The organism is Bartonella sp. B23 (assembly GCF_053793815.1).
Genome location: NZ_CP200033.1, coordinates 346030 through 807402, shown reverse-complemented (window position 1 = coordinate 807402; position 461373 = coordinate 346030). Strand labels below are relative to the sequence as shown.

The 461373-nt window shown below is 37.6% G+C and carries 380 protein-coding genes, 16 tRNA genes and 23 pseudogenes (2 of these 419 cut by a window edge); 175 read left to right on the top strand and 244 right to left on the bottom strand.

The annotated features are described in order from the left end of the window. The 3 genes in view from V4B17_RS03510 to V4B17_RS03500 are tightly spaced (at most 14 nt apart) and all read left to right on the top strand, a layout consistent with a single transcriptional unit that may run on beyond the window. A protein-coding gene (locus V4B17_RS03510; RefSeq protein WP_455480086.1) for a DUF4815 domain-containing protein crosses the window boundary here: on the top strand, nucleotides 1-912 show its 3' portion. 2232 nt of this gene lie to the left of the window's left edge; only the last 912 of its 3144 coding nucleotides appear in the window; its start codon lies beyond the left edge, outside the window; the stop codon is at nucleotides 910-912. 12 nt (nucleotides 913-924) lie between these two features. Beyond that, complete coding sequence (locus V4B17_RS03505) at nucleotides 925-1539, top strand: Bgr_08870 family protein (protein WP_455480085.1); 615 nt, start codon at nucleotides 925-927, stop codon at nucleotides 1537-1539. 14 nt (nucleotides 1540-1553) lie between these two features. After that, nucleotides 1554-3212, top strand: coding sequence for an RCC1 domain-containing protein (locus V4B17_RS03500; protein WP_455480084.1), 1659 nt, complete (start codon nucleotides 1554-1556; stop codon nucleotides 3210-3212). A gap of 315 nt (nucleotides 3213-3527) precedes the next feature. On the opposite strand, the gene V4B17_RS03495 is transcribed toward V4B17_RS03500, so the two are convergent. Beyond that, the gene (locus tag V4B17_RS03495) at nucleotides 3528-3833 is read right to left on the bottom strand and encodes a BrnA antitoxin family protein (RefSeq protein WP_455480083.1); all 306 of its coding nucleotides are present in this window, start codon (nucleotides 3831-3833) and stop codon (nucleotides 3528-3530) included. Next, complete coding sequence (locus V4B17_RS03490; protein ID WP_455480082.1) at nucleotides 3811-4110, bottom strand: BrnT family toxin; 300 nt, start codon at nucleotides 4108-4110, stop codon at nucleotides 3811-3813. The genes V4B17_RS03495 and V4B17_RS03490 overlap by 23 nt, the downstream gene beginning before the upstream one ends. Before the next feature lie 193 nt (nucleotides 4111-4303). Here V4B17_RS03490 and V4B17_RS03485 point away from each other — a divergent pair, with 193 nt between their 5' ends. The 11 genes and pseudogenes from V4B17_RS03485 to V4B17_RS03435 all read left to right on the top strand — a co-directional run. Beyond that, nucleotides 4304-5695: a phage tail sheath subtilisin-like domain-containing protein gene (locus V4B17_RS03485; protein ID WP_455480081.1), complete on the top strand. Its 1392-nt coding sequence runs from the start codon at nucleotides 4304-4306 to the stop codon at nucleotides 5693-5695. Further along, nucleotides 5695-6201, top strand: a complete 507-nt coding sequence (locus V4B17_RS03480) for a phage major tail tube protein (protein ID WP_455480080.1) — start codon at nucleotides 5695-5697, stop codon at nucleotides 6199-6201. The genes V4B17_RS03485 and V4B17_RS03480 overlap by 1 nt, the downstream gene beginning before the upstream one ends. Nucleotides 6202-6203: 2 nt before the next feature. Further along, nucleotides 6204-6491 carry a phage tail assembly protein gene (locus V4B17_RS03475; RefSeq protein WP_455480079.1) on the top strand — a complete coding sequence of 96 codons (288 nt, stop codon included), beginning with the start codon at nucleotides 6204-6206 and terminating at the stop codon, nucleotides 6489-6491. Nucleotides 6492-6529: 38 nt separating this feature from the next. Beyond that, entirely contained in the window at nucleotides 6530-6601 is a 72-nt protein-coding gene (locus tag V4B17_RS03470; RefSeq protein WP_455480176.1) for a hypothetical protein, read from the top strand. Next, on the top strand, nucleotides 6598-8727 hold the full coding sequence (locus V4B17_RS03465) for a phage tail protein (protein WP_455480078.1): 2130 nt from the start codon (nucleotides 6598-6600) through the stop codon (nucleotides 8725-8727). The genes V4B17_RS03470 and V4B17_RS03465 overlap by 4 nt, the downstream gene beginning before the upstream one ends. A gap of 5 nt (nucleotides 8728-8732) precedes the next feature. Then, nucleotides 8733-9110 carry a phage tail protein gene (locus tag V4B17_RS03460; RefSeq protein WP_455480077.1) on the top strand — a complete coding sequence of 126 codons (378 nt, stop codon included), beginning with the start codon at nucleotides 8733-8735 and terminating at the stop codon, nucleotides 9108-9110. Further along, a complete protein-coding gene (locus tag V4B17_RS03455) occupies nucleotides 9110-9331 on the top strand; it encodes a tail protein X (protein WP_455480076.1) in 222 nt (73 codons plus the stop codon). Before V4B17_RS03460 ends, V4B17_RS03455 begins: the two co-directional genes overlap by 1 nt. Further along, entirely contained in the window at nucleotides 9331-10644 is a 1314-nt protein-coding gene (locus V4B17_RS03450; protein WP_455480075.1) for a phage late control D family protein, read from the top strand. Before V4B17_RS03455 ends, V4B17_RS03450 begins: the two co-directional genes overlap by 1 nt. A 166-nt stretch (nucleotides 10645-10810) precedes the next feature. Continuing rightward, a complete protein-coding gene (locus tag V4B17_RS03445) occupies nucleotides 10811-11089 on the top strand; it encodes a type II toxin-antitoxin system RelE/ParE family toxin (RefSeq protein WP_455480074.1) in 279 nt (92 codons plus the stop codon). Between the two features lie 10 nt (nucleotides 11090-11099). Beyond that, nucleotides 11100-11408: a HigA family addiction module antitoxin gene (locus V4B17_RS03440; protein WP_455480073.1), complete on the top strand. Its 309-nt coding sequence runs from the start codon at nucleotides 11100-11102 to the stop codon at nucleotides 11406-11408. A 67-nt stretch (nucleotides 11409-11475) separates the two neighbouring features. Further along, nucleotides 11476-11583, top strand: a pseudogene (locus V4B17_RS03435) (phage antirepressor Ant); the annotation flags it as partial. Nucleotides 11584-11613: 30 nt separating this feature from the next. On the opposite strand, the gene V4B17_RS03430 reads toward V4B17_RS03435, so the two are convergent. After that, nucleotides 11614-11817 (bottom strand): Arc family DNA-binding protein, encoded by a 204-nt coding sequence (locus tag V4B17_RS03430; RefSeq protein ID WP_455480072.1) that lies wholly within the window; start codon nucleotides 11815-11817, stop codon nucleotides 11614-11616. Nucleotides 11818-11891: 74 nt separating this feature from the next. On the opposite strand from V4B17_RS03430, the gene V4B17_RS03425 reads away from it, so the two are divergent. From V4B17_RS03425 to V4B17_RS03395, 7 genes are all read left to right on the top strand, one after another. Continuing rightward, a complete protein-coding gene (locus tag V4B17_RS03425; RefSeq protein ID WP_455480071.1) occupies nucleotides 11892-12098 on the top strand; it encodes an Arc family DNA-binding protein in 207 nt (68 codons plus the stop codon). Beyond that, nucleotides 12088-12849, top strand: a complete 762-nt coding sequence (locus V4B17_RS03420; RefSeq protein ID WP_455480070.1) for a phage antirepressor KilAC domain-containing protein — start codon at nucleotides 12088-12090, stop codon at nucleotides 12847-12849. The genes V4B17_RS03425 and V4B17_RS03420 overlap by 11 nt, the downstream gene beginning before the upstream one ends. Continuing rightward, a complete protein-coding gene (locus V4B17_RS03415; RefSeq protein WP_455480069.1) occupies nucleotides 12846-13127 on the top strand; it encodes a hypothetical protein in 282 nt (93 codons plus the stop codon). Before V4B17_RS03420 ends, V4B17_RS03415 begins: the two co-directional genes overlap by 4 nt. A 108-nt stretch (nucleotides 13128-13235) precedes the next feature. Beyond that, nucleotides 13236-13898 carry a lysozyme gene (locus V4B17_RS03410; RefSeq protein ID WP_455478943.1) on the top strand — a complete coding sequence of 221 codons (663 nt, stop codon included), beginning with the start codon at nucleotides 13236-13238 and terminating at the stop codon, nucleotides 13896-13898. Beyond that, the gene (locus tag V4B17_RS03405; protein WP_455480068.1) at nucleotides 13895-14122 is read left to right on the top strand and encodes a hypothetical protein; all 228 of its coding nucleotides are present in this window, start codon (nucleotides 13895-13897) and stop codon (nucleotides 14120-14122) included. The genes V4B17_RS03410 and V4B17_RS03405 overlap by 4 nt, the downstream gene beginning before the upstream one ends. Beyond that, the gene (locus V4B17_RS03400; protein WP_455480067.1) at nucleotides 14055-14270 is read left to right on the top strand and encodes a hypothetical protein; all 216 of its coding nucleotides are present in this window, start codon (nucleotides 14055-14057) and stop codon (nucleotides 14268-14270) included. Before V4B17_RS03405 ends, V4B17_RS03400 begins: the two co-directional genes overlap by 68 nt. Further along, nucleotides 14251-14469, top strand: a complete 219-nt coding sequence (locus V4B17_RS03395; protein ID WP_455480066.1) for a hypothetical protein — start codon at nucleotides 14251-14253, stop codon at nucleotides 14467-14469. Before V4B17_RS03400 ends, V4B17_RS03395 begins: the two co-directional genes overlap by 20 nt. 362 nt (nucleotides 14470-14831) lie before the next feature. On the opposite strand, the gene V4B17_RS03390 is transcribed toward V4B17_RS03395, so the two are convergent. Next, nucleotides 14832-14921: transfer RNA gene (locus V4B17_RS03390), tRNA-Ser, on the bottom strand. A gap of 539 nt (nucleotides 14922-15460) precedes the next feature. Further along, a tRNA-Val gene (locus V4B17_RS03385) sits at nucleotides 15461-15536 on the bottom strand. Between the two features lie 175 nt (nucleotides 15537-15711). Here V4B17_RS03385 and V4B17_RS03380 point away from each other — a divergent pair. From V4B17_RS03380 to V4B17_RS03270, 23 genes are all read left to right on the top strand, one after another. Then, nucleotides 15712-15788: transfer RNA gene (locus V4B17_RS03380), tRNA-Asp, on the top strand. 314 nt (nucleotides 15789-16102) lie between these two features. Next, nucleotides 16103-16468, top strand: coding sequence for an NADH-quinone oxidoreductase subunit A (locus V4B17_RS03375; protein WP_455480065.1), 366 nt, complete (start codon nucleotides 16103-16105; stop codon nucleotides 16466-16468). Further along, on the top strand, nucleotides 16459-17037 hold the full coding sequence (locus tag V4B17_RS03370) for a NuoB/complex I 20 kDa subunit family protein (protein ID WP_455480064.1): 579 nt from the start codon (nucleotides 16459-16461) through the stop codon (nucleotides 17035-17037). Before V4B17_RS03375 ends, V4B17_RS03370 begins: the two co-directional genes overlap by 10 nt. A gap of 16 nt (nucleotides 17038-17053) precedes the next feature. After that, nucleotides 17054-17620 (top strand): NADH-quinone oxidoreductase subunit C, encoded by a 567-nt coding sequence (locus V4B17_RS03365; protein ID WP_455480175.1) that lies wholly within the window; start codon nucleotides 17054-17056, stop codon nucleotides 17618-17620. 162 nt (nucleotides 17621-17782) lie between these two features. Continuing rightward, nucleotides 17783-18973, top strand: a complete 1191-nt coding sequence (locus tag V4B17_RS03360) for an NADH-quinone oxidoreductase subunit D (protein ID WP_455480063.1) — start codon at nucleotides 17783-17785, stop codon at nucleotides 18971-18973. Then, the gene (gene nuoE, locus V4B17_RS03355; protein WP_455480062.1) at nucleotides 18973-19626 is read left to right on the top strand and encodes an NADH-quinone oxidoreductase subunit NuoE; all 654 of its coding nucleotides are present in this window, start codon (nucleotides 18973-18975) and stop codon (nucleotides 19624-19626) included. The genes V4B17_RS03360 and nuoE overlap by 1 nt, the downstream gene beginning before the upstream one ends. A gap of 165 nt (nucleotides 19627-19791) precedes the next feature. Next, nucleotides 19792-21096, top strand: a complete 1305-nt coding sequence (nuoF, locus tag V4B17_RS03350; RefSeq protein WP_455480061.1) for an NADH-quinone oxidoreductase subunit NuoF — start codon at nucleotides 19792-19794, stop codon at nucleotides 21094-21096. Nucleotides 21097-21144: 48 nt separating this feature from the next. After that, entirely contained in the window at nucleotides 21145-23214 is a 2070-nt protein-coding gene (gene nuoG, locus V4B17_RS03345) for an NADH-quinone oxidoreductase subunit NuoG (protein WP_455480060.1), read from the top strand. 22 nt (nucleotides 23215-23236) lie between these two features. After that, entirely contained in the window at nucleotides 23237-24283 is a 1047-nt protein-coding gene (gene nuoH, locus V4B17_RS03340; RefSeq protein ID WP_455480174.1) for an NADH-quinone oxidoreductase subunit NuoH, read from the top strand. A gap of 14 nt (nucleotides 24284-24297) precedes the next feature. Beyond that, entirely contained in the window at nucleotides 24298-24789 is a 492-nt protein-coding gene (gene nuoI / locus V4B17_RS03335; RefSeq protein ID WP_455480059.1) for an NADH-quinone oxidoreductase subunit NuoI, read from the top strand. A gap of 99 nt (nucleotides 24790-24888) precedes the next feature. Continuing rightward, the gene (locus tag V4B17_RS03330) at nucleotides 24889-25509 is read left to right on the top strand and encodes an NADH-quinone oxidoreductase subunit J (RefSeq protein WP_455480058.1); all 621 of its coding nucleotides are present in this window, start codon (nucleotides 24889-24891) and stop codon (nucleotides 25507-25509) included. A 12-nt stretch (nucleotides 25510-25521) separates the two neighbouring features. Then, complete coding sequence (gene nuoK / locus V4B17_RS03325) at nucleotides 25522-25830, top strand: NADH-quinone oxidoreductase subunit NuoK (protein ID WP_455480057.1); 309 nt, start codon at nucleotides 25522-25524, stop codon at nucleotides 25828-25830. A 6-nt stretch (nucleotides 25831-25836) separates the two neighbouring features. Continuing rightward, entirely contained in the window at nucleotides 25837-27801 is a 1965-nt protein-coding gene (gene nuoL, locus V4B17_RS03320) for an NADH-quinone oxidoreductase subunit L (RefSeq protein WP_455480056.1), read from the top strand. Beyond that, on the top strand, nucleotides 27801-29270 hold the full coding sequence (locus V4B17_RS03315; protein ID WP_455480173.1) for an NADH-quinone oxidoreductase subunit M: 1470 nt from the start codon (nucleotides 27801-27803) through the stop codon (nucleotides 29268-29270). The genes nuoL and V4B17_RS03315 overlap by 1 nt, the downstream gene beginning before the upstream one ends. Nucleotides 29271-29288: 18 nt before the next feature. Then, a complete protein-coding gene (gene nuoN, locus V4B17_RS03310) occupies nucleotides 29289-30743 on the top strand; it encodes an NADH-quinone oxidoreductase subunit NuoN (protein ID WP_455480055.1) in 1455 nt (484 codons plus the stop codon). Further along, entirely contained in the window at nucleotides 30743-31552 is an 810-nt protein-coding gene (locus V4B17_RS03305) for a biotin--[acetyl-CoA-carboxylase] ligase (RefSeq protein ID WP_455480054.1), read from the top strand. The genes nuoN and V4B17_RS03305 overlap by 1 nt, the downstream gene beginning before the upstream one ends. Nucleotides 31553-31605: 53 nt before the next feature. Next, a complete protein-coding gene (locus tag V4B17_RS03300) occupies nucleotides 31606-33282 on the top strand; it encodes a ribonuclease J (protein ID WP_455480053.1) in 1677 nt (558 codons plus the stop codon). Nucleotides 33283-33489: 207 nt separating this feature from the next. After that, nucleotides 33490-34815 carry a proline--tRNA ligase gene (gene proS / locus V4B17_RS03295; RefSeq protein ID WP_455480052.1) on the top strand — a complete coding sequence of 442 codons (1326 nt, stop codon included), beginning with the start codon at nucleotides 33490-33492 and terminating at the stop codon, nucleotides 34813-34815. Nucleotides 34816-34826: 11 nt separating this feature from the next. Further along, nucleotides 34827-36095, top strand: a complete 1269-nt coding sequence (locus tag V4B17_RS03290; RefSeq protein WP_455480051.1) for a lipoprotein-releasing ABC transporter permease subunit — start codon at nucleotides 34827-34829, stop codon at nucleotides 36093-36095. Then, nucleotides 36095-36775, top strand: a complete 681-nt coding sequence (locus tag V4B17_RS03285; RefSeq protein ID WP_455480172.1) for an ABC transporter ATP-binding protein — start codon at nucleotides 36095-36097, stop codon at nucleotides 36773-36775. The genes V4B17_RS03290 and V4B17_RS03285 overlap by 1 nt, the downstream gene beginning before the upstream one ends. Nucleotides 36776-36850: 75 nt before the next feature. Beyond that, the gene (locus V4B17_RS03280; protein ID WP_455480050.1) at nucleotides 36851-37141 is read left to right on the top strand and encodes an FAD assembly factor SdhE; all 291 of its coding nucleotides are present in this window, start codon (nucleotides 36851-36853) and stop codon (nucleotides 37139-37141) included. 5 nt (nucleotides 37142-37146) lie between these two features. Next, entirely contained in the window at nucleotides 37147-40647 is a 3501-nt protein-coding gene (gene mfd, locus V4B17_RS03275) for a transcription-repair coupling factor (protein ID WP_455480049.1), read from the top strand. Nucleotides 40648-42710: 2063 nt separating this feature from the next. After that, nucleotides 42711-43322 (top strand): invasion associated locus B family protein, encoded by a 612-nt coding sequence (locus V4B17_RS03270; protein ID WP_455480048.1) that lies wholly within the window; start codon nucleotides 42711-42713, stop codon nucleotides 43320-43322. Between the two features lie 91 nt (nucleotides 43323-43413). Here the strand turns inward: V4B17_RS03270 and V4B17_RS03265 are convergent, their stop codons facing one another. After that, on the bottom strand, nucleotides 43414-46038 hold the full coding sequence (locus V4B17_RS03265; RefSeq protein ID WP_455480047.1) for an Rne/Rng family ribonuclease: 2625 nt from the start codon (nucleotides 46036-46038) through the stop codon (nucleotides 43414-43416). Between the two features lie 599 nt (nucleotides 46039-46637). Here V4B17_RS03265 and V4B17_RS03260 point away from each other — a divergent pair. The 3 genes from V4B17_RS03260 (at nucleotide 46638) to prfB (ending at nucleotide 51804) form a co-directional block, all read left to right on the top strand. Then, complete coding sequence (locus V4B17_RS03260) at nucleotides 46638-47867, top strand: N-acetylmuramoyl-L-alanine amidase (RefSeq protein WP_455480046.1); 1230 nt, start codon at nucleotides 46638-46640, stop codon at nucleotides 47865-47867. A gap of 150 nt (nucleotides 47868-48017) precedes the next feature. Beyond that, the gene (locus tag V4B17_RS03255) at nucleotides 48018-50483 is read left to right on the top strand and encodes a penicillin-binding protein 1A (protein ID WP_455480045.1); all 2466 of its coding nucleotides are present in this window, start codon (nucleotides 48018-48020) and stop codon (nucleotides 50481-50483) included. A gap of 192 nt (nucleotides 50484-50675) precedes the next feature. Beyond that, a protein-coding gene (gene prfB / locus V4B17_RS03250) for a peptide chain release factor 2 (RefSeq protein ID WP_455480044.1) occupies nucleotides 50676-51804 on the top strand; the annotation gives its coding sequence in 2 pieces (ribosomal slippage) (nucleotides 50676-50744 and nucleotides 50746-51804; 1128 coding nt in all). A 31-nt stretch (nucleotides 51805-51835) separates the two neighbouring features. Here the strand turns inward: prfB and V4B17_RS03245 are convergent. From V4B17_RS03245 to V4B17_RS03235, 3 genes are all read right to left on the bottom strand, one after another. Next, nucleotides 51836-52315 (bottom strand): peroxiredoxin, encoded by a 480-nt coding sequence (locus tag V4B17_RS03245; RefSeq protein WP_455480043.1) that lies wholly within the window; start codon nucleotides 52313-52315, stop codon nucleotides 51836-51838. Nucleotides 52316-52517: 202 nt separating this feature from the next. Continuing rightward, nucleotides 52518-53771 (bottom strand): tyrosine--tRNA ligase, encoded by a 1254-nt coding sequence (gene tyrS / locus V4B17_RS03240; RefSeq protein WP_455480042.1) that lies wholly within the window; start codon nucleotides 53769-53771, stop codon nucleotides 52518-52520. Between the two features lie 283 nt (nucleotides 53772-54054). Continuing rightward, the gene (locus V4B17_RS03235; protein WP_455480041.1) at nucleotides 54055-54735 is read right to left on the bottom strand and encodes an alpha/beta hydrolase; all 681 of its coding nucleotides are present in this window, start codon (nucleotides 54733-54735) and stop codon (nucleotides 54055-54057) included. 164 nt (nucleotides 54736-54899) lie between these two features. On the opposite strand from V4B17_RS03235, the gene V4B17_RS03230 reads away from it, so the two are divergent. The 7 genes from V4B17_RS03230 to V4B17_RS03200 all read left to right on the top strand — a co-directional run bounded on the left by V4B17_RS03230 (nucleotide 54900) and on the right by V4B17_RS03200 (nucleotide 61972). Further along, complete coding sequence (locus V4B17_RS03230) at nucleotides 54900-56057, top strand: cysteine desulfurase family protein (RefSeq protein ID WP_455480040.1); 1158 nt, start codon at nucleotides 54900-54902, stop codon at nucleotides 56055-56057. 153 nt (nucleotides 56058-56210) lie between these two features. Further along, nucleotides 56211-57722, top strand: coding sequence for a Fe-S cluster assembly protein SufB (gene sufB / locus V4B17_RS03225; RefSeq protein ID WP_455480039.1), 1512 nt, complete (start codon nucleotides 56211-56213; stop codon nucleotides 57720-57722). A 53-nt stretch (nucleotides 57723-57775) separates the two neighbouring features. Continuing rightward, nucleotides 57776-58531 carry a Fe-S cluster assembly ATPase SufC gene (sufC, locus tag V4B17_RS03220; RefSeq protein WP_455480038.1) on the top strand — a complete coding sequence of 252 codons (756 nt, stop codon included), beginning with the start codon at nucleotides 57776-57778 and terminating at the stop codon, nucleotides 58529-58531. A gap of 11 nt (nucleotides 58532-58542) precedes the next feature. Further along, on the top strand, nucleotides 58543-59805 hold the full coding sequence (gene sufD, locus V4B17_RS03215) for a Fe-S cluster assembly protein SufD (RefSeq protein WP_455480037.1): 1263 nt from the start codon (nucleotides 58543-58545) through the stop codon (nucleotides 59803-59805). A gap of 9 nt (nucleotides 59806-59814) precedes the next feature. Next, entirely contained in the window at nucleotides 59815-61059 is a 1245-nt protein-coding gene (locus tag V4B17_RS03210) for an aminotransferase class V-fold PLP-dependent enzyme (protein ID WP_455480036.1), read from the top strand. Next, on the top strand, nucleotides 61052-61453 hold the full coding sequence (locus tag V4B17_RS03205; protein WP_455480035.1) for an SUF system Fe-S cluster assembly protein: 402 nt from the start codon (nucleotides 61052-61054) through the stop codon (nucleotides 61451-61453). The genes V4B17_RS03210 and V4B17_RS03205 overlap by 8 nt, the downstream gene beginning before the upstream one ends. A gap of 243 nt (nucleotides 61454-61696) precedes the next feature. Further along, complete coding sequence (locus V4B17_RS03200; RefSeq protein WP_455480034.1) at nucleotides 61697-61972, top strand: hypothetical protein; 276 nt, start codon at nucleotides 61697-61699, stop codon at nucleotides 61970-61972. A gap of 99 nt (nucleotides 61973-62071) precedes the next feature. On the opposite strand, the gene sodC is transcribed toward V4B17_RS03200, so the two are convergent. From sodC to V4B17_RS03180, 4 genes are all read right to left on the bottom strand, one after another. Continuing rightward, complete coding sequence (gene sodC / locus V4B17_RS03195) at nucleotides 62072-62599, bottom strand: superoxide dismutase [Cu-Zn] SodC (protein WP_455480033.1); 528 nt, start codon at nucleotides 62597-62599, stop codon at nucleotides 62072-62074. Nucleotides 62600-62960: 361 nt separating this feature from the next. Then, a complete protein-coding gene (locus V4B17_RS03190) occupies nucleotides 62961-63287 on the bottom strand; it encodes a hypothetical protein (RefSeq protein ID WP_455480032.1) in 327 nt (108 codons plus the stop codon). Continuing rightward, nucleotides 63265-63609, bottom strand: coding sequence for a hypothetical protein (locus tag V4B17_RS03185; RefSeq protein WP_455480031.1), 345 nt, complete (start codon nucleotides 63607-63609; stop codon nucleotides 63265-63267). Before V4B17_RS03185 ends, V4B17_RS03190 begins: the two co-directional genes overlap by 23 nt. Before the next feature lie 355 nt (nucleotides 63610-63964). After that, nucleotides 63965-65191: a UbiH/UbiF family hydroxylase gene (locus V4B17_RS03180; RefSeq protein WP_455480030.1), complete on the bottom strand. Its 1227-nt coding sequence runs from the start codon at nucleotides 65189-65191 to the stop codon at nucleotides 63965-63967. Between the two features lie 180 nt (nucleotides 65192-65371). Here V4B17_RS03180 and pcsA point away from each other — a divergent pair, with 180 nt between their 5' ends. The 3 genes from pcsA to V4B17_RS03165 are packed head-to-tail and all read left to right on the top strand — an operon-like array spanning nucleotide 65372 to nucleotide 67685. Continuing rightward, nucleotides 65372-66175 (top strand): phosphatidylcholine synthase, encoded by an 804-nt coding sequence (pcsA, locus tag V4B17_RS03175; RefSeq protein WP_455480029.1) that lies wholly within the window; start codon nucleotides 65372-65374, stop codon nucleotides 66173-66175. A gap of 26 nt (nucleotides 66176-66201) precedes the next feature. Beyond that, on the top strand, nucleotides 66202-67248 hold the full coding sequence (locus tag V4B17_RS03170) for an enoyl-CoA hydratase/isomerase family protein (protein ID WP_455480028.1): 1047 nt from the start codon (nucleotides 66202-66204) through the stop codon (nucleotides 67246-67248). After that, nucleotides 67245-67685 carry a DUF6163 family protein gene (locus V4B17_RS03165; protein WP_455480027.1) on the top strand — a complete coding sequence of 147 codons (441 nt, stop codon included), beginning with the start codon at nucleotides 67245-67247 and terminating at the stop codon, nucleotides 67683-67685. The genes V4B17_RS03170 and V4B17_RS03165 overlap by 4 nt, the downstream gene beginning before the upstream one ends. Nucleotides 67686-67920: 235 nt before the next feature. On the opposite strand, the gene V4B17_RS03160 is transcribed toward V4B17_RS03165, so the two are convergent. From V4B17_RS03160 to V4B17_RS03120, 9 genes and pseudogenes are all read right to left on the bottom strand, one after another. Then, nucleotides 67921-68736: an MBL fold metallo-hydrolase gene (locus tag V4B17_RS03160; RefSeq protein WP_455480026.1), complete on the bottom strand. Its 816-nt coding sequence runs from the start codon at nucleotides 68734-68736 to the stop codon at nucleotides 67921-67923. A 10-nt stretch (nucleotides 68737-68746) separates the two neighbouring features. Next, nucleotides 68747-69520: a TatD family hydrolase gene (locus V4B17_RS03155; RefSeq protein WP_455480025.1), complete on the bottom strand. Its 774-nt coding sequence runs from the start codon at nucleotides 69518-69520 to the stop codon at nucleotides 68747-68749. Continuing rightward, nucleotides 69510-71069, bottom strand: coding sequence for a methionine--tRNA ligase (metG, locus tag V4B17_RS03150; RefSeq protein ID WP_455480024.1), 1560 nt, complete (start codon nucleotides 71067-71069; stop codon nucleotides 69510-69512). Before metG ends, V4B17_RS03155 begins: the two co-directional genes overlap by 11 nt. 61 nt (nucleotides 71070-71130) lie before the next feature. Further along, nucleotides 71131-72186 (bottom strand): DNA polymerase III subunit delta', encoded by a 1056-nt coding sequence (locus V4B17_RS03145; RefSeq protein ID WP_455480023.1) that lies wholly within the window; start codon nucleotides 72184-72186, stop codon nucleotides 71131-71133. Further along, a complete protein-coding gene (tmk, locus tag V4B17_RS03140; protein WP_455480022.1) occupies nucleotides 72183-72854 on the bottom strand; it encodes a dTMP kinase in 672 nt (223 codons plus the stop codon). Before tmk ends, V4B17_RS03145 begins: the two co-directional genes overlap by 4 nt. A gap of 30 nt (nucleotides 72855-72884) precedes the next feature. After that, nucleotides 72885-74048, bottom strand: a complete 1164-nt coding sequence (locus V4B17_RS03135; RefSeq protein ID WP_455480021.1) for a D-alanyl-D-alanine carboxypeptidase family protein — start codon at nucleotides 74046-74048, stop codon at nucleotides 72885-72887. A 345-nt stretch (nucleotides 74049-74393) separates the two neighbouring features. Next, nucleotides 74394-75272 carry a septal ring lytic transglycosylase RlpA family protein gene (locus V4B17_RS03130; RefSeq protein ID WP_455480020.1) on the bottom strand — a complete coding sequence of 293 codons (879 nt, stop codon included), beginning with the start codon at nucleotides 75270-75272 and terminating at the stop codon, nucleotides 74394-74396. Nucleotides 75273-75691: 419 nt separating this feature from the next. Beyond that, nucleotides 75692-76510 (bottom strand): annotated as a pseudogene (locus V4B17_RS03125) (DNA adenine methylase). 861 nt (nucleotides 76511-77371) lie between these two features. Next, nucleotides 77372-77830, bottom strand: a complete 459-nt coding sequence (locus tag V4B17_RS03120; protein ID WP_455480019.1) for an Hsp20 family protein — start codon at nucleotides 77828-77830, stop codon at nucleotides 77372-77374. Between the two features lie 273 nt (nucleotides 77831-78103). Between V4B17_RS03120 and V4B17_RS03115 the strand changes: the two genes are divergently transcribed. The 4 genes and pseudogenes from V4B17_RS03115 to V4B17_RS03100 all read left to right on the top strand — a co-directional run. After that, nucleotides 78104-79021, top strand: coding sequence for a serine aminopeptidase domain-containing protein (locus tag V4B17_RS03115; protein ID WP_455480018.1), 918 nt, complete (start codon nucleotides 78104-78106; stop codon nucleotides 79019-79021). 820 nt (nucleotides 79022-79841) lie between these two features. Further along, on the top strand, nucleotides 79842-80204 hold the full coding sequence (cpdR, locus tag V4B17_RS03110) for a cell cycle two-component system response regulator CpdR (RefSeq protein WP_004858948.1): 363 nt from the start codon (nucleotides 79842-79844) through the stop codon (nucleotides 80202-80204). Nucleotides 80205-80303: 99 nt separating this feature from the next. Further along, a tRNA-Val gene (locus V4B17_RS03105) sits at nucleotides 80304-80378 on the top strand. 476 nt (nucleotides 80379-80854) lie between these two features. Continuing rightward, nucleotides 80855-81111: pseudogene (locus tag V4B17_RS03100) on the top strand (tyrosine-type recombinase/integrase); the annotation flags it as partial. A 73-nt stretch (nucleotides 81112-81184) separates the two neighbouring features. On the opposite strand, the gene V4B17_RS03095 reads toward V4B17_RS03100, so the two are convergent. The 5 genes from V4B17_RS03095 to V4B17_RS03075 all read right to left on the bottom strand — a co-directional run bounded on the left by V4B17_RS03095 (nucleotide 81185) and on the right by V4B17_RS03075 (nucleotide 84375). Further along, a tRNA-Arg gene (locus tag V4B17_RS03095) sits at nucleotides 81185-81261 on the bottom strand. A gap of 35 nt (nucleotides 81262-81296) precedes the next feature. Further along, nucleotides 81297-81602 carry an ETC complex I subunit gene (locus V4B17_RS03090; protein WP_455480017.1) on the bottom strand — a complete coding sequence of 102 codons (306 nt, stop codon included), beginning with the start codon at nucleotides 81600-81602 and terminating at the stop codon, nucleotides 81297-81299. Between the two features lie 89 nt (nucleotides 81603-81691). Next, nucleotides 81692-81768, bottom strand: a tRNA-Pro gene (locus V4B17_RS03085). Nucleotides 81769-82477: 709 nt separating this feature from the next. Continuing rightward, a complete protein-coding gene (gene hdaA, locus V4B17_RS03080) occupies nucleotides 82478-83167 on the bottom strand; it encodes a DnaA regulatory inactivator HdaA (protein ID WP_455480016.1) in 690 nt (229 codons plus the stop codon). Further along, the gene (locus V4B17_RS03075; protein ID WP_455480015.1) at nucleotides 83164-84375 is read right to left on the bottom strand and encodes an AI-2E family transporter; all 1212 of its coding nucleotides are present in this window, start codon (nucleotides 84373-84375) and stop codon (nucleotides 83164-83166) included. Before V4B17_RS03075 ends, hdaA begins: the two co-directional genes overlap by 4 nt. Nucleotides 84376-84542: 167 nt before the next feature. Between V4B17_RS03075 and purM the strand changes: the two genes are divergently transcribed. Both purM and purN read left to right on the top strand, forming a co-directional pair. Then, a complete protein-coding gene (purM, locus tag V4B17_RS03070; protein WP_455480014.1) occupies nucleotides 84543-85628 on the top strand; it encodes a phosphoribosylformylglycinamidine cyclo-ligase in 1086 nt (361 codons plus the stop codon). Further along, nucleotides 85625-86236 carry a phosphoribosylglycinamide formyltransferase gene (gene purN, locus V4B17_RS03065; RefSeq protein ID WP_455480013.1) on the top strand — a complete coding sequence of 204 codons (612 nt, stop codon included), beginning with the start codon at nucleotides 85625-85627 and terminating at the stop codon, nucleotides 86234-86236. Before purM ends, purN begins: the two co-directional genes overlap by 4 nt. A 273-nt stretch (nucleotides 86237-86509) precedes the next feature. On the opposite strand, the gene V4B17_RS03060 is transcribed toward purN, so the two are convergent. Beyond that, nucleotides 86510-89053, bottom strand: coding sequence for an ATP-binding protein (locus tag V4B17_RS03060; protein ID WP_455480012.1), 2544 nt, complete (start codon nucleotides 89051-89053; stop codon nucleotides 86510-86512). 213 nt (nucleotides 89054-89266) lie between these two features. Here V4B17_RS03060 and V4B17_RS03055 point away from each other — a divergent pair, with 213 nt between their 5' ends. Continuing rightward, a complete protein-coding gene (locus tag V4B17_RS03055) occupies nucleotides 89267-89788 on the top strand; it encodes a flagellar biosynthetic protein FliO (protein ID WP_455480011.1) in 522 nt (173 codons plus the stop codon). Nucleotides 89789-89832: 44 nt separating this feature from the next. On the opposite strand, the gene dksA is transcribed toward V4B17_RS03055, so the two are convergent. Both dksA and V4B17_RS03045 read right to left on the bottom strand, forming a co-directional pair. Next, nucleotides 89833-90249, bottom strand: coding sequence for an RNA polymerase-binding protein DksA (dksA, locus tag V4B17_RS03050; RefSeq protein WP_455480010.1), 417 nt, complete (start codon nucleotides 90247-90249; stop codon nucleotides 89833-89835). 208 nt (nucleotides 90250-90457) lie between these two features. Next, nucleotides 90458-90890: pseudogene (locus tag V4B17_RS03045) on the bottom strand (flavin reductase family protein); the annotation flags it as partial. A 150-nt stretch (nucleotides 90891-91040) separates the two neighbouring features. On the opposite strand from V4B17_RS03045, the gene rpe reads away from it, so the two are divergent. The 10 genes from rpe to V4B17_RS02995 all read left to right on the top strand — a co-directional run bounded on the left by rpe (nucleotide 91041) and on the right by V4B17_RS02995 (nucleotide 100167). Then, the gene (rpe, locus tag V4B17_RS03040) at nucleotides 91041-91709 is read left to right on the top strand and encodes a ribulose-phosphate 3-epimerase (RefSeq protein WP_455480009.1); all 669 of its coding nucleotides are present in this window, start codon (nucleotides 91041-91043) and stop codon (nucleotides 91707-91709) included. A 16-nt stretch (nucleotides 91710-91725) separates the two neighbouring features. Continuing rightward, nucleotides 91726-93030, top strand: a complete 1305-nt coding sequence (gene purB, locus V4B17_RS03035; RefSeq protein ID WP_455480008.1) for an adenylosuccinate lyase — start codon at nucleotides 91726-91728, stop codon at nucleotides 93028-93030. Nucleotides 93031-93103: 73 nt separating this feature from the next. Continuing rightward, complete coding sequence (locus V4B17_RS03030; protein WP_455480007.1) at nucleotides 93104-93652, top strand: RBBP9/YdeN family alpha/beta hydrolase; 549 nt, start codon at nucleotides 93104-93106, stop codon at nucleotides 93650-93652. Nucleotides 93653-93823: 171 nt separating this feature from the next. Continuing rightward, nucleotides 93824-94588, top strand: a complete 765-nt coding sequence (gene purC, locus V4B17_RS03025) for a phosphoribosylaminoimidazolesuccinocarboxamide synthase (RefSeq protein ID WP_455480006.1) — start codon at nucleotides 93824-93826, stop codon at nucleotides 94586-94588. 86 nt (nucleotides 94589-94674) lie between these two features. Continuing rightward, entirely contained in the window at nucleotides 94675-94914 is a 240-nt protein-coding gene (gene purS / locus V4B17_RS03020; protein WP_455480005.1) for a phosphoribosylformylglycinamidine synthase subunit PurS, read from the top strand. A gap of 12 nt (nucleotides 94915-94926) precedes the next feature. After that, a complete protein-coding gene (gene purQ / locus V4B17_RS03015; RefSeq protein ID WP_455480004.1) occupies nucleotides 94927-95598 on the top strand; it encodes a phosphoribosylformylglycinamidine synthase subunit PurQ in 672 nt (223 codons plus the stop codon). Between the two features lie 301 nt (nucleotides 95599-95899). Then, nucleotides 95900-98110: a phosphoribosylformylglycinamidine synthase subunit PurL gene (gene purL / locus V4B17_RS03010; protein ID WP_455480003.1), complete on the top strand. Its 2211-nt coding sequence runs from the start codon at nucleotides 95900-95902 to the stop codon at nucleotides 98108-98110. Nucleotides 98111-98178: 68 nt separating this feature from the next. Next, nucleotides 98179-98412: a BolA/IbaG family iron-sulfur metabolism protein gene (locus tag V4B17_RS03005; RefSeq protein WP_455480002.1), complete on the top strand. Its 234-nt coding sequence runs from the start codon at nucleotides 98179-98181 to the stop codon at nucleotides 98410-98412. Nucleotides 98413-98510: 98 nt separating this feature from the next. Then, nucleotides 98511-98843, top strand: coding sequence for a Grx4 family monothiol glutaredoxin (gene grxD, locus V4B17_RS03000; protein ID WP_455480001.1), 333 nt, complete (start codon nucleotides 98511-98513; stop codon nucleotides 98841-98843). 70 nt (nucleotides 98844-98913) lie between these two features. Next, nucleotides 98914-100167: a multidrug effflux MFS transporter gene (locus V4B17_RS02995; protein ID WP_455480000.1), complete on the top strand. Its 1254-nt coding sequence runs from the start codon at nucleotides 98914-98916 to the stop codon at nucleotides 100165-100167. A 51-nt stretch (nucleotides 100168-100218) separates the two neighbouring features. Here the strand turns inward: V4B17_RS02995 and parC are convergent, their stop codons facing one another. Beyond that, entirely contained in the window at nucleotides 100219-102468 is a 2250-nt protein-coding gene (gene parC, locus V4B17_RS02990; protein ID WP_455480171.1) for a DNA topoisomerase IV subunit A, read from the bottom strand. 533 nt (nucleotides 102469-103001) lie between these two features. Continuing rightward, nucleotides 103002-104792, bottom strand: a complete 1791-nt coding sequence (gene aspS, locus V4B17_RS02985) for an aspartate--tRNA ligase (protein WP_455479999.1) — start codon at nucleotides 104790-104792, stop codon at nucleotides 103002-103004. A gap of 131 nt (nucleotides 104793-104923) precedes the next feature. Between aspS and rnd the strand changes: the two genes are divergently transcribed. Continuing rightward, nucleotides 104924-106078 carry a ribonuclease D gene (gene rnd, locus V4B17_RS02980; protein WP_455479998.1) on the top strand — a complete coding sequence of 385 codons (1155 nt, stop codon included), beginning with the start codon at nucleotides 104924-104926 and terminating at the stop codon, nucleotides 106076-106078. Between the two features lie 452 nt (nucleotides 106079-106530). Here the strand turns inward: rnd and ppx are convergent, their stop codons facing one another. Both ppx and V4B17_RS02970 read right to left on the bottom strand, forming a co-directional pair. After that, nucleotides 106531-108042: an exopolyphosphatase gene (gene ppx, locus V4B17_RS02975; RefSeq protein WP_455479997.1), complete on the bottom strand. Its 1512-nt coding sequence runs from the start codon at nucleotides 108040-108042 to the stop codon at nucleotides 106531-106533. 6 nt (nucleotides 108043-108048) lie between these two features. Beyond that, the gene (locus V4B17_RS02970; protein WP_455479996.1) at nucleotides 108049-110229 is read right to left on the bottom strand and encodes an RNA degradosome polyphosphate kinase; all 2181 of its coding nucleotides are present in this window, start codon (nucleotides 110227-110229) and stop codon (nucleotides 108049-108051) included. 323 nt (nucleotides 110230-110552) lie between these two features. Here V4B17_RS02970 and V4B17_RS02965 point away from each other — a divergent pair, with 323 nt between their 5' ends. Then, nucleotides 110553-110801: a zinc-finger domain-containing protein gene (locus V4B17_RS02965; protein WP_455479995.1), complete on the top strand. Its 249-nt coding sequence runs from the start codon at nucleotides 110553-110555 to the stop codon at nucleotides 110799-110801. A 34-nt stretch (nucleotides 110802-110835) separates the two neighbouring features. Further along, nucleotides 110836-112083 (top strand): FAD-binding protein, encoded by a 1248-nt coding sequence (locus V4B17_RS02960; protein ID WP_455479994.1) that lies wholly within the window; start codon nucleotides 110836-110838, stop codon nucleotides 112081-112083. A 148-nt stretch (nucleotides 112084-112231) separates the two neighbouring features. Here V4B17_RS02960 and dnaE read toward each other — a convergent pair whose 3' ends face one another. Then, nucleotides 112232-115720: a DNA polymerase III subunit alpha gene (dnaE, locus tag V4B17_RS02955; RefSeq protein ID WP_455479993.1), complete on the bottom strand. Its 3489-nt coding sequence runs from the start codon at nucleotides 115718-115720 to the stop codon at nucleotides 112232-112234. 397 nt (nucleotides 115721-116117) lie between these two features. Here dnaE and recG point away from each other — a divergent pair, with 397 nt between their 5' ends. Then, a complete protein-coding gene (gene recG / locus V4B17_RS02950) occupies nucleotides 116118-118226 on the top strand; it encodes an ATP-dependent DNA helicase RecG (protein WP_455479992.1) in 2109 nt (702 codons plus the stop codon). Between the two features lie 110 nt (nucleotides 118227-118336). On the opposite strand, the gene glmS is transcribed toward recG, so the two are convergent. From glmS to erpA, 5 genes are all read right to left on the bottom strand, one after another. Further along, on the bottom strand, nucleotides 118337-120160 hold the full coding sequence (gene glmS / locus V4B17_RS02945; protein WP_455479991.1) for a glutamine--fructose-6-phosphate transaminase (isomerizing): 1824 nt from the start codon (nucleotides 120158-120160) through the stop codon (nucleotides 118337-118339). Nucleotides 120161-120329: 169 nt separating this feature from the next. Next, nucleotides 120330-121676 carry a bifunctional UDP-N-acetylglucosamine diphosphorylase/glucosamine-1-phosphate N-acetyltransferase GlmU gene (glmU, locus tag V4B17_RS02940; protein WP_455480170.1) on the bottom strand — a complete coding sequence of 449 codons (1347 nt, stop codon included), beginning with the start codon at nucleotides 121674-121676 and terminating at the stop codon, nucleotides 120330-120332. Between the two features lie 16 nt (nucleotides 121677-121692). Continuing rightward, nucleotides 121693-122481: a cytochrome c biogenesis CcdA family protein gene (locus V4B17_RS02935; RefSeq protein ID WP_455479990.1), complete on the bottom strand. Its 789-nt coding sequence runs from the start codon at nucleotides 122479-122481 to the stop codon at nucleotides 121693-121695. A gap of 58 nt (nucleotides 122482-122539) precedes the next feature. Beyond that, nucleotides 122540-123496 carry a carboxypeptidase regulatory-like domain-containing protein gene (locus V4B17_RS02930; RefSeq protein ID WP_455480169.1) on the bottom strand — a complete coding sequence of 319 codons (957 nt, stop codon included), beginning with the start codon at nucleotides 123494-123496 and terminating at the stop codon, nucleotides 122540-122542. A 60-nt stretch (nucleotides 123497-123556) separates the two neighbouring features. Further along, nucleotides 123557-123880 carry an iron-sulfur cluster insertion protein ErpA gene (erpA, locus tag V4B17_RS02925; protein WP_455479989.1) on the bottom strand — a complete coding sequence of 108 codons (324 nt, stop codon included), beginning with the start codon at nucleotides 123878-123880 and terminating at the stop codon, nucleotides 123557-123559. Nucleotides 123881-123986: 106 nt separating this feature from the next. Between erpA and V4B17_RS02920 the strand changes: the two genes are divergently transcribed. The 3 genes from V4B17_RS02920 to V4B17_RS02910 all read left to right on the top strand — a co-directional run bounded on the left by V4B17_RS02920 (nucleotide 123987) and on the right by V4B17_RS02910 (nucleotide 129653). Beyond that, nucleotides 123987-125183, top strand: coding sequence for a deoxyguanosinetriphosphate triphosphohydrolase (locus tag V4B17_RS02920; protein WP_455479988.1), 1197 nt, complete (start codon nucleotides 123987-123989; stop codon nucleotides 125181-125183). Nucleotides 125184-125213: 30 nt separating this feature from the next. Next, nucleotides 125214-126971, top strand: a complete 1758-nt coding sequence (gene argS / locus V4B17_RS02915; RefSeq protein WP_455479987.1) for an arginine--tRNA ligase — start codon at nucleotides 125214-125216, stop codon at nucleotides 126969-126971. A gap of 153 nt (nucleotides 126972-127124) precedes the next feature. After that, the gene (locus V4B17_RS02910; RefSeq protein WP_455479986.1) at nucleotides 127125-129653 is read left to right on the top strand and encodes an SPOR domain-containing protein; all 2529 of its coding nucleotides are present in this window, start codon (nucleotides 127125-127127) and stop codon (nucleotides 129651-129653) included. Between the two features lie 224 nt (nucleotides 129654-129877). On the opposite strand, the gene V4B17_RS02905 is transcribed toward V4B17_RS02910, so the two are convergent. Further along, the gene (locus V4B17_RS02905) at nucleotides 129878-130114 is read right to left on the bottom strand and encodes a hypothetical protein (RefSeq protein WP_455479985.1); all 237 of its coding nucleotides are present in this window, start codon (nucleotides 130112-130114) and stop codon (nucleotides 129878-129880) included. 291 nt (nucleotides 130115-130405) lie between these two features. On the opposite strand from V4B17_RS02905, the gene V4B17_RS02900 reads away from it, so the two are divergent. After that, the gene (locus V4B17_RS02900) at nucleotides 130406-131512 is read left to right on the top strand and encodes a branched-chain amino acid aminotransferase (protein ID WP_455479984.1); all 1107 of its coding nucleotides are present in this window, start codon (nucleotides 130406-130408) and stop codon (nucleotides 131510-131512) included. A gap of 124 nt (nucleotides 131513-131636) precedes the next feature. Here V4B17_RS02900 and glpX read toward each other — a convergent pair whose 3' ends face one another. Together glpX and V4B17_RS02890 are read right to left on the bottom strand one after the other, a co-directional pair. Then, the gene (glpX, locus tag V4B17_RS02895; RefSeq protein ID WP_455479983.1) at nucleotides 131637-132626 is read right to left on the bottom strand and encodes a class II fructose-bisphosphatase; all 990 of its coding nucleotides are present in this window, start codon (nucleotides 132624-132626) and stop codon (nucleotides 131637-131639) included. Nucleotides 132627-132774: 148 nt separating this feature from the next. Continuing rightward, a complete protein-coding gene (locus V4B17_RS02890) occupies nucleotides 132775-134085 on the bottom strand; it encodes a homoserine dehydrogenase (RefSeq protein WP_455479982.1) in 1311 nt (436 codons plus the stop codon). A gap of 1083 nt (nucleotides 134086-135168) precedes the next feature. On the opposite strand from V4B17_RS02890, the gene V4B17_RS02885 reads away from it, so the two are divergent. From V4B17_RS02885 to V4B17_RS02875, 3 genes are all read left to right on the top strand, one after another. Beyond that, nucleotides 135169-135243: transfer RNA gene (locus tag V4B17_RS02885), tRNA-Glu, on the top strand. Between the two features lie 751 nt (nucleotides 135244-135994). After that, nucleotides 135995-137212: an NADP-dependent isocitrate dehydrogenase gene (locus tag V4B17_RS02880; protein WP_455479981.1), complete on the top strand. Its 1218-nt coding sequence runs from the start codon at nucleotides 135995-135997 to the stop codon at nucleotides 137210-137212. 117 nt (nucleotides 137213-137329) lie between these two features. After that, nucleotides 137330-138757 carry an MFS transporter gene (locus V4B17_RS02875; RefSeq protein WP_455479980.1) on the top strand — a complete coding sequence of 476 codons (1428 nt, stop codon included), beginning with the start codon at nucleotides 137330-137332 and terminating at the stop codon, nucleotides 138755-138757. A gap of 35 nt (nucleotides 138758-138792) precedes the next feature. Here V4B17_RS02875 and V4B17_RS02870 read toward each other — a convergent pair. The 7 genes and pseudogenes from V4B17_RS02870 to ssb all read right to left on the bottom strand — a co-directional run bounded on the left by V4B17_RS02870 (nucleotide 138793) and on the right by ssb (nucleotide 148054). Then, nucleotides 138793-140017, bottom strand: a pseudogene (locus V4B17_RS02870) (MFS transporter). Nucleotides 140018-140739: 722 nt separating this feature from the next. Then, on the bottom strand, nucleotides 140740-141858 hold the full coding sequence (tgt, locus tag V4B17_RS02865; RefSeq protein ID WP_455479979.1) for a tRNA guanosine(34) transglycosylase Tgt: 1119 nt from the start codon (nucleotides 141856-141858) through the stop codon (nucleotides 140740-140742). 1024 nt (nucleotides 141859-142882) lie between these two features. Then, complete coding sequence (locus tag V4B17_RS02860) at nucleotides 142883-143395, bottom strand: peptidylprolyl isomerase (RefSeq protein WP_455479978.1); 513 nt, start codon at nucleotides 143393-143395, stop codon at nucleotides 142883-142885. A 19-nt stretch (nucleotides 143396-143414) separates the two neighbouring features. Beyond that, a complete protein-coding gene (locus tag V4B17_RS02855; protein WP_455479977.1) occupies nucleotides 143415-143990 on the bottom strand; it encodes a peptidylprolyl isomerase in 576 nt (191 codons plus the stop codon). Nucleotides 143991-144000: 10 nt separating this feature from the next. Further along, entirely contained in the window at nucleotides 144001-144498 is a 498-nt protein-coding gene (gene coaD / locus V4B17_RS02850; protein WP_455479976.1) for a pantetheine-phosphate adenylyltransferase, read from the bottom strand. Between the two features lie 26 nt (nucleotides 144499-144524). Further along, nucleotides 144525-147305 carry a DNA gyrase subunit A gene (gyrA, locus tag V4B17_RS02845; protein ID WP_455479975.1) on the bottom strand — a complete coding sequence of 927 codons (2781 nt, stop codon included), beginning with the start codon at nucleotides 147303-147305 and terminating at the stop codon, nucleotides 144525-144527. A 230-nt stretch (nucleotides 147306-147535) separates the two neighbouring features. Next, a complete protein-coding gene (gene ssb, locus V4B17_RS02840; RefSeq protein ID WP_455479974.1) occupies nucleotides 147536-148054 on the bottom strand; it encodes a single-stranded DNA-binding protein in 519 nt (172 codons plus the stop codon). Between the two features lie 325 nt (nucleotides 148055-148379). On the opposite strand from ssb, the gene uvrA reads away from it, so the two are divergent. The 4 genes from uvrA to V4B17_RS02820 all read left to right on the top strand — a co-directional run bounded on the left by uvrA (nucleotide 148380) and on the right by V4B17_RS02820 (nucleotide 154068). Further along, complete coding sequence (gene uvrA / locus V4B17_RS02835) at nucleotides 148380-151292, top strand: excinuclease ABC subunit UvrA (protein WP_455479973.1); 2913 nt, start codon at nucleotides 148380-148382, stop codon at nucleotides 151290-151292. 272 nt (nucleotides 151293-151564) lie between these two features. Then, nucleotides 151565-151903: a P-II family nitrogen regulator gene (locus V4B17_RS02830; protein WP_455479972.1), complete on the top strand. Its 339-nt coding sequence runs from the start codon at nucleotides 151565-151567 to the stop codon at nucleotides 151901-151903. Between the two features lie 61 nt (nucleotides 151904-151964). Then, nucleotides 151965-153374 carry a type I glutamate--ammonia ligase gene (gene glnA / locus V4B17_RS02825; RefSeq protein ID WP_455479971.1) on the top strand — a complete coding sequence of 470 codons (1410 nt, stop codon included), beginning with the start codon at nucleotides 151965-151967 and terminating at the stop codon, nucleotides 153372-153374. 157 nt (nucleotides 153375-153531) lie between these two features. Next, nucleotides 153532-154068 (top strand): hypothetical protein, encoded by a 537-nt coding sequence (locus V4B17_RS02820; protein ID WP_455479970.1) that lies wholly within the window; start codon nucleotides 153532-153534, stop codon nucleotides 154066-154068. A 37-nt stretch (nucleotides 154069-154105) separates the two neighbouring features. On the opposite strand, the gene V4B17_RS02815 is transcribed toward V4B17_RS02820, so the two are convergent. Together V4B17_RS02815 and V4B17_RS02810 are read right to left on the bottom strand one after the other, a co-directional pair. Then, nucleotides 154106-154888, bottom strand: a complete 783-nt coding sequence (locus V4B17_RS02815) for an ATP12 family chaperone protein (protein WP_455479969.1) — start codon at nucleotides 154886-154888, stop codon at nucleotides 154106-154108. 2116 nt (nucleotides 154889-157004) lie between these two features. Beyond that, complete coding sequence (locus V4B17_RS02810) at nucleotides 157005-157994, bottom strand: RluA family pseudouridine synthase (RefSeq protein ID WP_455479968.1); 990 nt, start codon at nucleotides 157992-157994, stop codon at nucleotides 157005-157007. 223 nt (nucleotides 157995-158217) lie between these two features. Between V4B17_RS02810 and V4B17_RS02805 the strand changes: the two genes are divergently transcribed. Then, nucleotides 158218-160002, top strand: a complete 1785-nt coding sequence (locus tag V4B17_RS02805) for a glucan ABC transporter ATP-binding protein/ permease (protein WP_455479967.1) — start codon at nucleotides 158218-158220, stop codon at nucleotides 160000-160002. Nucleotides 160003-160090: 88 nt separating this feature from the next. Here the strand turns inward: V4B17_RS02805 and alaS are convergent, their stop codons facing one another. The 35 genes from alaS to rpsL form a co-directional block, all read right to left on the bottom strand. Continuing rightward, nucleotides 160091-162754 (bottom strand): alanine--tRNA ligase, encoded by a 2664-nt coding sequence (gene alaS, locus V4B17_RS02800; protein ID WP_455479966.1) that lies wholly within the window; start codon nucleotides 162752-162754, stop codon nucleotides 160091-160093. 208 nt (nucleotides 162755-162962) lie between these two features. After that, nucleotides 162963-164006: a recombinase RecA gene (gene recA, locus V4B17_RS02795; RefSeq protein WP_455479965.1), complete on the bottom strand. Its 1044-nt coding sequence runs from the start codon at nucleotides 164004-164006 to the stop codon at nucleotides 162963-162965. A 621-nt stretch (nucleotides 164007-164627) separates the two neighbouring features. Then, nucleotides 164628-165941: a replication-associated recombination protein A gene (locus V4B17_RS02790; protein WP_455479964.1), complete on the bottom strand. Its 1314-nt coding sequence runs from the start codon at nucleotides 165939-165941 to the stop codon at nucleotides 164628-164630. Nucleotides 165942-165949: 8 nt separating this feature from the next. Further along, nucleotides 165950-167347, bottom strand: a complete 1398-nt coding sequence (locus V4B17_RS02785) for a DegQ family serine endoprotease (RefSeq protein ID WP_455479963.1) — start codon at nucleotides 167345-167347, stop codon at nucleotides 165950-165952. A gap of 266 nt (nucleotides 167348-167613) precedes the next feature. Beyond that, complete coding sequence (gene rplQ / locus V4B17_RS02780) at nucleotides 167614-168042, bottom strand: 50S ribosomal protein L17 (RefSeq protein ID WP_455479962.1); 429 nt, start codon at nucleotides 168040-168042, stop codon at nucleotides 167614-167616. 18 nt (nucleotides 168043-168060) lie between these two features. Continuing rightward, complete coding sequence (locus tag V4B17_RS02775) at nucleotides 168061-169074, bottom strand: DNA-directed RNA polymerase subunit alpha (RefSeq protein ID WP_455479961.1); 1014 nt, start codon at nucleotides 169072-169074, stop codon at nucleotides 168061-168063. Between the two features lie 96 nt (nucleotides 169075-169170). After that, nucleotides 169171-169560 carry a 30S ribosomal protein S11 gene (rpsK, locus tag V4B17_RS02770; protein ID WP_317993407.1) on the bottom strand — a complete coding sequence of 130 codons (390 nt, stop codon included), beginning with the start codon at nucleotides 169558-169560 and terminating at the stop codon, nucleotides 169171-169173. A 131-nt stretch (nucleotides 169561-169691) separates the two neighbouring features. Continuing rightward, nucleotides 169692-170060: a 30S ribosomal protein S13 gene (gene rpsM, locus V4B17_RS02765; RefSeq protein WP_455479960.1), complete on the bottom strand. Its 369-nt coding sequence runs from the start codon at nucleotides 170058-170060 to the stop codon at nucleotides 169692-169694. Between the two features lie 176 nt (nucleotides 170061-170236). After that, nucleotides 170237-170815, bottom strand: a complete 579-nt coding sequence (locus V4B17_RS02760; protein ID WP_455479959.1) for an adenylate kinase — start codon at nucleotides 170813-170815, stop codon at nucleotides 170237-170239. Then, nucleotides 170812-172158, bottom strand: coding sequence for a preprotein translocase subunit SecY (gene secY / locus V4B17_RS02755; protein WP_455480168.1), 1347 nt, complete (start codon nucleotides 172156-172158; stop codon nucleotides 170812-170814). Before secY ends, V4B17_RS02760 begins: the two co-directional genes overlap by 4 nt. A gap of 177 nt (nucleotides 172159-172335) precedes the next feature. Then, the gene (gene rplO / locus V4B17_RS02750) at nucleotides 172336-172791 is read right to left on the bottom strand and encodes a 50S ribosomal protein L15 (RefSeq protein WP_455479958.1); all 456 of its coding nucleotides are present in this window, start codon (nucleotides 172789-172791) and stop codon (nucleotides 172336-172338) included. A 20-nt stretch (nucleotides 172792-172811) separates the two neighbouring features. Then, complete coding sequence (gene rpmD, locus V4B17_RS02745; RefSeq protein ID WP_455479957.1) at nucleotides 172812-173018, bottom strand: 50S ribosomal protein L30; 207 nt, start codon at nucleotides 173016-173018, stop codon at nucleotides 172812-172814. 31 nt (nucleotides 173019-173049) lie between these two features. Continuing rightward, nucleotides 173050-173598, bottom strand: coding sequence for a 30S ribosomal protein S5 (gene rpsE, locus V4B17_RS02740; protein ID WP_455479956.1), 549 nt, complete (start codon nucleotides 173596-173598; stop codon nucleotides 173050-173052). Nucleotides 173599-173711: 113 nt separating this feature from the next. Beyond that, on the bottom strand, nucleotides 173712-174074 hold the full coding sequence (rplR, locus tag V4B17_RS02735) for a 50S ribosomal protein L18 (RefSeq protein ID WP_455479955.1): 363 nt from the start codon (nucleotides 174072-174074) through the stop codon (nucleotides 173712-173714). Between the two features lie 12 nt (nucleotides 174075-174086). Then, on the bottom strand, nucleotides 174087-174620 hold the full coding sequence (gene rplF, locus V4B17_RS02730; RefSeq protein WP_455479954.1) for a 50S ribosomal protein L6: 534 nt from the start codon (nucleotides 174618-174620) through the stop codon (nucleotides 174087-174089). Between the two features lie 38 nt (nucleotides 174621-174658). Further along, the gene (rpsH, locus tag V4B17_RS02725; protein ID WP_455479953.1) at nucleotides 174659-175057 is read right to left on the bottom strand and encodes a 30S ribosomal protein S8; all 399 of its coding nucleotides are present in this window, start codon (nucleotides 175055-175057) and stop codon (nucleotides 174659-174661) included. 14 nt (nucleotides 175058-175071) lie between these two features. Next, entirely contained in the window at nucleotides 175072-175377 is a 306-nt protein-coding gene (rpsN, locus tag V4B17_RS02720) for a 30S ribosomal protein S14 (protein WP_455479952.1), read from the bottom strand. A gap of 24 nt (nucleotides 175378-175401) precedes the next feature. Beyond that, nucleotides 175402-175959, bottom strand: a complete 558-nt coding sequence (rplE, locus tag V4B17_RS02715) for a 50S ribosomal protein L5 (protein WP_455479951.1) — start codon at nucleotides 175957-175959, stop codon at nucleotides 175402-175404. Next, nucleotides 175952-176266 (bottom strand): 50S ribosomal protein L24, encoded by a 315-nt coding sequence (gene rplX / locus V4B17_RS02710; protein ID WP_455479950.1) that lies wholly within the window; start codon nucleotides 176264-176266, stop codon nucleotides 175952-175954. The genes rplE and rplX overlap by 8 nt, the downstream gene beginning before the upstream one ends. Nucleotides 176267-176278: 12 nt before the next feature. Beyond that, nucleotides 176279-176647 (bottom strand): 50S ribosomal protein L14, encoded by a 369-nt coding sequence (gene rplN / locus V4B17_RS02705; protein ID WP_004855715.1) that lies wholly within the window; start codon nucleotides 176645-176647, stop codon nucleotides 176279-176281. Nucleotides 176648-176791: 144 nt separating this feature from the next. Continuing rightward, a complete protein-coding gene (rpsQ, locus tag V4B17_RS02700; protein ID WP_455479949.1) occupies nucleotides 176792-177031 on the bottom strand; it encodes a 30S ribosomal protein S17 in 240 nt (79 codons plus the stop codon). Nucleotides 177032-177042: 11 nt separating this feature from the next. Continuing rightward, nucleotides 177043-177243, bottom strand: a complete 201-nt coding sequence (gene rpmC, locus V4B17_RS02695) for a 50S ribosomal protein L29 (RefSeq protein ID WP_455479948.1) — start codon at nucleotides 177241-177243, stop codon at nucleotides 177043-177045. An 11-nt stretch (nucleotides 177244-177254) separates the two neighbouring features. Beyond that, complete coding sequence (gene rplP / locus V4B17_RS02690; protein ID WP_455479947.1) at nucleotides 177255-177668, bottom strand: 50S ribosomal protein L16; 414 nt, start codon at nucleotides 177666-177668, stop codon at nucleotides 177255-177257. Between the two features lie 36 nt (nucleotides 177669-177704). Then, nucleotides 177705-178415 (bottom strand): 30S ribosomal protein S3, encoded by a 711-nt coding sequence (rpsC, locus tag V4B17_RS02685; RefSeq protein ID WP_455479946.1) that lies wholly within the window; start codon nucleotides 178413-178415, stop codon nucleotides 177705-177707. Continuing rightward, nucleotides 178415-178804 carry a 50S ribosomal protein L22 gene (gene rplV, locus V4B17_RS02680; protein WP_455479945.1) on the bottom strand — a complete coding sequence of 130 codons (390 nt, stop codon included), beginning with the start codon at nucleotides 178802-178804 and terminating at the stop codon, nucleotides 178415-178417. The genes rpsC and rplV overlap by 1 nt, the downstream gene beginning before the upstream one ends. Before the next feature lie 2 nt (nucleotides 178805-178806). Continuing rightward, nucleotides 178807-179085 (bottom strand): 30S ribosomal protein S19, encoded by a 279-nt coding sequence (gene rpsS / locus V4B17_RS02675; RefSeq protein ID WP_455479944.1) that lies wholly within the window; start codon nucleotides 179083-179085, stop codon nucleotides 178807-178809. A gap of 15 nt (nucleotides 179086-179100) precedes the next feature. Continuing rightward, nucleotides 179101-179934, bottom strand: coding sequence for a 50S ribosomal protein L2 (gene rplB / locus V4B17_RS02670; protein WP_455479943.1), 834 nt, complete (start codon nucleotides 179932-179934; stop codon nucleotides 179101-179103). A 21-nt stretch (nucleotides 179935-179955) separates the two neighbouring features. Further along, a complete protein-coding gene (locus V4B17_RS02665) occupies nucleotides 179956-180249 on the bottom strand; it encodes a 50S ribosomal protein L23 (RefSeq protein ID WP_455479942.1) in 294 nt (97 codons plus the stop codon). Further along, nucleotides 180246-180866 carry a 50S ribosomal protein L4 gene (rplD, locus tag V4B17_RS02660; protein ID WP_455479941.1) on the bottom strand — a complete coding sequence of 207 codons (621 nt, stop codon included), beginning with the start codon at nucleotides 180864-180866 and terminating at the stop codon, nucleotides 180246-180248. The genes V4B17_RS02665 and rplD overlap by 4 nt, the downstream gene beginning before the upstream one ends. Continuing rightward, entirely contained in the window at nucleotides 180866-181606 is a 741-nt protein-coding gene (gene rplC, locus V4B17_RS02655) for a 50S ribosomal protein L3 (protein WP_455480167.1), read from the bottom strand. Before rplC ends, rplD begins: the two co-directional genes overlap by 1 nt. Before the next feature lie 27 nt (nucleotides 181607-181633). Further along, nucleotides 181634-181942, bottom strand: coding sequence for a 30S ribosomal protein S10 (gene rpsJ, locus V4B17_RS02650; RefSeq protein ID WP_004855744.1), 309 nt, complete (start codon nucleotides 181940-181942; stop codon nucleotides 181634-181636). Nucleotides 181943-182006: 64 nt separating this feature from the next. After that, nucleotides 182007-183182, bottom strand: coding sequence for an elongation factor Tu (gene tuf / locus V4B17_RS02645; protein WP_007551991.1), 1176 nt, complete (start codon nucleotides 183180-183182; stop codon nucleotides 182007-182009). 64 nt (nucleotides 183183-183246) lie between these two features. Continuing rightward, nucleotides 183247-185331, bottom strand: coding sequence for an elongation factor G (gene fusA / locus V4B17_RS02640; protein WP_455479940.1), 2085 nt, complete (start codon nucleotides 185329-185331; stop codon nucleotides 183247-183249). Nucleotides 185332-185357: 26 nt separating this feature from the next. After that, on the bottom strand, nucleotides 185358-185828 hold the full coding sequence (gene rpsG / locus V4B17_RS02635; protein WP_455479939.1) for a 30S ribosomal protein S7: 471 nt from the start codon (nucleotides 185826-185828) through the stop codon (nucleotides 185358-185360). An 18-nt stretch (nucleotides 185829-185846) separates the two neighbouring features. After that, on the bottom strand, nucleotides 185847-186218 hold the full coding sequence (gene rpsL, locus V4B17_RS02630; protein WP_004859227.1) for a 30S ribosomal protein S12: 372 nt from the start codon (nucleotides 186216-186218) through the stop codon (nucleotides 185847-185849). Nucleotides 186219-186725: 507 nt separating this feature from the next. On the opposite strand from rpsL, the gene xth reads away from it, so the two are divergent. The 5 genes from xth to V4B17_RS02605 all read left to right on the top strand — a co-directional run bounded on the left by xth (nucleotide 186726) and on the right by V4B17_RS02605 (nucleotide 190907). Continuing rightward, on the top strand, nucleotides 186726-187508 hold the full coding sequence (gene xth, locus V4B17_RS02625) for an exodeoxyribonuclease III (RefSeq protein WP_455479938.1): 783 nt from the start codon (nucleotides 186726-186728) through the stop codon (nucleotides 187506-187508). A gap of 124 nt (nucleotides 187509-187632) precedes the next feature. After that, entirely contained in the window at nucleotides 187633-188538 is a 906-nt protein-coding gene (locus tag V4B17_RS02620) for a transporter substrate-binding domain-containing protein (RefSeq protein WP_455479937.1), read from the top strand. A gap of 138 nt (nucleotides 188539-188676) precedes the next feature. After that, on the top strand, nucleotides 188677-189429 hold the full coding sequence (locus tag V4B17_RS02615) for an amino acid ABC transporter permease (protein ID WP_455479936.1): 753 nt from the start codon (nucleotides 188677-188679) through the stop codon (nucleotides 189427-189429). A 2-nt stretch (nucleotides 189430-189431) separates the two neighbouring features. After that, entirely contained in the window at nucleotides 189432-190148 is a 717-nt protein-coding gene (locus V4B17_RS02610) for an amino acid ABC transporter permease (protein WP_455479935.1), read from the top strand. Nucleotides 190149-190160: 12 nt separating this feature from the next. Further along, a complete protein-coding gene (locus V4B17_RS02605; RefSeq protein ID WP_455479934.1) occupies nucleotides 190161-190907 on the top strand; it encodes an amino acid ABC transporter ATP-binding protein in 747 nt (248 codons plus the stop codon). 1365 nt (nucleotides 190908-192272) lie between these two features. Here the strand turns inward: V4B17_RS02605 and V4B17_RS02600 are convergent. The 5 genes from V4B17_RS02600 to V4B17_RS02580 all read right to left on the bottom strand — a co-directional run bounded on the left by V4B17_RS02600 (nucleotide 192273) and on the right by V4B17_RS02580 (nucleotide 198250). After that, entirely contained in the window at nucleotides 192273-194996 is a 2724-nt protein-coding gene (locus V4B17_RS02600; protein ID WP_455479933.1) for a valine--tRNA ligase, read from the bottom strand. 118 nt (nucleotides 194997-195114) lie between these two features. Next, complete coding sequence (locus V4B17_RS02595; protein WP_455479932.1) at nucleotides 195115-195681, bottom strand: DUF2497 domain-containing protein; 567 nt, start codon at nucleotides 195679-195681, stop codon at nucleotides 195115-195117. A gap of 231 nt (nucleotides 195682-195912) precedes the next feature. After that, nucleotides 195913-197256: a TolC family outer membrane protein gene (locus V4B17_RS02590; protein WP_455479931.1), complete on the bottom strand. Its 1344-nt coding sequence runs from the start codon at nucleotides 197254-197256 to the stop codon at nucleotides 195913-195915. 33 nt (nucleotides 197257-197289) lie between these two features. Further along, nucleotides 197290-197964, bottom strand: coding sequence for a protein-L-isoaspartate O-methyltransferase family protein (locus V4B17_RS02585; RefSeq protein WP_455479930.1), 675 nt, complete (start codon nucleotides 197962-197964; stop codon nucleotides 197290-197292). Between the two features lie 215 nt (nucleotides 197965-198179). Continuing rightward, a tRNA-Cys gene (locus V4B17_RS02580) sits at nucleotides 198180-198250 on the bottom strand. Between the two features lie 184 nt (nucleotides 198251-198434). Here V4B17_RS02580 and V4B17_RS02575 point away from each other — a divergent pair. Continuing rightward, nucleotides 198435-198509 (top strand) — tRNA-Asn (locus V4B17_RS02575). Nucleotides 198510-198888: 379 nt separating this feature from the next. Here the strand turns inward: V4B17_RS02575 and V4B17_RS02570 are convergent. Together V4B17_RS02570 and V4B17_RS02565 are read right to left on the bottom strand one after the other, a co-directional pair. After that, a complete protein-coding gene (locus V4B17_RS02570; RefSeq protein WP_455479929.1) occupies nucleotides 198889-199044 on the bottom strand; it encodes a hypothetical protein in 156 nt (51 codons plus the stop codon). Between the two features lie 269 nt (nucleotides 199045-199313). After that, nucleotides 199314-199559: a hypothetical protein gene (locus tag V4B17_RS02565; protein ID WP_455479928.1), complete on the bottom strand. Its 246-nt coding sequence runs from the start codon at nucleotides 199557-199559 to the stop codon at nucleotides 199314-199316. A gap of 758 nt (nucleotides 199560-200317) precedes the next feature. On the opposite strand from V4B17_RS02565, the gene V4B17_RS02560 reads away from it, so the two are divergent. Beyond that, entirely contained in the window at nucleotides 200318-200440 is a 123-nt protein-coding gene (locus V4B17_RS02560; protein WP_455479927.1) for a hypothetical protein, read from the top strand. Nucleotides 200441-201135: 695 nt separating this feature from the next. Here the strand turns inward: V4B17_RS02560 and V4B17_RS02555 are convergent. The 3 genes from V4B17_RS02555 to ilvA form a co-directional block, all read right to left on the bottom strand. Continuing rightward, the gene (locus V4B17_RS02555; RefSeq protein ID WP_455480166.1) at nucleotides 201136-202548 is read right to left on the bottom strand and encodes a DEAD/DEAH box helicase; all 1413 of its coding nucleotides are present in this window, start codon (nucleotides 202546-202548) and stop codon (nucleotides 201136-201138) included. Nucleotides 202549-202813: 265 nt separating this feature from the next. Then, nucleotides 202814-203344, bottom strand: coding sequence for a hypothetical protein (locus V4B17_RS02550; RefSeq protein ID WP_455479926.1), 531 nt, complete (start codon nucleotides 203342-203344; stop codon nucleotides 202814-202816). A 37-nt stretch (nucleotides 203345-203381) separates the two neighbouring features. Then, nucleotides 203382-204659 carry a threonine ammonia-lyase IlvA gene (gene ilvA, locus V4B17_RS02545; protein ID WP_455479925.1) on the bottom strand — a complete coding sequence of 426 codons (1278 nt, stop codon included), beginning with the start codon at nucleotides 204657-204659 and terminating at the stop codon, nucleotides 203382-203384. Nucleotides 204660-204813: 154 nt separating this feature from the next. On the opposite strand from ilvA, the gene V4B17_RS02540 reads away from it, so the two are divergent. Next, a tRNA-Leu gene (locus tag V4B17_RS02540) sits at nucleotides 204814-204899 on the top strand. Nucleotides 204900-205630: 731 nt separating this feature from the next. Here the strand turns inward: V4B17_RS02540 and V4B17_RS02535 are convergent. Both V4B17_RS02535 and V4B17_RS02530 read right to left on the bottom strand, forming a co-directional pair. Next, nucleotides 205631-205921, bottom strand: a complete 291-nt coding sequence (locus V4B17_RS02535; RefSeq protein WP_455479924.1) for a hypothetical protein — start codon at nucleotides 205919-205921, stop codon at nucleotides 205631-205633. Nucleotides 205922-206076: 155 nt separating this feature from the next. Further along, nucleotides 206077-206637, bottom strand: a pseudogene (locus V4B17_RS02530) (lysozyme). A gap of 234 nt (nucleotides 206638-206871) precedes the next feature. Between V4B17_RS02530 and V4B17_RS02525 the strand changes: the two are divergent. Then, nucleotides 206872-207063, top strand: a complete 192-nt coding sequence (locus V4B17_RS02525; protein WP_455479923.1) for an antitoxin MazE-like protein — start codon at nucleotides 206872-206874, stop codon at nucleotides 207061-207063. Nucleotides 207064-207493: 430 nt separating this feature from the next. Here V4B17_RS02525 and V4B17_RS02520 read toward each other — a convergent pair. Further along, nucleotides 207494-208554 (bottom strand): annotated as a pseudogene (locus V4B17_RS02520) (ParB/RepB/Spo0J family partition protein). Here V4B17_RS02520 and V4B17_RS02515 point away from each other — a divergent pair. Beyond that, nucleotides 208546-209366, top strand: a pseudogene (locus V4B17_RS02515) (VirB4 family type IV secretion/conjugal transfer ATPase); the annotation flags it as partial. The pseudogenes V4B17_RS02520 and V4B17_RS02515 sit on opposite strands and share 9 nt — an antisense overlap. A 451-nt stretch (nucleotides 209367-209817) precedes the next feature. Here V4B17_RS02515 and V4B17_RS02510 read toward each other — a convergent pair. The 6 genes and pseudogenes from V4B17_RS02510 to V4B17_RS02485 form a co-directional block, all read right to left on the bottom strand. Continuing rightward, nucleotides 209818-210222: a hypothetical protein gene (locus V4B17_RS02510; RefSeq protein ID WP_455479922.1), complete on the bottom strand. Its 405-nt coding sequence runs from the start codon at nucleotides 210220-210222 to the stop codon at nucleotides 209818-209820. Nucleotides 210223-210904: 682 nt separating this feature from the next. Then, nucleotides 210905-211162, bottom strand: a complete 258-nt coding sequence (locus tag V4B17_RS02505; protein WP_455479921.1) for a hypothetical protein — start codon at nucleotides 211160-211162, stop codon at nucleotides 210905-210907. 1092 nt (nucleotides 211163-212254) lie between these two features. Continuing rightward, entirely contained in the window at nucleotides 212255-212419 is a 165-nt protein-coding gene (locus V4B17_RS02500; RefSeq protein ID WP_455479920.1) for a hypothetical protein, read from the bottom strand. A gap of 188 nt (nucleotides 212420-212607) precedes the next feature. Further along, a pseudogene (locus tag V4B17_RS02495) lies at nucleotides 212608-212841 on the bottom strand (hemagglutinin repeat-containing protein); the annotation flags it as partial. A 44-nt stretch (nucleotides 212842-212885) separates the two neighbouring features. After that, the gene (locus V4B17_RS02490; protein ID WP_455479919.1) at nucleotides 212886-213149 is read right to left on the bottom strand and encodes a hypothetical protein; all 264 of its coding nucleotides are present in this window, start codon (nucleotides 213147-213149) and stop codon (nucleotides 212886-212888) included. Between the two features lie 60 nt (nucleotides 213150-213209). Beyond that, nucleotides 213210-213359: a hypothetical protein gene (locus V4B17_RS02485; RefSeq protein WP_455479918.1), complete on the bottom strand. Its 150-nt coding sequence runs from the start codon at nucleotides 213357-213359 to the stop codon at nucleotides 213210-213212. Between the two features lie 517 nt (nucleotides 213360-213876). On the opposite strand from V4B17_RS02485, the pseudogene V4B17_RS02480 reads away from it, so the two are divergent. After that, a pseudogene (locus V4B17_RS02480) lies at nucleotides 213877-214277 on the top strand (MFS transporter); the annotation flags it as partial. A gap of 736 nt (nucleotides 214278-215013) precedes the next feature. Here V4B17_RS02480 and V4B17_RS02475 read toward each other — a convergent pair. After that, nucleotides 215014-215089, bottom strand: a tRNA-Lys gene (locus V4B17_RS02475). 957 nt (nucleotides 215090-216046) lie between these two features. On the opposite strand from V4B17_RS02475, the gene lexA reads away from it, so the two are divergent. Both lexA and V4B17_RS02465 read left to right on the top strand, forming a co-directional pair. After that, nucleotides 216047-216760 (top strand): transcriptional repressor LexA, encoded by a 714-nt coding sequence (gene lexA, locus V4B17_RS02470; protein ID WP_455479917.1) that lies wholly within the window; start codon nucleotides 216047-216049, stop codon nucleotides 216758-216760. Nucleotides 216761-216998: 238 nt separating this feature from the next. Then, nucleotides 216999-218256: pseudogene (locus tag V4B17_RS02465) on the top strand (30S ribosomal protein S12 methylthiotransferase RimO). A 65-nt stretch (nucleotides 218257-218321) separates the two neighbouring features. On the opposite strand, the gene ttcA reads toward V4B17_RS02465, so the two are convergent. The 4 genes from ttcA to V4B17_RS02445 all read right to left on the bottom strand — a co-directional run bounded on the left by ttcA (nucleotide 218322) and on the right by V4B17_RS02445 (nucleotide 221920). After that, complete coding sequence (gene ttcA / locus V4B17_RS02460; RefSeq protein WP_455480165.1) at nucleotides 218322-219200, bottom strand: tRNA 2-thiocytidine(32) synthetase TtcA; 879 nt, start codon at nucleotides 219198-219200, stop codon at nucleotides 218322-218324. 275 nt (nucleotides 219201-219475) lie between these two features. Continuing rightward, nucleotides 219476-220093 (bottom strand): 30S ribosomal protein S4, encoded by a 618-nt coding sequence (rpsD, locus tag V4B17_RS02455; RefSeq protein WP_455479916.1) that lies wholly within the window; start codon nucleotides 220091-220093, stop codon nucleotides 219476-219478. A 182-nt stretch (nucleotides 220094-220275) separates the two neighbouring features. Continuing rightward, nucleotides 220276-221091 carry a glutamate racemase gene (gene murI / locus V4B17_RS02450; protein WP_455479915.1) on the bottom strand — a complete coding sequence of 272 codons (816 nt, stop codon included), beginning with the start codon at nucleotides 221089-221091 and terminating at the stop codon, nucleotides 220276-220278. Beyond that, complete coding sequence (locus V4B17_RS02445) at nucleotides 221084-221920, bottom strand: RNA methyltransferase (protein WP_455479914.1); 837 nt, start codon at nucleotides 221918-221920, stop codon at nucleotides 221084-221086. The genes murI and V4B17_RS02445 overlap by 8 nt, the downstream gene beginning before the upstream one ends. Before the next feature lie 329 nt (nucleotides 221921-222249). Here V4B17_RS02445 and sfsA point away from each other — a divergent pair, with 329 nt between their 5' ends. From sfsA to radC, 3 genes are read left to right on the top strand one after another with little or no spacing between them, the layout of a single operon-like run. Further along, nucleotides 222250-222966 carry a DNA/RNA nuclease SfsA gene (gene sfsA / locus V4B17_RS02440; protein ID WP_455479913.1) on the top strand — a complete coding sequence of 239 codons (717 nt, stop codon included), beginning with the start codon at nucleotides 222250-222252 and terminating at the stop codon, nucleotides 222964-222966. Then, entirely contained in the window at nucleotides 222959-223789 is an 831-nt protein-coding gene (map, locus tag V4B17_RS02435; RefSeq protein ID WP_455479912.1) for a type I methionyl aminopeptidase, read from the top strand. The genes sfsA and map overlap by 8 nt, the downstream gene beginning before the upstream one ends. 17 nt (nucleotides 223790-223806) lie before the next feature. Continuing rightward, nucleotides 223807-224601, top strand: coding sequence for a RadC family protein (gene radC / locus V4B17_RS02430; RefSeq protein WP_455479911.1), 795 nt, complete (start codon nucleotides 223807-223809; stop codon nucleotides 224599-224601). A 23-nt stretch (nucleotides 224602-224624) separates the two neighbouring features. Here radC and V4B17_RS02425 read toward each other — a convergent pair whose 3' ends face one another. The 8 genes and pseudogenes from V4B17_RS02425 to V4B17_RS02390 form a co-directional block, all read right to left on the bottom strand. Further along, a complete protein-coding gene (locus tag V4B17_RS02425) occupies nucleotides 224625-224846 on the bottom strand; it encodes a DUF3126 family protein (protein WP_455480164.1) in 222 nt (73 codons plus the stop codon). 405 nt (nucleotides 224847-225251) lie between these two features. Then, a pseudogene (locus tag V4B17_RS02420) lies at nucleotides 225252-225660 on the bottom strand (hypothetical protein); the annotation flags it as partial. Between the two features lie 25 nt (nucleotides 225661-225685). Further along, nucleotides 225686-226755, bottom strand: a pseudogene (locus V4B17_RS02415) (ParB N-terminal domain-containing protein). A gap of 59 nt (nucleotides 226756-226814) precedes the next feature. Next, nucleotides 226815-227154 (bottom strand): annotated as a pseudogene (locus tag V4B17_RS02410) (hypothetical protein). 196 nt (nucleotides 227155-227350) lie between these two features. Next, nucleotides 227351-227566: pseudogene (locus tag V4B17_RS02405) on the bottom strand (helix-turn-helix domain-containing protein); the annotation flags it as partial. A gap of 228 nt (nucleotides 227567-227794) precedes the next feature. After that, complete coding sequence (locus tag V4B17_RS02400) at nucleotides 227795-228568, bottom strand: alpha/beta fold hydrolase (protein WP_455479910.1); 774 nt, start codon at nucleotides 228566-228568, stop codon at nucleotides 227795-227797. Beyond that, nucleotides 228565-229071 (bottom strand): DUF192 domain-containing protein, encoded by a 507-nt coding sequence (locus tag V4B17_RS02395; RefSeq protein WP_455479909.1) that lies wholly within the window; start codon nucleotides 229069-229071, stop codon nucleotides 228565-228567. Before V4B17_RS02395 ends, V4B17_RS02400 begins: the two co-directional genes overlap by 4 nt. Nucleotides 229072-229321: 250 nt before the next feature. Continuing rightward, nucleotides 229322-229897: a cold-shock protein gene (locus V4B17_RS02390; RefSeq protein WP_455479908.1), complete on the bottom strand. Its 576-nt coding sequence runs from the start codon at nucleotides 229895-229897 to the stop codon at nucleotides 229322-229324. 318 nt (nucleotides 229898-230215) lie between these two features. Here V4B17_RS02390 and V4B17_RS02385 point away from each other — a divergent pair, with 318 nt between their 5' ends. From V4B17_RS02385 to V4B17_RS02365, 5 genes are all read left to right on the top strand, one after another. Then, nucleotides 230216-231349 (top strand): ABC transporter substrate-binding protein, encoded by a 1134-nt coding sequence (locus tag V4B17_RS02385; protein WP_455479907.1) that lies wholly within the window; start codon nucleotides 230216-230218, stop codon nucleotides 231347-231349. A gap of 115 nt (nucleotides 231350-231464) precedes the next feature. Then, nucleotides 231465-232541 (top strand): branched-chain amino acid ABC transporter permease, encoded by a 1077-nt coding sequence (locus V4B17_RS02380; protein ID WP_455479906.1) that lies wholly within the window; start codon nucleotides 231465-231467, stop codon nucleotides 232539-232541. Beyond that, nucleotides 232541-233599 (top strand): branched-chain amino acid ABC transporter permease, encoded by a 1059-nt coding sequence (locus V4B17_RS02375; protein WP_455479905.1) that lies wholly within the window; start codon nucleotides 232541-232543, stop codon nucleotides 233597-233599. The genes V4B17_RS02380 and V4B17_RS02375 overlap by 1 nt, the downstream gene beginning before the upstream one ends. Further along, on the top strand, nucleotides 233596-234378 hold the full coding sequence (locus V4B17_RS02370) for an ABC transporter ATP-binding protein (protein WP_455479904.1): 783 nt from the start codon (nucleotides 233596-233598) through the stop codon (nucleotides 234376-234378). The genes V4B17_RS02375 and V4B17_RS02370 overlap by 4 nt, the downstream gene beginning before the upstream one ends. Next, entirely contained in the window at nucleotides 234365-235075 is a 711-nt protein-coding gene (locus tag V4B17_RS02365; RefSeq protein WP_455479903.1) for an ABC transporter ATP-binding protein, read from the top strand. The genes V4B17_RS02370 and V4B17_RS02365 overlap by 14 nt, the downstream gene beginning before the upstream one ends. Before the next feature lie 104 nt (nucleotides 235076-235179). Here V4B17_RS02365 and gatA read toward each other — a convergent pair whose 3' ends face one another. Together gatA and gatC are read right to left on the bottom strand one after the other, a co-directional pair. After that, nucleotides 235180-236664: an Asp-tRNA(Asn)/Glu-tRNA(Gln) amidotransferase subunit GatA gene (gene gatA, locus V4B17_RS02360; RefSeq protein ID WP_455479902.1), complete on the bottom strand. Its 1485-nt coding sequence runs from the start codon at nucleotides 236662-236664 to the stop codon at nucleotides 235180-235182. Nucleotides 236665-236695: 31 nt separating this feature from the next. Next, entirely contained in the window at nucleotides 236696-236983 is a 288-nt protein-coding gene (gene gatC / locus V4B17_RS02355) for an Asp-tRNA(Asn)/Glu-tRNA(Gln) amidotransferase subunit GatC (RefSeq protein WP_455479901.1), read from the bottom strand. A 116-nt stretch (nucleotides 236984-237099) separates the two neighbouring features. Between gatC and ruvX the strand changes: the two genes are divergently transcribed. Next, entirely contained in the window at nucleotides 237100-237579 is a 480-nt protein-coding gene (gene ruvX / locus V4B17_RS02350) for a Holliday junction resolvase RuvX (RefSeq protein ID WP_455479900.1), read from the top strand. On the opposite strand, the gene V4B17_RS02345 is transcribed toward ruvX, so the two are convergent. Beyond that, nucleotides 237564-239192, bottom strand: coding sequence for an acyl-CoA dehydrogenase family protein (locus V4B17_RS02345; RefSeq protein ID WP_455479899.1), 1629 nt, complete (start codon nucleotides 239190-239192; stop codon nucleotides 237564-237566). The genes ruvX and V4B17_RS02345 overlap by 16 nt on opposite strands. 126 nt (nucleotides 239193-239318) lie before the next feature. On the opposite strand from V4B17_RS02345, the gene V4B17_RS02340 reads away from it, so the two are divergent. From V4B17_RS02340 to dprA, 4 genes are read left to right on the top strand one after another with little or no spacing between them, the layout of a single operon-like run. Further along, on the top strand, nucleotides 239319-240284 hold the full coding sequence (locus V4B17_RS02340; protein ID WP_455479898.1) for an aspartate carbamoyltransferase catalytic subunit: 966 nt from the start codon (nucleotides 239319-239321) through the stop codon (nucleotides 240282-240284). Then, a complete protein-coding gene (locus V4B17_RS02335; protein ID WP_455479897.1) occupies nucleotides 240281-241576 on the top strand; it encodes a dihydroorotase in 1296 nt (431 codons plus the stop codon). The genes V4B17_RS02340 and V4B17_RS02335 overlap by 4 nt, the downstream gene beginning before the upstream one ends. 17 nt (nucleotides 241577-241593) lie before the next feature. After that, a complete protein-coding gene (plsY, locus tag V4B17_RS02330; protein WP_455479896.1) occupies nucleotides 241594-242226 on the top strand; it encodes a glycerol-3-phosphate 1-O-acyltransferase PlsY in 633 nt (210 codons plus the stop codon). Further along, entirely contained in the window at nucleotides 242201-243421 is a 1221-nt protein-coding gene (gene dprA, locus V4B17_RS02325) for a DNA-processing protein DprA (RefSeq protein ID WP_455479895.1), read from the top strand. Before plsY ends, dprA begins: the two co-directional genes overlap by 26 nt. Here dprA and V4B17_RS02320 read toward each other — a convergent pair. Then, nucleotides 243351-243557: a hypothetical protein gene (locus V4B17_RS02320; protein WP_455479894.1), complete on the bottom strand. Its 207-nt coding sequence runs from the start codon at nucleotides 243555-243557 to the stop codon at nucleotides 243351-243353. The two genes, dprA and V4B17_RS02320, sit on opposite strands and share 71 nt — an antisense overlap. A gap of 264 nt (nucleotides 243558-243821) precedes the next feature. Here V4B17_RS02320 and topA point away from each other — a divergent pair, with 264 nt between their 5' ends. Continuing rightward, a complete protein-coding gene (gene topA / locus V4B17_RS02315) occupies nucleotides 243822-246368 on the top strand; it encodes a type I DNA topoisomerase (protein ID WP_455479893.1) in 2547 nt (848 codons plus the stop codon). A 16-nt stretch (nucleotides 246369-246384) separates the two neighbouring features. Next, the gene (gene rnr / locus V4B17_RS02310) at nucleotides 246385-248673 is read left to right on the top strand and encodes a ribonuclease R (RefSeq protein WP_455479892.1); all 2289 of its coding nucleotides are present in this window, start codon (nucleotides 246385-246387) and stop codon (nucleotides 248671-248673) included. A 348-nt stretch (nucleotides 248674-249021) separates the two neighbouring features. Here the strand turns inward: rnr and V4B17_RS02305 are convergent, their stop codons facing one another. The 4 genes and pseudogenes from V4B17_RS02305 to V4B17_RS02290 all read right to left on the bottom strand — a co-directional run bounded on the left by V4B17_RS02305 (nucleotide 249022) and on the right by V4B17_RS02290 (nucleotide 250825). Further along, nucleotides 249022-249144 (bottom strand): hypothetical protein, encoded by a 123-nt coding sequence (locus V4B17_RS02305; protein ID WP_455479891.1) that lies wholly within the window; start codon nucleotides 249142-249144, stop codon nucleotides 249022-249024. A 476-nt stretch (nucleotides 249145-249620) separates the two neighbouring features. Further along, entirely contained in the window at nucleotides 249621-249776 is a 156-nt protein-coding gene (locus V4B17_RS02300) for a hypothetical protein (protein WP_455479890.1), read from the bottom strand. A gap of 200 nt (nucleotides 249777-249976) precedes the next feature. Continuing rightward, nucleotides 249977-250141, bottom strand: a pseudogene (locus tag V4B17_RS02295) (phage tail protein); the annotation flags it as partial. Nucleotides 250142-250441: 300 nt separating this feature from the next. After that, entirely contained in the window at nucleotides 250442-250825 is a 384-nt protein-coding gene (locus V4B17_RS02290) for a hypothetical protein (protein WP_455479889.1), read from the bottom strand. A gap of 602 nt (nucleotides 250826-251427) precedes the next feature. On the opposite strand from V4B17_RS02290, the gene V4B17_RS02285 reads away from it, so the two are divergent. From V4B17_RS02285 to parE, 6 genes are all read left to right on the top strand, one after another. After that, nucleotides 251428-252291: a YopJ/AvrA family T3SS effector serine/threonine acetyltransferase gene (locus tag V4B17_RS02285; protein ID WP_455479888.1), complete on the top strand. Its 864-nt coding sequence runs from the start codon at nucleotides 251428-251430 to the stop codon at nucleotides 252289-252291. Nucleotides 252292-253336: 1045 nt separating this feature from the next. Next, nucleotides 253337-253594, top strand: a complete 258-nt coding sequence (locus tag V4B17_RS02280) for a hypothetical protein (RefSeq protein WP_455479887.1) — start codon at nucleotides 253337-253339, stop codon at nucleotides 253592-253594. 1076 nt (nucleotides 253595-254670) lie between these two features. Continuing rightward, nucleotides 254671-255312 carry a LemA family protein gene (locus V4B17_RS02275; RefSeq protein ID WP_455479886.1) on the top strand — a complete coding sequence of 214 codons (642 nt, stop codon included), beginning with the start codon at nucleotides 254671-254673 and terminating at the stop codon, nucleotides 255310-255312. Further along, on the top strand, nucleotides 255312-256163 hold the full coding sequence (locus V4B17_RS02270; protein ID WP_455479885.1) for a TPM domain-containing protein: 852 nt from the start codon (nucleotides 255312-255314) through the stop codon (nucleotides 256161-256163). Before V4B17_RS02275 ends, V4B17_RS02270 begins: the two co-directional genes overlap by 1 nt. A 122-nt stretch (nucleotides 256164-256285) precedes the next feature. Beyond that, nucleotides 256286-257023 (top strand): lipoyl(octanoyl) transferase LipB, encoded by a 738-nt coding sequence (gene lipB, locus V4B17_RS02265; protein WP_455479884.1) that lies wholly within the window; start codon nucleotides 256286-256288, stop codon nucleotides 257021-257023. 81 nt (nucleotides 257024-257104) lie between these two features. Continuing rightward, nucleotides 257105-259162 carry a DNA topoisomerase IV subunit B gene (gene parE / locus V4B17_RS02260; RefSeq protein WP_455479883.1) on the top strand — a complete coding sequence of 686 codons (2058 nt, stop codon included), beginning with the start codon at nucleotides 257105-257107 and terminating at the stop codon, nucleotides 259160-259162. Between the two features lie 19 nt (nucleotides 259163-259181). On the opposite strand, the gene recJ is transcribed toward parE, so the two are convergent. Continuing rightward, nucleotides 259182-260966: a single-stranded-DNA-specific exonuclease RecJ gene (gene recJ / locus V4B17_RS02255; RefSeq protein WP_455479882.1), complete on the bottom strand. Its 1785-nt coding sequence runs from the start codon at nucleotides 260964-260966 to the stop codon at nucleotides 259182-259184. Between the two features lie 298 nt (nucleotides 260967-261264). Between recJ and rplM the strand changes: the two genes are divergently transcribed. Together rplM and rpsI are read left to right on the top strand one after the other, a co-directional pair. Further along, on the top strand, nucleotides 261265-261729 hold the full coding sequence (gene rplM / locus V4B17_RS02250) for a 50S ribosomal protein L13 (protein ID WP_455479881.1): 465 nt from the start codon (nucleotides 261265-261267) through the stop codon (nucleotides 261727-261729). A gap of 2 nt (nucleotides 261730-261731) precedes the next feature. Beyond that, nucleotides 261732-262217 (top strand): 30S ribosomal protein S9, encoded by a 486-nt coding sequence (rpsI, locus tag V4B17_RS02245; RefSeq protein WP_455479880.1) that lies wholly within the window; start codon nucleotides 261732-261734, stop codon nucleotides 262215-262217. Nucleotides 262218-262538: 321 nt separating this feature from the next. On the opposite strand, the gene V4B17_RS02240 is transcribed toward rpsI, so the two are convergent. The 8 genes and pseudogenes from V4B17_RS02240 to V4B17_RS02205 form a co-directional block, all read right to left on the bottom strand. Continuing rightward, nucleotides 262539-262904, bottom strand: a complete 366-nt coding sequence (locus tag V4B17_RS02240; RefSeq protein ID WP_409361869.1) for a response regulator — start codon at nucleotides 262902-262904, stop codon at nucleotides 262539-262541. 985 nt (nucleotides 262905-263889) lie between these two features. Continuing rightward, complete coding sequence (locus V4B17_RS02235; protein ID WP_455479879.1) at nucleotides 263890-264168, bottom strand: hypothetical protein; 279 nt, start codon at nucleotides 264166-264168, stop codon at nucleotides 263890-263892. A gap of 286 nt (nucleotides 264169-264454) precedes the next feature. Then, nucleotides 264455-264879, bottom strand: a pseudogene (locus tag V4B17_RS02230) (hypothetical protein). A gap of 636 nt (nucleotides 264880-265515) precedes the next feature. Continuing rightward, nucleotides 265516-273528 (bottom strand): two-partner secretion domain-containing protein, encoded by an 8013-nt coding sequence (locus tag V4B17_RS02225; RefSeq protein WP_455479878.1) that lies wholly within the window; start codon nucleotides 273526-273528, stop codon nucleotides 265516-265518. A 23-nt stretch (nucleotides 273529-273551) separates the two neighbouring features. Beyond that, nucleotides 273552-275315 carry a ShlB/FhaC/HecB family hemolysin secretion/activation protein gene (locus V4B17_RS02220; RefSeq protein WP_455479877.1) on the bottom strand — a complete coding sequence of 588 codons (1764 nt, stop codon included), beginning with the start codon at nucleotides 275313-275315 and terminating at the stop codon, nucleotides 273552-273554. Nucleotides 275316-276481: 1166 nt separating this feature from the next. Beyond that, nucleotides 276482-277867 carry an amino acid permease gene (locus tag V4B17_RS02215; protein WP_455479876.1) on the bottom strand — a complete coding sequence of 462 codons (1386 nt, stop codon included), beginning with the start codon at nucleotides 277865-277867 and terminating at the stop codon, nucleotides 276482-276484. A gap of 1346 nt (nucleotides 277868-279213) precedes the next feature. After that, nucleotides 279214-280752, bottom strand: coding sequence for a histidine ammonia-lyase (gene hutH / locus V4B17_RS02210; RefSeq protein ID WP_455479875.1), 1539 nt, complete (start codon nucleotides 280750-280752; stop codon nucleotides 279214-279216). Nucleotides 280753-281252: 500 nt separating this feature from the next. Next, nucleotides 281253-281329, bottom strand: a tRNA-Arg gene (locus V4B17_RS02205). A 271-nt stretch (nucleotides 281330-281600) separates the two neighbouring features. Between V4B17_RS02205 and V4B17_RS02200 the strand changes: the two genes are divergently transcribed. Together V4B17_RS02200 and V4B17_RS02195 are read left to right on the top strand one after the other, a co-directional pair. Beyond that, entirely contained in the window at nucleotides 281601-282374 is a 774-nt protein-coding gene (locus tag V4B17_RS02200) for an NAD kinase (RefSeq protein ID WP_455479874.1), read from the top strand. A gap of 147 nt (nucleotides 282375-282521) precedes the next feature. After that, nucleotides 282522-283925 (top strand): DEAD/DEAH box helicase, encoded by a 1404-nt coding sequence (locus V4B17_RS02195; protein ID WP_455479873.1) that lies wholly within the window; start codon nucleotides 282522-282524, stop codon nucleotides 283923-283925. Between the two features lie 23 nt (nucleotides 283926-283948). Here V4B17_RS02195 and gltX (V4B17_RS02190) read toward each other — a convergent pair whose 3' ends face one another. The 7 genes from gltX (V4B17_RS02190) to V4B17_RS02160 all read right to left on the bottom strand — a co-directional run bounded on the left by gltX (V4B17_RS02190) (nucleotide 283949) and on the right by V4B17_RS02160 (nucleotide 294248). After that, nucleotides 283949-285328: a glutamate--tRNA ligase gene (gene gltX, locus V4B17_RS02190; RefSeq protein WP_455479872.1), complete on the bottom strand. Its 1380-nt coding sequence runs from the start codon at nucleotides 285326-285328 to the stop codon at nucleotides 283949-283951. A gap of 10 nt (nucleotides 285329-285338) precedes the next feature. Beyond that, nucleotides 285339-287000, bottom strand: coding sequence for an NAD+ synthase (locus V4B17_RS02185; RefSeq protein ID WP_455479871.1), 1662 nt, complete (start codon nucleotides 286998-287000; stop codon nucleotides 285339-285341). A 124-nt stretch (nucleotides 287001-287124) separates the two neighbouring features. After that, nucleotides 287125-288504 (bottom strand): class II 3-deoxy-7-phosphoheptulonate synthase, encoded by a 1380-nt coding sequence (locus V4B17_RS02180; RefSeq protein WP_455480163.1) that lies wholly within the window; start codon nucleotides 288502-288504, stop codon nucleotides 287125-287127. 73 nt (nucleotides 288505-288577) lie between these two features. Further along, the gene (gene gor, locus V4B17_RS02175) at nucleotides 288578-289963 is read right to left on the bottom strand and encodes a glutathione-disulfide reductase (protein WP_455479870.1); all 1386 of its coding nucleotides are present in this window, start codon (nucleotides 289961-289963) and stop codon (nucleotides 288578-288580) included. A 191-nt stretch (nucleotides 289964-290154) separates the two neighbouring features. Further along, nucleotides 290155-290712 (bottom strand): DUF2059 domain-containing protein, encoded by a 558-nt coding sequence (locus tag V4B17_RS02170; RefSeq protein ID WP_455479869.1) that lies wholly within the window; start codon nucleotides 290710-290712, stop codon nucleotides 290155-290157. A gap of 118 nt (nucleotides 290713-290830) precedes the next feature. After that, complete coding sequence (gene rpiA / locus V4B17_RS02165; RefSeq protein ID WP_455479868.1) at nucleotides 290831-291535, bottom strand: ribose-5-phosphate isomerase RpiA; 705 nt, start codon at nucleotides 291533-291535, stop codon at nucleotides 290831-290833. 403 nt (nucleotides 291536-291938) lie between these two features. Then, on the bottom strand, nucleotides 291939-294248 hold the full coding sequence (locus tag V4B17_RS02160) for a ComEC/Rec2 family competence protein (RefSeq protein WP_455479867.1): 2310 nt from the start codon (nucleotides 294246-294248) through the stop codon (nucleotides 291939-291941). Nucleotides 294249-294363: 115 nt separating this feature from the next. On the opposite strand from V4B17_RS02160, the gene gltX (V4B17_RS02155) reads away from it, so the two are divergent. The 7 genes from gltX (V4B17_RS02155) (at nucleotide 294364) to V4B17_RS02125 (ending at nucleotide 302404) form a co-directional block, all read left to right on the top strand. Beyond that, nucleotides 294364-295788: a glutamate--tRNA ligase gene (gene gltX, locus V4B17_RS02155; protein ID WP_455479866.1), complete on the top strand. Its 1425-nt coding sequence runs from the start codon at nucleotides 294364-294366 to the stop codon at nucleotides 295786-295788. Between the two features lie 251 nt (nucleotides 295789-296039). After that, a complete protein-coding gene (gene gltA / locus V4B17_RS02150) occupies nucleotides 296040-297335 on the top strand; it encodes a citrate synthase (protein ID WP_455479865.1) in 1296 nt (431 codons plus the stop codon). An 820-nt stretch (nucleotides 297336-298155) separates the two neighbouring features. Beyond that, nucleotides 298156-298908 (top strand): transporter substrate-binding domain-containing protein, encoded by a 753-nt coding sequence (locus V4B17_RS02145; RefSeq protein ID WP_455479864.1) that lies wholly within the window; start codon nucleotides 298156-298158, stop codon nucleotides 298906-298908. A 388-nt stretch (nucleotides 298909-299296) separates the two neighbouring features. Then, nucleotides 299297-300049, top strand: a complete 753-nt coding sequence (locus V4B17_RS02140; protein ID WP_455479863.1) for a transporter substrate-binding domain-containing protein — start codon at nucleotides 299297-299299, stop codon at nucleotides 300047-300049. A 75-nt stretch (nucleotides 300050-300124) separates the two neighbouring features. Next, nucleotides 300125-300844, top strand: a complete 720-nt coding sequence (locus tag V4B17_RS02135) for an ABC transporter permease (RefSeq protein WP_455479862.1) — start codon at nucleotides 300125-300127, stop codon at nucleotides 300842-300844. Further along, entirely contained in the window at nucleotides 300844-301551 is a 708-nt protein-coding gene (locus V4B17_RS02130; protein ID WP_455479861.1) for an ABC transporter permease, read from the top strand. The genes V4B17_RS02135 and V4B17_RS02130 overlap by 1 nt, the downstream gene beginning before the upstream one ends. A 79-nt stretch (nucleotides 301552-301630) precedes the next feature. Further along, nucleotides 301631-302404: an amino acid ABC transporter ATP-binding protein gene (locus V4B17_RS02125; protein ID WP_455479860.1), complete on the top strand. Its 774-nt coding sequence runs from the start codon at nucleotides 301631-301633 to the stop codon at nucleotides 302402-302404. A gap of 18 nt (nucleotides 302405-302422) precedes the next feature. Here the strand turns inward: V4B17_RS02125 and lpxB are convergent, their stop codons facing one another. The 13 genes from lpxB to V4B17_RS02060 all read right to left on the bottom strand — a co-directional run bounded on the left by lpxB (nucleotide 302423) and on the right by V4B17_RS02060 (nucleotide 316482). Further along, complete coding sequence (gene lpxB, locus V4B17_RS02120; RefSeq protein ID WP_455479859.1) at nucleotides 302423-303601, bottom strand: lipid-A-disaccharide synthase; 1179 nt, start codon at nucleotides 303599-303601, stop codon at nucleotides 302423-302425. Continuing rightward, nucleotides 303594-304466, bottom strand: a complete 873-nt coding sequence (locus tag V4B17_RS02115) for an LpxI family protein (protein ID WP_455479858.1) — start codon at nucleotides 304464-304466, stop codon at nucleotides 303594-303596. The genes lpxB and V4B17_RS02115 overlap by 8 nt, the downstream gene beginning before the upstream one ends. Nucleotides 304467-304468: 2 nt before the next feature. Beyond that, nucleotides 304469-305293 carry an acyl-ACP--UDP-N-acetylglucosamine O-acyltransferase gene (gene lpxA / locus V4B17_RS02110; RefSeq protein WP_455479857.1) on the bottom strand — a complete coding sequence of 275 codons (825 nt, stop codon included), beginning with the start codon at nucleotides 305291-305293 and terminating at the stop codon, nucleotides 304469-304471. A 23-nt stretch (nucleotides 305294-305316) separates the two neighbouring features. Further along, nucleotides 305317-305784 carry a 3-hydroxyacyl-ACP dehydratase FabZ gene (gene fabZ, locus V4B17_RS02105; RefSeq protein ID WP_455479856.1) on the bottom strand — a complete coding sequence of 156 codons (468 nt, stop codon included), beginning with the start codon at nucleotides 305782-305784 and terminating at the stop codon, nucleotides 305317-305319. A gap of 1 nt (nucleotide 305785) precedes the next feature. Further along, nucleotides 305786-306832, bottom strand: coding sequence for a UDP-3-O-(3-hydroxymyristoyl)glucosamine N-acyltransferase (gene lpxD / locus V4B17_RS02100; protein WP_455479855.1), 1047 nt, complete (start codon nucleotides 306830-306832; stop codon nucleotides 305786-305788). A 65-nt stretch (nucleotides 306833-306897) separates the two neighbouring features. After that, on the bottom strand, nucleotides 306898-309294 hold the full coding sequence (bamA, locus tag V4B17_RS02095; protein ID WP_455479854.1) for an outer membrane protein assembly factor BamA: 2397 nt from the start codon (nucleotides 309292-309294) through the stop codon (nucleotides 306898-306900). Between the two features lie 203 nt (nucleotides 309295-309497). Further along, nucleotides 309498-310625 (bottom strand): RIP metalloprotease RseP, encoded by a 1128-nt coding sequence (gene rseP, locus V4B17_RS02090; RefSeq protein ID WP_455479853.1) that lies wholly within the window; start codon nucleotides 310623-310625, stop codon nucleotides 309498-309500. A 15-nt stretch (nucleotides 310626-310640) separates the two neighbouring features. Continuing rightward, on the bottom strand, nucleotides 310641-311456 hold the full coding sequence (locus V4B17_RS02085) for a phosphatidate cytidylyltransferase (protein WP_455479852.1): 816 nt from the start codon (nucleotides 311454-311456) through the stop codon (nucleotides 310641-310643). A gap of 769 nt (nucleotides 311457-312225) precedes the next feature. Continuing rightward, complete coding sequence (gene frr, locus V4B17_RS02080) at nucleotides 312226-312786, bottom strand: ribosome recycling factor (protein ID WP_455479851.1); 561 nt, start codon at nucleotides 312784-312786, stop codon at nucleotides 312226-312228. A 26-nt stretch (nucleotides 312787-312812) separates the two neighbouring features. After that, on the bottom strand, nucleotides 312813-313532 hold the full coding sequence (gene pyrH, locus V4B17_RS02075; protein WP_455479850.1) for a UMP kinase: 720 nt from the start codon (nucleotides 313530-313532) through the stop codon (nucleotides 312813-312815). Between the two features lie 162 nt (nucleotides 313533-313694). Then, the gene (gene tsf, locus V4B17_RS02070; protein ID WP_455479849.1) at nucleotides 313695-314618 is read right to left on the bottom strand and encodes a translation elongation factor Ts; all 924 of its coding nucleotides are present in this window, start codon (nucleotides 314616-314618) and stop codon (nucleotides 313695-313697) included. Nucleotides 314619-314725: 107 nt separating this feature from the next. Continuing rightward, nucleotides 314726-315499, bottom strand: a complete 774-nt coding sequence (rpsB, locus tag V4B17_RS02065; protein ID WP_455479848.1) for a 30S ribosomal protein S2 — start codon at nucleotides 315497-315499, stop codon at nucleotides 314726-314728. 158 nt (nucleotides 315500-315657) lie between these two features. Beyond that, on the bottom strand, nucleotides 315658-316482 hold the full coding sequence (locus V4B17_RS02060; protein WP_455479847.1) for a cell envelope integrity EipB family protein: 825 nt from the start codon (nucleotides 316480-316482) through the stop codon (nucleotides 315658-315660). A gap of 140 nt (nucleotides 316483-316622) precedes the next feature. On the opposite strand from V4B17_RS02060, the gene V4B17_RS02055 reads away from it, so the two are divergent. Next, a complete protein-coding gene (locus tag V4B17_RS02055; protein WP_455479846.1) occupies nucleotides 316623-317084 on the top strand; it encodes a RidA family protein in 462 nt (153 codons plus the stop codon). Nucleotides 317085-317221: 137 nt separating this feature from the next. After that, nucleotides 317222-317644 (top strand): HIT family protein, encoded by a 423-nt coding sequence (locus V4B17_RS02050; RefSeq protein ID WP_455479845.1) that lies wholly within the window; start codon nucleotides 317222-317224, stop codon nucleotides 317642-317644. A 5-nt stretch (nucleotides 317645-317649) separates the two neighbouring features. Here V4B17_RS02050 and clpA read toward each other — a convergent pair whose 3' ends face one another. Next, entirely contained in the window at nucleotides 317650-320004 is a 2355-nt protein-coding gene (clpA, locus tag V4B17_RS02045; RefSeq protein ID WP_455479844.1) for an ATP-dependent Clp protease ATP-binding subunit ClpA, read from the bottom strand. A gap of 6 nt (nucleotides 320005-320010) precedes the next feature. Next, nucleotides 320011-320382 (bottom strand): ATP-dependent Clp protease adaptor ClpS, encoded by a 372-nt coding sequence (locus V4B17_RS02040; RefSeq protein WP_455479843.1) that lies wholly within the window; start codon nucleotides 320380-320382, stop codon nucleotides 320011-320013. 243 nt (nucleotides 320383-320625) lie between these two features. Here V4B17_RS02040 and V4B17_RS02035 point away from each other — a divergent pair, with 243 nt between their 5' ends. Together V4B17_RS02035 and V4B17_RS02030 are read left to right on the top strand one after the other, a co-directional pair. Further along, a complete protein-coding gene (locus tag V4B17_RS02035) occupies nucleotides 320626-321972 on the top strand; it encodes a D-alanyl-D-alanine carboxypeptidase (protein WP_455479842.1) in 1347 nt (448 codons plus the stop codon). 31 nt (nucleotides 321973-322003) lie between these two features. After that, nucleotides 322004-322282, top strand: coding sequence for a hypothetical protein (locus tag V4B17_RS02030; protein WP_455479841.1), 279 nt, complete (start codon nucleotides 322004-322006; stop codon nucleotides 322280-322282). Nucleotides 322283-322967: 685 nt separating this feature from the next. Here the strand turns inward: V4B17_RS02030 and V4B17_RS02025 are convergent. The 14 genes from V4B17_RS02025 to V4B17_RS01960 all read right to left on the bottom strand — a co-directional run bounded on the left by V4B17_RS02025 (nucleotide 322968) and on the right by V4B17_RS01960 (nucleotide 340657). Next, nucleotides 322968-324365, bottom strand: coding sequence for an L-serine ammonia-lyase (locus V4B17_RS02025; protein WP_455479840.1), 1398 nt, complete (start codon nucleotides 324363-324365; stop codon nucleotides 322968-322970). Nucleotides 324366-324715: 350 nt separating this feature from the next. Further along, nucleotides 324716-325396, bottom strand: a complete 681-nt coding sequence (locus V4B17_RS02020; protein WP_455479839.1) for a nitroreductase — start codon at nucleotides 325394-325396, stop codon at nucleotides 324716-324718. Between the two features lie 1158 nt (nucleotides 325397-326554). Then, the gene (rpoC, locus tag V4B17_RS02015) at nucleotides 326555-330766 is read right to left on the bottom strand and encodes a DNA-directed RNA polymerase subunit beta' (RefSeq protein ID WP_455479838.1); all 4212 of its coding nucleotides are present in this window, start codon (nucleotides 330764-330766) and stop codon (nucleotides 326555-326557) included. A 178-nt stretch (nucleotides 330767-330944) separates the two neighbouring features. After that, nucleotides 330945-335093 (bottom strand): DNA-directed RNA polymerase subunit beta, encoded by a 4149-nt coding sequence (gene rpoB, locus V4B17_RS02010; protein WP_455479837.1) that lies wholly within the window; start codon nucleotides 335091-335093, stop codon nucleotides 330945-330947. A 283-nt stretch (nucleotides 335094-335376) separates the two neighbouring features. Next, entirely contained in the window at nucleotides 335377-335748 is a 372-nt protein-coding gene (gene rplL, locus V4B17_RS02005; protein WP_455479836.1) for a 50S ribosomal protein L7/L12, read from the bottom strand. Nucleotides 335749-335850: 102 nt separating this feature from the next. Then, nucleotides 335851-336369: a 50S ribosomal protein L10 gene (gene rplJ / locus V4B17_RS02000; protein ID WP_455480162.1), complete on the bottom strand. Its 519-nt coding sequence runs from the start codon at nucleotides 336367-336369 to the stop codon at nucleotides 335851-335853. Nucleotides 336370-336731: 362 nt separating this feature from the next. Beyond that, on the bottom strand, nucleotides 336732-337430 hold the full coding sequence (rplA, locus tag V4B17_RS01995; RefSeq protein ID WP_455479835.1) for a 50S ribosomal protein L1: 699 nt from the start codon (nucleotides 337428-337430) through the stop codon (nucleotides 336732-336734). 4 nt (nucleotides 337431-337434) lie between these two features. Continuing rightward, on the bottom strand, nucleotides 337435-337863 hold the full coding sequence (gene rplK, locus V4B17_RS01990) for a 50S ribosomal protein L11 (protein WP_455479834.1): 429 nt from the start codon (nucleotides 337861-337863) through the stop codon (nucleotides 337435-337437). 147 nt (nucleotides 337864-338010) lie between these two features. Then, nucleotides 338011-338541, bottom strand: a complete 531-nt coding sequence (gene nusG, locus V4B17_RS01985; RefSeq protein ID WP_455479833.1) for a transcription termination/antitermination protein NusG — start codon at nucleotides 338539-338541, stop codon at nucleotides 338011-338013. Between the two features lie 20 nt (nucleotides 338542-338561). Then, a complete protein-coding gene (gene secE / locus V4B17_RS01980; RefSeq protein ID WP_455479832.1) occupies nucleotides 338562-338774 on the bottom strand; it encodes a preprotein translocase subunit SecE in 213 nt (70 codons plus the stop codon). A gap of 210 nt (nucleotides 338775-338984) precedes the next feature. Further along, nucleotides 338985-339060 (bottom strand) — tRNA-Trp (locus V4B17_RS01975). Between the two features lie 61 nt (nucleotides 339061-339121). Next, the gene (gene tuf, locus V4B17_RS01970; RefSeq protein ID WP_007551991.1) at nucleotides 339122-340297 is read right to left on the bottom strand and encodes an elongation factor Tu; all 1176 of its coding nucleotides are present in this window, start codon (nucleotides 340295-340297) and stop codon (nucleotides 339122-339124) included. Nucleotides 340298-340474: 177 nt separating this feature from the next. Continuing rightward, nucleotides 340475-340548: transfer RNA gene (locus tag V4B17_RS01965), tRNA-Gly, on the bottom strand. A 25-nt stretch (nucleotides 340549-340573) separates the two neighbouring features. Continuing rightward, nucleotides 340574-340657: transfer RNA gene (locus V4B17_RS01960), tRNA-Tyr, on the bottom strand. A 207-nt stretch (nucleotides 340658-340864) separates the two neighbouring features. On the opposite strand from V4B17_RS01960, the gene V4B17_RS01955 reads away from it, so the two are divergent. Then, nucleotides 340865-341695, top strand: a complete 831-nt coding sequence (locus V4B17_RS01955) for a TrmH family RNA methyltransferase (RefSeq protein WP_455479831.1) — start codon at nucleotides 340865-340867, stop codon at nucleotides 341693-341695. Here the strand turns inward: V4B17_RS01955 and V4B17_RS01950 are convergent. The 6 genes from V4B17_RS01950 to V4B17_RS01925 all read right to left on the bottom strand — a co-directional run bounded on the left by V4B17_RS01950 (nucleotide 341685) and on the right by V4B17_RS01925 (nucleotide 347389). After that, complete coding sequence (locus tag V4B17_RS01950) at nucleotides 341685-342425, bottom strand: rhomboid family intramembrane serine protease (protein WP_455479830.1); 741 nt, start codon at nucleotides 342423-342425, stop codon at nucleotides 341685-341687. The two genes, V4B17_RS01955 and V4B17_RS01950, sit on opposite strands and share 11 nt — an antisense overlap. Before the next feature lie 593 nt (nucleotides 342426-343018). Next, nucleotides 343019-343453, bottom strand: a complete 435-nt coding sequence (locus tag V4B17_RS01945; RefSeq protein ID WP_455480161.1) for a DUF2155 domain-containing protein — start codon at nucleotides 343451-343453, stop codon at nucleotides 343019-343021. 77 nt (nucleotides 343454-343530) lie between these two features. Further along, nucleotides 343531-343929, bottom strand: coding sequence for an NADH:ubiquinone oxidoreductase subunit NDUFA12 (locus tag V4B17_RS01940; protein ID WP_455479829.1), 399 nt, complete (start codon nucleotides 343927-343929; stop codon nucleotides 343531-343533). Nucleotides 343930-344114: 185 nt separating this feature from the next. After that, nucleotides 344115-345614 (bottom strand): Asp-tRNA(Asn)/Glu-tRNA(Gln) amidotransferase subunit GatB, encoded by a 1500-nt coding sequence (gene gatB / locus V4B17_RS01935; protein WP_455479828.1) that lies wholly within the window; start codon nucleotides 345612-345614, stop codon nucleotides 344115-344117. 129 nt (nucleotides 345615-345743) lie between these two features. Then, nucleotides 345744-347171 carry a trigger factor gene (gene tig / locus V4B17_RS01930; RefSeq protein ID WP_455479827.1) on the bottom strand — a complete coding sequence of 476 codons (1428 nt, stop codon included), beginning with the start codon at nucleotides 347169-347171 and terminating at the stop codon, nucleotides 345744-345746. Between the two features lie 135 nt (nucleotides 347172-347306). Continuing rightward, nucleotides 347307-347389 (bottom strand) — tRNA-Leu (locus V4B17_RS01925). A 168-nt stretch (nucleotides 347390-347557) separates the two neighbouring features. Between V4B17_RS01925 and trmFO the strand changes: the two genes are divergently transcribed. Then, nucleotides 347558-348967, top strand: a complete 1410-nt coding sequence (trmFO, locus tag V4B17_RS01920) for a methylenetetrahydrofolate--tRNA-(uracil(54)-C(5))-methyltransferase (FADH(2)-oxidizing) TrmFO (RefSeq protein WP_455479826.1) — start codon at nucleotides 347558-347560, stop codon at nucleotides 348965-348967. A 438-nt stretch (nucleotides 348968-349405) separates the two neighbouring features. Here the strand turns inward: trmFO and V4B17_RS01915 are convergent, their stop codons facing one another. The 8 genes and pseudogenes from V4B17_RS01915 to V4B17_RS01880 all read right to left on the bottom strand — a co-directional run bounded on the left by V4B17_RS01915 (nucleotide 349406) and on the right by V4B17_RS01880 (nucleotide 360490). Further along, entirely contained in the window at nucleotides 349406-349684 is a 279-nt protein-coding gene (locus tag V4B17_RS01915) for an HU family DNA-binding protein (RefSeq protein WP_074380782.1), read from the bottom strand. A gap of 230 nt (nucleotides 349685-349914) precedes the next feature. After that, nucleotides 349915-352338: an endopeptidase La gene (lon, locus tag V4B17_RS01910; RefSeq protein WP_455479825.1), complete on the bottom strand. Its 2424-nt coding sequence runs from the start codon at nucleotides 352336-352338 to the stop codon at nucleotides 349915-349917. A gap of 173 nt (nucleotides 352339-352511) precedes the next feature. Continuing rightward, on the bottom strand, nucleotides 352512-353786 hold the full coding sequence (clpX, locus tag V4B17_RS01905) for an ATP-dependent Clp protease ATP-binding subunit ClpX (protein ID WP_455479824.1): 1275 nt from the start codon (nucleotides 353784-353786) through the stop codon (nucleotides 352512-352514). 185 nt (nucleotides 353787-353971) lie between these two features. Next, nucleotides 353972-354595 carry an ATP-dependent Clp endopeptidase proteolytic subunit ClpP gene (gene clpP / locus V4B17_RS01900; protein ID WP_455479823.1) on the bottom strand — a complete coding sequence of 208 codons (624 nt, stop codon included), beginning with the start codon at nucleotides 354593-354595 and terminating at the stop codon, nucleotides 353972-353974. Between the two features lie 145 nt (nucleotides 354596-354740). Continuing rightward, nucleotides 354741-355471: pseudogene (locus tag V4B17_RS01895) on the bottom strand (hypothetical protein). 10 nt (nucleotides 355472-355481) lie between these two features. Further along, nucleotides 355482-356858, bottom strand: a complete 1377-nt coding sequence (gene trkA / locus V4B17_RS01890; protein ID WP_455479822.1) for a Trk system potassium transporter TrkA — start codon at nucleotides 356856-356858, stop codon at nucleotides 355482-355484. A gap of 4 nt (nucleotides 356859-356862) precedes the next feature. After that, the gene (gene ntrX / locus V4B17_RS01885; RefSeq protein ID WP_455479821.1) at nucleotides 356863-358221 is read right to left on the bottom strand and encodes a nitrogen assimilation response regulator NtrX; all 1359 of its coding nucleotides are present in this window, start codon (nucleotides 358219-358221) and stop codon (nucleotides 356863-356865) included. Nucleotide 358222: 1 nt separating this feature from the next. Beyond that, nucleotides 358223-360490: an ATP-binding protein gene (locus V4B17_RS01880; protein ID WP_455479820.1), complete on the bottom strand. Its 2268-nt coding sequence runs from the start codon at nucleotides 360488-360490 to the stop codon at nucleotides 358223-358225. A gap of 171 nt (nucleotides 360491-360661) precedes the next feature. Between V4B17_RS01880 and rirA the strand changes: the two genes are divergently transcribed. From rirA to V4B17_RS01865, 3 genes are read left to right on the top strand one after another with little or no spacing between them, the layout of a single operon-like run. Further along, nucleotides 360662-361108 carry an iron-responsive transcriptional regulator RirA gene (gene rirA, locus V4B17_RS01875; protein ID WP_455479819.1) on the top strand — a complete coding sequence of 149 codons (447 nt, stop codon included), beginning with the start codon at nucleotides 360662-360664 and terminating at the stop codon, nucleotides 361106-361108. 23 nt (nucleotides 361109-361131) lie between these two features. Next, nucleotides 361132-362325: a bifunctional 2-C-methyl-D-erythritol 4-phosphate cytidylyltransferase/2-C-methyl-D-erythritol 2,4-cyclodiphosphate synthase gene (locus V4B17_RS01870; RefSeq protein ID WP_455480160.1), complete on the top strand. Its 1194-nt coding sequence runs from the start codon at nucleotides 361132-361134 to the stop codon at nucleotides 362323-362325. Further along, nucleotides 362322-362810 (top strand): CinA family protein, encoded by a 489-nt coding sequence (locus V4B17_RS01865; protein ID WP_455479818.1) that lies wholly within the window; start codon nucleotides 362322-362324, stop codon nucleotides 362808-362810. The genes V4B17_RS01870 and V4B17_RS01865 overlap by 4 nt, the downstream gene beginning before the upstream one ends. Nucleotides 362811-362902: 92 nt before the next feature. On the opposite strand, the gene V4B17_RS01860 is transcribed toward V4B17_RS01865, so the two are convergent. The 14 genes from V4B17_RS01860 to tpiA form a co-directional block, all read right to left on the bottom strand. Continuing rightward, nucleotides 362903-363364 (bottom strand): type II toxin-antitoxin system RatA family toxin, encoded by a 462-nt coding sequence (locus V4B17_RS01860; RefSeq protein WP_455479817.1) that lies wholly within the window; start codon nucleotides 363362-363364, stop codon nucleotides 362903-362905. Between the two features lie 2 nt (nucleotides 363365-363366). Next, complete coding sequence (lipA, locus tag V4B17_RS01855) at nucleotides 363367-364329, bottom strand: lipoyl synthase (RefSeq protein WP_455479816.1); 963 nt, start codon at nucleotides 364327-364329, stop codon at nucleotides 363367-363369. A 76-nt stretch (nucleotides 364330-364405) separates the two neighbouring features. Further along, complete coding sequence (gene lpdA / locus V4B17_RS01850) at nucleotides 364406-365866, bottom strand: dihydrolipoyl dehydrogenase (RefSeq protein WP_455480159.1); 1461 nt, start codon at nucleotides 365864-365866, stop codon at nucleotides 364406-364408. A 229-nt stretch (nucleotides 365867-366095) separates the two neighbouring features. Continuing rightward, nucleotides 366096-367424 carry a pyruvate dehydrogenase complex dihydrolipoamide acetyltransferase gene (locus tag V4B17_RS01845; protein ID WP_455479815.1) on the bottom strand — a complete coding sequence of 443 codons (1329 nt, stop codon included), beginning with the start codon at nucleotides 367422-367424 and terminating at the stop codon, nucleotides 366096-366098. A gap of 14 nt (nucleotides 367425-367438) precedes the next feature. Next, nucleotides 367439-368803: a pyruvate dehydrogenase complex E1 component subunit beta gene (locus V4B17_RS01840; protein WP_455479814.1), complete on the bottom strand. Its 1365-nt coding sequence runs from the start codon at nucleotides 368801-368803 to the stop codon at nucleotides 367439-367441. A gap of 16 nt (nucleotides 368804-368819) precedes the next feature. Further along, on the bottom strand, nucleotides 368820-369860 hold the full coding sequence (gene pdhA / locus V4B17_RS01835; RefSeq protein ID WP_455479813.1) for a pyruvate dehydrogenase (acetyl-transferring) E1 component subunit alpha: 1041 nt from the start codon (nucleotides 369858-369860) through the stop codon (nucleotides 368820-368822). Nucleotides 369861-369988: 128 nt separating this feature from the next. Then, entirely contained in the window at nucleotides 369989-370318 is a 330-nt protein-coding gene (locus V4B17_RS01830) for an FtsB family cell division protein (RefSeq protein ID WP_455479812.1), read from the bottom strand. 62 nt (nucleotides 370319-370380) lie between these two features. After that, a complete protein-coding gene (locus V4B17_RS01825) occupies nucleotides 370381-370665 on the bottom strand; it encodes a hypothetical protein (protein ID WP_455479811.1) in 285 nt (94 codons plus the stop codon). Nucleotides 370666-371175: 510 nt separating this feature from the next. After that, nucleotides 371176-371583 (bottom strand): TM2 domain-containing protein, encoded by a 408-nt coding sequence (locus V4B17_RS01820; RefSeq protein WP_455479810.1) that lies wholly within the window; start codon nucleotides 371581-371583, stop codon nucleotides 371176-371178. A 101-nt stretch (nucleotides 371584-371684) separates the two neighbouring features. Further along, the gene (eno, locus tag V4B17_RS01815) at nucleotides 371685-372953 is read right to left on the bottom strand and encodes a phosphopyruvate hydratase (RefSeq protein WP_455479809.1); all 1269 of its coding nucleotides are present in this window, start codon (nucleotides 372951-372953) and stop codon (nucleotides 371685-371687) included. Nucleotides 372954-373030: 77 nt separating this feature from the next. After that, nucleotides 373031-373867, bottom strand: a complete 837-nt coding sequence (gene kdsA, locus V4B17_RS01810; RefSeq protein WP_455479808.1) for a 3-deoxy-8-phosphooctulonate synthase — start codon at nucleotides 373865-373867, stop codon at nucleotides 373031-373033. A gap of 35 nt (nucleotides 373868-373902) precedes the next feature. Next, nucleotides 373903-375531 (bottom strand): CTP synthase, encoded by a 1629-nt coding sequence (locus V4B17_RS01805; protein WP_455479807.1) that lies wholly within the window; start codon nucleotides 375529-375531, stop codon nucleotides 373903-373905. A gap of 129 nt (nucleotides 375532-375660) precedes the next feature. Next, nucleotides 375661-376116 (bottom strand): preprotein translocase subunit SecG, encoded by a 456-nt coding sequence (gene secG / locus V4B17_RS01800; protein WP_455479806.1) that lies wholly within the window; start codon nucleotides 376114-376116, stop codon nucleotides 375661-375663. A 100-nt stretch (nucleotides 376117-376216) separates the two neighbouring features. Beyond that, on the bottom strand, nucleotides 376217-376981 hold the full coding sequence (gene tpiA / locus V4B17_RS01795) for a triose-phosphate isomerase (protein ID WP_455479805.1): 765 nt from the start codon (nucleotides 376979-376981) through the stop codon (nucleotides 376217-376219). 156 nt (nucleotides 376982-377137) lie between these two features. Between tpiA and V4B17_RS01790 the strand changes: the two genes are divergently transcribed. Further along, nucleotides 377138-379027 carry a peptidyl-prolyl cis-trans isomerase gene (locus V4B17_RS01790; protein ID WP_455479804.1) on the top strand — a complete coding sequence of 630 codons (1890 nt, stop codon included), beginning with the start codon at nucleotides 377138-377140 and terminating at the stop codon, nucleotides 379025-379027. A 640-nt stretch (nucleotides 379028-379667) separates the two neighbouring features. Here V4B17_RS01790 and V4B17_RS01785 read toward each other — a convergent pair. The 12 genes and pseudogenes from V4B17_RS01785 to V4B17_RS01730 form a co-directional block, all read right to left on the bottom strand. Then, nucleotides 379668-380528: a phytoene/squalene synthase family protein gene (locus V4B17_RS01785; RefSeq protein ID WP_455479803.1), complete on the bottom strand. Its 861-nt coding sequence runs from the start codon at nucleotides 380526-380528 to the stop codon at nucleotides 379668-379670. A gap of 987 nt (nucleotides 380529-381515) precedes the next feature. Further along, nucleotides 381516-381743, bottom strand: a complete 228-nt coding sequence (locus V4B17_RS01780) for a hypothetical protein (RefSeq protein ID WP_455479802.1) — start codon at nucleotides 381741-381743, stop codon at nucleotides 381516-381518. 88 nt (nucleotides 381744-381831) lie between these two features. After that, nucleotides 381832-381981, bottom strand: coding sequence for a hypothetical protein (locus V4B17_RS01775; RefSeq protein ID WP_455479801.1), 150 nt, complete (start codon nucleotides 381979-381981; stop codon nucleotides 381832-381834). A 174-nt stretch (nucleotides 381982-382155) separates the two neighbouring features. Next, nucleotides 382156-382308 (bottom strand): hypothetical protein, encoded by a 153-nt coding sequence (locus V4B17_RS01770; protein ID WP_455479800.1) that lies wholly within the window; start codon nucleotides 382306-382308, stop codon nucleotides 382156-382158. Between the two features lie 200 nt (nucleotides 382309-382508). Continuing rightward, nucleotides 382509-382895, bottom strand: coding sequence for an Mth938-like domain-containing protein (locus V4B17_RS01765; protein WP_455480158.1), 387 nt, complete (start codon nucleotides 382893-382895; stop codon nucleotides 382509-382511). 442 nt (nucleotides 382896-383337) lie between these two features. Beyond that, the gene (gene yajC / locus V4B17_RS01760; protein WP_455479799.1) at nucleotides 383338-383796 is read right to left on the bottom strand and encodes a preprotein translocase subunit YajC; all 459 of its coding nucleotides are present in this window, start codon (nucleotides 383794-383796) and stop codon (nucleotides 383338-383340) included. A 405-nt stretch (nucleotides 383797-384201) separates the two neighbouring features. Then, complete coding sequence (locus tag V4B17_RS01755; RefSeq protein ID WP_455479798.1) at nucleotides 384202-385380, bottom strand: peptidoglycan DD-metalloendopeptidase family protein; 1179 nt, start codon at nucleotides 385378-385380, stop codon at nucleotides 384202-384204. A 170-nt stretch (nucleotides 385381-385550) separates the two neighbouring features. Next, nucleotides 385551-386210, bottom strand: coding sequence for a protein-L-isoaspartate(D-aspartate) O-methyltransferase (locus V4B17_RS01750; RefSeq protein WP_455479797.1), 660 nt, complete (start codon nucleotides 386208-386210; stop codon nucleotides 385551-385553). Nucleotides 386211-386340: 130 nt separating this feature from the next. Continuing rightward, complete coding sequence (serS, locus tag V4B17_RS01745; RefSeq protein ID WP_455479796.1) at nucleotides 386341-387618, bottom strand: serine--tRNA ligase; 1278 nt, start codon at nucleotides 387616-387618, stop codon at nucleotides 386341-386343. 48 nt (nucleotides 387619-387666) lie between these two features. Next, a pseudogene (gene tatC / locus V4B17_RS01740) lies at nucleotides 387667-388459 on the bottom strand (twin-arginine translocase subunit TatC). Between the two features lie 66 nt (nucleotides 388460-388525). Further along, a pseudogene (locus V4B17_RS01735) lies at nucleotides 388526-388760 on the bottom strand (twin-arginine translocase subunit TatB); the annotation flags it as partial. 56 nt (nucleotides 388761-388816) lie between these two features. Further along, nucleotides 388817-389128 (bottom strand): annotated as a pseudogene (locus tag V4B17_RS01730) (twin-arginine translocase TatA/TatE family subunit). Nucleotides 389129-390325: 1197 nt separating this feature from the next. Here V4B17_RS01730 and rlmJ point away from each other — a divergent pair. The 3 genes and pseudogenes from rlmJ to pgsA form a co-directional block, all read left to right on the top strand. Further along, nucleotides 390326-391019: pseudogene (rlmJ, locus tag V4B17_RS01725) on the top strand (23S rRNA (adenine(2030)-N(6))-methyltransferase RlmJ); the annotation flags it as partial. Nucleotides 391020-391427: 408 nt separating this feature from the next. Next, nucleotides 391428-393464, top strand: coding sequence for an excinuclease ABC subunit UvrC (gene uvrC, locus V4B17_RS01720; RefSeq protein WP_455479795.1), 2037 nt, complete (start codon nucleotides 391428-391430; stop codon nucleotides 393462-393464). 73 nt (nucleotides 393465-393537) lie between these two features. Then, a complete protein-coding gene (pgsA, locus tag V4B17_RS01715) occupies nucleotides 393538-394119 on the top strand; it encodes a CDP-diacylglycerol--glycerol-3-phosphate 3-phosphatidyltransferase (RefSeq protein ID WP_455479794.1) in 582 nt (193 codons plus the stop codon). Between the two features lie 103 nt (nucleotides 394120-394222). Here pgsA and ndk read toward each other — a convergent pair whose 3' ends face one another. Beyond that, nucleotides 394223-394645 (bottom strand): nucleoside-diphosphate kinase, encoded by a 423-nt coding sequence (ndk, locus tag V4B17_RS01710; RefSeq protein WP_455479793.1) that lies wholly within the window; start codon nucleotides 394643-394645, stop codon nucleotides 394223-394225. A 2273-nt stretch (nucleotides 394646-396918) separates the two neighbouring features. Then, nucleotides 396919-397080: a hypothetical protein gene (locus V4B17_RS01705; protein ID WP_455479792.1), complete on the bottom strand. Its 162-nt coding sequence runs from the start codon at nucleotides 397078-397080 to the stop codon at nucleotides 396919-396921. A gap of 1046 nt (nucleotides 397081-398126) precedes the next feature. On the opposite strand from V4B17_RS01705, the gene V4B17_RS01700 reads away from it, so the two are divergent. Further along, nucleotides 398127-399416: an MFS transporter gene (locus V4B17_RS01700; RefSeq protein WP_455479791.1), complete on the top strand. Its 1290-nt coding sequence runs from the start codon at nucleotides 398127-398129 to the stop codon at nucleotides 399414-399416. Here V4B17_RS01700 and V4B17_RS01695 read toward each other — a convergent pair. Together V4B17_RS01695 and V4B17_RS01690 are read right to left on the bottom strand one after the other, a co-directional pair. Further along, nucleotides 399413-399676 (bottom strand): hypothetical protein, encoded by a 264-nt coding sequence (locus V4B17_RS01695; protein WP_455479790.1) that lies wholly within the window; start codon nucleotides 399674-399676, stop codon nucleotides 399413-399415. The two genes, V4B17_RS01700 and V4B17_RS01695, sit on opposite strands and share 4 nt — an antisense overlap. 190 nt (nucleotides 399677-399866) lie before the next feature. Next, entirely contained in the window at nucleotides 399867-400313 is a 447-nt protein-coding gene (locus V4B17_RS01690) for a DNA polymerase III subunit chi (protein WP_455479789.1), read from the bottom strand. Between the two features lie 405 nt (nucleotides 400314-400718). Between V4B17_RS01690 and lptF the strand changes: the two genes are divergently transcribed. The 6 genes from lptF (at nucleotide 400719) to rsmA (ending at nucleotide 408257) form a co-directional block, all read left to right on the top strand. Continuing rightward, nucleotides 400719-401909, top strand: a complete 1191-nt coding sequence (gene lptF, locus V4B17_RS01685; RefSeq protein ID WP_455479788.1) for an LPS export ABC transporter permease LptF — start codon at nucleotides 400719-400721, stop codon at nucleotides 401907-401909. Continuing rightward, the gene (gene lptG / locus V4B17_RS01680; RefSeq protein WP_455479787.1) at nucleotides 401906-402997 is read left to right on the top strand and encodes an LPS export ABC transporter permease LptG; all 1092 of its coding nucleotides are present in this window, start codon (nucleotides 401906-401908) and stop codon (nucleotides 402995-402997) included. Before lptF ends, lptG begins: the two co-directional genes overlap by 4 nt. Further along, nucleotides 402998-405355 (top strand): LPS-assembly protein LptD, encoded by a 2358-nt coding sequence (locus V4B17_RS01675; protein WP_455479786.1) that lies wholly within the window; start codon nucleotides 402998-403000, stop codon nucleotides 405353-405355. Between the two features lie 111 nt (nucleotides 405356-405466). Continuing rightward, the gene (locus V4B17_RS01670; protein WP_455479785.1) at nucleotides 405467-406423 is read left to right on the top strand and encodes a SurA N-terminal domain-containing protein; all 957 of its coding nucleotides are present in this window, start codon (nucleotides 405467-405469) and stop codon (nucleotides 406421-406423) included. Further along, nucleotides 406423-407436, top strand: a complete 1014-nt coding sequence (gene pdxA, locus V4B17_RS01665; RefSeq protein WP_455479784.1) for a 4-hydroxythreonine-4-phosphate dehydrogenase PdxA — start codon at nucleotides 406423-406425, stop codon at nucleotides 407434-407436. Before V4B17_RS01670 ends, pdxA begins: the two co-directional genes overlap by 1 nt. After that, nucleotides 407427-408257, top strand: coding sequence for a 16S rRNA (adenine(1518)-N(6)/adenine(1519)-N(6))-dimethyltransferase RsmA (gene rsmA / locus V4B17_RS01660; protein ID WP_455479783.1), 831 nt, complete (start codon nucleotides 407427-407429; stop codon nucleotides 408255-408257). Before pdxA ends, rsmA begins: the two co-directional genes overlap by 10 nt. A 48-nt stretch (nucleotides 408258-408305) precedes the next feature. Here rsmA and gmk read toward each other — a convergent pair whose 3' ends face one another. The 7 genes from gmk to V4B17_RS01625 form a co-directional block, all read right to left on the bottom strand. Next, nucleotides 408306-408974 carry a guanylate kinase gene (gene gmk, locus V4B17_RS01655; protein ID WP_455479782.1) on the bottom strand — a complete coding sequence of 223 codons (669 nt, stop codon included), beginning with the start codon at nucleotides 408972-408974 and terminating at the stop codon, nucleotides 408306-408308. 68 nt (nucleotides 408975-409042) lie between these two features. After that, entirely contained in the window at nucleotides 409043-410152 is a 1110-nt protein-coding gene (mltG, locus tag V4B17_RS01650) for an endolytic transglycosylase MltG (RefSeq protein WP_455479781.1), read from the bottom strand. Between the two features lie 109 nt (nucleotides 410153-410261). Beyond that, nucleotides 410262-411524, bottom strand: a complete 1263-nt coding sequence (gene fabF / locus V4B17_RS01645) for a beta-ketoacyl-ACP synthase II (RefSeq protein WP_455479780.1) — start codon at nucleotides 411522-411524, stop codon at nucleotides 410262-410264. 101 nt (nucleotides 411525-411625) lie between these two features. Then, entirely contained in the window at nucleotides 411626-411862 is a 237-nt protein-coding gene (locus V4B17_RS01640) for an acyl carrier protein (protein ID WP_455466593.1), read from the bottom strand. A 263-nt stretch (nucleotides 411863-412125) separates the two neighbouring features. Continuing rightward, the gene (fabG, locus tag V4B17_RS01635) at nucleotides 412126-412863 is read right to left on the bottom strand and encodes a 3-oxoacyl-[acyl-carrier-protein] reductase (protein ID WP_455479779.1); all 738 of its coding nucleotides are present in this window, start codon (nucleotides 412861-412863) and stop codon (nucleotides 412126-412128) included. A 19-nt stretch (nucleotides 412864-412882) separates the two neighbouring features. Then, entirely contained in the window at nucleotides 412883-413827 is a 945-nt protein-coding gene (fabD, locus tag V4B17_RS01630) for an ACP S-malonyltransferase (protein WP_455479778.1), read from the bottom strand. Nucleotides 413828-413904: 77 nt separating this feature from the next. After that, nucleotides 413905-414492: an undecaprenyl-diphosphatase gene (locus V4B17_RS01625; RefSeq protein ID WP_455479777.1), complete on the bottom strand. Its 588-nt coding sequence runs from the start codon at nucleotides 414490-414492 to the stop codon at nucleotides 413905-413907. A gap of 350 nt (nucleotides 414493-414842) precedes the next feature. On the opposite strand from V4B17_RS01625, the gene rpsF reads away from it, so the two are divergent. The 9 genes from rpsF (at nucleotide 414843) to V4B17_RS01580 (ending at nucleotide 423788) form a co-directional block, all read left to right on the top strand. Next, nucleotides 414843-415250: a 30S ribosomal protein S6 gene (rpsF, locus tag V4B17_RS01620; RefSeq protein ID WP_455479776.1), complete on the top strand. Its 408-nt coding sequence runs from the start codon at nucleotides 414843-414845 to the stop codon at nucleotides 415248-415250. Beyond that, a complete protein-coding gene (rpsR, locus tag V4B17_RS01615; RefSeq protein ID WP_455479775.1) occupies nucleotides 415250-415498 on the top strand; it encodes a 30S ribosomal protein S18 in 249 nt (82 codons plus the stop codon). The genes rpsF and rpsR overlap by 1 nt, the downstream gene beginning before the upstream one ends. 153 nt (nucleotides 415499-415651) lie before the next feature. Then, nucleotides 415652-416632, top strand: coding sequence for a hypothetical protein (locus V4B17_RS01610; protein WP_455479774.1), 981 nt, complete (start codon nucleotides 415652-415654; stop codon nucleotides 416630-416632). Nucleotides 416633-416656: 24 nt separating this feature from the next. After that, a complete protein-coding gene (gene rplI, locus V4B17_RS01605) occupies nucleotides 416657-417229 on the top strand; it encodes a 50S ribosomal protein L9 (protein ID WP_455479773.1) in 573 nt (190 codons plus the stop codon). 642 nt (nucleotides 417230-417871) lie between these two features. Next, nucleotides 417872-419362: a replicative DNA helicase gene (locus V4B17_RS01600; RefSeq protein ID WP_455479772.1), complete on the top strand. Its 1491-nt coding sequence runs from the start codon at nucleotides 417872-417874 to the stop codon at nucleotides 419360-419362. Between the two features lie 6 nt (nucleotides 419363-419368). Continuing rightward, complete coding sequence (gene radA / locus V4B17_RS01595; RefSeq protein ID WP_455479771.1) at nucleotides 419369-420763, top strand: DNA repair protein RadA; 1395 nt, start codon at nucleotides 419369-419371, stop codon at nucleotides 420761-420763. A gap of 123 nt (nucleotides 420764-420886) precedes the next feature. Then, nucleotides 420887-421423, top strand: coding sequence for a CvpA family protein (locus V4B17_RS01590; RefSeq protein WP_455479770.1), 537 nt, complete (start codon nucleotides 420887-420889; stop codon nucleotides 421421-421423). 119 nt (nucleotides 421424-421542) lie between these two features. Continuing rightward, entirely contained in the window at nucleotides 421543-423036 is a 1494-nt protein-coding gene (purF, locus tag V4B17_RS01585; protein ID WP_455479769.1) for an amidophosphoribosyltransferase, read from the top strand. Nucleotides 423037-423038: 2 nt separating this feature from the next. Further along, complete coding sequence (locus V4B17_RS01580; RefSeq protein WP_455479768.1) at nucleotides 423039-423788, top strand: SDR family NAD(P)-dependent oxidoreductase; 750 nt, start codon at nucleotides 423039-423041, stop codon at nucleotides 423786-423788. Between the two features lie 500 nt (nucleotides 423789-424288). On the opposite strand, the gene pssA is transcribed toward V4B17_RS01580, so the two are convergent. The 5 genes from pssA to cysS form a co-directional block, all read right to left on the bottom strand. Next, the gene (gene pssA / locus V4B17_RS01575; RefSeq protein ID WP_455479767.1) at nucleotides 424289-425128 is read right to left on the bottom strand and encodes a CDP-diacylglycerol--serine O-phosphatidyltransferase; all 840 of its coding nucleotides are present in this window, start codon (nucleotides 425126-425128) and stop codon (nucleotides 424289-424291) included. A gap of 8 nt (nucleotides 425129-425136) precedes the next feature. Then, on the bottom strand, nucleotides 425137-425835 hold the full coding sequence (locus V4B17_RS01570) for a phosphatidylserine decarboxylase (protein WP_455479766.1): 699 nt from the start codon (nucleotides 425833-425835) through the stop codon (nucleotides 425137-425139). A 118-nt stretch (nucleotides 425836-425953) separates the two neighbouring features. After that, entirely contained in the window at nucleotides 425954-427837 is a 1884-nt protein-coding gene (locus tag V4B17_RS01565; protein ID WP_455479765.1) for an ABCB family ABC transporter ATP-binding protein/permease, read from the bottom strand. 120 nt (nucleotides 427838-427957) lie between these two features. Continuing rightward, nucleotides 427958-428629, bottom strand: a complete 672-nt coding sequence (locus tag V4B17_RS01560) for a DUF421 domain-containing protein (protein ID WP_455480157.1) — start codon at nucleotides 428627-428629, stop codon at nucleotides 427958-427960. A gap of 42 nt (nucleotides 428630-428671) precedes the next feature. Then, nucleotides 428672-430177 carry a cysteine--tRNA ligase gene (gene cysS, locus V4B17_RS01555; protein WP_455479764.1) on the bottom strand — a complete coding sequence of 502 codons (1506 nt, stop codon included), beginning with the start codon at nucleotides 430175-430177 and terminating at the stop codon, nucleotides 428672-428674. Between the two features lie 518 nt (nucleotides 430178-430695). Here cysS and V4B17_RS01550 point away from each other — a divergent pair. Continuing rightward, a complete protein-coding gene (locus V4B17_RS01550; RefSeq protein ID WP_455479763.1) occupies nucleotides 430696-431100 on the top strand; it encodes a TIGR02301 family protein in 405 nt (134 codons plus the stop codon). Nucleotides 431101-431264: 164 nt separating this feature from the next. Here the strand turns inward: V4B17_RS01550 and V4B17_RS01545 are convergent, their stop codons facing one another. After that, nucleotides 431265-432593: a dihydroorotase gene (locus tag V4B17_RS01545; RefSeq protein ID WP_455479762.1), complete on the bottom strand. Its 1329-nt coding sequence runs from the start codon at nucleotides 432591-432593 to the stop codon at nucleotides 431265-431267. 64 nt (nucleotides 432594-432657) lie between these two features. Between V4B17_RS01545 and ygfZ the strand changes: the two genes are divergently transcribed. Together ygfZ and V4B17_RS01535 are read left to right on the top strand one after the other, a co-directional pair. Further along, nucleotides 432658-433524: a CAF17-like 4Fe-4S cluster assembly/insertion protein YgfZ gene (ygfZ, locus tag V4B17_RS01540; RefSeq protein ID WP_455479761.1), complete on the top strand. Its 867-nt coding sequence runs from the start codon at nucleotides 432658-432660 to the stop codon at nucleotides 433522-433524. Continuing rightward, nucleotides 433524-434144, top strand: a complete 621-nt coding sequence (locus tag V4B17_RS01535; RefSeq protein WP_455479760.1) for a YfbR-like 5'-deoxynucleotidase — start codon at nucleotides 433524-433526, stop codon at nucleotides 434142-434144. Before ygfZ ends, V4B17_RS01535 begins: the two co-directional genes overlap by 1 nt. 456 nt (nucleotides 434145-434600) lie before the next feature. Here the strand turns inward: V4B17_RS01535 and panB are convergent, their stop codons facing one another. From panB to rpoZ, 11 genes are all read right to left on the bottom strand, one after another. Then, nucleotides 434601-435431, bottom strand: coding sequence for a 3-methyl-2-oxobutanoate hydroxymethyltransferase (panB, locus tag V4B17_RS01530; protein ID WP_455479759.1), 831 nt, complete (start codon nucleotides 435429-435431; stop codon nucleotides 434601-434603). Next, on the bottom strand, nucleotides 435418-436287 hold the full coding sequence (panC, locus tag V4B17_RS01525; protein WP_455479758.1) for a pantoate--beta-alanine ligase: 870 nt from the start codon (nucleotides 436285-436287) through the stop codon (nucleotides 435418-435420). Before panC ends, panB begins: the two co-directional genes overlap by 14 nt. Nucleotides 436288-436315: 28 nt before the next feature. Continuing rightward, on the bottom strand, nucleotides 436316-437062 hold the full coding sequence (gene recO, locus V4B17_RS01520) for a DNA repair protein RecO (protein WP_455479757.1): 747 nt from the start codon (nucleotides 437060-437062) through the stop codon (nucleotides 436316-436318). A 4-nt stretch (nucleotides 437063-437066) separates the two neighbouring features. Further along, nucleotides 437067-437966, bottom strand: a complete 900-nt coding sequence (gene era / locus V4B17_RS01515; protein WP_455479756.1) for a GTPase Era — start codon at nucleotides 437964-437966, stop codon at nucleotides 437067-437069. Beyond that, complete coding sequence (gene rnc, locus V4B17_RS01510; protein WP_455479755.1) at nucleotides 437959-438666, bottom strand: ribonuclease III; 708 nt, start codon at nucleotides 438664-438666, stop codon at nucleotides 437959-437961. Before rnc ends, era begins: the two co-directional genes overlap by 8 nt. Further along, complete coding sequence (gene lepB, locus V4B17_RS01505; protein WP_455479754.1) at nucleotides 438647-439459, bottom strand: signal peptidase I; 813 nt, start codon at nucleotides 439457-439459, stop codon at nucleotides 438647-438649. Before lepB ends, rnc begins: the two co-directional genes overlap by 20 nt. An 80-nt stretch (nucleotides 439460-439539) precedes the next feature. Then, entirely contained in the window at nucleotides 439540-439941 is a 402-nt protein-coding gene (gene acpS / locus V4B17_RS01500) for a holo-ACP synthase (protein WP_455479753.1), read from the bottom strand. Between the two features lie 23 nt (nucleotides 439942-439964). Next, a complete protein-coding gene (locus V4B17_RS01495) occupies nucleotides 439965-440540 on the bottom strand; it encodes a DUF2062 domain-containing protein (RefSeq protein ID WP_455479752.1) in 576 nt (191 codons plus the stop codon). Between the two features lie 95 nt (nucleotides 440541-440635). After that, nucleotides 440636-441214, bottom strand: a complete 579-nt coding sequence (gene pyrE, locus V4B17_RS01490) for an orotate phosphoribosyltransferase (protein ID WP_455480156.1) — start codon at nucleotides 441212-441214, stop codon at nucleotides 440636-440638. Between the two features lie 16 nt (nucleotides 441215-441230). Further along, nucleotides 441231-443456 (bottom strand): RelA/SpoT family protein, encoded by a 2226-nt coding sequence (locus V4B17_RS01485; protein ID WP_455479751.1) that lies wholly within the window; start codon nucleotides 443454-443456, stop codon nucleotides 441231-441233. Between the two features lie 131 nt (nucleotides 443457-443587). Beyond that, nucleotides 443588-443986, bottom strand: a complete 399-nt coding sequence (rpoZ, locus tag V4B17_RS01480) for a DNA-directed RNA polymerase subunit omega (RefSeq protein WP_455479750.1) — start codon at nucleotides 443984-443986, stop codon at nucleotides 443588-443590. Nucleotides 443987-444577: 591 nt separating this feature from the next. On the opposite strand from rpoZ, the gene V4B17_RS01475 reads away from it, so the two are divergent. After that, nucleotides 444578-445246 (top strand): uracil-DNA glycosylase, encoded by a 669-nt coding sequence (locus V4B17_RS01475; protein ID WP_455479749.1) that lies wholly within the window; start codon nucleotides 444578-444580, stop codon nucleotides 445244-445246. Between the two features lie 44 nt (nucleotides 445247-445290). Here the strand turns inward: V4B17_RS01475 and smpB are convergent, their stop codons facing one another. Both smpB and dapA read right to left on the bottom strand, forming a co-directional pair. Further along, nucleotides 445291-445767: an SsrA-binding protein SmpB gene (gene smpB / locus V4B17_RS01470; protein WP_455479748.1), complete on the bottom strand. Its 477-nt coding sequence runs from the start codon at nucleotides 445765-445767 to the stop codon at nucleotides 445291-445293. 9 nt (nucleotides 445768-445776) lie between these two features. Continuing rightward, nucleotides 445777-446661, bottom strand: coding sequence for a 4-hydroxy-tetrahydrodipicolinate synthase (dapA, locus tag V4B17_RS01465; RefSeq protein WP_455479747.1), 885 nt, complete (start codon nucleotides 446659-446661; stop codon nucleotides 445777-445779). 252 nt (nucleotides 446662-446913) lie between these two features. On the opposite strand from dapA, the gene V4B17_RS01460 reads away from it, so the two are divergent. Then, nucleotides 446914-449022 carry a lytic transglycosylase domain-containing protein gene (locus V4B17_RS01460; RefSeq protein ID WP_455479746.1) on the top strand — a complete coding sequence of 703 codons (2109 nt, stop codon included), beginning with the start codon at nucleotides 446914-446916 and terminating at the stop codon, nucleotides 449020-449022. 121 nt (nucleotides 449023-449143) lie between these two features. Here the strand turns inward: V4B17_RS01460 and V4B17_RS01455 are convergent, their stop codons facing one another. Next, entirely contained in the window at nucleotides 449144-449920 is a 777-nt protein-coding gene (locus tag V4B17_RS01455; protein ID WP_455480155.1) for an energy transducer TonB family protein, read from the bottom strand. Nucleotides 449921-450176: 256 nt separating this feature from the next. Here V4B17_RS01455 and V4B17_RS01450 point away from each other — a divergent pair, with 256 nt between their 5' ends. The 5 genes from V4B17_RS01450 (at nucleotide 450177) to V4B17_RS01430 (ending at nucleotide 456480) form a co-directional block, all read left to right on the top strand. Beyond that, complete coding sequence (locus V4B17_RS01450; RefSeq protein WP_455479745.1) at nucleotides 450177-452354, top strand: TonB-dependent hemoglobin/transferrin/lactoferrin family receptor; 2178 nt, start codon at nucleotides 450177-450179, stop codon at nucleotides 452352-452354. 269 nt (nucleotides 452355-452623) lie between these two features. Then, on the top strand, nucleotides 452624-453667 hold the full coding sequence (locus tag V4B17_RS01445) for a hemin-degrading factor (RefSeq protein ID WP_455479744.1): 1044 nt from the start codon (nucleotides 452624-452626) through the stop codon (nucleotides 453665-453667). A gap of 16 nt (nucleotides 453668-453683) precedes the next feature. Further along, nucleotides 453684-454586: a heme/hemin ABC transporter substrate-binding protein gene (locus V4B17_RS01440; RefSeq protein ID WP_455479743.1), complete on the top strand. Its 903-nt coding sequence runs from the start codon at nucleotides 453684-453686 to the stop codon at nucleotides 454584-454586. 5 nt (nucleotides 454587-454591) lie between these two features. Continuing rightward, nucleotides 454592-455689, top strand: a complete 1098-nt coding sequence (locus V4B17_RS01435; protein WP_455479742.1) for a FecCD family ABC transporter permease — start codon at nucleotides 454592-454594, stop codon at nucleotides 455687-455689. Then, the gene (locus V4B17_RS01430; protein WP_455479741.1) at nucleotides 455686-456480 is read left to right on the top strand and encodes a heme ABC transporter ATP-binding protein; all 795 of its coding nucleotides are present in this window, start codon (nucleotides 455686-455688) and stop codon (nucleotides 456478-456480) included. Before V4B17_RS01435 ends, V4B17_RS01430 begins: the two co-directional genes overlap by 4 nt. Nucleotides 456481-457344: 864 nt before the next feature. Here V4B17_RS01430 and V4B17_RS01425 read toward each other — a convergent pair. Continuing rightward, nucleotides 457345-458279 (bottom strand): annotated as a pseudogene (locus tag V4B17_RS01425) (phage tail protein). A 2165-nt stretch (nucleotides 458280-460444) separates the two neighbouring features. Here V4B17_RS01425 and thiC point away from each other — a divergent pair. Continuing rightward, on the top strand, nucleotides 460445-461373 hold the 5' portion of the coding sequence (gene thiC, locus V4B17_RS01420; protein ID WP_455479740.1) for a phosphomethylpyrimidine synthase ThiC. Its footprint extends 907 nt past the window's final position; the window shows 929 of its 1836 coding nt (coding positions 1-929); it begins with the start codon at nucleotides 460445-460447; its stop codon lies off the right edge, out of view.

Genomic DNA, 461373 nt, shown 5'->3' with positions numbered 1-461373 from the left:
ATTGATTTGGTGACAACAGAAAATGGTTATCCGACCTCTGATGTTCAAGCTCAAACATTTTACTCTATGAAAGAAGCCAAAACCGGTTGGGCAAAGGCACGTTACGATGTTCCTTTGACGGTTACAGATGATCGCTTAACAGCTTTTGTGATTAAGACAGATGATGGTGATCATTCTGTTGGCTTGGCAAAATTGGGAGATTTTGATGAAGCCAACCAAAGATATGTTTCGAGCCATCCTTATGTGACGGGGTCTCGTTTTTCTTCTGTCAATGCACAAACATGGACAGCGCATCAAGATGAGGCTTTGACATTTCGTGTGCTTGCCGCCCGCTATACACAAACAGAAAAAATTGTCGATTTAGGGACGTTTGATCTTGTTGATTGCTCAGATCTACAAGTTCGTGCAGCTGTTGAATTGCCGTCCAGTGCTTGTGCTATTGTGTTTGAAATTGAAAGGAACAATGGCACGATTTACCAGCTTTTACCGTTTCAATTACTGAGTTTAACAGAATATATTAGTGAAAAAGTTCAGTTACGTGCCATTTTGAAAGGGACACACAAACTTTCTCCTATTTTGTTTGCTCCGATTGAATTGATAGCGGGTAAACTTCACAAGGAAGCCACTTATATTACCCGCGCTTTTGATTTTGGTGAGAAATCTAATCTTATCAGTTATGTGAAAACCTTTTTACCAGGAGGATCTTCCTGCACGATGGATCTTCAATTAGATGATGGGACTTTTACTTCTCTCAAATTAGCAGAGACAGAACAACTGAGTGAGCCACTTTGGACGGAGCGTAAATTTGTCAGTGGTGATAAAACAGCCAAACAAGCGCGTTTAAAACTGACCCTTACAGGGTGTCCCGCTGCGCGATCCATGGCGCGTGATTTTGGTGCAGGTATATTGTAATTGGAGTGGAAAATGAAAAAAACAAAAAAATTAGAAATGGAATTGCCACAAGAGGGGCGTTTTATCAGCTCTGAATTTCCCATTTTGCGTGAAAATTTGATAAAAATTGATCAGGCCATTGCTACGATTGATGAAAAAGTAGATGACAAAGCCTCTTTACACCATATGCATAAGATCAGCGATGTAACAGGTCTTGAAATGGCTCTCAAAGAAAAGATGCCTGCGGAAAAAAGTTTTGCACTCTCTGAGTTAGCAGATGTAGAAGGAGCAAAAGATGCAGCGAACAATTATGTTCTCTACAAGTCAAGTAACAATAATTTTACCTTTGGCAGTGCTAAATCGCTCTTAGGTGCACACCAGCATAAAACTGAAGATATTGTGGGTCTTGAGACGCGCTTAAGCAGCTTTGCACGCAGTGATGATGTTTATGACAAAACTGAATCGAACTCCCGTTTTTTAGAAAAGACTCGTGGTGTTTTTTATGGGCTAAATGTGGACGGTGCCAAGCTTACACTGACCACAGGAAGCGGCGATTATGACGTCAACGATTTTGACAGTTGGTTTATTGGATTGCCTGACATTGTCTTCACTATCAATGACAATGGTTACCTCACTCTCACAATTTAAAGGAATAAAATTTTATGACACAGATTAGTTTGGGGAATATTCGCATAAATTGGCGTGGTGTTTATGACAGCACAGCACACTATGTTCGTCATGATGCGGTGTCTTATAAAGGTTCAAGCTATATTGCAAAACACGCAATAAACAACGTAATTCCAACTCAAGGTGATAATTGGGATTTGATGGCAGCTGGCTCTGATCAATTAATAGAACAAGGTGATCTTCTCACACACAATGGTACCATGCCAGTCCGTTTGCCACGTGGAAGTAATACACAGGTTTTACAAATGGTTGGAACTACACCTTCTTGGCGTGATCAAGCACTTGATCCTTCACGCCAAGTTTGGAAGCTCTCTAATGTAAATCAAAGTGGAAGTATAGATACTCGCGTTTACTTAATGGCCAATGGATTAATTAAAACCTGTGGATCAGGCACTGATTTTTCTAATGGAGATCCCGCTGGCAAAGATATTTACATTCCAAGCACCATCACACCTGAAAATCCCGATGTACGCTTTGTTGAAGTGTATTCAGGTGGAACACAACATTATGCTTTAACAGAAAATGGAGAAGTTTGGTCATGGGGCGGGAACAATTATGGTCAATTAGGACATGGAGATACGGTTACACGCGCATTTCCTAAACGCATCGAATATTTTATAAAAAATGACATAAAAATTGCCCGTATCATTCTCAGCTCCGTTAATTATCACAATTCTTTTGCTGCATATTTTTTAACCACTGATGGTCGTCTTTACAGCTGTGGCGATAATAGTAACGGGAATCTCGGCATTGGTACTACAACCAATCAATCTACTCCTATTCGTTGTGGTACTTTAGAGAATATTGTAGATGTTGGAGTATCGGGCTATCATTATACAGTTTACGCTGTTGACAAAAAGGGTGCGTTATGGGTTTGGGGGTGGAATGGCTCTGGTCAACTAGGACTTGGCGATACAACAAACCGTCATTCTCCAACCTTAAATACCACCATGACGGATGTGTATAAAGCAATACCCGCTTGCGGTTGTTCCAGTGATGGTACTCAATCCGTTGGTTCTGGATTTGTAATCAAAAAAGATGGCAGCATTTGGAGTACAGGGAACAATAATGATGGTCAGTTGGGACTTGGCGATACAACCAATAGAAAAAGCTTTACCAAAATCACACATAAAGATAAGTTTACTGATATTACTATATCCGATGGCAAAAGCTGCACTGTTGGAGCACTAACCGAAAAAGGGCATGTCTATTTATGGGGTGCAAACAGTTATGGACAACTTGGCAATGGCACTACGACACAGATAAACGCACTCTACTGGCCAAATCATTCCTTTCAAGGTAAAGTAAAAAAAATAAAAATTTGTGGTTGCTTTGGCTATAATGGCACAATTATTCAAGCGGACAATCAGCTTTGGGCGGCAGGTTATAGCAGCAACGGCAATCTTGGTATAGGCAAGAATACTTTTTCTAACACACACTTTACCCGTGTATTAGGAGTCTCTGGCAAAATTGTTGATTGGAATCTTTATGGTATCTCATCAAGATGGGGTATTGGTGTTCTCTATGACGATGGTCGTGTAGATGCCTGTGGCAAGAATAGCGCTTATGGAGAAACTGGTACGCAAACCGGAAATTTGCATGATGTATTAAGTCTTAAAAATGTGATTTTCTAAAGTCCTTTGCTGGTGCGCATACGCATGAGATTACTCTTTCTGCAACGGGTGAAGCAGAAACGAGACCTGTGAATGCAACGGTCGTTTATGCCATCAAATCATAATGTTTTCGGATAATGGATCAGGCTTTCCAGCGGGATATGAAATTGTTGGTGCAGTTTTACAGATAAACTTTTAAATGCTCTTTAACAATCTATCCGATATGAATAGGTCTTATATGTTTCTAAAATTTTTTTAGATTTGCAGATATGAATATCTGCATCATATATCATCAGTTAAGATACTAAAAAATTGTCCTTTAGAAGGGAGGGTAGATTATCGAATAGAGCGAAGCATAGCGTCACGTAAAATAGCATTAATACGTGTTTGATATCCCTTCCCTTGACTCTTAAGCCATGCCAACACATCTGAGTCTACGCGTACAGTGGTCACAGTTTTCGTTGGTTTATAAAGTGGATTACGAACAGCATGTTTCCAAAATAAATTATTTAGCGGAGCAATATCGCTATAATCTATTTCATCATCTGGCATTGCAGTGAGTTTTTCTATTTCAATTTTCTGTTCATCAGTAAGAGGCGGTAGATTATTTACATCTACTTCATAGCAAACTTTCTTTTTCATAACGTTTTCTTTCCTTTAAATTAGCACGTCGTGCTGAAATAATACGGATTACTTCTACTCCATCTTTATCATCATATATTGTATGAGCTACTAATAGTAATAAATGCCCTTCTACAAGACCTAAGGTTTGCCAACGATATTCGCCATTTTCGATACGATCTTGTTGAACCACAGCAAATGGATCAGAAAAAATACGAGTAGCTATTTCAAAACTTACACGGTGCTTTCTAAGATTACTTTCTGCTTTAACTTTATCCCATTCAAACCTTATTTTCATATCTTATGTTAATACATTTATATATGTATTTCAATGTTCGGTTTGTACTTTTTATTATTTTCCTATGAATCCATCAGCATTCAGCAAAATTTGTAACCTCGTATCATTATTTTCAAGTTGTTCTCAAGAGCAGCACTTCACCCCTTATTTTTCCTATTCATTTCATTAGCCAACTATTTTAAGGAGCATAAAAATGGCAGCAGGCTTTTTACACGGTGTTGAAGTTATCGAGTCAGATGACGGTACGCGTTCCCTTCATACTGCTCAATCAGCAGTTATTGGAATTATAGGAACAGCACCAGATGCGGATGAACAAATATTTCCACTTGATACCCCAGTTCTAGTTTCTGGTTCTCTTTCACAAGCAGCAAGACTTGATAAAACAGGAAAAGGACGTGGTACTTTACCTCATGCTCTTGACCTGATTTTTAAGCAAGTGGGAGCCATTGTTGTTGTGGTGCGGGTAAAGGAAGGCGATAATGAAAAAGAAACCCTCAAACATGTTCTTGGTGGCGTTAATGCGCAAGGCTCTTATGAAGGTATTCATGCTTTCATTGGAGCACAATCCATTCTTGGGCACACACCACGTATTTTGATCGCTCCAGGCTTTACACATAAGCGTTCTGTTGCTCTTAACAAGATTATCGTTACGCACCAAGGGAGTGGTTACAGTCGAGCAACGGTTAAAATTTCGGGTGGTGCGAAAGCAGAGGCGGTTATTTCAGATGGCAAAATTACGTCTGTCGTTATTAAAGAGAATGGCATTGATTATCACACTGTCCCAAGTGTTACAATTGAAGGTAATGGAACTGGTGCCAAAGCTGAAGCTGAAATTAAAGCAAGCTCTAATCCTGTAGTATCAGAGCTTCTGGGAATTGCGGAACGACTTCGTGCCATTGTGGTGATTGATGCACCAAACACAACGGATGAGGCAGCGCTTGCCTCAGCAAAGGATTTTGATTCAAAGCGTGCACTTTTGATTGACCCTTTTATTCATGTGAATCGTGATGGAAAAATTTCAGAGGAACCGGCAAGTGCAGCCGTTGCTGGCGTTATCGCTAAAACAGATTTTACGCACGGATTTTGGCATTCTCCTTCCAATAAAGTGATCAATGGGATTATTGGCGTAGCACGTCCGGTTGATTTTTCTATTGGTGACAGGTCTAGTCGTGCTAACCTTCTTAATGAGCAAAATATCACAACGATTATTCGTGAAAATGGCTATCGTTTGTGGGGAAACCGTACACTTTCAAGTGATGTAAAATTTTCTTTTTTATCCGTGGTGAGAACGGCAGACATGATCAATGATGCCATTTTGCGCTGGCATTTATGGGCGATTGATAGAAATATAACAAAAACCTATATGAGCGATGTTAGTGAAAGCGTCAATGCCTACTTGCGTGATTTAAAAGCACAAGGCGCCATTCTTGGTGGACGTTGTACTCCAGATTCAGAGCGGAATACAGTGAGTGCTCTTGCCGATGGTAAAGTCTATTTCAAGGTTGAGTTCACGCCTCCAACACCAGCAGAACATATCATATTTCATTCGGTGATTATCAATGATTATTTAGAGGAGATTGCGTAATGTCAGTACCAATTTTACCAAGAATTTTAAAATATTTTAACATTTATGTTGATGGCGTTCCTTATCAAGCAAAGTGTGAAAGCGTTACTTTGCCAAATTTAAACCTTGTTGTTGAAAGTTATCGTGGTGGTGGCATGGATGTGCCGATTGAGCTTGATATGGGACTTGAGGTTTTAACACTCACCATGGTCATTTCTGATTGTTCTCCAGAGTTGATGTCACAATTAGGAAGATCTGATGTTGACATTTCATTGCGTAGTTCAATGCAAGCACAAGGCACAGCTGCAGAAGGGGTTTCTATCACCATGAGAGGGCTTTGCAAAGGTTTTGAAATGGCAGAATGGCAGCCTGCCAGCAAAGCAACTTCTACAGCAACATTCACGCTCCATTATTTCAAATATGTTCAGAATAATACCGAAATTGTTGAGATAGACGCCATCAATATGGTGAGAAGATTCAATGGTATTGATCAATTAGCAAAACACAGAGAATTTTTAGGAATTTAATCATGACAATACAATCAAGCATTACGCATCAATTATTCGTTCCTGTTCAATTTGAAGGAAAAGAACATACCGAAATCACTTTACGTCGTGCAAAAACCAAAGATTTACAAGCGATTGATAAAAAGGAGGGTATTGAACAAACAATAGCAATGGTTGCACGTCTTTCTGGATGGCCACACGAAGCTGTTTGTGAACTTGATATTGAGGATTTGTCGAGTATTGGCGAGATTCTGGAATCTTTTATCAAGCGGCGGGATACCTCGATTGGGAAACCGCCGCTAAACTCATAGCGGATATATCGATCGTTTTTCACTGGCCGCTTTCAGATATGCTGGAAATGGAACCGCAAGAATTGATCTTTTGGCGAAAGCAAGCAGCAGAGAGGTATAAAACAAAATGAGCAAGAAAGTTGCTGACGCAAAGGTAAAATTAACACTTGAAGACAAAATAACTGCACCTCTTAAGCGTTTACAAAAGCGTTTTAAGGAATTGTCTCATGGATTGGGGGTTCCTCGCTTTTCTGCTGCGGTAACAAAGATGACGGCAAGCCTTAAGGGTGTTCAAAGTGCCCTTGGTACAGCGGCCAGTCGCACAGCAGTTTTTTCTGGCGCGTTAGGGATTGCTGGTGGTGGTCTTGTGGCCAGTTTGACGGCTGTTACGATGAAAACCATGCGCATGGGAGATAGTCTTCACCATGCGTCACGGCATTTAGGTATGAGCGTTGCATCGCTTCAATTATGGGGTGATGCAGCGGATAATTCTGGAACTTCTGCTGAGGTTTTTCAACAATCTTTAGCTGTTTTAAATAGGCGTTCTGCACAAGCTTTTGCTGGGCAAAGAAGAGGAATTATGGGGTTTGAGGCGCTTGGCATTTCTGTAAAAGATGCTTCTGGAAAGCTCAAATCCAATTCAATTTTGTTGGAAGAAATTACCGATAAGATGGGCAAGATACAAAATCAAGCGCAAAGACAGCATATTGCTGCTCTGCTTTTTGGGGGTGATGGCAAGGAAATGGCTGCAATGCTCTCGCAAGGTATGGAGCCCATCAAAGATCTCTTTGCAAAGGCAAGAAAGGGGAAATGGCTTATAGGGGCAGATGTTGCGCAGTATGCGGCAGATTTAAGTGATAAGCTTGGTGCTTTTAAAAAGAAAATTGGTGGTGTTGCCAGTTTTATTGGGGCGCGTTTTATGCCTGTTATGAATGATATGATCGATGCTTTTTCCGCTTTGATTGATAAAAATCGTGATCTTATTCAAACAACCATTACTGAATGGGCGAAAACCTTAAAACAAGCGCTTAAAGATTTACAGGATCCTGCTTCCGATTTAAGAAAGAATATTACCGATATTACGGAAAGGATTAAAGGTTGGTTTAAGTGGATGGAGCCACTAATTGGTGAAATAACCCTCTTTAAGATTGCTCTTGTTGCACTTGGTTCTTTTATTTTTGCTCCACTCATTGCATCATTGGCTGCACTTGGATCAGCATTTACTATGCTTGGTTTTGCTATAGCAACTACACCCATAGGCCGGATAATCGGTGGTATTGCACTGCTTATTGGGGCTGGATATATGCTCTATCAAAACTGGGATAAAATTAATGGCTGGTTGGCTGCATCCATAGCTGTGGTTAGTGCAGTTTTTATCGGGTTTTTTGCAATTCTTAGAAGATCCTTGCTTTCAGCAACAGCTACAGCAAGTTTAGCATTTGTCAGACTTTCTATAACTCTTGGAAGATCGCTGCTTTCAGCAATAGCTGCAGCAAGCTCAGCATTTGTATCGCTTGGTATCGCAATCATGACTACCCCTATAGGCTGGATAATCGGTGGTATTGCACTGCTTATTGGGGCTGGATATCTACTTTACAAAAACTGGGATACGGTAACAAGCTACCTGAGCAAGCTATGGGATTCCTTTGCTGCTTTATGCGGTAATGTTTTTGGTAATCTTTTTGCTCTTTTTAAAAATTTTTCTCCACTCTGTTGGATAGCAGAGAAAATTGATTCATTGATTGATTGGTTATTGGGGGTCAATTTAGTGGATGCAGGCGCTAACCTGATCGGTGGGCTTTTTGATGGCATGAAAAGCGCGTGGCAGACGGTGTCTGATTGGCTTAGCAGCGCAGTTAAAAAATTGATGAGCTGGATGCCAAGTTGGATGCAAAAAAAGCTAGGTTTTAGCACTGTGATCAACAAAAACTCAACAGAGACTATCAAAAATCTTACTGAAAAAACCGGTGCGCATGCAACAAAAATTGTTGATGCAGCAGTTGTTACGAATACTCCATTAAGACAATACAATAGCAACTCAGCTAACACGATAGGAGCAAAAACTAAAGATTTTAATACTCTTGAGCCAATGATGGCTCATAAATTTGTTAATGTAGATGCCTCTATTACGATCACCAATTTGAATATTTCAGGGGGAGATGGTTCTCCCGGTGACATTAATGCTGCGATCAATAAAGCCCTTGAAAATCATGCCAAACAACAGCGTTTGGCGATCGCATCGAGTCTTTCGGATTAAACGCCATGATGTTAGCGTTAGGAAGCTTTATTTTTTCGCTCAAAACAGCAACTTATCAAACCCTTGATATGTCTTATGACGTTCCATGGGTTGAGCAAGGACGATTAGGAAGAAAATCTGTTCTTCAATTACCAGCTGTTGCTAATGCAGAACTGTCATTAACAGGTGTGATTTATCCAGATTTTAGAGGTGGTCGTGGACAGTTAGATTACCTACGACAAATGACGCATGACGGTGCTCACATCCTTGTGACGGGGCAGGGAAGAATTTTAGGCAAATTTGTTATCCTTTCCGTTTCTGAGAAGCAAAGTGTTTTTCATTATGATGGCACACCCAAAAAACAAGAATTTACTGTGCACTTGAAAGAATATGGTGGTGATTAATGAGTCATCTTTACATCACCAAAGATGGTGATATGGTTGATGCTATTTGCTGGAAGTATTACCCCAAAGGTCAACAGGCGCTTGCTGTTGAGCGTGTTTATGCAGCCAATGCTGGACTTGCGGATTATGGGACAATGTTACCAGCAGGGATCACAATTGTTTTGCCTTCCTTACTTTATCCAAAAGCGACACCAGTAATCAGAATTTGGGGCAGCGGATAATGAAACCTTTTTGTGTGGTTATGGCCAATGGAAAAGACATTACAAGCTCTTTAATGGATTATGTTTTGTCCATTAAAATTACGGATGAAGCAGAGGAAAAAAGTGATCGCATCACCATAGAGCTTGATGATCGTGCACGTCATAGCGATAATGGCTTTCTTGATATTCCTTTAATTGGAACAGTGACTGCTGTGACATTAGGCTATGAAGGTGGTCAAACACGCGATATGGGGAGCTACTTAATAGATGAAATATCCGTTAGCAATCCACCACGAAGTTTAAGTGTGACTGGCCATGCAGCATCAATGAACACATCTTACCGAACGCCTCAAAGCCGATCTTATCACCAGCAAACATTAGGAAGCATTGTTCAAGAGATCGCAAGACGCAATGGTTACATCCCAAAGATTGATCCTGCTCTTGCAAAAATTGTTGTGCGTCACATTGACCAAACGTCGGAAAGTGATATGGCTTTTGCTGCACGCCTTGCTGAAGCATATGATGCTGTTGCAAAACCTGTTGATGGAAAACTTGTGCTTGCTAAGCGTGGGTTTGGCATAGCCATTACGGGTGAGCCACTTCCTATTGTTTCCATTCATGAACAAATGTGTAGCTCTTGGGATTTTAAGTACAGTGCGCGTGAGGAAGCAGGGGCAGCCAATGGCTTGGGAACGGATGTGGGTGACGATCAAAAAGCTGCTTCTGCTGCAAGAGCACCAGAAGAGATTGATGACAGTTCTGATCTCATCCATATGGATAAAAGCGATATTCCAGCATTACCTGAGCTAAAAAGAAGAGAAAAAGGGTTACAAGAATCTAACCAAGAAGAGGAAGAGAAAAAAGGTGGTGTGATTGCTAGCTACCATGATTTGCGCAGTGGTGAAAAAAAAGAGGTCAAAGTTGGGAATGCACCCTTTCATGAATTAAAATATACCTACCATAATCAATCAGAAGCTGTTGCAGCAATTGCTGCTTATCGTAATAGATCCTCGCGTGGACAAGCATCCTTTTCGTGTAGCATGGGTGGCAACCCCTTTGTTCAAGCAGAAGCAAAGCTGATCCAAGAGCCGCCTTTCCGACCTTATATTCCAGCAGAATGGCGGATCAAAAGCGTTAAGCACAAACTTGATAAAACTGGTGGTTACACCACAAATATAGAATGCGAGCTCTTTAATAAAGCACAGGAAGATCCAGCAGGGAATATTGCCAATATAACACCAGACAAAGATGACATTATCGACCCAAGTGCTCACTCCACCACGGCATATGATGAAGGCGAAGATGTCATCCATATGGATGAGGAAGATGTGTGAGAAAACGGAAGCTACAAAGCTCTCATTGCAGAAGCAAAATGCATTTTAGAATGCTCATCTTCATGGGGGTAAGGCTCGCTGTTTACGGTTGGGAGTAACCATTGATCGCTGCCATTTAATGTAAGCTATTTGTTGACATTTATCATTTTCTACATTATATAAAGGAATGATTAAAACATTTAAAAGCAAAGAATTGGCTGAATTATTCAAAACAGGAAAATCATCCAAGATTGATAAGAGACTTGTAAAACGCATCATTGTTCGTCTCGATCGTTTAGATGTTTCTGAAAGACTAGAAGATATGAATCTACCAGGATTTAATTTTCATGCTTTGATTGGATATTCACCCACCCGTTATACTGTTCATGTTAATGGACCATGGTGTATTACCTTTGAATTTAATACATGCCATGCTTATCGTGTTGATCTTGAACAATATCACTAAGGATACAGTTATGAATGATATTCCTGCACAAAGAGATAAAAACCGTTGCCCTTCTCATCCAGGTGATTTACTGGCAGAGATCATTTCTGAAACCGGCAAAACAAAATCAGAAATTGCACAAATGCTTGGTATATCACGCCAACATCTTTACGATATTCTATGTGCCAAAAAACCTGTCTCTCCCTCTCTTTCAGCATGCTTAGGAAAAATGTTTGGGGATGGTGCTGCTGTGTGGTTGCGCATGCAAGCAGCTTATGATGCTTGGCATGCTGAGCGTGAAATAGATGTTAGCAAAATTCCGACACTCCACATTCTTTAATTTTAAGTGCTACTAGAGCTGATGATACTATTTTTTATCAAGATTGCAGAAAGAGTGAATGTATGACATTGCTGTCTTAACGCATTTAAAAGATAAAAACGAGCGTAAGGATGCTATCATTGCTAAATTAGAACCGAAAGCAAAGACCCTTGAAGGCTTAACCCGCTCTGATGGGACTATGTGTGGAATCGGGCTTTATTATTTTTTATTCACAAAGTGATTGTCTCATGCGCGTTGGGAGATCTTTTGAGTCCATTGCTCGTAGATGGGTAGTGCGGACAGACTCCTCTAAACGAGAAAGAATTTCGCCCGTAAGGCTACGATGGTTTGCTTCAGCAAACTCTTCCAATTGATTTTTTAGTTCAACTGGGATGAGAAATTTAAATTGCACACGATCTTTTTTTGTCATGCACCTAAAATATACCTAAAATACACTTGACACAAGGTACTTTTTTGGTACTAAATATGTGCATAGGAGGTAAAATGAAAACGATCCAATATAAAATAAATATGCCACATACATTAAAGGAGTGGTTGTTTGATAGGGCGATAGAGAATGATCGCTCTCTTTCATCTGAAATAATTAACATTCTTAAAAGAGAAAAAGCGCTAGAGCATAAGTCCGCAAAAACCCACTCTAACGCTTCACATCTAATCAACCTGAAAGAGGTTAACCGCCATGAACAATAGCACATACTTACCTATCAATAAAGACAAATTAATCAAATTAAGAGAAATCGAAAACGAGCCCCGTGTTCGCGATGTGGACTTAGCAGAAAAACTAGGGTTTGTTCGTACACGTGACGTTAGAAAATTAATCGCAAGAAATATGAAAGAAATAGAAAGGTTTGGGACGTGCGCCACTATGGCGCACGTAATAAAAGGCAATAACGTAACAGAATATTGGCTTAACGAAGAGCAAGCATTATTGATTGCGACATTATCGAATACAGAAAAATCTTCTCAAGTTCGTTATATGCTTATTAAGCTATTTGTTGCATGGCGCAGAGGCGAGATAAAGCAATCCCATATCCAATCGATCGACTACTCCAGTTCTGAAGTAATCCTTGGTGTTTTAACGCATTTAAAAGATGAAAATGAGCGTAAGGATATAATCATCGCTGAACTCAAGCCAAAAGCAGAAGCGCTTGAAGGTTTAACACGCTCTGATGGTTTGTTTGGTCTTACAGAAGCAGCAAAAGTTTTGGAAGTGCGGCCAAAGGATTTAATTGATTATTTGCGTGGGAATGATTGGGTTTACCGACGTGCTCCAGGATCTGCATTATTGCCTTATCAGGATAAGATCAAGAAAGGTCTGATGGATTGTCCAACTGTCACGATTCAAAGACCCGATGGCACAGAAAAGGTCTTGCCTTCAACAAAAATCACCACAAAGGGCTTGGCATTCTTGAGAGAAGAAATCCATGGGGGTGTGCAATGAATACTGATATCGACTCTTTGTGTGATTTGTGGATGGTATTGTTTCAGATTTGCAATAGCTATGATGGTATGGAAGATGAGGAGCATAATGTTTTGGTTAACACCATGGGCGTAGTAGAAAAAGCTTTAGTTTTAAAGCTTGAGAAAGAAGCTCCACACATTATTAAGATGTTAGCAGTTCTCACAAATTTTGGTGTTTCAGAGTTTTCTTACCTTCTGAAACCTTTGTTGAAGGCTTATGATCCAAGTTTAGAAAACCCACTTAAGAAAGTGGCTTAACCTTTATCAATGAGTCTTATTTCTTCCCGTTGTTAAAGACGGAAAAATGAATTTTAAATATGTCAATCAGCTCCGCGTTTTGCGGGGCTTTTTTTATGGAGGGAAGCAATGCGAAAAATATCGAAAGAGGGGCTTATGCTCATTAAGCAATGGGAAGGACTGCGATTACAGTCTTATCAGGATGCTATTGGTGTATGGACAATTGGTTATGGCCATACCAACGCTGCTGGAGAACCTTTGGTGCGTAAAGGTATGAGTATCACAGAAAAAGAAGCAGAAACCATTCTTTGCCAAGATTTAAAACAATTTGAGAATACTGTTGAGCAAGCAGTCGCTGTCCCTTTAACGGATGAGCAATTTTCAGCATTGGTGTCTTTTTGTTATAATGTAGGGGCAACGGCTTTTTGCAATTCGACGCTTTTAAAAAAGCTCAATAATAGTGATTATGAATCTGTTCCAACCGAATTACAGAGATGGACAAAAGCAGGAGGACAATGTCTCGAAGGTCTTGTTAATCGTCGTGCAGCAGAATCGGGATTATGGGCAAAGGGGTCTTATGTTTGTTCAAATTATCAACCGGTAGAAACAAAAGAACCAACAGGTTTTTTCAAAGCAGAAATTCTTGCACCAATTATTGGTTCTTTTTCTGGACTTGGAGGCTTATTGGCAGGCAATGGCCCAGTTCAATGGGCTTTTGCGGCCATTATGATTATAGCTGCCTGTATCGGTGTTATGTTTATAGCCAAACGTTTTCATGAGCAACGCTTATGATCTGGCGGGTAAAGAAAAATTTAATACTTATGATGGCGGCTTTTGCTGCTTTTTCTATGGCTATAGTGAAAGCATTTTACCTTGGAAAGAAGTTTGGACAACAGAAACAAACAAAGAAAGCTTTAGAATCAGCAGCAACACGGTTTAAGGTGGAAAATGAAATTAACAAGAAAAGTGATGCTGATGTGCGTGCTGATCTCTCTAACTGGTTGCGCGATAAATAGGTCTGTTTCCTGTCTAGGTTGGATGCCCATTTACTTAGGCAAGCAAGATCTGAACGTCATCAGCTCAAACTTAGCAAGAGATATCTTAAAGCATAACAAGCAAGGCGAGTGCTTGTGCGGGTGGAAGCATGGCCAAAAAGAAGACTGAGAAAATAACAGAGTTTACGGAAGCAGAAAAAGAAATGCTTCAAGAAATGATTGTTACCTACCAAAGTGTGAAAATGATGTCTCGCCTTATGAAATGGATTGCATTCATCATTTTTTTATTCATTCTTAATTTTGCACGCCTTATGGATGCACTAGACAATATCTTTGTTCATTTGAAGCAGTGGTTTTCAAAAAGTTGAAAAATATACATAAAAACATGGCCTCTCTTCTTAATATCAGAGATCAGAAAAATCTTTAGTGAGTTTTATATATAAAGAGGTTACTACATCTTATTCATTTGGCGGTTCAAACATTGCCAAGGAGCTTATCATCACAAATTGCGCTTTTTAACAAAAAATCTTCTTTGAGGAGCTTTTAAAGCCCCTTTGAAAGGTCTTTAAAGAAATGGATTAGGACAACAGGAATCATGTCAAATAGTGCAAAACAAGGTAGCAAGCTACAGCTACATTCGAAAATCCTATTCCCTTACCTTTGTTTATTTATCCCGAACCTTAAAAAAACAAATGTAGAATCAATAAGTTATACGCACACAAAAACGCAGTGGCGGAGGGGGTGGGATTCGAACCCACGGTACAGTCTCCTGCACGCCGGTTTTCAAGACCGGTGCCTTAAACCGCTCGGCCACCCCTCCAAACTGAATACGCTTTCTTACAAAATTCTTACAAAAGGTCAATTATTTATTCTTACAAAAGGTCAATTATTTAAATGTATATCTAAACGCTTTTAATAAAATTATCTCAAGAGAATCAAAAACAATCCCTAATCTACCTTTTATTCGAAGATTTCTTTTTAAATCAGTAATTTCATTTTAGGATAGGCGTCTTTTTTCAGAAGAAAATAAAAACAACAGCTTCATGAAATAATCAACATCATCGAGATGTGAAAATGATATCTCTTATGTATGGATAGCTAGACTTATCGTTTTTTATTATTAATTCCATTAGTTTGTGGATGCGCGAGACTATATTTTGCATATCTCAAAAGGCTGTCGACGAAGAGCTAAACTGTCTCCCTTTTTAGAAAATTCCGATACAGCCAAAAAACTCTGATAGAGTCCCGATTCGCAACAATTATAGCATAGTATCAGAAAAATCTGTTTCCCCATCTCTTTGCGTATTCTCCACATAAAAACGCAAAGAATCATTAACCTAATAAATGCACAAAGCTAAATGGTGGGCGATGAGAGACTCGAACTCCCGACATCCTCGGTGTAAACGAGGCGCTCTACCAGCTGAGCTAATCGCCCAATGAAATGATCAACAACTGAATGGAACCTCTTTAAGGAAAATTTTTTTCAAACGCAAGAATAAAGATATTGTTTGATTATTTTTTTAAAAAAATGCATACGCCTGCTTGACATAAACGTATGAACCCCTTACACGACCGCTTGTACCAATTGTCAATTGGTTCATAAGAAGTGCGCGGGTGTAGCTCAGTTGGTTAGAGTGCTGGCCTGTCACGCCGGAGGTCGCGGGTTCGAGCCCCGTCACTCGCGCCATTTTGTGATTTCTTTGTAGAATTTCCATTTTTAAATGTGAACATTTTACTTATAGGGCATATGATCATCAAGACGATGACCTTAGAGTGATTCTAAGAATGCAGCTTTTGTTCCTTTTTACGTAGTTTTTAAGAATAGGGCTTGCGTCTTTCTTTGCTCTGCGTTACCTATGCCAATAGGAAAAATATTGCATGATATGTCCCTGAAACAGTATAAGCAGAGTTAATAAAACCATTATTGCGGTTTGTCTGTTTGATCTAGCAATGTCGGGTGATTATTTTGTTTCAGGCATTTAATTAAGATGGGAGAGGATTATGGCTGATTTATTGAGTTCTTATTTGCCGGTCTTAATCTTTATTGTTGTTTCAGCAATTATTGCTGGATCCCTTTTAATTATGCCTTACATTGTGGCTTATCGCTCCCCGGATCCAGAAAAATTATCGGCTTATGAATGTGGATTCAATTCGTTCAATGATGCACGCATGAAGTTTGATATTCGTTTTTATTTGGTATCAATTTTGTTTATTATTTTTGATCTTGAAGTTGCTTTTCTTTTCCCTTGGGCTGTTTCATTTGGCTCGATAGGTATGTTTGGTTTTTGGTCGATGATCATATTTTTAGCACTCTTGACTGTCGGTTTTATATATGAATGGAAAAAAGGAGCTCTGGAATGGGATTGACTAATAATTCAATGCTTATTGCTCCAAAAAAAAAGGGAATTATTGATCATAATGCCGGTAATTTGATGGGTTCTGACGATAGTTTTCTCCGTGACATTAATGTTGAATTATCGGATAAGGGTTTTTTAGTTACTTCAGCGGATGCTTTGATTACTTGGGCGCGTACCGGTTCTTTAATGTGGATGAGTTTTGGTTTGGCTTGTTGTGCTGTCGAGATGATGCAGTGTTCAATGCCTCATTATGATAATGAGCGTTTTGGATATGCGCCACGCGCTTCGCCTCGCCAATCGGATGTGATGGTGGTAGCGGGTACTCTAACAAATAAAATGGCTCCTGCATTGAGAAAAGTATATGATCAAATGCCGGAGCCACGTTATGTGATTTCTATGGGGTCGTGTGCAAACGGTGGCGGGTATTATCATTATTCTTATTCAGTTGTACGTGGGTGTGATCGCATTGTGCCTGTGGATATTTATGTTCCAGGGTGCCCTCCTACAGCGGAGGCATTGCTATATGGTATATTATTGCTTCAGAAAAAAATTCGTCGTACTGGTTCTATAGAGCGATAGGGATTTCATTATCATGGTGAGTGAATTATTAGTTGAACTTGCTGCCTATTTAAAAAACAAATTAGGAGATAAGCTTGAAGAGACTGTTCTTGCATTTGGTGAGTTGACTATTGTATCGCGTCTTGATGCAATTACGGATGTTTTAATGTTTGTGCGTGATGATTCTCGCTGTCAGTTTATTAATATTACAGACATTAGCGGTGTTGATTATCCATCTCGTGATAAACGTTTTGACGTTTCTTACCAATTGTTATCGCCTCGCGAGAATTTACGTTTACGCGTAAAAGTGCGTACGGATGAAAGTACTCCCGTTGCTTCTGCTTGCTCGATTTACCCTGGAGCAGAGTGGTATGAGCGGGAGATATACGATATGTATGGAATTTTATTTTTTGGTCATCCAGATTTAAGGAGAATCTTGACCGATTATGGCTTTGAGGGACATCCTTTACGCAAGGATTTTCCCGTAACAGGGTTTGTTGAATGTCGTTATGACAATGAAGCAAAGAGGGTAATTTATGAACCTGTTGTCTTGCGACAAGAAATGCGCAATTTTGATTTTCTTTCTCCTTGGGAAGGAGTGTAATGTGTCTTGCCGTGTGATGAAAAATTAGATGTCAACGGGTGGTATTAGAACTTATAGGGCTTGAGATTGAGATAGTAGCTTATTTTATAATAAAACATTTTAATGTGATGGGAACTCTTGTCAGGATTCTGTATGAAGTTTTAAAAAAACAAGGGGTTAATTGTGGCTGAGGTCAATGTTCGAAACTTTAATATCAATTTTGGTCCGCAGCATCCTGCAGCGCATGGGGTTTTGCGTATGGTTCTGGAATTGGACGGTGAAGTTGTTGAGCGTGTAGACCCCCATATTGGACTGCTGCATCGCGGTACAGAAAAGTTAATGGAAACAAAAACTTATCTTCAAGCATGTCCTTATCTAGATCGTTTGGATTATGTTGCTCCCATGAATCAGGAGCATGCTTTTGTGCTTGCTATTGAAAAACTATTGGGTGTTGAGGTTCCTAAACGAGGACAGTTAATACGTGTTTTGTTTTCAGAGATTGGGCGTATTCTTAATCATTTACTTAATGTGACAACGCAAGCAATGGATGTTGGTGCTTTGACGCCACCACTTTGGGGGTTTGAGCAACGTGAAAGATTGATGATTTTTTATGAGCGTGCGTGTGGTGCACGTCTTCATGCAAATTATTTTCGCCCTGGTGGTGTGCATCAAGATTTACCAGAATCTTTGATTGAAGATATTGGTAATTTTATTGATTCTTTTCTTGTTGCTCTTAGTAAACTTGATTCGCTTGTAACGCCAAATCGGATTTTTAAGCAGCGTAATGTGGATATCGGCGTGGTAAGTATTGATGAAGCTTGGGCGCGTGGTTTTTCTGGTGTTATGATTCGTGGAGCTGGTGTACCATGGGATTTACGTAAAAGCCAACCTTACGAATGTTATGATGAGATGGAATTTGATATTCCTGTAGGTAAAAACAGTGATTGCTATGATCGTTATCTGATTCGTATGGAAGAGATGCGTCAATCAGCAAAAATTATGCGTCAATGTGTAGAGCGTTTGTTGAGTACTGAAAAAAATGGACCGGTTTCAAGCTTAGATCGCAAAATTGTACCTCCAAAGCGGTCTGAAATGAAAAATTCCATGGAAGCGCTTATTCACCATTTTAAGCTTTATACGGAAGGCTTTCATACTCCTCCTGGTGAGGTGTATGTTGCTGTGGAAGCTCCAAAGGGTGAGTTTGGCGTTTATCTTGTTTCTGATGGGACTAATAAGCCTTATCGTGTTAAATTGCGTGCCCCTGGATTTGCGCATCTTCAAGCTATGGATTTTTTAACCCGAGGTCATATGTTGGCCGATGCCACGGCTATTTTGGGTTCGATTGATATTGTTTTTGGGGAGGTTGATCGCTAATGTCTGTGCGTCGTCTTGCAGATGATGTTTATCAGCCCGCTGAATTTTCTTTTACAAAAGAAAATCAGATATGGGTAAAAAGTACCATAAAAAAATATCCTGTAGGGCGTGAGCAGTCTGCTGTAATTCCACTGTTGATGCGTGCTCAAGAGCAAGATGGTTGGGTGACACGTGCTGCGATTGAGCATATCGCTCAGATTCTTTCCATGGCTTATATTCGTGTTTTGGAAGTTGCAACCTTTTACACTCAATTTCAACTCAAACCTGTGGGAACAAAGGCACATATTCAAGTTTGTGGCACGACTCCTTGTATGTTACGTGGATCTGGTGAATTGATTAAAGTTTGTCAGAAAAAAATTCATCGTGAACCTTTTGTTACCAATCAGGATGGAACCTTATCATGGGAAGAGGTAGAATGTCTTGGTGCTTGCGTAAATGCTCCGATGGTTCTTATTTTTAAAGATACCTATGAAGATCTTACAGTTGAGCGTCTTGAAGAAATTATTGACGCATTTGAAGCGGGTAAGGGTTCTGAGATAGCGGTTGGTCCACAAAGTAGTCGTAAATCGTCGGAGCCGATTGGTGGTTTAACTTCTCTTATTGATGATGAAAAAGAAAAAAAGATCTCTCAAATTTTTACAAAAAAGGGATAGGAAAAGGATGAGAACATAATCAAGTATTTTTCTTGAGAAAATATTTTATTATTCTACCCATGATGGCAGCATTTAACAAAAAATAAGAAATCTTGAAAAGATATTTAAAAATTGCATTTGAGGAAAAGCAAAAAATGCTATGGAAAAAAGAAAAAAGGGTGGGGTATGCTGGCTGATAAAGATCGCATTTTCACCAATCTGTATGGTTTAAAAGATAAATCATTAAAGGCTGCGATGTTGCGTGGACATTGGGATGGCACCAAGGCGATTATTGACAAAGGCCGTAATTGGATCATTGATGAGGTGAAAGCATCTGGTTTGCGTGGACGTGGTGGTGCTGGTTTTCCTACAGGGATGAAGTGGTCTTTTATGCCAAAACAGAGTGATGGACGGCCACACTATTTGGTTGTCAATGCAGACGAATCAGAACCGGGAACATGTAAAGACCGCGATATTTTGCGACATGATCCCCACACTTTAATTGAGGGATGTGCATTTGCTACCTTTGCTATGGGAGCGAATGTCGCTTTTATTTATATTCGTGGTGAATATATTCGTGAACGTGAAGCGCTTCAAGCTGCTGTTGATGAATGTTATGATGCAGGTTTACTTGGTAAAAAAACGAAATATGGACATGCTTGTGATATTGTTATTCATCATGGAGCTGGTGCTTATATTTGTGGTGAAGAAACGGCTCTTCTTGAAAGTCTTGAGGGGAAAAAGGGACAGCCTCGGCTTAAACCACCATTTCCTGCCAATATGGGGATTTATGGCTGTCCAACAACAGTAAATAATGTAGAGTCTATTGCCGTTGTTCCAACGATTTTGCGGCGGGGTGCTTCGTGGTTCTCATCAATCGGACGGGCAAATAATGTTGGAACAAAATTGTTTATGGTTTCAGGGCATGTCAATGCACCTTGTACATTTGAAGATGCTCTTGGTGTTTCATTTCGTGAATTAATTGAAAAACATACGGGTGGTGTTCGTGGTGGATGGAATAATCTTTTAGCCGTTATTCCAGGAGGGGCTTCTTGTCCAGTTGTTCGCGGTGAGGATATGATCGATGCGGTCATGGATTTTGATGGGATGCGAAATGTCGGGTCTTCTTTTGGCACAGGAGGAATGATTGTTATGGATAGATCAACCGATATTATCAAGGCGATTTGGCGTATATCTGCTTTTTTTAAGCACGAGAGTTGTGGTCAGTGTACACCGTGTCGTGAGGGGACGGGTTGGATGATGCGTCTTTTAGGGCGTATGGTCGAGGGAAGAGCGCAAAAACGTGAGATTGATCTCTTGTTTGAAGTGTCTAAGCAGGTTGAAGGACACACTATTTGTGCGCTTGGTGATGCTGCTGCATGGCCCGTGCAGGGGTTGATACGTAATTTTCGTCCGGAAATTGAGCGCAGAATTGATGATTATACGCGAAATGTAGTCCAAAGCAAAAATATTGCTTTGGAAGTGGTGTAATAAAGAATTTTATTTTAAGAGAAACGGTATCCGCAGGCTGGATGAGTGATGATAAATATCAAAGTTGATGGTAAAGAGATTGAAGTCCCTGATTACTATACGTTGCTTCAAGCTGCTGAGGCGGCTGGTGCCGAAGTTCCTCGTTTTTGTTTTCATGAATCTTTATCAATTGCTGGAAATTGCCGCATGTGTTTGGTTGAGGTTAAGGGCGGACCTCCGAAACCTCAAGCTTCTTGTGCTATGGGAGTTCGCGATTTACGGTTAGGCCCTAATGGTGAAGTCCCAGAAATTTTTACTAACACGGCAATGGTTAAAAAAGCACGCGAAGGTGTTATGGAGTTTCTCCTTATTAATCATCCTTTGGATTGTCCTGTCTGTGATCAAGGAGGAGAATGCGATCTTCAAGATCAAGCGATGCTTTATGGGCGTGATTGTTCTCGTTATAATGAAAATAAGCGTGCTGTAGAAGATAAATATATTGGGCCACTTGTAAAGACGGTTATGACACGATGTATCCATTGTACACGCTGTGTTCGTTTTACGACAGAAGTAGCGGGTATTTCTGAGCTTGGTTTGATAGGTCGTGGTGAAGATGCTGAAATTACGACGTATCTTGAAAAAGCAATGACATCTGAATTACAGGGAAATGTTATTGATCTTTGTCCGGTGGGAGCTTTAACGTCAAAACCTTATGCGTTTCATGCGCGTCCTTGGGAATTGGTAAAAACGGAATCGATTGATGTAATGGATGCGCTTGGTAGCGCAATTCGCATTGATAGTCGTGGTCGTGAAGTGATGCGAATTATGCCGCGTACAAATGAAGATGTAAATGAGGAATGGATTTCTGATAAGACGCGTTTTATTTGGGATGGATTGCGCACTCAGCGACTTGATAGGCCATATGTACGCAAAGATGGAAAATTTCAGCCTGTAAATTGGACAGAAGCTTTTGCAAAAATTAAAATGGTGGTTTCTAAAACATTGCCAGAAAAAATTGGAGCGATTGCTGGAGATCTTGCGTCTGTTGAAGAAATGTATGCACTTAAAACATTGCTTCTTTCATTGGGGTCAGAAATATTTGATTGTCGTCAAAGAGGGATGGTTTTATCCCCTGAATTTGGGCGTTCAAGTTATATTTTTAATCCGACGATTGCAGGTATTGAACAGGCTGATGCATTGCTTATCGTGGGGTCTAATCCACGTTATGAAGCTGCTGTTTTAAATGCACGTATTTTAAAGCGCCAGCGGATGGGACATTTTCCTATCGCATTAATTGGAGAAAAGGTCGATTTACGTTATCCTTATTCTCATCTTGGAGCAGGTACCAATGCATTGAGTGCACTTGTTCGTGGTGAAGATGCGTTTTTAAATGTGTTAAAAGAAGCCGAAAAGCCACTTATTCTTATCGGGGAGGGAGCTTTTTCAGGTAAGGAAGGCTTGTGTGTTTTAAAAAATCTTGCAAAATTAGCTGATAGTGTTGGAGCTCTTAGCGAGAAATGGAATGGGTTTGGTGTTCTTCACAATGCTGCATCAACTGTTGGAGGGTTGGATATAGGTTTTACTTCCAAACTTGGAGTTGCAAATATTCTTAAAACCTGTGAAGTTTTATTTTTGCTTGGTGCTGATGAAGTAGAATTGGCTAATAAAAAAGCTTTTACAGTTTATATTGGTAGCCATGGTGATAAAGGTGCACACGCTGCTGATGTTATTTTGCCAGCATCAGCTTATACTGAAAAATCAGGGCTTTATGTGAATACAGAAGGGCGTGTTCAAATGACAAATCGGGCGGGTTTTGCCCCAGGTGAAGCAAAAGAAGATTGGGCTATTTTACGTGCTTTATCGGATGTTTTAGAACGAAAGCTTCCTTTTGATTCTCTTTCTCAATTAAGACAGAATCTGTTTGATGATTATCCACATCTTTGTGTCATTGATGATATAGCGCCTTCTGATATAGATGATCTTAAAGTTCTTGGTTCACAAACGGTCGTTTTAGAAGCACAAACGTTTCCTTCTATGGTAAAAGACTTTTATTTGACAAATCCAATAGCACGTGCTTCTGCCATTATGGCAGAATGCTCATCTTTTGCAAAGAATCGTGCTATGCAAGCTGTAGAGTAAAGGTAGAAGGAAAAGGGTAATGATGTATAATTTCTTTATGACTTGGCTCTTGCCATTGCTCATTATAGTCGGAAAAACACTTCTCCTTTTAGTTGTTCTTCTCATTCTAGTTGCTTACCTTCTTTACGCAGATAGAAAGATTTGGGCTGCTGTACAATTGCGTCGTGGACCAAACGTTGTTGGTCCGTGGGGTTTATTACAGTCTTTTGCGGATTTGATTAAATTTATTGTTAAAGAGCCTGTTATTCCTGCTGGTGCGAATAAGGGTGTTTTTCTATTAGCGCCTTTTGTGTCCGCTACACTTGCTTTATCAACGTGGGCTGTTATTCCAGTTAATGAAGGATGGGAAGTTGCAAAAATTAATGTTGGTTTGCTTTATATTTTGGCTATTTCATCTCTTGAAGTTTACGGCGTAATTATGGGGGGGTGGGCATCAAACTCTAAATATCCTTTTTTAGGGGCTCTTCGTTCCGCTGCACAGATGGTTTCTTATGAGGTTTCAATTGGATTTGTACTTGTAACCGTCATTTTAGTGAGTGGTTCATTGGATCTTACAACAATTGTTCATAAACAAAGTTCTGGAATTGGTACGATCCTTGGTCTTCCTTTTAACAGTTTTCTTGATTGGAATTGGCTCGTTCTTTTTCCAATGTTTATTATATTTTTTATTTCTGCACTTGCAGAAACGAATCGTCCCCCTTTTGATTTGGTTGAAGCTGAATCTGAACTTGTAGCTGGTCATATGGTTGAATATTCTTCAACACCTTATATGCTTTTTTTTCTTGGTGAATATGTTGCTATTGTTTTAATGTGCGCATTAACAACCATTTTATTTTTAGGCGGCTGGTTGCCTCCCTTGGATGTTTGGTGGCTTAATTGGGTTCCTGGTATTATTTGGTTTATTCTAAAGGTTTGTTTTGTATTTTTTTGGTTTGCTATGGTTAAAGCATTTGTTCCGCGTTATCGTTATGATCAGCTTATGCGGCTTGGTTGGAAGATTTTTCTTCCTCTCTCATTAGCGATGGTTGTAATAACTGCTTCTTTCTTAAAATATACTGGTTTTGCTTAAGAGGAGCTCTTCATATGTCAGATCTTATTCAAGCAGCGAAATCACTCCTTTTGTTGGAATTTGTGAGCGCTTTTTTCTTGGCAATGCGTCAGTTTTTTTCACCAAAGCCTACAATTAATTATCCTTATGAGAAGGGGGTTGTTTCTCAGCGTTTTCGTGGTGAACATGCATTACGTCGCTATCCAAATGGTGAAGAACGGTGTATTGCATGTAAATTGTGTGAAGCGATTTGCCCTGCTCAAGCTATCACAATTGAAGCGGGACCGCGGCGTAATGATGGTACGCGTAGAACTGTTCGTTATGATATAGACATGGTTAAATGTATTTACTGTGGTTTTTGTCAAGAAGCATGTCCGGTTGAGGCTATTGTCGAAGGTCCAAATTTTGAGTTTGCGACGGAAACGCGTGAAGAACTTTATTATGATAAGGAAAAGCTTTTGTTGAATGGAGATCGCTGGGAGCGGGAAATCGCTCGTAATATATTGATGGATGCACCTTATCGTTAAGTGTATTGTTGAATGATGGGGTGTCGGATAATTTTTCCGATAAATTGTAATCTGGTATGAAGTATTATACCAATTGTTTGATTGGCTGAGGAGAGGCCTATGCTAACGGATCTAGCGGCAGCGTTTTTCTATTTGTTTTCTTTTGTTATGCTTGTGAGTGCTGTTATTGTTATTACAGCACGTAATCCTGTGCATTCTGTCTTATTTTTAATATTAGCGTTTTTTAATGCTTCTGCCTTGTTTTTGCTTGCAGGAGCAGAATTTTTAGGGCTTATTCTGCTTGTTGTTTATATTGGAGCTGTCGCTGTTTTGTTTTTATTTGTGGTTATGATGCTTGATGTTGATTTTGCTGGGTTAAAAGGTGGTGCACTTCGGTATGCTCCTATTGGGGTTTTTATTGGGGGCATTGTTTCCGTAGAATTAATTATTGTTTTTGTTGCTAGCCATTTTTCTCCAGTTCTTAGGACAGATATTACGCAACCAATGCCAGATCTAGCGCAGCGAACAAATACACAAGCATTAGGCGACATCCTCTACACGGATTATATTTTTTATTTTCAAATTGCTGGAATAATTTTATTGGTTGCGATGATTGGCGCTATTGTTTTGACACTTCGTCACAAATCGGGTGTAAAGCGACAATCTATCGCGGTGCAAGTGTCTAGAACAGTAGAAAATGCAATCGAAATCAAACAAGTTGAGTCAGGTAAGGGCGTTTAAGGGGGGGAGGCTATGCACATTGATATCACTCATTATCTGGTTGTTTCTGTTTTAGTGTTTACAATTGGTATTACTGGAATTTTTCTCAATAGAAAAAATGTGATTATTATCTTGATGTCCATTGAGCTTATATTGCTTTCAGTGAATCTTAATTTTGTTGCATTTTCAGCGTTTCTTCATGATCTTGTTGGTCAGATATTCGTTTTATTTATTTTAACCGTAGCGGCTGCTGAAGCCGCGATTGGTTTAGCAATTCTTGTGGTTTTTTTCCGTAATCGTGGTTCTATTGCGGTTGAAGACGTTAATGTAATGAAAGGCTGATCAGTGATGTATTATACGATCGTCTTTCTTCCACTTTTAGGCTTTTTAATTGCTGCTCTAGGTGGAAAAACTATAGGAAATCGGGCGAGTGAATTGGTAACTTGTAGCTTTATGGTCATTGTCGCTGTATTGTCTTGGATAGTCTTTTTTGGTATTGCACTTGGTCATGTTCCGGCAGTTGATCTCTTACTATTGCATTGGCTTGCCGTCGATGGATTAACTTTTGATTGGGCTTTGTATGTTGATACTTTAACAGCTGTCATGCTTGTTGTTGTAAACAGTGTTTCGGCATTGGTGCATATTTATTCAATTGGTTATATGCATCACGATCCTTCCAGGTCACGTTTTTTTTCTTATCTGTCTTTATTTACATTTATGATGCTTATGTTGGTGACATCCAATAATTTGATTCAGATGTTTTTTGGATGGGAAGGTGTGGGGCTTGCGTCTTATTTGCTCATTGGTTTTTGGTTTCAGAGGGATTCAGCCAATAAGGCTGCAATGAAAGCTTTCGTGGTTAATCGTGTTGGAGACTTTGGTTTTCTCTTAGGAATTTTTAGTATTTTTGTTTTATTTCAATCTGTTGATTTTTCTTCTATTTTTGCAAAAGCTGCCGACAAGGGATTCATGCAGAATGTAACATTTTTAGGTTTGCATCTTGATGGTCAGACGGCAATTACTGTTACATGTTGTCTGTTATTTATTGGTGCTATGGGGAAATCAGCCCAGTTTTTTTTACATACATGGCTCCCTGATGCAATGGAGGGACCGACGCCTGTATCAGCACTTATTCATGCAGCAACGATGGTAACGGCAGGTGTTTTTATGGTTGCGCGTATGTCACCAATTTTCGAACTTTCTTCCATTGCTTTGACAGTAATTATTATTGTTGGTTCAACAACTGCATTTTTTGCAGGAACTGTCGGATTGGTGCAAAATGACATTAAGCGTGTCATTGCTTATTCTACATGTTCGCAACTTGGTTATATGTTTGTTGCATTAGGTGTTGGAGCTTATGGAGCAGCCGTTTTTCATCTTTTTACACATGCTTTTTTTAAGGCTTTATTATTTCTTGGTGCAGGTTCTGTAATTCATGCTGTGTCTGATGAACAAGATATGCGAAAAATGGGTGGGTTGCGTAAACATATACAAGCAACTTATTGGATGATGGTCATAGGAACTATTGCCTTGACCGGTGTTGGAATTCCAGGGACACTTTTCGGGACTGCTGGTTTTTTTTCTAAGGATGCAATTATAGAGTCTGCTTTTGTATCTCATAATATTGCTTCAGGATATGCTTTTTGGCTTCTTATTTTTTCAGCTTTATTAACCAGTTTTTATTCGTGGCGGCTTATATTTATGACATTTCATGGTAAACCACGTGCGACCATTGATGTGATGCATCATGTTCATGAATCGCCTTTTGTTATGTTGCTTCCTCTCTTCATTTTATCTATTGGAGCAATATTTTCGGGTGTTGTTTTCCAACCTTATTTTTTTGGTAGTTTATATGATGTTTTTTGGAAAGGGGCGTTATTTACAAACAGCCATAATCATATTCTTCATGATATCCACGATGTATCCTATTTAGTAAAATGGTCACCATTTATAGCAATGATTCTTGGATTTATGTTAGCCTATTTATTTTATATTTCTGTTCCTTCTCTTCCTAAGAAATTAGCTAGATTTATGCCTAGATTGTATCAGTTTCTTTACCAAAAATGGTATTTTGATCAATTGTATCACTTTTTGTTCGTTCATTCTTCTTTAAGAATTGGTTCCTTTCTTTGGAAGGTGGGAGATGGCAAAATTATTGATGGTTTAGGTCCGAACGGTATAGCAGCGCGTGTTGTTGATATTACAAATAGAGTTGTTCGGATACAAACGGGGTATCTTTATCATTATGCATTTGCAATGCTAATTGGGATTGCATCGCTGATCACATGGATGATGATCGGGGGCATAAATTGATGATTGATTGGCCTATTCTTTCTACGATTACCTTTTTGCCGCTTGTTGGTGTGATTTTAATTTTGTTTATCAAAGATGATAGCGAAGCAGCACGACATAATATACGCAATGTAGCATTTTTTACGAGTGTTTTTGTTTTCATTATTTCTTTAATTATTTGGGCTGGTTTTGATCATACAAATGCTGATTTTCAAATGGTTGAGAAATTCAATTGGTTAGGAGGGGGTATTAGTTACCGTATGGGAATAGATGGTATTTCTATTCTTTTTGTTGTCCTCTCAGCTTTTCTTTTGCCTTTCTGTATTTTAGCAAGTTGGGAAAATATTAAAGATAAATTAAAAGCTTATATGATTGCTTTTCTTCTTCTTGAAGTTGCGATTATTGGAGTCTTTTGTGCTCTTGATGCAATTTTATTTTATGTTTTTTTTGAAGGCAGTCTTATTCCAATGTTTATTATTATAGGTGTTTGGGGTGGGGTACGTCGTGTTTATGCGAGTATGAAGTTTTTTCTTTATACTTTACTTGGATCAGTGCTTATGCTGGTTGCTATTATGGCTATGTATTGGGAAGCTGGGACACTCGATATACCAACTTTATTAACACACCAATTTCCAGCGCATATGCAAATGTGGTTATGGTTTGCATTTTTTGCTTCTTTTGCGGTTAAAATGCCGATGTGGCCAGTTCATACATGGTTACCTGATGCTCACGTGGAAGCTCCGACGGCTGGTTCTGTTATTTTAGCCGGTGTTTTGCTCAAATTAGGCGGTTATGGTTTCCTTCGTTTTTCTTTACCAATGTTTCCTGTCGCTTCATTAAATTTTTCTCCTTTGATTTTCGTATTATCGCTTATTGCGATTATTTATACATCACTGGTTGCTCTTGTTCAAAATGACATAAAAAAACTTATTGCTTATTCTTCAATAGCGCATATGGGATATGTGACTATGGGCATTTTTGCTGTGAATGAACAAGCTATTCAAGGCGCTATTTATCAAATGCTCTCGCATGGAATTGTTTCAGCAGCTTTATTTCTTTGCGTTGGGGTTATCTACGATCGTTTGCATACACGTGAAATTTCAGCTTTTGGTGGCTTAGTGAATAACATGCCAAAATATGCTGTTGTTTTCTTAATCTTCACGATGGCAAATGTCGGTTTACCAGGAAGTTCAGGATTTTTGGGTGAATTTTTAACCTTAATAGGTGTTTTTCAGGTAAATAAATTTGTCGTTGTTTTTGCTACAACTGGTGTTATTTTGTCAGCTGCTTATGCACTTTACCTTTATCGGCGTGTGGTTTTTGGTTCTCTGGATAAAGAGAACTTAAAAGTCCTTCTTGATCTCTCTTCACGAGAAAAATTTATTCTTTATCCGATGGTTGTTCTTACGATATTTTTTGGTATCTATCCAACCCCTGTTCTTAAAGCAACGGCATTTTCTGTAAAATCCCTTGTTAGTAAACTACACTAAATTAAGAAAAGAGTGCTCATGCAAACTGAAATAATAGCGCAATTAGTGTTAATTTTTCCAGAGCTTTTAATAGCATTTGGGGCGATCGTTTTGCTTTTGATTGGTGTCTATTCCAAGGCACGTGCCTCTCTAACTGTGACTGGCTTAGCCATTGCCCTTTTTGTCGCAACTATTATTATTATTGTCGTTTTTCCGAAAAGTGGCTTATTTCAAAACAATGCGCTTATTATCGATTCTTTCAGCCGTTATATGAAAATTTTAACGCTTATTGGTGCGCTCTTTGCTCTTGTTATGTCTGTTGATTTTGCCTGTAATCATAAATTTGATGTATTTGAATTTCCGGTACTCGTTCTTTTAGCAACTCTTGGCATGATGCTCATGATCTCAGCTGGTAATATGCTATCGCTTTATATGGGGTTGGAACTACAATCTTTGGCTTTGTATATTTTAGCGGCGATTAATCGTGACAATGTAAGATCTTCTGAAGCTGGTATAAAATATTTTGTTTTAGGGGCATTATCTTCAGGACTCTTGCTTTATGGTATTTCGCTGCTTTATGGTTTTACCGGTCAAATTGGTTTTAACGAAATTGCTGTTGCTTTAAAAGGTAAAAACTTGCAATTGGGAGTTATCTTTGGAATTGTCTTTATTTTAGCTGGTTTGGCTTTTAAAATTTCTGCAGTTCCGTTTCATATGTGGACACCTGATGTTTATGAGGGAGCGCCAACACCAATTACAACATTTTTTGCTGGTGCTCCTAAAGTGGCAGCAATGGCATTAATTGTTCGTATTATTGCTATGGCCTTCATTCCATTAGGTAGTACCGATGGCTTTATGCCTGCATGGCAGCAGATTTTGGTGTTCATAGCGATTGCATCAATGATACTTGGTGCATTTGCTGCGATTGGTCAAAGTAATATTAAGCGTTTAATGGCGTATTCATCGATCAGTCATATGGGATATGCGCTTGTTGGTTTGGCTTCTGGAGATGTACTTGGGATAAAAAGTGTTATTCTTTATATGACTATTTATCTCGGGATGACGATTGGTTCATTTGCATTTATTCTTGGGATGCGATCTGATAGTGGAAATGTTGAAAATATTTATGATCTTTCAGGATTAGTAAAGACAAATCCGTTTATGGCTGTTGTGATGACTATACAGCTTTTCTCTTTAGCAAGTATACCACCGATGGCTGGATTTTTTGGAAAGTGGTATACATTTTCTGCTGCTGTTCATGCTGGACTTGCTCCACTTGCTGTCGTTGGTATGATAACATCTGTTGTCGGGGCTTTTTATTATTTACGAGTCATTAAAATTATGTGGTTCGATGAAGAGAAGGCACATTTTATTACTTTGTCGAATGAACTTCAATTTTGTCTCGGTCTTTCTACATTATTCATTTTGTTTTATACACTATTTGGAATTTGGTTTGCTGAGTTAGCAGAAAAAGCAGCAATCGCATTGTTTTAATGAATATGGTTTATATTTTATCAGATTTTGCACAAAAACAAGGATACACGGTTGAATCGTATGAAAGTGTGGATTCAACGAATTTCATCGCACAGCAAAAAGCACAAGCTGGTCATAAAGGTTATCACTGGGTTGTTGCACAAGAACAATTACGGGGAAGAGCAAGAAGAGGTAGAACATGGTTTAGTCCGAAGGGAAACCTTTATTCTAGCCTCTTGTTAACCGATAATATTATTCATAAAACTGCTGCTCAGCTTGGTTTTGTTGCTGGGATAAGCGTAGTAGAATCAGTAAAACAATTTATAAAAAATAAAACGCAAATAAATAGTATCATTAGCTTAAAATGGCCGAATGATATTTTATTAAGAGGAGCTAAAAGCTCAGGAATTTTACTTGAAATTTTTAATTTGCCGTCACAACAATATGCTTTGGTTATTGGTATTGGAATAAATGTAAAATATCATTATGAAGATGCACCCTGTCCCACTTCATGTCTAAAAAGTGTTGGTTTACATATTGATGCAGAGCAGATATTTACAGTTTTAACAGAGTATTTTTCCAAAAATTATCTCCTTTGGAATCAATCAAGAGGGTGCGATATAATCCGCGAAAAATGGCTTTTACACTCTGCTCACCTTGGGCAGTATGTCAAAATAATCAATGATGAAAAAATCATCGAAGGTATTTTTGATGGTCTTGATAATGATTTTAACTGCATCATAAAACAAAAAAATGGTCAGCAAGCAATTATAACAGCTGGAGATGTTCATTTTGGCTCGGCTGCTTCTGTTAATGCAGGTCGTTATTAATTGATAAATTTTTATTTCACCATCAGATTATCTTAATGATTTAGGAGATGTTTATGGCTGTAGCCAATAAAAATGAATTTGTTTTTTTACCCTTGGGAGGAGTAGGTGAGATAGGGATGAATCTGGCTGCTTATGGATTTGGTTCCCCAAATTTTCGTGAATGGCTGCTTGTTGATATGGGTGTTAGTTTTGCTGATTCTGAATTACCTGGAGTAGAACTTATTTTACCGGATATTCGTTTTTTAGAAAATGAAAAACACAATTTGCGCGGTCTTATTGTGACGCATGCTCACGAAGATCATTATGGTGCTATTCTTGATTTATGGCCAAAGCTTAATGTTCCAATTTATTGTACTCCTTTTACAGCAGGACTATTAGAGAGTAAAAAACAATCGAATTTTGGATCTTGTAAAATTTCACTCAATATTTTTCGGGCTGGTGATCATTTTCAAATTGGTCCCTTCTCAATTGAGGCTGTTGCTGTTAACCATTCGATTCCGGAATCTGTATCTTTGGCAATTACAACATCTTTAGGCACAGTTATTCATACTGGCGACTGGAGAATTGATCATACACCTTCGCTTGGAGATATAACGGATGAAAAACGATTTCGCGCTTTAGGCAACAAAGGTATTTTAGCATTGCTTTGTGATTCTACTAATGCGTGTAAGGATGGTATATCCCAATCTGAACAGCAGGTTCAGGCAAGTCTTTCTGAAATTATCTCGAAAGCTGAAGGGCGAGTTGCTATCGCAACTTTTTCATCTAATATTGGTCGGATACATTCAATTGCTCTTGCAGCTGAATCTGTTGGGCGCCAAGTTCTTGTTATTGGGCGTTCTCTTAAGAGAAGCATTATGGTTGCACAAGAGCTTGGTTATATGAACGGTTTAGCGCCATTCCTTTCTGAGGAGGATTACGGTTATATTCCGCGAAAAGATATCGTTTTAATTGTAACTGGTAGTCAAGGTGAGCCGCGTGCTGCTTTAGCTAAACTGTCTCGAAATGAAATGAGAAATATTGCACTTTCTGCCGGTGATACCGTTATTTATTCTTCACGGAGTATTCCGGGAAATGAAAAATCTATTATTGACATACAAAATCGTTTCATAGATTTGGGGATTAAAATAATTACGAATGAAGATGCTCTTGTTCACGTTTCAGGACATCCTCGCCGTTCAGAACTTTTACAGATGTATGATTGGATAAAACCACAGATACTTGTTCCTGTACATGGCGAGGCAATGCATCTTTCTTCTCAAGCATCTTTGGCGCGTCAAGCGGGTGTAAAAATTGTTGCTGATATTAGAAATGGGAGTATGCTACGTTTTGCACCGGATCCTGTGGAAGTTATTGATCAAGTCCCCGTTGGTCGAATCTATAAAGATGGTTGTCTCATTGGTGATGAAGAGGCATTAGGAATTCGTGAACGTCGCAAATTAAGCTATGCTGGCTATGTTGCTATTTCTCTCCAAATGAATAAAAAACATGATCTAGAGGGTGATGTTGGTTTGACCATATCTGGTTTACCTGAAACTAATAGACAAGGCAAAGTTTTGCAAGATATTCTTTTCGATGTTGTGGAAAATACATTTTACAGCATTCCGCGCATTAAAAGAAAAAATAAGGAACTTATGCGAGAAGCAATACGGCGCGCAGTAAGAGCAGCCGTTAATGAAGTTTGGCGCAAAAAGCCTGTTTGTACGGTTTTTTTACACTGCTCGAAATAAAGCATTCTCATATTACGTTATTTCGTTTTAATGAAAGAAAGGGAATTATCAGATCATTTTATAGCTAAAAATGAGAAAAGAGAGCACATAAATTTCTCATAAATATGATCGTTACGTTTGCAAGAATTCAGAATGTAGCTATAGATGAGCATGTAGTATATTTAAATTGTTTTAATACGATGGGCTTAGTTAGGAGTTAGTTATTTAATGCGTCTTTCTCAATATTTTTTGCCACTTCTAAAAGAGAATCCCAAAGAAGCAGAAATTGTTTCTCATCGACTTATGTTGCGTTCTGGAATGATTCGCCAACAAGCGTCAGGAATTTATTCTTGGCTTCCTTTGGGAAAAAAAGTGCTTGATAAAGTTTGTAAAATTATTCGTGAAGAGCAGGAACGTGCAGGTGCTTTAGAGATATTGATGCCTACACTTCAATCTGCGGATCTTTGGCGTGAAAGTGGTCGTTATGATGATTATGGTTTAGAAATGCTCCGCATTAAAGATCGTCAAAAACGTGATTTGCTTTATGGTCCGACAAATGAAGAGATGGTAACAGATATCTTCCGTTCGTATATTCGTTCTTATAAGGATTTACCACTCAACTTATACCATATTCAATGGAAGTTTCGTGATGAAATTCGTCCACGTTTTGGTGTGATGCGCTCACGAGAGTTTTTAATGAAAGATGCTTACTCTTTTGATCTTGATTATGAGGGTTCTAAAACATCTTATAATAGAATGTTTATTGCTTATTTACGTACTTTTTCTTGTCTTGGTTTAAGAGCAATTCCCATGCGTGCTGATGCGGGCCCAATTGGGGGTGAACTCAGTCATGAATTTATTATTTTGGCTGAAACGGGAGAGAGCGCTATATTCTGTGATAGACAATTTCTTGAACTTACTGTTCCAGACAGTTCGATTGATTTCAGAGATAAAGCTGTTTTAGATGATATCGTTAAACAGTGGACATCTTTTTATGCAGCAACAGAAGAAATGCATAATGAAGAAGAGTGGACTAAAGTTTCTGAAAATAAGCGCCTCTCAGCGCGTGGCATTGAAGTAGGACATATTTTTCACTTTGGCACGAAATATTCTGCTCCAATGGGAGCAAAGGTTATGGGACAAGATGGAAAAGAGCATATTGTTTCTATGGGATCTTATGGTATCGGACCTTCACGTCTTGTTGCGGCAGCTATTGAGGCTTCTCATGATGAAAATGGTATTATTTGGCCAAAGTCTATTGCGCCATTCGATTTTGGTATCATTAATATGAAGCCAGAGGATGAAAAATGTACACAGACATGTGAAACGCTTTATCAAGGATTAAGGCGTGCTGGTTTTGATCCATTATTAGATGATCGAAATGAACGTCCTGGAACTAAATTTGCAGCAATGGATTTAATTGGTTTGCCAACGCAAATAATTGTTGGTCCTAAAAGCATTGCGCAAAATGAAATTGAAATGAAAAATAGAAAAACAGGTATTAAAAAATCTCTAACTGTTGAAGCTGTACTCAATCAGTTTTCTGTGTTTTGATAGGCAATATTATGAAGCGGTTGAGCAGTAAATGGTTTTCATCTTATGAATGGATGGTTGCTTTTCGTTATATGATTCCTAATAAAAAACATGTCGTTTCATCTGTTATTTCAATCATTTCTCTCATTGGGATTATGTTAGGGGTATTTGCTCTTGTTGTTGTTATGGCGGTAATGAATGGTTTTCGTACGGAGCTTCTCAATCGTATTCTTGGCATGAATGGACACCTTATTATTCAAACCATTGATTCTGGTTTTCCCAATTATAATGCTCTTATTTCTTCTTTAGAGACCATAGAAGGTATAAAATTTGCATTACCTGTCATTGAAGGTCAAGCACTTGTGCAGGGTGAACTTCAAGGAGGATCTGGTGCTTTGGTTCGTGGTATGCGCAAACAAGATTTGGAGAAGCTAAAAACAGTCTCCAAAAATATTAAGTTTGGTTCACTTGCTCAATTTGATCAAGAAGAAGGTGTTGCAATTGGAAGTGGTTTAGCAGAAAAATTAGGTCTTACGGTTGGGAGTGATCTTCGTATTATTACACCAGATGGTGATGAAACTCCTTTTGGGATTACACCACGTGTTAAAGCTTACAAAGTGACTGCTATTTTTGAAGTTGGCATGTCTGAATATGATTCAATATTTGTTTTTATGCCGCTCCGTGAGGCACAAATGTTTTTTAATTTAGGAGATAAGGTTCATTCTTTAGAGCTGTTTCTGAATAATCCTGATACTGTTGATCAAATAAAACCAACCGTAGAGAAAACAATCGACCAACAGATCTATTTAATTGATTGGCGTTTACGCAATCAGGCTTTTTTTTCAGCCTTACAGATTGAACGCAATGTTATGTTTTTCATTCTTTCTCTTATTGTTCTTGTTGCTGCTTTGAATATTATTTCAGGGTTGATTATGCTTGTAAAAGATAAAAGCCATGATATTGCTATTTTGCGTACGATGGGCGCACAACAAGGTGCGATTTTGCGTATATTTATTGTCACTGGTATGATGATCGGATTTCTTGGAACAATATTGGGCTTAATTTTTGGTGTTATAGCAACAGTGAATATCGACCATATTCAGAATTTTATATCTTGGTTATTTAATGTTGATGTCTTTAATTCTCAGCTTTATTTTTTAACAAAATTGCCTGCGCAAATTGATTGGAAACAGACGATCTTGGTGGCTGTAATGGCTTTGTTTTTGTCATTCCTCGCTGCACTCATTCCCGCATTGCGCGCTGCTAAGCTGGATCCTGTGCAAGCTTTGAGGTATGAATGATGATGGCCGTTTTAGAGCTTGTAGAGATTGAGCGACATTTTTTTGAGAGTAATGAACCTCTCGTCATTTTGGATAAAGCAAATTTTATCCTTAATCGTGGAGAACTTGTAGCACTTGTTGCACCGTCTGGTGCTGGAAAATCAACACTTCTTCATATTGCTGGATTATTGGAAAAACCAACCGCTGGTGATGTTATGTTACGGGGTGTTTCTTGTGCGAGACGTTCTGATAGTGAGCGAACGGCTATAAGACGGCATGATATCGGTTTTGTCTATCAATTTCATCATTTGCTTCCAGAATTTACAGCTCTAGAAAATGTTATGATGCCGCAAATGATTGCAGGATTTAAAAAGTCTATAGCAGAAGATCGTGCACTTAAATTATTGACATATTTGCGTGTTTCTCATCGCGCCAACCATCGTCCATCAGAATTATCAGGTGGCGAACAGCAACGTGTTGCTATTGCGCGTGCAGTTGCAAATGGTCCTTCGGTTCTTTTAGCTGATGAGCCTACGGGAAATCTTGATCCTGTAACTTCAGCTTATGTATTTCAAGCTTTATCTACCCTTGTTCGTCAATCTGGTCTTTCTGCTCTTATTGCGACACATAATTATGGCTTGGCTAAACAAATGCATCGCCGTATTACCCTTAAGGAAAAAAAGATTATTGAACTTCCTTGATAGTAAAGGAAAAAATATTCTACCAATTGAATATTATATTAATATAACTTTATTATTTAGTGCAAGGAGACTTTTATGACAGTTTGTGCCGTTGACAAAAATCAACTCGATGCATGTCGGCGCCGGTTGATTTTTCGAGCATGGCATCGAGGTATTCGTGAAATGGATCTCATTTTGGGACGCTATGTAGATGCCCATATTGTTGGGATGAGTGATAAAACAGTCTCTCAACTCGAATATATTATGTCTTTTGATGATCGCGATTTACTAACGTGGATTACTGAAGAAGTTTCACTACCATCTGAAATAGATGGTTCGCTTTTTCGTGACATTATTAATTATCATGTTTGCATAAATTTAAATTGATTCTGATGCCTATATTTAAAAAAATTGTCATTCCTAAAAACATTTCTGTTCATACAGTTTTTGATGGCGTTACTGATGGGTTTGAGGCCTTTGCGCTTGCAAAATTGAGTTCAGAAATTGCACAAGGTAAACCACTTATCTATGTTGTCCGAGATGGAACAAAAATCACCCATTTACAGCAAGTATTAAATTTTATTGATTTTAGTGTGCCTATACTTCAATTTCCTGGATGGGATTGTTTGCCTTATGATCGCGTGTCACCTGGAATTGTTGTTACAGCACGTCGCCTTTCAGCATTAGCGCATATAGCAAATTTACGTAAGAATCCATGCACTGCAATCATATTGACAACAGTAAATGCGATTATGCAAAAATTGCCTCCTCGTGAAATGATTGAGACTCAAATTATTCATGCACGTGCTGGACAGCGTATAAACGTGGGGCATTTAATTCAATTTTTAGAATTCAATGGTTTTGAGCGTGTTACGGTTGTTCGTGATGTTGGTGAATTTGCCGTGAGAGGCGGAATAGTTGATATTTTTTCTCCCATTGATGTTAAACCTTTACGGCTTGATTTTTTTGGGGATACCCTAGAAACAATCCGCGTATTTGATTCAGAAACACAAAGAACAACAGGTAAAAGAACCGAATTTTTGTTACATTCGATGAGTGAGGTCGTTCTTACACCAGAACTTATCAGCCGATTTAAAAGTAATTATATCGCTACATTTGGAGTATCACAAAAAAATAATATACTTTATGAAGCAATTTCTCAAGGGCGACGTTTTCCTGGTATGGAGCATTGGTTGCCGTTTTTTTATGAAAAACTTGATAGTTTTTTTGACCATTGTGGTAATTTACCTGTTGTTTTTGAGCATCGTATAGAAGAGGTGCTCATTGAGCGCTATCGGCTTATTGAAGATTATTATAGTGCTCGTAAAGAGCTTGAAAATAATAAAGAAAATTCACTTTCTTATCATCCAATGGAGCCTAGCCTTCTTTATTTAACACCAGAACATGTTTTAGAATGTGCACAACGATCTGGGCAGCGTATCGATTTCACGCCTTTTAATATTCCACAAACTTTTGGACAAACTGTTATTCACGCGAATGTTACGTCGGGATATGATTTTGTAAAAGAGCGTAATGCTCAAGAAAAAAATGTTTTTTTAAGTGTCGTTAATCATATTGCCTCATTGCGCGCTGCTGGCAAGAAGGTGCTTTTAGCATGTTGGAGTGAAGGGTCTTTTAATCGCTTACTACAAGTTCTTAATGAGCACGGGTTGAAAAAAATAGACATTGTAAAATCATTGCAAACTGTTAAAGCAACACCACGTGATCGCATAACGGCAGCTGTTGTAATGATTAAGCACGGTTTTGAGGTTGAAGATTTTGTGATTATAGCGGAGCAGGATATCCTTGGTGATCGATTAATAAGATCGCCAAGACAGCGTAAGCATAATACAAATTTTATTTCTGAAATTTCTGCCTTAAATTCTGGCGATATTGTTGTGCATATCGACCATGGTATTGGACAATTTGTTGGTCTTAAAACCATCACGACAACTGGAATTTTACGCGATTGTCTTGAAATTAATTATGCTGGAGGCGATCGGCTTTTTTTGCCTATTGAAAATATCGAACTTCTTTCACGTTATGGATCGGATGAAACAGATGTAACGTTAGATAAGTTAGGTGGAGTTTCTTGGCAAGCACGTAAAACACGGCTAAAAAAATATTTATTACAAATGGCTGAGCAATTGATCCGTATCGCTGCAGAACGCTCTACTCGTTCTGCGTCTGTTTTGGTCCCGCCAGTTGGTGCGTTTGATGAGTTTGTTGCGTGTTTTCCTTATGAAGAGACAGAAGATCAAACGGATGCAATTGATGCTGTTTTAGACGATTTAGCATCAGGAAAACCAATGGATCGCTTAATATGTGGTGATGTTGGCTTTGGAAAAACAGAAGTTGCTCTTCGAAGTGCTTTTGTCGCAGCATTAAATGGATATCAGGTTGCTGTTGTTGTGCCAACAACTTTGCTTTCACGACAACATTACAAAACTTTTCTTGAGCGTTTTCAGGGATTACCGGTTAAGATAGGCCATGCTTCAAGGCTTATGAAAGTTAAAGAACTTGCACAAGTTAAAAAAGGGATTGCAGATGGTACAATTGATATTGTTGTTGGAACCCATGCATTATTAAGCGATGCAGTCAATTTTTCACGGTTAGGACTTCTTATTATTGATGAAGAGCAGCATTTTGGCGTAAAACATAAAGAACGTTTAAAAGAGATAAAAAGTGATATTCATGTTCTTACACTTTCCGCAACACCCATACCACGCACTTTAGGGTTAGCATTATCGGGTGTACGTGATCTTTCATTGATAACAACGCCTCCCATTGATAGAATGGCAGTGCGTACTTTTATTTCGCCTTTTGATGAACTTGTTATACGAGAGACTTTGCTTCGAGAATATTACCGTGGCGGACAAAGTTTTTATGTTTGTCCACGTATTTCTGATCTTGTCTTTGTGGAAAAATATCTCAAAACGCATGTTTCCGAACTTAAATTTGTCGTGGCTCACGGACAAATGCCGGCTGGACAACTTGATGATATCATGAATGCATTTTATAATGGGCAATATGATGTGCTGGTTTCAACAACTATTATTGAATCAGGTCTTGATATTCCAACAGCCAATACCCTAATTGTACATCATGCTGAGATGTTTGGTCTTTCTGCCCTTTATCAGTTACGTGGCAGGGTAGGTCGTTCAAAACAACGTGCTTATGCTCTCTTTACATTTCCTAACGGTAAAGTTTTAACAGCTGCTGCTGATCGCCGTCTTAAAGTTTTACAATCTCTTGACACTTTAGGAGCCGGTTTTCAATTGGCAAACCATGACATGGATATCCGCGGTTCAGGAAATTTTTTAGGTGAAGAGCAATCGGGACATATCAAAGAAGTTGGATTTGAACTCTATCAAAAAATGCTTGAGGAAGCTGTTTCTGAATTAAAAGATGGAAAGCCAAATGAAGATGAGCAATGGTCTCCTCAAATTTCACTTGGTACAACAGCGATGATACCAGAAAGTTTTGTGCCTGATTTGCCATTACGCATGGGACTTTATCGTCGTTTAACAGAACTTGAGAATTTAGAACAAATTGATGAATTTGCAGCGGAATTAATTGATCGCTTTGGTTCTTTGCCGTTTGAAGTTCAACACCTTCTTAAAGTCTTTTATATCAAAACATTGTGTCGAAAAGCACATGTAGAAAAATTGGATGCTGGACCAAAAGGGATTGTTATACAGTTTCGCAATAATTATTTTGCAAATAGTGTTGCTCTTGTTCAGTGGGTTGGAAAACAAGGTTCGACGGCAAAGATTCGACCAGATCAAAGTATCGCTCTTATTCGTGATTGGTTCACAGCGGATGAAAGACTTGTTGGAGCAGTGAATATTATGACACAGCTTGTCGAAATGGCAGAACAACATTCCATTTAAAAATTTTTCCATCATTTTAAAGCTATCATCTGTTTTTATAAAATTATTCTGCATAACCATATAGTGATACATTAAGTAACATAGCAGATTAAACAGCACATTCATAACACAATGATCACATCATGTGTGCTATTAATGAAATTTCGTATACTTTTTAGACATACGAGAAAAAAATGGTAAACTGATTTTTTCATTACAAAAGTTGCTTATATAGCCTTTTTGTTATTCACTTTGATGTGCGGCATAAAAAATTCTCATGCTGTAGCTTTTAAAACCGAGTTATTTTTTTCTGATTTAACAGTTTATGAAAATTCTGATTTAACAGTTTATGAAAAATCCGAGCGTTCTAAAAAAAGATTACAGATTATTAAAAAAATAAAATTAATTGAAAAAAACATTTGTTGATTTAATTCTTTTGCAAATACGTATATTCTAATATACAATACGGTCAGTTTATAAAGGAGCAGAGCGGTTTCATTGAAGAACATCTTAAATTCATTAAATTAAATGATTTGGCTAACGAAAAAGAAAAATTGTGGTATAGCGCACGTAAAGTAAGAAAATATCTGAAATCTTGATGCATTTATGAATTGGGATTATGCGGTAATGCAGAGGGGTGTAGAGAATATTAACGATGGAGAGATCGGTGAAATAATTAAGAGTTATCCAGTTTTATTCTTAGTTACAAAATTTAAGAGATTGTGCTATACGGCGATATATGGACTTTGTTGCGCAAATATTTTAGTTGGGTGTAGGACGTAATTGATTCGATGAATCCTACCTTGTTCTTTTTCTTTTAAAACAGTACGACGCGCGTTTAAAAACAAATCTCATGAGATCACTGGGTGTATCCTTCGAAAAATTTTCTTTAATAACACACACCTTTCACGAATATTTAGAAAATTACAGGGGTGTTACCAATGTTTGGATCTTTTTCTATAGAGACATCAATTATACCATTTTTTAAGTTCTCAAAACGGGTTCTATCATCGCGAAAGTATTTTGTCTGAATTATATCAAAACTGCTTAACCTCCTCATTAACAGGAAGTTTCTGTTCTTATTAATAAGAATGGTGTTCATAATGGTTCACTTGGATCAGCATATCTCAGTGATATAGGATCTACTTTCTGGAATTTTATTCAGCTCATTTTTTCAAAATTATCAAAATTAATAGCACGTCTGAGTAGTATAGGCATTATATTTGCCAAAATAAGCAGTAATTCGTAATCTTTTTAAGTATGAAGATGCACTTAATGCTATAATCTTCGATTTTTTCGGAGAATTTTATGCGTTTTATATTACAATTAAATAGGAACCTCCTTTATTATTAAGAAATTTTTATGAATGAAACGTTTTCAACTGTTATAGAACTTTCATCTGAAAAGCGTACTTTTTGATTAAGAAAAAAAGCAATTTCAGTACCCTCATTACTTAATTCAATTTTTTTGTCATGAGATTAAATGTCACAGACGAGAAGTGTGCAATTATTGTTTCGTAAACAGGACAAAAAAATTGTTTATCCGAAAACAGTTCTCTTGTAGTTGTTCTAAAATTGCGGGCAACAAGGAAAATTTTATTTATCAAATGTTTCAAGGACCTCATAGGTAACTTTATTTCTGCTTTACATCAGGAGATGCATAAGGGAAATGTTAAAATTTATTTAACAATTTAAGAGTTCCATACATTGCAATGCCTATTGCTAAAAAATCCATAACTTAAAAACAAAATTATAAATTAATGTGCTATAGAATAATAGGAGAACCTACTTCAATTATATTCGTTTATGCAATCGTGTCTTTTTTCATTGCAACAAGTTTTTTTATGAATAAATTCATAAAAGGCCAATGCCATAAAGGGGGATGTGTATATGAGTGCACAGGAATTTAATTAGCTATTTGCAGCTTTTTTCTCTCAATTTGACTTTTCTCTTTATATTGAAGTAAGAAACGTAAAAGATGGAGTCATTTCATTATTTTAATTTAATACACTTGATTAAAACTATATTTTAATATTCCTAGTGTTGAGATTATTGTAAAAGTGCGTTGAAAGGATTAACTTAGCCATGTTGCATAAAAATTTTTATTCTGTTGTTTTAGCATTAGCTGGAGCCGTTGTCTTTTTTCTTACAATTCATGCTTCTGCAGGTGCTCAAACTTTATCTCAAGGTTGGTACAAGGTTTGTAGTAAGCAGCATGATGTTGATGTTTGTAATACAATGAATACTGTTGTGTCAAATACTGGACAGCCTTTAACGGCTTTTAATCTCGTTGAAATAAAAGGGAAACAAAATGAAAAACGCATAGGTATTCAAGTGCCTACAGGTCGTTTTTTGCCAGAAGGTGTTCATATCCAAATAGGGGATAATTTTTCTAAAAAAGTTCCTTATATTATTTGTAATGGACCGAGTTGTATTGCCAATGATATCTTAGATGATAAGCTCATTGCCGCTATGAAAAGTGGCTCAAAAATGATTGTAACCACAATTAATTTCCGTGGTTCGGCTAATCCTATCGAATTTTCTCTTAATGGGTTCACAGCTGCATATACAGGTCCTGGTATGGAAGAAAAAGATTTTCAACAAGAACAAATAAAACTGCAACAAGCCATTCAATCAAAGCAAAAAGAGATTGAAGATCGTATGCGTGCTGAGCAAGAAAAAGCTAAACAAAACTAACCAATTCACGATATAAGGAGAGCATTTTTTAAGCTTTTTTACGTTTATTTATTAAAATTGCCATGAAATGTTCATGGCAATTTTTTTATACTTAATTTTTGGAAAGGTTTCTACGTTTCCACCAACCAATACGTTCAGTTTTTGGAGCATCATCGGATGTTGATGATATAACAACAGGATAATCGACTTTTTCCTCAATTTTTGAGGGGGTTTGTTCAACAGATTCCTCACTTACAGTTTTTTGTTTTGATGTTTCTTTTGTTGTTGTTGATTTTTTAGAAGATGATTTTTTATATGTTCTACGTGTAGACTTTTTAGCATCTACAAGAATTTTTTCCGCCATGTCATGAGCAGATTGATCTGATTTTTTTGTATTAGCTTTATGTATTGAGCCAGTTGTTGTTGATTTTTTTTCTAAAGGTTCTAATATTTCTACATTTTGATCGTTCTCAGAGGTTTGCTGATTTTGCACTGCTTTTGAAGAACGTGTTTTACGCTTTTTGGTTTTTGCAACTGTATTAATTTTTTCATCTTGTTGTATGTTTAAGTGTTGTATATCGCTTTTTTCTTCTTCAAATTGTTCGGATTTAGTAGCTGGAATACGGCGTTTGCGATGTGCTGTTTTAATTTCTTCCAAAGCCTGTTTGGCAAAATCTCCTACTGGTTCTGCATAAGGAATACGAAGATGATAAAATCCATTATCTTGATTACGACGACCACCACGGCGTCCCCGACGACGGGTACGACGACGAGAATCATCATTTAACGTATTGTCCTTTTTATGCATGTTAGAAGAAGAACTATTATCAATTTCACTTTGACGATTTTTACGCTGATGTTTCTGATTCATTTCAACCGGTGTTTTATCTTCGATAGAATCACTGTCCATTGAGATTGTATCTTCAATTTCTTCTTCACGGTTATTTTCAAAAATCAATGGTGATTGAGAACCTGCCTCTGCTATCGTTCCTTTAGAAATAATGAGATGTTGCGTTCCAATGCTATCATCTGCTTCAATACTAATATTAAGCTTAAAGCGCGCTTCTAGATTAACAAGAATATTGCGCTTGTGGTTTAACACATAAAGCGCTGTTGTTACAGGTGTTCGTACGGTAATATTATGTTGTGGATTATGAAGGAGATATTCTTCAATTGAACGCATGACATGCAAAGCTATCGAGGATTCAGAACGGATATTTCCTGTTCCAGCACAACGCGGGCAGGGTTGTGTTGTACTTTCTAAAACCGATACGCGAATACGTTGACGGCTCATTTCCAAAAGGCCGAAGTGCGAAATGTGACCAACTTGAATACGGGCACGGTCACTTTTTAAGCAATCTTTCAACTTTTTTTCGACAAGTTTCACATTACGCTCTTCAAGCATGTCAATGAAATCAATCACAATCAAACCAGCAAGATCACGTAAGCGTAATTGACGCGTTATCTCTTCTGCAGCTTCAAGATTAGTTTGTAATGCTGTTTTTTCGACAGAAAGTTCTTTAGTGGAGCGGCCAGAGTTTACATCAATAGCAACGAGCGCTTCCGTCTGATTGATAACAAGATAACCACCAGATTTTAAAGAAACTTGTGGATGTAACATTTTATCAAGTTGAATTTCGATATTGTTGTGCGTGAAAATAGGAATAGGATCGCGGTAGGGTTGCACAACTTTTGCATGGCTTGGCATGAGCATACGCATGAAGTCTTTTGCCTCACGATATCCTTGGTCACCAGAAACAAGAATTTCATTGATATTTTTATTGTAAAGATCTCTTATGGAGCGCTTTATAAGATTACTTTCTTCATGAACAAGGCATGGTGCCGTAGATTTTAGCGTCAAAGTACGAACAGTATCCCATAGCCGCGTAAGATATTCATAATCACGTTTAATCTCAGCTTTTGTTCTGTTCGCTCCAGCAGTTCGTAGAATGACTCCCATACCTTTTGGAACTGCTAATTCTTTTACAATTTCTTTAAGACGTTTGCGATCTTGTGTATTTGTGATTTTTCGTGAAATACCACCACCACGCGCTGTGTTAGGCATTAAAACAGAATAACGACCTGCCAGAGATAAGTATGTTGTGAGTGCAGCACCTTTATTGCCACGTTCTTCCTTGATGACTTGCACTAACAAAATTTGACGTCGCTTAATCACCTCTTGAATTTTATACTGACGTCCTTGTTTTCGTTGATAGGTAGGGAGTTCTTCACGCGCATCCTCTGCACCAACCATTTCGATATCATCATGAGAAGCACTTATATCAAATGCTTCTTCTGTATCATCAAATGTTATTGCTTCGGATGTTACGCCATTTTCAACATTCTCTGCCACGGTACTGTTACGTCCATCTTTTTTTGTTTTTCTGGAGCGTTTTTTACTTCTGTTTGTTTCTTCAGGAAGATTATCTGCATAATTTTCTCCTACGGCAGCTTTTTCTTCTTCCTCAAGAAGAACGAGACGATCAGCAACAGGAATTTGATAATAATCGGGATGAATTTCAGAAAACGTCAAAAAACCATGGCGGTTGCCCCCATATTCAACAAAAGCTGCCTGGAGAGATGGTTCTACACGCGTAATACGCGCTAGATAAATATTCCCTTTAAGCTGCTTTTTATGTTCTGATTCAAAATCAAGTTCTTCAATTTTGTTGCCGTGAACAACAACAACACGTGTTTCCTCCGGATGGGAGGCATCTATAAGCATTTTGTTTGACATAAGTTAAAATCCTGAAGGCGACATGCTCAATCTTATTCAAACGAACAGTGTGACTGTTCGCAAATGTGAGAGGCTGTCTGCCATAAAAGGGAGGTACCAGAAAAACAGGATGGGACACTACGTGCAGATGCATAACCGCATTGACAGCATTTTTAATCGTCATCTCCATTTGTTTTGTATGACTCATAATTTTTGTAAGTCTCCGGTAAAACAATCTTTAAAATAGTTCGGATATCCAAACTCGCGAATCTTAAATAGCTCAATCCTAGCTTTTTTGACATAAAAAATTTTATCCACAAAAAGCTTAAATTTGTAACATAAAACAAATTTTCTAAAGATAACTTAACATGGACTGCAGATAATTCAGATGGCTACTGTCAGCTAGAAAGCTTAAATATTCTTTTATGTTGATATCATAGTTTTGGCAAGTAACAATGTAACCACATGCCATTATAATGTCTTTATTGCCTTAATCTAGTTTTTTAATTGCTTAAAATCAAAATATTCAGCATTTCTTGAAGAAGGTTGAGTAAATTTGATCTCCGCCTTTATAGAATGAGATAAGTTGTTAATAATATAGGATATGAGATATTTTGCTTATGATAAGAGGGTTTTCTATCAAAAAGCTGAAAGTAGCCTATTGGGGTATTTTTTTATACATTCCATATTGTTTGTTATTTTTTTTAATATTCCAAACGGATATTCGAGCTGCAGGTTCTCTTAAACTTATCAACTTGCGTGCTATTGGTGATAGTGCGCATACGCGTATTATTGCGATTTTTAATGCGGAACCAAATATTCGGTTGCAGATTTTTGATAACCCAGCACGCTTGGTTATCAATTTACCTACTACCGATTTTTCAGCACAAAATACACCTTTAAAGAAACAGAATGTATTATCAGGTATGCTATCAGACGTGCGTTATGGTTTATCTGATATACGAACTTCACGCATTATTTTGACAAGCAAAATTGCATTTGTTGTTGAAAAAACTACAGTACAAAAATTAGAAAATAATTCATGGCAATTGCTCATTGATATTAGTAAAAGCACGCAAGAAAAATTTTATGAAATATTTGAAAAACAACAAAAGGATAATCGCAATATAAAAACACAAAAAATGCCGATACGTAATTTTCGTGTTATTCTTGATCCTGGTCATGGTGGAATTGACGGTGGTGCACGAGGTATTAGCGGCATTTTAGAAAAAGATGTAACACTGGCCTTTGCACGTGTTTTACGAGATGAACTAAAAAAAGATTCTCATATCACTGTTGCTTTAACACGTGATTCTAATGTTTTTTTAAGATTAAGCGAAAGAGTAAAAAAAGCTCGAGAATTTTGTGCTGATCTTTTTATATCCATTCATGCAGATACCATTAATGTACGTTCCCTTCGTGGTGCTACAGTCTATACCATATCAGATAAAGCATCTGATGCAATTGCAAAGTCTTTAGCTGAAAGTGAAAACAAAGTTGATCTTTTAGATGGTTTTCCTGCAGATGAATCGCTTGAAATTACAGATATTTTAATCGATTTGATTCGACGTGAAACACATGCATTTTCGGTAAATTTTGCTAATAATGTTGTCTCAAACTTATCAAAAAGTAATATTAATTTGATAAATAATCCTCATCGATATGCTAATTTTCAAGTTTTAAGGGCTTCAGATGTCCCCTCTGTCTTGATAGAGATAGGTTATTTATCGAATGAAGAAGATGAAAAATTACTAAGTAATCCTCAATGGAGAAAAAAAATGGCTACCTCTCTTGCGTATTCTATTCGTCAATTTGCTGAGTATAAGCAGAAAATTATGCAGCCTCTTTAAATTTGTGAGAAAATAGAGTAGCAGTATGGGTTCCTGGGTAAAAAAGAGAAAACAGTTTTTTATCTCAGTCTAGCGGAGATGCCCGCATAGTCTTGGTGAGATGGCATATTTTTTCTTTGATCAATTTTGAAGAAAGTGATAACTATTTTGATGGTGATTTTTTTTAGATATCTTGCTTGCTTTATTATCGCTGTTGTGGTTTGGAAAACAGTAGTACAGAGCGCGGTGGCGCAAGAACAAACAAGTGCACTTCCTGATTATGAAGTTCTTTCACTCTATGAACCATCCGTGATGACGCGCGTCCATGCTGCTGATGGTAGTCTTATGGCAGAGTTTGCAACAAAATATCGCCTTTATTTGCCAATTCAATCAATACCAAAAATTCTTAAAGAAGCTTTTATTTCTGCCGAAGATAAAAATTTTTATCATCATTTCGGCTTAGATCCTGAAGGGCTTTCTCGAGCCTTGATTAATAATATTCGTAATATTGGTTCTGGAAGACGCCCAGAGGGAGCGTCGACTATTACACAACAGGTCGCTAAAAACTTCCTTTTAAATTCAGAGGCTACATTAGAACGTAAGCTAAAGGAAGCTATTTTGGCAATGCGTATTGAGAAGACCTATTCAAAAGATCATATCCTTGAACTTTATCTCAACGAGATTTATCTTGGCCGTGGCACTTACGGTATTGCAGCTGCTTCTTTGAGTTATTTCAATAAGTCCGTTAATGATCTTACTTTAGAGCAGTGTGCTTATTTGGCTTCTCTTCCGAAAGGACCAGCAAATTATGATCCTTTCAAAAATGCACAACGTGCTATTAATCGGCGCAATTGGGTTATAGACCGGATGGTTGCAAATGGGTATATAACACGTGAACAAGGTGAAAAAGCTAAAGAAAAGCCTTTGGGAGCGACAATACGCGGTAGCGATAACTATGTTTTTGCTGCTGACTATTTTACTGAGGAAGTACGTCGTCGTTTAATTCATCGCTATGGTGCCAAAACGCTTTACGAAGGTGGGCTTTCAATTCGTACAACGCTTGATCCGCATTTGCAGATTCTTGCTCGGCGAGCTTTACACAATGGGTTAATTAAATTTGATCACTCACAAGGATGGCGCGGAGCTTATGGGCATATCGATAATAAAGATGATTGGGGTATAGAACTTGCAAACATCACAGGGTTAAGTGATGTTCCTGAATGGCGTTTAGCCGTTGTTCTTTCTACTAACGCCAATAAAGTAGAGATCGGGTTACGGCCACAGCGCGAATCTTCAGGTTTATTATCAAAAAAACGAGAAACTGCTGTTTTGTCTGAAACTGATTCAAAGTGGGCATTAAATGTTGTTAAAGAAAATGGCCATCGAAAAGTTGTTGATAATTTATCTCATGTTCTGCAAGTTGGAGATGTCATTTTTGTTGAAAAATCGTCAAATACAAACAATACTTATCGTTTACAACAAGTCCCAAAGGTTGAAGGTGCTGTTGTTGCTATGGAACCTCATACAGGGCGCGTTCTTGCGATGGTTGGGGGATTTTCTTTTGCAGCATCTGAATTTAATCGTGCAACACAAGCTTATCGCCAGCCTGGTTCTGCTTTTAAGCCTATTGTTTATGCAGCAGCACTCGATAATGGATATACACCAGCATCAGTTATTTTAGATGGTCCCATCGAGGTTCATCAATACAATGGTGAAGTTTGGCAACCTAAAAATTATGGTGGTACGTTTGCAGGGCCTTCAACACTGCGTTATGGTATTGAATATTCTCGTAATCTTATGACGGTGCGGCTTGCCTACGATATGGGAATGCCCCTTGTTGCTGAATATGCAGAGCGTTTTGGTATTGTAGATAAATTGCAGCCTTATCTCCCCATGGCTTTAGGAGCTGGTGAAACAACAGTTTTACGAATGGTTACGGCTTATTCAGTTTTCGCTAATGGAGGGCGTTCTATTAAGCCTTCTCTGATAGATAGAATTCAAGACCGTTATGGGAAAACGATTTACCGTCATGATAATCGTATCTGTGAAAATTGTAATGCTCAATCATGGGATAATCAAAGTGAACCCAAATTGATCGATGAGCGAGATCAAATTCTTGATCCTATGACAGCTTATCAAATTACATCAATGATGGAGGGGGTTGTCCAGCGCGGTACAGCAGCACGTTTACATTATCTTAATCGGCATATTGCTGCTAAAACAGGAACCACAAATGATTCTAAAGATGTGTGGTTTATGGGTTTCACTCCAGATCTTGTCGTCGGTATTTTTATTGGTTACGATCAACCAGCACCGTTAGGGTACAGTGGAACAGGAAGCTCATTGGCAGCACCTATTTTTGGTGAATTTTTGGGAGAAGCTTTGAAAGGAAAACCAGATGTACCATTTAAAATGCCAAAGGGTATGATTTTAATGCCCATTAATCGTAGGACAGGCATGCTCGCGGAAAGAGGAGATCGTGATGTAATTATAGAAGCATTTAAACCAGGAACTGGACCTGCTGATATATACCAGGTTATTGGCAGCACAAACTCTTTTCAAGAAGGTATTCCTTCAGGAACAATTTCTCCACAGGTCAACAAAGCTCTTGAAAGCGGTACAGGTGGGTTATACTAACCAAAAAGTTCTCTTTTAATATGACTTTCGAACGGAGTAAGGTCATTTTTGTCTATCTTTCTGCGGTGTAGTTATAGTAAACAAGTTTAACGAAGCTATGCTACTTTTTTACATGATCATTGAATTTGTATAAAATGCTAAAAAGCATAACCAAAAAGAGTCTTTAAAAAACAAAAATTATGGTGTTAAATTATGCGAGCAGAAATAGAAGTATTAGTCAATGAAATCCGAGAAGCAATTAAGTTGCTAAGGAGGCATCTTTGACTGGGATCAATCTCTGAAACGTCTTGAATATCTCAATCAAAAAGCAGAAGATCCAACGCTTTGGGATAATGCACAACAAGCACAAGACATGATGCGTGAGCGTCAGCACCTTGATGATTCAATCAATGGTGTTTTGTCGTTTGCAAAAATACTTGAAGAGTGCATTGAGTTAATCGCGATGGGCGAAGAGGAAAGTGATGTTGAAATTATCACTGATGCAGAAAATTCAATACGTAATCTTAAGAACGAGATAGATAAAAGGCAAATCGATGTACTCCTTTCAGGGGAAGCAGATCCAAACGATACTTACCTAGAAGTTCATGCTGGTGCAGGAGGTACGGAAAGCCAAGATTGGGCTTCTATGCTGTTGCGTATGTATACGCGTTGGGCTGAACAGCATAAAATGAAGGTTGAGCTGTTAGAAATTCACGATGGAGAAGAAGCAGGAATTAAATCAGCGACTATTCTTGTAAAAGGGCATAATGCTTATGGTATGCTGAAAACAGAATCAGGTGTTCATCGTTTGGTACGCATTTCACCGTATGATTCCAATGCAAAGCGCCATACCTCTTTCGCAAGCATTTGGGTTTATCCAGTTATTGATGATAATATCGAAGTCGATGTTTCAGAGTCAGATGTTCGTATTGACACATATCGTGCATCAGGAGCTGGGGGGCAGCATGTCAATACGACAGATTCTGCAGTTCGCATCACACATATAAAAACGGGTATTGTTGTTCAATGTCAAACAGAGCGTTCTCAGCATAAAAATCGAGCAACTGCGTGGTCTATGTTGCGCGCAAGGCTTTACGAAGAAGAGCTTAAAAGAAGAGAAGAAGAAACGAATGCGGTTGAAGCTTCTAAAACAGAAATCGGATGGGGACACCAAATTAGATCTTATGTTCTTCAACCGTATCAACTTGTCAAAGATTTACGTACAGGCGTTGAAAACACTGATCCACAATCCGTACTTAATGGTAGTTTAGACGCGTTTATAGAGGCGGCACTTGCCCAAAGAGTTTACGGAAAAGTCCAAGAAATCAAAAATATTGGTTAATCGTACGTAAACTTTTTTAAGTTTTGTAAGATTAGCCATTACGATGTAAAAGTGCGGCAGAAGCTAACACTTCATCGGCATGTCCAGATACGCTAACTTTGCGCCATTCTTCTACTATTTTTCCAGTTGCATCAATCAAAAAAGTGCTTCGCTCAACTCCCATATATTTGCGCCCATACATGCTTTTTTCAATCCAAACACCGTAGGCCTCAAGAGTTGTTTTTTCTTCATCGGACACAAGGATGATATCAAGTTCGTGCTTTATTTTAAATTTATCATGTTTTTTTATATTGTCTGGAGATATCCCAACGATGACAACCCCGATTTGATCAAATTTTGTCTTCAATCGCGTAAAATCAATTGCTTCACTTGTGCATCCACTGGTATCATCTTTTGGATAAAAATATAAAACAACAGCTTTTCCTTGAAGATCAGAAAGACATAACCTACCTCCACCATCGCGTGGCAAATCAAAATCAGGAGCAAAAGTGCCTTTAGTGGGTCTTGTCATTAGTTTTCATCTTTCTTTTTTGTGTAGCAAGTATAGAGTATTAAAAATACGTCGAAGATGCGAGAATTTAACGTTTTAATAATAATGATTTCAAAAAATTTTTATTTTTCTTAACAAGGGTCATTTTATCACAAAAATTGAATTAAAAAACAAGGTCGGTATGAACAACATAAGTAAAGGAATGCAAAAAGTTATAAAGAGCTTATACTGGTTTCACCAAAATATGTTTTTTCTTACCGAAAGAAAGTTTAATTACTCCTTCTGTATTGATGTCTTCTTCAATAATAAGACGTGTTTCGTCTTCAATGATTTTACCATTAATACGCACACCTCCACCTTGAATATGTCGGCGTGCCTCACTGTTAGATTTAGCAAGTCCTGCTTGTACTAAAAGAAAAAGTAATCCAACACCTGTTTTTAATTCTGCGGCGTTAATTTCAGCAGTTGGAAGATTTTCTCCGAGTGTTTTTTCTTCAAAAGTTCTACGAGCAGTTTCGGCTGCTTTATCAGCAAGACTACGTCCATGTAACATTGCTGTAATTTCCGTTGCAAGAATTTTCTTTGCATCGTTAATTTCAGCTCCTTGCAATGCAGAGAGTTTAATAATCTCATCTATTGGCAATGTAGTATAAAGTTTTAAAAACCGTGCAACATCAGCATCTTCTGTATTGCGCCAATATTGCCAAAATTGATAAGGTGAAAGCATATCTACATTAAGCCATACAGCACCATTCAATGATTTGCCCATTTTAGCACCAGAAGAAGTTGTCAGCAATGGTGAAGTTAATGCATACAACTGTGGTGTTCCTAAGCGATGTCCTAATTCAATTCCATTGATAATATTGCCCCATTGATCAGAGCCACCCATTTGCATACGTAGCCCATAGCGCTTATAAAGTTCAACAAAATCATAAGCTTGTAAGATCATATAGTTAAACTCTAAGAATGACAAAGAATGTTCGCGCTCAAGTCTCATCCTGACAGAATCAAACGTCAACATACGGTTTACAGAAAAATGCTTTCCTATATCACGCAAAAATTCTAAGTAGTTCAAATTGCATAACCATTCAGCATTATTAACAATACATGCATCGGTTTCTTTATTACCAAATGTTAAATAGTTGGAGAATACCTTTTTAATACCAGTGATGTTTGCAGCAATATCATTTTGTGTCAGAAGACGTCGTGCTTCATCTTTGAAGGAAGGATCACCGATCAACCCTGTTCCTCCACCCATCAAAGCAATGGGGCGGTGGCCAGTTTTTTGTAACCAATAAAGCATCATAATTTGAAGAAGACTTCCAGCATGCAGACTCGAAGCTGTAGGGTCAAATCCAATATAGGCGCTTACAACTTCTTTTGAAAAAAGATCATCTAAGCCTTTTTCATCCGAAATTTGATGGATAAAACCACGTTCACTCATAATATGTAAAAATTCAGATTTAAAGGCAGGCACGGATTTTGTTTCCCAGTTTAAGATTGCATTTATTTACATTGGATTGTTAGCGTTTTCTCTACCATAAATGAAGCATACCTCACAAGAGAATGAACAATACTGGGAGTAAAAGATAACAAAGAGACTCTCTTGCTTTTATATTTAAAGAAAAACAATTTTCATTGATATAACCAGATATGTTTTTTATCTTCTAAAAGCAGGTAAAATGATGAAAACCTACAAAAATACCGAAGGATAAGTTACTTATCTGTTATCAAAATGTTTTTTCAATTTTTTTAGTATTTTAGGCAAGTGAAAGTATTTCAGGCGGAGGAGCGAGAAATTCACTTGTAATGTGATTATCTAAATATTGAGAACATCGCTCAATGAGCTCTTTATTGCATCCACTAAAAAAGTGGTTAGCACCTTCCAGTATTTCTTGTGTAATGGTGATACCTTTTTGTGTTTTTAGTTTATCTACAAGCGTTTGAACATCTTTTGGGGGAGCAACTTTATCGATATCGCCATGAATGATAAGCCCAGAGGAGGGGCAGGGAGCAAGAAATGAAAAGTCATAAACATTGGGTTGAGGAGCAACGGATATAAAACCTTCAATTTCTGGTCGGCGCATTAAAAGCTGCATACCAATCCAAGCACCAAATGAATATCCTGCAACCCAGCAGTTTTTAGAATCAGGATGCTGTGTTTGTACCCAATCGAGTGCAGCTGCAGCATCTGAAAGTTCTCCTATTCCATAATCAAACTCGCCTTGGCTTCGGCCAATACCGCGAAAATTAAAACGTAATGTAGTAAAGCCACGTTGTTGAAACATATAGAAGAGATCATAAACAATCCTATTGTTCATCGTGCCACCAAATTGGGGATGAGGATGTAAAATAATTGCAATTGATGCATTTCTTTGGTGTGAGGGCTGATAACGCCCTTCAAGTCGACCTGCGGGACCATTAAAAATAATTTCTGGCATTAAATGCTCCTTAAATGCTATTAAAGACTCTCATTGACCTTGATCAACTTTTACCATAGAATCTCCACTCACTGACTACTAAATATTCTTTTTTAAGTGCATTTTTCAAGAAAATTGCACTATTTTTTTAAATAAATTCATAAGATTAATGATTGCGATGTAAAATGGTTGTAAGACGACGATATTTTGATCATAATGCGACAACACCACTCAAAAAAATGGCGCGGGCGGCGTTATTGGAATCTTTAGAGATATTTGGTAATCCATCATCCGTTCATGAGGAAGGGCGTGCTGCTAAATCCTTATTAGGAAAAGCACGCCGACAAATTGCTAAAAATCTCAACGCACATCCAAATCATGTTGTATTTACCTCTGGTGCGACTGAAGCAGCGATGACCTTATTAACACCCTTTTACGATATGGGGAGCTCTAAAGTTCAATTTTCTCATCTGTATATTGGAGCTACTGAACATCCATCTATTGCAGGAGGAGGACGTTTCTCTAAAGAATTCATCAGCATCATTGCTGTTGATCAAGATGGTCTCATTCAACAAGATAAATTAGTTTCTCTCTTAACTGTTCATGATAAAACAAAAGGCCTTCCTCTCGTTGCTATTCAAGCTGCTAATGGTGAAACCGGTGTTATTCAACCAATAAAAAAAATAGCTTCTATTGTTCAAAATTTTGGAGGTATTCTTATCGTTGATTTGACACAATATGTAGACAAAAATTTTGTTGATATTAAACAAATGGGAGGGGACTTTTTTATACTATCTGCGCACAAAATCGGTGGGCCTAAGGGAATTGGTGCTTTTGTTTCATGCGGCAACCTTTTAATGCCGTATCCTCTTATTGTTGGAGGAGGACAAGAAAAAGGTTTGCGTGGAGGAACAGAGGCATTGCCGCTTATTGCTGCTTTTGGGGCGGCGATGTCCGATTGTTTTACCCAAGAAGAGATAAGACACTTAGCGTACTTACACAGTAAATTGGAAAATGGAATAGAAAAAATATGCAGTGATGTTGAAATTTTTGGCAAAAGAGCTCAGCGTTTGCCAAACACAACTTATTTTGCTGTGCGCGATATAAAAGCTGAAACTATGCAAATTAGTTTTGATTTGGCAGGGTTTTCTGTATCAGCAGGTTCCGCTTGTTCTTCAGGAAAAGTCAAACAAAGCAAAGTATTGGAAGCGATGGGGTACAACGTTCCAAACGGTGCAATCCGTATCTCAACAGGACTTGAAACGACTTCCAAAGATATTGATGATTTTTTATTAGTTTTTTCTCAAATTATAAATAATAGCAAAAAGCAGAATTTACCATAAAAAAAACTTAGAACTGTTTTAAAAGATGAAATAAGCTTGATTGAAATTTTTCTACTTTGCGTATAATCTAGAAAATCAATTTCTTGCTTTAATCTTGTAAAAACAAGACGTTTAATCACCGGTTCTTAACATTGGAAAGAATGGAGAAAAATAATGCCAGCAGTACAAGAAACAGTACGCCAGGTACGTGAGATAGATGTTGATCAATATAAATACGGTTTTGAAACTAATATTGAAACAGATAAAGCTCCGAAGGGGTTAACTGAAAGCATCATTCGATTCATTTCCGATAAGAAACACGAACCTGAATGGATGCTGACATGGCGTTTACAAGCTTTTCATCGTTGGTTAACAATGCAAGAGCCTAGTTGGGCGCGCATTAAGTATCCCAAAATTGATTTTCAAGAGCTATATTATTACGCTGCTCCTAAAAATCATACAGGACCGAAATCTTTGGATGAGGTGGATCCTGAATTGTTAGCAACTTATGAAAAGCTTGGTATTCCCCTCAAAGAACAAGAAATTTTGGCGGGGGTAAGAAAACAGTCTGCTCCCTCTACTTTTGATGGGAGTATTTATGCATCAGGACAGGTAGCTGTTGATGCAGTCTTTGATTCTGTTTCTGTTGTGACAACATTTAAAAAAGAACTAGCACAGGCTGGTGTTATTTTTTGCTCTATTTCAGAGGCGATTACTGAACATCCTACCCTTATTAAGGAATATTTAGGAACGGTTGTACCTGCTGGTGATAATTATTACGCTGCTTTGAATGCAGCCGTTTTTACAGATGGTTCATTTGTTTATATTCCTAAAGGGGTTCGTTGTCCGATGGAGCTTTCAACCTATTTTAGGATCAATGAACGCAATACAGGCCAATTTGAACGAACATTAATTATTGCAGATGAAGATTCTTATGTTTCTTATCTTGAGGGATGCACGGCCCCCCAACGTGATGACAACCAACTTCATGCTGCTGTTGTTGAGCTTATTGCGTTCAAAAATGCAGAAATTAAATATTCTACAGTACAAAATTGGTATCCTGGAGATAAAGATGGTAGGGGTGGTATTTATAATTTTGTAACGAAGCGTGGAGATTGTCGGGGTGATAATGCTAAAATTTCGTGGACACAGATTGAAACTGGCTCTGCAATTACTTGGAAATATCCGTCTTGCTTACTGCGTGGTGACAACTCGCGTGGAGAATTTTATTCTATTGCTGTTGCAAACGGTTATCAACAAATTGATTCCGGTACAAAAATGATTCATTTAGGAAAAAATACATCGAGCCGCATTGTTTCCAAAGGTATTTCTGCTGGTTTTTCAAATAACACTTATAGGGGGCAAGTTACAGCACATCGAAAAGCACAAAATGCGCGCAATTTTACGCAATGTGATAGTTTGTTAATTGGTAATGATTGTGGTGCCCATACAGTTCCTTATATTGAAGCGAAGAATGCGACGGCTCAATTTGAACATGAAGCAACGACATCAAAAATTTCTGATGATCAGCTTTTTTATGCCATGCAGCGGGGTATTCCCGAAGAAGAAGCTATCGCATTAATCGTGAATGGTTTTGTCAAGGAAGTTATTCAAAAGCTTCCAATGGAATTTGCTATTGAAGCACAAAAACTCATTAGTATCAGCCTTGAAGGTAGTGTGGGATAATTATTTAGGTCAATAGCGCATTTGGCGTAAAATAGCTAGAACAGGATAAAATTATGTTAGAGATAAAAAATTTGCGTGCCCGTATTGTTGGGACCGATACAGAGGTTATTCGCGGTTTAAATTTGACTGTTCAAGATGGTGAAGTTGCTGCCATCATGGGACAAAATGGAGCTGGAAAATCGACTTTGTCTTATTTGCTTGCTGGTCATGATAATTATGAAGTAATAGAAGGCGATATTCTTTATAATGGACAATCGATTTTAGAAATGGATCCAGCAGAACGTGCTACATACGGTATTTTTCTTGCATTTCAATATCCCATGGAAATACCTGGAGTGGCAACGATGGAATTTTTAAAAGTTGCTATGAATTCTCAACGCAAAGCGCGTGGTGATGAAGAGCTTAAAATTATTGAGTTTATAAAGTGTGTTAAAGACATTTCTTCAAAACTTGAGGTAGATATGGACATGCTAAAACGTCCATTAAATGTAGGTTTTTCAGGTGGAGAAAAGAAGCGAGCTGAAATTTTACAAATGGCACTTCTTGAGCCTAAACTTTGTATCTTAGATGAAACAGATTCTGGTTTAGATATTGATGCGCTGAAAATTGTTGCAGATGGTGTTAATAAACTTCGGGATTCAAAGCGTTCATTTTTGGTTATTACTCATTACCAACGCCTTCTTAATTATATTATTCCTGACACAGTACATGTTCTTTATAAAGGACGTATTATTAAAAGCGGTGATAAATCATTGGCGCTTTATTTAGAACAAAATGGATATGCTGATCTTATTAGTGAAGCGGCTTGAGGTCATTGGATATGAATGCACGGCGAGAATTGTTGGTAGTTGAAAAAGATATACTTAATAATTTCAATCAATATATGAGCAATTTACCTGGCGATAAAGCTGTACAGACAGTTCGTAAAAAAGCTATTGAACTGTTTCAAAAAACACGACTTCCTTCACGTAAAATTGAAAATTGGCATTATACGAATCTACGCACGTTATTGAAATCTGTTGGCAGTTTTTCAGAAGTAGATGATGAGCAATTTGTTGATGCATTACTTTCAGAAAGTGTTGTTTTTTCTATTAAAAATGGAAAAACAGTTACACAATCAAAGATAAAAAATATCACGGTAAAACGTTTTTCAGACGCATTAAAAGATAATTTTGTAAAAAGAGATCAGATTATTTCTGATGAAGATTTTGTTGGACAATTAAATACCGCTTTTGTTACGGATGGTTGGCTTTTTCACATTCCTGAAAATACAAAATTAAATGTCCCCATTGAATTACAGAACATTCAAATGGGAGGACAGTCTCATATTTTTTCAGACATAAAAATTGAAAAAAACTGTCAAGCTGTATTTCTTGAACATCAGATTGGTAATGATAAAGATACCTTTGTAAGTTCAATATCTTCATTAGATATTGCCGCTTGTAGTGATATTACATGGATCATTATTTGCGATCGTGGTTTTAATTCTACACAATTTAGCCAATTTCGTGCTCTTCTTGGTCAAGGAGCAAAATTGTCACTTTATGTAATTAATATAGGTAGTCAATTAAATCGTCAAGAAATTGATGTTAAATTGCAGGGAGAAGAATCTAATTTTCAATTGAGAGTTGTAAATTTATTGTCAGGACAAACGCACAGCGATCTTACGATGGCTGTTCATCACGCGGAAGAAAAATCAACTTCAACAGAAGTTATACGTAATGTGGTTACAGATAAAGCAGTCGGTGTTTTTCAAGGAACGATACGTGTTGCTCAAAAAGCTCAAAAAACAGATGCGCGCATGGCTTGTAATAGCCTCATACTTTCAAATAACGCGGAATTTAATGCAAAGCCTGAGCTAGAAATTTTTGCTGATGATGTTGCGTGTGGTCATGGTGCGACAGTTGCTAATATTAACCATGATCATCTTTTTTATCTCATGGCGCGCGGTATTCCTTTAAAAACAGCTCGTGCACTTTTAATTAAAGGGTTTGTTTTCGAAATTATTGAAGACGTTGAACAGGATGATATTCAAGCTATTTTGGGAGATACTATTAGCAGGTGGTTGGAAAAAAATGTTTAAGGTAAAAAAATGGGAAATGACGTACAAACATTAAGCTATGATGTAGAAAAAATTCGGCATGATTTTCCTCTTTTACGTCATGGTGTTTATGGAAAGCGATTAGCTTATCTTGATAATGGTGCCTCTGCTCAAAAACCACAATCAGTGCTCAATGCAATGGATGATTTCTATCAATGCAACTATGCTAATGTGCACAGGGGAATATATTTTTTAGCAAATGCGGCAACGCAATCTTATGAAAATGCTCGTGAAACAGTTCGTGCATTTTTAAATGCTCAAAAAGTTGAGGAAATTGTTTTTATGAAAAATGCAACAGAAGCCATTAACACTGTTGCTTATGGTTGGGCTATGCCAAAATTAAGAGAGGGCGATGAAATTGTTCTCAGCATCATGGAGCATCATTCAAATATTATTCCTTGGCATTTTCTTCGTGAACAAAAAGGTGTTAAGCTTGTTTTTATTCCGATTGATGAAAATGGTATTTTACATATTGAGGATTTCCAAAAAGCTTTAAGTGCCCGAACAAGACTTGTTGCTATTACGCACATGTCTAATATATTGGGAACTGTGCCTCCTGTTAAAGAAATTGTTAAACTAGCGCATAAAAATGCCATTCCTGTTCTTGTTGATGGTTCTCAGGGTGCTGTACATTTAACAGTTGACGTGCAAAGTCTTGATTGTGATTGGTATGTCTTTACAGGTCATAAGCTTTATGGTCCGACAGGCATTGGTGTTCTTTATGGTAAAAAACATCGGCTAGAGGAAATGATTCCTTTTCAAGGAGGAGGAGAGATGGTCGAGGATGTCGCGACTGATAAAGTTTCTTATAATTCTCTCCCTTACCGTTTTGAAGCGGGAACGCCTCCCATAGTTGAAGCTATTGGATTGGCTGCAGCCATTAATTATGTGCAAGAAAAAGATAGGAATGCTATTTATGCACATGAAAAAGCACTATTGGCTTACGCACATGAAAAGCTTGAAACAGTTGAAACATTGCGTATTTATGGTCATTCTCCCAATAAAGGGGCTATTATATCATTTACAATTGAAAGTATTCATGCACACGATATTGCCATGTTTATTGACAAAAAAGGAGTTGCTATACGTGCAGGAACGCATTGTGCACAGCCGTTATTACAACGCTTTGGTTTAACATCTATTTGTCGTGCATCGTTTGCTATGTATAATACCTATGAAGATATTGATATATTAGTAGAAGCACTGAGAGAAACGAGGACATTTTTTAATGACTGAACTAATTGAAAAGTGTCGTTCTACAGAATCTGTTAAGACGGTAAGTGAAAGTAAGAAGCCTTGTACATCAACAATTTCAGCAGACGAAATTGACCGTATGACGAGCGATATTATTGCTGCTCTGAAAACGGTTTATGATCCAGAGATTCCTGCTGATATTTATGAGCTAGGGTTGATTTATCGTATTGATATTGAAGATGATCGTTCAGTAAAAATTGAAATGACACTCACAGCACCAGGATGTCCTGTTGCTGGAGAAATGCCAGGTTGGGTAGAAAATGCTGTAAGTACAGTTGAGGGTGTTTCGCATGTTGAAGTCACCATGACATTTGATCCACCATGGACACCTGATTATATGTCAGAAGAGGCGCAAATTGCCGTTGGATGGTATTAAAACTACTGCTCATGAACGAACTTTTTACTTTTACAAGCTTTTAGATTTAAGAACGCTTATATGAACCATAATAAACGAAAATTGGAACTCACTTGGATTTTGAAAAGGGAGATGCACAAAGTTTGATCTTCGTATTTTATTAGAGGATCTTTAAAAATGTTATTATGCAGCGTATTAAATGTCTGCTCAGGACGCTTTTGATGATAATTTTCTGGTATTTAGAGCACTTGAACAAGTGTATATATGGGTAAGGTGAAGAATATCTATATTGATCTACCGTATAATACAGGCAATGCATTCGAGTATTATGAGGATAGTTTAGAACGTTCTATTGATAAAAAACGTGCACCACAAAGTAATACAAGGCACCATCAATTATATTTAAAAAATTTTTGTTCGCATTTATTGCAAAGAGATCTGAGGAAATCAGTGATCAATGAAAGAATTACTGCGATTGTTCACTGCTTTCCAAAAGGAGAAAGAAGAGGTCTTTTGATAAATAAAAATGAATTTTTATAAAATCCTATAATAAACCGTATTACAAATTGTAGTAATAAGATACCTAATTGATGAAATATAAAAAAATGCATATTTTCATATCTTATCGTAATTTTAGGCTTATTCTTCGATAATACCACATGCTAAACGAGCTCCACCTCCGCCAAACGGTAATGGCTTATCAGAATGGTTATCTCCTCCTAAATGAATTATTAATGAGCGCCCTTTAATTTCTGAAAGCTTTTTAATTCGTGGGGCGAGAACACTCATTGTGGATCGCCCTTTATTATCGACATAAAGCGCAGGTAAATCACCTAAGTGACCATTGACATTATAAGGTCCAAGATGCTTGCTAGTACTCTGCGGGTCATAATGTTTACCTGCAGCACCACCAATTATGCCATCTTTCGTATCACATGAAGAATTTACATGCACATGAAAACCGTGTAAACCTTCCGGTAGAGTGGATAAGTTTGGCACAAAAATCAAACCATATGTGTTTTCTTCAATTTCAATTGTACCAATAGGCTTTTTTGTGTTGTTATTTTCTAGTTCATAAACCTTTACCTGCATAGATTCTGCTAGTGTAGAAGTATAATTAGCTAAAAATATTAGTGATGATAAGAAGATAAAGAAAATTTTATCCATGTAGCACCTTTTTATACTTATTTGAAATAAATTTTATTGCTAAAATATAAAATAAATATCATACTGATAAAAATATTTATTAAATTTAATATAATTTTTACTTTGTAAAAAGATAACAAACTGCGCTATCTTTGAAATAGTATAATTCACAAAAAATTTATAAAATAAAAATAAATCCTTTTATATATCTTTATGTTTATCTGAAATAATTTCCTATATCAAATGATATAATGCGGCTTTTATGGAAATTTTCCTACATTTTTCAGGAGATACTTCTAAAGCAGATTTCATAATTTTTATAAAAATTCTGTTTCTGAATAAAGTTAACTGGCAAAACTTTTTATTTATTATGAAATATAATCTATCGTAATGTGTGTACTCCTTCCACAAAAGCACAAAGCGTACCAACAAAAACACCCATTATTAATCCTATTATTGCACCAATTATCGTTCCGGTAAAAAATGCTGTACCTATACCCATTGCGATAATTGGACCAAATCCTGACAGCCCAATATAACCATAAGTTGCGAGAGTTGCCACAATTGCTCCTGATATACTGCCATTTAAGATTCCAATAAAAGCGGGTTCCTTAATGGAATAATAGATTTTTTTGAAAAAAGTTCTTTCACAGTTTTTGGAATCAGTATTGCTATAAGTTTTAAAATTAATCATATTTGTTTCTTTCATTTTGAATACTAACTATTCCAGAGTAATCAATTGATACGAGAAAAGTGTGCTTTTTAAATTCTACCAAAGCGCGCCAAATACCTTTATCGTCTAAACGCAATTGTTTAATATCCATGAAACCATTTTGCATGAGACAGTTTTTAACTTGTGAAGCTGTAAATGAATTCTGGCCTTGTTTTGTGATATCTTTGGTAAAAATATAGGTAGAATTTTGACAATAGGGAGCATAAAAAATTTTACTTATTGAAGCTGTGACTATAGATGAGAAGCAGATAATCGCCATAAAAAGAATACATAATTTCGAAATTTTACTTAAGGCCATCTTGTCACCGTTTGTTAAAAAAACACTTCATTAACTTATTTATTGCTAACTGGTTCCCAGGAATACTTTATTTTTAATGCTATCCTTAACGAAGAAAATTTTTTAAAATTTATATTGATTAACAAAAATCGTTTTTTATTTCTTCTTCTTATAAGAAAAGGTAACGTTATATTTTTTTGCAAATACTACTATGCTGTATTGTTAAAGTAATTTTTGCATTTTTGTTATATTGCGCACTGTAGAAAACAATTGCTAATATTTTAATTTAATTAACAAATTTATTAGAAAGATTAGATCTTGTCTTTGTTGTTATTTTTTGTTGCTTTAACTGGTCTACATCAGTTATTTTATCATATCAGTAGAGCTGTTTAGGTGATTTTGTTAAGAATGTTTGTATAATTTCTTTGAATCCATAACCAGGGTACATTCCTTCTCGCATGAATAAATTACGTAACGGTGAGCAACCACGTAGTAATCCAAGACTAATGCTTCGTATGATATGAACAGGCAACATATTAGAAAGTAAAGCAGAGTTGAGCATATGCACAGATCCACTTCGGATCAATATATCAGGTTTGCGGTATCGGTTATAACGTGCAACAATCATTTCAGAGTTAGAATCGGATATTCTGTTTGGTAAAATATCAGTTAAAGTTTGAACATCACGAAACCCTAAATTCAGTCCTTGCGCTCCAATAGGAGGAAAGACATGGGCTGCTTCGCCCACTAAAATTGTTCGATTTGCAGCAAAACGATAAGAGATAAGTCCTGAAAGAGGCCATAGTTGGATTGGTGTTTCTAATATCAGCTTTCCAAGCATCGATTGCATTTGATCTTCTATGACTTTTGCAATTGTTTTTTTCTCCATATTCAATAATTTCTCAGCACGAGAAGGACTAACAACCCACACAAGACTAGATCTTTTCCCTGATAGCGGAACCTGTGTAAATGGACCATTTTCTGTGTGAAATTCAGTTGACGTATTTTGATGGGAAAAGTCATGGGAAAAATTGAGAACAAGCGCTTTTTGCGGATAATTCCATTGTTTGGCACCTATACCCGCTGCCGCTCGTGTTAGAGAATGGCGTCCATCAGCAGCAACAACAAGCGACGCTTGAATAACTCTACCATCTGCAAGAGTGACAGATACATGGCTTTTTTGGTGATGAAAAGATTTTGCTGAAGAAACAAATCTTGTAATATTTGGTACATGCGTAACAGAATTGACTAAAGCATTGTTTAATTCTGCATTAGGTATATTATAAGCAAAGGCCTCTTCTCCAATTTCAGCGGAAGAAAAATTCACAGTAGGAGCACGTACAATCCTAGAGGTTATATCTATAATTCTGATGAAAGACAAAGCTGCTGCATGATCCTTAAGAATATTCCAAATATTAAGTTTTTGAAGCGTACGTATTGCTGGTATCATAAGAGCAGTTGTCCGTAATTCATCTGCATGAGCAGGTGGACCAATAAGAAAAACAGAGTGCCCCCTATGTGCAAGACTAAGTGCTGCTAACATACCGATCGGGCCTGCACCAATGACAGCAATACCTCTATGCTCATTTCTTTCAGATGTCATAGCCACCTGAGCCTTTCACCATTTACTAAATATTTTAATATTTCTAAATGAAGAATCTCTTTTTATTGTATGAAGCTCTTCTATTATATTATGTAATAAATAATACGATATAAAAAAGTAACTTTTTTATGATTTTTTTTACAGTCAATTATACCATTAATAAAAGTGGTGTATTGGTAAATGGATGAAAACCTTAGAAACGAGGATAAGAAAACTTTGAAACGTAAGCTAACAAAAAAAATCAAAACTAATGCTGATTTATTGCGCCATAAAAAAGTAACGATGCCACAAGCGAAGGCCTTTTCTGTCCATTTACTGACAGCTTCGGGTTCGTTTTTAGCGTTTCTTTCTCTTATATCGGCATCTCAAAAAGAATGGACTGCTATGTTTTGTTGGCTTGGATTTGCACTTCTTGTTGATGGTATCGATGGACCGATTGCGCGCAAACTTGATGTTAAATACGTACTTCCAACATGGTCTGGAGAACTCTTAGATAATATTATTGATTATGTAACTTATGTCCTAATTCCAGCTTTTGCGCTTTATCAAAGTGGTTTTATGGGTTCAAGACTGTCGTTTTTATTGAGTGCTATTATTGTTATTTCATCGGCTATTTACTATGCGGATACTGGAATGAAAACAAAAGAAAACTTTTTTAAAGGATTTCCTGTCGTTTGGAATATGATGGTTTTCATGCTTTTTGTAGTAAAGCCAGGGGAGTGGATAACTTTTACCATTATTGTTTTATCAGCAATTATATCTTTTTTACCAGTTCATTTCATTCATCCAACAAGAGTTATCCGTTTGCGGTGGCTTAATTTTCCAATCTTTCTTTCATGGTGTTTCTTTGGTGTTGCCGCATTTTTTTACAAATTAGATGCTCCATATTGGGTTAAACTAGGAATTTCAGTAACAGGCATTTATATATATTGTATTGGTGCTATTATGCAGCTATTTCCTCAATTGGGTGTAAAAAAACAATAATATAGACACTGTAAAAAAGGTATGAAATGCAGATTGATTTTGGGGCAGGCGATGATATTCTTTTTATAAAAGAAGGGCATGCTGGCATTATAAAGCTTACACGTCCTCTAGCATTAAACGCTCTTAATCAACGAATGGTTTTCGCCTTTAAAAAGGCACTCAGCACATGGGAAATAGATGATGATGTTTCTTGTATCTTAATTGAAGGAGAGGGGCGTGCTTTTTGTGCTGGTGGAGATGTTGTAGAAATCTACCATATGGGAAAAAAAGAATCTTCTTACCAATATTTTAGTGACGAATATCGCTTAAATGCTTATATTAGACGCTTTTCAAAACCATACATTTCTTTTTTAAACGGAATTTGGATGGGAGGGGGGGTAGGTATTTCCATATACGGTTCACACCGAATTGTTACAGAAAATACACTCTTTGCTATGCCGGAAGGTGCTATTGGTTTTTTTCCAGATGTTGGTGCGAGCTTTTTTTTACCATCTCTTCCTGATTACTTTGGCATTTATCTTGCATTAACCGGTGCGCGTATAAAATGGGGTGATTGCTTAAATCTAGGGTTAGCAACACATGCTGTTCCTGAAGTTGAATTAGAGTGCATTAGAAAAGCTATCATTGAAAAGGGAAATCCTGTTTTAGCTTTGAAAGAACGAACAGTTACAAAAAATTATGAAACGAGCCATGAAATACGCTGTATTATCAGAGCTTGTTTTAGTACCGATACATTAGAGGAATGTATTGAATTGCTTTATAAAAAAAGCAATGAAGGCGTCTTATTTGCTCAAGAATGCTACGATAGCTTGCTATCACGTTCTCCGACAAGTTTAAAAATTATTTGGAAACAAATGAAACAAAGTTCATTTCAAACTTTTGAAGATTGTATAAAAGTTGAAAATCGTATTGCACATCATATGATTAACTCACATGATTTTTATGAAGGTGTGCGTGCAATGCTGATTGAAAAGGACAGAACACCTAAATGGCAGCCAGATAAACTCTCAGATATAACAGATGAAATGATCGACCTTTATTTCCAACCCGTTGAACGAGAATTATTGCTTTGATGAATATCCCTCAAAAACAAATTTCAAAGATAGACATGTTTCTATTAGCTTATAGCTTTTATTTACGGTTTTTAGCGCTAATTTGCTTCGGTTTAAGTGCTCTTTATTGGCTGCGTCTTGTTGGTGTCTTTCCAGGAACTCTATGGCGCTTTGATCTTATGCCATGGCAGTGGCAGTTTTTATCAGGCACACTGGCTGTTATTTATCCTATCGCGTTGATTGGACTTTGGATGTACTCACTATGGGGAATTTTTTTGTGGTGTATTGCAGCCTTTACAGAAATATTAGCGATGAAAATTTATTATTCCAACTACCAGCTACTTGCGCTATTTTATGGAATATTATTCTTAGTTCTTATGGCATTACAAATTATGATGTTCTTTTTTAAGAAAAATCATGCGATCAATGCTGTTAAAATTGTTACAACAGATTACTAGATTCAAAAATTATTATGATACTCTACTCTTTAGCTTTCATGTGACGAGAGTATTCACAGTAATGATGTTACTGTTCCTCAGATGTCGTCTTTCTACTTATAAAAGTTCCATAATATATATTATGCGATAAATAGAGACACAAACTATAGGCATAAACAAGATAAAGACTAGAATTTCAAAAAGATAAAGACTAGAATTTCAAAGGAAATTTTAGTTAGAATAAAATGTTTTGTTGCTATATTTGTGTATCTGTTTCAAAAATCAGTCCCTGATATGCAGGTTTAACATGTGATGGGACATAGTTTAAAACCTCATTGTAATCAAGCGATCTATCCATATGTGTGAGTATAGCTCGTTTTGGTTTTAAATGTTTTATCCAATGTAATGCTTGATCAACAGAAAAATGACTTGGATGAGATTCAAATTGAAGAGCCTCGATAATCAAAACATCTAAATTCATTAATTTCAGTAATGTTTTTTCAGGAAATTTATTAACATCTGTACAATAAGCAACATTACCAATACGAAAACCTAAAGAATGAATATTTCCATGATATTGTAAATGTGCGTTAATAATTATTGCTCCACCTTGCCCATGAATTATAAACTGGCTATCTTCGTTGATAAGATGATCTTTTAAAATGGGTGAGTAAGATGAACCTTTTGAATTTTGAAAACAATATCCAAAAGCATTTTTCAAATGGCTCAATGTGAGGGTATCTGCATAAATATCTATTAAGCATTTTTGTGCAAGCGAATAACTACGGAGATCATTAATACCGTGAATATGATCTGCATGAAAGTGCGTATAAAATGCAGCATCAAGATGGTTCACGCGAGCGTCAATCATTTGTAATCTAAAATCTGGACCAGTATCAATAACAGCCGTTGTTTTCTTTCCTGATGGTTTAATGCGTTCGACTAATAAAGAACTTCTATAGCGTTTATTTTTAGGATTATTGGGATCACAAACTCCCCAATCACCATTAGGGCGTGGTACTCCCAGAGAGGAACCACAGCCTAATATCGTAAATCGGTACCGATCAAACATACCTTTTACCCTATTTCATTTTGCTAAATAAACGTAAAGCATTGCACGTTGTTATCTGAGTGATTTCCTCAATATTTAAACCAATTATTTCAGCCAAAGCAGCGGCTGTATAGCGTACAAAAGATGGCTCATTTGTTTTACCTCGATGAGGAACAGGAGCTAAAAATGGTGCATCCGTTTCCACCAATAAATGCTCACGAGGTACAATTTTTGCTATTTCACGAATTTCAAGGGCATTTTTAAAAGTAAGAATACCTGAAAAAGAAATATAACCACCAAGTTCAATAGCGGCACGAGCAAGTTGTATCCCAGATGAATAACAATGAAGGACAAATGGAAAAATACCCTTCTTTATTTCTTCACGTAATATTTTCTCCATATCTCCATCTGCATTGCGTGAATGTATGACAAGAGGAAGTTGTGTTTCACGAGAAGCGATAATATGTTCTTGGAAAATTTTCTTTTGCTCTTTTGGTGAAGAGTAATCATAATGATAGTCAAGCCCCACTTCCCCGAACGCAACAATTTTGGAATGATTTGAATGACGAATAAGATTCTCAGCTGTGATATTTTGTTCCTCATGGGCATGATTGGGATGCGTGCCAACGGAACAAAATACTTGCTCATAAGTTTGCGCAATTGCCAAAAGTTTATCTAAATCATGAACGCGTGTTGAAATTGTTATCATACGCTTAACGTCAGCATTTAAAGCCCGTTGGATAACACCGTCCAAATCTTGTGAAAAATTTTCAAAATCAAGATGACAATGTGTATCAATCAACATGATGAGTCTCGTCATTTTTCAAGATATAACGGGGGAAAATTGGTTCTGGTGGAGGAAGATCAATACCTGTTTGAATTTTTGAATTACTGATATGATAAAATAACCGATGTTCTTCTACAATCGCAAGGCTATCAAGAAGTTTGGCCGCTGATTGTGGTATAAAAGGTAACAGCATAATTCCTATTTGCCGCAGAACTTCTACAGTTATGTAAAGAACTGTAGAAAATCTTTCTGGATTATTTTTTCTTAAACTCCAAGGTTGTTCACTGGCAAAATAACGATTAGCATCTGCTACAACTGAAAAAATAGCTGAAAGCGCTAAATGCATCCCATAAGAAGACATAGCTTGGCGTATAATTTCAAGCGTTTTAAGAGAGTATTCTAAAAGCTGTTGATCTTGAACTAAAAATGCAGATGGTATAGGAACTTTTGCATCACAATTTTTAGCAATCATGGACAAAGAGCGCTGTGCTAAATTACCAAGATCATTGGCAAGATCCGCATTAATGCGATTTACAAAACTATCATGGCTATAACTACCATCTTGTCCAAATGGCACTTCACGAAGAAGAAAATAACGAAACTGATCAATACCATAATGATCAACCATTTTAAAAGGATCAACGACGTTTCCAATAGACTTTGACATTTTTGTACCATGATTGAGTAAAAAACCATGAGCAAAAATGCACTTAGGCAATTCAATTCCAGCAGACATTAAAAATGCTGGCCAATAGACTGCATGAAAACGAATAATATCTTTACCAATGATATGAACATTTGCAGGCCAAAAATCACGTTTTTTTGAATTTTTATCAAAAAAATCAATTGCTGATAAGTAATTTGTAAGTGCATCAACCCAGACATACATAACGTGCTTTGGATTATTTGGAACAGGAATTCCCCAATTAAAACTTGCTCGTGAAATTGAAATATCTTTTAAACCCGATTTTATAAAACTTATAATTTCGTTCCGTCGTTCAGATGGAGCAATAAAATCAGGATGGTTTTCATAATATTCAAGAAGAGCTTTTTCATAACGGGAAAGTCTAAAAAAGTAACTTTCTTCTTCGTTCCATTCAACTGGAGATCCTAATTCTTTTTCGCGTCGGATGTTATCTTCTCCAACTTCAGTATCTTTCTCTTCATAATAGGATTCCTGACGAACCGAATACCAACCAGTATAACGTCCAAGATAAATATCGCCATTCGCTTCCATCTTTTTCCAAATTTCTTGACAAGCTTGATGATGACGCTCTTCTGTCGTACGGATAAAATCGTCATTAGAACAATTTAATATTGCAAGCATTTTTTGAAATGTTGCACTGTTACGATCTGCAAGTTGTCTAGGTGCTATACCTAACGCTGCTGCTGTTTGTTGCATTTTTAAACCGTGCTCATCCGTACCAGAGAGAAAAAACACATTTTTTCCGTCTAATCGCTGAAAACGAGCCAAAACATCACTTGCAATTACACTATAGGCATGTCCAATATGTGGAGTACCATTAGGATAAAAAATTGGAGTCGTTATGTAATATATGTTACGCATGTTATACTCATTGTGAAACGCAATAAAAGACACACTCACATAACGTCTGTTAATCACATTGTCACGGAAAAAGCGCACCCTCGCGAACGATCTTATGAACCCTAAAAAGCAAGTTAATAATGAATTGCTTTTTGTCGAGATTAAATGATTGTATTTCCTCTATCTCTTGATAAATCTCCTGCCATGCTTGCGCATATTTTTTTGAGAGAGCCAAATCTCCCTTTTCAACGAGCATGATAGCCCTTTTTTGAATTTTATCAAGAATTTCGTCACAAAATTGTTGAAATTGAATCCTTGAAGAAAGAGATGAAAGTGTTTGTGCAACAGTATGTACAACAGTTGGGTTGCAAACAGATTTCTCCAAGAGAGTATCAATAGTTCTAACAATTTCAAAACCATCATTGCAAATAAGTAAGGCAGCTTTTCTAGGACTTCCGTTAGATCTTTGAATAATCATCTTGACAGTTTTTTCATCAGGTAAATTTTTAGTGGAAAAAATATGTGTAATGACTTTTTTCATCTCATTATCATGCAATGGCCGCAAAGAAATTTTCTGGCATCGTGAGCGAATCGTTGGGAGCAATCTTCCTAGAGAGTGCGTGATAAGAATGAATAAAGTTTTTGTAGGAGGTTCCTCAAGCGTTTTGAGAATCGCATTAGCCGCACTTCTATTCATATCATCTACAGGATCAATGATAACAATGCGCCACCCATTATTTTGTGAAGTTTTGTTTAAAAAATGCATAACATCGCGAATATCATCAATGAGTACACCTGTTTTGAATTTTTGTGTTTTTAAATCAAAGCGACGTGAAATGTATAAAAGATTGGGATGACTACCCTGCGTAATTTGATGCCATGTAATAGAATTATGCTCTGGTTGCAGGAAATCATCCTTTTGAGAGCTTAAAATATTCCAAGCAAAGTGAAACGCCAATGTGGCCTTGCCAATTCCGTACTCTCCTTCAAATAATAAAGCATGATGCAAACGCCCCTCCTTACGCGTTCGCATCAAAAAATGACGAGCAGATACATGACCAAAAATCGTATTGTTCTGTAAAGGTGATAAAACTGCATCAATATCGTCATATTGACGCAAAAAATTTACATCATTCATGTAAAATGATCCACCAATGCTTGATCACAAATGTTTTTTATTTGTTCTGCAATAACGTGAATTGTATTTGTCGCATCAATCACACGAAATCTACGAGGTTCCTGTTCTGCTAGTCGAAGAAAAGCTTGGCGCCTTTGTTCTTGAATTTCTAAATTATCTTTTTCAAAATAATCAATTGTTTTTGCTTTTTTTCTTACATAATTTATGCTTTTCGAGAGCCTTCGGGTATTTGCACGTTCCATAGCATGCTTTGCCGATATATCTAATAGAAATGTCAAATTAGGCATTATCCCATTGAGAGCGACACGTTCTAAAACAGAAAGAGTAAAAGAACTTACCTTATCATTGAGTCCTTGATAAACACGTGTAGAATCAATAAAGCGGTCACATAACACCACTTTACCTTCTTGCAAAGAAGGTGCGATAACTTCGGTAACATGATCGATTCGTGCAGCCGTAAACAAAGCAGTTTCAATCACAGGTCCATGCTGTTGAGCCTGACCGGATAATAAAATATCACGTATTATTTCTGCACCTCGCGTTCCTCCTGGTTCTCGCGTTATAACAACTTCATAGCCTTTGCCCTTGAGATGTTCAAAAAGACAAAGAATTTGCGCTGATTTTCCTACTCCGTCCCCCCCTTCAAATGTGATAAAATAACCTGACACTTATAAACCTTGTCTCTTATCTAGCGCATATTACAAATATTTTCGTAGCCACCCAATTGTTATTTCATAGAATGAATTTTTTACTTTTGCAAAAAAGCTTCCTTCCTGAATATTTTTCCCGGCAAAAACGGCCTTTTCGAGAAGAATCTTTTTATCTTCTAAAATTTGAAGAACACCGACTGGTTGTTCTAAAACAATAGGAGCTTTTAATGGACCACGATATTTAATTTGTGCTCTAACATTCATTTTTTTTTGATTCGAAAGCATAAAATTTATCGGCTCTTTAACAATAAGTGGAACAGAATTTTGCGATCCACCATAAACAGAAGCGTAACCAATTACCTCCCCTTTTGTGAAAATCGTTTTAAGATCGAAAGCTGTCATTCCCCATTGAAGAATGCGTTCTACTTCTTTTGTATGCTTTTTACCATCTTGCAAACCGTTTATTGCTAAAAAAAGACGTCGATGGTTTTTATAAACGGACACAACCATTGAAAAACCTTCTTTTTCACTGTAGCCGGAACCAAATCCTTCTACACCAATTCCTTTAGAAATAAGAGGATTTTTGTTACGTTGAAAAATTTTATTCCAAGTAAAGTTTGGCTCACTATAAAGCGCGTAATAATCAGGGTATTCATGAGCAATATGACGCGCTAATGTGATCATATCGCGCAATGTTACAAACTGCCCCTCTTCTGGAAGTCCTGTCGCATTAACAAAATGACTATGCGACAATCCGATAGTTCGAGCCCTCTGATTCATTAGCTTTGCGAAATCAGTTTCACTCCCCGATACTCCTTCAGCAAGGATAATAGCAGCATCATTTCCATTGACAATAATTAAACCACGTAAAAGATCAAAAATATTAATTTCTGTTTTTATTTTTGCAAACATAGTTGTCGTACCAGAAGGTGCTCCACCCTTTCGCCAAGCATTTTCACTTACCTTGAATTTTTGTGTACCACTTAACAATCCTTCTTTTAATTGATGAAATATGACTTCGGCCGTCATCAGCTTTGCTAATGATGCGGGAAAAAAAGCAACATCACTCTGTTTTTCAAAAAGTATTGTATCTGTGTCGTTATCTAATAACAGCAATTGCGATGCAGAATTTTGAAAATTTTGTGCTCTTCCTCGTTCATCCAACGTTATCATCCAAAATAAGGTGAATAAAACCCTTAATGCTTTGTACATAACCCCTTCTCCCATATCTAAAGGAGCAGCATAAAGAATCTTCTTACACAAAGAAAGATTTGTTTTTTATAAACTAAAAATTATTTAAAATGAGATCGTTTTTTTATTTTCTCTCAGTATTATCAAGACAAACCGGCATGCTACATTTTCTTTTTCATTTTTTCACATAAAATTTATTTTGAATGTTTTAAATGTGGCAAAGATTAATAACACTTTTGAAAATTTACCTTATTCCATAATAATACACAATCTCATCTTTTTGTTTAAAATGAAAAAATCTATCATTATATGTAACTTAACAATTACAAATAATGAGGAAACATTATTCTTCTAAAAAACTTGTAATTAATTGACGCGTATTTTTTTGCTTGGCTTATTTATAAAAGCCACTTGATCAAACAAGGCTGGTTTACCAATCAAAACAGGACCGATTTCGGGCAAGCTTATCGAAAGAGTCTTATTGAGTTGCTTTCGTTCAATTGCAGCTTCGTTTAGTTGTTTTTGATTATCCGCACCGTTTCTTTCTAGCACAATATTTTCTCTTTCTTTTGAAAGACTTGCCAATGCTAATGAGGACGGATCTTTATTCCCTGACATATAAGAAGACACTAAATAAGCACCATCATAATAACCGACAGGCGCTTCAGAAATATATTCCACTTTAACATTTGCCACGCCTGCATTGACATACCCAAGTATTTCTGCAGCTTGCTTCGATAAATCGATGATTCTATTTTTCATAAAAGGACCGCGATCGTTGACTCTAACAACAATAGAAGAGCCATTTTTCATATTAGTAACACGCGCATAACTTGGTAAAGGCATTGTGGGATGGGCAGCGGTCAAAAGATTCATATCATATATCTCACCGTTTGCAGTTAAACGCCCGTGAAAATCCGCACCATACCATGATGCTTCTCCAACACGTCGATAGGCTGGATCACTTTTTGGATAATACCATTTCCCGTTTACTTGGTAAGGCTTACCGACAACAGCCCGTCCACCTCTCTTTTCATTTGATTGATTTTGTCCGCTGGGATTTTTTTTAGGAAGAACAGAAGTATTTACATTGGCCGCTCTATTATTATAAAAGTCTTTTTCTGTAAGAGGTGCTACTTGGCTTGCACAGCAAGATACCAACAACTGAGATACGATTGCTACAGAAACGAATTGAAACGTTGAATCAAGAACAGAGATAAACTTTTCTTTGTCAATCAAAAGCATTTATCAACCCGCTTATTTTTAATTAAGTATTTACTGTGAAAAATTACACTACGCCTTCTATATGCGACATAAAAATCCACATTTTCTGACGACCTCTCTCACGCAGTTATGATAGCCCAAAAAATTACCTTTTATCAAGAAAATTTATTCATTATTAATCTTTTTATGATTTTTGCAAAAAATAAGCGCGATTTTGTAGATGCTATGAACGAATTAAAAAGTAAAGAAATCAATATAGCCATAAAAATACGGTTTCATGCGAATAAGCAAGATAATTCTGCATATTTGGCGATGTTTTTCGCGATGTCATATTTTTCCTTGTAGCTTGCTGCCTCGTTTTGTACAGATTTATTTTTTCACAGGGTTTTCAAGGTGGCTTTAAAGGATCTTCACAGGCCTTTCAAAGAGTCTTTTTTCTATTAAAAATCGCAATTCGTGATGATCAGTTCTTTAGCAATAGCATTATTTGAGCTGCCACATAAATAAGATGTGGTGACCTATTTTATATGGAATTGACTAAAGGTTTTCCGAATTTTTGGTACGTCATTTAAAGAAAGAAGAAACTTGCCCTTTAATTACGCAAGAATCGTAGCCATCACCTGATAATCTTCTCGTTTAAACAAATCCTTTCCATAGTAATTCTCAGCACCCCAATAAGGCGGATCAAGGTAAAACAAAACGTTTTATTTATCATAGCGAAGAATAAAGTCTGACCAATCTGTATTTTCAATCGCAACCCTTGCCAAGCGCTGGCAAAGAAGCTCTAATGACGCTTCAACCTTAAAATAATTAAACCGTGCACCACAGCTCGTTTCAACGCCAAATGTGCGCTTTACCACCTTGCCGCTAAAACTTGACCGTTGCAAATACAAAAACCGAACAACACGCTCTAAATCGGTTAAATCCTTTTGCTCTTGCCGTGAGAGACGTTGAAATGCCTAACGGATGCTGATTTGGAACTTTAGCATATCCATAAAAGGCCGATAATGGCGTTGCAAAACTCTGAAAAAATTGATCACATCTCCCCTGAGCGATCAGGGATGATTTCCACAACTGGTATCAATGTTCTCCTAAAGAAAATTCCTCCCATTCCAATAAAAGTTCAGCATAAGCATTGTGCGGAATCTATTCAAAATTTTGACAAGGATTTTGGCCAATATTCCCTTGCCACAAACATAAACAGCTGCTGGTGTCACAGCAAAAACAGATTGTGATGTTTCTGAATAAATTGTGTCCATAATTTGTAGGAACTTATAAAACATGTATAAGTGAACCTACAGCCTCTATTCTCTCTAAATATGAAAAAATATGCAATGTTTCTTGGTAAAATATTCACAGACATAGCTAAAGCAGTGGGTTTTAAACGACAAGTTATCCATTTTGCTCTTCTGAAGAAATTCGGTTGTATGGCTTATACTGGGATACTGTGATGAGAAAATAAAACTTTCCCCTGAAGATATCTTTGTCTCTTCTAATACTGCACTTAAAACGGCAAATTAGAACTGAAAAAGCACATCTATAAACCACACAAAATACGGATTAATTCCTTTCTAAAATGAAAAATATGGGCGCGTTTTATCTTATATTAAAAATTAAATTAACTAACTGTTTTTAAAAGATTATTTATTAAAATAATAAAAATCATACCATATGAAACATATCTTTTTTGCTTTTTTGGTCATTTTTAAACTGTTTTTGGAATCGATTTTACGATTTGTCTGATTTTTCATTCTTTTTTACAATTTTAGGTATCAAGATCCATTTTGATAAAATACGCATTCAATGGTAAAAATTGTACATAAAAACAACAAATTACTACGTATTTTTATTCAATCCAACATCTCCCTACTTAGTATAAAATATAATGAGAAATGACAGTTAGCTTATTGTTCTTGCATCCGGGTGAATCTTTAAAAACTTCCTCTGTGTACAACGGTACATAATGAAATAATTACTACAAATTGAGAACAGAGGACATTTAAATTCCTTTTTTTTGATAAAAAAATAAAAAACGCGAGACAAAGATCTCGCGTTGTTTTGCTATTTTGAAGAACTGACGATCATTCTAGTTTTTAATTTTTAAGTTTGCTTTTCACATGCTATGAACTGCTATCATCTTTTACGGCAGATGATGATGCCTGTACAGTTATCTTTTTTGGTTTTAATTCAGCTGGCATTTCTCTTTTAAGCTGAATATGAAGGAGGCCATCGCCAAACTCTGCTCCAGTAACCTTAACATGATCAGCTAAGTGAAAACGCCGCTCAAAAGCACGTGAAGCAATTCCTCGATAAAGAAATTCTCTTTCTTTATCATCATTTTCAGGATTCTTCTCACCCTTAACGATCAGTTGATTGCAATGCGTTTCTATATCGATTTCATTTTGAGAAAAACCGGCAACAGCCATAGAAATTCTATAAGAATCTTCATCCAAACGCTCAATGTTATAGGGTGGATAAGAAGAAACATCATCGGGTTGTGTCCTGGAATCAAACCAGTTTAAAAGATGATCAAAACCTACTGTTGAACGATAAAACGGCGAAAAATCTATTTGACGCATAATATTGCCCTCCTTTAGAGCGACTATAATTAATTGACTCACGAAGCTCCCAAATGGCAAACTTAACCCGTGAACCAGCGATCCCAGAATGGCGACCGCATTATTTATTTGGTAATCATTTTATCCTATTTCAACACTTTTGTGCTTAAATTTATAATAATACAGAAAAATAATATAACCGTTTTTAAACCCTTTTTCATCATTCAATAAATGTCCGTCCTCTCGTTATCTCACTTTGCAATAAGTCGCAAAATACACTGTAAAGGATGTCAATTGGAAATGCCCCTTTATCTAACAGAATTGAGTTCCATTCCTCTTAGTATCCGTAGTAGTTATCTTAAAGTAACCGAAGATCGTGAAATTCGTTTTGCAATAACATATCCCGAAAGAGAAAAATCTAAGGGGACAATTGTTATCCTCGAAAGCTATGAAAATACTATAGAAGAATATTTGTTACCAATGGATAAAATTTCTAAACGTGGTTTTCATACAGCAATATTTGATTGGTTTGGTCGAGAAAAATCACAATTCAATACAAAAAAACAAAATCGATATCATTATTTTAATATTAATAATAATATTAAAGACTTAGATGAATTTCTTAAAAAAATTGTATATCCTAACTGCCCTCCGCCTTATTACATGCTAACTTATGGTATGGGTGGTTTGATAGCACTTAGTGGACTGGATCTCATTAACAATCAGTTTAATAAAATGCTCTGCATTTCTCCTCTTTTTTCTCCGTTTGGCAATAAAACGAATAGTTTTCAACATAAATTAGCACAATTTCTCTCTGACGTAGGTCTTGGATTTTTGCCAGCTAAAGGTGGGAAAAAACTCAGACAAACAAAACAAAAAAATGTGCAATTTTGGCGCACTCATAAAGCACCGTTCTCCTTTTCCAAGCCCCCAACATCCCGATGGATGGCATCAGTGCTCAATGCGATTGATGCTATGAAGAAAAATATACTTCGCGGGCATTTACAAATCCCAACACTGTTTATTCTCGCTAACCAAAACAATATTGCGAACAATATTGAAGTACGACAATTATGCCAACACACACGCCTGACAGATAGTATTACCATTACAGGTGCTGAACTTGATACAATTATGCATGAAGAAAATTACAAAAAACAATTTTGGGCTGCGTTTGATGCATTTATTCCAGGTGATATACCTATAAGTTAATATCTCTCAGTAACACCATGATTTAATACGATAAAAAGATAGGATATTTATTTTTTTAAATAGAAATATGGATAATTTTATTTAAGAATATCTTTTTTGTATTTTGTAATGAAGTTTTTAACGAAGTTTCTGTCACGCAATTGAGAACGTGAAAATGTTAATTTTAAATTAGGAAATAAAATAATTAATTACAGAGTAATTCATAATAACTAATACATTTTGCAAAAAATAAAAATGATTCTAAGAAAAATGCTAATGTAATATGAAGAACACCAAAGCTATATTTTCAGTGTATTATTAAGAATAATTCACTATTAATTTATATCATAGAAAAATTATAAATTTTATCTGTTTAGAATAAATATTTTAGAAAACGAAATTAATATATTTACAAGGTATATTTAGAAAGTGCATGAAAGATAAACAGCGGCAAAAAATCATTGTTGTCGTGTGATTTCTCAAAAATGGCAATAATATAGCGCTTTTCTCATTTTTTAATACAAAACTAGTCTTTAAAGCAAAATGTCCTTGTATGTCCTTCAATGGAGGTCTATCCAGAATGAAAAAATTAAAAAGAAGAAAAAACTGCCATTAATTATGTTTAGAGTATTTACACACTGCTTCTCTCTTCTCGTATCACATACGTTTCAAATTTAACCAACTCACAACTAATATGCCGTATGCTTGAAAATAATGTAAGAATCAACAATTTTACCATTCATTCCAATTATGAGCATTTTATCATCTTTTTTATAAATACTCTGTATTGTATAATTGATATGGCAAAAACTCTGACGAATGGAGCTATTGGAACATAATCATGAAACGAATTCTACTCGCAGAAGATGATAATGATATGCGCCGCTTTTTAGCAAAAGCTTTGGAACGTGCCGGCTATGAAGTCGCCGATTTCGATAATGGTGCTAGCGCATATGAACGTTTACAAGAGGAGCCATTTTCCCTTCTCCTTACTGATATTGTGATGCCAGAAATGGATGGAATTGAATTAGCACGACGTGCTACTGAAATTGATCCTGATTTACGAGTGATGTTCATTACAGGCTTTGCAGCAGTAGCACTCAATTCAAATAGTGATGCTCCTCCAGATGCAAAAGTGCTTTCTAAGCCCTTTCACCTGCGTGAACTTGTGAATGAGGTTGAAAAAATACTCATAGCTGCTTAAAAGAGTATTTTTCTAAGTTATTCATGCGTGCCTAAATAAAAAACTAAATTAGGCATTGACGTTTGTAATTCTATGTGGTGTATGGCAATGCCATTGAATGGGCGTGTAGCTCAGCGGGAGAGCACTACGTTGACATCGTAGGGGTCACAGGTTCAATCCCTGTCACGCCCACCATTTAACTTTATGCCACAAATAGATTATTATTTTTATATATCTCTTAAAGGTAAAGAATCTGCAGGTGACGAGTTAAAAGAAGGTTTTTCAACATTCGCTCCGTGAAGTGCGTTTCTCAAAAGTGCTGTTGTCTCCCAATCTAACTACTGCTCTATGATTCTTTTTTACTACTAATTAGAGAAAATTTTTTACCAAAATATTTTAGCATAATAACACACTACAGTTACTTTACAATAAAGGTTAAAAGAATAGAAAGTCATGATAAAAATTAATTTTTTTCATTGGTATCACACGCCTACTAAAATTTAAAAAAAGGAAATAACTGCTTTAAAACACATAAATAGAAGTAACTTAGATTTTATTCACATAACATTTTAATATATAATTAGGAAAATTTTTTTATCTTTTAACCTTTGAATAGGTGTCTTTTTTATTTTTCTTGAATGAATAGAAACACTCTAAATTATTTCAGCTAAGATGAAATGTTTATTTGTAAAAAAGGCAAAAACAAGTTCACTAAAGAAAGTTTTGAAGTAATCACTTTCATGAAGCGTGTAACCAGAGAGGAATGCAAAAATCAGCAATAACACGTTCTGCTAATGCGGGTGCCACAGTTTCATGAATGAAAGCGCTTTTCGACTGGAGTGAAGATAAAACGGCATCACTCTATACTAAGAGTGCCGACCGCAAAAAACTCGCTTTAGAATCAATCAAAAAGCTTCGGGATAGATAGAAAAATAAGCTAATAGAATCAATAAAATAAAAAATTCTGCATTTTTATAATCTCATTGATTTTATTTAAAATATGGCGATCCCGACAGGATTCGAACCTGTGACCCACGGCTTAGAAGGCCGTTGCTCTATCCAACTGAGCTACGGGACCAATTGATTTTTTCAATTCACAATAACATTCTTAACTCAATGCGTCCAAGGCTGATATCTATCGCTGCGAAAGTTATCAGAATAAGAGATGATACGCCGAATCGATTTATGCGCTTTCTCTACACGATAAGGAATACCATTCCTACAAGCGAAGGCGACAGCCTCTTCCTGCCTATCAAATCGAAGCTTTATCTGACTCCTCATGTCAGATACTGCCGTATACCCCATAAGAGGTTCAAGCATTTTTGTTTGTAACGGCTCATATTCCAAAATCCAAAAATCAGCATTCCTCCTGCCCGACTGCATAGCTGTCTTCGCAGGGTTATAAATACGCGCAATCATAACTAGCTTCCTTCAGACTACTACAACGCTTGAATGACCATTTCTCACTACATGCACTTAATCGAACCATTCTTTCACACAAAAAAATATGGTCGGAGCGATAGGATTTGAACCTACGACCCCCTGATCCCAAATCAGGTGCGCTACCAAGCTGCGCTACGCTCCGCTGTTTATAATCACTAATGCACATTCCCTAAAATTTTCATGGCAGAAGTGCAAGAGAAAAACACACTTTTTTTAATTTTCTTGTATTTCTTTACAAGAAAAAACTTTTCTAAATTTCATTTTTTGCCAAATAATACACTTCATTGACAGCAATTAAGAAAATAATATCTACAAAAGAAAAAAACACCCCCATGCTAACAAGCAACAGATTTCTTTGGTTAGATTCCCGCAATTCTCATATTGCTTCGAGAAAAATTTCAATACTAAAGATACCTAAGTAGGCCTTATAAAAAAAATGGTATGGTATTTTGCCATTTTCTCCTTCCAATCGCTTTTATTTTTAAAATTCTATTCTCACTTACGAGACCAATGTAGAAACTAAAAAACAAACACTTCCCTTAATAGGAAAAAGAAAAAATTTCTCTTCTCTAAAATCATTTTAAAATGTTTAAATACTCTTGTACAAACAAGAAAAAATACAACATCATAAATTATAAATATCAAAACAAATTGAATGAATGTATTATGAATATTATAAAAAGGAAGATGCATCATATGAAAAAAGAGTAAATGAAAACATACTGCTTATTTACTCTTGACAGGTACTAAAAAACAGAAAATTCGAATAAATGTATTTGTACCTGCACACTATAATGGCAACAAGGCACAGGCATTTTTATTAAATAATTTGCGCCATATCCAAAAAATATTTACTGTATTTGCATATTAAGGACTTCGTTAATAACGGCACGCGTTATTTTGCTTTTTCTTTGTAATGCTAAGCGGTCAACAGAATCAATAACACATTTTAGTGAAAATAAAGAACGTTCACAACGGCTTGTAAGATAGTGAACAATATCTGGAGGAACAATAATCTGTTTATCAGAAAAAAGTTTAAAAGCAACCGCTGTTAACAGTGCATCATCAGGTTGATTGATTACAACTAACATAACCGAATTAAGACGACTTTTTAGATCATTTAATTTTAAATTCCACGCTGAGGGTATTGTACGTGCGGTTATCAACAAAGTAGCTTTAAGTGTATCAAGATTGGCTTGCTTAACGCTATTGATCAAGTGAAAAAGTCCTGTTTCACTAATTTTACCCGAATCAATATCTTCAATCAAAAATGATTTTCCTGAAGAAGCAATAGTAACGGCTTGATCAATTTCATTACGATGAAGAGTTAAAGCGTCAACTTTCTGTGCCCATATGCTAGAAAAGTGTGTTTTTCCAGCTCCTTCTTTTCCCACCAAAACCGCAACAGGTAAAATCCAGTTCGGCCAATTATCAATGAGTTGGAAAGCCATACGGTTGCTTTCTGTTACCACCAAGTCGTCAAATTGGAAAACTGGGTTATAAGGAAAATTTAAGGGTAATTGTGTTTCACGCCTGTTCATTCTGGAGACTCCGAATTTTTATCTCGTGAATACATCTGAGAATTAAGATAAGTATGAATAGAAAAACGAACCAAAACACCAACAGCTGCCGCCGCAGGAACAGCAACAAGCATACCTGTAAAACCAAAGAGTGAAGAAAAAGCAAAAAGTGCAAACATCAACCACACCGGATGTAGTCCCACTGATGATCCCACAAGTTTTGGTTGAAGAATGTAACCTTCAACAAATTGACCAACTAAAAAGAGAACCATAACAACAACGATCCATCCCCAATTATTTGGGTAGAATTGGATCCATGCAATTCCAACAGAGAGAACAAAACCACTCATTGTACCAATATATGGAACAAAGCTGATAAGTCCAATAAACATACCAATCAAAAGACCAAAATTAAGCCCTGTGATGGTCAGACCAATAGCATAATATCCCCCCAATATTAAACAAACTGTTCCTTGTCCACGAACAAAGCCAGCGATAGCTCTATCCATTTCATGAAAAATACTGCGGACAGTTTCAAGATGATCTCGCGGTATTAACGAATCAATTGCTGCAACCATACGTGGCCAATCTAACAACATATAAAATGCCACTACAGGTGCTACAACAAATAAGCTGACAAGATTAACGATAGATTTTCCTGACTTTAAAAGTGAATTTAATAGAGATGTGATAAAATCAGAACTTTTTCCCAAAAGCCCTTTAATATTGCTTTGTAATTCACTTGGATCACTGCCAAAATAACGCCTAACCCAATCGAAATCATGATTAACAAAAAAAGTTTGAATACGATTAATGTAAACAGGTAAACCATTACTCACAAATTGCTGTATTTGCCAACTAATAACAGGAATTAAAATGATTAAAGCAGCAACAAAAATAATGATAATAAACAAAGTAATAAGGATGGTACCAAAAACACGACGAATACCAAGTTTTTCAAGCAATTGAACAATGGGATTAAGAAAATAAGCCAATACAATCCCAGCTACGAAAGGAAGCAAAATTGATCCAAAAACAAACATAAAAAAAATGAAAAAAATCAATGTACTAAGCCAGAAAAAAATTTGCCTTTTCATATTATTTGGTAAAGGTATTTGGGTATAAGCTGGTACATAGGTCTTATAACGGCCACGAGATCCATCATCGTGCACTTTTTTTTTCATAGGCTGCCAAAAAGGCTGTTCGTGATTATCTGGTATTGTATTCATAAAATGTCCTAAAAAAACTTTTTACGGAGAATATAAGCTTCTTCAACATAGGACACAAGCAGAGCTGCTTATTTTCTTGAAATCGTAGTATCAATATCTCTTGCAGAGATAACTCTCTCATGGCATTGCATAACATCAAAACCTGATTTTTCATAAGGAAGGCTCCAATGAGCAATCAAGATATTATAAATGATAAATTCGAGTGTGGTCTTACCTACGCAAAAACTGGTGTAAACATCGATAAAGGTAATGCTATGGTAGAAAAAATTAAACCCTTTATACGCTCGACAAAACGGGCAGGAGCAGATGGCGAAATTGGCGGCTTTGGTGGCCTTTTTGATTTAAAAGCAGCAGGATTCACAGATCCCATTCTCGTGGCAGCCAATGATGGTGTAGGAACAAAATTAAAAATTGCCATTGAAGTAGGTGTCCATGATACTGTGGGCATTGATCTCGTAGCCATGTGCGTCAATGATTTACTCGTACAAGGCGCTGAACCCCTCTTTTTTCTAGATTATTTTGCAACGAGTAAACTTGATCCTGAACAAGGTGCTACAATTGTTTCTAGTATTGCTGAGGGATGTAAACAAGCAGGTGCAGCCCTTATTGGAGGAGAAACTGCAGAAATGCCTGGTATGTATGCAGAAGGAGATTATGATTTAGCAGGCTTTGCTGTAGGAGCATGCGAACGCAACGCATTACTTCCTTCAAGAAATCTTAAAGAGGGTGACATCATTTTAGGTCTTAGCGCATCTGGAATTCATTCCAACGGCTTTTCTCTCGTAAGACGAATCATTCACCAAAGTAATCTAAGATGGCAAGATCCTGCTCCTTTTAATCCTCAAACAAGCTTTGGTACAGCATTGCTCACACCAACACGCATTTATGTAAAATCGCTCCTCCCCATTATGCAAAATTACCAAGGGATCAAAGCTCTTGCCCATATTACAGGTGGAGGATTTACTGAAAACATTCCACGAATACTTCCATCTTCCCTCTGCGCTGAAATAAATCTTTCTACCATTCATGTTCCACCCGTCTTCTCATGGATTGCTAAACAAGGTAAAATAGAACAAACAGAAATGCTACGGACATTCAATTGCGGCGTTGGTATGGTTGTTATTGTAGCACAACACGCAGTTGAAAAAGTTACGCAAGAACTTAAAATACAAGGGGAAACAGTTACTCCTCTCGGCATTTTGACAAAACGTCAAGATAAAGGAATACTCTATAAAGGTGTGCTTCAATTATGAAAAAACAAATTGTTGTTTTTATTTCTGGAAACGGATCCAATATGGTTTCCCTTGCAAAAGCCTGCAAACAGAAAGAATACCCTGCTGAAATTGTTGCAATTATTTGTGATAATCCTCATGCTACAGGCATTGAAAAGGCTTGTCACAATAACTTGTCTGTTCATGTTGTCGACCGCAAAAGTTATCCAACTAGGGAAGCACATGAAGAATCCATTTTCACAATTTTGGCTCAATATCAACCAGATCTTCTCTGCTTTGCTGGCTATATGCGCCTCATTTCACCGCGTTTTGTGAAACTTTATGAAGGACAAATTTTAAACATTCACCCTTCCCTTTTGCCTTCATTTAAAGGTTTAAACACGCACGAAAGGGTTTTACAAGCGGGCGTAAAAATCACCGGTTGCACTGTTCATCTTGTAGCAGAAGAAATGGATTCGGGAAAGATTCTCGCTCAAGCGGCTGTTCGAGTTTGTCCCAATGATACCGCTGATAGCTTAGCACAAAGAGTCCTTAAAGCCGAACATAAACTCTATCCCAAGGCCTTAAAAGCATTTATTGAAGGAAACAGTAAAATAATAAATACTCAACAACAACTTTTATCTTTTTGAGTGTCAATCAGCATTTTTCAACATTGCATCCCAATTTGCCTTCGCCTCCTCTATTATGAGATTTTGACATGACTAAATTCCATTAGCCCAGCAAACATTTTTCATGGGAAATGCATGATCCTTTTTAAAATTTCTAATATTCAATTCCAAAATTATTTTTACTTATTTACTTCAATGATTTTACGTATTGCTCTACTTATTTTTCAAGATATTCTAACTTTGAGTCTAGAAAAACTGAAAATGAACAATTTTGCTATCGGATAAATTTTCATTTTATTTTGAAAGTATTTCTTTAACTGTTAGGGATAACTGTTTGAGTGTAAAAGGCTTAGATAAAAATCCAAAAACAGCATCTTGAGGAAGATTTTTAGCAAATGCATCTTTTGTATACCCAGAAACAAAAAGAAATTTGATACCAGGATAATTTTTACGTACTTCCTTGAACAAAGTTGGTCCATCTATTTCTGGCATCACCACATCAGAAACAATAATATCAATAGCCCCGCTTTTTTCCTCAAGAATTTTGAGTGCTTCTGCTCCACTTGCGGCCTCTAAAACAGTATACCCTCTCATTTGAAGTGCTTTTATCCCACCCATTCTGACAGCATCTTCATCTTCCACCAACAAAACAGTTGCAGATCCTGTTAGGTCTGTATTTTTTTCTTGCTCTTTACCTTTTTCAATCTGTGGAAAAATTTTTACATTATCAGGAGAAATGTAACGGGGAAGAAAAATATGAAATGTTGCACCTTCCCCCTCTCTACTATCACAATAAATATAACCACCTGTCTGTTTTATAATTCCATAAACCATTGATAAACCAAGTCCAGTTCCTTTTCCAACTTCTTTTGTTGTAAAAAATGGTTCAAACATTTTTTCTTGTATAGCAGATGATATACCAGTCCCCGTATCTGAAATGGTCAATTGTACATACTCACTAATTTCAAAATCGACATGATCAAATTCAGCACTTTGTTGTTTTGTAATATTATTTGTCGCAATTGTAACAACACCTCCGTCTGGCATAGCATCACGCGCATTAATAACCAAATTCATAATCACACGCTGGAAAGATGTTTGATCAATTTCAACGCTCCACAAATCCCTACCATGAATAATTTTTAATTGAATATTATTTCCTAAAAGGGGCAAAATAAGGTTACGGATATCTGATAAAAATTCAGTAAAATCAACATGTTCAGGACAAAGTGTTTGTTTTCTAGAAAAAGCCAATAATTGCTGCACAAGTGCTGCTGCACGGTTAGCATTATTTTTGATATTGATAAGATCAGCATGTGCAGGATCAGAACTACGATGTGTGTTTAAAAGAAGATCACATGACATCAAAATTGCTGTTAAAACATTATTAAAATCATGAGCAATACCACCAGCTAATTGCCCAATGGCTTGCATTTTTTGACTTTGTACCATTTTATCTTCAAGTGTTTTTTGTTCTGTTGTTTCTATAACAGAGATGATGACGGAATTTCTTAAGACATCATCATAATATGGCTTTATAGACATAACATGGAGACGTAAATGACGTTCTTCATTGTTTTCTAAAACAGTTTCTATCGAAACTGCATAATCTTTATTTTTCATAATTTTTTGAAACGCATTCTCTAACTTCGTACAATCGCTGCGCGATACAACATCATAAAGATTAATAGTTTTGTCCATGCATCCTATAAGTGATGAAAAGGCATTATTCATATAAATCGATTGTCCTTTCTGATCCAGCACGGCTATTGCAAAGGGACTCGCATTAAAATACTCTACCAATACACTGGGTAATTTTAACTGAGCATCGCTTTCTCTATTTTGTATTTGCTGTGGGATTATCACAATACGATAAATAGCGTCATCTTCTAAGAGAGAAGAAGCATACATAAAACAATTCAATATTTTCTTATCAGCAGTTTCTGAATTTAAACATAATGAAAACGTATAAGGCAAAGAATAACCTGAACGTTGATATTTGTTGCTTTGCAAACAAATATCACTCCATGTACTGTTAGCTCCAACGCTATTAAACAATTGATCAAAACTATGCTGACCAACTGTAAAATTTGCCAAATCAATTGAAAACCATTCAGCAAAAATTGCATTTTCATAAAGAATTGTTCCTTGTGCATTAACGGATAAAAAACCAACAGGCACCTGATCCAAGTGATTGATGGCTTCTTGAAGATTTGAGAAAAAAACTTCACGACATTCCTGTAAATGGGAAATATCAGTAATGCGCCAAAATAAAAGCTTTTTATCTCGCTTTTTGATTGGTTGAACAGAGATGTTATACCAAACGGTTTTTTTTTGTATAGTATGAGAAAAAATCGATTGTTCCACTCTCAGTTCTTCTTGTGCAGCAAGATCACTATATGCCGCAACCTTTAAACGGTAAGAAAGTGCATCAGCTCCTGGAAGATTAGCAATAACCACATAACAAGAGGACTGAGGCTTATAGGTAAGAATTTTTCGATAATTTTGATTAGAATAATAAACAAAACCAGATAAATCAGAGACTACAATAACATCATCAATATTATCAAAGATACTAAAATCGCATTCATCATACAGCTGTGCCGCATTGTATTTTACAAACCCCATTGCACTTAGAATAAGCGCTGCAACTCCTATAACTGCTAAAGCAAAAAAAGATATCAATCCAGCCTTTTGCAAATAGTCATGAGAACAAAAAAGGTTCAGAATACCCAAAATGAAAAGAAAAGCTATTATTAAAAAGACACCAAGAATTATACCTCTTCGATATGCAGAAGAAGACAATGTCCCTTCGCTATTCTCAAAACCTTTATCCATCTCACTTTGCCTTGATTATAGTTGTTTCTTGTACAAAAAATTGCCTTCATAATTATTGTTATGGAGTATATGCTGTGATAGCATCCTCCTAAGAAAAATTACTTAATGTTTGAAAGACCTTTTCTCATATTATAAGTAAAACTTTTAAGGGTATATTTACAAGCTTATCTCAACGAAAAACAATTATTTCCATCTTAAAATGGGAGGGATTCTATGTATGTCTGGTTATCAAGCCAAATGGGCACGTCTGCCACTAATATAGTAGTGGGCGTTGTATTTTTTATAATAACACTCACAGCTCTTGCTACGATCATCCTATCTTTGCGCTGTTTAAAGAGAGGCCAATTCAGTATTAACAGAAAGAAGCCTTCATCACGACTAACTCTCTGCGAGACAATTGCTATAGATCGCGCACGTCGTCTTGTTTTGGTACGTTGTGATGATAAAGAACATTTGCTTCTTATTGGTGGGTTCACAGATATTGTTGTAGAATCTAATGTCGCTAGTGCATCTATCACAAAAAAAATAGAAACACAGCCAACACCAACAACAATGGAAAACAATCTAACCCAAGATTCCACAGAAAAAAGATCTTCTTCTGTAAACAAACAAGGATATACGAAAAACAAAAACACCACTCTTCTTATGGATAAAAACGTTAAAGATTCAGCCATCACTGCTGAAATTGAAGGACGGCAAGAACCATCTTTGTTTATTCCTGCTCCTCCAAAATAAAACATGCAGTTTTCGCTATGTACACTTTATTTTGTTAACTGCTTCTAGTCGTCGCGATAAACTCTTTCTCGCCGTTCGTGGCGTTCTTGTGCTTCCAGTGATAGAACTGCAATTGGTCGAGCTTCAAGACGTTTTATACCAATAGGTTCGCCAGTTTCCTCACAAAAACCATAAGTCCCATTATCTATGCGCTCTAAAGCAGCATCTATTTTTGAGATGAGTTTTCTCTGACGATCACGAGCACGTAATTCGATTGTACGATCAGTTTCGCAAGAAGCTCTGTCAGCCAAATCAGGCTGACCAACATTCTCTTCCTGCAAATTTTCTAAAGTTCCACGAGCTTCTCTTAATATATCATTTTTCCAAGAAACCAATTTAGCACGAAAATACGCCTTTTGTCGTTCATTCATAAAAGGCTCATTTTCATTAGGACGATATTGATCATCAACCTCTTTGCTCATGCCATAAAAACCTCCGTATATGGTATGTGCAGCCTATATATTGTGCAACAGCGATCAACACAAGAGTAAAATGCTTTTTTTACTTCTCTAACAATGTGTTTAAAGCTATTTTTTAGATCTTTACTATCCTTTTACATAGCACGTACTCTCTTGGCACAACTATTGATAATCACCCTTTCCGACTATCACTACAAACCTATAAAAAAGCTGCACGTTCATACCAAACAATCAAACGACAGTCAAAAGATGCTAAATCGTCTAAGAGAATGGGGACACCAGTCTGCAAAATTCCCCGTTATGCTATATTAAACTGTTCATCTTGTGTTTCACTGTCACGTTTGGCAAAAATATCTGCTAATGAACGATGTTTTTCCGCCAAGCTATTAACATAAAAATTTCCGTTCTCATAAACGACTGATTCTTAGTGATTATGTCGCATGAGGTAAACAAGAAACGTTAGAAGATCATAAAATAAATAACAACATGCTGAAACTGTTATTTCGCGCTTTCTCTTAAAACTATCTGTTGTCACAACATGCAGAGCTCCTGCAAAATGGCTTATAGCATTTCGATATTCTTGCGAAGAAAACCGTAATATTATGTTGAATTTTAGGCATTAAATATGTTTTATGATTTAGCATATTTTTCACTTATACAGCTTTTAAATTCAAGTAATTTTTCCATAAAAAGATTGATTATAGGTAATAGGTATTTTTCCTTTTACGTCATAACACAAAAGTTATTTTAGTATACAGAATTACATGATAAAACAGCCAATCAAGGAGACATTAATGCCCCATTCTTATCTTATTTCACCTTCACTCTTAGCTTCTGATTTTTCCAAACTTGGACAAGAAATATTGGATGTTGTCGATGCTGGTGCAGATTGGCTTCATCTTGATATCATGGATGGCCATTTTGTTCCTAATATTACTTTTGGTCCTGATGTCGTCAGAGCACTGCGCCCATTAACCAAAGCAATATTTGATGTTCATTTGATGATTACACCAGTAGATTTTTATCTTGAAGCTTTTGCAAAAGCGGGTGCAGATATTATAACCATTCATGCTGAAGCAAGTCCCCATCTTCATCGTTTACTGCAAACAATCAAAAAAAGTGGAAAAAAAGCAGGTATTGCGATCAATCCAAGTACACCAGAATATATGCTTGAATATTTGCTTGATCAATTAGATCTTATTCTCATTATGACCGTCAATCCTGGCTTTGGTGGACAAAGTTTCATTCTAGAAATGAAAGACAAAATTAAACGTGTTAAAAGCATGATTGCTAATAGACCTATTGATCTTGAAGTTGATGGTGGTATCACAGTTGATACAATCGGGATAGCTGCAAAAGCTGGTGCAAATGTATTTGTTGCAGGCTCTGCAATTTATAAAAATGGAAACAAAGAGCTTTACAAAACACGTATTAATGCATTGCGCCAAGCAGCAGCTCTCTAACGATAAGGAAAAAATTATGATAACACGTTACTCTCGTTCTGAAATGGTAGCAATTTGGTCACCTAAAACGAAATATCGTATTTGGTTTGAAATTGAAGCTCATGCCTGTGATGCCTTAGCTGAGTTGGGAATTATTCCAAAAGAAGCAGCAAAGATTATTTGGAAAAAAGGAGCTTCAGCCGAATTTGATGTCAATCGCATTAATGAAATTGAGGCGATTACCAAGCATGATGTTATAGCGTTTTTGACACACCTAGCTGAGTTTATTGGACCAGAAGCTCGTTTTGTCCACCAAGGGATGACATCATCAGATGTTTTAGATACAACGCTTAATATTCAATTGATGCGTGCCAGCGATCTTTTGCTAAAAGACATAGATCAGCTTCTTGAAGCATTAAAAAAACGTGCTTTTGAACACAAAGAGACGATCACCATTGGGCGAAGTCATGGCATTCATGCTGAACCAACAACATTTGGAGCAAAATTTGCTCTTGCATATGCTGAATTTTTCCGTTGTCGCAAACGTCTTCTTGCAGCACGAGAAGAAATTTCTACTTGTTCTATTTCAGGAGCTGTAGGGACTTTTGCTAATATTGACCCACGCGTTGAAGAACATGTAGCAAAAGCTTTGGGGATGCGTGCGGAACCTGTTTCCACTCAGGTTATACCACGTGATCGTCATGCCATGTTTTTTGCCACTCTTGGTGTTATCGCTTCATCTATTGAAAGATTAGCCGTAGAAATACGCCATCTACAACGAACAGAAGTCCTTGAAGCAGAAGAACACTTTTCACCCGGACAAAAAGGCTCATCCGCTATGCCGCATAAACGTAATCCAGTTTTAACAGAAAACCTAACGGGATTAGCGCGTATGGTGCGTGCATTTGTGATACCCGCCATGGAAAATGTAGCACTTTGGCATGAACGTGATATCTCTCATTCATCCGTTGAACGATATATTGGTCCTGATGCTACCATTACACTTGATTTTGCTCTTGCTAGACTGACATCTGTCGTTAAAAATTTAATCGTCTATCCAGAAAACATGCAAAAAAATCTCAATAAATTTCATGGTCTTATTCACTCACAACGTGTGCTTCTAGCACTCACACAAACTGGAATGAGCCGTGAAGATTCTTACCGAATTGTACAACGAAATGCAATGAAAGTTTGGGAACAAGGAAAAGACTTTTTAGAAGAATTGCTCAACGACAAAGATATAGCAAAAGCTCTAAGTGAAGAGGAACTTCGCGAGAAATTTGACCTTTCCTACCACACCAAATATATTGACACAATTTTTGAACGCGTTTTTGGAGAATAACAAAAATTGCATACGAGAAACCAACAGATTGTTTTCGTCTATGAGATAAAAGCTGTTGTGAAGGAAACAATTCATGAAAGCAAATCAACTCGATATACTTATTGTTCCCGGCTACAAAGGATCTGATTCTGATCATTGGCAAACACGTTGGGAAAAAAAATTGTCTACAGCTCGCCGTGTTAAACAAAACCATTGGTCAAAACCTGTTTGTGAAGAATGGGTTAATGAGGTTAAAATTGCCATCGCGCAAGCTCAAAAACCCGTTGTGATTATTGCCCACTCATTAGGAGTTCCCACAGCTATTCATGCAACACTACAAAATGCAGAAAAAGTTTGTGGTGCTTTCTTTGTTGCTCCTCCAGATGTAGCCAATGAAAAAATACGTCCCAAACACTTGAAGACATTCGGCCCATACCACCGTGAAACATTGCCTTTTTCCTCAGTAGTCATAGCAAGTCGTAACGATGAATTTTGCCAATTTTCTGTAGCAGAAAAACTTGCCAACGATTGGGGGGCACTTTTTGTTGATGCGGGAAAATCTGGTCACATTAATGCAGAATCAGGGCATGGTCCTTGGCCTGAAGGACTTATGATTTTTTCCCATTTTCTTGCAAAAATTTAATTTATAGAAATAGCTTTCTTTACTCCCTCTATATATTGAATTCCTTATTGGTCGAATCTATGTCATAAAAGTTGTAAGAAGTGTTATGGCAATCATTGAGAATTTCTATTAACTAAGATAATATCACCTGCTTGATACCATTAAAACCTCTCAGAGAAATAGAGAATCGCAATGAATCGTCGCCACCGTATTTATGAAGGCAAGGCCAAAATTTTATATGAAGGACCTGAACCAGGAACCTATATTCAGTTTTTTAAGGATGATGCAACTGCCTTTAATGCAAAGAAGCATGAGGTTATCGATGGAAAAGGGGTTTTAAATAACCGTATTTCAGAACATATCTTTAATCATCTTAGCCGTTTGGGTATCCCAACGCATTTTATCAAGCGTATAAATATGCGCGAACAACTCATTAAAGCCGTTGAAATTATTCCATTGGAGGTTGTTGTTCGTAACGTTGCTGCTGGCTCCCTTTCTAAGCGTTTGGGATTACAAGAAGGAACTGCCCTTTCGCAATCCATCATTGAATTTTATTATAAGAATGATTCTCTTGACGATCCAATGGTAACTGAAGAACATATCACTGCCTTTGGATGGGCTGTTCCACAAGAAATTGAAGACATTATGCAACTTTCAATCCGTATTAATGATTTTCTTTCTGGACTTTTTGCAGGCGTTAATATTCAACTTATTGATTTTAAAATGGAGTTTGGTCGCTTGTGGGAAGATGAAACAATGCGTATTGTTCTTGCTGATGAAATCTCTCCTGATTCTTCCCGACTATGGGATATGCAAACACGAGAAAAAATGGATAAGGATCGTTTTCGGCGTGATATGGGAGGACTTATTAATGCTTATCAAGAGGTTGCAAAACGTCTTGGTATCATCAATGAGAATGAACCTCCACGACCAAGTGGTCCAGTTTTGGTAAAATAAACAACAAGGTAATGTTATGTTACCCTTTATTTAATTGGTAGGTATACCTCTTGAAGGAGAGGGATTTTATAAACAGGAAATAAGAAATGAAAGCACGCGTTACAGTTACTTTAAAAAATGGCGTCCTTGACCCACAAGGAGAAGCAATTGTTGGTGCTTTAAAAAGTTTAGCTTTCAGAGACGTTCATTCCGTCCGTCAGGGAAAGATTTTTGATATTGTGCTTGATGATCAGCCTTCTGAAACCGCAAAGCAGAAACTTGAAAAAATGTGTGAAGAGTTACTGGCAAATACTGTCATTGAAAATTATACTATAGAACTTTTTTGAGTGAGTCTCTTCATGAAAACTGCCATCATTCAATTGCCTGGACTTAATCGTGATCGCGATATGGTTGCGGCATTACACTACATAACAGGAGTTGAGCCATTTAAAATTTGGCAAACGGATACCACAATTCCAGATGTGGATGTCATCGTTATTCCTGGTGGTTTTTCTTATGGAGACTACTTAAGATGTGGCGCTATTGGTGCACGAACGCCAGTTCTGCAAGCCGTTCGTGAGAAAGCAGAAAAAGGTGTTACGGTAATCGGTATATGTAATGGATTTCAAATTTTGTTGGAATCTGGATTATTGCCTGGTACTTTAATGCGTAATGCTTCATTAAAATTTGTTTGTCGTGAAATAAAGCTTGAAGTAGCAAATGCTAACACAAGATTTTCTCGGTATTATTCGAGAGGACAAATTATTCGGTGTCCTGTTGCGCACCACGATGGAAATTATTTTGTTGACGATGAAACATTGAAACAAATGGAAAACAATGAGCAGATTGTTTTTCGCTATGCAGAAAATACAAACCCTAATGGTTCAATTCATGATATTGCCGGTATTACCAATAAAGCTGGTAATATTCTTGGTATGATGCCTCATCCTGAAAATTTTATTGAACCCGCACATGGTGGTACTGATGGTCGTTTACTTTTTCAAAGTGTTTTAGAATTAGCGAGTGGATGATGATAAAAAAGGTTTCGTGCTCTTGTTCCGTTTTAAAGTCAAAAATTTATATATCTTCTGTGCAGAGTAAATATACAAATCAAATGCTTCATGGATATAATGGAAAACATTTTCTCAACACACAAAAACTTATTCAAAGGCTGTTTTAGATCCCTGAGTTTACTAAACAAATAACCAATATTTTAATTAGTAGTTTATGAATTTATACCTTATCAAACAACAGAAAAAACCATGATTTAGATTGTTAGGTTTAGAACAATAAAAATGCTAAATTTTAATTAATTTGATGGATAAAATACTTATGAATCCTTGTAATAACATCACTATTACACCAGAATTAGTTGCACAACACGGCCTAAAAAATGATGAATATCAGCATATCTTGACTTTAATTGGAAGAGAGCCAACATTCACAGAGCTAGGCATTTTTTCTGCAATGTGGAACGAGCATTGTTCTTATAAATCATCGAAAAAGTGGCTTAAAACGCTCCCAACAGAAGGAAAATGCGTCATTCAAGGACCTGGTGAAAATGCCGGTGTTGTTGATATTGGTGAAGGTCAATGCATAGTCTTTAAAATGGAAAGCCATAATCATCCCTCTTATATTGAACCTTATCAAGGTGCGGCAACAGGTGTAGGAGGTATTTTGCGTGATGTCTTTACAATGGGTGCCCGTCCTGTTGCAGTTATGAATGCATTGCGCTTTGGATCCCCTAATCACCCACGAACACGCCATCTTGTTTCTGGCGTTGTTTCTGGAATAGGTGGCTATAGTAATGCTTTTGGCGTCCCAACCGTTGGTGGGGAAGTAAATTTTGACGAGCGTTATAATGGTAATATCCTTGTAAACGCTTTTGTCGCTGGTATTGCAAAGACAGATTCTCTTTTTTATTCTAAAGCGCAAGGAGTAGGACTTCCTGTTGTTTATCTTGGAGCTAAAACAGGACGTGATGGTGTCGGTGGAGCAACAATGGCTTCCGCAGAATTTAACGATTCAATCGATGAAAAACGTCCAACTGTTCAGGTGGGTGATTCTTTTACAGAAAAATGCCTTCTTGAAGCCTGCTTAGAACTCATGGAACTAGGAGCTGTTGTTGCTATTCAAGATATGGGCGCAGCAGGATTAACATCCTCTGCAGTTGAAATGGGAGCAAAAGGAAATCTGGGGATAGAGCTTAATCTTGATAAAGTGCCTGTCCGTGAGGAAAACATGACAGCTTATGAAATGATGCTTTCCGAAAGCCAAGAACGTATGCTCATGGTGCTTAAACCGGAATTAGAAAAACGAGCGGCAGCAATTTTTCATAAGTGGGGGCTTCACTTTTCTATTATTGGAAAAACAACAAATGATTTGCGTTTCCGTGTATTGCATCAAGGAGAAGAGGTCGTCAATCTTCCCATCAAAGAACTCGGTGATGAAGCACCTGTTTATGATCGCCCATGGAGTGAGCCTGAAAGAAAAACGATTCTTAAAATCGAAGAAGTCAAGCAAGTTGAAAATCTCGGTGATGCACTCCTTAGCTTATTAAATTCTGCTAATCAAAGTTCACGACGATGGGTTTATGAACAATATGATACGCTTATTCAAGGAAATACTCTTGTTCCTCCAGGAGGCGATGCAGGAGTCATCCGCGTAAGCAATAATGATAAACGTGCTCTTGCCTTTTCTTCTGATGTAACGCCTCGCTATTGTGAAGCTGATCCTTATGAAGGAGGAAAACAAGCTGTCGCGGAATGTTGGAGAAATATCAGCACTACGGGTGCAACACCACTTGCGGCTACAGATAATCTCAATTTTGGTAATCCTGAAAAATCTGAAATTATGGGGCAATTAGTGTGCGCTATTAAAGGCATAGGTGAGGCTTGTAGAATTCTCGACTTACCCATCGTTTCAGGCAATGTCTCTCTTTATAATGAAACTAATGGAGAAGCCATTCTTCCCACACCAACAGTTGCGGGTGTAGGACTTCTTGATGACTGGTCTAAAATGGCAACAATCGGTGGTATGCAAAATGAAGATCCTATTGTTTTGATTGGAGCTTGTGGCTCTCATCTAGGACAATCAATCTACGCGCGGAATATTGTGAATATTGATACAGGTGCCCCACCGCCTGTAGATTTACAGCTTGAAAAAAAACATGGACAATTTGTGCGAGAAGTCATTCATCGTGGTTTTGTTCATGCCGCTCATGACCTTTCTGATGGTGGGCTAGCCGTTGCACTTGCAGAAATGATTATTAAAGCAGGTAAAGGAATCAAAGTAAAATTAAGTAACCAATCACCAGAACATGCAGAACTCTTTGGAGAAGACCAAGGACGTTATCTTTTAGCAGTCAAACCTGAAGCGCTCAATGATCTCAAAAAGCTTGCAAAAATAAGTGCCGTTTCTTTAATAGAGATTGGTAAAGTTGTGGGTGATGCACTTGATATAGAAGGGATATTAACACTTTCAGTAGAAAAACTTACTAAAGCCTATGAAAATTGGTTTCCGCAATTTATGGGCGAAGAATAAAGAATTTTCCGTTTCTTTTGACTATATGATACTCTTATAAAAAATTGACAAGCACAAGGAGAAAAATCATGGCAATGAGTGCCAGTGCAATTGAAGTACTTATTCGTGAAGGTATTCCTGATGCAACTGTAATCATTCGTGATCTCGCTGGTGATGGAGAGCACTACGCTGCGGAAGTAATTTCCGAAAGTTTTCGTGGAAAAAGCCGTGTCCAACAACATAAGATGGTCTATGATGCTCTTAAAGGAAATATGGGAAACGACCTTCATGCTTTAATGTTGCAAACAAATATTCCCAAATAATTTACAAATTTTTCCTTGCATTCATTCACTCAATACGATTAAAAAATGGTATGAGTATAAATGCACACTTACAAGATCTGTAACATCGAGGAATAAAGATGAGCACTGTTCATGATTTTATTGACAATGAAATTAAAAAAAATGATGTCATTTTGTTCATGAAAGGAACACCTGATGCTCCACAATGCGGATTTTCAGGACAGGTTGTTCAAATCCTTGACTATTTAGGGATAGATTATAAAGGGATTAATATCTTAGCTTCTAGCGAATTGCGTCAAGGAATTAAAGACTACTCAAACTGGCCCACAATTCCACAACTCTATATCAAAGGTGAATTTGTTGGCGGCTGCGATATCGTGAAAGAGATGTTTCAAAATAATGAATTGCACGGATTGCTAAAGGAAAAGAATATTTCCTGCAATAAATCATAGACATCTCTCATTGTATTTAGTCTTTTATAGAGCTGTTGTTCAGTCGAAATTTTTATCTCAAGGATGCCGTATGTCATATTCAGTCGACGAGCAAGAGCATATTGATACAATTAGAAAAAGAATTGGCTATAAGGAATTTGTTATTCTCATTGGTGCGCTCATGGCTATCAATTCTATAGCTGTTGATATTATGCTGCCAGCCATGCCTGACATTTTGAACAGTTTAAATGTCATCAATGAAAATGATCAGCATTATATAATCTCTAGTTATCTTATTAGCTATGGCATCACGCAAATACTTTTTGGTCCTATAAGCGATCGTTATGGGCGCCGTAAGATTATTCTTGTTGGTCTTGCTTTATATTCATTTGCAGCGATTGGTTCTGCCTTTGTATCCAATTTTTCTATCTTGCTTATTTTACGTATCTTACAAGGTATGGGAGGTGCCGCTATGCGTGTGCTCACAGTTTCTATTGTACGTGATATTTATAGTGGACGAAAAATGGCAGAAGTTATGTCTATCGTCATGATAGTTTTTCTTATTGCACCAATGATTGGGCCAGCAACAGGACAGGTCATTTTACTGTTCGGAAACTGGCAATTTATTTTTATATTCATGGCAATGATTGGTTTTGGACTAATGGTTTGGATTCAACTGCGCTTGCCTGAGACTCTTCATAAACGACGCTCTCTTTCCTTTTCTGCAATCAAACATAACTTATGGATTGTTATCACCAACCACACAGCACTTTGCTACACACTGGCAACTTCTGTTATTTTAGGTTGTATTTTTACCGCTGTTAATACATCGCAGCAGACGTATGAAGGGATTTATAATCTAGGATTCTGGTTTCCTATTGCTTTTGCCATCGGCGCAGCTTTTCAAGCTCTATCATCATTCCTTAATTCTCAACTCGTGGGGTGCCTCGGAATGCGACGTATAGCGCATAGCATGCTTTTGCTGTTTTGTGCTACTTCATGCATTTGGTTTGTTGGATCTGTCTTAACAGATGGTGTTCTCCCTTTTCTTTTTTATATGCTGTTATTTTCTATACTGATGTTTGCCTGCGGCGGCATTATGGCCAATTTCAATACACTTGCTCTCGAACCAGTAGGAAAAATCGCTGGAACAGCATCTTCTGTATCTGGCTTTCTTCAAACATCTATTGCAACAAGCCTTAGCTTTATAATTGCACAACAATTCAATGAAACAACCACCCCAAATGCAGCAGGATTTTTCTTTCTCAGTATTATCGCCATATTTCTTGTTTTATGGGCCGAACGTGGAATTCTTTTTAGACAGTACGATAGTAATTCTCATTAATAAATGCTGCTATGAAAAGTTAATGAAATAACACAACATTTTCTTTATGATTTAATTGGTAAATTTTCCTGATTTTGGAAAGCCTTTTGGAACCAAATACCCCTTCCCAGCACGCGCTCCCATCCATTCAATAAGATCGTCAGCTTGACGATTAAAGCAGCGTTCGGCTGTATCTTGCCAGCTTAACCCATCTGATAAATTAAAAGTTTTGGCATCAACAATGCCCCCCTCTTTGTAACGTTGTAAACGCACACCTTTACCGCGACTCATTTCTGGTATTTGTTCAGTAGCAAAAACAAGCATTTTACGATTTTCACCAACCACTGCAACATGATCACCTTTTACTGGAATACAAAGCTTTAATTGATCAGGGGGCTTCACATTCATAACTTGCTTGCCTTTTCGTGTGTTAGCAATCGCTTGCGCCCCAGATACAATAAAGCCATTTCCATGAGATGAAACTAAGAGAAGTTTTTCCTGTGCATTATATACAAAAGCTATCAAGATATCATGCTCATCATCCATATCCACTAAAAGACGAATTGGTTCACCATGTCCTCGCCCTCCAGGTAAACTATTTGCAGCAACAGCAAAAAATTTTCCACCAGTACTTACCAACACAATCTTATCTGTAGTAAACGCTGGAAACGCTAACTTCAAACTGTCTCCTTCTTTGAAAGAAAGTGTGCTGTAATCACTCAAATGTCCCTTTAAAGTACGCATCCATCCTTTTTCAGAAATAACAACAGTAATCGGTTCCTTCTCAATCATTGCCTGATGAATATCGTCAATATCACGCCTTGGTACTTCCTCGAACGTTGTACGCCTTTTTCCTAAGAAAGTATCAGGAGAAAAAATTTTGCGAACTTTTATAATTTCCTCTGAAATTATTTTCCATTGCTTTGTACGAGAGGACAACAAATTCTGCAGTTGTTCTTTTTCAGTCCTCAAGCTTTCAAATTCTTTACGAATTTCAAATTCCTCAAGTTTACGTAAAGAACGCAAACGCATATTCAAGATGGCTTCAGCTTGATTTTCTGTTAATTTAAAACGATTAATGAGCCTCTTTTTTGGTTCATCTTCTTCACGAATAATCTGAATGACCTCATCAAGATTTAAATAGGCGATAAGATATCCATGAAGAATTTCTAATCGGTGATCAATTTGATTAAGCCGATAATGAGAGCGACGGATAAGGACTTCTTGACGATGTTCAAGCCATTGCTGCAAACTTTCCCGCAAAGAAAGAACATTCGGTATTTTTCCTAAAGACAAAACATTAAGGTTAAGAGGAAATCTGACTTCAAAATCGGTTAATTTAAAAAGATATTCCATAAGAATCTCTGGATCAACAGTACGATTTTTAGGAACAAGCACGATGCGGATATCTTCTGCTGACTCATCTTGAATATCTTCAAGCATTGGTAATCGCCGTGCAAGGAGTAATTCTGCTGTTTTTTCAATAAGGCGTGATTTTTGAACCTGATAGGGAATTTCAGTAACAACAATCACGTAAGAACCACGGCTACCAGATTCCTGATGCCAACGTGAACGCAACCGAAAAAAACCACGTCCTACACGATAAGACTCCTCAATACTCTTTTTAGGCTCAACTAAAATACCACCTGTTGGAAAATCAGGTCCAAGCACAAATTGATTCAATTCCTCATCATTGACATCAGGATGTGCAATCAAATGAAGTGCTGCATCACAAAGCTCAGCAACATTATGGGGTGGAATAGATGTTGCCATACCAACAGCAATACCTGAAGAACCATTCGCTAAAAGATTAGGAAAAGCCCCCGGTAAAACAACCGGCTCTTCATCTTCCTCATTATAGGTTAAACGAAAATCAACGGCGTTTTCACTAATCCCCTCAAGCAACAATACAGCCACTTCAGTCATACGCGCTTCTGTATACCGCATAGCAGCAGCATTATCACCATCAATATTACCAAAATTGCCTTGTCCATCAATCAAGGGATAACGAACGGCAAAACTCTGAGCCAAACGCACTAATGCATCATAAATAGACGCATCACCATGCGGATGAAATTTTCCCATCACATCCCCAACAATTCGTGCACATTTCGCATAAGACTGCCTTGGATTAAGTTTAAGTAAACGCATAGCATGGACAATACGACGATGCACAGGTTTCAAACCATCACGTACATCAGGCAATGCACGGTGAGTAATAGTAGAAAGTGCATAAGCTAAATAACGCTCCTGTAAAGCAGAACGTAATTCTATTGGTTCAATGTGTTCTTGATCAAAAGGTAAACTCATTTTACTAAACATAGCAATTAAGACGACAATTCTCAAAATAATAAGCAATTATTCCATAAGATTTTTTTATTACAATTTCTTTATGAATCGATTTATTTTTATTTAAAATCGACTATATAAAAAAGAGGTAGTGTGATTAGAACATGAAAAGAAAGTTACAACCAATTTGAAAAATTTTATACACGCGCTCTGAACTGCATCTAAGCTTTATACAGGAATACTTAATGAAAGAATCTGAGATCTTTTTAAAAAATCTAATAATAAATGGGATCTCTCACCTTATAGATATCTAACAAGAAACCACGCATGGTAAATAACAAAGATTTTTTTACAGTGAACTCTACGAATTTCCCAAAGATAACGCAATATTTTATAATACTGCATTATCTTATAGATGCGAAGATACATAGCTGTTTTACAACATTTAAAAATTTAAATGAATCATATATCTAAGTTTTTTATAAAAAATACACACGCTAATGTAATTTAAAAACATTAAAATTACACTGTAGATAGAAAAATGGTAAAAGTTTAGAGTAAATTTATTAACCATTTTTTGCAGCAGAGGCAACTCGTATTCCTAAATCATGTAATTGTGCAGCAGAAACATCAGATGGAGCATTCATCAAAAGATCAAGTGCTTGCTGATTCATAGGAAACAAAGCAACCTCGCGCAAATTTTTAACGCCTTGCAAAAGCATAATAATACGGTCAACACCAGCTGCCATACCGCCATGCGGTGGTGCTCCATAATGAAATGCACGATAAAGAGCACCAAAACGATCTTCTACTACTTCTTTAGAAAGACCGGCAAGATTAAAAACTTTAAGCATCATCTCTGGTGAATGATTACGGATTCCACCTGATGCAATCTCATAACCATTACAAACAAGATCATATTGAAAAGCTTTAAGATTAAGAGGATCTTGGGACTCAAGAGCATTTTCTCCCCCCTGAGGCATAGAAAAGGGATTATGCGCAAAATCAAGCTTTTTTTCATCTTCATTCCATTCAAAAAATGGAAAATCAACAATCCACGCTAAAGAAAAACACTCCCGATTGATAAGGTCTAATTCTTCCCCTACCCGTGTGCGTGCCGCTCCCGCAAAAGATGCAAATTTCTTTGGATCTCCCGCCACAAAAAAACAGGCATCACCACTCTCAAGGCCAAGCTGCGTGCGGAGTGATTCAGTTCTTTGTTCGCCAATATTTTTGGCGATAGGACCAACTCCTTTAAACTTTTCCTCTTCTTCACGCCAAAAAATATACCCAAGTCCCGGCTGTCCTTCACTTTGTGCCCATACATTCATACGATCACAAAAAGCACGACTTCCACCTGTTCTAGCCGGAATAGCCCACACTTTTGCATTTTCATCATTCGCTAAAATTTGAGAAAAAATTTTAAAACCAGAATCACAAAAATGCCGAGAAACATCTTCCATGATAATCGGATTACGTAAATCTGGTTTATCAGAACCATATTTCTGCATTGATTCATCATAAGAAATACGAGGAAAGCTTTGTGTTACAGGCTTTCCATTTGAGAACTCTTCAAAAAGAGAACGCATAATGGGTTCCATTGTCACAAAAATATCTTCCTGTTCAACAAAACTCATTTCAACATCTAATTGATAAAATTCTCCCGGAAGACGATCAGCACGTGGATCTTCATCTCTAAAACATGGAGCAATTTGAAAATAACGATCAAAACCCGACATCATCAGCAATTGTTTATACTGTTGAGGTGCCTGCGGCAGTGCATAAAACTTTCCTTTATGAATACGACTTGGAACTAAAAAATCGCGCGCTCCTTCTGGTGATGATGCTGTCAAAAGTGGTGTAGTAAATTCTGTAAAACCATTGTCTTGCATAAACCGTCTAATGGCAGCAATAATTTCAGTGCGACGCATTATATTTTTGTGCATAGTTTCGCGACGTAAATCAAGAAAACGATATTTTAACCGAATATCTTCTGGATAATCAGGTTCGCCAAAAACAGGGAGAGGAAGTTCATCAGACTTTGAAAGAATTTCTACCTCTTGCGCAACAATTTCAATCTCTCCTGTTGAAAGAGATGTGTTAATAACTTCATTAGAACGTGCATACACTTCCCCATCTACACGGATGACCCATTCAGAACGTACCATTTCAATAACTTTAAAAGCTGGTGAAGCAGGATTGGCAACAATCTGTGTAATTCCAAAATGATCACGTAAGTCTATAAAAAGGATTCCGCCATGATCACGGATACGATGAATCCATCCAGAAAGACGAACTTTTGTTCCTACATCACATTTACGAAGGGCAGCGCAATTATGACTGCGATAACGGTGCATAGTTTTTGCCTTTGATTATAATTCCACATGCGCTACAAACGCTTTTTGGCAACCATTTGTCAAGGTATGAGGATAAAGACTCGAAAAAAAAGTCAATAAAAGACAAATTTAATTTATCCGGCTATAATAGAATGATGAATCTTATTACACAAATAACAGATCTTGAAATTGCACTTGATGCCTTACGTACCTCAGATTTTGTAACAGTAGATACCGAATTTATCCGCGAGACGACTTTTTGGCCTCAACTGTGTTTAATCCAGCTTGCATCACCAGATGTCACGCTGATGATTGATCCAATGGCACAAGATATTAATTTACAAGCATTTTTTGATCTCATGGTCGATAAAAATATTGTCAAAGTTTTTCACGCTGCACGTCAAGACATTGAAACAATTTATCATCTTGGAGGAATCATTCCCTATCCTCTCTTCGATACGCAAATAGCGGGGTCAATTTGCGGATTTGGTGATTCTATATCTTATGATCAAATTGTACAACGCTGCACGGGTCATCAAATTGATAAATCTTCCCGTTTTACAGATTGGAGTTGCCGCCCCCTCTCCGAAAAACAACTTCTTTACGCACTTGCTGATGTGACCTATTTGAGAGATGTTTATCTCTTATTAAAAAAGCAGTTAGAAAAAAATAAGCGCACGCACTGGATGGATGATGAAATAGCGATTCTATTAAATCCAAAAACCTATGATATACCTGAAGATGAAGCATGGAAAAAAGTAAAAGGAAAAATACAAAAACCACGTGAGCTTGCCGTATTACAAAAAGTAGCAGCTTGGCGTGAACGAAAAGCACGAAATTATAACATTCCGCGTCGTCATGTCATGAAAGATGAATGTCTTATTGAAATCGCAATTCAACAGCCAAAAGACGAATCTGCTTTGAAGCGTTTACGTAGCCTGAATAAAAATTGGGATAAATTCTCAATCGCACAAACATTAATAAAAGCTGTACATGAAGGGTTAGAGGTTGACCTTGCTACTTTGCCTCCCCTTCCTAGATATAATCCACTTAATGAGACATCGACTGCCGTTATCGAGCTTCTCAGAGTACTCTTAAAAGTTGTTGCGAACGAAAACGGTATTGCACCTAAAATTATTGCAAATTCCAATGATTTAGAAAAAATCGCAAATGGGTGTATCAAAAAAAATATCCCTGCTATGAATGGTTGGCGCTATGAAATATTTGGTCAAAAAGCTGAACAAATGCTCAATGGACAGATAGGGTTTTATTTTAATAATGGAAAAATAAGTACAAAACAGCTTTAATTTACAAAAAATAACCATTTGCATTATACGACTGCCGCCATAAAAATCTTCTGAAGAGGATTGTATACCTCGTTTAATGTCAAATTTGGTAGAAAAGAAAAAAATTAACAATTAATTCGCTAAGCTAATTTTATTTAAAAAAATAGAAACGGGCTCTCAACAAACTTTAAGTAAGCACTTTCACTATTAACTGGAATATGCTCCCAAAATGATGACTAAATCTTAACAGCGGAAAGCATTCAATTCTAAAATAGAAAAAATTATTATATAACAATATGTTGACGTATTATAAAAAAGCAGCTTAGCGCAAAATAAAAGTGTAGAAGCATGACATTCTGCACTATTATATCATAAAAATGAATGCCTTATTATAAAGAGCAACTCAAAAACCACAAGATGAAGCTGCATAACGATCAAAATACATAACAATGTAATATAGGATAGAAAAAGAATTAAAAAATTTCAAAAGAAAGAGGCAATTTTATTATTTTAGATAATTTCTTCAGTCGAGTAAGAGGGCGTTCCCCTAATAAATCAGCATAACGTTTTGGGATACGCAAGACAATATGATCTGTTTTTTTATGCCATAATAAATGAGGTAAAACACCTGCGGTAGACGCACTAAAAAGATGAGCAACACGCATAGTTTCACCGAGAATTCGTGCTTTTTCAATTATATTTCTGGTTGCTAATTGAAAAATAGGAAAAGATTCTTCATCAATTAATAAACTTGTGTTGCGAAAAAAAACAGCAAGCGCAGCATAAAGGCGCCCCTCATGAGAAATTCCCGGATAAGATCCCAATGCTATCTGATTAGCAGCTTCATTTCCTCGATAATCTGGATGTATACGCCACCCAATATCCGCAAGAAGACAAGCTGCTTTGCGGTAACGGCATTCATTTTCAGTTTCTGAGATTTCAAAAACATCAAAGGCATTCGTAGTGAAATCAATGAGTTCTTCTGCCTGTTTTGGTGAACGCGCCCGTAGAATTGCCATTTCAGTGCATGCTGCAATGAGAGGATCTGCAACACGGACCTCTTGCGGCAATCTTGAATAAAGAAAGCCTTCGCGAACTCCAGCTCCAGAAAAGATTATCTTTTCAAATCTCATAGATTGAATAAGTTCAATAAGAACGATCGCTCCATAAGACAAAAGCTGACGGCGATTTTTTGAAACAGCTGAGATTCCTTTCATATTATCGATATTGCCATTCACAACAAAGCGTAAGAAATTTTTCATTTCAACGGCATCAACTTCATAACCATGCATAACAGGTAGTTGATAATGTTTGGTTGCCATATGAAGTTTTGCTAAATTACGCCAAGTTCCTCCTACTGCATAAAAATAACGTGCCATACCTTTACGAACAATAGCAGATTTACTGAAATGCTCATGAGCAATTTTTGTGGCAACCGCAATATTATTATTGGACAGATACTGTAGCCGTAAACCGCCTAACGGTAGAGTTATCCCCTCATCTACATCAGAGTCATCAATACGAATAAGTTCAAGACTTCCGCCACCAAGATCTCCAGAAATACCATTTGGCCGATAAAAAGTAGAAATAACCCCATATGCTGAATAAAGAGCTTCTTCACTTCCTGAAAGAAGGTATATTTTATTTTGCAAAATACTTTCTACGTTTTGAATAAATACTGATCCGTTTTTTGCTTCCCGTGTTGCTGCTGTTGCTAGTGTATAGACATCATATGCCCCAATCTGTCGACAAAGCGCATGAAACCGTTTCAATGTTTGCAACGCTATTTTCATGGATTTTTCTTCTAAAAATCCAGTTTTTGCAACACCTTGACCAAGACCACAGAGAACTTTTTCATTAAATAAAACTGTTGGAGAACGAACAAGACCTTCATAAATAACAAGCCGAACAGAATTTGAACCAATATCTATAACTGCAACAGGCTTGCATCCCTTCAGCCGATCCTGAGCATTCATATATGTCATCGAATTTCAATCTTTACGCAGTTTGGCATACTGCCGATGCAACGAAACTAAATGCGAAGCAGAAGACTCAAACAATTCTTTCCACCTCAAAGGATCTTCTTTGGCCATAAAATACTCCTGCGCATTAAACGAAATTTCACCTCTTTGTGGTGTTATACGCCTTGATGCACCGTTAGCTAATATATCAAAGCTTTGTTGATTATCAATAATATTAGCCAGCATAATTTGTAAAAGAATCTGCTTACGAACCGTTTTATTAAAAACTGGAACCAATATTTCAATACGATGATCCAGATTCCGAGGCATCATATCAGCCGATCCTAAATAAACAAGTGCACTTTCATTGGGCAAATCTTCACCGTTACCAAAACAAAAAATGCGACTATGTTCCAGAAAACGCCCTACAATTGATTTTGCACGAATATTGTCTGAAACTCTTGGAATATCAGGACGTAAACAGCATATGCCTCGCACCACAAGATCAACCTGTACACCCGCTTTACCAGCACGATATAAAGCATCGATGATTTCAGGATCAACCAATGCATTAACCTTTATCCAAATAGCAGCAGCATGCCCTTGTTGTGCATGGGTAATTTCTTCTTCAATATGCTTCAGAATACGATTACGCAATGTTAAGGGTGAAAAAGCAATCTTCATTGCTTTATTGGGACGTTCATACTGAGCGATATAATTGAACAGCAATGCAACATCATGAGCAATATCATCATCAGTGGTAAAAAAAGAAATATCGGTATAAACTTTAGCATTAACTGGATGATAATTTCCAGTTCCAAGATGAACATAAGAGCAAAGACGTTTTCCTTCACGCCTTACAATCAGTGACATTTTAGCGTGTGTTTTTAATGCAATAAAACCAAAAAAAACATGCACGCCCGCATGCTCAAGATCGCGCGCCCAACGAATATTAGCTTCCTCATCAAAACGTGCTTTAAGCTCAACCAAAGCAGTCACCGATTTCCCTTTTTCAGCAGCCTCAATCAAAGCGCTAACAATTGGGCTATCATTTGATGTACGATAAAGAGTTTGTTTGATTTCCACAACATCAGGATCGCTAGCAGCCTGACGTAAAAATTGCACCACAACATCAAATGACTCATAAGGATGATGAATCACGATATCATTTTCACGAATAGCTGCAAAGCAATCACTGTTATATTCACGAATACATTCAGGAAAACGAGGATTATAAGGAATAAATTTTAGATCATCACGTGGAATAGAAACAATTTCTGATACCGTATTAAGCGCCAACAATCCATCGAGAACACTGATACAATTATCAGGAACAGCAAGACCATTCGTTATAAATTGGCGTAAATTCTCTGGCATTTTTGCATCAAATTCGATTCGAATAACCTGCCCGCGACGACGTCTTTTAAGAGCATTTTCAAAAAAATGAACAAGATCTTCAGCTTTTTCTTCTACTTCAATATCACTGTTGCGAATTACCCTAAATGTACCAATTCCATCAACTTTATAATCAGGAAATACATAATTCATAAAAAGGCCCATAACATCTTCAGACGCAATGAAACGAAAATGATTACCTTCTTGAGGAAGAAGAATAAAACGTTTTAAAGAGATTGGAATAGGCAACAAAGCTATGAGTAAGGATTGATTGGCACACCGAGACAATCGGAGAGCAAGAGAAAGCCCTAAATTGGGAATAAAGGGAAAAGAGTGAATATGATCGACAGGTAAAGGCTTTAGAACGGGATGAATTATATCAAGAAAATATTTTTTAAGCCATAATTTTTCAATTTCTGAAAGCCCATCAGGAGAAATAATTTCGATACCATTCTGTTTTAATTCGTGACGTAAAACTCTTAATTCTTGTAGCTGATTAGCTTGCAAATGTGAAATCTCGGCCAACACAAAATCAAGCTGCTCCTGCGGTGTACGTCCATCTGCACTGCACTCTGTAACCCCAGCACGAATTTGAGCGGTCAAGCCAGCAACACGAACCATAAAAAACTCATCAAGATTTGCTGCTGAAATCGAAAGAAACTGTAGTCGTTCTAATAAAGGATGCCTTGAATTAGCGGCTTCCATCAATACACGCGTATTAAATTGTAGCCATGAAAATTCTCTATTAATAAATCGATTCGGATTATTCATTGTTATATCCGATAAAGAAATATGATCTTCCACCCTCTTTTTCATATATTATAGATAAACTTTCCTGATATTTTCTAAGATTCTTATAAGTAAATATTCAACAGAATTCTTTACGATATATTACCGTAATAATAACATATAAATGATCAACTTTTTGCATATTATTTATATTTAATATTTCAAGATAATTTAAGCTATTTCTACGTACAAAACACTACAAATATAAAAATTGACGCATATAACATAAAAGATAGTCAGTTTTCTTAAAAGTACCTTGCATTATTATAATCTTTATTGGAAATTAATGCATATAGAATAGAGGATTCAAATCATACTTTATTAAGCAGTTTGCCCGGAGATTACGTGCCATGGCTGATCACATCATCCCCCATTTTCAAAACGATCTTGGATATAAAATAATCGAAATTGGTGTAAAAGAATTTATGTGTGTGGGCGCTACACAACCGTTTGATCATCCCCATATTTTTATCGATATGGGATCAATGGATGAAAAAATTTGCCCTTATTGTTCAACACTTTATCGCTATGTTTCCTCACTATCGTATAATCAAACAAACCCAACAGGGTGTTTATATCATCCAAACAATTCATTGTAGTGTATTTTCTGTTTTTTTCATATGAAGTCAACGCATGGATCAATTACCAATCATCGTTGGGGGAGGTATTGCCGGTTTAAGCACTGCTTTAGCACTCGCCAACAAAGGAATTGCAAATATACTTATAGAAAAATGTGAACAGCTTGATGTTATAGGTGCTGGTATTCAGCTTACTCCAAATGCAACTCGCATCTTAGCTCATTGGGGAATTCTTAACAAGCTTATTGAAGCAGGAACAATACCACATTTTTTTGAGTTACGGGATGGGGTTTCTTTAAAAACACGACTGCACATCGATCTTATCAATTTATCGGAAAAAAAATGGAAATCCCCTTATATTACGATTCATCGCGCCGCTTTACAAAAAATTTTATACGATAGTGTTATGGAAAATCCTTTTATCAAATATAAAAAAGGTGAAACTGTTATATCATTTACTCAAACTGTATCTAAAAATATTCATATAAAAACAACAAAAACAGATGCATTAAAAACGCAACAATACCAACTTTATTCAACGTCGCTTCTTATCGGATGCGATGGAGTTTGGTCAACACTAAGGCATTTGGCCCCTTTTCATGAAAAGGCAGATTTCAGTGGCTTTATTGCTTGTCGTGCTACAGCAGAACTAGAAAATCTTCCTAAAGGCTTTTGTTCTTTATTGAAAAATATGAAGACAATTACTGCCTGGATGGGGTCCAAAACTCATCTTGTTGTCTATCCCATTCAATCATCAGAAAAAATTTTTAATTTTGTAGCCATTACTCGTGGAGAAAATTCAAAAGAAGGGTGGGCACATAAAGGAGATAAAGAAAATTTAAAAGCTCTTTTTAAAGATTGGGATCTGCAAATTTTGCAAATCTTTGATCATATTGATGAATGGAGCTATTGGCCACTCTTTCAAATGAAACAGGATCGCTTTCTAGGTTTAGAAGGACAAGCGTTTGTTGGTGATTGTGCACATGCAGCCCTCCCCTTTGCAGCACAAGGCGCTGCTATGGCAATAGAAGACGCCGCCACATTAGCTGAAACGCTCTCTTTGAAAGATCTTCCTTTAACGAAAGCTCTCTCACTTTACGAAAAAATACGCACGCCCCGAATCATAGCTGTAAAAAAACGTGGAGATTTTAATAGGGCAGTCTACCATGCAACTGGCCCTATAGCAATTGCACGAAATTTCATCATGAAAATACGTACGCCAGAGAGTATCATGTCCAGTCTTAATTGGCTTTATATGTATGATGCTATGAATATAATAAAAATAGAACAAGGCAATGTATAGTAAAGACTCATAGATCTCACTTTTTCGGCTTATTTTGAATATTTATGAACAAAAGAAGGTGAGATTTACAGCCCGTTTAAAATGAAGATGTAATCCACCAATAAAGAAAAATACCATGTAAAACAAGCAGTTACTGCACATTTTTTGTTTAAAGCAACTCCACATCGACAACACCCTGTATCGATTTCATAACACTTGCCACACGTGGATTGACCCTGTATCGCTTTGGAAGCGTAATTTCAACTTCTCGTAATCTATCCTCTTGAATAAGAATAATCCCTACTTCTCCACTCCCATGAGGATTCAAATTCTTCTCAATTTGAGGAAGCGTATCAACTGTTTTTATAAAGAGGCGCATCATTTTATGATGCTGTAACGAATCATCTTCCAAAGATTGAACTGTCTCAAGCCGCAAACTAACACCTTCAGAGCGATTTTCTGCACTCACTGTAATGATAAAAGATTTCCCAGGCTCTAGAATTTCTTCATAATCCGAAAGCCCTTCCGAAAAGAGAATTGTCTCATACTGTCCGCTCGTATCAGAAAAATGAATAATCCCCATTTTCTTGCCGGATTTTGTTTTTCGTACTTGTTTTGCCACGACAGTTCCAGCAAGTCTAGCAGCAACTGCTCCTCCTCTAACGGCATTGGCAAAATGAGCCCAAGTTTGTACGCGTTTTTTAGCAAGAATAGCTTGATATTCGTCCAGGGGATGTGCAGAAAAGTAAAAACCTATTGCTTGAAATTCTCGATAAAGTTTTTCATCTGGTAACCAAGGAGTCGTTTGCATTAAAATTAAAGGCTCTTTTAATCCACCTGTCATCCCAAATATATCAGTTTGTCCACTAGAATTGTTATCAAGAATACGAAGCGCACGCGCTTGAAGAATTTCAAGATTCGCCAATAAAATCTCACGTGTAATATGAAAGCAATCAAAAGCACCAGCACAAACCAAACTTTCCATGGCACGTTTATTAACAATACGGGGATCAATACGCTCACAAAAATCTTCTAAATCCTTAAAAGGTTTATTTCCACGGCAAGCAACAATATGATCAACGACTGCTTCCCCTACACCTTTAATGGCAGCAAGAGAATAATAAATACAGTTATCACCAACCTCAAAAATGCGGTGTGATGTTTGCACTGAAGGTGCAATAACCTTAATACCCAGTCTTAACGCTTCACGTCGAAAATCATTTAATTTATCCGTATTCGTCATATCGTACGTCATGGAAGCAGCTAAAAACTCAACCGGATGATGTGCTTTCATATAAGCTGTTTGGTAAGAAACAATCGCGTAAGCAGCGGCATGCGACTTATTAAAACCGTAATCTGCAAATTTTGCTAAAAGATCAAAAATAGTATTAGCCTGATCCTTGTCAACACCGCCAGCAACAGCTCCATTCACAAAACGTGTACGCTGTTTTTGCATTTCTTTGTGAATCTTTTTACCCATAGCTCGACGCAACAAATCTGCTTCTCCAAGCGAATAGCCAGCCAGCTCTTGCGCAATTTGCATTACCTGTTCTTGATAAACAATAACACCTTGTGTTTCTTTAACCAGATGATCTATCTTAGGATGAATGGAAGCGATTTCCTCGTCCCCATGTTTGCGTGCGTTATACGTTGGGATATTTTCCATTGGACCAGGACGATAAAGCGCAACAAGAGCAATAATATCTTCAATACGATCTGGCTTCATCCCTATCAGCGCCTTACGCATACCAGAACTTTCAACTTGAAACACGCCAATCGTTTCACCACGTGCCATCATAGAATAAGTCACTTTGTCATTCAGAGGAATATTCAACAAATCTATCTTGATCCCCTTCCGTGCAACAAAATCTACTGCCATTTTCAAAATAGTAAGCGTTTTTAATCCAAGAAAATCAAATTTTACCAACCCAGCCTGTTCAACACACTTCATATTAAATTGCGTTACTGGCATATCAGAACGCGGATCACAATACATTGGAACAAGCTCTGAAAGCGGACGATCACCGATGACAATCCCGGCTGCATGGGTCGACGCATGGCGATAAAGCCCCTCCAACTGAAGCGCTATATCTAATGTGCGCCCAACGACGGGATCTTTTTTCTTTTCTTCCTCAAATTTAGGCTCATCCTTAATAGCATCAGCCAATTCAATTTGACTTCCAGGCGTAGCAGGAACCAATTTTGTAAGATAATCCACCTGACGATAAGGAACTTCTAAAACACGCCCAACATCACGCAACACTGCACGCGCTTGTAACTTACCAAACGTAATAATTTGGGCAACTTGATTACGTCCATATTTTTTTTGAACATAATGAATAACTTCTTCGCGCCGATCTTGACAAAAGTCAATATCAAAATCTGGCATAGAAATACGATCTGGATTAAGAAAACGTTCAAAAAGAAGAGAAAAACGTAGTGGATCAACATCGGTAATAGTTAACGCATAAGCAACAAGTGAACCAGCACCAGAACCACGCCCTGGACCAACAGGAATATCATGGGACTTCGCCCATTTTATAAAATCTGAAACGATAAGAAAATAACCAGAAAACTGCATGCGTGTAATAACGGAAATTTCATAATTAAGCCGCTGCTCATAATCTGCAATTGTATATCCTTCAGCCAATCCTATTGTCTCAAGTCGCACTTTTAAACCAGCTTTAGCTTGGTTTAATAGTTCTTTGTCTTCTACCTCTAAAGTGTGGTTTGAATTCATGGAATGTTCTACAAAACGAGGCAAAATTGGTTTTCGAATTGGTGTAGCAGTATGGCAACGCAATGCAATTTCAACGCTATTTTCTAGAGCTTCTGGAAGATCAGAAAACAGTGCAACCATTTCATCTTGTGACTTCAAATAATGATCTGGTGTCACCCGTTTACGATCTGGATTAGAGACAATTTGTCCTTCTGCCACTGCCATCAGCGCATCATGCGCTTCATATCCCTCCCTATTAAGAAAAAAAGCCTCATTGGTTGCAACAAGAGGAATTTTATGTGCATACGCCAATTCAATAAGTGCGGCTTCTACTTTCCGATCGTAAGAACCATGCCGCTGTAATTCCACATAAAGACGATCACCAAAAATTTTTTTTAAATAAATTAAACGTTCAACAGCACATTCTTTCTTGCCTTCTGCCAAAGAGAAATTAATAGACCCTCCCTTACCGCCAGTTAAAGCAATTATTCCTTCACTGTGCGACAATAGCCAATTGACTTTAACATGAGGAGGATCAATATCGCGCTTATCAAGGTAAGAACGGCTGACAAGACGAACCAAATGAGCATAACCGATCTCGCTAGCAGCTAACAAAACAAGAGGGAAAAAATCAGAAGGACAGTGCCATTTAGAAAAATGCGGATTGTTATTTTTATCACCAAAATCAACAGTGAGTTGACAGCCAATAATAGGTTGGATCCCATGCGAAAAACAATATTGCGAAAATTCCAAAGCACCAAATAAATTATTTGTATCCGTGATGGCAACCGCTGGCGTATGATCTGAAATCGCATGCTGAATAATTTGTGGGATTTTTAAAGCTCCTTCGAGCAATGAGTAAGCAGAGTGCACCCTCAAATGAATAAATTTGGGAAGAGATTTTTTTTTATCTCGTATTTTATTTTTATCTTCTACCACTCTTAAATTTCCCACTACAAAATAAATGCTAAACCGCAATCTTTATCTGTCTTATTAATGGGGAACACTCTAACTTATCACCTCCTTAAATCTATAAGCGCGCTCCCTCACCTATTGGCAAGATATTCCGTTTTTATTTATATTTACAGGAGACTTCCACAAAGAAAATACCTCTATTCACAGTAAATAAACACAAAAAAAAGAAGAAAATCATACAGAATATTACCAGTATTAAAACTCTTTATTGCACTGTTTTCATTTTATGCATCTTCTAAAGTATTTATTTTTCTTCTTAAAATAAAAGTATAAATAACGCTACTTTCTCTCATATAACTTATCCCCAAAAAAGCTCTTTTAAGGCACTAGAAAAAATAAAAATAGCGGGCTAAATTTCCGTATGCTTCCAAGCCTTATTACCCCTCTTTTTAGTTCTATTCGTACCCTTTCTGGGGTTACACCTAAAGTATATAGTTTACTGGCTAAAGTCTTAAATATTAACCCTACACAACGCGAGCCTACTCTTATTGATCTGCTGCAATTAATGCCCCATTCCGTTATAGACCGTAGAATACGTTCCAGCATTGCTTGCGCACAAGAAGGGGTCACCACTACTCTTGAAATTGTTATCGACCAACACCAACCACCGCCAGCTGGCCATAATCGATCACCCTATCGGGTCATTGCCTATGATTCAACAGGAAAAATAAATTTAGTCTTTTTTCATGCCAAACCTTCTTGGCTAAAACAACAACTCCCGGAAGGAAAAGAGGTCATTGTATCAGGTAAAATTGAACGATTCAATGGACAACTTTCAATGGTACATCCCGATCATATGACACCAAATGAGCAATCAAATCAGTTTCCCTTCATTGAACCTATTTACCCATCTACCGCCGGATTATCCGCAAAAACACTAAGGCAGGCAATACAAAATGCCCTGGATTGTATTCCTCTCTTACCAGAATGGATAGAAGAAAGCGTTAAAAAACGGCAAAATTTTCCTTCTTTTTCTGTTGCTTTGCGCCGTATCCACATGCCCATCGATCCTGATGATTTAAGCTTAGAAAGTACAGCACGTAAACGTCTTGCCTATGATGAATTGCTCACTTGTCAATTGGCTCTTGGTCTCGTGCGTTTGAAAACCAAATCTCTTTCCGGAATTTCTCGCCCTACGACAAAAACTTATACTAAAAAATTGCTGAAAACCCTCCCCTTCCGGCTAACAAATGGACAAAAAAAAGCGATAAAAGATATTGAAAAAGATTTGGCATCACCCGAACCTATGTTAAGGCTTCTCCAAGGCGATGTAGGAGCAGGAAAGACCGTTGTTGCACTAATGGCAAGTGCACAGGTTGCAGAAAATTCTGGACAGTCAGCTTTAATGGCACCAACAGAAGTTCTGGCTCGACAACATTTTGCTACAATTGTACCTCTTGCTAAAAAGATCGGACTACGAACAGTTCTTTTAACAGGACGAGAAAAAGGAAAAGTACGCACAAATATTCTGAAGGAGATTTTATCAGGAAAAGCCTCTATTATCATTGGTACACACGCTCTTATACAACAAAGCGTTACATATAATAATCTTGCATTGGCTGTTATTGATGAGCAGCATCGTTTTGGAGTACATCAACGTCTTGCTCTTACAGCAAAAGGCCACAAACCGGACATGCTGGTAATGACCGCTACCCCTATTCCACGCACGCTGGTATTAACAACTTTTGGTGATATGGATGTATCTCAAATTACAGAGAAACCAATTGGACGACAACCAATTGCTACGGCAACAATTCCTTTAACGCGGATCAATGAACTTATAGAACGAATTGCATCTGCGTTAAAAAAAGGCGAAAAACTTTATTGGATTTGTCCTTTAGTGGAAGAATCAACAACTCTCGAACTTACCTCAATTGAGAACCGCTTTGCTGTTCTCCATCAACGATTTGGCTCCCGTGTTGGCATGGTTCATGGAAAAATGTCTACAGAGGAAAAAGAGGCAGCAATGGCATCTTTTAAATGTGGAGATATCTGCATTTTAGTTGCAACTACAGTCATTGAAGTAGGAATTGATATTCCTGACGCCTCAATCATTGTTATAGAACATGCGGAACATTTTGGTCTCTCACAATTGCATCAATTGCGTGGACGTGTTGGACGAGGAGAAAAAAAGTCTTCCTGTATTTTACTATATAAAGATCCACTAACAAAAATGGCTGCAGAACGTCTCAATATTATGCGCAACACAGAAGATGGCTTTAAAATTGCTGAAGAAGACTGGCGTTTACGAGGAGAAGGGGAACTGTTAGGAACGCGGCAATCAGGTATGCCTGAATTTCATATGGCAAACCTTGCAGTACATGGTGATCTTTTATCAATAGCAAGAAGAGATGCACGTTCATTTTTGCAACGTGATCCTAATCTCTCTTCAGAACAAGGACAAGCTTTACGTTCTCTTCTTTATCTTTTCGGACGAGACGATGCCACACGTTTATTACGAGCAGGATAGAAATAAAAATCAATCAAATAAAAAAGTTAAAAGCTTTACATATGTATTGTAAAATTTTTTTTATGAATTTGCTACTTCTCATCATTTTTTAACAAATCCTCAGACAAGTTTTACTCAACAGTGACTGATTTTGCCAAATTACGAGGCTGATCAACATCCGTTCCTAATAAAACAGCTGTGTGGTACGCGATTAACTGAATGGGTAAAGCATAAACAAGAGGCGCAACAAATTCCGGAACATCTGGCAAAATAATAGCCGATAGCATATCAAGATGAACTGCTTTTTCTCCCCTTTTATCTGTTATTAAAATAATACGACCATTGCGCGCTGCCACTTCTTGCATATTAGAAAAAGTCTTTTCAAACCACCGATCATAAGGTGCAACAACAATAATTGGGAGTGTCTCATCAACCAAAGCAATGGGTCCATGTTTTAACTCACCTGCGGCATAACCTTCAGCATGAATATAAGAAAGCTCCTTTAATTTTAGTGCCCCTTCCAAAGCAATTGGATAAGAAGTGCCACGTCCAAGATAAAGAACACTTTTTACATTTATTAAATTACGACAAATCCGCTTAATTTTATCATCTAGCTTTAAAACCTCATTTAAAATCCGCGGCACCTCTACTAATTGTTGAACAAACTGATGTTCTTCCTGCTCTGAGAGAGATCCGCGTTGCTTAGCAGCACTAAGCGCTATTGCAGCAAGTGTTGCCAACTGACAAGTAAAAGCTTTTGTTGAAGCAACACCGATTTCCGGCCCTGCCAATGTTGGTAAAATAAAATCAGCTTCTCTTGCCATTGTCGATTGCTCAACATTCACGATTGTCGCTGTTTTTACCCCACGATCACGACAATAACGCAAAGAAGCAAGCGTATCAGCTGTTTCACCAGATTGAGAAACAAACACCGGTAATGTATCAGGTGTCATAGGTGGCTCACGATAACGAAATTCCGAAGCAACATCGTTATCGACACTTAAACCAGCAAAATTTTCAAACCAATAGCGTGCAACCAAAGTTGAATAATAAGCTGTTCCACAGCTTGCAAAGAGTAACCGATTAATGTTTTTCCAATCAATCAAATTCTCAAATGAGCGAACCGTATAATTTCCAAGATTAAGATAACGCGCCAAATTATGAGAAATTACTTCAGGTTGTTCAAACATTTCCTTGTGCATAAAATGACGATGATTGCCCTTGGAAACCAATAAAGATTCCTCAAACAATGTTGTAATAGGACGTTCTACCGGTTTGCTGTTGATATCATAAATTGTTGTACCTTCCCGTGTTAGAATGACCCAATCCCCATCTTCCATATAGCTAATACGATCTACAAATGGTGCCAAAGCAATAGCATCCGATCCAACAAAAAATTCATCTTTTCCATAACCAATTGCCAGTGGCGGGCCAGAACGAGCAGCGATCATAAGATTGTCTTCACCTTGAAAAATAAGAGCCGTAGCAAAAGAACCTTTCAACCTTTTCAAACTTGTGCTCACTGATTCCTGCGGAGAAAGACCACTTTTTAATGCACGTGTGATTAAATGTGCAACAACCTCTGTATCCGTTTCTGTTTCAAAGCTATAACCATCCTCAATGAGTTCCTTTTGTAATTCTATAAAATTTTCAATAATGCCGTTATGAACAATTGCAAGCCGTTCAGTTACATGAGGATGAGCATTTCGCTCCACAGCAACCCCGTGGGTAGCCCAACGTGTATGGCCAATTCCTAAATTTCCTTTCAGAGGCATTTTTTTTAATTTTTCTTCTAAATGAACAATTTTACCCTCAGCACGCACACAATGAAGCCGCCCCTTATAAACCGTTGCTACACCAGATGAATCATATCCTCTGTACTCGAGACGCTTCAAACCATCAATTAAAGAGGACGCAACAGGTCTATTTCCAAGAATTCCAATAATTCCGCACATTAAAAAGCTCCAATTTACATCCGAGATTTATAATAATCCGATAAAATAATCCAGCGAACTGATCAAAGACTCTAAAAGATCATATACATCAAATATGGTATGGAAGTACCTAAGAACAAGCCTTTGCACAATGACAAAATCTTCATAAAACCGAGAGTTAAAGTGAAAATCACTTCTTTTGTTTATTCATTGACAAACGTGCACGCAATTTTGCGGCACAATCTTCTTTTATCACCTGTCGTGCTCGCCCAAAAGCTAAACTATTCATAGGCACATTTTCGGTAATAACACTTCCTGAAGCAATATAAGAACTTCTTCCAATAGTGAGTGGAGCAATGAGTGCTGAATTTGAACCAATAAAGGCATTATCACCAATATCGGTTTTATATTTGTGAAATCCATCATAATTACAAGTAACGGTACCAGCCCCAATGTTGCTATATGCACCGATTTCTGCATTACCAATATAACTCAAATGATTAATATTGGTATATTTTCCTACTTTTGCTTGTTTTATTTCGCAAAAATTTCCAACCTTTACAGACCGTGCTAACTCTGTTCCTGGACGCAAACGTGCATAAGGACCAATCCGCACATCCATACCAACCATAGCACCTTCTAGATAACTAAATGCATGGATAACTGCACCAGAGTGCACTTTTACCCCCAACCCAAAATAAACATTCGGCTCAATGATAACATCTGGTTCAATTTCTGTATCATAAGAAAAATAAACAGTTTCTGGTTTAAAAATTGTAACACCAGACAACATTAAATCGCGTGCTTTGCGCCTTTGCCACAAAGCATCAGCTTTAGAAAGTTCAAAACAGTTGTTAATTCCCACAATATTGTCAAAAGGTACTTCAACAACTCGAATATCTAATCCTTCACGTGATGCAATAGAAACAATATCTGTTAGATAATATTCTTGCTTTAAATTATTATTATCAACCTTCTCCAAGAGAGAAAGTGCATATTTTCCATTAATGGCCATTATTCCACCATTACAAAAAGAAATCTCTTTTTCTTCATTGGTTGCATCTTTTTCCTCTACAATCGCGACAAGCTTGCCATTCCTCTCTAGAAGACGTCCATAACCTGTTGGATCTGAAGCACAAAACCCAGCAACAACAATATCTGCTCCCTCAGCAAGTTGCGCGCGCATTTTTAATAATGAATCTTGTTCAATCAAAGGGGTATCACCAAAAACAATGAGAACATCATCCACCCCTTTTTGCAGAGCTAAATGAGCACAAAGAGCAGCATGAGCGGTTCCTAAACGTTCTTTTTGTTCAAAAATCATCGCATTTTTTACAAATGATTGAACAGTTTCAATGACATATGCTGATCCCTTCCCCACGACAACAGCTAATTGTGCAACACCTGCCAGTTCTATTTGTTTTATAACGTGGCATATAAGGGGCAATCCAGCAATTTTATGAAGAACTTTAGGAAGAGACGACTTCATACGCGTCCCCTCACCTGCTGCAAGGACAATAGAAAGACAACTTCTCATCATAAAACACATAAAATTAACGAGAAAATCCAAAAAAACTCATGATATCATGCCAACGAATAGTTTCAACATTGCTTAATGAAGGAAAATTTTCTAAAAGCCAAAATGAAAAATCCTGCATAAAGCCTGTTAAAAATAAAATACCTGTCACAACCAAAAAAATACCAATAAATTTTTCAATTTTTCCCAGATGAACACGAAAAATTCCCAAAAATCTCATAAAGCTGCTTGAAAATAGAGCTGCTAACACAAAAGGCACCCCAAGACCAAACGCATAAACCCCTAAAAGAACAGCTCCCTCACTCACAGTTTTTTTTGTTCCAGCAAGTGTTATAATAGGTCCTAAAATTGGACCAATACATGGTGTCCAACCAAATGCAAAAGATAAGCCAATAATGTACGCCCCTAACGGCCCAGTAGGTGTTTTGTGCGTTCGAAAACGCGCCTCACGAAATAAAAAAGCAATTTTAAAAAAACCTAAAAAATTTAAGCCAAAAATAATAATGATAATTCCAGCAACAAGCGCAAACCAATCACGATAATAACCAACGAATTGACCAATTGTGCTTGCACTGGCACCTAATGCAACAAAAACGGTTGTAAAGCCAAGCACAAAAGCAAGAACAGAAGATAAAAGTGCCCACCGTATAAACACTTCTCTCTCATGCTTTTTGGAACGAAAATCATCAATCCCGATACCTGCCATATAACACAAATAAGGAGGAACTAAAGGCAAAACACACGGTGATAAAAAAGATAATGCACCAGCAAAAAATACACCAACTGTTGAAATTTCTACAATCAAAACACTCTATCCACTTTCAAGGATGATTTATGCCACATAATAATCATCGGTTTATTTCTTAATCAATTTGTTGCATGTTTTGTGCATCTGCCACCACACTTAAATCTTCATCATGACCAGAAACAACTGAAAAAACTTTTTGATAAATTTTATCTTTATTTTTAGCAATCGCAATATATTCGCCCTCAGCTAACACGAGTGAAACATAAGCACCAACTGTTTCATGAATGATATCGCCAGAATTATTGGTAATAGACCAACTCGTGTCTGCAAGTGCTTCTCCTCCTTCCTGTCGTACCAGCTTTAATACAATTTGAGCCGCCTGATGTTCAAGAGTCACCTCCGTAATTTTACCAGCATCTACTTGGATATCGGAACGAACAACCGCATTAATGGAACCATAATGGGAAGCCACATGATAGTGTCCCGCTTTCAAACGCACAATTGATTGAGCTCTAACATTTGATAAAATCACACCTGTTTCATCATTCTCTTTTTCATCTTCATAGATAGTGAAACGCAATTCCTTTTCATTGACTACACCGTTTAGTAGTATAGCATTTAAAATAACACCACCAGCATCAAGATTAAATTTTTTAACAAGATTCTGCCCACTTTCCAAATTTATGCGGTGCATTGCACTCACATGACCAAATGAGACATGAACAAGATAATTTCCTGGTTCCAAATCAAAATGTGCGCTTCCCCCCTCATAAGTTGCAATCAATGGTAATTTATTGTCAATTCCTAAGATAGGCGCATAAATACGCCATACAAGCCCTTTCGTAATATCTTCATTGCTGTCTGTTAACTGAGCGTGCAAGATAAGCTGGGGCTGAGAAACTAAATTTTCTTTTCCAGAATCTTGAGATTTTAAAATAAAATTTGTTAGTTGTTTTTGCTGAGCATCTTGCTCTTTCCCTTCTTCAGAAAAGACGCAATCACTCCAAATCAATAAAGTAAGCGCCACAAATAACCACAACCATCGGCGCAATATTTTTATAAAAACACCCATTCCCATATTGTTAACCAAAGTGATAATTTTTTCAAGAAACAATATCACAAAGCCACCACACTAAATTGAAAAACTCACACCGCAACCACATGATGAGATGGCATTGGGATTATGAATCTGAAAAGACTGCCCCATAAGATCATCAACAAAATCGATTTCAGCCCCTTCCAGGAAGGGAAGAGATACTGAATCAATAAGGACGATTGCTCCATTCTTTTTCAAAACAAGATCATCTTCACTCTTTTCAGAAACCAAATTGTATTTATAAGAAAAACCTGAGCATCCGCCGCCTTCAACAGAAATACGCAATCCGATTTTATCGGATTCATTCAAAAGTATCTGTGCAATTTGCTTAGCAGCAATATCTGAAATATTCACACCCATTTTATATATCCTTGCGTTAGACTATCAAGAAAGAGTATCTCCTGTTAAAGAGAAATTTACTCAATATAAATCTCTCTCAGTTTAGGATGAGAACGGACGACTTGCAATGGACATAAGTAATTTCTGTTATCAATCTCGAATGGTTTATAGTGCAAACCCGAAAACAAGCCGTGGTAGATTATTCCATGAAACAGTAAGTACTATACGATCACCTTTCCAACGAGATAGAGACCGTATTATTCATTCTAATGCATTTCGACGTCTTAAACATAAAACTCAAGTCTTCATTGCTGATGAAAGTGATCATTATCGCACGCGGCTGACACATTCAATAGAAGTTTCTCAAATTGCACGAACATTAGCCCGTGCACTATGTCTTGATGAAGATCTTGCTGAAGCTATTGCTCTTGTTCATGACTTTGGGCATACGCCTTTTGGTCACGCAGGAGAAGATGCCCTTAATGAAGCAATGGCACATTATGGTGGTTTTGACCATAATGCACAAGCGTTACGCATTGTCACAAAACTAGAACAACGCTATGCAAATTTTGATGGACTTAACCTCACTTGGGAAACGCTCGAAGGACTTGTGAAACATAACGGCCCCCTTTTAGGTCCTTATGCGAAAAGAAAAAGCGTTCCTATCGATATTCTGCAATATAATGCAAAGCAGAACCTTGAACTCGATTGCTTTGCTGGACTGGAAGCACAATGTGCTGCTATTGCTGATGATATTGCTTACAATGCGCATGATATTGATGATGGTTTACGTTCGCGATTTTTAACACTTGATCAATTCGAGCACATCTCGCTAACCGCAACATTATTAGAAGATATAGCAGCAGAGTATCCACAGCTTGATCATACTCGACGCGGTTACGAACTGGTGCGGAAACAAATAACAACCATGGTTGAAGATGTTATTAAACAATCAAAAAAGAACTTAGCACACATCAAACCAAAAAGCGTAAACGATGTTCACCAAGCAAAACAAACCATTATTACCTTTTCTCCTGCGATGACGGTTTACGAAAAAGAACTAAAAGATTTTCTATTTAAAAATCTTTATTACCATGATCAAGTCCTCAGTCGCCGTAATGCAGCAAAATGCATTGTACAAAAATTATTCGACTGTTATTATCAGAATCCAGATGTTATGCCTGAAAGTTGGCACAGCAAAACAACTCACTTAACAGATCAAGAGTTAGCACGTCTTATTGCTGACTTTCTGTCAGGTATGACCGATCACTATGCTCTACGTGAGTATCACCGTTTGTTTGACTGGCCAGATAATTTTGCTTAATCGTTTTTGAATATATGATGGAAGTTTAATATGAATGTCTTTAGAAATTTCGAGAATAAAATTAAAAAATTACTCGAATTATCTGGTATAAAAGGAAAAAATGGAGAAAACTTAGATTTATCAAAAATCACTGTTGACCCCCCACGTGATTCTTCACATGGTCATTTATCAACCAATGCTGCCATGGTTCTTGCAAAGTCTGTCGGGCTTAATCCACGTGCGCTTGCAGAAAAAATCATAGAATTTCTCCAAAATGATTCTTCTATCGACTATATTGATGTTGCGGGTCCTGGGTTTATCAACGTAAAACTTACAAAACCATTTTGGCAAGGTGCAATAAAATCCATGCTTGAATTGGGCGTCTCTTATGGCCGTATTCCAATAGGACAAGGAAAACGAATTAATGTTGAATATGTATCAGCAAATCCGACAGGGCCAATGCATGTGGGACATTGTCGTGGGGCTGTCGTTGGAGATGTTCTCTCTAATTTATTGCAATTTGTTGGGTACGACATTACGAAAGAATATTATATAAATGATGCGGGCAAACAAATTGAAATGCTTGCCCATTCTGTACTGTTACGCTATCGTGAAGCTCTTGGACAAAAAGTTAATGAAATTCCAGAAGATCTATACCCTGGTGAATATCTCATACCATTGGGTAAATTGCTTGCTCGAGAATTTGGTGATCGATTACTCACTATGGATAAAGATGAAGCTTTATCTGTCGTGAAAGAGCGTGCAATTCATGCCATGATGTTGATGATTCGCAGAGATTTGGCAGCTCTTAATATTTATCATGATATATTTTTCTCTGAGCGAATGCTTTATGCAGACAATGCGCGCGCTATTCATAATACGATTAATGATCTTACTTTGAATGGTTACATCTACAAAGGAAAGCTCCCACCACCAAAAGGGCAAAATATGGAAGACTGGGAACCGAGAGAACAAACTTTGTTCCGCTCAACAGATGTTGGAGATGATCAAGATCGTGTTTTAGTTAAGTCTGATGGTTCTTATACTTATTTTGCAGCGGATGTTGCTTATTTTCATGATAAATTTAATCGCCATTTTGATGAAATGATTTATATTCTAGGTGCTGATCACGCTGGTTATGTAAAACGACTAGAAGCGATGGCAAAAGCAATTTCTGGAGATAAAGCCAAATTGAGTGTCTTATTATGTCAACTGGTAAAGCTCTTCCGCAATGGTCAACCTGTACGCATGTCGAAAAGAGCAGGATCATTTGTTACCTTACGTGATGTTGTGGAAGAAGTTGGCCGTGATTCAGTGCGTTTTATGATGCTATACCGTAAATGTGAAGCACCTCTTGATTTTGACTTTGCCAAAGTAACAGAACAATCAAAAAATAACCCTGTTTTCTACGTACAATACGCAAATGCACGTTGTCACTCCGTTTTTCGTCAAACGCAAGAGACCTTTCATATTAAAAATTTTTCAAACGATATTATGATTGCGCACCTTAATCGATTAACTGACGATAATGAAATATTCTTAATACGAAAACTTTCTGAATATCCTCGTATCATTGAACAAGCCGTAATCCATAAAGAACCACATCGATTGGCGTTTTATCTCTATGACCTTGCTTCCAGTTTTCATGCTCATTGGAATAAAGGGAGCGATAATCTTAGTTTACGTTTCATTCAGCCTGATGATAAGGAACTATCACTCGCTAGATTGGGATTGATACAAGCTGTAATAAACATTTTATCATCAGGACTTACAATTGTGGGAGTCGAAGCACCAACAGAAATGCGTTGAAAAAGTTCTATAAATACATAAAATAGATATCTTGTTGATGAATTTTTCATATATCCTTGTCGTAGGAGGGAGGAAGTTTATAATTTTAAAAAATAGCAAATCGAAATTAACCGTTTATTGCATGCAAATGCAGATCATCATGTGAGAAAAGCTATGAGCGATAACGATCGCAAGAATCCGCGCGAAATAAAACAAGATCATGAACGTCATGATCCTTTGGACAGACTTACGCGAATTTTTAATCCAAACAAACAAAGCGGAAATCAAAACGATCAATCTTCTTTACAAACTGATCGATCAATACCTAGTGCTCCCAAAACTTCATCTTACAATGATGATTTTGATCTGTCCTTTATTGAAGCAGAACTTGAAAATAGTTTAAAAAACGACTTGTTTTTTGATGATCAAAAGGAGCAATGGAGCTTACATACAACCGGCGATGAATCAACCTCAGATTCTTTACCGACAGCTTTCTTCAACCGTTCAGAACAAAATCGTTTTTTGCCTGAAGAGAAACACTCTTCAGCTGTTGGTCAGGATGAAGAGAAAATTTTGGACGCGCTTTCTCCATTGCCTATTCAGAAGAGTCAATTGCCTAAAAAGGGAATGGCACCAATACATACGGATCCTTTTTTTGAAAAAAGGGATCTTAGTGAACGATCAGAAAATCTCTTTTTCGATGAAGCGGATAAATACGATAATCCTAGAGGAAGTGCTACAGAATCTCTTGAACAAGATCGCCGATTTTCACAAACAACCTTGCAACAAAAAAACGCTCCCAATACACAACGAAGTCATGACGGTGATCAAAATTTTCACAACAGCCCCGTGAATCATCCATATAAAGTTTCAGCTGATCAAGAAAATCGGACTACAGAATATTACTCCGATCTTTCCCCTTCCTTTCCAGATACAAACGTATTTCCCTCATCTTCTGACTTTGTTTCGGAGAGAAGAGGCACTGCAAAAAGTAAAATGACAACTGGCTTCCCATCACCTTTAGATTCGACACAAATTAATAAACAGTCTGATTTAGAAGGCTTTTCACGAGAATCCCATACCACCAATTATCCCCACTTTTATGAAGAAGAATTCTCAAAGCAAGAAACTTATGCTAAAAAAACTCCGGAATATTACGGAACTCAGGCTAAATACGCCATTAATACAGAAAATATCCCTGCCCAAAATAATGAAAAAGAAATACCGTATAATCAAAGTAATTTAAATTATATGCACTCCACACCGCAGACTCTTGATACGGAAAACGAAGAGGTTTTTTTTGCTCATAGCACTGCGCATCGTGGAGATGCTCCCCCTCCAAGTGTCGATACTTATAAATTTGCAGAAGAAGTTGTGGAAAAAACTGGACCAATTATGGTTCCTGAGGTTCCATATGAGGCCCCAGAATACGGGGTACTAACTGATGATTTAAAAGAAGAATTTTCTGATGTCCTCAATGTGGGAAATGTTCCACGAGAGGATTTTTCACGGCAACAACAGGAAAATAATGAAATCTTTAATGAAATTTTTCACCAAACCATGGAAAATCCAAAAGAGGATGTATACAGAAATTCTCAAGATCAAAATGCCAGTTATTTTCCCACTAAAAATATGGAATATCATTCTCCTAAAGAGAACCCATTATACAGAAGTACAGATGAAATCTCCACGCATGGATCAAATACTCCTTCCTTTAAAAATTTTATTGTTGGTAAAACTTTCGTCAGAAGTGTTATTTTTCTTACCTTAGTAACAGTTGGTTTCTTTGGTTATTTTCATTTTTTTATGCCGTCACAAAAAAATGAAAATTCTCCTATCATCTACGCTGATGATAGACCTTTCAAATTCAAGCAAAAAACATCCGAATCAAAGAATGATGTTGCACATAATTTAGACATTTATAGACAAACAACCGGACAAGATAAAAAACAAGAAAATACACAACAATCTCTTATTGATGATTCTGAACAACCTGAAGACTTAATGGGATTGAACCAGCAAAAACCTACAAGTTTTTCATCATCTTCTTTTAATCAATCTGATGTTGAAGATGCAGTGACTGAAGCTATCAATCACACCGTTCCAACACGAGAAGTACAAACTGTTATTGTAAACAAAGACGGTACAGTTGTACTGGCACCAAGGCATTACACAGAGAAAAAAACAACTAATAAACCAGAAAAAATGATTGATCAAACTGCTGTAGATCAACCTCAAGATTTTTTCTCTGTTTCTTCATATAATTCCGATGTGGATGACAAAGAAACGGAACATACTTTCGCAAGTGATATTGATAAAATAATAACTGAAAGCACTTCTACCCCTCATGTTGAAGAAAAAGTTATACCTCTTTCTTTGCATGCAGAAAGAAATTCAGAGCTGCAAAGACATGCTAATCCTCTCCCACCATCACCAGACCGCATAGCTACACAAAATTCAGAAGATTATTATGTACAACTTGCATCTCAACCCACTCACGCATTGGCGAGAGACTCTTTGAAAAGCATAAAATCCAAATTTGGATTCCTTATTGGCGCTCGTCCTTTAAATATTCAATCTGCTCTCATACCTGGAAAAGGAACTTATTATCGTGTTCGTATACGAATGCAAAACCGGAATGATGCTATAAGTCTTTGTGAAGACATAAAAAATTCTGGAGGAAATTGCTTCGTCACACGCTAAATAAACTATGCAATGGCTTTTAATAACCGCAGCATGATCTTTTTAATATCAATCAATTAATTTGTTGATTAATTTTAGGATATTAAAATCGTCTTAATTTTTAGGCTTATGCATGTGGAATAGTTTACACATTAATCTACACCTTATGAGATTTTTTATCTGAAGGATTATTCATAAAGCAAGGGTGACGTCGTGTTTTTATAGGTATAAAGTATTTTTGATATTCAATTTGAATCTTTTCCCGGATTTATCATCGTTTGATTTGATTCTGTAGTATTATAGCGAGATATATGTTCAGGATATTTTTCAAAAAATGATCCTAAAAAACTAAAAATAAGCCAAACAACAAAAACTCCAAGAACAATAGCAAGAATACCTCTAGCAATTGAATTAAGTTGTTCACGCTCTTTTTTTTCAGAAGCTATATATTTATCATACGTGTGATGATTTCTATCAATCATGGTGAATTCCTTTTTTCAATTCCTTTACCTAAATTACAAAATATGCATATAAGAAATTATTCAGATACCTATTTTGGAAAACGCTAAATATCACCGAAAGTTCCAGATTACTGGATAAAATCGAAAAGGAGAAACATAAAAACAAAAAGACCTTTCAATAGTCCTTCCTTTTAATCCTATAATAAAGCATTGACACAAATGTTTTGCTAATAATAAACTTATAACGAAATTATCTCTTTATTTTTATTAAGCAATACTTAGAAATGAAGCATATCCTAAAAGGTTTTAATTATGAAATTTTCTACATCATGGCTTCCATTCAAAATAGAAAAACATCCATATCCTCTATCAGACGAGAACCGTGGGAAAATTTTAAAAAATCCTGGTTTTGGTCAATTTTTTACAGATCACATGTGTACTATTCAATGGACTGAAGACAAAGGTTGGCATAACCCCGTTATTTCTCAATACAAAACTTTAGAGATTAACCCAGCAAGTACTGTTTTGCATTATGCGCAAGAAATTTTTGAAGGTTTAAAAGCATATCGTGCAAAAGATGGGCGAATTTTGTTGTTCCGCCCTGATGCCAACGCACAACGTTTTATAGAATCGGCGAAGCGTTTGGCTATGCCAGAATTGCCAAAGGATATTTTTTTAAATGCCATTAATCAATTTATAAAAATTGATCAAAAATGGGTTCCAGATATTCCAAATGCTAGTCTCTACATACGCCCATTTATGTTTGGTAATGAAAGCTTTTTAGGAGTTCGCCCTTCTAAAGAATATCTTTTTTGCATCATAGCGTCTCCGGTTGAATCATATTTTAAAGGAGAAGAAAAGTCTATTAGCGTATGGATAGAAACAGATTATAGCCGTGCCGGTCCAGGAGGTACAGGTGCCGCTAAATGTGGCGGCAACTATGCAGCAAGCTTACTAGCACAAAGAAGTGCAACACAAAATGATTGTAGCCAAGTACTTTTCCTTGATATGGTTGAACATAAGTGGATTGAAGAACTCGGTGGCATGAATGTTTGCTTTATTATGGCAAATAATAAACTTGTAACACCTGCACTTAATGGCACTATTCTTCCAGGAATAACACGTCATTCAATTTTACAATTGGCGCAAGAAATGGGGTTAACGGTAGAAGAGCGTCCTTACTCTTTTGAATCGCTCAAGGAAGATGCACAAAGGGGTCACCTTAAGGAGGTCTTTGCTTGTGGTACGGCAGCTGTTATTACATCAATCGGTCGCTTCAAATACAAAGGTGACGAATTCATTATTGGAAATGGAATGATTGGTGAGGTCACGAAACAACTTTGCACACAACTAGTTGAGATTCAAAAGGGCGACAGAGAAGATAAGAATGGTTGGGTACATTCTGTCCAACTCTCATAACAATGAAACAATTCCTGGAAATATCACCTGTACTTCTATGAGAGAATCTCTTAGAGATTTTATGGAAATATGCTTTTCAGAAATAATATTCCTTCACCCTTTTAACAGTTGCAATAAAAAAGCATTAATCAAATTTTGAATAATCTCTATGCCTCGCCTTAATATGACGAACAGTACCGGTATGTGAGCGCATCACAAGTGTTTCTGTTTGAATATAACGGGGGGTAAACTTAACACCAGAAAGCATATTTCCATCCGTTACACCTGTTGCAGAAAATAACACATCACCCTTTGCCATTTCTTCCATTGTATAAACTTTATGAGGGTCATCAATCCCCATTTTGGCTGCACGTACAATTTTTTCCTCTGTATCAAGCTGCAAACGTCCTTGCATCTGCCCACCAATACAACGCAAAGCTGCAGCCGCCAATACACCCTCTGGAGCTCCACCAACTCCCATATAGATGTCAATACCCGTTTCATCTGGATCAGTTGTATCGATAACTGCGGCAACATCTCCGTCGCCAATTAAACGAATTGATGCCCCCGTTGCTCGCACTTCTTCAATTAATTTCTCATGGCGAGGTCGATCCATAATACAAACAGTCACCTGATTAACAGCTACTCCCTTAGCTTTTGCAAGAGCATGAATATTATCAGCAGGAAAAGCATCTATATCAACAACCCCCTTAGGATAACCGGGACCAACAGCAATTTTTTCCATATAAACGTCGGGAGCATAAAGCAAATTACCTTTTTCAGCAACCGCAATCACAGCCAGGGAATTAGCAAGGTTTTTGGCACAAATTGTTGTTCCCTCGAGTGGATCAAGCGCAACATCTATCGCTAGTCCATTTTTTTGAAGACCCACTTTCTCTCCAATATAAAGCATAGGAGCTTCATCGCGTTCACCTTCACCTATCACTACTGTACCATCAACAGGCAATCGGTTAAGTTCCTGACGCATTGCATCTACAGCAGCTTGATCAGCAGCTTTTTCATCACCACGACCGCGCCAGCGTGCAGCTGCAACAGCAGCACGTTCAGTGACACGCACCAATTCAAGCGTTAGAATACGGTCAAGCTTATTTAAATTTTTCTGAGTTGTGAGCATATAAAAAGTCCTACCAAATGAGTATTAGTAAAAAGCACTAGCATTTATTGCAAAGCATTAAGAAGATAGCTTTTAGCAGAGACAATAACTCTCCACAAAAAAAACACTCACGCTTCTTCCTTTTCCATCATAAAACAAATTATCAATTCTATGCTATAGATTCGATACGAATTAATTGAGATTTTGCAACAAGATGACCATTTTTTTCAATTTCTGCAAGCGCTTGTCGAACATTCACTTCCGTTGTTTCATGTGTTATCAAAATGATTGTTTTTACAATTTGACTGTCTACAAAAGGTTTTTGAACAATTGACTCTAATGAAATATTGTTGTCAGCCATATGCCTTGCAACTGCCGCAAAAACGCCAGCACGATCATGAACATTCAAACGAATAAAATAGCTACCTGCATGATGAGAGATACGCGCTCTTCTATGAGGAGAAAGTCCTAATGCTGGACTTCTTAAAACAGGTACATACTGAAAGCCGTGGCATGCTTTCGCTATATCAGCCAAGTCACCAATAACCGCTGATGCTGTTGCCATTCCTCCAGCACCGGGACCAGAAAACAGCAATTCACCTAATAAATCACTTTGAATAGAAAGAGCATTCGTTACACCATGAATCTGTGCAATCATTGATGATGTTGGTACCATTGTTGGATGAACACGTTGCTCGATTCCGGAATTAGTTTCTAATGCAACCCCTAAAAGCTTAATCCGATAACCCAATTCATCAGCCGCACGAATATCAATTTGCGAAATATTACTAATTCCTTCAACATAGACATCATCTAATGAAACCGCAGTTCCAAATGCCAAACTTGTCAGTAAAGCTAACTTATGAGCGGTATCATTTCCCCCAATATCAAAAGTTGGATCAGCTTCAGCATAACCAAGTCTCTGTGCATCTGTCAAACAATCTTCAAATGAAAGACCTTCAGTAAACATACGTGTTAATATATAGTTGCAGGTTCCATTTAAGATACCATAAATCCGTGATATATGGCTCCCAGCAAGAGATTCTCTCATAGCTTTTATGATAGGAATTCCCCCAGCAACGGCCGCTTCAAAATTAAGAAAGACACCTTTTTTTTCTGCAATCACAGCAAGCGTTACCCCATGTCGAGCGAGAAGCGCTTTATTGGCAGTAACAACATGATGTCCCATCTCAAGCGCCTTCTTAACAGCTTCATACACTACATCTAATTCACCACCAATTAATTCAACAAAAACATCAATCTCACCAGAAGCAGCCATATCTACGGGTGAATCAAACCATTTCACATCACTCAAATCAATTCCACGATTACGGCCTTTATCACGCGCACTAACAGCAATAATTTTGATTGGTCGTCCGCATTGGCAAGCCAAACTACTGGCTTTTTCACGTAAAGTCCTAACAACTGAACTACCAACTGTACCCAAACCCGCAATGCCAACCCTTAAAGCTTCTGCCATTATCTAACTGATTATCCCTATTATTTTTTTGAAAAAGATTTAAATGATGTGCAAACCAATGCAAATGATACTTAAAATTAACGCAATCTAAAGAAGTCCCTCATTCTACTCAACCCAATTTTTTTCCCTAGGACAACAACAACAACAATAGCACTTGTGCAATAAAAATCTCTAAAAACAAAAATACTTATATTCTTTAAAGATTAGAAATCATATTTACGAATTTAAACGCTAAAAATTTCTCATGAGCACATAAAAAAATTTCAATCGTAAATTTTACACTGCTTTTTATATCTCTAACAAGTGCAAAATAAAGAAACATTCTTTTAAAAAGCAATCGTAACGCTAATTTTTATAAAAGTAAAAATTTACTTAATCCTGATAAACATTAACACAAAAAAATTCAATTATTACAGGAAATTTAAACAGAAAATTTTAAAATTTATAAATAAAAATTATTGCCAAAAATTGCATGAGCATCCAATTTAACAAATATTGAAACAACAACAATCTTTCATATGATGAATTAAAAGGATGGATACAACAAAGTGTAGCAAAAGATAATACCACATATCTTGTTACCGTTGCATAATTTGAACTTTATCAGCAGTATTTCTGCCCCTTAATCTAAATATCTTCATACCCCGTATATACCTCAAAAAACTCTAAATCGAAACGGGGACATAAGCTTGGCTTATATAAAATACAACTCTAAAATACTAGAAAATACAGAATAGCTATAATATTTGTAATAAGCTGCACATTTTACAGCAACGAATCAATAACATCTTGAAAGATGTGGTTAATTACAATTATGCGTGTCTAAGTTAATTTTCCTCATGCATAGTGGCTTTCAAATAAAAATTGTTCAGATATCTCAAAGAGAAATTGGTGGTTTTTAATTTTTTTTCTAAAAATCTTTTAATTCAGCTATGTAAAGAGAAATGGAAAAAGTAATTATTTTTCATACTCTTCAAAGAAACATACCTAAAAATAATTTAATAAAATATGTTTTTTTTAAAAAAATTACGCAGAGGACTTGCGAAGTAAAAAGATCACCTCTATAAGCCTCATCATTGGTTTGCGCCCATCGTCTAGCGGTTAGGACGCCGCCCTTTCACGGCGGAAACAGGGGTTCGATTCCCCTTGGGCGTACCAAATCTTTGTTTTTTAGATAACGTGTTGATTTTACATTACTTTTGAAGAAATAGGATGCATAAATAAGGATGGAAGAATCATTTTTTAGTATGTTTCTGTGTACCTGCAAGAGAATCGTCAAAGTCACCCTGTGAATAGCTTATTTTCTTTTTTTGAGGAAGTTGCTTTGTTGCGTGCGCCGGTAGTTAGAGGTGAAAATTTATTGAAAGCAAAATTTTTTAGCAATTGTATTCCTTAATAAGCTAGAATCTTTGAACTATACTAGTTATATTGTAAGTTTTTTAGCAAAGATTTTCCCTGTCCTTTAGCAGAGTGTTTTATTCAAAATGACTGCAAAAGATTCTAAAATATCCTAAAAGGACAAACTACAACGTGTTTTATAAAACCAGTTTTTCATGACAGCTTTTCTTTATCGCATTAAATTTTTATCTAAAAAACGAATCATATCCTCAGAATTAAAATCTCAACACCAAAGGTCTACAATCTCATTTACTGCATACAATAACGCAAAAAACTGTACATATATTAGGTTATATCAAATAATTAAATATTTCATAAAAAATAAATAACCTCTAATACCACCAGTAAAAATTCATTCAAAATATGTCTTTCGCAGTAAAATTGTGCCCTCTATGAGGTATATCCCGTTATATCACATATGAATGCCTCTCTATCATTCTTTGTTTTTGCTTTTCATCACAAACCTGAAAGTGCTATAAAAGAATATCACTTAAACGAAAAAGGACTTCTAATGGCAAGGATCAAAGTAGAAAACCCCGTTGTTGAAATTGATGGGGATGAAATGACTCGTATCATCTGGAAATATATCAAAGATAAATTGATTCATCCCTATCTAGATATTGAGCTTAAATATTACGATCTTTCTGTCGAAAATCGGGATGCAACCAATGATCAGATAACTGTCGATTCTGCCAATGCTATCAAAAGATATGGTGTTGGCATAAAATGTGCAACCATCACGCCTGATGAAGAACGTGTTAAAGAATTTAACCTAAAAAAAATGTGGAAATCACCCAATGGTACAATCCGCAATATTTTAGGAGGAGTGATTTTTCGTGAACCCATTATCTGTAAAAATGTACCACGTCTTGTATCTAATTGGACGAAGCCAATTATTATCGGGCGTCATGCTTTCGGCGACCAATATAAAGCAGCTGATTTCAAATTTCCTGGAAAAGGAAAACTAAGCATTAAATTTGTTAGCGATGACAATCAAGTTATCGAACATGATGTTTTTGATGCTCCCAGTGCAGGAGTCGCCATGGCTATGTACAACCTTGATGAATCAATTCGTGACTTTGCCCGCGCATCTTTTAACTATGGGATACAACGAAATGTTCCAGTCTATCTTTCAACAAAAAATACCATTCTGAAAGTTTACGATGGTCGTTTTAGAGACATCTTTCAAGAAGTATTTGATACAGAATTTAGAGCTGAATTTGAAAATCGTAAATTATACTACGAACATCGTCTAATCGATGATATGGTTGCTTCTGCACTTAAATGGTCAGGTGGCTACGTGTGGGCGTGTAAAAACTATGATGGTGATGTTCAGTCTGACACCGTTGCTCAAGGCTTTGGTTCCCTCGGTCTCATGACTTCTGTTCTCATGACACCAGACGGTAAAATTATTGAAGCAGAAGCTGCACATGGTACAGTGACACGTCATTATCGTCAGCATCAAAGAGGAGAAGAAACATCAACAAATTCTATTGCATCCATTTTTGCGTGGACTCGTGGACTTGCGCACCGTGCTAAATTAGACAACAATGAAAAATTAAAAAATTTTACTACAACATTAGAAAAAGTTTGTATTAAAACCGTTGAAGATGGTTTTATGACCAAAGATCTCGCACTTTTGATTGGGCCTAAGCAAAAGTGGCTCTCTACAATAGGTTTCCTCGATAAAATTGACGAAAATCTCAAAAAGCAATGGGTAATTAAATGACAGCTTAATTTAAATTCCAAAGCTCTGCGAAAGGAGAGCTTTGAATCTTCTCTTGGAAAATTTAAACAATTGCCTTATAAATAAAAGGAGTGAACTCGTTACTGAATAGCAAGAACAGTGGAAAAAGAAAATTGGTCCGCACTTTTATTGGGTGAAAGTGGTGTTCGTTTTTTAACGTTTACGGGTGGTGTTATGTTACACGCCACAAACGTTTACATTGTTGTTACTATTTTACCCTCTCTTATGAATGATATTGGCAGTAAACTATATTATTCTTGGGTAGCTACTATTTTTATTACAGCATCTCTCCTTGGTACTTCGCTTGCAACGAAAATATTAGGAAAAGTAGGTCCTCGCAAAGCCTATTTTATCTCTGGACTCATCTTTGCCGTTGGAACTTTTGTGTGCAGCACTGCATCAACTATGCCATTATTTTTAATAGGGCGATTTGTTCAAGGATTTGGAAGCGGCTCTTTGCTATCCTTATCCTATTCTATGATACGTATTGTTTTCAGTCCACCTTTGTGGTCACACGCATTGAGTATTATCTCTGGAATGTGGGGAATATCAACCCTGTTAGGACCGGCTATCGGCGGTATCTCTGTACAATATGGCTTATGGAGAGCGTCCTTTTGGCTAATTGGAGCGTTAGCAATAATCTTCTCACTCATGGCCCTTAAAGTTTTACCAAAAGATAATGAAAATTATGTTCCAACATCCCCACTCCCTCTCGCACAACTCTGCATACTCAGCTCATTGATTTTCATCATTTCTGCTGGAGAAGCTACGGATACTGTAGTTGCAAAAATATGCGGGCTAGTTATTGGATTGTGTCTTCTCTTTATTCTAGCAAAGATCGAATCATCTACGCTTCATCCTATGTTACCACGTAACTCTTTTTCCTTCTCTTCCGAGTTTTTTCCTGTTTACGTATTAATACTCACTATGACTACAATAGTGTACAGTATAGAGCTTTATTTTCCACTTTTTCTTCAAGAACTTCATGGGCAGGCTCCGCTTATTGCTGGTTATATGGCGGCACTCATGAGCCTCGGTTGGACATGTGGCGCCCTATCAAGTGCTGGTATATCCGCAAAAAAAATTTGCAGTATAATTGTATATTCTCCTATATTAAAACTGTTAGGGGTAAGCGTTCTACTATGGTTTATTCCAACAGAATTTTCCACATCTAAACATATTTTTATCATTTGCTTTGCATTATTTGCTATCGGAGTCAGTGCTGGCATAGCATGGCCACATTTATTAACACGAATCCTGCAATGTGCAAACGATGAAGATGCTCTACGTGCTAGTGAATCTCTTACTTCCGTACAGCTATTCTCAATGGCTTTTAGCGCAACATTAGCAGGAACAATTACTAATCTTGCGGGGCTATTTAATCCTGGAGGAACAACAGGGATGATTTCTGCAGCAAAAACTCTTCTTGTAGCACTTATCAGTCTTTTATTCTTTCTTGGTATTCCATTTGCCTTACGCGTTTCCTACAGCATATTTAAAAACCCAACCGGTCAATCTAAAGATTAAGCAAATAAAAAATCTCCTTTCCTTTTAAGAATCACTCATAACTGAGAAAAATGTTGATCACATTTTTCCATGTACCACGAAAAGCAAAAAATCAATAATCCACATAAGGTTAAAACCCCCCCTAAAATGGCAGTATATTCATAGCTATAGCCAAATTTCAAAACCCATGCTCCAGATTCTGCTCCAAGGGCATTAGCAATATTAAAAGCAGATTGCATTAAAGCTCCCGCAAAAATCTGTCCATGTAGAGCAACATCCATGATTTTTGTTTGTATGGATGGCATAGCTGCGAAAGAAGTACCAACAAAAAAGCATCCTAATGCTGCCGTCAACGGAGTATGAGATAAAAAGAAAAAAAGAAAAAAAACAAATGTACTCCAAAGCATAGAAAAAAATATCATTGGTGAAGTACCAGTTTTAACTGCAAATTTAGGCCCCAAAAGATTACCTACCACCATCCCTAATCCAATTAACGGCATAGTAAATGGCACCCAATCAAGTGGAACACCAGCGGTATGCATTAATGTTGATTTAACATAAGTAAAAACAGAGAATAATCCTGATGCTCCAACCGAAACCATCGCTAAGAGAAACCACACTTGCTTTTGCTTTAATGCATCCAGCTCGCATAGAAAACTTTTTTTTGGAACATTCGAATCAGAAGGTAAAAACTTCCAAATAAGCAAACAACACGATAAAGCAATAGCACCTACAAAGATAAAAGCAATCTGCCAACCAACAAACTGACCAATCCAAGTTGCACCTGGTGCTCCAAAAACGGTTGCAGTTGTTAAACCAAGCATAACATATCCAACAGCTTTAGAACGTTCATTCATTTTCACCATTGAAGCTGCAACCGTAGTAGAAAGCCCGAAATAGATGCCATGTGGAAGGCCACTGATAAACCGCAGTGCCACTAGTATGCTAAAATCAGAAAAAAAAGCACTAGCAATATTTGCCATTGCATAAAAAAACATCAATCCTGTTAAAATAGCTTTACGTGATAACCTAGCTGTTGCTACAGCCAAAAGAGGTGCTCCAATCACGACACCCAATGCATAAGCAGAAATATATTGACCAGCCGTAGGAATATCAACACATGAGCTTCGTGCCATCTCTGGCTGTAAACCCATTGCAACAAACTCCGCGGTACCAATAGAAAAACTTCCCACAGCAAGAGCTAAAATTGCCAAACGCCGTGTTCTAAAATCAATTCCCGATGCAAAACTTTTTTTTATGAGAACTCCTCATTGTCATCATTTCTACGTAATGATATCCTAGCCTTAGACATTCATGATACGGTATAAATAGACTCAAAGTTTTCTTATATCTATGCCTAACACTTTCCAACAAAGAATTTAAAACATTCTCCACAACAAAAAACGACACCTTTTGTTTTTTTTTCGCAGTGGCATAACAAAAGCATATATGAATAGAATCTGTGTTGTTAAACTGTATCTCAGCTGCAACATTCTGTAACTTAAATGAAACTTTATTCATTAATGATACCGTTATCAGAGAAAATAAACTCAGGCACTTTGAAGTTTTAACCGTTTGCATTTTCTAAGCCTTAAATTCAAAATAAATTACCTTCACATCCATTCCTAAATGAGACAGCTTTTGTTAAAACTTCATTATTTAACGATAAAAAAACATAAAGCACCCTATAAAAATGCAATCTTCATATTTCTTTAAGGATTCGCTAACTCCTCATTAATATTGTTGATTTAAACAGTCATCAGAAACAGAAAGAACTGTTTTTCTCCGGGTCAGGTAGTGCGTACCGGAGTAATGGTTTTTGTTTATTATGAAAGTCGTAGAGGGATCGTATACCGATGGGATTGTGTATTTATTTTTTAGATTAGCGCAGTTTTATGCTTTTGAAAAATATTTCTGATTTCATTTTCATTTAGCAAAAATTTTGATGCAAAATAAATCGAGCAACATGAAAAAGATAAGCGTCATGAATCGTGATCAGTACTTTAGCGCCCTTTCATCCATAAAGCTCGCGTTTCGGCACAAAAATCAGCATAACGTCCTTCTTCAATCGCATCACGAATTCCTTGCATAAGATGCTGATAATAAAAGAGATTATTCCAAGTCAATAACATACCACCAAGAAATTCACCAGATTTTATTAAATGGTGCAAATAAGCACAGCTATAATCACAAGCAGCAGAACAAAGTGACTGTGGATCAAGAGGATGTGGATCCTCTGCATAACGCGCATTGCGCAAATTAATTTTACCAAAGCGCGTAAAAGCTAAGCCGTGACGTCCAGCACGTGTTGGCATAACACAGTCAAACATATCAACACCGCGAGCAACACTTTTTAAAATATCATCAGGCGTTCCAACCCCCATGAGATAGCGTGGCTTATCCTCTGGAAAAATTGGACAAGTAGCATCCAATACGTCCGTCATAACACTCTGTTGTTCGCCAACGGAAAGCCCTCCAATGGCATAGCCTTTCAAATCCATCTCTTTTAATGCTTGGGCAGAACGTTCACGCAATTTCAAATTATCACCGCCTTGAACAATACCAAACAATGCTTTATCTGGATGATCACCAAAAGCTGTTTTACAACGCAGCGCCCAACGCAATGAAAGTTCCATAGCAGATTCTATTTCTTTTGCACTTGCAGGCAATGCAATACATTGATCCAATTGCATCTGGATATCTGCATTAAGAAGCTCTTGAATTTCGACAGAGCGTTCTGGACTCATTTCATAATATGCTCCATTAATGTAAGAGCGGAAAATCACACCTTGTTCTGTAATTTTGCACATTCCCGCAAGTGACATGACCTGAAATCCACCAGAATCGGTTAAAATAGGCCCAAACCAGCGTGAGAATTCATGTAATCCCCCCAAACGCGCAATACGCTCAGCTCCTGGACGCAACATTAAATGATACGTATTGCCCAAAATAATGTCTGCCCCAAGAGCACGCAGCTGATCCATATACATAGCCTTAACGGTTCCTGCCGTTCCAACAGGCATAAATGCGGGCGTGCGAACGCACCCACGTCTCGTTATAATTTCACCTCTCCGTGCGCATCCATCTTGAGCAATTTTTCTATAATGAAATGTTTTTATCATAACTATTGTCTTTTTAAGACCATAAACTTATATTTCTACAAAAGAAAAGTTATACCTTTTTTATGACACCATCATGAGCTTTATGGATTGACTTTTGATTCGCTAAATATTGTAATCAGCATAAAAAATTTGGCAGGTTACGTGAAATTTTATTATCAAACAATCATCACATTAAAAGCAATAATTTAGTTTTACAAAATATCAGCTCTAGCTAACAATATACTCATCATATATTCCAATCAAAATCCAAAAGCTGTCATTTCAAAAAACAACGTCCTTATTTATACGCCTTTATTAGCAATAATTCTTAAAAAATCTGACTTCGACAAAAAAGTTTTTCGAATATTTTAAATACAAAGTAGAGCTAGATATATCTCTTACTTTTATAAAAAAGATTTCCATAACTTTTTTATCTAAAACATCTCATGCACATTTTGGTATAAATATAACTAAGTAAAAAACTGAGAGTAACACATAACAGCAAATACCAACAAAATACCTTATTGCTGTTCACAACTAACCATCATAACACTCAAACCTACATCTTCCCTTCGTTGAAGAGATTCAGAAAAGATAAACACGGAAATCTTTTCTCTTCTTTCAAGGAAGACTCCCTTTATTCAAATAAATAATCCTCAGTATAAAATGCTACATTAGGTATTTTTCCTAAAAAATCCACTTACATAAAAATATAAAATTTAGGACAACTGTAAGAAGCTCTGAATTTTGTATACCTAATGCGGTTAATTAACTATCCATGCCTTAGGTATAGGTTAGCAGCAGTACTATTAAACATCCAAAATTTTGAATATAAGATTCTATAGATAACAACAGAAAACAGTCCCCTCTACCACAAATCAATAGCACATATAGCTAACAAAATTTAATGCAAAAAGAACGCATACCAGCAGATATCATCTTATCCGATTTAAGCTGCAACAACTGATCTTTGCCATGCTCAAAACAGTCATCAGATGGGAATATCTTCGCTTAATTATTACTGTTGAAACCGATATAATTTATACTATTTCGTATCAGCAGCAATTGTAGCTTTAGTGATTACATCAGGTTCCATAACAGGCTCACCACGCTTAATTTTATCGACATTTTCCATACCTTCAACAACTTGTCCCCATATGGAATATTGGCGATCAAGCCAAGAAGCATCCGCAAAGCAAATAAAAAATTGTGAATTAGCAGAATTTGGATTCTGGCTACGCGCCATAGAAACTGTACCACGCTTATGAGAAAGATTCGAAAACTCCGCTGTCAAATTAGGCTTCTTTGCCCCTCCCATACCAGCACGTGATAAATTAAATTCTGCACCATCCTTTTTTCCAAATTGCACATCCCCCGTTTGAGCCATAAAACCATCAATAACGCGATGAAAAATAACATTATCATAGGCACCTTCACGCACAAGCTCTTTAATACGTGCAACGTGAAAAGGCGCCAAATCAGCAAAAAGCCTAATGACAACTCTACCCTTTGTTGTTTCAAGAATTAAAATATTTTCTAAATCTTTAATTTCGGACATACGGCTAAACTCCTTTGAATCATTTATCAGCTAGTAAAGTAGCAGCATTAATAACATCAGGATTTTTCACAGATCCATTATTGCCTGTGGTACCTTTTTTAATTTTATCAACAACATCCATTCCCTTTATGACCTCTCCAACAACAGTATACTGACCGTTCAAAAAAGAAGCATCGTCAAAACAAATAAAGAATTGAGAATTCGCAGAATTTGGATCTTGTGCACGTGCCATTCCAACAGTTCCACGCTTAAACGGCTGCTTTGAAAACTCCGCCGGTATATTAGGATAATTTGAAGCACCACTGCCAACACGCTTAGCGTCAAAACCCGCGCTACCATTTTTTCCAAATTGTACATCACCAGTCTGTGCCATAAAACCTGGAATAACGCGATGAAATACAACGTTATTGTAAGAACCTTCCTTTGTTAATCTCTTGATTCGTGCAACATGTTTTGGTGCCAAATCAGGACGAAGACGAATAACCACATCACCCTTTTCAAGAGATAAAATAAGAACATTCGAATCATCTGCCGTAGCACTTAATGAAAAAAAACAAAAAATACATATAAAAATAGCAAAAAATCTAAAATACATAATCATTTTCTCATGAATACTGAAATTTTAAGCGCAAAGCTCGGGCAACATTTTTGGGTACAAAGGGCGCAACATCACCTCCCATAGAGGCAATTTGGCGCACCAATGTGGAGGTTATCGCACGCCCAGAAACGCTCGCTGGTAAAAAAACAGTTTGCAATTCAGGGGCCATGATTCCATTCATCCCCGCCATTTGCATCTCGTAATCAAGATCAGTGCCATCACGCAACCCGCGAATAAGAAATGAAGCACCAATTTCATGAGCCTTATCAACCAAAAGAGTATTAAATGGAAGAACCTGCAACCGATCAGAACCTATATTTAACAAGTCTTTTCCTGCCTCAGCAATTAAATCGGCACGCTCTTCAAAACTAAAAAGTGTTTTTTTTTTAGCCTGTACACCTATAGCCACAATCACCCTATCGGCCAAAGCGAGACTGCCCCGCAAAACATCAAGATGACCATTTGTAAGGGGATCAAAAGAACCTGCATAAAGAGCAATTTTCATCGTTTTACTCCACCCCTCCTTCAAAATTATTTCTCTGTGTTCACACCAACCACATCAGAATATCCTTCAGCTTCATCATCTAATTGGTTATCACCATCTTCAGATTCAGAAATGCGTTCAACTGATACAACTTTTTCACCCTCAGCTGTATTAAAAATTGTCACCCCCTTAGTCGAGCGACCAGCTATACGAATATCATCAACAGGAACGCGAATAAGCTGCCCACCATCTGAAACCAACATAATCTGATCCTGTGCTTTCACCGGGAAAGCTGCTACCAATTTACCAATTTCAGACGTCTTAGACGGATCTGTTGCACGTATTCCTTTTCCACCACGTCCTGAAATCCGGAATTCATATGAAGAAGATCGTTTTCCATAACCAAATTCACTAACGGTCAAAAGCATTTGCTCACGAGCATGAAGTTCCGCATAGCGTTCATCTGTTAACTCTGTTTCTGTTTCCTCGTCATCTCCATCAAGAGTTACAATATCTTCAGAATCTGCACAAGCAGAACGCCGTTCATTCATCATACGTTTGATATAAGCAGAACGCTCAATCGACATTGCCTCAACATGCTCTAAAATAGTCATTGAAATAACTTTATCACCATTAGCCAAATTAATACCACGCACTCCCACTGAATTACGCCCTGCAAAAACACGAACATCAACAACTGGAAAACGAATACACTGTCCATTAGCCGTTGTTAAAACAACATCATCATGTTCTGTACAAGTTTCTACAGAAAGAATTTCATCTCCTTCTTCATCAAGTTTCATTGCAATTTTGCCATTACGATTAACCTGGACAAAATCTGATAATTTATTACGACGCACAGTTCCACGCGTCGTTGCGAACATAACATCCAACGCACTCCAACTCTCTTCACCTTCTGGTAAGGGCATAACAGTCGTTATCCGCTCACCTTGCCGTAAGGGAAGCATATTGATCAGAGCTCGCCCACGTGACTGCGGCGTACCGAGTGGCAAACGCCAAACTTTTTCCTTGTAAACAATTCCACGCGACGAAAAGAAAAGAACCGGTGTATGCGTATTAACTACAAACAAACGAGCTACAAAATCCTCATCCTTCGTGGACATACCAGAGCGTCCTTTACCACCACGTCTCTGTGCACGATATGTATTGAGAGGTACACGCTTAATATAGCCACCATGACTAACTGTTACCACCATATCTTCCGATGCGATCAGATCTTCACACTCCATTTCAGCACTACCAAAACCAAATATGGTACGTCTGGGCGTTGCAAATTCTTCACGTAGAGCATTTAGCTCATCTTTAACAATATCCATGATACGCAAATGCGATGATAAAATATGAAGATAATCAGTAATATCCACTCCAATTTTATTCAATTCATCAGCAATTTCATCACGCCCAAGCGCCGTCAACCTTTGTAAGCGCAATTCCAAAATAGCACGCGCCTGTTCTTCAGATAAACTATAGGTATTATCTCCATGAATAACGTGACGAGGATCATCAATAAGCTTAATTAAAGATGCCACATCAGCAGCCGGCCAACGTTGTTCCATTAATTGTGAACGCGCTGTGTGTGGATCAAGAGCCTTGCGAATAAGTGCTATAATTTCATCAATATTGGCAACAGCAAGTGCAAGACCAACCAAAACATGTGCACGTTCACGCGCTTTACGCAAAAGATATTTTGTTCGCCGTCTTACAACCTCTTCTCGAAAAGAAACAAATGCACGAAGCATATCAAGCAACGTCATCTGTTCGGGTTTTCCCCCGTTCAACGCAACCATATTACAACCAAAAGAAGTTTGCAGCGGCGTATAACGATATAATTGATTCAAAACAATTTCCGCAACAACATCTTTCTTAAGCTCAATAACGACGCGGTATCCATCACGATCAGATTCGTCACGCAAATCAGAGATCCCTTCAATGCGTTTATCGCGCACCAACTCGGCTATTTTCTCAATCATTGTTGCTTTATTAACCTGATAAGGTATTTCACTTACAATAATTGCCTGTCGACCACTGCGAATTTCTTCAATCTCAACCTTAGCACGCATAATGATTGAACCACGTCCTGTTTCATAGGCAGAACGGACACCAGAATGGCCAAGGATAATACCACCAGTGGGAAAATCAGGACCAGGAATAATTTCAATTATTTTATCAAGAGTTATATTGGGATTGTCAATCAAGGCAACACAAGCATCGATGACTTCGGCAAGATTATGGGGAGGAATATTTGTTGCCATCCCTACAGCAATACCACCTGACCCGTTAACTAAAAGATTAGGAAAACGTGCTGGCAAGACTACTGGTTCACGCTCACGCCCGTCATAATTATCCTGAAAATCAACAGTATCTTTATCAATATCAGCTAAAATCTCTTGCGAAACTTTTTCCAAACGACATTCTGTATAGCGCATTGCCGCAGGCGGATCACCATCAACGGAACCAAAATTTCCTTGACCATCAATCAACGGATTTCTCAAAGAGAAGTCCTGCGCCATACGCACCAATGCATCATAAATTGAAGCATCACCATGAGGATGAAATTTTCCCATAACTTCACCAACAACACCCGCAGACTTACGATAAGGTTTATTGAAAGAAAGCCCCATCTCATTCATGGCATGAAGAATACGACGATGAACAGGTTTAAGACCATCACGTACATCTGGAAGCGCACGCGAAACAATCACGCTCATAGCATAATCGAGATAGGAGCGTTGCATTTCATCAATAATGCTGATCGGTTCAATACCGGTCAGCACATCACGTTCTGGTGGTGGAGTAAGATCGATCACAGCTTAAAGACTTTCAAAAAAGAATCACTTCACTTTGTTTATATCGAAAAATACACTAAAACGCCAATTTCTCTCCCACGGCAGAAGAGAAATTTAACAATAATTTTCAACATGTTATTTATTTATCTTTAAAAATCATAGATAAAATGAATAAAATCCACCTTGTTAAACTTAAAAAAACGAAAACAAAAAACCGAAAAGGCGATGATAATAACACATCTTAAAGATTATCAAAAAGGAATTTCATCGTCTAATTTGTGTGAAAAACTCTCTTCTGATTTGCTATTATTTTGACCAAAACCATCCCTCTGATCTGAATTACTGTCACAAAAACTACCACTGCCATAATTTCCACCTGGATGACTTATTCCTTGCATTTGCTCTGTACCGGCAGCTCCACGTCCATCAAGCATTTGCAATTCACCACGATATTTTTGCAAAACAATTTCTGTTGCATAACGATCATTTCCATTTTGGTCTTGCCATTTTCGTGTTTGCAACTGACCTTCAATGTAAATTTTGCTTCCTTTTTTTAAATACTGCTCCACAATTCTGATAAGGTTTTCGTTAAAAATAACAATACTATGCCATTCTGTTCGCTCTCTTCGCTCATTAGTATTACGATCACGCCAACTTTCTGAAGTAGCTATACGCAAATTCGCTACTTGGTCACCAGAGTTTAAACGGCGGATCTCAGGATCCGCACCAAGATTACCGATCAAAATAACTTTATTAAGGCTACCAGCCATTGCATAAACTCCAAAATTTTAATTCTCAGACAATCTTTGTTGTATAATAGTCATTGCCATCCTGACCTTTTCATTTGCATATCTGTCATTAATCATCAATGTAATTTTGCTATCTTTTCTCAAGATACTATAGGACTTAATTATAACAAAAGATGGTCATAACGCATAGTTTATTCTATCGTCAAAGAATAAAAAGCTTTTCCTTATATTTTGCTTTTCACAGAACTTGTATTTTAACTTAGAGCAATTAAAAACGATTGTAATTCTAAAAAACAGTTTTATTCTATTTTAAGTACTCAATTTTTGTATTTACCAAGGATAAAATATGTCTCACCAAAAATACATATCCGTTCGCGGCGCGCGTGAGCATAATCTTAAAAATATTGATCTAGATCTCCCTCGTGATAAACTGATCGTTATCACGGGACTTTCTGGATCAGGTAAATCATCTTTAGCCTTTGATACAATTTACGCCGAAGGTCAACGCCGCTACGTTGAAAGTCTCTCTGCCTACGCACGCCAATTTCTGGAAGTGATGCAAAAACCAGATGTTGACAGAATAGACGGTCTTTCCCCAGCCATCTCCATTGAACAAAAAACAACCAGCCGCAACCCTCGTTCAACGGTGGGAACCGTTACTGAAATTCATGACTATATGCGCCTCCTCTTTGCACGTATTGGCGTCCCTCATTCTCCTGCTACGGGACTTCCCATTGAAAGTCAAACAGTAAGCCAAATGGTTGATCAAATTATGTCCATACCAGAAGGTACGCGAATTTTTATTATGGCCCCTCTCATCCGAGGACGAAAGGGAGAATATAAAAAAGAATTGACAGAGCTTTTAAAAAAAGGATTTCAACGTGCTAAAGTTGATGGAAAATTTTATGAAATTCCTGATATTCCTCCTCTTGATAAAAAATATAAACATGACATAGATATAGTGGTAGACCGCATTGTTGTACATAATGACATTGCCCCTCGCTTAGCGGACAGTATAGAAACCTGTTTACGCCTAGCAAATGGAATCGCGGTTGCGGAAATGGCTGACCAACCTTTAGAACAAAATGAAACCACAAAGGAATCTGCTCATAAATCAAAAAATGAAACACACAAACGGCTTATTTTTTCAGAAAAATTTTCCTGTCCCATCTCTGGATTTTCTATCCCTGAAATTGAACCACGTCTGTTTTCGTTCAATAATCCTTTTGGCGCTTGTTCTCTTTGTGACGGACTTGGCATCAAAAAAGCAGTAGACCCGATAAAAATCGTACCAAATAAAAATCTTGCTTTAAAAGATGGCGCAATTGTACCTTTGTCTAAATTATCTTCACTCTGCTATAATAAAACTTTGGAAGCATTAAGCAAAGTTTATGGATTTAAACTTACGGATAAATGGTGCGTGCTCTCAAATGAAGCGCAACACGCCATTCTTTATGGTACAAAAAGCAGAAAAATCTTCTTTATTCATAAAAATGATTCAGGTTCGCATAAAAAAACTCAACACTTTGAAGGAATTATCCCCCACATGGAACGACGATGGAAAGAAACCGATTCTACGTGGTTACGTGAAGAAATCGAACATTATATGTCTTCTTCATCCTGTCCGGCTTGTCATGGTTACCGTCTAAAACCAGAAGCGCTGGCTGTAAAAATTTATGGGATGCATATTGGACAAATATCAGAACTTTCCATCTCAAAAGCAGATCATTGGTTTGCCAATATTCACAAATATCTAACCGAAAAACAACGTAACATTGCAGTGCGTATTTTAAAAGAAATTCGTGAACGATTAACTTTTTTAAATCATGTAGGACTCGAATATCTTACCTTGTCTCGAAGTTCAGGCACACTTTCAGGTGGAGAAAGCCAACGTATTCGGTTAGCGTCTCAAATTAGCTCTGGTCTTACAGGTGTCCTTTATATTTTAGATGAACCATCCATCGGTTTACACCAACGCGATAATGAGCGCCTCTTGGAGATATTGCGTCATCTGCGCGATCTTGGCAACACGGTTATTGTTGTTGAACATGATGAAGATGCCATTCTTACCGCAGACCATGTTGTTGATATGGGTCCTGCCGCAGGTGTTCATGGTGGAGAAATTATAGCACAAGGTACACCACAAGAAATTACAGACAATCCATCCTCTCTCACGGGGCAATATCTTTCAGGAAAAATGACTGTTCCAATACCTGCTAAACGACGCAAAATATCAAAATCGAAAAAACTTAAAATCATCGGAGCCCGAGGAAATAATCTCAAAAATATCAGTGCTGAAATTCCTCTTGGAACCTTCACATGTATAACTGGCGTTTCAGGTGGAGGAAAATCAACATTCCTCATTGAAACTCTTTTCAAAGCGGCATCACATCATATCATGGGAAGTTATCATAGCCCCGCAAGCTATGACAAAATTGAAGGATTAGAGTTTCTCGATAAGGTCATTGATATCAACCAAGCACCTATTGGACGTACCCCACGTTCTAATCCAGCAACCTATACGGGCGCATTTACCCCGATTCGCGAATGGTTTGCCGAACTCCCAGAATCAAAAGCCCGTGGTTATAAACCAGGGCGTTTTTCATTTAATGTTAAAGGAGGCCGCTGTGAAGCATGTCAAGGTGATGGAGTCATCAAAATTGAAATGCACTTTTTACCTGATGTGTACGTTACTTGCGATATCTGTAAAGGAAAACGCTATAATAGAGAAACACTTGAGGTAAAATTCAAAGAACAGTCCATCGCCGATATTTTGGATATGACAATCGAAAAAATCGAAGAATTTTTCCAAGCTGTTCCCACCATTCACAATAAAATGAAGACTCTCAGTAAAGTTGGCCTTGGCTATATCAAGGTAGGACAACAAGCTACAACACTTTCTGGTGGTGAGGCTCAACGTATAAAACTTGCTAAAGAACTTTCACGTAAAACAACGGGGCGTACACTCTATATTTTGGATGAACCAACAACAGGTTTGCATTTTCATGATATTTCTAAACTCCTCGAAGTGCTGCATGAACTCGTCGATCAAGGCAACACAGTTGTAGTCATTGAACATAATCTTGAAGTCATAAAGACAGCTGACTGGATTATTGATTTAGGACCAGAAGGTGGAGACCGCGGCGGTGAAATCATTGCAGTTGGGCGTCCTGAAGATATCATCAATATTCCTACATCCTATACAGGAACATTTCTGAAAAAAATTTTACTGCGCCAACCTTTATACAATTCCTTTTAAAGCAGCTCCTTTTATAAAATACACTGTGATACAATAAGAAAGAAGGAAAACCAAATATCTCTATTGTATCATTTTTATTTTTTACAAGCCTTGAGGGCTTCTTTTCGAAGAAAAAACTTCACTTTATGCTACAAGAGAAACTTTTTACAAAGAATATTTAGTAACATAATTTTTGACTTTTTGTGCACAAATTATCCGTTGGACATCTTACAGCTGTCAATATAATGTGATGCAGTTTAAAAAAACAGAATAACGTTGGAGATAATTTCAGCATGAAAAAAATTGAAGCCATTATAAAACCTTTCAAGCTTGACGAAGTGAAAGAAGCGCTTCAAAAAATTGGCTTACATGGTATTACAGTAACAGAAGCAAAAGGTTTTGGTCGTCAAAAAGAACATACAGAACTTTATCGCGGTGCTAAATATGTTGTTGATTTTCTACCTAAAGTAAAGATTGAAATTGTCGTTGCCGATGAAAAACTGAAGCAAACCGTTGATACAATACGTAAAGCAGCTCAAACAAAATATATCGGAGATGGAAAAATATTTGTTTTTTCCATTGATGATGCCATTCGTATCGACACTGACGAATCTGGGATAGACGCCCTTTAACAGATAATGGTAAAATTTTTTACCGTTTTTATCCATCTCAATCCAATTAAGGAAATTGAATATGATAACCGCATCAGATATTATCAAACAGATTGCAGATAACGAAATCCGCTTTGTCGATTTACGTTTTACCGACCCACGAGGAAAGTTGCACCACGTCACAATGGATATCGCAGAAATCAGCGAAGATACATTTAGCGATGGCGTTATGTTTGATGGTTCTTCAATTTCTGGATGGAAAACAATTAATGAATCTGACATGGTTTTAATGCCAGATCCAGAGACAGCACATATCGATCCTTTTTTTGCTCAATCTACTTTGGTCATATTTTGTGATGTGCTCGATCCTGTTTCTGGAGAGTTTTATCGTCGAGATCCTCGCTCTATTGCCAAGAGAGCTGAAGTTTATATGAAATCTCTAGGAATCGGAGATACAATTAATGTAGGGCCAGAAGCGGAATTTTTTATCTTTGATGATGTGCGCTATAAAACTGATCCTTACAATACAGGATTTAAGCTCGATTCTAGTGAACTTCCATCCAATGATGATGCGGAATATGAAACGGGCAACCTCGGTCATCGCCCACGAATGAAAGGAGGATATCTTCCCGTTCCCCCTATTGATTCCTGCCAAGATATGCGCTCAGAAATGCTCACAGCACTCAAAGATATGGGGGTTCAAGTTGAGAAACATCATCACGAAGTAGCAGCAGGCCAGCACGAATTGGGTATTCGCTTTGACACTCTCGTTCGCGAAGCTGATAAAATGCAAATTTTTAAATATGTCGTGCATCAAATAGCAAACAGCTATGGGAAGACCGCAACATTCATGCCAAAACCAGTTTTTGGTGATAACGGCTCCGGCATGCATGTTCACATATCTATCTGGAAAGATGGTAAACCAATTTTTGCGGGAAATGAATATGCTGGGCTATCAGAAATTTGCTTATTCTTTATCGGTGGTGTTATTAAGCACGCCAAAGCAATCAACGCCTTTACCAATCCATCTACAAACTCCTATAAGCGTTTAGTACCGGGTTATGAAGCACCTGTCCTTCTTGCTTATTCTGCACGCAATCGTTCTGCGTCTTGCCGTATTCCGATGAGTTCTTCGCCAAATTCAAAACGCGTAGAAGTGCGTTTTCCAGATCCAACAGCAAATCCCTATCTGGCATTTGCAGCACTCTTAATGGCTGGTCTTGATGGTATTAAAAATAAAATTCATCCTGGACAAGCTATAGATAAAGATCTTTACGATCTTCCCTTAAAAGAACGAAAAGAAATCCCAACAGTCTCAGGAAGTCTGCGCGAAGCACTTGAAGCACTTGATAAAGATCGCGGTTTTCTTAAAGCAGGCGAAGTTTTTGATGATGATCAGATTAATTCTTTCATTCAAGTAAAAATGCAAGAAGTTTTGCGCTACGAAACAACTCCCCATCCTGTTGAATTTGATATGTACTATTCTGTTTAAGGAATAATAAGTCCCTATTTTTTATTTTAAAATTGGGGTGTTAACTTCCATTTTTGTGGATATTCCTCTCATCCAAGAGCATAAGTGGCTTTTTGCTCATGTGTTTTTCCTTTATAAGTTTAGTTGAATCCATTCAAATCAATTAAAAAGGCTTGTAATGCTGCGAATTTCTTCCCTTCTTTTATGTGTTGCTTTTATTCTGTCAACAACAAAAGCTTATACAATTGCAAATCAAGAACTTATAGCCCTCGAAAAAGCAACCTTTGCTTACAGCAAAGCGATTCAAAATGCTGATGCAAATGCCATCTTAAATGCTATTCCTCCCCAAATTATTAACAGTTTAACTGCCAAAAAAAATCTCAGTAAATCACAATTCCAACAAATCATGAAAAGCCAAATAGAACAATTGGCAGAAAATTATAAAATTGAAAGTATTCACATCGACAAAAAACAAAAACGTGAAGGCAAGCTTGATAATGGTATTCCTTATTTTGTTATACCTGTAGAATTTGTAACCACAACAAATGCTGGAAAAAAATGCTCTATTCAAACTGAGGTTATTGCCCTTTTTTATAATAATAAGTGGTATTTTATCCGTGGAAACGATGAAGCAATTTTAAACATAACCAGTGAAGCATTTCCTGGACTTGAAAAAATAAAAGTTAATCCCCAAAAAATTACAAAAATACTATGATTGAAGAAAGTGTACGTAAATAAAAGAAAATTTTTCTTTAAAGACAAGTTTTAATAACTGCAGCAGCGGCATTAAATTCGATTTTTTTATGATCACGGCGCGCTATTGATTCTTCATCGATACCCCATTGTTTTATCACCCAATCTTCATCTAAATGTGCGATATCAAAAGCATGATCTGCATTAATTTTTCCAGCAGCAAAAGCGAGAGTGATAAGAGCTGATCCTGTTAAAGTTGTCATCATATGAAGCGCGGCAAGAATATAAGGAGACACAACTTTGCGTAAATAATGACTCACCGCTTGAATGGCCTCCCACGGTTGTTCAATATGCATAAGGCCTTGTGTCAAATGAAAACGTGCATCAAGTTTTTCTTCTACCCAATCAAGTAATGGATCCCACCGTTCACATTGTCGTTGCACAAGCTCTTTCGGTGTCTGTGCACGATAAAAAATCATATCACATGCAACAAAACGCAACAAATCTTCAAAAATAACCTGCATATCGTCAGCCACGCCATCAATAACAGTATTAATAAGGCGCGTAATTGGCATTTTTGCTGGATTAATAACTTGTTTTTGGCTTTCAAATTCCTTCGCTACTAATGCAGCACATGCTTCTTTTGGCACAAGAAAAGACCGTCTTGCCGGCGTTTTGACTGGACATCCATCCAATAAGAGAGAAAATCCCCCCTCCTCGCAAACGATCTTCACTTCTTTATAAAATCGTTTAGGGAGTGACTGGCATGAAAGGTTCTGAGCCTTCTGAATAGAGTTATTTTTACTCAATTGCTTATCAAAATGATGCAAAATTTCACGCATATTATTTAATGTTTACCTCTGATATTTTCAAAAATCGGCTGATTGCTCAAAGTGTTGTGCATTTTAATGAGGTTTAATTTGACCTCTTTGTCCATACTAAAGAAGGAAAAATCTTACCAGCATAAATCTGATTTAGGAGTATATTTTATGTCTGTTTTGCAGATAAGACAATGGCGAATGCCTTATTTATATTTAGCAATAACTGTTAAAATATTTTTTAAGCATTTGTCTTGATTTAAAAACCGGATACGTTGAATTCGAAGAAACTATTTATTCCACCGTTACTGCCCAAAGTATTTGCAAAATTTTATCAAACTACATTTGAGTTCTGTCTGTATCAATGATGATTTATGCCAAAATTAAAGGAAAATAGGAAATATATCTACTCAGATATTGATAAACGTAGCCTTTCATATGATGCTTAAGATGTCATCAAACCATTTATGGAAATCTCGAGATTCTTCATTTTGAGGCATGAACAAAAAAATCATAGTTCTAGAAGTTAGTGGATTTTGTGCAGCCTTATCTGAACTTGAAAATCCGGAAATCTTTCCATGACTGCGAGAAGGAACAATGTAATTTTTAGCTACTTTTTCAGCTGATAATACACTGGAAAGGTCTGGATTTTATTCCGCTCAAGCAGCATTCATACATAATTTTTCAAATGAAGTTCCTGTACCATGCTCCACAATAAAATGGCAAACGCCTGCCCCTATACGAACACCAATCTCAATTACATAAGATAAATTATTATTATCTAAGCATATTCTCTTCTAAAACGGCACTTAAAATGGCAAATTGAAACTGAAAACGCATCTAGAAACTATACAAAATACAGCCCAACAATCAAATCATCTAAAATGAAAAATGAAGGCACGTTTATATTTATATTTTACATTAAGAAACTTAATTAATATTTTGCTTTTTTACTATTTTTTGCAATTTTTTAAATCAAAATACAATTCATATAAAACACACATTTAATGTAAAAAATATACATAAAAACAACAAATTATCGCATATTTTTATTCCTAGCTAATCCCACCTCTTTCCACTTAGTGCAAAACATACTCTCAAACTACAAACCATTAAGCATCCACTGATTAAAATCATCGGAAGTGGTAGCTAAAGACTCCAGAGATAATCCGTCAATAATATTTGCATAATGGCTCAACAAAGTGACCAATTCATTGATCATATCACTATCCGCTGAAGTTAGCTCTTCAATACTAATACCTAATTTTTGGTACACACGAAGTTTGTCAACTAGGTGAACAATGGGAAAAAAGCACTCAAGATTGCTTCACAATAAGCTGACTTTAACAAACAGCGCAAAAAGGCCATTGGTACTTGCCAAAGATTTTCGACGATGTTCAGTTTGTAGCACTTTACAAAAAATAACGTAGTGATACAAGAATCTGCTTTTTCAGATCTACAAAAAACCACTGCATTAGCACTGCACGACTTCTATTCTTTCAATTATATGACAAAATTACTAAAACTAAAATATGTAGAATAAAATCAACAACAATGAATTGAATTTTCGATATTTGTAGTTCAAATTAGTATTTTAAACAATATATGCGAATGCAAACTTAAATTATAATTCTGCTTTAACAAAAAATATAAAAAATTGAGAATATGTTTTCCTATTTTGAAGGAGTGTTTATTTCTGTTGGCTAATTATATTGAGCAAATTAAACACTTATCTAAAGTAGCAATATCCATACTTATCCACAGTTTATAAGGTGTTTCTAACAGAATATTAAAGAAGAAGAATACTCGATCATCCAAAAAACTATGGAGTAGTGCATTTTACTCACCATCCTACCTCAGTAAGGTGCCTCACTCATTCGTTTAACATATTCACCTTCCCCTCTGCTCAAAGTCCCCCTGCCTGACATCACCGCCCTAAACAATGGTGTTTTACTGCATAATAAGATAAAGAAACTGTAGAAAAATCGTAAACGATACTCGCCAAATTCATAACTAAAAAACACGACCCTTAGTGGCAAAAAGCTTGGCAAAATCTCTTTTCATAACGGGCCACACTACACCCTAGTAAATCATACAAAACGTGCACAAGTCAAAAAAACAAATCATAAAAATTTTTCTCTTATTCCGTTTCTTTTTCTCCATCATTCTCATTAAAAGCCAAAAGATTAAAGCTTTGTATCATATGAGGAGGTAACGGTGCAACAACATTCAATAGTCCTCCTGAAGGATGAGGAATACAAATACGACGTGCATGGAGGTGAAGTCGGTTTTGAATTCCCCCTGGTAATTCCCAATTACTATCAGAAAAAAAATATTTTGAATCGCCAATGATAGGGTGGTCTATATGGGCAGCATGCACACGCAGCTGATGTGTTTTTCCCGTATAAGGTTCCATTTCAAGCCATGAAAGAGTTCTCCCTCTAGTATCTAAAACGCGATAATAGGAAACTGCATGGTTAGAATCTGGTTCTCCATGTTCACAAACACGCATTTTATCACCCTGCTCAGTTACCTCCTTGACCATCCATGTTGAAATTTTATCCTGTTTTTTTCTAGGGACACCTCTTACTAATGCCCAATAAATTTTTTTTGTTTCCCGCGCTCTAAAAGCAGCAGTTAAAGCCTGTGCAGCTCCCCTTGATCGAGCAACGACGAGCACACCCGACGTTTCACGATCAAGACGATGAACTAAACGTGGTTTTTCACCTTTTTTATTGCGCCAAACCTCAAGCATACTATCAACATGGCGAGTCAAGCCAGAGCCACCTTGTACAGCTAAACCCGCAGGCTTATTAAAAACAAAAATCTTTGAATCTTCATAGAGCAGCATTTTTTTTAAAATGATTTCATCATCCTGCCCACGTAGTATTTTATCTGTTACAGGAAAATTCTCTTTGTCATTAATAGGCAAAGGTGGCACACGAACAGATTGCCCTATTAAAAGACGCGTATCAGCTTTAACACGTCCACCATTAACCCGTATCTGGCCAGAACGTAGCAATTTTTGTAAATACCCAAACCCGAGGCCTGGATAATGCACTTTAAACCAGCGATCTAAGCGCATTCCGTTTTCATCTATCACAACCTTTTTTATTTCTACCCCGATCATGAAAGTACCCTTATCAATATAATTTGATTTTATTTACCAATCCTTATACCTCATCTTTATAAACACAAAAATCCATATCTTCTAGAATTGGCTTTATCACACCACATTACAACCCGTATCCAAAATTGCATTTTCTTATTGTTCAAATTTTATTAGCTCAAAGATTAGTATTTACAAAAATTATAGCCCTGTATACTTGCAGCAGCTATCGGAGATATTATCTGTGTCCTTATTCAAAACTTATACACGTGTCCTCAACTATCTGAACAGAGAAAAAAAGACATCTGCCTTAATCTGTAGTGCTAATGTTATATTAGCTGTTATCACCATTGCAGAACCCATTTTATTTGGACGCGTCATTGATTCCATTGCTGAAAAGTCAGATATTGTTCTAACCCTCACGATTTGGGTATGTTTTGGACTCTCTAATATTATTGCTTATGTCCTTGTTGCCCGTGGCGCTGATCGCTTGGCACATAGGTGCCGTTTAACTGTTTTAACGGAATCCTTTGAGCGTGTTATTGCTATGCCTTTAATTTGGCATCAACAGCGTGGAACCTCTAATTCCCTTCACACACTCTTGCGCGCCATAGACTCTATGTCCACCATATGGCTTGATTTTATGCGTCAACATCTCTCAACTCTTGTGGCATTATTGGCTCTCATTCCCATAGCCTTTAACATGAATTGGCGCCTTTCAATAGTCTTGGTTGTTCTCGCCATCATCTATCTATTAATTGCGCGCCTAGTGATGCGAAAAACAAAAGACGGACAATCCGCTGTAGAATGCTATCACCATAATGTGTTTAAACATGTCAGTGATTCAATCTCTAACGTTTCTATTGTACAAAGCTATAACCGAATAAAGGAAGAAGCTTTAGCACTGAAACAACACACAAACGATCTTCTTAAAGCACAAAACCCTGTGCTTAATTGGTGGGCGCTAGCAAGTGGCTTAAACCGAATGGCTTCAACCGTTTCAATAGCATGTGTTCTTTTGCTTGGAGCGTTTTTTGTTGCAAAAGGCAAATTACGTGTGGGTGAAGTTGTTGCTTTTGTCGGATTTGCACAATTAATGATTAGTCGTCTAGATCAAATGAGCAATTTTATTAATTTAGCAGCGTCTTCACAAGCAAAACTACAAGAATTTTTTGAAATGGAAGATTCAACCTTTCATATTAACGAACCTGAAAGCTTGCCTTCCCTCAAAAATGTTAAGGGTGCAATACAATTTCATCACGTTACCTATAAATTTCCAAATTCTTCTCAAGGTGTTTTTGACATTTCATTTGAAATTAAAGCCGGGCAGACCGTTGCAATTGTAGGACCAACAGGTGCAGGAAAAACAACATTAATCAACTTATTGCAGCGCGTGTACGATCCCACATTTGGACATATTTCTATTGATGGAATAAATATACGCTCTGTTAGTCGTGAATCTTTACGTAAATCTTTAGCAACAGTGTTTCAAGACACCGGCCTTTTTAATCGAACTATTCACGACAACATCTCGATAGGAAAAGCAACTGCAACAGGTGAGGAACTTTATGAAGCAGCAAAAATAGCAGCAGCCCATGATTTTATTCTGAAAAAAAACAATAGTTATGACACAATAGTCGGCGAACGAGGTTCTCAATTATCAGGTGGGGAAAAACAACGCTTAGCAATTGCGCGCGCTGTTTTAAAAAATGCACCCATCCTCATTCTAGACGAGGCAACCAGTGCCCTTGATGTCGAAACAGAAGAACGCATTAAAAACGCCCTTGAAAGCATAAGTCACAACCGCACTTCTTTCATTATAGCACACCGTCTTTCAACAATACGCAATGCTGATCTTGTGCTCTTTCTAGAACATGGTCATTTAGTTGAAAAAGGAAGCTTTCAAGAACTGATCAATAAAGGTGGACGTTTCTACAAACTCTTAAAAGCCAGCGGTTTAACAATCGAGCAATCAACGATAAGAGAAGATGAAAACGTGTTTCCATTGCATGAAGCCATAGCATCATAAAATAAACACTCCCCCTTGAAGAAAGAGATATAAATTTCCTTCTTTTTAAAAAATCTCAAAGCTAAGCAACAAAATAATAAATCAGAAATTATCCTTCAAGGAAAGCTTTTAACGCCGCAAGTGCTTCATCAGCCTTATTCCCTTCAGGTCCGCCAGCCTGCGCCATATCAGGACGACCACCACCACCTTGACCACCAAGAACACTTGAAACAATACGAACCAAATCAACAGCATTCAACTTATCCGTTAAATCATCAGTAACGCCAACAACAGCACTCCCCTTTCCACCTTCTGAAACACAGATAAAAATGACTACTCCAGATCCAATCTGCTTCTTTCCAAAATCCACGAATGCCTTTAAATCCCGTGGTGAAATATTTTTCACAACACGTCCCATAAAAGAAATACCATTAATAACAGTAATATCTTCTTGACCATTTTTCATATCTCCACCACTCAAAGCAATTTTATTGCGTGCATCATTCAATTCTTTGTCAAGTTTACGATGATCCTCAAGTAGAATCCGAACGCGTTCTTCTACATCAGCAGAAGAAATTTTTAAAAGATCAGCAATTTTATGGATTCGCTCATTTTGGCGGTTTAGATAGAGTCGTGCAGCTGTCCCTGTTAAAGCTTCGATACGACGAACTCCAGCCGCCACAGAACTTTCAGAAACAATATGAATTAAACCAATATCCCCTGTTCTCTTCACATGTGTACCGCCACAAAGCTCAACTGACCAATTCTTCTTTAGTTCCCCTGGTTTAAGCTGATTTCCCATAGAAACAACACGAACTTCATCATCATATTTTTCACCAAATAACGCCATTGCCCCTTCAGAGATAGCATCATCAACAATCATAAGTTGTGTTGTTACCTCGCTATTTTGCAAAACAATATCATTTACTAAATATTCTATTTTTTTCAATTCTTCTTGTGAAACAGATTTTGGATGAGAAAAATCAAAACGCAACCGATCTGGCGATACAAAAGAACCTTTTTGTATAACATGAGATCCCAAAACTTGACGCAAAGCCTCATGCAATAAATGGGTAGCAGAATGATTCGCACAAATTTTCTTACGACGAACAACATCAACTGTTAATTCTACACAATCAGACATCGATGCCTGACCAGATTTAAGCTCCCCAATATGGATAAAAACACCATCACCCTTTCTTTGGGTATCACGCACCTCAAAAATAAAATTTTTACCAGAAATGATACCACTATCACCAATTTGCCCACCAGATTCACCATAAAAAGGTGTCTGATTGGTAACAAGCATGGCTTTCTGACCTGAAGAAATATGATCAACGAGTTTACCATCACACACAAGAGCTGTCAGAATGCCTTTAGCCGTTTCTGTTTCATAACCTAAAAATTCTGTAGTCCCTACTTTATCACGAACGGAAAACCAAATCTTTTCCGTTACAAATTCTCCAGAACCAGACCAATTGGCACGTGCTTCCTCTTTTTGACGCTCCATAGCTTTATCAAAGGTATCAACATCAACAGATATTCCACGACGCCGCAAAACATCCTGCGTTAAATCAAGCGGAAAACCATAGGTATCATAAAGCTTGAAGGCAACTTCACCATTAAAATGATCCCCCTCTTGAAGATTGCTGCTTGCTTCATTCAACAAGCCGAGTCCTCGTTCAAGAGTTTTACGAAACCGTGTTTCTTCTAGCCTTAAAGTTTCTGAAATCAAAGATTCAGCACGCATCAATTCAGGATAGGCTTGTCCCATTTCGTGAATTAAAGCAGGTAAAAGACGCCACATCAATGGCTCTTTAGCACCAAGAAGATGCGCATGCCGCATAGCACGACGCATAATACGACGTAAAACATACCCCCGTCCTTCATTAGAAGGAAGAACACCATCAGCAATCAAAAATGCACATGAGCGGAGATGATCAGCAATCACGCGATGGCTCGCAACAAAATCACCCGTTGCTTCAACCCCTGTTATCTCTTGTGATGCTCCGATTAATGCATGAAAAAGATCAATATCATAATTATCATGAACGCCCTGTAAAACAGCAGAAATACGCTCTAATCCCATACCTGTATCAATAGAAGGATGAGGCAATTCAACACACTCTGCTTTACCCACCTGTTCATATTGCATGAAGACCAAATTCCAAATCTCAACGAATCGGTCACCATCATCATTAGCACTTCCAGGTGGCCCTCCCCAGATTTTATCACCATGATCATAAAAAATCTCTGAACAAGGACCACAAGGACCAACATCCCCCATCGCCCAAAAATTATCAGTCGTCGCAATACGGATAATTTTTTCATCAGGAAGACCTGAAATTTTATGCCAAAGTTCAGCAGCAACATCATCACTATGATAAACTGTCACCAACAATTTCTCTTTTGGAAGACAAAATTCTTTTGTTAAAAGATTCCACGCCAAGAAAATGGCTTCTTCTTTGAAATAATCGCCAAAAGAAAAATTACCTAACATTTCAAAAAACGTATGGTGGCGTGCCGTATAGCCAACATTATCAAGATCGTTATGTTTTCCACCAGCTCGGACACATTTTTGTGCCGTTGCTGCCTGTTTATAAGGGGGCTGTTCAAGTCCAGTAAAAATATTTTTAAACTGCACCATTCCAGCATTTGTAAACATGAGTGTAGGGTCATTACGCGGAACAAGAGGACTAGAAGAAAGAACTTTATGTCCATTAAGATGAAAAAAATCCAAAAAAGTTGACCGTATACTATTAACACTATTCATATCGTCACCTGTAGAGTACAGTGCAAAACCATAAAAGCAAAATCCGTCTCATTAAATATCCTCTTTGCTAAACTCATAGAGTCAATCTAATCAAAAAGTGGAATGCTTTTTCAATAAAATCGTAAAGTAAATGGTCTCAATACTTTAAATTTTTAAATAAAAATAAAAAAATTTCAAATGAATGAATGGATATTAAACAAGCAACCCATCACATCGTTTCATCGCTTTCTGTATTTTCTGACCCTGCATTTTCTAGCAGTTCAATTGCAATCAAACCAGCATTTTTGCGCAAAGCTGCTTCAATCTCAGCAGCTATTTCCGCGTGTTCACGCAAAAACTGCTTTGCATTCTCACGCCCCTGTCCTAAACGTTGAGAATTATAAGAAAACCATGCTCCAGATTTTTCTACAATGCCAACTTTAACACCCAAATCAATCAATTCACCTACTTTGGAAATACCTTCACCATAAATAATATCAAACTCAACCTGTTTGAATGGAGGTGCCAATTTATTCTTCACTACTTTAACGCGCGTCTGATTGCCAACAACTGCATCCCTATCTTTAATGGATCCAATGCGGCGAATATCTAAACGAACAGAAGCATAAAACTTTAAAGCGTTTCCGCCTGTTGTCGTCTCGGGAGAACCAAACATCACACCGATCTTCATACGAATTTGATTAATAAAGACAACCATACAGTTGGAGCGAAAAATTGCTGCTGTTAATTTTCGTAATGCTTTACTCATTAATCGAGCTTGCAATCCGGGTAAAGCATCCCCCATTTCACCATCAATTTCCGCCCGCGGCGTCAAAGCCGCTACGGAATCAACAACCAGCACATCAACTGCACCAGAGCGAACAAGTGTTTCTGTAATTTCCAATGCTTGTTCACCAGTATCGGGCTGAGAAATGAACAAATTTTCTAAATCAACACCAAGCTTACGTGCGTAAATAGGATCAAGAGCATGCTCTGCATCAATAAAGGCACAAACTCCACCAACTTTTTGTGCCTCAGCAATAGCATGAAGAGCTAGTGTTGTCTTTCCAGAACTCTCTGGTCCATAAATCTCAACAATACGCCCTTTCGGTAGTCCACCAACACCTAAAGCAATATCCAAGGATAACGAACCTGTTGGGATTGTTTCAATTTCAACAACCTGCTCTTTTTGCCCAAGACGCATAATCGAGCCTTTACCGAAAGAACGTTCAATTTGTGAGAGCGCAGCATCGAGTGCTTTTGTTTTATCCACGATTATATCCCTGACCGATTCACAATAACTTAATATCTAGTGTACACTGTTCTTTTAACTTAACCAAAGCCCTGAGTTGAGATTCTCACAGACTATTTCCATTTTTATCATGATATGATGTCCACAACATCCCATAAAAACGTGTAAAAGCTGTCCTCCTATCTTATAATACAAACACACTTCAACAAAATACCTTCCTATAAAGGAGAAAAATTTAGTATATTTGTATCTATCCTTCAAAAAAGAAACAATTTAAATCTCAGTACAATACCTTATACACAAACCATTCTAATCCTCTATAAGCACCTAAGAAATTACAACTCTTAGTGAATTTTATGTTTTTGAGAACCTAAAACTTACTATCAATCTAAATAACAGAACACTGCCAATTAAAATCATAATTATAAAGAAATCTATGAAACATAATTAAACCAACATTTTTTAAAATTGAATTTTAAGCATATTGGAAATTTTTGCGTAAATAAAAAAGAAAAAAATTACTCTAAAAATAATAAGCTTTTAAAGCATTGCATTCGATTATTTATAAAACAATTATCATATAACTGACATAAAACCAGTTTAAAAATAATAAAAGATCTCACTTCAATTAAAATTTTATGTTTAACTGCCTCGTTTTTTGCGCAATTTTTTCCACCACTCAAGACGCTTCACAATCTCACGTTCAAAACCGCGTTCTCGTGGTTGATAATAGATCTGGCGACCAAGTTTTTCAGGAAAATATTCCTGTCCAGAAAAAGCATCTGGTTCATCATGATCATAACGATAACCATGCCCATACCCTTCTTCCTTCATAAATTTTGTAGGTGCATTAAGGATATGTTGTGGAGGAGGCAAAGAGCCATTTTTGCGTGCACAACGTAGTGCTGCCTTATATGCAAGATATGTTGCATTAGATTTTGGCGCAGTTGCAACATAAAGACATGCTTGAGCCAAAGCCAATTCTCCTTCAGGTGCCCCTAAATAATCATAAGCATTTTTTGCCGCATTACAAATGACAAGAGCTTGCGGATCTGCCAAGCCGATATCTTCAACAGCCATACGAACCAATCTTCTCCCAATATAGAGAGGATCTTCCCCCGCATCCAACATACGTGCCAAATAATAAAGCGCAGCATCAGGATCAGATCCACGAACTGATTTATGCAATGCTGAAATAAGATTATAATGACTATCCCGCCCTTTATCATAAATTGGAGCACGACGCTGAATAATTTTTTGCAAAGCGATAGCATCAAATATCTCTCCCGCTCGCGCGACACACCAAACTTCCTCTGCTAATGTTAATGCTATCCGTGCATCACCATCAGACATCCCTATCAAAACATCTCTGGCATCGTCATTTAAGGGGAGAAGCTTTCCCTCCACTTCTTCAGCACGTTTTAAAAGCATGCTCAAACTTTCACTGTCATGGGAAAGAAACGTCAAAACACGCGCACGAGAAAGAAGAGCAGCATTAAGCTCAAATGAAGGATTCTCAGTCGTTGCACCAACAAGAATTATAGTACCATCTTCCATAACAGGAAGAAAACTATCCTGCTGTGCACGATTAAAACGATGAATTTCATCTACAAACAAAAGTGTTTGACATCCAGACATAAAACGAGTCCGAGCACCTTCAAAAATCTTTTTAAGTTCGGCAACTCCGGTAAAAATAGCAGAAACCTGCTCAAAAACGAAATCTGTTTCAAGTGCTAGCAAGCGCGCAACCGTTGTTTTCCCTGTTCCCGGGGGACCAAAAAAAATCATCGAACCAACTGAATCAGCGGCGATCATACGCGAAAGCACGCCTTCTTCTCCAACCAAGTGATCTTGCCCCATTACATCCTTGAGACAACGAGGACGCATTCTTTCTGCAAGCGGTTTATTTTTGTTAACTTGAAAATCAAATGATGAAGTAAAAAAAACTTTATTCAAAAAAAACCTCAGCGAATAAATTGACGAATATACATACCATCACGCTCATATTCCAATTGCCATATATTTTGACGACCTTGTTGCATAAGAATCTTTTTTAACTGACCAACTGTTTGAATTTTATGACCATTCACAACACGCAAAATATCTCCAGAGCGAAAAATTCCTGCTGCAATACTCACTTCATCAAGACTAATAATCACAACACCTTTTGCGGATATCGGAAGATGAAAACGTCTACTATTTTGCGGTGTTAAATCCAAAACTTCAGCACCAGAAAGAGGGCTCTCACCAACAATTTTTTCAGATTTTAAAAATGCTGACTCTGGTATTGATGAAATAAATATTTTCGTCTTAAAAGTTTTTCCATTTCGTAAATATTCCAAAACAAAGCTATCCCCAATACTGGCTGTCATCAAACGATATCCAAGACCATCTGGGCTATCAATTTGTATCCCTTGCACACTCAAAATAACATCGCCTATTTTTAAACCAGCTTTTTCAGCAGGACTATCTTTGCTAACTTCGATGACAAGAGCACCAGAGGGACGTTTTAAACCTAACCCACCAGCAATGTCAGGTGTAACATTTTGGAAAGATGCTCCAATATAAGGGGGTACAAAATGTTTTTGACCACGTTTAACGGTATCAAGCATCACTCTTACAAGATTTGCCGGAATAGCAAAACCAATCCCTACAGAACCACCTGAGCGTGAATAAATAGCTGTATTAATCCCGATTAATTGTCCTTTCATATCAATTAAAGCTCCACCAGAGTTCCCTGGATTAATGGCAGCATCTGTTTGAATAAAAAAATCAAAATCAGAAATACCAACACGCGTACGCGCTTGCGCCGAAACAATACCGCTGGTAACCGTTTGACCAACACCAAAAGGATTCCCAATTGCAAGAACAAGATCACCAACTTCAACGGTATCAGAATCTCCTAAAGGAAGAATAGGAAATCGCCCGCCCTGTGCATCAATTTCAAGCACAGCAATATCAGTAGATTCATCTTTAAGCATGACCTTACTCTCAAACTCCCTCCCGTCAGAAAGAGCAACTTTAATTTCACTTGCGTCCTTAATAACGTGGTAATTGGTAATGATCAAACCGCGCGCATCAACAATCACTCCAGATCCCAATGATGATTGCGTACGTAAAGGCCGATTATTTTGAAAACGACCAAAAAATTGCTCAAAAAATGGATCACCTTCAAAAGGTGAACGCGCTCTAATTTGCCGTGCCGCATAAATATTTACAACAGACGGAATAGTTTTTTTAACTAAAGGAGCGAATGAAAGAGTGATTTCTTTTTGTGTTTGCGGAATTTGAGCATAAGTGCAATGAGGCGATATCTGTGCAACAATCGCAAAAAAAATCCCTACCAAAAAAAGATTCCTCATAACTCACTCCTTAAAAACTAACCCACTTTTTAAATATTAAGAAGATAAAAACTCTCTCATTTTTCATAACCACAGAATTTCTACCAATACTTATAATTAGAAATAAAAATAACTTATTTGAGCAATAGATATTATAAAAATAAAATAGTTCAATATTTTGTAACATTCCCTTTACGTTTATCTCTTGAAATAAAACTGATTGTGAAATGCACATAAAAAAACCGCTCTAGAAAAGCGGCTCTTTAAAATACAACAGAAAAAATACCCTACGAGGAAGAACCCTTTTCATTTGCAGAATTTTCCGTACGCGCACGATCTACAGCGCCTTTTGCATCAACGTCACGATCAACAAACTCAATAACAGCCATGGGAGCATTATCACCGGTACGAAACCCTGCTTTCATAATACGCAAATACCCACCGTTGCGCGCTGCATAACGTGGCGCAAGTGTATCAAATAACTTTGCAACCTTTCCCGCATCACGAAGTGCTGCAATTGCTTGTCGACGCGCATGCAAACCTCCACGCTTACCAAGCGTAACCAGCTTTTCAACAATAGGACGAATTTCCTTAGCCTTTGGAAGCGTTGTCATAATCTGCTCATGCTCAATCAGCGAAACCGCCATATTCGCAAACATCGCTTTACGGTGACTAGACGTTCGGTTTAACTTACGACCTGATTTATTATGCCGCATAAGCCCTCTCCTTAAATTTTAATATTGATCTTCATAACGCTTGGCAAGATCATCAATGTTTTCAGGCGGCCATGCAGAAATTTCCATACCAAGATGTAATCCCATACATGCTAAAACTTCTTTAATTTCATTTAACGACTTCCGTCCAAAGTTCGGTGTACGAAGCATCTCAGCTTCTGTCTTTTGGATAAGATCACCAATGTAAACAATATTATCATTTTTAAGACAATTTGCCGAACGAACTGAAAGCTCTAATTCATCAACTTTTTTAAGAAGGGCAGGATTAAAAGCAAGTTCTGAATCAGATTCTTCAACAATTTCCTTTTGTGGCTCCACAAAATTAATAAATAAAGACAACTGATCCTGAAGAATACGTGCCGCAAAAGCAACAGCATCCTCTCCGTTAACAGCACCATTCGTTTCAATCGTGAGTGTTAATTTATCATAATCTAAGACTTGACCTTCGCGCGTATTTTCTACTTTATAGGATACCCTACGGATTGGTGAATAAAGACTATCAATTGGAATAAGGCCTATTCGTGAATCATCAATACAGTTGCGATCAGATGGAACATACCCTTTCCCTGTATTGACAATAAATTCCATACGAATTTCAGCATCTTCATCAAGAGTACAGATTACATGTTCCGGATTCAAAATTTCCATATCCCCAACAGTACTGATATCTCCAGCCTTCACAACACCAGGCCCCTCTTTAGAAATAACGACACGTTTAGGACCCTCTTCTTCCATACGAAGCGCAACTTCTTTAATGTTTAAAATAATATCCGTAACATCCTCACGAACACCTGGAATTGATGAAAATTCGTGTAATACACCATCAATCTGCACAGCAGTAATCGCGGCACCACGAAGTGATGACAGTAAAACGCGACGAAGCGCATTCCCCAACGTTAAGCCAAAACCACGTTCAAGAGGCTCCGCAACCACACTCAAAACATTCGGATTATCATGTGTACAAAACTCAACCTTATTGGGTTTAATCAGCTCCTGCCAGTTTTTCTGGATCATATTTTTATTTCCCGTTCTTTAGTTTTGCTACCATTCAATCGTAACGACCAATGTGAACTATCAGAGAAGACTCCGACAACAAAAAACAATACCCAATTAAACACGCCGTCTCTTTCGCGGACGACATCCATTATGAGGAATTGGTGTTACATCACGAATGGAAGTAATGACAAAACCAACAGACTGCAATGCACGCAAAGCAGACTCACGACCTGCTCCAGGACCACAAACCTCAACTTCTAACGAACGCATACCATGCTCCTGTGCTTTTCTCGCACAATCTTCTGCAGCAACCTGAGCCGCAAAGGGTGTAGATTTACGCGATCCCTTGAACCCTTGAGCACCAGCAGACGACCACGCAATCGCATTTCCCTGCGCATCAGTAATGGTAATCATTGTATTGTTAAATGTTGAATTGATATGCACAACACCCGACGAAATATTTTTGCGCTCCCTACGACGAACACGCGTGGCTTCCTTGGCCATAATCTTCCTTTCAATGATCTCTACATTGCCGTAGCACCAGCAACTCCACCCACTTTGCCCTTGTCAAAAAAAAGCTTTAACAAAAAACAAAAAATTTAAAAAATAAAATCCTTTTTCTTATAAAAGCACCGTTATTTTTTCTTACCAGCAATTGCTTGAGCTGGCCCCTTACGTGTGCGCGCATTTGTATGTGTACGTTGTCCACGAACAGGTAAAGAACGACGATGACGCAAACCACGATAACAACCAAGATCCATCAAACGCTTAACATTCATAGCAACTTCACGACGAAGATCGCCCTCGACTTGGTAACCGTGATCTATCGCTTCACGAATTTGCAACACCTCTGCATCAGAAAGCTCATGAACACGACGACCTATGGGGATACCAACTTTTTTAGTAATTTCTTGAGCAAATTTTGGTCCAATCCCGTGGATATACTGAAGCGCAATGATTACACGCTTATTTGTCGGGATATTGACGCCAGCAATACGAGCCACGCCTATTCTCCTTGATTATGTTGACAGCTAACCATAAAATACCTGATGTACCCTACAGAAAAAAATGACCCGGCATAAAAACAACCCGAATCCTACTACTTCACTGAAATAAATTAAACCTCTTTTGATAGATTTCACAAAAAAAGTCAATACTTTTCATTTATTTCTAAAAAACCTTATTTAAGAAGCTTTTTAATTACACCTGATACCTCAGCAACATCAATCATTCCATCAACCACCTTCAACAATCCCCTCTCTGAATAGAATTTCGATAAAGGCGCTGTTTTTTCACGATATTCCACCAATCGTTTCACAAAAGCAACAGGATTATCATCTGAACGGACTTGCCCACCAGCAGTTACTGTCTCCTTAATGCGTTTTTTCACTCGCTCAATCAGTACATCTTCATCAACACGCAATTCGATAACAGCATCAAGATGCATATTTTTTGATTGCAAAATTTTCTGCAATGCCTCTGCCTGTCCAATAGTTCGAGGATACCCATCCAGAACAAAACCGTTTACACAATCATCTTTATCAATTCGATCAGAAACAATCTGATTAACAATACAATCAGAAACTAAAGCACCAGAGCTGATAATATCCTTAGCTTTTTTACCAATTTCCGTTTCTCCAGCAATAACTTCGCGCAACACATCACCCGTTGATAATTGAGGAATATTATACTCCTCAGCTAACATTTTGGCTTGCGTACCTTTTCCAGCTCCCGGAGGCCCCAAAAGAATAATCCTCATCGATTCCGCCTGCCTCCACGAAGTTTTGATTTCTTAATCAACCCTTCATATTGATGTGCAACAAGATGCCCCTGAATTTGAGCAACTGTATCAAGTGTAACAGTAACAACAATTAACAAAGAAGTCCCCCCAAGATAAAAAGGAACCTGCAGTGCGGATATCATAAACTCAGGTAGCAAACAAACCAAAATAATATAAATCGCCCCAATAACGGTAATACGTGTCAAAACATAATCAATATACTCGGCTGTACGCTCACCAGGACGAATTCCTGGAATAAAACCAGAGTGTTTTTTCAATTGATCTGCTGTATCACTTGGATTAAACACAATCGCCGTGTAAAAAAAGCAAAAAAATGCCATCAAAAGTGCATAAACAACCATGTAAAGTGGCTGCCCATGACTAAGAGAATAAGAAATAGTTTGCATCCATTGTGGCATTTTATCAGAAAAATTATTAATGGTTGCAGGTAACAATAACAAAGATGAAGCAAAAATCGGTGGAATAACACCAGCAGTATTCAGCTTTAAAGGAAGATGTGACATATCCCCTTGAAATATCTGATTACCAACTTGACGTTTTGGATACTGAATGAGAATCCGCCGCTGAGCACGCTCAACAAAAACAATAATTGCGATAACAAAAACCGCAATAAAAAAGATTGCTATTAACAAAAAAGTCGACAAATCAGCCTGACTATGGGCAGTCAAAAGTTGAGCAAAAGTGGAAGGAAGATTGGCAACAATACCTGTAAAAATAATAAGAGACACCCCATTACCAATACCACGTGATGTAATTTGCTCACCAAGCCACATAAGAAACACCGTTCCACCAACAAGAGTAACAACAGAAGAAATACGGAATATAAGACCTGGCTCCACAACAATTTGAAGCCCTGTTCCTATGCCAGTTTCAAGCGCAACTGCAATACCAAACGCTTGTAAAATTGCTAATATCACAGTTACATAACGGGTATACTGATTAATAATCTTACGGCCAATTTCACCCTCTTTCTTAAGAGTTTCTAACGAAGGAACGACTGAAGTTAACAATTGCACAATAATTGAGGCCGATATGTAAGGCATAATTCCCAATGCAAAAATTGCCATGCGCCCAACAGCACCTCCAGCAAACATATTAAATAACCCCAAAACACCAGACGCATGATGTTCAAATGTTTGCCGCAAAGCATCAATATTAATACCAGGAAGAGAGATATAAGTACCAAAGCGATAGACAAGAAGCGCTGCCAGGGTAAACCAAATGCGCTTCCTTAATTCAACTGCACGTGAAAAAGTACTAAAGCTTATATTAGAAGCGAACTGCTCTGCCGCTGATGCCATAAAATGTCTCCCATCCACACTCCAGTTCTTTAAATCACGGAAGTATAACCTTCAAATTTATACCGTCACATATAAATAAACACACAACTCAAATAATTCTCCATAAAACACATCCTCAACGAAGCACATAAACTTCCCTAAAACATCATTACATCAAAACGAATTCACAGAACAACATCAGGAAAAAATAACTTGGCCACCAGCTTTTTCAACTTTAATACGAGCAGCTTCAGAAGCACCAGAAACATGAACTATAATTTTTTCTTTCAATTCACCATCAGAAAGAAGACGCACCCCATCCTTCACACGACGAACTATACCAGCTTCTTTCAAAGCAATAATATCAATAGGCTTTCCAATACTCAACTTACCTGCATCAACTGCCAATTGAATACGTCCCAAAGAAACTTCGTTGTAAGTCTTAGCAAAAAAATTCTTAAATCCACGCTTTGGCAAACGGCGATAAATAGGCATTTGCCCACCTTCAAAACCATTAAGCGAAACACCAGAGCGTGATTTTTGCCCTTTTACACCACGACCACCAGTCTTACCAGTACCAGAACCAATACCACGCCCGACACGCTTACGATCCCTTGTTGCACCCTCACGATCACGCAGCTCATTGAGTTTCATATCTTACACTCCTGCAACCCTTAATCTTCACCTATAACCCGAACAAGATGCCGAACCTTAGAAATCATTCCTCGAATACAAAGCGTATCTTCTAAAACACGTCGACGCCGCATTTTATTTAATCCGAGCCCCTTCAAAGTTGCACGCTGAATCTGTGAATTTCGAATCGGACTTCCAATTTGTTCTACCGTCACAGTTTTGCCACTCTGAGATTTTTTCTGAACCATTTCCTAATTCCTTTTCTGATAATCTCAGAAACTATCCTTCTGCATCAACTAAATGCCGACGCCGTGCCTGTAAAGTCGAATATTTTATACCACGCTGAGCTGCAATATCCCTAGGATGCATTTGATGCCTTAATGCATCAAATGTTGCACGCACCATGTTATAAGGATTTGACGACCCCAACGATTTTGCAACAACATCCTGCATTCCAAGAGTCTCAAAAATAGCACGCATCGGCCCCCCAGCAATAATACCAGTACCAGCAGAAGCTGAACGCAGCAAAACACGACCAGCTCCGTGACGACCTTCAAGATCATGATGCAATGTACGCCCAGACCGAAGCGGAACATAAATCATCCCACGTTTTGCAGCTTCTGTAGCTTTACGAACTGCCTCTGGCACTTCACGTGCTTTACCATGACCAAAGCCCACACGCCCCTTTTGATCTCCAACAACAACAAGAGCAGCAAAACCAAAACGCCGACCACCCTTCACAACTTTAGCAACACGATTGATATGAACAAGCCTATCGACGAATTCACCATCACGCTCATCTCGCTCACCACGTTCCTTCTGTGCCATTCCTCGTTCCTTTTTCTTTTCCGGAAGCACCACAACAAAGTTCTGCCTTAAAACCAGAAGAACTCACAAAAAAGACCTTAAAATCCTCTCATTTAAGTCTTTAGATAAAATACTTAGAAGTTCAAACCACATTCACGAGCAGCTTCAGCTAAAGCTTTCACTCTACCATGGTAAACATATGCTCCACGATCAAAAACTACCTCATTAACACCGGCTTTTTTTGCACGTTCAGCAATTAACCTACCAATAGCAAAAGCTGCTTCCTTATCACCACCGCTTTTTAACATTTTTTTTAAATCACCCTCAAGGGTAGACGCCGAAGCAAGAGTATGCCCGCGCAAATCATCAATAATTTGAGCATAAATATTCTGATTTGAGCGATAAACACTAAGCCGCGGACGGCCACTCGAAACCATTCTAATTTTACGACGAACACGCCTTGCACGATGCTGTATAATGTCCTTAGATGCAACCATAATACAAAATCCTTACTTCTTTTTGCCTTCTTTACGAAAGATACGCTCATCTGCATGTTTTACACCCTTACCTTTGTAAGGTTCAGGCCTACGATATTCGCGAATTTCCGCTGCAACTTGTCCAACTTGCTGCTTATCAATTCCAGAAATAACAATTTCTGTAGGCTTTGGAACCATCACAGTAACACCCGATGGTACTTTATAAACCACATCATGCGAAAAACCTAATGACAACTGAATATCCCTACCCTGTAAAGCCGCACGATAACCAACACCGTTGATTTCCAACTTCTTCTCAAAACCATCCTTCACACCTAAAAAAATATTTTCAATCATTGAGCGCGACATACCCCATTTAGAGCGCGCATCTCTTGACTGATCACGTGGTGAAACCGTTATAACATTTTCTTCAAAACTTACCAAAACTTCGTCATTAACGATGTAGCTTAATTCACCTTTAGGACCTTTTGCCTTAATCATCTGACCATCAATGGTTGCAGTAACCCCTGAAGGAACTGAAATGGGCTTTTTTCCGATACGAGACATTATTCTAACCTATTTTTCTTCTGCTTTCCTAAAATCACTTAGAAAACACGACAAAGGAGCTCTCCGCCGATATTCTGCTCACGTGCCTCATGATCCGCCATAACGCCTTTAGGAGTTGATAAAATCGAAATACCAAGACCATTTGCCACTTGAGGAAGTGACTTAGCGGAAACATATACACGACGACCAGGCTTTGAAACACGTGAAACTTCACGAATAGCAGCCAATCCTTCAAAATATTTCAATTCGATTTCAATTTCAGATTTCCCATCACCCAAATCAACTCGCTTATATCCGCGAATATAACCTTCCGACTGAAGAACATCAAGAACGCGTGCACGAAGCTTAGAAGCAGGTGTAATCACTTTGTTTTTTTTACGACCAAGCGCATTACGAATACGCGTTAACATATCACCAAGAGGATCTGACATAGACATTAAACAATCTCCTCTTACCAGCTAGACTTAACAATGCCTGGAATATGACCGATAGAGCCAAGCTCACGCAATGCAATTCGCGACATTTTTAATTTACGATAATAAGCCCGTGGACGCCCCGAAACCTCACAACGATTACGAACACGAACCTTGGCAGAATTACGCGGTAATTCTGCCAATTGAACAGAAGCTTTAAAACGTTCTTCAAGAGAAATACTCTGATCCATAACGATTGCTTTCAAGCGTGCACGACGAGCAGCATAGCGCTTTACCATCACTTCACGACGCTTATTTTTCTCAACGGCACTTACTTTGGCCATAATCCTACCTCGCTACGTTTGCCGTTACGAACGAAAAGGAAAATTAAAAGCACGCAACAACTCACGCGCCTCATCATCCGTCTTCGCTGTCGTACAAACGATAATATCCATGCCCCAAACCTGATCAACTTTGTCATAATTAATCTCTGGAAACACAATGTGCTCTTTGATACCCATAGCAAAATTACCACGACCATCAAAGCTTTTTGGATTCAGACCACGAAAGTCACGAACCCGCGGAAGCGCAATTGTAACAAGACGATCTAAAAAATCAAACATACGATCTTTACGCAACGTAACTTTGGCTCCAAGTGGCATCCCTTCGCGAACTTTAAAGGTCGCAATGGAATTACGTGCGCGGGTAATAACAGCCTTTTGACCTGTTATGAGTCCCAAATCCTCAGCAGCAACAGAAGGCTTCTTAGAATCAGCAGTTGCTTCACCAATCCCCATATTAATCACAATTTTATCAACCCGCGGAATTTGCATCACATTCTTATAATTAAACTTTTCCTGAAGTATTTTTCGGACCACTTCAAAATAGTGCATTTTCATACGCGGCGCTTGTTTTTCCTTAGCCATTAATCAACTCTCCCGAACGCTTGGCAAAACGAACCTTGTTACCATCTGCATTCATACGAAAACCTACACGCGTAGGCTTACCATCTTTAGGATCAGCAATCGCCAAATTAGATAGATGAATCGAAGCTTCTTTAGAAATAATTCCAGCTTCTTGCTTTTGCGTTTGGCGTTGATGACGCTTAATCATATTAACTCCGCGAACAAAAGCTTTATTCTCTTTCGGATTCACCTTAATTACTTCACCACTACATCCTTTATCTTTGCCGGATAAAACAACAACTCTATCGCCTTTTCGAATCTTCTGCATAACATTCACTCCTTACAACACTTCAGGAGCGAGGGAAATGATCTTCATATGATTCCTACCACGAAGTTCGCGAGGAACTGGTCCAAAGATACGTGTACCGATCGGCTCTTTTTTATTATCTACTAAAACAGCAGCATTACTATCAAAACGAATGACACTACCATCTGCGCGACGAATATCCTTAGCAGTACGAACTACCACAGCTTTCATCACATCACCTTTTTTTACACGGCCCCGAGGAATAGCATCCTTAACCGAAACAACAATAATGTCGCCGACCGAAGCATATTTTCGCTTTGAACCGCCCAACACCTTGATGCACATGACACGACGAGCACCGGAATTATCAGCAACGTCGAGGTTTGTTTGCATCTGAATCATGATTGGCCACCTTCTCTCAAAACCTACATCCGGTTATGCCCTTAACACACCCGGATTTTCCTGCCAAATAACAATAAATCCCCGCCCCAATCTACCAACAGAAATAAATCTACCGCTAAATTCTACGACAATAAACCCAATTAACTACGCTACACTGCCTTTAACAACAATCCAACATTTATTTTTTGAAATCGGTTTAGATTCTTGAATAGAGATCTGATCCCCAATCCTAAAGTGGTTGTCCTCATCGTGCGCCTTATATTTTTTAGACTGTCTAACAGTCTTCTTAAGGAGTGGATGAGAATAACGCCGCTCCACTTTAACAACCACAGTCTTATCACCTTTGTCACTTACTACAACACCCTGTAAAATGCGTTTAGGCATCTCTTACTTCCTTAAATCTTACTGTCATTTATCTTTTGACGAAGAAAAGTTTTAACACGCGCAATATCACGACGAACCTGCCTAACACGTGCAGTCTTTTCTAATTGACCCGTTGCCTTTTGAAACCGCAAATTAAATTGCTCTCTTTTCAAATTAACTAACTCATCTTTCATTTGGTCGAGCGTCTGCGCCCGTAACTCTGTGGCTCTCATCGCTTTACCTCTTATTCAGCAATACGCTGGATGAAACGCGTTTTAATAGGTAATTTTGCAGCACCCAATCTCAATGCCTCACGTGCTACATCCTCAGAAACCCCATCAAGCTCAAACATGATACGCCCAGGCGCAACACGAGAAGCCCAATAATCAACACTCCCCTTACCCTTACCCATACGAACTTCAGTCGGCTTAGATGTAACTGGGAGATCTGGAAAAACACGAATCCACACACGACCAGAACGTTTCATATAACGTGTAATCGCACGACGGGCCGCCTCAATTTGACGTGCAGTAATCCTCTCAGGCTCAACAGCCTTCAACCCGTAAGCACCGAAATTCAAATCCGTACCACCCTTCGAAACACCGTGAATACGGCCTTTGAACTGTTTACGGAATTTTGTGCGCTTTGGCTGCAACATTGCTCTCTACTCCAAAATTTAGTTCAATCACAAAAACTAAGCATTTTCACGGCGACGATTCGATGAAGAACCAGAATGATCAGCTTCTGTAGCACGACGCTCTGAAGCCATCGGGTCATGCTCAAGAATCTCACCCTTAAAAACCCAAACTTTAACGCCACAAATACCATAAGCGGTCTTAGCCTCTGCTGTACCGTAATCAACATCAGAACGCAAGGTATGAAGTGGGACACGACCTTCACGATACCACTCCATACGAGCAATCTCAGCACCACCAAGACGACCAGAACAGTTGATACGAATTCCTTCTGCTCCAAGACGCATAGCTGACTGAACTGCACGCTTCATTGCACGTCGAAAAGCAACACGACGCTCCAACTGCTGAGCAATTGACTGCGCGATAATCGTAGAGTCAATTTCTGGCTTACGAATTTCCACGATATTCAATGAAGTCTCAGCATCTGTCATCTCTGAAAGCTTCCGACGAAGCTTTTCAATATCAGCACCTTTTTTACCAATAATTAAGCCAGGACGTGCCGAATGAATCGTTACACGACACTTTTTATGGGGTCGCTCAATAACAACCTTAGAGATAGCCGCTTGTTTCAGCTCTTCAAACACATACAGACGAATCCTTAAATCTTCATGAAGAAGACGTCCGTATTCACCACTGTCAGCATACCAACGGGAATCCCAAGTCCGATTAACTCCAAGACGAAGTCCTATTGGATTGATCTTTTGACCCATTATGCGGCCTCCATTTTTTCGGTAACTTCACGAACAACAACAGTAAGATGCGAAAACGAACGTTCAATTCGACTAGCACGCCCACGACCGCGAACATGAAAACGTTTCATCACTATCGACTTACCAACATAGGCTTCTGCAACAATGAGCGAATCAATATCAAGATCGTGGTTATTCTCTGCATTTGCAATCGCTGATTCAAGAGTTTTTTTCACAATTTCAGCAATACGTTTACGTGAAAATGTCAAATCAGCTAGCGCTACATTAACTCTTTTACCACGAATCATCGCAGCAACTAAATTAAGCTTTTGTGGACTAACACGAACCGTCCGAGCGACCGCTCTTGCCTCATTATCTTTAAGCTGGCGCGGAGATTTAGCTTTTCCCATTTCTACTTCCTCTTCGCTTTCTTATCTGCACCATGCCCATAATAAGTTCTAGTGGGAGCAAATTCACCGAACTTATGCCCAACCATCTCTTCAGAAATAGAAACAGGAATATGCTTATTGCCGTTGTAAACACCAAAAGTTAAACCAACAAACTGTGGTAAAATAGTAGAGCGACGGCTCCATATTTTAATAACCTCATTACGACCGCTTGCACGTACCTTTTCTGCTTTTCCAAGAAGATAGCCGTCAACAAACGGACCTTTCCAAACTGAACGAACCACCTCAGACTACCTTTCTCACTTTTTGCGCTGATGACGCGTACGCATAATAAACTTATCAGTGGCTTTATTGGAGCGCGTACGCTTACCCTTTGTAGGTTTTCCCCAAGGAGATACTGGATGACGCCCCCCCGATGTACGACCTTCACCACCACCATGCGGATGATCAACCGGATTCATAGCAACACCACGAACATGCGGACGCTTACCGCGCCAACGTGATCGACCTGCCTTACCATCATTAATATTCCCATGATCCGGATTTGAAACTGCGCCAATAGTTGCAAAACAACCGCCAGGTACCAAACGCTGTTCTCCAGAATTAAGACGAAGAATAGCCATACCTTGATCTCGTCCAACCAATTGCGCATAAGTGCCAGCTGAACGTGCAATCTGACCACCTTTTCCTGGCTTCATCTCAATATTATGAATAATTGTACCTACCGGCATATTACAAAGCGGCATCGCATTCCCTGGTTTTACATCAACACCTGAACCAGAAATGACAGAATCACCAATATCGAGACGCTGTGGAGCAAGAATATAACTCAATTCCCCATCCTCATAACGAATAAGCGCAATAAAAGCGGTACGATTAGGATCATACTCTAAACGTTCAACTTTTGCAGGCATATCATGCTTAAGACGTTTAAAATCAATAAACCGATAGCTGCGCTTATGTCCACCACCCTGAAAACGAGCAGTAACACGACCACGATTGTTGCGTCCACCTTTTGACGATAGACCTTCAGTCAACGTCTTTATAGGCTTACCCTTATAAAGACAAGAACGATCTACAATGACAAGTTGACGCTGCCCAGGCGTAGTTGGATTAAAGTATTTAAGTGCCATTATCCTTATCTCCGAGCCTATTTAAAGACCTGTCGAAACGTCGATAGACTGACCACTGGCCAAAGTCACGATCGCTTTCTTGACATCACTTTGCCGACCAACAATTCCTTTAAAACGCTTCACCTTACCCTTACGGACTATCGTGTTGACTGCTTCTACTTTAACGCTAAAAAGCGCTTCAACAGCAGCCTTAATTTCTGGCTTTGTCGCTCTCGGCGAGACATTAAAAGCAACTTGATTATACTCAGAAATCATAGTCGACTTTTCAGTAATAACTGGGCTAACAATTATATCATAATGGCGAAGATCTGTCATTTAAAACGCTCCTCAAGGGCCTCAACAGCTGCCTTTGATAAAACAAGTTTACTGCGACGCAAAATATCATAAACATTAATCCCTTGAATTGGTAAAATATCAATATTAGGAATATTAGATACTGCACGAGAAAAATTAACATCAATTTCTTTGCCACCAATTAAAAGAGCATTATCAAACCCAAGTTTAGAAAAACTGGAAACAAGCATTTTGGTTTTAGCATCCTTAACACTGAGATCATCAACAACAATTAAATCATCAGCTTTTAATTTTGCCGATAAAGCAAGACGCATTCCGAGTGCACGAACTTTTTTAGGAAGACCACACGCATGGCTACGGAATACGGGACCATGCGCCTTACCACCACCTCGAAACTGTGGTGCACGAGCAGACGAATGTCGAGCACGCCCAGTTCCTTTTTGTTTAAACATTTTTGCCCCCGTTCGAGACACATCAGACCTTCCTCGTGATTTATGTGTTCCCTGTTGACAACGAGCAAGCTGCCAACGAACAACACGTTGCAAAATATCCTCACGCGGAACAAGATCAAAAATACTCTCAGAAACTTTTAATTTACCAGCTTCATTACCATCAAGGGTTTTAATTACAAGATCCATTACTCGGCTCCCTCAGTTTCAGAGGTTTCCATTACTGGAGAAACCATTTCCGTTTTCTCCTTCGCAAGACTGCGAATACCAGCAGGCCTCGGCGCATTATCAGGAAGACGTCTCTTTACAGCATCTCGCACCAAAATCCAAGCGCCCTTAGAACCAGAAACAGCACCACGTACTAAAATTAAACCACGCTCAACATCTGTGGAAACAACCTCAATATTTTGTGTTGTCACACGAACATGCCCCATATGGCCAGCCATTTTTTTACCTTTAAACACTTTACCTGGATCTTGACATTGCCCTGTTGAACCATGAGCACGATGTGTAATTGAATTACCATGTGAAGCACGATGCCCACCAAAATTATGCCGCTTCATAACACCAGCAAAACCTTTACCAATACTCGTGCCTGTCACATCAACCCTCTGCCCTGGAACAAAATGTTCCACGGTAATCTCAGTACCAACATCAAGAAGATTGTCGGGACTCACACGAAATTCCGCTATTTTTGCTTTTGGTTCAACAGAAGCCTTAGCAAAATGCCCACGAAGAGCTTGCGAAGTATTTTTAACCTTAGCAAAGCCCACCCCTAATTGAACAGCAGTATAACCATTCTTTTCAACTGTGCGCTGGGCAATAACTTGACAATTTTCCAAACGCAGCACTGTTACCGGCACATGTTCACCAGCCTCATTATAAACACGGGTCATGCCCAGCTTCTGCACTATTACACCTGAACGCATCGGGTCTGTTCCTTCTGTCATCAAACCTCAGAGCTTAATCTCTACATCAACACCAGCAGAAAGATCAAGCTTCATAAGCGCATCCACTGTTTGCGGTGTCGGATCAACAATATCAAGAAGACGCTTATGTGTACGCATTTCAAATTGCTCACGACTCTTCTTATCAATATGTGGCCCACGATTCACTGTAAACTTCTCAATTCTTGTTGGAAGCGGAATAGGACCACGAACATTTGCACCAGTGCGCTTAGCAGTTGACACAATCTCACGCGTTGACGCATCGAGAATTCTGTGATCAAATGCTTTCAAACGAATGCGGATATTTTGACTGTTCATGCTATTTTATTTCCCTGTCACGCAAAACGCCTCTTAATAACAAAGACGCTTTCAATAAGCCTCTTTATTCAATGATTTTAGAAACGATACCGGCACCAACAGTACGACCACCTTCACGAATAGCAAAACGAAGCTTCTCTTCCATGGCAATTGGAACAATCAAAGAAACATCCATCGCAACATTATCACCAGGCATTACCATCTCTGTTCCTTCTGGAAGCGTCACTATCCCCGTCACATCCGTCGTACGGAAGTAAAACTGTGGACGATAGTTCGTGAAAAATGGAGTATGACGACCACCTTCATCTTTCGTTAAAATGTAAGCCTCTGCTTTAAATCGTGTATGAGGCGTAACTGAACCAGGTTTCGCCAAAACCTGTCCACGCTCAATCCCTTCACGATCAACTCCACGAAGCAACGCACCAATATTATCACCAGCTTGACCTTGATCTAAAAGCTTGCGAAACATTTCAACACCTGTAACTGTCGTTTTAGAAGTAGGGCGAATACCAATAATCTCGATTTCTTCGCCAACTTTAATGACACCACGCTCAACACGACCAGTAACAACAGTTCCACGACCAGATATCGAAAAAACATCCTCTATCGGCATCAAAAACGGCTGATCAACAGGACGCTCCGGTGTTGGGATATAATTATCAACTTCACTCATCAAGAGACGAACCGCATCTTCACCAATGCTTTTGTCCTTATCTTCAAGAGCTGCCAATGCTGAACCTTTAACTACCGGTATATCATCTCCTGGGAAATCGTATTTTGATAATAACTCACGCACCTCAAGCTCAACAAGCTCCAAAAGTTCCGCATCATCAACCTGATCAACCTTGTTGAGAAAAACTACAATCGCTGGAACACCAACCTGACGTGCTAAAAGAATATGTTCACGCGTCTGAGGCATCGGACCATCTGCCGCTGAAACAACCAAAATTGCACCATCCATCTGTGCTGCACCCGTAATCATATTTTTCACATAATCTGCGTGACCCGGGCAATCAACATGTGCATAGTGCCTTTTCTCTGTTTCATACTCAACATGTGCTGTAGAAATCGTAATCCCACGTGCTCTTTCTTCTGGCGCAGCATCAATTTGGTCATATGCTTTAAATTCACCAAAATACTTCGTAATCGCTGCCGTCAATGACGTCTTTCCATGATCAACATGACCAATCGTACCAATATTAACATGCGGCTTCGTACGTTCAAATTTGCTCTTTGCCATTTGAGCTCTCCATTTTCTGTCCTCAAAAAGAACTAAGTTAAAAAATTAATCATACAACTTTCAATCATGCGTATTTCTTTTGAATCTCCAAAGCAACAGCCGAAGGGACTGGCTCATAATGATCAAACTGCATCGTATATTGCGCACGCCCCTGACTCATCGAACGAAGGTTGTTCACGTAACCAAACATATTTGCCAAAGGAACCATTGCATTCACAACTGTTGCAACACCGCGCGCTTCAGTTCCTGAAATCTGACCACGACGAGAATTTAAATCACCAATAACATCACCCACGTAATCCTCCGGGGTTACAACTTCCACCTTCATAATCGGCTCAAGAAGCTGCGCACCAGCCTTTTTTGCTCCATCGCGAAAGGCCGCACGAGCAGCGATTTCAAAAGCCAAAACGGAAGAATCGACATCATGATAACCGCCATCGATCAAAGTGGCTTTTACACCAAGCATAGGAAAACCTGCAAGAGGCCCTGAGCCCATAACACTCTCAATCCCCTTTTGTACCCCAGGAACATATTCCTTAGGAACAGCACCACCAACAATTTTCGACTCAAAAATAAAATCGTCACCATCATGAGGTTCAAAAATAATTTTCACACGAGCAAACTGCCCTGCACCACCAGACTGTTTTTTGTGTGTATAATCAATTTCCGCAATTTTTGTGATCGACTCACGATAAGCAACTTGAGGTTGCCCAATATTAGCCTCAACCTTAAACTCTCGCCGCATACGATCAACAATAATATCAAGGTGAAGTTCACCCATACCAGCTATAATTGTCTGACCCGATTCTTCATCTGACTTCACACGAAATGAAGGATCCTCTGCCGCCAAACGATTGAGCGCAATACCCATTTTCTCCTGATCTGCTTTTGTCTTTGGCTCAATCGCAATCTCAATAACGGGTTCCGGAAACTCCATTCGCTCCAAGATAACAGGATTTAGAGGATCACAAAGAGTATCACCCGTTGTCGTTTCTTTAAGCCCTGCAAAAGCTACAATATCACCAGCAAACGCCTCTTCAATATCCTCACGAGAATTAGAATGCATCTGAAGCATACGGCCCAAACGCTCTCTCTTCCTCTTCACAGTATTTTCGAGAGAAACACCCTTTTGAACCTTACCAGAATAAATACGACAGAAAGTCAGCGACCCCACAAATGGATCGTTCATAATCTTAAAAGCAAGCATAGAAAGGGGCTCATCATCTGAAGATTCACGCGTCGTCTCAGCTTCAGTCTTTACATCAATACCACTAATTGCAGGAACATCAATCGGGGAAGGAAGATAAGAAACAACAGCATCTAAAAGCGGCTGAATACCCTTGTTTTTAAAAGCAGCACCACAAAGAACTGGATGAAACTGAACCTCTATCGTCCCCCTACGAATAAGAGCAACGAGCTCCTCATTGGTTGGCATAACACCTTCCAAATAAGCCTCAGTTGCAGATTCATCAACCTCGACAGCCATCTCAACTAATTTTTCGCGATACTCTTCAGCCTTCTTCTTCAAATCGGAAGGAATATCACTTACAACTGCCGAAGTTCCAATGGAACCATCCCACTTCAAAACTTTCATCTCAACAAGATCAACAACACCTTCGAAATCATTTTCAGCACCAATTGGCAATTGCAAAACAAGAGCCCTAGCCCCTAACCGTGAACCAACCATTTCTACACTACGATAAAAATCAGCACCAACCTTGTCCATTTTATTAACGAAAACCATACGCGGCACACGATACTTTTCAGCTTGCCGCCAAACAGTCTCTGTTTGAGGTTCCACACCAGCATTAGCATCTAGTAATGCTATTGCACCGTCAAGAACACGTAAAGAGCGTTCAACCTCAATCGTAAAATCAACATGCCCCGGCGTATCAATGATATTAAAACGCCGCTTCCGACCATCACGCCCTTCCCAAAAAGTTGTCGTCGCAGCAGATGTAATCGTGATACCACGCTCTTGCTCCTGCTCCATCCAATCCATCGTGGAAGCACCATCGTGGGTTTCACCGATTTTATGGTTCTTACCCGTATAGAACAAGATACGCTCAGTCATAGTGGTTTTACCAGCATCAATGTGTGCCATAATACCGAAATTACGATAATCTTCAATTTTATATTCGCGAGCCATTGTACTTGCCTCAGTTTAAAACACGCTTACCAGCGATAATGAGCGAATGCACGATTAGCCTCAGCCATACGATGAACATCCTCACGCTTCTTTACCGCAGAACCGCGATTATTAGCCGCATCCATCAGCTCACCCGAAAGACGATCGATCATTGTCGTTTCATTACGCCCACGCGCTGCTGAAATCAACCAACGAATAGCAAGAGCCTGACGACGATCAGGACGAACATCAATCGGAACCTGATAAGTAGCACCACCAACGCGTCGTGAACGAACCTCAATATGAGGAGAAACATTTCCTAACGCTTGATGAAACAAAGCCACAGGATCTGATTTCACTTTATTTCCCACAGCGTCAAGCGCACCATAAACAATACGCTCAGCAACTGACTTTTTACCATCAAACATGATAGCATTCATAAATTTTGTAATAACCAAATCACCAAACTTGGGATCTGGATTAATTTCACGTTTTTCTGCTCTATGACGACGGGACATGGACTCTGTCTTTCAATATTATTTTGGACGCTTCGCGCCATACTTTGAACGACGCTGTTTACGATTCTTGACACCCTGCGTGTCAAGCAACCCACGGATAATGTGATAACGAACCCCTGGCAAATCCTTCACACGACCACCACGAATCATCACAACAGAGTGCTCTTGAAGATTATGTCCCTCTCCAGGAATATAACCAATCACCTCAAATCCATTTGTCAAACGGACTTTAGCAACTTTACGAAGAGCAGAATTCGGCTTCTTCGGTGTCGTTGTATAGACACGCGTACAAACACCACGTTTCTGCGGATTCGATTGAAGAGCAGGAACCTTATTGCGCTTAACTGGTGCCACACGCGGCTTGCGAATTAACTGGTTTACGGTAGGCATGTAACCTTCCTCTTTTCGATCTACGTTCGTCTCACCCACTTGGGCTTTTCTATTTTTACTGTTCCGATAGAATCGGAATAAATACCTAAGCTCACACACAAAATCGGGCATTCCTGTTATGAACAGGTTACCCGACTACAAGCAGAGAAGGCAATAGCCTTTTGCACTAGCATTCGCTTTTAATCTTTACAAAATAAAACCCGCTCAAATGACTTTCTGGATAAAAAACCAAAATTACCTAGCCACTCTCACACCGGTCATAGTGCCTTCTAATAGCGAGAACATATACATTCGTCAAGAACTAAACATCAGAAAATTTTTAAAAATGAAAATAAATTAAATTCTAATACTTTGGATTTGGCTTTTACAGAAGCTCTTGATAAATCAAATTCTCATAGTAACATTTTTCTGTATAATAAATTAAGGGACCGTATATTTGGGATATTTATACAACACTTTAACGAATAAATTTAACAAATTGCACATATGATATTTAAGATGAGCGGCATGAAAATAGTAACGTGGAATATTGCTGGAATAAAAGCACGACATGAAACATTATATCAGTGGCTACAGCAAAGTCAGCCTGATGTAATCTGTCTACAAGAAATTAAAAGTACCGATGAGAATTTTCCACGCGATGCAATTGAAGACTTAGGTTATCACATAGAAACACACGGACAAAAAAGTTTTAATGGAGTCGCAATTCTCTCTAAAAAAACACCTGATGAAGTTATCCGACGATTACCAGGCAATGACAACGATGAACAAACACGGTACATTGAAGCCGTTTATTCAACAAATAAAGGTGCTATCCGTGTTGTATCTCTCTATCTTCCGAATGGAAATCCTATCAAAAGCGAAAAATACCCTTATAAAATAGAATGGATGGAAAGACTATACGCACATGCAAAATCATTGCTTGAATATGAAGAACCCCTTATCTTAGCTGGTGATTATAATGTCATTCCTACCCCATTAGATGCAAAAAACCCTCAACAATGGAATCATGATGCATTATTTCTTCCACAAACAAGACAGATATTCCAGCGCATTGTTCATTTGGGTTTTTATGACGCTATTCGCAATGTCACAGATACCCCATCATTCAGCTTCTGGGATTTTCAAGCTCGTGCATGGCTTAAAAATAACGGAATTCGCATTGATCACTTTTTACTATCACCAGAAGCTGTAGATCAACTTATCTGTTCTTATAGTCAAAAAGAGGTAAGAGGATATCAAAAACCATCAGACCATATTCCCATTTGGGCTCATTTTAAGTTCGATTAACAGAGTACACCACCTGATTTTATTGAGATAAAAAATATCCCACCTAGGATATAAATGTGCTAAACCCTGCATAGCAATACATTTTGAACAATAAACAAAAAGTTTTAAATGAACGGAGGACATCATGAAAAAATCACTGTTAATATTTATTGCAGCAACTGCTATTGGGCTCACAAATGTCGCACATGCCGAAAATGATACACTTGAAAAAATAAAAAGAACAGGAAAGATCACGCTAGGTGTTCGTGAATCGTCAGGGCTGGCTTATTCTCTTGGTAATGACAAGTATGTAGGTTTCCATACAGAAATGGCCGAGCATATCATTGATGATATTTCAAAAAAAATTGGTAAACCAATTAAAATTCATTATCTCCCCATTACATCACAAAACAGAATTCCTCTCTTAAAAAATAGTACCTACGATTTTGAATGTGGCTCGACAACAAATGATGTTTCCCGTAGTAAAGAAGCCGCATTTGCTTATACCACTTATATCGAAGAAGTTCGAATTGCCGTAAAGAAAAACTCTGACATTAAATCTCTTGCCGATCTAAATGGAAAAACAGTCGCAACAACTACTGGTTCAACATCTGTTCAGCTTATCCGAAAAAATAAACGTGCAAAAAACATTCACTTTAATGTTGTGAAAGGAAAAGATCACGGAGATAGCTTCTTGTTATTAGAATCTGGTCGTGCAGACGCATTTGTTATGGATACTTCAATCCTTGCTGGGCATATTGCTAAATCAAAAAATCCATCCGATTATGTTATCCTTGATGCGGTACTTTCAGTCGAACCCATCGCTTGTATGCTCCGATTAAATGACAAAAACCTCGAACAAGCAATCAACGATAGCATTGTGCGCCAAATTAAAGACAAATCACTTGAAAAACTTTATGATAAATGGTTTATGAAACCGATTCCGCCTGCAAACACGATTGTTAATCTCCCTTTGTCTAAAGCGACGGAATATGCTTGGGAGTATCCAAATAATAAACCTCGCGAGGACTATACAGAAAATAATTTGTAAAATTTAAAAAAACAACCACACTCTTTGAAAATTGAGTGTGGTTATATTTTAGTTCATTTTTTAATAAATTCAGCATATGTAAATACAGCTGATTTATTATTATCTTTACGGATGATTAAATTTAGGAAATATCAATTAATGGACTTTTCTTTCCTTTGTGCAGATGATCTTACCCAAACACTCGTAGCTGGATGCCTCGGAACTCCTGGTGTGAGTCATACCTATTTAGATACACTGCTTGATGGCTTAAAAAATACAGTTATACTATCTGCCTCTTCACTGATTTTAGCTGTATTTTTGGGTATCGTTGTAGGAACAATACGCACTCTACCAAACACTTCCATAATCCGTTGCTTACTGCGCGCCCTTGGAGCTATATGGGTAGAGATCATGCGTAACATTCCTTTGCTTGTACAGGTATTTTTATGGTATTTTGTTGTGCCTAAAATTTATCCACCAGCAATAAATTTTTCACCTATTTTGTTAATGATTTGTGCCTTAGGATTCTTTACATCCGCTCGCATCGCAGAACAGGTTCGCTCAGGTATCGATTCAATCCCTTCTGGACAACGATACGCAGCTATGGCAATGGGGTTTACGACCTATCAAACTTATCGTTATATCATATTACCGCGCGCTATGCGTACCATCATGCCTCCCCTTACTTCAGAAGCAATGGGCATTGTGAAAAATTCGTCTATAGCATTCGCTGTCTCAATAAATGAACTGATGCAATTTCAATACCAAACCATTGAAGAGGTAAGTCACGTCTATGAAAACTATCTCATCGTTACGATTCTTTATATTTTTATAGCTTTATTCGTATTTATCATTATGACAATAATTGAGCAAATGATTAAAATTCCTGATTTTCAAACAGAGGAGCACTGAATATGATGAATTTCATAACCTCCAAGTTTGGATTTTTTTCCTCTTTCAATTTTTCAGACTTCGATTTTTCATTTTTTACTTTTGATATATTCCGTTCTTACATTCTATCAGGTTTGCTTTTTAGTGTTTTTTTAACTCTTTTTGCAACGATATTAGGTCTTATTTTTGGTACCCTCTTAGCAATGATGCGGCTTTCCTCTTTTAGACTGCTTTCTTCACTTGCAATAATTTACATAACAGCCATGCGCTCAATACCACTCGTTATGGTTATCTTATGGTTTTTTGTGCTTTTACCTTTCCTAACCGGAACATCAATCGGTGCTAACAAATCAGCACTCATTACATTCACTGCGTTTGAAGCAGCTTATTTTGCTGAAATTATGCGTGCTGGCATAAATTCTATTTCACAAGGACAAAAACATGCTGGACAGGCCCTCGGGATGACATATTGGCAAAATATGTACATTGTAATTCTTCCCCAAGCTTTTAGAGATATGCTGCCAGTTTTTTTAACCCAAGTCATTATCCTCTTTCAAGACACAACACTCGTTTATGCAATCAGTGGTAATAGCCTTTTGAATGGTTTTGATATTGTTTCCAACAATTTTGGTGTGAAGCAAGAAGCTTATATCTTAGCAGCTATTTTCTATTTTGTTATCTGTTTTACACTGTCGCAGATGGTCTTGTGTCTCCGAAAAAAAATATCCATTATTCGCTAATAGGAGAAAAAAATGTCTGATCATATGATCGAAATAAAAAATGTTTCCAACTGGTATGGCGAAATTAATATTCTTAAAAATTGTACAACCAATATCAACAAAGGAGAAGTTGTTGTGGTTTGTGGGCCATCAGGTTCAGGTAAATCAACACTCATAAAAACCATTAACGCTCTCGTTCCGTTCCAAAAAGGTGAAATTTGGATTAATGGAACACCAGTTCATTCAAAACAAACGGATTTGCCTAAATTACGCAGCCAAGTAGGAATGGTATTTCAGCATTTCGAACTTTTTCCACATTTATCTGTCGCAGAGAATTTGACAATTGCACAGGTCAAAGTCCTCAAGCGCAGCAAAAAAGAAGCCCTTGAGCGCGGTTTGTTATATCTTGAACGCGTTGGACTCATCGATCATAAAAATAAATATCCTGGTCAACTTTCCGGAGGTCAGCAACAACGTGTTGCTATCGCGCGCGCCTTAACTATGGATCCGCTTGTTATGCTTTTTGATGAACCAACATCTGCTCTAGATCCTGAAATGGTAGGCGAAGTACTGGATGTCATGATCAGCTTAGCAGAAGAAGGTATGACTATGATTTGTGTAACGCATGAAATGGGATTTGCACAAAAAATTTCTAAACGTGTTATTTTTATGGATCAAGGAAAAATTCTCGAAGACTGCTCATCTAAAGAGTTCTTTTCTGATCCGCAAACAAGAACTCCGCGTGCGCAGGATTTTTTGTCTAAGATCCTTGGCCATTAACAGTGACATTATAATCAAAAACAATCGCTTTTCTGAGACAAATACAAGAAGTCAGCATTTAATGCTAAGGAAAACTAGGAATATTGTAATAAAATATTTAAAGGCTGTTATTTTTAAAAATATTATCAACCAGCTATATTGCTGTACATTTTTCAAATCTATCAAAAATGGCAAAGGCGTGCTCTTGCATAGAACGGATCCACTCTCGATTCTTTACATTAATTTTTTCATAGATTACAGTTTATATTGTGGCACTATAAACTGTTTTTTTTATCTGAAGATAACATATTTCTAAACATTGCTTGAACAGGAGGATTTCATTTTTTCTGAAAGTTGAAACCATTATGCTGCCTGTACAAAGTTTTTCTCTCTTCCCTCTCCCTTTAAAAATATTTTTCCTGGATGGTACTGATCTCTGGGATTTTCGCAATTCACCGCAGCCTACATATAAAGATGAGCGGCATAAGAAGAATTAGATTTTACAGCTAATTGAGGAACACTTCTTTATATAACCCGCAAAATCGTTGAAAACATGGCCTTCATCCTCAGAATCTAAATCAACACCTTTTTTAACAATAGATACAAAATTATATACCTTATAATCATCTTCAGGGACACCATCACCCTCCGCATAGACATGGCCAAGTTTTCAGCGTACCCTAACATTTTTCATATCAAATGCACAACGTAATGCTAAAAGTGCTTAATTTATTATTTTTCCATTTTTACAATCGGACATAGCACGTTAAAAAAAATAAATGAATTACCAGTAACTTTCTGTATTTATTAACATCAATTACACAAGCAGGAAAAAGAGCTCCCAAAAAAATAATAATCGCAGTCTTTTTCCATGCTTAAAACCATTTACCATTTAAAATTTTTTCGCTTGTACCAGCTTTAATAATTATACCCGCTGCAAATTTCTTTGTACAAATTCAAATTCTTCTCAGTAAGAGAAAAAAGATATTTTTAACATTATAATTCTAACAGAAAGATAAATAAATGGAAGTTTCCAAAGACATCAAACAAAAAAAATCTTTCCTTTTCATCTATAATGAATTGATTTTGCAATCGTAAATCATCATTCTGTATTTTTAACAGATGGCTTGATACTATAATATTTGGTTACTTTAATATTCTTACTATAAAAAATAAAAACTACTCAATAAAGAAACAGATATGCTGAAAGATGGTTTTCAAATAGATGAAATTTTAATAAACTGTTTAAATACAAAATGATAAGCAAATTTAAAGATAAGTAAATATAAATAACAGTGCTAACTTATTCTTTTATAAATGCAAAGGTAAAATTTGGTCGATTCCTCATTCATAATCTTCATGAGAAGAATAGAATAAAAGATCCAATTACATCAAACGCTCTAAAGCAACAGATATTTTCTTCTGGGCAGCATGCAATTCTGCAATCCTGTTGCGTTCAATCTCAACAATTTCTGGTTTTGCATTTGCTATAAATTTAGGGTTATTTAATTTAAACGATATTTTTTCAATATTTTGCTCAATTTTGCTGATATTTTTCATCAAACGAGCACGTTCAGCTCCCAAATCAATCAACTGCCCCAACGGCAAACAAAAAATATCCTCCCCCAAAATTATTTGCGCTGATACAGCTGGAACTTTATCAGAGAAATGAATTGTTTCAATACGCGCTAACTTTTTAAGAAGAATATCATAACGCTGCACACGCTCTCGCGTCACTCCTCCCCCTTCTACAATAACAAGAGGCGCCAGCGTAGCTGCAGGAATATTCATTTCAAAACGCACAGATCGAATTTCACTAACAACATCAATAAGCCAATTAATATCAGAATCGGCCTCTTCATCTGCAAACATTCCCTCCGGCCATTGTATCAATGCCAGCATATCCTCACGCTTCACGCTTGGCGTTTCTGTAAGAGACCACAACTCCTCTGTCATATGAGGCATAAAAGGATGAAGAAGCTTATAAACCTCATCTAAAACCCAAGCAGTACAGGATTGAGCTTCATTTTTAGCCTTTTCATTTGAACCTTGAAATATAGGTTTGAGAAGCTCTAAATACCAATCACAGAATGTATTCCAAATGAATCGGTAAAGAGCACTAGCAGATTCATTAAACTTGTAATTTTCAATACCAGTGGTTACTGCTGAAATAGTTTTAGATAACTCCGTTAAAATCCAGCGATTAATTACAAGCTTTGCTTTTTCTGGTTTGAAAGCCGGATCATGTTTAACGCCGTTCATCTTTGCAAATCGAGTAGCATTCCATAATTTCGTAGCAAAATTACGATAACCTGCAATACGGGAAGGATCGAGTTTTATATCACGACCTTGCGCCGCCATGATAGCCAAAGTAAAACGGAGCGCATCTGCGCTATATTGATCAATAAGTTCCAATGGATCAATAATATTCCCCTTCGACTTTGACATCTTTGCCCCCTTTTGATCTCGGACCAAAGCGTGTACATAAACCGTTTGAAAAGGAACCTCACCCATAAAGTGAATTCCCATCATCATCATACGCGCAACCCAGAAAAAGATAATATCAAATCCTGTAACCGACAAAGATGTTGGATAAAAGGTAGCCAATTCCATTGTTTTGTTTGGCCAACCTAGTGCTGAAAAAGGCCAAAGAGCTGATGAAAACCAAGTGTCTAAAACATCTTCATCACGAGTTAACTCAACCACTTTACCGTAATGAGAGAAAGCCGAAGACAAAGCCTCCTTTTCATTTTTTTCAACAAAAATCGTTCCATCAGGACCATACCATGCAGGTATCTGATGTCCCCACCATAATTGGCGCGAAATGCACCAAGGTTGAATATTTTGCATCCAATTGAAATAGGTTTTTTTCCAGCTCTCCGGAACAAATTGTGTTTTCCCTTGACGAACAGCTTCTATCGCTGGCTTGGCTAATTCTGCAGCACAAACATACCACTGATCTGTTAAGAATGGTTCAATGGGAACTCCACTACGATCTCCATGAGGAACAGTGTGCAGATGATCATCAACAGCTGCTAAATATCCTCCCTGTTCCATCAAAGAAACAATGTGACTGCGTGCAAAAAAACGATCCGATTGGTCTAAATTTTCCACTAATAATTCTAATTTATCCGACAAAACCAAACCGTCAAAAAACGCTTTATTTTTACGAAGAAAAATTTCCGCCTTTTTCGTAAAAATATTGATCAAACGTAGATTGTTTCGTTGTCCTACTTCAAAATCATTAAAATCATGTGCTGGTGTAATTTTTACAGCACCACTTCCCTCACTAGGATCTGCGTAAACATCGCCAACAATTAACAATCTACGACCAACAAGCGGCAAAATAGCATTTTTACCTATAAGGTTTTTATAACGATCATCTTCAGGATTAACCGCAATCCCCGTATCACCAAGCATGGTTTCTGGACGTGTTGTCGCCACTGTTATAAAAGTTGTAGCATCACTCGGATCAAAAACTTTACCTTCAAGTGGGTATCTAAAATGCCACAAATGACCTTTAACTTCTTTTTGCTCAACTTCAAGATCCGAGATAGCCGTTAACAATTTAGGATCCCAATTAACCAAACGCTTATCCTTATATATCAACCCTTGTTTATAAAGCATAACAAAAACTTCATGAACAGCTTGGGACAAACCTTCATCCATTGTAAACCGCTCATGCGACCAATCACATGAAACACCGAGTCGACGCAGCTGGTTTGCAATAACTCCACCAGCTTTGTGACGCCATTCCCAAATACGCTCAATAAATCTTTCTCTCCCCATTTCTTGGCGCGTTGGCTCTTGACGCTCTGCAAGTTGACGCTCAACAACCATTTGCGTAGCAATCCCTGCATGATCCATACCCGGCTTCCACAACACATTTTTGCCCCGCATCCGCTGAAACCGAATCACAATATCTTGAATTGTCGCATTGAGCGCATGCCCCATGTGAAGAGAGCCTGTAACATTGGGAGGTGGAAGCATAACACAAAAAGGTTCCGCACCGCTTTTTGAACCCATCCCCGCTTTAAAAGCACCACGCGCTTCCCATTTTTTTGCAACCTGTCGCTCTATGGAAGCAGCATCATAGTTTTTTTCTAACATTCAACTCACCCATAACGCCGCCAAAAACACAGTACATGATCTAAAATCTGATCATAGTCCCCGCAGATAAAACCCTTCAAAATAAATAGAAAGAACAAAATAATAAGAAAATAAATTGTTACGGAGATTTCTTAATTGCTTTAACAATCTCTTCACGTAAAATATTCTCCAGTAAAACAGGCAATTTACGCTGCAACCACTCCGCTATAGCTGGACGTAACACATCCTTTGCGATCTTCTCCGCAGAAGAAATACAATATTCAGATAATTCCACACGACCAGCATCCATATTTCCTGACTGCGATACAGAGTCCTCATCACTATATCCTTTCGTTTTATAAACAGAGCACTGTTCTTCAGAAGAAAGTTTTACTTCTTGCATATCAACACCAATCGTATTATTTTCCGCACCTGTATCTTCTTTCTCTTGTGTTAACAAACAATCTTTGTTCTCAGAGGAAAGGCCAATACGATCAGCTAAAGCCTTCATTGCATCATCAACCGATAAAGTTGTATCATAGACACCTTCTGATGCTGCTTCTAAATGATCTGCAGAGTCATTTACTACAACACCTTCATTCAAAAAGTGGTCAGGTTGAACCGCATTTTCTTCGATTATTTCACGAATGGATGTCAAAATTTCATCCATACTTGGTTCACGTAATACGCTTGAACTCTGTACCATACTTAAAAACCTCTCAAAAACGCAACAACAAACAGAATCATATCCTAAGTGTAAGCAAAAGAATCACAATATCAACATATCTCCTCTTATATTTTCAAATATGATTGTCACGAGTAAGGCGCTACACACAACTTTCTTCATTTACAATAACTATATCTAATCATCATAATTTCCCAATACGCTCAACTATCGACACACTCAACCTTTTACAAATAAAAACCATTTGCGAATTTAAAAGTCACTTTTCAGCATTATCGGATCGATTTTATTCATTTTTAAGCCTAAATAATTTGCAGTCAATTTACCAATGGAAGATTGCACACTATAGCTCGCGACGACAGCATTATGTTCTGCCATTGCAAGCGCAATTTGAGCATTAATTAACTGAGTCCGAGAATTTAAAACATCCAATGTTGTTGCCTGTCCCACACGATTTTCTTGGATGCGCCCTTTAAGAGCAATTTTAGCAGCACGAACACTCTCACGATAAGCAACCACAGATGCATGTGCACCCTCTAACTGGAACCATGCAGAAGTAAGTGCCTGTCTTGTATTACTATGAGCCAAATCAAGCTGAAGACGAGCTTGTCCAAGTTGTTCCTTGGATTGGCGAATCTGGGCAGACGTACGCCCACCTTCAAAAATTGGAACACTAACCGACAATCCTATTGATTTAGAGACTCCATCCTCTCCAGCACCACTGTAAATCTGATTGTAAGCTGTTGTTGCAGAAAAATCAACTTTAGGAAGTAATGCCCCTTCTTTCGCCCTTACATTGTAAAGGCTAGCATCAACAAAATATTTTGCGTAAAGAATTGCTGGATGCATACTAACGCTAATTTGGTAAGCAGCATCAAGATTAACCGGTAAATCTCTTGCCACGGGTGGACGCTTCAGTTTTTCAGGATCAGAACCAATAATTTGTCTATAAACTGCCTCTGCTGATTTTACATCAGCACGTGCAAGACTAAGTTCTGAAACAGCCACGGAACGAGCAGCCTGTGCTTGAGAAAGATCAACACGCCCTCCCTCTCCCACATCAAATTTTGCTTGATTCGAACGAACTTGCTCTTCAAGAGCAGCCAAATTTTCCCTACGAAGATCAGCAATGCGACGTGCTCGATATACATTAGCATACGCTGTTACAGTTTCGAGAAACGTATTTTGCTCAGCATTACGAAGATATTCACGCTGTGCCTGCAGTTTAACCTGAGCTGAAGAAAACATATTTTGCGTGATAAAACCGTCAAATAACCTTTGATTTAATTTTATCCCTATAGATCCAGAAGTAGTATAAGAACCCACCATGGGTTTACTCCGTCCATAGCTTCCAAATCCTTCAATTTGTGGCAACATACCAGATCGTGCAATAGCCACATCATCACTTGATATACGCACAGCAGCACGCTCACTGTTCAGCTTAGCATTGTGCATATAAGCTTTAGCAAAAGCATCCATCAATGTTTCAGCACAAACAGACCCCGAAAAACTGCTTAAAACCAGTAACAAGAATGCCTGAAATTTCTTGTTCATTTTGAACACACCATACACAATAAAAAACCCCCAATTAATCATAAAACTATCTTTTATTCACAAACAAAACGAGCACTAAAATACAAAATTAGGCGTTTCTAAAAAACCAGAAAGACGTTTCACAGCGAGATTAAAAGCACGACGCGTCGCAATAACCCCACCTTCTTTTACATAGATCCGCGCAATACCGGAATTACCGTGTCCTTCAACCACAACAAGACGCCCACAATCTTTCATTTGATCAAAGATTTCCTTCGGAATAAAATCAACAGAACCTTCAATAAAAATCAGATCATAAGGCCCTCCAACGGCATATCCTTGCTCCAAAGATCCGTGAATTACGACCACATTGTCATACTGATTGCGCTCTAAAGTATCAGAAGCATGTTCTGAAAGAGTTTTATTACTTTCCAACGCAACAACAGACCCTGCAAGTTTTGAAAGTAATGCTGCACAATAACCGCTATTTGCACCAATATCCAAAACAATATCAGATGATTTTACAGCCGCAAGCTGGAGCAATTTTGCCAACGAGGCAGGTCCCATAGAATAGTATGGAGGTAACCCATTTTGCTGTGAATATATAGCAAGATCGGTATCAATATAGCTTAAAGCCTTCATATCTTCTGGTACAAAATCTTCACGCGGTACCGTTAAGAATGCCTCAAGAACTGATAGATCCGTTACATCTACTGTACGAATTTGATTGTCAACCATTTTGCGGCGAAGCTCTGCAAAATCTGCAACCATAACAATCCTTTTTCTCCTACATACAACAAGAATACAACAAAACAGCAATAATGAAAACTCAGAATCCTTACACTGTAAGTGTTACAAAAAAGTACGCTACAGTCAACAACTCGATTCTAACCGCATACTTTTCATACAAAAGCGTTTTGCCATGAAGGAAAGCCGTTCACTTGCGCATATTATCCCTAAAAGTCATCTCATTTTAGATCAGACGGAGGCCTCGCCCGGAATCGAACCGGGATACAAGGATTTGCAGTCCTCTGCGTAACCATTCCGCCACGAGGCCTCATCAATAAAAACATCGGTACCAATAAGGGAAGGTAATTCATCCGTCAAGGTGTAGAAATTTTTTCTGTTCTTTTTCCTCTTTTTCTGCAACTTATAACATTTTTTAAAAAAAAAATAATTTTACCCTTTGCAAATCAGTATTGCTTTGCTATAGCCCTTGCAGTTAAATGATTTGGCGCTGTTCCCCGGTAGCTCAGTGGTAGAGCAACCGGCTGTTAACCGGTTGGTCGCTGGTTCGAATCCGGCCCGGGGAGCCATATTTCTTATTGTTATGCATAGTCTATGTAGTTTTCCACCTCGTTTTGTACAGATTTATTTTTTTCACAGGGTTTTCAAGGTGGCTTTAAAGGATCTTCACAGGCCTTTCAAAGAGTCTTTTTTTCTTTTTTCTGTTAAAAATCGCAATTCGTGATGATCAGTTCTTTAGCAATAGCATTATTTGAGCTGCCACATAAATAAGATGTGGTGACCTCTTTTATATGAAATTGACTAAAGGTTTTCCGAATTTTTGGTACGTCATTTAAAGAAATACGCAAGAATCGTAGCCATCACCTGATAATCTTCTCATTTAAACAAATCCTTTCCATAGTAATTCTCAGCACCCCAATAAGGCGGATCAAGGTAAAACAAAACGTTTTATTTATCATAGCGAAGAATAAAGTCTGACCAATCTGTATTTTCAATCGCAACCCTTGCCAAGCGCTGGCAAAGAAGCTCTAATGACGCTTCAATCTTAAAATAATTAAACCGTGCACCACAGCTCGTTTCAACGCCAAATGTGCGCTTTACCACCTTGCCGCTAAAACTTGACCGTTGCAAATACAAAAACCGAACAACACGCTCTAAATCGGTTAAATCCTTTTGCTCTTGCCGTGAGAGACGTTGAAATGCCTAACGGATGCTGATTTGGAACTTTAGCATATCCATAAAAGGCTGTACTTGACCTATAGTGATCTGGAGTTGATTATTTGCTATCTCTGTTTTTTCTCCAGCTTAAGTGCGTGAATTATGCTGTTGATGCTCACTACCTACCGCCCCTATTTTTATTACGGTTTCTATAATCAATACACTCCCCTGGTAAGAAAATTCAACCAATCAACCAATACAGATTCTTCTTTTTTATTAATTAAGAAACTGATTTTATTGTTTAATTTATCTATAATCATCATCTGTACAGTCAATACATGCCTGTGATTATCCAACTTTTTATCTTTTTGCTCAATCAAAGTGGATAAGTTTTCAATTGCCGCGTTCTGTTGTTTAATTGAACCGTCTCGGTCTGCAAAAATTGATTCATGCCATTGCATCTAAGAATTAAATTTTCCTTGATACCATTCATCTCGTTTTGCGAGAATATTTTTGTGAATAGTTTAGCGTTTTACAAGCTCCTCTCTGCTACAATCACAATTTGGTGAAAAATCATAATATTTTTTTATATTTGATTTTTGTATGAAAGGGATTTAATTTACAAGACTACGTATGGGAGGTTTTCACGATCTTTCGCATCTTTTTCCTACCTCTATTTAGGTGTGTGAATAGTGATGCTGATTGTTAACTTTTGAGACATCAATCGCAGAGTGTATAAAGCCAGAACAATCTTTTAACTGAGGCAATTTTTGCTGCAGTTCTTGTTGTAATTTTAAATAATTTATTAAAGAGATAGAGCCTCTTTTTCCCACTTTCAGATAGCTGCCTGGGTCACACCAAGCGTTTTTGCCATTTTTGTACTGTGTCCAATTAAATTTTATCCGTACTGATTTAATAAAACTCTTAAAATTTTCTTTTTAATTCATTAGATAACTCCAACCATAACTTCATCTCAATAATTGCTGTCATTATAGTTACAATAATTGTTTTAAACCACACACTCTTTCCAAGAGGCGTTATGGAGGAGAAATTATGGGAAAACAGATTTTTATAAATTCTGATAAAATTCTCTTAGCCATATGTGAAAATGAGGCATCAAAATCTCGCTTAATTTTGGTCATTTTACGCAAAAAACGACATTATAGGCTTTATTGACAAAGCTGATAACGTTGTTCAAACCTTTCGCAGTGAACCAGCTATGAACCGTTGTAAAAATATCTCTGAAGATATTGCTGATTTTTACCTTAAGGCAGGTGAACAACAGCGTTTTGATGGTATCATACCTCATAACTTTATTAAACAATGTCCATGTAATGCATAGGTATTTACATCTAAAACAAGATTCTTTCACTTGGTTTAATGATTGTGTTGAAAAGCTTGATTTGAAAGAGGGTGTAAATTTTGTCTTTATAAAACAAAGATGGAACAGACAAAAGATTTGTCCAAAATCTGAAATAGAAACAGGTAAAACCTTAATCGTCGCTTCACAATTTACGCAGCAAAGTAAAGTTGCTAAAGCAGAGCGCCGCAAAAATTTCTCACCGTACTATATAAAATCTTGAGTTTTCAATAAGCAAGGAAGTGATGATGCAAAACCTCATTGTAACATCTGAAAAATGTAGGATTCTTGAAAGGGGTTTATTCTGGAACCATAGTTAAAGGCGCGTTGCGGAGTATTATTCCTCTAATACCAATGTAAAAATTCTGTAACTCAAAAAAATACGGAATAATGGAATAAATTAAATTTCTAAGCTTAAATTTTATTCTCATTCAAATACTGTCCTTAAAACGCAAGCTACATCGCACTACATTTTGCCCTTTGGATTGCAATAAGTATCTAACAAAGCGCAAAATTCATCGATATTTTTTACAAATACACCAAAGTGCGACTGTAGTTTAAGAGAATACAATGATGATTTCTTAAGATATTGTTATATGATACCAGACATCGCAAATCTTTCCACTTCTAAGAAATTGGGAGGAAAAAAATACCACGATCTCTTCTAAAAACTTTCCTCAAGCAGCCCGCTTCACCGACTTTCGGAAACGAAAAAGTTTCGCCCGCCTTGCTGCTATTTTTGATTTTTTGTGCCCTTCACTTGAAGAGGAAGAATCTTTGTTCTGTAGTTGTTCAGATTTGTCCTTACAATTCAAAAACCGCTTCTGACGTTTAGATTTTCTGAAATGATGTTCCCTATTATTTTCTTTTTCTCCACTTTTTGATACAATTGACCTTTCTGGAAAATCAGAAAACTGTTCTGGAACAGCTTCACGTGCCAATCTCATACGAATCAGGCGCTCTACAGCACGCAACCGTGCTCCCTCTACTCCTTCATCAAAAAGTGTGAGTGCCTCACCAGAAGCACCGTTACGTCCTGTACGACCGATACGATGCACATAACTTTCAGCTTCATCTGGTAAATCATAATTAATAACATGGCTTATACCCGGTATATCAATACCACGTGCTGCAATATCTGTTGCAACAAGGATCTGTACCGCTTTTTCACGAAAAGCTTTTAAGGCAAACTGCCGAGCATTTTGTGATTTATTTCCATGAATTGTCGCAACACAATATCCTATCTTTGCTAAACTACGTGTGACGGTATCAGCACCGTGTTTAGTTCTGGTAAAAACAATAACCGAAGAAAAAGCCGGATTTGCCAAAAGTTTACCTAAAAAATTCTTTTTTTCACGTGTAGGAATGCAATATAATTTTTGAGCAATTTTCGCAGCGGTAGTGCCTTGGGGAGAAACCTCTATCCTTACACGATCATTGAGCAAACTTTTTGCAAGTTCGGCAATTTCTTTTGGCATTGTCGCAGAAAAAAGTGCTGTCTGACGCTCTTGATGCAAAAGTTTTGCGACTTGCCGTACATCATTAATAAAGCCCATATCTAACATACGATCTGCCTCATCTAGAACTAAAAAACGAGATTGAGAAAGATCAATGCATTTTTCACGAACAAGGTCCATTAAACGCCCTGGTGTTGCTATCAAAACATCCACACCTGCACTCATGCGCTTAATTTGTTTTAAACGCGATACCCCTCCCAAAATAAGACATGTCGAGAGATGCGTCCCTCTCGCTGCATTGCGAATTGTTTCATCAATCTGAACAGCAAGTTCACGTGTAGGAGCCAAAATCAAAGCGCGCGTAGTTTTAGGACAGCGTTTATCACCTAAAGCCAAAACTTTACTTAAAACAGGTAAACCAAATGCCAAAGTTTTTCCGGAACCTGTTTGTGCGATAGCTAAAATATCATGCCCCTTCAGCATCATTGGAATAGCTTGCTCTTGAATAGGTTTAGGTCTATTTATACCAGCAATAAGCAAGTTTTTAACCAAAAGGGCGGGCAACCCCAATTGTGCGAAAACGTTTTCTCTATTTAAATTCAAAATAAAATCTTCCCTTAGCCCAATAGCTATCAATAAGTATTAAGCCAAACCGTGTTGTTCAAGAATCCGCGCAAAAGAGATCTTGATATTTAAAATTCATGAAGCAACGCTTGAAATAGCGACTTGCGCAACCTACGAGCACCTTGAAATTAAGGTAAAAGAAACAAATATCACCCTAAAAAGGGCTAAAACTAGCTCCAACATCCCTCCTCGCATTATTATTCGATTACAACAAAAAATCAAGTACTTTGTAAAATCTATTTATAGTGGACAAGAACAACAGTGAGTTAGCCAATTATTTTTTAATGATTGTTTCCTTCGGTAAATGCACCCCATTAAAATCGGGATAAATCTCAAGAAAGATCGGATTTTGTATAGCTTTTTGACCACCATAAATTAAATACCATTGCGTTTTATCAAAAATCGCTAAAGTTTTATACTGAATGACACGATCACTCATCTCAAGCGTAGTCGGAATCAAAGCATAAAAAGTACCGTTACTAGTTTGCAAATAATCTATATTCGCTTCATCCAGACGATAAGCGCCTGTGGGCAAATTATCAAATTGAGCACGCAGCTGTTTAAGAAAATTTTCACGCAAATTATCCTCTGTCGTATTCAATCGACGCGCTATTTCTTTATAAAGTCGATCGGGCATGTAAGCAGAAATAGGCGCAAAATTACCATTTTTTACAGCATTATTAACATCAATAATTAATCTTAAAAGTTCAGTTTTTTGTGTTGTCGGTAGCGCAAATGCTATACTTTGTTTGCTAATACTTAAAAATAAAAACAGTCCAAATAAAAAATAAAAAACAGACTTCATTCTTAATATCTCTCGCTTTTACAAAAAACTCCGCTTCTCAAATGGTAAAATCAAACAGTGTTTGATCGTCGGTAATATCACGATAGCGCCACCCTAAAGCTTGAAACTTTTTCTCTAAGAGGCAAAAATTGTCATACTTTTTGGTTTCAATTGCGATCAACACAGAACCAAAATTTCTGGACGATTTTTTGAGATACTCGAGGCGCACAATATCATCATCTGGAGAAAGTTGTGCAAGAAAACTACGCAATGCACCAGGATTTTGTGGAAAACTAAAAATAAAATACCTTTTTAATCCCTGAAAACGCAGAGAGCGCTCTTTAATATCGGGCAAACATTCAAAATCAAAATTACCACCTGAAATAACAAGAAGGACTTTTTTTCCTTTCAACTCTTGAGAAGAAAGACTATTAAGGGCATCAATTGATAGAGCACCTGCTGGCTCCAAAACCACACCTTCAACATTGAGCATTTCAAGCATTGTAGAACAAACACGATTTTCAGGAACTGTAATAACAGAATCAGGTGAAAATCGCTTTAACATTGTGTAGTTTAACGCACCAATTTCAGCCACAGCAGCACCATCTACAAATGTATCGATATTTTCAAGTTTGACACGTTTTCCACTCTTCAAACAAGCAAGCAAACTTGCAGCCCTTTGCGGCTCAACAAAACGAATTTCTGTTTTCCAACCATAATCATGTAAAAACTTACTCACACCACTAGCCAAACCACCACCACCTACAGGTATAATAATTAAATCTGGCTCACTTTCTCCATTAAGTTTTTTCCATTGCAAAACAGCCTCGCAAAGGACTGTCGCTTGCCCCGTAATGATGCGAATATCATCAAAAGGCGGTGCCATTATACCACCACCCTGCGTAACAAAAGATTGTGCAGCCGCATAACATTGATCAAATGTCTCACCAACTAAACGAATATCAACAAACTCTTTACCAAAAATGCGTGTCTTATCAATTTTTTGTTGCGGGGTCGTCACAGGCATAAAAATCACACCTTTACGTTTAAAATAGCGACAAACAAAAGAAACGCCTTGCGCATGATTCCCCGCCGATGCGCAAACGAATGCAACATCTTGAGAAATCTTATCAAGCATTTCTGAGACAAAATTAAAAGCACCACGAATCTTATATGATCGCACTGGTGTTAAATCTTCACGTTTCAAATAAATTTCTGCACCATATTTTTGACTAAGGAAATCATTTCTTTGAAGTGGTGTTTCAGCAAATACATTATGCAAAGTCACCATAGCTTTAGTTACGTCTTGAATAAATTTGCTCATAACCCCAATCATTTCATGCTTCATTAATACTATTAAGACTTCTTCTTATCTTCTATCTATAAAGACAACTATTGTCAGTCGAAATCTCATTCAAAAAGGAAAAGTTTTTCTCTTATCATTAATTCTTGATTCAATAAAAGATATGGCTTATGAGAGTGCTCTTACCGCGGACGTGATGAAATCGGTAAACATAGCAGACTTAAAATCTGCCGGTCTAAGACCTTGCGGGTTCAAGTCCCGCCGTCCGCACCAAAAATACATGGATTTTTTTATTTTTCAAATGGTTATTGAAAATCACAAAAAAGATAAACCACCTTTCATGATGTTGTTACAGTGCCATCAGACAGCGTCGTGATAGCGTAAAATTGTGAATCGCCTCTTCTCTTCAAGGTATCTTTAGCAACACAAAACGCTCAAATTTTTTACATGTGAACAACTTTCAAATAGATGTTTGTCTTCTAATCTTACCAAAATTAAAAGAAACGCTTAAAATTGATCTTCTTTTCAGCAGGTACCACTCTTTTTTTATTACAAATAATGCATTAATTTTGTATATTTTTTTAAGATGCAGGATGCGTAAATAGAGGTAAGGGAATAATAATTATCAAACATATCCCTATAAAATACATTTTTTTGCTAAATTTTTCTATTAACGTTCTAGATTTTTAGGTCATGCTACGAAAAAAGATAGAAATGCTGATGATACGGCTAATTTTTGAACCATATCGAATAGACGTTCGGAGTGACCAACACAAAACTTACACGTACCAAATGATGTAAGCATTTAGATATCTTTTTTGTATCCTATAAAAATATAATCGGAATTTTTTAAGAAGAGAGACTGTATTTTTACATATTTTTTCAACTTTTTGAAAACCACTGTTTTAAATGCGTAAAGACGCTGTCTGGTGCAGACGTAAGGCGTACAAATTCAAAAATAAAGAGAAAGGCGATGAGTGTGATCCATTTCATGGAGCGAGATATCATTTTACGTTTTGGTAGATAACAATCATTTCTTGAAGCATTTCTTTTTCTGATTCTGTAAGCTCTGTTATTTTCTCAATATTTTTCTTGCCATGCTTCCATCTGCACAAGCGTTCACCTTGCTGGTTATGCTTTAAAATATCCCTTGCTAAATTTGAGCTAATTGCCGTAGCATATTGCTTTTCTAAGTAAATTTGTATCCAACCAACACAAGCCGCACATCCATTTGTTAAATACCCACTTGATAAGATCAGCACACACATCAGAATTACTTTTCTTGTTAATCTCATTTTCCATCTCAAGTCTTGTTGCTGCTGCCTCTAAGGCTTTCTTTATTTGCTTCTGTTTTTCAACATATTTTCCAAAGTAAAAAGCTTTTGTTATAGTTATAAAAAAGTTGCCATAATGAACATGAAATCTGCTCCCATCCGCCACATCATAAACATTACTCACAAAAGCGTTTGACTACAAACATAACACCAATACAAGCTGCTACAATCATAATGGCTGCCAAAGCTCATTGAACTGAGCCAGTGCCCGCCAATAGGCCTCAAGGCCCAGAAAAAGAACTAATAATTGGTGCAAAAATTTCTGCTTTGAAAATACCTATTGGCTCTGTTATTTCTACCGCCTGATAATTTGAACAAACATGAGAGCCTCGTGCCCATAAGACTGCTTCTGCCGCACGACGATTAACAAGACCTTGGAAACATTGTCCTCCTGCTTTCGCCCATCTCTGTAATTCAAATGGTACTGCTTCATAATCCCCTTTATTCAGCTTTTTGAGCAATGTTGAATTGCTAAATGCTGTTGTTCCTACCTTATAGCAAAAGGAGATTAACGCCGCGGATTACTCATCCGTTAAAGGGATAATGACTGCTCGCTCAACTACCTTCTCAAATTGTTTTAAATTTTGGTCAAGAATAGTTTCTGCTTCTCTTTTAGTAATACTCACGCCTTTACGCGTCAAAAGCTCTTCAGCAGTGCTGGTATGACCATAACCAATTGTTCATATACCAATGGCATCTTGATAAAACTGTAATCGCAATTCTTCCCATTGCTTGATAAATATAAGCCCTTCTTACGATATTTTTCACATATTTTTCCTTCCATAAAAAACCTGCAAAACACGGAGCTGATTGACATTTAAAATTATAATTATCGCGTATATTAGAAACCACATTTCATGTAACCTTTGTTTAGTGTTATACGTTACATGAAACGTTATGGAAATTTTATTATGGGTACAGTGCACGTTAATGAACGGGTTCAAAAGCATCACAATACACAAAGAAAATCGGGATTACGCTTAACGAAAATTTTGATTCCAGATACACGCCAGCTAAATTTTGCAAAAGAATGTCGTCGTCAATTCCGCTTAGCAGCAAAAATAAATCAATCTTTAATAGATATTGACGGATGGACAGAATGATGCGTGATTCTCTAATACAACAATAGCGATATGAGGTAACTTTGGTGAACAAAAACCTGCATTGATTATTCAAGCTAATCAATTTAGTGGACGTATAAGCACAACAGTTTTATCAATTGCAAATACACTTGTTGATGCGCTATCATTCCGCATCACAATCCATCCAAACTTGCCTTTCTTAAACAACTAATCCCTAAATAATGTGCCATACACTCGGCAATCACACTCTGTTCAAACGGGCCATTCTCATAAAGCCCGTGCTCATCACACGCTTAATGCAAGAGTGAAACAGCTTTAAATCAATCTGCACAACAGGCTCACAACAGAAAAAACCAGCTGTTGAAAAAAATCAAGCTGTTGCTGATAAAATGTCTCATGTCTGTACCTCCGCCTGCTGCCTCTCAGGATAAGAACAAAATCGTGCCCGCGTTTATACATCCGCTCTCTGCCAAACAGCAAACAGCTGAGAAAAAATTCGTTCCTATTCATTGATTTGTGGCGGTATATTAATGTCATTGATCAAATCAAAAGCCCACCGTAAATCACCCTCAACCTGTTGTAAAGCAACTACCACTCTCCGCTGTGCAATCAGCTCCATCTTCGCCAACTTTAGTAATTGTGCTTGATTATCCGTCAATGCTGTGCCACGTAAAATCACCCACAACTCCAGCTGTAAATGCTGGGAAATTTTTGTTAAATAATGTACAGCACGTTTTGATAAACCAATGCGATCTGCAACATATTTGGCAAGGAAAAAAGTTAATCTCTTATCACTTTCTTTATCTGTATGAAAAATTGGAACAACTTGTCCCAATTGCTCTTCGTCATGAAATAGTGCAAACTTTGCACCATTTCTCGTTTCAGAAATATGATCAAGTTGATCCAATTTCTCATCAGCAAACCACAATGCAATGTTTACGCTTTGATTTGCATGTATTTCATTACCAATCAAAGGAGCAAGTTGTCCTTTTGATTTTTTATTCCCTTCGCACGCGATTTCATTGTGATCTGAAGAAACATCATCACTGATTTGAGAAATAAGTACAATTTGCACAAATTTCTCTAACTGCGTATCACCACCAATCAAAGAATAAACATAACCTTTTGTTTTTTATTTTCACCAATCTTAATTTCCCCATACTTCTTTTCCCATAATTCGTGGTAAGTCTGAACAAACAATGCATGATCTATCACCGATAACTCATTGCGAAAAAGATTTTCCGCAACCTCTAAAAATGCGGCATTGTCCTTATCAGCCTGCATCACAACGGCATCAATTTCGCTATAGCCAAAAAGCTCAGCAACACGTAAACGGTGTGCACCAGCAATGAGCGTATAATTGCCCTCTTTAACATTGGGGACGTGACACACCGTAATCGGATTTATCAACCCCTCTCGCACTATGGATTGTGCAAGCGCCTTGGCATGCTCATCATAAACAGGGTGAATACGATCAGGGACAGCAATCAAATCTAAAGTTAGAAAGAATATCCAGCAAAAACAAAATCAAAAATGACGGATAGTCCATTGGCACTTCCCTCTGAATTCATTTTTACTCAATTTTTTGTCTTCAAAAGCAAAAATATTACTAAACAAATTATGAGGCTTAAAAAAAACCAAATGGTCAATACCGGAGACTGCTCCGGATCACAAATTATAGCACTTGATGATGCGCTTGATGACCTTGAATCAAATCATTTTGTTTTAGGAGAGCATCATTTGTCACTAGTAGTTTTTGCTGATACCCCACAAGAGCTTACGGATAATCTTGCCAAAGCTCGTTCTCGTCTTAACATATGGCAGTGATATTATTGCACTGAGCTTGCAGCAGCTTGGTGGGCACAGCTTCCTGGAAATTATGCCTATCGCGCACGCTTTGGTGCAATTGCAAACCATAACTATGCAGCACTTTCCCCTTTTCATTCATTTCCAGTGGGGAAAATAAATGGTAACGAATGAGGCTCCGCAGTGGCTTTAATGAAAACACCTGCCAGCTCACCCTTCTATTTCAATTTTCATTTTGATGATTTAGGAAACACTTTTGTTTGCGATCCATCTGCTTCTGGAAAAACCGTTATTGTAAATTTTCTTCTAGCATAATTTTAAAAACGTAATCCCAATATGATTTTTTTGATAAAGACCGTAGAGCTAAACTCTTTATACGAATGGGCGTAGGCAAATATATGCCATTAAAAAATGGGAAACCAACAGGAATAGCACCACTTAAAGGCTTGGATTATAATAATCCAACAAATAAAAGATTTTTAAAGAAATTTGTTAAAAATGAGTCACCGTATGAGGGAAACGATACATAGATCCCCTTTAAATCCCGCAATTTGCAACAGTAACCTGCTTTGCTCATGCATTCATAAATTGATGCAAATTCACTCATGAAAGAGCTCATATTATCAGGAGAAGAATAAGCTGATTGCCAACTACATTTTGACAGTGACTCTCCCATCGTAACCAATCCGCTCCTAGCTTTTCCTATAATGCCAAATAATGCCAAAATCGATAGCAGAGGTTAGCTCATATATTCAGCCATATTCAACAAAGTTATGGCGCCAAATAATTTCAAGACTTCTTTAATTTTTTCTCTTCCAATAGATTTATTTGCGATAAAATAGATCATAACCTGTTGATACTCCATCTTCATGCCTAAGACAGCTGTAAACTGTCTTGATATAGTACACTGAAAAAACACATGCATGCAAAAGCACGCAAAATATGGGAGGGGTTATCACCAGCAAAAAACTATGGCTGGCATTCAGGTTGATCTTTATTCTCTTTACAATGAGGGCTATTCAAGCGCTTCTCGACACTTCGTGTGGGAATGTCGGCATCAGGTTGACAAATTGGGAGATTATCAGCTTTATACTTCTCACACCAATTCACCATTCCAAATTTATGATGAAAACCTGCTTGAACCAAGCATGCATCAATGGATGCATCCCCATTTATTTTTTCATTGACACTTATCTCTAAGTGGAGGCCATCAAGAGTCGGCATTCCACATTCTAACAGCGCTTTTTTTATCTCAAGTCGATCTGCACCTGGTTTTTCAAACATATCTACAGCCGTCAAAGGAGGCTGATCTGAGTAACATCCAGCCATAAAAAACAGGGTTATCCCGCTCAATAATTTTAATATTTTTATCATTTTTTCTCTGAACAAATTCCTATACGGAAAGACAATCCATACACTGTTTTGCATCCTAGCTTCTCACCTCTAAAACAACTATGAACATTACCGACGATTATCACCAAGCTAGCTACTTCCTCTTACTGACTAGTGGTCAACAAACACCCCTTTGCAGCGGGATTACCACCAGGCAATATTCCTGATAACAATGTCTTTTTTATGTTTTTTCAAGCCGACATAAATTTGCTTGCCATCATTCAATGTATCTAACATATTGACCATGTATTGAGCATTGAAGGCCGATCCGAAGAAATTGATCTCTGTCTTGCAAACTGTACCGTAGATGCCATACTTTTTTATATCACGAAATCCATTACCAGTGTTAGGATACCATGGCCATGCACATCAGTATGTAAACCGTTATTACTATAACGTTATACAAGAGCCTCTAACTTCTTTTATCGAATTACCAAATCCCCAAAAATTACCTTCAAAAAACTTCTGATACACTTTTATCCCTAACTCTACTAAATCTGTGTCATCTTTTGGACATGATACAAAATTAAAGTATCTACTTCTCGTTATCAGCAAACTGGACTGCATAACGCGTTACATCATTTAGTGCGTTTAAAATATCATTGAAGAACACATGAAATTTGCCATCAGAGCCTCGTTGTGAGTGTTCTTTTTCCTCAGCATTTTAATAATGATATTGAGGCATTCTCTTTCCATAAATGTCTTCTTTATCATTTCCATTTTTATCTTTTGAATAAATCACATTGCCATCTTTATCATACTTAAATGTACCAATATGATGCTCTACGCTGAAAGAAGTTTTATAAATTTCTTCGTAGTATTCAAAGCCTTCTTTCGGTGCTCCTCTTGGCTCACTAATGACTTTCATGGCTATATTTTCCAGCTTTTCTACATCTAGTGATGCTACGACTTGGTGGGCCAAAGCTGTGTTGCGATTTAAGGAGGCTATTAGTTTGTTCTGTCTCTTACCTCGTCGATGCCTTCTGCCCAGATTCATTTGTTAGGATGATAGTGCCATTACTGATGGCAGATTTTGGTTCTCCTTCCGCCGCATTCTTGGCTTTTCCATGATCCAAAGCATTATTAGCAAGTTTTTTATGATACCGTATTACCCTTGTTCCAATACACCACCAGCAAAAACACTGAAATTCCGGCTTCTGGACTAAACATTTGCACTGCTGCTAATGTCACTGGTGCTGATGCTTCCTATGATCAGATTGCTTTTTTGCCGGCGCTATGCTGGAAATGAGCCTCCAATCAGAGTGGTTTTGCCTGTAACAGCAATATTAAAACCGCTCTCACTGGCTGTGATGCCTGATTGTTCCACAACACTGTGATAATCGCTGGAGGATTGATCATTTTGTAAGGAGAGATCTGTTAATCCTGCATCAAAATTTTTGCTCCCACAAAATCCTGCAGAAACTGATTTCTGTTTACTGCAAATTTGACCGGTATCACTGCGACTAGTGATGGTAAAATCATCCCCCTACTTCTATTCTTACATAATCTGCAAAAGCCACAGCACCCGCCAGTATGGTAGTTTACCCTGCTGTTGATGAGAAAAGTGCCAATGCCAATTATGGCTGTTTTTCTGTTGAACCTCCTCACTGGATCCTTCCCCTTGACTAAAAAAGGTATTGTCGGTTTCCCCTGCACCACCAGTATCATAACTGGTACCAACATTCACTGAAGTACTTTGCGTACAATTTTGTGCACTTTCAAATGCAAGGTTCTATCCTACTCTGAGAGTGATATTCCCACTCTGTTCATCATTGTTTAGTGCATAAACTGAATTTCTGCCGGCAACAATATTAGCTCCAACACCATGGAAGTTGCCTTTGTCGGCTTGCATATTGATGGCGCGCCCGCCTTCTACTGTACCTGTTTCTGCAATTGAAGTACCAGAAGAGGCCTAAGCATTATCAAACTGAAAACCTACTGCCATACTGGTAGAAACATCAGCTACATTGAGAAGGGTATCTTTTATTAAAGTGCCACGATTTTTTGTTGTGTTTCAAATTTCTCCTGTATTGCCAGTTGCCCAATTAAAAAATTCTTTGCCCTTGCTGTAGATATTGTAGCCTTTCATACCGGCAACAAAGCCATTGTTGATTTTGTGTTTCTCATCCTTAGCATTAACCTGCTTTTCTGTATCATTTATGTCTTGAACTGTCGACATTGACAGAAGTTATCACATCTGCAAACAACTTTTCGTATATTTCTTTGTCATGAGATATATCATGGTTGGCTAAGAGCGTTACATTATTTCCGGCATGAATGTCTAACATCTCGCTGTGCTGAGACGGTAATTGCTTGCACCTTCACATCACGGTCGACATTGAGCTGTATATCTTTGCCTACTATGAACTATAGTTGAACAGAGGTATTTTCCCATTGATCGCCTGTGTCTTTCGCACTCGCAATTCCGACATCAACAAAAGCACCGCTTCGGTTCTTGGTCACTTGAAACCAAAGACTTGAATGTTCTTCTTGAGAGTTTGATTTATAGCTATTATGACCATCCTTAATATTAACATCACAGGTTGCGGTAAGATGAACATCTTCCTCTGAAAGGTTAGAGCCAACAATTGTCACATCTTTTTTCTTGGCAGTGTATTGACATTATCACATCCATTTAGAGAAGATCATTGATGTTCAAAACTCTCTTCATTTTGCATTTTTCCCTCACTCCCTTGTATCAACACAAAGCCATTACATGAATCAACACCAAAACCTGTTTCATGCTCCTCTGAATGATTGATATAGTGATTTGTCATACCATCAATCGTCATACTTTTTGTCGTCATAGTGATACCTTGATTTGACCCTAGATGAGAAGCAGAAACTTTGGCTTCTCTTTGTGCGTCTATGCCAATATTGCCTGTCGCATCCAAAAAAAAGGAAGCCATTGTGGTATGCGATTTAGATTTATTGGAAGGTTTCTCGTGCAAAAAGCTACTTGACGACAATTACTGTCGTTGATCAAACTGTTCTTGGATACATTTTATAACAATATTGCCACCATAATGAATAAAAATATCCTCTTTTCCTGGTCTACTGATATTTTTTTGCCAGAAAGAAGCATCAACCCAATGATTTTGGTACATCGCTAGATTCAATGGCTATTCCTTCTCTCTATGTTATGCTTGGCCATACATCTTGAACAGCATCAATATTGTTATGCACGGATTTGCTGTTGCTATTTGTGCTTAGCAGTATTTTCTAAACTAGATATTTTTTTGTCGGATCATCCTATAATGAAAAATATTACTCTTAGCAACTTACGAAATTAGGCTGGTATTGATATGCTAATATTATCTTTTGTCTGATATCATAATATTACAAAACAACTTTATAAAATAGGTAAATTTATAGCTAAAAAGAACTTATGTATGATAATAGCTTGTTTATTGATATAGTTGTACTATTAAATGATAAATATTTATACTTCAATCGAAAATAATCCATGACTTATTCTTATAAGTTACAAATTCATCAAGAAATTGAAAGAATATATTCTTATAATTAACGAGTACTTGTGCATTTCATTATTCAAAAGAAAATAACATGATCAATATTTACTTTAAAATCAATTCTACTCGTCATCAAGAATAAAAAAATTTAGCATTGCATTATATAAATGCTACATCATTAAAGCTAATGGTATTTTGGCTTCTGTATGAGGTTATTATGTCTGTTATGCCCTTAGCTACAGTATTTTATTTAAAACTAATTTTAGTGTTAGCATTTATTTTAAGATTTATTGGTGCGTTTGTGGATACTGGTTTACTCCTAGCTATTCAATTATACTTTCGTCGTGAAAATCTTGATAAGAGTTTTAGAACCTTTTCAACTTTAGCCAACTCTGCCGAAGTAGTGTTTAGCTTTATTGCTGAACTTTTACACTTATAGTATTAGTGAATCATTTTTTAGCTATATCTGCATTAATTATTTCCGCTGGAATTATTAGAATTATAAAAATTAAGGAAAGCAAAGATATAACACCCCTTAACACTACAGTAGATAACAATCATTGATATATCCACATACCGTTTATTTTTTCTAAAACAGTTGGTTAATTATATTTGAAACAAAATTATTTATATTCCCAGTGATTTTTTGATGATTTTACGTAGAGTGGTGTTAATTCACCAGATTTTACAACAATTGCTTTATCCTCAAAATTGACAAAGTAATAGGAACTTTTGTCTAAACAAGATAATTAATTGATTTATAAAGATAAATTTTTATTTTGTAACTTGAATGAGACTCCAAAATATCGTATAATTCTCTTATTTCAAACCTGCTTATGACGAATCAATTAAAATCCCCCCTCTGCACATCACAATCGGAACTAACGTGTGAGTAAAAAACTATAAAAAGGAAGCGGAAATATCCCTTATGAAACGTCTTAATGCAAGAGCTGTCATAACACTAAGAAGCGGGACTTGGGTAGCGTGATAATAATTTTAAGGCATTTATAGCTTTAAGTAACAAGAAAAATCATGATGAAAATCTTTGATAATTATTCTTGCAGTGCTTCAACAAATCGTGTCGCACGGATATGCAATTCCATTTTAAAAAATTTTTTGAGCTGTACAGAGAAAACAGTATGTCTTCCCTTTATACAAAAAAAGCTGATAAAAAATGATTGGCAATAAAACTGAGAAAAAAGCCTTGGAGAAACTCAGAATAAACAGAAAAACAAGCCAAAATAAATAAAGGAAGTCAAACTCTCAAACTTTTATACAATTTATCGATTTTATTCGAAGTTGGTGAGCGCGCAGGGATTCGAACCCTGGACCTACTGATTAAAAGTCAGTTGCTCTACCAGCTGAGCTACGCGCTCCCACACAAGCCATCTTGCTCGCAGAAAGTGATTGGAACATACGGTCGACTTTTCATTTGGTCAACACCTTTCGAAAAAAATATTATTATTCGGTTTAGTTATCAATAATTTTTTGTCTTTTCTCACCACTATGTATACATTTTTCCATTTTGAGTTTGAATAAAAGGAATAATTTCAACATAAAAATGCATTACAAATTCTGTAGAATGGAAGAGTGCATATTTCAAAATTATGGTAAAAAACAGATAATCTGTACAAATGGTAAAGTGTATTTATAAATAAAATAATAAATAAAGTAAATGTATGCTTTGTTGTTAAGTTTAATAATTATAATAATAAATATAATTATTAATAATTATAGGTATTATACTATTTTGTTAACGATATAATTATATATTTTGTTTATATTTTTTAAATATTTGATCGATTTTAGGAATGCACAATAAAAATATAAATCAAAATCTTAGATAAATTAAACCAATATTGAAAAATATTGCTTATAATGATAAAAGGCTTTTCTCAATAATTTAGATATAAACAATTTATTGAAGATAAAAAGCAGAAACAGTACGGGAAATGATCTAAATGCGTAATTAAGCTGCCATCTCTGCTAGATGAGTGGAGTACTTTTTGATCGGATTCTTGATGACAAAAAGTGAAGATATACAGATCTATCCCTGGAAGAGGTAGATAACTGTTTCTCAAACTGAGTCACAAAATTTAGTTTAAGATAAGTTGTATTATCTAATTTTAGTGAAGTACTATTTCATATATACTTTAAATAATTATTAACGTAATATAATAAATACATTTCACTGTAGCAAATAAAAATAAGTAATATTTATAAATATAAGTAAACAAATATTTTTTAACTTATATCAATAAATATAATATTTATAAATACATATATTTTATTTTCTTTTACCTATTTTTTGATTCTTTTGATTGGAATATTGAATGCTGACATGTAAACAATATGAGCTACTCTTATTTATTCATAATCATATGAAAAAAATAGGAATTCCTCCATCTTTTGATGAAATGAAAATTGCATTAGAGCTTTCTTCAAAGTCTAGTATTCATAAGCTTATGGTGGCTTTAGAGCAACGAGGTTTTATACGTCGTTTGCCAAATCGTGCCCGCGCAATAGAGGTAATTAGACTTCCCGAGAAAATAACATTTAATCTTTCTCTAGCACGTAAAATTTCTCCTACTGTGATAGAGAAAAATAAAAGAAAAATATTAAAAAACTTTGGTGATCTTGATAATTTTGAAGTAGAAGAAAAAAAGAGTATTATGATTCCTATTATGGGTCGTATTGCTGCAAGTGTGCCGATCTCTGCTATATTACAACAAACAAACACGCTTTCTTTACCACAAGATATGATTAATTCAGGTGAACACTATGCTTTAGAAGTCAAGGATGATTCTATGATTGAAGCCGGTATTCTTGACAAAGATACCATAATTGTTAGACGCCAAAATACAGCAACATCAGGTGAAATTATTGTAGCATTCATTGATAAAAAAGAAGCAACTTTAAAACGTTATCGACGTAAAGGAACCTCTATTATACTAGAAGCTGCAAATTCTCACTACGAAACATACATATACGGGTCTGAGCGTGTACAGATACAAGGTAAGCTCATAGGGCTTATTCGCAAATATTAAAAAATAAAAACATTTACCTAAACACACTGCATAAATTCAATAAAAAATATTTGGTGTTTTTTGTATTCTGCTGTATCTACAAATGAAATAGTCGCACTCACAAAATATCATAGAAAAAAGCAAATGACTTTGTAATGAATTGTATTGCACACCTATCAAGGATAAAGCACATTCTTTATTCTTCATGAAGTAAAAATAATAAATAAAATTTAATCATTATAAAGTTGCAGAATTTATCATAACAGCACATCGTGTTAGCTTCATCTCCCCTGGATATCCAAAAGCGTTGATAGATTTTAAGCGAATTATTACAAAACTCCGATCTAAAAGTTATGAAACCTCACGTAAGTAGCAAGGCGATGATCTCATTACTGTGAATGTTTGTGGTTTTCTTAATTCTTCCTGAAACAAACCACTCATCAATATTGATGAAATTATCAAAGAAAATAAAAAGTTATTGTAACGAGCTGTCTTGGTGCTGATCCTGACGTTATTCGCCAAGCACACCGATGTGTTGACTATTACAGAGCTCTACAAGCCTATGAAAGCGTTATACAAACTGTTCATTCAGCAACTCCTCCAATTCATAATCATTTTATTGATTTAGTTTCCCCTCAAGGTATTCGTTTAACACCTTGCCATTATACTTATTTTAAAATTTCTAAAAGATTCTTTAATCGGTGCAGCTCTTGCATCGTCCCTATCCTGCGCGGTAATCCGACCTCACGTTCCATCGATGATGTTCTTAGCGAAAATGAAAACTGGTAAAAACAGGCGTAAAAGAACTTTTAGTTATTTCACAAGATATCAGTACTTACGGCATTGATATTAAATATTTGAAAATTTCTTGAAAAGATCGCACAGTAAAAACAAATTTTCTTGATCTTTGTCGCGGATTAGGCAACATAGATATTTTGATATGCATGCATTATGTTTATCCTCATCCGCATGTTGATAAAGTTATTGAATTGCTGGACGAAAAAATTATGCCTTACCTGGATATCCCTCCTTTTCAGCATGCCCACCAAATTTTTTGCGCAATATGAAACATCCTGCTTTTATGAAAAAAACAAATCGTAGAATTGAAAAGTAGCAAACAGTTTGCTCAGATCTTACTTTGCAGTCAACATTTATTATCGGTTTTCCAGGTGAAAAAATGAAGAATTTAATATACTCCTTGAATAGTGATAGGAAGTAAAATTTAATATGCTGGCTGTTTTAAATACAAAGAAGCAAGTGATTTTAGATTAGAAAACATTTCTGAAGAAGTAAAAGAAAAACGCTGCTATCATTTTACGGCAAAACAACAAAAAATTTCCAATCATCTTTTAAAGAAAAAAATCGAAAAAAGACTTCAAATTCTTATTGATGAAAATAAAGGCAAAGCAGGAAAAGGTCATAGTCAATATGATGCCCCAGAAATAGATGGCGTTGCGCATATATCATCACGGCAACCATTAGGTATCTGCGAATTTATCATCACAAAAACCAAATAATCAAATGTTTATGATATTTATGGTGTCACGATTTGAAGTTATAAAAAAATTTCAACATTTAATATTTATATTAAGTCTTTAAAATTAAAATTTTTTTTATCAAGTAAATGCCTTGGACGCACATTACTCAAGGCACGAATCATAGTGTCTTTACGTCCAGGCATTCTTTTTTCTATATCACTTAACATTTCTTTCATTGCGTTGCGTTGCAAACCATTCTGACTGCCGCAAAGATTGCAAGAAATAATAGGAAATTGCATTGCCTGAGAAAATTTTTCCATATCTTCCTCTGCAACATAAACAAGAGGGCGCAAAACAAAAAGATCTCCTTCATCATTGATAAGCTTTCCAGGCATAGCTGCTAATCGCCCACCATGAAATAAATTCATAAAAAATGTTTCAAGAACATCATCACGGTGATGCCCAAGAACTATTGCAGAACATCCCTCTTCACGTGCAATACGGTATAAATTGCCACGTCGTAACCTAGAACAAAGAGAACAATATGTTTGCGTATGTGACAATTTGTCCGTTACAATGGAATAAGTGTCCTGATATTCAATGCGATATGGAATTTGATAAGAATTTAAAAAATCTGGAAGAACGTTCTTTGGAAAACCTGGTTGTCCTTGATCAAGATTACAAGCCAAAATTTCAACAGATAAAAGACCACGCCATTTTAAATCCAGAAGAAGCGCTAATAAACCGTAAGAATCCTTTCCACCTGATAAAGCAACAAGCCATTTTTTTCCTGAAGAAAGCATAAAAAAATCATCAAACGCCTGCCGAATATGACGTAAAAGCCGTTTACGTAATTTATTAAACTCTACGGTTGAAGGAGAAGTCCGAAATATTGGATGACAGTCATCAACTTTTCCCATTAAAAGATCATCTTCTTCTACATTCTCTTTCATTTCCTGATACTCGACTGAAACACTAACCATGATATCACAATCATGCACAAGAAATACCTTATTCCGAAAGTATGATCAAGATAACAACAGATGGAACGCAGCTCAAACTCACACTCACCTTCCGTATAAGATGAGGTATGTAATAAAAAGAAACGGTGCTATACAAGTTAGAATGCTATAAAACACAACGACAAACTTGATACAGCACTATCTATAAAAACCGCTTGTTATCTCCAAGCACTTTAAATAAACATAACGTCTCCGAGCATATCATAAAATCAAGAGAGCAATCTTTCCCAGAGAACTTATCGAGAATAAAACTCAACAACCAAATTGGGCTCCATCTGCACAGCATAAGGAACATCCGCAAAAGCAGGAACACGCGCAAATGTTGCCTTCATTTGATTATGATCCGCTTCAATGTATTCAGGCACATCACGTTCAGCTAATTGCACAGATTCTAAAACCAAAACAAGCTGCTTTGATTTTTCACGAACTTCAATAACGTCACCTGGTTTACAACGATATGACTGAATATTCGTGCGCCGACCATTTACATTAACATGACCATGATTGATAAATTGGCGAGAAGCAAAAATTGTAGGTACAAATTTTGCACGATAAACAACAGCATCCAAACGTGATTCCAAAAGACCGATAAGATTCTCACCCGTATCGCCACGCCGCCGAGCAGCTTCTGCATAAGTTTTACGGAATTGTTTTTCTGAAATATCACCATAAAAACCTTTTAGTTTTTGCTTAGCACGTAATTGCACACCATAGTCAGAAAGTTTTCCTTTACGGCGTTGTCCATGCTGACCTGGACCATAATCACGGCGATTAACAGGGGATTTAGGGCGACCCCAAATATTTTCTCCCATCCGGCGGTCAATTTTATACTTTGTTGTTTCGCGTTTACTCATCGCATTTCCCTAAAAATAAAATACAAGGCCCCACAGCAAGACCTCAAGGAAACGCGCCCTCCTCTGCCTTTAAATACAAAGACTGACAGGATACTTTAAGACATAATACACAAAGTCATCCACGGGACACGTCAATTAACACCACTTTCTCGAAAGAAAGAGCTAGGGTGATTTTATTAATCTCATACCAAAAAGTCAACTCCTTTCACAATATTTAAGCCAAATCCTCTTAACAAACGCTTCGTTGAAGAAGTTATATTTTGCGATGTAAATAACGCAAAATCTTTATTATGCGTCTTTCTGTTTTGGTGATGCATTCTTTCCGGTAATAACGATCTTGTCTGTTTCGCCACAGCTTTTGCCGGATCAATCCACTCAACAGGCCATAAAGCTTGTTCACGAAATAAGTGGATCAAAAAAGGATAATGTGTACAAGCTAACACAATAGTATCAGTATATTTTTCATTTTTTTTAACAAAGCATGGAAGGATTTCATTCCGTAATTCTCTCAAATCAACAGATTTTCCACGTAAATAATCTTCAGCAAAACCAGCAAGCTTTTCGCTTCCAACAAGCTGAACGTGACATTGATCTGCAAAAGTGTTGACCAACTCATGTGTATATGCACGTTTCACTGTTCCAGGAGTAGCTAACACTGAAATAAAACCAGATTTTGTTTGTTCAGCTGCTAACTTAATTGCAGGAACTGTTCCGACGAAAAGAATGTGGGGAAAATTTTTTCGTAAATCTGCCATCATTAAGGTAGAAACAGTGTTGCAAGCGATCACACATAGGACGGGATTATAAAGTGTTACAAGATTTGTAAACAACTTTAGAATGTGATTCTTTAAGACCTTTTCTTCCCAATTTCCATAAGGGAATCCTGCATCGTCAGCAGCATAAATAAATTGCGTTTCAGAAATAAGAAAGCGTACTTCCCTCAACACTGTTAAGCCACCAATACCACTATCAAAAAAAAGAATAGGACGCTCATCCATCAGTTTTTACACTTGTTTTTAATTCTTTACGATCACGCTCTGCAGGTGCACCACTTCCTCGTGGAAATTTAGGTGAAAAATGCTCTAGTGAAGATATAATCCCCCGAAGTAAATGAACCTCAGATTCGCTAAAATGAGCACGCGTAAAAACAGAACGTAGATTTGTAAGCATAACCTCTTTGCGTTCTCGGGGTCTAAAATATCCACGAATATCCAAAGCATTTTCTAATTGAGCTAAAAAACCATGAAATGTTGCTTTATCAGCTGGCTCCAGTTCTGTTTCACGAAAAGCAGTATCGCTCGCATCTTCCAAACCTGACTTCATCCATTCATAAGACATAAGCAAAACTGCTTGCGCAATATTAAGCGAAGAAAAAGCGGGATTAACTGGAAAAGTAACAATTTCATCAACAAGACTTATTTCATCATTTTTTAGTCCCCACCTTTCTCTTCCAAATAAAATACCTGTTCTATGCCCAATATTTTCACGTTGACGTAAGATACTCGCCGCTTCAACAGCACTTTTTACAGTTTTAAAACCACATCTTTCACGTGCTGTTGTAGCAAAAACATAATGCAAATCTGTAATTGCGTCACGCAACGTATCAAAAATCACTGCGTCATTAATAACATGATCTGCTTTACTGGCAACAGCTATGGCTTTTTCATTTGGAAATGCTTCTCGAGGTTTGACCAACCGAAGCTTAGAGAGCCCAAAATTTGCCATCGCCCTTGCTACCATACCAATATTTTCGGGCAACTGTGGCTCAACTAAAATAATAATTGGACCATTTTTTAAATTTTTACGATTCTTATTAGTTCCAGCCATCAATTCTCCCTAATTTCATACATGATGTTCTCATTGCTGTTTTTTTGAACACAACCTTCTTTAAAAAAATATTCTCCAAAATAACCTCTTTAATGACACGTTAAGGTCAATATTATCTTTTTACACAGGGTTTACCGCGAAGTAACAACTTTAAAATTAGTAATGAACGATAAAAACAAAATAAACTTTGATCTTAGGTTCTTAGAGTGTTTGTGTGAATTGTCTCGACATTTTTTTGTATCAAGAATGCCTCATTAAAATATGCCACACAACCTAATAGATAACAATTTGAGTTGAATTATGAAATCATAAATTCTAGGATAAGGAGTATGCTCTTTGTTTCTGAACTTTTTCCTGCAAAATTTATTCGTCGTTATAAACGTTTTCTTGCTGATGTTACGCGAGAAGATCAGCATACCTTCACCGTGACGGTTCCTAATACAGGATCGATGCTTGGTTTGGCAACTCCTAACTCCAACATTTGGCTTTCATATCACAACAATTCCAAACGAAAATATGCATATCAATTAGAAATTATTGAAGCAAATAATACTTTAGTTGGCATCAACACGATTTTGCCCAATAAACTTGCATTAGAAGCAGTTCAAAATGGTTTGTTACCGGAATTAAACGGATACAAAACAATTTTGAAGGAACAACGCTATGGTACGCAATCACGAATTGACTTTCTTCTGCGGGATGACGTTCTTCCTGACTGTTATCTGGAAGTTAAAAATGTCCATTTTATCCGCCAAAAAGGACTAGCAGAATTTCCTGATACCGTAACAAAACGTGGTACACGTCATCTTGATGAACTTATAAAAATTGTACAACAAGGAAAACGAGCCGCTATGCTTTATGTAATTCAACGGGAAGATTGTTCAGCTTTTACAATTTGCCATGACCTTGACCCAGCCTATGGACGTAAATTTGATTTAGCGTTAGAATCAGGGGTAGAATTTTATGCTGTAAAATGCCACGTAAGTATAAAAGGTATTTTTCCGATTCATCGAGTGGAAATAGAAAACAGAAAAAGTAATGACTGATTATATTGAGTATAATAAAACCCCCTTAAAATTTAACGGGCAAATTCGCATTTTTGATGAGCACGCTTTTGCTAAAATGCGTGAAGTTGGTCGTGTTGCGGCGGAATGCCTTGATGCACTCATGAATTTTATTAAGCCTGGCATCACTACACAAGAAATTGATGACTTTGTGTTTGTTTTTGGAGCCGAAAGAGGAGCTCTTCCTGCTGATCTGAATTATCACGGATACAGACATTCATGTTGCACATCAATCAATCACGTTGTTTGTCATGGCATCCCTAATAAAAGACCTTTGCAAGAAGGCGACATTGTAAATGTTGACGTGACCTTTATTCTCGATGGCTGGCATGGAGATTCAAGCCGCATGTATCCTGTTGGAAAAATCAGACGTGCTGCAGAACGTCTACTAAAAATAACGCATGAAAGTCTAATGAGAGGGATAGCCGTAGTCAAACCCGGAGCAACTACAGGCGATATTGGTGCCGCCATTCAACACTACGCAGAATCTGAACGTTGCTCAATTGTAAGGGACTTTTGTGGACATGGAATCGGTCAGCTTTTTCATGATGCGCCTAATATTCTACATTATGGAAATCCTAAAAAAGGAATAGAACTAAAACAGGGTATGATGTTTACAATCGAGCCAATGATCAACCTCGGTAAACCACAAGTAAAAATTTTATCTGATGGCTGGACAGCCGTTACACGTGATCGATCTCTTAGTGCACAATATGAACATACGATTGGTGTAACAAATGAAGGATGTGAAATTTTTACGCAATCTCCTAAGAATATTTTTTATATTCCCAGTTCATATACCTAAATAAATGTAGAAATGCCATGGCTAAAAAAATAAATAAAAATGAAGGCATACAGGACAATCGTTTTGCATTAACATCAAGTGCTCCACTTAACCCAATAGCAGAAGCAAAAAGTGAAAAAATTCAGAAAAATTTACACACACATAAACATTACCAAGGACATCGTGAACGTCTCCGTAAACGATATTTAAAGTCAAAAGGAAAGGCAATTGAAGATTATGAATACCTTGAATTATTGCTCTTTCGCACGATTCCTCGGGCAAATACAAAACCTATAGCTAAGAGCTTGATAGCGCGTTTTGGCTCATTAGCTGATGTATTGGGTGCTGATATTTATCGACTTCAAGAGGTCCAAGGATGCGGACCGGCTACTGCGGTCGACTTAAAAATTATTTCAGATATTGCTGGGCGTCTTGCTCGTGCAGAATTGTTTAAACGTGATATTTTTTCATCTTGGGATAAAGTATTAGCTTACTGTAAAGCTGTCATGGCTCACGAAACACGCGAACAGTTTCGTGTTTTATTTCTTGATAAGAAAAATGGTTTACTCGCTGATGAAGTGCAACAAACTGGAACCATTGATCATACCCCTGTTTATCCGCGTGAAGTAATCTCTCGAGCTTTAGAATTATCCGCATCAGGACTTATCTTAGTGCACAACCACCCATCTGGTGATGCTAGACCTTCTCAAGCAGATATCACCATGACTTATAGATTAAAAGACGCAGCAAACGCATTAAGCATCACTGTTCACGATCACCTAATTATCGCGCGGAACGAACATACGAGTTTTAAAGCATTAAAGCTCATATAAGATTTATTAAGTGGAGAAAAATTTCATTTAGCTATTCGTAACAAATCAATATCCAATATAGCCATCGAGAAATTGTATGACAGCTCATCCTCATCTTCATCTCGATAGATAATGCCCAAAAATTCATCGCCAATATAAACTTCACAAGAATCATCCTTTTTAGGACGCGATTTCACTTGTAATGCTGAATTTTGGAATACGTTTTTAAAATAACTATCAAGTTTTTTTATTTCATCAGCATTCACCATGCTCTCCTGTCTTTTGAGAATTTCACATTTTAATCTTGGATAGCAAACAAGGCACTCCTAAGATTCTGTAAAGATAATAAAAGTTTTATTTTCAATCTTTTATAACACCTATATTTGAAATATGACTATCTTAACACATTCACTGAAGACCTCTATCAAATGAACCATCGTCAAAATACAATCGTAAAGTAAAAAAACAGTTAGAGAACCACAAATTTTTAATAATCTTTATTTTATCCTCAATTTCAACACCTACGTTTATAAGCGCGCTCTGCTGAAACATTGATCGATGAGCTTATATATTTTTTTCTTACAGTCTATCATCAAGTTTTGCATAATTTGACAATAGGTTTTGTACCAATTTTTTTACAAAATTTAAAAGGGGTTCTCAAAGAATTTTTACTGCAGCCGTGCAATTTCTGCTAACCGGGCTTCATCATCTTGCAATAATAACAAACCATCTTCACTCACAATCTCATCCCACAGCCAAAACACTCCCGTAGCGCGAATAAAAGCCTTAAAGCTTGGTAAAGAAATATCCACCTGCTTACTTTCAACAACATAAGCATCCAAACTTGCCTTTCTTAAACAACTAATCCCTAAATAATGTGCCATACACTCGGCAATCACACTCTGTTCAAACGGGCCATTCTCATAAAGCCCGTGCTCATCACACGCTTAATGCAAGAGTGAAACAGCTTTAAATCAATCTGCACAACAGGCTCACAACAGAAAAAACCAGCTGTTGAAAAAAATCAAGCTGTTGCTGATAAAATGTCTCATGTCTGTACCTCCGCCTGCTGCCTCTCAGGATAAGAACAAAATCGTGCCCGCGTTTATACATCCGCTCTCTGCCAAACAGCAAACAGCTGAGAAAAAATTCGTTCCTATTCATTGATTTGTGGCGGTATATTAATGTCATTGATCAAATCAAAAGCCCACCGTAAATCACCCTCAACCTGTTGTAAAGCAACTACCACTCTCCGCTGTGCAATCAGCTCCATCTTCGCCAACTTTAGTAATTGTGCTTGATTATCCGTCAATGCTGTGCCACGTAAAATCACCCACAACTCCAGCTGTAAATGCTGGGAAATTTTTGTTAAATAATGTACAGCACGTTTTGATAAACCAATGCGATCTGCAACATATTTGGCAAGGAAAAAAGTTAATCTCTTATCTCTTTCTTTATCTGTATGAAAAATTGGAACAACTTGTCCCAATTGCTCTTCGTCATGAAATAGTGCAAACTTTGCACCATTTCTCATTTCAGAAATATGATCAAGTTGATCCAATTTCTCATCAGCAAACCACAATGCAATGTTTACGCTTTGATTTGCATGTATTTCATTACCAATCAAAGGAGCAAGTTGTCCTTTTGATTTTTTATTCCCTTCGCACGCGATTTCATTGTGATCTGAAGAAAAATCATCCCTGATTTGAGAAATAAGTACAATTTGCACAAATTTCTCTAACTGCGTATCACCACCAATCAAAGAATAAACATAACCTTTTGTTTTTTATTTTCACCAATCTTAATTTCCCCATACTTCTTTTCCCATAATTCGTGGTAAGTCTGAACAAACAATGCATGATCTATCACCGATAACTCATTGCGAAAAAGATTTTCCACAACCTCTAAAAATGCGGCATTGTCCTTATCAGCCTGCATCACAACGGCATCAATTTCGCTATAGCCAAAAAGCTCAGCAACACGTAAACGGTGCGCACCAGCAATGAGCGTATCATTGCCCTCTTTAGCATTGGGGACGTGACACACCGTAATCGGATTTATCGATCCCTCTCGCACTATGGATTGTGCAAGCGCCTTGGCATGCTCATCATAAACAGGGCGAATACGATCAGGGACAGCAATCAAATCTAAAATAATCCCTTGAAATCGAGCCATCATGCCTCTGCCTTTTCCATTTCTTAAAAAAACAAATCCATCGCACACCCCTCCCACCTTCAATAAGCCTTCGCAAAAACAGGTTCTTCCAAACGTCGATTAATCACCTGCAAAGACAGATAAATAGAAGTCCGCTGTCGTGCTTGTATGGCAACAACACGTCGCCGCGGCACCTCAAACTGATAATATAGAATATGAATCAACAATCTGTCGTGCTAATGCCGCATCAAATAAGCCATGCGGAGGATCAATAATTATATCGGATCTGTACATGCTTAAAATCGCTACTCACTGCTTTTAAAGAATAGGAAAGCATCACCTGTAAACATTCAATTTCTGAATAAGAATTAACGATATCGCTTCAACATCTGGGGTCCATAAATTACAAGCAGCAACCATAATCCCCCCTATAAGGAGAATGGAAGCACCAGCTGATCTAAAAAACAAAACCATTCAATCATCTGACTGACGATACAACTGTGTAGGATTTATCTTTTCTATTTTGTGTTGATGTTTAGAAATTGATAAACTTTTTTATCTTATGGTGTCCAAATTCACGGCAAATGCGTTTAACATGCAAAGCTGTGTAACAAGTTCAAGCGGCACTACCGCGCAGTGGGGAATGTGTATGTGAATCCACATCGGCATGTTTTGCTGCTTTGAATATGCGACTGCGACTTTTTGGATAGCGGTCAGCAAAAATTTGCTCAACGGGCAAGCCAATAAAATCGGTAATGGCTCGTTCGGTTTTCTCATTTGACCGTGTCAAAATGTGCTAAACACTGGAAGACGGTATTTGATAGGATTTCGATTGTACAAATTAAAAATAATCCTCTTTGATTACTTCTAAAGTAGATCCCTTTCGTCTATAAAAAGGGGTTATGCTTCCTATAAATAAGCCAACGGGGATTTACTGTTATTTCTCCTACACTTTCACAGAATTTGTATCCCAATAGCTAAACTAATAAATAAGATTTTTACTTTTATTCAAGATAAAAAACACTAGACATCTTTGCGAGCTCTAAAATTTATGAACATTTTATATGATAGGATAACGAGAAAGAAAATCGATAACGCCTTTTTTATAGACCTTATCTCCCACAGCAAGCATATGATCTCGATCGGGAATTGGCAACGCTTCACCATGAGGCAACAAAGCAGCTAAAGGTTCTGCTGCACCGCCAATTTCATCTAATGAACCAACGGCAACAAGTGTAGGTTGTTTAATTTTATAAACCTCAGATGCTGTTAACTCCTGTTTTGATGTGATGACACAAGCAGCCAAAGCACGTCTATCGCTTTTAGTTTGATCTGCAAATTTACGAAACATCAAACCACGTGGATTGGTAATAGTAGAAATATCTTCTGCTAAAAGGGCTTCAGCGATAGGTTGCCAATCTCCAGCTCCTGTTACCATACCAATACCTAAGCCACCAAAAATAACGCTGTGTACATATGTTGGATACAAAAGAGCCATAAATGCGCTAATTCGAGCCCCCATAGAATATCCCATGACATGTGCTTTAGATAATTCTAAATGCTGCAATAATCTTACTGCATCACCCGCCATAGCTTGAGGTGTATAAAAAGAAGGATCATAACTTTTAGCAGAATCTCCATGACCGCGGTTATCAAGGGCAATAACACGATATCTCGCTTCGGTAAGAGTACGAAACCAACCTGTTGCATACCAATTCACCCATGCAGAAGATCCAAAACCATGGATTAACAAAATAGGAGTTCCCTGCCCTTCTTCTCGATAAGCAAATCGCAAACCATTATATTCAAAAAAATGAATATTTTCCGCTATCATTTTTTATCACCTTCACACTTTCCACAAATAGCAGGATGAATAACACGCTGTCCCTTCTGTATTTTTTTTTCAGAAACTTCACCGGCATTAACTTCAAGTGCAAAAGTTGCAGGTACTCCTGATGAAATACTGTCCGTTGAAAATGGTGAAGTTTGTTCAACAATCGACACAATAACCCCATCAGCGTTCAAAAAAATCATATCTAAGGGTAAAGGTGTATTCGCCATCCACATAACAAATTCTTGCTTATCCTTTACCTGATTTCTAAAAAGCATTGCGCGATCGCGCGGAAAATCGGTGCGATACATCAAACCAGCAACCGACTGGGATGGCGTAAAAGCAATCTCTACGTTGTAAGAGATCGTACCTTGTTTTGTTTGTATTTCTAAAGGAACTGGATGAACGGGAATCACTACGGGATTCTTTGCTACAGCTACACCCACTTCTAACATAAAAAACAGCGCCAACACAACGACGCACCCTCTTTTAAAAGGCTTTAACATTTTTATCCATACCACAGAAAACTATTTAACTCCGTTGCGCAAAATAAAAATCACTAAGATTTAAAAAACAAAAAAGAAGGGATGAAACTTTCTCATCGCTCTCGATGCAATACTGGCAATTCGCTCAATTCGCTTCATTTAATTTATAACTTTACAGACACGTTTTTTTGCACATGCCAAATTCAATACTTCTTACTGCCACTGATGCCTCTCTTAAAAAAGAAAGACTATACAACTTCAATACTGCAATTCAATGCGTAGCAAATGGAATCCCTATATCCGGATAAATTTCTGCTGTCATCAAGCCCTTTTCCCCTTTACCAAAACGCACAAGAACAACTTGACCAGAACGGAGCTCTGCCAAACCAAAACGACGTAACGTTTCCATGTGAACAAAAATATCTTCTGTTCCTTGCCCACAACTAAGAAAACCAAAACCTTTATCGCGATTAAACCATTTAACAATTGCACGCTCTAAACCACTTTCTGGAGTCACAACAACATGTGTACGGGCCGGAATTTCTGACGGATGAACTGCCGAAGAATAATCTATGGATTTCACTTGAACGCACTTCAATCCCCGCTCAGTTTTTTCTACAGCACAGACAACTTTAGCACCTTCTAAAGCTGTCCGAAAACCATCCCTACGCATCACCGTAATATGCAATAATATATCTGGAAAATTCGGCAAATCAGGTACAACAAAGCCATATCCCTTACTACCATCAAACCACTTAATGACACCACTAACTTCAATAATCTCACCACAAGCACCTATACTGTCCTCAGATAGGGAACAATCTTTTAATGCATCTTTACTCGTCATAACAAAACGTGATCCTGTAGCCTTAAATTGCACGATATTGATTCTCTACACCTAAGTAAACATTGCTTTTACATCAACACGCAAGCCCCAAGATAAGATTTCCCCATATTGTCGTACCTCTCAGTGTTAATATCAACACGAATATTCACAAAAGTATTTGATCGTACGCTCCATATATTTTACAGTGGGTCGCTGAAAAAAAAGCCAATATATAAAGCTTTTTCACACAAATATTTTTATGCACAAATGCATAACTTGCATGATAGAGAAGTTCAAGATAAGGTGCAAAAATTACAACCAAACTAAGGAAAGTGCGTGATGCAATTGAGAAAAATCCTTACCAGCTTTGTAGTTATCATGGCACTTGTAGCGAATGTCCATGCGACTGAACCTATTAAAATTGGTGTTTATCTTCCATTAAGTGGTCAAAATGCATTTGGGGGTCAGCTTGAAATTAGAGGCATACAGTTAGCACATAAAAAAATCCCCGAAATATTGGGGCGTAAAGTAGAACTTATTGTTATTGATAATAAATCTGATAAAGTAGAGGCTGCCAACGCTGTCATGCGTTTAACTGCAAGTGAAAATGTTAATGGAATCATAGGTAGTTATGGTTCTTCACTATCTTTGGCTGGTGGAGAAATATCGGAAAAAGCAAAAACTCCAACTATTGCAACTTCCTCGACGAATCCGCTTATTACACAAGATAAAAAATACTATTTTCGCGCTTGCTTTATTGATTCCTATCAAGGTATAGGAATTGCAACCTATGTAAGTCAAACTTTACACGCAAAAAAGGCAGCTATACTCAAAGATATATCAAGCGACTACGCGATTGGCCTTGCGAATTATTTTACGCGTGCTTTCAAAAAATTAGGTGGCGAAGTTATCTCAAATTTAAACTACAATTCCGGTGATCAGGATTTTTCAGCTGTTTTAACGCAGATTATAGCACAAAAACCTGATATCTTGTTTATTCCATCCTACTTTTCTGAGGGTGCTATTATCATGAAACAAGCGCGCGAACTAGGTGCAAAATTTCAAATTATGGGTGGAGATGCTATGGATAATCCAGAAACTGTTACAATTGCTGGAAAAGCCGCAGAAGGCTTCTTACATACAACACTGCCCTACAGTGAAAACATGCCAAATATGTCAGCAGCTGCGCAAGAATTTACAAATGAATGGAGAACAGCTTATCCCGATAAAGAGCCAAATATCAATTCTGTTTTGGGATACACCAGCTACATGATGTTTATGAAAGCTATTGAAAATGCTGGTAGTGCTGATCGTGAAAAAATCACGATAGAACTTAGCAAATTAAAAGATTTTCAAACACCTTTTGGTGATATGTCTATGGATGAAAATCATAACCCTAAAATTTCTATTGGTATAATTGAGATAAAAGACGGAAAACGTGTTTATTTAGATGAAGTTAAACCTGCTTTTTGAAAAGTCAGAAATTTTGTTAATGAAAATACAATAATTGGTTGGGGATTTTTTTCAACTAAATCTGAGAGTTTCTTATTTTATCCTGTATGAATTAATAAATGTGGAAGGACGAGAGATGAGCACTGAAATGTTCATCCAATATTTTTTCAATGCACTGGCATTAGGATCCCTTTACGGGCTTATCGCTATTGGTTACACCATGGTCTATGGTATACTGAGACTCATTAATTTTGCTCACGGTGATATCTTTATGTTGGGAGCATATTTTGTTTTCTTTTCCACAATTAGCTTTATGCCTGCTTGGGCTGCATTTCTCCTTTTGCTATTAGCAGTTCTCATTTATTATTCGGTGTTTATAGGATACAAAAAGCGCCCTCCAATTTATTGGATCGCTGTTTTTTTAATTCTTGCTTTAGGATTCATTTATTATTTAAAAATTTCTCCACAAGATTTTGCACCGATTTGGGTCTTAGCTCTCTGTTTTTCAATTTTTATTACAAGTGCGGTAGGTATTACTGTTGATCAATTTGCATATAAACCTCTACGCCATGCTCCGCGTATCTCAGCACTTATCGGTGCAATAGGAGTTTCCTTTTTTATTGAAAATCTTGCTACCGTACTCTTTAGCGGTGTCCCAAAAGGTGTGAAACAGCCTGATTTTCTCGTGACACCGTTTTTCTGGCATTTAGGATCAGGTACAGATAGAATCATTAGAATTGCTCCCATGTCTCTGATAGTTCCCATCATTTCATTTCTTCTTATTGTGTTACTGCTGTGGATTATCCATAAAACAAAACCTGGTCTTGCTATGCGTGCAATCTCACACGATATCGAAACGACTCGTTTAATGGGTGTTTCTGTCAATAAAGTCATTGCGTTCACGTTTGGGATAGGCTCAGCACTTGCCGCTATCGCGGGCATTATGTGGTCTCTACGCTATCCTCAAATTCAGCCTTATATGGGTGTTCTTCCTGGACTCAAAGCATTTATAGCTGCCGTTATTGGAGGTATTGGATCGATTCCAGGAGCGATGTTAGGTGGATTATTATTAGGGTTTATTGAAGTTATGATTATCGCATTCTTTCCCGCGTTATCTGGATACAGAGATGCTTTCGCTTTTATTTTATTGATTCTGATTTTATTGGTAATGCCCACTGGATTAATGGGCAAAAAAAGCCAGGAGAAAATTTAATGGCAAAATCAGCAACGACTTTTTTGTCCTGTATCAGTATTTTGATTTTTATTGGTTTTTTGTTTTATGCTGACAACAATTTTAACAACTACACACTTCGTATCATCAATCTTATTGCCATTAATGCGATATTGGCAATTTCGCTTAATTTGATTTATGGTTTTACCGGTATGTTTTCTCTTGGACATGCAGGATTCATGGCCATTGGTGCTTATGTGTGTGCAATTTTACTTCTTTCCCCTGAACAAAAAGAAATGATGTGGATTCTTGAACCTATAGCTGAACCGTTGCTTCATCTACAATTGCCTTTTTTTATTACCGTTGTTGTGAGCGGTCTATGTACTGCTGTTGTGGGTTTATTGATTGCCCTCCCTGTATTGCGTCTTGGTGGCGACTATCTTGGAATTGCAACATTGGGTTTTGCAGAAATTATTCGCATTGTCATTACGAATGCAACATCCCTAACAAATGGCTCTTTAGGAATCAAAGGAATACCTCAAAATGCAACGTTATGGTGGAACTATGGTTGGTTAGCATTTACAGTGATCTTTATTATTCTCTTACTACGGAGCAATACTGGTAATGTATTGTGTGCTATTCGTGATGATGAAATCGCAGCGAAAACAATGGGGGTTAATGCTTTTTTCTACCGAACCTTTTCCTTTACTATTGGTGCATTTTTTGCAGGTATAGGAGGAGCATTGATGGCTGCTCTTATTTCAACTATCGATCCAAAAATGTTTAATTTTCTTCTAACATTCAATATTTTGATGATTGTTGTTGCTGGTGGGCTTGGTTCAATTACAGGAAGTATTATTGGGAGCGTTATTATTACAGTCATGCTTGAATGGCTTCGCATTATTGAAAGTCCTTTTGACTTAGCTTTTGTACATATTCCAGAAACACCGGGGCTTCGTATGGTCGTTTTTTCTCTTTTATTGCTGGTAATTATCTTATTTTGGAGGAAAGGATTATTAGGGCAACGTGAATTCTCATGGAATGGCATTTATAGCTTTTTGACACGCAAAAAGCTCTCTAATACTGAGGGAAAGCTATGAGCGATACCATCCTTTCACTCAATAACATCGTAATGCGTTTTGGAGGTTTGATTGCTGTAAATAACATTAATATGGTAATCAAACGGGGAAAAATCACTGGATTAATTGGTCCGAATGGAGCTGGAAAAACAACCGTTTTTAATATGGTTTCCGGATTTTATGCTCCCACTAGTGGAACAATTCTTTTTGATGACAAAAAAGTTTCTGGAGCTCCTCCTTATATTATCTGCAGGCGCCATATTGCACGAACATTTCAAAATATTCGCCTTTTTTCAGGATTAACGGTTTTGCAAAATGTTATGGTGGGAGCTCATGTTCGTCAAAAATATCCATGGTTTTCCTCAGCACTGTTTTTTTCAAAAGCAATAAAAGAGAAAAGAGAAGTCTATAAAAATTCAATGGAACTTCTAAAACGGCTACAACTTGATCATCTTGCCAATCAATCTGCAGCGACTCTTCCATATGGTGTGCAACGGCGTCTAGAAATTGCGCGCGCTCTAGCAACTAAACCTAAATTGCTTCTTCTTGATGAACCCGCTGCTGGTATGAATCCACAAGAAAGTGAAGACCTTAGAAAATTCATAGCAAAAGTACGGAAAGACTTTGATCTTACAATTCTGCTTATAGAACACGATATGAAAGTTGTTATGGGGCTTTGCCAATATATTTGGGTAATGGAATACGGCTGTTGTATTGCCAATGGTACACCAGATGAAATCCGTAACAACCCTAAAGTTATTGAAGCTTATCTTGGCGGAGATGTTTATGGATATTCTTAAAATCAAAAATCTTCATGTTCATTATGGTGCCATTAAAGCTATCAAAGGCCTTTCTATGTCTATAAAAAAGGAAAGTATAGTGACTTTAATCGGTGCTAATGGAGCAGGAAAAAGCAGTATTGTACGCTCTATTACAGGACTTAACCGATCTGTGTATGGGGAAATCGCGTACAAAGGCGAATCAATTATTAAAAAATCACCAGAAAAAATTTTGCGATTGGGTATTGCCCTGAGTCCTGAAGGACGACGCATTATGCCCCATTTCACTGTTTTAGAGAATCTATACCTAGGTGCTTACAGTCGCCATGATAAGATAGGAATTGCTCGTGATATTGAGTGGGTATTTGATCTCTTTCCACGCCTACGTGAAAGAGCAAAACAATTGGGAGGAACGATGTCTGGTGGTGAGCAACAAATGCTTGCTGTTGGCCGTGCACTCATGAGCAATCCTGACATGATAATATTAGACGAACCCTCTCTGGGTTTAGCACCAATTCTTGTAAAGGAACTTTTTTCAATTATCCGAAAAATTAACGATATGGGAAAAACTATCCTTCTTATTGAGCAAAATGCATTTGCAGCACTTTCTATTGCTAACTATGCTTATATTCTGGAAGCAGGACATGTTTTATTTCACGGTGAAGGCAAAACTATGCTTTTTGATCCCCGTGTTAAAGAAGCATATCTTGGTGGATGAGAAATACATAGCGTTTAAAAACCAATAACATCCCTTCTAAAAAATTTCCCTAATTTAAAAGTGATGCCTTTTTACGAGGCTCTTTTCATAGAATTTTTGGCTTTTTACGACCACCATTTTGCTGCGCTGAACACGCCTGCTGCTTGTTCTATAATGTGCGCTATCTGAAAAATAATTTCCTCAGCAAAAGGCCTACCAATCAATTGCAATCCTAGTGGTAAACCATTCGATGAGAGACCTGCAGGAACAGAAATACCTGGCAAACCAGCCATATTAACTGGTACAGTAAAAATATCATTGAGATACATTGCCACAGTATCATTTTTTATTTTTTCATCAGCAATGCCAAAAGCGGGTGTTGGTGTTGCAGGGGTGAGGATAGCATCAATGCCGGAAGCAAAACATTGATCAAAATCACGCTTTACCAATGTTCGTACTTTTTGGGCTTTTAAATAATAAGCATCATAATAACCTGATGAGAGAACATAAGTACCAATCAAAATACGCCGTTTGACTTCATCACCAAAACCAGCTGAACGGGTATTTTCATACATTTCAATAACGTCTTTTCCTGGTATACGGAGACCAAAACGGACACCATCATAACGTGCCAAATTAGAAGATGCTTCTGCAGGAGCGACGATATAGTAAGCAGGCAAAGCATATTTTGTATGGGGCAACGAAATATTGCTTATTTCAGCACCCGATTCTTTTAACCAATTCATTCCTTTTTGCCAAAGGTCAATAACTTCAGGAGACATTCCTTCCATATGGTATTCTTTTGGAATACCAATTTTCATTCCTTTAATTGATCGACCAAGGTATCTTTCATAATCAGGTACTGGTAAATCAACAGAAGTAGAATCTTTTACATCAAAAGAAGCCATTGATTTAAGCAAAATAGCACAATCGCGAACATCTCGCCCGATAGGCCCAGCTTGATCAAGTGATGAAGCAAAAGCGATGGTTCCCCACCGTGAACAACGTCCATAAGTTGGCTTAATTCCTACCGTCCCAGTGAATGCTGCTGGCTGGCGTATTGAACCGCCTGTATCTGTTGCTGTTGCACCAGCACAAATCCGCGCTGCAACAGCAGTTGCAGAGCCACCTGAAGAACCACCAGGCACTAATTTTTCATTAGAATCATTTTTTTTCCATGGATTCACAACTGGACCATAATATGATGTTTCATTGGAAGACCCCATAGCAAACTCATCCATATTAAGCTTACCTAACATAACGGCTCCATCTTGCCATAAATTAGCCGTTACAGTTGATTCATAATGCGGTTTAAAACCATCAAGGATACGTGAACAAGCTTGCGTATGAACACCATATGTCGCAAAAAGGTCTTTAATTCCTAGTGGAATTCCTTCTAAAATTCTCCCCTCCCCTCTAACCAATCGGCTATCTGATTTAGCGGCCATTTCTCGTGCTTTCTCTGCTGTTATTGCTACATAGGCATTCAAAGTTGGATTAGCCAATTCGATCTCTTTTAAATAAGATTCTGTTAATTCAATAGCTTTGAATTCTTTCTTTATGAGGGCCTCACGGGCTTGTGCAATTGTAAGAGTTGTTAAATTGGTCATATTTGTTCTCAAATTTTCAAAATACAAAAAATTACTCTACGACTTTTGAAACAAGAAAGAAATTTTCTTCCATAACAGGTGCATTTGCTACAATATCTGCTACTATATCACCATCTGTGATACTATCTTCACGCATTCGTAAAGCCATTGGCATCACTGATGTTAATGGTTCAACGCTTCTGACATCGACTTCATTTAATTGTTTTACAAAACCTAAAATGACATTAAGTTCTTTTGTCATACGTTCTGCTTCATCGTCATGGACAGCAATACGCGCTAAATGTGCTACCCGCTTGACTGTTTCTTGATCAACAGACATACTATGCCTTTCTGCTTTTTTATTTTTACATTTGTGTATTGGCTATACAAGGCTGCGTTTACAAGCGCAAGAATATTGATAACCTGAAGCACAAAAAGACTTAAATTATAAACTGTATGACTATTATTAACATCAATGAAGTTATGTCACATCTTTTGCCTGGGCAAGTAATAGCAGGTTTAGATTTGGGAACAAAGACTATCGGAATTGCAGTTTCTGATATGGGGCTAACTTTTTCAAATCTGCGTCCTGTACTTCAACGAAAAAAATTTATGGCAGATGCTCACACACTTATAAAAATTTTTGATCGTGAAAACGTGGGAGTTGCTGTCATTGGCTTACCTCTTAATATGAATGGAAAAATCGGCTCTCGTGTTCAATCCACCAGAGCTTTTGTCAGCAATATGGAAACACATACGAAAATTCCATTTGTTTTTTGGGACGAACGCTTATCAACAATTGCTGCAGAACGCTCTCTTCTAGAAATGGATGTATCGCGTGCTAAAAGAAAAGCACGAATTGATTCTGCCGCCGCCGCCTTCATATTGCAGGGCGCTCTCAACAGAATCCAAAATCTTCATCATATGGAAGGGTAAAGAACATTTAACAAATGTCCTGTATTATATCGTGCAATTAGCATCCCATAAGAAGATCTCCATTGTCCCCCAAGTCGACTTTCCATATAAGCATTTGCCACATGTTCTATATCTGTAGAGCGTAATGATGCAGCTGCAGCTGCATATGCTACTTGTTCAACAAAGAATCTTCCTGTTCCCTCATTTGCCGATGCCATTTCTACAGCAGACTTAATAATCTCAATTGCTCGTGGTCCAGCTGGTCCAATATCAACAGCAATTTTTTCTAACAACTTTTGAAATAATCCCGGTGCTCTTTCAGCTATCAGAATTGCATCCTTTACCAATTGATTGGCAGAATTATTTCTCACAATCCGTGCAGGAGCATTACACAACATTTGTGATAATGGATTGCCCTCTACAAAACTTTCAATACCAACTTGTGCAATAATTTCACCAATAATAGGCATGACCAATTGGCTCACGTGGTAAGCAATAATAGGTGTCATAATCCGTGCAAAAGCTGCTTCAGAGCGATTATTTACAGCATTATCAAATGCTCGCGCTAAACGTAAAACCAATGCTTGTGCAGCAGCAATATCCAGTGCAATATCTGCAAAAATACGCTCTGTCAGTGGTGGTAAAGGCTGATCTGGCATTTTTTGCCGAAAAAAATCTATACCAAATTGAAGTGCAGCCCGCATAACACCTGCTGATACAACAGAGTGATCAAAACGCATCATTGTTTCGATATCCTTAATGACTTTAGCTCCCTCTCCTACCTTACCCAAAAGCCAACCATAACTACCCTGAAAACCAACAACGCCCTCTGGGGTTAAAGATTCTCCGGAACGCTGCAGTAAATGACGAATCGATATCGTGCCATTTAATGCACCATTTTCTTGTACACGTGGAACTAAAAAGCAGCTTAAATGACCGTCTAAGTCTGCACTCACAAGATATCCATCCACTATAGGATTAACAACATTGGTTTTTACAATATTTAAACGATACAGATCACGCCCTATTTTTTCATCAAAAGAAATCTTCTTAACATTTGGAAAATCGGAAGAGTATTTTTCGTATTGTTCAACATCATCAAAAGCACAGGTAAGAGAAGCTGCTTTTTTGCTATTAAAAGGCTTTGACGATAAATCATATTGGCGTGATAAGAGTACATCTTGCCATTTTTTAAAAAGCTCAATATCACCAATTAAGACAGCAATAGCCGCGCTTGTTATAATAACCTCATTCAAATGACCTGTTTCTAAGCCAGCAGATAAAGCCAAGCGAATAGCACGCGCTTGGTAGCGCACCCCATTTTCTGAAGAAGTATTTTCCCAAAGTGAAGTGACCAAACCAGCTTGTCTAGAATATTGTTGAAGAGCTTGATAAGAGGAATGCATCTCCAATTTTTCTGCTGGCTGTCCCCATTCATCGCTATAACGCAACACAGGTCGATAACGATTCGCCAACAAAGAGAGCTCCCATGCTCCACGACTCGCTACAAAGTCTCCTATTTCTTCAAAACTTGCTAATAAAAATTTAGGCAAAGTAGAAGCAATACGAAACATAAGCATATCACTGAGAAACGCATTTTTTTTACGGGCATTTTGCCCAGACACAGCACTCATAGGCATATTCCTATTATTCAAATCATTCATATCATAGACTATTTGTCGTTTTGCAGTTAAAAAACATTTATTATATTCAAACAAACGCTTGTTTAACTTGTTTAGAGAGAGATAGAAAAGAATGCTATGACTCAAAATACTTTTTTTCCCCTTTTTCCCCACCAACATCTTTTAGGTATTAAAGGTTTGAATGTCCGAGACCTTACTATCTTGCTTGATCGCGCAGATGCAAATGTCAACCTCTCTAAAAAAATTTATAAAACAAAATCTACGTTGTATGGATGTACTCAAATCAATCTTTTCTTCGAAGCTTCCACACGTACACAATCCTCTTTTGAATTAGCCGGTAAACGGTTAGGAGCAAACGTGATGAATATAGCTATTGGCAATTCATCTGTAAAAAAAGGGGAAACATTGATTGACACAGCCACAACTCTCAATGCGATGAAACCAGATATACTCGTTATTCGTCATAGTTGTGCCGGGGCAGCTGATTTGTTGGCGCAACAAGTGAATTGTTGTGTCATTAATGCAGGTGATGGTGCCCATGAACATCCAACACAAGCTTTATTAGATGCTCTGACCATTAAAAGAGCAAAAGGCCATATTGAGGGATTAACTATTGCAATCTGTGGAGATATCTTACACTCACGTGTTGCGCGTTCCAATATTCTTAGTCTCAATGCTTTGGGAGCTCGGATTCGTGCTGTTGCTCCTTCCACACTCTTACCCACAGGTATTGCCGAAATGGGTGTCGAGGTTTTTAATACAATGAAAGAAGGTCTTAAAGGTGTTGATGTCATTATGACGCTACGCTTACAACATGAACGTATGGCAAGTTCTTTTATTCCCTCCATTCGTGAATATTTTCATTATTTTGGCTTGCATAAAGAAAATTTATCCTATGCTAAAAATGATTGTATTATTCTACATCCTGGCCCAATAAACCGTGGTATAGAAATCGCGTCTGATATAGCAGATGGATCACAAAGTATGATTCATACACAAGTAGAAATGGGAATCGCTGTGCGTATGGCTGTCATGGAAGCTTTATTAGATTCACGCCTTAAAGCAAGTGGAGAGAAAAAATGACGAAGCCAATAGTTTTTCAAAATGCCCGTATTATTGATCCTTCACGCACAATTGATGAAATTGGCACTGTCATTGTTAAAAATGGACTGATTGCAGCCGCTGGAAAAGAAGCACTAAATCAAGGAATCCCCGCAGAAGCTGAAATTATTAATGCACAAAACAAAGCAATTCTTCCCGGACTTGTTGATGCCCGTGTTTTTGTTGGAGAACCAGGCAATGAACATCGTGAAACAATTGCATCAGCAAGCCAATCTGCAGCAGCAGGTGGCGTTACTTCTCTCCTTATGATGCCAGATACGCATCCAATTATCGATAATGTAGCGCTTGTAAAATTCATTACGCGTACGGCACAAGAAATATCATTGGTCAATATTTATCCTGTTGCTGCAATCACTCAAGGTTTCAACGGACAAAAAATAACCGAATTTGGCTTGTTAAAAGATGCAGGAGCCATCGCATTTTGTGAAGGAAAGAATACTCTTCAAAGCTCATCTGTTATGCGGTGTGCAATGACTTATGCACGTGATTTTGGTGTTCCATTGATGCATGAGACACAGGATAAAGACCTTATAGGAAAAGGTGTTATAAATGAGGGATTGCTGGCGAGTTGGCTTGGTCTTGCTGGAATTCCTCGCGAAGCGGAAGTTATTCCACTCGAAAGAGATTTACGCTTAGCTGTATTAACACAAACACGCTATCATGCCGCACAAATATCAACGGCACTATCTGCTGAAGCACTTCGTATAAGCAAGCAACGCAGCGAAAAAATTTCAGCTGGTGTATCCATTAATCACTTGTCTCTTAATGAAAATGACATTGGTGAATATCATACCTCTTTCCGTCTTATGCCTCCATTGCGTACAGAAGAAGATCGTATAGCAATGATTGAGGCAGTAAAAGATGGAACAGTGGATATTATCGTTTCTTCTCATGATCCTCAAAGTCTTGATACAAAACGTTTACCATTTAATGATGCAGCTGCAGGCGCCGTTGGTATGGAAACTTTATTGAGTGCCGCTTTACGCCTCTATCATGATGAAACTATATCTCTTCTACGATTAACGGAACTTTTATCAACAGCGCCTGCAAAACTCTTTGGCCTTGACGCAGGCACACTCAAAAAAGGTGTTCGTGCAGACCTTATTTTGGTTGATCTTGAGGATCCATGGATAGTTTCTGCAAAGAAGCTGTACTCACGCTCAAAAAATACGCCTTTTGAGAAGGCACGCTTCCAAGGACGTGTTGTTCAAACTTTTGTTAAAGGACAATCAATTTTTAAACTTGATCAATAAACTTAATGAGATTTTTAATGAATGAAAGTGAAGTGCTTTTTCAGTTTTATGTATGGTTTATCTTTCTGATATCCTATCTTATGGGATCAATCCCATTTGGTTTGATTTTTACGCGATTGGCCAAACTTGGCGATATCAGAACAATTGGTTCTGGAAATATTGGAGCTACAAATGTTCTACGGACAGGAAATAAAAAAATTGCAGCTCTCACGCTTCTTTGCGACATGTTAAAGGGAACTGTTATTATTCTTATTGTAAAATTTTTAAGTTCCCCAACAGAAAACAATATCATTGTTTCCCTAGCTGGTTTTTTTGCCTTTTTGGGGCATCTTTTTCCTGTATGGTTGAAATTTAAAGGTGGTAAAGGCGTTGCTGCCTATCTTGGTGTGTGTTTAGGGGTCTACTGGCCGGCAGCAATTGTTTTCATCGTTGTGTGGATGGCGATTTTTCTATTTACACGCTATTCTTCATTATCCGCACTCGTTGCTGTTATTATAACTGCGGTATTTGTTTTTTACTTTTCTAATCCTTATTTTTATTTTATGCTGATTGTAATGAGCGTATTTGTATATATAAAGCATTACGCAAATATCGTTAGATTATTAGTCGGGAAAGAAAGTAAGATTGGGACTCAAAACGGGGATAAATAAAGGAATCTTACTCACTGATCGTCAACGTCTAAATTGGTTACGGTTATTGCGCAGTGAAAATATTGGAGCAGTGAGTTTTCGCAATCTCATTGATCATTACAAAACAGCAGAAGCTGCTCTAGAGGCACTTCCTGAGCTTAGTAGAAAGGGTGGCCTTCCTGCATCTGTTCGAATAGCAACAATAGAAGAAGCAGAAAAGGAAATACAAGAAGCCGAGAGGCTTGGTATTCGCTTTGTCGGTGTAGGAGAACCAGATTATCCAGCTTTTCTTAAGGTGACAGAATCCTCACCGCCCCTTATTACTATAAAAGGCAATGTTGCAGCTTTTCAGAAACCTTCTGTTGGAATTGTGGGCTCTCGAAATGCCTCTGCAGCTGGCAAAAAACTCGCTACTCAATTTGCTCATTGTCTGGGGGATGCTGGTTTTACAACGATCTCTGGACTCGCTCGTGGAATTGATAGCATTGTGCATCAAGCGAGCTTATTAACAGGTACAGTAGCAGTCATGGCTGGTGGAATTGATCACATCTATCCTCCTGAAAACAAAAAGCTCCACGAAGATATTATTAGCAACGGTGGAGCAATTATCAGTGAAATGCCCATTTCTTGGAAGCCGCGCGCTATCGATTTCCCGAGAAGAAACCGCATTATTGCAGGCCTATCGCTTGGCCTCTTGGTTATAGAGGCCGCACTGCGATCAGGATCCTTAATTACCGCACGCCAAGCTGCAGAAATGGGACGATTGACTTTTGCCATTCCCGGTTCTCCACTTGATCCGAGATCTATTGGCACAAATAACCTCATTAAGGATGGTGCTCTGCTAACCACACATCCTTCTGATATCATAGAAACGCTTACACCACTAACTCCAGCGGCCATTCATTCCCAACTCAATTTTTTTGAGGAAGAAAAATCCGTCTCTCTACAGCTTGAAAAAGATAATTTGAGCGTACCTAATGAAAAAAACAGCAGATCCTCTTGTGTTGGAGACGAAAGAGAACGCGCAGCTGTCCTTTCCGCCCTTTCTACAACCCCAATTGATTTAGACACTCTCCGCACCCATTCAGGTGTTTCACTCTCAAACCTTTATCTTTTTTTGGTAGAGCTCGAGCTTGCTGGGAAGCTTATTCGACACTCTGGTGGTTATGTTTCATTGTCGAGTCTGGATCTTCCCCAAGAGCTTCGGCACTATTAATAATGCTCTGCCCTTCTTTGGCGGCCATATCCAAAAGCAACGCTAAAAGCGGGCTATGCGCTTGACGTGCCATCTGATTCATTTGTTCTGACATATCTGTAATATATTGGATAACTTTTAAATGATTTACAAACATAATCCTCTATCCTTGAGCATTTCCCCTCCTACTTCTCAATAGATGTTCTCTTAGTATTTTGCCGCATGTTTTTGTATTAATGATGAAAAACAAATTATATAGTTTCATATAGGGTATATTTTAACAATAACAATCATAAGTTGTACAATATTAGTGTTTTTTATATGGCTAATATTTTTTTATATGCTCTTAACTAATTGCTATTAGCTATTCGCATGAAAGAGAGTTATAAAAAAACTTTCATTTCAACATTCGGGTAAAATTATGAATATCGTTATCGTTGAATCTCCAGCAAAAGCAAAAACAATTAATAAATATCTTGGATCTCAATACAAAGTCGTAGCATCATTTGGACATGTTCGTGATTTGCCTGCAAAAGATGGCTCCGTTCTACCCGATCAAGATTTTTCTATGAAATGGAGCATCGATTCTGCTGCTGCTAAGCGTTTGAATGAAATAGCAAAAGCCGTCAAGGAAGCCGATAGCCTCATTTTAGCGACAGATCCTGATCGTGAAGGGGAAGCTATTTCATGGCATATTCTTGATATTCTTCGTCAAAAAAAAGTTTTAAAAAATAAACTCATTAAACGGGTTGTATTCAATGCTATCACCAAAAAATCTGTGCTTGATGCCATGAACAATCCACGCGATATTGATACATCACTTGTGGATGCTTACCTTGCACGTCGTGCTCTTGATTATCTCGTCGGTTTTACGCTCTCACCTGTTTTGTGGCGTAAACTTCCTGGCGCACGTTCAGCTGGTCGCGTTCAATCTGTTGCTTTGCGTATTATTTGTGATCGAGAATCAGAGATAGAACATTTTATTAAAGAAGATTATTGGTCCATTACAACAGACTTAAAAACCATCCGAAATGATGATTTCCAAGCAAAATTAATAATGTTTAATCAAAAAAAGATTGGCAAACTTGACATTCAATCTCAGCAACAAGCAGATCAAATTCGTTTTATGCTGGAGGAAGCAAAATATCGTACATTGGGTGTTGAAGCAAAGCCAACAAAGAGAAATCCTTCTCCTCCGTTTACAACATCCACTTTACAACAAGCAGCCTCTTCAAAATTAGGTTTTTCAGCCTCTCGCACCATGCAAATTGCTCAAAAACTTTATGAAGGTATTGAAATTAATGGTGAAATGGCAGGGCTTATTACCTATATGCGTACCGATGGTGTACAAATAGCACCAGAAGCCATTGAATCCGCACGAAAAGTAATTCATGAATCCTTTGGTGGTAACTATATTCCTGAAAAGCCACGTTTTTATTCAACAAAAGCAAAAAATGCACAGGAAGCACATGAGGCCATTCGTCCAACCGATTTTCAACGCATCCCCAGTCACGTACGAAATTTTCTCGATAACGATCAAGCAAAGCTCTATGAATTGATATGGAAGCGCGCTATTGCTAGCCAAATGCGTTCTGCTGAAATTGAACGCACAATTGTTGAAATTGAAGCACAGCAAGGAGAAAACCACGCAAATTTACGTGCAACGGGTTCTGTTATTCGTTTTGATGGATTTATTTCTGTATACACTGATCAACGAGAAGAAGAAGACAGTGAAGAAAATGAAGCAATGCGTTTGCCGCAAATTAATGCTGGTGAAGCGCTTACAAAAGAAAAGGTTGAAGCTGTACAACATACCACAGAACCACCTCATCGCTATTCTGAAGCCTCCTTAATTAAAAAGCTTGAAGAGCTGGGAATTGGTCGCCCTTCGACCTATGCATCTACATTATCCACACTTTGTGATCGTGGATATATTGTGATTGATAAACGAAAACTTATTCCTGATGCAAAAGGACGTATTGTTACAGCCTTTCTTGAAAATTTCTTTAATCGTTATGTAGAATATGGTTTTACAGCTGATCTTGAAGAACAACTAGATCTTATATCAGATGGAAAACTTTCTTGGAAAGATGTAATGCGCGATTTTTGGGAGGGGTTTAATGCATCTATTACCAACATCAAAGAACTCCGTATAACCAATGTTCTTGATGTTTTAAATGTGGCATTAGCACCTCTCGCTTTTCCTGTCCGTGAGGACGGAAGTAGTGTCCGCTCTTGTCCTCTTTGTAAAAACGGTGAATTATCATTAAAGCTAGGACGTTATGGTGCATTTGTTGGCTGTTCTAATTATCCAGAATGCAAATATACACGCCAACTTGAAACAGACTCAACAGAAAAGAATGAGATAATGCGTAGCGATGAACCTGTTGTCCTTGGTGTCGATCCTAAAACAGGAAAAGATATTTCTCTTCGCAATGGTCGTTTTGGTCTCTACATTCAACTTGGTGAAGGCAAAGAAGCTAAGCGTGCAGGGCTACCAAAAGAATGGCAAGCAGAAAATATAACTCTTGATAAAGCTTTATCCTTAATATCCTTGCCCCGTGAAATTGGCATCCATCCTGAAACAGGAAAAACAATCACAGCCACAATTGGACGCTATGGTCCCTACCTTACACATAATGGCAAATCCGCCCCCCTTCTTCATGCGGACGAAGTTTTTGATATTGGTATCAACCGTGCTGTTGCAGTGCTTGCTGAAAAACAAGAAAATAAAACAACACGCAGCAGAAAAACACCAGCAGCACTCGCAACATTAGGAAATCACCCAGATGGTGGAACAGTTACTGTGCGCGATGGACGTTATGGTCCATATGTTAATTGGGGCAAAATTAATGCAACATTGCCAAAAGATAAAGATCCAATTAGTGTAACACTTTCAGAAGCATTGGAACTTATATCAGCTAAGGCATCTAGCAAAAAAAGAACTTCAAACAAAACTTCTTCTTAAAAAAGAGATATAAATCTTGGCTAAAGGTGAAAAGAAAACAAAATATTTGCAGTCATTCAATATGGAACAGCTGCCTAATAAAGCAAAAATTCTTTCCTTTATTAATGAAAATCCTGACCGATCAAGTAAACGTGAAATTGCCAAAGCTTTTAGCTTAAAAGGTGATTCTCGTATCTGGTTAAGGGATGTATTGCGTGAATTGAAAAGGCAAAATCTCATATCAAAACAGCATAAAAGGGCAATTAACAAAAAAAAATTACCACCTGTTTCTTTAGTAAAGATTAGCGAGCGAAATAAAGATGGTGGGTTTATTGCAAAACCTCTTGAGTGGGAAGATGGTCAAAAACCGAGTATTAAGATATGCCCTTCTCATCGCATAAAAGGAGCAAGTATTGGTGTTGGAGATCATATTCTTGTAAAAATTTTTAGACATAAAACTTCTCAAATCTCCCCTTATATAGGACGAATTATCCGTAAAATTGATGTGTCTCCAAAGAGTATATTTGGTGTTGTACGAAGATTAAAAACTGACCAATGGCGGCTTGAACCTATAGATAAAAAAATGAATGAACTCATTATTGATACCTCTGATATGTCTTCAAAAATAAAGATAGAATCTGGTGATCTTGTTGAAGTCGAAATTAAAAAAAATACTGGATATGGATTGAAGAGCACCCAAATAAAAAATGTTTTAGGGCACATTGGAAGCGAAAAAACACTCTCAATGATTTCTCTTCTTTCAAAAGGAATTCCTTACATTTTTCCTAAAGATATCCTTGAGCAAGTAAAACATATAAAACCTGCAAACATAGAAAATCGAGAAGATTGGCGGCAATTGCCGCTTGTTACAATTGATCCACCAGATGCAAAAGACCATGATGATGCAGTTTATGCAACAAAGGATAAAGATCCAACAAACTGCGGCGGTTGGATTGTTGTTGTCGCAATTGCAGATGTTTCTTACTATATCAAAGAAGGAAGCGCTCTAGACAAAGAAGCATTAAAACGGGGTAATTCTGTTTATTTCCCTGATCACGTTGTGCCAATGCTTCCAGAAAAAATTTCTAATAATTTATGTTCTCTGCGTGAAGGAAAAGAGAGACCAGCTTTAGCTGTTCGTATGATTTTTGATGCAAATGGTAATAAACTAAAACATAGTTTTCATCGAATTATGATACGTGTAGTAGCCAAACTCTCTTATCAAGAAGTACAATTAGCAATTGAGGGAGATATAAATGAAAAAAGTGCTTCTTTTACAGAGAGTGTCTTGCAACCATTATGGCAAGCTTATGAGTGCCTAAAAATTGCGCGTAATCGTAGACAACCACTAGAATTAGAAATAGCAGAAAGAAAGATTATTCTTGATAAAAATGGATGCCTCAAAGACGTTGTGAATGAATCACATCTAGAATCACATCGTTTGATTGAAGAATTTATGATACAAGCAAACATTGCTGCTTGTGAAACATTAAAAGAACATCATCAGCCTCTTATTTATCGTGTCCATGACAAACCCTCTCTTGCAAAGCAAGAAACATTGAGAAATTTTCTTCAAAGTTTGAAAATATCCCTTCCTCGAGATGCAGAGCTTACATCAACACGCCTTAATAGCATTTTAGCAAAAGTCATAAATACCGAACAACAAGAATTGGTCAATCAGATAATTTTGCGCACACAATCTCAAGCTGAATATAATCCTAAAAATATAGGACATTTTGGTTTGAACTTGCATAATTACACACATTTCACATCTCCGATCCGTCGCTATGCTGACCTTATTATTCATCGAGCACTTATTAAAACCCTAAAACTAGGAAATAACCAATTAACAAATATACAGGAACAAAATCTTACAGAAATTTCCACACAAATTTCTTTATGTGAGCGTCGTGCAATGATGGCTGAAAGAGAAACCATTGATAGGCTTGTCGCACACTATTTAATGAACAAAATCGGCCGTATTTTTACAGGCCGTATTTCTGGTGTTACAAAAGCGGGTCTTTTTATCTCACTTGATAAACTTAACACAGATGGTTTTGTGCCTATTTCTACACTTAAAAATGATTATTACTGTTTCGATGAAATACAACATACTCTTGTCGGAAATCGTAGTCATAAAGGTTATCAACTAAGTGATAGAGTAGAGGTGAGACTTGTAACTGTGCAGCCTCTTGCTGGTGCTATGTGCTTTGAGCTTTTAACAAAACCTCGTCCACTAGCCTTTTTATCCACTTCCTATCATAAACGCAAATTTACAATGAAAAAACGAAAAAATGCTTTTTATGGAAAGAGAAACATGGACTAAAAATCTTAAAAACCTATGAGATAAATAAAATCGTTGTCTCTACTTCTTTAAATCAGATCTTTGAGAATACAAGATAGCGATAACTAAAAAATGATTTACAATATACTATCATTATATTATTGTGTATTTGTACAATTAGCTTTTTTAGCATATAAGGCCGTGTTTTTTAATCAATAACAAACGTGTAAAAAATCTGAAACACTCTTCACATTACATGAATTAAAAAATTACAACGGATAGGTTGAATAGATTTTTACTTTTTTCATTCCAAATCAATTTTTCATCAATTGAATGAACAAAGGCAGGATTAAGCCATCCTTATGATAAAAAAGTTTTGATCCTTCAAAATCATTCTTCGCGTGCCATCATTGCAGCTATCACAACTATTGGTACTGTTGAAACGGCATTGAGAATAGGAACACGATTTGTTTCAATTTTTATAAGCGAGAAAGATATTTCAAATAATGCCATTGGCTATGTAGAATAGTCTGTGGAATCGCTACAATTATTGCAGCCTTCTTCACTTCTTGAATCACCTTACACCTAGTGTTTCTCAAGCGATATTTCTTGTGATGACCATAGGGTATTTGAGCTTTCTAGGATGCAGCTTGCCACCTCATTTTGCAGCAATTGATTTTTTTCACAGGGTTTTCAAGGTGGCTTTAAAAGATCTTCACAGGCCTTTCAAAGAGTCTTTTTTCTATTAAAAATCGCAATTTGTGATGATCAGTTCTTTAGCAATAGCATTATTTGAGCTGCCACATAAATAAGATGTGGTGACCTCTTTTATATGAAATTGACTAAAGGTTTTCCGAATTTTTGGTACGTCATTTAAAGAAATACGCAAGAATCGTAGCCATCACCTGATAATCTTCTCGTTTAAACAAATCCTTTCCATAGTAATTCTCAGCACCCCAATAAGGCGGATCAAGGTAAAACAAAACGTTTTATTTATCATAGCGAAGAATAAAGTCTGACCAATCTGTATTTTCAATCGCAACCCTTGCCAAGCGCTGGCAAAGAAGCTCTAATGACGCTTCAACCTTAAAATAATTAAACCGTGCACCACAGCTCGTTTCAACGCCAAATGTGCGCTTTACCACCTTGCCGCTAAAACTTGACCGTTGCAAATACAAAAACCGAACAACACGCTCTAAATCGGTTAAATCCTTTTGCTCTTGCCGTGAGAGACGTTGAAATGCCTAACGGATGCTGATTTGGAACTTTAGCATATCCATAAAAGGCCGATAATGGCGTTGCAAAACTCTGAAAAAATTGATCACATCTCCCCTGAGCGATCAGGGATGACTTTAGGATCACTGCCATAGCCTGTAAACTGCAAGCTCGACGCCCTCCCAAAGCGTGCCATTGAAACCCATGTAGCTAAAAACTCCTCCTCAAACGATTAAAAATTGAGCCAATCGACATACAATTGATGTGGTCCTAGCATCATAAAGGGATCATTCATTCTGTCCCTCCATGGAGTGCATTGGCTTGTGCACGTTGAATCGCAGCACTAACGGACCGCCCTGTCGTAACAGGATCACGCGCACCATAAATATGCACCGTGACATTTTTGACTGTGTGTGATGGTGAAGCAGTCTTTGTCCCTTATCTATATGTTAGGAGCATGTTTGTCATGACTTCACGAAAATTGCACAATGGGTTGGACGGCTGTTTGCCCCCTCCAAGCCAATTTGACAAATGGAAAAGATCCGATAAATCAATACTGATAAGTCCATATATTGATGTAGATTGGCAAGGTTGATCACCTTTTTATCAAGCTTGGAGTACTCAGCCGTAATCTTTTTACAAGCGGGAGAGGAATAGCCGGCTTCAGATTGTTCACTGAAAATGATGCAAAAAAATAGCTCAACTTCGTGATAAAGGTAATAAAACCATCGACAATCCAATTGGCAAACTCCTGCTCTGCTTGTTTCATACCAACATTGAAATCCTTAGAGAACTTTTCTTGAGAAAAAACATCCAGCCATTGCCAAAAATTGGAAAAGCTTTTTAAAATCTGTCCCATAATCCTTGAAATAACTGGAGAACTAAACCAGGTCCTTGTTTGAATTTTGCCAAGCTTGAGAAAAATCAAAAGCAGCGGCAGTAATATTTTTCCGCTTGGTGATAATTGCGGTATCAGCACAAAAAAAGCGCATGACGATTCAAAAGCACGACAAAAAGCGTGTTTTATTCCCTGCGCAAAACCTTTTACAAAGAAAGAGAAACGATCCTAATATTTCCATAAGAAAAAAACAGCTGCAACAATAACGGCTATAGCATCTGCAATCAGAGTCCCTATCGAGGTAAAAACAGCACCCCCCCACGGAGGTAATGCTACCCCCCAACAACTTCTATGAATGTCCATATCGAACAAAAATAAGCGGTGAACGCAGAAACAGAGACCATAAGCCACTGGCATCCACAAATAAAGTTATCAGGCGTAAAAGACGCAGCGCACACTCCCATAAAGTCCTACCGCCATTGTTCCTAGTAAGCGGCCTGAAGCCCGCTAACCATCGCTAACTTACATAAAAATCACAACTGGGTGCTCCAAGCTTGATAAAGAGGCGATTAACTGAATAAACTCAAGATATGTGCAAGTTATGGCAAAATATAAGCAGCTTAATTACAAAAAACAATTTTATCTCTTCATCCTAGATGGCAAAAAAGAGACGAAGAAAAACATTTTTTAGTCACAATGTGAAATTACCCTTTAATGATGATTTTAAATATGGAAATTAGTATATGCCGAAACTGGTAGATTTACTAAATAAAGTCCGTGATTCATTTAAAAAAAACAGTGCTATACCTGAGAACGAAGAGTTAGAGAGTATTATTGCACGTTTAGAGAGTAATATCGCTAATGGTGATTGGATCTATACTGATGATGCAAAAACAGATCTCAGAATGATGCCTGCCTTAGTAGAACGAGCGAATCAAAAATATCCACCGATGAGACTTAAATTTTCTGCAACGCCCAAGGATCTTGCCACCTCAATAAAAAGTGCGATCAGTGATGGAACTCAATCTTCTAGGTTTATAGCCAACATAAGGGATGAAGGAATTCATTTCGTAGTAATCGATCACAGAGTTATTGGCAATAAGACATCTTTGATACTTTTTGAATCTGCAACATTTAATCATACAGCACTAGGAATTTTTGCAGTAATGGCAAAAACAGCTTTTGAAAAATATCGATTACCTCATTGCTATTTTTCTATAGTGGAAATGAATATTCAACGAAGCTCCTATGAATGTGGAATTTTTAGTTTGGCTTTAGCTAAAAAGCTTTATCTCGAATCTGATAAATTAGAAAAACTACATAGAGATAATACTGACGGTATTTTGTATGAATTAGATACTCCTTTTTTACCTTATGATAAGTTGGATCGGTATCTCCCTGTTACTTTTTATAAACATACGCAGAGTATAAATCGTCTCAATAAATATATAAAATCAAATCCAGGAGCTGAAAATGAAATCATTAACAAGAGAGATGAAAATATTTTTGAACGATTTGATAATAACTCAACTGTAGTAAATGATAAAAAACTATCTATTTCTCCACATAGAAAAAGGATTTATGAATATAAATCACTGACGAAATGAATATGTAAATCTTTGTTAAATTGATATCCTTATGATTGTGCGATAATTTCACATTATTCTTGTTGTAATCCAGAGATATCTGTTAATTACGTTCCATCGGTTTCCGAAAACAAATCATCCTTACTGATAATCTCCCCACATAGCCAAAACATTTGTACCCCGCACAAGTCTTGAAGCACAACAAAGAAAATACCGATCTACTTAATTTTTATTACATAAACATACACATTAGTTTCACTTAAATAATGGTATAGATTTATCTTAATTTTGGGAGTTATATGTTAAAAATTATAATAAGAATCAATATAAAAAATGATGGTGATCATCTTTGCAAAGATAGATAAAAATTGCTAAGGAGCTAAAATAAAATAGATTTATTCACATAACTTTTGAAAAAGCCAACATCAGAGCGATATGATGTGGCTGACTTAGCCCATCCAAGGAGGAATTAGGATAAGTATACCTGACCGATTCTTACATGCAAAAAGGTAATATCTAAAAAGATGGGGGTATTTTGGCAGATTTGTTGTGAATATTGCCAACAAAACGATAGAATTTTTAAATGATAAAATCTTTTTGGAATTATGAAATCAAATGTTATGTGGATGGAATTGGAATAAAACTGCTAAAAATACTAAATGTGGTATCATTGGGCGTTGCATTGCACAGCATCACTAAAAACACACTTAATGTTTTTTGTGTATAAAAACAAAGAAAGCAACGTGGAGGATATTTTTGTGCACCAATTCCATATTGCATCAAAAAAGGAATTAAAAGGAAACATAGACCTAAAGATGTCATAAATATGATCATGCATTCATCAGTATGCACATGATTGTGCCATCACAATATTGTAAGGTGGTACATCCTATATATTAATGATGAAAACAAAGAAAAATAAAAGAGATCACTTTGAAAGGAAACAAGGGAAGAACACACTGCTAAATGATATGAAAATGTACCATTCAGCTCCTGCAATTTCATCACTAAATAATAGAGAAAGTTTTACGGATTTAATGGTTATCGATTATAGAGAAAGAATGCAATGAAAATTGCGATGGCTGACTTAGACACTGAATTTTATTTTTTCAACTCTTTAAATGAAGATACCTTTCCTGATGACATTTTAGAAAAACTTGATACCCTGTTAATCTGGCGTGCAAAAATAACAGAAAAAACGGCTTTAAAATTGCATAAATGTAAAATAGCAGTACGACTTGACATTGATTATGACCAAGTAGACTATGAAGCGCTCCAAAAGCATGAGGTAGAATTTGCTAATAACCCTTTATTGTATAGATAGAGTGGCTAGTACTGCATTGACCATAATTTTAGAGGGCTGCAGACAGGTCTTTAGACATAATGATTTAGCAAAAACATGGCAAAAGAACAATCTTAACGCATTCAGTTCAAAGCAGAAAAAATTGGATTGATTGGCTTTGGTAAAATAAGAAAAGCAACGCTAGAACGTTTAGGGCCTTTCGGCTTTAAAGTGTTGGTCTTTAATCCGTAATACATTGATGAAGATCTTGCTGAGTCACTTAATTTCAAAATCCTCGAAGATACTAATTATCTTCTAGAAAAATCTGATGTGGTATCCACTGCACTGCCCTCTCACAAAAAACAACCGGAATGATTCAGTATTCCTTAACAAAATGGAGAAAAAAAGCATCTTAGTGAGCGCAGCAAGGAGTAAAATCCCCTTTTTACAATAAGCTGCACTACTAAAAATTTTCTCATATTTTTGTCTGTCTATCGCTATTAATATCGATATTTTGTTTTCTCCCAAGACATATATTGTCACCAATTATTCCTCGTTCTTTCTGTATAACTGAACTATGGGTTAATCTCTTGTACTTTTAAACTTTAATAAATTAAAATGAAGTTTTAGATCCCGCTTTGCTGATGCTACCCCTTCCTGAAAATGATTAGCAAAACGCTATGATGCAGTTCTGTTGCTATTTTCTTCCCTAAATCAATGAAGAAACGATAAATAAAAAGCACTTCAATATCATAAACATAACACTGTCAGACAAAATGGTTTTTAAAGCTCTATGTGAAGAAACTTTATAGCACATAGCCAAAATTTTAAGCAGTACCATACCATCACAAGCCTTATCTTTATCAATAGGAATTAAGTAATGTTTAAAGAAATAGTTGAAAATAAGACAATATTCAGAAATAATAATTGACATTAATAATTTATAAGATGGTACTATGTTATTATTTAAATATCATCTAACTATTTAAATACGCTAAACCATCTAAAAAATCATATGAATATCAGATTCGTAAAATATGTATTTATGAAATTCAAAATACCTTATTACTGCGAAAATGCATCCTATATAATAATAAAATAGCTGTGGAGATATTTTTATGCTAAACGCACAAACCAATTTAATTATAATTACTTATCCTATGATTAAAATGTTAAGGCAGTTTTCAATCATTATTTTTTTAATATTTTTGCCATTTTTAAGTGGATGTGGATTTAATACGATACCAACAAATGAAGAAAAAGCACACGCAGCATGGAGTCAAGTATTGAGCCAGTATCAGCGCCGTGCAGATCTCATTCCCAATCTCGTAGAAACTGTAAAAGCCTACGCAAATCATGAGAAAACTGTTTTTACTAATGTTATTGAAGCACGTGCCAAAGCAATGCAAGTAAACATTAATGCAGATATGTTGAATAACCCGCAAATTATGCAGCAATATCTTGACAATCAAGCAAATTTGTCAAGCGCACTTTCGCGTCTTATGGCTGTTGTCGAAAACTATCCTAACCTCAAAGCAAATCAAAATTTTCTTTCTCTTCAATCACAATTAGAAGGAACTGAAAATCGTATCTCTGTTGCGCGCCGTGATTATATCGAATCAGTACGTATATACAATACGACACTAAAAACAATGCCAACACTGATCTGGGCAAAGCTATGGTTTCGTGATGCTAAACCTATGCCTACTTTTACTATTGATGCCGATAATCAACAAACACCAAAGGTGAATTTTAATTAATGAAATCATTTCAATGTTCTATACAACGCAGTGTTTTTCCGGGCTTATGGGCTCTTTTTTACACTTTATGTTTGATCGTTGCATTGGAAAGTATCACTTACGCGCAGACCAAATTTCCTCCGTTAACCGGCTATATCAACGATGTAGCTCATTTGCTTGATAATGCAACAAAGGAAAATTTAACAGAAAAACTGGCTGTACTTGAAGAAAAAACGGGAGATCAAATTGTTATTGTAACTCTCCCTACCCTTTCAGGAAGCGATATAGAGACATACAGCAATTCTCTTTTCCGCGCATGGCGATTAGGTCAAAAACAGATCAATAACGGTGTATTACTCGTCATTGTACCGAGCGAGCGTGAAGTGCGTATTGAGGTGGGCTATGGTTTGGAAGGAGAGTTAACGGATGCTATTTCCGCAGTTATCATTAATAACTTTGTTCTTCCAAATTTCCGTGAAGGAAATTATCAAAAAGGAATTGTCGAAGCAGTTCATGCAATCATCAAAGTTATTACAGAAAATGATTCTGATTTTTCTTTTAGAATCAAGATGAAAGCTAAAGTTATTGAAGAACAAAAGAAAAAGTCTGAAAAAGAAAAAATAGCAATCAATATAATTATGTTTTTTATCTTTTTTATAATGGTTAGTTTACCCATTCTTGCAATGATTTTTGGTAAAAAGGTGGGGCCACAAAAATATCTTTGGATGGGTATCATTTTCACACCTTGGTTTTTAAGTTTAAATGCTATCAGCAGACGTTCTGGTGGAATATTTGACGGTCATTCAGGAGGCGGAGGATTTAAAGGTGGCGGTGGATCTTCAGGTGGTGGTGGTGCGACAGGAAGATGGTAAAATGAGTGCAAACTTTAATTCACCACCATATTATATTAATTTTAATGCAAAATTTCATATCTTACTCTGTAATCCTTTTACTAAATACAACATAAACTCAAACACAAAAATAAATATTGCTCATGGCATTTGAATTGAAACATACCGATCGTAATCACTTACCACATTACTTTAAAACAATCCCCGATAATCCACCAATTGAATGGAAAATAAGTAATAACTTGATTGAATACCCTGAAGCACTGCGTTATATGCAAGATCGTGTAGAAAACATTCTTGCAAAAAATGCACGTGAACAAGTTTGGCTTCTTGAACACCCTTCTCTTTATACAGCTGGTACAAGTGCGAATAAAAAAGATCTTTTAACTCCCCATTTATTCCCCGTTTATGAGGCTGGTCGTGGCGGTGAATTTACATATCATGGCCCAGGACAACGTATTGCTTATGTTATGCTTGATCTTAAACGTCGAAAACAAGACATCCGTGCTTTTATTGGTGCATTAGAGGAATGGATCATACAAATGCTTGCGAAATTTAATATTAAAGGTGAACGTCGCGAAGATCGAGTTGGCGTCTGGATTAAACGATCTCATTGCTCATCGACACAAAACAGAAACTCTCCCGAAGATAAAATCGCTGCTATCGGCATTCGTGTACGCAAATGGGTAAGCTTTCATGGAGTTTCCATCAATGTTAATCCTAATTTAGCGCATTACTCAGGAATTGTTCCTTGTGGAATCACAAATTACGGTGTAACCAGTTTTCTTGATCTAGGTTTCCCTGTAACAATGTACGATATTGATATTGCTCTAAAACAAGCATTCGAACAAATTTTCGGTTCAACAATTAATGTATCCTGAGTGCATTGATTTTTAAATGAAAAAAATGCATAAAATCTATTGTAATTAGATTTTACTTTATGAGGTGGATAATCAAACGCCATGAGCGATAACAGCAAAGATCTTTTCAGTATTTTAAATAATGTTCAGTCTCGGGTCAATATAAAGAAAAAAGGTCTGCAATCCCCAGTGAATTCGGAGGCAATGACTTCGAAAAATAATACAAAAGAAGATAGCTATAACGCTCATTCTATTCGGATTCTTGAAGGCTTAGAGCCTGTACGTCTACGCCCTGGAATGTATATTGGTGGAACAGATAGTAAAGCACTTCATCATTTATTTGCTGAAATTATTGATAATGCGATGGATGAAGCCGTTGCTGGTTATGCAGACTTAATTGATGTATCCTTAGATGAAAACGGTTATTTAACGGTGACAGATAACGGGCGCGGAATACCTATCGAAAATCATCCTCAAATGCCTGAAAAATCCACTCTTGAGGTCATCATGACACAACTCCATTCAGGTGGAAAATTTGATGATAAAGCCTATCAAACTGCTGGTGGACTTCATGGAGTAGGAATTTCTGTCGTCAATGCTCTTTCTGATGATATGGAAATTGAAGTAGCACGTGAACGAAAACTTTACCGGCAACGCTTTTCGCGCGGTATTCCGCAATCGGGATTAGAAGATTTGGGTGATGTTTATAATCGCCGTGGCACGCGCGTTCGTTTTCATCCTGATAGTAAAATTTTTGGTGAAAAAGCAGCTTTTGAACCAGAAAAAGTCTATAAGATGGCACGCTCTAAAGCTTACCTTTTTGGTGGTGTAAAAATACGCTGGAACTGCGATCCTGTCATACTTGAAGGCACAAAAAATATTCCTGAAAAAGCTATTTTCCACTTTCCTGATGGGCTTAAAGATTATTTACTCTCGTCACTAAAAGATGAATATCGGATCACATCAGAAATTTTTTCTGGTAGAACGAAACAGTGTAATGGTCATGGCTCTGTTGAATGGGCTGTCGCTTGGCATGGTGGTGATGCCTGCATACAATCTTACTGCAATACTATTCCTACTGGAGAAGGTGGAACACATGAAACAGGACTACGGCAAGCCCTCTTGCGTGGCTTGAAATCTTACGCTGAATTGGTAGGAAACAAACGCGCTGCTATCATTACGTCCGATGATGTTATGATTTCAACCGCTGCAGTACTTTCAGTCTTCATAAAAAATCCTGAATTTGTTGGACAGACAAAAGATCGATTAGCATCAATCGAAGCACAGCGTATTGTTGAGAATGCAATACGTGATCCTTTCGATCATTGGCTGATAACTTCTCCACAAGAATCAACAAAACTTCTTGATTGGGTTATTGAACGTGCTGAAGAACGCGTTAAAAGACGTCAAGATAGAGAAGTAAATCGAAAAACTGCTGTACATAAATTACGTCTACCCGGGAAACTCGCAGATTGTAGCCAAAATTCCGCCTCTGGTGCTGAATTGTTCATTGTTGAAGGTGATTCCGCTGGTGGTTCCGCTAAACAAGCACGAAATAGAGCAAACCAAGCAATTTTACCCCTTCGTGGAAAAATCTTAAATGTGGCCAGTGCCGCACACGAAAAAATGAACTCAAGCCAAACAATCAGTGATTTGATACTTGCTCTTGGATGTGGAACTCGTGCTAAGTATCGTGAAAAAGATCTAAGATATGAACGTATTATCATTATGACAGATGCAGATGTTGATGGTGCTCATATTGCTTCACTCCTTATTACCTTCTTCTTTCAAGAAATGCCCGATCTTATTCGTCAGGGACATTTATACCTTGCCGTGCCTCCTCTTTACCGAATTTCACAAGAAGGAAAAGTCGCTTATGCACGTGATGATGCTCATAAGGAAGAATTACTAAAAACGGAATTCACAGGAAAAACTAAAATCGAAATTGGGCGTTTCAAAGGGCTTGGAGAGATGCGTGCTGAACAGCTTAAAGAAACCACTATGAATCCTCAAAAGCGTACACTATTACGCGTTTCTATCGATGCTATAGAAATGCAAGAAACGAAACGTATAGTAGAAAATCTCATGGGGACAAAGCCAGAAGCAAGATTTCAATTCATACAAAAAAACTCTACTTTTGTTTCTAATTTAGATATATGATTTCTATAGAATATCTCTCTCAAACCACTGCTGCTGCGTCAATTACGCGTAGTTGTGGGTTGATAGCCCCATTCCAATAATTCAAACTGAGATTACCAGCCAAATGGATCATTTCACCAATATTTTTAGAAAGGAAATCACCAAGCGATGTTCCAATAGCACGAAAAGCTATTCCTTGCAGTTTCTTTCCTTCAATATTAGACATAACAAGGCGAAGATGCCCTCTACCAACCTCATACAGATTAATTAATCGATGAGAGGGAAGAACAAAGACAGGTGTTGTATTTCCTGAACCGAATGGTCCTGCTTTTTCTATCATATCAAAAAGCGCTTTATTGGCTCCAGCAGCAGAAAGGCAACCATCTATACTAAGAGACTTTTTAGCACGCAATTCAGAAACTTTTAAAGAAATTTTTTCTTCCATCCATTCCCGAAAAGTTTCAATTTTTGTCGATTGGATTGTGATCCCTGCTGCCATACTATGTCCCCCACCCTTTTCTAATAAATTTAATGTAACAGCTTCACGAACAATTGCCCCCAAATCTATGCCACTAATTGAGCGTCCCGACCCTACTCCACTTCCATCTTCTTTCAAAGCAATTGCAAAAACAGGACAAAAAAAACGCTCTTTTAGACGTGATGCAAGAATACCGATAATTCCTGGATGCCATTCTTGATGAGCAATAACAAGTGACAACGGTGTTTTTTGCTCTTGATAAAGGGAATCGATGTAAGACTCTGCTTGCGCTAATTGGATTCCTTCCATTTCTTGGCGTTCTTGGTTAAGCTGATCTAATTGTTCTGCTATTCTATCAGCTTCATCTGTATCATCACAGCAGAGCAAACGTGCTCCCAAAGCCTGATCTCCAATACGCCCTCCTGCATTAATTCTAGGACCTAACAAAAAACCTAAATGAAAGCTATTAAGCGGCTCACCTATACGCGCAACCTTTGTTAAAGCTGCTGTTCCAGGATTATGCATAGAACGCGCAATTTGGAGCCCTTTAACCACAAAAGCACGATTAATACCCCGTAACGGTACAACATCACATATGGTCGCCAATGCAACAAAATCAAGCATACTTAAAAGGTCAGGGAGCTTCCCTCCAAACTTCTTCTCTCGCAATAAATGATTAACCCATACTAACGTAACAAAGACAACGCCAGCGGCACATAAATGCCCCTGTCCAGAAAAATCATCGGGGCGATTAGGATTGACAAGAGCGACAGCTTCTTGATGAACCTCTGACATTTGATGATGATCTAAAACTATAACATCAGCGCCTGCAAGTCTTGCTGCTTTTATCGCATCTGGACTGTTTGCTCCACAATCAACGGTGATAATTAAATGAGCACCTTCTTGCACGAGCATTCTCATTGCTTGTTCGTTTGGACCATATCCTTCAACAATACGATCAGGAATATAAATTTTTATTTCCATATCAAAATAACGGAAAAAACGTGTTACGAGTGCTGATGAACAAGCACCATCAACGTCATAATCGCCAAAAACGGCAACCTTTTCTTGATGCAAAACAGCTTTAACAATGCGCTCTGCTGCACATTGCATATCCGTAAAGCTTTTTGGATCAGGCATTAAATCGCGCAACGTTGGATTGATAAAAGCAACAGCCTCAGATTCATCAACATCTCTTGCCGAGAGAACACGCGCTAACGTATCTGGAAAACCAAATTTTTGAGAAATAGCGCGCGCATTATTTATTCCTCGAATATCAAGGGCATCTAACCAAGCCTGACCACAAGCAGAAGATTCAACATTAAGAAAATAACGGGAATGGTGCATCGCCGTTTATTCTACAATGAAAGCGAATAAAATACAATCAATAGTTAGAAATAAAGCACTCTTCCGGAATATCCATTCTAGCTTAAAATTTGTATAAGTATCACAAAATTCGTAGTACTTTAATACCTCAAATATAAAGCTCTGTTTTATAAGTTTTTATTTTCTCTTGACGCACATCAAAAGACATTATATCAGAGTGATATGGTATGCGTTAGATGTCACTATGCTAGCAGTTTTTTTTAACGCAAAGAAGAAAAAATACCCTCAACATGAAGGGGTTTTAATAGAGGATGCTTTTATGGCAACTTTTTCACAAAAGCCAACTGAAGTGGTGAAAAAATGGGTTATTATTGACGCAGAGAACCTTGTTTTAGGTCGTCTCGCCACATTTGTTGCTAGCCGCTTACGGGGCAAACATAAAGCTACATTTACTCCACATGTTGATGATGGTGACAATGTTATTGTGATCAATGCAGATAAGATAGCTCTTACCGGAAAAAAATATACAGATAAAAAATATTATTGGCATACCGGATATATTGGTGGAATCAAAGAGCGAACAGCGCGACAGATTCTTGGAGGACGTTTTCCTGAACGCGTTGTTGAAAAAGCCGTGGAGCGCATGATTCCTCGTGGACCACTTGGTCGTCGCCAATTAAAGAATTTACGTGTTTATGCTGGAATCCAACACCCGCATGCAGCACAACAGCCCGAAGCTCTTGACGTTGGTGCTTTAAACCGCAAAAACAAAAGGATTGCTTGATTATGGCTGAAATTAATTCTCTTTCCGAGCTTGGTGCAGTAACAAATATTGTAGAAGCTAATGAAAATATCGCTCCTGTTCATATCCAGAAGCTTGATTCACAAGGACGTGCCTATGCAACAGGGAAACGTAAAGATGCTGTTGCTCGCGTATGGATTAAACCAGGCTCTGGGAAAATCATCATTAACAATAAGGAATTTGACAAGTATTTTGCGCGTTCTGTTCTGCGAATGATTCTTCGGCAACCAATCGTTGCAACTAACAGGGATGGCCAATTCGATGTTGTCGCAACCGTTGCCGGCGGTGGTCTTTCTGGACAAGCCGGTGCGGTGCGCCATGGTATTTCCAAAGCTTTAACCTATTACGAGCCAGAACTTCGTATACTATTGAAAAGAGGTGGATTTCTTACCCGTGACAGCCGTGTTGTTGAACGTAAAAAATATGGTAAAGCGAAAGCGCGTCGTTCTTTTCAATTCTCAAAGCGCTAATTTCAACTTTTGTGCAATACATCTTTTGTGCAATACATCAAGCCTCATTTTGCGGGGCTTTTTGCTTGTCGAAGCATTTTTCTAAAAAAAACAGAGTAGCTTACTCTTCATTTATCGTGAAAAAAATTTAAGGAATAGAACGATCATTCGTTTTTTCTTGATAGGTAAGTGCTCAAAAGGGGTTGATCGGAAATACTTGGATTAGCATTTAGGATCTGTGCTTCAGCAGTTCAGATCTATTTGCGCACCCGTTTACAAAAAATATTCATGATACAGCTGCAATTCTCTCATTTACTCTTTTTACCATTCTTTAGCATATCCTCAGTCCAAAAAGTGCTTTACCATTGTGATAAAATGGGGGACGGAAATAGGTTTTGACATATATTCTTCACATCCACTTGCACGAATTCTTTCTTCATCCCCTTTCATAGCAAAAGCTGTTACCGCAACAATGGGGATAGATCTAAGTTCCTCATCTTCTTTTAATTGTTTAATAACGTCGATCCCTGATACCTCAGGTAACTGAATATCCACTAGAATGAGAGAGGGCATTGATGAACGAGCTAATTCTAATGCCATAAGACCATTACGGGTTTCGACAGTTTCGTAGCCACTCGCCTCTACAAGATCACGAAATAACTTCATATTCAGTTCGTTATCTTCTACGATCATGACTTTTTTTGACATTAATATAACTCCACCCTTCTGAGATAAGATAGACAAATAAAAATTAATACACATTCCTCCCAGCCTAGGATAAAATGATAAAAAAAATTGTAAACCACAAAGAAATGAAATAACGCCCTATAAAAGCATTTTTTTGCAAATATTTGTATTGCTAAATGTGGCACTTCTTCAGTTCATAAAAAGAGAGTTTTTATAACCATAGGCCTTTATCATCACATGTTTTTTATTGGCACGTAAAGTTTCATAGCACCAACTCACACCCTATATCATTTTTATCGTAGATAAAAATATCGATCATGAAAATTAACTTAAATACATATTTTGAATAGAAAAAAATAATTCCTCCGGAATTATTTATATGCACAGATTCTTTAGTCAGTAAGAAATCAAAATAAAAAATTGTCTATGGATTTTAAACAAGGTTCTAGAATAGATTACACAATGCAATTAACGCATTGTAAAATGCAAAAGTGGTGGCAACACTAGAAAATAGAAAATTTTATTATAAATACCCGCTCTCTCCTCGCCATTTATTTCCTTCCTTTGTTTTTTAAAAGGTTTTTGTGAAAAGATATGAATTGCATGCAAAAAATCTTACTTTTTTAATCTATATACTATCAACCGCATTATTTTTATCAATAATAATCAATAACATCTATACAGCTATTGACTATTTCATAACATCAGATAAAAGTGCTACTTTTATATTTACTGGAAGATACATTGTAAATATTTATTATACTATTTTCTTATTAAATTGAGAATAAATAGATGAGATTATTAATAAATATTTTGTATAGTAGTATTTATAATTAAAAAATATTAAAAATATACACAACGAATTATTTTTTAAATTAAAATAAAATTATATAATTATTATATTACTGAATATCTATTTTAAAACTTATTTGTATAAATAAAAAATATATACGTCAATAAATATTTTTAATAAAAGAAAAGTGAATATCAAAATTAAAGTAAATATTTAAAATAATAATTTTACAATAACATTGATAAGATTAAACATAAAAAGAGATGATGCGATCATCTTTTGATGACTGCTAGCACGCATGAGAAACTGGTTAAATTTTCTCATCTCAGTATCAGAACTATCAATATCATGAATCTTATGAAATTGAAGATGTTGATAAATAAGATAAATCTGCGGGTCAAAAACAAAACCTTCATCCCCTGTCGTAAATCCTTTTCTAGCAGACAAAGCAATGTTCAGAGGTTTTGCTTCTAACGCTACTGTTTTTTCCATGTACGGATAAAAAAATCGCCTCTCAATAAACCATAAAATCAAAAAGCATCCACATAAAAATCTGCATCATGCGCTAGTCATCAATAGCTAATTCTAATGATGACAAACCATCGTGGGTTAGCAAAGCTATTTTTTATATCGAATACATAATGATACACAAATATACCCACGCAGTCTAAACGTCAATGATAGCATTGCTAATCTGAAAGCTAAACGACTTCACTTGGATTTGAATTAAGAGAGCTATTGTTTTTATCTCTTTCACCCATTCGTGTTTCTCATCCAATTACTTTTCTGAAGATGTACGTGATGCTGATGATCGCTTTTGTAAAGCTTTTTTCATTTGTTGATGTTTTCTATTATTCTCAAAATGCGTTACCAAATCACGTTCCTTTTTTGTTGCATTACTCACACCAAAGGTATCATTATCCATAAACTACTGATATCCTGCCATCATGAGATTTGCTAAAAAAGAATTATTTTTTGGAGATTATATAAAATAAATTCTCTCTGAATCTTGTAATTTATACCGATACTCTGCTTTTTTCATGCACTCATAAATTGAGACAAATTCACTCGCATACGAGTCCATATCTTGAGGAGAAGAATAAATCGTTTCCATCCACATTTTGATAATGCTTGTTGGATCTTAGGTTGATCAGCACCGGGTTTTTCCCATAATGCTGAAATTGATGGGAATGGTTGGTTAATACATCAAACCATAATTAACAGAGCTATTCCACCCAATAATTTCAAGATTTTTTTCATTTTCTCCCTCCCTCAACAGATCTATTTACAACGAAATGGCTTGGTAAGCCTACTAATATTTTTGTTCCCACTGTCCAAAATAACTATGGATATAATGCACATAGTAGATGAAGGAAATAACCTTGCACTCTCATAAAAAAATAGTGTAAGGATTGTTAATCATTACCAGCAACAAGGTTTAAGTCTGGCATTTAAGACCATTTTTATATTTTTTACAGTGGATACTATTTCAGTGCTTCTTGACACTTCGCTGTAGAGTAGAAGTGCTGGGATGAAAAATGGAAAAGTTCTCGACCTTATAAATAATTTTTATACCGCCTTCTCTTTTTATCTCTGTAGCAGAATCCTTCTTGAAGCACATAAACATCAATGCTTTCCCATGCATTGTTGATTAGATTTTTATTTTCTTTATCAAAACCATACGATGCTGATTAACTACATTCTAACAGTACTTTTATTACCTCAGAAAAATCTGCACAAGATTTCTTCCATATATTCAAAGTACTCTACAGGAGACTTATTAAACTGACATCCATGATAGTTAACAAAACTATTGCATTCACAATCTTAAAGTTTATTTCATTTTCCTTTTCTCGAATGAATTTGTACACGATGAGGTAAACCGTAGAGCTGCGTACATCTTGGTTTTCCACTTCCAAGACAACTATGAACATTGACAGGATTAGTTATTGTTTTGAATGTCTCTATTAACCCGTTACTGTCAGCAGGTATCTGTTCAAAAGTATAAGGATTTCTTCCAATCCATCTTCCAACAAAGTCATATTTGTGATTTTCTAAACCGACACTCATTTTTTTTCCATCACTCAATCTCTCTAACGTATCCGCCATGGATTGAGCGTTAAAAGCCGGTCCAAAAAGATTAACTGTTGTTTTTCCTGCTAACCTGCGTTTACCCTTTTGATCTAGAGATTGCAGAGCGTTGCCCACTGTCATGCTGCCACGGCTATGGGCATCAAAATGCAATCCATCATTGCCATTGAGAATCACTAAATTCTGCACTTTCCTTGTCGAATTGCTTAAACCAAAAAAGTTATTTTCCATAAATTTCTGGTAACCCGCTATCATAAGCTCTGATAAGACTGTGTTGCTTTTGGGGAAGTGTACAAAATAGTGTGGTTCATTGTTATTGTCTGCATGCTGAAGTGTATAAGCAGCCGCCTTATTTGCCGAAGTAAAAATTCCATTTATAAAAATATGGATTTTACCATCAGATCCTGCCTGTAAACTCTGCTTTTCTTCAGGCGTTAAATAATGATATTGAGGAAAAACCCGCCCCCTTTTATCTTTTAAATAGATAACCTTTCCCTTTTCATCGCGATCAATAACAGCGATAGGGTGCTCTTTGATAAACATGGTTCTATAAGCCTCATCACTGTATTGAAATCCTTTTTCCAACAATTGTATTTTCATTTCACGGTTTTCTCGAGCTATCTGTTCTAGCTTTTCTACATCCAGCCGTTCTATATCCTGACGAGCTTCAGTTGTATTGCGATTAAGGGAAGCTATCCTTTGATCGGCTATTTGCCCCGTCAACGCCTCCTGTTCGATTTCATTTGTAATGATAACCGTACCATTGCTGATAGCAGACTTGGTTTCTCCCTCCACTAAATCATGAAATTTTCCGTGGTTAAAAGCATTTTTTGCAAGGTTTTTTGCAATACCATATTTTCCCTGTTGCAATGCTCCACCCGCTGAAATGCTGATCTCATCGCTGTTTGCTTGAGCCTTTGCACTGGTGGCAATATCACTGGTCGTTATAGTCGCTGTTGTCAGAGTGTTTTTATCTGCAGAAGCAATACTGTCAATAATGCCACTGGTGAGAGTTGTTTTACCTGTAACAGTCATATCAAAGCCTTGCTCACCAGCTTTAATCCCTGATTGTTCCAGAATGTTCTCATAATGGCTAAACGATTTGTTTTTTAACCAATTGCCGTTTATGTTTGCTGTATCGGTATTTTCTTCGTCATGATGACGAACAGAAGCAAATTTCTGAACGTTAAATGTTTGACTATTATCGCTGCGGCTAGCAATGGTAAAATCGCCGCCAATGTTGGCTTTTATACTCTTTCCAGAAACAACTGCACCACTTAATGTTGTACCTGTCCCACTAGTGATGCGAATATTCCCCGTACCTGAAAGATTGCTATTCTTGTGTTGAACGCTCTCGTCAGACTTCTTTTGTTGGTTGAAAAAACCGTTACCCACCAAACTCATACCACCCTTTCCATAGCTGTATCCAAAATTTATGGAAGCACTTCGCGATTTAGTTGTGCTTTTTTGCACATTTTGCGCACTTTCAAGAGTGATATTTTGTCTTGCTTTCAGAATGATTTCTTTACTGTGTTCATTATTATGCTCACCATTGTTTGGGATATAAGCAGAATTTGCACCAATAATAACATCTGCTCCAACACCATGAATGGTCCCTTTGTTGGCTTCAATACTCACAGCACGTTTAGCTTCTATTTTGTCTGTTACCGCCACTGAGGCATGAGAAGACGCCTCTATTTTAGAGGATATAAAATCTACTGTAACGCTAGAGGAAACATTTTCTGTATTGAGAAAAATATCCTTTGTTGTTTCACCTTTTATCCCATTGTAAAGATTTTTACCTTTGTTATAGAAATCATCGCCTTTGGTATTGGCAATAGTACCGTTGTTGATTTCGTCTTTACTCTCTCCATGTTTAAAATGCATTGCTACATCTTCCATATCCTTTACAGTGCTCAAAAAATCAGCGTTGACAACAACTTTAACCCCTGCAAACAAAGTGTCATGCATTTCGTTAGCGTTAAAAACATTATGATTTGCCAACAGCGTGACATCGTTGCCTGCATAAACATTGACATCACGATCAGCAAAAATATCTGTCGCTTGCAAATGGGCATTATGTTTTGCGCTGATCTGCACATCTCGTCCTGCTGCAAAGCCAGCTTGATTCGCAAAATTTTCCTCTTTATGTCCTTTGTCCATCGATGAAGAAATTCCAACACTGAATGGAATATTGCTGCGATTTTCTTTAAAATGAATGCCAAAATCGGAGTGCTTTTCTTCAAAATTCATCGAATGGATTTTGTGCCCAGCAATAACACTAATATCATGCGCAGCAGAAAAAATAAGGTCTCTGCTTGCTGTAAGGTCAGAACTCCCCACTATCAAATCTGATTTTTCTGCAATGATGTTGACAGTACCACCAGCAACTATTGAAGTTACTTTATGCGCACCTGTTTTGTCTGTTTGTGTTTGCGCTTTTCTCCCCCATAGTGATAAAGAGCTGGAATTTGCACCAACCCAAAGGCCAGAATTACGCTTTTCTGATTGAACATTATAGTGCTCTTCCATTCCGATGATTGAAACACCTGCTCCAGTTACAGTAATGTCTTGACCAGCAAAGAGTTTTGACCCTGAAATCATCGTATCCTCTTTTGCTTCCATAACAATATCACCCTTTGCAATAAAACCAGAAGAAAGCGTTGTTAACTGTTTCTGAAATTGGTTTGAAGATTGCCTTCTCAAAAATCCACTTTTTGATAATTCTTTTTGCTGATTAAACCGCTCCTGCTTTCCTGTTATGATAATGTTACCGCCAGATACAATGGAAATATTAGCAGCCAAACTGTCTTGACTTGTTACATTTTTCATTTTCTCTGCCATACCAACAACAAGCGCTGATCCAATAAATTGAGTATGTCTTCCTGAATCCAATGCTGCTCCTTTACTTCCTGAGATATTTGCGCTCACTATTTGTGCATTTGCAACATTGTTGTGAACTGATTTACTGCCGCCAAACACTCCACCAGTTGTGTGAAGCGATACCTCCCGCTGTAAGCTATTTTCTGTATTTGTGATCAGAATATCATTGCTGGCTTTCAGCCCCACTTTGCCGTCAGAGATAATATTGCTCTGCGTAATGGTGAGATCATGCTGTTTTCCATCTTTCCCCGCAATAGCCATAATATCATCCCCAGCTTTGATAGATGCCCCAACAAAAGCTGACACATGTCTGTCAATTATCATGTTTTGAGTTTGAAGATGATACACCATTTCATCTTTTCTTGCCCCTACGGTTACTTCCTTTTGTGCGTCAAGAGCAATATAACCCTCAGCGTTTAAAGTAGAAGCAGCAACATGAATACCTCGTCCGGATTTGACAGAGATATCTTTTCCAGCACTCAAATAAGAAGTTTTGTGCAACACTAGGCGTGATGTTTCACCATGGGCATTATTGTTTATGCTATTGTGTATAGCCTCCATCACAACATTTCCCTCTGCTTGTAAGTGCAATGTATCGTGAGCTTGAATACAAGAACTTGCAACATTCAAATCTTTTCCTGCTAAAAGCACCATCAAGCTTCCAGAACTCACTTTTGATGGATACTGTTCAACAAAATTACGCTGTCCTATACGGTTGGTAATAGCTGTTGATCCTACAGACAAAGTGCCCTGTTCTGCTGACAGCGCCAACCCGCTCCTTGCTGTAATACACACTCCTGAAGCTATCACATCTTTTTTTGCGCTAGCAACAGCGTTACCACCTGCAAAAACTGCATCAGTTTTTAATGCTGTCTTGATACTATCTACGGTAGCATACCCTGTTTCAAAACGAATGTTTTTATCAGCAACCAAAACAATATTATCACCGGCAGTTAAATGCCCTCCGTGATTGAGAATATTGCCACCCTTGATATACAATTGGTGTGATGCCTTAACTCGCCCTGAATTATTTATCGTTGAATTACTCATATTTTTGGCAATAAGATCCACATTATTTCCTGTTATCAAAGCACCAGAAGAAATGAAAGACGCTCTCTCTTTTTCTGGGATATAAAGTACGGGCGCATAAACATCTATGCCCTTCACTTTTTGGCGCGTATAAATAACCATAGGAATTTCTAGAGAAGTCAATTGTTCTTTGCTTAAAGACTCTCCAAAGGAGAGATGATGGGATTTTACATAATTAACCCCCTTGTCAAGTAAGGTTTTTACCTGTTCAATGGCATCACTTCCAGGAATAAAGGAACCCTTTCCCAAACCTTGACCAACAAGATCACGCAATTGTTTTTCAATCAGTTGCTTTTCAAAATAAGCATCCCCTAAGAAAAAAATCTCCCGATCAGGATTGTAACCAATTCTATTCAAATAATAAGCTGAGCCATAAAACTTGCTAACATCAAGGAAATCTGTTTGAGTTTCATAAAGAAAATTTTGTTTGGGAAAAGTACTATCATCTCCACCCGATTGGAGCTTTGCTAAAGGCAAATCTCTTCCATTGAAAAAAGCGTCACGATTGATTTTCTGGGTAAATAAACCACCACCAGATTCTGTTAGGCTTTTCAATGCTTCTAGCGGATTACCCGCAACCGCCTTTGCTTTAAAATGGGCACTTCCTGCAATGGAACCTTCTGCTGCCTTGTTGTTTATTTGATCAACCACCAAATTGAGAGTTCCCCCCGCGCGAACAAGAGCAGAAACTGTATCTGTGACTACTGAACCGGTATGGCGAAAAGCATCATTTGCTAGATCTAAAGCGCTATTACGACTTCCATCCGCATTATAGGCGTAGCAATTATCTGTACCTGCTTTGCAACCTAGATAGGTATTTTTATAAGTTGTTGCACCTAAATTTATCAGCACACCGGCATAAATATTACTGTTTCCCCCCGCTTCCACAGTGCTATAAAAATTGTCAATGTTATCCGCATGAATAATAAGATCACCTGTAGATTGAATAATACCTTGAACAGTTGGCTTATGTGAAAATCTCTGTGTAACAGTTTTTTCTGTCATGTATGACGAATCATTCCATACATACGTTTGCATGCGATTTTTTCCATGTGCCGCTGCTATTTTCCAGGTGAATGCCTTGTAAAGTGTTCTACCATTCCAAATTAATTTTCCATAGGTTCTCTCTTTTTTACCTAAAATCGCTTCTTCCAAGATAAATTCTCTGTGTTCGGGGAGAGGACCATTAATGTCCCCTTTGCTCAAAAGATCCAATGTTTTTTTGTTAAATAGCTCCACTTCATTAAGTGAAGAGTAATTATCTGGTTTTTCAAATGCAAAGTGCTTGCTTTCAATTTTTTTAGTGTTCACCACAGGTGTACTATCAGCTTCATTTTTCAAACTTTTTGTTTTTATGGTTAAGTTTCCACCTGCTTGAATAAGACCTGCTTTGTTGACAAAAGAAAGGCTCTTGCCGATGCCTTGTGCATTGACGAAAAACAAATTATGCTTTGCCAAAATGGTGCCAAAATCATTCAAAAAAGCACCTTTGACTTTGAGAGCACCATTGCTCCCTGCATAAATTAAGCCCGTTTTATTGTTAATCACATTACCTGTCACGCTAAAGACTAAATCCTGCCCCGATGCCAATTGACCGCTATTTTCAAGCTCCACCGTCTTGATCATGAAATCTCTGGCTGCTAAAATGGAAGTGTCCTGATCCACCATAACGCTTGGAGCAATAAAAACAATGTCTCCAGTCCCACCCTCATCAGTAATTGCCTTCAGCGACGCATGGTGCATCTCAAGGGCATTGGTGCTGTTAAAATCTAGCCCCCCATAAATCAAAGTGCTCTCCGATACATTAATATTATCCGCAATTAAATACAGTGTTTGCAGCGTGTGAATATGAGAACGGTCATTGCTCAAATCTAGTGTTTTTGCTGTCAACCTAACATCCCCACTGATGGACATCTCATTCTTAATACTGATCGCTCCAGACACTGATGTCAGCGTTGCAGTGCCATGACCCATGACCTGATCATAATAAATTTCGTTGCCCGCAAAAATATCAATATTTTTACCACTGACAATCTGCCCAACCTTTGCACCTTTTTGTGCTATGATGGAAAGTGATCCTTTATCATGCAGAACAATATCACCTGTAACGCCGTTAGATCGTGCAAAATCTACACCACTAATAACTGTACCAGCATCAAAACTCTCAGCCGTTAAAACAGCATCGCTACCCGTCATAAGAGAAGAAAAAGCAACTGTCCAGCCACTAATATCTGCCTTATCATAAGCCACAAGTTGGCCAAAACGAACCGACGCTTTTACATCGGGTTGAGTACAAATTGCTACATTGTGATAAGACAAAATCGATTTGGAAACAAAAATCCCTTCATGAGAAACTAGTTTTATATCACCCGCCCCATAGATATTGTCAGATGCAATGCTCCCCTTCACACTTCGTAGATCGACATCGCCCTGTTTCCCCAGAACAATAACACCAGCAGCTGCAGTAGCAGCCATATCAATCCCACCAGCTAAAAAATGCGCCTGTATATTGCCACCAACATGCGCCTTTAAGTTGCTTTCAGCTGACACATGACCATCAACCGTAAGGTTGCCACCTGTTTCAAACGTCAGATCAGCGCCAACATAAAGTTGAGAGACTTTTATACCATGGAGCGAAGACAAATCCATATTTTTCCCCGTCGTCGCTTTCCCGATAATAGATAAAATCCCACTTTGTGCATCTGCTATCAAATGGCCATCAGCACCCAATGTTTCTAAAGCGATACCCTGATGAGCAACAATCTCAACATTCTTTTTTGACATAATGCGCTTTGCTACTACGTTCTTACTTCTAGATTTTAGTATAACACCCCCATGGCCAAAAACATTCTTCAATGAAATTTTTCCATCAGAGGAAAGCTGCAACTGCCCAACATTCGCCGCCATATCATGACGCATCCGAACTGCAACGCCCTTTTCTGTCGCAACAAGTTTGATACGATCCGCCTGCAAAGCCCCTAATGCAGAACCATCTATCGCATATTCCGGTTTGCCGGTAACGTCGGTGAGTCCATTCATTTCACGAAAAGTGTAATCAAAGTGCCCCGTCCCAACCGTTACTCCAATCTCCCTGCCTGCAACAGAACCTTCAAAATGTACAGTCCGTGAAACAATATCGAGAATATCAACCGATCCCTTGCCAGAGAAAAAATTCGCCCCACTACGGCCAAAAGTGATATCTCCTCCTTTCACCTCAAAACCTTTTAGAAAACCAGCGGCATCAATTTGAGGAACACCTGTTGTTAATGTCGCACGAGGGGTATTAATAAATCCACAACCATCACAAGTTATGCCATTGGGATTGGCAATAATAACATCTGCTTTGTGCCCAAAAACTTCCGCAGGACCGTTAAGTGCACTACGTTTTCCACTTGTCACTTCATTTAAAATGACCTTAGCTGAACCAGAAAAACGCAAATGCGGATTTCCCGGCATAATGCCCCCCAATTGTGATTGTCCTACTTTACCCGCATGATTGTTTAGAATAACGCCAGAATTTCCAATATTGAAATCGTAATATTTATTGTGTGATAAGCCCTTGCCATTTGGTGTAACAATATCAATCGAAAGAACCCCATTTGGCGCTGCCACAATATCCAGACGATATGCGCTACCTACATTAGGATCCACAACAATTTGTGCCTGAACCGCTGGAAATTGTAACAGAAAAGGTAAACTAATTCCGCTTATCAAAACCTTTTTGAGCATAGTACTGGATAATAAAATTCCAAACAAAGTTGTTCTTTTTTCTCTCTTATCATATGTCATGCTTTAATTCCCCATAACTATGCTTAAAGATCCATTGTTAATGTCATAAAAAATGTGCCAGATTTTTTATGCTTGACTGTGCTCCACAGAATACTCGAATAGCTCGCATCAAGAGAGATAATTCCCCCCTGAAGCTTTACGCCCGCTGTCCAACCTGCAAGCTGTTCACTCGTAAAACCATACAAACGATTGTCTGCCTGGGGTTGCGAAAAAGCACGACCGTAGTCCAAACCAATATAAGGGCGAAATTCACCAAAAACACTTTTGAAAACAACGTTATCGCTCCACGGAATTGTTCGCAGCAACAAGTCATTACGAGTAAAAAAACCGTTATTACCAAAAATTAAACTGTCGCGCGTCCCGCGCACATTTGAAGCCCCTCCTAACGAAATCTGCTCCGCACCCAATAAATTATGAGGCGAATATTGCCCGCTCAAAAGATTACTCAGTACAAAATTCCACTCCCCTAACTTGAAGGGCGTCATTGCACTGATCATACCTGTCAACTTCGCAAATTGAGGCTCCGCATCCCCTGCCCCTAGATCATGTTTTTTGACAGAATGAAACAAACGAAGCCCTTGCAAATAACTTATATCAAATGTCCACGTTCCACCAAGCATCTTGCGAGAATGCGATATCCCAAAATTGGCAACGCTGTATTGGCGACTGCCAACCTCAATCTTATTTCCAAGCAGATAATTATTGGTTCTTTTATAAGAAAAACCAAAATTCAGTGTTGTGAGCGAAAAACTATCACGGTGAAGGACATAACTGGTGCTGCCATATAATTCACTGGAATTGCCTGTTGTTTCCATATCTGTGAAGTTTCCCTTTATAAGACTTTGATAATTATAGACATAGCCGCTAAGGTAAAATGTCCAATAACCGTAAGGAATACTCACACTCGCAGAAATGTTATTGCTATGCCCCTCTTGCTCGATACCACCCCAATAGCCTTGTTCACTGCGTTGATAGCTAAAAGCCCACGCATCATTCATCTCTAAAATATTTTCCAGCTTTAAACCCGCATTATAACGTGCATAGCCCGTTGACAATTGCCCAAGATTATCATGAGAAAATGTAACCTTTAAAGCTTTATCAGGCCGATTGCTGATATTGATAATTGTACTTCCATCTTCGCTTCCAGGAAGAAGTTCGCTTTTAGCATGTGCTGACTGGAGCCTGTTCATCTGATCAAGTCCTTGTTCAATATCGCGCATATTGAGAATGCGCCCTTTAAGCCCAGGAAAAGCACTCCATACAACATTGTTATAACGAGACGCTGGTGAACCATTATAGTAAATCTCTGAGAGCTTGCCTTCAACAACGACAAATTTGAGCGTCTTGCTGTTTTTAATATCTTGATCAGGAATATAAAAACGCGCCGCCACATAACCTTTATCGAGATAGACTTTGGTTAACTGTTTGATCAATATCTGGATATCATAAAGCCCAATACATCTTCCAATATAAGGCTCTGTTATGGCTGCAAAAGCATGATTTTTGACGTGATGCACTCCCTCAATAATAATATTATGAATGGTAAAGCAGTCTCCGCCACTAAGATGCGCGCTTTGTTTTCTTTCAGGAGAACTGTTCATGCCTTTAGGCGTTAAAGCCCGTAAATGCTCAAGATTCTGTAATCTTTGTTGCTCACTATGCTCACGGGAAAAATTGTCTGTAGGTGTTTGCGCAGATGCTATAAAAGTATTAAAAAAATTAAACAACAAAATAAAAAAAACAAAAACTCTTAATAAGCAATCTTGGCTTAATATTATAAAAAACATTATAGGTTAGCTCCACGCATTTGTATTTCATGAAAAACTTCCTAAAAAAATTTGGTGATGACGGAACATCCATTTAAAATAAAAAAATGACTGCTTCCATATCATCCTATTTGTAAGAATACACACAGTGTTTTGTTTTATTTCCATTGTGATAAAATCTGTTCTTCCCATCTTCACTATCAACCCTGCAATGAAAACTACTAAACGGATAAATATACAGTAGAATAACACCTGCAAATAAAAGAAACTGTCGATCCATTTCTTGTCTTTATTTACCACAAAAATGTGGCAGCTATACCAACAGCTTCCTACTTTCATACCATACTGAATGCTATTGTATTCGTGAATATTTCCCGTTGTTTCTTTATTTCAACTCTTTTTTATGAAAGCTTAGAGAAAACTCAACAGTCAAACTAATCATAAACTTATTTTATTTAAAATTCTGCTTGTTGTTTGCCCCTTATATAGCTTGTTATGTAGTAAATTATATATTAATTAATACATAATGGATAAATTATAGAAAAGCACAAGACTTTACTACAACTTTCACTACAACTCTTGTAATCGTTATAATAAACCTATCAGTATAAACCTATCAATTAAGTGTAGACAACTAATTTATATTTAAACCAATATGAAGCTTTCATTCTATTCTAAAAATTAAAAATATCAATATAAAATAATTAATTTTAAACAAAATTATAATCTAAATGAATAAACTTATTTTATTACTTGTTATATTAGTAAAATAAAAATAATTAAATAATTTCATTATTATTATAATTTATAAATATTTTTATTAAGCTAATGTTAAATGAAGCAATATTTTTATAAAACAAAAAATAATGGTTTCGATATAATTATTGTATAAAATAATACTAAAATATTATAGGAGCTTTCCCTTTTTTCACGACATTTTTGTACCTAGAGAAAACTTGTAGCCAAAGCTGGTGTAGTTGAAATCAGAGAAGAAAATTTATATAACTGCTTGTTTCTCAACAATGACCTGCCAACTTTGTAACTATTCCTGCTTTATATAATTTGACAGCCATTATCAGCAATAACATACATATTTCTTCCAAACAAAATGAAAATCAGCAAGTTACTTCTAATTTTTGTTGAATAATTATCCTTCTATCATAGAATTATCAGCCTTTTATCCCAACTTAATTCTTATTCATACTTCCTTGTTTTTTTAGATTATAAAATTTAAGCACATAGAAACAAATAACAAGCAAAACAACCCAACTAATACCTACAACTAAAACTGGTCGTGTATCATCAAAAAAACATAACAGCATAAAAATAAAAACCATAAATAGGATAGAAAAAATTGACCCTATTGGCCAAAATGGAATTGGAAATTTCAAACTAGATTGTACTTCTTTAGACATTTTAAGCCGCATAAAAATTTGCGAAAATAATATCATCATCCAAACGAAAACTGTCGCAAATGTCGCCATTGCTGCAATGAGAAAAAAAAGTTGCTCGTGGAACAAGTAATTCAGAACAACTCCAAAAAGGAAAATACCTAAAATCAATAAAATAACAAAAATCGGTATACCGTTTTTTGATAAATATTGAAACTTCTTTAAAGCATACCCTTCCTGCGAAAGCCCATGTATCATGCGAGCAGCGCCATACATCGCACTGTTCATTGCAGAAACAGCAGCTATGACAACAACAATATTCAGAATATTAGCTGCCGCTGAGATCCCAAGACTTTCAAAAATTGAAACGAAAGGACTGTCCATAAGACCAATTTTATTCCAAGGATAAAGTGACATTAAAATGGCTAAGCTAATGATATAAAATAGCAAAATACGTACAGGAGTAGAATTAATAGCCTTTGAAAGTGTTTTATGAGGATCTTGTATTTCCATCACTGCCATACCGATAATTTCTACACCACCAAAAGCAAATACAACAACACTAAAGCAAGCAAAAAAACCAAACCAACCATTGGGAAAAATACCTCCATTTTTCCATAAATTATGGATACTTACAGTGGAAGCAGCAGGAGTTGTTCCCCAACCATACAAAATAATTACTATTCCTAAAATAATCATTGCAATGATAGCAATAATTTTAATAGAAGATAGCCAAAACTCTAGCTCACCATACACTTCTACTGCTGCCAAATTGATACTGGTAATGATCAGTGTAATGCTAAGTGCCCATATCCAAGGAGCAACATCAGGATACCAAAACCCCATATAAGTCGCAAAAGCCGTGATATCAGCCAATCCAACAAGAAGCATCTCAAAAACATATATCCATCCTGTTAAAAAACCTGCCAATGGTGATATGTAATTTACAGCATAACGAGCAAAAGAACCGGGTAGTGGATTGTGAATAATCATCTCACCAAGAGCCCGCATAACCATAAAAATAGCAAAACCAGAAATACAATAGGCTATGAGAACACTTGGACCAGCAAGCTTAATCGCTTGTGCAGACCCATAAAAAAGGCCTGTTCCAATAGCAGAACCAAGAGCTAAAAAAATAACTTGGCGCTTGCTCATACCTCGTTTAAGCTCGTTTGTTCTCATTTTTTTCCTTCTTCACTGAATTATTGATCAAAAACCATACCACAATTATGACTTTATTCATCATAAAGCCTCATTTTTCTCTCGAAGGTATATTCAAAAAGCATTGAACAATGCTTACCAAACTCTCTATTGTAAATAATGGAAGAACACTCTTATTATGGGTTATTCAGCTTTTTCAACGCTCTCATTTTTTATCATGTTATTTTGATCAAGTGGTAATGCAATTTTTTATCATTGTCCTTTAAGTTTATTTTTGTATTCTCTATTTTTGTTCTGCAGAAAAAATGCTGAATTTGATGAGACTACCAATTGCAACGCTCTCTTTTCACTTCACAGAAATAGAAGCCTAAAGTTCGTAAAGCTACATTTTTGGCAAGTCAATAAATTTTCTATCGGTATCTAAGAAAATTCTCTATTACTTGCTCAGTTTACAACAAACAAAAATTGTGTACAACAGCCCATGAAGCAACTTTTAACATCAACTAATTGGCTTTAAATTAAGTCATAAAGTGCACTAAATCCACTTCTTAGGAAATCTAATTACTTTAAAACACGTGTTTTCCCTAAAGGAACTATTTTGCCTCATGATGATCTAGTTTATCAGCACAAACTTATAAAAGCCAATATTAAAAAATTGCTTTTTGGAGTAATTTAATCTTCTATTTTTAGCTTATCTTCTATAACATAATTAAAGTATAAATTTTGATATTATAAATATTTTATTGTGATTTTATCATTATTTTAAACAGTAAAATTGGGAAAAATATTTAAAAGCAATATATTATGTATTTTCATAACAGTTATTTTTTGTTTTTTGAAAATCGTGGAGCTTAATGAAAATCTTGGGAGAAGCAGATCTCGAGAGAGCCTTTTCGCTGTCATAACATCATATGAGAAGGAATCTTTGTTGAGACGAAAAATATGATTGTCATTCGCATTTCAAATTAAAATACTGTAGAAAAAAGTGGATCTACAATCAGAGAAAAAATCAAAAAAGGAGTTACAATCGCTACAATAACTTTTTTCTTGCAAAACTTGCGCTAAGGAGGCAATTTGGTCTAAAATACGAACTGTAGGGACATTTTCTAACGCTATTTCAAAGCTTTTAAAGATTGGCGAGTTTTTATATGTTATTGATTTTATGCAATTTTTGTTGATATTAAAAGCCAGTCCATACACTGTTATGCTCACTTGAAGAGATAATTGGATACAGACACCCACTACATATTAGTTGATACATGGACACATATTCATTTATCACTAAAATATATCACTTTACCCAATTTCTATATAGGAAAACTCACAAATTAAGTGTCTTCCTTCCCTATTTGATATCAAAATAAATATTACTTGGATTCTAGTGATGGAAAAATTGTTTTTGGTAAAATAGACAATAAGTGCCCCTCACTCACAAGTATGTGCCCCTTATGAAGATCTGGAGCCATATAGCGATCTTCCTTAAGGGTATCAATATTTTTACGTAGGTGCTCCATAACAGATTGCAGAAAAGAGCTTGTTTTTAAAGGAGTACGATATTCAATTCCTTGTGCTGCAATAAGCGTTTCAATGCCAATAATGGTAAAAAGGTTTTCGCTCATCGTTAGCAATCGACGTGCACCATGACAAGCCATTGAAACGTGATCTTCTTGATTTGCTGAAGTTGGTGTCGAATCAACTGAAGCAGGATGTGCCATTTGTTTATTTTCAGACATTAAAGCAGCTGCAGTTACTTCAGCAATCATAAAACCTGAATTAAGACCCGCATTTCGCGCTAAAAAAGCTGGAAGTCCATGAGAAATTGCTGGATCAACCATAAGGGCAATACGCCTTTGACAAATGGAACCTATCTCACATAAAGCAAGAGCGATCTGATCAGCGGCAAATGCTACAGGTTCAGCATGAAAATTTCCACCCGATACAACTTCACCATTGCTTAAAATTAACGGATTATCTGTAACTGCATTTGCTTCAATAATCAGTGTTTTTGCTGCTGCGATAAGAATATCAAAACATGCTCCCATAACCTGTGGTTGACAACGTATACAATAAGGATCTTGTACACGGACATCATCACGCAAATGTGCAGCCCGAATTTCTGAATTCTCTAAAAGCTCTTCTAATATTTGTGATACGACAATCTGCCCATAATGTCCCCGTAAGATATGGATATCAGAGTGAAATGGAGCTGTTGATCCCATGACGGCATCTGTTGTCAATGCTCCTGCAAGAAGTCCACCACACAATGCCCTATAACCACGAAAAAGACCTGCAAGAGCAAGTGCTGTTGATGTTTGAGTACCATTGATAAGAGCTAGACCTTCTTTTGCTTCTAAAACAACAGGTGACAATCCTGCTTTTTCTAAAGCAGACGCCCCACTCATACGAATATTTTGAAAGAATGCTTCTCCCTCTCCCATCATAACAGCGGCCATGTGAGCAAGAGGCGCAAGATCACCTGATGCACCAACAGACCCCTTTTCAGGGATAACAGGAATAACTCCATTCGCAAGCATATCTTCTAACAAATGCACCAATTCTAGACGAACACCAGAAGCTCCTCGCCCGAGCGAAATAAGTTTTAAGGTCATCATCAGACGTACAATATTTTCCGGTAAAGGAGCCCCCACACCACAACAATGTGACAAAATAAGATTTCTTTGTAAAATTATCACATCATTTACATCAATTTTAATCGACGCTAATTTTCCAAAACCGGTATTGATACCGTAAACTGGCTCACTCCTCGAAGCAATTTTAGCAATGCGGTCTGCTCCCTTTTTGATAGCCAGATGCGTATCATTATGAAGTTTGCTTATTTCACCATTCCAGTAAACAGCCTCAAGTTCGTTAAGCGTTACTTTACCGGGATTTAGCACAATAGTCATAATTTTATCTCTCGCTCATTTATAGCCTATATTCATACTTTCCATTTATTTAGGATAACAGAAAAATCATTTTTTCTCTCTAACACTTATGTGGAGATTAAAATGATCTGGATAAATAAATTATGTTCTTAAATAATAAATAGAAATATCGAAAAAAAATTCTTAATTCCAATTGACCGAATAAAATAATGGAAAGAATGGCTTTACCCCATAAATTAAGGAGTATTTTCTGTTGTGTGTACAGAATGTAATAATGTTGAAAAAATAACAGCAATTTTCTACATTATTCTCCCCACTTCATTGATTTAAATACACAAAGTAATGAACAAAAAGAGCTCCATAAAAAGCAAAAAACTTGCTCATTTTAAAATTACTTCCACTATTTAGTATATAACTTGATAATGCACTTCAATGAAATTTTCCTTTTAAAATAGAAATATTTTATTTTCAAAAATAATTAATACTGTTACAAAAATGATATAAAATGGTATCGAGGGGCTTGGTGCACCCGACAGAATTCGAATCTGTGACCTCTGCCTTCGGAGGGCAGCGCTCTATCCAGCTGAGCTACGGGTGCTTAAAACTGATTGTCAAAACCATCTATAGCCTTTTAGCTGATCACACTCTCAGCTTCAATGGAAAATTATCATTCTGATAAAAAATACTCGTTTATGATTTATGCGACTACGCACGCTCCTTATCCTCTCTCCTGCCATGAAATTTTATCTTCAAATAACTTCCTTTTCGCACAAAATTATTTTCTTGTTGAGAAAACAACTTTTATTACAACTTCAAAATTCTCAAAAAGTAAGCTACAAGATAAATTGCAAATATCAGGATAATCCTTAATGACTAAATTACCAAGCCGCTTTCATTTTATCTCTGCAGAAACTATAGATGCCACCAAAGCTTCCCATAAATTAATTTCCATTTATGGTCATTCTTCCCTCGAAGAAAGTGACGTTATTGTTGCAATTGGTGGGGATGGAACAATGTTGCAAACAGTGCGAGACGTTATGAACACCGGAAAACCTATTTACGGTATGAATCAAGGTTCTGTAGGATTTCTCATGAATGAATTTCATGAACAAAAATTACCAAGTCGCATTGCTGTCGCACATAAAAAGGAAATTCATCCCCTGCGCATGATTGCAAAAGCTGAATGTCAAGAATATATTGAGACACTTGCAATCAATGAAGTCTCATTATTCCGTCAATCTTACCAAGCAGCAAAAATCCGTATCAGTATTGATGACAGCGTGCGTATGGAACAATTAAATTGTGATGGCATCCTCGTTGCAACACCAGCAGGGTCTACTGCATATAATTTATCAGCACACGGACCTATCTTGCCCCTCATGGCTCCCCTTATGGCACTCACCCCCGTTAGCCCCTTTCGTCCTCGTCGATGGCATGGGGCGCTGCTTCCTAATACGGCAATAGTACGCTTTGATATGCTCGAACCTGAAAAACGTCCTGTAAACGCTGCTGCCGATAATGTTGAGGTAAAATCTGTCCATTCAGTTACTATTTCAATGGCAACAGAGGTAACGGTCTCAATCCTTTTTGACTCTAACCATTCATGGGATGAACGTATTTTATCAGAACAATTTCGCTATTAATTATTGTATCATGCTTTCTCTGGGTATATGGCTGTTAGAGTTGACTTTTTTATGAAGGCACTTTAACCCTCTTTGAGAGTATCGAATACTTAAACCTCAAAATAGTTTGGATAGAGAAGTTAAAATCGTAGAGCAATTGATAGAAAAATGGTACCAACTTTAAAAAGTTTTGATGGTTTGGGCCTTTCTGAAAAGGTTATTAAAGCAGTAAGGTCAGCGGGGTATACAGTTCCGACACCTATTCAAAGTGGAACAATTCCTCACGTGCTTCAAAGAAAAGATGTTCTGGGTATTGCTCAAACAGGGACTGGAAAAACAGCTTCTTTTGTTTTGCCTATGCTCACACTTCTTGAAAAAGGCCGTGCAAGGGCGCGAATGCCCCGTACTATCGTATTAGAACCAACACGAGAACTTGCAGCCCAAGTCGAAGAAAACTTCGATAAATATGGAATAAATCATCGTTTAAATGTTGCACTTTTGATTGGTGGTGTTTCTTTTGAACAGCAAGATCGTAAACTTGAACGGGGTGCTGATGTGCTTATCGCAACACCAGGACGTCTTCTCGATCATTTCAAACGCGGTAAATTGCTCCTGATGGGCGTAGAAATTCTTGTTATTGATGAAGCTGATCGCATGTTGGATATGGGCTTTATTCCTGATATTGAACGCATCTGTAAACTCACCCCTTTTACACGTCAAACTTTGTTCTTTTCTGCAACAATGGCGCCAGAAATTGCAAAACTAACAGAGAAATTTTTACATTCTCCTGTTTCTGTTGAAATTACAAAAGCATCTTCAACTGCAACCACAATTACACAGAGGCTCGTCAAATCGGGAAATAAATCATGGGATAAAAGAGCTGTTTTGCGAGAACTTATTCATAATGAAGGTGATGAACTTCAAAACGCTATTATTTTTTGTAATCGAAAAAGAGATATCTCTGAACTTTTTAGATCTCTCGTCAGACATAATTTTAGTGTGGGTGCACTTCATGGGGATATGGATCAATACTCGCGCATGAGCACATTGACCGATTTTAAAGACAATAAACTCACACTTCTTGTTGCATCTGATGTTGCCGCCCGTGGACTTGATATCCCAGCTGTAAGCCATGTCTTCAACTATGACGTTCCCACACACGCTGAAGACTATATTCATCGAATTGGTCGTACAGGGCGCGCAAATCGTAGTGGAAAAGCTTTTACGATTGTTACAAAAGCTGACCAAAAATATGTCAATGCTATTGAAGAAATGAGCAATGAAAAACTTGAATGGCTCAATGGAGATCTTTCTACTTTAACGACCGATGATCAAGAAGACGACGCCGATGTAGAGAAAAAATCTCAAAAATCAGTAAAGAGAACTTCTCAAAAAGGACGCGCTGTTCGAACTAAAAAGTCTTTACAGGATAATAAATTGGATAGCACAGAATCTGCAAACAATATAGAAAATCCGCCTCAAAAGCATCATCATCAAAACAATAAGAACTACACTCCTCTTGGATTTGGCGATGACATTCCAGCATTTATGCTCATAAAAATCCGCACCTAAAAAGTACTCTGAAGGCGCCACTTTTACTTCTCTTGGATAGTTAGCCTTTCTACTATTTTTTCACGCCCTAAAAGCCGTAAAAGTTTTCCCATTTCAGGTCCATGATCCATACCTGTAAGTGCCTGGCGTAATGGCATGAACAAAGCTTTTCCACCACGTCCTGTTTTTTCTTTTAATGCTGTTGTCCAAACTTTCCAACTTTCCTCATTCAAAACACCTTCAGGTAATAAATTGAGTGACTGCTGCACGAAAGCACGATCCTCTGGTGCCACTGTATCAAAATTTTGTTCATCATGAATGATTTTCCACCACAAAACTGCATCATTTACTCTATCAATATTGCTTCTTATCGCGTTCCAAAAGCACTCCGCCTTTTCTCCATCAATAGAAAGGCTTTTAAGTCGCATTTGAACTTCCTCATAGGTTAGCTCATGGACAAAATGACTATTCAAAGCAAGAAGATCAGCAATATCAAATTTTGCAACCGATCTTGACGTATCTTTGAGATTAAAATGCTCTAAAAGCGCTGCTTGATTGGAATAGGGATGTACATTTTGTGATGTCCCAATCAAAACAGCAAGGCATTGAACAGCGATAGATTCAAATCCTTCTTCTCGTAGAGAACGAATAGAAAGATCATTATTACGCTTTGAAAACCCTTTTCCTAAAACTGTAGACAATAAATTGATATGACCAAAAATTGGTAATTCTGCATTAAGAGCTTTAAAAAGAGAAATTTGAGCACCTGTATTTGTAATATGATCATCCCCACGAATAATATGCGTAATAGCCATATCTACATCATCAACAACAGAGGGTAATGTATAAAGGTAGCTTCCATCTTCACGAATAAGAACAGGATCTGAAAGAGAAGCCAAATCAATCGTCTGCTTTCCCTTTACTGCATCATTCCAGCAAACTTCTGTTCGCTTTGTTTGTAGAGGATTATTTTCAAAATTAGGAAGAAGAAAACGCCAATGAGGTTTACGACCTTGTGATTCGAATTCTTTTTTCTCTTCTGCTGTCAATTTTAATGCTGCACGATCATAAATAGGAGGCAATTTGCGTGAAAGTTGGATTTTACGACGCCGCTCTAATTCTTCTTCAGTCTCATAACAGGGATAAAGAAGCCCGCGTTGTTTGAGAATTTCTGCAACTTCATCATACCGGCCAAACCGTTTAGATTGGTGATAAATTTCATCTGGTTGGATACCAAGCCACTCAAGATCAATCGCAATAGCATCAATATATTCTTGTTTGGAACGTTCAGCATCTGTATCATCATAGCGTAAAACAAATGCTCCATTATGCGCTTGCGCATAAAGCCAGTTGAACAAAGCAATACGGATATTTCCAATGTGAACATAACCTGTTGGAGATGGGGCAAAACGAACTTTTGTCATTAAATAATGCTCAACTTTTATCATGAAAACGATTGACTATAGGATAACGACGAGCACGTCCAAGGTTTTTGTAGCTGATTTTTACACCGGGTGCGGACTGTCGCCTTTTATATTCGGCGCCATAAAGAAGGCACTCAATTTGCTCAACCGTTTCCCGTAAATATCCACGTTTAATAATATCACACACGCTCATGTCATTTTCGATAAGAGATTGCAAAATATCATCTAAAATAGGATAGGGAGGAAGAGAATCTTCATCTTTTTGATTTTCCCGCAACTCTGCAGAAGGCGCTTTTTTTATAATATTGGATGGAATGACAATTCCATCCGGCCCCTCAAAATTTTGCAAATGATTTTTATTGCGCCACTCAGCTAATGCATAAACCTGCATTTTATAAATATCCTTAATAGGATTGAAGCCTCCATTCATATCACCGTAAAGTGTTGCATATCCCACAGCCATTTCCGACTTATTGCCTGTTGTCACTACCATTGAACCAAATTTATTGGAAAGTGCCATTAAAAGTGTACCGCGTATACGGCTTTGAAGATTTTCTTCTGTCACATCAGATGGCAACCCTGAAAAAACTGGCGCCATTATGTTCAAACAAGCTTCAACAGGTTGCTCAATCGGTATTATTTCATAATGACACCCTAAAAGACGTGCACACTCTTTAGCATCTTTTAACGATTCTTGCGAAGTATAGTGATAAGGCATCATTATAGTGCGAACTCTCTCAGAGCCAAGAGCATCCACCGCTATTGCTGTACAAAGTGCTGAATCAATCCCTCCTGAAAGACCAAGAATAACGTTCTTAAAGCGGTTTTTATTGACATAATCTCTCAAAGCCAAAACACAGGCTTGATAATCAGCAGCTAACCCATTAAGAAGATTTTCATTGGAACCAGAAACACATTGCCATCCCGTCGTTCTTCGCTGCCAATGACTCAAAGCAAGATGGCTTTCAAAGTGTTTCATTTGAAACACCATTTTGCCTTGTCCGTTCAGCGCAAAAGATCCCCCGTCAAAAACAAGCTCATCTTGGCCACCAACTGGATTGGCATAGATAATTGGCAAGCCAGATTGAAGCGCTTGCGCACGTACAATTTCTACACGTTTCAGTGTTTTCTTGCGGCAATAAGGAGATGCATTAAGAACGAGAATAATCTCGGCTCCTTTACTGCCAAGTTCTGCACAAAGTGAAGAATCATTCCAAATATCTTCACAAATCACTATTCCTACTCCTACCCCACGATAGATAAGAGGATTAGGACGCGAACCGGGAGAAAATACACGCTTTTCGTCAAACTCTGCATAATTAGGCAAATCAAATTTCAAGATTTCAGCAATTATCCGTCCTTCATCAAGAAGCATAGCACCATTGTAAATTTTACCATCCCGCCTTAAAGGAAGACCAATCACGATTCCAGTTCCCCCTGCCGTTTCCTTTGCTAATTCCTTAACAGCATCTTCACATCTCTTTGTAAACGCAGGTTTAAGAACAAGATCTTCTGGTGGATAAGCACTAATAAAAAGCTCAGTGAATAAAACAAGGTCAGCTCCCTTTTCCTTAGCTTCCTGATACACCCTTGCGGCAAGAGAAAAATTTCCTTCAATATCACCAACAACGGGATTTAATTGGGCAACTGCTACCCGAAAATCATTTTTCATAAGTCTTTGTATCATTTCATCAGTTTTGAAACCACAACTCTATTTTAACCACCAAAAATAGTCTTTTTTTCGAAAAATCCCCCTTACAAACACCTAAAATAAAAAATGTTGTGTCATGTTTTATCTAACCATTTGCAGCAAATCCTAATGAATCAGTATCACGATTTTTTTTAAGGAGTTCAGCAACAAGAAACGCTAGTTCCAAAGCCTGATCTGCATTTAATCGGGGATCACACTGCGTATGATAGCGATCAGACAAATCTTCTGCAGAAATAGCATGTGCACCACCTGTGCATTCGGTTACATTACGACCAGTCATTTCAATGTGAATGCCACCTGGATAAGTTCCTTCCCCACGATGCACTGAAAAAAAATTTTCAACTTCTTTTAAAACATAATCAAAGGGACGAGTCTTATAGCCATTTGCTGTAACTGTATTGCCATGCATTGGATCACACGACCATACAACCTTACGTTTTTCCCGCTCAACTGCACGGATCAATTTAGGAAGATAATTTTCAACTTTATCATACCCAAAACGCGTAATGAGAATCAATCGCCCCATCTCATTTTCAGGATTCAAAATATCAATCAATCTCAAAAGTTCATCAGGTTCAATGGAAGGACCACATTTCAACCCAATCGGATTTTTAATACCGCGACAATATTCAACGTGAGCATGGTCAATCTGACGTGTACGATCACCAATCCATAACATATGACCGGATGTTGCATACCAATCTCCAGAAGTCGAATCAATTCGTGTTAAAGCTTCTTCATAACCAAGCAAAAGTGCTTCATGGCTGGTATAAAAAGATGTTTCACGTAATGAAGAATTTGTTTTGGAAGTAATTCCTATGGAACGCATAAAATCAATCGCTTCAGAAATACGCTCTGCTAATAGCTCATAACGCTCACCCTGTGGGCTGTTAGAAACGAAACTCAACATCCATGCATGAACATTTTCTAAATCGGCATACCCCCCTTGTGAAAAAGCACGCAACAGATTAAGCGTTGCTGCGGATTGGCGATAAGCCATAGACATTCGTTGTGGATCAGGAATACGAGAATCTGCTCCAAACTCAATACCATTAATAATATCCCCCCGATAAGAAGGAAGTTCAATTTCCCCCTTTTTTTCCATATCAGAAGAGCGCGGCTTTGCAAACTGTCCAGCAATACGACCAATTTTAACAACAGGTTTAAAACTGCCAAAAGTTAAAACAACCGCCATTTGCAAAAATACACGAAAAAAATCACGGATATTATCAGCTTCGTGTTCTGCAAAGCTTTCTGCACAATCTCCACCTTGCAATAAAAAAGCCCGACCCTGTGCAACAGCTGCTAATTCATTTTTCAAATCACGTGCTTCACCCGCAAAAACTAAAGGAGGATAGCTACGTAGCTTGCGTTCAACATCCGCTAACACAAATTCATCCGGATAAGTCGGAACTTGTTTAATTGGCTTCGCTCTCCAAGATCTAGGCGTCCATTCTTTTATCATCATACTTTCTCCAGAGCTTAAGCTCACAACTTATCGTAATAAAAGCTTCGTCGCTTACCATAACGTGCGTTGTTCAATTTTCTACTTTTCTTCCATTTTCATAGACATAACTTGGTTTATACATCGTTACAAGCTCTTCTGCCATTGTTGGATGCACGGCCATGGTTTCATCAAAGATATCTTTCGTCAGTTTTCCTTTGAGAGCTATCCCTATAAGCTGTGCCATCTCACCAGCGTTCTCTCCCAAAATATGAACACCTACAACGGTACGACTTTCACCATCAACAATGAGCTTCATAAACATTTTCTCTGAACTCCCAGAAAAAACATTGCGCATAGGACGGAAGACTGAACGATAAATTTCAAGATGTTTATAACGGCGTACCGCATCTTCTTCTGAAAGACCAACTGTTCCAATTTCGGGCTGTGAAAAAACAGCTGTCGTGATTAAATCATAATCAGGTGTTGTAGGTGTATTCTCAAACGCAGTCTTAACGAAGCACACTGCATCATGAATTGCAACAGGTGTCAATTGAATATGACCTGTTACATCACCAACAGCCCAAATGTGGGGTATATTTGTTGTCATTCTTTCATCAACAACAACTGCACCAAATTCATCCAGTTTAACGCCTGCCCGTTCGAGTCCTAAACCCGCTGTATTTGGCACACGCCCCGTAGCCAACATAATCCGATCAGTACTGATCGTTTGTCCACTTGATAAAACAACATTATAACAATTCCCTCTCGCTTGCACTTTGGAAACTGTCACCCCATAGATAATAGAAATCCCTTTTTCAATCATTGCATCATTAAGTAATTGTCGCAAGTCATAGTCAAAGTTACGAAGAATTAAATCACCACGATGGAGTAGTGTCGTTTTTACACCTAATTCATGAAAAATATTGGCAAATTCAATACCAATATATCCGCCACCAACAATGACTATTGATTTTGGAAGTTTTTCAAGGTCAAAAATTTCATTAGAGGTGAGACACAAATCATTGCCTTTTATCGCAGTGTTTGGTGCAATTTTTGCCCCCGTCGCGATCAAAATTTTTTTTGCCCTTACCCGCTCACCTGTTGCAGAGAGCTCTAATGTATGACTATCCACAAAGACAGCACGACTTTCATAAATATGAACATTATTATCTTGTAAGCTCTTGCGATAAAGCCCTTCTAATCTTGATATCTCTTTATTTTTAGCCACAACCAATTTTTCCCAGCTAAAAATTGGATCAGCATATCTCCACCCAAAACCAATGCTTTTCCTGAATTCTCGTGCATATTGTGACGCATAAACGTATAATTTTTTTGGAACACAACCGCGAATAACACAGGTGCCTCCTATACGATACTCTTCTGCTATAGCGACACGCTTACCAAGCCCTCCAGCAAGGCGTGCCGCACGCACCCCACCAGAACCACTTCCAATAACGAATAAATCAAAAAATTCCACGAACTGTTCCTTCTCATACGTCTACAATAACGGGCTATGGTCATTTGTTATCAAACGAAAATCTTTTTTATTTTCAAGCACTCTTTTTTTACAGCGCAGCTTTCTGAAAAGACCTGCTTTTATTAAAACGGCGGGAAACCGCCGCTTTTAAAAATAAACATTGCACATTGATTGTAACGAAATGAACCAAACTATTTTTTATTTTCTGAAGTATTAGATTTCATAGGTATAATGGAGTTGTTCAAATTAAGTGTTTCAGACATCTCTTTTTTTACATTTTTTATAAAATCCTGCATAAGAGCAGAACGCCACGCATCGAATGTAGAATAAGAATCACGTGCAATATTTGGAACTTCTGTCAAAAATTTTTTACCGGTATCAGAATTGTAAAATGCTGTGATTGCATCAAGTTCTTTTTGAGTAAAATATTTCGCATATACGTGAGCAATCTCTTTTTCTAAATCAGAGTGTCGTTTAGCCAGAGCAAGCGCTTGTTTGTCAACAACCTCGGAAATAGCAGTGGCTAAATTGGGATCGTCGCTGATTAATTCATCCTTTAGATCATGTGCCGCATTCGGTAAAAAATTATCAAATTGATCAGTTGCACGAATGGCACTTATAGCCTTCCTAGCTGAATCCAAATGCTGATCACTCACGCCTTGTGCATAAACCATTCCAATATTCACAACAAAAACGGCAACTGCACCTAAATATACGGCAAAACGCCGAAAAAAAAGTATTGTTTTCATTTAATGATTACCCCGATTATTAATTAACTATTAATTATAATTCAAATTCGTTATTTTATTCAAAATCTTCAACACCCTTTATTATCATGCTAACATATCGTCATGTAAACTGTCTCTTCTAAAAATCAAACGGTTCTAAAACTTTTATTTGGCCATCTGCCATCGCTACAACAGCACGCGAAGCTAATCCCAAAAAAAGACCATGCTCAATAACACCAGGAATTGCAAGAAGCGCTTCAGATAATGATTTTGGTTGCAAAATACGCCCAAAATATGCATCAAGAATGAAGTGACCACCATCTGTTTTAAAAGGATTGTCCCCATCCATTCGGAGTGTAATTTCTCCAGAAAGCCCTAAATCATCGGCTGCTTTTTCAATGGCTCTGCGTGTAGCATTCATACCGAACAGATTGACTTCAATTGGCAACGCAAAAGTGCCAAGCGTTTTTACTATTTTTGTTTCATCAGCTATAACAAGCATCGTACGAGATGCAGTCGCTACAATTTTTTCACGCAACAACGCTCCACCACCCCCTTTAATAAGCGTCATCTCTGGGCCAATTTCGTCAGCACCATCAATATCAAGATCAAGTTCAGGCATTTGTTCTAAAGTAGTGGTAGGCACTCCAAATTTACGACAGAGCTGCTCAGAATGCAGTGAAGTAGTAACACCCGTTACACGCAAACCATCCGCGACGCGCTCACCAAGAAGGCGAATAAATTCATTCGCTGTAGAACCTGTTCCTATCCCAAGCCGCATATTATCTTGAACAAACTCAAGTGCTTTAGCAGCCGCCATTTTTTTTAATTGCCGAACATTCATGAATCACTTCACCTTTGCGCCAATCAATGACATCCATTACAGACTAACAACAAAAATAGCCTATTGTCTCAACCTGCCATAAATTTATTCGCCACCTTTTTGTTAAATAAACTGTTAATTGCTATAAAATACATGATGATAATAAAATAGAATAATTAATAATTTTATCTCTTTCTAAAATTTATTAACATTTTCCATAACCAATAAGCATTTTAGCTCACTGCTATTGATAAGGTGTACTAAATACTTTTACAAATTTATGAATTATGCAGATACTAAGAAGGTCATCTGCTTTTTTTGAAAAAACATGAATCATCAGTTAGCTCTAGTGGAACACTAACAATGCCGTAACAAAATAACAAAGCATGAACAAAAAATATACCTCTCATTTCCTATTCTGTTATTATTCAGACTGAGTAAGGAAGGAGAATGAGTGGTTATACGATTTTTGTGAATGATTCCTGTGCATATTCCACGGTCTATGAAATCCCATTGAAGACCAAATAATCTCTCCACTTTTAGTCATCATAACGCTCCCTCGTGATAACAATTGTTGGGAAGTAAATGTTATTTTTGCTTTTTTGTTACATGCCTGATCATCTATTGCAAATGCTGTAATCATAATGTCTGACTCTACGCATCGATCTGTTTCTCCACGCAATAAAGTCACTCTTAATCCATTTTCTAATAAGGACGTACATACATGATTATCACAAACGAACTGTCCCTTAAATGGAGGACCATACTTTGTTGGCTTGATCGTCTCATTAACACGAAATGATTTTTTCCATATGGATGCCATAAACTGAGAGATGTGATAACGATCAATATATAATTTCTTTTTATTGATAACACCCACAAGCCTCATGTTATCTGCTATAATGAGCTGTACAGGTGAATGCATAAAGCAAACATAAATACCAGCTAAAATTAAAAAACTAAAAAAGATCCTGATGGGTGTTTTACAAAAAATCAGTCCAACAAAACCTATATTCAATAAGACAAACGCAGATAACGGCATAAATCCAGGATTCAAATCAGGAGAAATATCCTTTATAGTGTGAGCAATTTTTATCACAAGACCGACACCAAAACCTATAATTTGAAGCGGTAACCATTCAAGACCAAAAAACATTGCAAGGACTGCTATTAATCCAAAAGGTATGATGAGAATTGATACTATCGGCAAAGCTAAAGCATTGCTGATAATACTAAGAAATGCAATATTGGAAAAATGATAAGCAGCATAAATTCCACTGGCAGTTCCCGCTATAAATGAAGATGAACATACTGAAAGTATCGATAAGAATGCAAAATGAATCGCTCCACCTCCAACATAAGCAGGTGTTGTTTTATTTTTACGAAAAAATGACCTCCCGCTCCACCAATCGAAAAACGCAATCAAAGCTGCTGTTGCAGAAAAAGACATTTGAAAGCCTGGTCCTAATATTTCATGTGGCTTAACAGCCAAAATTATCAAACCTGCAATAACAAAATTGCGCATTGTTATAGCGGAACGATTACATAATACAGCAACCAACATAACAGCAATCATCACAAAACTTCTTTGTGCTGATACAGCCATGCCAGACAGTAACAAATAAAAAACTGTCATCATTAATGCAACAATAGCTGCAAATTTTTTAGAGGAATAATAGGATGAGAAAACTGGAAAAAGTGCTAAAAAACTACGGATACTCACAAGAACTATGCCACTCAACAAAGTCATATGCAAACCTGATATTGATAAAATATGCGCTAATCCAGCCATACGCAATGCTTCGTTTGTGCCATTTGAAATACCACCCCGCTGCCCCGTTATAAGAGCAGCTGCAACACTGCCCTTTTCTTGATCAATGGCCATACGGATTCTTTGTGTCATGTTTGTTCGTAAATTTTCAATTTTCTGTAGAAGTATACCTAATATTCTATTGGGCTGTGAAACTGATATTTTAATTGGCTTTCCCAGGTAAATTCCCTGAGCACCAATTCCTTTAAAATAATTATGGAAACTGAAATCGTAACCTCCTGGACGTACTGGCCCAGATAATGCGATGATCTTGATTTTCCCATATAGCCCATCGCCAATTGCTAATCCATATGGCAAATGTCTTGCCGATAAACGGACACGATTAGGTCCATGACGTAATGCTGGCTTTTCCGTCTTCAAAATATCCAAAACTAAACGAAATCCCCCTCTTTGCATTGCCTCAATAGAGACAATTCTTCCCGTTAATGTTGTAACGACATCACCACTTAGCATTGGTGTAGATATACGCCACGTTTCTACTTTTGCAGCCAAAGCACCCAATACAATACAAAATAGAAATCCCACGGTAATCCATATTCTCGGATAAAGGCGCAAAATGTAGAGCATTCCGAGAAAGATACTCATTAACACACCAAATTGCCCCCAATTTGGCTCTTGCTCTAAACTAAAATAAAAAATGATACCTGTGGAAAAAAAGACTAAAATCAACGACAAAAGAATTCCAAAAGAGATTTCTTTATTTATACAATCTACAAACCACTTCCAGAAAAAAGTTATTGCTTCTTTTAAAGGTGTAAATAAAAAAATCTTTTGTTTGTTATGGCCGTCGTTATTTGCATCATAAAGGATGAGAAAGGCATCTTGCCGTATCATATGTGTTTTTTTTCTTTCTGAAACACCGTTTATGGATAAGCCATCTTTAACTTTATTTTTATTAAACATTCGCGAATCCCCACCCTACTTGCAATGCTGCTATTGCACCCCTTACTACCTATGCTAACATGGCCCTTCTATAAATTTCTATAAATAATATTTTTAACTTTAAAGGAAAATATCCGTGTCCGTTATCACCCGATTCGCCCCCTCACCAACAGGATTTCTTCATATCGGAGGTGCCCGTACTGCCCTCTTTAATTGGCTTTATGCAAAACATACTGGTGGCAAAATGCTTTTACGAATTGAAGACACAGATCGAGAACGCTCAACAGAAACAGCTGTAAAAGCCATTATAGATGGCTTGCACTGGATGGGTCTTAACTATGAAGGTGATCCTATTTCGCAATTCGAACGTGCAGAACGCCATCGCCAAGTCGCTGAACAATTGGTAAAAAATGGCAAAGCTTATTATTGCTATACTTCTCCTGAAGAATTAGCTGAAATGCGCGAGAATGCCCGTGCAGAAGGTCGTCCACCACGTTATGATGGGCGTTGGCGCAACCGTGATATTTCTGAAGCTCCTAAAGGCATCACACCGGTTATTCGTATAAAAGCTCCACAAGATGGAGAAACAATTGTGCATGACCGAGTCCAAGGTGACGTGCGCTTCCCTAATAAAGATCTGGATGATTTTATTATTTTACGTTCTGATGGCTTACCTACCTATATGCATGCCGTTGTCGTTGATGATCATGATATGGGCGTAACACATATCATACGCGGTGATGATCATCTTACAAATGCAGCACGTCAAACAATTATCTTTAATGCAATGGGGTGGGATATCCCTGTTATGGCACATATTCCACTTATTCACGGTGAAAATGGTGCAAAACTCTCAAAACGTCATGGTGCATTAGGTGTTGATGCCTATCGAACGATGGGATACCTTCCTGCTGCTTTGCGCAATTACCTAGTCCGTCTAGGTTGGAGTCATGGTGATGACGAATTGATTTCAATCGAAGATATGATTTCTTGGTTTGATATTGATGATATTAACAAAGGTGCGGCTCGTTTTGATCTCAAAAAGCTAGATGCCATCAATGGACACTACATACGCACAAGCAATGACAGAGATCTTTTTGTTGCTGCACTTAATATTCTACCAGAACTTGAAGGAGGATTAAAAATAATAGAACGACTTGATGAACAACGCCGTGATCAATTTTTTAGAGCTATACCAAATTTGAAAGAACGTTCAAAAACACTGTGTGAACTCATTGACAATGCCTCCTTCATTTTTACACAACGACCCTTACTTCTTGATGAAAAAGCACAAACACTCTTAGAAAAAAATGGCCTATCCATCTTAGAAGGCATCTATTATACTCTAAAAGAATGCCCCTCTTGGGACACAGAAACGTTGGGTGAAACTCTTCGATCTTATGCACGAACACAGGATCTCAAATTAGGAGCTGTTGCCCAACCACTTCGGGTAGCTCTCACAGGACGCACAACATCACTAGGGGTTTTTGATGTTCTGATTTTATTGGGACGAGACGAGGCTCTCAACCGCATAAATGACCAACTCCTCATGACCGCGTAAGCTAATTGCATGTACCTGTATTTACTTAGCCAAATGAGTGTTTAAGTAGAAATTTCTCAACGTGAACCGAAGACTGCCCTATATCTTAAGCAGTACATATTTTATAAAATTACAGATAAAAAAATATTTTTAGATTGCATGAGTCAACTTTTAGAGTAAATCTACTTTCAACGTGGGTGGGAAAATCTTCCGTTATATACCTCCCTATTTAAATCTAGATTTTAGGGCGAAGGATCTGAAAGGAACATCTAATGTCTGAGAATAAAGCGTACCTTACAGTAAATGATAAAAAAATAGAACTCCCTGTGCGTAAGGGCACGAGCGGACCTGATGTCATTGAGATTGCTTCTCTCTATAAAAAAACAGACATTTTTACTTATGATCCTGGCTTTACCTCAACTGCTTCTTGTGAGTCGAAAATTACTTATATTGATGGCAATAAAGGAGTATTGCTTTATCGCGGTTATCCTATCGATCAATTGGCTGAAAAAGGAGACTTTCTCGAAACCTGCTACCTTTTGCTTTATGGTGAACTCCCAACAAAAAAAGAAAAAAATGACTTTGACCGTTGTATTATGCAACACACGATGGTACATGAGCAATTTGCACGGTTCTTTCACGGATTTCGTCGCGACTCACATCCCATGGCCGTCATGGTTGCATGTCTTGGGGCTATGTCTGCATTTTATCATGACTCTATTGATATTACAGATCAGCAGCAGAGGTTGATCGCTTCTGTTCGACTCATCTCAAAAGTTCCTACTTTTGCTGCTATGGCCTATAAATACAGTATCGGACAAGCTTTTGTTTATCCGCGAAATGATCTTAGTTACGCTGCAAATTTCCTTCGTATGTGCTTTTCTGTTCCTTGTGAAGAATACAAAAGCAATCCTGTACTCACTCGAGCAATGGATCGAATTCTTATCCTTCATGCAGATCATGAACAAAACGCTTCTACATCCACCGTACGCCTTGCAGGATCATCGGGCGCCAACCCGTTTGCATGTATTGCAGCAGGTGTTGCATGCCTTTGGGGACCAGCGCATGGTGGAGCTAATGAAGCATGCTTAAAGATGTTACAAGAAATAGGTTCCGTTAAGAGAATTCCTGAATTCATTGCACGTGCAAAAGATAAAAATGATCCTTTCCGCATGATGGGATTTGGTCATCGAGTCTACAAAAATTATGACCCACGTGCAAAAATCATGCAAAAAACCTGCCATGATGTTTTAAAAGAACTAAATATTCAAGATGATCCACTTCTTGACATCGCTATAGAACTTGAGAAAATAGCCTTAAATGATGAATATTTTATTGAGAAAAAGCTTTATCCAAATGTTGATTTCTATTCCGGCATTACATTAAAAGCTCTAGGCTTTCCAACCGAAATGTTTACTGTTCTTTTTGCATTAGCGCGTAGTGTCGGTTGGGTTGCACAATGGAAAGAAATGATTGAGGATCCTGCACAAAAAATCGGTCGTCCTCGTCAACTCTATACAGGTTATGCCATGCGTGAATATGTCCCTGTAGATAAACGTATGAATTAAACAAAATAACCAAATCAATAAAGTTCCAATTTATTGGAGCTTTATTATAGGTAATCAAATGCCATAATCTGAAAGTGCCTTTATAAATCTTGATTGTAAAATTCTTTTTGCAGATATAGTACTGTCATAGGGGTTGTGCAGAAAATTTTCTGATGGTTTTTGTTTAAAAAATAAATAAAATTCACAACGATTTTTTAGATCGAAAAAATATTGATAAAAAAGATACAAAATTTAACTTATGCTTCTGATTTTGCTCAATTGAGCGTATTCTCCGTCATCCTGTGTAAAAATTTGGTAGCATTATCGCATGTTAAACTCAAAAACATTAGAAATTTTGTGTTCTGCCTCTAAGAATAGTACTCCAAAAAAATTAGATACACTCTTGCAACTTTTCTACGCAAAATGATTTCTACCAAAGAAGTGCCACAAGAAGCATCATTGTGTAATTGGCATCCCCTCAAAAATTCTTTTCAAAATTATCTGTTAATAACGCACTTTTTTACAAGAAAAATATTCACTCTTCTCAGAAAATAAATCCCAAAGTATTTAAGTATTTAAGCGTTTTATAATACTAGTAATGACAATCGCATTTTACTTTTTTCCTAATGTATAAAATTTCTTTATGCTTACAATTGAATAATTTCTCTTCAAAGAGAAATTCCACATTTTAAAAATAAATAAATTTTTTTGATAATAATATTCGTTATGATAGTAGTAAAATAGAGTACCCTTAAATTTTTGAATTGCTCCAAAACAGCTTACAGATTATAAAAAATCACGGCGATCTCATATTTTTCCGCTTTTCTGACAGGAGAACAGGATGAAATTATTTAAAATAGTTCTTATAATAAGCGCAACACTGTTCATCCAATCTGCCAATGCCAAAACGCTGAAAATTGCGAGCGATGCCTCATACCCTCCATTTAGTTACATTAATTCAAATAATGAATTGCAAGGCTTTGATATTGATATCTCTTATGCACTTTGTGAAAAAATGAACGTTGAGTGTACAATCACCATTCAAGACTTCGGAGGAATGATTCCTGGACTTCTCGCAAAAAAATACGATGCTATCATCTCTTCCCTTGCTCCTACACAAGAGCGCTTACAAAAAATTGATTTCACAGATCCCTATTATAGCACAGCGTTAGCTGTAGTTGTTGCCAAAGATTCAGAAATTAAGGAGATCTCAGCGAAGGCCTTTAAAGGTAAAAATCTTGGTGTGCAATCGAATACAACACAAGCCGCGTATGCTGAAGATCATTATGCCTCTGAAGGGGTGAATATTAAACTCTATCCTACAATAATAGAAGTGAATCGTGATCTTTTAAGCCACAGGCTTGACGTGATAATCAGCGATAAAGTGCATGCATTAAACTGGCTCCAAAATGAAGGAAAAGGCTGCTGCCAACTTCTAGGAATTCTTGAAGAAACAAAATTTCCTATCGCAATTGCAATCCGTCAAAATAATAACGATCTTAAAAATAAATTTAATCAAGCAATAAGAGAAATCCGTTTGGATGGAACCTATAATAAAATTATGAGAAAATATTTTACATCCGATATTTACTAAAATAAATATGGGCTAAAATTGGACGAGCTGTCTATTTTTGAAGATAGCATTTGTAATTATCAAAAAGTCAGTATTTCTTGGTACCTAAATATTTTACAATGCTAATGACGACAACAGTGTGTTGCTTTTGTCTTCCAAAAATTTAGGCTTGTACATAGATTGAGTTGACTTTTTTAAAACAAAATTTTGTATTTTTTGAATAAAACAATAAAAATCTTCTTATAAGATGCAGTTATGCGATACAATTAATGTGATATTTGTTTTTTTATATTTATTATAATGAGAGCAAAATGAACACAAATAAATTTTCGCATTGCTCCCTCAAAAATTTACAGATTATAAAATACATGACAATCTCATTTTCATGCTTATTCAACAGGAGAACATAATGAAATTATTTAAAATAGCTCTTATAATAAGCGCAACACTGTTCACACAATCTGCCAATTCTCAAACGCTAAAGATTGCAAGTGAAGGATCATACCCTCCATTTAGTTATATTGACTCAAATAACGAACTCAAAGGATTTGATATTGATATATCTTATGCACTTTGTAAAAAAATGAATGTCGAGTGCACTATCAACACTCAAGACTTTGAAGGAATGATTCTCGGTCTTCTTTCCCAAAAATACGATGCTATCATCGCTTCCCTCGCTCTTACACAAGAGCGTTTACAAAAAATTGATTTCACAGATCCCTATTATAACACAGCGTTAGCTGTAGTTGTTACCAAAGATTCAGAAATTAGGGAGATCTCAGCAAAAGCCTTTAAAGGTAAAAATCTTGGTGTGCAATCAAATACAACGCAAGCTGCATACGCTGAAGATCATTATGCCTCTGAAGGAGTAAATATAAAACTCTATCCTACAACAATAGAGGTTAATCGTGATCTTTTAAGCCATCGCATTGATGTCGTTATCCTTGATAAACTTCATGCATTAAACTGGCTCAAAAATGAAGGAAAAGACTGCTGCCAACTTCTAGGAACTCTAAAAGAAACAAATTTTCCTATTGCAATTGCAATTCGTAAAAATAATAATGATCTTAAGAATAAATTCAATCAAGCAATACAAGAAATCCGTTTGGATGGAACATATGATAAAATTATGAAAAAATATTTTACATCCGATATTTATTAAATATCACTCTGAACTAAAATTAAAAGACTATTTATTACTAAGAAAATTATCTAACTCTTTATGAGGGACACAGGAATGATTGAAGATTTAGCATTGCTATCATTTGGCAATGGTCAATGGGGTATGGTTATACTTTCTAGTGCAGGAATGACGCTGTCATTGGCTTTGTGCTGTGGACTCTTAGGACTTCCTTTAGGTCTTCTAACTGCTGTAATGATTCGATCTAATATTAAAATAGCTAAAGCCATAGCGTCTCTCTTTTCATTGGTATTCCGTGGATTACCAGAGCTTTTAACATTATTTTTAGTTTACTATGGCTTACAGAATATTATTCAAATTGTTTTTGATTATTTCAATATTGAAATAATATTCAGTATCAATGCTTTTGTTGCCGGTGTTCTTGCACTCAGTATGGTTCTTGCTGCCTTTTCCTGTGAAGTTTGGCTTGGAGCATTCAACATTTTTGATAAAGGCCAATATGACGCGGCTAAAGCTCTAGGTCTTGCACGCTCAACTACATTTTTTCGTATTGTTTTTCCTCAGCTCATTCAAAATGCTTTGCCAGGGCTTTCTAATAATTGGCTTACCTTACTTAAAGATACATCCCTCGTATCAACTATTTCACTTGTTGACCTTATGCGACAAACGAACTTAGCAGTCGCAGCTACCGATAAACCAATGCTGTTTTATCTTGTGGCATGCTTACTCTATTTGTTATTTTCAGCGTTTTTTTCTACAATCCTGCGCCATTTAGAAACATACACTCAAGTAGGATATCGAAAGGTGTTGGGCTGATGATCCCTGAGTGGCTTTATTTCCTTTTTAATCCTGATCTTTTGAATCGTTATGGGCTAAAATTTATTGATGGCTTTATTGTCACTGTTGAGCTTGTTTTTATTGCTTGCTCTATTGGTTTTTTTCTTGGCATGCTCATCGCATTTGCGCGTTTATCAAATAATAAATTTGTACGATACTTTGCAGAGATTTATGTCTATTTTTTTCGTGGATCTCCTTTGTTGGCTCAACTTTTTCTTTTTTATTACGGACTTGGTTCAATGAATGACTTCTGGCAACGGGTTGGTTTGTGGTGGTTTTTTCAAAATGCATGGTACTGTTGTCTTTTCATTTTTTCTCTTAATTCTTCTGCCTATCAATCCGAAATCTTTAAAGGGAGTTTTCTATCTGTAACAGCTGGACAACGTGAAGCATCAAAAACTTTAGGATTGAGCAGTTCTGTAACATTTTTTAGAGTTATTCTTCCGCAAGCCATGGTTGTAGCATTACGCCCTTTGGGAAATGAAGTTATTTTAATGATAAAATCCAGTGCCATTGCCTCACTCATCACTGTTTATGATTTAATGGGGATTGCCAAACTGACTTATTCACGTACATTCGATTTTCAAGTTTACGTTTGGGCTGCTTTTATCTATCTTTTTATCGTTGAGCTCATTCATCGTTTTATTGTTTTTATCGAATATCGCCTGACCCGATACCTGCGATAAATGAAGTAATCATAAAAACCTTTATCAAATCAAAATGTTAAATTAATCAATTTATTTATCAACGAAAGAATGAAATAAGATGAATTTAGAAAATAATAAATCTGTCCATACCGCTGAAAACTCTGTGATTTCTATTCGAAATTTAAATAAATGGTATGGAGATTTTCAAGTGCTCTACGACATTAACTTCGATGTTAAAATTGGTGAGCGCATCGTTATCTGTGGCCCTTCCGGATCAGGAAAATCCACTTTGATTCGTTGTATTAACCAATTAGAAAAGGCACAAAAAGGTTCAATTTGTGTCTATAACGTTGACATTCATGCTGCCCCCTTATACCAGCAAAAAAACGTTCTGCGTAAAATAGGAATGGTATTTCAGAACTTTAATTTATTTCCCCATATGAGCGTTATGCAAAATTGCATTTTAGCACCCATGACAGTTCAGGGACTTTCAAAAGAACAAGCAAAAGAACGGGCAATCCATTATCTTAAAAACGTTGGAATTGAGAAACACTGTAACAAATACCCTCTACAACTCTCTGGCGGGCAACAACAGCGTGTCGCAATTGCCCGTGCACTTTGTATGGAACCTGAAGTAATGCTTTTTGATGAGCCAACGTCGGCTCTTGATCCAGAAAGTGTCGGAGAAGTTTTAGAAATTATGGTTCAATTAGTAGATACAGGTATAACAATGCTCTGCGTTACCCATGAAATGGGTTTCGCGCGCGAAGTTTCTAAAAGAATACTCTTTTTAGAAAATGGAAAGATTATTGAAGATACAGCATCTGACGAATTTTTTGCCAATCCTAAAAGCCAACGTGCCGGTGATTTTCTTGCTAAAATTAAACACTAATTATCAAAGTTGTTTTATTTATGCAGGTTTAGTCCTGTTTTTTAGAAGAGTGATAATCGTTTGCGCACCAACAACTCCCGATGGTACTTCAGTTTTCATTTTTTGTTCAACCATCTCAAAAGCATCGAGTTGTGCCTGCCGTAATAAAGGATTATACAAAAGTTGTTCTATCTGCCTTGCTAACATGCCAGGACGTAGAAATTCGTTAAAATATTCTGGTACAATAGGTTTATCAGAAATAATATTTGGAAGAGCAGCACTCCATAACATCACTTTTGGAAAAATGAATAATTTAGACAAAAAATCAAGTTTATAGCAAAGAACCATGGGAATTTTTGCTAATGCTAATTCAAGTGAGACCGTCCCAAGTGCTGCAAGTGCAACATCTGCATCCGCAAAAGCACGCCATTTTGCATCTTCACCAACAACAATTTTCACTTTGCTTTTCCAGTCCTGTACAAAATCACGAATTTTGTCCACCAAATGTGGTAAAGTCGGTAAAATAATACGTAAATTAGGAATGCGTTGCGCAAGAATTTCTACTGCTTCTTTAAAAATAGGCATTAAGCAGCGAATCTCTAAATTGCGTGATCCTGGCAAAATAATCAACGTAGAGCATAATGCTTGTTTACTACGCGATTGTTTTTTTTCTGATTGAACAGTCAGAAGTGGAGGATAAGTTAAAAGACGATGTCCAACATAGGTAGTGGGAGGACCACCAAAATCTTGCATAATTTTTTCTTCAAAAGGAAAAATTGCCAAAATATGGTCAACAAATTTACGCATAGTTTTAGCACGCTGTGGTCGCCATGCCCAAACAGTTGGTGCGATATATTTGATGATAGGAATAGAAGGTGCTAAAATACGTACCTTTTTTGCAACGCGATGGGTAAAATCAGGACTATCAATAATAATTAAACAATCAGGTTGTTCTCGCGCGATAAATTTGGACAAATTGCGAATATGCATTAGCAACGATGGCAATTTTTTTAACACTGCACCTAAACCTATTAAAGCGATATCATGAAAATCAAAAACACTTTTTAAACCTAATGCCTTTAAATGCCTCCCACCCACACCAATCAAATGAATATCGCATCCTGTCTGCTGCGATAAAAAAGAAATTAAATCTGCTCCAAGAAAATCACCAGATTCCTCACCCGCAACAACAGCAATTTTTAAGCAACAATCATTCATGATTAATCTTTTCAAATATTTCTATAAACAAAGAATATTGGTTAGCTTTTTCTATTGTTGTCTTCATTGATAATATCAAACTTCTATTTGCCTCCACCGCAATGCCAGACAACCCGCTCTTTGCAATATTCATTATCGTCACAGGCCCGATTGATGGTAAATCGACACGATGATCTTGTTGTGGTTTTGCACATTTTACAAGAACACCACCTTTAGGCGGTATTTGCTTTCTTTCTCGCATTTCATGAACCCGCCATAGCATATTATCAGTTCCCTCTGCTCCCTCGAGTGCAATCACCCTTCCATTGATAGCCACGGCTGCTTGCCCTATATCCAATCTGCCTAAAAGCTTCGCTGCCTCTGCTGCTAAGAAAATGTCTTTTTTCTCTTTTCGAGTAGCTCGCCGCAATGTTAAATTGAATTCTGTTTGGGCTAAAAGATCTGGCACTATTTCGTGGACACCAACAACACGAAAACCATACGATTCAATAATTTGTATAAAAGCCTTCAATAACGCATCGTCCCCCTTTTTTAAAGCACACAGTAGTTTAGGTAAAGCTAAAAAAGTTGTTAAATCAGGACGCAATTGCGTAAAAAGTGGTCGCTTTTTTACACCACCCGCCAAAACGATATTACAAATAGAGGCTGCTTTTAAGATTTTAATGAGGCGTGCTAATTCTACAATTGATAACTCACAATGCTCATAACGATAAAGTACAGCATCTGCCTCACCACGCAACAGTACGAGAAAGGGATTTTGTCCATCTTTTTCAAGAGCCTGAGCAACACTAATCGGCAGAACACCATTGCCTGCTATAATAGCAGTGCGGCCGGAAAGAAAACTTCTGGCACCAGAGACAGACATTTTTAATCCTTATTTTCTTTCACTTTATCACCTTCAAATTTTGGTGTACAATAAAAACGTTTTCCTTTTTCCTTAATAAAATTAACTATGTCAAGAACAGACTGCGAAGTAGAATAGAACGAAGAAACATCACTTACACGCTCTTTAAATGGTTTGCTATGATCAAAAAGCATGACAACCGCATGGCGTAATGCATGGATATCTTTACGCTCAAGTCCCGCCCGCTTCATACCAATGATATTTAATCCAGCAAGTTTTGCCTGTACCCCAACAGCTGTTCCATAGGGAATGAGATCACCAACCAACGCTGATACACCGCCGATAAATGCATGATGCCCAACACGAACAAATTGATGCACAGCAGCACCACCGCCAATAATAACATAATCATCAACGGTAACATGACCTGCAATCATCGCATTATTTGCAAACGTTACATGATTACCAACATGGCAATCGTGGGCGACATGGGCATAACAAAAAAATTGGCAATTATCACCAATAATCGTCATTCCCACACTCGAATCGGAACCTCTATGCATTGTTACACCTTCACGAATCGTACAGTTTTTACCAATAGAAAGAGTTGTATGACCTCCCTTATGTTTATTATTTTGTGGATCTCCTCCTAAAATTGCATGTGAAAATACTTTACTATTGGCTCCTAACGTTGTCTTCCCCATTATCACAACATGACTCATCAAACTGCATCCATCACCAATAACAGCCTCTGAACTAATATGACAAAACGGTCCAACTTGTACATTCTTACCAAGCTGCGCTCCCTTCTCCACAAGAGCAGTTGGATGGATTTTCGTACCGGACATTTTTAAATTCCTATCAATATCGTTTATTCTTCTTCGATAATCATCGCAGCAATTTCCGCTTCAGCGACGCGGACATTCTCCACTTTTGCAACACACGAAAAACGCCGCATACCAGACCTTTTTTTTAAAAGCTTAACATGAATCTTTAACTGATCACCAGGTACAACCGGTTTGCGAAATTTCGCATGATCAACAGTCATAAGATAAACCAAGTTCGTTTGTTTATTCCCTAATTTTAGAAGTGAAATTGCCCCTGCTGTTTGTGCCATAGCCTCTAAAATCAATACCCCAGGCATAACGGGATTTGCAGGAAAATGTCCCGTAAAATGTGGCTCATTAATCGTTATATTTTTAATGCCAATAGCTTCTTGCTCACCATAAATTTCAATTATGCGATCAATTAATAAAAATGGATAACGATGTGGCAATATTGACAGCAATTTTTCAATATCTACAGCCTCTAAGTTTTTAATTTCCTCGGTGTCGATCATACTAGCGTTTCTCCTTTTTAATTTTGCCAATACTACGCAACGCCGCCACCTCACGGAACCACTGCTTAAATGGTCGTGCTGGACTCCCACCCCATTTTTCCCCATCCGGAATATCATTCATAACACCACTACCAGCAGCAATCTGAACATATTTACCTATTACGATATGATCTGCTACCCCGACGCTACCCCCAAGTTGAGACATATCACCTATTGATGTACTTCCAGCAACTCCGCATTGAGCAGCAATAAGGCAATGGCGACCAATCTTTACATTGTGCGCAATCTGGACTAGATTGTCGATTTTGCTTCCCTCACCAATAACGGTATCTTCAAATGTTCCGCGATCAATCGTTGTGTTCGCGCCAATTTCTACACCATCTTCGATAATAACACGACCAAGTTGCGGAATTTTTTCAATCCCAGAAACACTACCAACATAACCAAAACCATCTTGTCCAATGCAAACACCAGGATAAAGCTGAACTCTATCACCTATTAAAGAATACTGAACTGTTACCCTGGGAGCAATATAACAGTCACGCCCAATACGACAATTCTCACCAATTACAGCAGTAGAGGAAATAAGAGTTCCTGCACCAATCTCAACATTTCGACCAATGACAGCTCCTGCTTCGATACATACATCGTGCGCAAATTTAGCAGTTGGATGAATATGCGCATGCGGTGAAATTTCTCTCTGTCCAAACCAAGGCATTGGCTTGACAGAATCAGGAAATAAGATGCGACCAATCTGAGCAAAATCACGCTGCGGTGTGGATGTTACCAAAATCGCCATAGATTCAGGAACTTTTAAGACAATTTCATTCGTGCAAAAAACAGCAACAGCAGAGCTCCCTAAGAGAGCATCGGAAAACTTTCGATGCTCTACAAACACAAGAGAACCTTCCACAGCACTCTCAAGTGAAGAAAGAGTATTTATGACCGTGTCAGAAAACTCTGGATTAAGAAGTCTAGCACCTGTCAACTCTGCAACATTAGCAACTGTTAACCGCCGGGACGGCGTAAAAAAAAATGTATCCGCCACCAAAATAATTTCTCTCCAAGCCTAATCCATTCCCTTCAATTTTTTTCTTCTAAAGAAAATTCAAATCAGAACTTCGTAGAAATACCAAAATTTAATTGCTGCAACTGATCACCTTCCTGTTTTTTTATTGGCCAAGCATAATCAAACCGTAGAGGACCAAATGGTGAATCCCATATCAAACTTACACCAACAGACGAGCGTAAAGCACTTTTAGTATGTGTAACGGGTGCTTCACCCTGAAAAACAGGCTGATAATTACTCCCATAAAGTGTTACAAAATCCGTAAATAAAGCACCGCGCAATCCCAACCCTTCAGGTACAACAGGCATAGAAAATTGCATTTCAGCAGTCGCATTCATATATGTCGTTCCACCTAAGAAATAAACTTCACCTGTATTAGAAACCTGACGAGGACCTATTCCATTGTATCGGAATCCTCGGATCATATCAGTATCTATTTTAAACATATCGAAGATACGAACACCATCTCGACCCATTCCATGGATATATCCTCCCCCAAAGGAAAGTAAACCAACAAGATCCATCCGTTCAGAAATCGTCTTGTACATCATCGCTTTACCAGTTGTCTTCAAAAACTTTGCACTTCCACCAAGCCCCGCATATTCCTGAAGAACACGTACATACCACCCGTCATGTGGGTTTTTCATATCGTCAATCGTATTGTAGGTCAAACCGTAACTAATTGACGAACGCTTCCAAGGGCTGTTCTTCGCCGCTTGAACAATTGCACCAGAATATTTCCCATATAATTCTATTACATCGGTCTCTTTACTTAAATCATACTCTTTGCCAAAATCATATTCCTCTTGCACATAAGAATAAGCTAAATTAGCCGATAATTGATCATTAATAGGTAGCGCGAAGCGAAGCGACCCACCTGTCTGTCGTACATCATATGCCTTATCAGCACGATACGTACTGCGAAAAATATCAATACCTGCAGACAAACGATAACCCAAAAAATGAGGATCAACAAATGACAGGTTGTAATTACGAGATTTCTCTTGCCCAGCACCTAATCCTAAACGAACATACTGACCACGCCCTCCAAGATTACGTTCGGTAACAGACACTTCAAGTGACATACCAGGACTTGTACCACCCGTTGTATACCCTCCAGACAAAGAAAGATCCCCTGTCGGAGCTTCAACAACATCTATAACTAAAGTAACCTGATCAGACTGATCCGTTGGAACCATTGAAATGTTAACAGCTTTAAAAAAACCTAAACTCTCTAGGCGACGTTTCGCTCGCTGCACTAAAGTCTGATTGTAAGCATCCCCTTCATTTAAATCAATCTCACGGCGAATAACATAATCACGTGTTTTTTCATTGCCGCGTATTTCAATACGCTGAATATAAGCCCGCAATCCTTGTTCAATGTTATATAAAATTGAAATCGTATGATTTTCCAAATCACGATTCCCTCGTGGCTCAACCTTAGCAAACGCATACCCCGAATCAGCAACCTTATTATTAATAATTGCAGCAGACTGTTCAATGCTCTCTGCACTGTAAATATCACCTGGTCGAGTTTTAAGAATTTTTTTCACAGATTGAACATCAATTCCATCAACATCGCTTTCAACCTGAACATCACCAATTCTATAGCGTACCCCCTCATCAAGAACAAAATAAATTTTATATGCATTACTTGCTTCATCAAAAGTTGCTTTAGAGGAAATAATATGAAAATCCGCATAACCATGATTATAATAAAAGCGACGCAAAGCTTCTTCATCAACAGCTAAACGCTCCTCACTATAAACATCACCTCCCAACAACATTGAGAATATTCCCGAAGACTTTGTTGAAATCACATCACGCAATCGGTGACTTGCAAAAGCATGATTCCCCTTAAAGATGATATCACCAATTTTTGTCTTTCTGCCTTCAACAACCCTAAACACCACATTTACACGCCCCCTTCCTAGATTAATGGTTTGGACTGTAACAGCAACGTTATTACGACCAACAGTCTTATAAGCCTCACGAATCGTATTAACATCCGCCGATAGCTTACCAGAATTAAAAGGTTCATTCGGTCTTAAAGAAATAAACCTCTTAAGATCATTATCTTTAAGAGACTTATTTCCCTGAAACAACACCTGATTGACTACTTCATATTCCTTAACGAAAACAATCAGCCTATCGTTAACCTGATTTATCTTCACATCATAAAATAAGCCCAATCCGAAAAGCTGCTTCACTGCAGCATCAACGTCACCACCAGAAAAATTCTGTCCAGCTTTAATACCAAGATTATCTCGAACTGCTTGAGTACTTACAAATTTATTCCCGCGAACCTCAATAGAACGAACCACAGATGCTTGCACTCCTCCAATCATCGCAGTTGACATAAAAGCTACCGTTGGAGCAATTAACCCCATCTTCAATACCAACATAGATGCCGCATTTAAAAATTTTGAATTCGTAGTCATTGGCTTTTTTACCTTACTCTTATTCCCTGGACACGATGCCTCAAAAAGCTAACCGCCATAACAACTCTTCTTGCAGCGAGACCTCTCGCCCCTTAATTACTTATTATAGGACACGATGCCACAACATCTTGTGGACATGGTAAACAACCTTTAATTTATTTTCTCTATTATTACCTAATTTATAAAATGTTTTCCATCATTTATTAGCTAAACCAACAAAAATAATCATTAAAGAGCGCGAAAATCATAAAGAAGAGAACAACCAAAAAACCTAAGCGAAAAAAAAACTCCCGAATTTTAGTAGATATTGGCCTTCCAGTAAAAATCTCAATAACGTGAAACAATAAATGCCCACCATCAAGCGGCGGAAGCGGAAAAAGATTAATGAGCCCAATACTTATAGAAAGAAAAGCTGCAAAATTCAATAAAGAGATGAAACCTGTTTCACTCACTTTCCAAGCAATCTTAACCGTCTTAGAGGGACCACTTAGCCGACAATGATCTTCTTTTCCTCCTATTAAACGACTCACAAAAAAAATTGTTCGAATAACAATAAATGTGGTACGTGCCGATGCTTCCTTTATCGCTCGTACAAAACCGTAGTTAATATGTTTCACATAAGCTGGATCTAAACGCGCTGGATTATCTGGATCAACGGGCGCTCTTATGCCTATCATGCCGCTTTGAATCCGATTACCAAATCCATAATTCTGTTCAATCACTTTTGGCGTGATCTCCGTCGTGAACACCTGCCCCATGCGCTCTATTTTAAACTCTATAGGATCTTCACCATGTAAAGCCACATAATTCATCAGATCTTCAAAACTTTCGACCCGACGCCCATCCATTTCAATAAAACGATCTCCCAATGCTAAACCAGACTGAATAGCAGGACTGTCTTTTATCAAAGACCCAACGACAGGTTCAATAATCACACGACCGTAAAAAAAGAAAAAAAATGTTAAAATAACAACGGTAAAAAGCGCATTGAATAAAGGACCAGCAAAAACAGTTGCTGCTTTTTTCCAGACATGTGCATTCGCAAATGACTGGGATGACCGTAGACCCGTTTCCTCTTCATCTCCAATAAATTTTACATATCCTCCCAAAGGAATAAGTGCTAAACGCCACTGTGTGCCATGCTTATCTGTATAACCGAATATTTGTGGTCCAAATCCAAGCGAAAAAACCGATGCCTTAATACCGCACCACCGCCCAATGAGATAATGACCAAATTCGTGCACAAAAATGATAATCATAATGACGAAAAGGACACTCAAACTTCTCAAAAGCAAATCGCCTACATCGATTATATGATTCAACAAACCCAAGATATCTTCTCCCGATTAAATCATGCGAAAAAGATTAAAAGGTGTATTCATATCAGACATAAACGAACCAATTAAATAGAAGAGAAAAGCAGCTCCCACCAATCCATCCATACGATCCATAAATCCTCCATGTCCAGGCAATAAAAAACTAGAATCTTTAACAGAAAATTTCCGTTTTAGCCATGATTGCCCCAAATCGCTCAATTGTGAAACAATCGATAAAATGAGGGCAAGTAACGGCACAAAAAAACCTGCTACACTGACGTCAAAAAAACGATAAGCAACCAATATACCGCCAGAAACTCCAACAAATGTACCCCCAATCGCCCCCGCCCATGTTTTGTTAGGAGAAAATTGTGGTGCTAATCTAGGACCACCAAACACACGTCCGCTAAAATATCCAGCGATATCTGTTCCCCACACTATCGTAAATAAGAACACAACAACTTGGAATCCTAATATTTCATAGCTTCGTAAAAAGCATAAAGACACAACCGGAAAAGAGGCATATAAAAAGCCTGAAAAAACCCAACTACTCTTTTTCAAAGACCCAATAGCTAACATTGCAGCGAAAACTACTAAAACGAAAAAAATCAACGAAGCAGGTGCTCTCGCTAGCAAAAAAGAACCAAAAACTAAATAAAAAATACTTGCTAATATTTTTTGTGAAACATGCCATTTTTCTCTAGTAATACTAATCCATTCATAAAGGATAAAACCGCCTATGCCCCATGCAAACAAAAAAAAGATGGTTCCTCCAAGCCATGTCAAACTCAAAGCAATAGTACCAAAAACAATAGCTGTCAGAGTACGAGAAATAAGATTAGACAAAACAGTATCCAAACAATAAAAAAATACAAACTCAAAAATTGACACAAGAAAAAAACTTTGCTGCGTAGTTTTTATGCTCATGCTTTTGCGAATTTCTCTTATAATCCATTATATATGATCTGATATACTAGGATAGTGCTTATAAGATTAAAAATTTGTATAAGCAGCATCAAAATTCTACGTATTAGGATTAATCATAAAACATATTTCATAACACTCCATAGGGATTAAAAAATCAAAAAGATGCTGTCTATTCTCTTTATGAATCATGAAATCTCAATCTAATATTTCCTCTCATATAAAAGTATTTTTTTATCAAACTATAAATTATCTAAAACAAATTACGCAAAATCGCAGCGGTTTGACCTATCCCACTGCATTTCTTATAATGGAAAGTAATAGCAAGGTTAAATCGTTGTTCTTTGTGCGACATTTTTCCTCCAACAGCTATCATGGAGAATTTAAACAACTTCCAACAATGAAAAATTTTATCATGTGATTTAGTAAAAATATGTTAGGTATGGATCATTTTATTGTTCTGTTAGATGGCTTTTCCAACAGGTATCTTCAGTTTGACGCATAGACATAGATCTCTAAAAAACGTCTGTTTCTTCAAATTAATTTTATTTTGTATTTCACAGCCACAATGAAATACGTCTATTTCCACTTCATGGTCTCATAATTAACAGTACAGAACATTTCGCATTCTCATCCCTAAAAGATATTACAAAACACAGATATTAACATTTTCTCTAGCGACAAAATCGCCTTAAATATGCATAATTTCAGATTCTTTCGCAGCTAAAATTTTATCAATATCAGCAATGGTTTCATCCGTAAGTTTTTGAACTTTATCTGAAAAACTATGGGTTTCATCTTGACAAATTTGACCTTCTTTCTCTAATTTTTTTAAATTGTCCATGCCATCCCGACGAACATGGCGAGCGGCGACACGAGCTAACTCTGCATAATGACGTGCAATTTTTACGAGTTCTTTACGGCGCTCTTCATTTAATTCAGGTAAAGGAATACGCAAATTCATACCGTCCGTTATGGGATTTAAACCGAGGCCAGAATTGCGAATAGCACGCTCCACATCTCCGACCATCGTTTTATCCCACACAGAAACTAAAAGCATCCGCGGTTCTGGAACAGAAATATTTGCAACCTGATTTATATGGACAACAGAACCATAAGCCTCAATTGTCAGCGGCTCTAATAAACTGGCTGATGCTCGCCCAGTCCGCAAACCACCTAATTCATGTTTAAAAGCCGAAATCGCTCCGCCCATACGACATTTCAGATCATCCATAATCGATGCAATACTCATATTTCTGTCTCCTTGTAAGATTATCTTCATTCCGATACTATCGTGAACCGTCCAGTTCCATTCAATACCTTCGCTAAACCACCTTTTTCATGAATAGAATATACAATAATCGGCACATTGTTCTCGCGCGCTAAGGTAACAGCAGTTGTATCCATAACAGACAGTCCTAACTGTAAAATCTCCACGTGTGTTAATTGATCAAAGCGCTTAGCCGTAGGGTCTATTTTAGGATCTGCAGAATAAATACCATCTACTTGTGTTCCCTTTAAGAGAACATCCGCACCAATTTCTGCCGCACGTAAAGTAGCAGCAGAATCAGTAGTGAAAAATGGATTACCAGTACCACCAGCAAAAATAACGACTTTTTCTTGATTCATATAATTTATAGCTTTACGCTGTGAAAAACTCTCACAAATTTGTGGCATAGCAATTGCAGATAATACAACTGTTTCGACTCCTAACTTTGTCAATGACGTTCGCAACGCTAAAGAATTAATAGCAGTTGCGAGCATTCCCATATGATCACCCGTTACACGATCGCCACCATGTGAAGCAACAGCAACACCGCGGAAAATATTGCCTCCACCTATAACAATAGCAACCTCTACACCCATTGCCCGCACTTCAGAAATATCAGCAGCGATACGATCTGCAACCGAAACATCAATTCCAAAGCTCTGTTCCCCCATAAGAGCTTCACCAGAAACCTTTAAAAGGATGCGTTTATACTGAAATGCTAATACCATTGATAATCTCTCCCCAAAAGCACTTTTACTTTTTGCTTTTGATATCACTAAGGGCACCACTTTGCCACGTGACGCCCTCTCAATAATCAATATTTTTTACTCTCTAGTGATTTTATAATCAATGGTACGATTTAAAATCTCTTACCAATAGTTTACAAAAAGCTACCCTTTAGCAGCAGCAGCAACCTCTGCTGCAAAATCAGATTCTTTTTTTTCCACACCTTCACCCAATGCAAAACGAATAAAACCTGTAATTTTTGCTGGCGCCCCAATCAATTTTTCAGCATCTTTTAAAGCTGCCTCAACAGTAATATCAGGATTTATAACGAAAGCCTGAGACAGTAAAACAACTTCTTCGTAAAACTTACGCATGCGCCCCTCTACCATTTTTTCAATAATATTTTGAGGCTTTCCAGACTGACGTGCCTGATCCGAAAAAATCGCTTTCTCACGCTCAACAGCACCGGAATCAACATCTTCCGCTGTTAGCGCTAACGGATTTGTTGCAGCAATATGCATAGCGACCTGCCGACCAAAAATAGCAGCAGCCTCCTTATTTCCTGTAGTTTCAACAGCAACCAAAACACCAAGTTTACCAAGCCCTTCAGCCACACTGTTATGTATATAAGTAGCAACGACACCATTCTCAACAGAAAGTTTAATGGAGCGCCTAAATGTCATATTTTCGCCAATGGTACCAATTGCGTCCTTAATTGTTACCTCAACTGTCTTCTCAGAACCAGGGTAAAGAGATGCCGAAACAGATTCAACACCACCCTGTGTATCCAAAGCAGCTGTCGCTACATTGCGCACAATCTCTTGGAATAGTTCATTGCGCGCCACAAAATCTGTTTCAGAATTAATTTCAACTAAAACCGCGCTTGAACCATTTGATACAGTTCCGATCAATCCCTCAGCCGCCGTACGATCAGCTTTTTTATCTGCTTTGGCTATCCCTTTTTTACGAAGCCAATCAACAGCGGCCTCCATATCACCATTGGTATCCGCCAGTGCTGCTTTACAGTCCATCATACCAGCACCTGACAATTCTCGAAGTTCTTTTACTTGTGCAGCAGTAACGCTCATATTTGCCTCTTTATTCTGTAACGGTAAAAGCGTGCAAAAAGGAAATCCCCGTGCACGCCTATAGCCTTTTCCCTAGAAAATAATTACCCCAACGGGCGTTTTTAATATTACTCAGAAACTGGAATCGCATCTTCCAAAACAGGTTCTACAGGTGCATCAACTTGAGCTCCTAAATCGACACCCATTGCGCCTTGTTGGCGCGCAATACCATCAAGAGCTGCGCGAGCAAAAAGATCACAATAAAGAGAAATTGCACGCGACGCATCATCGTTACCTGGAATTGGATGGGTAACATTATCAGGGTCACAGTTAGTATCAATAATAGCAATAACCGGAATACCTAAACGTTTTGCTTCTTGAATAGCAATATTTTCTTTATTTGTATCGATAACAAATATAAGATCTGGAACGGATCCCATATCTTTAATGCCACCAAGAGCACGATTAAGCTTTTCACGATCACGTTCAAGATTTAAACGTTCTTTTTTGGTAAAACCTTGCGCTTCAGCAGCAAGAATTTTGTCCAGTTTACGCAAACGGTGTATCGAATGGGAAATCGTTTTCCAGTTTGTGAGCATGCCGCCAAGCCAGCGCGCATTAACATAATATTGCGCCGAACGATTTGCCGCATCAGCAATAATATCAGATGCCTGCCGCTTAGTACCAACAAAGAGAATGCGGCCACCGCGCGCAACCGTATCTGAAACAAGCTTAAGCGCTTGATGTAAAAGGGGTACAGTCTGAGCAAGATCAATAATATGGATATTATTACGCTCACCATAAATATAAGGAGCCATTTTGGGATTCCAGCGGTGAGACTGGTGTCCAAAATGCACACCCGCTTCTAAAAGCTGGTGCATAGTAAAATCTGGCAGTGCCATAGCTTATCCTTTCCGGTTCAACCTCCGCGAAAAAAGCAGGTAATCCTACTACCGGCGGACGTTTGCAAGATTTTTTTTGCAAACACCCAAATTCCGCGTGTGGAATAACGCTACCATACTAATATTTAATTCTTTTTCAAGTTATTTTCTGCAACCATTTAGTGGTTACATCGATTAATATCTTTTTCAGCTTCAAAAAACTCAAGACTGTTCAATTTTGCACGCACTACAAAAGTCCCATAATCTATATGTAGATCACGCATAACACCATTTTCATATAAGAAGAAACTGGTACGATAGACTGGCAAACCATCTTTCCTTTCTATATCATCAAAATAAGAAATCGTAATGGGCCAATATTGCTCCTCATCTAATTTTCCTATTTTTTTCGTTTCAGCACCAGATAGCTGTATCTTCTTCTCGCCAATGACTATACTTTCTTTTATCACTTTATCTGCTTTGTCTGTTCCATCAAATACAGTGGCATGGTAGAAATGGTCGCCTGCTTTTGCATGGCGGATAATATTCTTTAATTGCATAATTGGAAACTCAGCCATTGCAAGCTTGTATTCTTTTTCCTTTGGCTTTTTTAGTTTAACTATAATTCCATTCTGAACACGCTCTGCTACTCCTTCGACACGGTGTGCAACCTCTTGTCCAACTTGATCTGTAACACTGAAATGAAATGTACGACTGTCACCTGTTTCATAACTCGTCGTCTGTTGGTCAGTTAAACGTACCGGCATATCTTCAATATGAATACGGCTGATAAAACGAAACCGTGTGGTATAGCCCTGACATTCTGAACCTGTAAGCTCGTAAACCATTCGCCCTGACATCCCCAAAATTGCCATTTCATGAGAAACACTATCTAGTTGAAAATCATAGATAGCCCGATGAGGTGCAACAAAAATTGGTTCATCAGCTTTCGCCGTGCCTAAAAAAACAACATATAAAATTATTACAAACAACGATCTGATCATTCTCAACTTCCCATTATATCCCTAACGCATAACATCATATAATAAGGTAAAAAAGGCTCTCTTCTCAGTTGATCACACATTTCCTTGGACCAAAAAATAGTCTATGCAATATACAATAAAATAGCTATGGAGTTTAAATTATGACAGATGTGATTGAAATCCATTTAAAAAAATTAGGAATCGCCCTTCCCGAAGCAATGCAACCTATTGCTAATTATGTAACAACCTCACAAAACGGCAATCAGCTTTTTATTTCTGGACAACTACCTTTTTCTTACGGAAAGCTCGTAGCAACTGGGAAAGTTGGTGCAACCGTTAGTGCCGAACAAGCAAAAAAAGCAGCTGAAGTCTGTACACTCAATGTTCTCGCACAAATCAAGGCGACTCTTGGTGATTTAAATAGAATAAAACGTGTAATAAAAATCACCGTTTTTGTCGCTGTAGATCCTCATTTTACTGATATTCCTCTTATCGCTAATGGAGCTTCTGATTTGCTCGTCAATATTTTTGGTGAAGCTGGGAAACATGCACGTTCTGCTATTGGTGTTACCTCTCTTCCTATGGATGCTCCAGTAGAAGTTGAGGCCATCATAGAAATCTAAATTTTCATAGATGGCTACGCATCTGCATAAAGCGACAATTGAATGCGAAATCTCTCCTCTAACTCTCTACTAACTTTTACATTCTTCAGTTTTGAAATTAAAATTTTGAATAAAAATTCATAAAAGGAAGTATTTGTATGAAAAAAACTTATGACAATAACAATATTTTTGCTAAGTTGATTCGCAATGAAATCCCTTCTGTTCGTGTCTATGAAGACGAAGATGTCATTGCATTTATGGACATTATGCCACAAGCACCAGGTCATACGCTGGTTATTCCCAGAAAAGGCTTTAGAAACTTACTGGATGCAGATACTGAAATACTGTTTCCAGTTATCAAAGCCGTTCAAAAAATCGCTAGAGCTGTTAAAAAAGCTTTTCAAGCAGATGGTATAACAATTATGCAATTTAATGAAGCAGCTAGTCAACAAACCGTTTATCATCTCCATTTCCATATTATACCGCGTATGGAAGGAATAGAGATTTCCCTTCATAATAATGTTATAACGTCTACAGAAATCCTTGAAGAAAATGCAAAAAAAATCCGTGCAGCTCTTTAAAGCACTTATTTAAGTTGTTGAGCTTTTTTCTTCACACGTTTTTTTGTAGAATGCACCATTTTTCTGTTATTCGAATCAACAGACATATCAGAAGGTGAAATTTTTAACTGCAACTTCTCTTTTTCCCCATTTAATTTTTGTGTCAAGACACGTACCATGCCACCATTGCGTAACTTTCCAAATAAAATTTCGTCAGCTAATGGCTTTTTAATATGTTCTTGTATAACACGAATCAATGGACGTGCCCCCATTTGAGAATTGTATCCTTTGTTAGCGAGCCAGATTATTGCAGGGGGAGTTAATCCAAAACAAACTCCTCGTTCAGCTAATTGCGCTTCAAGCTGAAAAATAAATTTTTGCACAATCTGGCTGATAGTTTCCTGAGATAAAGGTGAAAATGGAATGATCGCATCTAACCGGTTACGAAATTCCGGCATAAAGAATCGATTAATCGCTTCAATATCATCACCATCGCGGTACACTTTGCCAAATCCAATGGCTGATTTTGCCATATCTGAAGCACCGGCATTGGTCGTCATGATTAAAATGATATTGTGGAAATCAATTTTTTTGCCATTATGGTCTGTTAACTTGCCGTAATCCATCACCTGCAGTAAGATATTAAACAAGTCTGGATGCGCTTTTTCAATCTCATCCAGCAAGAGAACAGCGTGAGGTTTTTGATCAACTGCATCGGTCAAAAGCCCCCCTTGGTCAAACCCTATATAACCTGGAGGAGCTCCTATTAAGCGTGCTACCGTGTGCCGTTCCATATACTCTGACATGTCAAAACGCAACAGTTCAATGCCTAAAGAAGATGCAAGTTGTTTTGCAACTTCAGTTTTTCCTACGCCTGTTGGTCCCGAAAATAAATAACTTCCTATTGGTTTATCTGATTCGCGCAATCCTGCTCGCGCCAATTTAATTGACGACACCAAAGCGGAAATTGCCTGATCTTGTCCATAAACAACATGTTTTAATTCTCTTTCAAGATTACCAAGAATTTTTTGATCATCACCAGAAACTGTTTTTGGTGGAATCCTTGCCATAGTGGCAACTGTTGCTTCAATTTCTTTAACGCCTATACTCTTTTTTCGTTGTTTTTTTGGCAAAAGCTTTTGTGCTGCACCACTTTCATCAACAACATCAATTGCTTTATCAGGTAATCGACGATCAATCATATAACGTGATGACAATTCTACAGATGCCCTCATTGCTTCATCAGTGTATTTTATCTGATGAAAATTTTCAAAATAAGACTTCAACCCCTGCAAAATTTTAATTGCATCAGCGATAGAAGGTTCGTTAACATCAATCTTCTGAAAACGGCGCTCTAAAGCACGATCTTGTTCAAAAATTTTGCGATATTCTCTGTAAGTCGTCGAACCAATACATCTAATAACTCCGGAAGATAATGCAGGTTTTAAAAGATTTGCCGCATCCATATTCCCTCCCAATGTAGCCCCCGCTCTAATTAAGGTATGAATTTCATCAATAAATAAAATAGCATCTGGATACTGCTCAAATTCTTTAATAACTTGTTTTAATCGTTCTTCAAAATCACCACGATAACGTGTGCCCGCAATAAGCCCTCCCATATCAAGAGAAAATATCGTTGCATTTGATAAAACTTCAGGAACTTTCCCATCAATAATGCGTTTCGCCAACCCCTCAATTATAGCGGTTTTTCCAACTCCAGGATCACCAACCAAAAGCGGATTGTTTTTTGATCTTCGACACAAAACCTGAATCATGCGTGAAATTTCTGCTTCACGACCAATTAATAAATCAATTTTTCCGTTGCGTGCTTTACAATTGAGATCAACACAATAACTCGTCAACGCACTCGTTACCTTTTCATCATTGTCTGAAATCTGTTGATCTAATTGCTCTTCAATCCCCTCAAGTAACATGGATAATCCCTCATCCCGTGTGATACCATGTGAAATGAAACGCACAGCATCATAGCGTGTCATTCCCATCTCTTGAAGAAAATATGCTGCATAACTTTCACGTTCAGAAAAAATTGCAACGAGAACATTTGCCCCTGATACTTCATCTTTTCCAGCTGATTGAGCATGAATCACCGCACGTTGAATAGCACGCTGAAAAAATGTCGTTGGTTTTGTATCTTCATCAGCTTTAATCTGTACATCCAACTCTGACTGTATATAATTTATTAGACGTTCTCGCAATTCCTCTACATCTACCTGACAAGCCTGAATAACTGAATTTGCATCAGCATCATCTAGCAGAGCAAGCAAAAGGTGCTCTAATGTCGCATATTCATGCCGCGCCTGGGTAGCGATTGTTAATGCACGACGCAAAACTTCTTCAAGGCTAGGTGTAAAAGATGGCATAATCCCTCACTTCCCATCCATTACATATTGTAATGAATATTCATTTTGACGTGCGCATTTCCTCATTTGTACTATTTTCATTTCGGCGACTTCATAACTATAAGTTCCGCATTCGCCTACCCCATTACAATGGACATTTAACATAATACGTATTGCTTCTTCGAAATTTTTCTTAAAAAAGTTTTTCAAAACAAAAACAACAAAATCCATAGAGGTATAATCATCATTAAGTAAAAATACCCGATATAACTTAGGCTTTTGCAATTTTAACCTAATCTTTGGCATTACAATAGCATTAAGCTCGATTTCATCCCAATTATCGCCCTTTTCTTTGTGCATAATATACGCTATAGGATTCGTTATTCGCTTCTGTGCCATTATCATTTCCCGTGAGGCACATTTTCTGTTAATTTTAGGTTCTTTCGTAACTATTGCAATACCTGTTTGTGTAAAGAAGAAAACTTTCTTTTATGATTAGATTTAAGTCAAATATGGAAACTCACAAAATAATTTCTGTAAACAAATTAGTAATACCATTCGCCTAAATTGTGTAAACAAGCTGCAGATAAAAGGGGCTTTACAGAAGTCGTTCAGAGTAGATGGAGCAATAGGGTACTGCAAGTGTATATTAATTGCCAAAAAATTGTGCGCTGCTACAAAAGGGTAGCAATTGCGTTTTTTGCTTTAGCTCTTTCTTACTCCTGGGCATCAGCCACTCCTCAAGGAGTCTATCCTGATAAATATGCTGCCATTGTTATGGATGCAAATACAGGAAAAGCTTTATTTGAAGCCAATGCAACGCTGAAACGTTATCCTGCTTCTTTGGCAAAAATGATGACGCTGTATATGCTCTTTGAAGCTATGCATATGCGTCGCGTACCACCAAATACACCTATCCCCATCTCACGTTATGCAACAATGCGCCCACCAACAAAAATCGGATTTAAAGCAGGTGAAACAATTTCTGCAGAAGCAGCAGCTAAAGCGCTCATCACACGGTCAGCAAATGATGTTGCTGCTGCCATTGCAGAATATCTTGGCGGGAGTGAAAAAAAATTCGCTCAAATGATGACAGATAAAGCCCGCAAACTTGGCATGATACATACGCATTTCGCAAATGCTTCAGGACTTCCGGATGTGCGCAATTATACCACAGCACGGGATATGGCCACTTTATCATTAGCTCTACGAAAACATTTTCCACAACAGTATAAATTATTCAAAATAAAAAGCTTTAATTTTCGTGGACAGATAATTAATAATCATAATAAACTCGTCAAAGTAATGAAGGGTGTCGATGGAATTAAGACAGGCTACACACAAATGTCAGGTTTTAATTTAGCGACTTCGATTCGTCTTGATGGGCGCTCCGTCGTTGCTGTCGTTATGGGAGGCAAATCTTCTACCGCACGTGATGAACATATGGCTAGCTTATTGAGCCAATATTTGCCAAAAGCGAGCCAGATGAAAACCAATGGACGTTTAATGGCTTCTGCACACTATAATTTACCCACTGGTGCGAACATTCCTGTACCAATCGTTAAAGCTGAGCCAGTAAATTCAGATGATGAAATCTCTCCACTGTTCGCAAAATTTGTAGAACAGCCTAGAAATTCAAATATGCCTATAGCTGCTGTAAACAAGGTGATTATACCAATTCCTAACCCTCAGAAAACTATACCCGATGAGAAAAAAATTATTACAGCTTCTTTATTCACAAACGCTGGATGGGCCATCCAAATTGGTTCTCTTCCCGGTAAAGAACAAGCAAAAACTTTGCTTTTAAAAGCAAAAAATACAGCTTATTCTTCTTTAAAAAATGCATCTTCACATATGCAATTGTTTGAAAAAAGCGGACACCGCTATTATCGTGCGCGGTTTGTTGGATTTCAATCAAAAAAAGCCGCACTTAATGCTTGTTCTACATTAAAGAAAGCAAATTTTAACTGCTATACTGTAGCTTACTAGGAGTTTTTGAATTCGCGTTAAGGATAGTGTCATGATACATAATGCTCTTGCTTCATCCTCTGAAAAAGAAAAATTATTGAAGCAATCATCTTTTCTCTCGTTGCGTTCTCTTCACGATGCTGCAACAAGACTTGCTCATTTAAAATATGCTCCAGCAACATTAGATACGAAGTCTCTTGTAAACCTTCTTATTTGCCAGACAACGCGAAATCGTCGTCTCGTAATGCCTCCTGTACGCATTCATTTACGCGTTGCGAGCAAAACCGGCAATGTACCTATTAAAATCCATCTAGGTTCAACAAACGGCTAGTTCTATAGATAATTTTACAAGAATTATTTTATAAATAAGAGTATGAGCGCATTGCCTAGAAGTTTTTAAAAATTCTTTAGTACGCACACGTCTTCCTTTAAATTTATACGAATTGCGGTTGTAAATTGCTCTTTAACCACCTGATCAATTTTTTAACGAAACCATCTCTTAAAGGGCACAGAAAGCATCAAATGTCAGCTTCCCTCATTGTTTAGATACCATTGTAATAACTTAATGAAGAAAATTCTTTTCAATAACACACAAACCCGCCCAAGCAACATAAACGATATAACAAATCACCTAAGCCGTCTCCAAAACTCATGATATTTTCTTAAACATAAAGCAGCTTGAAAAAATTTTCTTATTGAATAATATACCCTCGGATAATTCATCCCTTTACATTTTGTAATGATAAACCTTGATCCAGGAATATGCCATCACTTCAAATCCACATAAAATAAAACGACAAAAACCACTTGCGTATACATTACAAGTAGATATTGCTGTGTTAGATAAAAAATGCTTAAGAAAGAATCGCATATACCTCTTTTATAAACTATCTTAGTATCTAGAGTGGCTGGCAACATTGGGAGCTAAAAAACTATAATGATGGTATCCACCTGTATTTTCGTAAGCAATAAATAACCCCTCAATAATCTACAAGATCAAATATCCACTTCACACTTTAACAGGATATAACATTGACTGCAAGACCAGCTTTACTTGTTTCTTTATAGCGTTCACTCATATCATGTCCAGTCTGACGCATCGTTTCTATACAAGCATCAAGAGAAACAAAATGATCCCCATTACCGTGCAAAGCAAGAGAAGAAGCCGTCACCGCCTTAACAGCCCCCATTGCATTACGCTCAATACAAGGAACCTGCACAAGACCTGCAACTGGATCACACGTCATTCCTAAATGATGCTCAAGGGCAATCTCTGCTGCATTTTCAATTTGAGCCGGTGTACCACCTAACGCCGCTGTCAACCCCGCAGCTGCCATTGACGACGCCGTCCCAACTTCACCTTGACAGCCAACTTCTGCACCAGAAATAGAGGCATTATGTTTGATGACACCACCTATAGCTGCCGCCGTCAACAAAAAATTATGTATTCCTTCTCTATCTGAACCATCATTAAACTGAAGGTAGTAACGCAGAACTGCAGGTATAACACCAGCTGCCCCATTTGTCGGTGCCGTAACAACACGACCACCAGCAGCATTTTCCTCATTAACTGCTATGGCATATACAGAAAGCCAATCATTTGCACAAAACGGGTAATTGCGATTTTTCTTTCGATTTTCCAAAAGCGTTTCATGCAGTTTTTTAGCACGTCGTAAAACATGTAATCCACCTGGCAACTCGCCTTCTTGTGAAAGTCCTCTGTCAATGCAATTTGTCATGGCTGAAAAAATTTTGTCGAGCCCTCTATCAAGAGTAGAACGCTCCATCTTTGTTTCTTCGTTTATGCGCTTCATTTCAGCAATTGAAAATCCTGATTTTTCTGCCATTGATAACATTTGATGCGCAGAATCAAAGGGGTATGGAACCTCAAATGTTTCTGGTTGTATATCACCATTCATATAGCTTAATTCATCCTCAGTCACAACAAAACCACCACCGATAGAATAATAAATCCGCCGCAAAAGAATATTCCCATCAGCATCAATCCCTTCAAACACAAGTCCATTGGCATGCCCTGGTAAAGATTTGTTTCGTTCAAAAATAAGATCACTTTGCAAATCAAACTGATAGGTAGAATGACCTTCTGGCTGCACTTTCTTTTCACGTGTAACTTTTTCCAACAAAAATCCCATACGATCAGGATCAACAGTAGAGGCTTTTTCTCCCAAAAGCCCTAATATAATAGCTTTATCTGTAGCATGACCAATTCCTGTGAAGGCCAAAGAACCATAAAGATAAACACGTACACGAAAGACTTCAGCATCAAGTGACTGAGAAAAATTCCGTGCTAAAATCTCTCGCAAAAACATATTAGCAGCCGTCATCGGCCCCATCGTATGTGAACTAGAAGGACCAATACCAATTTTAAAGATTTCAAAAACGGACAAAAACACTCACCACCTCAAAACTACATAAAGCTTGAGTATACGCTTTTTTATCACACTTGTCCCATTTAAAATCAAATTGTAAGATAAGCTAAAAGAATGACAGCAATAAATATAACCGTCGCTCGTCTTGCTACCATCCAACACTTTCCTTCTATAGCGCTTTCCATAGCCAACCTTCAAAATGAACAATGGTCGTAGAATAACTACTCTCTTAATTCTTTAAAGGTAGTAAAATAAGCGTTAACATGCAATATAAAAATTTGATAAGAGTGAGAGGTTCTCACCGAAATATTTTTATAACACCCTAAGCTCTTTAAAAATTACGCTCACTTACAAAAATGTCTCCATAAATATAATTAAATAAAGCGTACAAAACTCTCAATTGGTTCACGTTCAGTCTCAAAATTGTTTTCTGGGGCACTCTCATCGCGATAGCCAAGTGCCATGCCACAAATAATGCGCTGATCAGAAGGTACTGACAAAAGTATACGAATTTGTTTATGATAATCAGCAAAAGCAGCTTGAGGACATGTATCTAATCCAAACCCACGCGCTGCTAACATAATGCTCTGCATAAACATCCCTAAATCAAGCCAGCTCCCCATTTCCATGTCGTAATTCATTGTAAACAAAAGTCCTACAGGCGCACCAAAAAATGAAAAATTCCGCGCTTTTTGGCGAAGTATTTTTTCCTGATCGTCTTTTTGAATTCCAAGACTCTTATAAAGATCCAAACCAATTTTCCGACGTCTTGAAAGATAAGGTTCACGCCATTGACGTGGATAATAACAAAATTCACGTTCTCCTTTTACACCTGAGAGTGCGAGTTGGGAAAGTTCTTGTCCTACTTTTTGCAGTACACCCCCTGTAAGAACAATGACTTGCCATGGTTGAATATTTGTTCCAGATGGTGCACGAGCCGCAAATTTTAAGATTTCTTTGATCGTTTCGTGTGAAACTGGCTGGTGAGTAAAAGCGCGAATCGACTTACGTGTCAGAATAGACTGGAAAATATCAATAGGAGAATCATTCGTCATTGTTTTTACTTTCTCTTTTGAAAAGTGAATTTAAATATAGTTGTTTTTTCATTCATAGCCGATGTGTTGCAACGCCTTTGCAACTATTTTTCATTCGCTCTGCTTTTTCGAAAGACTTACCATATTTGAGTCTCTATCAATGCCTACCATTAAAGAGCATACAGTTCATTTCTCTCATCAAAAAATGAATGTAAAATAAACTTTATAATCAACGATTAATTCTTAATTCGGCTAAATTCTCAAAAAATTTTCCCTATGCATTCTAAATCATGCAGGAAATTATCAATATCACGCTGCATTTGCTATAAATAAGCCCGTTTTTTATTAATTCTTCAAGCTTTTTCTTATCATCAGATAGCTTCATGACTATGGTCGACATATCAAATATTGTGGACAAATAAAATTTAACTATTTTTAGCACGCAGTATTTATTTTAGACTGTGAAGATTCGTTTGCGTATAAAGCTGTGCACTTCCATGGCGAAAAAACACAAAAATCCCTTCTTCTTCATAATAATGCAAATTCTAAGCAGTTGTTGAAAGTTCGTGCGTCAATTAGCCAATTGAAATAACATGCATAAATTTTATCATTCCATTTTGTAGATATACTGTTACCAGATATCCGCTTTTTATAAAGTTTTAATTAGCTTTTTATCTTCTACTTTTCTCAATTTTAAAAATATAAAAAACACAGAATTTTCTCGTCATGCAAATATCACACAGCAGAAAATCAATTATTGTTCGGATTACAGAAAAGATTTTTAACAACCCATTATAACACCTTTTCAATATATCAATCCAAAAAAATCTCTCAGTATTCAAAATCAGTAGCTATCTTATTTTCAGACAATTTAACCCTATTCCCTTAACACATGGCAACCTATCGCCATACGCACTTTTTAACCTTAAATATATTGGAAATAAACTTTCTATCCCACTGTAAAATAAGAACTTTATAAATGAGAAGCGAATGAAAAGATGAATATCATTATAAGAAAATACAATAAGCCAGAAAAATGCTTAAAATAATAGCCGCCTTACAACTTTTAAAGTCATATTTTTTAGAAAAACATGGAGATTCTGCATTCCACGATCTGTAAAAAACGCCCGAATTTTATATTCAGGCGCTCTTATGTCAATTTTTTAATATATATACAAATTATTCAGCAACCGCTTCAGTTGTCATATTTGTCAACATAGCCCTAGCTATTTCATTATTGCTAGACTTACGCCGCTCATCTACAATCAGGTCATCACGAACTGTAGCAATACGGCGAATTTGAGCAATTGTACCGCCCGTACCTGCAGGAATGAGACGACCAACAATAACATTTTCCTTAAGACCTTGCAAAGTATCAATTTTACCAGAAACAGCTGCCTCAGTAAGCACTCTTGTTGTTTCCTGAAACGATGCTGCCGAAATAAAGGAGGGCGTTTGAAGAGATGCTTTCGTAATTCCAAGAAGGATGGGAGTACCAGATGCGGGTCTCTTCCCTTCTGCAATCAAATTATCATTGATTTCATCAAGTTCAATACGATCAACATTATCACCTGCAATATAACCTGAATCTCCAGATTCAGTAATCTCAACTTTTTGCAACATCTGACGAACAATCACTTCAATATGTTTGTCATTAATTAAAACACCTTGCAAGCGATAAACTTCTTGAATTTCATTAACAAGATAAGACGCCAAAGCTTCAACACCCTTAATCGCTAAGATATCATGAGGAGCTGGATTACCATCGAGAATATAATCTCCTTTTTCAATTTGATCGCCCTCTTGGAAGTGAAACAATTTGCCCTTTGGAATTAAATATTCTACCGATTCAAGAGTTTCATCATTTGGTTCGATGATAATACGACGCTTATTCTTATAACCACGACCAAAACGAATTGTGCCACTGATTTCAGCAATAATAGCATGATCTTTTGGACGTCGCGCTTCAAAAAGCTCAGCCACACGTGGTAAACCACCTGTAATATCTTTTGTCTTAGCGCTTTCCATTGGCAAGCGAGCAATAACATCGCCAGCCTTAACATGCGAACCAGGCTCAACAGAAAGAATGGTTTCTACCGACATCATATAACGAGCCTCACCCCCCTTATATAATTTAGCAATGTTTTCACCTTTTTTATCTGTGTGGATGATAATGGCTGGTTTTAGATCAGCACCACGTGGATTAGCGCGCCAATCAATCACCAAACGCTTCGTAATACCGGTAGACTCATCAGCCGTTTCAGTAACTGATAAACCATCAATCATGTCTTCAAAACCCACATAACCTTCAACTTCAGTTAAAATTGGACGTGTGTAAGGATCCCATTCTGCTATGCGTTGCCCACACTTAACAACATCACCATCATCAACGAAAATATGCGCACCGTAGCTAACGCGATGCACTACACGCTCTTTTCCAGACTCGTCTTTGATAAGGATAGCCATATTACGCCCCATAACCACCAAATGACCTTCAGAATTGCGAACCACATTGCGATTACGAATCTCCACTGTACCTTCATAGGAGGCTTCTAAATGAGATGAATCCACAACTTGAGCCGTTCCCCCTAGGTGGAAAGTACGCATAGTAAGCTGAGTTCCTGGTTCACCAATGGACTGAGCCGCAATAACACCAACAGCCTCCCCCTGATTCACTGGTGTTCCACGTGCCAAATCACGACCATAACATTTAGCACAAACACCAAGACGCGTCTCACATGTCAAAGCAGAACGGATTTGAACAGACTGAATTCCAGCTTCTTCAATCTTAGCAATATCAGCTTCCTCAATCATCGCACCACCTTCAAGGATAACTTCTCCAGAAACTGGATGTAAAATATCAATAAGCGCTGTACGACCAAGAATCCTTTGCCCAAGAGATGCAACAATTTGCCCCGCATCAACAATAGGTTGCATAGTAAGCCCCTTTGCAGTACCACAATCAACTGCTGAAATAATAGCATCCTGTGCAACATCAACAAGACGACGTGTTAAATAACCAGAATTTGCTGTTTTTAACGCAGTATCAGCAAGCCCTTTACGTGCACCGTGAGTCGAATTGAAGTACTCGTTAACAGTTAGACCTTCCTTAAAATTTGAAATAATTGGTGTTTCAATGATTTCACCCGATGGCTTTGCCATTAATCCGCGCATGCCAGCCAACTGCTTCATCTGATTAGCAGAACCACGTGCACCAGAATGTGACATCATATAGATAGAATTCATTGGCCTCTGACGACCTGTCTTAGGATCAAACTCAATAGCCTGAATACGTTTCATCATTTCATCCGCAACGCGATCCGTACATTTACCCCAGGCATCAACGACCTTATTATATTTTTCACCTTGCGTAATCAAACCATCATTATATTGCTGTTCATATTCTTTAGCTAAAGATTCCGTTTCTGCAACCAAACGCGATTTGCTATCTGGGATGACCATATCATCCTTGCCAAAAGAAATTCCTGCACGACACGCATAAGAAAAACCAAGCTGCATAATACGATCACAGAAAATAACTGTTTCTTTCTGCCCACAGTGTCGATAAACCTGATCAATCATTTTAGAAATGTTCTTTTTAGTCATTTCTTGATTAACAATATCAAACGGAATATTCGAATTTTTCGGCAAAAGCTCCCCAATAATCAAGCGACCGGGTGTTGTATCATAAAGTTTGGCAACCTCTTTCCCATCCTTCCCCACATTGTTAACGCGGCCTTTAATCTTCGTATGAAGAGTTACAACCTTATTTTCTAAAGCGTGATGGAGTTCACCTACATCAGAAAAAGCCATTCCTTCACCTGGTTCTTTTTCCGAAACGATCGAAAGATAGTAAAGACCAAGAACCATATCCTGTGAAGGAACAATAATTGGTGCACCATTGGCTGGATGAAGAATATTATTGGTCGACATCATCAAAACACGAGCTTCAAGCTGTGCTTCAAGAGAAAGTGGAACATGAACCGCCATCTGGTCGCCATCAAAATCCGCATTAAAAGCAGTACACACCAAGGGGTGAAGCTGTATGGCTTTCCCTTCAATCAAGATAGGCTCAAAAGCTTGAATCCCCAAACGATGCAATGTCGGCGCACGGTTGAGCAAAACAGGATGTTCACGAATAACCTCATCTAAAATATCCCATACTTCCGGATGCTCTTTCTCAACAAGCTTCTTTGCTTGTTTTACAGTTGAGGAATACCCCTTCGCATCAAGCCGTGCATAAATAAACGGCTTAAACAACTCGAGAGCCATCTTTTTAGGAAGACCACATTGATGCAATTTTAATTCAGGACCGGTTACGATAACAGAACGCCCAGAATAATCAACACGCTTTCCAAGTAAATTTTGGCGAAAACGCCCTTGCTTACCCTTTAGCATATCCGAAAGAGACTTTAACGGACGCTTATTTGCTCCAGTAATTACACGCCCACGCCGACCATTATCAAATAACGCATCGACAGCTTCTTGCACCATACGTTTTTCATTACGCACAATAATTCCAGGAGCACGCAATTCAATCAACCGTTTCAAACGGTTATTACGATTTATTACACGTCGATAAAGATCATTCAGATCCGATGTCGCGAAACGCCCACCATCAAGTGGAACCAATGGACGCAAATCAGGTGGAATGACTGGAATCGTCTTCATAATCATCCACTCTGGTTTATTACCAGACTCAAGAAAACTCTCAACGATCTTAAGCCGTTTAATCAGCTTCTTCTGCTTTAACTCCGAAACTGTCTCAGATAATTCGGTGCGCAAATCATTCGCGAGTTTCTCCAATTCCATGCTGGCTAGAAGTTCGTAAATAGCCTCAGCACCAATCATAGCTGTAAACTGATCTTCTCCAAATTCATCAATAGCAAGCATATACTCTTCTTCAGAAAGAAGCTGATGGAGCTTAAGGGACGTCAAACCTGGTTCTGTTACAATATAATTCTCAAAATAAAGAACCCGCTCAATATCCTTCAAAGTTAAATCTAAAAGTGTAGAAATTCGACCTGGCAACGATTTAAGGAACCAAATATGTGCAACCGGTGCCGCAAGCTCAATATGACCCATACGCTCACGACGCACACGTGAAAGAGTAACCTCTACACCACATTTCTCACAGATAATACCCTTATATTTCATGCGTTTATATTTACCGCACAGACATTCATAATCCTTAATAGGACCAAATATACGTGCACAAAAAAGGCCATCACGCTCTGGCTTAAAAGTTCTATAATTAATGGTCTCAGGCTTCTTGATCTCACCGTACGACCAAGACAAAATCTTCTCAGGGCTCGCAATGGAAATACGAATAGAGTCAAATGTCTGCGCTGGCGCCTGAGGATTGAAAAGATTCATGACCTCGTGGTTCATGCCGTTCTCCTTCAAAGATTCTTATAACCCGTTATTACATCTCATTAATTTCATCACAGATTTTATCTAAAACCCGTTTTTACCTTTTAAACTGTCTGCGCTACCTTAATAAAAATCTTTTATTTAGCCTCTCTAGACAATTAGAGTGCACTCTTTACAGTGCGCTCTTCTCAAATTATTATTCTGCTGTATCAGATAATGTCCGCTGTGCAATAAGCTCGCGCGCATCATCAAGTTCTACATTAAGAGCAAGTGAGCGCATTTCTTTTACCAACACATTAAAGCTCTCGGGTATACCCGCCTCAAATGTATCATCACCACGCACAATTGCCTCATAGACTTTTGTTCGACCAGCCACATCATCTGATTTTACGGTCAACATTTCCTGCAAAGTGTATGCAGCACCATAAGCTTCAAGCGCCCAAACTTCCATTTCACCAAAACGCTGGCCACCAAATTGAGCTTTACCACCTAATGGCTGCTGAGTAACAAGCGAATATGGTCCAATCGAACGCGCATGAATCTTATCATCAACAAGGTGATGCAATTTCAACATATAAATGTATCCAACTGTCACCGGACGATCAAAAGGCTCTCCGGTACGACCATCATAAAGTGTAACCTGCCCCGAGCTGTCTAGCCCTGCATCTTCCAACATCATGTTGATATCGGATTCATGTGCTCCATCAAAAACAGGTGTTGCGATTGAAACGCCTTTCTTCATCTGCAGTGCCAACTTATAAAGGCTTTCATTATCATATTGACGTACTGGTTCATTATGGTCATTATCAGGCATTAGATTCTCGATACGTTGACGCAAAGGAAGAATATCCCCGGTCTCCTGATATAACTCTATCAAATCGCCAATCTTCTTTCCCATACCAGCACACGCCCAACCAAGATGTGTCTCAAGAATTTGACCAACATTCATACGGCTAGGCACACCAAGCGGATTCAAAACGATATCAGCGTGGGTTCCGTCTTCGAGAAACGGCATATCTTCTACAGGAAGAATACGTGATACGACCCCCTTATTACCATGACGTCCTGCCATTTTGTCACCCGGTTGGATTTTGCGTTTTACAGCCACAAAAACCTTTACCATTTTCATGACACCAGGAGGCATTTCATCGCCTCTTTGAACCTTCTCAACTTTATCCATAAAGCGACGTTGTAATGCTTCTTTTGATTCATCATATTGCTTACGCAAAGCTTCAATTTCGCTTTGAAGTTTTTCATCTTCAACGGCAAATTGCCACCATTGTGAACGCGGATAATGAGCCATCACCGTATTGTCAAGCTCCTTACTACCTGAAAAGCCTTTTGGACCTTCTACAGCAACCTTACCTATCAACATATCAGCAAGACGCGCATAAACATTGCGATCGAGAATCGACTGTTCATCATCACGATCTTTAGCTAAACGCTCAATTTCCTCACGTTCAATTGCCATTGCACGTTCATCTTTTTCCACACCGTGGCGGTTAAAAACACGAACTTCAACAACAGTCCCAAAAGTTCCAGGAGGCATTCGCATAGAAGTGTCACGAACATCTGAAGCTTTTTCTCCAAAAATAGCACGTAGAAGCTTTTCTTCTGGAGTCATGGGACTTTCACCTTTTGGTGTAATTTTTCCAACCAAAATATCACCAGGCTGAACTTCAGCACCAATATAGATAATACCAGCTTCATCAAGATTTCTTAACGCTTCTTCCGCAACGTTAGGAATATCGCGCGTAATTTCTTCTGGACCAAGCTTTGTATCACGTGCTGCTACTTCAAATTCTTCAATATGAATTGAGGTAAAAACATCATCAGCAACAATACGCTCGGATAACAAAATGGAATCTTCGTAATTGTACCCATTCCAAGGCATAAATGCCACAAGAACATTTCGCCCAAGAGCTAAATCACCAAGATCTGTAGATGGGCCATCCGCAATAATATCACCCTTCTCTATCCGATCCCCTACATGAACAAGGGGACGCTGATTTATACAAGTAGACTGATTGGAACGCTGAAATTTTTGCAAACGATAAATATCAACACCAGACTTTGAAGGATCCAAATCCTCTGTCGCACGAATCACAATACGAGTTGCATCAACCTGATCAACAATACCACCACGCTTTGCACTAACGGCTGCACCCGAATCACGAGCAACAACTGGTTCCATTCCCGTACCAACAAATGGTGCTTCAGCACGTACAAGTGGAACCGCCTGACGTTGCATATTCGATCCCATCAAAGCACGATTCGCATCATCATTTTCCAAAAATGGAATAAGAGCTGCTGCTACAGAAACCAGCTGCTTTGGTGAAACATCCATCAAATCCACATGATCGCGTGATGCCATCAAAACTTCACCTGCATGACGACAAACAACAAACTCTTCCGTAAAGCGACCTTCAGCATCCAATGAAGAATTTGCTTGAGCCACATAATGCTTTGATTCTTCCATAGCAGATAGATAGATAACTTCTGTCGTCACTTTACCATCGATAATTTTGCGATATGGACTTTCAATAAAACCATATTTATTAACCCGCGCAAACGTCGCTAAAGAATTAATTAAACCAATATTAGGACCTTCTGGCGTTTCAATCGGACAAATACGACCATAATGCGTAGGATGTACGTCACGAACCTCAAAACCTGCACGTTCGCGTGTCAAACCGCCTGGACCAAGGGCAGAAAGACGGCGCTTATGGGTAATTTCTGACAATGGATTTGTTTGATCCATAAACTGCGATAATTGTGAAGATCCAAAAAACTCGCGAACCGCTGCTGCAGCGGGCTTTGCATTAATTAAATCTTGTGGCATAACTGTGTCGATTTCAACCGACGACATACGTTCTTTTATTGCACGCTCCATACGGAGTAAACCAATGCGATACTGATTTTCCATCAACTCCCCAACTGAACGAACGCGACGATTGCCAAGATTATCAATGTCATCAATTTCACCACGACCATCGCGCAATTCAACCAACATCTTAACAACAGCAAGAATATCTTCTTGACGCAAGATGCGAACCGTGTCTGGACAATCAAGATCCATACGCAAATTCATCTTAACACGCCCTACAGCCGAAAGATCATAACGTTCTGGATCAAAAAACAATGAATGAAACATAGCTTCCGCTGTATCCATTGTTGGCGGCTCACCTGGACGCATAACCCGATAAATATCAAACAATGCATCCTGCCGACTTTCGTTTTTATCCACTTTCAAAGTATTACGGATATATGCTCCAACATTCATGTGATCAATATCAAGGATATTGATTTGATCCGCATTAACATCAAACAAAATCTTCAATATTTTTTCGTCAATCTCATCACCAGCTTCAAGATAAACCTCACCTGTCTGATAATTAACTATGTCTTCCGCTAAATAACACCCTAATAAATCGTCTTCACTAACCTTAACCGCCTTGAGACCTTTCTCAGCTAAAGATTTTGCAGCACGAAGCGTCAGCTTTTTACCAGCCTCAGCAACAACTTCACCACTGTCCGCATCTACAAGGTCAGAAACAAGCTTCATACCCTTAAAGCGATCAACCGAATAAGGAATACGCCACCCATCTCCATCTCGCTCATAAGTCACTTTATTGTAAAACATCGACAAAATGTCTGATGCATCCATACCCAACGCCATCAAAAGACTCGTAACAGGAATCTTGCGTCGCCGATCAATACGAGCATAAATGATGTCCTTAGCATCAAACTCAATATCAAGCCAAGAACCGCGATAAGGAATAATACGAGCAGCAAAAAGAAACTTTCCCGATGAATGCGACTTTCCTTTATCATGATCAAAAAATACACCAGGAGAGCGATGCATCTGTGAAACAATAACACGCTCCGTACCATTAACGATAAAAGTACCATTCGTCGTCATCAAAGGCATATCGCCCATATAAACGCCTTGTTCTTTAATATCTTTGATATCTTTTGATCCCGTATCTTCATCAATATCAAAAACAATTAAACGTAATATTACCTTTAATGGCGCAGCATAGGTCAAATCACGCTGACGGCATTCTTCAACATCAAATTTTGGTAAATCAAATTCATAACCAACAAACTCAAGCATAGCTGTACCGGAAAAATCCGAAATAGGAAATACCGATTTAAAAACAGCCTGCAAACCTTCATCTGGTCGTCCACCTTTCGGTTCCTCAACCATGAGAAACTGATCGTATGACGCTTTTTGAACTTCAATAAGATTCGGCATTTCTGCCACCTCAGGAATCTTACCAAAAAATTTGCGTACGCGCTTACGACCATTGAATTGAGACATCATCGCTAGAGTCTGAGCCATCGTCGCTCCTTGATTTTTACTCTTCAAGGTAGACTAAACCTTGAAAGCTTTATGTCATTAACCTGCACATGCAGATCAGTTCACCTGATACCCGATAATGGATATCGTCAATTTGCCCCATTAACACAAACCATCTTCCTATTGGGCTCTATGATAAAGGAACTAAAAGTAAAACCTGCACCCATTTATTCAACTATTGAGAAATAGGTTATCATTAATCATCTCCCTTCTTTTCACGAGAAAGGAAATCGACGGACATAAATGCCCGCCGATAAAATAAAATCTACTTAAGCTCAACTTTAGCACCAGCAGCTTCAAGTTGAGATTTAATTTTCTCTGCTTCATCTTTAGAAGCACCCTCTTTAATAGGCTTAGGAGCTCCCTCAACCAGATCTTTAGCTTCTTTAAGACCAAGTCCAGTAAGAGCACGAACTTCCTTAATGACATTAATTTTTTGCGCACCACCCTCAACAAGAACAACATCAAATTCTGTTTTTTCTTCAACAACTGGAGCAACAGCACCGGCAACAGCAGCTACAGCTACAGGAGCAGCAGCCGAAACACCCCATTTTTCTTCAAGTAACTTAGAAAGCTCAGCAGCTTCCAAAACAGTTAGATTAGAAAGGTCTTCTACGATCTTCGCTAGATCAGCCATTTTTAAATTCCTTCAATTAAAAGATTTGAACCATTATTTAAAACTTATTCAAAAAACAGAAAAGCACCAAAACTCTTCCATAAACATAAATACAAAACAGCCTTAAGCCGCCTTATCCTCCTGAGCATATGCTCCAATGACACGCGCAACCTGACCAGCAGGTGCATTAATAACCTGTGCGATACGGGTTGCAGGAGTAGAAGTCATACCCACAAGTTTTGCTCGCAACTCGTTCAATGAAGGCAATGAAGCCAATGACTTCACAGCTTCTACACTCAAACTTGTTGCACCCATCGAACCACCAAGGATAACAAATTTGTCATTGGTTTTTGCAAAATCAACAGCAACTTTCGGTGCTGTAATTGGATCTTCTGAATAAGCAATAAGTGTTTGCCCAGTAAACAAATTCACCATCGATTCAGATTCCGTGCCCTGAAGAGCGATTTTAGCAAGACGGTTTTTGGCGACTTTAACGGCACCGCCAGCTCCACCCATTTTCGAACGAAGATCGTTCATCTGCGAAACTGTCAGACCAGAATAATGTGCAACAACAACAGAACCAGACTTTCGAAAAGCCTCATTAAGCCATGTAACAAACTCGCGTTTTTCCGCTCTATTCACTGTCTCTCTCCATTTAACAGATTTACTTGAAGCAAACCTGCTGGTTACCTTTGATAACATAAAATACTCCATGCTATCGATGAGGATCCTGTCCCCTTTTTCACGCATAACGATCAAAGGCAGCCTTGGCTCAAACCCTTTAAGTCTTTTAACTCTCAGTTTTTACCCCAGTCTCATGTGGGCTTTTTCGATTAAGACACTTAAAGTATCGCCCACAATCTCGGACAGGATATTCCGGAATTTCTTCCGGTATAATCTAAGCTCGATAAAACTTAGATAGCTCAATGCCGATAAGAACCGACATTCTAAACATAATCTCGCTACTCACATACCCCAAAACAAAATTACAAATCTATTTAAACCTACTCTGAACGAACAGTTGCAGGATCAACTTTAATCCCAATCCCCATAGTCGAAGAAACTGCAACACGCTTAACATATTCACCCTTTGCACTTTGTGGCTTAGCTTTAATAACAGCACTCGCAAAGGCTTTAATATTTTCCACTATCTTCTCAACCCCAAAAGAGGCCTTACCGATACCGGCATGTACAATCCCGGCTTTTTCAACGCGAAATTCAACAGCACCGCCCTTAGAATCTCTTACAGCACTGGCAACATCAAGCGTTACAGTACCAACTTTTGGATTTGGCATCAAACTCCGTGGGCCAAGAATTTTACCAAGACGACCAACAAGAGGCATCATATCAGGTGTTGCAATACAACGATCGAAATCAATCTTTCCACCATTAATACTCTCAAACAAATCTTCAGCCCCCACAACATCTGCACCAGAAGCCTTAGCTTCTTCAGCTTTATCACCACGTGCAAAAACAGCAACACGAACTTTACGCCCAGTTCCATTGGGCAAATGAGCAACACCTCGAACCATTTGATCTGCATGACGAGGATCAACACCTAAGTTCATCGAAATCTCTATCGTTTCATCAAATTTAGCAACTGCACGCTCTCTAACCATCAAAACAGCATCTTCTAAAGCGTAAAGCTCATTAAAATTAACATCTTTACGAATATTTTTTATTCTCTTTGCTACTTTTGCCATAACATTAGCCCACCACTTCCAAGCCCATAGAGCGAGCAGAACCCTCAACCATACGCATCGCCGAATCAATATCATTTGCATTAAGGTCCTTCATTTTTTCTTGTGCAATTGAACGAATCTTATCGCGAGAGATACTCCCTACAGACACTTTACCAGGCTCTTTCGAGCCAGACTTCAAATTTGCTTCCTTCTTCAAGAAAAATGATACAGGAGGTGTCTTTAAAGAAAATGTGAAAGACTTATCCTGGTAATACGTAATAACTACTGGAATCGGTGCTCCCTTCTCCATTTCCTGTGTAGCCGCATTAAATGCCTTACAAAATTCCATGATATTAATACCACGTTGACCGAGAGCAGGACCAATCGGTGGAGACGGAGTAGCTGCTCCTGCAGGAACCTGCAACTTGAGCTGACCTATACTTTTTTTTGCCATAATAATCTGCCTTCAATTTTACTGAGATACGACAAGCTCTCTTGCCTTCTACCTTCTGCAGTTAAGTGGTTCGGATCCTCAAGCCGACAAAAGCCACAATTCACCTCCCACCAGCTACCAAAAGTGATTGAAATCACCCTAAGCTCGTCAGAGTTTTTCAACCTGACCAAACTCTAATTCAACAGGCGTAGGACGCCCAAAAATCAACACCTCAACCTTAAGACGAGAGCGCTCCTCTTCAACCTCTTGAACAATTCCATTAAACGAAATAAAAGGCCCATCGGCAACACGAACCTGCTCTCCAACCTCAAACAATATAGAAGATTTCGGAGACTCAACTCCCTCCTGAACTTGTTTCAGAATTTGCTCAACCTCTCGATCAGAAATGGGAACGGGACGTGCATCTGACCCTAAAAATCCCGTCACTTTAGGGGTATTCTTAATGAGATGATAAACATCATCTGTTAATTCAGCACAAACAAGGACATAACCGGGAAAAAACTTTCGCTCAGTATCAACTTTACGCCCACGACGAACCTCCACAACACGCTCCGTGGGAACAAAAATCTTCTCAAACAGATGATCGAGTCCTTTTTGTTTTGCCTCCTTGGCAATAGCTTCTGCTACTTTTTTTTCAAAATTCGAATATGCTTGAACAATATACCAACGAGCAGCCACAGTCACACTTCCTTGCATTCTCAACTAAAAAGATACTTTAGAAGATCAATACCCCGCCAAACACCAAAATGCACAACCTGATCCACAACAAAAAAGAAAACTGAAGCCAATGCGGTTACTAACAAAACCATAATAGTCGAAATCACCGTCTCGCGACGCGTAGGCCACTTCACCTTAACTGTTTCTGCATAGACCTGCTTTAAAAAGGTTATTGGATTTGTTTTAGATGCCATCAGTCACACTATATCCTTTCTAACCTTAGTTATGTTTCATGCGATAAAACAAAAACGACAAAAATGCGAAAAGCCAATCTCAAACTTTATGCAACTTCCTCATTTTCTACTCAATACCGATTCACGCACAAAAAAACAAGCCCTACACAAAAAAAAGCGAAGAAGGCAATTAAAAAACTACCTTCTCACAGCTAAAATGCTATTGCCCTTTGGCAGGGGCAGCAGGGCTTGAACCCGCGACCTGCGGTTTTGGAGACCGCCGCTCTACCAACTGAGCTATACCCCTATTTTATTTCCCTGTCACGCAAAACGCCTCTTAATAACAAAGACGCTTTCAATAAGCCTCTTTATTCAATGATTTTAGAAACGATACCGGCACCAACAGTACGACCACCTTCACGAATAGCAAAACGAAGCTTCTCTTCCATGGCAATTGGAACAATCAAAGAAACATCCATCGCAACATTATCACCAGGCATTACCATCTCTGTTCCTTCTGGAAGCGTCACTATCCCCGTCACATCCGTCGTACGGAAGTAAAACTGTGGACGATAGTTCGTGAAAAATGGAGTATGACGACCACCTTCATCTTTCGTTAAAATGTAAGCCTCTGCTTTAAATCGTGTATGAGGCGTAACTGAACCAGGTTTCGCCAAAACCTGTCCACGCTCAATCCCTTCACGATCAACTCCACGAAGCAACGCACCAATATTATCACCAGCTTGACCTTGATCTAAAAGCTTGCGAAACATTTCAACACCTGTAACTGTCGTTTTAGAAGTAGGGCGAATACCAATAATCTCGATTTCTTCGCCAACTTTAATGACACCACGCTCAACACGACCAGTAACAACAGTTCCACGACCAGATATCGAAAAAACATCCTCTATCGGCATCAAAAACGGCTGATCAACAGGACGCTCCGGTGTTGGGATATAATTATCAACTTCACTCATCAAGAGACGAACCGCATCTTCACCAATGCTTTTGTCCTTATCTTCAAGAGCTGCCAATGCTGAACCTTTAACTACCGGTATATCATCTCCTGGGAAATCGTATTTTGATAATAACTCACGCACCTCAAGCTCAACAAGCTCCAAAAGTTCCGCATCATCAACCTGATCAACCTTGTTGAGAAAAACTACAATCGCTGGAACACCAACCTGACGTGCTAAAAGAATATGTTCACGCGTCTGAGGCATCGGACCATCTGCCGCTGAAACAACCAAAATTGCACCATCCATCTGTGCTGCACCCGTAATCATATTTTTCACATAATCTGCGTGACCCGGGCAATCAACATGTGCATAGTGCCTTTTCTCTGTTTCATACTCAACATGTGCTGTAGAAATCGTAATCCCACGTGCTCTTTCTTCTGGCGCAGCATCAATTTGGTCATATGCTTTAAATTCACCAAAATACTTCGTAATCGCTGCCGTCAATGACGTCTTTCCATGATCAACATGACCAATCGTACCAATATTAACATGCGGCTTCGTACGTTCAAATTTGCTCTTTGCCATCGCTATTAATCTCTTGTTTTGTTTTTTTGTTTATTAGCACCCAAAAATAGTCCTGCAGGACTGAAACCAAATTAGACTGCCAAATCAGCTCGACCACTACAACCACCAGACGGAGAAATCTGCAAAATATGAAAAAATCTCCCATTATACTCTCTCGCCCGATCAACAACAAATGCTTGGAGCGGGTAGCGGGAATCGAACCCGCATATTCAGCTTGGAAGGCTGCTGCTCTACCATTGAGCTATACCCGCAACGTACTAAATCTCCTCCGATGAATGGTGGAGGGGGTTGGATTCGAACCAACGTAGCATACGCAACGGATTTACAGTCCGCCCCCTTTAACCACTCGGGCACCCCTCCATTACATCGGCAAAGTTGTGATACGAGGCATCACGACAACCAAAACTTTATCACCCATTCAATTCAAACTGGCTGCGAAGCGGTTATGACGGTTACCATCGTATCTGTCAACAGGATAAATATGATTCTGTACAAATTTCCTGCTAATAATTTTAAATCACAGATTTTTTCTATCTATTTTTGCTATTTACACGCTATAAAGAGGTTATGAAAGAAAAAATATCAAAAAATTCTCGTTATACTCGTCTACACTGCCGATATCGCAATACAAAAGGCTTCCCTTTACGATCTGCCACACGTCTGAAAAAGGTTACTCTTCCCTTACCACAAGGAAAAATTCATCTCTACGGTATCCATTCGGTTCATGCTGCTTTAAAAAACAAAAAAAGAATTTTGGGTTGTCTCTATGTTACACAAAATGCCTTAAAACGATTAAATATATCCGAATCAGATTTACCTTGTCCTGTTACACTATGCTCCCCCAAACAACTCGATGCACTTGTCGGAAGTGATGCAGTTCATCAAGGTGCTGTTATGGAAACTGCCCCTCTCAAGCCGTGCCAATTGTCTGAACTAACGAATACCGATCTTGTCATCGTAATGGATCAAATTACTGATCCCCATAATGTCGGCGCTATTATGCGCTCTGCAGTTGCATTTAAAGCTGGAGCCCTTATCACCACTTATCGCCACTCACCCCAAGAAAGCGGAGTTCTTGCTAAGGCCGCATCCGGAGCTTTAGAGCTGATTAATTATATCACTGTAAGAAACCTCGCCGAAGCACTTCAAGAGCTTCATGAAGCAGGTTTTATGAGTTTTGGACTCGATTCAGAAGGTGTATATCCTCTAGAAACTGCTTTAACAGGAAATAAAATTGCTCTTGTTTTAGGAGCAGAAGGGAAAGGTTTACGTAAAAAAACACGCGAAACCGTTTGCGCATTAGCGCGCCTTGATATGCCAGGAAATATTAAATCATTAAATGTTTCAAACGCAGCAACAATAGCACTTTATGCTACTCACCAATATCTTAGATCATAGTGTTTAATTTTTTCCGTGAAATATCAAAAAAACCAATCAATAAAAAACCTGAAAAAAAGCCACCAATATGGGCTTCCCATGCAATTGAAACACCATCTTCTCTAAAGAAAAAAGAAGAAATTCCTATGATAAAATCAACACCCAGCCATACACTTACAAAAACGAGTACATCCCTCGAACGCAGTGATTTTTTGATAGACAATAAAGAACCTAGGAATCTTTCATTTTGCGTACTGCCTGTCAAATAGCTTCGAGGAAAACTATAGCGTGCAATAGCACCCACCATTCCACACACCGCGCCTGACGCACCAACAAGCGATATCGCACTGTTTTGGTGAAATACAAAATAAGTCAACACAGCTATAATTGCCGTTAATATCCAAAACATTAAAAAGCGAAAATTACCTAGATGTCTTACTAAAGCAGACCCAAAAACCAAAAGCCAAGCCATGTTAACAACAACATGTTGAAAACTGCTATGCATAAATGAATAACTGATCATCGTATGACAAAATGCTAAGGGTTCAACCTTAAATAACACGGGTGTAAATGAAAAAAAATCAAGGCTTTCAATAGAAAATCGAGAAGAAAAAAAATACTGAGGAATCAAATAAATACCAAAACAAACCGCTATCAAAATAACTATAATAAATGGAACATTCAATAATGGTTTTAGAGGTTGTTTGGAAAAAGACGATACATCATTATGGTGGTAATTGGTATCTTTCATTGTATAAAATCTCACACTCTTTGATAAACTCATAGCTCTTTGTGCAAAACAAATATATAACCTATTGATAAAAAATAATCTTTTAACTTAAATTCATTTAGTTGGTGCTCCTAAACTTCAAATGTCTCTACATGAAAACACCTGTATTTTATACGAAATATTTTAGAAGATGAATGTTTAGAATATCGTCCACAAAATTACTACACTATAATAGAGCTAAATTAAAATGATTCAGTTCGTCAAGGTTTCTATTGCATAGAGAGTACAATTTTGATTGTTAATCTGTTTAGTATACTTCTCAATTAGAAAAGATAGAATCAGAGACTGTAAAAAGAAATCCCATAAATTGATTTGCGCTTTCTCTGTAGAACGATAGTGCTTTATAATTTAGTAATCTAACATTGAGCACTTTTGCAAAAATCGCCGTAAGTGTACAACAAAAAATATGATTTTAAAATATGCAAATAAAAATATCACCGCCCCCTTTTCTACATCTAGCTATCTCGTTTTAAAAGCTGCCTTTAGCTATTTAGGGGAAAATTATAAAATAAATAAAAAGGACATTTTGATCTCAATACGTCATTTATAAAAAATTACTGTAGAAGTTGACTCTGAGAATTTTGTTTGTTCTGTTTGCAGTCTTTTAACCACACATCATAAATAGGATGCTCTACAGCATTCAAGCCAGGACTATCTGCAAACATCCACCCTGTGAAAATACGCCGTACCTTTTTATCCAATGTAATCTCATTAACTTCAATGAAACCGGTTGTACGCGTTGGTTCATCCTTGGAGCTTGTATAACACGCGCGCGGCGATACCTGTAAAGCACCATATTGATAAACTTCACCAAGAGAAACTTCAAAACGCATCATCCGTCCAGTAATTTTATCAAGACCAGAAAAAACAGCAATTCCGTTGCTCACACGCTCAGCCTGTACTCCAACAACTGAGGACAAAAATACTATAACTTCTACGAAACAAAGACAAAAAAAACGCCTCAATCCCAACAGTAAAAAAACTCTCATCACATCAAATCAATCACATCTAAAAATTCTATTTGTAAAATAGTGAAAATAAGAAATAACACACGCATCAAAGCATCTTATTTTTTAGGCGACCACGCATCATAATCTTCATGCACACAAGGATGCTCACCACTGTAAGAAATAGCCCCTTTTGGACGATAAGCATCGCTCGTTCCTGTCATATTGGCAACGTGAGGCTTCTCCCACTCATACGGTTTATAATTCTCCTGCGTCGGTGGACTATCACAACGATGATGGATCCAACCATGCCAACCTGGAGGAATAGTGGAAGCTTCAGAATAATCTTTATAAATCACCCAACGGCGCGGATAACCATCTTTATGAGTGCCTCCCTCATAATAAACATTCCCAAACTGATCCTCCCCTACACGATTGCCTTTACGCCAAGTAAAAAAGCGCGTATTAATGGTATTACCATTCCACCACGTAAAGACTTGCTTAAAAAAACCAGCCATCTCTTATTCCATTTCTTCAGTATGTTCATGAAACCAATCATTGGAATAAATTTGTCGTGATACTTGAAATTACCAAAAACAAGACTCCATCAGCAAAGACGAATCATGTCACCATTTGATAAGTTCAGTTATATTCCTCAATTAAGAAATATCGTATTCATGAACTTTACTCTACTTCATAAAACTCAATCTATCCCAAGTTTTATCTTAACTAATTGATTAACAATTTGAGGGTTTGCCTTACCACCCGTCACTTTCATTACCTGACCAACAAACCAACCACTCAAAGCATACTTTTGTTTTGCTTGCGCAGCTTTATCAGAATTATTAGCAATAATTTCATCAACAGCTTTCTCAATAGCCTTTGTATCTGTTACTTGCTTCATATTGCGTTCTTCTACAATCTGACGTGGATCTCCCCCTTCATTCCAAACAATCTCAAACAGATCTTTAGCAATTTTTCCAGAAATTGTTCCTTCTTTTATAAGATCAATAATGCTCCCTAATTGATCCGGTGATACTGGTGTCTCTTCAATCTCACGATTATCTTTATTTAAAGCACCCAAAAGATCATTAATTACCCAATTGGCAACGGTTTTTGCATCACGCCCGTGTGCTACTTTTTCAAAATAATCAGCAATGGCTCTTTCCGTCACAAGAATAGAAGCATCATATACCGTCAACCCCATATCCTTGACAAAACGTATCTTTATATCATCAGGCAATTCAGGTAATTCAGCCGCTAACGCATCAACAAATGCTTGATCAAATTCCAATGGCAAAAGATCTGGATCAGGAAAATAACGATAGTCATGCGCATCTTCCTTTGAGCGCATAGACCGAGTCTCACCTTTAGCAGCATCAAAAAGCCGCGTTTCCTGATCTATAAAACCACCATCTTCTAAAATTGCAATCTGACGACGCGCCTCATATTCAATTGCTTGACCAATAAAGCGAATAGAATTCACATTTTTAATCTCACAACGCGTTCCAAAATTTTCACCAGGGCGACGAACTGATACGTTAATATCTGCCCGCATAGATCCCTCATCCATATTGCCATCGCAGCTACCCAAATAACGAACAATCATACGTAGTTTTGCCATATAGGCCTTGGCTTCATCTACTGAACGCATATCCGGTTTAGAAACAATTTCCATAAGGGCGACGCCAGCACGATTAAGATCCACAAAAGACATTGTTGGATGCTGATCGTGCATTGATTTTCCTGCATCTTGTTCAAGATGCAACCGCTCGATCCCAATTTCAACATCTTCAAACTGGCCGTTCGAATCTGGACCAATAGATATAATAACCTTCCCCTCTCCAACGATCGGAGAGCAAAATTGAGAAATTTGATAACCCTGCGGTAAGTCAGGATAAAAATAATTTTTGCGATCAAAAACAGATTTCAGATTAATTTGTGCCTTCAATCCCAAACCCGTTCGAACTGCTTGACGAACACATTCCTGATTAAGAACAGGTAACATACCAGGCATCGCTGCATCAATAAGTGACACATGATTGTTCGGCTCAGCACCAAACCTTGTTGAAGCTCCTGAAAAAAGTTTTGAATTGGACATGATTTGTGCATGAACTTCCATACCAATGATAACTTCCCAATCACCTGTAACTCCAGAAATGAAACGCTTAGAATCAGGAGTGCGCGTATCAACAATGCTCATTACCAATCCACTATCAATATTTTTTAAATACACACGTATGGCTAATCTAAAACCACTCTCAGTGCAAGCCTAGAATAGAAATCTTATAAAAAGCCTGATTTTATCGAGCTTGTTTTTTTCGAGTAAATATTAACCTTTTTTAGGTAACTTTTTCTTAGCTGGAACTTTTTCTGCCGCTTTTTCCTTCACTGCAGATTTCTTCTTCTCTGATTTTTTTTCTGTTAAATCTGTTTCGCTATACTCTTTCATCAACTCTTCAATTGTTACTTCCTTATCAAGAACTTTTATCTTTGTCAGCAAATAATCAATGACTTTTTCTTCAAAAATTGGGGCACGTAAGTTTGCGACAGCTTCCGGAGTATTACGGAAAAAATCCATAATTTCTCTCTCTTGTCCAGGATATTGGCGAACCTGATCGAAAACTGCTGCTTTCAGCTCGTCTTCACTTACTTTAACACCAACCTTCATGCCAATCTCAGAAAGTACCAAGCCAAGACGAACACGACGCTGTGCAAGTGCACGATATTCCTCCCGTGCTTGCTCTTCTGTAACGTCTTCATCTTTGAAACTGCGCCCAGCCTTTTTTAAATCATCATTAACCTGAGCCCAAATATTGTTAAATTCAATTTCTAAAAGTCCTTCAGGAATCTCAAAATTATAATCAGCATCTAAAGCATCAAGAATTTGACGCTTAATTTTCTGACGAGTCATTGAGCCATATTGACTTTCAATCTGCCCACGAACAACCTCGCGCAAGCGATCTAGAGATTCTAAACCAACTTTTTGCGCTGCTACATCATCAATCTTTAGCTCGTCCGGCTTAGAGACGGCTTTAACAATGACATCAAATTCTGCATCCCTACCGGCCAAATGTACTGCATTGTAATTATCAGGAAATTTAACAGAAATCGTTTTTTTATCACCCGCTTTTACACCAACCAATTGCTCCTCAAAACCAGGAATAAATTGTTTTGACCCAAGAATCAATTGCGCATCATTATCTGTCCCACCCTCAAATGGAACACCCTCAAGCTTACCAAGATAATCTATTGTAATACGATCACCTTCTTCAGAAAGACCATCCTTTAGCGAATAATTACGCGCAGAAGAAAGAACCCGATTTACTTGATCATCAATCTCTTGTTCAGGAATAGCCGCAATTTCGCGGATAATTTCAATATGTCCAAAGTCTTTAATTTCAAATTTTGGCAAAACTTCATACTTTAAACTGAAAACAAAATCGGCTTTACTATCCAGAACTTTTTCATCTTCATCTATATCAATTTGTGGTTGCAACGCTGAGCGCTCATTGCGGTTCGCTAAAACAGAACGGGGTGCATCACTAACAATCTCATTAATAATTTCTACCATAAAAGACTTGCCGTACATTTTTCGTAGATATCCAATCGGCACCCTACCTGGACGGAAGCCATTAAGCTTGATTTTATCCTTGGTATCATCCAACCGTTCATTTAATTTTTCTTCTAAATCTCGCGCCGGAACCACGATCTTAATTTCGCGCTTCAGTCCTTCATTAAGCGTCTCGGTAACCTGCATTAAAAAAACCTTCATTTCTCTGAGGAGAGGGATAAACCCACTCTGATAATAACCACATTCTAACACTTGAGTGTTAAATTACCATGAAGCGGAATTCCAGACACATAGAAGTCCGTAGTGCTCAAAGAATCCCTCTGGTGCGGATGGAGGGACTCGAACCCCCACGGTCTCCCGCCAGAACCTAAATCTGGTGCGTCTACCAATTTCGCCACATCCGCTCAAACTTACAAGCCAAGTGACCTCACATAAGCGGCGTCTCTATACCATTAATTAAAGAAAAAAAGCAAACAAATATATTTAAAAACCAAAATACACATGATTATTAATAAATTATAAAAACAAAATCTACACTTTTCATACAGAACTGATTCCGCTAAAAGTAACCTATGTTAAATACATTCAATACTCCAATTCATATCGTTGGCGGCGGTCTTGCAGGTAGTGAAGCAAGCTGGCAAATTGCTCAATCAGGGATTCCCGTTATTTTGTATGAAATGCGACCCCAAAAAAAATCTGATGCCCATAAAACCGATAAGCTTGCAGAGCTGGTCTGTTCCAATTCATTCCGTTCCGATGATGCATCAACAAATGCCGTAGGCCTTTTACATAACGAAATGCGATTGGCAAAATCGCTGATTATAAAGGCTGCAGATGCCAACAAAGTACCAGCAGGAAGCGCTCTTGCCGTTGACCGTGATGGATTTTCCAAAACCGTTACAGCAGCACTTGAGAACCATCCCCTTATAACTATAAAACGCGAAGAGATTCAAGAGATTTCTGAGGATTGGCATCATATCATCATTGCAACTGGTCCCCTTACTTCACCAGCACTTGCTGAAAAAATACAAGCAATAACTGGAACAGAAGCGCTATCTTTTTTTGATGCTATTGCGCCTATTATATATACAGATAGTATTAATATGGATATCTGTTGGTATCAGTCTCGCTATGATAAAATTGGCCCCGAAGGAACAGGAAAGGATTATCTTAATTGTCCCCTTAATAAAGAACAGTATGAGGTATTTGTTCAAGCGTTGAAAAGTGCAGAAAAAATAGAGTTCCGCGATTTTGAAAAAACACCCTATTTTGATGGATGCTTACCAATAGAAATTATGGCTGAGCGCGGTCTTGAAACCCTAAGGTATGGACCCATGAAACCTATGGGATTAACCAATGCCCATAATCCTGCAATTAAAGCCTACGCCATCGTCCAATTACGCCAAGACAATAAATTTGGAACCCTTTACAACATGGTTGGTTTTCAAACAAAACTGAAATATAGTGAACAAACTCGCGTTTTTAGAATGATTCCCGGTCTTGAGAACGCGGAGTTTGCTCGCCTTGGCGGACTTCACCGCAATACCTATCTCAATTCACCAATCATTCTCGATCAAACTCTCCGTTTAAAACAAAGACCAAAACTGCGTTTTGCGGGACAGATTACCGGATGTGAGGGTTATGTAGAATCATCAGCAATAGGGCTTCTTGCTGGGCGTTTCGCCGCCGCTGAATACAATCATAACCGCCCCTCCTTACCGCCACCAACCACAGCGTTCGGCGCTCTTTTGAACCATATCACTGGTGGACACATCGTGGATAAAGAAACAGAAAGGAAATCCTTTCAACCAATGAATATCAATTTTGGACTTTTTCCACCTATTGCTTCTATCAATCAATCAAAAAAACGCTTATCAAGCAAAGAAAAAAAATTAGCAAAAAAACAAGCTATAGCTGCTATAGCTCTAAATGATTGTATTCAGTGGTTAGCAGATAGAAAACAAAATAGCTCCTTATAAATACACTCTTCACCTTCGGTCTATTCAAGAGACCAAAATACCTCTTGTGCAAGAATTACCCCAAAGCCTCTTTATGATATTAGCTACTGCAACAAACAAAAACCACTCTTTGTTTCATTATTTATTAAACAGAGTAAGAATCCTAAAAGAGCTTTTTTACTATACATAAAAATTTTCACTACTGCAAAAAAATACATACATTTCAATCAGTTAAGATATGAAACAGTTGAGACATACCACAGCAACGAAAAGAATCGAATATCTATTAGACCATTCGCAATAATGGATTTTTGGTCATTTTATGCACACAAAACTTTAAAAGCACTGAAAATATTTAAAGAAAACGCACACCACCAAAATCCATGCGAAAAATATCTACAGAACACTTCTAAAAAAACCCGTTTATAAATAAATCGGGTTTTTTTAGCGTAGTTGAAATTATTTTTTATTAACAGCTTCTTTCAAACTTTTTCCTGCAGAAAACTTGGGCACAGAACGCGCTGGAATATTAATTTCAGCCCCAGTTGAAGGATTACGTCCCTTCGTAGCAGCACGATGAGAAACTTCAAAAGAACCAAAACCTGGAAGACGAACATCTCCTCCTGAAGCCAAAGCTTCTGTCACAGAAGCTATAAAAGCATCGACAACAGAGCCAGCTTGCGCTTTCGAAACACCTGCTTTTTCAGCAACAGAGCTAACCAATTCACTTTTATTCATGGAACATTTCCTTTCCCTATATTACCGGATAACACAACTTAGCCGTGTCATCGATAGTTTATTGAAAAGTGCAACAAACAGAAGTCTTATTTTCATCCAAAACATTGTTTTTTAGCAATAATCACAGTTATTCACGGAATTTTTTGCTTTTTTAAAAAAAATAAATAAAAAACAACCACAAAAATGTCTTCTGCTGCTTTAAAAATGCAATTATGAATAAGACTATTGAATCAGTGTGCAATCTGTATTCCTTCATTATCGCTCTCTGTTCTTATGGGCACAGGAACGGCGGGAGGTTCTGCCCATTCAATAGGTTCAGGGAAATGAACTAAAGCATGCTTAAGAACTTCACTTACATGATTTACTGGAATAATTTCCATATTATTTTTGACATCATCGGGAATATCGATCAAATCTTTTGCATTTTCTTCAGGGATAAGTACTTTTTTTATACCTCCTCGAAGAGCTGCAAGCAATTTTTCTTTCAATCCACCAATCGGTAAAACACGCCCACGTAAAGTAATTTCACCAGTCATTGCTACATCTTTATGTACCGCTATCCCCGTTAGCACTGAAACAATTGCTGTTACCATGGCAATCCCCGCTGAAGGACCATCCTTTGGTGTAGCACCTTCTGGAACATGAACATGGATATCGCGTTTATCAAAAAGTGGAGGTTCAATACCAAAATCAACAGCACGAAAACGTACATAAGATGCCGCTGCCGAAATTGATTCTTTCATAATATCGCGCAAATTTCCGGTTACGATCATTTTACCTTTACCCGACATCATGACCCCTTCAATGGTTAATAACTCCCCACCAACCTCTGTCCACGCAAGCCCTGTAACAACACCAATCTGATTTTCTCCTTCAATCTGGTTATGGTGGTAGCGTTTAACACCTAAAAAATCGTTAACATTATCTTCTGTAATCTTTACAGATTTTTGATGCGTTTTAAGAATTTTGGTAACTGATTTACGCGCCACCTTCATTAATTCACGTTCAAGGTTACGAACCCCTGCTTCACGTGTGTAAAATTGAATAATTGACTTTATCGCACCATCAGAAACACTGAATTCTTTTTTAGATAAACAATGATCTCTCAATGCCTTTGGCAAAAGATGCCGCTTAACAATTTCCATCTTTTCACATTCAGTGTAACCAGCAATACGAATAATTTCCATTCGATCCATTAATGGCCCTGGAATACTAAGGGTATTCGCAGTTGTAATAAACATGACATCAGAAAGATCATACTCAACTTCCAAATAATGATCAATAAATGTACCATTTTGTTCAGGGTCAAGCACTTCTAATAAAGCTGATGAAGGATCTCCGCGAAAATCTTGCCCCATTTTATCAATTTCATCCAACAAGAACAGCGGATTAGACTTTTTTGCTTTTTTCATAGACTGAATAATTTTTCCAGGCATAGAGCCAATATATGTCCGACGATGTCCACGAATTTCTGCTTCATCCCGCACGCCTCCTAACGAGATACGAACATATTCACGCCCCGTTGCTTTTGCAATAGAACGAGCAAGTGACGTTTTTCCGACACCCGGAGGACCTAGCAAACAAATAATGGGACCTTTTATTTTTGAGGCTCGACTTTGCACTGCTAAATATTCAACAATTCGTTCCTTGACTTTTTCAAGACCAAAATGCTCATTATTCATGACTTTTTCAGCAAAATCTAAATTGTTTTTGATCTTTGACTTTTTCCCCCAAGGCATTGCTAATAACCAATCAAGATAGTTACGGACAACCGTCGCCTCTGCAGACATAGGAGACATATTCCGTAATTTTCTCAATTCTGCCCCAGCTTTTTCATTTGCTTCTTTCGAAAACTTTGTCTTCTTTATACGCTCTTCTAATTCAGAGAGCTCATCGCGGTTATCATCACCCGCTCCTAACTCTTTCTGAATAGCTTTCATCTGCTCGTTGAGATAATATTCTCGTTGATTTTTTTCCATTTGCCGTTTAACATGCGAGCGGATACGCTTCTCAACCTGCAAAACAGAAATCTCTCCTTCCATGAAGGAAAGAACACGTCCAAGGCGGTCACGAATAGGTAGTAGCTCTAATATCTCCTGCTTTTCTGAAAGTTTAATCATCAAATGGGAAGCAATAGTATCGGCAAGCTTAGAAGGATTATCAATCTGGCCAATAGCATTGACAACTTCAGGAGAAATTTTTTTATTAAGTTTTACGTAATTCTCAAAATAAGCAATCACCGACCTTGAAAGAGCTTCAATCTCGACATCATTCTCTCTAAGCTCTTCTGTGACAGTCGCATAAGCCTGATGATAATCTTCATTTGTAACAAATTGACTAATTTTTGCACGTGCGGTCCCCTCAACCAAAACCTTTACAGTTCCATCAGGAAGCTTTAAAAGTTGAAGAATATTAGCAAACGTACCAATATCGTATATATCTTCTGATTTTGGATCATCATCAGAAGCATTTTTTTGCGTAACCAACAGTATCTGCTTATCAATTGCCATCGTTTCTTCAAGAGCACGAATTGACTTTTCCCGGCCTACAAAAAGCGGAACAATCATATGTGGGAAGACAACAATATCACGAAGAGGTAAAACAGCGTAAAAACCCTCTCTTACTTCATCTGTCTTTTCATCAATATATTGCATAACTCTCCTTTCTGGAGCCTATAATCTGTCCACTACACAAGCCCACCCTTAGAAACTCTTTACCCTAGAATACATGAAATGGTAACTGTAAGCATATAAATCAAGCATTATAACTATAATACTCAAAAACACCCATTCTCAAATAATATTATTACTTCTCATACCGCGCAATATCATGCCGATACATTCTCTTTATCTTCTGCACGTTCCGAGTAAATGTAAAGAGGATGTGCTTGCCCATCAACCACGTCACTCGAAATAACAACTTTTTGAACACCTTCAAGAGATGGCAACTCAAACATCGTCTCAAGAAGGATTTTCTCCATAATAGAACGTAAACCACGCGCACCGGTTTTACGCTCAATTGCCTTTTTAGCGATAACTCGTAAAGCATCTTCATGAAATGCTAACTCAACATTTTCCATCTCAAAAAGACGCTGATATTGCTTCACCAACGCATTTTTTGGTTGTGATAAAATTTGCACAAGAGCGTTAACATCTAAATCTTCTAAAGTAGCGACAATAGGAAGGCGACCAATAAATTCTGGTATCAAACCGAATTTTATAAGATCTTCTGGTTCTAAATCACGAAAAATCTCACCAACACAACGCTCATCAGGTGCTTTAACTGTAGCAGAAAAACCAATAGACGTTTTTTCACCACGTCCTGAAATAATCCGCTCCAAACCAGCAAAAGCTCCGCCACAAATAAATAAAATATTTGTTGTATCAACTTGTAGAAACTCTTGTTGTGGATGCTTACGCCCCCCCTGAGGAGGAACAGAAGCGACCGTTCCTTCCATAATTTTTAACAACGCCTGCTGAACACCTTCCCCTGAAACATCTCTTGTAATAGAAGGATTGTCAGCCTTACGAGAAATTTTATCAACCTCATCAATATAAACAATGCCACGTTGTGCACGTTCAACATTATAGTCAGCAGCTTGAAGAAGTTTCAAAATAATATTTTCGACATCTTCACCCACGTAGCCTGCTTCCGTCAAAGTGGTCGCATCTGCCATCGTAAAAGGCACATCAATAATACGCGCCAATGTTTGTGCTAGATACGTTTTACCACATCCCGTTGGACCAACAAGGAGAATATTCGACTTTGCTAATTCAATATCATTGCTCTTAGACTGATGCGCAAGTCGCTTATAATGATTATGGACAGCAACAGAAAGAACACGCTTTGCATGTTGCTGGCCAATGACGTAATCATCAAGAACTGTTATAATCTCCTGGGGAGTAGGAACACCATCACGCGCCTTAATCCCAGAAAATTTATTTTCTTCACGAATAATATCCATGCAAAGCTCCACGCATTCATCACAAATGAATACTGTAGGCCCCGCAATGAGTTTACGCACCTCATGCTGACTTTTGCCGCAGAACGAGCAATAGAGAGTATTTTTCGATTCGCTCCCGCTATTGCCAATTTTGCTCATTTTTCTTTCCTTTCATCACGGTATATGAATACTTCGTCTTTTCAAAGGAAGTTTTTCATAACGAAAAATACAAAGACATATAAAAAAACCTGCGTGCCATAATATTTTTAGGTATTTTCCTCTTATTTTCGCAATATTTTTACAAAAGTCTCTCTTTAAAATAGTTCTTTTTTCTATAAAAATTCTTAATCTTTTTCGGTTTCTGCTCGATATTGTATAACATCATCAACTAAGCCAAATTGCTTGGCTTCTTCCGCTGTCATAAAGTGATCACGATCAAGAGTTCTCTCAATAACCTCATAATCCTGACCTGTGTGTTGAACATAAATTTCATTTAAACGGCGTTTCATCTTTATAATATCTTGCGCATGCCTTTCAATATCTGAAGCCTGACCTTGGAAACCACCAGATGGCTGATGCACCATAATACGTGCATTTGGCAAAGTAAAACGGTGTCCCTTTGCTCCAGCTGTTAAAAGCAGCGATCCCATAGATGCAGCTTGACCCATACAAAGTGTAGAAACAGGAGGACGAATAAACTGCATAGTATCGTAAATTGCCATACCAGATGTCACAACACCACCCGGTGAATTTATATAAAGACTAATTTCTTTTTTAGGATTTTCAGCTTCCAAGAAAAGCAATTGTGCACAAACAAGCATCGCCATACCATCTTCAACGGGGCCGTTAATAAAAATAATCCGTTCTTTTAAAAGACGGGAAAAAATGTCATAGGCTCTCTCACCACGGTTAGTCTGTTCAATAACCATGGGAACAAGACTTAGTGCTGTTTTCATTGAATCACTCATGTTTTCACTTTCCGTTCATATAATAATCGCTCTTCACGCATTCAATGCTATTCTCCATAGGCTAACATTACTCTCTTATGCAAGGCACAATCAATTCTCTTTAAACAAGATTAAAGTCCCAGTGGTTAAAATAGCAATAACAACTCTACCTAAACAAGTTACATGCGTCAGAAACGTGAGACACAGCCGAATGGTAAAAGCTTTCTTCCTGAAGTTCCTGAGTGATCTTTGTTTTTCTGTGAATATAAAACCCTATCAAGCGTAGCCCCGCAAGCGACCTAACATAAAAAGCTGGATCAAAGACATATTCAGTTTTTCTCCCCATCCAATGATAAAAAGCTTCCTTTTCTTTTTCTTGATGCAAAAAAACATATCGTTTGGCTAATGGTTTCCAAACACGACGCTTAAGCCTAAGCCAATGATGCACTACTTTTGCTCCTGCCCAACAACCTTCAAACACTTTTACAGTAGGGTTACCAGGTGAAAAATAAAGTGCAAAAACACCTATCCCTACGGCATTTTCTCTTGCAAACCAAATTTTATTCGCATCTGGATGAAATTGTTTAACCAGGTAAACGTCTGCATCCAACCAAACACCTTGCTGATATTTCATCAGCATAACACGAAAAAATCTAAAAACTGAACATGAACAATTGTACATCCTAATTTTTCATGAGAAAATCCGGAATCAAGATGACAAATCTTTGAACGTTGTAGAATTGATTCGGCTTCATGCAATTCAACGCCAACGGATAGCTCTTTTAATTTATCATGGCTGAAAAGCCTAACACGCTGCCCAGTTTTAACTATCGAGGACAAACAAAGTCTATCAACAAATCTTAACTGTTCATTGTACCAAAAAGTGCAAACACACATAGGCAATATATCAAAAATATTCCAAACTTACACGAAAAAGTTGTTCAACATCACGAATACTTTCAGCAAGAGCAAAAATCACTATTCGATCGCCAGACAAAATACGCGTATCTGCCGAAAGCTGTATGATTGTCTTATTGCGATAAATTGCACCAATTCTTAAGCCATCCGATAAATTGAGCTCTGACAATGATTTTCCAACCAATGAAGACGTTTGCATCACTTCAGCCTCAATAATTTCTGCCTGACCGTTAAAAACTGAATGAACAGCACGAATACGTCCACGACGCATTTGTTGCAAAATTTTCGATATAGTAACACTATGTGGGTTAAGATACGCATCTACACCAACAGCGCGGCTAAATTCCTGGTAAGCAACATTATTGATCAATACCATATTGGCTTTGCATCCCAATCTTTTAGCAATGATCGCACTTAAGAGATTAACTTGATCCTGATTTGTCAATGTGATCATTAAATCAGCCTGATCAATTCCAGCATCTTGAAGAATTACTGGATCTAAGACATTGCCATACAAAACGGTCGTTTTTTCGAGTTGATCGGCAATTGTTAACGCTCTTTCTCTCTGCGATTCTATAATCTTCAATCTTAATTTATGAAAACGCTTTTCAATAGCCTGAGCAGCATAAAGACCAATATGACCGCCTCCCGCAATAATCATGCGATGGGCATCTTGTTCTTTGTGACCAAAAAGCCCAACAGCACGGCGCATCTGATCACGAGCAACAACAAGATAGGTCACATCACCAACGCGTAATTGCGTCTCTGAGTGTGCCACTAATAATTCTGAACCACGCTTAATAGCAGTAACTGTCGTGCGAAGATCTGGAAAAAGCTCTGTTAATTGACGCAAAGGTGTATTAATAACCGGACAATCTTCCATACATTCCAAAGCTAATGCAACAATATCATCATTACAAAAATGAAGGACATCTATTGCACCAGGTAGGGCAATGCGACGCAACACCATTTCCCCAACTTCGACTTCTGGCGAAATGACCACATCAATGGGTATATTCTCTCGAGCAAAAAGTGTTTTATAGCGCGGTTCTAAATAAGATTGTGAACGAATACGTGCTATTTTTGTTGGAACATTAAATAATGAATGTGCTACTTGGCAAGCTACCATATTGACTTCATCAAATAAAGTTACTGCAATCAACATATCAGCTTTGTCTGCATCAGCAGCTAAAAGAATTTCGGGCCTTGAACCGTGACCAACAAAACCTCTAACATCTAACGTATCGCGAATCCTTTCAATCAATCTCGTTTCAATATCGATAACAGTGACATCGTGATTTTCGGCAGCAAGGCGCTCTGCTATCCCATAACCAACCTGTCCTGCTCCACAAATAATAACACGCATCGCTTTAGGAAACTCCAAGCGCTTTAAGCTTACGGTGCAAAGCTGAGCGCTCCATACCTATAAATTCAGCTGTACGAGATATATTCCCACCCAAACGCTCAATCTGTGCCACTAAATACCTCTTTTCAAACAATTCCCGTGCCTCACGCAATGGTAAATCCATTATACTCTCATCTGTATCTATTTGAATGCGCGGCAGAGAATCGCTCACTTCTTGAGGAAGAAACTCTGTTGTTATTGGACCATCACCATCACGTACAAGAATGAGAAGACGCTCAATATTGTTACGGAGCTGCCGCACATTGCCCGGCCAAGCATGTGCTTGCAAAATTGCTATCACATCATCACTAACTTCACGTGGCTTAATACCAAGTTGCCGCGATATTGTTTTAACAAAATGATGCACAAGTTCCGGAATATCTTCACGACGCGCTGATAATGGTGGAACAGTAATAGGAACAACCGAAAGACGGTGAAAAAGATCCTCCCTAAAATGCCCGTCAGAAATAAGGTTTTCAAGATTTTGCGCCGTAGAAGAAATGAAACGAACATCCACCTTAACACGTTTTGTGCTACCAACCCTCTCAAATGTCTGCCCCGTCAATACCCGAAGAATCTTACCTTGAGTCTCACGTGGCATATCAGCAATTTCATCAAGATATAATATTCCACCATGAGCTTCTTCTAATGCACCAATTTTTCGCTCCCCTCCCTCCATTTCGCTGCCAAACAATTCTATTTCCATTCTTTCAGGAGTAATCGTTGCGGCATTTATCGTAACAAATGGCCCTTTCGAACGTGTTGAAAGCGCATGAACAGCACGTGCAACCATCTCTTTTCCCGCACCCGAAGGGCCAGTGATCATAATACGACTGTTGGTTGGTGCCACTTTCTCTATAATTTGACGCAAATGTTTTATAGCAGCCGACTTTCCGAGCAGTTCTGATGTCTCGCTTGAGCGTTTTCGTAATTCTAAAACCTCACGTTTTAATTTTGAGTTTTCAAGAGTCCGTTCAGCAACTAATACAAGTCGATCAGCTTTAAAAGGCTTTTCAATAAAATCATACGCCCCTCGCTTTATAGCAGAAACAGCCGTCTCAATATTACCGTGACCAGAAATCATAACCACCGGAAGAGCAGGATATCGCGTTTTAATTTCATCAAGCAGTGCTAAACCATCGAGACGACTTCCTTGTAACCAAATATCTAAAAAAATGAGCTTTGGAATACGCTCGCTAATTTGCGCTAATGCTTCGTCAGCGTTACACGCAACACGCGTTTCATAACCTTCATCATCCAAAATACCAGCAACAAGTTCACGAATATCCGCTTCATCATCAACAATTAAGATATCTGATACCATTCTATTCCCCTATGTTATGACTTGTGGCTTGCGTAATACTACCACCCTGCTTAGCTCCATCCGCCGGAAAAATCAAACGGATCATTGCTCCACGACCCCCATAAAAGCTCTTTGGTGCATCATGTAATTCCATGGTACCACCATGATCTTCAATAACTTTGCACACAATGGCTAATCCAATCCCTGTTCCCTTTTCCCGCGTTGTTACATAGGGCTCTAATAATTTTTGCCTTTTCTCTTTAGGAAGCCCTATACCGTTATCAACAACATCCACAATCACACATCCTTCGTAATGATAAGAACGGATAAGAATATGGCCGTAAATGCTTTCCCCTCTCATGACCGAGTCTATGGATTCGCTCGCATTTTTAATAACATTGCAAAAAGCTTGCACAATAAGACGACTATCAAATGCACCTACAAGTGGCGCACTTCCCAAGTCTTGCTCAAAATGAATATCATGTCGCGTAATTTCTATCAAAAAACATGCTTCACGCAGTAATCCGCGTATATCTAAAACATTCATTTGCGGCTTGGGCATACGTGCAAAAGAAGAAAACTCATCAACCATACGCCCAATATCTCCGACCTGTCGAATAATCGTATCAATACACCGATCAAACACCTCTCGATCCTGCATAATAACTTTGTTGTAACGTTTACGAATACGTTCAGCCGACAACTGAATGGGTGTAAGCGGATTTTTTATTTCGTGTGCAATACGGCGCGCAATATCTGCCCACGCCGATGTACGTTGTGCTGTAACAAGGTCTGTAATATCATCAATCGTTAGAACCCAAGATTGTCCCTGTCCGTCATCTTCTTCCATCGTAATTTGCACATTACAAACGCGCTCTTGTCCTACAACACTTAAAGTTACCTGTTCACGATGATTTTTACGACCCAATGAACGTGCAGACTGAAAAACCTGCCAAATTTCAGCACTTAACGATAAAAGACTGTGCCCAATAACTTGTTTAGAGCGAATATCAAACATCGTTTCAACAGATCGATTGATAATTGTAATATCGCCATTATCATCAATGCCAGCTACACCCGCTGTTACACCAGACAAAACAGCTTCAGAAAAACGCCGTCTCTCATCGATTTGATCGCGCACTGCAATCAACTCATTACGCCGACTTTTCAGCTCACTGACCATGTAATTAAAAGTTTTTGATAACTGCCCAATATCCCCATCTCGCGCACGCACTGGCACAAAAACTTCCATATTCCCAGAAGCTACATCATCAGCAGCACTGATAAGAAGGCGAATAGGACGTACTAAACGATCAGCAACAGCAATACCTGCCCAAATAGCCGATAAGAATAAACTAAAAAAAAGACAAAGATAAAGCATACCAAATGCAATTTGCGTCAACAGACGATTTTCATTTAAATCACGATAACGATCTGTATTGACTTCTGTCAAACGCAAAGCAGATAAAACGTCTTTATCAACATCACGCACCAAATACAAAAACGTATTTGGGATATTAGTAAATTTTAAAATAATACCAAAGTAATCATGAACACCTGGTTGAAAAGAAAAAGGCCTAGCGTTGGTCGCACGCTCAATAAGATGGGAGGGAGGAATCGGTAGTTTATCCTCATCACCAAGATTGCTTGATATAAAAACAGTCCCGCTAGAACTTAACAAAAATGCACCACGCAGATTGCGCCCCATGGCGTGACGAGTCAATTGTGTCCTATATTCAGCTGGACTACGCTCTAAAAGCCTTTTGTTATCAAGTGCAAACGCCATAGCATAGGATAAATTTTTCAAGTTTTGAATCATTTCATCCGCATAAGCATTTGCTAAATCGATAGAAGAACCTACAATCTGACGCGTTGTCGTATCAAACCATCGATCAAGCCCCAAATTCAGTGCAGGTCCCGATACAAGAGCAACTGCAACAGCCGGCATTGTTGCAACAAGCGCGAATAACGAAATAAGGCGCACATGAAGACGAGAACCTGCACGCCTCGAGCGCCAAGCACGAATTATGGGAATCATCTCATAACAAACAATGATTACAAGTCCTAAAACCAAGACACTGTCAATCCCTATGAGAATAAGAGTTACAGCTCTGCTGGGAACAACAGGCGTTAATCCAATAAGGATGATAAATGAAACAGACGCTGTCAGCAAAGACAGCACAATAATTGTGATACCTAAAAAGATACACATCTTACTTAAGCGATACAATTCATCGTTAAAAGTATTTTGATCTATATCTTGGAGATTTGTTACAGATGTTGTATTCATGACGAGCTTACATTGCTTTATCCTATTGTCCTCATATAACCTCTTGTAACAAAAATTGACAATACCGCATTTAAAATATAGCCAACCTATTAAATAGAGAAAGAGCTTCTACATTTTGCAAAATATCTTTAAGATAAAGTACATTTGGTCAGAGATTACAGAGGAGGTAAGATGCGGTTAACCAAACAAACAAATTATGCGCTTCGGATGCTCATGTACTGTGCAGATAATCAGGAATCTCTCAGTCAGATTCCAGAAATTGCCAAAGCATATGCTATTTCTGAATTTTTTTTATTTAAAATCCTTCAACAACTTGTTGAAGCAGGTTTTATAAAAACAGTACGGGGACGCAATGGTGGCGTTAAATTGGCTAAACCGGCAGCAGAGATTTCGGTCGCTGATGTTGTGAAAGTAACAGAAGATAACTTTTACATGGCAGAATGTTTCAACACTGCAGAATCTAATTGTCCATTGATAGATTTTTGTGGTTTAAATACTGCACTTCAAAAAGCATTAAACGCTTTTTTTGATGTATTATCAGTGATATCTCTTGCTGATCTACAACAACTAACTTCTCAAAAACAATTAAAAATTGATGACTATAAAACAATCAGCTAAAATAACCAAAAAGGAGATTAAATATTTCTATTGCAGCTATAATATTAGCCGCTGGGCGCGGTGAACGAGCAGGATTTCTACAAAAAAATCCAAAACAATACCGACTTTTAGGGAAAGAGCCGGTTATTTGTCACACTGTGCGTTGTTTTTTGCAGCATCCAGCTATCACGACAATCATCTTAGTTATTCATCCAGAAGATCATCAAATCTGTGAACAGGCTATGGCCAATTTTAAAGAGCGCCTCATCATCGTTGAGGGAGATGATACACGTCAAATGTCCACATTATGTGGGCTTCGTGCACTTAAAAACATCAAGCCAAGATATGTTCATATTCATGATGGTGTACGCCCTTTTATCGAAAAAGAGCTCCTCGAGAAAATCCACACCGTCGTCAGTCATCAAGAAGGCGTTCTCCCAGTTCTTGCCGTCTCTGATACCCTCAAACGCGTAAATAATGCACACTATGTTTTAGAAACCATTTCACGCACCCATCTTCATAGTGCACAAACTCCACAATGTTTTCCATTTGAACGAATATTAGCTGCCCATGAAAAAGCAAAGAAAACTTGTAAAGAGGAGTTTACCGATGATTCAGCAATTGCCGAGTGGTTTGGAATTCCTATGCGTACTGTCCCAGGAGACCCTAACAATATAAAAATTACTTGGCACGAAGATTTTGATACCGCACATTTTTATCTCCAAAAAAAAATGCAAATATTTCCTGATATCCGCACTGGCAATGGTTATGATGTTCACTCTTTCGAGGATGGTGATTTTCTTGTATTGTGTGGTATAAAGATCCCCTTTCATAAAAAATTAAATGGACATTCCGATGCTGATGTTGCACTTCATGCGCTAACAGATGCCCTGCTCGCTACGCGAGGTGCTGGAGATATTGGCACACACTTCCCTCCCTCTGATCCTCAATGGAAAAATGCATCATCAGAAATTTTTCTACGTCATGCTATTGATATTGTTAAACAAGCAGGTGGCCGTATTGCCAATGTTGATATCACACTGATCGCCGAGAAGCCTAAAATCACTCCCTATCGACAGAAAATGACAGAAAATTTGATGAAGATCTTCATAGTTTCACCTGATCGAATCTCCATCAAAGCAACAACAAATGAAAAGCTCGGATTCATTGGTCGTGAAGAAGGCATCGCTGCTTTTGCAACCGCTACTGTTCTTTATCCAGGAGAAGTTCCAAAATGACGTATTTCTGTGAAAAACAAGCATATGCAGTCCTTGCAGCTTGTCGCCAAAAAGAGGTACTTTTAACAACTGTTGAATCTTGTACAGGAGGACTCATTGCTGCAAATCTCACTAATATTGCAGGATCATCAGATGTACTCGATTGTGGATTCGTCGTTTATTCGAATGAAGCTAAAACGCACCTTGTTGGCGTATGTGCTAAGCTTATAAAAACCTATGGTGCCGTTTCAAAAGAAGTTGCTCTTGCGATGGCTGAGGGTGGATTAAAATATTCACGAGCTGGAATTTCTGTTTCCGTAACAGGAATTGCTGGTCCAGGAGGTGCGAGTCTCGATAAACCCGTGGGTCTTGTGCATTTCGCAGTTTCTTACAAAAATCATAAAACTCTGCACAAAAAAATGCACTTTGGGAATCTTGATCGTAAAGCTATCCGCTATGCAACCGTTGAAAATGCTTTGAAAATGATCTTACAATCACTCCAATGATATTCTCCACATTTCATCTTCATATTTTATGCCACCGCAAATACAGAGCATAACTTGCAATAGATGTCATGCAAAAACGTCAATTAAATAAATTATGTTGCCGGATATCCATAAATTTTATGTGCACGCGTTTCAAAAGCATCGGTAAACTTATGAAAAGCGATATCAAACATTGAGCCCATCATTAACCCAAGAATTCTGCTTTTAAATTCATAATCAATAAAAAATTCTACATTACACGCATTCGTATTCTCAATGTGATGAAACGCCCAACGATTTTCAAGATATCTGAATGGACCATCAATATATTTAACCTCTATGAGATTTTCCTTTGGCTGAAGAAATACTTGAGTCGTGAAAGTTTCTCGGATAACTGTATAGACAACTGTCATGTCAGCAAGAAGCAATGTCTTTTCCTCACATTCTGTGCGAGAATGGACTGTTAAAGCCTCACACATTGGTAAAAATTCAGGATAACGTTCAATATCTGAAACAAGATTAAACATTTCACTGGCACTATGGGCAATCTGCCGATATGTTGTAAAGGTCGGCATAACTATCTCTGTAAGGCAAATCTTTCATCACGCGCTTTTTGCAAAATTGCAAAATCATCCCCTGCATGATGAGAAGAGCGCGTTAACGGGCTGGAAGCCATATGCAAAAAACCCTTCACTTTACCAATTTTAGCAAAGGACTCAAATTCTTCAGGGGGTACAAAACGAATAATTGGATGATGTTTTCGTGTAGGTTGCAAATATTGCCCAATTGTCATAAAGTCAACGTCAGCAGAACGTAAATCATCCATCAATTGAAGAATTTCATTTCGCTCTTCCCCAAGACCAACCATGATTCCTGATTTTGTAAAGATTGTCGGATCAAGTTCTTTGACGCGTTGTAATAACCGAATTGAATGAAAATAGCGAGCCCCTGGACGAACCTTTAAATATTTAGAGGGAACTGTTTCTAAATTATGGTTAAAAACATCAGGCTTAGCAGCAACAACGATTTCTAACGCGCCATCCTTATGACGAAAATCAGGTGTAAGAACTTCAATTGTCGTTTTAGAAGCCTTTTGACGAATAGCATAAATAACTTTTGCAAAATGCTGTGCACCACCATCTGCAAGATCATCGCGATCAACAGATGTAATCACAACATGTTTTAATCCCATCTGTGCAACGGCATCTGCCACACGTTCTGGCTCATTATCATCAACTGCAAGCGGAATACCTGTTGCAACGTTGCAAAAAGCACAAGCCCGTGTACATATCTCACCTAAAATCATGAAACTGGCATGCTTCTGGCTCCAACATTCACCAACATTTGGGCATCCAGCTTCTTCACAGACAGTCACCAATTTATTGGATCGTACAATACCATGCGTTTCTTTATATACCTGTGATGTTGGCGCTTTTACACGAATCCAATCCGGTTTTTTCTGAATGCTTGTATCTGGACGATGCGCTTTCTCAGGATGACGCAGACGCCTATTCGTAACTCTATCAACAACCGTAACCATTTAAGCCTCTGCCTTTTCAATAACGGAACGCTGATGAAAAATCACAAAATACACGATTTTTCATACAATCCAGCCATCAAGCATTTAGAACTTGACCATAAGCATCCAATACACTTTCTTTCATCATTTCCGACAATGTTGGATGTGGAAAAACGGTATGCATCAACTCTTCCTCAGTTGTTTCAAGATTCATAGCAATAACAAAACCCTGAATCAGTTCTGTTACTTCTGCTCCTACCATATGTGCACCAAGAAGTTGTCCTGTTTTTTTATCAAAAACCGTTTTCACTAATCCTTGATCTTCTCCTAAAGCAATTGCTTTACCATTAGCAGAAAAGGGATAACGACCAATACGTATGTCATAACCAGCTTCTTTCGCTGCTGCCTCTGAAAGTCCTACAGAGGCAACCTGTGGTATACAATATGTACATCCTGGAATTTTTCTTTTATCAAGCGGACGAGAACTTTTTAAACCTGCAAGATGCTCAATACATATCACACCTTCTTCTTCTGCTTTATGCGCCAACATAGGAGGACCTGCTACATCACCAATAGCATAAATGCCTTCTACCCCCGTCCAACTCCATTCATCAGTTACAATGCACCCGTGATCGGTTTTTATACCTAATACTTCCAATCCAAGATTTTCAGTATTGCCCTGAACACCAACAGCTGAAATAAGTCGATTGGCTGTGATTGTTTCTGTTTTACCATTCACATCAATATACGCAGTGAGAGAATCAAAAGCTTTTTCAACCTTTGTTATCTTTGCTTGCGTGATGATTCGTATACCTCTTTTTTCTAACTGTTTGCGAGAAAATGTTGAAATTTCAACATCCTCAGCTGGCATAATATGAGGCATCATTTCAACAACAGTCACCGTCGCCCCCATATCATGATAAAAAGAGGAAAATTCAATACCAATTGCCCCTGATCCCATTACTAAAAGCGATTTCGGTATTGTATGAGGAATCATAGCTTCAAAATAGGTCCAAATAAGCTTTCCATCTGGCTCGATACCGGGAAGAGAACGAGGACGTGCACCCGTTGCAATAATGACATACTTTGCTTGATAGCTCCCTTCCCCTAATATTCCTTTGGGGATCGGATTTTGTGGCTGCATAATAGATTTGGAAGATGAAGAAACCATAATTTCCGCTGGTTCATTCCCTTTTGCCTTCTTGGTAAGCTTAGCTTCACCCCAAATGATATCAATTTTGTTTTTTTTCATCAAAAAACCAACACCAGCATTTAAACGTGCTGAAACTCCACGCGAACGTGCCACAATATCTTTGATATTTGCTTCAATTGAACCGTTAAGCCTTAGACCATAATCTTTCGCATGTTCAGCAAAATGCTTTATTTCTGCTGAACGTAAGAGTGCTTTTGTGGGAATGCATCCCCAATTCAAGCAAATCCCACCTAAATGTTCACGTTCAACAATCGCAGTTTTGAAACCACACTGTGCCGCACGAATCGCGGTTACATATCCACCAGGACCCGATCCAATAACAATTACATCATAAAGATTCACCACAGTAATTCCTCCATGGACATACATAAAATGGATACGCATTCTTTAATGCTTAAAAACAAAAAAATAATATGAAAGAATTTTCTTGTATTTTTCACTCCAAGCTTCACATAAATACCTCCACCAAATTAGAAGGTGCAATAGCACACTCTTTCAAGCTTTTTAAATTCAGCCTCTGTTATATTGACATACCACACGCACAAATGACTTACGTGAATCGCCTTTAAACAACTTAAATTAACATTGCTAATGGATTTTCAATCATCTTCTTAAAATTCCGTGCAAGCTCTGCCGCTAACGCACCATCAACAGCGCGATGATCCGCAGAAAGTGTGACCGACATTACCGTCGCAATCCCCAATGCACCATTTTTAACAACTGCACGCTGTTCACCTGCACCAATCGCAAAAATCGTCGCATGTGGTGGATTAAGAATAGCAGAAAAACTTTTCACACCATACATTCCCATATTTGATACAGTTGTTGTCCCTCCCTGATATTCTTCCATTTTTAATTTTCGTTCACGTGCACGCTTTGCAAAATCTTTCATTTCATTGGAAATCATCGACAAAGATTTTTCTTCTGCATGGCGAACAATTGGTGTAATTAATCCATTCGAAACAGAAACAGCAACACCAACATCACAGTGTTTGTGACGAAGTATTCCACCTTTAAGCCAAGATACATTAGCATTGGGAACAGCCTTTAAGGAAAGTGCTACAGCCTTAATAACCATATCATTAACGGAAACTTTATAAGCAGGCTTCGATCCTTCTTGCGTCTTAACCATTGGAGCAGCAGCATTCAATTGTGTACGCAGCTCTAGCAATGCATCGAGTTTGCACTCAACTGTCACATAGAAATGTGGTACTGTTTGTTTTGATTCCACCAAACGTTTGGCGATTGTTTTACGCATATTATCATGGGGTGCAAATGTATATTCATCCTCTTTGAAGAGTTTTAGTATCTGTTCGTCAGAAATACTTACAGCTACCGGCTGTATATTTTGTGATGAATATGAATCCTCAAAAACACTGCTATTCATGACTTTTTCCACATCACGCTTGATAATACGCCCCTGTGGACCACTGCCCGAAACGAGCGATAAATCGAGCCCCGCCTGAGCTGCTAACCGCCGCGCCAAAGGAGAAGCAAAAAGATGTACTCTCTTTTTATCTTTCTGTATCGATTGTTGAACTGATAATATATGGGATGTTTGTGTTGTCTTTGAATCTGTCTGTTTTATATCATCTGATCCTTTGGTTGCAAACGAGGAGGAGGTTTCTTCTGCAGCCTTTGCTGCTTCAGCTAAGTCTTCACCTTCTTCTGCTAAAACAACAATTAAAGAATTTACTTTAACGCCTTGCGTTCCAGCAGGAACAACAATCTTAGCAACCATTCCTTCATCAACGGCCTCTACTTCCATTGTTGCCTTATCCGTTTCAATTTCAGCAATAACATCACCGGAGGAAACCTTATCTCCTTCCTTGACATTCCATTTTGACAAATTTCCTTCTTCCATCGTAGGGGAAAGCGCAGGCATCGTAATCTTAATGGGCATAGTACTTTCCTCCGTTATGCTCTATAAGTCACAGCCTTAACGGCTTCAACAATTTCAGCGAGATCAGGCAAAGCCAATTTTTCAAGATTGGCAGCATAAGGCATCGGAACATCTTTGCCCGCAATTGTAGCAATTGGTGCATCAAGATAATCAAAAGCCTGCTGCATAACACGTGTTGCTATTTCAGTGCCAACAGATGATTGGGGATACCCCTCTTCAATCGTTACCAAACGACCTGTTTTTTTAACTGAAGCAAAAATTGTCGCAAGATCCATTGGGCGAATAGTTCGCAAATCAATCAGTTCAACATCAATCCCCAGTTTTTCAATTTCAGGTAACGCTCGAACTGCATAATGCATTCCAATTCCATAAGCAACAATCGTAACATCTTGACCAGCCTTATGAAGACGCGCCTTACCAATAGGCAAAATAAAATCATCTATTTGGGGAACATCAAATTGATGGCCGTACAAAATTTCATTTTCAAGGAAAATAACAGGATTGTCATCACGAATAGCAGCCTTCAACAAACCTTTTGCATCTGCAGCACTGTAAGGCATAACAACTTTAAGACCTGGTATATGGCTGTACCATGCAGCATAACACTGAGAATGCTGTGCACCAACACGCGCAGCTGCACCATTGGGACCACGAAAAACCATGGGCGCAGACATTTGTCCACCAGACATGTAACGGGTTTTTGCTGCCGAATTGATAATTTGGTCAATCGCCTGCATAGCAAAATTAAATGTCATAAATTCAACAATGGGACGTAATCCCCCAAATGCTGCCCCAACAGCCAATCCCGCAAAACCGTGTTCTGTAATTGGAGTATCAATAACTCGACGTTCCCCGAATTCTTCCAACAAACCTTGGCTAACTTTATACGCACCTTGATATTGCGCGACTTCTTCTCCCATGAGAAAGACCATTTCATCACGCCGCATCTCTTCAACCATAGCCTGATTAAGCGCTTCACGCACCGTCATCGTAACCATTTTCGTCCCTGCTGGAATATCAGAATCAGAGATGATATCAAAAGTAGGAGGTCCAGGAATTACGGGAGAAAGAGAGGAAGATCCTCCCTTAGACTTATTTAAAACATCGGCATTATGTGAAATATCATCAGCACTTTCACCTTCTTCTAGCAACACTGCAATAACAGTGTTCACCTTCACACCTTCAGAACCTTCAAGCACAACAATTTTACCAAGAGTACCTTCATCAACAGCCTCCACTTCCATCATTGCTTTATCAGTTTCAATTTCAGCAATTACATCACCAGAGTTAATTTTATCGCCTTCTTTCTTGAGCCATTTAGACAATTTACCTTCTTCCATCGTTGGTGAAAGCGCCGGCATCAAAATATCAATAGACATACTTGCTTCCCTCGCATCAAACTAAAACATCAGTATAGAGCTCAGAAGCATCTGGCTCTGGATCGTTTTGCGCAAAATTTGCCGCATCAGCAACAATCGCACGCACCTCTTTATCAATAGATTTTAAATCATCTTCGTTCGCAAAGCCTTGTTTAATAATTCTATTTTTCACCTGATCAATCGGATCTTGATCCTCTTTTATTTTCTGAACTTCTTCCTTTGAACGATACTTTGCCGGATCAGACATAGAATGACCACGATAGCGATAAGTCTGCATATCAAGAATGATGGGCCCTTTACCAGAACGTGCCCAAGCAATTGCTTCATCAGCAGCTCCTTTTACTGCTCGAACATCCATACCGTCAACAACAATACCTGGAACTTCGAAAGAAAGACCACGACGGGAAAAATCAGTCTCTGCAGATGCACGTACAACTGATGTTCCCATAGCATACTGATTGTTTTCAATAATATAGACAACAGGAAGCTTCCAAAGTGAAGCCATGTTAAAACTTTCGTAAACCTGACCCTGATTGGCGGCACCATCACCAAAATAAACTAATGTCACATTATCTTTACCAAGGTACTGATTCGAAAATGCCAAACCTGAACCAATTGGAACCTGTGCACCAACAATGCCATGCCCACCATAAAAATTCTTTTCTTTAGAAAACATGTGCATCGATCCACCCTTTCCTTTGGAAAAGCCTCCTTGACGCCCAGTTAATTCAGCCATAACACCACGTGGACTCATTCCAACCGCCAACATATGACCATGATCTCGATAAGATGTTATCACCTGATCACCTTCTTTTGCTGCCTTTAATGTTCCAACAACAACGGCTTCTTGCCCAATATAAAGGTGACAAAATCCACCAATAAGCCCCATACCATAAAGCTGCCCCGCTTTTTCTTCAAAACGACGAATTAAAAGCATCTCACGATAGGCATCAATCTCCTCTTCTTTGGTAAAAGTAACTATTTGTGCTCTCTTTGTGGTGTTTGATAATGCCGTATGTACCACCGACGCAGAATTTTTTTTAGATCGTTCTGCCATATTAAACTCCCTTTTATGATTGTTTAGGAATAACCTTTACGAACAAAAGTTACAAGCATTATCAATAAACTTGGATGATATCTGGAGAGATTGTGTTAAAATATTTTTTGAAATGAAGCAGTTTCCGATTAATTTTTAATGTCATTTGAAGGGATTAAAATCGTCAACTCATTGGGTTTGGAAAAGTTTAAATTCTTCCGAATATACTCATCCAACATATCCTTCTCAATATGCCCATTGCGTAAAAGTGAAATACGCTTTTCAATGAACATCCGTTCAGCTTCTACCTTATGAAGCTCTTCCTCTAATTCGATAATATGTTGATTAACCTCACTACGTGAATATAACCCGTACTCACCATGATAAATGTGATAACTGAAGTAGCTTAAAACCCCCACTGTCATAAGTGGGAGTACAAAGCGAATTTTGATTGATCTACGTTTTTGTTTTGTCCACATAAAATAGCACAGTCTTTACAGCACAACCTTCTCAACATTTTACTAACTATGCATAACTTTAATTAATACCTCATTACCAAATACCTACAAAAATAATTCCCTGTTAAAATGGCTATAAAATCAATGAATGACCAAGGACCAGATATCAAAGCTCCAAAAAGAGTTAAAGCAATTATTAAAATATCTGTTCTCATTTTACCAGCCATAAAACGATAAACACCCACCACCCTAAAAAAGCAAACACCCCTTGGCGTTGTTTTTAACTGTTGTGAATAACTTCCAGTCAAGATAGAAAAAACAGATTTAGCAGTATCACCTTCGCAAACAAAATCAACGGCATCACCCACCTTCAGTGGATTCTTTTCCAACTAACCACAACTCGAAAATTGATGATGCTTACCAGCATCGCCTGAAATAAGACAGGTTTCTCGGTCTCAACCAATAATTGTACCTTTCGTCCTTGGTACCTATAAAGCCATTCCTCATATGTTACTCATAAAGAGATTATTTTCTAAATTGTATAATATGCTAATTAACCTCACGGCGTAAATACAACCCATACTCACCGTGATAATCATAAAATTAAAATAGCTTGGAATTCCTAAACAACTTAATATTTTGCATTGCTATAAGCGGCAATACAAAACACATCTCGATTGATTTACATTGATGCCTTGTTTAAGGTAAAATAGCATAGCTTTTTGCAATATTTCTATTCAACTGTGCATGATTTTCATTAATATCTAATCACCAAATACATGCACCTAAAGACTCCAAGTATTATGGATTCATAGACTAATCACAACGAAACCAAAAAACATGATTTCCTTTTTATACATTCCATTACTGTATAATTTCTACCAACGTGTAATTTTTTTACCATTTTTATCAGTAAATTTCCCCGCCGCAATGACTATAAAATCAACAATTGCCCAAATCCCTGTAATCATCAAACCGATAATCGATAAAGATAGAACAAGCATTAAAGTACCAGTCCAAACTCTACCAACCATAAAACGGTGAATACCAAATACACCAGTAAACCAACAAATGAGTATGAGCATCGATCTTGTAAGTTCTGAATCTTGTGGCAATAATGGAAAAACAGAATTGATAACATCACCTTCACATACGAAATCAATCGCCTCGCCTATCTTCGGTGGAGTTTTTCCTAACCAATCCAAAGTTGCGAATTGATAACGCTTACCATCATCAGCAGAGACAAGATAAGTTTCTTGATCCTGACTAATAATTATACCTCTCATCTTTAATCACCTATGAAATAGTTATGCTTTTATTATTGATAAAATCATCAAATTTAATCGTCTTGTTCAATTAATAAAAAATATTGTTTTTTCATTCGCCATTAACGACGCCAATTGCCTGCATAACATGCCTGTACCCCTAGCATCTCTTCAATACGAATAAGCTGATTGTATTTTGCTAATCTATCCGAACGTGCAAGCGAACCTGTTTTAATCTGCCCACAATTCGTTGCAACAGCAAGATCTGCTATGAAAGAATCTTCTGTTTCACCTGAACGGTGAGATATAATGGCACGATAGCCTGCCTTATGCGCTGTTTCTACAGCATCAAGCGTCTCACTTAAAGTACCAATCTGATTAACTTTAATGAGAATAGCATTGGCCGCCCCTATCTTGATACCATTGCGCAAACGCGCTGAATTTGTTACAAATAAATCATCGCCAACAAGTTGACATTTTTTTCCAATCGAATCGGACAATAATCTCCAGCCCTCCCAATCATCCTCAGCCATTCCATCTTCAATCGTAACAATAGGGTAAGTTTCAACAAGTTGTGCCAAATAATCTACCTGTTTTTGAACATCACGACACTTATCCTCACCTTTATAAAAATAAGAGCCATTTTTATAAAATTCGGTCGCAGCGCAGTCTAAACCAAGTACAATTTGTTCACCTGGTTTGTACCCACACGCTATTATAGATTCCATAATAAAATCAAGTGTCTGTTCAGCGCTTTTAAATTGGGGCGCAAAACCACCTTCATCACCAACATTAGTATTATAACCTGCATCTTTTAAGCGTTTTTTTAAAGTATGAAAAATTTCAGCCCCATAACAGATTGCTTCTTTTAAGGTAGGAGCTCCAACTGGAAGAATCATAAATTCTTGAAAATCAATCGGATTATCAGCATGTGCGCCCCCATTAATAATATTCATCATTGGCGTTGGAAGAATATGTGCTTGTATACCCCCAATATAGCGATAAAGGGGTAAACATAATGATTCCGCAGCTGCTTTTGCAACAGCCAATGAAACGCCAAGAAGTGCATTTGCACCAAGACGTGCTTTGTTTGGCGTTCCATCTAAAGCGATCATTGCTTGATCAATAGCAATTTGCTCTCTTGCATCTCGCCCACCAAGTTCATCAAAAATTTCACCGTTTACTGCTGCAACAGCTTTTTCAACACCTCTTCCTTGATAGCGCACGCCACCATCACGAAGCTCGATAGCTTCATGTGCCCCTGTAGATGCCCCTGAAGGCACAAGAGCACGACCAAAAGCCCCATTTTCCAAATGAACATCAACTTCTACCGTTGGATTTCCTCGGCTATCAAGCACTTCACGACCAATGATATCAACAATTACAGTCATATGGGTTCCCTTCTCCAACAAAAGTCTCGCTTCATTCTAAACGCCATAATGATAAAATATCCTCTGTCATTGTGTGTTTAATTCACTTTTTTAGACAGATAATCAAATTCCATTAAAGTCTCAAGAAGTCTTTGTAAATTATCAATTTTAATCATATTAGGCCCGTCAGAAGGTGCATTATCTGGATCTTGATGTGTTTCTAAAAAAACACCTGCAACCCCAATAGAAACAGCCGCCCGCGCCAAAACTTCAACAAATTGACGTTGTCCACCAGACGAATCTCCTTTGCCTCCTGGCTCTTGAACAGAATGTGTTGCATCAAAAATAATAGGTGCTCCAAATGAACGCAAAATGGGTAATGAACGCATATCAGAAATAAGTCGATTATAACCAAACGAAGTGCCTCGCTCACAAAGCATAACATTCGGATTACCGCTTTGAACAACCTTTTTTAAAACATTTTCCATGTCCCACGGAGCCAAAAATTGACCTTTTTTGATATTAATAACACACCCCGTTTTAGCTGCTGCCACCAAAAGATCTGTTTGACGGCATAAAAAAGCGGGTATTTGCAGAACATCTACTATAGAAGCAACAGCTGTACATTGCTCTTCTGTATGCACATCAGTCAATATCGGACAACCAAATTCCTTCTTCAAATCGGAGAAGATAGCCATTGCTTTTTCAAGGCCAATACCGCGTGCCGCACTCAAGGATGTTCTGTTGGCTTTATCGTAACTGGATTTATAAACAAACCCAATACCAATTTTATCTGCAATTGCTTTAATCTGACCAACCATTTCAAAAGCATGTTCTCGACTTTCTATCTGACACGGACCTGCAATCAATGAAAGAGGTAATTCATTTGAAAAAACAATATTTCCAACTTCCACAATGGCATTTGGTTCAGACATTTTATTCCTCAAAAGCAAATAATCCAATTTATGAACTAAACCAATCGACTTTGTTCTACAGTGGCTTCAATAAAAGAAGAAAAAAGTGGATGTGGATCAAATGGACGTGACTTCAATTCTGGATGATATTGAACACCAATGAACCATGGATGATCTGCATATTCTATTGTCTCTGGTAAAATACCATCGGGAGACACACCAGAAAAAATCAACCCACACTGTTCAAGCTTCTCTTTATAATCAATATTTACCTCATAACGATGACGATGTCGCTCGTGAATCTTTGTCGTTCCATAAATTTTAGAAATATGACTATTTTCTTTTAAGTTAGCAGCAAAAGCACCAAGACGCATCGTACCACCGAGATTTCCACTCTTTGTACGTTTCTCAAGAACATTTTCTTTGAGCCATTCTGTCATTAAACCTACAATTGGATTTTTTGTTTCGCAAAATTCACTTGATGAAGCATCCTTAATATGTGCAAGATTGCGCGCAGCTTCTATACAAGCTAATTGCATCCCAAGGCAAATACCCAAAAACGGAATCTTATGCTCTCGCGCAAATTGAATTGCTCGAATTTTACCTTCTGTACCACGTGCTCCAAACGCACCAGGTACCAAAATTCCATGGACTTTTTGTAAAGTGGATGCAGGATCTTCTTTTTCAAAAAGTTCCGCTTCAATCCACTCAATATTAACTTTTACTTTATTGGCTAACCCACCATGCGCAATTGCTTCGATAAGGGATTTATAAGCATCCTTTAAGCCGGTATATTTTCCAACAATAGCAATTGTTACTTCCCCTTCAGGATGATGAATCCGATATGTAATATCTTCCCAATGATCCATTTTAGGCTTAGGTGTAAGATTCATTCCAAAAGCAGCAAGAACTTCTGAATCTAACCTCTCTTTGTGATATGCTATGGGAACATCATAAATCGTTTGCATATCCAATGCCTGAATAACTGCATTTGAGCGAACATTACAAAAAAGTGATAATTTGCTCCGCTCTGTTTCTGGAATAGGTCGATCTGCACGCACCAACAAAATATCGGGTGCAATTCCAATTGATTGTAATTCTTTGACGGAATGTTGCGTTGGTTTGGTTTTTAATTCACCAGCCGAAGGAATATAAGGCATTAATGTAAGATGTATATAAACAACATTTTGCCTTGGTAATTCATTATGAATCTGGCGAATTGCTTCCAGAAAAGGCATTGCTTCAATATCACCAACCGTTCCACCTATTTCACACAAAACAAAATCAAATCCTTCATTTCCCGTAGTAATGAATGTCTTAATCTCATCGGTAACATGAGGAATAACTTGGACTGTTGCCCCCAAATAATCACCGCGTCGCTCTCGTTCAATAATATTTTGATAAATACGCCCTGTCGTAATATTATCCTGCCTATTCGCAGAACGTCCTGTAAAACGCTCATAATGACCAAGATCAAGATCGGTTTCTGCGCCATCGTCAGTTACAAACACCTCGCCGTGTTGATAAGGTGACATAGTGCCTGGATCAACATTTAAATAAGGATCAAGTTTGCGAAGCCGTATACGATAGCCACGAGCCTGCAACAACGCAGCTAATGCTGCTGCTGCAATGCCTTTTCCAAGGGAAGAAACCACACCACCAGTAATAAAAATATAACGTGTCATGAGCTTATGGTGATAAGCTGTTTATAATAATTTTTCCAGAAAAAAATGCAAAAAGAAACTATTTTCCTTCTATAAAATAAAAAAGGTGAAAAAGGCGCCTTTTTTAAAACCTATACTTTTTCAAAAAAACTATTTTATACTCTCACTTGGAACTGGATTTTCAAAAGCCGGCGGAACGGGGTTCTCAGTTTCAGGATTTGTAGGCTGTTTTTGTTCCTGAGATGGAACCGAGGTGCCTCCTAGTTGTTCAAGAATAGAAGGCTGAAACTCATCACCTGATGATGGCGCTACTTCTGGAATCTCTTTATTTTTAGAGTTTTTTTCCGAATTAGCAGGAATACGCTTGAGAATATCAGAACTGGAATTCGATATATTCCCTACAACGGTGAGTCCAATGGACACTGCAAAAAAGCAACATGCTAAAATAGCGGTCAAACGCGTTAATGGATTTTTTGATCCACGCGCTCTCATCAACCCAGAACTGCTGCTCGCTCCAAGCCCGCCACCTTCAGAAGGCTGAATTAAGATAATACCCACCAAAGCAATAACAACCAAAAAATGAATAACAATAAGTACCGTTTGCATAAAACCTGCTCTTTAAATAACTTTTCATAGCTGTTTACACGTAAATAACACATAATCCAAGGAGAAACAAAGATTCCTCCGTTATAATTTACGATAAACATCATAATTTACGATAAACATCGCAAATAGTTAAAAAATCAACTGCTTTTAAGCTCGCTCCGCCTATCAAAGCCCCATTAACATGATCAATGCTCAAAAGCTCAAATGCATTGGATGGTTTGACTGATCCACCGTAAAGTAACCGCATCTTGTTTCCTTCATCACCGAAACGAGAGCGTACCTCATCACGAATAAAACCATGCACTTCTGCAACATCTGCTGAAGTAGCCGTATTACCTGTGCCTATAGCCCATACAGGTTCATAAGCGATAATGACATTTTTTGCTGTAGAACCATCTGGCAAAGATCCTTCAAGCTGCCGCTTGAGAACAGCCAACACTTTATTACTTTTGCGTTCCTCTAACGTTTCACCAATACAAACAAGAGAAACAAGACCCGCTCGCCACGCTGCTTGTACTTTGGCACAAACAATTGCATCACTTTCTTGGTAAACTGTGCGACGTTCTGAATGCCCAATAATAACATGACTTGCCCCTGCTTCTTTAAGCATAAAAGCTGAAATATCTCCAGTATAAGGGCCATGATCATCAAAATGACAATTTTGTCCACCCAAAAGGAGATTTTCACCACCTAACGTGTTAGAAGCCCGCGATAAAAGCGTTGCTGGAACACAAATAAGCGCCTCAAATAAACGGCCTAAATCAGAGCTAACACCAGAAGCAATGGCACGCAACTCTCCAAGCGATTCACCAGTTCCATTCATTTTCCAATTTCCAGCAATAAAAGGCCAAATATTCGGAGACATAATTTTACCTCAAAAACACCTACAATATATTATTTATGTTTTTAGGTATCAAATTATAAAATAAAAGAAAATCTTTAAGCTTGCATCTTTCATATCTTTATTGCAAATTCCATCACTGCTTTGATAAAAATTCATACCAAAAGATGGAATTGAACGATGCTTGACATCATACGAAACGCTACAAATTCTTGGCTTTCCAGAACTTTTCTTGCTATTTTACTCTTATGCTTCATCCTTTTATGGGGCATACCGCAGTTATATATAAAGAGTGAAAGAGATCTTATTACTGCTGGAAAATCCACAGTAACTGTTGATGATTACCTTCTTGCACTTGCCGATCAAAGCGTACGTTTGGCACTCGCATCTCATATTGGACGAATGTTTACACAAGATGAAATCCAGCAGTATAAAATCCCCACCTTTGTTTTCAATCAGTTGCAACAAAATATACTCTTCGATGAACAGACGCGTAAAATGAAAATTAGCCTTTCAAAAAACACAATAGCGCGTATTCTTGGTGCTGATAATATGTTTCAAATGAATGGCGTCTTTGATCAGAGTTTGTTTCGTAACTATCTTCAGAATTTACGTATCAGCGAAAATAATTTTCTTGATTATTACACTCAAAGAGAAAAACGCAACCAACTCATTGCAGCTTCAATATCTGGGATGAAGGCACCAAATCTGTTTTATAAAGCACTCGCTCTTCATCAAAGAGAAACCCGTGTCGCTGATTATCTTGTTATTGATCTAAAAGACAATGAAAAAAGTTTTGATCCCGATCAAGAAACATTGCAAAAATGGTTTGAAACCCACAAAAATAAATTTCGTACTCCAGAGTACCGCACTGTTTCTTTATTATCTATGACATCAGATGAGATTATAAAACCCGAAGATATTTCAACAGATGAAGCTAGAGCTTATTATACACAAAATACCTCGCGTTTTATAACTCCTGAAAAACGCACGATTGAAGAATTGCAATTCACTACGCGCGAAGCTGCCGATAATGCAGCAAAAAAAATAGCCGATGGATTGAGTTTTGATGCGCTAGTTAAAGCTGAAAACAAGACTCTCAGTGAGATAAAAAAAGGCCCCCTCACAGAAAATGAACTTCCCAGTAGTTTAGCATCTGAGATCTTCGAACTCAAACAAGGGCAAGTTAGTGCTGTAATCAATAGCATACAAGGTCCCGTTATCATTCGCGTAACACATATTGAACCTTCAGCCTCACTTCCCTTTGAAAAAGTGGAAGAAAATATTCGTCAAGCACTTGCTCAAAATTATGCTGTGGACGCTATACGTAACAATTATACAGCGATCGAAAATGCACGCTTTGAGGGGACTTCTCTCAAAGATCTTGCTGACCAATATAAATTACCTCTGCGTACAATTACTGTTGATAAAACAGGAAAAACGATTGAGGGTACAATAGTAACAGATTTGCCTCAGAAAGATATTTTATTGAATGCCATCTATCAATCAAATGAAGGTGTCGATCTTGATCCTCTTTCTTTACCAAAAAGTGGATATCTCTGGTATAAAGTAGATAAAATTATTCCTGCCCGCGATAGAACACTTGAAGAAGCCAAACAAGATGTACTTTCTCAATGGAAAAGCGAAGAACTTCAACGCCTTCTTGATGAAAAAGCCAAAAATGCTCTCAAACAACTCTCTGAGGGAAAAAGTTTTATTTCTCTTGCCCATGCATTTGGTGTGAAAAAACAAACGACACAGCCTCTACGGCGTCAAGATTCATCTGAAATCTTTGGATTTGAAGGGATTAAAGCATTATTTTCTGGCCCAAAGGGGCACTATGGCGTAGTAAGAGGCCCACTCGCAACAAGTCGCATCGTTTATCAAATAAAAACAGTAGCCATGCCTCAAGACAACGACCTTCATACCCTTTCACCTAATATCCGTACTAATATAGATATGATAATGAGAGAAGGCCTAAAAATAGAAATGCTACAAGTTGCGAATAAAGAACACCCTTTGAAAATTAATAGCACTCTTCAGAATCAAATCTTCAACGCTGTCGAGTAAAAATCTCGCAAATGATTTTTGGTGTTTAAGTAATAAAATCGTAATTAGAACTTCTTTTGCAATTCAAAAAGTAAGATGGAATTCTTTTCCATCAGTATAAGGATGAATAATATCAATAAAAACAATGGATGCAATTTATGGGATAATTTTTCCAGAGTAGTAAAGAATGTAATCTGTGCGGACAGCCCTATAAATGTTCTCATCATGAGTAGTTATTATTTATAATCGTCTATACATGCAATATTTCCTTCAACCATAGATTTTTTCTGCAGCCGTTAGAGGTAATTTTTTCCTATTCAAAAATACCATTTTTCATTGAAAAACGATGCATACTGATACAATTAAGCAATGAATATTAAAATCTCAATTTTATCAGAAATTAATTGATGATCTCATAAATTTTATCCTAGTTTTGTATTCTCTAAACCATCTACCGATGTATAACAATGGATAAACACTGAAAAAATACATGATATATTCAATTTCAAATTCCATGTATCCAGTTTATGGCTGTTCTGAAATCATTATCAACACATTGGCAGTACTTCCCCAATGAAAAAAAAGAATTTTGATTCACAATATCTTAGTTATCTAACACATTGATTGATTTTCTCTGTTCTTGGATAATGTTCTTTAATCCTTATAATATCTTTGGAAAATTACCACTTATTGCTGCCCTTGCTATCAACCAGTAACGATGAATCAATGGTAAAGTTGCGCTTTTTTGAAAAACTACAGCTCCCAACTGTACTGCTTTTTGAAGAGATGCTGGTATAATCGCCAACGGAAGAAATGCTTGTTTAAGCATGCTGGGCAAAGCACTAGAATGATCGTAAAACTTGGTATAATGATCTCTGGATAATGCTACCATAGCTTCAACGATGTGGCACTTTTGTTTGTCATTGATACGATTAGACTCCAAATCTTCCCTATCTACCCCTACAGCCTTTAATATATCAGCAGGTAAATAGTATTGGTATCGTGATTGCATAAATGATAAAAGACGTAATACACCACTTAATCCCTGAGCAATCCCTCCACGTTCGTAGACATCTGTAAAATCTTGTGTTGTATCAGGATCTAATATCTGACAAGAAAGACGCAAGATTATACTTGCTGTTTCGCTAAAATAGAATTCGAGATCATGAAGATTTTCTATCGGATTGTGATAAAGATCTAAAATCTGCGCATCACAGTAACGTAAAAAAGCTGTCTTAGGCAAATTAAAGAGAGTCATTGCTGTAAACAAATCGCTTAAAATCGGATTATCTTTACTCTTTTTTATTTCACCATTAGCGATGGAATCATACCACCAACGTAATCGTATTTCGCCAATAAGTGGATCGTGTACAATTTCGCGAATACGAGCAATTTCTACATTAAAAGCGTAAAGAGCAGCCAGTGCTCTGCGCTTTTTTTTAGGTGCAAATAAAACCGATATATAGCGATCACGATCTGTGGCACGTAAAAAATCAAGATAATAAGGAAGAGGATCAATCATTCTGTGACACCTCTTAACTTTCTTTTTTAGCAATTAACATTCTATTTTTATCATATTTCGAAATGATGAATGAGCAAATACAGCCAATAGAATAAAATTTTTAAATATGCCTCTACATGTATTACAAATTAAAGATTCTTTTCTAGGTAATTTTTTAGTTACCCTAAATACATGAAGTATTTTTGCTTACAAAAATTTCGCTTGTAATCATAATGTATCTTCTTAAGAAGAAAAATTAATAAACAGATAAACTCCTACGAAAGCTTGTCTCTTACACTCGCATTCATACTGAAATAAAGGAGTAAGGAATGATCACTTTATATATATATATATGTAATCATGTAAAGTCTCATTTGTTTAACATTTTCACATGTAAATGATGAAGAATATCTGCCTTTTTTATAAAGAAACTTGGTGGGAAAAAGGTAAAATATCTGAAAAATTGATGTGCTTTTTAAAAACTTGGGCATCTGATCTGCCGACAATGTTTTCCAAGACACTTCAAATGCAATGTATGCAAAGTAAAAGCGTGATAAGAATACCAACAAACAGCGTATATCATCCAATTTAATTGAATAAGGAAGAACTTCTACCAAAATATTCCATCAATTTCTTGCTAAAGAACAATTCGACAGAGAAGGCACAACAAAAAGTAAAATCTTTTAGTGATTATTCTCTATAATTTATTTTCTCTCCTTTTTCATCAATCAAAGCTACATTCCTTCCAATACCGTTTGTTTCACCATATTAAACTTGTCTTTATCAAATTAGATCTTATTATACCATGATTAGTATAAATAATAAAACTATGTTTGTTATATATCTCTTTGGTAACCTCTTTTAAAGAACCAGATTACACTTGTAGCATATAGGTGTATCACAATGAAAACACCTTCAATGTCAAAAGATGTTGCTTGTTGTCTTTTTTAAACAAAAACCTTTTTGTTTAAAAAAGCGGAATATCTTTCAATGACAAATTCTAATCAGTCATAAAACTCTTTGCACTTTCTCAATCAAAGCGTAGCTTAGTTGCTTAGATTTTTCTGCTTCTACAGCTAAAATTGCTGCGCATTCAAGATGAATCTTTTGAGTGCTCTCATCAAAACCTAAATGATCCTCTACTGCAAAGCTTCTGCGATACGACTGCATAGCCTTAACATCGTCCAATAAACCCGGTACACCAATGTAAAGTAAAGCATAATCTGTATTATTCACATCATTTGTTGCATCCTTTTCCTAAAGTGCAACGCCATAATAGTGAGTAAATTGCTTCAATATGGTCAGTTCTCTTTGCGTGCCAATTCTAAAGCATCATCAAGCAAACATCGTACACTTTTGGTGCAGAGATTTCCAAACCATTTTCCTCAAAATTAAGCTCTAAACTTGATAAATCTTCAGAGTGTGTAGAGGCACTGAATCCCCACGCAACGGCAAGAATGCTAATACCAATCAAAAAGGTTCTGTCAAATTGAAGATAATCTCTTGAAATTACACCATTACAAAGAATTTGCACTTCACAATCAGCTAACTAGTAGCTTTCCACACAGCCATCTTCATGGATTTTCTCAGCAACCACCCTAAGCTTTTTAAAAGCGCTGTTGCACCTTCCATAGCCAACGAAACATCATTAATCCATTTCATCGGCCTCATCTACCGTATCAGCAGGCGCTATTTTAGAACTAATAGATAAAATTAGAGCATTTTTTGGAAAATCCGTTTGGTAATGCCTAGCAAGAGTAAGAACTTTGTCAATATCATATTTTGTGATACAATCTGCCAAGCGTAGATGCTTCTCTCTTTGAAAAATCTTCTTATAAAATTTATCTTATCAGATTTGAGACATTCGTTTGTAGTAAAATAAAACGATGCACTGATTATAAAAGTCTTTCTTTTGAAATGATCAAAGAAAATAATATCATTCAAGAAGTATAATAGCTTCTTCATGTTACATTAATACATTTATTTTATTGAAATAAAATATCATTGCACCGCAAACAATAATGCAGCAACTGCCCGATCCTCAGCCAATAAAACATTAAATGTACGCACAGCTGCTCCTGTACTCATTGTATCTGATGAAATACACTTTTCCCATAAAAGCATCCGTAGCTCTTCGGGTAACCGCAACAATTCAACTCCTGTTCCTATGAGCAAAACTTCAATCTCAGACGCTTCTTCTAAAACACGAGATATATTCTCTTGAGTAGGAAGAGGACTTATCATATCAATACCATAAATACCTGATGGTACACAAATAATAGAACCTCTGTGTGACATATCAGCAAAACGAAAACCACCATTTCCATAAGCATCAATAGGTGCACGATTTGGAAAATGCGCTTCACGAATTTGAATTGCATGAAACATCAATAAGCGTCCTCTATTTTGAACAACTAAATTGCTCTTTTCTATTTCCCTCAAAAATTTAGAAAAGGGCTTGAACATTCTACGTCCTGATTATAGCCTGTACAAAAATATTGATGCAATATCTTTTATGCAAAATATTGCCTTAGCAGTATAAAAATCATATAAAAATTTCGCGCTAAGCTGCAATTAAATGTTAGGTTTGCTTAAACAAATCTATCTCAAAAAGAAAAAATATCTTAGCATTTTCACTTAAAAATAAGAAAACTCACTACGATAATTCAGAGATAAAATATATTTTTTTAAAATAGTCTGCAGAAAACAAACAAAACACTATATTATTCATCGACTAGAAAATTACCCCTACGATGTAATATCTTTTATGTAAAAAAACTATTTTCATAAAAATATACTGCAAAAGAACATAATAAACTGCAGTTATAATTTAAAATTCCTTTTCCTTTGATAAAGTTTTTTTCTCCTTTGATGCACTCATATTTCCTTTTGTTGTAGTTTTAGATTTAGATTTAGAGTTTTGTGATTCTTTTATTTTAGCATTAAGTTTTGATTTTTTTTCTGAAATTGGTTCGCCTTTAACGCGAACATCAGATAATGTTGAGCGGATAACGCGAATACGAATATCATTACCAATTTCCACCTCCAGTTCACCACTCTCATCATAAACTTTTATCACCTTGCCAATGATACCACCACCCGTTATAATTGTATCACCACGACGCACAGCATCGAGCATCTCCTGCCGCTTTTTCATTTGCACATGCTGCGGACGAATCATAAAAAAATACATAATTGCCAAAATCAGAATGAATGGAACAAAGGTAACAAGCGAAGTCCCATCAGAAACACCACCTGTGACTTGAGCATAAGCGTGAGTAATAAGCATTTTTGTCTCCTATAGATTAAAATTCAGGTATTTTCCACTCTACTGAAATAAACTTTCGGCTCAGAGAAAAGCCTTCACAAACAATCTATCATGCACAGTGGTAACCACACAACGTAACAACAGCTTTATAGAAAGGAAATAAATCCTTAAGAGACAGAAGGCAACGAGAAAAAACTTTTAAAAAACAGATTTATCTTCCTTTTTATATATCATAAATGTGAGCATTAACATTAACCGGAAAAAATTAGTAATATAAAATCGCTTTCTTCTTTTCCAACGCATATAACGGACAACTCTTTTTAAATGTATGATTTTTTTCCACTGAAATATTCTTAATTTAAAAAATTGATTTCTTTGCTTAAAAGCTAAATGAAAATAGATTTTTACAATCAAGTCAATTATAAATTAATTTTCTAGATACTTGATTGGATCAACAGGTAACGAGTTCTTGCGTACTTCAAAATAAACACGCGGAGTTTTAACATTTCCTGAAACACCAGATTTAGCAATTTCATCGCCACGCCGTATCCTTTGTCCCCTATTAACAACAAGTTTACTGTTACATCCATAAATAGTAATAATATTGTCTTCATGCCGAATCATAACAACGTTACCGAGCTCTTTTAACCCATCACTCGCATAGATAACGACACCATTTTCCGCTGCTTTTACCGAAGTTCCTTCAGGTACAGCGATGTCTATTCCTCGATTGGTTGCTGTTCCTTTTTTCTGACCAAATTGGCTTAATAAACGCCCTCGTACTGGCCAACGCATCTTAGAAATTCCTGTAGATTGTGGGGTAACAATATTATCTGTATTTGTAATAGCATCTGACAAACCAGTTTGGTGGCTCAATTGCTTCATCTGTCTGGAAGAATTATTCTCAATGTCTGATTTATACATTTTTGTTGAAGGGACAGTTGTTACAGGGGCTTTATATGTGGGTGGAGTCCTCTTGTGTCTTGTGGAAGACGTAGCTTGAGACTTGAATGAAGACTCCGTTGTTGATGACTCCCAATTATCATCGTGAGAATTTGAAGATTCTAATGTACGTCTACTTGGAATCACTAGTACCTGACCAATATAAATGGAATTGCTGTCCATACCATTCGCTAATTTTAATGCTTCAACACTGACTCCTATTTGCCGTGCAATACTTAACAGTGTATCCCCACTTTGCACAATATAGGAATTTCGCCGAAAAATAGGAGAATTATCGACCTGTGAACGGGAAAGCGTCCCAAGATTGCGTGGCGGTACCCCCATAACTCGACTATCTGGAGAAGACGTACTATCTTGTTGTAAAGAATTATCATACGAAGGATTATCATCAATCCATGAATCACCACTCGGATCTACAGGTGGCAGCTCAGAGCTCTGTATCATGCCATCATACGATAACATTCGCGGATCTGCGGGCATGGTCGTAGAGATATTTGAACGAGTAGATACCCCCCGATGAGAGAAACCACTAGCGAAGCGCTGTGTACCGGAACTACACCCTACCAAAATTGTTATTATCGCTAAAAGAGCTATTCCATGAAAATTACGCCGAAAAACATTACCCAAAACTTTTAAACACATGGTTTTGCTCACCCGTCAATACTCAACTCACTCTATTAAAGCTTTCTAATATTACCTAAGAGTTAAAATTAGATATTTTATTCATAAATGTCTTTAGAATAATCTCAAAATGAATTTATCATAAAAATGAAAAGATAAAATAATCTGTGCAATGATTTAAATTTAAAAAATTAAAGTATTTCCGCAATGCCCTTAATAAAAGGTTGATAACGTACTTGAAACATTTCTAAACACTCAAATCGACTGCCGACTCTCGTATAACGCGTTACTGTTTGTACCCCTTCATCAGGCCCTATAGCCTGAATAAGAACTCCATTTTCAGCTAGAAGCTCCAAAAAATCCTTTGGTTCATCAGAACGTGATGGCCAAACAAGAATACGATCAAATGATCCAAAACCGGTAAAAGTACAACCTCCATCAATTTGCTTTACAACAACATTTTCAAGTCCAAAACTTTGAAATTTTTGTCGTGCCAAATTAACAAGTGTTTTATAACGATCAACTGTTGTCACGCGGTCACTCAGACACGCCATAAGAGCAGTACAAAAACCAGATCCTGTACCAATTTCTAAGACACGATGCTTTTTTTTCAATGATAATGCAAAAAGAATCAAAAGCTGCTCTTCCAAGCGCTCAATATATTCACCACATTCAATGGGAATAACTTTATTTTCATAAGCACTGCTAAACCAGGGAACAGAAACGAATTGTTGACGCGGAATTTTCTCAAGTGCTGAAAAAAAGCGAACATCATCAATTCCTTTGCTGCGCATTTTAAGTACAAGACTGGCTAATTCCTCACGAAATCGTAAAATATCGTTTTGCCCCATAGTATCATTTGTTCTCCAATAAAGTAGCACCTTTGTTGTACATACAGCTCATTTTTTTTAAATGACAAAATTCTGCATTTGCACATCATCATCTTTCAGATAAAATTATACAGGTTATCCTTTTGCAGAATTAAGCAGTAATACAATGAATGCCCTTCATATAGGGTTGTAAAACATCTGGAACAATAATTGATCCGTCAGCCTGCTGATAATTCTCAAGAATGGCAATAAGACAACGCCCAACAGCCGTACCAGAACCATTAAGACTATGAATGAAGTGTAATACTTTATCTCCTTCTTTACGATAACGCGCATTCATGCGTCGCCCTTGAAAATCTCCACAAACTGAACAACTAGAAATTTCACGATAGCACCCTTGGCCAGGAAGCCAAACTTCAATGTCGTACGTTTTACGTGCAGAAAATCCCATATCCCCAGCAGAAAGAGCAACTATGCGAAAAGGTAGACCAAGCCGTTTCAACACATCTTCTGCACATTCTGTCATCCGCTCTAGCTCAATTAAAGACTGATCTTCAGTCGTAATTGATACCATCTCTACCTTCCAAAACTGATGCTGACGCAACATACCACGTGTATCACGACCCGCAGCTCCAGCCTCTGAACGAAAACAGGGTGTCAAAGAAGAAAAGCGCAATGGTAAATTTGATATCTCAAGAATTTCATTGTTTACCAAATTGGTTAATGGAACTTCTGCTGTAGATATAAGCCATCGACCGTCTGTCGTTCGAAAAAGATCATCAGCAAATTTTGGCAACTGAGCAGCTCCGTAAACAATCTCATCACGAACCAGAAGAGGTACAGAAACCTCTGTATAACCATGCTCTTCAACATGCACATCAAGCATGAATTGACCCAGTGCACGTTCAAGCCGTGCCAATGCTCCTGAAAGTACTGTAAAGCGCGTCCCTGATAAACGGCTTGCTCGCTCAAAGTCCATCTGTTTGAGATTTTGCCCAAGATCAAAATGTTCTTTTGGTGGAAAATCAAATGTCGGAGGTGTACCAAAATGTCGAATAACAACATTATCGCTCTCATCTTTCCCTTTTGGAACATCATCCAATGGAATGTTTGGAAGTGCTGAAAGAGCCTTTTCCAAGTTTTCAGTCAACCGCTTTTCTTCCACTGTAGCAGAAGAAAGAAAAACTTTAATCTCTTCAACTTCAGCTCTAAGGCGTTTCGCCATTTTTTGATCACATGCAGCTAAAGCCTGTCCTATTTTTTTTGAAGCCACATTACGGCGCTCCTGCACCGATTGTACTTTAGCAATATGCGACCGACGTTCAAGATCAAGTTTTATTAATTCTTCAGCTTGTGGCCTAATCCCTCTCTTTTCCAGTGCTTCATCTAGTTTCTCAGGGTGTTCACGAATCCACTTAATATCAAGCATCAAAATTCCTCATTTTCATCGTCTCTATTCGTTTCCTATCACGTAAGGTCAAACGTCTCTTAAGAGGATTTTTTCCCCTTTTATACAGTAAACAATTAAAATTGAGATCTCGTAAAGAGCTATCGCCGGTAAAGCTACTGCAAACATAATAAAAAAAATCCGATGGAGTTACTATTACCACAATTATAAAAGATGCGAAAATAGCCTACTTTCGTTTATACACCAAACTATGAGAAGTTAAAAGTCCAACTTTCGTTAAAAAACTGGTTACAAGAGGTAATTGAAAAATCAAACAAAAAATCAGAATAAACGATGTCATAAAATTCAAATAATCGAAAATACGGACCATAAACTCTATTCTTAAATGAACATCTGGAACAACTTGCTGAAAAAGGCTAAACCAAAACATCACCGACACCAGCGGAACATAAACGAATGTTCCCCCCAACGAAAAATAAAATTTGTCCACCAATGAAAAATGATAAAAAAAATACACGATCATTTTTATAAAATCCTGGTACAATAAAACTATAAAACTGGCAAGCCGTATAATGAAAAGATAAAATAACTGCCAAAAAAGCAGCAAGTTTTATCTTTGTTGAAAAAGTTTCCCATACCTGTGTTGATTGCAAACAGATACTCTCAAAATTACCATCTGATATTTTCATTGCACATTGATAAGACCATATTTAAAAATTTAAAATGTAATCTTTGATAAGAAAACGCATAATAAAAGCTATCAAAAATATGATCAGAGTAACAATAATTCTCTGACGAAATTCAATCAAATGTTCTAAAATGGTGCCATATTGGTATCAATTTCATATTTATTAACATTCATGACACACCTTTTTATATTTTTAGAAGTTACAGAAATACTTCCAGAATTATGAAAATTAGCAGACGCTGTTAAATTTTTTCTTAGATTAAGATCACTAATATCCAATAATGTTTTTTGCAAATCATCAAGCTCAATTTGTTTCACAGCACCATCGAACTGATGACGAAATTCATTCGCTGCTGAACGCACATAAGCCATTGCTTTTGCTATCATCTTTAGAATTTTATAAATCTTTTGGCCAAACTACAACGATGAAAACAAGTAAAATCACGAGAAATTCTAACCCATCACTCCCAAACATCGTCTACACTAGATTTTCTCATTTAAAAATAGTGCACAATTACAATTGTATCTTTGTTACTTTATACGCCGTTTTTTAGAAACAAGTATCTTGCCTTCCTTAGTGGAAGAAGAATCTTTGCTGCATACTGCTACACGTTCCACTGATAATAGCTCAGTTATTGCAGTTCAACATCAATTGTTTTGGAATAATCAGCTACTGTAAGCTTATCCTCAACGCTGTTCTTTTCTTCCTTCATATTCTTTTTGAAAGCTTCAATACCTTTGGCAATATCACCTATTAATTGCAAAAACCTTACCACTCTCGAAAAGCACAGGGACAATCAATAAAATTACAATTAAACGCGTTAGTGAGAAAATACTACCCATCACACTCTCTCATTGCTTTTAAATTTGATCCTATTTGCTCATTCTCACTTTGTAAAGAATGTATTAAATGTACCCCTATCTTACTTGTATATTTTCTTCTCAGGTTAAAGGCAGCCACATGCTTTTTATTGTAAACTAACTTTTTTATCTCTCTTCTCTTTTGCTCAGCGTATTGCAAAAAACGCAGATGAGTCAAAAATGACAAACCACTTCAAACGAAATGCAAAAGACTTGAAAACTCTTCTCTTAAAGCAGTCTCATCTGGAATACTGGGTTGCAAAACTATACTACAAGCACCACACACACGTTTCAATACTTTACCTTTTTAGAGTGATACACCATCTGCGTAACCACGAATATTTCTTCCACATTACCATTACAGTGAAGGATAATATTATGTTCTCCCCTCACAGAAATATCTAAAATAGGAAAGCAATTTGCATTGGCGCCAAATTTTATTAAATTAAAAATATGAAGTTGGAACATAATCCATGCAGCACGAATTCCATTATTTTTATCTCTTTTATAAAATTTTTCCAATGTTGCAGCTGCTGGATAATGAAACACCAAAGTTGGGAGAAAACGTTGTACCCTTCCTCCCTTCTTGATCAGTAAAAATAAAGCCCAAAGCTTATTCTTTATAATGAAGTTTTTTTCTTCATATCACAGAAAAAAACATAAATATCAATAATCATAGCTTTTATTTCTAACATTACTGCAATACCTCAATGTTTAATTTTACTCAACACTCCCCGTTTGATCGAGACAGCTCGCATATCTCATATCAATTTTTAAAAGCTATACTTCGATATCATACACTAAAACCCAACCATTTCACATATAAACGTGAAAATTGCCTTTTAACTTACAAAATCATTCTTTAGGTGCTAGAAATGTTGGAGCTTTGTCCACGTATCATAGGATGTATTTTTACCGCTCTTGCTCATAGTTTCATAGCAGTTTTGTTAAAGAAGAATCTTATCACTTTGATGGTATCTTATGAGACCTAGAAAATATATAAATCCTCAGATTATTAATAAATCTATTGATCAATGTAAAAATTGATCTTGAAGTTTTTGGTGATTTTTACTGGTGATTCACTTAATTTGCATTCTCTGTAGTTTTCTTTTAGAATAGTGATGATACAGAAACTGTCTTACAAAGATAAATGAAAAATGCCTCTATTGAAATTTTTTCTCTTTGAAGGCCCCAAAAATGGGAGAGGAGCGCGAAGGTATTTAATGTTTTTTAACTCTTATCCCTATCCCAGAAGATTTAAAACCTCTTCTTCGTACGTGGTATAATATTATTAATGCGTTCAATGATGGGAAAAAAGCATTCCATCCCGAATCTTTTGTTTTTATTAGCCAATTATTGCGTAAACAAAATCGACTGACCGCAATTGAATGGCATGGTGAAGATTATCCATATTTTAGTAAAAAACTTGCTGGTGATTCTCAAACAAAAGTCCTGTGTTTGGATGGTTGGCTTTCTTTAAATGCGTATTTGCCACCAAAGAAGAAACATAGACTTATCCTCGTTCGTCCTCCCTTTGAAAAATCTGGTGAATTTTCCCGCCTTATCGAAGGATTGACAGAAGACATACCGCCGTTTTCTTGAAAGAACCTACACTTTATGGTGTCCTGTTAAATTATGACAAAAAATTGAAAATTTTTTTCACGTACTTTACCAAATAGGAATTCCTAAAATTCTACAACTCGAAATGCGTATTCGAAAAAGCTCATACTACCTACAATGAACGAAAGTGATATGATTCTTATTCAATCCTCCTTATCTTCTTAAAGAAGAAATGAGAAAACTTAGCTCCTTTCTTTTTGCTCGTTTTAGACAAGATAAACATACACGCTTGACTTATAAACGGATCCAATAAATGGATCCAAAAAGAACATTTATCACGTTAAATTTCTCCAGTTCATGTCTACCTTAAATTAGATCTTCTTTGTAAATGTCAAGACATTAAGCGACCCAGAAATACCGTAATGCTAGGCTATCGGCTTCTTTGACCTTTTGCACCATAACCTTCCCCCTCATGTACATCATCTTCAGCAGTGCAAATTTGATTTTTAAAACAAAACCTGCTGTAATACAATTTCTCACCATCGCAGATTTATTATTATCATCATCAATAAATAAAATTGGTAACCTGATAAAACTGTTTTCTAAAAACGTCCTTATATTTTTATGAAAGTAGCAACTTCAAAATTGCATGATACTCTCATGTCAGTATACATTATTTATAAGAAAAATAACTGTCATTACATAAATGATAATACTCTTAATGAATGAGAGAATTTCACATGAAAAATATAAAACAGTGTTGGATAAAATGAATGACCCTAAAACTAACACAACTTATTCCAAAAATGAACTGGAAAAGCTCTCTTTTCTCTCTCATGTTACATGGGATAACGCCAATCAAGGAAGTAATAAAAATAAATTCAAAGGTGCCAAACTCATACAAGAGTTAGTTAAACATCTTCCGCATAAGCCTGGAGTTTATAGGATGATTGATGAAAATGGTGATGTTCTTTATGTTGGCAAAGCACGTAATCTTAAAAAACGCGTTTCAAACTATACTCGTGAACAAAAGCACAATAACCGTATTGCTCGCATGATTCGTGCGACATATCATATGGAATTTGTTGTTACTCATACAGAAACAGAAGCGCTACTTTTAGAAGCTAACCTCATAAAAAGATTGCATCCACGTTTTAATGTATTACTGCGTGATGATAAAAGCTTCCCTTATATCATTATTACTGATGATCATCGAGCACCTGCACTTTACAAACACCGTGGTGCCCGAACAAGAAAAGCCCATTATTTTGGTCCTTTTGCCTCTTCAGGTGCAGTGGCACAAACAATCAACGTTTTACAACGTGCTTTTTTATTACGCACCTGTGCTGATTCAGTTTTTGAAAACCGTACGCGTCCCTGTTTGCTTTACCAAATTAAGCGCTGCTCTGCACCTTGTACAGATGAAATTAGTGACCGTGATTATGGAGAGCTGATCAGAGGAGCAAAAGCTTTCCTTTCAGGAAAAAGCCAATTGGTTAAAGATGATATAATTCAAGCAATGCATCAAGCTGCAAAAAACCTTGATTTTGAACAAGCAGCAATCTACCGTGATCGTTTATCGGCTCTCTCTCACATACAAAGCCATCAGGGCATTAACCCACAAACAGTGGAAGAAGCAGACGTATTTGCAATTGCACAACAAGAAGGGGTGACCTGCATTCAAGTATTCTTTTTTCGCATGGGACAAAATTGGGGAAATCGAGCCTACTTTCCTAAAGCAGATCCCTCTTTTTCTCGTACTGAAATTTTAGCGAGTTTTCTTTCTCAATTTTATGATGATAAACCACTTCCAAAACTCATCCTTTTATCTGAACCAATTAAAGAAAAGGCTCTTCTTACAGAAGCGTTTAATCTAAAAGCAAATCACAAAATACTTCTCTCTTTGCCCAAACAAGGTGAACGAAAAACTCTTGTTAACCATGCCCATATCAATGCTCAAGAATCACTTGAACGTAAGCTTGCTGAAACAGCCACACATACAAAACTGCTTCAGAAGCTTTCTGAAATATTCCAACTGCCTCACACCCCACGCCGTGTAGAGGTTTATGATAATTCTCATACTATGGGGACAAATGCAGTAGGTGCGATGATTGTCGCGGGGAAAATGGGATTTATTAAAAGTGAATATCGCAAATTCAATATTCGCTCGAGCGATATCACACCCGGCGATGATTTTGGTATGATGAAGGAAGTCATTAAACGAAGATTTTCACGTCTTATCGAAGAGTATGATCTGCCTCATAAAAACAGTAATATGAAAAACCAAAATGATGACTCTTTTCCTATTTGGCCTGATCTCATATTAATAGACGGTGGTGAAGGACAAATAAATAGTGTGCATACAATATTATCTGAATTAAAATTAGACAATCTCATCACGGCTGTTGGGATTGCTAAAGGCGCTGATCGTAGAGCGGGACATGAACGGTTCTTTGTAAAGGACAAAACACCTTTTACACTTCCCCCACGTGATCCTGTCCTGTATTTTTTGCAACGCTTGCGCGATGAAGCGCATCGTTTTGCAATTGGAACACACAGAGCAAAACGAAAAAAAGCAATGTTAAAAAATCCGCTTGATGAAATAGAAAATATCGGTCCAACAAGAAAGCGCGCATTACTTCATCATTTTGGAAATGCCAAAGCTGTTTCCGGTGCTTCACTCGAAGATTTAAAAAAAGTCACAGGAATTTCTGTCACCATTGCACAAAAAATTCATAACTATTTTAATGAAAAATAAGCTTGTTTCATAATCTTTGCCTTGTTACTCTGGTGAAATAAATTACATTTCACAAAGAATTGAAAATAGCTCTATGAAAAAACATACTTTTTCTTTTCCAAATATTCTGACTTATGCACGGATTATCGCAGTGCCTATGGTTGTTGCATGCTTTTTTGTAGAAGGACGACTACAATCAAGCGATATCGCACGTTGGATTGCCGTTTCCATTTTTGTTGTTGCATCCATTACTGACTTTCTGGATGGATACCTTGCCCGTATTTGGGAACAAACCTCCAATATTGGTCGCATGTTAGATCCAATTGCAGATAAACTTCTCGTATCTGCTTGTTTGCTCTTGCTTGCCGCAGACAGTACTATTGCTGGATGGACACTATGGGCTGCCATTATCATTCTTTGCAGAGAAATTCTTGTATCAGGATTACGTGAATACTTAGCTGAATTGAAAGTCAGTGTTCCTGTCTCTCGTCTTGCAAAATGGAAAACTTTTGTACAGATGATAGCCATTGTCCTTCTCTTGGCGGGACCAGCTGGTAATAAAATTATTCTTTATACAACGGAATTTGGCATTATCATGTTGTGGATTTCTGCTCTCCTCACATTGTGGACAGGGTGGGATTATTTTCGCGCTGGCTTAAAACATGTTATCACATGATACAATACTGATATTTACAAGTCCTTTCAAAAGATCTGTAACGTTCTAAAAAAATCCCGAAACACACAGTTTCGGGATTTTTTGGTTTTTCTATACGATTTTATTAACCAACAATTTCTACCTTGGAAAACCAAAAAGCGATTTCTATTTTTGCATTTTCAGCATTGTCTGAACCATGGACAGAATTTTCACCAATCGATAAAGCGTGAACTTTACGAATTGTTCCGTCCTGTGCTTCCATAGGATTCGTAGCACCCATAACTTCACGGTTTTTAGTTATTGCATTTTCACCTTCTAAAACCTGCACAACTGTTGGTCCAGAAGACATAAATTCAACCAATTCACTGAAAAATGGGCGTTCTTTATGGACAGCATAAAACTTTTCAGCTTCACGTTGGCTCATCCACACACGTTTAGATGCAACAACACGTAACCCCGCATCCTCAAGCATTTTAGTAATTTCTCCTGTCAAATTACGACGTGTTGCATCTGGTTTAATCATCGAAAAAGTACGTTCTACAGCCATTTGATCACCTTTATTTCAACATTATTTGGCTGTTCTATAGCGGGCAGAGAGCCTCTTGCCAAGTAACTATAAAAAAATCCGTATTAATTTTCAAAAATATATCATTAATCATAAAATAAATTTCAATAAAAATAGAAATACCAATGGTACATTATATCTTTAAAACAAGGCCATTACCTCTCTTACAAAATCTACATCTGTTTGTGTAGCCAGAAATACTGCCCCCCCCAAGATTTTTCATCAAAGAAAAATAGCACGGCAGCAAAACATCTAGATTTTGTAACAAATGGTATTTTATCAAATAATATTACCTAGATATTCAATAGTTACGTGCAAAGTATTGTCTATTTAGGATTCTCAGAACAACACAGTATTGGAAGCTGTAGTGCTTGTGCCATTTGACATAATGTGATTCCGCATAAAACTTTAATTTTTTACCCACTAAACCGCTTCAACAAACTCTAATTTACCTGTATTCCCTGACAAATCTGTACTAAATTTATGAAATTTATTAATTATTGCATAATTATTATCTTTCTCCTTTCGCATCCAAGAAGCAATAATGTAAGCTTAGAGTAAAGCATCTATTTCTGATCCAAATTCATACCTTAACAATAAATCTACCTTATTACGTAATGAAAGCGATGAGCTTATATCGCCCGTCATTTACTGGAAAGCTTTATTTCTCTGCCCGCAGCTTGCAGACACGTTAATTACGCATAAAGCTACATCCAACCAGTCTGTATTTCTTTTTTACAAAAATATCCCGATTCAAATGATGCTCCCAAAGCCTACTGATTATAATTTCCTTCAGATTATTTTGATAATAGTTGTATTTCATAACACCATCCAGATGCACTCCACTATGATCAAAACAAATCGCATACGCTCAAATGCTACACGCGTTTATGCCACTGATACCACCCCATGCATGTGCTAAACAGGCTTGATCATAACTGCCAAAACCACCAACATAAAACTCTTCACTCAATTAATTCTCTTAAGCCGCTTATCCTTAAGGTTATACCCGTCTGCTCAAGCTTAAAATCTGTATGACTTGTAGCCACACTCCCTTTGCTCTTGATCGTATATAACCACAGAACTACATTTTTCTTATTTTTGTCTAGAAGGCCTCTTCCTGCATGTATAATTTGCAACTCGTTGTGAAAAATAAGCTGAGGAACCACTGACAGTAGCAACACTGCATCTATAGAGAGAATAATTAAAAAGTGAAAAATTTATTTTGGCTTAAAAGTCGGGAAAATCTTCTCATTTGTGGTACATCATTAGCGCAAACCGCAAACAAAGACAAAATTTTCCCTTTGTTGCGATTTTTTTCTTCAGAGCATATGTATAGAATCTATTATCAATAGCATTAATCTCTTCACCAGAAAAATCTGTCAGAGTAAAATGCGCCTCTCCGCTTTGATCATGAATTAAACCATGTTCAAAAACCAAATCATAACTTAATTACAGAAGAATTTATGATTTCAATCCCAGAATCAATAACACTCATTGTATGATAACCTGACCTATTTTTTTAAAGAAGATAACCATCAAACTGCTTGGTAAGATTGAGTATAAAGAACCTGAAAGATCATCAACTCTAATCTGAAAATAATACCTAACAAACTCTAAAAACGTACAATAACTCTGCTACTTCTTTTTAAATTTTTGATATTAATCTGGGATTTTTCTCTATTATTTTCAGCAGCAATGGAGTATAGTTTAGCATCTTCTTTGTTAGAAAAGACTCTCTACTTCAGCAGCGTCTTCGCCATTACCAGAATAAAGATAGAGATCAGCAAAATCATTAGCATTTGTGTCTTTATCTAATATTGCATCAGCATGTAACCATGATTTTTCTTGATAATTAATTGTTTAAATTATACGCGTATCTAATATTATGGATCTCTTGTGTGGCGTTATCGTGTAAAGCAATATCACTCGCATTCCCTCCTGCAAAGATGTCGTTTTACATACTATTTTTAAAAACTCAGTTCCAAACGCGGAAACGCCTCCATTTAGTATAAAGTCTCCGCTGTCTACACCATCGTCTTTTGTAAATCTATCATCAAAATTCTCTGTACTATTAAGGTTCTGTATACTTCCCCTCATGATCTTTGTGTCAAAATTATTCCATTACGATACACATTCTGTAGCCATAGAATCTTGTTTTGTCCATAAATCACCATGTCATAAGCTCGACTTCCTTGAACATCATTTTCAATCTCTTTAGTATCGACCTCAAAAAACCATTTTCCAAAAGCAATTTACTCACCACTGTAAATTTTTCTATCCCCCTGCAACTTCTCTTCCTCCAATAATTTGTTTTCCATCTTTCCAATAACAGCATATTCTGAATATGCCCAGTTTTTTGACAAGCTCAATGCCACCACTTTTAGTCGTCGTATCCATGCTGACGCTGGCTTCATGAATATGGAACCTTCCACCCTCTAGAACCGTATTATTGGGAAATATCCCGCATTTCCATGGTGGAAACTCCTTACTTTTTTACCAAATTCCTCAGAATCATGATCAGCAACATAAACCGCGATATTATCGTAAATTATTGAATTCGTCAGCATCTTAAAGGAAAGATTTTTTTATCCTCTCCTTCTCTTCTTCTGATAACCTACTTACTGCTATTGTCTACTCATTCAGTATTCTTTTTAATCTCCATTTTTTCTTTTAATTTCCTCAATTCTGGTAACAATTCTTCCATTTTTTCTAGATATTCACTTATGCTTATTTGTGTGATTTGTCTCTCTCCCGACACAGCCACCCCACCCACACTTGCGATCTTTACAAGAAAACCAATAGCTATTAATGCTTCAGAAGCTGACTTTGCGTTGCATTAACCATACTATACTCCATGAGTTCAAACAGAAAATTCTACGCATTCAGAAAAAAATTCATATATACAAAAACGACACAATGTTCCTACCTAATCGCATGTTTTTTAAGATGACATACCACCATATAAAAAACATTCAGTGTACCAGACTCTGTCTTATCAGCAGCACATGCTGATAGGTTTACTAGCAACTAAAAATTGCCAGTATCATTACTAATACACTTATAAAGTGTTCTAATGACGGAAAGCAAAAGATTTTTGGGATTTTTTTGAGAAGCTAAACACTAAATCTAAAAAAAAACAAATTTATCTCTAAACAAGATAAAATAGTGTCGTATCTTAAGAGAGACAGCAATACAAAATTAAAGGGATGGTGTTGTTTGTAGAAACATGCTTTCATCTTCTACGGTGTTTAAAATTATGGCACTTAGAGTGGTGTTTTTATTGTAGTTAATTTGGATATATCTATAGGACAATCATCCGTATTGACTGTATCGTATTTGTTGCTTTTATGCATTAAAAGCATAAATAATTATCGAATCGACATTGATTTGAAATTTTTATAACTGTAAGAAATTAGTTTCATAATTTCATTCGTCATATGCTGAAAGGGACATTTTATTCATGTCTATAAACTCAGAAACACAGGGTGTAAGCAAAAAAAATTCTCCTCGCCGTATTTTATTTGCAAGCCTTATTGGACCAACAATTGAATACTTTGATTTTTATGTCTTTGGAACTGCTGCAGCTCTCATATTTCCTCATGTATTTTTTCCAACACAAAATGATCAACTTGCTATTTTACAATCTTTCCTAATCTTTGGAGCGGCTTTTTTTTCCCGTCCCTTAGGATCAGTTGTTTTTGGACATTTTGGAGATAAAATCGGACGAAAAGCGACACTTATCGCTGCACTTTTAACTATGGGTCTGTCAACAGCTATTATTGGTTTCCTTCCCACTTATGAAACCGTGGGGTGGTGGGCGCCTTTCTTTTTAACACTATGCCGTATAGGACAAGGTATGGGGTTAGGAGGTGAATGGGCGGGAGCTGTTCTCCTTGCAACAGAAAATGCTCCTCCAGAAAAGCGTGGATGGTATGCAATGTTTCCTCAATTAGGTGTTCCGTTCGGCTTATTTTCGTCTATTGCTGTTTATTTAGGCCTATTGCACTTTCTTAATCATGATGAACTTTTAGCATGGGGCTGGCGTATTCCTTTCGTCGTTTCAGTGATTTTTATGATTGTGGGGTTATGGGTTCGTTTTTCAATAAATGAAACAGTTGCATTCAAAAAAACTCTTGAACGTAAAGAACGTGTCAAAGCTCCTATAGTAGATGTCTTTTTAAAATATCCACGGGTTCTATTTCTTGGTACATTTTGTGGTATGGCGACATTTGTATTGTTTTATTTGGTGAGCGCTTATTTGTTAAGCTATGCAACAAACCATTTACAATTACCATTTTATCAAGCTCTTGAAGTAGAGATTATTGGTGCTGTTTTCTGTACAATTTTTACTATTCTCACTGGAAAAATCGCTGATCGTGTTAAACGTAGAACTTTGATGATATGGGTCACAATTATTCTTGGTATCTATTCTTTCGCAGTTCCTTACTTCTTAACCTCTGGAATCTTAGGAATCCTTGCAATGTCTACTATTGGCTTATCGATCATGGGAATGGTATATAGTCCGCTCGGTGCTGTTTTGGCTTCACCGTACCCAACAGAGATCAGATACACAGGTGCCTCTGTAACCTTTAATCTGTCCGGTATTGTTGGAGGATCTTTTGCACCTTATATTGCGGAGTACTTGGTGCAACATTTTGGTGCTTCTTATATTGGTTATTATTTGCTTCTTTCTTCTTTCATTTCATTGCTTTGTTTCGTCGGATTTAAAGATGATGAAATATCCAACTAGAAAACAATGAGGAATAGTAAAAAAAATGCTGGCGGCAAAAATGCCGCCATTTTCATTTTCCAAGACACTGGTTGCGGTACACTCCACCACAATATTCCAGCAAAAAGTGCACTCAGAAAAAAAAATAAAACATCTGCCGTATCCCCAACACAAACTATAGGAAGCACTTTCGATAGAATATTCGTTGTACCCAACCACGAAACGCAAAAAAACGCTAACATTACAGCCCATAAAACGAGCAAAATTCTATCAATGATCATTATCATTCCGTTTGAATATTTTGTGAAAAAGACAGTGATTAGCGATTTTTGACCACATCTTTTTTATTGCTCCCAGAAAAAATGACACCTAAAATTTAGCGACCTTTTTCCGATTCTTCCGCAATAAGAATCTCTGGATTTATGACACCTATCAATCTTATAAAAAACAAAATTACAGACGCTACACACATCAAACCTGCTTTTCCCAACAGCGATCTTCAGTCTGTTGCCAATAAGTTAAATTATGATTTTCCATCTTATATTTTTTCCACTGTGCACGAACAAGATCCAGCTGTTCAGCGTTTCGACCATCAAATATCACTACAAGCCGCTGATAAACATCAATATCCGTACAAACAGCTCCCTCTATGAGAAAGCGTATCTTTGAATTATTCGGATTTTCATGACTCGTGGTAAGAAATACAGGCTGAAAGTTTGGATATTGATCACACTCAGTTCCATGTCCAATAAATGCTTCATCAGCATAAACCCATAAACGCATATCCATAGCATCGCGTTGCTCTGTATTCAAAAATTGTATTGTTACTCTATCAAAACAGTCAAGTGCACGCTCCACAAGTGTTGGTAAAATATCTCCCAATGTTGACTGAGTCAAATGGTAGAACAGAATATCCACTCTCTCAAGCCTCATCACTTTTTATAAAAAATAAACACTTTTCTAGAAAATCTTCTATTTTCTCCAGTACAAAAGAAACTGGCTAAAAATATAACGATTCCTCCTTTTGAAGGAATGTACTCTACCTTTTTTTCCATACATCTTAAAGAGAGAAAAAAACAAGTCGCCGTCTTTTAAGTTAATAAAAATGTTTATTTTAGCGTGTTTTCCATCTTCTCTATGGACTTACGGCCAACAATAAAATATGTGGTAGAATAGATTGAAGTTAATGATATTTTACACTGCTTATTTGGTAACAATGTGCAATAGATATAAAGATATTTTTTTAAATTTGATTATATTTTTAATTCAAGGCAATGTAGAACACCTGCTTTTTAGTTAAAAATTGAGGATGTTATCCAATCTATGCGTATTATTGAGTTCTACATCCTGAAACGTGTTCTGATTTTGTTTAGTACTGTCATGATTGCAGCAATCAGTATCAGTTGGATAGTGCAAATTCTTGCAAGGATAAACTTTCTCACAACAAGTAGACAAACACTTCTAACAGTCTTAAAATTCTCACTTTCATTGGTTCCTTCTGTTATTTTTCTTGTCATTCCATTTGCATTAGTAATTGCAGCTACAAGCACTCTTTCAGCAATGAATAAAGACTCTGAGCTCGCGATCATCAGCGCCTCTGGTTTTCCCAAAATGACTGTTTGGAAACCAATTCTTCTTCTCGCTATTGTTGCCTCATGTGCTTCCTTTTCTATAGCCAATTTTGTTGTTCCTCAAGCACGTTTTAATATGCGACAAATGCTAGCGAGCGCTCATTTTGACCTTATTAATCTTTTCATTAGTGAAGGAAGCTTTCAAAAACTAGCTAACAATCTTTACATAGAAATTGGTGAACGCAATCCAAATGGAACGCTTGGACGCCTTTTCATTGCTGACCAGCGTGATCCTAAGATTGATCTTTTTTATTATGCAACAGACGCATTCATTGTGAGCAATAAAAACGGCAGTTTTCTTGTTCTTAATAATGGAGAAATAGAAAGAGTCAATCGTCAAAATGGCAGTATTTCGATCGTTCAATTTAGCTCATATACCTTTAGTCTAGGTGAATTCATCCCAAATAATAAAACGCCCACACTTTACCCAAAAGATCGTCCGCTTTCTTATTTATTAAACCCTGATCCGAAGGATCTCCACTATCAGCGAAAACCTCTCCAATATAGAGCTGAATTTCACCGTAGACTTACAGAGTGGCTCTATCCAATTGTTTTTTCACTCATTGCATTAGCTGCTGCAGGAAATACACGCTCATATCGACAAGCAGGTAACTCCGCAAACTTTTCTGCAATTACCTTCTCTTTACTAGTGTATTGGATAGAATACTTTCTCGCTGAAAAAGCAAAGAACGATCTCGCATACATTCCTCTCCTTTATGTTACCCCAATAGGCGTGAGTGTTCTTATTTTTTTTATGCTCTTAACAAATCATCAAATTGGTATCCCAACAAAACTTAATGAGATTATTCAAATATCTTTTCAAAAATTGGTCAATAAATTTGAACATAGAAAATCTCAACATCCCTCAGATGAGGTGTCATGATTGGTTGGACGCTTGGGCGATATTTTTTTATACGTTATTTTAAGATAACCTGTTATTTTTTTGGGGGGATTTTAATTCTTGCTTTTTTGATCGACCTTACAGAAAATTCTGGTCGGCTATCCAACCTTCCACATTGTACGGCGAAAGATGCCTTTTTCATCTCTATTTTACGTATTCCTTTTATCATGCAGCAACTCATTCCCTTCATTGCACTCTTTTCTGCAATGGTAATGCTAATCTCGCTTAATCGAAAACTTGAACTTGTTATAACTCGCTCAGTTGGTGTTTCTGCATGGCAGTTTCTCATGCCTGCTTGTTTGGGAGCTTTTCTTTTTGGATTATTTTCAATTTTTCTTATTAATCCACTTGCCGCATGGGGATTTTTTCAAGCAGAAAAAATGATGACTGAATGGCGTAGTAATAGTGTACTCACACCTCTTCATAACATGCGCATCCCATGGTTAACACAACGTACAAATTTAGGCAGAACAACCATTGGCGCTAAATCTATCACCGATCAAGGACTTTCTCTTATCGACGCAACCTTTGTACAATATAATGATAATGCAACAATAAAAAATTGGATTAACGCCAGAAAAGCAACATTGATAAACGGTGCTTGGTTGTTAACAAACGGAACAATCTATAAAATAGGACATACTCCTGAAAAATTTTCTGAATTTCAAATAAAAACCAATCTAAAGCCAGAATTTTTAACTGAACGTTTGGCAAATCCCGCAACTATCCCATTTTACCAATTGCCAAAAAAAATTATGATTGCGCGTTCATTTGGCTACTCTGCAAATAATTTTGACACGTATTTGCAATCTTTAATTGCATTACCTGCATTGCTTGTAGCAATGACTCTCATTGCAGCAACTGTATCCTTAAACTTTACACGCTTCGGACAATCTGGAGGATTAATTTTCGGTGGCGTACTAGCTGGATTCATACTTTATGTTATTTCTGTACTCATTCAAGCTTTTGGTAATGCGGGATATATTCCACCAATTATTGCAGCTTGGATACCAGTTATTATTGCATTATTTTTAGGAATCTCTTTTTTACTTCATAAAGAGGATGGTTAGGTGAACGCATCAATAAGTAAGAGATTGATTTTAACAAAATTAAGTGCACTCACCTTTAAAAGTGCCATAGGCTTTTTTTTAGGTATGTCTTTATCCTGTTCTGCACAGGCTAAAAATCCTACCTCTATTACTCGAAATCGTAACCAAAATTCGGTAAGTCCTCTCTTACTCTCTGCAGATGAACTCATCTACAATCGTGATGAAAATACTGTTTTTGCACAAGGCAATGTCCAAATTGAATATGATGGCAACAAAGTTACCGCCCAAAAGGTCACTTATAATCAAAAAACAGGACGAATCATAGCGCAAGATAATGTTGAAGTTGTTCAAAAAGATGGTAACAAAATTTATTCCAATAAAATTGATATGACTAAAGACTTCGGTGAGGGATTCGTAAATGCTTTACGTATTGACACCGCCAACAATATCCATTTTGCAGCAGCAAGTGCTACACTCAGCAACAGCGGGATAACAGTCTTCAACAATGCCATATATACAGCCTGTGGACCTTATTCCTATAAACAAGATAAAGAAGTGCTGTGGAAAATTAAAGCAAGAAAGATCATACAAGATAACTCTACCAAAAAAATTCGATTTGAAAATAGCTATTTTGAAGTTTTTGGTATACCGGTTCTGAAATTTCCAACTTTTGAGATTAATGATCCAACGGTGAAGCGTGCTAGCGGTCTCCTTGCTCCTTATCTTTATTACGCTGATTATCTCGGCATGGGTATAAAAAATTCCTATTTCTGGAATTTGGCACCTCATTACGACTTTACACTTTCTTCCACTGTCTATACCAAACAAGGGCTTTTAACTGAAGGTGAATGGCGTCAACGGTTTAAAACAGGCAATTACAACATTCGCTTTGCGCATATATATCAAATGAAACCGCATAGCTTTGAGAATGATACAATTGATGCACAACATAAAAATCGTTATATGCTAGCAACAAAGGGTGATTTTCGTATCAATTCACGATGGAATTATGGATGGGATATTCTTGCACAGTCTGATCGACATTTTAGTCGTTCTTATAAACTTGAAAACTACGACAATCCCACACAGCTTTCTCAGCTTTATTTGAATGGTCTTGCAGGAAAAAACTACTTTGACATGCATTTTTACCACTTCAACGTTCAAGAATTGATATTGAACAATCCTAATGAACGCCGCTCTCGCCAAGCGTGGGTTCTCCCTCGTATCGATTATTTTTTTACACCAGATCAACCAATTTATAACGGAGAACTCATTTTTCATAGCAATATGCAATCAATTTATCGTCGTCGTGCTGACTTTAGTTCTACTGACTGGAATGGAAATCTTCTCAACACTGCCAGACTTTCTGGTATCCCTGGAAACAGTTTTCGTTTAACAAATGAGCTTGAATGGAAAAAGCGCATTAACATGCGCAATGGACTTATATTGACTCCTCTTCTCTCTTTACGTGCTGATATCATTACAACAAATGTGCACAAAAACGATACTCCTTCTATAATAGATGACTCCTTATCTAATCTTCATAACTCGGCATTTCGTGGTATGGCAACTGCTGGCTTAGAATTACGCTATCCCTTCCTTATTACATTGGAAAATTCTACACATATTATAGAACCAACCGCACAAATTTTTATACGCAATAATGAGCGATATATCGGACAAGTTCCTAATGAAGATGCACAAAGTTTTATCTTTGATGCAACAACTCTCTTTCAACGCAATAAGTTTTCTGGTTATGACCGTGTGGAAGGTGGAACAAGAGCCAATATAGGTTTTAGATATTCTGGAAACTTTAAAAATGATTGGTCTTTTTATGGTCTTGTTGGACAATCTTTTCATATTGCGGGAAAAAATTCCTTTGCAGAAAAAGGCTTTGTTGATTTAAGTATTCACTCAAGCTTAGAGGCAAAACGTTCAGACTATGTTGCAATGTTCAATGCAAACCATAAAAGTGGTTTTTCCCTAGAAACGCGTGGACGTTTTGATAAAAAAACAGGGAAAATCCACCGTAGCGAAATTGAAGTATCACAGAAATGGCAAAATTTTCAGACGGCTCTACAATATGCCTACATTGCAAGCCAACCAAGTTATGAGTATCCACAAGAGCGACAAGAGATCTCTTTTCAAACTGGTATTAAATTAGCTAATTATTGGACTCTTAATAGCAATGCCGATTATGATTTGGTGTCCAATACATTTGTAAAGCGAGGAATCAGCGTGAATTACACAGATGAATGTTTTGGATTAACATTCGGTTATCAGCAGGTTATTGATCCGGGAAAAAAAACACCTTTGCAAAACTTTAGTTTTTCCCTTTCACTGCGTACAATTGCAGATGTTGGAAAAAAGATAAACTAAAATTTATAACTAGAATGTGTGGGCAGTTTAACTTATCGTTGTTTTTATAAAAAAAACGTATATTTTAATCAGTGGATGAGAATTAATAAATTAACGCGAAGGTTTTCTTATATGAACAAGTTGAAAAAGCGTATTCTTACCTTATTTTGTATTGCACCTTTGAGTGTAAGCAATCCAATGGTAAGTGGATCTTTAATTCCACCGGTCTTCGCGCAGACAGCCGTCGTTGTCACAGTCAATGGTAGTCCTATTACCAATTACGATATTCAAAGGCGTGCTGCTTTTCTTAAATTGCAACAAAAACAGGGTAATCTTGTTGCAAAAGCTAAAAGTGAGCTTGTCAGTGAAACCCTTAAAAATATTGAAATAAAACACCGTAATATTGAGGTGAGTAATAGTGAAGTTGACAGCGCTTTTGAAAACTTTGCAACACAAAATAACATGACCGTTGATCAGCTCAACCAGATTCTGATTCAAAATGATATCACAGTGCAGCACTTTAAGGATTATATCCGGGGGCAAATAGGATGGGGTCGTCTCGTGAATGCACGCTATCAAGCTGAAACTGGTATGATTAGCGAACAAGAAGCTGTACGAAGAATATTAAAAAATGGTGGCATAAAACCTTCAACCAATGAGTATACGTTACAACGAATTGTTTTCGTCATTCCTGCACATCGCCACTCAGAAATCTTTGAAAGGCGCCAAAGAGAAGCAGCAAATTTCCGAAAACATTTTAGAGGATGTGATAACGCTCAAAACCAAGCAAGGGGTATTTTGGATGTTACTATCCGCCACTTGGGAAAATTTCTCGAACCTCAACTTCCCAGTGCATGGGAACAGGCTATTCTTGCAACACCTGCCGGAAAAATGACTCAATTTCAAGAAACATCTGATGGAATTGAAGCAATTGCTGTGTGCAAAATAAAAAGAGTTTCTGACGATTATGTAGCTCGGCTGATATTTTCTATTCAAGATAGCAAGAAAAAAAGCCCTCAAGAACTTGAAAAATTGAGCGAAAAATATTTAGAAGAATTGCGGCGGGTAGCGCGCATTCAAAACTCATAATGGCTGTGCTTGTTGTTAGCGGTGGTGATCCTGCCGGAATTGGTCCTGAAATAGCGTTAAAAGCATGGAATTTGCGTATTGCGCGCCAAATTCCACCTTTTGTGCTTCTTGCTGATCCAGATATTATTCGTGCACGCGCCCATTTTTTACAAATCGATGTTGAAGTGGAATCTGTTTTAATAGATAATCCCGTAAAAAACTTCCAAACTGCTCTTCCTGTAATACCGTTAAAAAACCGACAAAATAATCAATTAGGCCTCCCTTCACCGAATAATGCTGCTGGAATAGTTGAAGCGATTAAATGTAGCGTTCAATTGATTCAAAGTGGTCGTGCATGTGCGCTTGTCACCTGTCCTATTGCAAAAAAAAGCCTTTATGATGCTGGGTTTGAATTTCCAGGGCATACAGAATTTTTAGCTCATTTAGCCTATCAAACCTCTGGTACATGCTATCATCCGGTTATGATGCTATCTGGACCTCGATTAAAAACTGTTCCCATTACTGTTCATATCCCATTTAAGGAAGTTCCATCATGCCTCACTCGTCAGATAATCATTCAAACAGCATTCATTACTGAACACGACTTGAGAACAAGATTTAAAATAACTGAACCACGTTTAGCTGTTTCTGGTCTTAATCCTCATGCGGGAGAGGAAGGTGCAATGGGAAAAGAAGATATTGAAATTATCATGCCCGCTATTGAATATCTTAAAAATAAAGGACTCGATATTATAGGACCACTGCCTGCAGATACAATGTTCCACGAACGTGCAAGAAAAGCATATGATGTTGCCCTTTGCATGTATCATGATCAAGCGCTTATTCCTGTTAAGACACTGGACTTTGACACCACCGTCAATATCACTTTAGGACTCCCTTTTATTCGTACTTCTCCAGATCACGGAACTGCTTTTGATATTGCTGATAAAGGGATAGCCTCTCCCGAAAGCTTTATTGCTGCTCTTAAACTTGCAAATCAACTTGCCGAAAATAGTTTTATACCATGCCAATAGATAATCTACCTCCTCTTCGTGAGGTAATTGACACATACAGATTACAAGCTCATAAATCTTTGGGCCAGAATTTTCTTTTCGATCTTAATTTAACATCTAAAATTGCTCATCAAGCAGGAAATATAGAAGGAAAACCTGTTATTGAAGTGGGATCAGGTCCTGGAGGTTTGACACGTGCCTTACTTGCAAAAGGCGCAATTGTAACAGCGATCGAACGTGATGAGCGTTGTATACCGGCTCTCTTAGATATAGAAAAGCACTATCCGCAAAAACTAAAACTTATTTGTAATGATGCGCTGAAGCAGGATTTCTCAAGACTCTTTGAAACATCTCCAGAAAAACCACGCATTATTGCGAATCTTCCCTATAATATTGGAACACAACTCTTATTAAATTGGCTATTGGCTGAACCATGGCCTCCTTTTTATGAATCAATGACATTGATGTTTCAACGTGAAGTTGCCAAACGTATTACAGCTAAACCTCAATCTACACACTATGGACGTCTTAGCGTCTTAACCAGCTGGCGTACTATTGCTAAAATTGCGTTTGATGTACCCCCTCAAGCCTTCATACCAGCACCAAAAATAACTTCTTCCGTTGTCCATATTATTCCGCGAACACAACCTCTTACCTGCTCTGCACAAGATCTTAGCTTTATTACAAAAACTGCTTTTGGACAACGACGAAAAATGCTGCGTCAAAATCTCAAAACCATTGGAGGTGAAAATCTTTTAGAAAAAGCTGGAATTGATGGAACACGCCGAGCTGAAACGCTCTCAATTTCTGAATTTGTAACTTTAGCTAATTTAGTGGTCTAAAAAGCGTAACTTTTTGCCCATCACTTCTTTTCAAAACAATAAGGATATTCAATTAATCTTTTCAGTAACAAGCTCATCAATAAAAGATTCAAAAAAGGAAGAACATCGCTCACGTTTCATCGTTTCTGCCAAATAAATTGACTTAATAAACAACACGGACTTATTTAAATCCTCATTAACCACAACATAATCGTAAGAACGCCAATGTTGTATCTCTGTTCGTGCATTCTTTAACCGCAAACAAATGATATCCTGACTGTCTTCTGCTCGACGATGTAAACGAGAAATAAGCTCTTTCATTGATGGTGGAAGAATAAAAACAGACACAATATCCCCTGGCATCTTTTTTTGAAGCTGCTGGGTGCCTTGATAATCAATATCAAATAACATGTCTCGACCAGAATTCAACACGTTTTCAACGCTTTCACGTAAAGTTCCATAATAATTTCCATGAACTTCCGCCCATTCAATAAATTCACCTCCATCACGCTTACGCTTAAACTCCCTCTTTGAAATGAAATGATAATGGAGACCATCCACCTCACTAGGACGTCTTTGCCGTGTTGTCATACTTACGGAGAGCTCTAATTGCCCATCCTTCAGAAGTAACCGAGAAAGAGTTGATTTACCAGCTCCTGAAGGCGAAGAGAGAATAAATAAAAAACCGCGACGCCGATTTATTTTCTTAGCACTTACTTCACTCTTATAGAATGTCATAATATCACTCTACTTTTCTTAAACTCTGCGTCAAAATTTCAATAATACGTTTTCTACATTCCCTAAAATTAATGTGTTGCTTTTAATGCACGCCACTTACGAACATTCGTATTATGTTCCTCCAAAGTTCTAGAAAAAACATGTCCTCCCGAACCATCAGCTACAAAATAGAGTACATCACTGCTTGGTGAATGCGCCACCGCTTTCAAAGAATCTCGGCCTGGATTCGCAATAGCTGTTGGTGGCAAACCATAAATTTTATAAGTATTGTATGGTGTTTCCTTCTCAAGATCTGAACGGTAAATTGCACGACCGGATGGCATTCCTTTTCCACCGAAGAGACCATAAATTACCGTTGGATCAGATTGAAGACGCATATGTTTTGCAAGACGGTTATAAAACACCGCGGCAACCTTCGATCTCTCTGCTGCAATTCCTGTCTCTTTCTCAACAATCGATGCCAATATAACAAATTCGTCGATAGATCTGATTGGCAAATCAGGTGAGCGAGTCGCCCATATTGCATTAATTAATTTTGTCTGTCCTTCGCGCAATCTGTTTATAATTTCTTTGCGCGTCGTACCACGAACAAAACGAACGGTATCCGTCATCAAACTGCCCTCTGGAGGCAAAATTTTAGGAAGATCCCCAATCAAAATTTCATTGGAAGCCAATCGATCGAAAACTTGTTGAACCGTCAAACCTTCTGGCACTGTGAAAGTATATTCAATAGATTTACCTTTCACAAGAATATTCATAATATCCTGCATCGAAGCATACGCTGGAATTAAATATTCACCCGCTTTAAGATGTATTGTTTTTTGGTGATAACCAACGCCATAAACAAAAACATCCGATGATCGAATGAGACCACGTTTTTCGAGTAGTAAAGCAATTTCACGAATTCCTGTTCCAGGAGAGATAAGAATAACTTGCTCTCTCTCCGCTATCCCCTTTCCTTCAAAAATACTTTTTCCAATATAAAGAGGAATACTTGTGGCAAAAATAATAACCACAATCAGCATCAAAAAAAAATGACCGAGAATGACCAACGGATTACGTACGATATACGACTTCTTTCGTCTCTTATACGCTGACATATCTTTATTATCCCCTAAATGATTCGGAGAGGAATCATCTACGTCCTTTAGTGGCATTTCATTTTTCACATCGGACATAACTGTCAACCTCAATAATTTTTAGGCTGTACTACACTATAATTTTTCACTTAAACCCCATAATAAAGAAAAAAACTTAGACGCAACAAAAACAAATGAAAACGTTTACTTATCCCCCAAAGCGTCGAATCACCAAAGATGCATTCGTTCCACCAAACCCAAAAGAATTTGAGAGAACTGTATCAATTTTTCGTTCGCGCGGTTTATGTGGAACAAGATCAATTTTCGTTTCAATCGATGGATTATCAAGATTGAGCGTTGCTGGAGCTATATTATCCCGTATAGCTAAAACACAAAAAATAGTCTCAGCAGCACCAGCAGCACCAAGTAAATGCCCCACAGATGACTTTGTTGATGACATGGACACTCGTGGTGCATGATGCCCTAAAACACGCTCAACAGCCGCCAACTCTATCGCATCAGCCATCGTCGATGTCCCGTGTGCATTAATATAATCAAGTTCACTTACATTCACCTGTGCACGCTTAAGAGCAGCCGTCATACTACGCTGTGCCCCTTCACCACTCTCTGAAGGCGCAGTAATATGATAAGCATCGCCAGATAAACCATAGCCAATAAGCTCAGCATAAATACGAGCTCCCCTCTTTTTTGCATGTTCAAGTTCTTCTAAAATAACAATTGCAGCCCCCTCACCCATCACAAAACCATCACGATCAGCATCATAAGGACGTGATGCCCGCTCAGGATCAGCATTACGACAAGTAGAAAGAGCTCTACAAGCAGCAAAACCGGCAAGAGATATTCGATTTATCGGAGATTCTGTGCCCCCAGCTACCATAACATCAGCATCGCCAAACGCAATCAAACGCGCTGCATCACCAATCGCATGTGCACCTGTCGAACAGGCCGTCACAACTGAATGATTAGGGCCACGCAAACCATATTTAATAGATACATAACCAGATGCAAGATTAATCAAACGCCCCGGAATAAAAAAAGGAGAAACACGCCGTGGGCCCTTATCACGAAGCGTATAACCAGCCTCAACAATGCCTTCAATGCCACCAATACCTGAACCAATTAACACACCTGTGCAAACCTGATCTTCATCACTCTTGGGATACCACTCAGCATCTGCAAGCGCCTGACCAGCAGCCGCCATTGCATAAACAATAAACCCATCAACCTTACGCTGTTCCTTGGGATCCATATACAAATCGGCATTATACGTACCATTTGTTCCATCTCCCGAAGGAACACGCGCAGCAATCTGGCATGGTAAATCGGAGACATCAAACTCAGTAATGCGTCGAACACCACTCTTCCCTTCAAGAAGCCGTTTCCAACTATATTCAACATCACCAGCTAATGGAGATACCAATCCTACACCAGTAACAACAACACGTCTCATAACTTACAACCTTGAATTAAAACTCACCTCTCAAAGCTCACTTCTCAAAACATCTCCAAAGAATATAGGCAAAAACACAAAATGCCTTTACCTTTCAGCTATCATGCAGAAGCTTTATCGATAAATTTTACAGCATCACCCACTGTAAAAATCGTTTCAGCGGCCTCATCTGGGATTTCTACACCAAACTCTTCTTCAAAAGCCATAACAAGCTCAACCGTATCAAGGCTATCTGCTCCCAGATCATCTATAAAGTTTGCATTTTCTACCACCTTATCTGCATTAACTCCAAGATGCTCCACAATAATTTTCTTAACACGCTCTACTGTATCACTCATATTGAAATCCTCAAAGTTATATATCTTCTGTAATTTTGTTAGCTATATTGAATCATCTAATCAAGCAATAGATGCATTTACTCTAAAGGTTTTAGCAATGACTTAAAATCATCCTGTGGATATCCCCCTAGAAAATGAACTAATCTGAAATTCCGACATAAATTGATCAACTTACCATATCAGGAGAGTGGATATGTTTTCCACTTCATTCGTACTATCTAAAATAATGCAATCTATAAATCAATGTGAAATAAAGAAAATACTTAAATCATCGCCATCCCACCGTTGATGTGTAGTGTTTGACCTGTCACGTACGCTGCTTCGTCGCTCGCCAAATAAACAGCAGAGAAAGCTATTTCTTGCCCATTCCCCATACGCTTCATTGGAATCGTAACCATAATCGTTTCTTTTTGTTTTTCGTTAAGTTTGTCAGTCATGGCAGATTTAATAAATCCTGGAGCAATACAGTTAACTGTGATATTCCGTGAAGCAATTTCCTGCGCTAATGCTTTAGAAAAGCCTATCAAACCAGCTTTTGAAGCGCAGTAGTTCGTTTGTCCAGGATTTCCAACAACCCCAACAATAGATGTTATGTTAATAACCCTTCCATAGCGACGCCGTATCATAGAATGTGTCAATTCACGTGTCAAAATAGAAGCAGCTGTTAAATTAACGGCTAAGACATCATCCCAGTCTTGATCCTGCATACGTATAAAAAGACCGTCTCGGGTGATTCCTGCATTGTTAACAAGAATATCAACACCCTCCATTTCTCTTTCTGCTGTTTCAGCTAATTGTTTAATAGATTTACGATCAGAAAGATTAGCAGGAAAAATAAAAACATCTTTTCCTAAATCTGCCGCAACTTCTTTAAGCTTGTCTTCACGGGTTCCATGGAGTCCAACAACCGCTCCTTGCGCATGAAAACAACGCGCTATGGATTCACCAATTTCTCCCGACGCTCCCGTTATAAGAGCTTTACGACCTGTTAATTTAAACATTTTCAGACTCCTTCATAAATTAAATGCCAAGAACTCGCAGTGCTGCTTCTATTTCCTCAGCTGTCCCAACTGTTAATCCCTTTATATCCTTGTTGATACGACGCGCTAAACCCGTTAATACTTTTCCAGCACCAACTTCAAAAAGCGTATCAACTCCATTAGTGCCGATCCACTCTATCGTTTCACGCCATCGCACTCTTCCAGTCACTTGTTTAACAAGAAGCGTAACGATACGCTCTGGATCACTCTCTGGTGCAACAGAAACATTAGCAACAAGAGGAACAAGAGGAGCGATTTTGTTAACAGTCAAAAATGCATTCTTCATGGCATCAGCAGCAGACTGCATTAAGGACGAATGAAAAGGCGCAGAAACCGGAAGAAGAAGCGCACGTTTAGCACCTTTTTTTGATGCAAGCTCTACTGCTGCTTCAACCGCTTTTACTTCACCTGAAATAACAATTTGCCTACCACCATTATCATTAGCAATCTGGCATAGTCCTTCTTCAGAAACCGTTTTGCAAATTTTTTCCACATCTTTCTCATCCAAACCAATCAATGCTGCCATAGAACCTTTACCGACAGAAACTGCTGCCTGCATGGCATTGCCACGAATCCGTAAGAGCCTTGCCGTATCAGTAAGACTAAATGTACCAGCAGCACAAAGAGCTGAATATTCGCCTAGAGAATGGCCTGCAACAAATTTTATTTGTGTTTTTATATTCAGCCCCAATTGTTCCATTACACGAACAACTGCCATGGATACAGCCATTAATGCTGGTTGTGCATTTACTGTTAATGTTAAGATATCTGCTGGTCCTTCAAAAATGATCTCTGATAATTTCTCACCTAAAGCATCATCCACTTCTTCAAAAACCATCCGCGCTGCAGCAAATTGCTCTGTAAGTATTTTTCCCATACCAACAAACTGGCTTCCCTGCCCTGGAAAAGTAAAAGCTGCTACCATCAATCGACTCCATAAATTGCGCAATTCATTTTTTCTCTTTTGATCCTATTCATCAACACAAATCAAGACGAAGTAACTTATTTAAAACGCATATTCTTCTTAAAATTATATTTTAATGGCGGAATTTGATATAAAAAATTAGGAAAATACGGCGTCATAAACTGAAAAACACCCCAACTTACGAAAGTTCCTAAAATTGTACCAGCTAAAATATCAAAAGGATAATGTACACCGACAAAAATACGCCCCCAACAGATCAAACACGAAAACATCACTGCAAACTTAAAGGCGATTTTATATCGATAAAAATAAAGACTCGCCGTATAAGATGCAATAATCGAGGCATGATTACTCGGAAAAGAAGCTGTTGCACGATGCTTAATCAGAGGTGTTGTTAAACCCACAACAAACGGGCGTGGGTGAAAATAAATAAGAGAAATGAGATAGCTTAAAAAAAGAGCCGCACAAATGCTTACGCAAATACTTAACGCTGCACGTCGTTCCATATTTCCACCGCAAAACCACAGTGCACAAAGATGTATAGGAATAATGTAAATCAAAAATTTTGCACAAAAAATACCAAATAAAACCAAAACAGACCAAAGTTGATGATTGCCAGCCAACATTTCAAAAAATGCAACATCAATCCGGTTTAAAAAATCCATTCTTCTCTCCTTCATGCTTATAGCTCTACAGCATCGTCTCTTTGCAAAAGAGTGAAACTCTACAAAAGATATATCAAGATTCAATAAATTAATTTTTTTATGCGCATAAACTTGCTATTTTTAAAGATAAGCTGTAGATATCAAGCGTTCATTACTGGTATTTTGGCTGGGGGTTGAACGGAGGACTGAATATAATCAGTAGGGAATGCAATGTTTCCGACCTCCCGTGTCTCCGCTCTCGGATGTCTCGAATTGCAAACGCGTCCTTTCTTCTTTGGGTCTCCAAAAAAGACAAGTCGCAGAGGCTTTGCGCTAGAACCGGTGAATTTTAATTGAAGAAAGGCAAAACAATGGCTCTTTATGAACATATGTTTCTTGCTCGGCATGGCATTGCACCGCAACAAATTGATGAACTTTTGAATGTCTACAAAGGCGTCATTGAAGCACACGGTGGAAAGGTTGAGCGTATAGAAAATTGGGGTCTTCGCCCCCTCGCTTATCGTATTCGCAAAAACCGTAAGGCTCATTATGTCCTAATTAATATCGATGCACCAGCCGCAGCAATCGCTGAAGTTGAACGTCAGATGCGCATTAATGAAGATATTTTGCGTTATATGACTATTCGCGTAGAAAAGCATGAAAAAGAAAAATCTGCTATGCTCTCACGCCTTGATCATAATGGCCACGCTATTCAAGATGAAGAGCGTCCTCGCTCCTCACGTCGTCAGCGTGAAGATGTCATAGAAGGAGTAGAATAATGACTGATGTTAATCAGACTGCGGCACGTCGTCCCTTTCATCGTCGTCGCAAAACGTGCCCGTTTTCAAGTGCTAATGCTCAAAAAATTGATTATAAAGATGTCAAATTATTGCAGCGTTATATTTCAGAACGTGGAAAAATCGTTCCTTCACGGATTACGGCTGTCAGTCAGAAAAAACAGCGTGAATTGGCTAATGCCATCAAACGTGCTCGTTTTTTAGGCTTACTTCCATACGTTATAAGATAATATCAAGTGCATCGTGCAGCTGGCGTATCTCTCCAGTTGCTTCTCTTGTGTAGTTTAGCAACACAGCTCATTGTAGGCTATGCAAAGATGTATGAAATACCAAAAGTTGGGGCATTGTAGTGTCCCTAACTGCAAAAAGCAGGACAGCGATAAATGAAAAACTTTCATACTTATAAAATAATTACCGGTATTTTGGCAGGATTGTTTGCTGTCGTTATAGGGATGGCGATCATTAGTGTCGCGGATATCACACCTTATTTCTCTCTTCTTCTTGGTTGTTTTCTTTCACTCCCAATTTTCATTATTGCATTCGGTCAGGGGACATTAGCCAGCCTCATTGCTCTAATAAGTGCCACTGTTGTCCTTATCATAGTCACTAATGTCCATATTGGTTTTGGCTTTATGCTGTTATTTTTTCTCCCCGCTGTCTATGCTTCTTGGCTCCTTGGACTTGCACGACCAGCACAAAAAGAAAATACACTGATATGGTACCCATTATCATCGGTTATTTTTCATTTAACCAACTTTATTGCTCTTATATCAACTTTCATTGGAATCTATGTTCAAACCCGTCCTTCCACACCCATCATTGCAAAAAAAATCACTGCAAACATAGCACAAGCTGTGCAACAATCACAGTCAATAAAAGAATCTGATATACGCGCTTTTAGTGAGATTTTAATGACGCATACAGCAACTTTGACTGCTGTTGCTTTGACTATTTATAGTTTGATTTTTCTCATTGGTAATCTTTATTTTTCAATGATAGCAGCGCAACATATGAAATGGCTGAAAAGACCACGTGATGATTGGAGCAAAACTTTCCGTGTCCCAATCTCTGGAGTTTTTATTTTCATTATTGTTTGCTTAGCATCAATGATTGAATTGGGCGCTGCTATTAACTTAAGTACCCGTGTCTTTAGTACTGCATATACTGTCATCATATCAATCAGTGGCTTAGCGTATCTTCACAACATTACGAAAGGGATTAACGGACGGATTATTATACTCTGTCTTGTTTATATTGCTATTTTAACCGTTGTTTTTGCTCCGCCTATTTCTTTCATGATGCTTTTGATGGGTGTTTGGGCAACTATTCAATACAATTTTCAATCACGCAAAAAACTTAATTAATTTATTTGTTCGAAAGGAAAAACTATGGATATTATTTTGCTTGAGCGTATTCCTCGTCTTGGTCAGATGGGTGATATTGTCTCAGTTAAGGATGGTTATGCACGTAACTTTCTCTTGCCTCAAAGCAAAGCTTTACGCGCAAATGAAGCTAATAAAAAATATTTTGAAATCCAGCGCGCTCAACTTGAAGCACGTAATCTTGAACGCAAAAGCGAAGCACAAAAAGTTGCTGAAAAACTTGATAGTAAATCATTTATTGTCGTCCGTTCAGCTGGTGAAACAGGACAACTCTACGGTTCTGTATCAACGCGTGATATTTCTGACATTATAACAGATGAAGGCTTTTCCATTGGACGCAATCAAATTGAGCTTAATCATCCAATAAAAACTATCGGTCTCCATCCCGTCACTCTTAGCCTACACCCTGAAGTTCAAATTTCTGTGATCATTAATGTTGCACGTTCAGCTAGTGAAGCACAACGCCAAGCGGAAGGTGAAAATTTAACTTCTGCCGAAGCAATATATAGTATTCAAGAAGAAACCATACGAGAAGAAAATAATGAAAACGATGTAAGCAACATTGATGACGAAGCTTAATTGCTTTTTTACTTCTTGTATTGTATCTTTTATTTTTCTGTTGTCTAATGCGCTGACGTATTATAAAATGCTTGGCTTAGTAGGTTGAGCATTTTGTTGTTTTATCATTAGAAAACTCAATTCTTAACGAGGCAGAAGTGTGTTGTGTGAAAACGTGCTGCATCAAGAAATATGAACATACTAAGTGAAACTGTCTCCGTACATTGCTGTAGTTAAGATAGAAACACAGGATAGTTACTCAAATCTCTGCTCTCTAGAAGAGTAGTACTTGTATAAAGTAGTTAATTGATTACATTCTCACTTCATCTAGAATGCTTCTCATTATAAAGAAAAGTAATTTTATGCATCGCGATATTGAGACTTTTTTGTCATATAATATCAAAACATTTGAAACAAAGAATTGTTTCTTTTAACATCAAATGCGTAGTATGAAAAACGTACATGTTACAAAAAATGTAAAGGAATAAGTTGCATATAAATAATACGCAGATGCTGAATCGGCATTCGAAGATGGCCTAAAAAATTGAACGTGGATTTTATTTCAAAATAAGATCTGCCACCCTGTTTTTTTAATATACACCTGAGTAGCTAATGACATACATCTAATTAGCTAAACGTGAGATTTAAGTGGAAAAAACTGTTATGGAAGAAACAAGCGTTGTCAATTTCAGCTCTTCGCAAAAAGAAGTTTCCTCTTCTTTTCAAAAACTCCCACACAACATTGAAGCTGAACAAGCATTGCTTGGAGCACTTCTCATCAATAATGATGCTCATGATCGCGTGTCAGATTTTTTGAAGTCCGAACATTTTTTTGTACCATTGCATCAAAAAATCTATGCTGTTTTATCTCATTTTATCGAAAAAGGAAAAATTGCAGATCCGGTTACCATCAAGCCATTTATTCCAGCGGAAGAAAAAATTGCAGATATCACCGTATACAATTACGTTGTTCGTTTATCAAACAAAGCAGTGACAGTCATTAATACCGAAGATTATGGACGAATCATCTACGATCTTTTTATCCGACGCTCTTTGATTAATATTGGAACTCAAGTTATCAATACAGCTTTTGATGCCCCTGTAGAACTTACACCTGCGCAACAAATTGAAACTGTTGAACAACAATTGTTTGAATTGGCAGAAAAAGGAAAATATGGTGGTGGATTTGAAAATTTTAACGAAGCTATCAAAAAAGCACTCGATATGGCAAGTGCTGCTAAAAAGCGTTCTTCACATTTATCTGGGATAGCTACTCACATTAAAACACTTGATGAAAAAATGGGAGGATTACAAAAATCTGACTTAATCATTCTTGCTGGGCGCCCTGGCATGGGAAAAACATCGCTAGCTACCAATATTGCCTTTAATATTGCCAGTGCTTGCAACCGTGATGGCAAAATCGAAGAAAATGAAGGAGGTATTGTTGGATTTTTTTCACTTGAAATGTCATCAGAACAACTTGCAACTCGTATTATTTCTGAACAAACAGAAGTCTCTTCTTCTGATATCCGGCGGGGGAATATTTCAGAAGAGCAATTTTCTAAAATCATCCGCATAATTAATCGCTTACAAAAAGCACCGCTTTATATTGATCAAACTGGTGGCATATCAATTACACAACTGGCTGCTCGTGCACGACGTCTCAAGCGGCAACATGGTTTGGATGTCCTGATTATTGACTATATCCAGCTCATGACAAACAATTCAAAGCGTTCTTCGGAAAATCGTGTTCAAGAAATTACAGGGATTACCGTAGGATTAAAAGCATTGGCGAAAGAATTGAATATTCCTATCATTGCTCTTTCACAACTTTCTCGCCAAGTAGAAAATCGAACAGATAAGCGTCCACAACTCTCAGATTTACGCGAATCTGGTTCTATTGAGCAAGATGCCGACATCGTACTTTTTGTGTATCGCGAAGAATATTATCTCAAAAATGAAGAACCAAAGATAGGTACTCTCGAATATGAAAAATGGCAAAATACGATGGACAAAGCTTTTGGAAAGGCTGATGTTATTGTTGCAAAACAACGTCATGGACCAACAGGAACCGTTCATCTTGCCTTTCAATCTGATTTCACACGCTTTAGTGATCTAGCAAACAGTGATTATCTTCCTGAACAAATTGGTTAAATCATCATGGCACGCAACCGTGTTCAATTTATCTGTCAAAATTGTGGAACCGTCCATTCACGTTGGGCTGGGAAATGTAATTCCTGTAGTAAATGGAATTCCCTTATCGAAGAAAATGAAAATAGCGGCATTGGCAGTGGACCTATACAAAATACCCGTAAAGGACGTATTGTTGCACTAACGTCTCTTTCTGGAGAGCTTCAAGATGCTCCTCGTATCCATTCCAGCATTGCTGAGCTTGATCGTGTCACCGGCGGGGGTTTCGTGCGTGGATCAGCATTGCTTGTTGGTGGTGATCCGGGTATTGGAAAATCAACGTTACTGACACAAACAGCAGCTGCTTTATCACGAAAAGGATATAATGTTATCTATGTTTCAGGTGAAGAAGCTATTGCACAAATCTGTTTACGTGCTCAAAGGCTTGAGGCTGCCAATACAGAAGTAAAACTCGCCGCTGAAACTAATGTTGAAGATATTCTTGCAACCTTAAGCGAACATAAAAATCTTGATATGGTTATTATCGATTCTATTCAAACTCTATGGTCAAATGCAGCAGATTCAGCACCTGGCACCGTCACACAAGTGCGTATCGGTGCTCAAGCAATGATTCACTTTGCAAAAAAAACAGGATCAGCTGTTGTTCTTGTTGGGCATGTTACAAAAGATGGACAAATTGCTGGTCCCCGTGTTGTTGAACATATGGTTGATGCTGTTCTCTATTTTGAGGGTGAAGGGGGACATCATTATCGAATCCTTAGAACTGTAAAAAATCGCTTTGGACCAACTGATGAAATTGGTGTTTTTGAAATGTCTGATAAGGGGTTACGGGAAGTAATAAATCCATCCGAACTTTTTTTAGGTGAACGAAATGAAAAAGCACCAGGCGCTGCTGTTTTTGCAGGAATGGAAGGAACACGCCCTATATTAGTAGAAATCCAAGCGCTTGTTGCTCCCTCTTCACTTGGAACCCCACGACGAGCTGTTGTGGGATGGGATGGAAATCGCCTTTCAATGATTCTCGCTGTGCTAGAAGCCTATTGTGGTGTTCGCTTTGGACAGCATGATGTCTATCTTAATGTTGCAGGCGGATATCGTATAGCAGAACCAGCAGCTGATTTAGCTGTTGCAGCAGCTTTGGTATCCTCTCTTGCAAACATTCCTCTTCCAACCGATTATGTCTATTTTGGTGAAATCAGTCTTTCAGGAGCCATCCGCGCTGTTGCACATTCAGCACAACGTATCAATGAAGCAAAAAAATTAGGATTCCAAGGAGCTGTTCAACCTACCACTACAGCTGAAATGACAAAATCGCTTAATTTTCAACAAAAAACATTCTCTGACCTTCCTGAACTGGTTGCCACTATTACTGCAAGCAAAAAACGGTCTGCACCATACGTATAATAATGTAGAAAAAACTCTACAAAATATAAAAGATCCCTGCTATAAGAGCGAAAATGGCGTAACTAGAAATGCATTCATATACTAACTTAAAGGAACACAACTTTATGTATAAGGAACAAACAAATGATTATAACAGTCCTTGATGGAATTGTCGTAGCAGTCATCCTGTTGTCCGCTTTTCTTGCTATGCTCAGAGGGTTTTCACGCGAGCTTCTATCGTTGGTTTCTTGGGTAATCGCAGCTGTTGCTACATTGTTTTTATTCAAGCCTTTTTTGCCCTTCTTTGAGCAATATCTATCTAATAAAATGATTGCATTAATCACAACATTAGTCACGATTTTTGTTGTTATTCTTATTATTACTTCAATTATTGCCATGAAAATCTCCGATTTTATTATTGATAGTCGAATTGGTATCATTGACCGTACTATCGGTTTTGTTTTTGGAGCACTTCGCGGTCTATTTATTATGGTCATCGGCATGTTACTTATTAGTGCGCTGATTAAACCCGAGCATCAAGCTAATTGGTTAACAAATGCAACAACAAAACCCGTTTTGGATTCATTGGGACAAAAAGTTTTGGAAATACTCCCTAAAGACTTCGACACTATTCTCGAAAAGGTAGAAAAGATTTTAAAAAGGGACGATGCTGATACATAGAATAAGCACTTTTATGAAAAGGTGATTTAGAAAATGGAGAATGTTTCGTTATAGGCAAATGATCCCAAGTAACACGTGAAATATGGTATAATCATTTCTCATATCATAACTGAAAGAATATGATGACAAAAAGCGATATTTCCTATCAGGAGTTTTCATTGGATGGCGATACCCTTCATGAAGAATGTGGGGTTTTTGGTATTCTTGGGCATGAAGATGCAGCAACATTAACAGCTCTCGGGCTCCATGCACTTCAGCATCGTGGACAGGAAGCAGCTGGAATCGTTTCCTACCATAATAAAATTTTTCATCAAGAAAAGCATTTAGGTCTTGTCGGTGATCACTATACAAACCCTGTAACACTTGCTCGTTTACCAGGAAATCGTGCTATCGGACATACTCGTTATTCAACAACTGGAGAAGTAGCATTACGCAACGTTCAGCCTCTTTTTGCTGAATTAAAAGCTGGAGGTATTGCTATTGCTCATAATGGCAATCTCACCAATGGCCTTACATTACGCCGTGAACTCATTGCTTCTGGTGCCATCTGTCAATCAACATCAGATTCAGAAGTTTTTCTCCATCTTATTGCCCGTTCACGTTATGAATCATCATCTGATCGCTTTGTTGATGCTATTCGGCAAGTAGAAGGTGGATACGCTATGTTAGCGCTCACACGCACAAAGCTCATTGCTGCACGCGATCCAACAGGTATTCGACCTCTTGTAATGGGTGAACTTGATGGTAAACCAATCTTTTGTTCCGAAACATGTGCACTTGATATCATTGGAGCAAAATATGTTCGCGATGTCAAAAATGGGGAAATCATTGTATGCGAAATACAAAAAAATGGAGAAATCACTAAAAAAATTATAAAATCAGAGAACAAGAAACCAGAAAAACTTTGTCTTTTTGAATATGTCTATTTTGCACGTCCTGATTCAATCGTTGGAGGACGTAGTGTTTATACGGTACGTAAAAATATGGGAATCCATTTGGCGCAGGAAGCCCCTTGTGAAGGTGATGTCGTAGTTCCTGTTCCTGATGGCGGAACACCCGCTGCAATTGGCTATGCACAAGAAATTGGAATTCCCTTTGAGCTTGGTATTATTCGTAATCACTATGTCGGCCGCACTTTTATCGAACCAACACAACAAATTCGTGCTTTTGGAGTAAAATTAAAGCATTCTGCAAATCGTTCTATTATCAAAGGAAGACGCGTTATTTTAGTTGATGACTCCATTGTACGCGGAACAACATCCCTCAAGATTGTGCGAATGCTCCGCGATGCTGGAGCAAAAGAAGTGCACATGCGCATTTCTAGTCCTATGATTTTCTATCCCGATTTCTATGGAATTGATACACCTAAAGCTGAAAGCTTGTTGGCTAATCAATATCCAGACTTAAAATCCATGTGTAATTTTGTTGGAGCTGACTCGTTAGAATTCCTTTCAACAGATGGTCTATATCTCGCTGTGGCAGGAGAAAAACGAAATAATGCTGACCCACAATTTACTGATCATTATTTTACCGGACATTATCCTACACATCTTCTTGACCAAGAAAGTATCCCCCAAATTCATCAATCATTTGTCCTTAAAACAAGAAATTAATAATGACAAAACTTGATTTTGACCTTCATGGACGTGTTGCACTTGTTACCGGTGCTTCAAGAGGAATTGGCTATTATTTAGCGTTAGAGCTTGCAGCACGCGGTGCCTATATTATCGCTCTTGCACGCACAGTTAGTGGACTCAATGAGCTTGACAACAAAATTCGAGAAATAGGTGCTTCTGCAACACTTGTCCCACTCGACTTGCATCATGTAGAAAACATTGATGTTTTCAGTGTTTTCATCGCTAAACGCTGGAAAAAACTCGATATTATGGTTGTAAATGCAGGAATTCTTGGAACACTCTCACCAATAGCGCATATTGAAGACACGGTATTTGAAGATGTTTTTCAAATAAATCTTATCAATCAATGGCGCTTAATGAAAGCCGTTGAGCCCTTATTACGTAAATCTGATGCTGGACGAGTGATTCTGTTATCCTCAAGTGTTGCTCATGTTGCACGCGCTTTTTGGGGACCTTACGCAGCTTCTAAAGCCGCTTTAGAAGTTATTGCTCGTTGCTGGGCGGAAGAGCTAAAGAAAACTCCTATTAAGATTAACTGCGTTGACCCTGGTGCAACACGCACTGCTATGCGTGCACAGGCCATGCCTGGTGAGGATCCTCAAACTCTTCCTTCACCACAAGAAGTTGCAGCAAAGATAGTGCATTTACTTCTACCTGATTTAAAAGAAACGGGCAAACTTTTTAATGTCCGTAAAAATCGCTTTACGGATTATCGTATACCTGATTAGGGTAATATATTGACTTGTAAAAATAACTCATTGTTTTGCAATTTAAATGAAAGTCCAAAATACAGTAAGCTTCTCTCGCTTCAGCCCCTTTTATTATAAATCAGAAAAAACACTCGTTTATATGCTACAAACGGAATAAACGTGTAGATAAAATTATTTAAGAAAAGAGCAAACATGCCTCTTATCAATCTTCTCAATACAAGAAAAGTCATAATTGATAGGCATGATGATATTATCAGTTTTTACCTTTTTTATAAAAACGAAGCAGTGGAGCACGATGGATTTTTCATTATACCCTTCACAATCGCCACTGTAAAATGATCTTAAGACCAACAAGAGAAGTTTCTTTAAAACAAGCTTATGAATGAAGTACCAAAGCGGCACATCACTTTCCATAAGGAGCATGATTCAATCAATCACAAACACAGAACGAAAATAACCAATCTAGATTAAATTTTTCTCTACTTTATATTCTTTTTCCCAGAAACAAACATACAGCTCTAAAGTTTTTTGATATTTTTAGCATTGAGTTTTTTTTCTTCCAAAACAATCCGTTTATTATAAGCTAAAAAACTACAGGGAAGAAAAATCATATAACAAACAGCAGTGATCAACAAAGTATGCCATGTGTACGTTGCAAGAAAACCTACATAAATAACAACACCTAACATGCACGGTACAACGATATCACGCCTCAAATTTTGATCAATTGTTTTCGCGTTCCATACTGGTAAACGACTGACCAAAAGAAACGCAATTATCACAGTATAAAGGCTAAAAAACAATGCCCAACTCCAACCTGGCCTCAAGCCAAGAGCTCCCAAATACATGGGCAATAAAAGCAACAATGCCCCTGCTGGTGCAGGAACACCAACAAAATAACTTTCCTGCCATTTTGGCATATCAGTATTATCCAACATTATATTAAAACGAGCCAATCGCAAACAACAAGCAACACAATAGACAAGCGCCGCAACCCAACCAACCTGGTGCGCTTGAGTCAAAATAAAAGAATAAACAATAAGTGAAGGTGCAACACCAAAATTAACTACATCAGCGAGAGAATCCATCTGTGCACCAAAAGATGAACTCCCATCCATCAAACGAGCAATACGGCCATCAGCGCCATCCAAGACTGCAGCCAAAAGCACCATTAAAATAGCAGCTTCGTAGCGATTCTCAAAAGCCAAACGAATACTGCTCATTCCTGCGCAAATCGCTAAAATAGTGATGATATTTGGGATAACATACCGCATTGGTGTAGGTGAACGCCGTCGATTTGCAACATCATCATGCGGTCCTTCAGGATTAAACGAAGAAAATAGCGAAAAATTTTTCATTGCTCATCCTAATCAAATCTGAAATCAGTTGTAGAACTCTTATCATCAAAAGACGCTAAAACCGTCTCTCCCGCAATTGCTGTCTGTCCAACCGCAACACGCAATTTCATTCCAGTTGGTATATAAATATCAAGACGGGAACCAAAACGAATCAATCCAAATCGTTCTCCAGTAATGACAGAATCATTTTCTTTTGACCAACAAACAATTCGGCGAGCAATCATCCCAGCTATCTGCACCATACCGACTTTACCATGTTTGCTGTTAATCACTATCCCATTACGCTCATTAAATTGACTAGCCTTATCAAGCTCAGCATTGATGAAACGGCCTGGACGATAAATTATAGACTCTACTGTACCACTTATGGGAATACGATTGATATGACATGAAAAAATGTCCATAAACACAGAAACACGGATCATTTCTTCTTTACCTAATCCTAATTCTTCAGGAGGAACACACGGTTCAACAAAAGAGATGCGCCCATCAGCAGGAGAGATAATCCAATTTGGATTCAAAGGAATAACACGATCTGGATCACGAAAAAAATAGATGCACCACACAGTGAGAACCAAACCACACCAAAACAATGGATTCCATATCCAACCAAGAATAAGCGTAATAATAAAAAACGCTACAATAAAAGGGTAACCTTCCTTATGAATTGACACGAAGCCATTATGGACAGATTGTAGAATACTCATATAATTTCCTATTCATAATATAACTTAAAACAAGCAATAAATTTTTTTGTTCTTCCTTGTCCTTCTATGTACTTAATCAACCACTCCATATAAAGTTATAATCAAAATTTTGCGCAGTTTATTTTTTACGACCAACAATACCCATCTCATCTTCTTCATGCATTTTACGCAATTTTTCTTCAGCTTTCGATGCTTCAAGCTGTTTATTCCACATTGAAGCATAGAGACCTTTCTTAAGTAAAAGCTCTGCATGCATTCCATTTTCAATAATACGACCGTTTTTGAGAACCAAAATTTCATCAGCATTGATAACAGTAGAAAGACGATGAGCAATAATCAATGTTGTGCGCCCACGGCTCACGATATCTAATGCTTGTTGAATTTCCTGTTCCGTCGCCGTATCAAGAGCCGCAGTTGCTTCATCAAGAATAAGAAGTGGAGGAGCTTTTAACAGTGTCCGTGCAATAGCCAACCGTTGTTTTTCACCACCTGATAACTTAAGACCACGCTCACCTACCATAGACTGAAAACCTTCTGGAAGCATCTCAACAAATTTTGATATCTGTGCCATTTCAGCAGCTTTTCGCATCTCTTTATCTGTAGCAGTTGGACGTCCATAGAAAATATTATATGCGATTGTATCATTAAATAATACCGTATCCTGTGGTACCATACCAATCGCTTCACGCAAACTTTTTTGCGTCACATCACGTATATCTTGTCCGTCAATTGTGATGGAACCTGCATCAACATCGTAAAAACGAAAAAGTAATCGAGAAATAGTCGACTTACCAGCACCTGATGGACCAACAATTGCAATTGTTTTTCCTCCAGGAACCTCAAAATCAATATCTTTTAAAATCTGGCGATTTGGATCATAGGAAAATTTTACCTTATTAAACCGAATGGTGCCACGACTTACCATTAGTGGTTTTGCATCTGATTTATCAACGATCTCTTGCTGAATATCCAAAAGGTCAAACATAGCTTCAATATCGGTTAATCCTTGTCGAACATCACGATAAATTGAGCCAATAAAATTCAGTGGAATAGAAAGCTGTATTAACAGCGTATTGATAAAAACGAAATCCCCTAAAGTCTGTGTTTCATACAAAACTTCATAAGCTGACATCAACATCAAAATGGCCATTCCAATACCAAAAATAAGAGCCTGACCAAAGTTCAACCAGCTTAATGATGTCCAAATTTTTGTTGCCGCTTTTTCATAATTTTTCATAGAAGAATCAAATCGATGTGCTTCCAGAGTTTCATTGCAAAAATATTTGACCGTTTCAAAATTCAAAAGAGAATCAACAGTACGTGTATTGGCCTCAGTATCTGCCATATTCATTTCCTGCCGAATACGAATGCGCCAGTCACTTGCCTTGATTGTAAACCAAGTATACAAACCAACCATTATTACAACTATTAGTAGATAATGCCATCCATAACCTATATAAAATACAAATGCTGTCAAAACAAATTCTAAAATTGTTGGAACTGCATTCAGAAGTGAAAATCTAACGATAGCTTCAATTCCCTTTGTACCACGCTCAATCACGCGAGAAAGCCCGCCAGTTCGCCTTTCCAAATGAAATCGCAGAGATAATCCATGAATATGTATAAAAGTCTTGTAGGCTAACTGGCGAATAGCATGTTGACCAACAGTTGCAAACAGAGAATCGCGTAACTGATTTAATGCGGCTTGAACAATACGTGCAACATTATATGCCAAAACGAACATAATAGGAATAACACAACCGAATGATTCCCATGTGGAAAGATTAAAGTTTACATCAAGTGCATTCGTAGCATATTTAAAGAAATACGGCACAGATATGAGAACAAGCTTAGCTAAAACGAGATAAAACAGTGCCCACATAACCCGCACCTTTAGATCTCGTCGATCTGCCGGCCACATATAAGGCCATAAATTATAAAGTGTACGCAGAGTCTGGCTTGTATCTGACGATACAGTTTTTATCGTTTTATTCTGTTTCATAAAGCCCTTACTTCTCTATCATCCACTTAATAGGCATTACAATATTTTCTCTTTTGTTGTTGATAGGTTATAGCATCCTTCTACACGCCCCTTGTAAACGATACGTATTAGCTTCTGAGGTTAGACTGTTTTTGAAAAAGGGACAAGAAATAATCCACTATAAGGTTTATTATTTTTGTCTGTATTTTCATACCATTCTGCCGCAAATAAATTTTCGACCTTTGCACGTTTTTTTTTCAATTCTGCTTGAAGCCATGTTTTTGATTTACCAATCTCTTTAAGACCTTTATCAAAAACTTCACCATTTTGTACTAAAATGACAGACTTCTTACCTTCTTCTTTTTTAACAACAGAACAATCACCATTGGTTTCTAAATGAACAAAAGCAGCTTCATGTAAACTGCAGCCTTTAATACGCAACATTGTAATCAAATCATTGACAGTGATGCCCAAATTCTTAATCTTGTCTATTTGAAATATACCATCCAAAACTAATGCGACGTTCTCTCCTGCAACAAGATGACGAAAAAAAACTGAATAGCGTGCAAAAAAATTAAGAGATGTAACTAAGACTTGCCAAATAAACAAAACAACCAATAATTGAACAATACTAATTTTTGGATTATAAATCACCCCTCCAATAATACCCCCCATTACAAAATTGCTAACCAAATCAACGGGTGTCATTTGACTAAGACTGCCACGGCCGGTTGTTCTTAAAATTAAAAGAAAAGCAACAAGACCTACAGCCAGCTTAAGTGCGACATGTCCATAACTATACACAAATTCCATCATATTTTCCCTTTTTTATGAAAGCTGCTGGAATAGGCATTGTCATCGCTTTATTTCCCACGTTGTTGTACGCTCACCAGTCTGTGGATCTTTTTCGTCTCTTAAAATAACCCCATCGGCGGCAAGCTCATCACGAATTGTATCCGCAGCTGCCCACTCTTTATTATGGATAAGTTGCGACCTTTCGGCAATACGTTGATCGATAAATTTTGAATCAAGAGAAGCTTTTCTCATAAACAATGGACACTCTTCATCTCTAACCCATTCTCGACATAAGAGCCCAAATAAATTCATCCCATTTGCCAGAGCTACAGCATCACCTGTTTTATAAAAGTTGCGTAAAAGAGCAAATGCGTTCGGAGTATTAAGATCATCACTGAGTGCATTTATCAAAGAGTCATCAAAAGCTTCATTCTTTTCTGTACAGCCCTTTTCATAACGAAGCAATTCATACCAACGATACAGTTCTCTGCTAGATTGTGTTAAACGCTGAAACGTCCAATTTAATGGTTCACGATAATGCGTTTGTAACATTGAAAAACGTGCAGATAAACCAGCCCAATTGTGCTTCATTTCATTTGTTAAAACATCATTAATTTCAAAAAAATCATTCTCTAAAACAGAGCGAATAGTGGTAAAATTGCCGAGGCTTTTAGACATCTTTTGACCTTCAACCTGCAAAAAACCATTATGCATCCAAATATTAGCCATTCGCTCTGTTCCAAAAGCCGAACAACTTTGTGCAATCTCATTCTCATGATGAGGAAAAATCAAATCAATACCACCACCGTGAATATCAAAGATATTTGCTGTTGGATCATCACATATCAAACCACCGCCATAGGGCTCCAACAATTTTGCCATTGACATTGCAGAACATTCAATATGCCACCCTGGGCGACCTAAAACAGAAATTCCTGCAGGTGATTTCCAACCTGGTTCCCCTTCCACAGAAGGCTTCCATAAAACAAAATCCATTTCCTCCCTTTTATAAGCAGCAACATCAACACGCGCCCCAGCTCTCATCTCTTCTAAGGATCGTTTTGCAAATGACCCATAATGGGGATGTTTTTTTATGCTACTTACAGAAAATAATATATGATTTTCTGCTATATAAGCGTGTCCTTTTTTAAGCAGTCGTTCAATCAAAGAGCGCATCTCTTCTAAATGATCTGTTGCACGCGGTTGACTGGTTGGCAATAAACAACCAAGCGCTAGTGTATCTTGCTGAAATTGAGAATAGGTACGCTCCGTCAATCGACGAATAGCTTCGTTAAGTGCCAGTTCTGGATACTCGTAGGCTGCTCGTGCATTAATTTTATCGTCTACATCTGTAATATTACGTGCGTATATAACGTGATCTTTACCATAGATCTGACGCAATAAACGAAATAACATGTCAAAAATAATGACTGGGCGTGCGTTACCTATATGAGCATAATCGTAAACTGTTGGACCACAAACATAAAGACGTACTCTCGTCGTATCTATTGGTGCAAAATTTTCTTTTTTACGTGTAAGCGTATTATAAAATCGCAACTCTCTCATCCTTATACTCCATTAGCGATACTGTTTGCCGCTTCCTAAGATGAATCTTATCCAAAATCGTTGCATTATGCAGTTTGAGCTAAAACTTTCTATAGCTTACGTAAAATTTTCATAGTTTTCCCATTTCTTCTAGGCTGTATCAACCATCTGTCACAAAAACAATCCGTTTTATTTGATTGAATATAATAGTATTTTATCGATATATACTTTTTCCCGATGAAGGAATATCACAGAAGAAAATCTATAATGTGTGATACAACTTAAATTTATATGAAAAACAAGTTGTATCCAGAAAATTTGAAATTTTTAACCACACAAAGCTTTGTTAGAATCTTCAATAAATCTCTATGACGCTTTTCTCACTGTCTTTATGCCCTAGATTTTATAGCGCACACTCGTCTTGGTAATGATGCATAAATTCATTTGCGTCCTATCTTGTAACGTAATGCTCTACAATAAAATCATTTTTTGCAATTGTGCATGGTACAGAAATTTATTAAAAGGAAGAAAATAAATTAATGCGTAATATATTGATAAATATTATTTTTTTAACTTTAACACCAGCTCTTGCACAACGATCACCACTCTATGAGACAAAATTGCTGCGGATGGCAGAAATTTTAGGATCCCTTCACTATCTACAAAACCTTTGTAGTACTCCAACAAATCAATGGTACAGCCACATGAATGCACTGATTGAGGCAGAACAACCAATGCCGCAAAGACGCGCTTATTTTTACGAAGCGTTTAATGGAGCGTATCGTGCTTTTTCAGAGAATTATCATCATTGTACACAATCAGCAATTAAAGCAAACAAAAGATATATCAAAGAAGGAAGAGCTTTATCTGAAAACCTTCTCACGTATTATAGCAACCAACCTGTACACAAATTACCAAATCCTCAATTTTATTTATCTCACTGACAATACTCTCAAAAATGAATAGATCAACAAGCCTACTTTGATATAAATTATAGCAAATTTTGAAGCATAAAGCCTCAATATGCTTTTATCTTCGTATAATAAAATCACCATGAGCACCTTTTCACCCGTACAACCATTTTATAAAATCTATCAATTGTATGTGGTCACATCAAAGCTTCTATAAATTTAACAGGTTCACCTTGCGAAGGTGTAATAATTTCACCTTCCCACATAACACGCATACCACGGATAATGGTTCCAACAGGCCAGCCTTTAACTTTTTGACCATCATAGGGTGTCCACCCTGCACGTGAACCAATTAAGCTATTCGTAATAACTTCTTCCCGCTTAAGATCAACAATGGTTAAGTCAGCATCATATCCAACAGCAATGCGCCCTTTACAGCTTATACCAAAAATGCGGCTAGGACCATGCGACGTGAGATCAACAAAACGTTCAAGAGATATTTTTCCTGCATTCACATGTGTTAACATAATTGCTGCTGTCGTTTGCACACCTGTCATACCTGAAGGTGAATCAGGATAAGGCTGTAGTTTTTCTTCAAGTGTATGAGGCGCATGATCAGAACCTAAAACATCAACAATACCTTGCTGAACACCATACCAAAGAGCTTCACGGTGGTGGCTCTCACGAATTGGGGGATTCATCTGAATCAATGTACCAAAATGCCGATAATCATTAGCTGTTAAAGTCAAATGATGCTGCGTAACTTCAATTGTTGCCACATCCTTATGTTTTTTTAGAAAATCAATTTCTTCCGCAGTAGAAAGATGTAACACATGAATGCGCGCCTTTGTTTCATGCGCGATTTTCACCAAGCGTTGCGTGCATTTTAATGCTGCGACCTCATCACGCCAAACTGGATGCGATGATGCATCTCCTTCAATACGCAGTACTTTACGTTCGTCGAGTCTTGCCTCATCTTCAGAATGAAAAGCTGCACGACGACGTATGCTCTTCAAAATAAGACGCACGCTTTCATCATCATTCACCAAAAGATCACCAGTAGAAGACCCCATGAATACCTTAATTCCAGCAACACCTGGAAGCATCTCTAACTCAACCAATTCATGTGCATTTTCGCGTGTTCCCCCAACCCAAAATGCAAAATCACAATGCATTCGATGAAATCCGCGTTTCATCTTATCGGATAATGCTTCTTCCGATGTGGTTGATGGATTGGTATTAGGCATTTCAAACACTGCCGTGACCCCCCCTAATACCGCAGAATAAGAACCACTTTCTAAATCTTCCTTATGTTCATTGCCAGGCTCGCGAAAATGAACTTGGCTATCGATAATCCCCGGCAAAATATGAAGCCCTGTGCAATCAATCACTTCACCAGCAGATACACGTGTAAGATCACCAATTTCAGCAATACGACCGTTTGTAATACCAATGTCACGCTTACTACTTCCATCATGATTCACAACTGTTGCGCCTTTTAAAATTGTATCAAATGTTTTAAACATAGCCGTACTCCTTACATATCCCTTTTTTATCGATTATGTAACTTTGAGCAGAAAGGCAAGAACCATGATTGAAAAACAAAATGCTATTCTTTTCACAAACCGCAGAATTATTAAAGTTACTGGTGAAGAAGCAACACATTTTTTACAGGTTCTTATCACGACAGATGTAACAAAAATCGGCGCACAAGAAATTTTTCCTGGGGCTCTCTTATCTCCACAAGGAAAGGTTATTGCTGATTTTCTTATCGGTAAAAGAGACGATGGTTATCTGATTGATATTGCTGAATCTCTAGCTGATACCCTTTACAAACGCCTGCTCCTCTATAAGCTGCATAAAAAAGTTGAAATTACACAACCATCACAAGAACTTGTTACAGTTTGTTGGAATAATGAATCAGATACTTTATATTTTGATTCAAGTTTTATTGATAAGAGGTTTCCACAAAAAGAAAAAATAATACGAATCTATGGAAAAACACCCTTTTCTGCCTCGGAATATCATGACAATTGGAATCGATTGCGTATCCGTTATGCAATCGCAGAAAGCAGTCAAGACTACGAAATAGGTAAAGTCTTTCCCCATGATATTAATTATGATCAAATCAGTGGACTGGCATTCAACAAGGGTTGCTATGTCGGGCAAGAAATTGTTTCACGAATGCATCACCGTCGCACAGCTCGTCGCCGAATTTTGCTCGTAAAAAGTCAACATGAATTAACTTCAGGTTCTAGCGTTAAAGCAGGAACAAAGGTACTTGGTTGCTTGGGAACATGTGTTGCAAATGAAGCTCTCACTTTAATGCGTATTGACCACATCAAAGATGCTATGGACAAAGGTATTCCATTAACGGTAAAAAATACTCCCGTCACCGTAAGCATTTCTGAAAATATGAACTTTACCTTTCCTGAAAGTACTGTGGAAACGCGCTAATGGCTAAAGCTGAATTATCACAAAATGGAGAAGCTCGTGCTTGGCAAAGAATGCTTTCTGGTCGGCGACTTGATTTGCTAAATCCTTCTCCTTTTGATGTTGAAATTGAAGATATTGCGCACGGTCTTGCCCGAGTTGCACGTTGGAACGGTCAAACACGAGGAGAATATGCCTATTCTGTCGCACAACATTCACTTTTAGCAGAACAAATATTTCAAAAGCTTTTTCCGCAATCACAGAGTAATGAATGTCTGTGTGCTCTTCTTCATGATGCACCAGAATATGTCATCGGCGACATGATTTCACCCTTTAAAGCCGTCATAGGAAAACAATATGAGCTTGTAGAAAAACGTATACAAGATGCTATCCATATGCGCTTTTCTCTCCCCGTTAATCCTTCTCAAAAGCTTTTAAAAAAAATCAAACAAGCTGACCGTATCGCTGCATTTTACGAAGCTATCACGCTTGCCGGATTTAATACAGAAGAAGCCCTTCACTATTTTGGTCATCCAAGTGATATCTTACCAGATGGACTTCATTTGAAACCATGCTCTACACAGCAAATTGAAAATGCCTTTTTAACGCGTTTTAAGGAGATCGATGTTCATAGAATCTCTTAGCAATTCTTTTTGTCATTTATCCTTTAATTATTGCTAAAAAAATCACATCGTATCTTTCCCTTAAGACTGCACCCCTTGGATGAAAATAAAAATATATCATCTCATTATTTATGCCTTTAGTGGATTGTCACCTCACCCTTACAGGCAACAATACTCAAAAAACATTCAGTATATTAAAGCATTATTCTCCTCACAAAACTCTTTAAAAACAGACTATAAGAAGAATTCCACCCTTTCATGATCTATCCTATAAATCCTTCAAAAAAATATCATTAAGTGCAAACACTTTCTACAATATGCTATCAACAACACCATAAAAAACTCTGATCTCATTGACCATTATATGGATCACATAGAGAATTAATAAATCAAATTGAGCATGAGAAAAATGTGTATAAAAAATCCGCTTATCTTAAACTTCTGTAAAAAATACCCTTTTTCATAGAGCTTTTTATCTTAATCTAACTTTTGTTTAAGCTTATAAACTTCTGCATCAGCTGGAAAAGTACGTGATGTGACATCCTCTGCATAATTCTTGATCGCAGTCTCCATTGCTTGTTCAAGAGTGCCGTAGCGACGCACAAATTTTGGCACACAAGCGCCATAGCCCAACATATCTTCCATAACCAATACCTGTCCATCACATTGACTGGATGCACCAATACCAATCGTAGGGATAGAAAGTTTTTCTGTAAGCTTTACCGCCAAGGGTTCAACAATCCCTTCCACAACAACAGCAAAAGCACCAGCCTCTTCAATCGCTGCCCCGTCAGCTTCAATCCTTTGCCAATCACTCTCCTTGCGCCCCTGTGTCTTGAAACCACCAAAACGATTTACCGCCTGTGGAGTAAGACCGATATGCCCCATAACTGGAATGCCGCGTTTACACAAAAAATCAATTGTTTCCGCTAGATAAACACCACCTTCAAGCTTAACTGCACCACACCCTGTTTCCGCAAGAATACGCGATGCATTTAAAAAAGCTTGTTCTGGACTTTCTTCATAAGAACCAAAGGGCATATCGACAACGACAAGAGCTTTCTTAGACCCACGCATAACCGCCTGCCCATGTAAAATCATCATATCTAAATTAACAGGGAGTGTCGTCTCAAACCCATACACAACCATACCAACGCTATCTCCAACCAAAAGAAAATCGCAATATGGATCAGCAATCCGTGCAGTGTAAGCCTGATAAGCCGTTAAAGAAACAATCGGTTGTTGCCCTTTTCTTGATCTTATTTCAGAAGAAGTTATACGCTTTATAATTTTATTATGTACACTCATTTTTAATTTTCTCTTGTAATATATATTGATCAATAAGTCTTACTGCGCCAAAGCGGACATTGAGAAGTAAAACTGCAGGTTTATCTAATTTGCCTCTGACAACGCATAAACTTTCCATATCTCGTAAATCTATTGATTCAATGATCGCGCGTGATTCTTGCTGTAAAATATCGCGAACAGTTTTGCATAATTTAGCGACCGACCGCTCACCTTGGCGATAAAGCTTTTCGGCAGCTTTACCACTTTTATGAATAATTTTTGCGGCTTTGCGATCTTCTAATGTTAAAAGCTGATTCCGTGAAGAACCCGCTACACCATCTTCTTCACGTGAAATAGGCACTCCAACAACTTCAATAGGAAAAGCCAAATCTTCAACCATACGTCGAATAATTACAATTTGTTGAAAATCCTTTTCCCCAAAAAAAGCCTTATCTGGTTGAACAATGTTAAAAAGCTTAGCAACAACGCTGGTCACACCACAAAAATGCCCTGGACGTAACCTCCCTATCAAAATACGCGATAATTTTTCTACCTTCACTATTGTGTCATTTCCTGGTGGCCAGATTTCTTCTACAGAAGGTGCAAAAACATATTCAACACCTGCTTTTTTCAACAAAGCACAATCGCCCATTAAATTTCTTGGATATTTATCAAAATCTTCATGAGGGCCAAATTGCTTTGGATTGACAAAAATAGAAACTAATACTCGGTCACATATCGCTATTGCTTGCTGCACTAATGCCAAATGGCCATCATGTAACGCTCCCATAGTGGGAACCAAACCAATCGAAAATCCTAAACGGCGATCTTTCGCGATATATTGGCGTACTTCAGCAATTGTTTTTAAGACTCTCATCTTCGTATTCTATTCTTCATTTATCAAATCAACAAATTAATGCTTGCATACAAAACCGCCGTTCAAACAATTGTATCAAATTCATGCGCACTGCTGGCTGCTTTATATCCCGTGGTTCCCAAACGTGACGCATTAAAAAGAAACCTGTTAGAATAAAACCATTCATTATGTCATTAAAATCTGCAGGACATTCGGTTCTTTGCACAAGAAACTGTGGTAAAGTTAAAAGCTTCTCTTTCCAAGGGTGTCCAGCTTCCTCACATACAGCTCGTCCCGATTTTGGTGACACGTAACAAAGTCTCTCCGAGCTACCTGTTGCAGCACAATGAGATAAATCAAGGCCAAATCCAAATTCTTCAAGAAGCCGCATTTCAAAGCGCACAAGTAATTCTGCGTTTACAGACGGTTCATAAAAATTCTGCATAAAAAGATATAAAATATCATACAAAATGGGATGCGGATCACGCTCGGGAAGAAGACGCAAATGAAAAGCTAACAACTGCAAAGCATAAAGTGCCTCTGGTAAGAGGATTAATCGTGCCGCATGTAGGTTAAGCGCTTCAAGCCGAAAAAGTCCCAAATGTTCGTCTAAACGTGCCCACCACTCAGCCTCAACAAAATTCCCAGGTTGAAGAAGAGCTGCCATACGACGCGAACGTCCCCCTTTTACCACTCCCATATAACGGCCACGCTGACGTGTCATAATTTCAAGAATGACACTTGTTTCACCATATTGGCGTGTACCAAGGATAAAAGCTTGTTCTTTCCATTTCATTTTATTAAAAAAAATCCAATCTCATTTCGCGGTAACGTTCCGGATCGGTATCCCAATTATCACGCACTTTCACAAATAAAAAAAGATGAACCTTCTGATTCATAATTTCCATGAGTTCTTTGCGCGCTGCCAGACCAATTGCTTTAATTGTATCGCCTTTTGCTCCTAAAATAATTTTTTTCTGACTATCACGCTCTACATAGATGACCTGATTAATTTTAACTGAACCATCTGAACGCTCTTCCCAGTTCTCTGTTTCAACTGTTGAAGAATAAGGGAGTTCATCGTGAAGACGAAGGAACAGCTTTTCACGCGTAATTTCAGCAGCAAGATGACGCATAGGCATATCTGAAATCTGATCCTCTGGATAATACCATGGTCCCTTCTGCATCATGTTACTCAACGCATGGAGCAAATCCCTACAACCAGAACCATTCAATGCCGAAATCATAAATGTCTGTGAAAATTTTACGCGCTCATAAATTTTTGCGGTTAATGCTAAAAGGGACGATTTAGCAACTGTATCAATCTTATTAAGAACAAGAATCTTATCTTGTCTGATACTTTTTACAATATCTAACATTGTATAAATACCATCAGAAAGACCGCTTTGAGCATCAATCAAAACTAAAAGAATATCAGCACTCTTAGCACTCCCCCACGCAGCAGATACCATTGCACGTTCTAACCGCTTATGAGGACGAAAAACACCCGGTGTATCAATCAACACAATTTGTGTATTATCATAAATAACAATGCCGCGGATTAAAGTTCTCGTTGTTTGTACTTTATGCGTTACAATTGAAACCTTTGTTCCAACCAACTGATTAATTAAAGTCGATTTACCAGCGTTAGGCATTCCAATAAGCACAACAAAACCAGAACGCGTTTTAACGTCATTCATGGTCACTTTTTCCCATTATTTTCCATATACCTTCTCGTTGCAAAATTTTTTCAGCTGCCATTCTTTCGGCATATCTTTTAGAACTTCCCTGTCCAATTTCTGGAGCATAACCAGAAATACTTACTTCTACCATAAAAATAGGATCATGATCTGGACCTGAACGTTTTATAACCCGATACTGTGGCTGTACACCGCCTTGTACATGCGCCCATTCCTGCAACTCTGTCTTGGCATCACGCCGACTGGCATCCATCTGTTTTGCTCGACTTTGCCAATACTTTTGAATAAAGAGTCGAGCACTCTTTAGTCCTCCATCAAGATACATGACAGCAATCAAAGATTCAATCACATCAGCGTACATATTTGTGAGCCGGCGACCCTTTAAGTTTTTCATCTCAAAACCGACATGAATCATATCGGGCAAACCCATCTCTCGCGCAATATCGGCACATGTCTGCGCATTTACTAAACCATTTAAACGTACCGATAATTCACCTTCACTTGCTTGCGGAAAAAATTGATATAGCATCTCTGCAATCAAGAGTCCTAGAACTCTATCACCTAAAAATTCCAGTCTCTCATAATTTCCCTGTTCCGAATCTTGTATGCTAGAATGTGTTAATGCTCTTTTTAATCTCTCTTCATTTTTAAAATGATGCCCCGTCAGTTTTTCAAGCTGATCAATTATCGGACGATTCATTGTCGATTCCTTGCTTGACAAGCGGCAAATCATGAACAGTATTAATAAAAGAAAACAAACGACTCCAACGCACATCAAACGGCCAGCGCCAAATCTGCCAAGCACTTGAACCATTGCTGATAGAGAAAAAAATCACACTTGCTCGACCAATAAGATTCTCTTCTGGAACATAGCCTACATCTAAACGACTATCGTCTGAATTATCGCGATTGTCCCCCATCATAAAATAATGCCCCTGTGGAACTTCAAAGACTCTTGTGTCATCAACTTGTGGGATAAAAGCTAAATCAAGTGTATCATAGCGAACACCATTAGGCATTGTCTCACGGTAAACGTCAACAGGGTAGTTAACCTCTGTTATATCAGAATTATCAACCTTCCCTATAAAATGGCGTGAAACAGCCTGATCATTAATATAAAGGACACTTTGACGAACTTGTATACGATCACCTGGTAGCCCAACAACACGTTTTATATAATCAATGCTAGGATTACTTGGTAAACGAAAAACCACAACATCCCCGCGCTGAGGCTGAGATGCCCAAATACGTCCCGAAAAAAGAGGAAGAGAAAAAGGTATGGAAAAACGAGAATACCCATATGCATATTTGGAGACAAACAGATAATCTCCTACAAGCAAAGTAGGACGCATTGAACCAGAAGGAATACTAAAAGGCTGAAAAAAAAGCGTACGAACAAGCGCTGCCAGAAACAGAGCCTGGATTAAAACTAAAATAAATTCAAAAGCTCCGCCTTTTTTTTCCTTTTTACGAATTTTCTCTTTCTGAACCATTCCAAACCACCTTCCCATCACAGATATGATTTACCTTTATCATAATGTTCAAATAACAAAAGCACAATCTCCCACAATATCTATCCACGCAGAAACGCTTCGATAATAACAAATGCCTGTGCCCAAGGAAAATCATCCGTTATACTCAAATGAATGACAGCTTCATAATTGGGAGGCAATAACTTTTGTAATTGCACTTGCGCGCGATCTGCTAGCTTAATGACTGGTTTGCCAGATGGTAAATTGACCACTCCCATGTCTTTCCAACCCACTCCACAAGCGATTCCTGTCCCCAAAGCCTTAGCACATGCTTCTTTGGCAGCAAATCTTTTGGCGTAAGAAGAAGATCTTTTTTGAAGATTTTCAGATCTGATCTGCTCCACGTTGGTAAAAACACGCTCAACAAAACGGTCGCCATAACGAATCAACACTTTCTCAATGCGTCTTATATCAATTAAATCGTTTCCAAGACCAATTATCATACAATACCACCCGAATTTCTTTGCTACAAATGCTTTTTTTTTATAATCTTTTGGTATCGTTTCTGTTGAAAGCGAACGATCGCTCTATAGACACCTACATAAGATAAGCTACCAAAAATAAAACCCAAAATGGTACCACCTAAAATCATCGGTCTCATGATTGAGTCCCATGTACCCTTAAAAAGCAGAGATACATTTGACAGTGTTAAGCCGTTAAACAAAACGCGAATTTGCGAAAGAGAAATTTCATTTACATTGCTAAAAAGCGATAAACAGAAATAACCAACCTTATAATCAGCCATAACAATCAGTAAAAATGTAAGGGGATTAGAAAAAACTGTCCCAATGATTGACGCTGCAAAATTTGCGCGAAAAAGCCAAGAAAAAAATATTGCCAAAACAATATGCATTCCAAAGAGAGGCGAACAAGCTAAAAAAATACCAATAGCAAATCCTAGCGCTACTTGATGCGGTGTGGCTGATATACGCAAAACACGTTTACGTATGTAAGAAAATGAGCGAGAGAACGAACGACGTGGCCATAACCAAAGTCGAATACGCTTTACAAAATCTATTGGTTTTTTACGACGAAAAAGCATATGATTCTCAATGTACATCCTGTAACAATAAAATAATCCGTATGACTCAAATGAATGTCTCCAAAGCTTTTGCATAAAAAAAAATAGAAAAGCAATTAAATATTCCGACTTCCTGGCTTAATTGCTGGAAGCATGGCGAGTTCAGCAGGAAGTGCATCGCACTCATAAGATGCTATCTCGTATTCAGCAAGTGCAATCAATGGAACTCCAACATCAGCCTTACCGCCAGAACGATCAAGAATACATGCACTCGCCAACACATTTGCTCCTGCTGCAACTAAAGCCTCAGCCGTTTCACGAATAGAAAGACCTGTTGTGACAATATCTTCAACAATTACAACCCGTGCATCCCTCTTGATTTCAAAACGACGCAACTCAAATACACCATTTACGCGCTCTACCCAAAGAGAAGGAACACCGAGGTGACGCGAAGTTTCGTATGAAGGAATAAGACCACCAATCGCAGGACCAACTACATAATCAACTTCTCCCTCAACAGATTTTTTAATTTTTTTGGCCAATCCACGACATAGCTTTTCCGTTAAATCAGCATGCATAAATACTTTTGCCTTCTGCATATAAGTAGCACTATGACGACCCGATGTTAAAATAAAATGTCCTTCCAGAATAGCATCTGCTTGTTTAAAAATATCAATCACATCTTGTGTATTCATCACAAAACTTCTCTTTTTATCCATGAACCCGCTCTACTGCACTAACCGAACCTGCCTCTTTTAACTGAGAAAAAATACGATTCAAATGTTTTAAATCCCAAACCTCCAGATCAATCATAATTTCTGTGAAATCTGGTGCTGTACGGATGAATGATAAATTTTGGATATTGGCATCATTCGCAGAAATCACTCGCGTAATTTCAGCCAGAGAGCCTGGACTGTTAACAGCTAAAACATTAACTCGAGCAGGAAAACGTTCACTCATTTGAGCATCAATATCCCAGCGGACATCAATCCATCGTTCTGGTTGGTCATCATATGCCATCAAAGCCGAAGACTGTATCGGATAAATAATAATTCCAGATCCTGGTTGCATAATGCCAATAATCCGATCTCCTGGCACAGCTCCTTCAGGAGAGAACCGAACCGGAATATCTCCACGGGTTCCTCGAATAGGTAACGCTTTGGATTGATGTTTCTCTGCAGTTACATCCTTTTCATTTTGTGGAACTTTAAAAATCATCCCTTGAGCATTTTCAATGTTAAACCAACCTTCCTCTCTGGGCTTAAAAGAGGACTTTTGTACGACACGATGATCCTGATAATCAGGGTAAACTGCTTTAATTACATCAGCAGACAGTAATTCACCACGTCCAACAGAAGCTAATACGTCTTCTACATCTTTGCGTGCCAAACGTGGTAAAACTTGCTTAAGAGCGTCTTTTGAAAATTGTTTTCCTATATACTCAAACGAACGATCTAATATACGATGTCCTAAACCAGAATATTGCTTGCGTACCGCAGCGCGAGTTGCACGACGAATGGCTGAGCGTGCCTTGCCTGTTACAACAAGAAACTCCCACGCCGCTGGTGGGATTTGAGCTTGTGAACGTATAATATCAACTTCATCACCATTTTTTAATTTTGTCATCAAGGGCATAATACGACCATTGATTTTTACACCCACACAAGAATCACCAATATCAGTATGAACTGCGTAAGCAAAATCAATAGGCGTGGCGCCTTTTGGAAAAGCAATCAACCGACCTTTTGGAGTAAAACAAAAAACTTGATCTTGAAAAAGCTCAAGCTTTGTATGTTCTAAAAACTCTTCTGGATTATCCCCATCTGACAAAGATTGTATCGTTTGACGTAACCATGCATAAGCACTGGTTTCACTTGATAACTTCGAAGTCGAATAATTGGAACCATGATCTTTATAAATGGAATGTGCTGCAACACCATATTCAGCAATTGCATCCATCGCAGCAGTTCTAATCTGAAGCTCAACACGTTGCCTTGAAGGCCCGACAATCGTTGTATGAATGGAACGATAATCATTTTGTTTTGGTATAGAAATATAATCTTTAAAACGACCAGGTACCATTGGCCACGTCATATGGATAACACCAAGAGCACGATAACAATCATCCACTGTTTCAACAATAACGCGAAATCCAAAAATATCAGACAATTGTTCAAAAGAGAGTGCTTTACTCTCCATTTTGCGAAAAACTGAATAAGATTTTTTCTGGCGGCTTTTAACATCTGCTTTAATACCATGCTCGAAAAAAATCTTTGTCAACTCGTTTTCAATTGTAGAAAGCAAATCACGATTACGCTTCGACAATTCAGCTAGTCGATTAGTAATCGTACGATAACCTTCTGGATTTAAATAAAAGAAAGAAAGATCTTCTAACTCTTCGCGCATATCCTGCATGCCCATACGACCGGCAAGCGGCGCATAAATATCCATTGTCTCCTCAGCAATTCGCCGGCGCTTTTCATCACGCATAACACCAAGAGTACGCATATTATGAAGACGATCAGCAAGTTTGACTAAAAGAACACGTACATCATCAGAAATAGCGATAAGAAGTTTACGCAGATTTTCTGCTTGTACTGCCTTCTTCGATACAAGATCAAGCTTATTAAGTTTTGTGAGCCCTTCAACCAACTTACCAATTTCAGATCCAAAAAGCTGATCAATCTCTGCTCGTGTAGCACTTGTATCTTCAATTGTATCATGCAAGAGAGCAACGGCTATTGTCGCCTCATCCAACCGCATATCTGTCAAAATAGCGGCTACTTCTAAAGGATGAGAAAAATAAAGATCACCCGAAGCACGTTTTTGATGACCATGCTTTCGCATTGCATAATCATAGGCTCTATTTAACAAAGCTTCATCCACGTCAGACTTGTAACGTTGAACACGCCCAACAAGCTCACACTGACGCATCATACGAGCATATCCTTTATCTCTACAACCTAATCATTATTGAATATCAGCATATTTCATCAATAAAACACAAGAAAAAATAATTGCTCCCATATAAAACGCACGCACACTTCCGCAACTATAAACCACTGCAATTAATAATCGTCACTCTTCTCTGGAACAACCAAACCTTCAATACCCGCCAAAAGCTCTTCTTCTGACATATGATCGAACGAACTGCCCCCTTCTTCTGAAGAAGTCTCAAAAACACTTTCATCTTCACCTGAGTGCGTAATCAATTCATTTGCCATTTCTGGCTCATCTACTTCTACATGCTTTTGCAGAGAATGAATAAGATCTTCTTTCAAATCGGCAGGTGATAATGTCTCTTCTGCTATTTCACGCAAAGCAACAACTGGATTTTTATCATTATCACGATCAATCGTGATCTGCGCACCCTGCGAAATTTGACGCGCCCGATGCCCAGCTAAAAGCACCAACTCGAAGCGATTATCAACTTTATCAACACAATCTTCTACCGTTACACGGGCCATTTATGCCTCTTTCTTAAAGATTAAAAAATTTCACAATGAAGATAAAATATATACAATAAACAAAATAAAATACAAGAAAAACAATGCAGAATTTAATACTTTTTGCCCAAAGAGCTTATTGAAAAAAATCCTTCGAGGCTTTATAATAAATTGCATAGACTGTACAAGCTAACTGTTAATACTACTCTGAAATAAAATGGTTTTAAGAATGTCAAATTTAGACAAAAAATGTATACTTGTCTAAAAAAACACTTTCTCTGGAGGCTATTCTTTAAAGAAGTATTTATTACTCAAAATTGTTAAAAATATTTCGTAATAACAAAAGATTAATGCAAAATTTTAATGATAAGATATTCATAAAAATGAGAGATTTTATCCCATGAAACACCGTATTCATTAACATCTCATTGCTCCAATAGATTAAGAACAAATTGTTGCTCTTTGCAAAGTAATCAGCAATAATTTTATGTTGAATTTTATCCTTAAGTAGTTTGTTCGTATTTATTGTAGCTATTTACAAAGATATAATTTGTCATACACCCTATAAACATCTCAAAAGAATTTTTATAAAAAATAATTAATGCCAACTCCATGAACAGCAAATCAACATCGCTTTGCCCAGAACCACCGAAAAATTGCAACTTATGTCCACGATTACACACTTTCATCTCTGAATGGCGTATGAAGGAACCAAACTGGCATAACGCACCGGTACGCCCATTCTTCCCCTATAAAGGTGCTGCCACAACACGCCTCCTCATTGTCGGCCTTGCTCCTGGATTACGTGGTGCAAATCGAACTGGACGCCCGTTCACTGGTGATTATGCTGGGCATTTACTTTACTCCACTTTAAAAAAATTTGGTTTTGCTCAAGGAACTTTCGAAGAAAGAGCGGACGACACTCTTGAATTAATTGATGTAGCGATTGTTAACTCAGTTCGTTGTGTTCCACCAGAAAATAAACCCACTGGTGAAGAAATCAATACTTGCCGATATTTCTTTTCTCCTCTTCTAACAAATCTTCCTAAACTGAAAGCTGTCATTACTCTCGGCACTATTGCACACCATTCAACACTACGCGCTCTCAACGCAAAAATTTTAACCCATCCTTTCGGACATGGCGAAATAAATAACATCGGAAAATTACGTATCTTTTCAAGCTATCACTGTTCACGCTATAATACCAACACTGGGCGTTTAACAGATGCTATGTTTCATCAGATTTTTGAAGCAGCAAAAACATATCTGGATCAATGCTGAAGTCTCCTTAGAAGCACATAAAAAAGATATAGAAACCAATTTTATCATCCATATTTTTTAAAAATCCTTGCTTTTTCACGCCCCCAATCACGTTTCTTTTCAGCTTCACGCTTATCATGAAGTTTCTTTCCACGTGCTAGTGCAATTTCCAACTTGGCACATCCTCTTTCATTGAAATAAAGTTTAAGGGGGACAAGTGTCATTCCTTCACGAGAAGTCGCATTAAAAAACCGTGCCCTTTCACGTTTTGAAATTAGTAATTTACGCAAACGTCGTGGCTCATGATTAAAGCGGTTAGCTTGCGTATATTCAGGAATATAGCTATTCACTAACCATAATTCCCCATTTTCAAAGCTGGCATAACTTTCAGCAATATTTGCGTGATTAGAGCGTAAAGACTTCACTTCCGCCCCTTGAAGTACCAGACCAACCTCAAGATTATCGAGAATTTCATAATTAAAATAGGCTTTACGATTGTCAGCAATTATTTTTCGTACTGGCGCGTTCCTTTTTTTGTTCATGGCTACATTTTATTCTTTAAGCAGACCCGCATGAGATAAAGCTGCATCAATAATCTTTTTTGTTTTATCCGTTAATGGAATAATCGGAGAACGAACAGCACTACTACAAATCCCTAATTTTGCAGCAGCATATTTAATACCTGCAGGACTAGGTTCAATAAATACTGCACGATTGAGAGGCATCAGGCGATCATTTAATTCTAGTGCTGTTCTATAATCACCACGCAAACAAGCAGCTTGAAGCTTTGCACAGAGTTTTGGAGCAACATTGGAGGAAACAGAAATACATCCAACTCCTCCATGTGCATTAAAGCCTAATGCTGTACAATCATCACCGGAAAGTTGTATGAAATCCTTACCACACTTTTCGCGTTGTTCACTTACACGCCCAATTTTGCTCGTCGCATCCTTGATACCAACGATATTTTTAAAATCCCGACAAAGATCTCTCATCGTTTCCACAGCCATATCAATAACAGAACGACCTGGAATATTATAAATTATAATGGGTATAGAAATAGCCTTTGCAATGGAAGAAAAATGCATATATAAACCAGATTGATTAGGTCTATTATAATAGGGCGTCACAACCAAAACAGCATCTGCACCTGCCTTTTGTGCATGTTGCGCAAGCTCTACAGCTTCGCTTGTGCTATTTGATCCTGCCCCAGCAACAACAGGAACACGCTTAGCAACCTGCTCAACACACAATTCTACAACTCTCTTATGTTCTTCATGACTTAAAGTTGGTGTTTCACCTGTCGTCCCAACAGGGCTCACACCATTAATACCCTGTGTAATCTGCCACTCAACAAAATTGCAAAATGCCTTCTCGTCAATAGCGCCCTTATCATTAAATGGTGTGATAAGTGCAGTTATGGCTCCCTTGAGCATAATAAACTCCCTCTGATGTTCTTTTTGATTTTTTAAAAATGGCCTTTATAAATTACTCACGGTAGAACATAATCCTGCTTTTTCATTGAAGCAAGACGAATTTCACAATAGCTCTCTCAAGATTTAACACGTATCTCTCTCAATTCCAGACCTCTCTTTTAAAGTATCAGTCTGCATTAACGGGTTTTTCATGCTTCCATTCTAAAAATTCTTGAGTGGTTCCAAAAAGCAAATTCTCAAGGTTTTTTCTCTATGCATGCATTTTCTTCTGCCCCCTTTTTTCTACAAACCTTTATTGCATCTACACTGGCAACAACAATTTTATTTTCAAACGCATGCGCACAAACACCCTTTTTGCATGGGAAAGCACCAATCCCTTTGGTTCGCCCTACCCCTTTTGTCATAAAAAAAGAAACTCAAAAACCTCTTGGACAGCTTTACACGCCACCTCACAATTTCTATACACTTAATAATAGCTCTACTCTCAGGCAACTTAAAGTGAGTTTAGATGCGCTTTTAAACAACAATATTGCAAAAACGATAAGTCTTCGTAATTCATTGGAAAAAAATAGCCTTGATCGTCATATTTTAACATGGGCGATAGGTATATCAAGCCAAGCCAATATACCAAGCTCTGAAATATTTAATGCAATCAAAGAGCTAAAGGGATGGCCAGGCATAGACATTATGCAACGTAATGCTGAACGTGCTTTTATCAATGAAACCAATTCCACACATTTGATCCTCCAAAAATTTTCTCATCATCCCCCCTTAACAGCACAAGGTATGGCTATATTCGCTAAAGCACTTATCGTAACTGGACAAATTACCCATGCCCGACAAATCATTGCACCGTGGTGGCATAAAGAAAAGCTTAATGCAAAAGAAGAAGAGCTTATTCTTAAAAATGCGAGTGCTGCGTTAAAACCTATCGATCATCTGAAACGCATGAAATTTATGCTTTATGCACACCGCTTCGATTCAGCTGAGCGCGTTGCAAAATTAGCTCACGCTCAATCTCTTTTTAATGCTTTTGTTGCCGTTGAGAAAAATGATCCTAAAGCCATGCAAAAATTACGCGCTGTGGAGCGATCATGGCAAAAAGATCCTCTCTTACAATTTGCTCAAATGCGCTATCTTCGGCGAACTGAGCAGTATAATGCAGCTGCAACACTCATGATGAGAACATCGAGAGATGTATTAAAACTTATGAACCCACACGCATTGTGGAAAGAGCAACGTGCTCTTTCTCGCGAAATGCTTGATTTAAACAAACCTAAAATTGCTTATCAACTCGTTGCTACACATACTGGTATGACATCCTCATTGGCAGTTGATGCTGAATTTCATGCAGGGTGGTATGCGTTACGATTTCTTCATGATCCTAAATTAGCAATGCACCATTTTTCACGTATTCCTCAATTATCTTCTGCGCCTCTTTCTGCATCCCGTGGATACTATTGGATGGGACGAGCGGCAGAAACTCTGGGTGAACATAAAAATGCCCAGAATTATTTCCACCACGCGGCCCATTTTGGTGCAACTTATTATGGTCAATTAGCAGCTGCACGTCTTAACAAAAAAAAGCTCGAAATTTCTTTTCCAAAGCCAACAACCTCTGAACGACAACGTTTTGGTGCACGAAAAACCATTCAAGCAATTCAACGTCTTGAAGCAGCTGGCTATACTAACTTCGCTAAATTTTTTTATAGAGAACTCGGCCAAAAAATAGAAAGCCCAGGCGAATTAGCTCTTCTGGCTGTAATGGCAGAAAAAAATGGCGACTATTATACCAGCCTCAAAATCGGAAAAACTGCTGTTTTTCGAGGTAAAAATGTTGGTGCACTCTCCCATCCTATAGGTGCTATACCATCCTCTATTCGTATTGCTACCGTAGAACAAGCACTTGTTTATGCCATTGCGCGACAAGAAAGTGAATTTAATCCAACAGCTATATCAAAAGCAGGCGCACAAGGCATACTCCAATTAATGCCGACAACAGCAAAAACACTTGCCAAGAAATATTCAATCATGTGGTCACCAAAAAAATTAAGCAGTGATGCCAATTATAATGCTACATTAGGAGCCTATTTTCTTAACGAACAACTGGAACGTTTTAATGGATCTTATATATTAACTCTTATTGGTTATAATGCAGGATCCCGTCGTGTCGATGAATGGATAAAACGCTATGGTGATCCTCGGAGACAATCTCTTGATAAAATCATCGATTGGATTGAACGGATTCCCTATACAGAAACACGTAATTATGTGATGCGTGTTATGGAAAATTATGGGGTTTACAAAGCAAGATTGACTGGAAAAACAGACATGAAGGCTGCTCTTCTTTCCGGCCAATAAAAATAATACAATCTCTATTCGCTCCAAAGCTACTCATTCTCATTTATCAACTTGTAAACCATAATATCGTAGCAGTTATAGACATAAAGCATATGAAAATTCACAAAAAAATCCGTAAAAATCAGCTAAATATCAGGGACACTCTAATAATTTTGTTCACTTTGGATAGAGGAGGTGGCGGGAAAGAGCCCACACGTTGAAGTGCTGCCATAGCTAACCGATCAAGTTCTAGATTACCAGCAGAGGCGAAAATACGGCTGGAAAAAATACTCCCCTGCTCATGCACCCTAAATTCTAACTTCACAGTTCCTTTTGCACGACTGATACGCTGTTTCATAACATATTCTTTTTGCATTTCTAATTGTGCCTGTACTCTTGATAACCATTCTGTTAACAACGCATCCTCAAGTGCTGCTGTATTACCACCCTGACTGGTCGTAGACGAACGCACTGGCTTTACCATAGGCCGCTTTACTAAAGCTTTTGGCATTGTTTTTTTGTCGAGCGCTTTATACTCCACTTTTTGAGGAAACGTTTTCTCCAAAGATTTGAGAATCGCAAAATCATCTTTTTTTACAATGTGCGGAAACTCTTCTGGTTGAATTTCATTCACTGCTTCTAATATTTTTGACTCCCGCTCGGAAAGATCAGGCTGAAACCCTTCTAGTTCTGCGCCAATATTCGATAAATCTGTATCAATGTCTAGTAAATCTACATCGGCATCTGGATAGAGAGGCTCTTGTACAAAAGTTAACGTAATTATAGATGAGAGCATGTTATTGCTTACACCAGTACTATAAAAATAAAACTGCGCTCCCAGTGCTATATGCAAAAAAAAAGCGCAAATGAACCCACTAATCCAAAGAACCAATAACCGGCTCGCCTTTGCAAAAATCATAGTTTTTTCCACTGCTATTCTAAACTTAATGTTGGTGTCAAGCCTCATTAAAACAAGCTGTTTTAAAATTGCAACTTTTTTCTTGACTGATTTTATCATGTTTAATATGGTTCCTCCACGATTTTGTTCTCAATCCAAAGTCGCTTTTGCTTGGTAGGCTGTTTGTAATTGGTGTGTCGAGCTCTTTAGTCGAGCTCTTTATATGTGTGAAATTTCAATCGAGGGAGGGGTTATTTAAAAGAGGTTATGATGTATTATGCGAATAAGACGAGAGAATATCCATAAAGGTTGTGTGATTTTAGGTGCATTATCAGTCTGTATACCTTCGTTTGTTTTTGCGAAAAACAGCAGTAAAGGTGCCGTAACTGAGCTTAAACCAATCATTATTAAAGAAAAAAAAATAGAGGATACATCGGGCTCAGTAACCATTCTGACTAGTCGTAAAACCGCTAAGGATATTAGCGAAAAGCAAATAAGTGATGCCCATGAAATTGGTCGTCTTGATCCATCCATAACTTACAACGCAAGCAATAACAGTTTCATGCTTCGTGGTTTGGATGCACAGCGTATTCTCACAACAATGGATGGTATTAATCTTCCATGGATTTCGGATATAGTACGGGGAAACAGCGGAAACACAACGTTTGACTTTGATGCTCTTTCTACATTCGACATTATTCAAGGATCAGATTCTAGTATTTATGGATCTGGTGCCCTGGGAGGAGTCGTTGCTTTGCGCACTCTTAATCCTGAAGACATTATCACCGAAGGAAAGAACAGGGGTAGCCTCATAAAAAGTGGTTATCATTCTGTTGATAATAGTTGGCGCGTCAGTCAGGCTTTTGCGGCACGTCACCATAAAACGTTCTTGCTTTTCCAAGGATCTTATGTGGAAGGTCATGAGCGTAAGAATATGGGAACCGTAGATGGTTATGAAGAACGTACACGTAAAAATCCAGCCAACTTTGACAGAAATAATCTGCTATTTAAAGTTCATCAATACTTGAATAACAACCACCGATTTGATTTTACAGCAGAACGTTTTGGCTATAGCAAAAATACACATTTATTGAATGCATCTGCTAGGTACGCCCCAGGTTCTGTTTATGATCGGGACAATAAGCTCCGTGAGCGTTTGTCTCTTTCTTATAACTATAATGGCAATGGGGATACGCTTTTTGATGCATTTCATGGGCAGATTTATTGGCAGAGACAATCGAATAATCATACTATGCACGGATTTCGTGTTAGGGCGCCAAAAGGAGATTACTTAAGAGATAATTTAGTACGTGATACCAATTATGGTTTAAATACTCACGCTCTCAAAACAGTGGATATTGGTTCGGGAAGCCATACATTAAGGCTTGCTACAAACATTTTATTTTCCGAATTTCATCATTATATGCTCGGTAAAGACAGTTGTCATTTAAGGGAAAATGCACGTGCGTGTGGTTTTTTACCCGCTAATCGATCAGATTCACCCGATACGAATGGCTACAGTTTTGGTGTTGTTTTTGAAGATGAGATTGGTTTAGCTAATAATCGTTTCCGTATAACGCCGGGGATTCGTTATGATTGGTACCAATATACTCCCCAGAAAACTTCATCTTATGAAAAAGCGCTCGGTTCTGAAAAATACCCTTCTGAAAAAAGTGGTTCACGTTTTTCTCGTAAACTACGCATGGAGTGGGATGTTCGTGATCAAGTAACATTCTATGCTCAATGGGCACAGGCTTTCCGCGCACCACGTGTTTCAGAACTCTACCTGTCTTACATCAAATTTCCCTTCTATTATGTGAAAGGAAACCCTGATCTTAAGCCAGAAACAAGCAATGGATATGATGTTGGTATACAGTATGGAAGTGCAAATTTTGGTGGTTCATTAAGTGTCTTTGCTAATCAGTATAAGAACTTTATAGATACTATGGATAAAGGTCCGTCAGAAGAGTTTATGTTTGCGCGTCAGCACTATATAAATCGTTCGCGCGTGCGTATTTCTGGCGCTACAGCAAAAGTGCATTTGGCCCTTTGTAGTGGATTCCATAGCAATCTTTCTCTTTCTTATTTACAAGGGAAAGATCTTGACAAAGATGAAAATCTTAACTCAATTCTGCCTTTGAAAGCAATTATCGGATTGGGATATGCGAAAGCTACTTGGGGGACAGATGTTGTACTTACTTTAGCGGCCAAACGTGATAAAATTGCTGAAGAGGATGATAATCAAAAAACTCCAGGGTATAACACTGTTGATGTGTTAGGTTGGTGGAAACCGTTTGGTGAAAAAGGACCAATTATAAGAGCTGGTATTTATAACCTTTTCAATGAAAAATATTGGGATATATCAGATCTTCCTTCTAGCAAGAGTGCATCACCAAAGGATTATTACAGCCAGCCCGGCCGTAACTTTAAAGTGTCGTTCGTGCAAAAGTTTTAGTTATTCTTGTTAACTATTAAACCGGTGGGAAATTGTATCGATAAAAGGGGATGTTGTTATATTCGTATTCTCATTGTTGTTTAAATTGCAGAGACTTAAAAGGAAAGCCTTAATTATTTCTGATTTATCGATTTTTTGTTGTTCTGCTGTTGATAGCAAGGGGGTTTGTTTATGATGGATTGAGCTATTCGTCAAGAATGGTTCAATCTATTGCCTTCGGGTTGTAAAATTTTAAAAGTTAATCCTTTAAAGTAACACAAGGAAAGTCCATGTCATATCCAGCAGAGATGATTATTCGCTTGCGTGAAGAAAAAAAAAAGGTGCGGAATCGTGATTTTGCAGCCTCTATTGGTATATCTGAAGCAGAACTTGTTGCTGCTTACTGTACAGTAGGAAAAGCAAAGAGATTACAAACTGATGTTGCTACTTTTTTGGGGGTTGCTCCTCAGCTTGGAGAGGTTATGGCATTGACGCGTAATGAATATGCCGTTCATGAGATAACAGGATGTTTTGAAAAAATTATCCAAAGTCAACATACCTCTATCACGCTTGGTGAAATTGATTTGCGTATTTTTTCAAAACAATGGAAATTTGGTTTTGAGTATGATGTAATTGTCCTTGGAAAGTCTACAAAAAGTTTGCAATTTTTTGATCGATATGGTGTTGCTATCTTCAAGCTCTATTCTAATGACAAGACAAATATGGAAGAATGGAATAAACTTGTTGAAAAATTGCTTCATGAAGACCAGTCATCTCTTCTTGATATCCTTCCTGTTCCCTTTCCGGTTCAAAGTGATACGATGGAGTTTAATGTTGAGCAATTCCGAAACTGTTGGCGAAATATGACTGATGTACATCAGCTGCATAAAATTATTTCTGAATTTAAAATTAATCGATGTGATGCTGTGAAATACGCTGGTGATGAATTCGCTGATGAATTAGGGGTAGGAGCTGTCAAAATAATGCTTCACCAAGTTGCAGAGCGAGAAATTCCTATTATGTGCTTTGTTGGTAACAGAGGGTGTATTCAAATTTTCAATGGAAAAATAAAAAATATTAAGCAGGTGGGGCCGTGGATTAATATTCTTGATCACAAGTTTGACATGCATTTGCTTATTTCTGGCATTGACAGTGTATGGTATGTTCGCAAGCCTACCAATGATGGTTGTGTCAGTTCACTTGAAGCCTTCGACAAAGGTGGTGAGATGATTATTCAATTCTTTGGTGTGCGAAAGGAAGGTCAAGAAGAACGTGAAGATTGGCGCTCATTATTAAGCGGTCTTCCTTTATGTCAAAAAGCAGTAGTAGCTTAGAAAGGTAAAGCAGGACATGATTATACTTTTTTTGCGTAAACTATTAAACCTTTTTCTCATTTTTATACTTCTTTCTCTTCCCTACTTTTCTCAACCAGTAATCGCTGAACCTACAACGCGCTTTTCTGAAAATGCACGGATCGTTTCTATTGGCGGATCTCTTACGGAAATCGTTTATGCACTAGGAGCTCAAGATAAACTTGTCGCACGCGATAGTACGAGCATTTATCCGCAAGAAGCACTCAAACTTCCTGTTCTTGGCTATATGCGTGCTCTTTCGCCTGAAGGTGTTTTATCGCTTGCTCCAGAAGGCATATTGCTTGTTGAAGGAAGCGGCCCTCCTTCAACAATTGACATTCTTAAAAAAACATCAATCCCTATAGTGATTGTGCCAGAAAACTACTCCCGAGAAAGTGTTATAGAGAAAATTCGCATCGTTGGAAAAGCCATTCATCGTGAGGCGCAAGCAGCCGCATTAATTAAAAAACTAAGCCGTGACTTTGTGGATAATGATGCACTTTTGGCAAAAGTAATAAAACCTAAGCGCATCCTTTTTGTTTTATCCGTACAAAATGGACGCATTATGGCATCTGGGACGGGTACAGCTGCCGATGGTATGATAAAACTTTCAGGTGGTATCAATGCCATCACAGATTACAAAGGGTATAAGCTCCTAAATAGTGAGGCGTTGTTAAAATCAAACCCTGATTTTATTTTGCTTGTGAGACATGGTGGGAAATCCTCCAGCCTTGAAAAGATTTTAGCTATGCCGGCGATTCAAGCAACGAATGCGGCGAAAAATCATGCCATTAAACAGATGGATGCCATGTATCTTTTAGGATTTGGTCCACGCACTGCAGCTGCATCGAGGGAACTTATTAATACATTTTATGGTGCAAACCAAAATGGTAAGAGCTGATAAACATGGGAAATAATGCATCCATAGTGTATGAACCTGAAACAAAAAAGAATAAAAAAGCAAATCATGCAAATTTGAGAAGGATTGTATTATTAAGTCTTGTCATATTTCTTATATTCAGTATTTTTAGTGGACTTTTGAATGGTGCTTCAAATATTTCTTTTTTTGATTTCTTTCACGTAATGCTTACGCAAGATTTTTCGGTGAGCAGTAGGACACGCGATTACCTTATACTTATCGATATTAGGCTTCCTCGTATTATATTGGGATTATTGGTTGGATCATCTTTAGCTATCTCTGGTGTTCTCATGCAGGGGCTTTTTCGCAACCCTCTTGCAGATCCTGGAATTGTAGGTGTATCAGCAGGTGCTGGACTTGGAGCAGTCTTAGCAATTGTTGTCGATATTGCCTTTCCTTCTTCATTAGCACCTTTTCTAGAACCTTACAAAGTAATCATAGGTGCCTTTTTGGGTAGTCTTCTCTCAACAATGTTTCTTTATACAATAGCAACACACCATAATTTTACCTCTATTGCAACAATGCTTCTTGCAGGTATTGCTCTTGGTGCTTTAAGCAGTGCTGTTGTGGGAACACTCATTTTTATCGCAAATGACCAACAACTCCGCGATATTACTTTTTGGAATCTTGGTTCTCTTGCAGCTGCCACGTGGTTGAAAGTTTTACTTATTCTTCCTTTTATCTGCATTGGTCTTCTTTTTTCCCCTCTTTTATCGCGGGCACTTAATGCTCTTGCTCTTGGAGAATCCGTGGCTGGCCATGTTGGTTTTCAGATTCAATGGATTAAAAATATTACTATTTTTCTTGTTGCTCTTATGTGTGGTAGCGCAGTTGCTGTTAGTGGTGGCATTGGTTTTATTGGTATTGTTGTTCCACATATTTTGCGTCAACTGATTGGTTCCAATCACTATTATCTGATTCCGTGTTCTGCTCTCTTAGGAGCAGCATTGCTTATTTTTGCTGACACCTTTGCACGTTTAATTGTTGCCCCTGCAGAATTGCCGATTGGAATCGTCACAGCACTTTTTGGTGCACCATTTTTTTTGTGGATCCTCATATGCAAAAGAGGAACAAATTTTTCATGATTGAAGCAATCAATATTGGCGTTCAACGCGGAAAAAAAAAGATTCTTAGTAATATTAGCTTTCAAGCTAAAAGTGGCGCTCTCACCGTCATTATCGGTCCTAATGGATCTGGAAAAAGTACTTTCATTAAAGCGCTGAGTGGAGAGCTTTTTTACAGTGGAAAAATGACCATAAATGGTTATGACATTAACCAGACAAAAAACTGTAAAATGGCAGAGATGCGCGCAGTGCTACCGCAATCAACAATGGTAACATTTCCCTTTTTAGTTCATGAAATAGTCGCACTTGGTCTCTCTATAAACAAATTTACTATTTCTAAAACCGAATTGCAAAACCTTATCCAAAAAGCTTTAGAGCGGGTTGGTCTTGCTGACTACGCTGATCGATACTACCACCAGTTATCAGGAGGAGAACAAGCCAGGGTGCAACTTGCTCGTGTCCTTTGCCAAATATGGGAGCCAGTGTATCATGGAATTTCTCGTTGGATGATATTAGATGAACCTATTGCTAACCTTGATATTCAACATCAGCTTGTTGTAATGGATATTGCTAAAAATTTTGCCCGTTGTGGTGGTGGCGTTCTGACTGTTCTCCATGATCTTAATCTTGCCTCACATTATGCAGATAAAATAATATTGCTAAGACAAGGAACAATTTATTGCGAAGGGAGCGTTTCTACCGTTTTGACAACACAAAATCTACGTGATGTTTATCACTGTGCTTTAATTGTTTCAGCATTACCTAAAACAGATGCTCCATTTATACTGCCTCATACAGCATCTAGCCTTTAAAATAGCGTATTGTTTTCCGAAAATCTGTTTGCTTAAATCAAAATGTTAAAGTGCATAATAAAAATGAAATATGTAGATGCGTTGAGGAATCCTTTTGTTTTAATGGACTCTTTCCTGTATCGTGGCATGTTATTTTTGGAAGTTATCCGTGCTCCCTTTCCGCAAAAAGTATTTAGAATTTAGTTGTGCTGTTACAGCTTATTTTCATAATACACAGAGAAATTGCTTCTCTCCTTCTACCATACTTCTCCTTTCTGAAAATGATATAAAAAGTTCAAGTGAATACCTCTATAATGGTAGGCGGTGTAAAGTTAGATATGTTATTATTGTTGTTTTGCTGAAATATTTAATAGAGGCTTCATACTTTTTTCTCATTTAATAGTATTATTTTTTCTCATAAAATCGCGTACTTTATCTGTTTTTTTTTAAATAGAAAAGGTATTAATTTATCTCCATAATTTATCGCCCCTATTTTGAGTTAAAAGAAACAAATACATTCGTGTTTTCTTACTTTTTTTCTTGTTATTATGAAAAAATCATTTATTGACAAATCGTAAGAAAAATTGATGCCTGAACGAAATCCTTTTGAACACGGACAAAACAATGCTCTTATGAACAACCACAATGCAAAGACAGTTATGCTATATGGGAAAAAATATAATAATAATGTTTATCTGTTATTTCGTAAGTATAAATAAAAGTATTATAACTCACATTTTTTTATAATTTGTATTTTAAATTTTGAAAATATTGTAAATTTATTTTTATTCATTTGCAAAGTGTTTTTTATCATTTTTAGTTATCTTAGTTTATTGCTCATGATCTCTTCACTACTTACGTAAAAAAGAGCGGATTTGCTCCGCATTAAAAAAGCATGAAGGGTTCTAGATTATTTATCACTCTATGGTCCTTAGATTTTATGACATAAACAACTGTTGTATCAACAGGCCGTGTTTCTCTCCCACCTATTTCAGTAGGAATCATATTGTGCATGTGCACCAGCCAATTCTGTTGTCACTGTAATGGATTCATAGTGATAAAAGGGGTTTCTTTTACCAATGTCACTAGCATTCCATACCAACTTCATAATACTGAAAATTGTGCGTATGCTCACCAGATTCCTCCATGGTACAAGTATGCGTATGCGATTTAATGATATCTTATTGCTCATCTGCAAACTGTCTATCCTGATCTAAACCACAACCGTTATCAAAACCACGTAACAACACCCCCTCTAAGATCGAGAATTTTAAAGGTTTTATCATTGTCTTTTCCATACCTATCTCCTGTTGCTTTGAATAATTGTGGATAATCTTTGCGCTTATAAGTAGCTCCATCACATAAAAACCAACCGCTTGGAATTTCTTGCATAGCAAAGGTCGCAATAAACTCGCAAAGAAAAATTTCTACCTTTGGTGGTAGAAGAGGTGTTGGATTTAAGAGATACCAGCCATCACAATCTTCCATTGAAACATCAGCATTATATACCACTTCATAAATACCATCTGTTTGTAGCTCTTCGCCTTTTAATGGTACAACACCCATACTGGTTGCTTTCTAGAGTGGCTTCTCCCCTATGTTATGTAAGAATTATTGTTGTCGTACCAGCATTCGCAGCACGAGACTTAAAACGTATAATATTATCATTTTTGTATTTCTCTATAGTTGAAGCTGTTTTCAACGTGATAAATGTTGTTTTATCTTCCACATTCACCATAAAACTTGAATTAATAGAACCCGCCACTATCTGAATTAACATTTTCATCAGCCTTTAGTGACAAATCATAAATATTAGACATCATAATCCCCCATTATTTTACAACTCTTCTAAAAATTTCTCTTCTGTGCGCTAGAGCATAACCGTCCCTTCACCACTCATTTAATAATTCATATACTGCTGCACTATCCGTTTTTAATTATTTATTTTTCTTTGACTCTGTCCAATTAAATAAACTAAATACACCGTAACTTTTACAACAGCAGTACAAATACATCCATCTGCCATGCAATTGCCTCATCAGACGTTATAACTATTGTTCTGCTGTAGCCATGCGATTATGTTTTTAAATTTTCTACCTTATTACAAAATCTATAAATATCACTCATAAAATCCCTTGCTGTGGATTTCATATAATCGTTGCTGAACGCAACAACTTACCAGATTCATAAAAATCTGCTAAAATAGGCGAAATTTTAATGTTAAATTTTATAGCTCTTTCAATATCTTAAAATTGTCTCATTTATGCTATCTATACGTTTTAAAGAATAACTACAGCTTCTTGATCTGTAATTGCAAAACTTTCATATGTTCTCAGTATCAAACAAATTTTAAAAGTTTTCTCTGATTTCCTTAAGCTAACCATCATGTTTTTATCTGCATGTAGATACCCCTTAAAACATATTCTGTTTCATTATTTTTTCCTGCAAAGCTTTAACCAGATAAATATAAGCGCTCTTTGATTCTGCCTTTACATAGCCTAGCACTCCGTGGAAATGCACCAAACAGAACAAATTTTCCATACCTCAGCTTAATTTTAGAATAACATATTCTCAACATAATAACGACGCACCGCATATTTCCACAAAATATGAAAAATACGTTCAATCAGCTTGACGTGAATTGAAAAACGCAAACTCGCACCCCACTTTCCAGAAAAACACATGTAACTGATCTTTGAAAACCAGCTCGCTATAATCGTCCATTCCCCTCCCACACTTAGTACAACTAATCGCTTTTGTATTTTGTTATATATAGATTTTTTTGCAAGAGCAACAAATCCCTTCGAGCAGAGACTTACAATTATAGAAGTTCCCTCTTCTCATGATTACATAGGAATAAACGTTCAGCAAACTGTTTTAATAGCCAATTCTGCCTTATTAAATCAATATAGAAAAATATCTCTCATCATCGAGCTTGTGATATTATGACCATAATCCAAAAATTGAAGAATTACTTGATTATCGTAAAATCTCATCGACGATTCCTCAAGCTGATAATCGTCCTTTCAACAATCATAATTTTTAGTTGCACGTTTAATTATCTCCTTATCTCCCAAAAAATCTTAAGAAATAATTTCTGAAATTAACAGAATACAAACAAATACATCTGATCTTCCCCTGCCATGCTTATAGCTAAGATCAAACCCTCACTGCTATTTTTATTGCCAAGATTCTTAATAACCTTAATCATGAATTCTTCAAAAAATATATAGAAAATACTTTCTATTAAAAAAACGATCAATTTCAAACAAATGTTACTCTATTTCACCTAATATAATTGTAAGATTTTATACCGTTCCTGTTGTAGATAAAATAATCATCTGTGATAAAAACGGTAAAATTTTCATCTAACACAGATCTGATGACATATTTTAAAAATTGCAACCGAATAGATAAAAATGAGCAATGAGACGTACTATGATTTCAGGAGCAAAAATATCACAATTCAAAGCACCTTTCGTAAAATAGAAAACATCATATAAAGAATGCTAATTACTAAAGACTGGCTACTGGATCAGCCTAAGAGATACACGAAAATACAGAATAAAGGATAAAACCATAGAAACAACAAATATAAGTCCCATTATTTTGATAATAAATTTTTGATATTGCTGTTCTTTACATAAAACCTTAGCATTTAATTTTTCACTTCATAATACCTGTTTTTATTTTCCTAAAATTCTCTAAAATCGCTCAAAATATATTTTTATGATTGACAATATGGATATTTAAGCCAACCATATTCATATTAACAAAAGTATTTTCCGTGGGAGGAGGAATGCAAATATTAAAATAGATATTGTATCAATTTTTCAAAATAAATTTTCTTGAGCTTTATTGGGTTTGCTTTTCTATAAAGTGGTACTGTTCTTATTCATCCGCATACTCGTGATTGATAATTTGAATACATCCCTATTAACATAGCAGCCTATTTTTGAACTATTTGTCTATAAGGAAAAAGTTTGTGCAGAAAAATACTCCATCAATCAGTTGTAGCCCTTTTCCCGCTTCACGCAAGATTTATCAACAGAGCCTTCTCTTTTCTGATGTGCGCGTACCATTGCGTGAAATTTCACTGACTGATGGTAGTGGTGAAAAATCTTTAAACGTTTACGATACTTCTGGCCCCTACACAGATAAGGATATGATCATTGATATTACAAAAGGCTTGCCAGCAATTAGCTTGCCTTGGCTTTCTAAGCGAGATGATACTGAAGCTTATCCTGCACGATTGATTAAACCTGAAGATAATGGATTGGCTTCTGGTAAAAACCTTACACCGCCCTTTAAACAAAAACGTCCCATTTTACGGGCAAAAAATGGCAAAGCAGTTACACAAATGGCTTATGCACGCGCAGGCATTATTACCGAAGAAATGGAATATGTGGCTGTACGAGAAAATGAAGGATTAGCAGTAAAAGAACGGCAAGATGTGTCATCAAATGAAATATTTTCTGGATCAATACCAGAAATTTATACTGCCGAATTTGTTCGCAATGAAATTGCTTGTGGACGCGCCATTATTCCACAAAACATTAATCATCCAGAATGCGAACCCATGATTATTGGGCGTAATTTTCGTGTTAAAATTAATGCCAATATTGGCAATTCGGCAGTAACTTCATCTATGGAAGAAGAAGTTGATAAAATGGTTTGGGCCATTCGCTGGGGAGCAGATACGGTTATGGACCTCTCAACAGGTCGAAATATTCATAATATTCGTGAGTGGATTATCCGAAATGCCCCTGTTCCCATCGGAACTGTTCCACTTTATCAGGCACTCGAGAAAGTACAGGGTATCGCTGAAAATTTAACATGGGATATTTTCCGTGATACCCTTATTGAGCAAGCAGAGCAAGGTGTTGATTATTTTACCATTCATGCGGGATTAAG

Bases quoted from the DNA above. Each gene is read 5' to 3' on its own strand.
- V4B17_RS03505 (WP_455480085.1), top strand. From the start codon at position 925: ATGAAAAAAACAAAAAAATTAGAAATGGAATTGCCACAAGAGGGGCGT.
- V4B17_RS03500 (WP_455480084.1), top strand. From the start codon at position 1,554: ATGACACAGATTAGTTTGGGGAATATTCGCATAAATTGGCGTGGTGTT.
- V4B17_RS03495 (WP_455480083.1), bottom strand. From the start codon at position 3,833: ATGAAAAAGAAAGTTTGCTATGAAGTAGATGTAAATAATCTACCGCCT.
- V4B17_RS03490 (WP_455480082.1), bottom strand. From the start codon at position 4,110: ATGAAAATAAGGTTTGAATGGGATAAAGTTAAAGCAGAAAGTAATCTT.
- V4B17_RS03485 (WP_455480081.1), top strand. From the start codon at position 4,304: ATGGCAGCAGGCTTTTTACACGGTGTTGAAGTTATCGAGTCAGATGAC.
- V4B17_RS03480 (WP_455480080.1), top strand. From the start codon at position 5,695: ATGTCAGTACCAATTTTACCAAGAATTTTAAAATATTTTAACATTTAT.
- V4B17_RS03475 (WP_455480079.1), top strand. From the start codon at position 6,204: ATGACAATACAATCAAGCATTACGCATCAATTATTCGTTCCTGTTCAA.
- V4B17_RS03465 (WP_455480078.1), top strand. From the start codon at position 6,598: ATGAGCAAGAAAGTTGCTGACGCAAAGGTAAAATTAACACTTGAAGAC.
- V4B17_RS03460 (WP_455480077.1), top strand. From the start codon at position 8,733: ATGATGTTAGCGTTAGGAAGCTTTATTTTTTCGCTCAAAACAGCAACT.
- V4B17_RS03455 (WP_455480076.1), top strand. From the start codon at position 9,110: ATGAGTCATCTTTACATCACCAAAGATGGTGATATGGTTGATGCTATT.
- V4B17_RS03450 (WP_455480075.1), top strand. From the start codon at position 9,331: ATGAAACCTTTTTGTGTGGTTATGGCCAATGGAAAAGACATTACAAGC.
- V4B17_RS03445 (WP_455480074.1), top strand. From the start codon at position 10,811: ATGATTAAAACATTTAAAAGCAAAGAATTGGCTGAATTATTCAAAACA.
- V4B17_RS03440 (WP_455480073.1), top strand. From the start codon at position 11,100: ATGAATGATATTCCTGCACAAAGAGATAAAAACCGTTGCCCTTCTCAT.
- V4B17_RS03430 (WP_455480072.1), bottom strand. From the start codon at position 11,817: ATGACAAAAAAAGATCGTGTGCAATTTAAATTTCTCATCCCAGTTGAA.
- V4B17_RS03425 (WP_455480071.1), top strand. From the start codon at position 11,892: ATGAAAACGATCCAATATAAAATAAATATGCCACATACATTAAAGGAG.
- V4B17_RS03420 (WP_455480070.1), top strand. From the start codon at position 12,088: ATGAACAATAGCACATACTTACCTATCAATAAAGACAAATTAATCAAA.
- V4B17_RS03415 (WP_455480069.1), top strand. From the start codon at position 12,846: ATGAATACTGATATCGACTCTTTGTGTGATTTGTGGATGGTATTGTTT.
- V4B17_RS03410 (WP_455478943.1), top strand. From the start codon at position 13,236: ATGCGAAAAATATCGAAAGAGGGGCTTATGCTCATTAAGCAATGGGAA.
- V4B17_RS03405 (WP_455480068.1), top strand. From the start codon at position 13,895: ATGATCTGGCGGGTAAAGAAAAATTTAATACTTATGATGGCGGCTTTT.
- V4B17_RS03400 (WP_455480067.1), top strand. From the start codon at position 14,055: ATGAAATTAACAAGAAAAGTGATGCTGATGTGCGTGCTGATCTCTCTA.
- V4B17_RS03395 (WP_455480066.1), top strand. From the start codon at position 14,251: ATGGCCAAAAAGAAGACTGAGAAAATAACAGAGTTTACGGAAGCAGAA.
- V4B17_RS03375 (WP_455480065.1), top strand. From the start codon at position 16,103: ATGGCTGATTTATTGAGTTCTTATTTGCCGGTCTTAATCTTTATTGTT.
- V4B17_RS03370 (WP_455480064.1), top strand. From the start codon at position 16,459: ATGGGATTGACTAATAATTCAATGCTTATTGCTCCAAAAAAAAAGGGA.
- nuoE (WP_455480062.1), top strand. From the start codon at position 18,973: ATGTCTGTGCGTCGTCTTGCAGATGATGTTTATCAGCCCGCTGAATTT.
- nuoF (WP_455480061.1), top strand. From the start codon at position 19,792: ATGCTGGCTGATAAAGATCGCATTTTCACCAATCTGTATGGTTTAAAA.
- nuoG (WP_455480060.1), top strand. From the start codon at position 21,145: ATGATAAATATCAAAGTTGATGGTAAAGAGATTGAAGTCCCTGATTAC.
- nuoH (WP_455480174.1), top strand. From the start codon at position 23,237: ATGTATAATTTCTTTATGACTTGGCTCTTGCCATTGCTCATTATAGTC.
- nuoI (WP_455480059.1), top strand. From the start codon at position 24,298: ATGTCAGATCTTATTCAAGCAGCGAAATCACTCCTTTTGTTGGAATTT.
- V4B17_RS03330 (WP_455480058.1), top strand. From the start codon at position 24,889: ATGCTAACGGATCTAGCGGCAGCGTTTTTCTATTTGTTTTCTTTTGTT.
- nuoK (WP_455480057.1), top strand. From the start codon at position 25,522: ATGCACATTGATATCACTCATTATCTGGTTGTTTCTGTTTTAGTGTTT.
- nuoL (WP_455480056.1), top strand. From the start codon at position 25,837: ATGTATTATACGATCGTCTTTCTTCCACTTTTAGGCTTTTTAATTGCT.
- V4B17_RS03315 (WP_455480173.1), top strand. From the start codon at position 27,801: ATGATTGATTGGCCTATTCTTTCTACGATTACCTTTTTGCCGCTTGTT.
- nuoN (WP_455480055.1), top strand. From the start codon at position 29,289: ATGCAAACTGAAATAATAGCGCAATTAGTGTTAATTTTTCCAGAGCTT.
- V4B17_RS03305 (WP_455480054.1), top strand. From the start codon at position 30,743: ATGAATATGGTTTATATTTTATCAGATTTTGCACAAAAACAAGGATAC.
- V4B17_RS03300 (WP_455480053.1), top strand. From the start codon at position 31,606: ATGGCTGTAGCCAATAAAAATGAATTTGTTTTTTTACCCTTGGGAGGA.
- proS (WP_455480052.1), top strand. From the start codon at position 33,490: ATGCGTCTTTCTCAATATTTTTTGCCACTTCTAAAAGAGAATCCCAAA.
- V4B17_RS03290 (WP_455480051.1), top strand. From the start codon at position 34,827: ATGAAGCGGTTGAGCAGTAAATGGTTTTCATCTTATGAATGGATGGTT.
- V4B17_RS03285 (WP_455480172.1), top strand. From the start codon at position 36,095: ATGATGGCCGTTTTAGAGCTTGTAGAGATTGAGCGACATTTTTTTGAG.
- V4B17_RS03280 (WP_455480050.1), top strand. From the start codon at position 36,851: ATGACAGTTTGTGCCGTTGACAAAAATCAACTCGATGCATGTCGGCGC.
- mfd (WP_455480049.1), top strand. From the start codon at position 37,147: ATGCCTATATTTAAAAAAATTGTCATTCCTAAAAACATTTCTGTTCAT.
- V4B17_RS03270 (WP_455480048.1), top strand. From the start codon at position 42,711: ATGTTGCATAAAAATTTTTATTCTGTTGTTTTAGCATTAGCTGGAGCC.
- V4B17_RS03265 (WP_455480047.1), bottom strand. From the start codon at position 46,038: ATGTCAAACAAAATGCTTATAGATGCCTCCCATCCGGAGGAAACACGT.
- V4B17_RS03260 (WP_455480046.1), top strand. From the start codon at position 46,638: ATGATAAGAGGGTTTTCTATCAAAAAGCTGAAAGTAGCCTATTGGGGT.
- V4B17_RS03255 (WP_455480045.1), top strand. From the start codon at position 48,018: ATGGTGATTTTTTTTAGATATCTTGCTTGCTTTATTATCGCTGTTGTG.
- V4B17_RS03245 (WP_455480043.1), bottom strand. From the start codon at position 52,315: ATGACAAGACCCACTAAAGGCACTTTTGCTCCTGATTTTGATTTGCCA.
- V4B17_RS03235 (WP_455480041.1), bottom strand. From the start codon at position 54,735: ATGCCAGAAATTATTTTTAATGGTCCCGCAGGTCGACTTGAAGGGCGT.
- V4B17_RS03230 (WP_455480040.1), top strand. From the start codon at position 54,900: ATGGTTGTAAGACGACGATATTTTGATCATAATGCGACAACACCACTC.
- sufB (WP_455480039.1), top strand. From the start codon at position 56,211: ATGCCAGCAGTACAAGAAACAGTACGCCAGGTACGTGAGATAGATGTT.
- sufC (WP_455480038.1), top strand. From the start codon at position 57,776: ATGTTAGAGATAAAAAATTTGCGTGCCCGTATTGTTGGGACCGATACA.
- sufD (WP_455480037.1), top strand. From the start codon at position 58,543: ATGAATGCACGGCGAGAATTGTTGGTAGTTGAAAAAGATATACTTAAT.
- V4B17_RS03210 (WP_455480036.1), top strand. From the start codon at position 59,815: ATGGGAAATGACGTACAAACATTAAGCTATGATGTAGAAAAAATTCGG.
- V4B17_RS03205 (WP_455480035.1), top strand. From the start codon at position 61,052: ATGACTGAACTAATTGAAAAGTGTCGTTCTACAGAATCTGTTAAGACG.
- V4B17_RS03200 (WP_455480034.1), top strand. From the start codon at position 61,697: ATGGGTAAGGTGAAGAATATCTATATTGATCTACCGTATAATACAGGC.
- sodC (WP_455480033.1), bottom strand. From the start codon at position 62,599: ATGGATAAAATTTTCTTTATCTTCTTATCATCACTAATATTTTTAGCT.
- V4B17_RS03190 (WP_455480032.1), bottom strand. From the start codon at position 63,287: ATGAAAGAAACAAATATGATTAATTTTAAAACTTATAGCAATACTGAT.
- V4B17_RS03185 (WP_455480031.1), bottom strand. From the start codon at position 63,609: ATGGCCTTAAGTAAAATTTCGAAATTATGTATTCTTTTTATGGCGATT.
- V4B17_RS03180 (WP_455480030.1), bottom strand. From the start codon at position 65,191: ATGACATCTGAAAGAAATGAGCATAGAGGTATTGCTGTCATTGGTGCA.
- pcsA (WP_455480029.1), top strand. From the start codon at position 65,372: ATGGATGAAAACCTTAGAAACGAGGATAAGAAAACTTTGAAACGTAAG.
- V4B17_RS03170 (WP_455480028.1), top strand. From the start codon at position 66,202: ATGCAGATTGATTTTGGGGCAGGCGATGATATTCTTTTTATAAAAGAA.
- V4B17_RS03160 (WP_455480026.1), bottom strand. From the start codon at position 68,736: ATGTTTGATCGGTACCGATTTACGATATTAGGCTGTGGTTCCTCTCTG.
- V4B17_RS03155 (WP_455480025.1), bottom strand. From the start codon at position 69,520: ATGTTGATTGATACACATTGTCATCTTGATTTTGAAAATTTTTCACAA.
- metG (WP_455480024.1), bottom strand. From the start codon at position 71,069: ATGCGTAACATATATTACATAACGACTCCAATTTTTTATCCTAATGGT.
- V4B17_RS03145 (WP_455480023.1), bottom strand. From the start codon at position 72,186: ATGAATGATGTAAATTTTTTGCGTCAATATGACGATATTGATGCAGTT.
- V4B17_RS03135 (WP_455480021.1), bottom strand. From the start codon at position 74,048: ATGTACAAAGCATTAAGGGTTTTATTCACCTTATTTTGGATGATAACG.
- V4B17_RS03130 (WP_455480020.1), bottom strand. From the start codon at position 75,272: ATGCTTTTGATTGACAAAGAAAAGTTTATCTCTGTTCTTGATTCAACG.
- V4B17_RS03120 (WP_455480019.1), bottom strand. From the start codon at position 77,830: ATGCGTCAAATAGATTTTTCGCCGTTTTATCGTTCAACAGTAGGTTTT.
- cpdR (WP_004858948.1), top strand. From the start codon at position 79,842: ATGAAACGAATTCTACTCGCAGAAGATGATAATGATATGCGCCGCTTT.
- V4B17_RS03090 (WP_455480017.1), bottom strand. From the start codon at position 81,602: ATGATTGCGCGTATTTATAACCCTGCGAAGACAGCTATGCAGTCGGGC.
- hdaA (WP_455480016.1), bottom strand. From the start codon at position 83,167: ATGAACAGGCGTGAAACACAATTACCCTTAAATTTTCCTTATAACCCA.
- V4B17_RS03075 (WP_455480015.1), bottom strand. From the start codon at position 84,375: ATGAATACAATACCAGATAATCACGAACAGCCTTTTTGGCAGCCTATG.
- purM (WP_455480014.1), top strand. From the start codon at position 84,543: ATGAGCAATCAAGATATTATAAATGATAAATTCGAGTGTGGTCTTACC.
- purN (WP_455480013.1), top strand. From the start codon at position 85,625: ATGAAAAAACAAATTGTTGTTTTTATTTCTGGAAACGGATCCAATATG.
- V4B17_RS03060 (WP_455480012.1), bottom strand. From the start codon at position 89,053: ATGGATAAAGGTTTTGAGAATAGCGAAGGGACATTGTCTTCTTCTGCA.
- V4B17_RS03055 (WP_455480011.1), top strand. From the start codon at position 89,267: ATGTATGTCTGGTTATCAAGCCAAATGGGCACGTCTGCCACTAATATA.
- dksA (WP_455480010.1), bottom strand. From the start codon at position 90,249: ATGAGCAAAGAGGTTGATGATCAATATCGTCCTAATGAAAATGAGCCT.
- rpe (WP_455480009.1), top strand. From the start codon at position 91,041: ATGCCCCATTCTTATCTTATTTCACCTTCACTCTTAGCTTCTGATTTT.
- purB (WP_455480008.1), top strand. From the start codon at position 91,726: ATGATAACACGTTACTCTCGTTCTGAAATGGTAGCAATTTGGTCACCT.
- V4B17_RS03030 (WP_455480007.1), top strand. From the start codon at position 93,104: ATGAAAGCAAATCAACTCGATATACTTATTGTTCCCGGCTACAAAGGA.
- purC (WP_455480006.1), top strand. From the start codon at position 93,824: ATGAATCGTCGCCACCGTATTTATGAAGGCAAGGCCAAAATTTTATAT.
- purS (WP_455480005.1), top strand. From the start codon at position 94,675: ATGAAAGCACGCGTTACAGTTACTTTAAAAAATGGCGTCCTTGACCCA.
- purQ (WP_455480004.1), top strand. From the start codon at position 94,927: ATGAAAACTGCCATCATTCAATTGCCTGGACTTAATCGTGATCGCGAT.
- purL (WP_455480003.1), top strand. From the start codon at position 95,900: ATGAATCCTTGTAATAACATCACTATTACACCAGAATTAGTTGCACAA.
- V4B17_RS03005 (WP_455480002.1), top strand. From the start codon at position 98,179: ATGGCAATGAGTGCCAGTGCAATTGAAGTACTTATTCGTGAAGGTATT.
- grxD (WP_455480001.1), top strand. From the start codon at position 98,511: ATGAGCACTGTTCATGATTTTATTGACAATGAAATTAAAAAAAATGAT.
- V4B17_RS02995 (WP_455480000.1), top strand. From the start codon at position 98,914: ATGTCATATTCAGTCGACGAGCAAGAGCATATTGATACAATTAGAAAA.
- parC (WP_455480171.1), bottom strand. From the start codon at position 102,468: ATGTTTAGTAAAATGAGTTTACCTTTTGATCAAGAACACATTGAACCA.
- aspS (WP_455479999.1), bottom strand. From the start codon at position 104,792: ATGCACCGTTATCGCAGTCATAATTGCGCTGCCCTTCGTAAATGTGAT.
- rnd (WP_455479998.1), top strand. From the start codon at position 104,924: ATGATGAATCTTATTACACAAATAACAGATCTTGAAATTGCACTTGAT.
- ppx (WP_455479997.1), bottom strand. From the start codon at position 108,042: ATGACATATATGAATGCTCAGGATCGGCTGAAGGGATGCAAGCCTGTT.
- V4B17_RS02970 (WP_455479996.1), bottom strand. From the start codon at position 110,229: ATGAAAAAGAGGGTGGAAGATCATATTTCTTTATCGGATATAACAATG.
- V4B17_RS02965 (WP_455479995.1), top strand. From the start codon at position 110,553: ATGGCTGATCACATCATCCCCCATTTTCAAAACGATCTTGGATATAAA.
- V4B17_RS02960 (WP_455479994.1), top strand. From the start codon at position 110,836: ATGGATCAATTACCAATCATCGTTGGGGGAGGTATTGCCGGTTTAAGC.
- recG (WP_455479992.1), top strand. From the start codon at position 116,118: ATGCTTCCAAGCCTTATTACCCCTCTTTTTAGTTCTATTCGTACCCTT.
- glmS (WP_455479991.1), bottom strand. From the start codon at position 120,160: ATGTGCGGAATTATTGGAATTCTTGGAAATAGACCTGTTGCGTCCTCT.
- glmU (WP_455480170.1), bottom strand. From the start codon at position 121,676: ATGAGAAGTTGTCTTTCTATTGTCCTTGCAGCAGGTGAGGGGACGCGT.
- V4B17_RS02930 (WP_455480169.1), bottom strand. From the start codon at position 123,496: ATGGGTGTTTTTATAAAAATATTGCGCCGATGGTTGTGGTTATTTGTG.
- erpA (WP_455479989.1), bottom strand. From the start codon at position 123,880: ATGGGTGTGAATATTTCAGATATTGCTGCTAAGCAAATTGCACAGATA.
- V4B17_RS02920 (WP_455479988.1), top strand. From the start codon at position 123,987: ATGGACATAAGTAATTTCTGTTATCAATCTCGAATGGTTTATAGTGCA.
- argS (WP_455479987.1), top strand. From the start codon at position 125,214: ATGAATGTCTTTAGAAATTTCGAGAATAAAATTAAAAAATTACTCGAA.
- V4B17_RS02910 (WP_455479986.1), top strand. From the start codon at position 127,125: ATGAGCGATAACGATCGCAAGAATCCGCGCGAAATAAAACAAGATCAT.
- V4B17_RS02905 (WP_455479985.1), bottom strand. From the start codon at position 130,114: ATGATTGATAGAAATCATCACACGTATGATAAATATATAGCTTCTGAA.
- V4B17_RS02900 (WP_455479984.1), top strand. From the start codon at position 130,406: ATGAAATTTTCTACATCATGGCTTCCATTCAAAATAGAAAAACATCCA.
- glpX (WP_455479983.1), bottom strand. From the start codon at position 132,626: ATGCTCACAACTCAGAAAAATTTAAATAAGCTTGACCGTATTCTAACG.
- V4B17_RS02890 (WP_455479982.1), bottom strand. From the start codon at position 134,085: ATGGCAGAAGCTTTAAGGGTTGGCATTGCGGGTTTGGGTACAGTTGGT.
- V4B17_RS02880 (WP_455479981.1), top strand. From the start codon at position 135,995: ATGGCAAGGATCAAAGTAGAAAACCCCGTTGTTGAAATTGATGGGGAT.
- tgt (WP_455479979.1), bottom strand. From the start codon at position 141,858: ATGATAAAAACATTTCATTATAGAAAAATTGCTCAAGATGGATGCGCA.
- V4B17_RS02860 (WP_455479978.1), bottom strand. From the start codon at position 143,395: ATGTCCGAAATTAAAGATTTAGAAAATATTTTAATTCTTGAAACAACA.
- V4B17_RS02855 (WP_455479977.1), bottom strand. From the start codon at position 143,990: ATGTATTTTAGATTTTTTGCTATTTTTATATGTATTTTTTGTTTTTTT.
- coaD (WP_455479976.1), bottom strand. From the start codon at position 144,498: ATGAAAATTGCTCTTTATGCAGGTTCTTTTGATCCCCTTACAAATGGT.
- ssb (WP_455479974.1), bottom strand. From the start codon at position 148,054: ATGGCTGGTAGCCTTAATAAAGTTATTTTGATCGGTAATCTTGGTGCG.
- uvrA (WP_455479973.1), top strand. From the start codon at position 148,380: ATGTCTCACCAAAAATACATATCCGTTCGCGGCGCGCGTGAGCATAAT.
- V4B17_RS02830 (WP_455479972.1), top strand. From the start codon at position 151,565: ATGAAAAAAATTGAAGCCATTATAAAACCTTTCAAGCTTGACGAAGTG.
- glnA (WP_455479971.1), top strand. From the start codon at position 151,965: ATGATAACCGCATCAGATATTATCAAACAGATTGCAGATAACGAAATC.
- V4B17_RS02820 (WP_455479970.1), top strand. From the start codon at position 153,532: ATGCTGCGAATTTCTTCCCTTCTTTTATGTGTTGCTTTTATTCTGTCA.
- V4B17_RS02815 (WP_455479969.1), bottom strand. From the start codon at position 154,888: ATGCGTGAAATTTTGCATCATTTTGATAAGCAATTGAGTAAAAATAAC.
- V4B17_RS02810 (WP_455479968.1), bottom strand. From the start codon at position 157,994: ATGATCGGGGTAGAAATAAAAAAGGTTGTGATAGATGAAAACGGAATG.
- alaS (WP_455479966.1), bottom strand. From the start codon at position 162,754: ATGAATAGTGTTAATAGTATACGGTCAACTTTTTTGGATTTTTTTCAT.
- V4B17_RS02785 (WP_455479963.1), bottom strand. From the start codon at position 167,347: ATGAGGAATCTTTTTTTGGTAGGGATTTTTTTTGCGATTGTTGCACAG.
- rplQ (WP_455479962.1), bottom strand. From the start codon at position 168,042: ATGCGGCATAATAAATCAGGTCGTAAGTTAAACCGAACGTCTAGTCAC.
- V4B17_RS02775 (WP_455479961.1), bottom strand. From the start codon at position 169,074: ATGATCCAGAAAAACTGGCAGGAGCTGATTAAACCCAATAAGGTTGAG.
- rpsK (WP_317993407.1), bottom strand. From the start codon at position 169,560: ATGGCCAAGGAAGCCACGCGTGTTCGTCGTAGGGAGCGCAAAAATATT.
- V4B17_RS02760 (WP_455479959.1), bottom strand. From the start codon at position 170,815: ATGAGGATTATTCTTTTGGGGCCTCCGGGAGCTGGAAAAGGTACGCAA.
- secY (WP_455480168.1), bottom strand. From the start codon at position 172,158: ATGGCATCAGCGGCAGAGCAGTTCGCTTCTAATATAAGCTTTAGTACT.
- rplO (WP_455479958.1), bottom strand. From the start codon at position 172,791: ATGAAACTCAATGAGCTGCGTGATCGTGAGGGTGCAACAAGGGATCGT.
- rpmD (WP_455479957.1), bottom strand. From the start codon at position 173,018: ATGGTTCAGAAAAAATCTCAGAGTGGCAAAACTGTGACGGTAGAACAA.
- rpsE (WP_455479956.1), bottom strand. From the start codon at position 173,598: ATGGCACAGAAGGAACGTGGTGAGCGAGATGAGCGTGATGGTGAATTC.
- rplR (WP_455479955.1), bottom strand. From the start codon at position 174,074: ATGGTTGCATCTAAGGACATTATACAGCATCGTGCAAGGCGTGTTCGT.
- rplF (WP_455479954.1), bottom strand. From the start codon at position 174,620: ATGTCTCGTATCGGAAAAAAGCCCATTTCAGTTCCTTCAGGGGTTACT.
- rpsH (WP_455479953.1), bottom strand. From the start codon at position 175,057: ATGTCTATGTCAGATCCTCTTGGTGATATGTTAACGCGTATTCGTAAT.
- rpsN (WP_455479952.1), bottom strand. From the start codon at position 175,377: ATGGCCAAAGTAAGTGCCGTTGAGAAAAATAAGCGTCGTGAAGTGATG.
- rplE (WP_455479951.1), bottom strand. From the start codon at position 175,959: ATGGCTAAGGAAAAACAAGCGCCGCGTATGAAAATGCACTATTTTGAA.
- rplX (WP_455479950.1), bottom strand. From the start codon at position 176,266: ATGCAGAAGATTCGAAAAGGCGATAGAGTTGTTGTTTTATCCGGCAAA.
- rplN (WP_004855715.1), bottom strand. From the start codon at position 176,647: ATGATTCAGATGCAAACAAACCTCGACGTTGCTGATAATTCCGGTGCT.
- rpsQ (WP_455479949.1), bottom strand. From the start codon at position 177,031: ATGCCTAAACGCATTTTACAGGGTGTTGTAGTAAGTGACAAAGGTGAT.
- rpmC (WP_455479948.1), bottom strand. From the start codon at position 177,243: ATGAGAGCCACAGAGTTACGGGCGCAGACGCTCGACCAAATGAAAGAT.
- rplP (WP_455479947.1), bottom strand. From the start codon at position 177,668: ATGTTGCAGCCAAAGCGCACAAAATTCCGTAAACAGTTCAAAGGCCGT.
- rpsC (WP_455479946.1), bottom strand. From the start codon at position 178,415: ATGGGTCAAAAGATCAATCCAATAGGACTTCGTCTTGGAGTTAATCGG.
- rplV (WP_455479945.1), bottom strand. From the start codon at position 178,804: ATGGGAAAAGCTAAATCTCCGCGCCAGCTTAAAGATAATGAGGCAAGA.
- rplB (WP_455479943.1), bottom strand. From the start codon at position 179,934: ATGGCACTTAAATACTTTAATCCAACTACGCCTGGGCAGCGTCAACTT.
- V4B17_RS02665 (WP_455479942.1), bottom strand. From the start codon at position 180,249: ATGACAGATCTTCGCCATTATGATATAATTGTTAGCCCAGTTATTACT.
- rplD (WP_455479941.1), bottom strand. From the start codon at position 180,866: ATGGATCTTGTAATTAAAACCCTTGATGGTAATGAAGCTGGTAAATTA.
- rplC (WP_455480167.1), bottom strand. From the start codon at position 181,606: ATGCGTTCAGGTGTAATAGTGCAGAAGCTGGGCATGACCCGTGTTTAT.
- rpsJ (WP_004855744.1), bottom strand. From the start codon at position 181,942: ATGAACAGTCAAAATATCCGCATTCGTTTGAAAGCATTTGATCACAGA.
- tuf (WP_007551991.1), bottom strand. From the start codon at position 183,182: ATGGCAAAGAGCAAATTTGAACGTACGAAGCCGCATGTTAATATTGGT.
- fusA (WP_455479940.1), bottom strand. From the start codon at position 185,331: ATGGCTCGCGAATATAAAATTGAAGATTATCGTAATTTCGGTATTATG.
- rpsG (WP_455479939.1), bottom strand. From the start codon at position 185,828: ATGTCCCGTCGTCATAGAGCAGAAAAACGTGAAATTAATCCAGATCCC.
- rpsL (WP_004859227.1), bottom strand. From the start codon at position 186,218: ATGCCTACCGTAAACCAGTTAATTCGCAAGCCGCGTGTGGCACCAGTT.
- xth (WP_455479938.1), top strand. From the start codon at position 186,726: ATGAAAATAGTAACGTGGAATATTGCTGGAATAAAAGCACGACATGAA.
- V4B17_RS02620 (WP_455479937.1), top strand. From the start codon at position 187,633: ATGAAAAAATCACTGTTAATATTTATTGCAGCAACTGCTATTGGGCTC.
- V4B17_RS02615 (WP_455479936.1), top strand. From the start codon at position 188,677: ATGGACTTTTCTTTCCTTTGTGCAGATGATCTTACCCAAACACTCGTA.
- V4B17_RS02610 (WP_455479935.1), top strand. From the start codon at position 189,432: ATGATGAATTTCATAACCTCCAAGTTTGGATTTTTTTCCTCTTTCAAT.
- V4B17_RS02605 (WP_455479934.1), top strand. From the start codon at position 190,161: ATGTCTGATCATATGATCGAAATAAAAAATGTTTCCAACTGGTATGGC.
- V4B17_RS02600 (WP_455479933.1), bottom strand. From the start codon at position 194,996: ATGTTAGAAAAAAACTATGATGCTGCTTCCATAGAGCGACAGGTTGCA.
- V4B17_RS02595 (WP_455479932.1), bottom strand. From the start codon at position 195,681: ATGGTACAGAGTTCAAGCGTATTACGTGAACCAAGTATGGATGAAATT.
- V4B17_RS02590 (WP_455479931.1), bottom strand. From the start codon at position 197,256: ATGATTAATTGGGGGTTTTTTATTGTGTATGGTGTGTTCAAAATGAAC.
- V4B17_RS02585 (WP_455479930.1), bottom strand. From the start codon at position 197,964: ATGGTTGCAGATTTTGCAGAGCTTCGCCGCAAAATGGTTGACAATCAA.
- V4B17_RS02565 (WP_455479928.1), bottom strand. From the start codon at position 199,559: ATGCAATGGCATGAATCAATTTTTGCAGACCGAGACGGTTCAATTAAA.
- V4B17_RS02560 (WP_455479927.1), top strand. From the start codon at position 200,318: ATGAACCGTTGTAAAAATATCTCTGAAGATATTGCTGATTTTTACCTT.
- V4B17_RS02550 (WP_455479926.1), bottom strand. From the start codon at position 203,344: ATGAAGTCTGTTTTTTATTTTTTATTTGGACTGTTTTTATTTTTAAGT.
- ilvA (WP_455479925.1), bottom strand. From the start codon at position 204,659: ATGATTGGGGTTATGAGCAAATTTATTCAAGACGTAACTAAAGCTATG.
- V4B17_RS02535 (WP_455479924.1), bottom strand. From the start codon at position 205,921: ATGAGATTAACAAGAAAAGTAATTCTGATGTGTGTGCTGATCTTATCA.
- V4B17_RS02525 (WP_455479923.1), top strand. From the start codon at position 206,872: ATGGGTACAGTGCACGTTAATGAACGGGTTCAAAAGCATCACAATACA.
- V4B17_RS02510 (WP_455479922.1), bottom strand. From the start codon at position 210,222: ATGATAAAAATATTAAAATTATTGAGCGGGATAACCCTGTTTTTTATG.
- V4B17_RS02500 (WP_455479920.1), bottom strand. From the start codon at position 212,419: ATGTCGACAGTTCAAGACATAAATGATACAGAAAAGCAGGTTAATGCT.
- V4B17_RS02490 (WP_455479919.1), bottom strand. From the start codon at position 213,149: ATGGCTTCCTTTTTTTTGGATGCGACAGGCAATATTGGCATAGACGCA.
- lexA (WP_455479917.1), top strand. From the start codon at position 216,047: ATGCTGACATGTAAACAATATGAGCTACTCTTATTTATTCATAATCAT.
- ttcA (WP_455480165.1), bottom strand. From the start codon at position 219,200: ATGGTTAGTGTTTCAGTCGAGTATCAGGAAATGAAAGAGAATGTAGAA.
- rpsD (WP_455479916.1), bottom strand. From the start codon at position 220,093: ATGAGTAAACGCGAAACAACAAAGTATAAAATTGACCGCCGGATGGGA.
- murI (WP_455479915.1), bottom strand. From the start codon at position 221,091: ATGGATGAGCGTCCTATTCTTTTTTTTGATAGTGGTATTGGTGGCTTA.
- V4B17_RS02445 (WP_455479914.1), bottom strand. From the start codon at position 221,920: ATGGCTGGAACTAATAAGAATCGTAAAAATTTAAAAAATGGTCCAATT.
- sfsA (WP_455479913.1), top strand. From the start codon at position 222,250: ATGCTCTTTGTTTCTGAACTTTTTCCTGCAAAATTTATTCGTCGTTAT.
- map (WP_455479912.1), top strand. From the start codon at position 222,959: ATGACTGATTATATTGAGTATAATAAAACCCCCTTAAAATTTAACGGG.
- radC (WP_455479911.1), top strand. From the start codon at position 223,807: ATGGCTAAAAAAATAAATAAAAATGAAGGCATACAGGACAATCGTTTT.
- V4B17_RS02400 (WP_455479910.1), bottom strand. From the start codon at position 228,568: ATGATAGCGGAAAATATTCATTTTTTTGAATATAATGGTTTGCGATTT.
- V4B17_RS02395 (WP_455479909.1), bottom strand. From the start codon at position 229,071: ATGTTAAAGCCTTTTAAAAGAGGGTGCGTCGTTGTGTTGGCGCTGTTT.
- V4B17_RS02390 (WP_455479908.1), bottom strand. From the start codon at position 229,897: ATGACGAGTAAAGATGCATTAAAAGATTGTTCCCTATCTGAGGACAGT.
- V4B17_RS02385 (WP_455479907.1), top strand. From the start codon at position 230,216: ATGCAATTGAGAAAAATCCTTACCAGCTTTGTAGTTATCATGGCACTT.
- V4B17_RS02380 (WP_455479906.1), top strand. From the start codon at position 231,465: ATGAGCACTGAAATGTTCATCCAATATTTTTTCAATGCACTGGCATTA.
- V4B17_RS02375 (WP_455479905.1), top strand. From the start codon at position 232,541: ATGGCAAAATCAGCAACGACTTTTTTGTCCTGTATCAGTATTTTGATT.
- V4B17_RS02370 (WP_455479904.1), top strand. From the start codon at position 233,596: ATGAGCGATACCATCCTTTCACTCAATAACATCGTAATGCGTTTTGGA.
- V4B17_RS02365 (WP_455479903.1), top strand. From the start codon at position 234,365: ATGGATATTCTTAAAATCAAAAATCTTCATGTTCATTATGGTGCCATT.
- gatA (WP_455479902.1), bottom strand. From the start codon at position 236,664: ATGACCAATTTAACAACTCTTACAATTGCACAAGCCCGTGAGGCCCTC.
- gatC (WP_455479901.1), bottom strand. From the start codon at position 236,983: ATGTCTGTTGATCAAGAAACAGTCAAGCGGGTAGCACATTTAGCGCGT.
- ruvX (WP_455479900.1), top strand. From the start codon at position 237,100: ATGACTATTATTAACATCAATGAAGTTATGTCACATCTTTTGCCTGGG.
- V4B17_RS02345 (WP_455479899.1), bottom strand. From the start codon at position 239,192: ATGAGTGCTGTGTCTGGGCAAAATGCCCGTAAAAAAAATGCGTTTCTC.
- V4B17_RS02340 (WP_455479898.1), top strand. From the start codon at position 239,319: ATGACTCAAAATACTTTTTTTCCCCTTTTTCCCCACCAACATCTTTTA.
- V4B17_RS02335 (WP_455479897.1), top strand. From the start codon at position 240,281: ATGACGAAGCCAATAGTTTTTCAAAATGCCCGTATTATTGATCCTTCA.
- plsY (WP_455479896.1), top strand. From the start codon at position 241,594: ATGAATGAAAGTGAAGTGCTTTTTCAGTTTTATGTATGGTTTATCTTT.
- V4B17_RS02320 (WP_455479894.1), bottom strand. From the start codon at position 243,557: ATGTTTGTAAATCATTTAAAAGTTATCCAATATATTACAGATATGTCA.
- topA (WP_455479893.1), top strand. From the start codon at position 243,822: ATGAATATCGTTATCGTTGAATCTCCAGCAAAAGCAAAAACAATTAAT.
- V4B17_RS02305 (WP_455479891.1), bottom strand. From the start codon at position 249,144: ATGGCATTATTTGAAATATCTTTCTCGCTTATAAAAATTGAAACAAAT.
- V4B17_RS02285 (WP_455479888.1), top strand. From the start codon at position 251,428: ATGCCGAAACTGGTAGATTTACTAAATAAAGTCCGTGATTCATTTAAA.
- V4B17_RS02280 (WP_455479887.1), top strand. From the start codon at position 253,337: ATGAAAATTGCGATGGCTGACTTAGACACTGAATTTTATTTTTTCAAC.
- V4B17_RS02275 (WP_455479886.1), top strand. From the start codon at position 254,671: ATGCTAAACGCACAAACCAATTTAATTATAATTACTTATCCTATGATT.
- V4B17_RS02270 (WP_455479885.1), top strand. From the start codon at position 255,312: ATGAAATCATTTCAATGTTCTATACAACGCAGTGTTTTTCCGGGCTTA.
- lipB (WP_455479884.1), top strand. From the start codon at position 256,286: ATGGCATTTGAATTGAAACATACCGATCGTAATCACTTACCACATTAC.
- parE (WP_455479883.1), top strand. From the start codon at position 257,105: ATGAGCGATAACAGCAAAGATCTTTTCAGTATTTTAAATAATGTTCAG.
- recJ (WP_455479882.1), bottom strand. From the start codon at position 260,966: ATGCACCATTCCCGTTATTTTCTTAATGTTGAATCTTCTGCTTGTGGT.
- rplM (WP_455479881.1), top strand. From the start codon at position 261,265: ATGGCAACTTTTTCACAAAAGCCAACTGAAGTGGTGAAAAAATGGGTT.
- rpsI (WP_455479880.1), top strand. From the start codon at position 261,732: ATGGCTGAAATTAATTCTCTTTCCGAGCTTGGTGCAGTAACAAATATT.
- V4B17_RS02240 (WP_409361869.1), bottom strand. From the start codon at position 262,904: ATGTCAAAAAAAGTCATGATCGTAGAAGATAACGAACTGAATATGAAG.
- V4B17_RS02235 (WP_455479879.1), bottom strand. From the start codon at position 264,168: ATGGAAAAAACAGTAGCGTTAGAAGCAAAACCTCTGAACATTGCTTTG.
- V4B17_RS02225 (WP_455479878.1), bottom strand. From the start codon at position 273,528: ATGACATATGATAAGAGAGAAAAAAGAACAACTTTGTTTGGAATTTTA.
- V4B17_RS02220 (WP_455479877.1), bottom strand. From the start codon at position 275,315: ATGTTTTTTATAATATTAAGCCAAGATTGCTTATTAAGAGTTTTTGTT.
- V4B17_RS02215 (WP_455479876.1), bottom strand. From the start codon at position 277,867: ATGAGAACAAACGAGCTTAAACGAGGTATGAGCAAGCGCCAAGTTATT.
- hutH (WP_455479875.1), bottom strand. From the start codon at position 280,752: ATGACTATTGTGCTAAATCCCGGTAAAGTAACGCTTAACGAACTTGAG.
- V4B17_RS02200 (WP_455479874.1), top strand. From the start codon at position 281,601: ATGACTAAATTACCAAGCCGCTTTCATTTTATCTCTGCAGAAACTATA.
- V4B17_RS02195 (WP_455479873.1), top strand. From the start codon at position 282,522: ATGGTACCAACTTTAAAAAGTTTTGATGGTTTGGGCCTTTCTGAAAAG.
- gltX (WP_455479872.1), bottom strand. From the start codon at position 285,328: ATGACAAAAGTTCGTTTTGCCCCATCTCCAACAGGTTATGTTCACATT.
- V4B17_RS02185 (WP_455479871.1), bottom strand. From the start codon at position 287,000: ATGAAAAATGATTTTCGGGTAGCAGTTGCCCAATTAAATCCCGTTGTT.
- V4B17_RS02180 (WP_455480163.1), bottom strand. From the start codon at position 288,504: ATGATAAAAGAATGGACGCCTAGATCTTGGAGAGCGAAGCCAATTAAA.
- V4B17_RS02170 (WP_455479869.1), bottom strand. From the start codon at position 290,712: ATGAAAACAATACTTTTTTTTCGGCGTTTTGCCGTATATTTAGGTGCA.
- rpiA (WP_455479868.1), bottom strand. From the start codon at position 291,535: ATGAATGTTCGGCAATTAAAAAAAATGGCGGCTGCTAAAGCACTTGAG.
- V4B17_RS02160 (WP_455479867.1), bottom strand. From the start codon at position 294,248: ATGTTTAATAAAAATAAAGTTAAAGATGGCTTATCCATAAACGGTGTT.
- gltA (WP_455479865.1), top strand. From the start codon at position 296,040: ATGTCTGAGAATAAAGCGTACCTTACAGTAAATGATAAAAAAATAGAA.
- V4B17_RS02145 (WP_455479864.1), top strand. From the start codon at position 298,156: ATGAAATTATTTAAAATAGTTCTTATAATAAGCGCAACACTGTTCATC.
- V4B17_RS02140 (WP_455479863.1), top strand. From the start codon at position 299,297: ATGAAATTATTTAAAATAGCTCTTATAATAAGCGCAACACTGTTCACA.
- V4B17_RS02135 (WP_455479862.1), top strand. From the start codon at position 300,125: ATGATTGAAGATTTAGCATTGCTATCATTTGGCAATGGTCAATGGGGT.
- V4B17_RS02130 (WP_455479861.1), top strand. From the start codon at position 300,844: ATGATCCCTGAGTGGCTTTATTTCCTTTTTAATCCTGATCTTTTGAAT.
- V4B17_RS02125 (WP_455479860.1), top strand. From the start codon at position 301,631: ATGAATTTAGAAAATAATAAATCTGTCCATACCGCTGAAAACTCTGTG.
- lpxB (WP_455479859.1), bottom strand. From the start codon at position 303,601: ATGAATGATTGTTGCTTAAAAATTGCTGTTGTTGCGGGTGAGGAATCT.
- V4B17_RS02115 (WP_455479858.1), bottom strand. From the start codon at position 304,466: ATGTCTGTCTCTGGTGCCAGAAGTTTTCTTTCCGGCCGCACTGCTATT.
- lpxA (WP_455479857.1), bottom strand. From the start codon at position 305,293: ATGTCCGGTACGAAAATCCATCCAACTGCTCTTGTGGAGAAGGGAGCG.
- fabZ (WP_455479856.1), bottom strand. From the start codon at position 305,784: ATGATCGACACCGAGGAAATTAAAAACTTAGAGGCTGTAGATATTGAA.
- bamA (WP_455479854.1), bottom strand. From the start codon at position 309,294: ATGACTACGAATTCAAAATTTTTAAATGCGGCATCTATGTTGGTATTG.
- frr (WP_455479851.1), bottom strand. From the start codon at position 312,786: ATGAGTATTGCATCGATTATGGATGATCTGAAATGTCGTATGGGCGGA.
- pyrH (WP_455479850.1), bottom strand. From the start codon at position 313,532: ATGGTATTAGCATTTCAGTATAAACGCATCCTTTTAAAGGTTTCTGGT.
- tsf (WP_455479849.1), bottom strand. From the start codon at position 314,618: ATGAGCGTTACTGCTGCACAAGTAAAAGAACTTCGAGAATTGTCAGGT.
- rpsB (WP_455479848.1), bottom strand. From the start codon at position 315,499: ATGGCACTGCCAGATTTTACTATGCACCAGCTTTTAGAAGCGGGTGTG.
- V4B17_RS02060 (WP_455479847.1), bottom strand. From the start codon at position 316,482: ATGATCAGATCGTTGTTTGTAATAATTTTATATGTTGTTTTTTTAGGC.
- V4B17_RS02055 (WP_455479846.1), top strand. From the start codon at position 316,623: ATGACAGATGTGATTGAAATCCATTTAAAAAAATTAGGAATCGCCCTT.
- V4B17_RS02050 (WP_455479845.1), top strand. From the start codon at position 317,222: ATGAAAAAAACTTATGACAATAACAATATTTTTGCTAAGTTGATTCGC.
- clpA (WP_455479844.1), bottom strand. From the start codon at position 320,004: ATGCCATCTTTTACACCTAGCCTTGAAGAAGTTTTGCGTCGTGCATTA.
- V4B17_RS02040 (WP_455479843.1), bottom strand. From the start codon at position 320,382: ATGGCACAGAAGCGAATAACGAATCCTATAGCGTATATTATGCACAAA.
- V4B17_RS02030 (WP_455479841.1), top strand. From the start codon at position 322,004: ATGATACATAATGCTCTTGCTTCATCCTCTGAAAAAGAAAAATTATTG.
- V4B17_RS02020 (WP_455479839.1), bottom strand. From the start codon at position 325,396: ATGACGAATGATTCTCCTATTGATATTTTCCAGTCTATTCTGACACGT.
- rpoC (WP_455479838.1), bottom strand. From the start codon at position 330,766: ATGAACCACGAGGTCATGAATCTTTTCAATCCTCAGGCGCCAGCGCAG.
- rpoB (WP_455479837.1), bottom strand. From the start codon at position 335,093: ATGGCTCAGACTCTAGCGATGATGTCTCAATTCAATGGTCGTAAGCGC.
- rplL (WP_455479836.1), bottom strand. From the start codon at position 335,748: ATGGCTGATCTAGCGAAGATCGTAGAAGACCTTTCTAATCTAACTGTT.
- rplA (WP_455479835.1), bottom strand. From the start codon at position 337,430: ATGGCAAAAGTAGCAAAGAGAATAAAAAATATTCGTAAAGATGTTAAT.
- rplK (WP_455479834.1), bottom strand. From the start codon at position 337,863: ATGGCAAAAAAAAGTATAGGTCAGCTCAAGTTGCAGGTTCCTGCAGGA.
- secE (WP_455479832.1), bottom strand. From the start codon at position 338,774: ATGGCATCTAAAACAAATCCAATAACCTTTTTAAAGCAGGTCTATGCA.
- tuf (WP_007551991.1), bottom strand. From the start codon at position 340,297: ATGGCAAAGAGCAAATTTGAACGTACGAAGCCGCATGTTAATATTGGT.
- V4B17_RS01955 (WP_455479831.1), top strand. From the start codon at position 340,865: ATGAAAGAAAAAATATCAAAAAATTCTCGTTATACTCGTCTACACTGC.
- V4B17_RS01950 (WP_455479830.1), bottom strand. From the start codon at position 342,425: ATGAAAGATACCAATTACCACCATAATGATGTATCGTCTTTTTCCAAA.
- V4B17_RS01945 (WP_455480161.1), bottom strand. From the start codon at position 343,453: ATGAGAGTTTTTTTACTGTTGGGATTGAGGCGTTTTTTTTGTCTTTGT.
- V4B17_RS01940 (WP_455479829.1), bottom strand. From the start codon at position 343,929: ATGGCTGGTTTTTTTAAGCAAGTCTTTACGTGGTGGAATGGTAATACC.
- gatB (WP_455479828.1), bottom strand. From the start codon at position 345,614: ATGAGCATTGTTGATACGCGCACTCCTGATTCTAAGCGTTTCATTTCT.
- tig (WP_455479827.1), bottom strand. From the start codon at position 347,171: ATGCAGGTTACCGAGACGCTTAATGAAGGACTGAAGCGCGAAATTAAG.
- trmFO (WP_455479826.1), top strand. From the start codon at position 347,558: ATGTTAAATACATTCAATACTCCAATTCATATCGTTGGCGGCGGTCTT.
- V4B17_RS01915 (WP_074380782.1), bottom strand. From the start codon at position 349,684: ATGAATAAAAGTGAATTGGTTAGCTCTGTTGCTGAAAAAGCAGGTGTT.
- lon (WP_455479825.1), bottom strand. From the start codon at position 352,338: ATGCAATATATTGATGAAAAGACAGATGAAGTAAGAGAGGGTTTTTAC.
- clpX (WP_455479824.1), bottom strand. From the start codon at position 353,786: ATGAGCAAAATTGGCAATAGCGGGAGCGAATCGAAAAATACTCTCTAT.
- clpP (WP_455479823.1), bottom strand. From the start codon at position 354,595: ATGAGTGATTCAATGAAAACAGCACTAAGTCTTGTTCCCATGGTTATT.
- trkA (WP_455479822.1), bottom strand. From the start codon at position 356,858: ATGCGTGTTATTATTTGTGGAGCAGGACAGGTTGGTTATGGGATAGCA.
- ntrX (WP_455479821.1), bottom strand. From the start codon at position 358,221: ATGGTATCAGATATCTTAATTGTTGATGATGAAGCGGATATTCGTGAA.
- V4B17_RS01880 (WP_455479820.1), bottom strand. From the start codon at position 360,490: ATGAATACAACATCTGTAACAAATCTCCAAGATATAGATCAAAATACT.
- rirA (WP_455479819.1), top strand. From the start codon at position 360,662: ATGCGGTTAACCAAACAAACAAATTATGCGCTTCGGATGCTCATGTAC.
- V4B17_RS01865 (WP_455479818.1), top strand. From the start codon at position 362,322: ATGACGTATTTCTGTGAAAAACAAGCATATGCAGTCCTTGCAGCTTGT.
- V4B17_RS01860 (WP_455479817.1), bottom strand. From the start codon at position 363,364: ATGCCGACCTTTACAACATATCGGCAGATTGCCCATAGTGCCAGTGAA.
- lipA (WP_455479816.1), bottom strand. From the start codon at position 364,329: ATGGTTACGGTTGTTGATAGAGTTACGAATAGGCGTCTGCGTCATCCT.
- V4B17_RS01845 (WP_455479815.1), bottom strand. From the start codon at position 367,424: ATGCCCATTAAGATTACGATGCCTGCGCTTTCCCCTACGATGGAAGAA.
- V4B17_RS01840 (WP_455479814.1), bottom strand. From the start codon at position 368,803: ATGTCTATTGATATTTTGATGCCGGCGCTTTCACCAACGATGGAAGAA.
- pdhA (WP_455479813.1), bottom strand. From the start codon at position 369,860: ATGGCAGAACGATCTAAAAAAAATTCTGCGTCGGTGGTACATACGGCA.
- V4B17_RS01830 (WP_455479812.1), bottom strand. From the start codon at position 370,318: ATGTGGACAAAACAAAAACGTAGATCAATCAAAATTCGCTTTGTACTC.
- V4B17_RS01820 (WP_455479810.1), bottom strand. From the start codon at position 371,583: ATGAGAGGTATAATTATTAGTCAGGATCAAGAAACTTATCTTGTCTCT.
- eno (WP_455479809.1), bottom strand. From the start codon at position 372,953: ATGACTGTAATTGTTGATATCATTGGTCGTGAAGTGCTTGATAGCCGA.
- kdsA (WP_455479808.1), bottom strand. From the start codon at position 373,867: ATGTCTGAACCAAATGCCATTGTGGAAGTTGGAAATATTGTTTTTTCA.
- V4B17_RS01805 (WP_455479807.1), bottom strand. From the start codon at position 375,531: ATGACACGTTATATTTTTATTACTGGTGGTGTGGTTTCTTCCCTTGGA.
- secG (WP_455479806.1), bottom strand. From the start codon at position 376,116: ATGCAAACGGTACTTATTGTTATTCATTTTTTGGTTGTTATTGCTTTG.
- tpiA (WP_455479805.1), bottom strand. From the start codon at position 376,981: ATGTCTCCGAATATTTGGCCTTTTATTGCTGGAAATTGGAAAATGAAT.
- V4B17_RS01790 (WP_455479804.1), top strand. From the start codon at position 377,138: ATGCTTGACATCATACGAAACGCTACAAATTCTTGGCTTTCCAGAACT.
- V4B17_RS01785 (WP_455479803.1), bottom strand. From the start codon at position 380,528: ATGATTGATCCTCTTCCTTATTATCTTGATTTTTTACGTGCCACAGAT.
- V4B17_RS01765 (WP_455480158.1), bottom strand. From the start codon at position 382,895: ATGTTTCATGCAATTCAAATTCGTGAAGCGCATTTTCCAAATCGTGCA.
- yajC (WP_455479799.1), bottom strand. From the start codon at position 383,796: ATGCTTATTACTCACGCTTATGCTCAAGTCACAGGTGGTGTTTCTGAT.
- V4B17_RS01755 (WP_455479798.1), bottom strand. From the start codon at position 385,380: ATGTGTTTAAAAGTTTTGGGTAATGTTTTTCGGCGTAATTTTCATGGA.
- V4B17_RS01750 (WP_455479797.1), bottom strand. From the start codon at position 386,210: ATGGGGCAAAACGATATTTTACGATTTCGTGAGGAATTAGCCAGTCTT.
- serS (WP_455479796.1), bottom strand. From the start codon at position 387,618: ATGCTTGATATTAAGTGGATTCGTGAACACCCTGAGAAACTAGATGAA.
- uvrC (WP_455479795.1), top strand. From the start codon at position 391,428: ATGAATGAGAGAATTTCACATGAAAAATATAAAACAGTGTTGGATAAA.
- pgsA (WP_455479794.1), top strand. From the start codon at position 393,538: ATGAAAAAACATACTTTTTCTTTTCCAAATATTCTGACTTATGCACGG.
- ndk (WP_455479793.1), bottom strand. From the start codon at position 394,645: ATGGCTGTAGAACGTACTTTTTCGATGATTAAACCAGATGCAACACGT.
- V4B17_RS01705 (WP_455479792.1), bottom strand. From the start codon at position 397,080: ATGAAGCCAGCGTCAGCATGGATACGACGACTAAAAGTGGTGGCATTG.
- V4B17_RS01700 (WP_455479791.1), top strand. From the start codon at position 398,127: ATGTCTATAAACTCAGAAACACAGGGTGTAAGCAAAAAAAATTCTCCT.
- V4B17_RS01695 (WP_455479790.1), bottom strand. From the start codon at position 399,676: ATGATCATTGATAGAATTTTGCTCGTTTTATGGGCTGTAATGTTAGCG.
- lptF (WP_455479788.1), top strand. From the start codon at position 400,719: ATGCGTATTATTGAGTTCTACATCCTGAAACGTGTTCTGATTTTGTTT.
- lptG (WP_455479787.1), top strand. From the start codon at position 401,906: ATGATTGGTTGGACGCTTGGGCGATATTTTTTTATACGTTATTTTAAG.
- V4B17_RS01670 (WP_455479785.1), top strand. From the start codon at position 405,467: ATGAACAAGTTGAAAAAGCGTATTCTTACCTTATTTTGTATTGCACCT.
- pdxA (WP_455479784.1), top strand. From the start codon at position 406,423: ATGGCTGTGCTTGTTGTTAGCGGTGGTGATCCTGCCGGAATTGGTCCT.
- rsmA (WP_455479783.1), top strand. From the start codon at position 407,427: ATGCCAATAGATAATCTACCTCCTCTTCGTGAGGTAATTGACACATAC.
- gmk (WP_455479782.1), bottom strand. From the start codon at position 408,974: ATGACATTCTATAAGAGTGAAGTAAGTGCTAAGAAAATAAATCGGCGT.
- mltG (WP_455479781.1), bottom strand. From the start codon at position 410,152: ATGTCCGATGTGAAAAATGAAATGCCACTAAAGGACGTAGATGATTCC.
- fabF (WP_455479780.1), bottom strand. From the start codon at position 411,524: ATGAGACGTGTTGTTGTTACTGGTGTAGGATTGGTATCTCCATTAGCT.
- V4B17_RS01640 (WP_455466593.1), bottom strand. From the start codon at position 411,862: ATGAGTGATACAGTAGAGCGTGTTAAGAAAATTATTGTGGAGCATCTT.
- fabG (WP_455479779.1), bottom strand. From the start codon at position 412,863: ATGTTTAAATTAACAGGTCGTAAAGCTCTTATAACGGGAGCGTCGGGA.
- fabD (WP_455479778.1), bottom strand. From the start codon at position 413,827: ATGGTAGCAGCTTTTACTTTTCCAGGGCAGGGAAGCCAGTTTGTTGGT.
- V4B17_RS01625 (WP_455479777.1), bottom strand. From the start codon at position 414,492: ATGGATTTTTTAAACCGGATTGATGTTGCATTTTTTGAAATGTTGGCT.
- rpsF (WP_455479776.1), top strand. From the start codon at position 414,843: ATGGCTCTTTATGAACATATGTTTCTTGCTCGGCATGGCATTGCACCG.
- rpsR (WP_455479775.1), top strand. From the start codon at position 415,250: ATGACTGATGTTAATCAGACTGCGGCACGTCGTCCCTTTCATCGTCGT.
- V4B17_RS01610 (WP_455479774.1), top strand. From the start codon at position 415,652: ATGAAAAACTTTCATACTTATAAAATAATTACCGGTATTTTGGCAGGA.
- rplI (WP_455479773.1), top strand. From the start codon at position 416,657: ATGGATATTATTTTGCTTGAGCGTATTCCTCGTCTTGGTCAGATGGGT.
- V4B17_RS01600 (WP_455479772.1), top strand. From the start codon at position 417,872: ATGGAAGAAACAAGCGTTGTCAATTTCAGCTCTTCGCAAAAAGAAGTT.
- radA (WP_455479771.1), top strand. From the start codon at position 419,369: ATGGCACGCAACCGTGTTCAATTTATCTGTCAAAATTGTGGAACCGTC.
- V4B17_RS01590 (WP_455479770.1), top strand. From the start codon at position 420,887: ATGATTATAACAGTCCTTGATGGAATTGTCGTAGCAGTCATCCTGTTG.
- purF (WP_455479769.1), top strand. From the start codon at position 421,543: ATGATGACAAAAAGCGATATTTCCTATCAGGAGTTTTCATTGGATGGC.
- V4B17_RS01580 (WP_455479768.1), top strand. From the start codon at position 423,039: ATGACAAAACTTGATTTTGACCTTCATGGACGTGTTGCACTTGTTACC.
- pssA (WP_455479767.1), bottom strand. From the start codon at position 425,128: ATGAAAAATTTTTCGCTATTTTCTTCGTTTAATCCTGAAGGACCGCAT.
- V4B17_RS01570 (WP_455479766.1), bottom strand. From the start codon at position 425,835: ATGAGTATTCTACAATCTGTCCATAATGGCTTCGTGTCAATTCATAAG.
- V4B17_RS01565 (WP_455479765.1), bottom strand. From the start codon at position 427,837: ATGAAACAGAATAAAACGATAAAAACTGTATCGTCAGATACAAGCCAG.
- V4B17_RS01560 (WP_455480157.1), bottom strand. From the start codon at position 428,629: ATGGAATTTGTGTATAGTTATGGACATGTCGCACTTAAGCTGGCTGTA.
- cysS (WP_455479764.1), bottom strand. From the start codon at position 430,177: ATGAGAGAGTTGCGATTTTATAATACGCTTACACGTAAAAAAGAAAAT.
- V4B17_RS01550 (WP_455479763.1), top strand. From the start codon at position 430,696: ATGCGTAATATATTGATAAATATTATTTTTTTAACTTTAACACCAGCT.
- V4B17_RS01545 (WP_455479762.1), bottom strand. From the start codon at position 432,593: ATGTTTAAAACATTTGATACAATTTTAAAAGGCGCAACAGTTGTGAAT.
- ygfZ (WP_455479761.1), top strand. From the start codon at position 432,658: ATGATTGAAAAACAAAATGCTATTCTTTTCACAAACCGCAGAATTATT.
- V4B17_RS01535 (WP_455479760.1), top strand. From the start codon at position 433,524: ATGGCTAAAGCTGAATTATCACAAAATGGAGAAGCTCGTGCTTGGCAA.
- panB (WP_455479759.1), bottom strand. From the start codon at position 435,431: ATGAGTGTACATAATAAAATTATAAAGCGTATAACTTCTTCTGAAATA.
- panC (WP_455479758.1), bottom strand. From the start codon at position 436,287: ATGAGAGTCTTAAAAACAATTGCTGAAGTACGCCAATATATCGCGAAA.
- recO (WP_455479757.1), bottom strand. From the start codon at position 437,062: ATGAAATGGAAAGAACAAGCTTTTATCCTTGGTACACGCCAATATGGT.
- era (WP_455479756.1), bottom strand. From the start codon at position 437,966: ATGAATGACGTTAAAACGCGTTCTGGTTTTGTTGTGCTTATTGGAATG.
- rnc (WP_455479755.1), bottom strand. From the start codon at position 438,666: ATGAATCGTCCGATAATTGATCAGCTTGAAAAACTGACGGGGCATCAT.
- lepB (WP_455479754.1), bottom strand. From the start codon at position 439,459: ATGGTTCAGAAAGAGAAAATTCGTAAAAAGGAAAAAAAAGGCGGAGCT.
- acpS (WP_455479753.1), bottom strand. From the start codon at position 439,941: ATGATAATTGGTCTTGGAAACGATTTAATTGATATAAGACGCATTGAG.
- V4B17_RS01495 (WP_455479752.1), bottom strand. From the start codon at position 440,540: ATGCTTTTTCGTCGTAAAAAACCAATAGATTTTGTAAAGCGTATTCGA.
- pyrE (WP_455480156.1), bottom strand. From the start codon at position 441,214: ATGAATACACAAGATGTGATTGATATTTTTAAACAAGCAGATGCTATT.
- V4B17_RS01485 (WP_455479751.1), bottom strand. From the start codon at position 443,456: ATGATGCGTCAGTGTGAGCTTGTTGGGCGTGTTCAACGTTACAAGTCT.
- rpoZ (WP_455479750.1), bottom strand. From the start codon at position 443,986: ATGGCCCGTGTAACGGTAGAAGATTGTGTTGATAAAGTTGATAATCGC.
- V4B17_RS01475 (WP_455479749.1), top strand. From the start codon at position 444,578: ATGAACAGCAAATCAACATCGCTTTGCCCAGAACCACCGAAAAATTGC.
- smpB (WP_455479748.1), bottom strand. From the start codon at position 445,767: ATGAACAAAAAAAGGAACGCGCCAGTACGAAAAATAATTGCTGACAAT.
- dapA (WP_455479747.1), bottom strand. From the start codon at position 446,661: ATGCTCAAGGGAGCCATAACTGCACTTATCACACCATTTAATGATAAG.
- V4B17_RS01460 (WP_455479746.1), top strand. From the start codon at position 446,914: ATGCATGCATTTTCTTCTGCCCCCTTTTTTCTACAAACCTTTATTGCA.
- V4B17_RS01455 (WP_455480155.1), bottom strand. From the start codon at position 449,920: ATGATTTTTGCAAAGGCGAGCCGGTTATTGGTTCTTTGGATTAGTGGG.
- V4B17_RS01450 (WP_455479745.1), top strand. From the start codon at position 450,177: ATGCGAATAAGACGAGAGAATATCCATAAAGGTTGTGTGATTTTAGGT.
- V4B17_RS01445 (WP_455479744.1), top strand. From the start codon at position 452,624: ATGTCATATCCAGCAGAGATGATTATTCGCTTGCGTGAAGAAAAAAAA.
- V4B17_RS01440 (WP_455479743.1), top strand. From the start codon at position 453,684: ATGATTATACTTTTTTTGCGTAAACTATTAAACCTTTTTCTCATTTTT.
- V4B17_RS01435 (WP_455479742.1), top strand. From the start codon at position 454,592: ATGGGAAATAATGCATCCATAGTGTATGAACCTGAAACAAAAAAGAAT.
- V4B17_RS01430 (WP_455479741.1), top strand. From the start codon at position 455,686: ATGATTGAAGCAATCAATATTGGCGTTCAACGCGGAAAAAAAAAGATT.